274 protein-coding genes, 6 tRNA genes, 1 other RNA gene, 4 pseudogenes and 1 riboswitch are annotated in these 330,740 nt (G+C 72.7%); of the genes and pseudogenes, 136 read left to right on the plus strand and 149 right to left on the minus strand.

Annotated elements, in window-relative coordinates; all coding sequences use genetic code 11:
• The first annotated feature begins 96 nt into the window (after positions 1-96).
• Positions 97-828: a transposase gene (locus tag ACFQ9Z_RS24375; RefSeq protein ID WP_383023071.1), complete on the plus strand. Its 732-nt coding sequence runs from the start codon at positions 97-99 to the stop codon at positions 826-828.
• A 65-nt stretch (positions 829-893) separates the two neighbouring features.
• On the opposite strand, the gene ACFQ9Z_RS24380 is transcribed toward ACFQ9Z_RS24375, so the two are convergent.
• The 4 genes from ACFQ9Z_RS24380 to ACFQ9Z_RS24395 form a co-directional block, all read right to left on the minus strand.
• Positions 894-2,039 (minus strand): hypothetical protein, encoded by a 1,146-nt coding sequence (locus ACFQ9Z_RS24380; RefSeq protein ID WP_383022458.1) that lies wholly within the window; start codon positions 2,037-2,039, stop codon positions 894-896.
• Between the two features lie 607 nt (positions 2,040-2,646).
• Positions 2,647-2,931: a hypothetical protein gene (locus tag ACFQ9Z_RS24385; RefSeq protein ID WP_383022461.1), complete on the minus strand. Its 285-nt coding sequence runs from the start codon at positions 2,929-2,931 to the stop codon at positions 2,647-2,649.
• Between the two features lie 187 nt (positions 2,932-3,118).
• Entirely contained in the window at positions 3,119-3,523 is a 405-nt protein-coding gene (locus ACFQ9Z_RS24390; protein ID WP_383022463.1) for a DUF6416 domain-containing protein, read from the minus strand.
• Between the two features lie 143 nt (positions 3,524-3,666).
• The gene (locus ACFQ9Z_RS24395) at positions 3,667-3,951 is read right to left on the minus strand and encodes an antibiotic biosynthesis monooxygenase (RefSeq protein WP_383022465.1); all 285 of its coding nucleotides are present in this window, start codon (positions 3,949-3,951) and stop codon (positions 3,667-3,669) included.
• Positions 3,952-4,329: 378 nt separating this feature from the next.
• Between ACFQ9Z_RS24395 and ACFQ9Z_RS24400 the strand changes: the two genes are divergently transcribed.
• Together ACFQ9Z_RS24400 and ACFQ9Z_RS24405 are read left to right on the plus strand one after the other, a co-directional pair.
• Positions 4,330-4,779 (plus strand): DUF2690 domain-containing protein, encoded by a 450-nt coding sequence (locus ACFQ9Z_RS24400; protein WP_383022467.1) that lies wholly within the window; start codon positions 4,330-4,332, stop codon positions 4,777-4,779.
• A 107-nt stretch (positions 4,780-4,886) separates the two neighbouring features.
• Complete coding sequence (locus ACFQ9Z_RS24405; protein WP_383022470.1) at positions 4,887-5,504, plus strand: TOPRIM nucleotidyl transferase/hydrolase domain-containing protein; 618 nt, start codon at positions 4,887-4,889, stop codon at positions 5,502-5,504.
• A gap of 231 nt (positions 5,505-5,735) precedes the next feature.
• On the opposite strand, the gene ACFQ9Z_RS24410 is transcribed toward ACFQ9Z_RS24405, so the two are convergent.
• Together ACFQ9Z_RS24410 and ACFQ9Z_RS24415 are read right to left on the minus strand one after the other, a co-directional pair.
• Positions 5,736-6,140 carry a hypothetical protein gene (locus tag ACFQ9Z_RS24410; protein ID WP_383022472.1) on the minus strand — a complete coding sequence of 135 codons (405 nt, stop codon included), beginning with the start codon at positions 6,138-6,140 and terminating at the stop codon, positions 5,736-5,738.
• Positions 6,141-6,232: 92 nt separating this feature from the next.
• Positions 6,233-8,245 (minus strand): hypothetical protein, encoded by a 2,013-nt coding sequence (locus ACFQ9Z_RS24415; protein ID WP_383022474.1) that lies wholly within the window; start codon positions 8,243-8,245, stop codon positions 6,233-6,235.
• A gap of 206 nt (positions 8,246-8,451) precedes the next feature.
• On the opposite strand from ACFQ9Z_RS24415, the gene ACFQ9Z_RS24420 reads away from it, so the two are divergent.
• Positions 8,452-9,411 (plus strand): D-2-hydroxyacid dehydrogenase family protein, encoded by a 960-nt coding sequence (locus tag ACFQ9Z_RS24420; RefSeq protein ID WP_383022476.1) that lies wholly within the window; start codon positions 8,452-8,454, stop codon positions 9,409-9,411.
• 88 nt (positions 9,412-9,499) lie between these two features.
• On the opposite strand, the gene ACFQ9Z_RS24425 is transcribed toward ACFQ9Z_RS24420, so the two are convergent.
• Positions 9,500-10,180 carry a DUF2087 domain-containing protein gene (locus tag ACFQ9Z_RS24425; protein ID WP_383022478.1) on the minus strand — a complete coding sequence of 227 codons (681 nt, stop codon included), beginning with the start codon at positions 10,178-10,180 and terminating at the stop codon, positions 9,500-9,502.
• Positions 10,181-10,520: 340 nt separating this feature from the next.
• Between ACFQ9Z_RS24425 and ACFQ9Z_RS24430 the strand changes: the two genes are divergently transcribed.
• Positions 10,521-10,811, plus strand: coding sequence for a chaplin (locus ACFQ9Z_RS24430; RefSeq protein WP_383022482.1), 291 nt, complete (start codon positions 10,521-10,523; stop codon positions 10,809-10,811).
• A gap of 78 nt (positions 10,812-10,889) precedes the next feature.
• On the opposite strand, the gene ACFQ9Z_RS24435 is transcribed toward ACFQ9Z_RS24430, so the two are convergent.
• The 6 genes and pseudogenes from ACFQ9Z_RS24435 to ACFQ9Z_RS24460 form a co-directional block, all read right to left on the minus strand.
• The gene (locus tag ACFQ9Z_RS24435) at positions 10,890-11,756 is read right to left on the minus strand and encodes a tyrosinase family protein (protein WP_383022484.1); all 867 of its coding nucleotides are present in this window, start codon (positions 11,754-11,756) and stop codon (positions 10,890-10,892) included.
• The gene (locus ACFQ9Z_RS24440) at positions 11,740-12,228 is read right to left on the minus strand and encodes a tyrosinase family oxidase copper chaperone (RefSeq protein ID WP_383022487.1); all 489 of its coding nucleotides are present in this window, start codon (positions 12,226-12,228) and stop codon (positions 11,740-11,742) included. Before ACFQ9Z_RS24440 ends, ACFQ9Z_RS24435 begins: the two co-directional genes overlap by 17 nt.
• Before the next feature lie 180 nt (positions 12,229-12,408).
• Positions 12,409-12,901: pseudogene (locus ACFQ9Z_RS24445) on the minus strand (DUF5949 family protein).
• A gap of 159 nt (positions 12,902-13,060) precedes the next feature.
• Positions 13,061-13,351, minus strand: coding sequence for a hypothetical protein (locus ACFQ9Z_RS24450; RefSeq protein WP_383022490.1), 291 nt, complete (start codon positions 13,349-13,351; stop codon positions 13,061-13,063).
• 178 nt (positions 13,352-13,529) lie between these two features.
• Positions 13,530-14,504: a hypothetical protein gene (locus ACFQ9Z_RS24455; protein ID WP_383022493.1), complete on the minus strand. Its 975-nt coding sequence runs from the start codon at positions 14,502-14,504 to the stop codon at positions 13,530-13,532.
• Between the two features lie 171 nt (positions 14,505-14,675).
• Complete coding sequence (locus ACFQ9Z_RS24460; RefSeq protein WP_383022495.1) at positions 14,676-14,915, minus strand: chaplin; 240 nt, start codon at positions 14,913-14,915, stop codon at positions 14,676-14,678.
• 404 nt (positions 14,916-15,319) lie between these two features.
• Here ACFQ9Z_RS24460 and ACFQ9Z_RS24465 point away from each other — a divergent pair, with 404 nt between their 5' ends.
• The 8 genes from ACFQ9Z_RS24465 to ACFQ9Z_RS24500 all read left to right on the plus strand — a co-directional run bounded on the left by ACFQ9Z_RS24465 (position 15,320) and on the right by ACFQ9Z_RS24500 (position 25,071).
• Positions 15,320-16,513 (plus strand): glycosyltransferase family 4 protein, encoded by a 1,194-nt coding sequence (locus ACFQ9Z_RS24465; protein ID WP_383022498.1) that lies wholly within the window; start codon positions 15,320-15,322, stop codon positions 16,511-16,513.
• On the plus strand, positions 16,510-17,931 hold the full coding sequence (locus ACFQ9Z_RS24470; RefSeq protein ID WP_383022504.1) for an exopolysaccharide biosynthesis polyprenyl glycosylphosphotransferase: 1,422 nt from the start codon (positions 16,510-16,512) through the stop codon (positions 17,929-17,931). Before ACFQ9Z_RS24465 ends, ACFQ9Z_RS24470 begins: the two co-directional genes overlap by 4 nt.
• Positions 17,932-17,934: 3 nt before the next feature.
• The gene (locus ACFQ9Z_RS24475) at positions 17,935-19,263 is read left to right on the plus strand and encodes an O-antigen ligase family protein (protein ID WP_383022506.1); all 1,329 of its coding nucleotides are present in this window, start codon (positions 17,935-17,937) and stop codon (positions 19,261-19,263) included.
• 479 nt (positions 19,264-19,742) lie between these two features.
• A complete protein-coding gene (gene murJ / locus ACFQ9Z_RS24480) occupies positions 19,743-21,383 on the plus strand; it encodes a murein biosynthesis integral membrane protein MurJ (protein WP_383022508.1) in 1,641 nt (546 codons plus the stop codon).
• Complete coding sequence (locus ACFQ9Z_RS24485; protein WP_383022511.1) at positions 21,367-22,128, plus strand: polysaccharide deacetylase family protein; 762 nt, start codon at positions 21,367-21,369, stop codon at positions 22,126-22,128. Before murJ ends, ACFQ9Z_RS24485 begins: the two co-directional genes overlap by 17 nt.
• Complete coding sequence (locus ACFQ9Z_RS24490; protein ID WP_383022513.1) at positions 22,125-23,282, plus strand: glycosyltransferase; 1,158 nt, start codon at positions 22,125-22,127, stop codon at positions 23,280-23,282. The genes ACFQ9Z_RS24485 and ACFQ9Z_RS24490 overlap by 4 nt, the downstream gene beginning before the upstream one ends.
• The gene (locus ACFQ9Z_RS24495; RefSeq protein WP_383022515.1) at positions 23,279-23,950 is read left to right on the plus strand and encodes a lipopolysaccharide biosynthesis protein; all 672 of its coding nucleotides are present in this window, start codon (positions 23,279-23,281) and stop codon (positions 23,948-23,950) included. Before ACFQ9Z_RS24490 ends, ACFQ9Z_RS24495 begins: the two co-directional genes overlap by 4 nt.
• Positions 23,947-25,071, plus strand: coding sequence for a GNAT family N-acetyltransferase (locus tag ACFQ9Z_RS24500; protein WP_383022517.1), 1,125 nt, complete (start codon positions 23,947-23,949; stop codon positions 25,069-25,071). Before ACFQ9Z_RS24495 ends, ACFQ9Z_RS24500 begins: the two co-directional genes overlap by 4 nt.
• Before the next feature lie 73 nt (positions 25,072-25,144).
• On the opposite strand, the gene ACFQ9Z_RS24505 is transcribed toward ACFQ9Z_RS24500, so the two are convergent.
• From ACFQ9Z_RS24505 to ACFQ9Z_RS24530, 6 genes and pseudogenes are all read right to left on the minus strand, one after another.
• On the minus strand, positions 25,145-26,407 hold the full coding sequence (locus tag ACFQ9Z_RS24505; RefSeq protein WP_383022519.1) for a glycosyl hydrolase: 1,263 nt from the start codon (positions 26,405-26,407) through the stop codon (positions 25,145-25,147).
• Between the two features lie 180 nt (positions 26,408-26,587).
• The gene (locus tag ACFQ9Z_RS24510) at positions 26,588-27,904 is read right to left on the minus strand and encodes a chaplin family protein (RefSeq protein WP_383022522.1); all 1,317 of its coding nucleotides are present in this window, start codon (positions 27,902-27,904) and stop codon (positions 26,588-26,590) included.
• Between the two features lie 109 nt (positions 27,905-28,013).
• Positions 28,014-28,241 carry a chaplin gene (locus ACFQ9Z_RS24515; protein WP_383022524.1) on the minus strand — a complete coding sequence of 76 codons (228 nt, stop codon included), beginning with the start codon at positions 28,239-28,241 and terminating at the stop codon, positions 28,014-28,016.
• Between the two features lie 353 nt (positions 28,242-28,594).
• Positions 28,595-28,780: pseudogene (locus tag ACFQ9Z_RS24520) on the minus strand (long-chain fatty acid--CoA ligase); the annotation flags it as partial.
• Positions 28,781-28,848: 68 nt separating this feature from the next.
• Positions 28,849-29,721, minus strand: coding sequence for an ABC transporter permease (locus ACFQ9Z_RS24525; protein ID WP_383022527.1), 873 nt, complete (start codon positions 29,719-29,721; stop codon positions 28,849-28,851).
• Complete coding sequence (locus ACFQ9Z_RS24530) at positions 29,718-32,369, minus strand: CocE/NonD family hydrolase (protein ID WP_383022530.1); 2,652 nt, start codon at positions 32,367-32,369, stop codon at positions 29,718-29,720. The genes ACFQ9Z_RS24525 and ACFQ9Z_RS24530 overlap by 4 nt, the downstream gene beginning before the upstream one ends.
• 115 nt (positions 32,370-32,484) lie before the next feature.
• On the opposite strand from ACFQ9Z_RS24530, the gene ACFQ9Z_RS24535 reads away from it, so the two are divergent.
• Entirely contained in the window at positions 32,485-32,910 is a 426-nt protein-coding gene (locus ACFQ9Z_RS24535) for a GNAT family N-acetyltransferase (protein ID WP_383022532.1), read from the plus strand.
• Positions 32,911-32,914: 4 nt separating this feature from the next.
• On the opposite strand, the gene ACFQ9Z_RS24540 is transcribed toward ACFQ9Z_RS24535, so the two are convergent.
• The 6 genes from ACFQ9Z_RS24540 to iolC form a co-directional block, all read right to left on the minus strand.
• Positions 32,915-34,321, minus strand: a complete 1,407-nt coding sequence (locus ACFQ9Z_RS24540) for an APC family permease (protein WP_383022534.1) — start codon at positions 34,319-34,321, stop codon at positions 32,915-32,917.
• Positions 34,322-34,704: 383 nt separating this feature from the next.
• Positions 34,705-36,207, minus strand: coding sequence for a CoA-acylating methylmalonate-semialdehyde dehydrogenase (gene mmsA, locus ACFQ9Z_RS24545; RefSeq protein ID WP_383022537.1), 1,503 nt, complete (start codon positions 36,205-36,207; stop codon positions 34,705-34,707).
• Between the two features lie 15 nt (positions 36,208-36,222).
• The gene (gene iolD / locus ACFQ9Z_RS24550; protein ID WP_383022539.1) at positions 36,223-38,100 is read right to left on the minus strand and encodes a 3D-(3,5/4)-trihydroxycyclohexane-1,2-dione acylhydrolase (decyclizing); all 1,878 of its coding nucleotides are present in this window, start codon (positions 38,098-38,100) and stop codon (positions 36,223-36,225) included.
• Positions 38,097-38,921 carry a 5-deoxy-glucuronate isomerase gene (gene iolB / locus ACFQ9Z_RS24555; RefSeq protein WP_383022542.1) on the minus strand — a complete coding sequence of 275 codons (825 nt, stop codon included), beginning with the start codon at positions 38,919-38,921 and terminating at the stop codon, positions 38,097-38,099. Before iolB ends, iolD begins: the two co-directional genes overlap by 4 nt.
• 8 nt (positions 38,922-38,929) lie before the next feature.
• The gene (locus ACFQ9Z_RS24560) at positions 38,930-39,862 is read right to left on the minus strand and encodes a deoxyribose-phosphate aldolase (RefSeq protein WP_383022544.1); all 933 of its coding nucleotides are present in this window, start codon (positions 39,860-39,862) and stop codon (positions 38,930-38,932) included.
• Positions 39,863-39,873: 11 nt separating this feature from the next.
• Entirely contained in the window at positions 39,874-40,839 is a 966-nt protein-coding gene (gene iolC, locus ACFQ9Z_RS24565) for a 5-dehydro-2-deoxygluconokinase (protein ID WP_383022547.1), read from the minus strand.
• 143 nt (positions 40,840-40,982) lie between these two features.
• Here iolC and ACFQ9Z_RS24570 point away from each other — a divergent pair, with 143 nt between their 5' ends.
• From ACFQ9Z_RS24570 to ACFQ9Z_RS24580, 3 genes are all read left to right on the plus strand, one after another.
• Positions 40,983-41,915 (plus strand): sugar phosphate isomerase/epimerase family protein, encoded by a 933-nt coding sequence (locus ACFQ9Z_RS24570; RefSeq protein ID WP_383022549.1) that lies wholly within the window; start codon positions 40,983-40,985, stop codon positions 41,913-41,915.
• A 231-nt stretch (positions 41,916-42,146) separates the two neighbouring features.
• Positions 42,147-42,347, plus strand: a complete 201-nt coding sequence (locus tag ACFQ9Z_RS24575; RefSeq protein ID WP_383022552.1) for a helix-turn-helix transcriptional regulator — start codon at positions 42,147-42,149, stop codon at positions 42,345-42,347.
• Positions 42,348-42,397: 50 nt separating this feature from the next.
• The gene (locus ACFQ9Z_RS24580; RefSeq protein ID WP_383022555.1) at positions 42,398-42,961 is read left to right on the plus strand and encodes a GNAT family N-acetyltransferase; all 564 of its coding nucleotides are present in this window, start codon (positions 42,398-42,400) and stop codon (positions 42,959-42,961) included.
• Here the strand turns inward: ACFQ9Z_RS24580 and ACFQ9Z_RS24585 are convergent.
• Together ACFQ9Z_RS24585 and ACFQ9Z_RS24590 are read right to left on the minus strand one after the other, a co-directional pair.
• Entirely contained in the window at positions 42,942-43,985 is a 1,044-nt protein-coding gene (locus ACFQ9Z_RS24585) for a zinc-dependent alcohol dehydrogenase family protein (protein WP_383022558.1), read from the minus strand. The genes ACFQ9Z_RS24580 and ACFQ9Z_RS24585 overlap by 20 nt on opposite strands.
• A 49-nt stretch (positions 43,986-44,034) precedes the next feature.
• The gene (locus tag ACFQ9Z_RS24590; protein WP_383022560.1) at positions 44,035-46,266 is read right to left on the minus strand and encodes an MMPL family transporter; all 2,232 of its coding nucleotides are present in this window, start codon (positions 46,264-46,266) and stop codon (positions 44,035-44,037) included.
• A gap of 160 nt (positions 46,267-46,426) precedes the next feature.
• On the opposite strand from ACFQ9Z_RS24590, the gene ACFQ9Z_RS24595 reads away from it, so the two are divergent.
• The 4 genes from ACFQ9Z_RS24595 (at position 46,427) to ACFQ9Z_RS24610 (ending at position 50,752) form a co-directional block, all read left to right on the plus strand.
• Positions 46,427-47,065, plus strand: coding sequence for a TetR/AcrR family transcriptional regulator (locus tag ACFQ9Z_RS24595; protein ID WP_383022563.1), 639 nt, complete (start codon positions 46,427-46,429; stop codon positions 47,063-47,065).
• An 87-nt stretch (positions 47,066-47,152) separates the two neighbouring features.
• Positions 47,153-48,100 (plus strand): PrsW family glutamic-type intramembrane protease, encoded by a 948-nt coding sequence (locus tag ACFQ9Z_RS24600; RefSeq protein WP_383022566.1) that lies wholly within the window; start codon positions 47,153-47,155, stop codon positions 48,098-48,100.
• 74 nt (positions 48,101-48,174) lie between these two features.
• Positions 48,175-48,414, plus strand: a complete 240-nt coding sequence (locus tag ACFQ9Z_RS24605; RefSeq protein WP_143639737.1) for a heavy-metal-associated domain-containing protein — start codon at positions 48,175-48,177, stop codon at positions 48,412-48,414.
• Positions 48,415-48,499: 85 nt separating this feature from the next.
• Positions 48,500-50,752, plus strand: a complete 2,253-nt coding sequence (locus ACFQ9Z_RS24610; RefSeq protein WP_383022570.1) for a heavy metal translocating P-type ATPase — start codon at positions 48,500-48,502, stop codon at positions 50,750-50,752.
• 627 nt (positions 50,753-51,379) lie between these two features.
• Here the strand turns inward: ACFQ9Z_RS24610 and ACFQ9Z_RS24615 are convergent.
• The 3 genes from ACFQ9Z_RS24615 to ACFQ9Z_RS24625 all read right to left on the minus strand — a co-directional run bounded on the left by ACFQ9Z_RS24615 (position 51,380) and on the right by ACFQ9Z_RS24625 (position 55,874).
• Positions 51,380-52,669, minus strand: a complete 1,290-nt coding sequence (locus tag ACFQ9Z_RS24615) for a citrate synthase (protein WP_383022573.1) — start codon at positions 52,667-52,669, stop codon at positions 51,380-51,382.
• A gap of 228 nt (positions 52,670-52,897) precedes the next feature.
• Positions 52,898-55,162, minus strand: coding sequence for an ATP-dependent RecD-like DNA helicase (locus ACFQ9Z_RS24620; protein ID WP_383022576.1), 2,265 nt, complete (start codon positions 55,160-55,162; stop codon positions 52,898-52,900).
• Positions 55,163-55,298: 136 nt separating this feature from the next.
• Positions 55,299-55,874, minus strand: a complete 576-nt coding sequence (locus ACFQ9Z_RS24625) for a TetR/AcrR family transcriptional regulator (RefSeq protein WP_383022578.1) — start codon at positions 55,872-55,874, stop codon at positions 55,299-55,301.
• 115 nt (positions 55,875-55,989) lie between these two features.
• On the opposite strand from ACFQ9Z_RS24625, the gene ACFQ9Z_RS24630 reads away from it, so the two are divergent.
• The 6 genes from ACFQ9Z_RS24630 to rbsD all read left to right on the plus strand — a co-directional run bounded on the left by ACFQ9Z_RS24630 (position 55,990) and on the right by rbsD (position 62,596).
• On the plus strand, positions 55,990-56,553 hold the full coding sequence (locus tag ACFQ9Z_RS24630) for a hypothetical protein (RefSeq protein WP_383022580.1): 564 nt from the start codon (positions 55,990-55,992) through the stop codon (positions 56,551-56,553).
• A gap of 180 nt (positions 56,554-56,733) precedes the next feature.
• Positions 56,734-57,762 (plus strand): LacI family DNA-binding transcriptional regulator, encoded by a 1,029-nt coding sequence (locus tag ACFQ9Z_RS24635; protein ID WP_383022584.1) that lies wholly within the window; start codon positions 56,734-56,736, stop codon positions 57,760-57,762.
• Positions 57,759-59,279: a sugar ABC transporter ATP-binding protein gene (locus tag ACFQ9Z_RS24640; RefSeq protein ID WP_383022586.1), complete on the plus strand. Its 1,521-nt coding sequence runs from the start codon at positions 57,759-57,761 to the stop codon at positions 59,277-59,279. Before ACFQ9Z_RS24635 ends, ACFQ9Z_RS24640 begins: the two co-directional genes overlap by 4 nt.
• Positions 59,269-61,218, plus strand: a complete 1,950-nt coding sequence (locus ACFQ9Z_RS24645) for a substrate-binding domain-containing protein (protein WP_383022588.1) — start codon at positions 59,269-59,271, stop codon at positions 61,216-61,218. The genes ACFQ9Z_RS24640 and ACFQ9Z_RS24645 overlap by 11 nt, the downstream gene beginning before the upstream one ends.
• 68 nt (positions 61,219-61,286) lie before the next feature.
• Complete coding sequence (locus ACFQ9Z_RS24650; RefSeq protein WP_383022590.1) at positions 61,287-62,210, plus strand: ribokinase; 924 nt, start codon at positions 61,287-61,289, stop codon at positions 62,208-62,210.
• Positions 62,207-62,596, plus strand: a complete 390-nt coding sequence (rbsD, locus tag ACFQ9Z_RS24655; RefSeq protein ID WP_383022593.1) for a D-ribose pyranase — start codon at positions 62,207-62,209, stop codon at positions 62,594-62,596. Before ACFQ9Z_RS24650 ends, rbsD begins: the two co-directional genes overlap by 4 nt.
• Positions 62,597-62,794: 198 nt before the next feature.
• On the opposite strand, the gene ACFQ9Z_RS24660 is transcribed toward rbsD, so the two are convergent.
• The 3 genes from ACFQ9Z_RS24660 to ACFQ9Z_RS24670 are packed head-to-tail and all read right to left on the minus strand — an operon-like array spanning position 62,795 to position 65,942.
• Positions 62,795-63,595 (minus strand): sugar phosphate isomerase/epimerase family protein, encoded by an 801-nt coding sequence (locus ACFQ9Z_RS24660; RefSeq protein ID WP_383023074.1) that lies wholly within the window; start codon positions 63,593-63,595, stop codon positions 62,795-62,797.
• Positions 63,596-63,642: 47 nt separating this feature from the next.
• Positions 63,643-64,794 carry a dihydrodipicolinate synthase family protein gene (locus ACFQ9Z_RS24665; RefSeq protein ID WP_383022595.1) on the minus strand — a complete coding sequence of 384 codons (1,152 nt, stop codon included), beginning with the start codon at positions 64,792-64,794 and terminating at the stop codon, positions 63,643-63,645.
• Positions 64,791-65,942 carry a Gfo/Idh/MocA family protein gene (locus tag ACFQ9Z_RS24670; RefSeq protein ID WP_383022597.1) on the minus strand — a complete coding sequence of 384 codons (1,152 nt, stop codon included), beginning with the start codon at positions 65,940-65,942 and terminating at the stop codon, positions 64,791-64,793. Before ACFQ9Z_RS24670 ends, ACFQ9Z_RS24665 begins: the two co-directional genes overlap by 4 nt.
• 279 nt (positions 65,943-66,221) lie before the next feature.
• Here ACFQ9Z_RS24670 and ACFQ9Z_RS24675 point away from each other — a divergent pair, with 279 nt between their 5' ends.
• From ACFQ9Z_RS24675 to ACFQ9Z_RS24690, 4 genes and pseudogenes are all read left to right on the plus strand, one after another.
• Positions 66,222-67,274 carry a LacI family DNA-binding transcriptional regulator gene (locus ACFQ9Z_RS24675; RefSeq protein WP_383022600.1) on the plus strand — a complete coding sequence of 351 codons (1,053 nt, stop codon included), beginning with the start codon at positions 66,222-66,224 and terminating at the stop codon, positions 67,272-67,274.
• Positions 67,275-67,570: 296 nt separating this feature from the next.
• Positions 67,571-68,059, plus strand: a pseudogene (locus ACFQ9Z_RS24680) (GNAT family N-acetyltransferase); the annotation flags it as partial.
• Positions 68,060-68,075: 16 nt separating this feature from the next.
• Positions 68,076-68,876 (plus strand): sugar phosphate isomerase/epimerase family protein, encoded by an 801-nt coding sequence (locus ACFQ9Z_RS24685; RefSeq protein WP_383022602.1) that lies wholly within the window; start codon positions 68,076-68,078, stop codon positions 68,874-68,876.
• Between the two features lie 228 nt (positions 68,877-69,104).
• Positions 69,105-70,352: an MFS transporter gene (locus ACFQ9Z_RS24690; protein ID WP_383022604.1), complete on the plus strand. Its 1,248-nt coding sequence runs from the start codon at positions 69,105-69,107 to the stop codon at positions 70,350-70,352.
• 200 nt (positions 70,353-70,552) lie between these two features.
• On the opposite strand, the gene ACFQ9Z_RS24695 is transcribed toward ACFQ9Z_RS24690, so the two are convergent.
• The 5 genes from ACFQ9Z_RS24695 to ACFQ9Z_RS24715 form a co-directional block, all read right to left on the minus strand.
• A complete protein-coding gene (locus tag ACFQ9Z_RS24695) occupies positions 70,553-72,388 on the minus strand; it encodes a glycoside hydrolase family 3 protein (RefSeq protein WP_383022607.1) in 1,836 nt (611 codons plus the stop codon).
• 336 nt (positions 72,389-72,724) lie between these two features.
• The gene (locus tag ACFQ9Z_RS24700) at positions 72,725-74,146 is read right to left on the minus strand and encodes a S28 family serine protease (RefSeq protein ID WP_383022610.1); all 1,422 of its coding nucleotides are present in this window, start codon (positions 74,144-74,146) and stop codon (positions 72,725-72,727) included.
• A 162-nt stretch (positions 74,147-74,308) separates the two neighbouring features.
• Positions 74,309-74,701: a hypothetical protein gene (locus ACFQ9Z_RS24705; protein WP_383022613.1), complete on the minus strand. Its 393-nt coding sequence runs from the start codon at positions 74,699-74,701 to the stop codon at positions 74,309-74,311.
• Positions 74,702-74,826: 125 nt separating this feature from the next.
• Positions 74,827-78,546: an ABC transporter ATP-binding protein gene (locus tag ACFQ9Z_RS24710; RefSeq protein ID WP_383022616.1), complete on the minus strand. Its 3,720-nt coding sequence runs from the start codon at positions 78,544-78,546 to the stop codon at positions 74,827-74,829.
• A gap of 122 nt (positions 78,547-78,668) precedes the next feature.
• Positions 78,669-79,592, minus strand: a complete 924-nt coding sequence (locus tag ACFQ9Z_RS24715; RefSeq protein ID WP_383022618.1) for a serine hydrolase — start codon at positions 79,590-79,592, stop codon at positions 78,669-78,671.
• Positions 79,593-79,664: 72 nt separating this feature from the next.
• Between ACFQ9Z_RS24715 and ACFQ9Z_RS24720 the strand changes: the two genes are divergently transcribed.
• Both ACFQ9Z_RS24720 and ACFQ9Z_RS24725 read left to right on the plus strand, forming a co-directional pair.
• Positions 79,665-80,033 carry a hypothetical protein gene (locus ACFQ9Z_RS24720; protein WP_383022620.1) on the plus strand — a complete coding sequence of 123 codons (369 nt, stop codon included), beginning with the start codon at positions 79,665-79,667 and terminating at the stop codon, positions 80,031-80,033.
• Positions 80,034-80,233: 200 nt separating this feature from the next.
• A complete protein-coding gene (locus tag ACFQ9Z_RS24725) occupies positions 80,234-81,037 on the plus strand; it encodes an endonuclease I family protein (RefSeq protein WP_383022623.1) in 804 nt (267 codons plus the stop codon).
• Between the two features lie 95 nt (positions 81,038-81,132).
• On the opposite strand, the gene ACFQ9Z_RS24730 is transcribed toward ACFQ9Z_RS24725, so the two are convergent.
• The 3 genes from ACFQ9Z_RS24730 to ACFQ9Z_RS24740 are packed head-to-tail and all read right to left on the minus strand — an operon-like array spanning position 81,133 to position 85,312.
• Positions 81,133-82,818, minus strand: a complete 1,686-nt coding sequence (locus tag ACFQ9Z_RS24730) for a thiamine pyrophosphate-binding protein (protein WP_383022625.1) — start codon at positions 82,816-82,818, stop codon at positions 81,133-81,135.
• 5 nt (positions 82,819-82,823) lie between these two features.
• Complete coding sequence (gene speB, locus ACFQ9Z_RS24735) at positions 82,824-83,795, minus strand: agmatinase (protein WP_383022628.1); 972 nt, start codon at positions 83,793-83,795, stop codon at positions 82,824-82,826.
• A gap of 56 nt (positions 83,796-83,851) precedes the next feature.
• A complete protein-coding gene (locus ACFQ9Z_RS24740) occupies positions 83,852-85,312 on the minus strand; it encodes a sodium:solute symporter (protein WP_383022630.1) in 1,461 nt (486 codons plus the stop codon).
• Positions 85,313-85,503: 191 nt separating this feature from the next.
• Between ACFQ9Z_RS24740 and ACFQ9Z_RS24745 the strand changes: the two genes are divergently transcribed.
• Both ACFQ9Z_RS24745 and ACFQ9Z_RS24750 read left to right on the plus strand, forming a co-directional pair.
• Positions 85,504-87,354 carry a helix-turn-helix domain-containing protein gene (locus ACFQ9Z_RS24745; RefSeq protein ID WP_383022632.1) on the plus strand — a complete coding sequence of 617 codons (1,851 nt, stop codon included), beginning with the start codon at positions 85,504-85,506 and terminating at the stop codon, positions 87,352-87,354.
• Positions 87,355-87,458: 104 nt separating this feature from the next.
• The gene (locus ACFQ9Z_RS24750) at positions 87,459-88,247 is read left to right on the plus strand and encodes a phosphatase (RefSeq protein WP_383022634.1); all 789 of its coding nucleotides are present in this window, start codon (positions 87,459-87,461) and stop codon (positions 88,245-88,247) included.
• A gap of 76 nt (positions 88,248-88,323) precedes the next feature.
• Here ACFQ9Z_RS24750 and ACFQ9Z_RS24755 read toward each other — a convergent pair whose 3' ends face one another.
• The 4 genes from ACFQ9Z_RS24755 to ACFQ9Z_RS24770 all read right to left on the minus strand — a co-directional run bounded on the left by ACFQ9Z_RS24755 (position 88,324) and on the right by ACFQ9Z_RS24770 (position 91,935).
• A complete protein-coding gene (locus tag ACFQ9Z_RS24755; protein WP_383022636.1) occupies positions 88,324-88,734 on the minus strand; it encodes a hypothetical protein in 411 nt (136 codons plus the stop codon).
• A 402-nt stretch (positions 88,735-89,136) separates the two neighbouring features.
• Entirely contained in the window at positions 89,137-90,003 is an 867-nt protein-coding gene (gene tesB, locus ACFQ9Z_RS24760; protein ID WP_383022638.1) for an acyl-CoA thioesterase II, read from the minus strand.
• A 34-nt stretch (positions 90,004-90,037) separates the two neighbouring features.
• Positions 90,038-91,195, minus strand: a complete 1,158-nt coding sequence (locus tag ACFQ9Z_RS24765) for an acyl-CoA dehydrogenase family protein (RefSeq protein WP_351665097.1) — start codon at positions 91,193-91,195, stop codon at positions 90,038-90,040.
• 134 nt (positions 91,196-91,329) lie between these two features.
• Entirely contained in the window at positions 91,330-91,935 is a 606-nt protein-coding gene (locus ACFQ9Z_RS24770; protein WP_383022640.1) for a TetR/AcrR family transcriptional regulator, read from the minus strand.
• Between the two features lie 95 nt (positions 91,936-92,030).
• Here ACFQ9Z_RS24770 and ACFQ9Z_RS24775 point away from each other — a divergent pair, with 95 nt between their 5' ends.
• The 10 genes and pseudogenes from ACFQ9Z_RS24775 (at position 92,031) to ACFQ9Z_RS24820 (ending at position 104,315) form a co-directional block, all read left to right on the plus strand.
• Positions 92,031-93,647 carry a carboxyl transferase domain-containing protein gene (locus tag ACFQ9Z_RS24775; protein WP_383022643.1) on the plus strand — a complete coding sequence of 539 codons (1,617 nt, stop codon included), beginning with the start codon at positions 92,031-92,033 and terminating at the stop codon, positions 93,645-93,647.
• Between the two features lie 11 nt (positions 93,648-93,658).
• On the plus strand, positions 93,659-95,584 hold the full coding sequence (locus ACFQ9Z_RS24780) for an acetyl-CoA carboxylase biotin carboxylase subunit (RefSeq protein ID WP_383022646.1): 1,926 nt from the start codon (positions 93,659-93,661) through the stop codon (positions 95,582-95,584).
• Between the two features lie 21 nt (positions 95,585-95,605).
• Positions 95,606-96,526 (plus strand): hydroxymethylglutaryl-CoA lyase, encoded by a 921-nt coding sequence (locus tag ACFQ9Z_RS24785; protein ID WP_383023077.1) that lies wholly within the window; start codon positions 95,606-95,608, stop codon positions 96,524-96,526.
• Between the two features lie 5 nt (positions 96,527-96,531).
• Complete coding sequence (locus tag ACFQ9Z_RS24790; protein WP_383022648.1) at positions 96,532-97,692, plus strand: acyl-CoA dehydrogenase family protein; 1,161 nt, start codon at positions 96,532-96,534, stop codon at positions 97,690-97,692.
• A 183-nt stretch (positions 97,693-97,875) separates the two neighbouring features.
• A complete protein-coding gene (locus ACFQ9Z_RS24795; RefSeq protein ID WP_383022651.1) occupies positions 97,876-98,922 on the plus strand; it encodes an ABC transporter substrate-binding protein in 1,047 nt (348 codons plus the stop codon).
• A gap of 38 nt (positions 98,923-98,960) precedes the next feature.
• Positions 98,961-99,142 (plus strand): annotated as a pseudogene (locus ACFQ9Z_RS24800) (siderophore-interacting protein); the annotation flags it as partial.
• Between the two features lie 158 nt (positions 99,143-99,300).
• The gene (gene desA / locus ACFQ9Z_RS24805) at positions 99,301-100,743 is read left to right on the plus strand and encodes a lysine decarboxylase DesA (RefSeq protein ID WP_383022654.1); all 1,443 of its coding nucleotides are present in this window, start codon (positions 99,301-99,303) and stop codon (positions 100,741-100,743) included.
• Entirely contained in the window at positions 100,727-102,013 is a 1,287-nt protein-coding gene (locus ACFQ9Z_RS24810; RefSeq protein WP_383022656.1) for a lysine N(6)-hydroxylase/L-ornithine N(5)-oxygenase family protein, read from the plus strand. The genes desA and ACFQ9Z_RS24810 overlap by 17 nt, the downstream gene beginning before the upstream one ends.
• Positions 102,010-102,549 carry a GNAT family N-acetyltransferase gene (locus tag ACFQ9Z_RS24815; protein ID WP_383022658.1) on the plus strand — a complete coding sequence of 180 codons (540 nt, stop codon included), beginning with the start codon at positions 102,010-102,012 and terminating at the stop codon, positions 102,547-102,549. Before ACFQ9Z_RS24810 ends, ACFQ9Z_RS24815 begins: the two co-directional genes overlap by 4 nt.
• On the plus strand, positions 102,546-104,315 hold the full coding sequence (locus tag ACFQ9Z_RS24820; RefSeq protein ID WP_383022660.1) for an IucA/IucC family protein: 1,770 nt from the start codon (positions 102,546-102,548) through the stop codon (positions 104,313-104,315). Before ACFQ9Z_RS24815 ends, ACFQ9Z_RS24820 begins: the two co-directional genes overlap by 4 nt.
• A 62-nt stretch (positions 104,316-104,377) precedes the next feature.
• On the opposite strand, the gene ACFQ9Z_RS24825 is transcribed toward ACFQ9Z_RS24820, so the two are convergent.
• Both ACFQ9Z_RS24825 and ACFQ9Z_RS24830 read right to left on the minus strand, forming a co-directional pair.
• The gene (locus ACFQ9Z_RS24825) at positions 104,378-105,979 is read right to left on the minus strand and encodes a beta-N-acetylhexosaminidase (protein WP_383022662.1); all 1,602 of its coding nucleotides are present in this window, start codon (positions 105,977-105,979) and stop codon (positions 104,378-104,380) included.
• A gap of 120 nt (positions 105,980-106,099) precedes the next feature.
• Complete coding sequence (locus ACFQ9Z_RS24830; protein ID WP_383022665.1) at positions 106,100-107,665, minus strand: purple acid phosphatase family protein; 1,566 nt, start codon at positions 107,663-107,665, stop codon at positions 106,100-106,102.
• A 165-nt stretch (positions 107,666-107,830) separates the two neighbouring features.
• Between ACFQ9Z_RS24830 and ACFQ9Z_RS24835 the strand changes: the two genes are divergently transcribed.
• Together ACFQ9Z_RS24835 and glmS are read left to right on the plus strand one after the other, a co-directional pair.
• Complete coding sequence (locus tag ACFQ9Z_RS24835; RefSeq protein WP_199210656.1) at positions 107,831-108,088, plus strand: hypothetical protein; 258 nt, start codon at positions 107,831-107,833, stop codon at positions 108,086-108,088.
• A 26-nt stretch (positions 108,089-108,114) separates the two neighbouring features.
• Complete coding sequence (gene glmS / locus ACFQ9Z_RS24840) at positions 108,115-109,932, plus strand: glutamine--fructose-6-phosphate transaminase (isomerizing) (protein ID WP_143639268.1); 1,818 nt, start codon at positions 108,115-108,117, stop codon at positions 109,930-109,932.
• Positions 109,933-110,162: 230 nt separating this feature from the next.
• On the opposite strand, the gene ACFQ9Z_RS24845 is transcribed toward glmS, so the two are convergent.
• Complete coding sequence (locus ACFQ9Z_RS24845) at positions 110,163-110,690, minus strand: universal stress protein (RefSeq protein ID WP_383022669.1); 528 nt, start codon at positions 110,688-110,690, stop codon at positions 110,163-110,165.
• 318 nt (positions 110,691-111,008) lie between these two features.
• On the opposite strand from ACFQ9Z_RS24845, the gene ACFQ9Z_RS24850 reads away from it, so the two are divergent.
• The 4 genes from ACFQ9Z_RS24850 (at position 111,009) to ACFQ9Z_RS24865 (ending at position 113,788) form a co-directional block, all read left to right on the plus strand.
• Positions 111,009-111,266, plus strand: coding sequence for a hypothetical protein (locus tag ACFQ9Z_RS24850; RefSeq protein ID WP_383023079.1), 258 nt, complete (start codon positions 111,009-111,011; stop codon positions 111,264-111,266).
• 378 nt (positions 111,267-111,644) lie between these two features.
• Positions 111,645-112,856 carry a helix-turn-helix domain-containing protein gene (locus ACFQ9Z_RS24855; protein WP_383022671.1) on the plus strand — a complete coding sequence of 404 codons (1,212 nt, stop codon included), beginning with the start codon at positions 111,645-111,647 and terminating at the stop codon, positions 112,854-112,856.
• Positions 112,857-112,984: 128 nt separating this feature from the next.
• Positions 112,985-113,587 (plus strand): oligoribonuclease, encoded by a 603-nt coding sequence (orn, locus tag ACFQ9Z_RS24860; protein WP_383022673.1) that lies wholly within the window; start codon positions 112,985-112,987, stop codon positions 113,585-113,587.
• A 128-nt stretch (positions 113,588-113,715) separates the two neighbouring features.
• Positions 113,716-113,788, plus strand: a tRNA-His gene (locus tag ACFQ9Z_RS24865).
• Positions 113,789-113,927: 139 nt separating this feature from the next.
• Here the strand turns inward: ACFQ9Z_RS24865 and ACFQ9Z_RS24870 are convergent.
• The 5 genes from ACFQ9Z_RS24870 to ACFQ9Z_RS24890 all read right to left on the minus strand — a co-directional run bounded on the left by ACFQ9Z_RS24870 (position 113,928) and on the right by ACFQ9Z_RS24890 (position 120,644).
• Positions 113,928-114,983, minus strand: a complete 1,056-nt coding sequence (locus ACFQ9Z_RS24870; protein ID WP_383022677.1) for a LacI family DNA-binding transcriptional regulator — start codon at positions 114,981-114,983, stop codon at positions 113,928-113,930.
• Between the two features lie 206 nt (positions 114,984-115,189).
• A complete protein-coding gene (locus tag ACFQ9Z_RS24875; RefSeq protein ID WP_383022680.1) occupies positions 115,190-116,647 on the minus strand; it encodes a GH1 family beta-glucosidase in 1,458 nt (485 codons plus the stop codon).
• A 63-nt stretch (positions 116,648-116,710) separates the two neighbouring features.
• Positions 116,711-117,631, minus strand: coding sequence for a carbohydrate ABC transporter permease (locus ACFQ9Z_RS24880; protein WP_383022682.1), 921 nt, complete (start codon positions 117,629-117,631; stop codon positions 116,711-116,713).
• A 14-nt stretch (positions 117,632-117,645) separates the two neighbouring features.
• The gene (locus ACFQ9Z_RS24885) at positions 117,646-118,638 is read right to left on the minus strand and encodes a carbohydrate ABC transporter permease (RefSeq protein ID WP_383022684.1); all 993 of its coding nucleotides are present in this window, start codon (positions 118,636-118,638) and stop codon (positions 117,646-117,648) included.
• A 680-nt stretch (positions 118,639-119,318) separates the two neighbouring features.
• Positions 119,319-120,644, minus strand: a complete 1,326-nt coding sequence (locus tag ACFQ9Z_RS24890) for an ABC transporter substrate-binding protein (RefSeq protein ID WP_383022687.1) — start codon at positions 120,642-120,644, stop codon at positions 119,319-119,321.
• Between the two features lie 496 nt (positions 120,645-121,140).
• On the opposite strand from ACFQ9Z_RS24890, the gene ACFQ9Z_RS24895 reads away from it, so the two are divergent.
• On the plus strand, positions 121,141-122,178 hold the full coding sequence (locus ACFQ9Z_RS24895; RefSeq protein WP_383022691.1) for a LacI family DNA-binding transcriptional regulator: 1,038 nt from the start codon (positions 121,141-121,143) through the stop codon (positions 122,176-122,178).
• A gap of 450 nt (positions 122,179-122,628) precedes the next feature.
• Complete coding sequence (locus ACFQ9Z_RS24900) at positions 122,629-124,062, plus strand: GH1 family beta-glucosidase (RefSeq protein WP_383022693.1); 1,434 nt, start codon at positions 122,629-122,631, stop codon at positions 124,060-124,062.
• 137 nt (positions 124,063-124,199) lie between these two features.
• Here the strand turns inward: ACFQ9Z_RS24900 and ACFQ9Z_RS24905 are convergent, their stop codons facing one another.
• From ACFQ9Z_RS24905 to ACFQ9Z_RS24915, 3 genes are all read right to left on the minus strand, one after another.
• A complete protein-coding gene (locus ACFQ9Z_RS24905) occupies positions 124,200-125,654 on the minus strand; it encodes a cellulose binding domain-containing protein (protein ID WP_383022696.1) in 1,455 nt (484 codons plus the stop codon).
• A 175-nt stretch (positions 125,655-125,829) separates the two neighbouring features.
• Positions 125,830-127,206, minus strand: coding sequence for a sensor histidine kinase (locus ACFQ9Z_RS24910; protein WP_383022698.1), 1,377 nt, complete (start codon positions 127,204-127,206; stop codon positions 125,830-125,832).
• Entirely contained in the window at positions 127,203-127,910 is a 708-nt protein-coding gene (locus ACFQ9Z_RS24915; protein ID WP_383022700.1) for a response regulator transcription factor, read from the minus strand. Before ACFQ9Z_RS24915 ends, ACFQ9Z_RS24910 begins: the two co-directional genes overlap by 4 nt.
• 98 nt (positions 127,911-128,008) lie before the next feature.
• On the opposite strand from ACFQ9Z_RS24915, the gene ACFQ9Z_RS24920 reads away from it, so the two are divergent.
• The gene (locus tag ACFQ9Z_RS24920) at positions 128,009-128,536 is read left to right on the plus strand and encodes a hypothetical protein (protein WP_383022702.1); all 528 of its coding nucleotides are present in this window, start codon (positions 128,009-128,011) and stop codon (positions 128,534-128,536) included.
• 18 nt (positions 128,537-128,554) lie between these two features.
• On the opposite strand, the gene ACFQ9Z_RS24925 is transcribed toward ACFQ9Z_RS24920, so the two are convergent.
• Both ACFQ9Z_RS24925 and ACFQ9Z_RS24930 read right to left on the minus strand, forming a co-directional pair.
• Complete coding sequence (locus ACFQ9Z_RS24925) at positions 128,555-129,424, minus strand: spermidine synthase (protein WP_383022705.1); 870 nt, start codon at positions 129,422-129,424, stop codon at positions 128,555-128,557.
• 34 nt (positions 129,425-129,458) lie between these two features.
• The gene (locus ACFQ9Z_RS24930) at positions 129,459-129,869 is read right to left on the minus strand and encodes a hypothetical protein (RefSeq protein ID WP_383022707.1); all 411 of its coding nucleotides are present in this window, start codon (positions 129,867-129,869) and stop codon (positions 129,459-129,461) included.
• A gap of 266 nt (positions 129,870-130,135) precedes the next feature.
• Here ACFQ9Z_RS24930 and ACFQ9Z_RS24935 point away from each other — a divergent pair, with 266 nt between their 5' ends.
• Positions 130,136-131,578, plus strand: a complete 1,443-nt coding sequence (locus ACFQ9Z_RS24935) for a hypothetical protein (protein ID WP_383022709.1) — start codon at positions 130,136-130,138, stop codon at positions 131,576-131,578.
• 135 nt (positions 131,579-131,713) lie between these two features.
• Here the strand turns inward: ACFQ9Z_RS24935 and ACFQ9Z_RS24940 are convergent, their stop codons facing one another.
• Positions 131,714-132,310, minus strand: a complete 597-nt coding sequence (locus ACFQ9Z_RS24940; protein ID WP_383022711.1) for a histidine phosphatase family protein — start codon at positions 132,308-132,310, stop codon at positions 131,714-131,716.
• A gap of 212 nt (positions 132,311-132,522) precedes the next feature.
• On the opposite strand from ACFQ9Z_RS24940, the gene ACFQ9Z_RS24945 reads away from it, so the two are divergent.
• From ACFQ9Z_RS24945 to ACFQ9Z_RS24975, 7 genes are all read left to right on the plus strand, one after another.
• Positions 132,523-133,467, plus strand: coding sequence for a phosphatase PAP2 family protein (locus ACFQ9Z_RS24945; protein ID WP_383022714.1), 945 nt, complete (start codon positions 132,523-132,525; stop codon positions 133,465-133,467).
• A complete protein-coding gene (locus tag ACFQ9Z_RS24950) occupies positions 133,364-134,560 on the plus strand; it encodes a hypothetical protein (RefSeq protein ID WP_383022716.1) in 1,197 nt (398 codons plus the stop codon). The genes ACFQ9Z_RS24945 and ACFQ9Z_RS24950 overlap by 104 nt, the downstream gene beginning before the upstream one ends.
• Positions 134,551-136,149, plus strand: a complete 1,599-nt coding sequence (locus tag ACFQ9Z_RS24955; protein ID WP_383022718.1) for a hypothetical protein — start codon at positions 134,551-134,553, stop codon at positions 136,147-136,149. The genes ACFQ9Z_RS24950 and ACFQ9Z_RS24955 overlap by 10 nt, the downstream gene beginning before the upstream one ends.
• Complete coding sequence (locus ACFQ9Z_RS24960; RefSeq protein ID WP_383022720.1) at positions 136,146-137,483, plus strand: AAA family ATPase; 1,338 nt, start codon at positions 136,146-136,148, stop codon at positions 137,481-137,483. Before ACFQ9Z_RS24955 ends, ACFQ9Z_RS24960 begins: the two co-directional genes overlap by 4 nt.
• 274 nt (positions 137,484-137,757) lie before the next feature.
• Positions 137,758-138,129 (plus strand): hypothetical protein, encoded by a 372-nt coding sequence (locus ACFQ9Z_RS24965; protein ID WP_383022722.1) that lies wholly within the window; start codon positions 137,758-137,760, stop codon positions 138,127-138,129.
• A gap of 114 nt (positions 138,130-138,243) precedes the next feature.
• Positions 138,244-138,816 (plus strand): bifunctional DNA primase/polymerase, encoded by a 573-nt coding sequence (locus ACFQ9Z_RS24970; RefSeq protein ID WP_383022725.1) that lies wholly within the window; start codon positions 138,244-138,246, stop codon positions 138,814-138,816.
• Positions 138,807-138,880 (plus strand) — tRNA-Lys (locus ACFQ9Z_RS24975). Before ACFQ9Z_RS24970 ends, ACFQ9Z_RS24975 begins: the two co-directional genes overlap by 10 nt.
• A gap of 138 nt (positions 138,881-139,018) precedes the next feature.
• Here the strand turns inward: ACFQ9Z_RS24975 and ACFQ9Z_RS24980 are convergent.
• The gene (locus ACFQ9Z_RS24980; RefSeq protein ID WP_383023081.1) at positions 139,019-140,248 is read right to left on the minus strand and encodes a M6 family metalloprotease domain-containing protein; all 1,230 of its coding nucleotides are present in this window, start codon (positions 140,246-140,248) and stop codon (positions 139,019-139,021) included.
• Positions 140,249-140,612: 364 nt separating this feature from the next.
• Between ACFQ9Z_RS24980 and ACFQ9Z_RS24985 the strand changes: the two genes are divergently transcribed.
• Positions 140,613-142,418 (plus strand): putative bifunctional diguanylate cyclase/phosphodiesterase, encoded by a 1,806-nt coding sequence (locus ACFQ9Z_RS24985; protein ID WP_383022728.1) that lies wholly within the window; start codon positions 140,613-140,615, stop codon positions 142,416-142,418.
• Here the strand turns inward: ACFQ9Z_RS24985 and ACFQ9Z_RS24990 are convergent.
• Complete coding sequence (locus ACFQ9Z_RS24990; protein WP_383022730.1) at positions 142,397-143,485, minus strand: LLM class flavin-dependent oxidoreductase; 1,089 nt, start codon at positions 143,483-143,485, stop codon at positions 142,397-142,399. The genes ACFQ9Z_RS24985 and ACFQ9Z_RS24990 overlap by 22 nt on opposite strands.
• Before the next feature lie 141 nt (positions 143,486-143,626).
• Positions 143,627-144,358 carry a decarboxylase gene (locus ACFQ9Z_RS24995; RefSeq protein ID WP_383022732.1) on the minus strand — a complete coding sequence of 244 codons (732 nt, stop codon included), beginning with the start codon at positions 144,356-144,358 and terminating at the stop codon, positions 143,627-143,629.
• A 384-nt stretch (positions 144,359-144,742) separates the two neighbouring features.
• Here ACFQ9Z_RS24995 and ACFQ9Z_RS25000 point away from each other — a divergent pair, with 384 nt between their 5' ends.
• The 7 genes from ACFQ9Z_RS25000 (at position 144,743) to ACFQ9Z_RS25030 (ending at position 150,053) form a co-directional block, all read left to right on the plus strand.
• Complete coding sequence (locus ACFQ9Z_RS25000; RefSeq protein ID WP_383022735.1) at positions 144,743-145,696, plus strand: D-2-hydroxyacid dehydrogenase; 954 nt, start codon at positions 144,743-144,745, stop codon at positions 145,694-145,696.
• 157 nt (positions 145,697-145,853) lie between these two features.
• Positions 145,854-146,780, plus strand: coding sequence for an ectoine/hydroxyectoine ABC transporter substrate-binding protein EhuB (ehuB, locus tag ACFQ9Z_RS25005; RefSeq protein WP_383022738.1), 927 nt, complete (start codon positions 145,854-145,856; stop codon positions 146,778-146,780).
• Positions 146,777-147,496 carry an ectoine/hydroxyectoine ABC transporter permease subunit EhuC gene (ehuC, locus tag ACFQ9Z_RS25010; protein ID WP_383022741.1) on the plus strand — a complete coding sequence of 240 codons (720 nt, stop codon included), beginning with the start codon at positions 146,777-146,779 and terminating at the stop codon, positions 147,494-147,496. The genes ehuB and ehuC overlap by 4 nt, the downstream gene beginning before the upstream one ends.
• Positions 147,493-148,143 carry an ectoine/hydroxyectoine ABC transporter permease subunit EhuD gene (gene ehuD, locus ACFQ9Z_RS25015; protein ID WP_383022743.1) on the plus strand — a complete coding sequence of 217 codons (651 nt, stop codon included), beginning with the start codon at positions 147,493-147,495 and terminating at the stop codon, positions 148,141-148,143. Before ehuC ends, ehuD begins: the two co-directional genes overlap by 4 nt.
• A 10-nt stretch (positions 148,144-148,153) precedes the next feature.
• Positions 148,154-148,930, plus strand: coding sequence for an ectoine/hydroxyectoine ABC transporter ATP-binding protein EhuA (gene ehuA / locus ACFQ9Z_RS25020; protein WP_383022745.1), 777 nt, complete (start codon positions 148,154-148,156; stop codon positions 148,928-148,930).
• Between the two features lie 204 nt (positions 148,931-149,134).
• Positions 149,135-149,893: an IclR family transcriptional regulator gene (locus ACFQ9Z_RS25025; protein WP_383022748.1), complete on the plus strand. Its 759-nt coding sequence runs from the start codon at positions 149,135-149,137 to the stop codon at positions 149,891-149,893.
• Positions 149,894-149,979: 86 nt separating this feature from the next.
• Positions 149,980-150,053 (plus strand) — tRNA-Lys (locus tag ACFQ9Z_RS25030).
• A 53-nt stretch (positions 150,054-150,106) separates the two neighbouring features.
• Here ACFQ9Z_RS25030 and ACFQ9Z_RS25035 read toward each other — a convergent pair.
• The 4 genes from ACFQ9Z_RS25035 to ACFQ9Z_RS25050 all read right to left on the minus strand — a co-directional run bounded on the left by ACFQ9Z_RS25035 (position 150,107) and on the right by ACFQ9Z_RS25050 (position 153,756).
• Complete coding sequence (locus ACFQ9Z_RS25035) at positions 150,107-150,574, minus strand: DUF3592 domain-containing protein (RefSeq protein ID WP_383022750.1); 468 nt, start codon at positions 150,572-150,574, stop codon at positions 150,107-150,109.
• 115 nt (positions 150,575-150,689) lie between these two features.
• Entirely contained in the window at positions 150,690-151,295 is a 606-nt protein-coding gene (locus tag ACFQ9Z_RS25040) for a lytic polysaccharide monooxygenase (protein ID WP_383022753.1), read from the minus strand.
• Positions 151,296-151,430: 135 nt separating this feature from the next.
• Entirely contained in the window at positions 151,431-152,573 is a 1,143-nt protein-coding gene (locus ACFQ9Z_RS25045) for an SPFH domain-containing protein (protein WP_383022756.1), read from the minus strand.
• Between the two features lie 100 nt (positions 152,574-152,673).
• On the minus strand, positions 152,674-153,756 hold the full coding sequence (locus tag ACFQ9Z_RS25050; RefSeq protein ID WP_383022758.1) for a peptidoglycan-binding protein: 1,083 nt from the start codon (positions 153,754-153,756) through the stop codon (positions 152,674-152,676).
• Between the two features lie 198 nt (positions 153,757-153,954).
• Between ACFQ9Z_RS25050 and ACFQ9Z_RS25055 the strand changes: the two genes are divergently transcribed.
• From ACFQ9Z_RS25055 to ACFQ9Z_RS25065, 3 genes are all read left to right on the plus strand, one after another.
• Positions 153,955-154,028: transfer RNA gene (locus tag ACFQ9Z_RS25055), tRNA-Lys, on the plus strand.
• A 554-nt stretch (positions 154,029-154,582) separates the two neighbouring features.
• Positions 154,583-156,580: a glycosyltransferase family 2 protein gene (locus tag ACFQ9Z_RS25060; RefSeq protein ID WP_383022761.1), complete on the plus strand. Its 1,998-nt coding sequence runs from the start codon at positions 154,583-154,585 to the stop codon at positions 156,578-156,580.
• Positions 156,577-158,514: a galactose oxidase-like domain-containing protein gene (locus ACFQ9Z_RS25065; protein ID WP_383022764.1), complete on the plus strand. Its 1,938-nt coding sequence runs from the start codon at positions 156,577-156,579 to the stop codon at positions 158,512-158,514. The genes ACFQ9Z_RS25060 and ACFQ9Z_RS25065 overlap by 4 nt, the downstream gene beginning before the upstream one ends.
• A 58-nt stretch (positions 158,515-158,572) precedes the next feature.
• On the opposite strand, the gene ACFQ9Z_RS25070 is transcribed toward ACFQ9Z_RS25065, so the two are convergent.
• From ACFQ9Z_RS25070 to ACFQ9Z_RS25095, 6 genes are all read right to left on the minus strand, one after another.
• On the minus strand, positions 158,573-159,604 hold the full coding sequence (locus ACFQ9Z_RS25070; protein WP_383022766.1) for a glycoside hydrolase family 6 protein: 1,032 nt from the start codon (positions 159,602-159,604) through the stop codon (positions 158,573-158,575).
• A 529-nt stretch (positions 159,605-160,133) separates the two neighbouring features.
• On the minus strand, positions 160,134-160,802 hold the full coding sequence (locus tag ACFQ9Z_RS25075; protein WP_383022768.1) for a class F sortase: 669 nt from the start codon (positions 160,800-160,802) through the stop codon (positions 160,134-160,136).
• Between the two features lie 15 nt (positions 160,803-160,817).
• A complete protein-coding gene (locus tag ACFQ9Z_RS25080; protein ID WP_383022771.1) occupies positions 160,818-161,456 on the minus strand; it encodes a hypothetical protein in 639 nt (212 codons plus the stop codon).
• Positions 161,457-161,629: 173 nt separating this feature from the next.
• A complete protein-coding gene (locus tag ACFQ9Z_RS25085; protein ID WP_383022772.1) occupies positions 161,630-162,409 on the minus strand; it encodes an HAD-IIA family hydrolase in 780 nt (259 codons plus the stop codon).
• Positions 162,410-162,552: 143 nt separating this feature from the next.
• On the minus strand, positions 162,553-163,449 hold the full coding sequence (locus ACFQ9Z_RS25090; RefSeq protein WP_383022777.1) for a hypothetical protein: 897 nt from the start codon (positions 163,447-163,449) through the stop codon (positions 162,553-162,555).
• A gap of 415 nt (positions 163,450-163,864) precedes the next feature.
• Positions 163,865-165,067: an ROK family protein gene (locus tag ACFQ9Z_RS25095; RefSeq protein WP_383022779.1), complete on the minus strand. Its 1,203-nt coding sequence runs from the start codon at positions 165,065-165,067 to the stop codon at positions 163,865-163,867.
• 55 nt (positions 165,068-165,122) lie between these two features.
• On the opposite strand from ACFQ9Z_RS25095, the gene ACFQ9Z_RS25100 reads away from it, so the two are divergent.
• The 3 genes from ACFQ9Z_RS25100 (at position 165,123) to ACFQ9Z_RS25110 (ending at position 167,673) form a co-directional block, all read left to right on the plus strand.
• Complete coding sequence (locus tag ACFQ9Z_RS25100) at positions 165,123-166,196, plus strand: Gfo/Idh/MocA family oxidoreductase (RefSeq protein WP_383022781.1); 1,074 nt, start codon at positions 165,123-165,125, stop codon at positions 166,194-166,196.
• The gene (locus tag ACFQ9Z_RS25105) at positions 166,196-166,696 is read left to right on the plus strand and encodes a heme-degrading domain-containing protein (RefSeq protein WP_383022784.1); all 501 of its coding nucleotides are present in this window, start codon (positions 166,196-166,198) and stop codon (positions 166,694-166,696) included. Before ACFQ9Z_RS25100 ends, ACFQ9Z_RS25105 begins: the two co-directional genes overlap by 1 nt.
• Before the next feature lie 92 nt (positions 166,697-166,788).
• Positions 166,789-167,673 carry an LLM class F420-dependent oxidoreductase gene (locus ACFQ9Z_RS25110; RefSeq protein WP_383022787.1) on the plus strand — a complete coding sequence of 295 codons (885 nt, stop codon included), beginning with the start codon at positions 166,789-166,791 and terminating at the stop codon, positions 167,671-167,673.
• 369 nt (positions 167,674-168,042) lie between these two features.
• On the opposite strand, the gene ACFQ9Z_RS25115 is transcribed toward ACFQ9Z_RS25110, so the two are convergent.
• Entirely contained in the window at positions 168,043-168,900 is an 858-nt protein-coding gene (locus tag ACFQ9Z_RS25115) for a fumarylacetoacetate hydrolase family protein (protein WP_383022790.1), read from the minus strand.
• A 336-nt stretch (positions 168,901-169,236) separates the two neighbouring features.
• On the opposite strand from ACFQ9Z_RS25115, the gene ACFQ9Z_RS25120 reads away from it, so the two are divergent.
• From ACFQ9Z_RS25120 to ACFQ9Z_RS25135, 4 genes are all read left to right on the plus strand, one after another.
• On the plus strand, positions 169,237-169,851 hold the full coding sequence (locus ACFQ9Z_RS25120) for a DUF1326 domain-containing protein (protein WP_383022792.1): 615 nt from the start codon (positions 169,237-169,239) through the stop codon (positions 169,849-169,851).
• Positions 169,848-170,609, plus strand: coding sequence for a DUF2182 domain-containing protein (locus tag ACFQ9Z_RS25125; RefSeq protein WP_383022794.1), 762 nt, complete (start codon positions 169,848-169,850; stop codon positions 170,607-170,609). Before ACFQ9Z_RS25120 ends, ACFQ9Z_RS25125 begins: the two co-directional genes overlap by 4 nt.
• A gap of 71 nt (positions 170,610-170,680) precedes the next feature.
• A complete protein-coding gene (locus ACFQ9Z_RS25130) occupies positions 170,681-171,712 on the plus strand; it encodes an SEC-C domain-containing protein (protein WP_383022797.1) in 1,032 nt (343 codons plus the stop codon).
• Positions 171,713-171,916: 204 nt separating this feature from the next.
• Positions 171,917-175,042 (plus strand): DUF3427 domain-containing protein, encoded by a 3,126-nt coding sequence (locus ACFQ9Z_RS25135; RefSeq protein ID WP_383022799.1) that lies wholly within the window; start codon positions 171,917-171,919, stop codon positions 175,040-175,042.
• 51 nt (positions 175,043-175,093) lie between these two features.
• Here the strand turns inward: ACFQ9Z_RS25135 and ACFQ9Z_RS25140 are convergent, their stop codons facing one another.
• Complete coding sequence (locus tag ACFQ9Z_RS25140; protein WP_383022802.1) at positions 175,094-176,515, minus strand: protein kinase; 1,422 nt, start codon at positions 176,513-176,515, stop codon at positions 175,094-175,096.
• Between the two features lie 363 nt (positions 176,516-176,878).
• Between ACFQ9Z_RS25140 and ACFQ9Z_RS25145 the strand changes: the two genes are divergently transcribed.
• The gene (locus ACFQ9Z_RS25145) at positions 176,879-177,421 is read left to right on the plus strand and encodes an MOSC domain-containing protein (protein WP_383022805.1); all 543 of its coding nucleotides are present in this window, start codon (positions 176,879-176,881) and stop codon (positions 177,419-177,421) included.
• Between the two features lie 348 nt (positions 177,422-177,769).
• On the opposite strand, the gene ACFQ9Z_RS25150 is transcribed toward ACFQ9Z_RS25145, so the two are convergent.
• Positions 177,770-178,273 carry a DUF2267 domain-containing protein gene (locus ACFQ9Z_RS25150; RefSeq protein ID WP_383022808.1) on the minus strand — a complete coding sequence of 168 codons (504 nt, stop codon included), beginning with the start codon at positions 178,271-178,273 and terminating at the stop codon, positions 177,770-177,772.
• Positions 178,274-178,492: 219 nt separating this feature from the next.
• On the minus strand, positions 178,493-178,912 hold the full coding sequence (locus tag ACFQ9Z_RS25155) for a hypothetical protein (protein WP_383022810.1): 420 nt from the start codon (positions 178,910-178,912) through the stop codon (positions 178,493-178,495).
• 907 nt (positions 178,913-179,819) lie between these two features.
• On the opposite strand from ACFQ9Z_RS25155, the gene ACFQ9Z_RS25160 reads away from it, so the two are divergent.
• Positions 179,820-180,008 (plus strand): hypothetical protein, encoded by a 189-nt coding sequence (locus tag ACFQ9Z_RS25160; protein WP_383022812.1) that lies wholly within the window; start codon positions 179,820-179,822, stop codon positions 180,006-180,008.
• Positions 180,009-180,055: 47 nt separating this feature from the next.
• Here the strand turns inward: ACFQ9Z_RS25160 and ACFQ9Z_RS25165 are convergent, their stop codons facing one another.
• Positions 180,056-180,289 (minus strand): hypothetical protein, encoded by a 234-nt coding sequence (locus ACFQ9Z_RS25165; protein WP_383022814.1) that lies wholly within the window; start codon positions 180,287-180,289, stop codon positions 180,056-180,058.
• Between the two features lie 94 nt (positions 180,290-180,383).
• Between ACFQ9Z_RS25165 and ACFQ9Z_RS25170 the strand changes: the two genes are divergently transcribed.
• A complete protein-coding gene (locus tag ACFQ9Z_RS25170; RefSeq protein WP_383022816.1) occupies positions 180,384-180,959 on the plus strand; it encodes a hypothetical protein in 576 nt (191 codons plus the stop codon).
• A gap of 5 nt (positions 180,960-180,964) precedes the next feature.
• Here the strand turns inward: ACFQ9Z_RS25170 and ACFQ9Z_RS25175 are convergent, their stop codons facing one another.
• Positions 180,965-181,198 (minus strand): GntR family transcriptional regulator, encoded by a 234-nt coding sequence (locus ACFQ9Z_RS25175; protein ID WP_383022819.1) that lies wholly within the window; start codon positions 181,196-181,198, stop codon positions 180,965-180,967.
• Positions 181,199-181,880: 682 nt separating this feature from the next.
• On the opposite strand from ACFQ9Z_RS25175, the gene ACFQ9Z_RS25180 reads away from it, so the two are divergent.
• Both ACFQ9Z_RS25180 and ACFQ9Z_RS25185 read left to right on the plus strand, forming a co-directional pair.
• On the plus strand, positions 181,881-182,078 hold the full coding sequence (locus ACFQ9Z_RS25180; RefSeq protein WP_383022822.1) for a hypothetical protein: 198 nt from the start codon (positions 181,881-181,883) through the stop codon (positions 182,076-182,078).
• 515 nt (positions 182,079-182,593) lie between these two features.
• Positions 182,594-182,845: a hypothetical protein gene (locus ACFQ9Z_RS25185; protein ID WP_383022825.1), complete on the plus strand. Its 252-nt coding sequence runs from the start codon at positions 182,594-182,596 to the stop codon at positions 182,843-182,845.
• A 316-nt stretch (positions 182,846-183,161) separates the two neighbouring features.
• Here ACFQ9Z_RS25185 and ACFQ9Z_RS25190 read toward each other — a convergent pair whose 3' ends face one another.
• Positions 183,162-183,596, minus strand: coding sequence for an Hsp20/alpha crystallin family protein (locus tag ACFQ9Z_RS25190; RefSeq protein WP_383022827.1), 435 nt, complete (start codon positions 183,594-183,596; stop codon positions 183,162-183,164).
• 193 nt (positions 183,597-183,789) lie between these two features.
• Here ACFQ9Z_RS25190 and ACFQ9Z_RS25195 point away from each other — a divergent pair, with 193 nt between their 5' ends.
• Positions 183,790-184,092: a hypothetical protein gene (locus tag ACFQ9Z_RS25195; protein ID WP_383022829.1), complete on the plus strand. Its 303-nt coding sequence runs from the start codon at positions 183,790-183,792 to the stop codon at positions 184,090-184,092.
• A 160-nt stretch (positions 184,093-184,252) separates the two neighbouring features.
• Here ACFQ9Z_RS25195 and ACFQ9Z_RS25200 read toward each other — a convergent pair whose 3' ends face one another.
• Complete coding sequence (locus ACFQ9Z_RS25200; RefSeq protein ID WP_383022832.1) at positions 184,253-185,296, minus strand: GlxA family transcriptional regulator; 1,044 nt, start codon at positions 185,294-185,296, stop codon at positions 184,253-184,255.
• A gap of 152 nt (positions 185,297-185,448) precedes the next feature.
• On the opposite strand from ACFQ9Z_RS25200, the gene ACFQ9Z_RS25205 reads away from it, so the two are divergent.
• A complete protein-coding gene (locus ACFQ9Z_RS25205; RefSeq protein WP_383022833.1) occupies positions 185,449-185,898 on the plus strand; it encodes a hypothetical protein in 450 nt (149 codons plus the stop codon).
• Between the two features lie 70 nt (positions 185,899-185,968).
• On the opposite strand, the gene ACFQ9Z_RS25210 is transcribed toward ACFQ9Z_RS25205, so the two are convergent.
• On the minus strand, positions 185,969-187,303 hold the full coding sequence (locus tag ACFQ9Z_RS25210; RefSeq protein ID WP_383022836.1) for an SGNH/GDSL hydrolase family protein: 1,335 nt from the start codon (positions 187,301-187,303) through the stop codon (positions 185,969-185,971).
• A 208-nt stretch (positions 187,304-187,511) separates the two neighbouring features.
• Here ACFQ9Z_RS25210 and ACFQ9Z_RS25215 point away from each other — a divergent pair, with 208 nt between their 5' ends.
• The 3 genes from ACFQ9Z_RS25215 to rdgB all read left to right on the plus strand — a co-directional run bounded on the left by ACFQ9Z_RS25215 (position 187,512) and on the right by rdgB (position 191,247).
• The gene (locus tag ACFQ9Z_RS25215) at positions 187,512-188,840 is read left to right on the plus strand and encodes a DUF445 domain-containing protein (protein ID WP_383022838.1); all 1,329 of its coding nucleotides are present in this window, start codon (positions 187,512-187,514) and stop codon (positions 188,838-188,840) included.
• A 111-nt stretch (positions 188,841-188,951) separates the two neighbouring features.
• Positions 188,952-190,490: an MFS transporter gene (locus tag ACFQ9Z_RS25220; RefSeq protein WP_383022841.1), complete on the plus strand. Its 1,539-nt coding sequence runs from the start codon at positions 188,952-188,954 to the stop codon at positions 190,488-190,490.
• A 154-nt stretch (positions 190,491-190,644) separates the two neighbouring features.
• Entirely contained in the window at positions 190,645-191,247 is a 603-nt protein-coding gene (rdgB, locus tag ACFQ9Z_RS25225) for an RdgB/HAM1 family non-canonical purine NTP pyrophosphatase (RefSeq protein WP_383022843.1), read from the plus strand.
• A gap of 40 nt (positions 191,248-191,287) precedes the next feature.
• On the opposite strand, the gene ACFQ9Z_RS25230 is transcribed toward rdgB, so the two are convergent.
• Positions 191,288-191,374: transfer RNA gene (locus tag ACFQ9Z_RS25230), tRNA-Leu, on the minus strand.
• Positions 191,375-191,465: 91 nt separating this feature from the next.
• Positions 191,466-191,933 carry a thioredoxin-dependent thiol peroxidase gene (gene bcp, locus ACFQ9Z_RS25235; protein ID WP_383022846.1) on the minus strand — a complete coding sequence of 156 codons (468 nt, stop codon included), beginning with the start codon at positions 191,931-191,933 and terminating at the stop codon, positions 191,466-191,468.
• A gap of 92 nt (positions 191,934-192,025) precedes the next feature.
• Here bcp and ACFQ9Z_RS25240 point away from each other — a divergent pair, with 92 nt between their 5' ends.
• From ACFQ9Z_RS25240 to sugE, 3 genes are all read left to right on the plus strand, one after another.
• The gene (locus ACFQ9Z_RS25240; RefSeq protein WP_383022848.1) at positions 192,026-192,355 is read left to right on the plus strand and encodes a DUF3618 domain-containing protein; all 330 of its coding nucleotides are present in this window, start codon (positions 192,026-192,028) and stop codon (positions 192,353-192,355) included.
• A 112-nt stretch (positions 192,356-192,467) separates the two neighbouring features.
• Positions 192,468-192,770 (plus strand): co-chaperone GroES, encoded by a 303-nt coding sequence (locus tag ACFQ9Z_RS25245; RefSeq protein WP_143638545.1) that lies wholly within the window; start codon positions 192,468-192,470, stop codon positions 192,768-192,770.
• A gap of 106 nt (positions 192,771-192,876) precedes the next feature.
• Positions 192,877-192,947: riboswitch (guanidine-III (ykkC-III) riboswitch) on the plus strand.
• Positions 192,948-192,980: 33 nt separating this feature from the next.
• Positions 192,981-193,301 (plus strand): quaternary ammonium compound efflux SMR transporter SugE, encoded by a 321-nt coding sequence (sugE, locus tag ACFQ9Z_RS25250; protein WP_143638477.1) that lies wholly within the window; start codon positions 192,981-192,983, stop codon positions 193,299-193,301.
• 9 nt (positions 193,302-193,310) lie between these two features.
• Here the strand turns inward: sugE and ACFQ9Z_RS25255 are convergent, their stop codons facing one another.
• Positions 193,311-196,181: a transglycosylase domain-containing protein gene (locus ACFQ9Z_RS25255; protein WP_383023083.1), complete on the minus strand. Its 2,871-nt coding sequence runs from the start codon at positions 196,179-196,181 to the stop codon at positions 193,311-193,313.
• Positions 196,182-197,579: 1,398 nt separating this feature from the next.
• Between ACFQ9Z_RS25255 and ACFQ9Z_RS25260 the strand changes: the two genes are divergently transcribed.
• From ACFQ9Z_RS25260 to ACFQ9Z_RS25275, 4 genes are all read left to right on the plus strand, one after another.
• The gene (locus tag ACFQ9Z_RS25260) at positions 197,580-198,380 is read left to right on the plus strand and encodes an ABC transporter permease (RefSeq protein ID WP_383022850.1); all 801 of its coding nucleotides are present in this window, start codon (positions 197,580-197,582) and stop codon (positions 198,378-198,380) included.
• 85 nt (positions 198,381-198,465) lie between these two features.
• On the plus strand, positions 198,466-199,233 hold the full coding sequence (locus tag ACFQ9Z_RS25265; protein WP_383023085.1) for an ABC transporter permease: 768 nt from the start codon (positions 198,466-198,468) through the stop codon (positions 199,231-199,233).
• Positions 199,191-200,198, plus strand: a complete 1,008-nt coding sequence (locus ACFQ9Z_RS25270; protein WP_383022853.1) for an ATP-binding cassette domain-containing protein — start codon at positions 199,191-199,193, stop codon at positions 200,196-200,198. The genes ACFQ9Z_RS25265 and ACFQ9Z_RS25270 overlap by 43 nt, the downstream gene beginning before the upstream one ends.
• A 9-nt stretch (positions 200,199-200,207) precedes the next feature.
• A complete protein-coding gene (locus tag ACFQ9Z_RS25275) occupies positions 200,208-200,945 on the plus strand; it encodes a DUF1707 domain-containing protein (protein WP_383022855.1) in 738 nt (245 codons plus the stop codon).
• Between the two features lie 244 nt (positions 200,946-201,189).
• Here the strand turns inward: ACFQ9Z_RS25275 and ACFQ9Z_RS25280 are convergent, their stop codons facing one another.
• The 3 genes from ACFQ9Z_RS25280 to ACFQ9Z_RS25290 all read right to left on the minus strand — a co-directional run bounded on the left by ACFQ9Z_RS25280 (position 201,190) and on the right by ACFQ9Z_RS25290 (position 202,763).
• A complete protein-coding gene (locus ACFQ9Z_RS25280; protein ID WP_383022857.1) occupies positions 201,190-201,588 on the minus strand; it encodes a hypothetical protein in 399 nt (132 codons plus the stop codon).
• Positions 201,589-201,714: 126 nt separating this feature from the next.
• Positions 201,715-202,452: a ribonuclease PH gene (gene rph, locus ACFQ9Z_RS25285; protein ID WP_383022859.1), complete on the minus strand. Its 738-nt coding sequence runs from the start codon at positions 202,450-202,452 to the stop codon at positions 201,715-201,717.
• Positions 202,453-202,529: 77 nt separating this feature from the next.
• Positions 202,530-202,763, minus strand: a complete 234-nt coding sequence (locus ACFQ9Z_RS25290; RefSeq protein ID WP_143638465.1) for a glucose PTS transporter subunit EIIB — start codon at positions 202,761-202,763, stop codon at positions 202,530-202,532.
• Between the two features lie 222 nt (positions 202,764-202,985).
• Between ACFQ9Z_RS25290 and ACFQ9Z_RS25295 the strand changes: the two genes are divergently transcribed.
• Entirely contained in the window at positions 202,986-204,284 is a 1,299-nt protein-coding gene (locus ACFQ9Z_RS25295) for a PTS transporter subunit EIIC (protein WP_383022862.1), read from the plus strand.
• 170 nt (positions 204,285-204,454) lie between these two features.
• Positions 204,455-205,720: a PTS transporter subunit EIIC gene (locus tag ACFQ9Z_RS25300; RefSeq protein WP_383022865.1), complete on the plus strand. Its 1,266-nt coding sequence runs from the start codon at positions 204,455-204,457 to the stop codon at positions 205,718-205,720.
• Positions 205,721-205,790: 70 nt separating this feature from the next.
• Here the strand turns inward: ACFQ9Z_RS25300 and ACFQ9Z_RS25305 are convergent, their stop codons facing one another.
• Entirely contained in the window at positions 205,791-206,543 is a 753-nt protein-coding gene (locus tag ACFQ9Z_RS25305) for an MBL fold metallo-hydrolase (RefSeq protein ID WP_383022867.1), read from the minus strand.
• A gap of 241 nt (positions 206,544-206,784) precedes the next feature.
• Between ACFQ9Z_RS25305 and ACFQ9Z_RS25310 the strand changes: the two genes are divergently transcribed.
• Positions 206,785-207,243 carry a type II toxin-antitoxin system PemK/MazF family toxin gene (locus tag ACFQ9Z_RS25310; RefSeq protein ID WP_383022870.1) on the plus strand — a complete coding sequence of 153 codons (459 nt, stop codon included), beginning with the start codon at positions 206,785-206,787 and terminating at the stop codon, positions 207,241-207,243.
• 11 nt (positions 207,244-207,254) lie between these two features.
• Here ACFQ9Z_RS25310 and ACFQ9Z_RS25315 read toward each other — a convergent pair whose 3' ends face one another.
• From ACFQ9Z_RS25315 to clpS, 8 genes are all read right to left on the minus strand, one after another.
• Positions 207,255-207,725, minus strand: a complete 471-nt coding sequence (locus tag ACFQ9Z_RS25315; RefSeq protein ID WP_383022872.1) for a hypothetical protein — start codon at positions 207,723-207,725, stop codon at positions 207,255-207,257.
• 114 nt (positions 207,726-207,839) lie between these two features.
• Positions 207,840-208,790, minus strand: a complete 951-nt coding sequence (locus ACFQ9Z_RS25320) for a PLP-dependent cysteine synthase family protein (protein WP_143638453.1) — start codon at positions 208,788-208,790, stop codon at positions 207,840-207,842.
• A gap of 6 nt (positions 208,791-208,796) precedes the next feature.
• On the minus strand, positions 208,797-209,075 hold the full coding sequence (locus tag ACFQ9Z_RS25325; protein WP_143638451.1) for a MoaD/ThiS family protein: 279 nt from the start codon (positions 209,073-209,075) through the stop codon (positions 208,797-208,799).
• Between the two features lie 115 nt (positions 209,076-209,190).
• Positions 209,191-209,286 (minus strand): putative leader peptide, encoded by a 96-nt coding sequence (locus ACFQ9Z_RS25330; RefSeq protein WP_348652465.1) that lies wholly within the window; start codon positions 209,284-209,286, stop codon positions 209,191-209,193.
• A 112-nt stretch (positions 209,287-209,398) separates the two neighbouring features.
• The gene (locus ACFQ9Z_RS25335; protein WP_360662228.1) at positions 209,399-209,821 is read right to left on the minus strand and encodes a M67 family metallopeptidase; all 423 of its coding nucleotides are present in this window, start codon (positions 209,819-209,821) and stop codon (positions 209,399-209,401) included.
• Positions 209,822-209,968: 147 nt separating this feature from the next.
• Positions 209,969-211,387, minus strand: coding sequence for an amino acid permease (locus tag ACFQ9Z_RS25340; protein WP_383022878.1), 1,419 nt, complete (start codon positions 211,385-211,387; stop codon positions 209,969-209,971).
• 340 nt (positions 211,388-211,727) lie between these two features.
• On the minus strand, positions 211,728-212,333 hold the full coding sequence (locus ACFQ9Z_RS25345) for a DUF2017 domain-containing protein (RefSeq protein WP_383022880.1): 606 nt from the start codon (positions 212,331-212,333) through the stop codon (positions 211,728-211,730).
• An 11-nt stretch (positions 212,334-212,344) separates the two neighbouring features.
• Positions 212,345-212,662 carry an ATP-dependent Clp protease adapter ClpS gene (clpS, locus tag ACFQ9Z_RS25350; RefSeq protein WP_143638443.1) on the minus strand — a complete coding sequence of 106 codons (318 nt, stop codon included), beginning with the start codon at positions 212,660-212,662 and terminating at the stop codon, positions 212,345-212,347.
• Positions 212,663-212,717: 55 nt separating this feature from the next.
• Here clpS and ACFQ9Z_RS25355 point away from each other — a divergent pair, with 55 nt between their 5' ends.
• Both ACFQ9Z_RS25355 and ACFQ9Z_RS25360 read left to right on the plus strand, forming a co-directional pair.
• Positions 212,718-214,064 carry a nicotinate phosphoribosyltransferase gene (locus ACFQ9Z_RS25355; RefSeq protein ID WP_383022882.1) on the plus strand — a complete coding sequence of 449 codons (1,347 nt, stop codon included), beginning with the start codon at positions 212,718-212,720 and terminating at the stop codon, positions 214,062-214,064.
• Between the two features lie 104 nt (positions 214,065-214,168).
• Positions 214,169-214,762 carry an isochorismatase family protein gene (locus tag ACFQ9Z_RS25360; RefSeq protein WP_383022885.1) on the plus strand — a complete coding sequence of 198 codons (594 nt, stop codon included), beginning with the start codon at positions 214,169-214,171 and terminating at the stop codon, positions 214,760-214,762.
• Positions 214,763-214,802: 40 nt separating this feature from the next.
• Here the strand turns inward: ACFQ9Z_RS25360 and ACFQ9Z_RS25365 are convergent, their stop codons facing one another.
• Both ACFQ9Z_RS25365 and ACFQ9Z_RS25370 read right to left on the minus strand, forming a co-directional pair.
• Positions 214,803-215,141 carry a hypothetical protein gene (locus ACFQ9Z_RS25365; RefSeq protein WP_383022887.1) on the minus strand — a complete coding sequence of 113 codons (339 nt, stop codon included), beginning with the start codon at positions 215,139-215,141 and terminating at the stop codon, positions 214,803-214,805.
• Positions 215,142-215,262: 121 nt separating this feature from the next.
• On the minus strand, positions 215,263-217,617 hold the full coding sequence (locus tag ACFQ9Z_RS25370) for an immune inhibitor A domain-containing protein (RefSeq protein ID WP_383022889.1): 2,355 nt from the start codon (positions 217,615-217,617) through the stop codon (positions 215,263-215,265).
• A 369-nt stretch (positions 217,618-217,986) separates the two neighbouring features.
• Between ACFQ9Z_RS25370 and ACFQ9Z_RS25375 the strand changes: the two genes are divergently transcribed.
• Complete coding sequence (locus ACFQ9Z_RS25375; protein ID WP_383022891.1) at positions 217,987-218,223, plus strand: hypothetical protein; 237 nt, start codon at positions 217,987-217,989, stop codon at positions 218,221-218,223.
• 16 nt (positions 218,224-218,239) lie between these two features.
• On the opposite strand, the gene ACFQ9Z_RS25380 is transcribed toward ACFQ9Z_RS25375, so the two are convergent.
• Both ACFQ9Z_RS25380 and ACFQ9Z_RS25385 read right to left on the minus strand, forming a co-directional pair.
• Positions 218,240-219,043 (minus strand): RDD family protein, encoded by an 804-nt coding sequence (locus tag ACFQ9Z_RS25380; protein WP_383022893.1) that lies wholly within the window; start codon positions 219,041-219,043, stop codon positions 218,240-218,242.
• 69 nt (positions 219,044-219,112) lie between these two features.
• On the minus strand, positions 219,113-220,636 hold the full coding sequence (locus tag ACFQ9Z_RS25385; RefSeq protein ID WP_383022895.1) for an RDD family protein: 1,524 nt from the start codon (positions 220,634-220,636) through the stop codon (positions 219,113-219,115).
• A 233-nt stretch (positions 220,637-220,869) separates the two neighbouring features.
• On the opposite strand from ACFQ9Z_RS25385, the gene ACFQ9Z_RS25390 reads away from it, so the two are divergent.
• Positions 220,870-221,283 (plus strand): SsgA family sporulation/cell division regulator, encoded by a 414-nt coding sequence (locus ACFQ9Z_RS25390; RefSeq protein WP_383022897.1) that lies wholly within the window; start codon positions 220,870-220,872, stop codon positions 221,281-221,283.
• Between the two features lie 11 nt (positions 221,284-221,294).
• Here the strand turns inward: ACFQ9Z_RS25390 and ACFQ9Z_RS25395 are convergent, their stop codons facing one another.
• The gene (locus ACFQ9Z_RS25395) at positions 221,295-222,701 is read right to left on the minus strand and encodes an FAD-binding oxidoreductase (RefSeq protein ID WP_383022899.1); all 1,407 of its coding nucleotides are present in this window, start codon (positions 222,699-222,701) and stop codon (positions 221,295-221,297) included.
• Positions 222,702-222,793: 92 nt separating this feature from the next.
• Here ACFQ9Z_RS25395 and ACFQ9Z_RS25400 point away from each other — a divergent pair, with 92 nt between their 5' ends.
• Positions 222,794-224,290, plus strand: a complete 1,497-nt coding sequence (locus ACFQ9Z_RS25400) for a tetratricopeptide repeat protein (protein WP_383022901.1) — start codon at positions 222,794-222,796, stop codon at positions 224,288-224,290.
• A gap of 9 nt (positions 224,291-224,299) precedes the next feature.
• Here the strand turns inward: ACFQ9Z_RS25400 and hppD are convergent, their stop codons facing one another.
• A complete protein-coding gene (hppD, locus tag ACFQ9Z_RS25405; protein ID WP_383022903.1) occupies positions 224,300-225,445 on the minus strand; it encodes a 4-hydroxyphenylpyruvate dioxygenase in 1,146 nt (381 codons plus the stop codon).
• A gap of 123 nt (positions 225,446-225,568) precedes the next feature.
• Here hppD and ACFQ9Z_RS25410 point away from each other — a divergent pair, with 123 nt between their 5' ends.
• The gene (locus tag ACFQ9Z_RS25410; RefSeq protein ID WP_383022906.1) at positions 225,569-226,036 is read left to right on the plus strand and encodes an Lrp/AsnC family transcriptional regulator; all 468 of its coding nucleotides are present in this window, start codon (positions 225,569-225,571) and stop codon (positions 226,034-226,036) included.
• Between the two features lie 224 nt (positions 226,037-226,260).
• On the opposite strand, the gene ACFQ9Z_RS25415 is transcribed toward ACFQ9Z_RS25410, so the two are convergent.
• The 4 genes from ACFQ9Z_RS25415 to ACFQ9Z_RS25430 all read right to left on the minus strand — a co-directional run bounded on the left by ACFQ9Z_RS25415 (position 226,261) and on the right by ACFQ9Z_RS25430 (position 231,487).
• On the minus strand, positions 226,261-227,052 hold the full coding sequence (locus ACFQ9Z_RS25415; RefSeq protein ID WP_383022908.1) for a S16 family serine protease: 792 nt from the start codon (positions 227,050-227,052) through the stop codon (positions 226,261-226,263).
• 42 nt (positions 227,053-227,094) lie between these two features.
• Positions 227,095-227,736 (minus strand): IclR family transcriptional regulator, encoded by a 642-nt coding sequence (locus ACFQ9Z_RS25420; protein WP_383022911.1) that lies wholly within the window; start codon positions 227,734-227,736, stop codon positions 227,095-227,097.
• Positions 227,737-228,020: 284 nt separating this feature from the next.
• Positions 228,021-229,811 carry a DEAD/DEAH box helicase gene (locus ACFQ9Z_RS25425; RefSeq protein WP_143638413.1) on the minus strand — a complete coding sequence of 597 codons (1,791 nt, stop codon included), beginning with the start codon at positions 229,809-229,811 and terminating at the stop codon, positions 228,021-228,023.
• Between the two features lie 233 nt (positions 229,812-230,044).
• Positions 230,045-231,487: an MFS transporter gene (locus ACFQ9Z_RS25430; RefSeq protein ID WP_383022914.1), complete on the minus strand. Its 1,443-nt coding sequence runs from the start codon at positions 231,485-231,487 to the stop codon at positions 230,045-230,047.
• A 205-nt stretch (positions 231,488-231,692) separates the two neighbouring features.
• Here ACFQ9Z_RS25430 and ACFQ9Z_RS25435 point away from each other — a divergent pair.
• Positions 231,693-231,767: transfer RNA gene (locus tag ACFQ9Z_RS25435), tRNA-Cys, on the plus strand.
• Between the two features lie 31 nt (positions 231,768-231,798).
• Here the strand turns inward: ACFQ9Z_RS25435 and ACFQ9Z_RS25440 are convergent.
• From ACFQ9Z_RS25440 to ACFQ9Z_RS25470, 7 genes are all read right to left on the minus strand, one after another.
• A complete protein-coding gene (locus ACFQ9Z_RS25440) occupies positions 231,799-232,959 on the minus strand; it encodes an SUKH-4 family immunity protein (RefSeq protein WP_383022916.1) in 1,161 nt (386 codons plus the stop codon).
• 201 nt (positions 232,960-233,160) lie between these two features.
• Positions 233,161-235,473 (minus strand): xanthine dehydrogenase family protein molybdopterin-binding subunit, encoded by a 2,313-nt coding sequence (locus ACFQ9Z_RS25445; RefSeq protein ID WP_383022918.1) that lies wholly within the window; start codon positions 235,471-235,473, stop codon positions 233,161-233,163.
• Complete coding sequence (locus ACFQ9Z_RS25450; protein ID WP_383022921.1) at positions 235,470-237,263, minus strand: 2Fe-2S iron-sulfur cluster-binding protein; 1,794 nt, start codon at positions 237,261-237,263, stop codon at positions 235,470-235,472. Before ACFQ9Z_RS25450 ends, ACFQ9Z_RS25445 begins: the two co-directional genes overlap by 4 nt.
• Positions 237,260-238,153: an FAD binding domain-containing protein gene (locus ACFQ9Z_RS25455; protein WP_383022923.1), complete on the minus strand. Its 894-nt coding sequence runs from the start codon at positions 238,151-238,153 to the stop codon at positions 237,260-237,262. Before ACFQ9Z_RS25455 ends, ACFQ9Z_RS25450 begins: the two co-directional genes overlap by 4 nt.
• Positions 238,154-238,430: 277 nt before the next feature.
• On the minus strand, positions 238,431-240,047 hold the full coding sequence (locus tag ACFQ9Z_RS25460) for a beta-N-acetylhexosaminidase (protein ID WP_383022925.1): 1,617 nt from the start codon (positions 240,045-240,047) through the stop codon (positions 238,431-238,433).
• A gap of 227 nt (positions 240,048-240,274) precedes the next feature.
• Positions 240,275-240,553 (minus strand): DUF3039 domain-containing protein, encoded by a 279-nt coding sequence (locus tag ACFQ9Z_RS25465; protein ID WP_143638399.1) that lies wholly within the window; start codon positions 240,551-240,553, stop codon positions 240,275-240,277.
• Between the two features lie 28 nt (positions 240,554-240,581).
• Positions 240,582-241,154 carry a YqgE/AlgH family protein gene (locus ACFQ9Z_RS25470; protein WP_383023087.1) on the minus strand — a complete coding sequence of 191 codons (573 nt, stop codon included), beginning with the start codon at positions 241,152-241,154 and terminating at the stop codon, positions 240,582-240,584.
• Between the two features lie 264 nt (positions 241,155-241,418).
• Here ACFQ9Z_RS25470 and murA point away from each other — a divergent pair, with 264 nt between their 5' ends.
• Positions 241,419-242,759: a UDP-N-acetylglucosamine 1-carboxyvinyltransferase gene (gene murA / locus ACFQ9Z_RS25475; protein WP_383022929.1), complete on the plus strand. Its 1,341-nt coding sequence runs from the start codon at positions 241,419-241,421 to the stop codon at positions 242,757-242,759.
• Positions 242,760-242,947: 188 nt separating this feature from the next.
• On the opposite strand, the gene ACFQ9Z_RS25480 is transcribed toward murA, so the two are convergent.
• The 12 genes from ACFQ9Z_RS25480 to ACFQ9Z_RS25535 all read right to left on the minus strand — a co-directional run bounded on the left by ACFQ9Z_RS25480 (position 242,948) and on the right by ACFQ9Z_RS25535 (position 258,742).
• Positions 242,948-243,229, minus strand: coding sequence for an HU family DNA-binding protein (locus ACFQ9Z_RS25480; RefSeq protein WP_067001509.1), 282 nt, complete (start codon positions 243,227-243,229; stop codon positions 242,948-242,950).
• 270 nt (positions 243,230-243,499) lie between these two features.
• A complete protein-coding gene (locus ACFQ9Z_RS25485) occupies positions 243,500-244,915 on the minus strand; it encodes an NAD-dependent malic enzyme (protein WP_383022932.1) in 1,416 nt (471 codons plus the stop codon).
• 350 nt (positions 244,916-245,265) lie between these two features.
• Entirely contained in the window at positions 245,266-247,593 is a 2,328-nt protein-coding gene (locus ACFQ9Z_RS25490) for a HelD family protein (RefSeq protein WP_383022934.1), read from the minus strand.
• 91 nt (positions 247,594-247,684) lie between these two features.
• Positions 247,685-248,455, minus strand: coding sequence for an anti-sigma factor family protein (locus ACFQ9Z_RS25495; protein ID WP_383022936.1), 771 nt, complete (start codon positions 248,453-248,455; stop codon positions 247,685-247,687).
• 62 nt (positions 248,456-248,517) lie between these two features.
• On the minus strand, positions 248,518-249,102 hold the full coding sequence (locus tag ACFQ9Z_RS25500) for a sigma-70 family RNA polymerase sigma factor (RefSeq protein ID WP_383022938.1): 585 nt from the start codon (positions 249,100-249,102) through the stop codon (positions 248,518-248,520).
• 278 nt (positions 249,103-249,380) lie between these two features.
• Positions 249,381-250,028 carry a CGNR zinc finger domain-containing protein gene (locus ACFQ9Z_RS25505; protein WP_383022940.1) on the minus strand — a complete coding sequence of 216 codons (648 nt, stop codon included), beginning with the start codon at positions 250,026-250,028 and terminating at the stop codon, positions 249,381-249,383.
• A gap of 133 nt (positions 250,029-250,161) precedes the next feature.
• Positions 250,162-251,313: a uroporphyrinogen-III synthase gene (locus tag ACFQ9Z_RS25510; protein WP_383022942.1), complete on the minus strand. Its 1,152-nt coding sequence runs from the start codon at positions 251,311-251,313 to the stop codon at positions 250,162-250,164.
• An 85-nt stretch (positions 251,314-251,398) separates the two neighbouring features.
• Positions 251,399-252,769, minus strand: coding sequence for a nitrate/nitrite transporter (locus tag ACFQ9Z_RS25515; protein WP_383022944.1), 1,371 nt, complete (start codon positions 252,767-252,769; stop codon positions 251,399-251,401).
• A gap of 195 nt (positions 252,770-252,964) precedes the next feature.
• Positions 252,965-254,182, minus strand: coding sequence for an acyltransferase (locus ACFQ9Z_RS25520; protein ID WP_383022946.1), 1,218 nt, complete (start codon positions 254,180-254,182; stop codon positions 252,965-252,967).
• Between the two features lie 149 nt (positions 254,183-254,331).
• On the minus strand, positions 254,332-256,509 hold the full coding sequence (locus ACFQ9Z_RS25525; protein WP_383022948.1) for a glycosyltransferase: 2,178 nt from the start codon (positions 256,507-256,509) through the stop codon (positions 254,332-254,334).
• A gap of 16 nt (positions 256,510-256,525) precedes the next feature.
• A complete protein-coding gene (locus ACFQ9Z_RS25530) occupies positions 256,526-257,545 on the minus strand; it encodes a hypothetical protein (RefSeq protein ID WP_383022950.1) in 1,020 nt (339 codons plus the stop codon).
• 228 nt (positions 257,546-257,773) lie between these two features.
• The gene (locus tag ACFQ9Z_RS25535) at positions 257,774-258,742 is read right to left on the minus strand and encodes a LysR family transcriptional regulator (protein ID WP_383022953.1); all 969 of its coding nucleotides are present in this window, start codon (positions 258,740-258,742) and stop codon (positions 257,774-257,776) included.
• A 97-nt stretch (positions 258,743-258,839) separates the two neighbouring features.
• Here ACFQ9Z_RS25535 and ACFQ9Z_RS25540 point away from each other — a divergent pair, with 97 nt between their 5' ends.
• The 3 genes from ACFQ9Z_RS25540 (at position 258,840) to ACFQ9Z_RS25550 (ending at position 262,301) form a co-directional block, all read left to right on the plus strand.
• Complete coding sequence (locus ACFQ9Z_RS25540) at positions 258,840-260,096, plus strand: MFS transporter (RefSeq protein ID WP_383022955.1); 1,257 nt, start codon at positions 258,840-258,842, stop codon at positions 260,094-260,096.
• 84 nt (positions 260,097-260,180) lie between these two features.
• Positions 260,181-260,849: a trimeric intracellular cation channel family protein gene (locus ACFQ9Z_RS25545; RefSeq protein ID WP_383022957.1), complete on the plus strand. Its 669-nt coding sequence runs from the start codon at positions 260,181-260,183 to the stop codon at positions 260,847-260,849.
• A 177-nt stretch (positions 260,850-261,026) separates the two neighbouring features.
• Positions 261,027-262,301, plus strand: a complete 1,275-nt coding sequence (locus ACFQ9Z_RS25550) for an amidohydrolase (protein ID WP_383022959.1) — start codon at positions 261,027-261,029, stop codon at positions 262,299-262,301.
• Between the two features lie 73 nt (positions 262,302-262,374).
• Here ACFQ9Z_RS25550 and ssrA read toward each other — a convergent pair.
• From ssrA to ftsE, 5 genes are all read right to left on the minus strand, one after another.
• Positions 262,375-262,761: a transfer-messenger RNA gene (ssrA, locus tag ACFQ9Z_RS25555) on the minus strand.
• 159 nt (positions 262,762-262,920) lie between these two features.
• Complete coding sequence (gene smpB, locus ACFQ9Z_RS25560) at positions 262,921-263,400, minus strand: SsrA-binding protein SmpB (RefSeq protein WP_143638372.1); 480 nt, start codon at positions 263,398-263,400, stop codon at positions 262,921-262,923.
• Between the two features lie 57 nt (positions 263,401-263,457).
• Entirely contained in the window at positions 263,458-264,636 is a 1,179-nt protein-coding gene (locus ACFQ9Z_RS25565) for a S41 family peptidase (protein ID WP_383022962.1), read from the minus strand.
• A 68-nt stretch (positions 264,637-264,704) separates the two neighbouring features.
• Positions 264,705-265,622 (minus strand): permease-like cell division protein FtsX, encoded by a 918-nt coding sequence (ftsX, locus tag ACFQ9Z_RS25570; RefSeq protein ID WP_383022965.1) that lies wholly within the window; start codon positions 265,620-265,622, stop codon positions 264,705-264,707.
• Between the two features lie 43 nt (positions 265,623-265,665).
• Positions 265,666-266,355 carry a cell division ATP-binding protein FtsE gene (gene ftsE / locus ACFQ9Z_RS25575; protein WP_031159396.1) on the minus strand — a complete coding sequence of 230 codons (690 nt, stop codon included), beginning with the start codon at positions 266,353-266,355 and terminating at the stop codon, positions 265,666-265,668.
• A 233-nt stretch (positions 266,356-266,588) separates the two neighbouring features.
• Here ftsE and ACFQ9Z_RS25580 point away from each other — a divergent pair, with 233 nt between their 5' ends.
• Positions 266,589-266,780, plus strand: coding sequence for a hypothetical protein (locus ACFQ9Z_RS25580; protein ID WP_143638368.1), 192 nt, complete (start codon positions 266,589-266,591; stop codon positions 266,778-266,780).
• A gap of 94 nt (positions 266,781-266,874) precedes the next feature.
• Here ACFQ9Z_RS25580 and ACFQ9Z_RS25585 read toward each other — a convergent pair whose 3' ends face one another.
• The 4 genes from ACFQ9Z_RS25585 to ACFQ9Z_RS25600 form a co-directional block, all read right to left on the minus strand.
• On the minus strand, positions 266,875-267,693 hold the full coding sequence (locus ACFQ9Z_RS25585; protein WP_383022968.1) for a hypothetical protein: 819 nt from the start codon (positions 267,691-267,693) through the stop codon (positions 266,875-266,877).
• A 291-nt stretch (positions 267,694-267,984) separates the two neighbouring features.
• A complete protein-coding gene (gene prfB, locus ACFQ9Z_RS25590; protein ID WP_383022970.1) occupies positions 267,985-269,091 on the minus strand; it encodes a peptide chain release factor 2 in 1,107 nt (368 codons plus the stop codon).
• A 105-nt stretch (positions 269,092-269,196) separates the two neighbouring features.
• On the minus strand, positions 269,197-270,420 hold the full coding sequence (locus ACFQ9Z_RS25595) for a serine/threonine-protein kinase (protein WP_383022972.1): 1,224 nt from the start codon (positions 270,418-270,420) through the stop codon (positions 269,197-269,199).
• A gap of 111 nt (positions 270,421-270,531) precedes the next feature.
• Positions 270,532-272,220: a serine/threonine-protein kinase gene (locus ACFQ9Z_RS25600; RefSeq protein ID WP_383022974.1), complete on the minus strand. Its 1,689-nt coding sequence runs from the start codon at positions 272,218-272,220 to the stop codon at positions 270,532-270,534.
• A gap of 394 nt (positions 272,221-272,614) precedes the next feature.
• Between ACFQ9Z_RS25600 and ACFQ9Z_RS25605 the strand changes: the two genes are divergently transcribed.
• The 7 genes from ACFQ9Z_RS25605 to ACFQ9Z_RS25635 all read left to right on the plus strand — a co-directional run bounded on the left by ACFQ9Z_RS25605 (position 272,615) and on the right by ACFQ9Z_RS25635 (position 286,994).
• Positions 272,615-276,199, plus strand: a complete 3,585-nt coding sequence (locus tag ACFQ9Z_RS25605; RefSeq protein WP_383022977.1) for an FHA domain-containing protein — start codon at positions 272,615-272,617, stop codon at positions 276,197-276,199.
• Positions 276,200-276,361: 162 nt separating this feature from the next.
• Positions 276,362-277,741, plus strand: a complete 1,380-nt coding sequence (locus tag ACFQ9Z_RS25610; RefSeq protein WP_383022981.1) for an ABC transporter substrate-binding protein — start codon at positions 276,362-276,364, stop codon at positions 277,739-277,741.
• A gap of 7 nt (positions 277,742-277,748) precedes the next feature.
• Positions 277,749-279,092, plus strand: coding sequence for a carbohydrate ABC transporter permease (locus ACFQ9Z_RS25615; RefSeq protein ID WP_383022984.1), 1,344 nt, complete (start codon positions 277,749-277,751; stop codon positions 279,090-279,092).
• Positions 279,089-280,000, plus strand: a complete 912-nt coding sequence (locus ACFQ9Z_RS25620) for a carbohydrate ABC transporter permease (RefSeq protein ID WP_383022986.1) — start codon at positions 279,089-279,091, stop codon at positions 279,998-280,000. Before ACFQ9Z_RS25615 ends, ACFQ9Z_RS25620 begins: the two co-directional genes overlap by 4 nt.
• A 165-nt stretch (positions 280,001-280,165) precedes the next feature.
• A complete protein-coding gene (locus ACFQ9Z_RS25625) occupies positions 280,166-282,424 on the plus strand; it encodes a CDP-glycerol glycerophosphotransferase family protein (protein ID WP_383022989.1) in 2,259 nt (752 codons plus the stop codon).
• Between the two features lie 124 nt (positions 282,425-282,548).
• The gene (locus tag ACFQ9Z_RS25630; RefSeq protein WP_383022991.1) at positions 282,549-284,750 is read left to right on the plus strand and encodes a CDP-glycerol glycerophosphotransferase family protein; all 2,202 of its coding nucleotides are present in this window, start codon (positions 282,549-282,551) and stop codon (positions 284,748-284,750) included.
• A 3-nt stretch (positions 284,751-284,753) separates the two neighbouring features.
• Positions 284,754-286,994 carry a CDP-glycerol glycerophosphotransferase family protein gene (locus ACFQ9Z_RS25635; RefSeq protein WP_383022994.1) on the plus strand — a complete coding sequence of 747 codons (2,241 nt, stop codon included), beginning with the start codon at positions 284,754-284,756 and terminating at the stop codon, positions 286,992-286,994.
• Positions 286,995-287,003: 9 nt separating this feature from the next.
• Here the strand turns inward: ACFQ9Z_RS25635 and ACFQ9Z_RS25640 are convergent, their stop codons facing one another.
• Entirely contained in the window at positions 287,004-287,417 is a 414-nt protein-coding gene (locus ACFQ9Z_RS25640; RefSeq protein WP_383022996.1) for an organic hydroperoxide resistance protein, read from the minus strand.
• Positions 287,418-287,543: 126 nt separating this feature from the next.
• Here ACFQ9Z_RS25640 and ACFQ9Z_RS25645 point away from each other — a divergent pair, with 126 nt between their 5' ends.
• Positions 287,544-288,050, plus strand: coding sequence for a MarR family winged helix-turn-helix transcriptional regulator (locus ACFQ9Z_RS25645; RefSeq protein ID WP_383022998.1), 507 nt, complete (start codon positions 287,544-287,546; stop codon positions 288,048-288,050).
• On the opposite strand, the gene ACFQ9Z_RS25650 is transcribed toward ACFQ9Z_RS25645, so the two are convergent.
• Positions 287,998-289,458: a hypothetical protein gene (locus tag ACFQ9Z_RS25650; protein ID WP_383023089.1), complete on the minus strand. Its 1,461-nt coding sequence runs from the start codon at positions 289,456-289,458 to the stop codon at positions 287,998-288,000. The genes ACFQ9Z_RS25645 and ACFQ9Z_RS25650 overlap by 53 nt on opposite strands.
• A 223-nt stretch (positions 289,459-289,681) precedes the next feature.
• Here ACFQ9Z_RS25650 and ACFQ9Z_RS25655 point away from each other — a divergent pair, with 223 nt between their 5' ends.
• The 3 genes from ACFQ9Z_RS25655 to galE are packed head-to-tail and all read left to right on the plus strand — an operon-like array spanning position 289,682 to position 293,654.
• A complete protein-coding gene (locus tag ACFQ9Z_RS25655; RefSeq protein WP_383023002.1) occupies positions 289,682-290,953 on the plus strand; it encodes a glycosyltransferase 87 family protein in 1,272 nt (423 codons plus the stop codon).
• Positions 290,954-290,995: 42 nt separating this feature from the next.
• Complete coding sequence (locus ACFQ9Z_RS25660; RefSeq protein WP_383023004.1) at positions 290,996-292,657, plus strand: glycosyltransferase; 1,662 nt, start codon at positions 290,996-290,998, stop codon at positions 292,655-292,657.
• A gap of 16 nt (positions 292,658-292,673) precedes the next feature.
• On the plus strand, positions 292,674-293,654 hold the full coding sequence (galE, locus tag ACFQ9Z_RS25665) for a UDP-glucose 4-epimerase GalE (protein WP_383023007.1): 981 nt from the start codon (positions 292,674-292,676) through the stop codon (positions 293,652-293,654).
• Positions 293,655-293,719: 65 nt separating this feature from the next.
• Here galE and ACFQ9Z_RS25670 read toward each other — a convergent pair whose 3' ends face one another.
• Entirely contained in the window at positions 293,720-294,346 is a 627-nt protein-coding gene (locus ACFQ9Z_RS25670) for a TetR/AcrR family transcriptional regulator (protein WP_383023010.1), read from the minus strand.
• A 201-nt stretch (positions 294,347-294,547) separates the two neighbouring features.
• Here ACFQ9Z_RS25670 and ACFQ9Z_RS25675 point away from each other — a divergent pair, with 201 nt between their 5' ends.
• The 4 genes from ACFQ9Z_RS25675 to ACFQ9Z_RS25690 all read left to right on the plus strand — a co-directional run bounded on the left by ACFQ9Z_RS25675 (position 294,548) and on the right by ACFQ9Z_RS25690 (position 300,319).
• Positions 294,548-295,456 carry an ABC transporter permease gene (locus ACFQ9Z_RS25675; protein ID WP_383023012.1) on the plus strand — a complete coding sequence of 303 codons (909 nt, stop codon included), beginning with the start codon at positions 294,548-294,550 and terminating at the stop codon, positions 295,454-295,456.
• Entirely contained in the window at positions 295,449-296,309 is an 861-nt protein-coding gene (locus ACFQ9Z_RS25680) for an ABC transporter ATP-binding protein (RefSeq protein WP_383023014.1), read from the plus strand. The genes ACFQ9Z_RS25675 and ACFQ9Z_RS25680 overlap by 8 nt, the downstream gene beginning before the upstream one ends.
• Before the next feature lie 153 nt (positions 296,310-296,462).
• On the plus strand, positions 296,463-298,658 hold the full coding sequence (locus ACFQ9Z_RS25685) for a CDP-glycerol glycerophosphotransferase family protein (RefSeq protein WP_383023017.1): 2,196 nt from the start codon (positions 296,463-296,465) through the stop codon (positions 298,656-298,658).
• On the plus strand, positions 298,655-300,319 hold the full coding sequence (locus tag ACFQ9Z_RS25690) for a glycosyltransferase family 2 protein (RefSeq protein WP_383023019.1): 1,665 nt from the start codon (positions 298,655-298,657) through the stop codon (positions 300,317-300,319). Before ACFQ9Z_RS25685 ends, ACFQ9Z_RS25690 begins: the two co-directional genes overlap by 4 nt.
• A 469-nt stretch (positions 300,320-300,788) precedes the next feature.
• Here ACFQ9Z_RS25690 and ACFQ9Z_RS25695 read toward each other — a convergent pair whose 3' ends face one another.
• Complete coding sequence (locus ACFQ9Z_RS25695) at positions 300,789-302,282, minus strand: hypothetical protein (RefSeq protein ID WP_383023091.1); 1,494 nt, start codon at positions 302,280-302,282, stop codon at positions 300,789-300,791.
• Positions 302,283-302,457: 175 nt separating this feature from the next.
• A complete protein-coding gene (locus ACFQ9Z_RS25700; RefSeq protein ID WP_383023022.1) occupies positions 302,458-307,407 on the minus strand; it encodes an NAD-glutamate dehydrogenase in 4,950 nt (1,649 codons plus the stop codon).
• A 641-nt stretch (positions 307,408-308,048) separates the two neighbouring features.
• On the opposite strand from ACFQ9Z_RS25700, the gene ACFQ9Z_RS25705 reads away from it, so the two are divergent.
• The gene (locus ACFQ9Z_RS25705) at positions 308,049-308,615 is read left to right on the plus strand and encodes a DJ-1/PfpI family protein (protein WP_143638321.1); all 567 of its coding nucleotides are present in this window, start codon (positions 308,049-308,051) and stop codon (positions 308,613-308,615) included.
• A 53-nt stretch (positions 308,616-308,668) separates the two neighbouring features.
• Here the strand turns inward: ACFQ9Z_RS25705 and ACFQ9Z_RS25710 are convergent, their stop codons facing one another.
• Both ACFQ9Z_RS25710 and ACFQ9Z_RS25715 read right to left on the minus strand, forming a co-directional pair.
• Complete coding sequence (locus ACFQ9Z_RS25710) at positions 308,669-309,334, minus strand: HAD family hydrolase (protein ID WP_383023025.1); 666 nt, start codon at positions 309,332-309,334, stop codon at positions 308,669-308,671.
• Between the two features lie 117 nt (positions 309,335-309,451).
• Entirely contained in the window at positions 309,452-309,964 is a 513-nt protein-coding gene (locus ACFQ9Z_RS25715; protein WP_383023027.1) for a DUF6912 family protein, read from the minus strand.
• 290 nt (positions 309,965-310,254) lie between these two features.
• Here ACFQ9Z_RS25715 and ACFQ9Z_RS25720 point away from each other — a divergent pair, with 290 nt between their 5' ends.
• Positions 310,255-310,740 carry an Rv3235 family protein gene (locus ACFQ9Z_RS25720; protein WP_383023029.1) on the plus strand — a complete coding sequence of 162 codons (486 nt, stop codon included), beginning with the start codon at positions 310,255-310,257 and terminating at the stop codon, positions 310,738-310,740.
• A 149-nt stretch (positions 310,741-310,889) separates the two neighbouring features.
• Here the strand turns inward: ACFQ9Z_RS25720 and secA are convergent, their stop codons facing one another.
• Positions 310,890-313,700 carry a preprotein translocase subunit SecA gene (gene secA / locus ACFQ9Z_RS25725; protein ID WP_383023032.1) on the minus strand — a complete coding sequence of 937 codons (2,811 nt, stop codon included), beginning with the start codon at positions 313,698-313,700 and terminating at the stop codon, positions 310,890-310,892.
• 253 nt (positions 313,701-313,953) lie between these two features.
• On the opposite strand from secA, the gene ACFQ9Z_RS25730 reads away from it, so the two are divergent.
• Positions 313,954-314,556, plus strand: coding sequence for a GNAT family N-acetyltransferase (locus ACFQ9Z_RS25730; RefSeq protein ID WP_383023036.1), 603 nt, complete (start codon positions 313,954-313,956; stop codon positions 314,554-314,556).
• A 63-nt stretch (positions 314,557-314,619) separates the two neighbouring features.
• The gene (locus ACFQ9Z_RS25735) at positions 314,620-315,819 is read left to right on the plus strand and encodes a winged helix-turn-helix domain-containing protein (RefSeq protein ID WP_383023038.1); all 1,200 of its coding nucleotides are present in this window, start codon (positions 314,620-314,622) and stop codon (positions 315,817-315,819) included.
• A gap of 6 nt (positions 315,820-315,825) precedes the next feature.
• Here the strand turns inward: ACFQ9Z_RS25735 and ACFQ9Z_RS25740 are convergent, their stop codons facing one another.
• The 7 genes from ACFQ9Z_RS25740 to mtnA form a co-directional block, all read right to left on the minus strand.
• Positions 315,826-316,572 carry a response regulator transcription factor gene (locus ACFQ9Z_RS25740; RefSeq protein WP_143638304.1) on the minus strand — a complete coding sequence of 249 codons (747 nt, stop codon included), beginning with the start codon at positions 316,570-316,572 and terminating at the stop codon, positions 315,826-315,828.
• Positions 316,573-316,776: 204 nt separating this feature from the next.
• The gene (gene hpf / locus ACFQ9Z_RS25745; protein ID WP_383023042.1) at positions 316,777-317,469 is read right to left on the minus strand and encodes a ribosome hibernation-promoting factor, HPF/YfiA family; all 693 of its coding nucleotides are present in this window, start codon (positions 317,467-317,469) and stop codon (positions 316,777-316,779) included.
• Between the two features lie 314 nt (positions 317,470-317,783).
• Entirely contained in the window at positions 317,784-318,653 is an 870-nt protein-coding gene (locus tag ACFQ9Z_RS25750) for a ComF family protein (protein WP_383023045.1), read from the minus strand.
• A 70-nt stretch (positions 318,654-318,723) separates the two neighbouring features.
• Positions 318,724-320,565 (minus strand): LpqB family beta-propeller domain-containing protein, encoded by a 1,842-nt coding sequence (locus tag ACFQ9Z_RS25755; protein ID WP_383023048.1) that lies wholly within the window; start codon positions 320,563-320,565, stop codon positions 318,724-318,726.
• A complete protein-coding gene (gene mtrB / locus ACFQ9Z_RS25760) occupies positions 320,555-322,648 on the minus strand; it encodes an MtrAB system histidine kinase MtrB (RefSeq protein WP_383023050.1) in 2,094 nt (697 codons plus the stop codon). Before mtrB ends, ACFQ9Z_RS25755 begins: the two co-directional genes overlap by 11 nt.
• A 1-nt stretch (position 322,649) precedes the next feature.
• Positions 322,650-323,339: a two-component system response regulator MtrA gene (gene mtrA / locus ACFQ9Z_RS25765; RefSeq protein WP_187279108.1), complete on the minus strand. Its 690-nt coding sequence runs from the start codon at positions 323,337-323,339 to the stop codon at positions 322,650-322,652.
• 305 nt (positions 323,340-323,644) lie between these two features.
• Positions 323,645-324,787, minus strand: coding sequence for an S-methyl-5-thioribose-1-phosphate isomerase (mtnA, locus tag ACFQ9Z_RS25770; protein ID WP_383023058.1), 1,143 nt, complete (start codon positions 324,785-324,787; stop codon positions 323,645-323,647).
• 140 nt (positions 324,788-324,927) lie between these two features.
• Here mtnA and ACFQ9Z_RS25775 point away from each other — a divergent pair, with 140 nt between their 5' ends.
• The 5 genes from ACFQ9Z_RS25775 to ACFQ9Z_RS25795 are packed head-to-tail and all read left to right on the plus strand — an operon-like array spanning position 324,928 to position 330,604.
• Positions 324,928-326,322, plus strand: a complete 1,395-nt coding sequence (locus tag ACFQ9Z_RS25775; protein ID WP_383023060.1) for a glycerophosphoryl diester phosphodiesterase membrane domain-containing protein — start codon at positions 324,928-324,930, stop codon at positions 326,320-326,322.
• A gap of 4 nt (positions 326,323-326,326) precedes the next feature.
• Positions 326,327-327,112 carry a DUF4129 domain-containing protein gene (locus ACFQ9Z_RS25780; protein ID WP_383023062.1) on the plus strand — a complete coding sequence of 262 codons (786 nt, stop codon included), beginning with the start codon at positions 326,327-326,329 and terminating at the stop codon, positions 327,110-327,112.
• A complete protein-coding gene (locus ACFQ9Z_RS25785) occupies positions 327,109-328,305 on the plus strand; it encodes a DUF4350 domain-containing protein (protein ID WP_383023065.1) in 1,197 nt (398 codons plus the stop codon). Before ACFQ9Z_RS25780 ends, ACFQ9Z_RS25785 begins: the two co-directional genes overlap by 4 nt.
• Entirely contained in the window at positions 328,305-329,294 is a 990-nt protein-coding gene (locus tag ACFQ9Z_RS25790) for an AAA family ATPase (RefSeq protein ID WP_383023067.1), read from the plus strand. Before ACFQ9Z_RS25785 ends, ACFQ9Z_RS25790 begins: the two co-directional genes overlap by 1 nt.
• Complete coding sequence (locus ACFQ9Z_RS25795) at positions 329,294-330,604, plus strand: DUF58 domain-containing protein (RefSeq protein ID WP_383023069.1); 1,311 nt, start codon at positions 329,294-329,296, stop codon at positions 330,602-330,604. Before ACFQ9Z_RS25790 ends, ACFQ9Z_RS25795 begins: the two co-directional genes overlap by 1 nt.
• Positions 330,605-330,740: the final 136 nt, after the last annotated feature.

A 330,740-nucleotide genomic window follows, 5' to 3' on the forward strand; every position in this document is an offset into this window, starting at 1 on the left:
GAGCGTCCGGGACCCCGCTGCCTGTCTCCGGACTCTGCTGGCCGATGCGAAGATCACGGGATGCCTCGTGTGATCACCGCATCGGAAGCCTCGTGAATACTCCCGTTCACGGGGCTGACTCCGCGGGAATTCCGCACGTTGCTCGTGACGCTGCGACGAGAGGGCGCCGATGGAGTACGTCCGGGACGCCCCTGGGGACTGTCGCTTGAGGACCGGGTTCTACTGGTGGCTGCCTACTGGCGGACGAACCTGACGTTGCGACAGCTTGCGCCGCCCTTCGGTGTGTCCAAGTCGGCAGCTGACCGCATGCTGCAGCACATTGGCCCGCTGCTCGCGCTCAAGTCCCGCAGCCGGTTCCGCCGGGGCACCGTGCTGATAGTGGACGGCACGCTGGTGCCCACCCGGGACCGCTCCACCGCCGCACAGTCGAAGAACTATCGCTACTCGACCAACCACCAGGTCGTCGTCGACGCTGGCACCCGCCTGGTCGTCGCCGTGGGCCGCCCGCTGCCGGGCAACCGCAATGACTGCAAGGCCTGGACCGAGTCGGGTGCCGCTGCCGCGGTGGGCAAGACGACGACCATCGCCGACGGCGGCTATCGGGGCACCGGACTTGTCATCCCGCACCGGCGCCCGGCCGGCGGCGAGCTGTGCGACTGGAAGAAGGAGCACAACCACTCGCACAGGCAGGTCCGCGCCCGCGTCGAGCACGTCTTCGCGCGGATGAAGACCTGGAAGATCCTTCGCGACTGCCGCCTCAAGGGCGACGGCGTCCATACCGCCATGCTCGGCATCGCCCGTCTCCACAACCTGCTCCACGCCGCGTAAACCCGCCCTAATCAGCCCGGCGCCCCGCCGTTCGCCGGGCAACAAGATCAGTTACGGGACAGCCTTTACCCCTTGCAGCCAGGGATCGGAGTGGGGGCGCAATTGTCGGGATGGTTCTTGCGCACCTCGGAGTCGCGCAGCGTCACGACGCCCAGGTTGTAGATGCCGCCGCCGTCCTGGTAGGCGGTGTTGTGCTCGACGGTGGAGCGGCGGAGTGTGAGGTTGCCGGTGGGAGAGTTGTAGATGCCCCCGCCGAAGCGCCCGGCGATGTTCCCACTCACCGTCGTCTCCTCCAGCGTTGTCTTGCTTTGGTTGTAGATGCCGCCGCCGTCGTTGCTGCCCGAGGTGTTGTCGAGGACTTTGGAACGGGACAGCGTCGCCGAAGTGTTGGTGGTTTCGATGAGAATGCCGCCGGAGTCCAACGTGCTCGCGGAGTTCTTGCTCACCGTGGAGTCGATGAGCGTCAAGGTGCTCTTGTTGAACGTGTCGATACCGCCGGCCTCGACGGCACTGTTGTTGCTCACCGTGGAGCTGATCAGTTTCAGGTTCGTCTGGCCGTTCTCGATGCCTCCCCCGAGGCTTCCCACAGTGCCGCCCGCGAAGTTGTCGCTCACCGTTGAGTGATCCAGTGTGACGGTGCCCTTGTCACTGTTGATGCCGCCCCCGAAGCTGAAAGAGCCGTTGGCGATGTTGTTGCGCACTGTCGACCGGGTCAATGTCAGGGTGCCGTTTTGGTTGTCGATGCCGCCACCGCCCTGGCTCACGGTGTTGTTGCGCACGATTGAGTCGTCGAGCGTCACCCGGCCGCCGTTGTTCAGGACACCGCCACCGTTGTCGGCGTGGCCGTGGATGATTGTCAGGTTTTTCAGCTCCACCCGGGCCGAGTTGACCGTCACGCTGGTGCCCGTCTCATGGCCGTCCAGAACCGCGTCGTCCACGCCGACCAGCTTCAGATCGGTGTTGATGACGAAGTTGCCGAAGCAGACGCCTTTGATCCGCAGCGTCGATCCCGGCTGGGCAGTGCTGAGGGCGAGCACCAAGGCGTTGGGATCGCGGTTACAGTCAACCACGGTGTCGTGATCGGCGGCCGCGGCCGCTCCTGCCTCGGCCAGGCAGATCGCCCCCGCTGCCGCTACAACCGCCGCGGCTCTCCCCCACCGAGGGCGCGTCCCCTTGACCACTCCCATGTGCATCCCGTTCTCCTGTGTCATGCGGGGCTCGACGAATTCCGTTGAATTCCGTGCCCGCTCCGCTTCCGTCAGGGGTGCACCGAGGCGCAGCCCACAGAAGGAGGCTGCGCCCAGCCGGGCGACACACGTACGGGACAGGCCACGGTATCCGTCCAATGGCCGCGCTCGGTGACCGGCGCGGCCCACGCACGCCACCCGAAGGGACGAGTGGCCCTACCGGCGACTTGCGTTGGTCATCCTTCGAGAGCCCCTCGAACCAATCGACGCTTTAGACCGTTGGGTGTAGCCGGATGGCCCCGCACCACAAGCGCCTGGGACCGAGCGGGGAATGACGGGGAACGAACTCTTGAAGCGGGTGTCGCAGGTTCGAGTCCTGCCGGGGGGCGCTCAGCCTCAGCCCTCCCGCTGGGAGGGCTTTTCGCAGTTCCGGGCAGGTGCCAGTCGATGGGGCGAAGCCCGGACGCCGCCTCGGTGATCAAGCGCGGACTGCGAGGCTGTCCGGCTGTCGCCGGGCTTTCCCGGGTGGCCGTGTCGCACACGCGTCGAGGTTCTCGACCGGGGAAGATCAGCCGGCGCCCGGCACGTCCGCCTCCGGCAGTGACCGACTGGGTCCTGGGCCTCCGCCGACCTATGTGGTCGTGCGCTCTCGCGGGATCAGCTGGACGTACACACCGCCCAGGGTCAGAGACCATGTCTGGCCCCGCTCCAGGACCGCGCGCCCCTCGTCGAGCGCTTGGGCCGCCACGCGGTTCGCCTCGTCCCTCAGCTTCCCCCACGCCACGTGATCGGCGCCGAAGGCCCGCCGTGCCTGTTCCACGGAGTGGTGCAGGGCCCTCACGGCCGCCGCGACATCATCCACCATCTGGCCGGCGCTTCCCACGTCGTCCAGCGTCCACGACATCCACAGCCTCATGCGCCTACGGTCGCACGGCCGGCAGGAGCCTCCCGTATCCGAGGCCTCTGCTTCGGAGTGGCGTCGGATCCGGGCAGCGGGTGCGGCGACGCGGCTGCATACTGTCATGGCCGAGCTCAACGGCCAGGCGGACCCGGCGCGGATCAGTGCGCTGATGAAGCGTTGTCGAGCGCCGGAAGCGGTGACGTCACTCGCTGAGCTGAACGGCCGAGAAGACCGCTGCCACCGAGGGGCGGACGGCGTACGTGGCACCCGCGCTGCCCCTGGGGGCCTGCCACCAGTAGAACGGGAGCCGCCGCTCGCTGTCGCCGTGTCCCTTGCTCATCCCGGACAGCACACCTGCCACGCGTTGCGCCGGATCACTCTCGTTCGGGCCGCCCAGGGCCTCGTCCACCAGTTCCGTGCAGTGGATCCGCCGGCCGGGGTTGCGCAGCATGTACTGGAACACCCGCCGGGCCTGCGGCGCCAGTGCGGCCAAGAACACCGCGGCCCGCTCCAGGTCCTCCGGACCCCATTCCGGGGCCCCGTAGTGGCCCTCCTCACCGGAGTGCTGGTCCCACCGCGCGTCAACCTCAGACAGATACTGCGTCATGCCCGCCCCCAACAGTCGGTCCCTGGCGTGTGTCGTTCGCACCGTACAGATCCGACCGGGCGCTGTGCGTCGAAACCCTGACGAAGGCCCGACGGCGCCCCGTCGGCGCCCCGTTCTGGTTCTGCCGACGAGCTTGCCGCTCGCTAGCCGGCGGCCACGACCTGGCCGGAGGTCACCTGGGGTGAGTTGGGAAGCAGCGACGCCAGGTGGTCCCGTACGAAGTCCGCCGCTCGCTCGACCGACTCCTCGGCCCCGGCCCGGTCCTCGTAGACGCTGGTGGAGAGCATCACTCCGTTCCCGGCGTCGACCCAGTAGTAGGCAACGAAGCCGGGAACCTGGCGGAGGATCGGAACGAATCCCTCGGCCACCCGGCGTCCTGCTTCGGCGGGATCCGTCACCCCTTCGTACCGCCGGACCACTGCGTACATAGCCGATCTCCTCCTGGATCCGTGGGCTGCCCTGCCCGGAACGACATACCCCTCGACGCGTCTTCTTCGCTCACGGCACTGCCCGAAGACACCCGGACAGGCGCACGGGCCGGGTCGCCGAGTGTCCGGTCGCAGTGCCGTCCGGTGCTGCGCGTGGTCGCTTTTCGGCCAGCTCGGCCCGAATTCACCGGTGCTGGGGGAATCCCGTTGACTTGAACGGCGATGTTGATCAAACTCGCCCGGTCGGTGTGAGGATCGTCAGCCGACGGCGCGCACGGCACTGACCAGCCGGGCGCGCTTCGCCGCGGGTCCGGCGTCGCGGCACAGGGCCGTACGGGAAGTCCGGACACCGCTTGTTCCTGAGGGGGAAGTTCAGGCATGCGCAAGACCACAGCAAGGCTGGCGCTCGTCGGTGTGGCGGCGGCGACGCTGTCGATGGTTCCGCTCGCCGGTACGTCGTACGCCGCCGGGTGTTCCGGTGCCGGGTGCGACAACAAGGGCCCGGCCACCTACAAGTGCGACGACAGCAGTTCCACCAAGCGCAAGGTGGACAGCAACGGCCGGGTGGCGGAACTGCGCTGGTCGGCCGACTGCCTGGCCGGCTGGGTGCGGATCAAGAACAACGCGGACCCGTCGGTCTACGACTCCACCGCGACCATCGAGAAGTGGAGCCTCGACGGCAAGCTGCTGAAGTCCCTGTCCGTGCGGACGCCGGGCTACGGCAAGACCGACTGGTCGAACATGCTCGGCGGACCGGAGTACAAGTACCGCGTGTGCGTCCGCTTCGACAGCGACCTGTACCCGCTGGAGTGCAGCAGCAAGTTCTAGTGCGTTGCCCGCGGCCCGTATCCGTTCGCCGTTCACGGCCTGGATACGGGCCGTCAGTCCTGTCAATCGCGTGGCGGGCCGGTAGTGCGACGACGGAGACTCGGGGCGTGGCTGACATGGGGGCGTTCCGGGACGCGGTCGGTGTGTGGGCGGCCGGAGGGGACGGGGAGCCCGCTCGGGAACTGGCCGAGCGGTTGTCCGTGCGGGTGGCCGTGCTGCTAGAGGGGCCCAGCGACGTCGCGGCGGTCAGTGCTCTCGCCGGGCGCCGGGAGCGGGATCTGGCGGCCGAAGGGGTCTGCGTGGTGTCGATGGGCGGCGCCATGAGCGTCGGGCACTTCGCCCGGGTCCTCGGGCCGCCGGGGCTGGGGCTGCGCCTCACGGGGCTGTGCGACGAGGCGGAGCGTGGTTTCTACGTCCGCGGGCTCGAGCGTGCCGGTGCGGCGTGGCAGGGGTTCTTCGTCTGCTCGGCGGATCTGGAGGACGAGCTGATCCGCGCGCTCGGCGTGGCGCGGGTCGCGGAAGTCGTCCGTGCCGAGGGCGACGAACGGGCGCTGGAGACCTTCCTCCGTCAGCCCGCGCAGCGGGACCGTACCGCTCAGCAGCAGTTGCGGCGCTTCTTCGGCACCAAGAAGGGGCGGAAGATCCACTACGGGCGGGTGCTCGTGGAAGCACTTGAGGAGCAGCGGGTGCCCGCGCCGCTCGACGGTCTGCTCGCCGCCCTCTGAGCGACCGGGCGCACGGCCCCGACCGCCGACGGTCCGGCCAGCCGCCTTCGGACCAGCGCCCGCGGTGCTCTGGCTCCGGCACGCCGCCTTCGGACCAACGCCCGCGGTGCTACGACCCCGGGCCAGGGTGCTCCGGCTCCGGGCCACCGCGTTCGGACTCAGGCCCCCGTACTCAGGCCCCCGTACCCAGGCCCCAGCCCCGTACCCAGGCCCCAGCCCCGGCCCCCCTGCTCAGACTCCGGCCCGTCGGTCGTCCCGGATGGCTGCGGTGATCACGGCGGAGACGACGGTGGTCCCGAGGAGGCTGCCCATCATCACCAGGCCCACGCCGACGACGAAGAGGCCGCTGGAGTCGTCCGACCAGTCGTAGTACGCGGCGATGGTCAGGCCGGCCGAGGTGCCGAGCACCGCGGCCGCGACGTAGTGCCGGTACGCCGCCCAGCAGACCGGCACCAGGAGGGTCAGCACGAGCCCGATGACCTGCCACGCCTGGTACGGGCCGGTCTCGGAGCCGTCGGGGTGGACGTCCCGGTGCTGGTCCCAGCCCAGCCAGGCGGCCCACAACGCCATCGACACGCCGGCCAGCACGAGTATCGACAGCAACTGGAGGGCGGGCTTGCGCGGTTCTCTGCTCATGGGCCAAGCGTTCCGGCCGGCCCGACCGGCGAACAGGGCGCATGTACTCAGCTCCCCCCGAGTACGTCAGCGCCCCGACCGCCGCGCTCGGGTCAGGCCGCCAGTTCCGGGGCCGGCTCCTCCGCGCGCTCCGCCGCCGCCTTCGCGGCCAGGGCGTTCACGGCCGCGTTGAAGCGCTCCGTGGAGGTCGGGTGGTCCGGGCCCAGGACGTACTCCTTGAGGGTGCGGCGGTCCAGCACCATGGGGTCGGTGTGCGGGGCGCGGACCGAGTCCAGGATCTCCGTCAGGCGGGCGCACTCGCTGTCGAGGAGGTAGGCGCCGCCGGCCGTGGTGTAGGCGGCCCGGAACTCGTGGTCGGGCAGGTCGTGGGCGTTCGTCAGGACGTACGGCTTGAGGCTGGCCACGAAGTCGGCGACCACCGAGGAGACGTCGCTGATGAGGATGTCCGCCTGGTTGAAGCACTCGTAGAGGGTGGGGAGCTGCTTGAGGATCACGTTGTGGCGGACCGGGCCCCGGGCCTCCCAGTAGATCCGGTGCCACTCGGCGCGCAGCTCCTGCCACTCGGCCCCGCCCTCGCGGTCCGGCACCCGGGACTCGCGCACCTGCTCGGCGTCGTCGCCGCCGAGCCGGCCGGCCAGCTCGTCGAGGCGGGCCTGGATCTCCTTCAGCCGGGGCCTGGCGGCGGCGGCCGCGGCCTCCGCCTCGGCGGCGCCGCGCCGCTCGTTGTCGGCGCGCAGCAGTTCGCGGATCGCCTTGTCGGCCTCGGCCGCCTCGGCCGAGCGCTTGCCGGTGAGCGGGTGCGGCTTGTAGATGACCCGGACGTTCTCGGCGAGCAGCTTCTCGATCATGCGCACGCCCATCGGGATGAGCGAGGTGTGGCAGTCGTCGTCGCTCCAGCCCTCCCAAGTGGGCGCGTAGAGGACGACGGGCAGCGGGCCGGGGGTGTGCTCGGCGTGCAGCCGGATCGGGGAGAGCTGGGGGCGGCCCACCTCCACGATGGCGCTGTCGCTGATGGCGTGCCGCACCCGCTGGTAGCGGTCGCGGCCGGCCCGGCCGGCCACCCAGATCTCGTCGTACACCTTGCTGACCCGGTTGCTGCTGGCGAGCTTGTCGCTGTCGCCGTGGCCGATGAAGACGTGTTTGGCCTCTGCGACGCGCAGCATGTGCACGTTCTTGCCCGCGTTGCCCGGGTAGAGCACGACGCGCACGCCGGACAGCTCGAGTTCTGCCAGGTCGTCGGCCTTGGGCACGCAGACCACCGGGATCCAGGTGCGGCTGAGGTAACGGAACGAGGCGCGCTCCCGGAGGATGATCACCGGGCGCAGGTCGAGCTGCTCGAGCGTCTCGATCCACATGTTGACCTGATACATGAAGTCACGGGAGACGGAGGCGAAGCTGAAGTAGAGCGCCACCTCGGGTCGGTACCCGTCCAGTTGACGGTTGACCTCGGCGAAAACCTCCTCCGTGGCGGGCATGCGGCGGACCCTGCGGTACTGGTCCAGCAGCGCGACGACACCCGCCGCGGTCACCGCGACGGTGACGGCGAAGCCCACGTACGCCGGCTGCCGGGAACCTGCCGCCAGCGCGGCGACGAGACCGGCGTGGGCCGGCAGGTCGAGGTGGAGGAGCTTGCGCAGGAAGCGCCGGTTGAGGAGGGCGGGCGGCTGCTCGGGTATGGGCAGCCCGCTCATGTCCAGGTTGCGCACGACCAGCGGCAGCACGCGGCGCCGGCGGATGGCGTGATGCACCGCCGTGTACAGCATCATCATCGCGAAGTGGACGCTGAAGACGGCGAGCGCGGTCACCAGCACCGCCTCCGGCGCGTCCATCCGGCTGGCCAGCGCGAGCAGCATCACCGTGCGCACGGCGAACCGCAGCGGTCTGGTGAGCTGCAGCGTCGCGAGCCTGCGCACGAAGCCCGGGGCCCTGGAGTGCAGCACCTCGTCCACGACGTACGTCACCGCCGACGCCACGGCGAAGCCCCGCCAGTCGGGCAGCAGTGCGAAGACGGGCAGCGCGGCGAAGGCGGCGCCGAGCAGGAGCACGAGAAACAGCTCGGTCACCCCGCGCACGCGCAGGGCACCGCACAACCGACGGATCGTCATGGGCAAGGTTCCCTCTTCCGGACAGGCGTGCACGTCGGGGCAAACGCCGTTGTTCGCCTGTTCGACACAAGAGGAAGGTGAGAAGTTGTACACCTGACGGAAAGAAGGAGTTCAGATTCCGTTTCCCTGGGTATAGGCACTTATTTGCGTCCGCGTCAGGTCCAGCGACCGGCGGGTACAGTCGCCGCGGGGAAGGGAGAGGACACGTGCGACTTCGCTGCGCGGTGCTGGACGACTACCAGGGGGCGGCCACCGCCTGCGCCGACTGGTCGGTGCTCGGGGACCGGGTGGAGGTCGTCGCGCTGCGCGAGCACATCGAGGGCGAGGACGCCGTCGCCGCGGCCCTCGCCGGCTACGACATCGTCGTCACCCTGCGCGAGCGCGTCCCCTTCCCGGGATCGCTGATCGCCCGGCTGCCCCGGCTGAAGCTGCTCGTCGCCTCCGGGATGCGCAACAGCGTCATCGACTACGCCGCCGCCGAGGCGCACGGGGTCACCGTGTGCGGTACGGCGAGTTCACCGACGCCTCCCGTGGAGCTGACCTGGGCGCTGCTGCTGGGCCTGGCGCGCGGGATCGTCGAGGAGAGCGGCGCGCTGCGCTCGGGCGGGCCCTGGCAGTCCACCGTCGGCGCCGACCTGCACGGCCGCCGGCTCGGGCTGCTCGGACTGGGGAAGATCGGCAGCCGGGTGGCGGCGGTCGGGCTCGCCTTCGGCATGCGGGTGAGCGCCTGGAGCCAGAACCTGACGGCGGAGCGCGCCGAGGAGGCCGGCGTGGAACTGGCCGCCGGCAAGGAGGAGCTCCTGGCGGCCAGTGACTTCGTCTCCGTCCACCTGGCGCTCGGCGAGCGCACCCGGGGTCTGCTCGGCGCCGCCGAACTCGCCCTCATGAAGCCGACCGCCTACCTCGTCAACACGTCCCGCGCGGCGATCGTCGACCAGGACGCCCTGCTGGCCGCGCTGCACGAGGGCCGGATCGCCGGTGCCGGGGTGGACGTCTTCGACGTCGAGCCGCTGCCCCCGTCCCACCCGGTGCGCACCGCGCCCCGCCTCCTCGCCACGCCCCACCTCGGCTACGTGTCGCGGGCCAACTACGCGACGTACTACGGCCAGGCGGTGGAGGACATACAGGCGTACCTGGCGGGCTCGCCGGTACGCCGGCTGCCCTGAGACCTCCGGACGAGGACGCTGTCCTGAGACCTCCGGACAAGGCGCCTGTTCTGAGGCCTCCGGGTACGGCGGCGGGCGCCCGGCCGCCTCAGCCGGCTTCCGGGCGGCGGTAGATCCCTTCGCTCCGGTGGAGGTGGTGGAGGTCCACCAGGTAGCGCCGGAGCGTCACATGGTCGGTGGCGTCGGAGTTCTCGCACCAGGCCCGCAGGCGCTCGTTCACGACCCGTTCCGGGTAGGCGACGCCCGGTTCGAAGGTCTGCTCGGCGATGTGCCGCAGCACCAGCTTCTTCCGGGCCCACTGGGCGGGCAGCCGTACCAGCCGCCCGTTCCGTACGAAGGTGCCTAGGACGGCGTCCGGTCCGTTCCCGGCCCGTGGCGCGGGGCGCTCCCGCCGGGCCAGTTCGCGGAAGAGGCCGTAGGAGACGGCGAGTGCTCCCGCCGGACCGTCCGTCACCGCCCCCCGCTCGCGCAGCCGGAGCAGCGCGAGCGCCGTGTCCTTCGCGGACAGTCCGGCCGCCTCGGCGACCCGTTCGGGTGTCTCCGCGCCCAGGGCCACGGCAGCGAGGGCGCGCAGCCGGCGCTCCTCCGCCAGCAGCCCGACGATCTGCCGGGCCCGCTCGCCCGGGCCCTCGCAGTCACCGTTCCCCGGGGCGGCTGCCGCGCCGGCTCCCTCGCCCGGGTCGGCTGCTGTGCCGGTCTCGTTTCCCGGGTCGGCTTCGGTGACTGAGTCGGCGGCTGTGTCGGTGTCGGTGCCTGAGTCGGTGGTCATGGCCCGGAGGTTAGGCGGGCGGCCCGGCGTGGCGCCTCCCGATTGCGGCCCCGACGGCCAGGCGGACAGCCCGGCTCGGCACCTCCCGAGCACGGCCCCGACGGCCAGGCGGACAGCCCGGCTCGGCACCTCCCGAGCACGGCCCCGACGGCCAGGCGGACAGCCCGGTGGGGCGCCTCCCGGCTGCCGCCCCGGCGCCTCGCCGGGCGCCTCCGTCCGCGCGCCCCGTTGATCGGGTGATCCCCCGTGGACCGGCGTGACCCGCCACCGGCCGGGCCGTTGAACGGGAAGTGCGGCGGCTGGTCCTGCCGCCGTCCCCCCGAGCAATAAGGAGAACCTGATGTCTCGCATCGCGAAGGCGGCCGCCGTCGCTCTCGGCACGGGCGCCGTGGTGATCGGCGGCGCCGGCCTCGCCCTGGCCGACGCGGGCGCCGAGGGCGGAGCCCTCGGCTCGGCCGGAGTGCTGTCCGGAAACGCGGTCCAGGTTCCGGTGCACGTCCCGGTGAACGTGTGCGGGAACACGGCCGACGTCGTCGGCCTGCTGAACCCCGCGTTCGGCGACGTCTGCGGCGACGTCGGCGGCCACAAGGGGCACCCGGGCGAATCCGGCTCCGGCGGCTACGGCAACTGATCAGGCCGCACGTACGGCGAAGGGCCCCGGCACCTCGAGCGCCGGGGCCCTTCGCCGTGTCCGCGCCGCTCTCACGCCTCACGCGTACCGGTAGACCCCGCTCACGTCCTCGAGCTGGTCCGGCGTCACGTCCCAGGGCGGCAGCTTCTGGAACCGGGCGACGATCCGCCCGTGCTGCCGGTCCCCCGAGGGCGGCGGACTCGCGGGCAGGTAGCGGTGGTTGCGGTGAGCGAGCTGCCACCGGTGCCACTGCAGGTCGAGGAAGGCGTGGTGCAGCCAGAACACCGGGTCGTTGACGGAGGCGCCGCCGAGCATCACGCCGCCGACCCAGCGGTGCACCCGGTTGTGGTTGCGCCAGGAGGCGCTGCCGCTGCCGGCCCCCCAGCCCTCCAGCTTGTTGCGGAACCCGGTGGTGGCCGTCGAGTCCCATGGCCTGGCGTCGTAGACGGGGTCGTCGAGGGCCACCTGCAACTGGCTCCTGGTGGGCAGGGCGATGGGGTTGGCGGCACGGCCCAGGTCCCGGGTGAGGAACTTGCCGTCCGTGACCCCCACCCTGATGGTCCAGTGTCCCGCCGAGTACGCGAACGGGCCGGTCATCACCTGCCGGTCGGAGCGCCGTCCGTCGCCGCCGAGCAGGTCCGCCGTCCAGGGCACGGAGGTCTTCGTGCGGTTGCGGGTCCAGTCCCAGTACGGCACCGTCACCGAGGAGTCCACCCGGTGCAGCGCCCGCTCCAGGTCCAGCAGGAACCTGCGGTGCCAGGGCAGGAAGGACGGGGCCATGTGGGCGGTGCGCAGCCCGGTCTCGCCGTCGGCGGCGTAGTGGTCGATGTGCATGCGCACGAACTCGTCGTACTCGCCGCGCCGTTTCAGCTCCAGCAGGGCGTTGACGAACCGGCGGCGCTCGGTGCGGGTGAGCGTGCTGACGTCCTTACGCACGTACGCCATGCGGCCCTCCCATGTGGTGTCCGGCCATCCCGCCGCCGACCGGACCCGGGGCTAGGTCGCGCAGGTGCTGTCCGGGACCGATCTCGTCGACCGCCGCGCGGGTCGCCTCCAGCGCGGTCGGGTACGAGCCGTAGTGGTCGACCATGCTGAGCCAGGTGCCGTCGGCCCGGCGCATCAGGTGCAGCGGGTGGCCGTCGATGGTGACCTCCCAGTCGCCGTCGGTCGCGCGCCGTCCGGCGATCGGCACCAGGGCGCCCTGGATGCGGCGGCCCCGGTAGGTCTCGTCGAAGGAGCCGCGCCCGCCGCCTTGCCCGGCCGGCAGGGGGCGCGACGCGGCGACGACCGGGGCGAGCGCCAGGGCCGCGCCGGTGGCCAGCAGCGCCCGGGCCGCCTCTCTGCGGGACGTTCTGCGGCCGCCCGCCGCCACCTGCTGATTCGCCCCCACCGCGACGCCTCCGGCACCGACGACCATCTCTCACTCCTCGATCGGGATCCGATGTCCGTATCGGTAACCGGCGGGACCGGTGCCGAGTCACCGGTGAGGGCCATCCGGCGGTACGCGGGGGGCGGGACGCGGCCGGCTGCCCCGGCGCGCCGGTCGGTGACCGGTCGGTTCGTCGGCGCGGCGGTGGGCCGGGCGGGCCGGCCGGTGTCAGCCGCGCAGGCGGCGGGCCGGCAGGCTGACGTGGGCTGCGGCCGTGGTCTCCTCGGCGCCGGCGAACGCGGCCGGCGCGGCCGGTCCCACCACCTTGCCGGGTTCGCCCGCGGGCCAGGCACGGGCGGTGAGGACCAGGTAGGCGTGGCCGCGTGCGGCGACGGCGGCGAGCCACTCCGGCGGGGCGTCGGCCTGCGCGACCGGTGCGGCATGCTGACGACGGCCTGACCCGCCTCGACCCGCAGGGTGACGGGCAGGCTGGGCCGGTCGGCGCCGTCCACCAGGCCGCCGCCGACCGGAAGGCCGTTGCCCGTCAGCAGACGCTCGACCGCGGCGGCCGTCACCTCCGGGCCGCCCTCGGGGTCCCCGAGCGAGTAGCCCAGCAGATAGGCATGTCGGTGCCGTCCGGGGCCTCGCCGCTCCGGGCCAGGACGACGAGCGTGCCGAGGTCGGCGAGGTGGACGGGGCTCGCGCTCGACGTCGAGGTCACCGCGCGACCCTGCCGACGGGGTGCGGCGCGGCCCTGCGGTCTCTCACCCCATCGGCCCAGCGCCGGAGACCGCTTCACACGATCGGGGGAAGTGGCCTCGAACACAAGGCCGGTCCCGCGGGGTGCGGGTACCGTCCCGGTTCCGGCGCGCCGCCGGTGTCAGCCTCGCAGGGGCATGCCGCCGAGCAGCGGGTTCTGCTGGTTCACGGCGGTGGTGGCGTCCTTGACCGTGTGCAGGACGGAGTCCTTGTTCTCGGTGCTGAGCGCGTCCGACTGGTGCTGGAGCGGCATCACGTCGTGCACGGTGAGGGGGTGGTGGGTGAGCGTGTCCACCGCGCCGTTGAGGCTGGTGGGCCTGAGGTCGGCCGAGTTCTGGGCGAACGCGGGCGCGGCGGCGCCGACGATGGCCATGGAACCGGCAATGACAGCGGCGGCCTTCAGGGACTTCATCGTGTTCCTTCCTTCGGCAACTCACGTCACCCGGGGCGATCTGACACCGTGTCCAACGAGTGGCCTCCACGCCGGAAACCCCGTACCGAAAAGGCATATGAGATGCCGCCGGGCAGCGCGAAGCCCCGGCCGCCGTGCGCCGGCGGGCACGACGGCCGGGACTCAGGCGTGGGAGCCGTCACCCGGCCGGGAGCGCCGGGGCCGCCGGGAGGCTGGGCAGGGCCGGGCTCGGGGCGGGGGTGGGGGTAAGTGTCCCGGCGCCCGGGAGGACCGGCTTGAGCAGGCCCAACAGGCCGTTCACCACACCGGTGGCGGCGGGCAGTACGTCGTCGAGGCTGGAGACGACGGCCTTGACCAGGGCGTCGATCGCGCCGGTCAGCTTGGCGAGCGCGTCGCTCGCGGCGTCCCGGGCGACGGGCCCCGCCAGGCGTGCGGAGCCGTCGGCGGCCGGCGGGGTCGGTGCGGGGGCGGGCAGGCCGAGGGTCTGGCTCATGGCGCCGGCGGCGGACCCGGCAGGCGCGGCGGGAACCGCGGCACCGGCCGCCGTGGAAGGCGTGGCAGCGGGGGGCCTCAGCGGCGCGGAAGGCGTGGCGGCGGAAGGCCTCGCCGGCGCGGAAGACATGGCAGCGGAAGGCCTCACCGGCGCGGAAGGCCTCGCCGGCGCGGAAGGCGTCGCCGCCGGGGGCCTGGCGGCCATGGAGGGCGACGCGGCGGTGGACAGCGACGCGTCGGCGGAGGGCGTCACGGCATTGGTGGGTGTGGCCGCCGGCGCCGTGGGCGTCATCGCCGTGAGCGGCTTGGCGGGCGCGGCGGCGGCGGTCGGCGCGGCGGCGGCCGCCGGAGCCCCGGTGGCCGCCCCGGTGACGGCGCGCTTGGCCGCCACGCCGAGCCGGTGGGCCTCACCCGGCGTCAGCCGGCCTTCCCTGAGCGATCGTTCGAGCAGTTCCGCTACCGGCGCGGGGACGGAGCCGGTGTCGCTGAGCGCTCTGATGCGGGCGAGCAGCGCGTCGGCGCCGGGCACGGCCGGGTGCCGGGCCGTCCGGGTGCGCTCCCCGGCCAGGTCGGTGGCGACGGCGGCCGAGCCGGCGATGCCGACCAGGAGGGCGGCGCAGAGGGCGGCGGACGTGAGACGGCTCGGGGGCAGCGCACGCATGCGGGTTCCTTTCGGCGGGACTGGGGTCTCAGCCCACCGTTGGACCGCCGGTGGCGCACCGCAACCGCTCACCGGCCCGAGTGGAGCATCCGGGGGAGGCGGTACGCGAACCGGCCGCCCGTCCGTGCGCGAGACACGGGCGGACGGCCGGCGAAGGGGCGGGTCCCGGCGTCAGTCGCTTTCGCAGCCGCTGCCGAACGCGGGGTTCAGCAGGCCGATGACGTCGACGGTGTCGCCGCAGACGTTGACCGGCACGTGGATCGGGGCCTCGATGACGTTGCCCGACAGCACGCCCGGGGAGTTGGCGGCGAGGCCGTCCGCACCCGAGTCGGCGGCGGCCACGCCGACGCCGCCGGCGACGGCCGCGACGGCGGCGGAGGTCAGAACCAGACCCTTCGCGATACGCGACATGGAGAAGTGCTCCTTGGGGATCGACACACATCCGGGCGGAATGCCCAGCGCTGTGTCAACGCGTGGCAGCGGCCGGGGTTCCGCCGCCAAAGGGGTGATGTGCACCTGAGTGGCCCTTCACGAATCAGACACACTTGCCCGGTTTCTTCGGATTAATCCCCACGCCTCATAGAGTTGCTGCCCTCTCCACCACGAGGGAGAGAGCGGACGGCGTACCCCATTCGCCGCCGGCAGATGTGTTCGACGACGGCCAGGCCCGGCCCGGTCGGCGGTGACCAGCCGGGCCACCGGCTCGTTGCTCTGTATGTGACGTGGACCGGCGCACTCCTCGTGGCCGCGGACGCGCCGGCACGACACGCGTACCCACCCGCAGCCCCGAGCGTCCCTGAGCGAGGAACCCGCGCATGCACCAGCCAGCACCCGATCCTCGGCCGCGGGTCCTGCATGTCGCGCAACCCGTCGACGGCGGGGTCGCCCGTGTCGTGCTCGATCTCGCGCGGGCCCAGCTCGCCGCGGGCACGCGGGTCACGGCCGGCTGTCCCGGCGGTGAACTGGGCGCGGAGCTGCGCGGGATGGGCGCCGGCTTCCGGCCGTGGCGGGCCGCGCGGTCCCCGGGTCCCGGACTGGCCGGTGAGGTGAAGCGGTTGGCACGCCTGATCGAAGAGGTGCGGCCCGAACTGGTGCACGCGCACAGCGCCAAGGCCGGGCTCGCCGCCCGGCTGGCGGTACGCGGCCGCATCCCGACCGTGTTCCAGCCGCACGCATGGTCGTTCGAGGCCGTCGGCGGGGTGACCGCGGGCCTCGCACTGCGCTGGGAACGCTGGGGCGCCCGGTGGGCCGACCGGATCGTGTGCGTCAGCGAGGCGGAGCGGGCCACCGGGGAACGCGCCGGGGTGCACGCCTCGTACGCCGTCATCCCCAACGGTATCGACACCGGCCGCTTCTCCCCCGCACCCACGCCTGCCGCAGCGGGTCCCGCCGCCACCGCCACCGCCCGGGCCGCGCTCCTGCCGGGCCTCGGTCCGTCCGCACCGCTCGTCGTCTGCGTCGGGCGGCTGTGCCGGCAGAAGGGGCAGGACGTGCTGCTGCGCGCCTGGGAGCGGATCCGGTGCGCGGTGCCGGACGCCCGGCTGGCGCTGGTCGGCGACGGACCCGACCGGGACGCGCTGCGCGCGCGTGCGCACCCCTCGGTCCGTCTCGTGGGCGCGGTCGCCGACACGGTGCCCTGGTACCGGGCCGCCGACCTGGTGGTCCTGCCCTCGCGCTGGGAGGGCATGGCCCTCGCCCCGCTGGAGGCCCTGGCCTGCGGGCGGCCCGTAGTACTCACCGACGTCGACGGCGCCCGGGAGAGCCTGCCGCCGGCCCTCGCGGACCGCTGTCTGGTACCGGCGGCGGACCCCGCGGCGCTGGCCGGAGCCGTCACCGCGCTGCTCATCGACGCCCCCCTGCGCGCCGCGCTAGCGGACCAGGGGCGCCGTCACGTCCTGTCCACTCACGACGTGCGGCACACCGCCGAGCGGGTCGCGGACCTCTACCGCGAACTGCTCGGACCCCGGCCACCCGTGTCCTTCGAGCGCAGGGAGTCCATCCACTCGTGACCGCGGAAAGTACCGTCCCATCCCCCGGCGGCCAGCCCTGGGACCAAGGACTCTCGCCCCTCTCGGTCCTGCCCGCGCGCGCCACCGGCGGGTCCCGGTTCCCGGTGCGCCGGTCGCCGGCGCGGCCCGCCTCGCCGCTGCCGCTGCTCACCGCCGACCTGCTCGCCGCACTGGTGGGCGCTCTCGCCCTGGAAGGCGCCGTCCACCGCCCGTTACTGGTCGCCGTACTGGTGGCCGGAGCCATACTGCTGCGGCCGCGCGCGGTGCGGCCGGTGCTCGGCGTGCTCGACGAACTGCCCTCCGTCTGCGGCCGGATCGCGGTGACCTGGCTCGCGCTGGCCGCACTGCGCGCCGCGTACGAGCCGGGCCAGGCGCTGTCCGCCCGCACTCTGCTGCTCGGCTGGACGCTGCACGCGGCGGCGGCCTGCGCGGGGCGCGGCGCGGTGCACTGGCGGCGCCGCGCCGTCCTGGCCGGCCGTCCGCGCCCGGCGCTGGTCGTCGGTCCCGCCGCGACCTCTCAGCGGGTGGCCGCAGCGCTGCTGCGGCATCCGCGCTGCGGGGTGCGGCCGGTGGGCGTGGTCGCCGAACACTCCGAGGACCCGGGCGGACTGCCCGTGCTCACCACGGAGGAGGAGGTGGGGCGCGCGCTCATCCAGAACGGCGTACGGGACGTCCTCAGCGTCGCCCCGGCCGTGCGCAGCGGACAGGAGCCGCTGACGCGGACACTCCTCGAGGCGGGCTGCACGGTGTGGGAACTGGACGCGGAACGCCCGGCGCACGGGTCGAGCGACCAGCTCGCCGGGTTCGCCGTGCGCCGGCTGGACCTCGGTCCGGGGCGGCGCGGCAGCCTCGGCAAGCGGCTGCTGGACGTGCTGGTGTCGGGGGCGCTGCTGCTGCCGGTCTCGCCGGTGCTGCTGCTGTGCGCGGTGGTGCTCCGGCTCACCGACGGCCCCGGCGTGCTGTTCCGGCAGGAGCGCATCGGCAAGGACGGGCGCCCCTTCACGCTGCTGAAGTTCCGCACCCACCGCCCGGTCGACCAGCACGAGGCGGCCACCCGGTGGAGCGTGGCGGGCGAACGCGACATGAGCCCGTTCTGCCGCTTCCTCCGGGTGAGTTCGCTGGACGAGCTGCCGCAGCTCTGGAACGTCTTCCGGGGCGACATGAGCCTGGTCGGGCCGCGCCCCGAACGGCCCTACTTCGTCTCCCTGTTCAGCCAGGCCCACCCCGGCTACGCGGACCGTCACCGCATGCGGACCGGCATCACCGGCCTCGCCCAGATCAACGGTCTGCGCGGCGACACCTCCATCGAGGACCGGGCCCGTTTCGACAACGCCTACATCGACAACTGGTCGCTGTGGCAGGACGTCTGCATCATGCTGCGCACCGCGGTCGCGCTCGTGCGGTCGGCGGGGAGCTGACCGATGAGCCTCGCCTTGCCGATGCGCCGCCCGTTCCGGCCCTCCCCGGCGCTCTCCGTGGTGGCCGTGGTCGCGCTGCTCGCGCTGCCGGGCCGGAGCGGCGGCGCGGGCGGCGCCGGCCCGGCCGACGCCATGTCCGCCGTGGTCGTCGCCCACTGCGCCGTACGGCTCCTGCGGGAGCGCCGGCGTCCGCTGTCCCGTACCGCGGCCGTCGTGCTCGGGCTGCCGGTCGCCGGTCTCGCGGTCGCCGCGATGGGCGCGGTGTCACCGGGCGCCGGGGTCGCCGGTCTCGGCCGCTACCTGCAGATCTTCGTCCTCGTGCCCGCCGCCGTCCTCCTGCTGGTCCGCGACCGCCGCGACTTCCGGCTGCTGGCCTGGTCGCTCGTGGCGCTCGCGCTGTGGCAGGGGCTCCTCGGGGTGCACCAGTACGTCACCGGCACGGGGGCGTCGTACGAGGGCGAGGACGTCCGCGCCGTGGGGACCTTCGGGGCGTCGGACGTGATGGGCATGGCGACGGTGGTGTCCTTCGGGCTGGTCTGCGCGGTCGGCCTGGCGCTGGGCCGCGCCCCGGTGCGCGAGCGGTGGGCCGCGGCGGCCTGCGCCGTGGCCCTGCTGCCACCGCTCGCCCTGTCCTTCAGCCGGGGCGCCTGGATCGCCACCGTGGTGACCGTCGCCGTCCAGCTGGCACTGGCCGGACCGCGCCGGGCGCTGCGGGTGGGGGCGGCGGCGGTGGCCGCGGGCGTGGTCCTGGTGGGCGGGTTCGGGCTGGGCACGGCGATGCTGCAGGAGCGGTTCGACAGCATCACCCAGGTCGCCGACGCGCCCGACCAGTCCGTCACCGACCGGTACACCATGTGGGCGGCGGCCACCGACATGTGGCGGGAGCATCCGCTGACCGGCGTCGGTCTCAAGGGCTTCCCCGAGTACCGGGACGGCCACGCCTCGCTGGCGCTGTCCTCGGGCAGCGACACGGCGGGCGCGGGCGCCGCCTTCCACCGGCAGGCGCTGCTGTCCCCGCACAACATGTACCTGCTTGTGCTCGGCGAGCAGGGTCTGCTCGGCCTGCTGGGCCTGGCGGGCGGCTGGCTGGCCCTGCTGGTGTGCGCGCTGCGGAACCTGTGGCGGACGCGGCGTTCGCGCGGGGGCCGGGAGTGCGCCCTGATCGCCTGCGGGCTGCTGGTCTGGCAGTTGGTCGACTTCGCCTACGCCGACATCGGCGGCCCCTCGACGGTACTGACGGCGGTGTGCCTCGGGCTGGCGGCCTGGTGGGCGCTGTCCGGTGCCGCGACGGCCGACCGCGCCCCGGCGCCGGGAGAGGCGGCCGCGCGATGACGGCGACGCCCTCCCGCGGACCACGGGACCCCCGGCCACCGGCCGGGCCGACGGCGGACCCGGAAGCCGGCGGGCCGGCTGTGCCGGTGACGAGCCCGGAAGCCGGCGGGCCGGCCGGGCCGGTGACGGGCTCCGCCGAGGCGGGGCAGTCGGGCGGAGGATCCGTGCCCGCCGCACGGACGGCCGCGCCGGGCGTCGCGCCCAGCGGGGACGTCTCGCCAGGAGCCGCGACCGACACCCCTCTGACTTCCGACGCCCCTCCGACTTGGGACGCCCCTCCAAGTTGCGACGCCCCGCTGACCTCCGGCAGCGCCGTGGACTCCGACGCCGTTCCGGAGCGTGGCGGCGGCCCGGAGTCCAGCGCCACCCCTCGATTCAGCATCGCCCGGCATCCCAAGACCGCCCCGGAGTCCGGCAGTGACCCGGCAACCGGCACCGCACCGGGATCCGGGACCGCCCGGGGCGCTGGCGCCGCCCCAGTGCCCAGCACCTTCCCGACGACCGGCGCCACCCCTGGCACCGCCACCGTCACCCCCGGCACCAGCGCCGCCACCCTCACCACCCCCCGCTTCCTGGCCCGCGCCGCGCTCGTCACCGCGTCGCTCTCGGTCGCCGGGGCGCTTCTCGGGCTGGTGCGGGATCAGACGCTGGCCCAGCTGTTCGGGGCCGGGCGGGACACCGACGCCTTCCTGGTCGCCTGGACCGTGCCGGAGTTCGCGGCCACGCTGCTCATCGAGGAAGGGCTGGCGTTCGCGCTGATCCCGGCGTTCAGCGCGGCCCTGGCCCGGCGGGCCCAGGGCGCCCCCGGCGACCCCGTGCGCGCCCTGGTGGCCGGCAGCCTGCCCCGGCTGTCGCTGGCGTTCGCGGCGGTGGGCGCGCTCTGCGCCGCCGCCGCTCCGCAACTGGTCGGCGTGCTCGCCCCCGGGCTGCCCGATCCCGCCCTCGCCGTCGACTGCACCCGGCTCACCGCGACCTGTGTGCTCAGCTTCGGGCTCGCCGGGTACTGCAGCGCGGCGCTGCGGGCCCACGGCCGCTACCTGGCCCCGGCGGCGATCTACGTCGTGTACAACATCGGCATCATCGCGGCGATGTTCGCGCTCGGCGGCCACTGGGGAGTGCGCTCGGCGGCGTTCGGGGTCGCGGCCGGCGGATGCCTGATGGTGCTGGTCCAGCTCCCCGACCTGGTGCGCCGGCTGCGCGATCGCCGGGCGCCCCGGGCCGTGTCCGGGGACGGCGCCGGCGGCCGGCCGGTGGACGTCGCGCTCATGGCCACCGTGCTGCTGTTCGGTCTGTGCCGGCAGTCGCAGGTGCTCATCGAGCGGTTCTTCGCCTCGCAGCTGCCCGCCGGGGCCATCTCGCACCTGAACTACGCGCAGAAGGTCGCGCAGATCCCGATGATGCTGTCGATGATGCTGTGCACGGTCACCTTCCCGGTGGTGGCCAGGGCCATCGCGGACGGCGACACCGAGCGGGCCAGGACCAGGGTGGAGCGCGATCTGGCGGTGGCCGCCTGCCTGGTGCTGCTCGGCGCCGCGGCGGTCGTCGCCTGCGCCCCCCAGACCGTCCATCTCCTCTTCCAGCGCGGCGCGTTCACCGCGGCCGACACCGCGGCGACGGCGGACGTCATGCGGGTGTACGCGCTCGGCCTGCTCGGCCAGACCCTGACGGGCGTGCTGGTCCGCTCCTACTTCTCCGCGGGCCGCCCGACCTGGTACCCGCTCGCCGCCATGGCCGCCGGCATCGTCGTGACCTCCGGGACCGGCGCCGGCACCATCGGCCGCTGGGGCGTCACCGGCATCGCCGCCGCCAACGCCGCCGGCATCACCGTCACCTCCGTGCTGCTGCTGGCCGGCATGGCCTCGCACAGCGTGCCCGTGCGGGTCGGGGGCGTGCTGCGCGAGCTGAGCCGGCCACTGGCGGCCGCCGCGGTGGCCGCCCTGGCGGGGGCGTTCGCCGCGGGCCTGCCCGCCGTGCCGCTCGCCGGCCTGCTGGCCGGCGGGACCACCGTGACCGTCGTGTTCGTCCTGCTCGGCCACGCCCTGGGCGCCCAGGGATGCACCACCGCCGTCCGATTCGTCCGCACCCTCGCCGGAAGGCTCGCCCATGCCGTCCTCCGTTGAGTCACCCCGGCGCGCCGGCGCCGCCGGCCCCGTCCGCGTCCCGTGGATCGCCATGTACCACTCGGTCGGCGACCGCTCCGACGACCCGTACCGGATCACCGTCACGCCCGACCGGCTGGAGCGGCAACTGCGCTGGCTGCGCGACCGCGGACTGCGGGGGGTGTCGGTGCGCGAACTGCTCGCCGCCCGCGCCCGCGGCGAGGGGCAGGGCCTGGTCGGGCTGACCTTCGACGACGGCTACGCCGACTTCCTCACCGGCGCGGCCGAGGTGCTGGCCCGCTGGGAGTGCACGGCCACCCTGTTCGCGCTGCCCGGCCGGCTCGGCGGCGACAACGCGTGGGACCCGCTGGGCCCGCGCAAGCCGCTGCTGACCGCCGAGGGGATCCGGCGCGCGGCCCGGTCGGGGGTGGAGATCGGCTCGCACGGTCTGACCCACGTCGACCTGACCGGGGCCGACGACGTCACGCTCAAGGCGGAGACCGTCGAGAGCCGGGCCCTGCTGGAGGGGCTGACCGGCGCCCCGGTCACCGGCTTCTGCTATCCGTACGGCGCGGTCGACGCCCGTGCCGCCGACGCGGTCCGGGAGGCCGGGTACGGCTACGCCTGCGCCATCGACCCCGGCGCGCTGACCGGCCCGTACGCCCTGCCCCGGGTGTACGTCGGGCAGCACGACACCGGTGTGCGCCTGCTGCTGAAGTACCGGCTGCACCGGCTGCGCCGCCGGCCGGTGGAGGAGCCGCGGTGAGGGCGCTGCACATCATCACCGGACTCGGGGTGGGCGGCGCGGAGCAGCAACTGCGGCTGCTGCTGCGGCACCTGCCCGCGCGGTGCGACGTGGTGACGCTGACCAACCCGGGGGCGGTGGCCGACGGGCTGGCCGCCGACGGGGTGCGGGTGACCCACCTCGGCATGAACGGCAACCGGGACGTGGCGGCGCTGCCCCGCCTGGCCCACGTCATCCGGCACGGCCGCTACGACCTCGTGCACACCCATCTCTACCGGGCCTGTCTGTACGGCCGGATCGCCGCCCGGCTGGCCGGGGTGCGCGCGGTCGTCGCCACCGAACACTCCCTCGGCGACTCGCAGATGGAGGGGCGCCCCCTCACCGCGGGTGTGCGCGCGCTGTACCTGGCCGGCGAGCGGCTGGGCCGGACCACCGTCGCGGTCTCCCCCACGGTCGCCGAACGGCTCACCCGCTGGGGGGTGCCCCGGCCGCGCATCGCGGTGGTGCCCAACGGCATCGACCTGGACGGCTTCCGCTTCGACCCGGAGCGGCGGCGGCTCACGCGCGCCCGGCTCGGGCTGCCGGACGACGCGTTCGTCATCGGCGGCATCGGCCGGCTCACCCCCGGCAAGCGCTTCGACGTCCTGATCGGGGCCCTCGCCCGGCTCCCCGGCGACTGCCGGCTGCTGCTGGTCGGCGGCGGCCCGCAGGAGGCCGCCCTGCGCCGGGCCGCCGAGGAGTCCGGCGTGGCCGGCCGGGTGCTGTTCACCGGCGAACGGCCCTACGTCCCGGACGGCTCGCCCGGACCCGATCTGCCCGCGCTGACCTCGGCGATGGACGTGCTGGCCGCGCCGTCCCCGGAGGAGGCCTTCGGGCTGGCCGTCGTCGAGGCGCTGGCGGCCGGGCTGCCGGTGCGCTACGCCTCCTGCCCGGCCCTCGAGGACCTGCCGCCCGAAGCCGCCCCGGACGCGCTGCGCGTCACGGGCGGCGCCGACGCCTACGCCCGCGCGCTCGCCGGGGTGCGGGCCGCCGGGCCCGGGCCCCGCGCCGCCCCCGAGGCGCCCCGCCACTACTGCATCACCCGCAGCGCCGCCCGGCTTATGGACGTCTACACGGCGGCGCTCGCCGGCACGCCCACCAGGTCCCCATCGCCCGAGAGAGTCAGCTCGCCATGACCGAGAATCCCACCCGGCACTCCCGTCCGGCCCGCTTCAAGCGCCTGCGCGCGCTTCCGCCCTGGTCGCTGGCGGCGGCCGGCGTCCTCGCCGGCGGGCTGCTCGGCGGCGCCTACGGCGTGCTGAAGCCGCCCACGTACACGGCTACCAGCTACGTGATCGCCGTGCCCACCCAGAGCTCCGACTCCGCCGCCGCGGTCGGCTTCGCCCAGGCCTACGGCCGGGTCGCCACCGATCTCGCGGTGCTCGGCGACGCGCAGGTGTGGGCCGGGGTGCCGGTGAACACCCTGCGCGGCAGCGTGCGCACGGCCACCTCGCCGGACGCCCCGATGGTCGCCGTCTCCGCCACCTCCGGGCGCCCGGCCAGGGCCGCCGACATGGCCAACGCGGTCGCCCGCTCCCTCGCCCAGCACGCCAACGCCACCAAGGCCGACACCCATGTCGAGCTGGTGCAGTTCTCCCGGGCCCCGCGGCCGACCGCGCCCACCTCGGCCTCCCCGGTGGTCACCGGCCTGGTGGGGGCGAGCGCGGGCGGACTGCTCGGCGCCCTGGTGCTGCTGGTGCGGCCACGGCGCCGGCCCGAGGAGGAGGCCGGGTCCGATGCCGGGCGCCGTCCGGCGGCGGTGCCCGGCCCGGCCGTCGCCTCCGACGCGCACGGCCAGCTGTGACGGCCACCTGCCCGGCGGTCCGGGCCTGCACGACCGACCTCGTCACCGACGAGGACGCCTTCGCCGCGCTGGCCCCGGCCTGGGGACGGCTGTACGAGCGGTGCGCCACCGCGACCCCGTTCCAGCACCACGCCTGGCTGCACTCGTGGTGGCGGTCGTACGGCGGTCCCGGCCGGCTCCGGGTGCTGCTGGTGCGCTCCGGCGACGAACTGGTCGCCGCGGCGCCGCTGATGCTGGTGCGCCGCCCGGTGCCCGCGCTCGTCCCGCTCGGCGGGGCGATCTCCGACTACGGGGACGTGCTGCTGGACGACGCCGACGACGGGCGCGCGGCCGAGGCCCTCGCCGACGCCCTGTGGGACGCGGCGCGCACGGCGCTGATCGACTTCCGCGAGGTGCGGCCCGGTGCCGCCGTGGAGCGGATCCACGACCGCTGGCGCGGGCCGCGCCGCACGGTCCGCGACTCGCTGTGCCTCGAACTGCCCGCCGTCCCGCTGGCCGAGCTGGCCGCCCGGCTGCCCACCAAGCGGGCCCAGCGGGTCCGCGCGCAACTACGCAGGCACGCGTCGCTGGGCGTGGTGCGGCACGTGGCCCGTCCCGACGAGGCGCCCGAGGCCCTGCGCCGGCTGCTGGAGCTGCACCGGCTCCAGTGGCAGGAGCGGAAGGTGACGGCCGAGCACATGCAACCCCGGTTCCGTGAGCATCTGGTGCGCGCGGTGACCGAGATGGTCCGCTCCGGGAACGCGCTCGTCACCGAGTTCCGGATCGGCGAGGACGTCGTCGCCGTCGACCTGACGCTGGTGTCCCGGAGCCTGACCGGCGGCTACCTGTACGGCGCGCATCCCCGGCTGCGGGAGAGCAAGGCGGACGTGGCCGTGATGCTGCTGGACGCGTGCAGCGAGCAGGCCGCGCGTGCCGGCGGCGACGGAAGCGGCACGCTGAGCCTGCTGCGCGGCGACGAGCCGTACAAGCAGCACTGGCGGCCCGAACCGGTCCCCAACCGGCGGCTGCTGATGGCCCGGCGGCGGACCGCGCCGCTGCTGTCCGCCACGCTGTCCGGCGCGGCCGCCCGGCAGTGGGGCGGCCGGGTGCTGCGCCGGTGGCGCCGGCAGCCGTCGGGCTGACGCCGGGGGCTTGCCGGCCGCGGGCCCACCGGCCGTGGTGTCATCGTCGGCCGGGGCGTCACCGGTCGGGGCGTCACTGGTCGGGCCCGAAGCAGAACTTCCGGCCGAGCCAGTAGTGCAGCCAGTCCGCGGGGCCCGGGGCCGGGCAGTCGTCGACCGGCTTCGGTGGGGGCACGCTGGACCCCGTGGGCTCCGGCACCGGCGTGGTCGGTGCCGGGGCGGCCGGCTGGTCGCCGTGGCCGTAGAGGAAGGACCGGTAGACCTGGGAGGAGCGGGGATTGGACGCGCACTGCCACACGCCGTGCGGGCAGTAGTCGGTGAGGGTGTTGTACGCCGGCTTGTGCTCCTCGATCCAGGCGAGCATGCCCCGCATGTAGGCGGGGTTGTCGCCGTTGAGGAAGAGCCCCCACTCCGGGAAGGAGATGGGCTTGCGGTGGGCCTTGGCGAACTCGGCGTGCTGCCGCAGCCCGTAGGGCTCCTTCACCTGCTCCTCGAACGACAGCCGGGCGGGCTGGTCGTAGGCGTCCATGCCGATGATGTCCACGGTGTCGTCCCCGGGGTAGCACTCGGTCCAGGGGACGGCGTCCCGGCCGCGGCTCGGGGTGAAGTCGAACCGGAACCTCTGGCCCGGCACCGACCGCATGGTCGTGACGATCCTCTTCCAGTACGCCTTCCAGGCCGCCGGGTCCGGTCCGCAGCGGTGGGTGTACGTGACGCCGTTCATCTCCCAGCCGAGCACCAGCACGGTGTCGGGCACCTTCTGCGCCACCAGCCGCTCGGCCAGCGTGCGGAAGTGGCGGTCGAACGCCCCGGCCGCCGCCTGCCTCAGCAGCTCGCGGACCTGGCCGTCGGGGACGTTCTCCTCGTTGTGCGCCTGCATCGGCACGTTGAGCACGAGGGTGCGGTCCGCCTGCTCGCGCCGCCACCGCGCCCACGCGTCCAGGAAGCCTGGCGGGCCTTCGATGTCCGCCCATTCACCGCCGGGCAGATACGTGTGCGCGACCTTCGGTTCGGTGCCGCCCAGCCAGCTGCGCAGCCCCGTGATCCGGGCCACGCCGAGCGGCCCCGAGTCGAGGAAGGCGCCGAAGGGAGTGATCCCGGCGGGTCCCTTCGTGGCGCCGGGCGAGGCGGAGACCCCGGGCTTCGCGGCCGCGGCGGACGAAGGCGTGGAGGCCGTGGGCACGGAGACCGTGGACGGGGTCGCCGTGGGCACGGGGGGTGTGGGTGCGGGTGTCGCCGGGATGGGAACCGGCCCTGCCGCGAGGACCGCCGCGATGGTGGTCCCGGCCGCGATCAGGGTCAGCCGGTACCGGGCCCTTCGCCCCTGTGGAGCCATGCCGGGATCCTCCCTCTCCCGCACGACCGCCTGCTCGCCCGGCGGTTCCTGTTACTGACACCCAGTCATACGAACCAGGGTTCCGCCAACGCGGTTAGGGCTTCCAGGTGACCCCGCCCCTCGTACGGCCGAACCGGCGGGGTGCCGGGCACTGGGCGCCGGCACCCCGCACCGGGCACGTCAGTGACGGGAGGCGCGACGGCCCCGTCGGTACAGGGTGGTCCCGGCCACGATCAGCACGGCGCTCGCCGCCGAGGCCGCCATCATGGCTTCGGCGTTGCCGCCGGTGTGCGGGAGGTGGGGTCTGCCCCCGTGATGGTGGTGGTGGTGCTCCTCGTCTCCGTAGGACGGGGGCGTGTCGTCGTCATCGCCGTAGGGGGGCGGTGTCGAGTGGTCGTCGTCTCCGTAGGAGGGCTCCTTGCTGGGCTCGTCGTCGCCGTAGGACGGCTTCGGAGTGGGCTCGTCGTCCCCGTACGAGGGCTTCGGAGTGGGCTCGTCGTCCCCGTACGAGGGCTTCGGAGAGGGCTCGTCGTCCCCGTACGAGGGCTCCTTGCTGGGCTCCTCGTGCCCGTACGAGGGCTCCTTGCTCGGCTCGTCCTCCCCGTACGAAGGCTCCTTGCCGGGCTCCTCGTGCCCGTACGAGGGCTCCTTGCTCGGCTCGTCCTCCCCGTACGAGGGCTTCGGAGAGGGCTCGTCGTCACCGTAGGAAGGCTTCTTGCCGGACTCGTCGTCACCGTAGGAAGGCTTCTTGCCCGGCTCGTCGTCCCCGTACGAGGGCTTCGGAGAGGGCTCGTCGTCGCCGTACGACGGCTTCTTGCCGGGCTCCTCGTCCCCGTACGACGGCTTCTTGCCGGGCTCCTCGTCCCCGTACGACGGCTTCTTGCCGGACTCGTCGTCGCCGTACGACGGCTTCTTGCCGGACTCGTCGTCGCCGTAGGAGGGCTTCTTGCCCGGCTCGTCCTCGCCGTACGACGGCTTCTTGCCAGGCTCGTCCTCGCCGTACGACGGCTTCTGGGTGGGCTCGTCGTCCCCGTACGAGGGCGCCGCGGTGGGCTCCTCCTTCCCGTGAGCGGACTCGGACGCGTGCTCCTCCTCCTTCGGGGAGCTCGGGGCCTTGTCCTCCTCGCCTTGCGCGGACTGAGGGGAATCGTTTCCCTTGATGTGCGACGGCGCCTGGGACGCGTCGTCGCTGTGGGAGTCGTCCCGCGGGTCGGTGCCGGACGCGCCCGCGTCCTTGCCGTCCGTGCCGGACTCGTGGCCGCCGGCGCAGCTGCCGCCGGAAGCCGGGTTCAGCGCGGCCGTTCCGTTCGCGGAGTCGCCGCAGACGTCGGCCGGGGCGTCGACCGGGGCCTGGACGGTGTTGCCGGACACCACCCCGGACGAGTGCCGGGCGGCGCCGTGCGCGCCCGAGTCGGCGAGAGCCAGGCCGCCGTACAAGGACAGCATGCCTGTCGCGGCGGCGGCCACGAGAATGCCCTTGCTGAGGGTCTGTCGCAATGTCGTGTCTTCCTGCTCGTAGAAATGGGAAGGCCGGCCCCGGAACGAGAAAGAAGGTCCGGGGCCGGCCACGACACAGCCGGTCGGCTGATGCGTCGGGTTACTGCTCTCAGTCGTTTTCGCACCGGGCGCCGAGCGCCGGGTTCAGCGCCCCGATGACGTCCACGGAGTCACCGCAGGCGTTGACCGGCACGTGCACCGGAACCTCGATGGCGTTGCCCGCGATGACGCCGGGAGAGTTGGCGGCGACGCCCTCCGCGCCGGAGTCCGCGAAGGCCGGGGCCGCCCCGCCCACAGCCAGGATGGCGCCGACGAGGACAGCAGCGCTCTTCTTCATGGAAGTTTCCCTTCTCTGCGGTCATGCCCTTCTGACGGCCTAGCCGAGCGAGCGGCTTCGGCCGAGCGAGCACGGCTTGAATGGCTCGCACCATGACCGGCAGCTGTAAAACGAGGAATAGACAGCGGAAGAAACTACGGAACGCATACCACCCGGCAATTCACTCGAACGCCCCCATGGAATTGACACCTTGGCCGACGCCGGAGCATTTTCGGTGCCGCCCAGGACGTGCGGGACGGGGGCCCGCCGCTTAGTGTGCTCAGGCGCCGTACAGCTCCTCGATCCGGGCCGCGTAGGCGGCGGTCACCGCGTGCCGCTTCACCCTCAGCGACGGGGTGAGCAGCCCGTTGTCAGCGGCTGCGCAGCCGGTCCTCCAGAACGGCCGGGGAGACCTTCTTGCCGCCAGAGGTGACCATGATGTCGTTCTTGCGGCCGGTGATGGTGAGGCAGCCGTCCTCGACGAGGCTGCCGAGGTCGCCGGTGGCGAACCACTCGTCGGCCAGGACGGCGTCCGTGGCGGCCGGGTCGTTCCAGTACGCCGCCAGGTCAACTTACTCGTAAGTAAGGAAACGTCAATGGCAGGCGCCGCCGCCGGTCACGGCTGGGTTCAGGAGACGATGTCCTTGCGGGCGAACCCCCGGAAGGCCAGGGCGAACAGCACCACGGCGTACGTCACGGAGATCGCGGCGCCCTGGACCATGCCGGACCACTCGGGGTCCTGCTGCACGACGTCGGCCCAGGCGAACTGCCAGTGCGCGGGCAGGAAGTCGCGCCAGTGGCCGAGGGCGGTCACCGCGTCCAGGACGTTGCCGACGATCGTCAGGCCGACCGCGCCCCCGACCGCGCCGAGCGGGGCGTCCGTCCTGGTGGAGAGCCAGAACGCGAGTCCCGCCGTGACCAGCTGGGACACGAAGACGTACGCCACGACCACCACCAGCCGCTGCGCGGCCGTGCCCGGGTCCAGCGCGCCGCCGGTGGGTATCTGCAGCGGACCCCAGCCGTAGGCGGCGGTGCCGACCGCGAGGGCGACGACCGGCAGCAGCACCATCGCGGCGAGGCTCAGCCCGAGCCCCACGGCGAGCTTGGACAGCAGCAGCCGGGTTCTCGGCACGGGCGCGGCGAGCAGGTAGCGCAGGGAGGACCAGCTCGCCTCGGAGGCGACCGTGTCCCCGCAGAACAGGGCGACCGGGATCACCAGCAGGAAGCCCGCCGAGACGAACAGGTTGACGGCGGCGAAGTTGGCGCCGGACGCGGTGGCCGTGTCCATCAGCGTGACCCGGCCGTCGCGGCCCGAGGGCTCGCCCCCGATCGCGAAGGCGACGAGCAGCACGAACGGCAGGACCGCGAGGACGCCGCCCATGACGAGCGTGCGGCGCCGCTTGAGCTGGCGGACCAGCTCCACGCGCAGCGGCAGCGTACGGACCGCGCGGTAGCCGGGGGCGGCCTCTACGGGCTCGACGGGCTCGCTGAGCGTGCTCACGGGGCACCTCCGATCAGGGTGAGGAAGGCGTCTTCCAGGCGTCGGTGGGGGCCGACCGAGGCGACGGGCACCTCCAGGCGCACCAGTTCCACGACCAGTTCCCCGGCGGCGCCGCCGGGCTCGAGGCGGATGAGCAGCCCGTCCTCGGTGCGGACGGCGGAGGCGACGCCGGGCAGGGCCGCGACCTTCTCCACGACCGGTTCCTCCACGGGCGTGCCGGTGCCGACCAGCAGCGTGTCGCCGGAGCCGACTATCTCCCGCACCGGACCCGCCTGCACCAGCCGGCCGCGGTCCATCACCACCAGGTGGGTGCAGGACTGCTCGACCTCGGCGAGGAGGTGGCTGGAGACGATCACGGTGCGGCCGGCGGCCGCGTAGCGGATCATCACCTCGCGCATCTCGCGGATCTGCGGCGGGTCGAGGCCGTTGGTGGGCTCGTCCAGGATGAGCAGGTCGGGCAGGCCGAGCATGGCCTGGGCGATGGCCAGGCGCTGGCGCATGCCCTGGGAGTAGGTGCGCACGGCGCGGGCGAGCGCGTCGCCGAGGCCGGCGATCTCCAGGGCCTCGTCGAGGTGGGCGTCCCCGGGCGGCCGGCCGGTGGCCCGCCAGTAGAGCTCCAGGTTCTCCCGGCCGGACAGATGGGGCAGGAAGCCCGCGCCCTCGACGAAGGCGCCGACTCTGGACAGCACCGGCGCGCCCGGGCGGACGGCGTGGCCGAAGACGCGGATCTCCCCGCCGTCCGGCCCGATGAGGCCCATCAGCATGCGCAGGGTGGTGGTCTTGCCCGCGCCGTTGGGCCCGAGCAGACCGAGGACCTGGCCCTTCTCCACCCGGAAGGACAGCTCACGCACCGCGTACCGGTCGGCGGACCCGGCGTACCGCTTGCTCAGGTCCGTTATCTGCAGCGGGACGTCGGCGAGGGCCGGGTCGGGGGCGGGGGCGGCGGTGGGACGGCGGCCGGTGACCAGCAGGGCGAGCGCGCCCAGGGCGCCGGCCAGCGGCAGCCACCACACCCAGGAGGGCAGCGGGGCCGCCGCGGTGGTGACGGCGGGCGCGGTCGGCACGCTCAGGTCCGACTCGAGCGAGACGGTGTACGTGGCCGGGGCGGCCGGTGAGGCGTAGCCGAGGTCGGTGGAGGCGAGGACCAGACGGAGCCGGTGGCCCTTGCGCACCTCGTGGTCGATGGCCGGGAGGGTGACCGTGACGTCCTTGCCCGCCTTGGCGCCGGTGACCCGCAGCGGCGTGACGAGCTGGGAGGGCAGCACCTGCCGGGCGCCGTCGGGGCCGACGTCGTACACCTTGCCGAACAGGACGGCGTCGCCGGTGGTGGAGGTGACGTGCACGGTGGCGGTCGGCGAGCCGGTGATCCGCAGGTCGCGGGTGAGCGGGGCCGAGTCGAACCGGGCGTACTGGCCGGGGAAGTCCAGGGCGACCCCGACGCCGAGCGCGGAGAGCTGGGAGAGGCCACCGGAGCCGCCGAGGCCGGGCAGCGCGGAGACGCCGGGCGGGCTGGCGCCGGCCGGGTTGGCCACGTGCTGCTTACGGCCGCTCAGGGGGACGGCCCGCGGGTGGTCGCGCAGGCCCGGGTAGGCGTCGGCGCTCGCGCCGCGCAGCTGGGCGGCGCCGTCGGTGGAGTCGACGCCACCGGTGCGGGTGACGCGGAAGGCGGGGCCGGTGGCCGCGGAACCGTCGCCCTTGAGGTAGTGGTCGAACCAGGCGGTGACCCGCCCCTGGACCCGGCTGTCCTCCATGTCGCCGCCGTCGTGCCCGCCCGCGATCCAGTCGACGGCCACCGGGGCGCCGCCGGCGCGGAGTGCGTTCGCGGCGGCGTCGGACTGGGCCAGGGTGAACAGCGAGTCGGTCTGGCCCTGCACCAGCAGGGTGGGCACCTTGATGCGGCCGGCGACCGCGACCGGGGAGCGCTTCTCGAGTAGTTCGCGGGCGGCGGCGTCCGGGGTGCCGGACTCGGCGACCCGGTCGTACATCCGGCACAGGGCGGGCTCGAACCTGGCGCAGCCGCCGCCGGTGTTGAAGAAGACGCCGGCCCACAGCTTCTTGAAGACGCCGTTCGGGAACAGGGCGTCGGCGAGGTTCCAGTAGGTGACGGCCGGGGCGATGGCGTCGACGCGGCGGTCGTGTCCGGCGGCGAGCAGGGAGACGGCGCCGCCGTAGGAGCCGCCGGTCACGCCCACGCGGGGGTCGCCCTTGGCGTCGAGGCGGACCTGGGGCTGCTCGGCCAGCCAGTCGATGAGCCTGGAGACGTCGGCGACCTCGTGCTCCGGGTCGTTCAGGCCGATCTTGCCGGTGGAGCGGCCGAAGCCGCGGGCCGACCAGGTCAGCACCGCGTAGCCGGCGCGGGTGAGGTCCTCGGCCTCCTGGCGCACGTCGTCCTTGCTGCCGCCGAAGCCGTGGGCGAGCAGGACGGCGGGGCGGCGGCCGGAGGAGGCGCCGGTGAAGTACGAGGTGTCCAGGCGGGTGCCGTCGGCCATGGTCATCACCCGGTCGGTCCGGCGCACCCCGGACGGGCCGTCGGACGCCACGGCCGACCACGTCCCGGCGCCGGCGAGCACCACGACGGCGGCCGCGGCGGCGAGCAGCCGGCGCGGCCCCTTCAGCAGTCCCCGCCGCACGGGCACTCGAAGATCCATGCATCAACGGTACGGGCCGCCACCGACGGCGCATGCGGCCCAGGGGCTGAACTCTCGCCCTCCTCACGGCGTACGGAACGGTTCCTCCAGTACTCCAGGCGTGGTAGCAAGGCGCATGCGCCCTCCCGACATCCGCCGCGCCACGAGCGTCGCCCAGCTCGTGGCGGCCGGGCACCTGTTCGACCAGCCGGTCCGCGCCGAGTGGGCCGAACGGTTCCTGACCACCGCCGGACACCATCTGTTCCTCGCGCACGCGGAGGAAGGGGGCGGCCCGGTCGGGTTCGTCAGCGGCGTGGAGACCGTGCACCCAGACAAGGGAACCGAGATGTTCCTGTACGAGCTGGCTGTCGCCGAGCCGTACCGCCGCCGGGGGATCGGGCGGGCGCTGGTGCTGCGGCTGGCCGCGCTGGCGCGGGAGCGGGGCTGCCACGGGATGTGGGTCGGCGTGGACCGCGGGAACGACGTCGCCCTCGCCGCCTATCGCAGTGCGGGCGGCGAGGACGACGGGTCGTGCTCGGTGGTGACGTGGGACTTCGGCTGAGCCCTCAGACCTGCTCGTCCTCCGGGATCGACACCAGCCAGCGGGTGTCGCGGCGCGGGCGGAGGTAGAAGACCCAGTAGAGGGTGGCGACCGCGGTGATGCCGCCGGTCCACAGCAGGTAGCTCGCCTCCTGCTGGGTGAGGATGTAGGCGAGGACCACGATGAGCAGGATGGGCATCGCGGGCCACAGCGGCATCCGCCAGGCGGGCGTGTGCTTGTGCGAGCCGCGGCGGCTCAGCAGGGCGGCGACCGCGACGAGGATGTACATGCCGGTCACGGAGACGCCGGTGACGCCGTACAGGGTGTCCAGGTTGACGAAGCAGAGGACCGCGCCGGGGACGCCGACCGCGAGCGTGGCGACCCAGGGGGAGCCGAAGCGGCCGAGCCGGGAGAAGACGTTGTTGACCGGCTCGGGCCAGGCCTTGTCGCGGGCGGAGGCGAACAGGACGCGGGAGTTCTGGATGACCATGACGATGCCCGCGTTGATGATCGCGAGGGCCACGCAGAGGCTCACGAAGGCGCCGACCGCGGAGTTGGACCAGGCGGTGACCATCGCGCTCAGGTCGCCGCTGGTGAGCTCCTTGACGTCGGAGGCGCCCATGGTGATGGCGGCGACCGGGACGATGATGACCACCGAGGAGATGGCGAGGGTAGCCAGCACCGTGCGGGCGACGTTGCGGCGCGGGTGCTCGAGTTCCTCGGAGAGGTAGACGGCGGTCGAGAAGCCCTGGGTGGCGAACAGGGCGATGGCGAGCCCGGAGATGACGAGCATGGCCGTCACCGGGTCGGTGTGGCCGCTCGGGCCGGCCACCTCCATGGAGACCAGGCTGCCGACGCCGCGCTGGCTGTGCGAGAAGCCCAGCAGGGCGACCACACCGGCCGCGATGACCTCCAGGACCAGGAAGATGCCGGTGATCCAGGCGTTGGCCCGCAGGTCGAGCAGGCCGGCGAGGGTGGCCAGCAGCATCACGCCGGCGCCGGTCATGGCCGGGTCGAGGTGCACGATCGGGGTCAGGTAGTCGGCCGTGCCCATCGCGATCACCGGCGGGACGATCACCACCACCAGCAGGGACAGCACGAAGACCAGCCAGCCCGCGAGCCGCCCGGCCATCGTCGACACCATGGCGTACTCGCCGCCCGCGCTGGGGATGAGGGTGCCCAGCTCGGAGTAGCAGAACGCCACGGCGATACAGAGGAGGGAGCCGATGGCGATCGTCAGGGCGGTCGCGGTGCCGAGGGAGCCGAACAGGTCCGGGACGACCACGAAGAGCGTGGACGCGGGCGTGACGCACGAGAGCGTCAGCAGGGTGCCGCCGACGACGCCGATGGAACGCTTGAGCTTCTGGGGGCCGTCAGGGACGCCCGAAGCGTCTGTGACGGCGGTGTCGACAGGGCGGAGCGTGTCGGTCATGCGGCGGGGTTCCGATCGACTCGTGCGACTGAGGGTGGGGGTCGGGAGCGCTATCGCCTCCGGCGGCTCGTCGTACGTTCGTCTCGTCCGCTCCCGGCGCTGCTTAGAGAACCCCGACGAAAACCGCCACGTCAATGGGGGTCTACCTTCGGATTCCGCACCTGGAAAGCGACGCAGTTCACATCACTTTCGTAGGCAATGATCACGTGCCAGTTCATTCAGCAAGCCGAGTCGACGGATGACCTTGCTTTCGAAGGTGAGGTGAACGACTTTCGTTGCTTGCCCGTTTCATCCCCGAAAACGGGAACCGCAGGTGACGTGACAAAAAAAATGTCGGGCCGTCCGGTATCCGGACGGCCCGACGGGGCGTTGTCGGTGGGTTCTCAGTGGTTGCGCGGGAAGCCCAGGTCGACGCCGGCCGGGGCGTCCGCCGGGTCCGGCCAGCGGGTGGTGACGACCTTGCCGCGGGTGTAGAAGTGCGTGCCGTCGTTGCCGTAGATGTGGTGGTCGCCGAAGAGCGAGTCCTTCCAGCCGCCGAACGAGTGGTAGCCGACGGGGACCGGGATCGGTACGTTCACGCCGACCATGCCGGCCTCGACCTCGAGCTGGAAGCGGCGGGCCGCGCCGCCGTCCCGGGTGAAGATGGCGGTGCCGTTGCCGAACGGCGAGGCGTTGATGAGGGCCACGCCCTCCTCGTATGTCTCGGCGCGCAGCACGCACAGGACCGGGCCGAAGATCTCGTCCTGGTAGGCACTGGCCGTGGTCGGGACCCTGTCGAGCAGCGAGATGCCGATCCAGTGGCCGTCCTCGTAGCCCGCCACGGTGTGGCCGGTGCCGTCCAGGACCACCTCGCAGCCCTCGTCGGCGGCGCCCTTCACGTAGGAGGCGACCTTGTCGCGGTGGGCGGCGGTGATCAGCGGGCCCATCTCGGACGCCGGGTCGTCGCCGGGACCGATCTTGATCTTCTCGGCCCGCTCGCGGATCTTCTCCACCAGCTCGTCGCCGATCGCGCCGACCGCCACCACCGCGGAGATCGCCATGCAGCGCTCGCCGGCCGAGCCGTAGGCCGCCGAGACCGCCGCGTCGGCGGCCGCGTCCAGGTCGGCGTCCGGCAGCACCAGCATGTGGTTCTTCGCGCCGCCGAGGGCCTGTACCCGCTTGCCGTTGGCGGAGGCGGTGGTGTGGATGTAGCGGGCGATCGGGGTCGAGCCGACGAAGGAGACGGCCTTGACGTCCGGGTGCTCCAGCAGCCGGTCCACGGCCACCTTGTCACCGTGCACGACGTTGAAGACGCCGTCCGGCAGTCCGGCCTCGGCGAGCAGCTCGGCGAGCCGGACCGCGGCCGACGGGTCCTTCTCGCTCGGCTTCAGCACGAACGTGTTGCCACAGGCGATGGCGATCGGGAACATCCACATCGGCACCATCGCCGGGAAGTTGAACGGAGTGATCCCCGCGACCACGCCCAGCGGCTGCCGGATCGAGGACACGTCCACCCGGCTCGCCACCTGCGTGGACAGTTCGCCCTTGAGCTGGACGCTGATGCCGCAGGCCAGGTCGACGATCTCCAGGCCGCGTGCCACCTCGCCGAGGGCGTCCGAGTGCACCTTGCCGTGCTCGGCGGTGATCAGCTCGGCGATCTCGTCCCGGTGCGCGTCGAGCAGCGCGCGGAACTTGAAGAGGATGCCGGTCCGCTGGGCCAGCGAGGACTGGCCCCAGGTCGTGTAGGCGTCCTTGGCGGCGGCGACCGCCGCGTCCACCTCCTCGACCGACGCGAACGCGACCTTCGTGGTGACCGCGCCGGTCGCCGGGTCCGTGACCGGCCCGTACGCGCCCGACGCGCCTTCGGCGGTCTTGCCGCCGATCCAGTGGTTGACGATCTTCGTCATGCCCTAAGACTCCTTCTACAGGTGGCGGCGTCGGGTCGAGACGTGCCGTTCGTACAGCTCACGTGCCTTGACCGCGCTCGATCGGGTCGCGGTCTCGGCCACAGGAACATCCCACCAGGCCTGCGCCTCGGGCGCGCCCGACACAGTGTCGGACGTTTCGGTCTCCACGTAGACACATGTGGGAGTGTCCGCCGCGCGGGCCTCGGCGAGCGCCGACCGCAGGTCCCGGACCGTCCGCGCGCGCAGCACCCGCATGCCGAGACTGGCCGCGTTGGCGGCGAGGTCCACGGGCAGCGGGGCGCCGGTGAAGGCGCCGTCGGCCGCGCGGTGGCGGTAGGCGGTGCCGAACCGCTCGGCGCCCACCGACTCCGACAGACCGCCGATCGAGGCGTACCCGTGGTTCTGCACCAGCAGCACCTTGATCGCGACGCCCTCCTGGACCGCGGTGACGATCTCCGTCGGCATCATCAGGTATGTGCCGTCGCCGACCAGTGCCCACACGTTCCGCCCGGGCGCGGCGAGCTTGACGCCGATCGCGGCCGGGATCTCGTAGCCCATGCAGGAGTAGCCGTACTCCAGGTGGTACTGGTCCCGGGACCGGGTCCGCCACAGCTTGTGCAGGTCGCCGGGGAGCGAGCCGGCCGCGGCCACGATGATGTCGGACTCGTCGGCCAGGGCGTCGAGGGCGCCGATGACCTGCGGCTGGGTCGGGCGTACGTCGGGCTCGTCGGCCTCGAGGCAGGCGTCCACGCGCTGCTCCCAGCGCTCCTTGTCCTCGGTGTACTCCGCGACGTAGGAGGCGGCGGCCCGGTGGCCGTGCGTCCCCAGCGCCTCGGTCAGCTCGCCGAGCCCGCTGCGGGCGTCCGCGACCAGCGGGAGCCCGGCGAGCTTGTGGCTGTCGAAGGACGCGATGTTGAGGTTCAGGAAGCGGACGTCCGGGTTCTCGAAGAGGGTGCCGGAGGCGGTGGTGAAGTCGGTGTACCGGGTGCCGACGCCGATGACGAGGTCCGCGGTGCGGGCCAGTTCGTCGGCGGCGGCGGTGCCGGTGTGGCCGACGCCGCCGACGTCCTGCGGGTGGTCGTGGCGCAGGGAGCCCTTGCCCGCCTGGGTGGAGGCGACCGGTATCCCGGTGGCCGCCGCGAACTCCGCGAGGGCCTCCTCGGCGCGGCTGTGGTGGACGCCGCCGCCCGCGATGACGAGCGGCCTGCGCGCCCGGCGGACGGCCCGCACCGCCTCGGCCAGCTCGGCCGGGTCCGTGCCGGGGCGCCGCACCGCCCACACGCGCTCGGCGAAGAACGCCTCGGGCCAGTCGTACGCCTCGGCCTGGACGTCCTGCGGCAGGGCGAGGGTGACCGCGCCGGTCTCCACCGGATCGGTGAGGACCCGCATGGCCTGCAGCGCGCCGGGGATCAGCTGCTCGGGCCGGGTGATCCGGTCGAAGTACCGCGACACCGGGCGCAGGGTGTCGTTGACCGAGACGTCACCGGCGTACGGCACCTCCAGCTGCTGCAGGACCGGGTCGGCGGGGCGGGCGGCGAAGACGTCGCCGGGGAGCAGCAGGACCGGGAGGTGGTTGACGGTGGCGAGGGCGGCGCCGGTGACCAGGTTGGTCGCGCCGGGGCCGATGGAGGTGGTGACCGCGTGGGTGGACAGGCGGTTGCACTGCCGGGCGTAGCCGACCGCCGCGTGCACCATGGCCTGCTCGTTGCGGCCCTGGTGGAACGGCATGGCGCCGGCGTGCTCGACCAGGGCCTGGCCGAGCCCGGCGACGTTGCCGTGCCCGAAGATGCCCCAGGTGGCGCCGATCAGCCGCCTCCGCTCGCCGTCCCGTTCGGTGTGCTGGGCGGCGAGGAAGCGGACCAGTGCCTGGGCGACGGTCAGCCGGACGGTCATCGGTAGCCCCCTGTGCTCTTCGCGTGGTCGGGGTGGAAGCGGATCCGCCACTCCCGGGTCTCGCCGGGGCCGGCCATGACGTTGAGGTAGTACATGTCGTGGCCGGGCTGGGCGATCGACGGGCCGTGCCACCCGTCGGGCACGAGGACGGCGTCACCGGAGCGGACCTCGGCGAGGAGGTCGCAGCCGCCCTCGCGCGAGGGGAACACGCGCTGGTAGCCGAATCCGCCCGGGCCGTCGATCTCGAAGTAGTAGATCTCCTCCAGCAGGGACTCCTCCCCCGGCCGGTGCTCGTCGTGCTTGTGCGAGGGGTAGGAGGACCAGTTGCCGCCGGGGGTGACGACCTCCACGGCGATCAGCCGGTCGCAGTCGAAGGCGTCAGCCGCGGCGAAGTTGCGCACCTGGCGGGCGCAGGCGCCGCTGCCGCGGTGTTCGACGGGGACCTCCGGCGCGGGGCCGTAGCGGGCGGGGAGTCGTCGCTCGCACTTCGCTCCTGCCAGGGCGAAGCGGCCTCCCGCGCCGGAGGCGATCTGGACCCGGGCGTCGCGGGGCGCGTACACGAAGTCGGAGACCCCGCTGAACACGCTGTCCCGTCCCAGGAGTTGGAATTCGTTTTCCTCGATTCGCACGGTACATCCGCCTTGCAACGGAAGCACGATCCACTCACTGCCCCCGGTGGTGAACGTATGGCTGCCGCCGGGTGTCAGCTCCACGACACGCAGGCCGCTGTACTCCCACCCGGCGCGCTCGGGGCCGATGTCGACGGCGTACCCGCCATTCGACGCGGCCCCCCGGGGCAGGTGCAGGTCGGTGCTGGTCATGCGGCCCCTCACAGCAGTCCGGTGGCGGTGTCCACGGCGGCGGCCACGTCGCCGTCCGCCGGATACAGCAGCGAACGGCCCACCACCAGGCCGCGCACGGTGGGCAGCCGGAGCGCCCCGCGCCACTTCTCGTAGGCGGCGTCCTGGTCCCCGGGGGAGTCCCCCACGTCGCCGCCGAGGAGTACGGCCGGCAGCGTCGAGGTCTCCATGACCCGGGCCATGTCGTCGGGGTTCTCGGTGACCGGGACCTTCAGCCAGGTGTAGGCCGAGGTGCCGCCGAGGCCGGAGGCGATGGCGACGGACCGGGTGACGGCGTCGGCCGACAGGTCGTTGACCAGCCGTCCCTCTGCGGTGCGGCGGCTGATGAACGGCTCCACGAAGACCGGCAGCCGGCGGGCGGCCATGTCGTCGATGACGCGCGCGGCGGACTCCAGGGTGGTCAGGGAGCCCGGGTCGGTGTAGTCGATGCGCAGCAGCATCTTCCCGGCGTCGAAGCCGAGCCGCTGGATGTCCTCGGGGCGGTGGCCGGTGAAGCGGTCGTCGAGTTCGAAGCTGGCGCCCTGCAGCCCGCCGCGGTTCATGGAGCCGAGGACGACCTTGCGGTCGAGGGCGCCGAGCAGCAGCAGGTCGTCCAGTACGTCGGCGGTCGCGAGGACGCCGTCGACACCGGGCCGGGACAGCGCGAGGCACAGGCGCCGCAGCAGGTCGGCGCGGTTGGCCATGGCGAGGGCGCGGTCGCCGGCGCCGAGCGCGCCGCGGGCCGGGTGGTCGGCGGCGACGATCAGCAGGCGGCCGCTCGTGCCCAGCAGCGGGCGGCGGATCCGCCGGTCGGCGGCCTCGGCGACGGCCTCGGGGTGGTGGGTGCGGACGCGGACCAGTTCGGCGACGTCGACGGGCGGCAGCCGGGTTGCCGCCCCTCCCCCGGTGTGCGTGCCGGCCACGCGGCCCGCCCTCACAGCACCGCTCCGGCCTCGAGCGCGGCGGCCACCTCGGCGGGGGTCGGCATGGCGGAGGAGCACTCCAGGCGGGAGGCGACGATGGCGCCGGCCGCGTTGGCGTGCCGCAGGACCGTCTCCAGGTCCCAGCCCGCCAGCAGGCCGTGGCAGAGGGAGCCGCCGAAGGCGTCCCCGGCGCCGAGTCCGTTGAGGACGGTGACCGGCAGCGGCGGGACCTCGGCGTACCCGCCGCTGCGGTCGACGGCGAGGACGCCCTTGGGCCCCTGTTTGACCACGGCGGTCTCGGCCCCGGCGGCCAGCAGCGCGTCGGCCGCCGCGCGGGGGTCGCGGACTCCGGTGGCGATCTCCACCTCGTCCAGGTTGCCGACGGCGACCGTGGTGTGCCGCAGCGCCTCGGCGTAGAAGGGCCGGGCCTCGTCGGGGCCGGCCCAGGCCGTGCTGTTCCAGAGGGCGGGGCGCCAGTCGAGGTCGAAGACCGTCGTGCCGCAGCGGGCCCGGTGGGCGAGGGCCGTGAGGGTCGCCGTACGGCTCGGCTCGGCGCTCAGGCCGGTGCCGGTGACCCAGAAGACCCGGGCGCCGGCGATGGCGTCCAGGTCGAGGCCGGCGGCGTCGATCTCCAGGTCGGGCGCCTTGGGCCGGCGGTAGAAGTAGAGGGGGAAGTCGTCCGGCGGGAAGACCTCGCAGAAGGTGACCGGGGTGGGCAGGCCGGGGACCGGGGTGACCCAGCGGTCGTCGACGCCGAAGCCGCGCAGGGCCTCGTGCAGATAGGTGCCGAACGGGTCGTCGCCGGTGCGGGTGATCACCGCGGTGCGGCGGCCGAGCCGGGCCGCTGCGACCGCGACGTTGGCCGCCGAGCCGCCGAGGAACTTGCCGAAGGACGCCACCTGGGCGAGCGGGACGCCGGTCTGCAGCGGGTAGAGGTCCACTCCGATCCGCCCCATGGTGATCAGGTCGTACGCCATCGGCTTCCCTTCCGTGCCGGCCGGTTCACCCTGCGTGGCCCTTCCGGCTTTCTAGTCCTGTCCGGCGAACCCTGTCAATATTTTGTCCGGACATTCGGACGACAGCTTGACACCGCTTTCCGGGCGCCCGCAGGCTGGCGGCCATGACGTCCTTGTCACCCTCCTCCGCTTCCTCACCTTCCTCACCTTCCCGCATCCGGATCGGTTCGGCGCCCGACTCCTGGGGTGTCTGGTTCCCGGACGACCCGCGGCAGGTGCCCTGGCGGCGGTTCCTCGACGAGGTCGCCGCCTCCGGCTACGAGTGGATCGAGCTGGGCCCCTACGGCTATCTGCCGACCGACCCCGCCGTGCTCGCCGAGGAGACCGCCCGCCGTGGGCTGCGGGTGTCGGCCGGCACCGTCTTCACCGGCCTGCACCACGGCCCCGCCGTCTGGGAGAAGACCTGGGAACACGTCTCCGGCATCGCCGCCCTGACCCGGGACATGGGCGCCCGCCACCTGGTCGTCATCCCGTCCTTCTGGCGGGACGACCGGACGGGCGAGGTGCTGGAGCCGGACACGCTGACCGCCGGGCAGTGGCGCGACCTGACCTCGCTGACCGAACGGCTGGGGCGCGAGGTGCGGGAGCGGTACGGCCTCACGGCCGTCGTCCACCCGCACGCCGACACGCACATCGACACCGAGGAGAACGTCACCCGGTTCCTCGACGGCACCGACCCCGCCCTGGTGTCGCTGTGCCTGGACACCGGGCACTACGCATACTGCGGCGGCGACAGCGTCAAGCTGATCGAGACCTACGGCGAGCGGATCGGCTACCTCCACCTGAAGCAGGTGGACCCGGAGATCCTCGCCGGCGTGCGGGCCGAGGGCACGCCGTTCGGGCCCGCGGTCGCCCGGGGGGTGATGTGCGAACCGCCGTCCGGGGTGCCCGCGCTGGGGCCGGTGTTGGAGGCCGCCGGACGGCTCGGCACGGACCTGTTCGCGATCGTCGAGCAGGACATGTACCCGTGCGACCCGGACAAGCCGCTGCCGATCGCCCGGCGCACCCGGGCGTTCCTGAGGTCCTGCGGCGCCTGAACCCCGGCGGTCTCGCGGGCCTCTTTGCTGCGGCCGTGTCACAAACTCCCCCTTCCTGTCACAGATGTCGCGCCTACGCGGGTTCTCGGTCACACCCGGCCGACAGCCGCTTGCCCGTCGCACCCCGGCGTCGTTCACCGGGCACAGGCTTGTTGATCACCAGCGCAGCGCCCGGCTCCCCCGAAGGCCGTCCCCCGGCCGCGCCGCGGCGCGCGCGGGGAGGTACGACGCATGACCGACCGAAGGCTCTGGTCCTACAAGGAGATCGCGGCGCACATCAGGGTGCAGCCGGACACCGTACGGTCCTACCGCAAGCACGGCCTGCTGCCGCCGCCGGACCAGGTGGAGAGCGGCAAGCCCTACTGGTACGCCGACACCGTCCGCGCCTGGGTGGCCGCCCGGCCGGGCAACCGGGGCCGTAGAACGGACTGAGCACGGAAAATCAACTGTGCCCCGCCAGCCGGCTGGGGCACAGTCGCCCCATGAGTTTCTCCGTCAAACCCGTTCTGACCGGCCGCAGGACCGTTCTGCGGCCGTTCACCGAGGCCGACGCCGGTGTCATGGGGGAGATCGTCGCCGACCCCGAGGTCGTCCGCTTCACCTTCGATCCGTCCACCGAGCTGACCCCGGAACGGCTGCGCACCTGGTACGGCTCCCGGGCCACCGCCCCCGACCGGCTCGACCTGGCCGTCACCGATCCGAAGTCCGGGGAGGTCCTGGGCGAGGTCGTGCTGTTCGAGTACGACGCGGCCGCCCGGAGCTGCGTCTTCCGCACGCTCATCGGCCCCAGGGGCCGCGGCCGCGGGATCGGCACCGAGGCGACCCGGCTGATCGTCGCCCACGGCTTCGAGGCACTCGGCCTGCACCGCATCGAGCTGGCGGCCTGGGCCCACAACCACCGGGCCCTGCGCGTCTACGAGAAGGCGGGCTTCGTGGTCGAGGGGGTACGGCGGGAGGTGCAGCGGCGCGAGGGCGAGTGGGCCGACGAGGTGATCATGGCGGTCCTGGACCGTGAGTGGGCCGCGCTCAACGCCACGGCTCGATGACGGTCACGCCCGCCCCCGGCGCCGTCCCCATGGCGGCGAGGGCGGCCGGAGCCTCGTCCAGCGGGATCGTCCGCGTCACCAGCAGGTCGGGGCGCAGCGCCCCGGAGCCGACCAGCTCCAGCATGCCGGGATAGGCGTGGGCGGCCATGCCGTGGCTGCCCAGGATCTCGAGTTCCAGGGCGATGGCGCGGGCCAGCGGGACGGGAGTGGTGCCGTCGGCCGAGGGCAGCAGGCCCACCTGGACGTGCCGGCCGCGACGGCGCAGGGAGCCGACGGAGGCGGCGCAGGTGACGGGCGAGCCGAGGGCGTCCAGGGAGAGATGGGCACCGCCCCCGGTCAGCTCCCGCACGGCCGCCGCCGTGTCCGGCACGGCGGCGGCGTCCACCGTCCCGGCCGCGCCGAACGTCCGGGCCAGCTCCAGCGCCCCGGGCGAGACGTCCACCGCGATCACCCGGGCCCCTGCCGCGGCCGCGATCATCACCGCCGACAGCCCGACCCCGCCGCAGCCGTGCACCGCCACCCACTCCCCCGCCGCCACCCGGCCCTGCCGCACCACCGCGCGGAAGGCGGTGGCGAAGCGGCAGCCGAGGGCGGCGGCGGTGCCGTAGGCCATCGAGTCGGGGACGGCGACCAGATTCACATCGGCGTGGTCGAGGGCCACGTACTGGGCGAAGGAGCCCCAGTGGTGGAAGCCGGGCTGGGTCTGGCGCTCGCACACCTGCTGGTCGCCGGCCGCGCAGGACGGGCAGCTCCCGCAGGCGCAGACGAAGGGCACGGTGACCCGGTCGCCGGGGCGCCAGCCCGTCACCCGGGGGCCCACCGCCTCGACGACTCCGGCGAGTTCGTGCCCGGGGACGTGCGGCAGGGTGATGTCCGGGTCGTGGCCCATCCAGCCGTGCCAGTCGCTGCGGCACAGGCCCGTCGCCTCGACCCGTACCACGGCCCCGTGCCCGGCCGGCTCCGGGTCCGGCACCTCCCGCACCTCGGCCGGCTCCCCGAACTTCTCGAACACCACCGCTCTCATGCGGCCCACCTTCGCACGCCAGGCCCCCTCCCCACACCCCGCCGTCCGCTCAGACTCCGGCCGTCTCCTTCTCCGGCGCGGGCGCGGGCGCCTCGCCCTCGCTGAGCCCGAACCGCCGGTGGAAGCGGCGCAGCGGGGCGGGGGCCCACCAGGTGGCGCGGCCGGTGAGCCGCATGATCGCCGGAACCAGGAGGCTGCGGACGACCATCGCGTCCATCAGGACCGCGAGCGCGATGCCGAGGCCCAGCATCTTGGTGTTGGTCACCCGGGAGGTGCCGATGGCGACCATCACCACCGCGAGGATGACCGCCGCCGCGGTGATGAGCCCGCCGGTGCGCTGCAGCCCGTGACGGACCGCCTCGTCGTGGTCGCCGGTGCGGTCGTACTCCTCCTTGATGCGGGAGAGCAGGAACACGCCGTAGTCCATGGAGAGTCCGAAGGCCACGCAGAACATCAGGACGGGCAGGGTGGTCTCGATGGAGCCGGGGCTGGTGAAGCCGAGCGCGCCGGACAGATGGCCGTCCTGGAAGACCCAGACCACAGCGCCGAACATCGCCGTCAGGCTGAGGGCGTTGAGCACCACGGCCTGAAGGGGTATCAGCACGCTGCCGGTGAGCAGGAAGACCAGCAGCAGGGTGACGACCGCGATGAACGCGCCCGCCCAGGGCAGGCGTTCGCCTATCGCGTGCTTGGAGTCGACCAGAACGGCGGCCGTGCCGGTCACCTTGGTGGCGAAGGGGGCCTTGAGCGAGCGCAGGTCGCCGACGAGGTGCTGGGCCCCGGTGTCGACGGCCTCTCCCCTCGGCTGCACGGTGAAGTAGGCGGTGTCGCCCTTGACCAGCGGGCCGTCGATACGGACGACTTCGGGCAGGGCGGCGACCCGCTGCTTGTAGGCGGCGTACTGGGCCTTGGTGGCCCGGCCCTCGGCGAGGACATCGAGGCCGCCGCCGGGAGTGCCCGGGAAGCCGTCGCGGAGGTGCTGCTGCACCACGTGCGACTCGGCGCCCGAGGGCAGTTGGCGGTCGTCGGCGGTGCCGAACCGCACCCCCAGGAAGGGCAGTCCGAGGACGACGAGGAGGGCGCTGGTGCCGATCGCGAAGAGCGGGGCGCGGCGCATCACCAGCGTGGCGGTGCGCGCCCAGCCGGTGTCGCCCGCGGCCTCGGCGCCGGAGCCCGCGCTTGTCCGGCCGCGGCGGAACAGGCGCCGCAGGTCGAGGGAGTTGACCCGGTGGCCGAGCAGGACCAGGGCCGCCGGCAGCAGGATCAGGGCGGCAGCGGCGGCCAGCAGGACCACGGCGATGCCGGCGTAGGCGAAGGACCGCAGGAAGTACTGCGGGAAGAGCATCATGGCGGCCAGGGACACCGCGACGGTCAGGGCGGAGAAGAGCACCGTGCGGCCGGCGGTGCGCAGTGTCGTGCCGACCGCGGTCAGGGGACCGGCGCCGCCGGAGAGCTCCTCCCGGTAGCGGCGGACGATGAACAGGGCGTAGTCGATGGCGAGGCCGAGGCCGAGGGCCGTGGTGAGGTTGAGCGCGAAGACCGACACGTCGGTGAAGGCGGTCAGGCCGCGCAGCACCGCGTTGGTGCCGAGGATCGCCACGATGCCGATGCCCAGCGGCAGCAGGGCCGCGACGGCGCTGCCGAAGACCATCACCAGCAGGACCAGCGTGATCGGCAGGGCGATCATCTCGGCCCGGGTCAGGTCCTCCTTGATGATGGTCTGCATCTCGTGCCGGACGGCGACGATGCCGCCGACCTTCACCCGCACCGGGCCGTGCGGGCCCCGGTAGTGGGGCGCGATGCGGTCGAGGGTGCGGCCCATCGCGTTCTCGTCGCCGGTGATGCGGGCGGCGATCAGCGCCTCGTGCCCGTCCTCGGCGCGCAGACCGGGGGCCGCCGCGGGGCCGGCCTGCCAGTAGGAGCCGACGCCGGTCACGCCCCGCTCACCTGCCAGCCGCTCGGCCAGGCCGCGGGCCGCCGCGGCGACCGCCGGGTCGTCGACGGAGGCAGGGCCGGCGTCGACCAGGAGCAGCAGGTTGGGCTGGGAGTCGGGGAACTCGCGCTCCAGCGCCTTCGTCGCGTACGTCGACTCGGCGGCCGGGTCCTCCCAGCCGCCGCTGCCCAGATGGTCCGCGACCCCGCTGCCGGCCAGCACGGCGAGCGCGGTCAGCACCAGGGCCACCAGCAGCGACAGGCGCGGGCGGGCGGTGACGAAACCGGTCCAGCCGCCGGCCCGGGAAGGTTCGTCACCGGTGCGCGGCGGCTTGTTGACTTCGGTCATCGTGCGGTGTCCCCTTCACCGTGACCCATGTCCGTGCAGGCAGGCGGCATGGGTCGGTCATTGCCATAAACTGGCAAACACGAGAGATCGCTCGCGTTCCACAAGAATGCGAGCGACCGCTCGCGTTTGTCAATCGCCTCCGAAGGGCTGGGGATAACGCGTGTCCGAAACCGCGGAGAACGAGCAGCCGCGCCGCCGCCAGGCGCGCGGCGAGCGCCGCATCGCCCAGCTCCTCCAGGCCGCCGCCCAGGTCTTCTGCACCACCGGCTACACCGCCGCCAGCACCAACGCCATCGCCCGCGAGGCGGGCGTCTCTCCGGGCACGCTCTACCAGTTCTTCCCGAACAAGGAAGCGATCGCGATCGAGCTGGGCGACCGGCTGATGCACGAGATGCGCGAGACCTACGGCGAGGCGCTGGCCCCCGTCGATCCCGCCACCCCGCTGGAGGAGGCCATCGGCTCGGCCGTCGACCGGTTCATGGCCTTCAACACCGAGCACCCGGTGTTCTTCGCGCTGATGCACGGCCCCGACCTGCCCGGCGGCATCACGGAGGCGCACGACCAGTTGCACGCGACCCTGATCGGCCGCGTCGAGGGCCTGCTCGCCTCGCTGCTGCCGGCGGCCCCGCCGACCGACCTCACGCGCACGGCGCACGTCTGCCTCGGCATCTACAAGGCCGGCCTGGAACTGGTCCTGGCCCACGAGGGAGCCGAGCGCGCGGCCTACGTCCAGGAGATCAAGAACGTGCTCGTCCGCTATCTCGCCCCTCTGGTGGGCGATCGGCTCGGCCGCGCCTGACCCCACAGGGTCACCCGGACTGCGACAGCGTCCGCACCTGCTTAGGGTGCGGAGAGACCGCCCCGCAGCAGTCCGAGGGGGACCCACGTGACCCACTCCCCGCCGCCCGGCAGGCCCCGGGCCCGCATCCCCGGCCCCGGGCAGCCGCCACCCCCGTTCCCCCGCATCGGCGCGGGCCTTTGGCGGCGCTGCCTGAGCGGCGGCCTCGCCCTGTGGGCGCTGACCGCGGCGGCGGCGTACACGACGCGCACCACCGTGCCGCTGCCCGCGCTCGTCCTGCTCGGCGGCTTCCTGTTGCCCGTCGCCTTCGTGCTGTGGGCCTACGAGCGGCACGGCCGGGACCTGGGCGTCAGCGCGGTCCTGGGCTGCTTCCTGGCCGGCGGCGCACTCGGGGTGCCCGGCGCCCTGCTGACGGAGTCGCACCTGCTCCACCCCTCCCTGGGGCGGTCCACCGGCGCCGCCCTGGCCGAGGAGGCGGCGAAGCTCGGTGCGCTGGTGTTCGCGCTGCGCCGGCAGCCGGGCGTCCGCGGGGCGCGGGCCGGGCTGGTGCTCGGCGCGGCCGTCGGCCTCGGTCTCGCGGCGGTGGAGAGCTGCGCCTACGCCTTCGACGCCGTTCTCCTCTGCGACGCCGCCGATCTGCGCGTGGTGCTGGAGACGGAGTTCCCGCGCGCACTGCTCGCCCCGGCCGGGCACGGCCTGTGGACGGCGATCGCGGGCGCCGCGCTGCTCTCCCACCGCCGCCCGAACGGGCGCTTCCGCCTCGCCGCGCCGGTGGTGGGCACCTGGCTCGGCGTCTGCGTGCTGCACGCTGCGTGGGACGCCACGCGCGGCGTGGCCGGACGTCTGGTGGCACGGGTGTACGGCCCGGAGGCCGTGCCGGGGCCGTTCGGACAGCCGTACCCGCCGCGCACCGGTGCCGGACAGGAGCACCTTTTCGCGTTGCTCTCGACGGGAGGGCTGGTACTCGTGGCGGTGCTGGGTGTCGCATGGGTCCGGTCACTGACGCCCGGAGACGCTTGGAGGAATACCCCCTAGGGGTATAGTGTGGGAAGCGTGGGAGCCCCCCGCGGGCCCCACTGGCCCCACCTGCTTCGACGAGGAGTAACGACATGACCGCCCAGACCGACACTTCGGGCTCCGTCACCACCGTCTACAAGGTGACCGGCATGAGCTGCGGACACTGCGAGGGATCCGTCTCCGGCGAGATCTCCCGGATCCCGGGCGTCAGCTCGGTGAAGGCCGTCGCGTCCACCGGCGAGGTGACCGTCGTCTCCGCGGCCCCGCTCGACGACGAGGCCGTCCGCGCCGCCGTGGACGAGGCGGGCTTCGAACTCGCCGGCCAGGCCTGAGAAAGACCCTCCCTTCCCCGACCGGGCCGTTCCGACCAGCTGATACTGGATCCGTACGGCCCGGTCCGATGTCTGGAGCCCGGACATGACCAGCACCACCGCCAAACCGGCGAGCGCGATAGGCGACAGCTCCGAGGTCGAGCTGCTCATCGGCGGGATGACCTGCGCGTCCTGCGCCGCCCGGGTGGAGAAGAAGCTCAACCGCATGGACGGCGTGAGCGCCACCGTCAACTTCGCGACCGAGAAGGCGAAGGTCAGCTACCCCGAGGGCGTCCAGGTCGCCGACCTGATCGCCACCGTGGTGAAGACCGGCTACACCGCCGAGGAACCGCCGCCGCCGGAGCCCGAACCCGGGCCCGAGGAGGCGTCCGCGCCCTCCGGACAGGACCCGGAACTCGCCGCGCTGCGGCACCGGCTGCTCGTCTCCGCGCTGCTCGCCGCCCCGGTGGTCCTGCTCGCCATGATCCCGGCCCTGCAGTTCGACAACTGGCAGTGGCTCTCGCTCACCCTCGCGGCGCCGGTCGTGGTGTGGGGCGGAGCGCCCTTCCACCGGGCCGCCTGGACCAACCTCCGGCACGGCGCGGCGACGATGGACACGCTCGTCTCGGTCGGCACCCTGGCCGCCTTCGGCTGGTCGCTGTGGGCCCTCTTCTTCGGCGACGCGGGCATGCCCGGCATGCACGACGAGTTCCGGTTCACCGTCTCGCGGATGGACGGCGCCTCCACCGTCTACCTCGAGGTCGCCTCCGGAGTCGTGGCGCTGATCCTGCTCGGCCGCTACCTGGAGGCCCGCTCCAAGCGGCGCGCCGGGGCCGCGCTGAAGGCGCTGCTCGAGCTGGGCGCCAAGGACGTGGCGGTGCTGCGCGAGGGTCGCGAGGTGCGGGTCCCGGTGGCCTCACTGGCCGTCGGCGACCGGTTCGTCGTACGGCCCGGCGAGAAGATCGCCACCGACGGCACGGTCGTCGAGGGCGTCTCCGCGGTGGACGCCTCCATGCTGACCGGGGAGTCGGTGCCGGTCGACGTCGGAGCCGGGGACCGGGTCACCGGCGCCACCGTCAACGCGGGCGGCCGGCTGGTCGTAGAGGCCACCCGGGTCGGCGCCGACACCCAACTCGCCCGGATGGCGAGGCTGGTGGAGGACGCGCAGAACGGCAAGGCCGAGGTGCAGCGGCTCGCCGACCGGATCTCCGCCGTGTTCGTGCCCGTGGTCATCCTGATCGCGCTCGGCACCTTCGGCGTGTGGCTGGGCGTCACCGGGGACACCGTCGCCGCGTTCACCGCCGCCGTCGCCGTGCTGATCATCGCCTGCCCCTGCGCGCTGGGGCTGGCCACCCCGACCGCGCTGATGGTCGGCACCGGCCGGGGCGCCCAGCTCGGCATCCTGATCAAGGGCCCCGAGGTGCTGGAGTCCACGCGCCGCGTCGACACGGTCGTCCTGGACAAGACCGGCACGGTCACCACCGGCCGGATGACCCTCCAGGAGGTGTACGCCGCCGAAGGCGAGGACGAGAAGGAGCTGCTGCGGCTCGCCGGCGCCCTGGAGCACGCCTCCGAGCACCCCGTCGCCCGGGCGATCGCCGCGGGCGCCGAGGAACGCGCCGGGGCCCTGCCCGCCGTCGAGGCCTTCGAGAACGTCCCCGGCCGGGGTGTGCGCGGACGCGTGGCGGGCCGTGAGGTGGCGGTGGGGCGGCTGTACGACGAGCTGCCCGGGGAGCTGGCGCGCGCCCGGGAGGCGGCCGAGCGGGACGGGCGTACGGCCGTCACCGTCGGCTGGGACGGCCGGGCCCGCGGAGTGCTCGCCGTCGCCGACGCGGTCAAGGAGACCAGTGCCGAGGCGGTGCGCGAGCTGCGCGCGCTCGGGCTCACGCCGGTGCTGCTCACCGGGGACAACCGGGCGGTCGCCGAGTCGGTCGCGCGGGCGGTCGGCATCGACGAGGTGATCGCCGAGGTCCTCCCCGAGGACAAGGTGGACGTCGTACGGCGGCTGCAGGGCGAGGGCCGGACCGTGGCGATGGTCGGAGACGGCGTCAACGACGCGGCCGCGCTCGCCACCGCCGACCTGGGGCTGGCGATGGGCACCGGCACGGACGCGGCGATCGAGGCCGGCGACCTGACCCTGGTGCGCGGCGACCTCCGGGTGGCGGCGGACGCGATCCGGCTCTCCCGGCGCACCCTGGCGACCATCAAGGGCAATCTGGTCTGGGCGTTCGGCTACAACGTGGCCGCACTGCCCCTGGCCGCCGCGGGGCTGCTCAACCCGATGATCGCGGGCGCCGCGATGGCCTTCTCCTCGGTCTTCGTGGTGACCAACAGCCTGCGGCTGCGCGGGTTCCACTGAGACCGCCCGAGGTTACCGGCGGTTAGCCGCAGTTGAAGTGGGAGTCCCCCTGGAGTCGGACGCGCGCCTCACATAAGCTCTTCACAAGGCTCGCGCATCATCCTTACGCTTGAGTCCCGATCACCGTATCGGGGCTCTTGCGCACCTAAAGGACAAATGCAAGAGACGCAGATCACAGTGACGCGAACGTAACCATCGAAGGGGTTCGAAGGTCTAAGTTGGCGATGTCAGGCCAGCGTCTTGGGGGGCGCTGACTGGCATCTGAGGATGTCTTGGGGGACTTCCTCAGAGATGCGTTGCCGGGGCACGTACACCGGGAAGCTTTGAGCGGCCCTCCCAGCGTGCGTTGTCCCGGCAGACCGCACCGTGTCACTGGAGCACGGCGGGCGTTGCCCGTGGTGTTCAGACAGCGATTTCAGGCGCTGTCCTCTCCGAGCGCCCGGCCGGATCCCGTGGGGGGAATCCGCACCGGGACATGGGAAGGCGCCCTGGTCGTCGGCCCGTGGGGGGACCGGCGTCAGGGCGCCTTCCGTTTTCGCTCAGTACCGCCGGTTCAGGGCCCGCCCGTGACGGCAGGCCCTGTGCGGCGGGTGGGGCGCCGAAGCGGCGCCCCCGGCCGGCAGGTGCTCAGCGCTCCTCGACCGGGACGAAGTCGCGCTCGACGACGCCCGTGTAGATCTGGCGCGGACGGCCGATGCGGGAGCCCGGCTCCTTGATCATCTCGTGCCACTGGGCGATCCAGCCCGGCAGCCGGCCGAGGGCGAACAGGACCGTGAACATCTCGGTCGGGAAGCCCATGGCCCGGTAGATCAGACCGGTGTAGAAGTCGACGTTCGGGTAGAGGCTGCGCGAGACGAAGTAGTCGTCGGAGAGCGCGTGCTCCTCCAGCTTCAGCGCGATGTCCAGCAGCTCGTCGGACTTGCCGAGGGCGGAGAGCACATCGTGCGCGGCGGCCTTGATGATCTTGGCGCGCGGGTCGAAGTTCTTGTAGACCCGGTGGCCGAAGCCCATCAGGCGGACGCCGTCCTCCTTGTTCTTCACCTTGCGGATGAAGGAGTCGACGTCGCCGCCGGCGTCGCGGATGCCCTCGAGCATCTCCAGCACGGACTGGTTGGCGCCGCCGTGCAGCGGACCCCACAGGGCGTTGATGCCGGCCGAGATGGACGCGAACATGTTGGCCTGCGACGAGCCCACCAGGCGGACCGTCGAGGTGGAACAGTTCTGCTCGTGGTCCGCGTGCAGGATCAGCAGCTTGTCCAGGGCGGAGACCACGATCGGGTCCAGCTCGTACTCGTCCGCCGGGACCGAGAACGTCATGCGCAGGAAGTTCTCGACGTAGCCGAGGTCGTTGCGCGGGTAGACGAACGGGTGGCCGATCGACTTCTTGTACGCGTACGCCGCGATCGTCGGGAGCTTCGCGAGCAGGCGGATCGTCGAGAGGTTGCGCTGCTTCTCGTCGAAGGGGTTGTGGCTGTCCTGGTAGAACGTGGACAGCGCCGAGACGACCGAGGACAGCATGGCCATCGGGTGGGCGTCGCGCGGGAAGCCCTTGTAGAAGTTCTTGACGTCCTCGTGCAGCAGGGTGTGCCGCGTGATGTCGCCCTTGAACGTCGTCAGCTCGTCGACGGTCGGCAGCTCACCGTTGATCAGCAGGTAGGCCACCTCCAGGAAGGTGGAGCGTTCGGCCAGCTGCTCGATGGGGTAGCCGCGGTAGCGGAGGATGCCCGCCTCACCGTCGAGGTAGGTGATGGCGGATTTATAGGCGGCCGTGTTGCCGTAGCCGCTGTCCAGAGTCACCAGACCGGTCTGGGCGCGGAGCTTCCCGATGTCGAAGCCCTTGTCACCGACGGTGCTGTCGACCACCGGGTAGGTGTACTCGCCGTCGCCGTACCGCAGTACTACAGAGTTGTCGCTCACGTCTTCCCTCACCGACGTAGTGCCTCATCTTCGAGGTGCCCTGACTGTCTCTACCATCCCCCATTTGGCTCAGGAGAGTGCACTCGGGGTCGACCATTGGGCCCATCGGCGGCACTCAGTGCCGCCAACCTGCCATCCTGCCCGCTTCGACCGGCAACCGGAAGTGCTCTGTGACCTTCACGACTCATTTGATCGATCATTTTTTGTGATGCCGGTCCGAGCCGCTGGTCAGAGCGTTCCGGCCCCCCGGAGCCGGAAGTCGAGGGCCGTGCAGCGCCGGCCCGCCGACACCGTGCGCACCGCCTGTCCGATCGCTTTGCGTGAACCGACGAGTACGACCAGCCGTTTCGCCCGCGTCACCGCCGTGTACAGCAGGTTCCGCTGGAGCATCATCCAGGCGCCGGTGGTGACGGGAATCACCACGGCGGGATACTCGCTGCCCTGCGAGCGGTGGATCGTCACCGCGTAGGCGTGGGCCAGTTCGTCCAGTTCGTCGAAGTCATACGGGACCTCCTCGTCCTCGTCCGTCAGCACCGTCAGACGCTGGTCGACCGGGTCGAGCGAGGTGACAACGCCCACGGTGCCGTTGAAGACACCGTTCTCCCCCTTCTCGTAATTGTTGCGGATCTGGGTGACCTTGTCGCCGACACGGAAGACCCGGCCGCCGAGCCGCTTCTCCGGCAGCTCGGGGCGGCCCGGGGTGATGGCCTGCTGGAGCAGCCCGTTGAGGGCGCCGGCGCCGGCCGGGCCCCGGTGCATGGGGGCGAGCACCTGCACGTCCCGGCGCGGGTCCAGGCCGAACCGGGCCGGGATCCGGCGGGCGGCCACGTCCACGGTGAGCCGGCCGGCCTCCTCGGTGTCGTCCTCGACGAAGAGGAAGAAGTCCTTCAGCCCGTCGGTGAGCGGGTGCTGCCCGGCGTTGATGCGGTGCGCGTTGGTCACGACGCCGGACTGCTGGGCCTGCCGGAAGACCCGGGTGAGCCGCACCGCCGGAACGGGGCCGCCCTCGGCGAGCAGGTCGCGCAGCACCTCCCCGGCGCCGACGCTGGGCAACTGGTCCACGTCGCCGACGAAGAGCAGGTGCGCCCCCGGCGGCACGGCCTTGACCAGCTTGTTGGCGAGCAGCAGGTCCAGCATCGAGGCCTCGTCCACGACCACCAGGTCGGCGTCCAGCGGGCGGTCCCGGTCGTAGGCGGCGTCGCCGCCGGGCTTGAGCTCCAGCAGCCGGTGGACCGTGCGGGCCTCCGCGCCGGTCAGCTCGGCCAGCCGCTTGGCGGCCCGGCCGGTGGGCGCGGCGAGCAGCACCTTGGCGTGCTTGGCGCGGGCCAGTTCCACGATCGAGCGCACCGTGAAGGACTTGCCGCAGCCGGGGCCGCCGGTGAGCACGGCCACCTTCTCGGTCAGCGCGAGCCGTACGGCGGCCTCCTGCTCGGGGGCGAGGTCGGCGCCGGTACGGGCCCTGAGCCAGCCGAGCGCCTTGTCCCACGCCACGTCACGGAAGGCGGGCATCCGGTCCTGCGGGGTGCGCAGCAGCCGCAGCAGCTGCGCGGAGAGGGAGAGTTCGGCCCGGTGGAAAGGCACCAGGTAGACGGCGGTCACGGGCTCCGCGTCGCCGTCGGGGCCGGGCACCTTCTCCCGTACGACCCCCGGTTCCCCGCCCTCCTCGGGCGGCTCGGCCAGTTCGGCGAGGCACTCGATGACCAGGCCGGTGTCGACCTGGAGCAGCTTCACCGCGTCCGCGATCAGCCGCTCCTCCGGCAGGAAGCAGTGGCCCTGGTCGGCGGACTGGGACAGCGCGTACTGCAGGCCCGCCTTCACGCGCTCGGGGCTGTCGTGCGGGATGCCGACGGACCGGGCGATCCGGTCGGCGGTGAGGAAGCCGATGCCCCAGACCTCGGAGGCCAGCCGGTAGGGCTGGTCCTTCACCACCGAGATGGACGCGTCGCCGTACTTCTTGTAGATCCGCACGGCGACGGAGGTCGACACCTCGACGGTCTGGAGGAAGAGCATGACCTCCTTGATCGCCTTCTGCTCCTCCCAGGCGTCGGCGATCCTCCTGGTCCGTTTGGGGCCGAGGCCGGGGACCTCGACCAGCCGCTTCGGCTCCTCCTCGATGATCCGCAGGGTGTCCACGCCGAAGTGCTGGGTGATGCGGTCGGCGAAGACCGGGCCGATGCCCTTCACCAGCCCGGAGCCCAGGTAGCGCCGGATGCCCTGGACGGTGGCGGGCAGCACGGTCGTGAAGTTCTCGCAGACGAACTGCTTGCCGTACTGCGGGTGCGAGCCCCAGCGGCCCTCCATCCGCAGCGACTCCCCGACCTGGGCGCCGAGCAACGCGCCGACCACCGTGAGGAGGTCGGCGCCGCCCCGGCCGGTGTCGACGCGGGCGACGGTGTAGCCGCTCTCCTCGTTGGCGTAGGTGATCCGCTCCAGCACGCCTTCGAGCGTGGCGAGCCGGCGCTCCCCGGGGGCCGCGGATGGCTGGTTGGGCATGATCCGACGGTACCGGTGGGGTGTGACAGGGTGCTCCCCCTCCGGCGACGCCGAAGCGGGGCGGAGCGGGCCGGAGGCGTGGCGGCCGGGCCCGCCCGGGCGCCGCGAGTCCGGGGCAGGGTGCGGAGGAGGGCCCCTAGGCCTGGAGGATCCCCTCGACGCCCCGCAGGAAGGTCCCGGTGACCAGTTGCGGGTCGAAGAGGCAGCCGGCCGCCATCGCGCCGTCCCGCAGCATGACGAGGTGCCGGCCGGCCTCGTCCGCGGGCTCGCGACCGGCCCGCGCCAGCAGGTCCGTGACGGTTTCCAGGAACCACTGCCGGTGCGCAAGCACGGCCTGGTGGACGGGGTGCGCCGGGTCGGGGTACTCGGCCACCGCGTTGAGGAAGGCGCAGCCGCGGAACCCTGGGGACCGGATGCCCTCGGCGATGGACCGGGCCACGGCCCTGACCTGACCGGCCGCCGACTCGTCGCTCTCCTGCGCGGCGGCGACCTGCTCCCGGATCCCCTGGTCGGCCAGGTCGAGATAGGCGAGGACGAGCTCCTCCTTGCCCGAGAAGTGCCGGTAGAGCGTCGCCCGGGTCACCTGCGCCTCCGCGATGATCCGGTCGACACCGACGGAGTGGATCCCCTCGGCGTAGAAGACCCTCGTCGCCGTGCCGAGCAGGCGTTTGCGTGCCTCGGACGTGCTGCCCCTGGTTGTTCCCCGGCTCATGGGGCCGAGGCTACCGCAACGGGAAGGGAGAACGTTCGGTCTTGACAGCGACCGCGGCATCCACTTCGATGACAGGTAGACCGAACGTTCTCCCCCGCTTCAGGGAAGGCACCCCGTGGACACCATCGTCGCCACCACCGCCCGCACCAGCGTCCCCGCGACCCTGCGGAAGCTGTACCTCTCGCGCTTCGCGTTCGCCGCCGCGTGGGCCGCCCTGCTGTTCACGACCGCCGGCGCCCTGACCCCGTGGAGCGCGGTGCTCCTGGTGGCCTATCCCCTGTTCGACGTCGCGTGCGCCGTGATCGACGTCCGGTCCGCCAGGGCGAACGACGGTCCGGTGCGCCACCTGTACGCGAACATCGCGCTCAGCACCCTCACCGGCGCCGCCCTCGCCGCGGCCGCCACGTCGGGGATTCCGGCGGTGCTGCGCGTCTGGGGCGCCTGGGCCGTCACCGCGGGCCTGGTCCAGCTCCTCGTCGGCGCCACCCGGCGCCGGCTGGGAGGACAGTGGGCGATGATCGCCAGCGGCGCCCTCTCCGTCCTCGCCGGCGCGTCGTTCTACGCGCAGGCGGGCGCGCCCGACGCCTCCCTGGGGTCCCTGGCCGGCTACGCCCTCCTCGGCGGGATCTTCTTCCTGGTGTCCGCCCTCCGCCTGGGGCGCGCCGCAGAGAACGCGTGACCCCGGACCCCCGGGCACCGCGTCCACCGGGTGACCCGGCCGCACCCGGGACACCCGGTGGTCACGATTCAGTTTCAGCCGCCCGGCACCCCCTTGCCCTCGCTCGTGTAATCGATTCCAATCCTTCATGCACGTCGATGTAATCGATTCCATGAGTTCCACAAGGAGGTGGAGCCGGCGATGGCGAGCATCAAGGACGTCGCCGCCGCGGCGGGCGTCTCGGTCGCCACGGTGTCGCGCGTCCTGAACGAGCACCCGTCGGTCAGCGCGGACGCACGCACGCGCGTGCTGGCCGCCGTCGAGGCGCTGGGCTACCGCCCCAACGCCGTCGCCCGTTCCCTGCGCACCGACCAGACCCGCACCCTCGGCCTGGTCATCAGCGACGTACTGAACCCCTACTTCACCGAGCTGGCCCGTTCCGTCGAGGAGGAGGCCCGCGCGCTCGGCTACAGCGTGATCATCGGCAACGCCGACGAGCGGCCCGACCTCCAGGACCACCACGTGCGGACCCTGCTGGACCGCCGCATTGACGGCCTGCTGGTCTCCCCCACCGACGGCGGCTCCCCGCTGATGCTGGACGCCGCGCGCGCGGGCACGCCGATGGTCTTCGTCGACCGGTGGATCCCGGGCGTCGAGGTGCCCGTGGTGCGGGCCGACGGGCGGCGCGCCGTGCGGGACCTCGTCGCGCACCTGCACCGGCTCGGGCACCGGCGGCTGGCGATCATCTCCGGACCGGCGGCCACCACCACCGGCAGCGAGCGCGTCGAGGCCTTCCGGGCCGCCCTGGCCGAGTACGGGCTCGACCTGCCCGACGCGTACACCGGACAGGGCGACTTCCAGGCCGAGAGCGGACGCCGGGTCACCGAGGGCTTCCTCGACCTGCCCGAGCCGCCCGAGGCGGTCTTCGCCGCGGACAACCTGATGGCGCTCGGCGCCCTGGACGCGATCCGCGCGCGCGGGCTGCGCGTCCCGGACGACATCGCGCTCGCCGCGTTCGACGACATCCGCTGGTTCGTGCACACCGATCCGCCGGTCACCGCGATCACCCAGCCCACGGGCGAGCTGGGCCGGGCCGCCGTACGGGCCCTGGTGGACCGCATCGAGGGGCGGCCCGGCGAGTCCGTCACCCTCCCCGCCCGTCTCGTCGTGCGCCGCTCGTGCGGCGCGGCACCCGACGGGAACCACGTAACGAACAGGAGCAAGTCGTGAGCGACCAGGACGAGTTGCTGCGCATCGAGGGCGTCAGGAAGACCTTCCCAGGCGTGGTCGCGCTGGACGGCGTCGACTTCGACCTGCGCCGCGGCGAGGTGCACGTGCTGCTCGGCGAGAACGGCGCGGGCAAGAGCACCCTGATCAAGATGCTCTCCGGCGCCCACACGCCCGACGCCGGGCGGATCCTGGCCGGCGGCCAGGAGGTGCGCATCAACGGCGCGCAGGACGCCGAACGCCTCGGGATCGCCACCATCTACCAGGAGTTCAACCTCGTACCCGACCTCACGGTCGCCGAGAACATCTTCCTCGGCCGGCAGCCGCGCCGGTTCGGGATGATCGACCGGAAGCGGATGGAGGCTGACGCCGAGGTCCTGCTGAAGCGGGTCGGCGTGCACGTGTCCCCCCGGGCACAGGTGCGTGAACTCGGCATCGCGCGCCTGCAGATGGTCGAGATCGCCAAGGCGCTCAGCCTGGACGCGCGCGTCCTGATCATGGACGAGCCGACCGCGGTGCTCACCTCCGAGGAGGTCGACAAGCTCTTCGCGATCGTGCGCCGGCTGCGCGAGGACGGCGTCGGGATCGTCTTCATCACCCACCACCTGGAGGAGATCGCCGCCCTGGGCGACCGGGTCACCGTCATCCGGGACGGCAGGAGCGTCGGGCAGGTCCCGGCCGCCACCCCGGAGGCGGAGCTGGTCCGGCTCATGGTGGGCCGTTCCATCGAGCAGCAGTACCCGCGCGAGCGGGCCGGCCGGGGAGCCGCGCTGCTCAGCGTCGAGGGCCTGACCCGCGACGGCGTCTTCCACGACGTCGGCTTCGAGGTGCACGCCGGCGAGGTGGTCGGCATCGCCGGGCTGGTCGGCGCCGGCCGGACCGAGGTCGTACGGGCGGTGTTCGGCGCCGACCCGTACGACAAGGGGTCCGTGAAGGTCGCCGGCGCCTCCCTGAGGCGTCATGACGTCAACGCGGCCATGGCGGCCGGCATCGGTCTGGTCCCGGAGGACCGCAAGGGCCAGGGGCTGGTGCTCGACCAGTCGGTCGAGGAGAACCTCGGCCTGGTCACCATGCGCGCCGCCACGCACGCCGGGCTCGTCGACCTCAGGGGCCAGCGCGAGGCGGCCGCGAGGATCGCCGGACAGCTCGGGGTGCGCATGGCCGGGCTCGGCCAGCACGTGCGCACGCTGTCCGGCGGCAACCAGCAGAAGGTCGTCATCGGCAAGTGGCTGCTCGCGGACACCAAGGTGCTGATCCTCGACGAGCCGACCCGCGGCATCGACGTCGGCGCCAAGGTCGAGATCTACCAGCTCGTCAACGAGCTGACCGCGGCCGGCGCCGCCGTACTCATGATCTCCAGCGATCTGCCCGAGGTGCTCGGCATGAGCGACCGGGTGCTGGTGATGGCCCAGGGCCGGATCGCGGGCGAACTCTCCGCCGACGAGGCCACCCAGGACTCGGTGATGGCACTCGCCGTCAGCAACCCAACGACCGACAAGGAGGCCGCTCGTGGCCACTGACACGCTCAAGAGCACGACGGGCGCCGGTGGCGCCACGGCGGTACGCCGGCTGCTATTGGAGAACGGCGCGCTGACCGCGCTGATCGTCCTCGTCATCGCCATGTCGGCGCTGTCCGGCGACTTCCTGACCGCCGACAACCTGCTCAACGTCGGCGTCCAGGCGGCCGTGACGGCCGTCCTCGCCTTCGGCGTCACCTTCGTCATCGTCTCGGCGGGCATCGACCTGTCGGTCGGCTCGGTGGCGGCCCTGTCGGCCACCGTGCTCGCCTGGACCGCCACCTCGCACGGCGTGCCGGTGGTGGTGGCGGTGCTGCTGGCCGTCGTGACCGGCATCGCGGCCGGACTCGTCAACGGCTTCCTCATCGCCTACGGCAAGCTCCCGCCGTTCATCGCGACGCTCGCCATGCTCTCGGTGGCCCGCGGTCTGTCGCTGGTGATCTCCGGCGGCTCCCCGATCCCCTTCCCGGGCTCCGTCTCGCACCTCGGGGACACGCTCGGCGGCTGGCTGCCGGTGCCGGTCCTCGTGATGATCGTGATGGGCCTGATCGCGGCCCTGGTGCTCGGCCGGACCTACATCGGCCGCTCGATGTACGCGATCGGCGGCAACGAGGAGGCCGCGCGTCTGTCCGGCCTGCGGGTGAAGAAGCAGAAGCTCGCCATCTACGCGCTGTCCGGCGTGTTCGCCGCCGTCGCCGGTGTCGTGCTCGCCGCCCGGCTGTCCTCCGCGCAGCCCCAGGCCGCCGACGGCTACGAGCTGGACGCGATCGCGGCGGTCGTGATCGGCGGCGCCTCGCTCGCCGGCGGCACCGGCAAGGCCTCCGGCACGCTGATCGGCGCGCTGATCCTGGCCGTGCTGCGCAACGGCCTGAACCTGCTGAACGTGTCCGCCTTCTGGCAGCAGGTCGTCATCGGCGTGGTCATCGCGCTGGCCGTCCTCTTCGACACGCTGCGCCGCAAGGCCGGGGCGGCCCCGGCGGCGGCCGGCGCCTCGCCGGGCGGCAAGGGCAGGCAGGCGGGCACGTACGCGCTCGCGGCGGTCGTGACCGTGGCGATCGTCGGTGCGACCTCGTTCCTGCACAACGGCTCCGCCTCGTCGACGAACCCGCGGATGGGCCTGTCCCTGTCCACCCTCAACAACCCCTTCTTCGTGCAGATCCGGGCGGGCGCCCAGGCCGAGGCGAAGAAGCTGGGCGTGGACCTGACGGTCACGGACGCCCAGAACGACGCCTCCCAGCAGGCCAACCAGCTCCAGAACTTCACCAGCTCGAACGCCGGCGCGATCATCGTCAACCCGGTGGACTCGGACGCGGCGAGCAACTCGGTGAAGGCCGCCGACAAGGCCGGGATCCCGGTCGTCGCCGTCGACCGCGGGGTGAACAACGCGAAGACGAGCACCCTGGTGGCCTCCGACAACGTGGCCGGCGGCGAACTGGCCGCGAAGACGGTCGCCGAGAAGCTCGGCGGCAAGGGCAGGATCGTCATCCTGCAGGGCCAGGCGGGCACCTCCGCCGCCCGGGAGCGGGCGGCGGGCTTCGCCAAGGGCCTGAAGGCCTACCCGGGCATCCAGGTCCTGGCCCAGCAGCCGGCCGACTTCGACCGCACCAAGGGGCTCGACGTGATGTCGAACCTGCTGCAGGCCCACCCCGACGTCCAGGGCGTCATCGCCGCCAACGACGAGATGGCCCTCGGCGCGATCAAGGCGCTGGGCGGCAAGGCCGGCCGGTCGGTCCAGGTGGTCGGCTTCGACGGCACCCCGGACGGGCTGAAGGCGGTCGAGGGCGGCACGCTGTACGCGTCCGTGGCGCAGCAGCCCAGCCAGCTCGGCAGGATCGCGGTCGACAACGCACTCAAGGCGGTCCAGGGCAAGAAGGTCGGGTCCGCGATCAAGGTGCCGGTGAAGGTGGTCACGAGGGACAACGTGGCCGGATTCACCGGCTGACATCGGCGAGCGGGCGGGCGGTCCTCGGGGACCGCCCGCCCCGGTCATCTCTCAGGGGAGTCAATTCCATGTACGACTACGACCTCCTGGTCGTGGGTTCGGCCAACGCCGACCTGGTGATCGGGGTCGAGCGGCGGCCGGCCGCCGGCGAGACGGTGCTGGGCGGCGACCTGGCCGTCCACCCGGGCGGCAAGGGCGGCAACCAGGCCGTCGCGGCGGCCCGGCTCGGCGCGCGTACGGCGCTGCTGGCCCGGGTCGGCGACGACGCCCACGGCCGGCTGCTGCTGGACGCGCAGCGGGCGGCCGGGGTGGACACCGCGGGCGTGCTGGTGGGCGGGGCGCCGACCGGCGTCGCGCTGATCACCGTCGACCCCTCCGGGGACAACAGCATCGTGGTCTCGCCCGGCGCCAATGCCCGGCTCACCCCGGCGGACGTACGGGGGGCCGCCGGTCTGCTGCGTGCCTCGCGGGTGGTGTCGGCGCAGCTGGAGATTCCCCTGGAGACGGTCGAGGAGGTGGTGCGGAACCTGCCGGACGGCAGCCGGTTCGTGCTCAACCCGTCCCCGCCGCGCGCGCTGCCCGCGCGGGTGCTGGCGGCCTGCGACCCGCTGATCGTCAACGAGCACGAGGCCCGGGTGCTCCTCGGCGACGACGGCGCGGGCGGGGAACCGGAGGACTGGGCGCCGCTGCTGCTGGCCCGGGGCCCGCGCTCGGTGGTGGTCACGCTCGGCGCGGCCGGGGCGCTGGTGTGCGACTCCTCCGGGGTGACCCGGGTCCCGTCGGTGCGGGTGGACGCGGTGGACACCACCGGCGCGGGCGACGCGTTCACGGCGGCCCTGGCCTGGAAGCTGGGCGTGGGCGCCGCGCTGCCGGAGGCGGCGGCCCACGCGGCTCTGGTGGGCGCGGCCGCGGTGACGCGGCGCGGCGCGCAGGAGTCGTACCCGACGGCGGCGGAGGCCGAGGCGCTCGGCGAGCGGGGCGGTGACCGGTGAAGAAGGCGGGCATTCTGAATCGTCATCTGGCCGGTGCGCTGGCCGCGCTGGGGCACGGCGACGGGGTGCTGGTGTGCGACGCGGGCATGCCGATACCGGACGGGCCGCGCGTGGTGGACCTGGCCTTCCGCGCGGGTGTGCCCTCGTTCGCCGAGGTCCTGGAGGGGCTGCTGGCCGAGCTGGTGGTGGAGGGGGCCACGGCCGCCGAGGAGGTGCGCGACGCAAATCCGGCGGCGAGCGCGCTGCTGGACGGTCACTTCCCGGAGCTGGCGCTGGTGCCGCACGAGCGGCTGAAGGAGCTGTCGGCGGGGGCGCGGCTGGTGGTGCGCACCGGGGAGGCACGGCCGTACGCGAACGTGCTGCTGCGGTGCGGGGTGTTCTTCTGACCTCCGGGCGGCGTCCGGACGTTTCGAGGGGGTGCGCCCGGTCCGTCGACCGGGCGCACCCCCTCGGCTTTCCCCTCCGTGCCGGAACCCCCTGATCCCCCCCAGGGTCCCCTCCCCAGGAGTTCCGGACGACGGGTTCGACACGGGAGGCGGGCAGAGGGTTGTACGGCCTGGGTTGTACGGCCTGCGGAACCAGTTTCACCGGATCACGTGGGAGACGAACCGCTCCGCCGTCTCCGCCAGCACCTCGCGGCCGTCCCGGGCCCACAGCCTCTCGTTGAACAGCTCGACCTCGATGGGCCCGGTGTACCCGGCCGCCTCCACGTAGCCCTTCCACTCCCGCATGTCGACCGAGCCGTCGCCGATCTGCCCGCGGCCGTTCAGGACGCCCTCGGGAAGCGGGGTGACCCAGTCGGCGAGCTGGAAGGTGTGGATGCGGCCGGCCGCGCCCGCGCGGGCGATCTGCCCGGGCGCCAGGTCGTCCCACCACAGGTGGTAGGTGTCCACGGTCACGCCCACCTGGTGGGCGGGGAAGCGCTCGGCGAGGTCCAGGGCCTGGGCGAGGGTGGAGACCACGCAGCGGTCGGACGCGAACATGGGGTGCAGCGGTTCGATGGCGAGCCGCACCCCGTGCTCCTCGGCGTACGGCCCGAGTTCCGCGAGGGCGTCGGCGATGCGTTCGCGGGCCGCCCGCAGGTCCTTCGAGCCGGACGGCAGGCCGCCGGAGACGAGGACCAGGGTGTCCGTGCCGAGGGTCGCGGCCTCGTCGATCGCGCGGCGGTTGTCGGCCAGCGCCGCCGCCCGCTCCGCCGGGCCGGCCGCGGTGAGGAAGCCGCCCCGGCACAGGGTCGTGACCGCCAGACCCGCGTCCCGGACCAGCTTGGCGGTCGCCGCCACGCCGTACGACTGGACGGGCTCGCGCCACAGTCCCACACCGGGGACGCCCAACCGGACGCAGGCATCGACCAGTTCGGGCAGGCCGAGCTGTCTGACGGTCATCTGGTTGACGGAGAAGCGGGCGAGGTCGGCGCCTGCGAGTTCGGTGGTCACTGGTTCACCCCGTACAGCGAGAGCAGGTTCCTCATGCGCTCCTCGGCCCGCTTCGGGTCGGGGAACAGGCCCAGGCCGTCGGCGAGTTCGTAGGCGCGGGCGAGGTGCGGCAGGGAGCGGGCCGACTGCAGGCCGCCGACCATCGTGAAGTGGTCCTGGTGGCCGGCCAGCCAGGCCAGGAGGACGACCCCGGTCTTGTAGAAGCGGGTCGGCGCCTGGAAGAGGTGCCGGGACAGGGGCACGGTCGGGTCGAGCAGGGCGCGGAACCCCGCCGTGTCGCCGGTGTCCAGGACCCGGACGGCCTCGGCGGCCAGTGGGCCCAGCGGGTCGAAGATGCCGAGCAGGGCGTGGCTGAAGCCCTGGTCGTCGCCCGCGATCAGCTCGGGGTAGTCGAAGTCGTCGCCGGTGTAGCAGCGCACGCCCCGCGGGAGCCGGCGGCGCAGGTCGACCTCGCGCCGGGCGTCCAGCAGGGAGACCTTGACGCCGTCGACCTTGTCGGGGTGGGCGGCGACGACGTCCAGGAAGGTCTCGGTGGCCGCGTCGAGGCCGGAGGAGCCCCAGTAGCCCTCCAGCGCCGGGTCGAACATCGGGCCGAGCCAGTGCAGGACGACCGGCTCGGCGGCCTGGCGCAGCAGGTGGCCGTAGGTCTCCAGGTAGTCCTCGGGGCCGCGCGCCGCGGCGGCGAGCGCCCTGGACGCCATCAGGATGGCCTGCGCGCCCGCCTCCTCGACGACCTCGAGCTGCTCCTCGTAGGCCGCGCGGATGCCGGCGAGGCCGCCGCCGGTGATCTGGTCGGTGCCGACGCCGCAGGCGATACGGCCGCCCACCGCCCGGGCCTCGGCCGCCGAGCGGCGGATCAGCTCGGCGGCGCCCGCCCAGTCCAGGCCCATGCCGCGCTGGGCGGTGTCCATCGCCTCGGCGACGCCGAGCCCGTGGGACCACAGGTGGCGGCGGAAGGCGAGGGTGGCGTCCCAGTCGACCGCGGCGGGCGAGTCGGGGGTGGTGTCGGCGAACGGGTCGGCCACGACGTGCGCCGCCGAGAAGACGGTGCGGGAGGCGAGGGGGGTGCCGGGGGTGACGGCGAGCGGTTCGGTCCTGGGCTCGTACGTGCGCAGGCTCCCGTCGGCGTCGGGGAGTGCGAGGGTCACAGCGCGATCTCCGGGACCTCGATGCGGCGGCCCTCGGCCGAGGACCTCAGCCCCAGCTCGGCGAGCTGGACGCCACGGGCGCCGGCCAGCAGGTCCCAGTGGTACGGGGTGCCGGCGTGCACGTGCTTGAGGAACAGCTCCCACTGGGCCTTGAAGCCGTTGTCGAACTCCTGGTTGTCCGGGACCTCCTGCCACTGGTCGCGGAAGGCCTCGGTGGCGGGGACGTCCGGGTTCCAGACCGGCTTGGGGGTGGCCGAGCGGTGCTGGACGCGGCACCTGCGCAGGCCCGCGACGGCGGAGCCCTCGGTGCCGTCCACCTGGAACTCGACCAGTTCGTCGCGGTTGACGCGCACCGCCCAGGAGGAGTTGATCTGGGCGACCGCGCCGCCCTCGAGCTCGAAGACGCCGTACGCGGCGTCGTCCGCCGTCGCGTCGTAGGGCTTGCCGTTCTCGTCCCAGCGCTGCGGGACGTGGGTGGTGGCCAGGGCCTGGACGGAGGTCACCCGGCCGAACAGCTCGTGCAGGACGTACTCCCAGTGCGGGAACATGTCGACGACGATGCCGCCGCCGTCCTCGGCGCGGTAGTTCCAGGAGGGGCGCTGGGCCTCCTGCCAGTCGCCCTCGAAGACCCAGTAGCCGAACTCGCCCCGGACGGACAGGATCCGGCCGAAGAAGCCGCCGTCGACGAGCCGCTTCAGCTTGAGCAGGCCCGGCAGGAAGATCTTGTCCTGGACGACACCGTGCCTGACGCCCTTCTCACGGGCCAGCCGGGCCAGTTCGAGGGCGCCGTCGAGTCCGGTGGCCGTGGGCTTCTCGGTGTAGACGTGCTTGCCCGCCGCGATCGCCTTCCTGATGGCGTCCTCGCGGGCGGAGGTGACCTGGGAGTCGAAGTAGACGTCGACGTCCGGGTCGGCGAGCACCGCGTCCAGGTCGGTGGAGACGTGCTCCAGGCCGTGCCGGTCGGCGATCCGCCTGAGGGCGTGCTCGCGGCGGCCGAGCAGGATCGGCTCGGGCCACAGCACGGTGCCGTCGCCCAGGTCGAGGCCGCCCTGCTCGCGCAGGGCGAGGATCGACCGGACGAGGTGCTGGCGGTAGCCCATGCGTCCGGTCACGCCGTTCATGGCGATCCGCACCGTCTTGCGTGTCACGTCAGTCCCCTTCGTAACGCCGGGAGGCCTTGCCCGGCGGTGCCGGCGTCGGCATCGCCAACGGGTGCAGCAAGCGCTTTCTGGCCGATGAGAAGCTAGCCTCTGCACCCAGGCCGGGACAAGACCGTGTCCTCTTCGAGTTGTTCGAGGGGGCGAACAAACGGCCCGGGTGGCCGTATGGTCTGCTCGGCGCGCGCGGAACCGTGACCGCACGCCGCCTGCCCACGAGGACGTACGAGCACCAATGCGCGACCCCATGCGCGACCGGAGGACGACGAGATGACGGTGACCCTGGCGGACGTGGCGGCCCGCGCTCAGGTCTCCCCCGCGACGGTTTCGCGCGTGCTGAACGGCAACTACCCGGTGGCCGCCTCCACCCGGGAGCGGGTGCTGCGGGCGGTCGACGAGCTGGACTACGTCCTCAACGGCCCGGCCAGCGCGCTCGCCGCGGCCACCTCCGACCTCGTGGGCATCCTCGTCAACGACATCGCCGACCCGTTCTTCGGGATCATGGCCAGCGCGATACAGGCCGAGATCGGGGGGCCGGGCGGCCGGGCAGGCGGTGAGCGGCTGGCGGTGGTGTGCAACACCGGCGGCTCGCCGGATCGGGAGCTGACGTACCTCACCCTGCTGCAGCGGCAGCGGGCCGCGGCGGTGGTGCTGACCGGCGGGGCCGTGGAGAACGCGCCGCACGCCGCGGCGGTCTCGGCCAAGCTGCGCAAGCTGGCCGAGGCCGGGACCCGGGTGGTGCTGTGCGGGCGGCCGCCCGCACCGGACACCGAGGCCGTCGCGCTGACCTTCGACAACCGCGGTGGCGCCCGCGCCCTCACCGACCACCTCATCGGCCTCGGCCACCGCCGGCTCGGCTACATCGCGGGCCCCGAGGAGCGCACCACCACCCGGCACCGGCTGGAGGGCCACCGCGCGGCGCTCTCGGCGGCCGGCGTCGAGGAGGACCCGCGCTGGACGGTGCACGGCCGCTACGACCGCCGGTCCGGTCATGAGGCCACGCTGGAACTGCTGCGCCGGGACCCGTCCCTGACGGCGATCGTCGCCGCGAACGACTCCGTCGCGCTGGGCGCGTGCGCCGCGCTGCGCGAGTCCGGGCTGCGCGTCCCCGAGGACGTCTCGGTGGCCGGCTTCGACGACCTGCCGTTCAGCATCGACGCGGTGCCGTCGCTGACGACGGTGCGGCTGCCGCTGTCCGAGGCGGGCGCGCGGGCGGGGCGCATCGCGATGGGCCGCGAGGAGGCTCCGCCTGGGGGGGTCGCGTCGGTGCGGGGGGAGTTGATGGTGCGGGGGTCCTCCGGGGTTCCGCGGGGCGCCCAGTAGCTCGGAGGGCGGGGGGCTCGGGCGGGTGCGGGTTCGTGGGGCTGGGCGCGCAGTTCCCCGCGCCCCTGCTGCTGCTCGGCGGCGTTAGGGGTGTGGGGTCCCTGAGGGGCTCGGGCGGGTGCGGGTTCGTGGGGCTGGGCGCGCAGTTCCCCGCGCCCCTGCTGCTGCTCGGCGGTGTCGGGGGTGGGGGTGCCTGAAGGGAGCTGGCGCCCCGCGGCGTTGCTGTGCTCGGCGGTGTCCGGGGGATCGTTAGGCTCGGGGTTGTGAGTTCGGGTGTCTTTGACGAGACCGGGAGCGTGCTGAGAGGGCCGCTGCCCGGGGAGCTGGGCTGGATCGTGCAGCGCAACGGCGCCCTGTACGCGGCCGAGTACGGGTGGAACGTCGAGTACGAGGGACTGGTGGCGCGGATCGTCGCCGACTTCGCCGGGGACCACGACCCGCGGCTGGAGCGGGTGTGGATCGCCGAGCTGGACGGCCGGCCGGTGGGGTGCGTGATGTGCGTGCGGGACAAGGACCCGGGCACCGCACGGCTGCGGCTGCTGCTCGTCGAGCCCTCCGCGCGCGGGCACGGGATCGGTGACCGGCTGGTGCGCGCCGTCGTCGGCTTCGCCCGCGAGGCCGGCTACCGGGACCTGGTGCTGTGGACGAACGACGTGCTCAGCGGCGCCCGGCGCATCTACCAGCGGCACGGCTTCGTGCTCGTCGCCGAGAAGCCGCACCGTTCCTTCGGCCAGGATCTGGTCGGCCAGGACTGGCGGTTGGATCTGCGCGGAGCGGGCACCTGACGAGTAGGGTCCGAGCATGAAGTTGGCGTTCTCCACTCTCGGTGTCCCCGGGCTTCCCGTGCCCGACGTCCTGGCACTCGCGAACGCGCACGGTTACCACGGTGTGGAACTGCGCGCCCATCCCGAGGAGCCCGTGCACCCCGGTCTGTCCCCCGCCGAGCGGGCCGAGACGGCCGCGCAGTTCAAGGCGGCCGGGATCGAACTGCTCGCCCTGGCCGGATACACGCGCGTCGCCGCGCCCGGCGACGACGCTCCCGTCCTCGACGAGATCCGGCGGCTCCTGCAACTCGCCCACGATCTGGGCGCCCCGTTCGTGCGGGTCTTCCCCGGCGCCGACCCGGACCGGCCCCGCGAGGAGTCCGACTCCCTCGCCGCCCGGCGGCTCGGCGCCGCCGCCGAGGACGCCGCCGCGCTCGGCGTCCGGATCCTGCTGGAGACCCACGACTCGCACCGCACCGGCGCCGACGTGATCCGTGTGCTGGGTCCGGTCGGGCACCGGCAGGTGGGCGCGCTGTGGGACGTGATGCACACCTGGCTGGGCGGTGAGCAGCCCGCCGACAGCTACGCGGCGCTCGCCCCGCACCTCGGCTACGTCCAGGTCAAGGACATCGCCTCGGCCGAGGAGAGCACCCCGCTGCCGCTCGGCGCCGGCGTGCTGCCGCTCACCGAGTGCGTGGACGTCCTGTGCCGCAACGGCTGGGACGGCTGGCTGTGCTGGGAGTACGAGAAGCGCTGGCACGAGTCCGCCGCCCCGCTCCCCGACCTCCTCGACGCGGGCCGCGACCACCTCGTACGCCTCCTGGGCGAGGCGGCCTGACCGACCCCCGCACCCGGGCCCGCACGGGACGCCCCGCCACTCACCCCGCACCCGGGCCCGCGCGGGACGCCCGCCACTCGCCCCGGACCCGGGCGCCCGCGCCGGGTCCGGGGGCGGGGCCCTGACTCGGCCGCGCCCACCACCCCGGGCTAATTCGGTGGCCGGGGCGGTCGCGGGCGGCTAGCCTCCCCCGGTGATTTCGCAGGCCGCGCACTCCCTCCCGCGCTCATGAGTCTCAGCCGTTCCCTCATCGACGTGACGCCGCTGCGCACCTCGCCCGTCTTCCGGCGGTTGCTGATCGGCCGGACCGTGTCCCTGCTCGGCGGGTTCATGACCTGGGTGACGGTCATGTACCAGGTGTGGGACATGACCCGCAGCACGGCGTGGACCGGTGCGGTCGGGCTGGCGCAGGCGCTGCCGCTGGTGGTGTTCGGGCTGTTCGCGGGCGCCTGGGTGGACCGGGCGGACCGGCGCCGGGTCTATCTGGCGGCCACCGTGGGCCAGGCATCCTGCTCGCTGCTGCTGGCCGTGCAGGGGTTCACCGGGCACGTCCCGGTGGTGGCGCTGCTCGCGCTGGTCGCCGTGCAGTCGGCCTTCGGCGCGCTCGGCGCCCCGGCGGCCGGGGTGTTCGTGCCCCGGCTGCTGCCCCCGGAGCAGGTGGGCGCCGGGCTCGCCCTGAACGTCGTCACCGGTCAGTCGATGATGCTGCTCGGCCCCGCCCTGGCCGGTGTGCTGCTGGGCCGGTTCGGCATCGGCACCTGCTACCTGCTGGACGCCCTCAGCTTCGGGCTCGCCTTCTACGGCGCCTTCGGGCTGCCCCCGCTGCCGCCGGAGGGCGAGCCGTCGCGGGCGGGGCTGCACGGGGTGCTGGACGGGCTGCGCTTCCTGGCCCGGCACCGGGTGGTGCGGGGCGCGCTGATCACGGACCTGGCCGCCACCGTGCTGTCCTTCCCGGTCAGCCTGTTCCCGCTGGTCAACGCCGAGCGGTTCGGCGACGACCCGCGCACCCTGGGCCTGTTCCTGTCGGCCCTGGCGGTGGGCGGGGTCTCGGCGACGGCCCTGTCCGGCTCGCTGACCCGGCTCGGGCGGCCCGGCGCGGTGATGCTGTGCGCCTCCGGCACCTGGGGCGCGGCCCTGGTCGCGTTCGGGCTGTCGACCAGCCCCTGGGCCGGGCTCGCCCTGCTCGTGCTCGCGGGGGCGGCGGACGCCACCGCGGTCGTCTCCCGCTCCACGATCGTGCAGACCCGCACGCCGGACGCGCTGCTCGGCCGGGTCACGGCGGCCGAGCAGATCGTCGGCCAGGCGGGACCCAGCCTCGGCAACGTGCGCGGCGGACTGCTCGCGGGCATCACCTCGGGGGCGGCCGCTCTGGTCAGCGGCGGCCTGATGTGCGTCCTCGCGGTGGCGGCGGTCGCGGCGGCGACGCCGGAACTGCGGGCGGGCACACGGGACCTCACCGTGCCGGACGCGCCGTGAGCGGCACGGCACGGCACCGTCCCGGGGCCGGACCCGGTCTCCTCCGGGCGTCCGCCGTCCGGTGCGGCCCCCAAACAGGGGCCGCACCGGACGAGGACCGGGCCTGAGGCGGGCCACGGCCGGTGCGCGGGCGGCGTGGGCCCGTCCGTCGCGGGCGTCCGCCCCCGGCGCGGGGCGTACGGCCGGTACGCCCCGTGGGCCTAGTACGTCAGTCCGTGTCCCAGCGGGTACAGCACCTGTGCCGGGTCGTCCGCCCGCTGCACCGGCACCGGGAGCCTGCCGTGCGGCTTCACCCGGCCGGCGATCACCCGTGCGGCGGCGCGCAGTTCCACGTCGGTCCAGGAGTAGGTCGCCAGGAACCCCTTGACGGCGGGGAGCTGGGCGACGTCGTAGGGGTTGCGGACGGCGACGGCCACCACCGGTTTGCCGGTGGCGAGCAGCTGCTCCACCAGGGTCCGCTGGCTGCTGCCCGCCGTCACGTTGTACGTGGCCACGACCACCGCGTCGGCGTCCCGCGCGGCCGTCACCGCCTTGGTGACGGTGGCGGCGGAGGGCGCGGTGCCGGTGGACAGGGCGGTGGCGGTGAAGCCCAGCTCGGTGAGGGCGGCCGCGAGCACCGTGGTGGGCGGGCCGGTGGTGCCGGACGGGGAGGCCGGGTCGGCGCCGACGACGAGGACCCTGGAGCCGCTGCGGCGGTCGAGCGGCAGGACGTGGTCCTCGTTGACGAGCAGGGTCGTGGTGCGCTCCGCGATCCGGTCGGCGGCGGCCAGATGGGCCTTCGTGCCCACCGTCCGGTCGACGCCGGCCGCGGTGACGTAGGGCGTCCGGTCGAGGAGGCCGAGCCCGGCCTTCAGCCGCAGGATGCGCAGGATCGATTCGTCCAGGCGGGTCTCGGTCAGCTCGCCGTCCTGGACGGCCTTGAGGACCGCGTGCCAGGCCACGTCCAGCGACGGCGGGTTGAGCAACTGGTCGACGCCGGCCTTCAGGGCGAGCACCGGCACCCGGTCGTCGCCGTACTTGGTGCGCACGCCCTCCATGCCGAGCGAGTCGGTGACCACGACCCCGTCGTAGCCGAGTTCGCCGCGCAGGATGCCGGTGAGGATCGGGGAGGAGAGGGTGGCCGGGTCGCCGGAGTCGTCGAGGGCCGGGAACTGCAGGTGGGCGGTCATGATCGAGTCGATGCCCGCCGCGATCGCCGCCCGGAAGGGCACCGCGTCCAGCCGCTCCCACAGCTCCCGGCTGTGCGTGATGACCGGGAAGCCGGTGTGGCTGTCGACGGCGGTGTCGCCGTGCCCGGGGAAGTGCTTGGCGGTGGCCGCGACCCCGGAGGCCTGATAGCCCTTCACCTCGGCGGCCACCAGGCGGGCCACCGCCTCCGGGTCGGCGCCGAAGGACCGTACGCCGATGACCGGGTTGGCCGGGTTGACGTTCACGTCGGCGTCGGGGCTGTAGTCCTGGTTGATGCCCATCGCGCGCAGTTCGGCGCCGGAGACGCGGCCGAGGGTGTGGGCGTCGGCGGTGCGGCCGCCCGCGCCGACCGCCATCGCGCCCGGGAACAGCGTGGCCGGCTCGCCCACCCGGCACACGATGCCGTGCTCCTGGTCGGTGGCGATCAGCACCGGCAGGCCGCGGGGCTGTTCGAGGGAGGCCCTCTGGATCCCGTTGGACAGATCGGCGATCTGGTGCGGGTCCCGGGTGTTGTGCGCCCAGGTGAAGTAGATGATGCCGCCGACCCGGTACTTCGCGATCAGCTCGGCGGCCGTGCGGACGCCGATCTCCGCGAGGTTGGCGTCGATGTCGGCCTGGTCGGGGGCGGTGGCGGAGTGGCCGTAGACCCGCATCACGAAGAGCTGGCCGACCTTCTCCTCCAGCGACATGCGGGAGATGAGGGCGCGCAGCCTGGCGTCGCCGGAGGCCGCGGCGTGGGCGGTGGCCGGTACGGTCAGCGCGGCCGTGATGCCCGCGGTGGCGGCGAGAACGGCCCGTCTGGACGGCCGCGGGGTGTTTCCCGTGCTTCCCGTGCTGCTGTCGTGCACGCGTGCTCCTTCCGGAGGAGAACCGCTGAAGGAAACTTCCAAGGAGCCACCAATATCCGGGAAGTTTCTTTCCGTCAAGGGAACGCACAGGAAGCCGGGATGGGACCGCCGCCGGCGCTGAGGAGGGGGGCGCGCCGACGGCGGCGGCCGCCGGGCGCGGTGCGGCGGTGAGGGTGCGCCGGCCTCGCGTCCGGGCCGGCACCGCACCAGCGGCGCCGGCGGCGGCCTCGGGTTGGACGGCGCAGGGCCGTGACGGGTTCCGCCCCACGCGGCGTCCCGGGGACGTCACGTGGGGCGGCGGGATGGGGCGGCGGGTGCGGATCGTGGGGCGTCGGTTCAGGGGCGCAGCGCGGGCTCGCGCTCCACGTCCCGCACGTCCAGCCGCGCGTCGTGGCGGGCCAGCGGCCGGGCCGCGGACGGGTCGGCCTCGACCGCCGCCGACGCGACGCCCGCCCACTCCAGGATGCGGGCCGTGGCGAGCGCCTTCTGGTCGGGCACCAGGCCCGCCACGTTGGCCCCGTGGTTCATGCCGGGGGCGGTGAAGACGTACGTGTCACGGGAGCCCGCGCCGAGCCGGAAGCGCTCCGAGCCCCACGGGTCGTTCTCGCCGTAGACGAAGAGCATGTGCCGGGCCTGCCGCCTGACCCAGGTGTCCACGTCCCGCATCGCGTCCGGCTGGAAGCGCATCGGGATGGAGCGGGGCACGAAGTTGCGGGGCGGCTGGTAGCCGTAGCGGATCAGCTTCTTGTCGATGTACGGGAAGTGGATGGTGGGGGCGCCGAGCTGGGTGCCCGCCTGGTAGTAGTACGGCGTGTACGTCTCCAGGCCCTGGTCGGTGTAGGCGGAGAAGCCGGAGATGGTGTCGACCGAGTCCCAGACGGCGTCGTCGGTCGCGGTCGCCGCGTCGGCGGGGACCGTGTCGCAGTCCTTCAGCAGGCTGTACTGCCAGAAGCCCCAGACGTAGTCGAGGACCACCGCCTCGTAGGCCCTGTCCAGGCCGCCGATGGTGTCGAAGGTGTAGCCGTTGTCGGCGGCGTACTGCGCGTACCGCTTCTCCAGCGGCTCGCGGCGCACCAGCGCCTCCCGCTGGACGGCGTTCAGCCGGTCCCGGCACTCCTTGGTGCCGACGCCCGCGAAGAACCGGTCGTAGGCCGAGTCCTCCTTGTCGACGACGTCGTTGGGGGCGACGTACGCGATCACGCCGTCCATGTCGCGCGGGTAGAAGCGCTCGAAGTAGGTGGCCGTCATGCCGCCCTTGGAGCCGCCGGTGGCCAGCCAGTTGGCGGAGTAGATCGGCTTCAGGGCCTGGTAGACCCGGTGCTGGTCGCTGGCCGCCTGCCAGATGTCCAGCTTGGACCAGTCGGCCGGGGCCGGCCGGGAGGGTGTGAAGAAGCGGTACTCCAGGGAGACCTGGTTGCCGTCCACGATCTGGGTGGGTTCCCGGCGGGAGGGGGTCGTGGAGACGTTGTAGCCGCCGGTGTAGAAGACCGTCGGGCGGCTGGTGTCCTTGTGCAGCACGGTGATCCGCTGCTGGAAGGTGCCCTTGGACGGGTGCCGGTGGTCGACCGGCTGCGTGAAGTTCAGGACGAAGTACCGGTAGCCGGGGTACGGCTTCTCCTGGACCAGGCTCATGCCGGGTATCGCCAGGAGCCGGTCCTTGATGTCGGGCTCGGACTGGGCGGCGGTGGCCGCGCCCGCTGTGCTCAGCGTGCCTATGAACACCGTGAGCGCCAGCAGCCATCTGAGCGCCTTGCGCATGCGCACTCTCCCCTGTGAGACAGATGTGCGCCGGAAGCTAGCGGAGCAACTGCCGTGACACCAGAGGGGGTTGTGCGGTTTACGCGGATCCGCGGCTTACGCGGCCGTGCGACCCGGAAACTCGCGCGGCCCGGGGTCGGGCGGGCCGCGGGCCGGGGCGGTTCAGCACAGGATCCAGCCGGAGCTGACCGAGTCGCGCCCCACCGAGCCCCGCACCCACACGCAGCGCTGCCCGGCGTGCACGGTCACCGGGCCGGCGTGGTGCCGGAACCGGCCCGCGTCCACGACCGGCCGGTTGCCCCGGGCCTGGACGCTGACGGACATCGCGCGCCGGGCGCCGGGGTGCCGGGCGACGGTGACGGCGCAGACGTAGCCGTTGCGCTTGTAGACGTGCACGACGCCGGTGCCGAAGGGCAAAGTGCGTATCTCGTGTCCGGCGCAGGAACCGGCCGGGGCCGCCTGGGCGGCGCCGGGCACCGCGAGGGCCAGCGCGCCGGAGGCGGCCAGCGCGGCCGCACCGAGCGCCAGACGCCGGCGTATCGCACCACAGTCCATCGTCGTCCCTCCCCGTACCGCGGTCGTACGTCCCCGGTATACGTGACCGACGACCGTACTGATGTACGGACGCGCCGCACGTGCCGGATGGTTGCACGGCCGCCGGGCCGGCCGTGCGCCGGGGCTCAGCGGATGGCGCCGACCGGCTCCTCCGGCTCGGACCGGCCGACGAACGTCCGCCACAGCTCCGCGTACCGGCCGTCGCGGGCCAGCAGCTCGTCGTGGGTGCCGTCCTCCACCACCCGGCCGTGGTCCATCACCACCACCCGGTCGGCGCGCGCCGCCGTGGTCAGCCGGTGTGCGACCACCAGTGTGGTGCGGCGGCCCGCCAGCCGGTCGGTGGCCTGGTTGACCTGGGCCTCGGTGGCCAGGTCGAGAGCGGCCGTGGCCTCGTCGAGGAGCAGCACGTCCGGGTCGACCAGTTCGGCCCGGGCGAGCGCGATGAGCTGGCGTTGGCCGGCCGAGAGGTTGCGGCCGCGCTCGGCGACCTCGTGCAGGTAGCCGCCGTCGAGCGTGGCGATCATCTCGTGCGCGCCGACCGCCCGCGCCGCCGCCTCCACCTCGGCGTCGGTGGCCTCGGGACGGCCGTAGGCGATGGCGTCCCGGACGGTGCCCGGGAAGAGGTACGCCTCCTGCGGGACCACCCCGAGGCGGTGCCGGTACGAGGTCAGGTCCAGGGTGCGCAGGTCCGTGCCGTCGGCCGTGACCCGGCCGGAGGTGGGGTCGTAGAACCGGGCCACCAGCTTCACCAGGGTCGACTTGCCGGCCCCCGTCTCGCCGACGAAGGCGACCGTCTGCCCGGCCGGGATCGTCAGGTCGACGCCGGTCAGCGCCTCCTCGTCGGCACCGTAGGCGAAGTGCACGTCCTCGAAGGCGATGTCGCCGCGCAGGGAGCCGACCTCGCGGGGCTCGTCGGCGGCGCCGGTGGAGGCCGGCTCGCGCAGCAGTTCCTGGATGCGGCCGAGGGAGACGGTGGCCTGCTGGTAGCCGTCGAAGACCTGGGAGAGCTGCTGGACGGGGGCGAAGAACAGGTCGATGTAGAGCAGGTACGCCACCAGCGCGCCCGTGGTCAGGGTGGCCGCCTCCACCCGGCCGGCGCCGGTGACCAGCACGGCGGCCGCGGCGACCGAGGACAGGAGCTGGACGAAGGGGAAGTAGACCGAGATCAGCCACTGGCCGCGGATGCGCGCGGCGCGGTAGCTCTCGCTGCGCCCGGCGAACCGGCGGGCGCCGTCCGGCTCGCGGCGGAACGCCTGAACGATCCTGAGCCCGGCCACCGACTCCTGCAGGTCCGCGTTGACCAGCGAGACCCGTTCACGGGCGAGTTCGTACGCCTTCACGCTGGCCCGGCGGAAGAAGAAGGTGGCGACGACGAGCGGGGGCAGGGTGGCGAAGACGACCAGGGCGAGCTGCACGTCGATCACCAGCAGGGCGGCCATGATGCCGAAGAAGGTGACGACCGAGACGAACGCCGTGACCAGGCCGGTCTGCAGGAAGGTGGAGAGGGCGTCGACGTCCGTCGTCATCCGGGTCATGATCCGGCCGGTCAGCTCGCGCTCGTAGTAGTCGAGGCCGAGCCGCTGGAGCTGGGCGAAGATCTTCAGCCGCAGGGCGTACAGCACGCGCTCGCCGGTGCGGCCGGTCATCCGGGTCTCGCCGACCTGCGCGGCCCACTGCACCAGCACGGTGAGCAGGCCCAGCAGCGACGCCGCCCACACCGCGCCCAGGGCCATGCGGCTCACGCCCTGGTCGATGCCGTGCCGGATCAGCACCGGCAGCAGCAGGCCGGCGCCGGCGTCCACGGCGACCAGCAGCAGGCTGACCAGCAGCGGCAGGCCGAAGCCGTGCAGCAGGCGGCGCAGGCCGTACGACTCCTCGGCGCGTACCGCGCGGGCCTCGTCGACGTCGGGGGTGTCGGTGGCCGGGGGCAGCGCCTCGACCTGGGCGAGGAGCTCGGGGGTGGCGGGGGTGCCCGCCATGGCCGCGTCCCTGGGCCGGCGCTCACCCGTCCACAGCCGGGGGGTGATGCCGCGCTCGGCGTCGAACTCGGCGTCCAGCTCCTCGCGCAGGCTGGTGTCCTCCTGCGGCTCGGCGGGGCCGGTGTGGCCCGGGGAGACGCCGCCCAGCTCGTCGGGGTCGGTGAGCAGCCGGCGGTACAGGGCGCAGCGCTCCTGCAGTTCCTCGTGGGTGCCGAGGTCGGCGAGCCGGCCGCCGTCCAGGACGGCGATGCGGTCGGCGAGGTTCAGGGTGGAGCGGCGGTGCGCGATGAGCAGGGTCGTACGGCCCTCCATCACGTGCTTCAGCGCCTCGTGGATCTCGTGCTCGACGCGGGCGTCCACGGCGGAGGTGGCGTCGTCCAGGACCAGCAGGCGCGGGTCGGTCAGCAGGGCGCGGGCGAGTGCGACGCGCTGGCGCTGGCCGCCGGAGAGGGTCAGTCCGTGCTCGCCGACCTTGGTGTCGTAGCCCTCGGGCAGTTCGGAGATGAACCGGTCGGCCTGGGCGGCGCGGGCGGCGGCCTCGATCTCCTCCTGGGTCGCGTCCGGGCGGCCGTAGGCGATGTTCGCGCCGACGGTGTCGGAGAACAGGAACGAGTCCTCGGGCACCAGGCCGATCGCGGCCCTGAGCGAGTCGAGGGTCAGCTCGCGCACGTCGTGCCCGCCGATCAGGACGGCGCCCCGGGTGACGTCGTAGAAGCGCGGCAGCAGCAGCGAGACGGTGGACTTGCCCGAGCCGGAGGAGCCGACCACGGCCAGGGTCTCGCCGGGCCGGATCTCGAAGCTGAGGCCGTCGAGGACGGGACGCCCCTGGTCGTAGCCGAACGACACGTCGTCGAACTCGACGGTCGCGGGCGCGTCGGCCGGGAGGGTCTTGGCGCCCTCCTGAAGGGTCGGCTCGGTGTCGATCAGCTCCAGCACGCGCTCGGTGCCGGCCCGGGCCTGCTGCCCGACGGTGAGGACCACGGCGAGCATGCGGACCGGGCCGACGAGCTGGGCGAGGTAGGTGGAGAAGGCGACGAAGGTGCCGAGGGTGATGTGCCCGCGCACGGCCAGCCAGCCGCCGAGGGCGAGCATGACGACCTGGCCGAGGGCGGGCACCGCCTGCAGGGCCGGGGTGAACCTGCTGTTCAGCCGGACGGTGCGCAGCCGCCCCGCGAAGAGCTTGCGGCCGACCTCGCGCAGCTTCCCGGTCTCCTGCTCCTCCTGCCCGAACCCCTTGACCACCCGCACGCCGCTCACCGCACCGTCCACCACGCCGGCCACGGCGGCGGCCTGCGCCTGGGCGTACCAGGTGGCGGGGTGGAGCTTGCTGCGGCTGCGCTTGGCGATCGCGTACAGGGCCGGGGCCACGGCCAGGGCGACCAGGGTCAGCGGCAGCGACAGCCACGCCATGATCACCAGGGACATCACGAAGAGCAGCACGTTCCCGATGGTCATCGGGAGCATGAAGAGCAGGCCCTGGATGAGTTGGAGGTCGCTGGTGGCCCGGCCGACCACCTGGCCGGTGGACAGCTCGTCCTGGCGGCGGCCGTCGAGGCGGGTGATCGTGCCGTACATCTCGGTCCGCAGGTCGTGCTGGACGTCGAGGGCGAGCCGTCCGCCGTAGTAGCGGCGGACGAAGGTGAAGACGTAGACCAGGACGGCCGCGCCGAGCAGGGCGCCGGCCCACACCGCCATGGAGCGGGTGTGGGCGCCGATCACGTCGTCGATGATCACCTTGGTGAACAGCGGGACGACGGCCATGACGGCCATGCCGCCGAGGGAGGAGCCGAGGGCGAGGACGACGTCCTTCGGATACCGCCAGGCGTAGCCCGCCAGCCGCCGTGCCCATCCCCGCTGCGCTGCCACGCCGGTGCCTTCCTGTCGTCCTGCTCTACCGGAAGGCACCAACGCCGGGGCGTGCGGATTTCATCCCCCTGCAACAAAACGGGGCCGGGCGCCGGGCCGTCACCGCCGGTGACGGAGCCGTCTCAGCCCTGCGGCGGCACCGCGACGTGCGCCTCGCTCGGGGTGCTGGTCGGGGTGTAGCGGGCGACGCCGGACGTCGTCGGCACCAGGTCCTTGTGGATCGCCTTGGCGACGTTCTGGATGGTGGTGACGCCGTAGCTCATGGTGCTGTTGCCGTGCGTCAGCACGGACATCATGTAGTCGTGGCCGCCGCCGTCGAAGGTGCCGAGGCTGTGCACCCGCCAGCCGTGCGTGGAGCGCTGCAGCCAGCCGTTCTTGACGTGCACCGTGACCGTGGACGGCGCTCCGGCCGGCGTGCCCCAGCGCTGCGAGGAGACGACCTGGTTCATGAGCTTGAGGATGTATGCGCGGGAGTTGTCGCTCAGCACGCTGTTCCTGGCCGTGACGAGCTTGAGCAGCTTCTGCTCGTCGGTGACGTTCTCCTGGGTCAGGCCCCAGTAACCGTTCGCGCCCGGGACCGTGCTCGTCATCCCGGCGGCGGACAGGAAGCCCTTGATCTTCGTCATGCCGAGCTGCTTCCAGAGCGTGCTGGTCGCGTTGTTGTCCGACTTGGTGATCATGGCCTTGGCGAGCGAGGCCTCACGGTCGGTCAGGTACCGGTTGTGCTTCTTGGCGTCCCACAGCAGCGTGGCGAGGACGGTGACCTTGACGGTGCTGGCCGAGTCGTAGGCGGTGGTGGCGCGCAGGGTGCAGGTGGTCTTGGTGGACCGGTCGTACAGACCGATCGCGACGGTGCCCTTGCGGCCCGCGAGGGCCGCGGTGATGTCCTGCTTCAGCTTGGCGGCCAGGCCCGCCTTGGCGGACGTGCAGCTGACGGTGGGCGTCGTCGCCGCGGCGGCCGGCCCGGCGGCGACGGCCGGCACGAGCACCACGGCGCCGAGGGCGGCCGCGAGCGCTCCGGCGCGTATGGATGTGCGGGGAGTCATGCATGCGTTGACTCACCGGGGCGGGTGACGGTTGTACGTGTGGTCGGTCACGGGTGCGGCAATACTCCCCTCATGCCGCAGACGGAAGGTCAACTCACGCAGTCCGGGCGCCTGTTCGCGGCACTGGCCGTGCTGCGCCAACTCGCCCGGCCGGAGCGGGAGCTGCTCACCCCGGACGCCGCGCCGAACCCGAAGGACAGCCCGGAGATACGCATCGGGCGCGTCAGGGTCGACCTGTACGAGGCGCTCACGAAGATCCGCGGGCGGGGCGGCGAGCACTGGAAGGCCGCATCGGAGATATTCCAGTCGATCCCGGGCTTCCTCACAGCTGGGCCGGTCCCCTCGGACAACATCAACGACGGCGAACTCGCGCGGCACCGGGCGGGTTACGAGGCCCAGCTGGCCGAGTACAAGGAGAAGTGGCCCCAGCTCTTCACCTAGGACCGCTCGGCCCGTCGCGCCGGCCGACCGCTCACCCCGGCCGGCGTGCCGCAGGCCGTCGCAGCGCCGAATGACCGTTGGGACAAACGGACTTGACGGGTTCCGGCACACAACGGTCACCTCCGCTTCACCACCATTTATGCATGCCCATGTCACGCTCCGGTCGTCCGCTCAATCAACCCGCGTAGATCGGCCCCCACATGACCGTGACGCACATACACCGTTGGAAGACTCCGGCACTGGCCGTCTCGGCCCTGCTCGTCGGGCTCACCCTGCCCACGGCGATCGCCGCCCCGGCGAGCGCGACGACGACCTCGTACGACAGCACGTACTACAAGAACGCCGTCGGCAAGACGGGCGCGAGCCTCAAGTCCTCGCTGCACACCATCATCAGCAGCCAGAGCAAGATCTCGTACTCGGCGGTCTGGAACGCGCTGAAGGTCACCGACCAGGACCCGAACAACAGCAACAACGTGATCCTGCTCTACAGCGGCGTCTCACGGGCCAAGTCCCTCAACGGCGGCAGCACCGGTGACTGGAACCGCGAGCACGTGTGGGCCAAGTCGCACGGCGACTTCGGCGAGGTGACCGGCCCCGGCACCGACCTGCACCACCTGCGCCCCGCGGACGTCCAGGTCAACAGCGTCCGCGGCAACAAGGACTTCGACAACGGCGGCAGTGCGGTCAGCGGCGGGGGCGGCAGCCTCACCGACTCCGACTCCTTCGAGCCACGCGACGCGGACAAGGGCGACGTGGCCCGCATGATCCTCTACATGGCGGTCCGCTACGACGGGGGCGACGGCTTCGCCGACCTGGAGCCCAACGAGAAGGTCGACAACGGCAGCAACCCGTACATCGGCAAGCTGTCCGTCCTCAAGCAGTGGAACGACGAGGACCCGCCGAGCGCCTTCGAGGAGAAGCGCAACCAGGTCATCTACGACACCTACCAGCACAACCGCAACCCGTTCATCGACCACCCGGAGTGGGTCGACGCGATCTGGTAGACGCGCGAAGGCGGTGGACCTCCCCCCGCGCGAAGGCGGTGGACCTCCCCCCGCGCGGGGGAGGTCCACCGCCGTCCGGCGTCCGGCGCGGCCGGTCAGCCCAGATGGGTCGGCGCGAACATCCGCAGCACCGCCGGCAGGACCACCACCGACGGGCCGGGGGACGCCAGCGCCTTCGCCAGGTCCTCCTCCAGGGTCTCGGGGCTCGTGCGCACGCCCGGCACCCCGAAGGACTCGGCCAGGGCCACGTAGTCCGGGCGGGTCAGTTCCGTCGCCGTGGCCTGGCCGAAGGCGTCGGTCATGTACTCGCGCAGGATGCCGTAGCCGCCGTCGTCGACGATCAGCCAGGTGACCGGCAGGTCGTACTGGCGGGCCGTGGCCAGTTCGGCGATCGAGTAGAGGGCGCCGCCGTCGCCGGAGACCGCGAGGACCGGACGGGAGGGGTCGGCCGCCGCCGCGCCGAGTGCCGCCGGGAAGCCGTAGCCGAGGCCGCCGGCGCCCTGGGCGGAGTGCATGGTGTTCGTGCCCCGGGGGTCGAACGCCGACCAGGCCCAGTAGGCCAGGATCGTCATGTCCCAGAAGGACGGGGAGCCGGTCGGCAGGGCGCGGCGGACGGCGGCCAGCACATTCTGCTCCAGGGTGAGTTCCTGGGCGGCGATGCGGTCCGCGACCTTGGCCAGCAGATCCCGTACCCGCTGCGGCGCCGACTCGTCCGTACGGTCCTCCACCGTCTCCAGCAGGGCCTGGAGGGCGAGGCGGGCGTCCGCGTGGATGCCGAGGGCCGGGTGGTTGGACTCCAGTTTGCCGAGGTCGGCCTCGATCTGGATCACCCGGCCACGGGGCCTGAACGTGTGGTAGTTCGAGGAGAGTTCGCCGAGGCCGGAGCCGACCACGAGGAGGACGTCGGCGTCCTCCAGGAAGTCGGTGGTGTGGCGGTCCTCCAGCCAGGACTGCAGGGAGAGGGGGTGCTCCCAGGGGAAGGCGCCCTTGCCGCCGAAGGTCGTCACCACCGGGGCGTCCAGCTTCTCCGCCAGCGCCTTCAGCTTCCCGGCCGCATCGGCCCGTACGACTCCGCCGCCCGCGATGATCGCCGGGCGGGCCGCGCGGGACAGCAGGTCGGCGGCGACCGCCGTGAGTTCGGGGCGCGGGACCAGGTCGTCGGGGGCGGCGTCCATCGCCGTCACCACCGGCAGCGGGGTTCGGGAGAGCAGCACGTCCTGGGGGATCTCCACCCACACCGGGCCGTGCGGAGCGGTCAGCGCCGACTTCCACGCCTCGGCGATCGCCGACGGGATCTGCGACTGGGTGCGGACGGTGTGGACGGACTTGACCACGCCCCGGAACGAGGCCGACTGGTCGGGGAGTTCGTGCAGGTAGCCGTGGCGCCCGCCGCCCAGCCCGGCGGTCGGGACCTGGCTGCTGATCGCCAGCACCGGGGCGGAGGCGGCGGCCGCCTCCTGGAGCGCGGCCAGCGAGGTCAGCGCGCCCGGGCCGGTGGAGAGCAGCAGCGGGGCCGCCTCACCGGTGACCCGGCCGTACGCGTCCGCCGCGAAGCCCGCGTTGTTCTCCACCCGCAGGCCGACGTAGCGCAGCGACGAGCGGCGCAGGGCGTCGAACATGCCGAGGGCGTGCTGGCCGGGCAGGCCGAAGACGGTGGTCGCGCCCAGCCCGGCCAGGGTCTCCACGACCAGGTCTCCGCCCGTGCGCCCGGGGGGAGGGTTCAGCGCGGTCGAGATCTCTGCCTCGGTCGGGCGGAGCACCAGGTCGTGGTCGTGAGTCACTTCGCTTACGCGTCCTTCCGGGCCGCCGCGATCTGGCGGCTCATGATGGTGGTCAGTTCGTAGGCCGTGTGAGAGGCCGCCACCGAGGTGATCTCCGCGTGGTCGTACGCGGGGGCCACCTCCACGAGGTCCGCCGACACCAGGTTGCAGGAGGCGAGCCCGCGCAGGATCTCCAGCAGCTCGCGGGAGGTCATGCCGCCCGCCTCCGGGGTGCCGGTGCCGGGCGCGTGGGCCGGGTCGAGGCAGTCGATGTCGATGGAGATGTACAGCGGGCGGTCGCCGATGCGCTGGCGGAGCTGGTCGGCCACCTCGTCGGCGCCCCGGCGGTAGACGTCCGCCGAGGTGACGATGCCGAAGCCCATCTTCTCGTCGTCGGTGAGGTCCTGCTTGCCGTACAGCGGGCCGCGGGTGCCGACGTGGGAGAGCGCCTCGGTGTCGAGGATGCCCTCCTCCACCGCGCGGCGGAACGGGGTGCCGTGGGTGTACTCGGCGCCGAAGTAGGTGTCCCAGGTGTCCAGGTGGGCGTCGAAGTGGAGCAGGGCCACCGGGCCGTGCTTCTTCGCCACCGAGCGCAGCAGCGGCAGCGCGATGGTGTGGTCGCCGCCGAGGGTCATCAGGCGGGCGCCGGTGCCCAGCAGGTCGTCGGCGGCCGCCTCGATGGTCTCCACGGCCTCGTTGATGTTGAACGGGTTCACGGCGATGTCGCCGCCGTCCGCGACCTGCGCGAGGGCGAAGGGGGAGGCGTCCTGCGCCGGGTTGTACGGGCGCAGCAGCCGGGACGCCTCGCGGATGGCGTTGCCGCCGAAGCGGGCGCCCGGCCGGTACGAGACGCCGGAGTCGAACGGCACGCCCACCACGGCGATGTCGGCGGCGCCGACCTCGTCAAGGCGGGGCAACCGGGCGAAGGTCGCGGGGCCGGCGTACCGCGGGACGCGGGAGGAGTCGACAGGGCCGCGGGGCGTCTCGTTGCTGCTCATGGTCAATTGCCTTCTTTCCAGCGCTTCATCACGCTTGTACTGCTTTCCTTACGACTCTACTGGTGAGCCGCTACCGGTTCGGACGCGAGTTCGGGGGTGCGTCCCGCGAGGCGTTCCCGCCAGGCGGCGAGGACGGCCTCGTCGGTGGGCCGGGTCGCCAGGGAGACGGCGACGTAGGCGACGAGGGAGGCGAGCAGGCCGTAGTAGACCGGCTCGTTGGCGAGGATGCCGTAGCCGGCCATCAGGCCGATCACGGCGAGGCCGCCGACGGCCACGGAGGCCAGCGCGCCCTGCGCGGTGCCGCGCTTCCACAGCAGGCCGCCGAGGATGGGCACGAGCAGGCCGCCGACGAGGAGGTTGTAGGCGACCGTCAGTGCCTCGACGACGTTGTTCAGGGCGATCGCGGTGCCGATCACCGCGAGGCCCATGACCAGGATGAAGACCCGGTTGCCCCGGACCTCGTCGTGCTCCTCGCCGGGGCGCCTGCCCACGCCCCGCAGCCGCGACCAGATGTCGTTGTTGGCGACGGTGGCGCAGGCGATCAGGGCGCCGGAGGAGGTCGACATCACGGCGGCGAGGGCGGCGGCCAGCACCAGGCCGCGCACGCCGACGGGCAGTTCGTCCTTGACGATGGTGGCGAACGCGTCGTCCGGGCTGCCCAGCTTGGGGTACAGCACCTTGGCGGCGGTGCCGATCACGGCGCCGGCGAGGGCGTAGGCCAGGCAGTAGGTGCCGGCGACCGTGCCGCCCCACTTGGCGGTCCGGTCACCGCGGGCGGTGAACACGCGCTGCCAGATGTCCTGGCCGATCAGCATGCCGAAGGTGTAGATCAGCACGTAGGTGAAGATCGTCTCGCCGCCGATGCCCAGCGGGTCGAAGTACGAGGTGGGCAGCTTGGCCTTCATCTCGGAGAAGCCGCCCGCCTTGACCACCGCGATGGGCAGGAGCAGCAGGAGCACTCCGATCGTCTTGACGACGAACTGCACCATGTCGGTGAGGGTGATCGACCACATGCCGCCCAGCGTCGAGTACGCGACGACGATCGAGCCGCCGAGGATGATCGCGACGGTGCGGTTCATGTCGAAGAGGACGTCGAAGATGGTGGCGTACGCGATGGTCGACGTCACCGCCAGCATGAGGGTGTACGCCCACATGACCAGGCCGGAGATCACGCCCGCCCGGCCGCCGTATCTGAGGTCCAGCATCTCGGAGACCGTGTAGACCTTCAGCCGGGCGATGCGCGCCGAGAAGAAGACGGACAGGGCCAGCAGGCCGAGGCCGATGGTGAAGACCATCCACGCGCCGGAGAGGCCGTACTGGTAGCCGAGCCCGACGCCGCCGATGGTGGACGCGCCGCCGAGAACGATCGCGGCCATGGTGCCGGAGTACATGGCGGGCCCGAGGCGCCGGCCGGCCACCAGGAACTCGCTCTTGGACTTGGCGCGGCGCATGCCCCACCAGCCCATGGCCAGCATGCCGGCGAGGTAGACGACGATCACTGTGTAGTCGACGGCCATGTGGGGCCCTCCTTCGCGCACATCCGGTGGCGTGTCGTGCGGTTGCAACGGGGACGTGACGGCAGCGGTTCGCGGGGACATCCGCCCGTACCCGCGGCTGCCGGACTGACTTGACACTAGGTGGCCGGAAAGCGACTGCGAAGTGTACGTTTCATCCATATGCACGGGGCTGAATGGAGGGAACGCACACCATGCCGGAACCGGTCGCCCCGGCGGTCCCGCCGACCCCGCCGGTCGCGCTCTCGGCCCTGCTGGCCCGGGAGGACCTCGCCCTGCGCCAGATCGCGGGCCCGGCCGGCCCGTCCCTGGTGATCCACGGCGCGCACACCTCGGAGATGGCCGACCCGTACCCGTACCTGCTGGGCGGCGAGCTGCTGCTGACGGCCGGGGTGCACATCCCGCAGGGGGCGGAGGCGGGCAGGTTCGACGACTACGTCTCCCGGGTCGTGGCGGCGGGCGGCGCGGCCCTCGGCTTCGGGGTGGCCCCCGTGCACGACACCGTGCCGCCCGCCCTGGTCGCGGCCTGCGACGCGCAGGGACTCCCGCTGCTGGAGGTGCCGCCGCGGACGACCTTCTCGGGGGTGGCCCGCGCGGTCTGGCAGCTCATGGCCCAGGCCCGGCTGGCCGAACTGCGCCGCGTGACCGACGCCCAGCAGAGCCTCGCCGCGGCGGCCTCCCGCCCGGACCCGGTGCCCTCGGTGCTGCGCCAGCTCGCCCAGCGCCTGGGCGGCCACGCGATCCTCTTCGGCCCGGACGGCACCGGCATCGCGCAGGCCGGCCGCACGGTGCCCGACGAGGTTCGCGAGGCCCTGTCGCAGCTGAGGCAGGTCGTCCGCCCGACCGGCCCACGCTCCCCGGAACCGGACCGGGGCACGGCGGGCGCGCCCGGCGCCGGGGGGCTGGGGGCCGGGGGCGTCAGGGCGGGTGGCGCCGGGGGATCCGGCGGCGGTGGAGCGGACGGTTTCGGCGGTCCGCGGACGGGTGGCCCCCGCCCCGGCGACCCGGGCTCGGCCACGGTCAGCGGCCCACAAGCAGGCGGCGGAAGCCGGAGGGGCCGCGGGAACCCGGAGGCGGGCGGCTCCGGAGCCGGCGGCCCGGGAGCGGGCGGCACCCGGGGCCCGCAAGCGGTCAGCGGCGGAAGCCCGAAGGCGCCCGGCGTGGGCGGTCCCACGCCGGGTGAGCCCGGCCTCGCCGCGCCCGCCGCCCCCGTGCCCGTGTCCGTTCCCCGGCCGGCCCCCTCCTCGGCCACCGACACCCTCGGTGACACCCACCTCGCCGCCTACGCCCTCGGGGCCGGCGAGGGGTTCGTGCTCGGGGTCGCCTCCGGGCAGCGCGGGCCCGGGGACCACACCATCGCCTCCGTCGCCGCCGTGCTGCTCTCGCTGCTGACCGGCGAGCACCAGAGCGGCTCGGGCGCGGCCCGGTCCGCCGCGCTCGTGCGGCTGCTGCTCGGTTCGTCCCCCGAGGAGGTCGCGCCGCTGCTCGGGGACGGCCGCTGGATCGTCGTGCACGCCCGGCCGGAGGCCCAGTCGCCGGACGCCGTGGCCGCCTCCGCGCTGGGCGCCGCCCTCGGCTCGCCGCTGGTGGACGTGGGCCGGGACGTGGTGAGGGTGCTGGCGCCCGCCGAGCGGGAGCCCGTGCCCCAGCCGGGCTGGACCCTCGGGGTCAGCGCGGCCGCCGGCCCCGGCGAGTGGCCAGCCGCCGACAGCCAGGCGGCCCGCGCGCTCGCCCGCGCCCGCGCCACCCGCGTCCCGCTGGTCCGGCACGGGGCCAGGCCGGGCCTGGCGGAACTGGTGCCCCGGGCGGACGCCCAGGCGCACGCCCGTGCGCTGCTCGGGCCGCTCGGCGCCCAGCCCGCGCTCGCCGAGACGCTGCGCACCTGGCTCTCGCTGCACGGCAGTTGGGACCGCACGGCGGTGGCGCTCGACGTGCACCGCAACACGGTGCGGCAGCGGATCGCCCGCTGCGCCGCGCTGTTGGGCGCCGACCTGGACGACGCGGATGTGCGCATGGAGCTGTGGTTCGCGCTGCGGCAGGGCTGAGCGAGGCCGCTGGGGCCGGGGGTTGCGGAGGAACCCAGTGATCCAGGTCCCAGCGTGCGGGACGGCGAGGACGCGTCCGGCCGGCTGCCCTCACAATGGGAGGCATGCCGATACCCGGGACACCCAGCCGCGCCCAGCTCGTCGACCATCTGGTGAGGACCCGTATCGCGGGGGACGTCGCCACGCCCCGCGAGAACAACCTCTCCCACTACCGCAGGCTGGCCAACGGCGAGCGCAACTTCTGGCTGGGGCTGGAACTGGGCGACCGCTGGGCGGACGAGCAGGACGTGCTCGCGGTGATGGCCGAGCGGGTGGGCGTCAACGACGACCCCGAGTACCGGTACGGGCAGGACACCATCGACCCCGAGCTGACCGTCGACGCGCTGGACCGGCTGGCCGCCCGGCTGCGCAAGGCGGCCGAGGGACGCCAGCGGGTGCTGTTCGCCACCGGTCACCCGGGCGGTCTGCTCGACGTGCACCGGGCCACGGCCGCGGCGCTGCGCGCCGCCGGCTGCGAGATCGTGGTCATCCCGGACGGGCTGCATACGGACGAGGGTTACGTCATGCAGTTCGCGGACGTGGCCGTCCTGGAGCACGGCGCGACACTGTGGCACACGCACTCCGGCGAGCCGATGCGGGCCATCCTGACCGGACTTGAGCGCGAAGGGCGTCCGCTGCCTGACCTGGTGGTCGCCGACCACGGCTGGGCCGGGTACGCCGGCCAGCACGGCGTCGACTCCGTCGGGTACGCCGACTGCAACGACCCGGCGCTCTTCCTCGCCGAGTCCGAGGGAACCGTGCAGGTGACGGTGCCGCTCGACGACCACGTGGTCAGCCCGCGCCACTACGACCCCATGACGGCGTATCTGCTGGCGGGGGCGGGCCTCGACTAGCCCCCCGCCGGCCGGCACGGCGGATGTGCGGCTCCGTGGCCGGAGCCGCACATCGTCATCTCAGGTGGTGGTCGGTTCAGCGACCCCCGTAGCCACCGCCGCCGTGGTCGCCACCGCCGCCGTGGTCGCCACCGCCGTAGCCGCCGTGGTCACCGCCACCGTGGTCGCCGCCGTAGCCGCCATAGTCACCGCCATAGCCGCCGTGGTCGCCGCCGTAGCCGCCGTGGTCGCCGCCATAGCCGCCGTGGTCGCCGCCATAGCCGCCGTAGTCGCCGCCATAGCCGTAGTCGTCGTCATCGCCGTTCCACCACCGGTCGTGGTGGTTGGAGTGGTCGTTGCCTCCCCAGTCCCGGCTGTGGCTGTAGGAGCCGTGGTCACTGTGGTCGGAGGCCGAGGCGGTGCCCGCCGCACCCATCGCCGCACCGCCTGCCAGCAGCAGGCCGGTGGCGGACAGGGCGACAAGGCGCCTCGTGCGCTGTGCTCGCATGGAAATACCTTCCATCCCTGGGTGGATGGCCGCCGCCGCGGATCAAGAGGGAAGAGCGGGGCGGTCGGGAGAGTCCGTCGCAGCGTGTGGACCACGACGTGCGTCACCTTGCCGGCGCCTGCGGCCCACCCGTACGCCATCGCGCACCCGGGTGCCGCGGCTGAGGTCCGGTTGTCCCGCGATCTCGCCGACCAGGCATGCCGTGCACTGCGGCTTCACTCCAGAGCCTAGTCCCCCATGTGTCACACGTCACTTTGAGCAGGCAACTATTTGCCGCCGTTCCGAAAAAGGTCCCGGGGGGCCGTCCGCCCCCGGCGGCGGGCGCGGGGAACGGCGGCACCGCCCGCGCCCACCGCCCCGAACTGCGGCCCCGGACAACGCCGGAGCCGCTTCCGGTCCGGGTCAGCGGGGGACGCGGACGACGCCCTCCTGGATGACCGAGATGGCCAGCCGGCCGTCCTGGGTGTAGATGCGGGCCTGGCCGAGGCCCCGGCCGCCGTGCGCGGACGGCGACTCCTGGTCGTAGAGCAGCCACTCGTCGGCGCGGAAGGGCCGGTGGAACCACATCGCATGGTCCAGGGACGCCCCGACGACGTCCCCGACCGCCCAGCCGCCGCGGCCGTGCGCGAGCAGCACGGAGTCGAGGAGGGTCATGTCGGAGACATAGGTGGCGAGCACGACGTGCAGCAGGGGGTCGTCGTCGAGCTTGCCGTTGGTGCGGAACCACACCTGGGAGTGCGGTTCGCGCGGCTCGCCGAACCTGCCGTACGGCGGCTCGTCCACGTAGCGCAGGTCGATCGCCTCGCGGGCCTCGAGGAAGCGCTCCACGACCTCGGGCGCGAGATGGGCGTAGCCGCGCATCCGCTCCTGGGAGGTGGGCAGCGTGGCCGGGTCGGGCGCGGCCGGCATGGTGGTCTGGTGGTCGAGCCCCTCCTCGTACGTCTGGAAGGACGCCGAGAGGTGGAAGATCGGCTTGCCGTGCTGCACGGCGACCACCCGTCGGGTGGTGAAGGACCGGCCGTCGCGGATGCGGTCGACGCTGTAGACGATCGGCGCGCCGGGGTCGCCCGGCCGCAGGAAGTACGCGTGCAGGGAGTGGGCCTGCCGGTCGGCGGGGACCGTGCGCCCCGCGGCGACCAGCGCCTGCGCCGCGACCTGCCCGCCGAAGACGCGGGGTACGACCGCGGAGCGGGACCGGCCGCGGAAGATGTCCTCCTCGATCTGCTCGAGGTCGAGCAGATCGAGGAGGTCCTGAAGTGCCTGGCTCATGGGGTGGTTGTACCCGCCGGTGATTGCGCGGACCTTACAGGCCCATGTCCTTGGCGATGATCGTCTTCATGATCTCGCTGGTGCCGCCGTAGATGCGGTTGACGCGGTTGTCCGCGTACAGGCGGGCGATCGGGTACTCGTTCATGTAGCCGTAGCCGCCGTGGAGCTGGAGGCAGCGGTCGATGACGCGGTGCGCGACCTCGGTGCAGAAGAGCTTGGCGGAGGCGGCCTCGGCGGGGGTCAGCTCGCCGGCGTCCAGGGCCTCGGTCGCGCGGTCGGCGACGGCCTCGGCGGCGTCCACCTCGGCCTGGCAGGCGGCCAGCTCGAACTTGGTGTTCTGGAAGTGGGCGACCGGCTTGCCGAAGACGGTGCGCTCCTGGACGTACTGCTTGGCGAACCGGACGGCGGCCTTGGCTTGGGCGTAGGCGCCGAAGGCGATGCCCCAGCGCTCGGAGGCCAGGTTGTGGCCGAGGTAGTAGAAGCCCTTGTTCTCCTCGCCGAGGAGGTCCTCGACGGGTACCTTGACGTCGACGAAGGCCAGTTCGGCGGTGTCGGACGTGCGCAGGCCCAGCTTGTCCAGCTTGCGGCCGATGGAGTAGCCCTCGGACTTGGTGTCCACGGCGAACAGGGAGATGCCGTGGCGGCGGTCCTCGGCGGTCGGCGCGGAGGTCCGGGCGCAGACGATCACCTTGTCGGCGTGCACACCGCCGGTGATGAAGGTCTTGGCGCCGTTGAGGACGTAGTGCGTGCCGTCCTCGGAGAGCTTGGCGGTGGTCTTCATGCCCGCGAGGTCGGAGCCGGTGCCGGGCTCGGTCATCGCGATGGCCCACATCTCCTCGCCGGTGACGAACTTCGGCAGGAAACGCTTCTTCTGCTCGTCCGTGGCCAGCATCTTGATGTACGGCAGCGCGAGCAGCACGTGCACGCCGGAGCCGCCGAACTGCACGCCGGCGCGGGCGGTCTCCTCGTAGAGGACGGCCTCGAACTTGTGGCTGTCCATACCCGCGCCGCCGAACTCCTCGGGCACGTTGATCCCGAAGATGCCCAGCTCGCCGAGCTTGTAGTAGAAGTCGCGCGGCGCCTGGCCGGCGGCGAACCACTCGTCGTAGACGGGGACGACCTCGGCCTCGATGAAGGCGCGAAGGGTCTCCCGGAACGCCTCGTGATCCTCGTTGAACACCGTACGGCGCACGACCGCCACCTCCACGTACCTCGGCATGACATTCGGGCATGTCTAAGCGCTTGCTCAGAGCCAAGATACTGGCGGGTACGTTCAGCCGTCCAGGGTGACCTTGACCACCCGCCGGCCGGCGGCGCCCCCGAGCCTCAGCCCTCGGCCGCCCCGGCCGCCCCGAAGGCCCCCCGGGCCATCCGGTGCAGCAGGGCCGCCGTGGCGGCGCGGCCCGGCAGGGTGCCGGCGCGGCCGAGGTGCGGGGTGGAGTTGAGCAGGCCGAAGACCGAGTGGACCGCGGAGCGGGCGCTGGGCTCGGTCAGTCCGGGGTAGACCTCGCGCACCACCTCGACCCACAGCTCCACGTACTGCCGCTGCAGCTGCCGCACCAGCTTGCGGTCGCTGTCGCGCAGCCGGTCCAGCTCGCGGTCGTGCAGGGTGATCAGGGGGCGGTCGTCGAGGGCGAAGTCGATGTGGCCCTCGATGAGCGAGTCGAGGACCCGTGCGGCCCCGGTCCCCCCGCCGGCCTCGGCCAGGCGCCGCTTGGCGCCGGTCAGCAGCCGGCCGCTGATGCCGACCAGCAGCTCCGCGAGCATCGCGTCCTTGCCCGGGAAGTGGCGGTACAGGCCGGGGCCGCTGATGCCGACCGCGGCGCCTATCTCGTCAACCCCGACACCGTGGAAGCCGCGCTCGGCGAAGAGCCGGGCAGCCTCCTTGAGGATCTGCTCGCGGCGGGTGGGGGCGTCGGTTCTGGTGGCCATGCCGCTAATTCTAGACAGCGAGGTTAGCGGTCGTTAACCTGAGTGAAATGGTTAACGCTCATTAACAGTCACCACTGGGTGAGGGGACCGCAAGGATGCAAGAGGCACCGGAGCTTCACAGCGCGGCCGATCCCGCGTCGGAGGCCTGGCGGGCCAATGAACAGGCTCATCTCGCACTCGCCGGGGAACTGCGCGGCAAACTGGCCGCCGCCGCGCTCGGCGGGGGCGAGAAGGCGCGGGCCCGGCACACCGCGCGCGGCAAACTGCTGCCGCGGGACCGGGTGGACACACTGCTCGACCCGGGCTCGCCCTTCCTGGAGCTGGCTCCCCTCGCGGCCGACGGGATGTACGACGGGCAGGCGCCGGCCGCCGGCGTGATCGCCGGGATCGGCCGGGTCAGCGGGCGCGAGTGCGTGATCGTCGCGAACGACGCCACCGTCAAGGGCGGCACGTACTACCCGATGACGGTGAAGAAGCACCTGCGCGCGCAGGAGGTCGCCCTCGACAACCGGCTGCCCTGCGTCTACCTCGTCGACTCCGGCGGGGCGTTCCTGCCGATGCAGGACGAGGTGTTCCCGGACCGCGAGCACTTCGGGCGCATCTTCTACAACCAGGCGCGCATGTCCGGCGCCGGCATCCCGCAGATCGCGGCCGTCCTCGGCTCCTGCACGGCCGGCGGGGCGTACGTGCCGGCGATGAGCGACGAGGCGGTGATCGTCCGCAACCAGGGCACGATCTTCCTGGGCGGCCCGCCGCTGGTGAAGGCGGCCACCGGCGAGGTCGTGACCGCCGAGGAGCTGGGCGGCGGCGAGGTGCACTCCCGGATCTCCGGGGTCACCGACCACCTCGCCGAGGACGACGCGCACGCCCTGCGGATCGTGCGGAACATCGTCGCCACGCTGCCCGCGCGGCAGTCCCTCCCCTGGGAGGTCACCCCGGCCGTGGAGCCCAAGGTCGACCCGGCCGGGCTGTACGGCGCCGTCCCGGTGGACTCCCGCACCCCCTACGACGTGCGCGAGATCATCGCGCGCGTGGTCGACGGCTCACGGTTCGCCGAGTTCAAGGCCGAGTTCGGGCAGACCCTGGTCACCGGCTTCGCCCGGATCCACGGCCACCCGGTCGGGATCGTCGCCAACAACGGCATCCTGTTCTCGGAGTCCGCCCAGAAGGGCGCCCACTTCATCGAGCTGTGCGACCAGCGCGGCATCCCGCTGCTGTTCCTGCAGAACATCTCCGGCTTCATGGTCGGCCGGGACTACGAGGCGGGCGGCATCGCCAAGCACGGCGCCAAGATGGTCACGGCGGTGGCCTGCACCCGCGTGCCGAAGCTGACCGTCGTGGTCGGCGGTTCGTACGGCGCCGGCAACTACTCGATGTGCGGCCGGGCCTACTCCCCCCGCTTCCTGTGGATGTGGCCCAACGCCAAGATCTCCGTCATGGGCGGCGAGCAGGCCGCCTCCGTGCTCGCCACGGTCAAGCGGGACCAGATGCAGGCGCGCGGCGAGCAGTGGCCCGCCGACGACGAGGAGGCCTTCAAGGCCCCGATCCGCGCCCAGTACGAGAGCCAGGGCAACGCCTACTACGCCACCGCCCGTCTGTGGGACGACGGCGTGATCGACCCGATGGAGACCCGTCAGGTGCTGGGACTCGCCCTGACGGCCTGCGCCAACGCGCCGCTGGGAGACCCCCAGTTCGGCGTCTTCCGGATGTGAGGAGGGGAACCGTGTTCGACACAGTGCTGGTGGCCAACCGGGGCGAGATCGCCGTACGCGTCATCCGTACGCTGCGCTCGCTGGGCGTCCGCTCGGTGGCGGTCTTCTCCGACGCCGACGCCGACGCGCGGCACGTCCGGGAGGCCGACACCGCGGTACGGATCGGTCCGGCGCCCGCGGCCGAGAGCTACCTGTCGGTGGAGCGGCTGCTGGAGGCCGCCGCCCGCACCGGCGCCCAGGCCGTCCACCCCGGCTACGGCTTCCTCGCCGAGAACGCCGGTTTCGCGCGTGCCTGCGAGGAGGCGGGACTTGTCTTCATCGGCCCGCCCGCGGACGCGATCGCCCTCATGGGCGACAAGATCCGCGCCAAGGAGACGGTGGAGGCGGCCGGGGTGCCGGTCGTGCCGGGCTCCAGCGGCAGCGGCCTCACGGACGCCGAACTGGCGGACGCCGCGCGCGGGATCGGGGCGCCCGTGCTGCTCAAGCCCTCGGCGGGCGGCGGCGGCAAGGGCATGCGGCTGGTGCGGGACGTGTCCGTGCTGGAGGAGGAGATCGCGGCCGCCCGCCGCGAGGCCCGCGCCTCCTTCGGCGACGACACCCTGCTGGTGGAGCGGTGGGTCGACCGCCCCCGGCACATCGAGATCCAGGTGCTGGCCGACGGGCACGGCAACGTCGTCCACCTCGGCGAGCGCGAGTGCTCGCTGCAGCGGCGGCACCAGAAGATCATCGAGGAGGCGCCGAGCGTGCTCCTGGACGAGGCCACCCGGGCCGCGATGGGCGAGGCGGCCGCACAGGCGGCCCGCAGCTGCGGCTACCGGGGCGCGGGCACGGTGGAGTTCATCGTGCCGGGCGGCGACCCCTCGTCGTACTACTTCATGGAGATGAACACCCGCCTGCAGGTGGAGCACCCGGTCACGGAGCTCATCACCGGGCTGGACCTGGTGGAGTGGCAGCTCCGGGTGGCGGCCGGGGAACGGCTGGGCTTCGCGCAGCAGGACGTCCGGCTGACCGGGCACGCGGTGGAGGCCCGGATCTGCGCCGAGGACCCGGCGCGCGGCTTCCTGCCCTCCGGCGGCACGGTGCGCCTGCTGCACGAGCCCCAGGGCGACGGCGTGCGCACCGACTCGGGGCTCAGCGAGGGCACCGCGGTGGGCAGCCTCTACGACCCGATGCTGTCCAAGGTGATCGCCTACGGCCCCGACCGGGAGACGGCGCTGCGCAGGCTGCGCTCCGCACTCGCCGAGACCGTCACGCTGGGCGTGCAGACCAACGCGGGCTTCCTGCGGCGGCTGCTGGCACACCCGGCGGTGGTGGCCGGCGAGCTGGACACCGGTCTTGTGGAGCGGGTGGTCGACGAGCTGGTCCCCGGGGACGTGCCGGAGGAGGTGTACGAGGCGGCGGCGGCGGTGCGGCTGGACGCGCTGCGGCCGGCCGGCGAGGGCTGGGTGGACCCCTTCTCGGTGCCGAGCGGCTGGCGCCTGGGCGGCACGCCCAGGCGGCCCGTCGTCCACCTGCGTGCGCAGGAACCGGTCGCGTACACCCCGCGCGGCGCCCACAGCGTCGCCGGCGACCGGGTGTCCGTCACCCTCGACGGCGTCCGGCACACCTTCCGCCGGGCCGGTGACTGGCTCGGCCGCGAGGGCGACGCCTGGCAGGTGCGCGACCACGACCCGGTGGAGGCCTCCCTGAGCCGGTCGGCGCACGCGGGCGCCGACTCGCTCACCGCGCCCATGCCGGGCACGGTGACCGTGGTGAAGGTCGCCGTCGGCGACGAGGTCACGGCCGGGCAGAGCCTGCTGGTGGTCGAGGCGATGAAGATGGAGCACGTCGTCTCCGCCCCGCACGCCGGCACGGTCGCCGAACTGGACGTGACCCCCGGCTCCACGGTCGCCATGGACCAGGTGCTGGCCGTCATCGCACCCAAGGAGGAGGCGTAAGTGAGCGCCGATCGGCTGCCCATGATGGTACCGGCCCAGGACCTGCCCTCGCGGGTGCGGATCCACGAGGTCGGCGCGCGCGACGGGCTGCAGAACGAGAAGACCTCCGTGCCGACGGCGGTGAAGGCGGAGTTCATCCGCCGCCTGGCCGGCGCCGGCCTGACGACCGTCGAGGCGACCAGCTTCGTGCACCCCAAGTGGGTGCCCCAGCTCGCCGACGCCGAGCAGCTGTTCCCGCTCGTCTCGGACCTCGGCGTCGAGCTGCCGGTGCTGGTGCCGAACCAGCGCGGTCTGGAGCGGGCCCTGTCGCTCGGCGCCCGCCGGATCGCGGTGTTCGCCAGCGCCACGGAGTCCTTCGCCAAGGCCAACCTCAACCGCACCGTGGACGAGTCGCTGGCCGTGTTCGAACCGGTGGTGCGGCAGGCGAAGGACGCCGGCGCACACGTGCGCGGCTACGTGTCGATGTGCTTCGGCGACCCCTGGGAGGGCGCCGTCCCGCTCCACCAGGTGGTCCGCGTCTGCCGGGCGCTGCGCGACATGGGCTGCGACGAGCTGAGCCTCGGCGACACCATCGGCGTGGCCACCCCGGGCCATGTCCTCGAACTGCTCGCGCTGCTGAACGAGGAGGGCGTGCCGACGAACGTGCTCGGCGTCCACTTCCACGACACCTACGGCCAGGCGCTCGCGAACACCTACGCGGCGCTGGAGCACGGGGTGACGACGGTCGACGCGTCCGCCGGGGGCCTCGGCGGCTGCCCGTACGCGAAGTCCGCCACCGGCAATCTCGCCACCGAAGACCTCGTCTGGATGCTGCACGGCCTCGGCATCGAGACCGGGGTCGACCTCGACCGTCTGACCGCCACCAGCGTGTGGATGGCCGAACAGCTGGGCCGACCGAGCCCGTCCCGAACCGTCCGCGCCCTCTCCCACAAGGATCAGTGATCAGCATGGACCACCGCCTCAGCCCCGAGCTGGAGGAACTCCGGCGCACGGTGGAGGAGTTCGCGCACGACGTGGTGGCGCCGAAGATCGGCGACTTCTACGAGCGGCACGAGTTCCCGTACGAGATCGTCCGCGAGATGGGCCGCATGGGCCTGTTCGGGCTGCCGTTCCCGGAGGAGTACGGCGGCATGGGCGGCGACTACCTGGCACTCGGCATCGCCCTGGAGGAGCTGGCCCGGGTCGACTCCTCGGTGGCCATCACGCTCGAGGCGGGTGTCTCGCTCGGCGCGATGCCGGTCCACCTCTTCGGCACCGAGGAGCAGAAGCGCGAGTGGCTCCCCCGGCTCTGCTCCGGCGAGATGCTGGGCGCCTTCGGCCTCACCGAGCCGGACGGCGGCAGCGACGCCGGCGCCACCCGCACCACGGCCCGCCTGGACCCGGACACGAACGAGTGGGTGATCAACGGCACGAAGTGCTTCATCACCAACTCGGGCACCGACATCACCGGCCTGGTGACGGTCACGGCCGTCACCGGCCGCAAGCCGGACGGCCGGCCGGTGATCTCGGCCATCGTCGTGCCGTCCGGCACGCCCGGATTCACGGTCGCCGCGCCCTACTCCAAGGTCGGCTGGAACGCCTCCGACACCCGTGAACTGTCCTTCCAGGACGTCCGGGTGCCCGCCGCCAACCTGCTCGGCGAGGAGGGCCGGGGCTACGCGCAGTTCCTGCGCATCCTCGACGAGGGCCGCATCGCCATCGCGGCGCTCGCCACCGGCCTGGCCCAGGGCTGTGTGGACGAGTCGGTGAAGTACGCCAAGGAGCGCCACGCCTTCGGCCGGCCGATCGGCGCCAACCAGGCCATCCAGTTCAAGATCGCGGACATGGAGATGAAGGCCCACACCGCCCGTCTGGCCTGGCGCGACGCCGCCTACCGGCTGGTGGCCGGCGAACCCTTCAAGAAGGAGGCGGCCATGGCCAAGCTGTACTCCTCAACCGTCGCCGTGGACAACGCCCGCGACGCCACCCAGGTGCACGGCGGCTACGGCTTCATGAACGAGTACCCGGTGGCCCGGATGTGGCGCGACTCCAAGATCCTGGAGATCGGCGAGGGCACCAGCGAGGTGCAGCGGATGCTGGTGGCCCGCGAGTTGGGCCTGATCGGCTGACGGTCCCAGCGCTCACGGGGACGCGGGGCGGCGGGCGGACCCGTCCGTTCGCCGCCCCGCGTTCGCGCTGCTGACGGGGTGTCGGCGGCGGCCCCCGCCCCCTGGACATTCACTGAGGTTAGGCTAACCTACCTTCGAACTGTCCGGCGGGCGGCCACGCCCCGGTCGAAAGCAGCCATACCCATGCCCCATGCCCGTTCCACCCACTTCACCCGCCGCGGCCTGCTCGCCGCGGGCGGTGTCCTCGGACTCGGCGCCGCGCTCGCGGCCTGCGGTGACGACCAGGGCGAAGAGGCGGGGTCCGAGGGGCAGGCCAAGGGCGGCAGGTCCGGCGCCTGGAGCTTCACGGACGACCGCGGCACCACGGTGAGACTGGACGAGGTCCCCGCGAACATCGTCGCGTTCACCGGCGCCGCCGCCGCGCTGTACGACTACGGCATCCGGGTCAAGGGCGTCTTCGGCCCGACGAAGACCACCGCGGGCAAGGCCGACGTCCAGGCCGGCGACATGGACATCAGCAAGGTGACGGTCCTCGGCAACACCTGGGGCCAGTTCAACATCGAGAAGTACGCGGCCCTCGCGCCCGACGCGCTCATCAGCACCATGTTCGACGACGCCGGCACCCTCTGGTACGTCCCCGAGGAGTCGAAGAAGAAGATCGCCCAGCTCGCGCCCAGCGTCGGCGTCTCGGTCTACGACCGTCAGCTCACCCAGCCGCTCGAACGCATGTGGAAGCTGGCCGAGTCGCTCGGCGCGGACATGAAGGCCGCGAAGGCGACGGACGCCAGGAAGCGGTTCGAGGAGGCCTCGGCCCGGCTGCGCGCCGCCGCCAAGGCCAAGCCCGGCATCAAGGTGATGGCCGGCTCCGCAAGCGACCAGCTCTTCTACGTCTCCGGCACCAACCTCTCCATCGACCTGGAGTACTTCAAGGCCCTCGGCGTCAACTTCGTCGAGCCCCCGGAGAGCGCCAAGAAGCGGGGCGGCGGCTGGTACGAGTCGCTGAGCTGGGAGAACGTCGACAAGTACCAGGCCGACATCATCATGATGGACGACCGCACCTCCGCCATCCAGCCGGCCGACATCACCAAGGCCACCTGGAGGAAACTGCCCGCGGTCAAGGCGGGCCAGGTCATCGCCCGCTCCCCCGAGCCGATCCTGTCCTACGACAAGTGCGTGCCGCTGCTCACCGGCCTGGCCGAGGCGCTGGAGAAGGCCGAGAAGGTCGGCTAGCTCCCCCCTCTTCCTGAACGGCAACCTCAGGAGCACCCATGACGACGGCCGTAGCCGCCCCGTTCCGTTTCTTCTCCCTCCAGGTCGTACGGACGAGGCGGCTCGGGCCGTCCCTGGCCCGGGTCACCTTCGCCGATGACGATCTGCGCGCTGGTGGCAGGGCCGGCGTGAACTGCCGGACGACGTCCGGGCCGTGATGCGCGGCGTCACCTTGTCGGCTACTGGCGGCAGGGCATGACGGAGGAACAGCTGCGCGCGGCTGAGTAACTCCCCCTGAAAGTGGCCCCGGCCACGGAAGAGGCGTATCTCGAACCAGCAAACTTAGGTTAGGCTAACCTAAGCTTCTCGCCACGGACAGTCCCCTCGGAGGGCCCCCACATGCGCTCGCACCTGCTCAATGGCCTCACAGCGGAGCACTACCGCCGCTCCGTGACCGAAGGAGTCGAGCGGGTGGCGGCCAAACTCGCCACCACTGAGCGGCCGTTCACCGGTGTAACCGTCGACGGCCTCGCCCCCCGGATCGACGGAATCGACCTCGACCGGCCGCTCGGCGACACCGCCGCGGTGCTGGACGAGCTGGAGGAGGTCTACCTCCGCGACGCGGTGTACTTCCACCACCCCCGCTACCTCGCCCACCTCAACTGCCCGGTGGTCATCCCGGCGGTGCTCGGCGAAGCGGTGCTCTCCGCCGTCAACTCCTCCCTCGACACCTGGGACCAGTCGGCCGGCGGCACCCTCATCGAGCGCAGGCTCGTCGACTGGACGGCCGCCCGTATCGGCCTCGGCCCGGGCGCCGACGGCGTGTTCACCTCCGGCGGCACCCAGTCCAACCTCCAGGCGCTGCTGCTGGCCCGGGAGGAGGCCAAGAGCGACAGCCTCGGCGAACTGCGGATCTTCGCCTCCGAGGCCAGTCACTTCAGCGTCCGCAAGTCCGCGAAACTGCTCGGCCTGGGCCCGGACTCCGTCGTCACCGTCCCCGTCGGCCACGACAAGCGGATGCAGACCGTGGCGCTCGCCCACGAGCTGGAGCGCTGCGCCCAGGACGGCCTGGTGCCCATGGCGGTCGTCGCGACCGCCGGAACCACCGACTTCGGCTCCATCGACCCGCTGCCCGAGATCGCCGGGCTGTGCGCCCAGTACGGCGTGTGGATGCACGTGGACGCCGCCTACGGCTGCGGACTGCTCGCCTCGCTGAAGTACCGGGACCGCATCGACGGCATCGAGCGCGCCGACTCGGTGACCGTCGACTACCACAAGTCCTTCTTCCAGCCGGTGAGTTCCTCCGCCGTGCTGGTCCGGGACGCGGCCACGCTGCGGCACGCCACCTACCACGCGGAGTACCTCAACCCCCGCCGCATGGCGCAGGAGCACATCCCCAACCAGGTCGACAAGTCCCTGCAGACCACCCGCCGTTTCGACGCCCTCAAGCTGTGGCTGACGCTGCGCACCATGGGCGCGGACGGCATCGGGCAGCTCTTCGACGAGGTCTGCGAACTGGCCCGGGAGGGCTGGCGGCTGCTGGCCGGCGACCCCCGCTACGACGTGGTCGTCGAACCCACCCTGTCCACCCTCGTCTTCCGCTACGTCCCGGCGGCGGTCACCGACCCGGACGAGATCGACCGCGCCAACCTGCACGCCCGCAAGGCCCTGTTCGCCTCCGGCGACGCGGTGGTCGCGGGCACCGAGGTCGGCGGCCGCCACTACCTGAAGTTCACCCTGCTCAACCCCGAGACGACGGCGGCCGACATCGCGGCCGTCCTGGACCTGATCGCCGGCCACGCCGAGCAGTACCTGGGAGAGTCCCTTGACCGCGCGTCCTGAAGCCCCTGCGGCGCCCTACGACTTCGTGGGGATCGGGCTCGGCCCCTTCAACCTGGGCCTCGCCTGCCTGACCGAGCCGATCGCCGAACTGAACGGCGTCTTCCTGGACTCCAAGCCCGACTTCGAGTGGCACGCCGGCATGTTCCTGGACGGCGCCCACCTGCAGACCCCGTTCATGTCGGACCTGGTCACCCTGGCCGACCCCACCTCGCCGTACTCCTTCCTCAACTACCTGAAGGAGAAGGGCAGGCTGTACCCGTTCTACATCCGGGAGAACTTCTACCCGCTGCGCGTCGAGTACGACGACTACTGCCGCTGGGCGGCCGGCAAGCTCGGCAGCGTCCGCTTCGGCACCACGGTCACCGAGGTGCGTCACGAGCACGGGCTGTACGCCGTCCGCACCGCGGCCGGCGAGACGTTCCGCGCCCGGCACCTGGTCCTCGGCACGGGCACGGTCCCGTTCGTCCCCGAGGCGTGCCGGGACCTCGGCGACGACGTCGTCCACACCTCCCAGTACACGCACCGCAAGGCCGACCTGCAGGCCCGCCGGTCCGTCACGATCGTCGGCAGCGGCCAGAGCGCGGCCGAGATCTACCACGAGCTGCTGGCCGAGATCGACGTGCACGGCTACGAGCTCAACTGGGTCACCCGCTCCCCCAGGTTCTTCCCGCTGGAGTACACCAAGCTGACCCTGGAGATGACGTCCCCGGACTACATCGACTACTTCCGCGCGCTGCCCGAGGAGACCCGCTACCGGCTGGAGAAGCAGCAGAAGGGCCTGTTCAAGGGCATCAACTCGGACCTGATCGACTCGATCTTCGACCTGCTCTACCAGAAGGACGTGGAGAGCGGCGACCGCCCGGTGCCCACGAGGCTGCTCACCAACTCCACGCTGACCGCGGCCCGCCACGAGGACGGCGCGTACACGCTCGGCTTCCACCAGGACGAGCAGGACAAGGACTTCGAGATCCGCTCCGAGGGTCTGGTGCTGGCCACCGGCTACCACTACCGGCCGCCGGACTTCCTGGAACCGGTGCGCGACCGCCTGCGCTACGACGGCCACGGCCGCTTCGACGTCGCCCGCAACTACGCCATCGACGTCACCGGCCGCGGTGTCTTCCTGCAGAACGCCGGCCTCCACACGCACAGCATCACCAGCCCCGACCTGGGCATGGGCGCGTACCGGAACGCGTACATCATCCGTGAACTGCTCGGCGCTGAGTACTACCCGGTCGAGAAGACCATCGCCTTCCAGGAGTTCGCCGTATGACCAGCGACACCCTCACCTTCTCCCTCCGGCCGCTCGACCCGCTGGAGGACGCCGGCCTGCTGCACGGCTGGGTCACGCATCCCAAGGCGGCGTTCTGGATGATGCAGGACGCGAGGCTCCAGGACGTCGAGCGGGCCTACATGGAGATCGCGGCCGACGAGCACCACCACGCCCTCCTCGGACTGCGCGACGGGGAGCCCGTCTTCCTGATGGAGAAGTACGACCCGGCCCACCGCGAGCTGGTCGGGCTGTACGAGCCGCGGCCGGGCGACGTCGGCATGCACTTCCTCGTCGCCCCCACCGGCAACCCCGTGCACGGCTTCACCCGGGCCGTCATCACCGCCGTGATGAAGCACCTCTTCGAGGACCCGGCGACCATGCGGGTCGTGGTCGAGCCCGATGTGGACAACAAGGCGGTGCACGCCCTGAACGAGGCGGTCGGGTTCGTGCCCGAGCGCGTGATCCGCAAGCCGGAGAAGAAGGCGTTGCTCAGCTTCTGCAGGCGGGAGCGGTTCCTGAAGGCGGTGTCCGCGTGAGCCTCGCCGACACCGTCGCCCACCTGACCCCCGAGCGCTGGGAGCGGGCCAACCGGCTGCTGGTGCGCAAGGCCCTCGCGGAGTTCGCCCACGAGCGGCTGCTCACCCCGGAGGAGGACGGCGACCGCTACGTCGTCCGCAGCGACGACGGGCTCACCCGGTACCGGTTCGCCGCCGTCCGCCGCGCCCTCGACCACTGGCAGGTCGACGCCGAGTCGATCACCCGGCACCGCGACGGCGCCGAACTGCCGCTCGACGCGATGGACTTCTGCATCGAGCTGAGGGACTCCCTGGGGCTGAGCGAGGTGATCCTGCCGGTCTACCTGGAGGAGATCTCCTCCACCCTCTCGGGCACCTGCTACAAGCTGGCCAAACCCCGCGTCACCTCCGCGGAGCTGGCGCGCGGCTCCTTCCAGGACATCGAGACCGGGATGACCGAGGGGCACCCCTGCTTCGTCGCCAACAACGGGCGGCTCGGCTTCGGCGTCCACGAGTACCTGGCGTACGCCCCGGAGACCGCGAGCCCCGTCCGGCTGGTGTGGCTGGCCGCGCACCGCTCGCGGGCCGCGTTCACGGCGGGCGCCGGGATCGAGTACGAGTCCTTCCTGCGGGCGGAACTGGGCGAGGAGACCCTGGAGCGGTTCCGCGCCACCCTCACCGGCCGGGGGCTCGACCCCGCCGAGTACCTGATGGTCCCGGTGCACCCCTGGCAGTGGTGGAACAAGCTCAGCGTCACCTTCGCCGCCGAGGTGGCCCGCCGGAACCTGGTGTGCCTGGGCGAGGGCGACGACGAGTACCTGGCCCAGCAGTCCGTACGGACCTTCTTCAACACCTCCGACCCGCGACGGCACTACGTGAAGACGGCCCTGTCGGTCCTCAACATGGGCTTCATGCGAGGGCTGTCGGCCGCCTACATGGAGGCGACCCCGGCGATCAACGACTGGCTGGCGAAGCTCATAGAGAACGATCCCGTGCTGAAGTCCACGGGTCTGTCGATCATCCGGGAGCGGGCGGCCGTCGGCTACCGGCACCTGGAGTACGAGCGGGCCACCGACCGTTACTCGCCCTACCGGAAGATGCTGGCCGCGCTCTGGCGGGAGAGCCCGGTGCCGTCCCTGCGCGAGGGCGAGTCACTGGCCACCATGGCCTCGCTGCTGCACGTCGACGACGCGGGCGCCTCCTTCGCGGGCGCGCTGGTCGAACGCTCCGGCCTCCCGCCCGCCGAGTGGCTGCGGCACTACCTGCGGGCCTACTTCACCCCGCTGCTGCACAGCTTCTACGCCTACGACCTGGCGTACATGCCGCACGGCGAGAACGTCATCCTGGTCCTGCGGGACGGCGTGGTGGAACGCGCGATCTTCAAGGACATCGCCGAGGAGATCGTCGTCATGGACCCCGACGCGGTGCTGCCGCCCGAGGTGCGGCGGATCCGTGTCGAGGTGCCCGAGGACCACAAGCTGCTGTCGGTCTTCACGGACGTCTTCGACTGCTTCTTCCGGTTCCTCGCGGCGGACCTCGCCGCCGAGGGGATCCTGGCGGAGGACGACTTCTGGCGCACGGTGGCCGAGGTCACGCGCGAGTACCAGCGGGCGACGCCCGAACTGGCCGACCGGTTCGAGCGGTACGACGTGTTCGCCCCCCGGTTCGCGCTGTCCTGCCTCAACCGGCTCCAGCTCCGCGACAACCGGCAGATGGTGGACCTCGCCGACCCGTCCGGCGCGCTCCAGCTCGTGGGGCACCTGGACAACCCGGTCGCCGGGTTCTGACGCCCCGAAGGACGGACGGGCGGCCCGCGGTACGGTCCCGCGGGGCGCCCGTCGTGCTGTGCTCAGCCCGCCGGCCAGGGGACCTGCGGCGACTTGTAGTAGCTCATCCCGAGGGCGTCCCAGCGCGGGGCCTGGGCCGCGAGCCGGACCTTGTAGGCGTCCCAGTCGTGGGTGGCCGCCGGGGACCAGCCCAGCTCCGCCGCTCCGGGCAGGCGCGGGAAGGCCATGTACTCGATGTCGGAGGACTTGGTGAGGGTCTCCGACCACAGCGGCGCCTCGACGCCCCGGACGGCCGAAGCCGGCGCGCCGGGCAGATAGCTGCCGGGGTTCCAGTCGTAGGAGCGCCGCACCTCCACCAGGCCCGCCCACTTGGTGCCCAGCCTCGTGCTCGCGGTGTACTTCATGTCGAGGTAGACCCGGTCGGCCGGGGAGAGGATCAGCCCGGTGCCGTTCTGGGCGGCCTTGGCCACCTGGGCCTTCTCCGCCGCGCTGGTGCCTTCCACGCCCCAGTACTGGGCGAGGGCGCCCTTGGCGGGGGTGGCGCCGGTGAGCTGGTGCCAGCCGATGACCGTCTTGCCGTACTTGGCGACGACCGGCTGCACCCGGTCGACGAACTTCACGTAGTCGGCGTGGCTGGTGGAGTGCGCCTCGTCGCCGCCGATGTGCAGGTAGCGGCCGGGGGTGAGCGCGGCCAGTTCGCGGATCACGTCGTCCACGAAGTCGTACGTCACCTGCTTGGGCACGCACAGCGAGCTGAAGCCGACCTGGGTGCCTGTGTAGAGCGGGGGCGCGGTGCCGTCGCAGTTGAGCTCCGCGTAGGAGGCGAGGGCCGCGTTGGTGTGGCCCGGCATGTCGATCTCGGGCACCACCTCCAGATAGCGGGAGGCGGCGTAGCGGACGATCTCCTGGTAGTCGGCCTTGGTGAAGTAGCCGCCCTTGCCGCCGCCGACCTGGGTGGAGCCACCGTAGGTGGTCAGGCGGGGCCAGGAGTCGACGGCGATGCGCCAGCCCTGGTCGTCGCTGAGGTGCAGGTGCAGAGTGTTGATCTTGTACAGGGCCAGTTGGTCGATGTAGCGCTTGACCTGACCCACGGTGAAGAAGTGCCGGGCGACGTCCAGCATGGCGCCGCGGTACGCGTAGCGCGGGCGGTCCTCGACGGTGCCGCCGGCGATCCGCCACGGGCCGGGCTGGACGCTGCGGCGCTCCACGGACGCCGGGAGGAGCTGACGCAGCGTCTGGACTCCGTGGAAGAGGCCGGCGGGGGCGCCGGCGGTGATGGTGACGCCGGCGGGTCCGCTGGTCAGCCGGTACCCCTCGGCGCCGAACCCGTCGTCGGCGAGGTGGAGTCGGATGCCGCCGGTGCCCTGCTCGGTGACCGGCACGCGGTAACCGGTGGACGGGCGCAGGATGCCGGCGAGGTACTCGCCGATCCGGCGGACCTCGGCCGAGCCGTCCACCCGGACGCCGGTGGCCCAGGTGACGCGGTACGGGCGCCCGCCGGGCTGTGCCTGGGCGGGCGCCGGGACCACCCGGGCCAGTGGGGTCGGCGCCGCGGCCGGCGGCGCCGGGGCCGCGCCGGCGGTGGTCGCGCCGGCCGCCGCGACGAGCAGCAGCGATCCGAGGACGCGGATCAGCCGGGGAGTCGTGCTGTGGTGCCGTCTCACATGCGCTCCCTTCACGAGTGGTAAAGACCACTCTCCCGCAGATCCGCGGAATCAATCCCCGCCGCGCGCAAATCATCCCCACGGGACGGCGGTCGGGCCGTCGGCGGCCCGCCGGCCGCCCTACTTCGCCGTGCGGGCCACCGTGAAGTGGTCGATGCGCGCGCCGGTCTCGGCGATGCCCGACACCGTCAGCGTGGCCCGGCGGCCCTTCGCCGCGGGCGTGACGTCCACGCGCAGGAAGGAGTAGTCGAGGTAGCGCACCCGGGACCAGGTGACCGTCTCGTTCCGCTTGCCGTCCCTGGTGTTGACGAAGGAGGCGACCGAGTCCACCTCGTGCTCGTGGCCCTCGTAGGAGTCGGGGGCGGAGAAGGCGTACAGACTGCGGCCCGCCGCGCCGGCCGTGACGTACACCACACCGTCCGTCTCGGGATAGGCGGTGCCGCCGATCGGCAGCTTCCTGGTGACCTCGCCGGCCTTGATGACGTCGGTGCGTTCGTACTGGTGGTTGTGGCCGTTGATGACCAGGTCCACGGTGTACTTCTCGAACAGCGGCACCCACTCCTGGCGGACACCGCCCTCCGAGGCGTGCGCCGTGGAGGTGCAGTAGGCGCAGTGGTGGAAGAAGACGACGATGAAGTCCACGTCCTTGGCGGCGCGGTACTTCTTGAGCTGGGCCTCCAGCCAGGTGGTCTGCGTTCCGCCCGAGATGCCCAGGTTCGCCGGGATCTCGAAGGAGATGTCGTTGGCGTCGAGCGAGACGACCGCGGTGTTGCCGTAGACGAAGGAGTAGACACCGGGCAGGTTCCTGCGGTCCGGGCCGTTGTCCGGGAGCGTCCAGCGCGCCTCCTCGCCGCCGTAGCCGTTGGGCGAGTACCAGGCCTCCATGTCGTGGTTGCCGTAGGCGGGCATCCAGGGGACCTGCTTGGCGACCGACTCGGTCTGGTGCAGGAACTGGTCCCAGGTGCGCGAGTCGAAGCCGGTGTCGGCGGTCTTGCCCTGGCCGGCCGGGTCGCCGTAGGCGATGTCGCCGGCGTGCAGGTGGAAGGCCGGGTTCTGGCCCAGGATCAGGGCGTTGTTGGCCAGGCCGTGGTAGCCGACGCCCTCGTCGCCGAAGGCGGTGAAGGTGAAGGGGGCCTTGTGGGCGGGGGCCGTGGTGAAGGTGCCCAGGGTGCCCAGCAGATGGGGCTCGGCCGGGTCGAAACCCTGGTGGCCGACGCCGTAGTAGTAGGTCCGGCCGGGGCGCAGGTGGGTGAGCTTGGCGTGCAGGTAGTACTGGGTGTGGTCGCCGCTCGCGCCGACGCCGGCCGGGGTGTACAGGGTGCGGACCTCGGCGTCGATCCGCCGGGAGAGGTCCCACGGGTGGGCGCCGACCCGGATGAAGGGCTTCTTCACCGCGACCGGGACCTGCCAGGAGACGCTGACCTCGGTGCGCGGGTCGTTGCCCCAGGCGAGGTGGCGGCCGAAGGGAGCGACCAGCGAGCCGTCGGCCTGCCCGGCCGCGGGCGCGGTGCGCTGGGTGGGAACGGTGGCCCGGGCGGTGGCGCCCGTCACGAACGCGCCGCCGGTGACGGCGCCCAGGGTGACGGCGCCGCCCCTGATCAGGTTGCGCCGGGAGAACCTGGAGCGCAGGTACTCGTGCTGTTCGGCCATGCTCATGCGCGCGGCCAGCTTCTCGGGTACTCCCATACGAGGAATGTCCATGACGTCTGAAACTCGTCCCCTTCGGCAACGAGGCGCAGGACGCGGGGTGGACAGCCCGCAAACAGAGCCCCATAAGACTTCCAACAGCCCTCTGCCCGGAATCGGGCACGATTCTTGCGAAACTCGCGCTCTTACCCCAGGATCTACCGGGTGCACGAGGAACTTGTCGATCACCTGACGCGCTCCACGCCCCTCAGCAGGGGCGAGGCGCTGCGGGTGGTGCAGGACGTGCTGGCCTACTTCGACGAGACGACGCAGGACTACGTCCGTCGCCGCCACCGCGAGCTTCAGGCCCAGGGCCTGACGAACACGGCGATCTTCGACCGGATCGAGGCGGACCTGAAATACCGGGCGGTGGCGCCGCCGGAGCTGACGCTCAGGCAGCTGCGCCGCATGGTCTACGGCTGAGACGCCAGACTGAGAGATACCTATACATGTGCGGAATTGTCGGATACATCGGCAAGCGTGACGTGGCTCCGCTGCTCCTGGAGGGTCTGCAGCGCCTGGAGTACCGCGGCTACGACTCGGCGGGCATCGTCGTCACGTCCCCCAAGACGGCCGGCCTGAAGATGGTCAAGGCCAAGGGTCGGGTGCGCGACCTGGAGGCCAAGGTCCCGGCGCGCTTCAAGGGCACCACCGGCATAGCGCACACCCGCTGGGCCACCCACGGCGCCCCGTCCGACGTGAACGCCCACCCGCACATGTCGGCCGACAGCAAGGTCGCCGTCGTGCACAACGGCATCATCGACAACGCCGCCGACCTGCGCCGCAAGCTTGAGGCGGACGGCGTCGAGTTCCTCTCCGAGACCGACACCGAGGTCCTCACCCACCTCATCGCCCGTTCCACGGCCGAGAAGCTGGAGGACAAGGTCCGCGAGACCCTGCGGCTGGTCGAGGGCACGTACGGCATCGCCGTGATGCACGCCGACTTCAACGACCGCATCGTGGTGGCCCGCAACGGCTCCCCGGTGGTCCTCGGCATCGGCGAGAAGGAGATGTTCGTCGCGTCGGACATCGCCGCCCTGGTCGCCCACACCCGGCAGATCGTCACGCTGGACGACGGCGAGATGGCCACCCTCAAGGCCGACGACTTCCGCACCTACACCACGGAGGGCACCCGCACCAGCGCCGAGCCCACCACCGTGGAGTGGGAGGCGGCGTCGTACGACATGGGCGGCCACGACACCTACATGCACAAGGAGATCCACGAGCAGGCCGACGCCGTGGACCGGGTGCTGCGCGGCCGCATCGACGAGCGGTTCTCCACCGTGCACCTGGGCGGCCTCAACCTGGACGCCCGTGAGGCGCGCCGGATCCGCCGGGTGAAGATCCTGGGCTGCGGCACCTCGTACCACGCGGGCATGATCGGCGCCCAGATGATCGAGGAGCTGGCCCGCATCCCCGCCGACGCCGAGCCGGCCTCCGAGTTCCGCTACCGCAACGCGGTCGTGGACCCCGACACGCTGTACGTCGCCGTCTCGCAGTCCGGTGAGACGTACGACGTGCTCGCCGCCGTGCAGGAGCTGAAGCGCAAGGGCGCCCGGGTGCTCGGCGTGGTCAACGTGGTGGGCTCCGCGATCGCCCGCGAGGCCGACGGCGGCATCTACGTGCACGCCGGCCCCGAGGTCTGCGTCGTCTCCACGAAGTGCTTCACCAACACCACGGTCGCCTTCGCCCTGCTCGCCCTGCACCTCGGCCGCACCCGCGACCTCTCGGTCCGCGACGGCAAGCGGATCATCGAGGGCCTGCGCCGGCTGCCGGAGCAGATCACCGAGATCCTCAAGCAGGAGGAGGACATCAGGCAGCTCGCGGAGAGCTACGCCGACGCCCGCTCCATGCTCTTCATCGGCCGCGTCCGGGGCTACCCGGTGGCCCGCGAGGCCTCCCTGAAGCTCAAGGAGGTCTCCTACATCCACGCCGAGGCCTACCCCGCCTCCGAGCTGAAGCACGGCCCGCTCGCCCTCATCGAGCCGGCCCTGCCGACGGTCGCCATCGTCCCCGACGACGACCTGCTGGAGAAGAACCGCGCGGCTCTGGAGGAGATCAAGGCCCGCAGCGGCAAGATCCTCGCGGTGGCGCACCGGGAGCAGGAGAAGGCCGACCGGACGATCGTCGTCCCGAAGAACGAGGACGAGCTGGACCCGATCCTGCTGGGCATCCCGCTCCAGCTCCTCGCCTACCACACGGCGAAGGCCCTGGGCCGGGACATCGACAAGCCGAGGAACCTCGCCAAGTCGGTGACGGTGGAGTAGCCGCTCCCCGCCCGACGGCACAGAAATCGGACCCCCGCGTTGCCACCTCGTACGCGGGGGTCCGTTCTCGTGCCGCTGTGCGCTCGGCCGGCGGCCGTCACCCGCCGGCCCGCGGCACGCCTCGGTGTGATGACCGATGTATGCCCTTCACAAGAGCACAAATACCTGTACGCGCGAGTAGTTTCGCGCTGCACGCGGGAAGTTGACGGAGCGTCGGCGACGGACGGGCGTCAGGGGATGACGATGACCGGCCGCTTCGCCCGCCTGGCGAGCCGCCCGGCCACCGAGCCGAAGATCCGGCCCACGATGCCGTGGGTGGTGCCGACCACGATGGCGTCGGCCTCGTACTCGCGCCCCACCTCTTCGAGTTCGTGGCAGATGTCGCCGCCGCGCTCGACCAGGATCCAGGGCACCTCGGCCAGGTAGTCCGCGCAGGCCAGTTCGAGACCGAGCACCTCGGTGCGGTGGTCCGGGACGTCCACGAACACGGGCGGCTCGCAGCCGGCCCACACCGTGGTGGGCAGCCGGTTGGCCACGTGGACGATGATCAGACCCGAGCCGGAGCGGTGGGCCATGCCGATCGCGTAGGCGAGGGCGCGCTCACTGGAGGTCGAGCCGTCGAAGCCGACGACCACACCGTGCAGGAAGGCGGGGTCGCAGGGCGGGCGTGGCTCTGGCACCGCCAGGGGGTCGGCCGCCGTGGGATCGGCGACGGGCCGCTTGCGGTCCGCGGGTTCGAAGAATTCGTGACCGGCCATGACTGTCTCGGCGTAGTGATCCTTGTGTGGATGGGAGTGTCATCGAGCGGCGGAGCTGTGTCCGGGATTCGTCTTCCCAACCCCATACCCCCAAGGGTACGGCGGCACGCCTCCTCCACGCATTTCCCGCGCACGCTCCGTAAGCGAGGCCCCCGAATGTCCGTGGGGGTTCCCCGGAGCATGCACGAGCCGCGCCCGTAACGCAATGGTTGCTGCCTCGTACAGGCGGTTTGCACAGCATGAACGGAGCAGCGGCCGGTGACCGACGGATTCGAACGGGCGTTGATCTCCGAGAGCCACCGCCCCAGGGAGTACGAGTTGCCCGGACCGAGATCCACCACCGACCCGCGTCCCACGCCGGACACCACGACCGACGTGATCCGCTGGGCGGCCTTCAGTTGCGTCCTCGTTCCCGTGGTCCTCCTCTGGTACGGCGCCTCGCTCGCCGGCGCGGCCGGCACCGCCTTCGGGCTGGCCGCCGTCACGGCCGCCTGCCGGGTGCTGCTGCGGCGGTCCGAACGTTGCGCCGCGCAAAGAGGCGGGCGTCACAGCAGGGGAGAGACACCGGTCGACTGACCGGTTTCCGTACCCTGGAGCGCTTCTTTTCGGCCAACTTCCGGATACCGCCCAAGAGGGGGTCCGACCACCCCCCAACCCCCGTTCCACCTGCACGGAAAGGGTCCGGGCCGGCCTTCGCACCCTACGCGGTTTGGCCACTGCGACAAGGCGCACTTCCCTGCACGCCCCACGAGTGCAACGCTTCGTGATCGAATGCTTCACGCCAAGTTGTCATGTCGACAATGTGCGGCGTGTCGAACTGGCCACCGTCAGACCGCGGTAGCCAGTAGATTCGATCTTGACTGTCTTACGGCGGGGGACTCGTGCAGGACCGAGGGGAAACGTGCAGGAGCGACACAACCGAGGAGCCGCGACCACCGAGGGGGGCTTAGCAGGATGAGCCACGACTCCACTGCCGCGCCGGAAGCCGCGGGCCGGAAACTGTCCGGGCGCCGCCGCAAGGAGATCGTCGCGGTGCTGCTGTTCAGCGGCGGCCCCATCTTCGAGAGTTCCATACCGCTTTCGGTGTTCGGGATCGACCGCCAGGACGCCGGAGTGCCGCGCTACCGACTGCTGGTGAGCGCCGGCGAGGAGGGCCCGCTGCGGACCACGGGGGGCCTGGAACTCACCGCACCACATGGGCTCGAGGCGATCTCGCGGGCCGGGACGGTCGTCGTGCCGGCCTGGCGTTCGATCACCTCGCCGCCGCCGGAGGAGGCGCTCGACGCACTGCGCCGGGCGCACGAGGAGGGCGCCCGCATCGTCGGGCTGTGCACGGGCGCGTTCGTCCTCGCGGCGGCCGGCCTGCTGGACGGCCGGCCGGCGACCACCCACTGGATGTACGCGCCGACGCTGGCCAAGCGCTATCCGTCGGTGCACGTGGATCCGAGAGAGCTGTTCGTCGACGACGGCGACGTCCTGACGTCGGCGGGCACGGCGGCCGGAATCGATCTCTGTCTGCACATCGTGCGGACGGACCACGGCAACGAGGCGGCCGGCGCGCTCGCCCGGCGCCTGGTGGTCCCGCCGCGCCGCTCGGGCGGCCAGGAGCGCTACCTCGACAGGTCTTTACCGGAGGAGATCGGCGCCGACCCGCTCGCCGAGGTCGTCGCCTGGGCGCTGGAACACCTCCACGAGCAGTTCGACGTGGAGACCCTGGCGGCACGCGCCTACATGAGCCGCCGCACGTTCGACCGCCGGTTCCGCTCGCTCACCGGCAGCGCACCGCTGCAGTGGCTGATCACCCAGCGGGTGCTGCAGGCGCAGCGGCTGCTTGAGACGTCGGACTACTCCGTGGACGAGGTGGCGGGCCGCTGCGGCTTCCGCTCCCCGGTCGCGCTGCGCGGGCACTTCCGCCGCCAGCTCGGCTCGTCCCCGGCCGCCTACCGCGCGGCCTACCGGGCCCGCCGGCCGCAGGCCGAGCGGCAGGGCGAGGCGGACCTGCCGGTGCAGCCCGGACCGGGCGCGCCCGGCCTGTCCGGCCCCGGGCCGGTCGGCCACCCGTCGCCGGTGCTGCACCCGGACCGCGAGAGCGGGGTGCCGATGCAGAGCCGCCGGCAGGCCGCGGGCGCGGTGAGCCTGCTGCCGGGGCCGCGCAGCGGGAGCTGAGCGCAGGACGCGAAGGGGGGCGGAGCCGCGGCTCCGCCCCCCTTCCGCCGTCGTTCTTCTGTGTGCACACCGACAAGGTCGCCGCACGCCCGGTCCGGCCCGGGGCGCCGCGCCGTAAGGTGAGACTCATGAACGATCGCATGGTGTGGATCGACTGCGAGATGACCGGCCTCTCGCTGTCCGACGACGCGCTCATCGAGGTGGCCGCCCTCGTCACCGACTCCGAGCTGAACGTGCTCGGCGAGGGGGTGGACATCGTCATCCGCCCGCCGGACTCGGCCCTGGAGACGATGCCGGAGGTGGTGCGCGAGATGCACACCGCGTCCGGGCTGCTGGAGGAGCTGGCCGGCGGCACCACGCTGGCCGACGCCGAGGCGCAGGTCCTCGCCTACGTCCGCGAGCACGTCAAGGAGCCCGGCAGGGCCCCGCTGTGCGGCAACTCCGTCGGCACCGACCGCGGTTTCCTGCTGCGCGACATGCCCACCCTGGAGGACTACCTCCACTACCGCATCGTCGACGTCTCCTCGGTCAAGGAGCTGGCCCGCCGCTGGTACCCCCGGGCCTACTACAACAGCCCGGAGAAGAACGGCAACCACCGCGCCCTCGCCGACATCCGCGAGTCGATCGCCGAGCTGCGCTACTACCGCGAGGCGATCTTCGTCCCGCAGCCCGGCCCGGACTCGGACACCGCGAAGGCGATCGCCGCCAAGCACGTGCTGCCGGCGGGCTAGGAACGCGGGACCGGCGCCGTGGGGTCCGGCCGGGACGCGCGCGGAAACCCGTGCGCGAGCACCCCTTCGGACCCTGTAGACTTCTTCTCGGCCGGTCGGGGAAAGAACTCCCCGGATCACTGGTCATGGTGGGTGTAGCTCAGCTGGTAGAGCACCTGGTTGTGGTCCAGGATGCCGCGGGTTCGAGTCCCGTCACTCACCCTGGGTAATCAGCCGGTGACCCGATCGAGAGATCGGGTCACCGGCTGATTCGTTTCTGCCGTCCGTGCCGCGTCCACGCCCCGTCCGCCCTCGGGGTGGCGGACGACCGGCGTCGTCCGCCACCCGGAGGGCCGGCGCCTCAGGACGAGCCCCGTTCCACCAGTTCCGTGGGCAGGACCGCATGCTGTCGGCGCGGGTCCCGGGAGGGTGTCGGGCGGCGGCCGGCGATCTCGGCGAGGAGCAGGTCGATCATGGCGCGGCCCATCTCCTCGATCGGCTGCCGGACGCTGGTCAGCGGCGGGTCCATGTGCCGGGCGACGGCCGAGTCGTCGTAGCCGACCAGGGCCACGTCGCCGGGGACGCTGCGGCCCGCCTCGCGCAGCACCTGCCGGGCGCCCGCCGCCATGACGTCGGAGCCGGCGAAGACCGCGTCCAGGTCGGGATGGCGCTCCAGCAGCGTCGTCATGGCGCGCCGGCCGCCCTCGTCGGTGAAGTCGCCGGGCTCGATCAGGCTCTCGTCCACGGGCAGGCCCGCGTCGCTCAGGGCGTCGCGGTAGCCGTCGACACGGCGCTGGGCTCCGTAGACGTCGAGGCGGCCGGTGATGTGGGCGATCCGGCGGCGGCCCCGGGAGAACAGGTGCTCCACCGCGGACCGGGCGCCGCCGTAGTTGTCCGAGTCCACCGAGGTCAGCGTCTCGGCGGCCGAGCGGGGGCCGCTGATCACCGCGGGGATCTCGAGCTGGGAGAGCATGTCCGGCAGCGGGTCGTCGGCGTGCACGGAGACCAGCAGGACCCCGTCGACGCGATGGGCGGCCAGGTACTGCGCGAGCCGCTGCCGCTCCCGGTCGCTGCCCGCGAAGATCAGCAGCAACTGCATCTCGCTGTCGGAGAGTTCGGCGCCGACACCGCGCAGCATGTCGGAGAAGTACGGTTCCGAGAAGAAGCGGGTCTCCGGCTCCGGCACCACCAGCGCGATGGCGTCGGTGCGGTTGGCCGCGAGGGCCCGCGCGGCGGTGTTGGGCACGTAGCCGAGTTCCGCCACGGCCGCCTCCACGGCGGCGCGGGTCGCCTCGCTCACCCGGGGCGAGCCGTTGATCACGCGGGAGACCGTGCCCCGGCCGACACCGGCACGCGCGGCGACCTCTTCCAGCGTCGGCCGCCGACTGCTCCGGCTCCGCTCTCCGTTGACTGGCATGGTCTCCGCCTCCCGCTCACAACCGACCGGCCGGGGGATTGTCCGCTACCGTCCGGCCAGGAATGTAACCGAGATCCCACAGCACCCGCTCTCAATCATCCCGCGCCTGCGCCGCCCGCGGAGCCCGGCCCCGGGCGGGCCGGCCGCGACGGCGCCGGGGCGCCGCCGCCGTCGCGGCGGCGCCCCGGCCCGGCCGTGGGCGGACGTCACACCCGCGGGTCGGCGTCCGGCAGCGCGTTGCGGCGGATGACGTCGGCGTACCAGTGGGCGCTGGCCTTGGGGATGCGGCGCTGGGTGCCGTAGTCGACGTAGACCGCGCCGAACCGCTTGGAGTAGCCGTAGGACCACTCGAAGTTGTCCAGCAGCGACCACAGGAAGTAGCCCCGCACGTCGACGCCGTCGGCGATGGCCCGCCGGACCGCGTCCAGGTGACCGCGGAGGTAGGCGATCCGCTGCGGGTCGTTCACCTTCCCCTCGGGCGAGACGTAGTCGTCGAAGGCCGCACCGTTCTCGGTGACCATCAGCGGCAGCCCGGGGTGCGCCGCCGCCGTGCCGGTCAGCAGGGTGTGCAGCCCGTTCGCGTCGATGGCCCAGTTCATCGCCGTCAGCTCGTCGTTGGCGAGGTGGAAGGCGACGTCCTCCGCGCCCGTCCACGGCGAGTGGTCGCTGGCGCCGTGGCCGTCGTTCTTGGTGGCGCCGGCGCCGTCGGCGGGCAGTGAGACGACGGTCGGCGAGTAGTAGTTGACGCCGAGCACGTCGATCGGGCGGGAGATCTCGGCGAGGTCGTCGGCGTGCACCAGCTCGTCCCAGTCGACGATGCGGGCGGTGTCCGCGAGCAGGTCCTCGGGGTAGGCGCCGTCGAGGATCGGGCCGGTGAAGATCCGGTTGCCGACCGCGTCGATGCGGCGGGCCGCCTCCGCGTCGCCGGGGGCGTCCGTGAGCGGGCGCACCTGGTGCAGGTTGAGGGTGATGGACAGCTGCGCGGAGCCGGGCAGGACCGAGCGCAGCGCCCCGACCGCCCGGCCGTGCGCCAGGTTGAGGTGGTGGGCGGCGCGCAGCGTGGCGGCCGGGTCGGTGCGGCCGGGCGCGTGCACGCCGGAGCCGTAGCCGAGGAAGGCCGAGCACCACGGTTCGTTGAGCGTGGTCCACACTCCGACGCGGTCCCCGAGGGCCCGGCCCACCGCCTCGGCGTACTCGGCGAAGCGGTGCGCGGTGTCCCGCTGCGGCCAGCCGCCCGCGTCCTCCAGCTCCTGGGGCAGGTCCCAGTGGTAGAGGGTGGCGACGGGGGTGATGCCGGCCTCGAGCAGTTCGTCGGTGAGGCGGCGGTAGAAGTCCAGGCCGCGTTCGACGGCGGGACCCCGTCCGGTGGGCTGCACCCGGGACCAGGAGACGGAGAACCGGTACGCCTTGAGGCCGAGGTCCTTCATCAGCGCCACGTCGTCGCGGTACCGGTGGTAGTGGTCGGCGGCGATGTCGCCGGTGTCGCCGTTGCGCACCTTGCCGGGCGTGTGGCTGAAGGTGTCCCAGATGGAGGGCGTGCGTCCGTCCTCGGCGGCCGCGCCCTCGACCTGGTAGGCGGCGGTGGCCGTGCCCCAGACGAAACCGGGCGGGAAGGAGAGGTCCGCGGCCGGCCGGGTCGTCGGCTCGGGTCGTACAGCGGTCATGGTGAGAGCGCTCCCAAAGTGGCGTGTGGAAAGGTCGGTCTGCTGCCCGGGACGGCTGTGCCGTCAGCCCTTGACGGCGCCCGACATGATGCCCCCGACGATCTGCTTGCCGAAGATCACGAAGACCAGCAGCAGCGGCAGCGTGCTGATCAGCGCACCGGCCATGACGATGCTCTGGTCGGGGGTGTAGGAGGCGCTGAGCTGGCCGAGCGCCACCTGGATGGTGGGGTTCTGCTGGTTCAGGGCGAGGAAGGGCCAGAAGAAGTCGTTCCACGCCTGCACGAAGGTGAGCATCCCGAGCACCATCATGGCGGGCCGGGCCACGGGCAGGACCACGCTCCACACGATGCGGAAGTTGGTCGCGCCGTCCACCTTGGCCGCCTCGACCAGCTCGTAGGGCAGGGCCTCCAGCAGGTACTGGCGCATGAAGAAGACGCCGAAGGCGCCGACCAGGGTCGGGAAGATCACCGACTCCAGCTTCCCGCCCCAGCCGATGTCCGACATCATCATGAACAGCGGGACGACGCTGAGCTGCGGCGGGATGGTCAGGGTGGCGATGACGGCGGTCATCAGGAAGCCGCGGCCGCGGAAGCGCATCTTGGCGAAGGCGTACCCGGCCAGCGTGCAGAAGAACAGGGTCGCCACGGTGATGCAGCCGGCCACGACGACGCTGTTGACGATGGCCTTGCCCAGGTGGGCCTGGTCCCAGGCGGCCTGGAGGTTGCTCCACAGCCTGCCGCCGGGCAGCAGCGGCGGCGGGCTGTCCAGCACCCGCTGCTGGTCGTGCGAGGCGGCCACCAGGGTCCAGTACAGCGGGAAGATCGAGCCCAGGCCGACGATGACGAGGGCCACGTAGGTGAAGGGGCCGCCCTTGAGCTGCTGGCCGGCGCCGATCCTGAGGCGGGTGCGGCCGCCGCTGCCGGTGGCGGGCGGGCGGGCCGGGGTGAGGTCGGCCGCGGTCTTGATGGGACTGGTCGTGGTCATCGAAGTCGCTCCCGTCAGGCCGCGCTCTTGCGCACGAACCGGCCGACGATCCAGTTGATCAGGGCGATCAGCAGCAGCAGGACGAGCATCGCCCAGGCCACGGCGGCGGCCGGACCCAGGTGACCCAGCTTCCAGCCGTAGTTGAAGAGGTAGATGCTGAGGGTTTCGTACTGGTGCTCGCTGCCGCCGATGGACCCGAGCGTGCCGCCCTGGAGCAGCAGCGGCTCGCCGAACAGCTGCATGGAGCCGATGGTCGAGATGACGATGGTGAACAGGATCGTCGGCCGCAGCGAGGGGATCGTCACCTTGCGGAACTGCTGCCACCGCGAGGCGCCGTCGATCGAGGCGGCCTCGTACAGGTCGGTCGGCACGGCCTGCATGGCGGCCAGGTAGATCAGGGCGTTGTAGCCGGTCCAGCGCCAGATCACGATGACCGAGATGGCGATCTTGGACGTCCACTCGCCGTTGCCCCAGTCGATGTTGTCGACGCCGGCGAAGTGCAGCACCCAGTTGAGGATGCCGCCGTCCGCCCGGAAGACCAGGGCGAAGACCAGCGCCGCGGTCGCCACCGAGGTGGCGTACGGGGTGAGGATGAGGGTCCGCCAGAACGTGCTGGCGCGCAGCTTGTAGTTGAGCAGGTGAGCCAGACCCAGCGCCACGAGGAGCTGGGGCACGGTCGATATGACGCCGATGACGAAGGTGTTGAGGACCGCGGTCCAGAACTCCGAGTCCTGGAGGATCTTGGCGAAGTTGTCCCAGCCGACCCACTCGGACTGGCCGAGACTGGTCATCTCGACCCGGTGCAGGGCGATCCAGCCGGTGTAGAGGAGCGGATAGAGCCCGAAGGCTCCGAAGATGAGGAAGAAGGGCGCGATGTAGGCGTACGGCGACGCCAGGTCGTCGAAGCGCCACAGGCGGCTGCGCCACGAGCGGGGGCCGTTCGGCACGGCGCCGGAACCGCCGGGCGGCGGGCTGTACGCGCCCCGGGTGGGGGTTGCTGTTGCCACGGAGGAGTCCTTGTCTGCAGGGTTACGGCCGGATACGGGGCGGGCGGGGCGTCCACCGGACCGCGCGCCGGCCCCCGTCCGCGCGCCGCGGCGGCCGGTACGGTACCGAGCCGGCCGGCCCGGCAGCCAGGGCCCGGCGTCCCGGATCCCGGCCGGCGGCCCCGGTTCGCGGGGGCCGGTTCGCCGACGGCGGTTCACCTAGGCCTGTTCACCGAGGCCGGTTCACCTAGGCCTGTTCACCGAGGCCGGTTCGCCGGGGGCCTGTTCACCGGAGCCGGGTCACAGGAGCCGGGTCACCGGGTCGGGTCCGCAGAAGCGGGCCCACCGGGTCCGGGCCGCCGGCGCCGGTCTCCCGGAGCCGGGCCGCCGGAGCCCGTCCGCCGGTTGCGGCTTCCGGGTGCGGCTTCCGGGCCGGTGCCGCGCTACGGGCGGTGGCCCGGCCGGTGCCTCGCCGCTGCGGTGGCCCGGCCGGTGCGGTGGCTGGACCGGTGCGGTGGCTGGACCGGCGAGCGGATCCGCCGCCGTCGGCGCCGGACGCCGGGCGGCGCCGAACCGGTGGCGCCGCGACGGCGCCCGGCGGCCGGCGGGCCCTCGCGGTCACGACACCGGTTCGGCGCCGCCCGGCCGGACGCGCGGGCGCGGGGCGGGCGGTCCGAGGGACCGGCCCGCCCCGGCGCGCGTCAGCCGATCGCCTTGTCGATCGACTCGGTCGCGGCCTTCCATGCGTCGGCGGGCTTGGTGCCCCGCTGCTCCATGTTGTTGATCTGGTTCGAGATCGTGTCCTTGATCACGGCGTCCTTCGGGCCGAGCACCGCCTCGGGGATGGACTTGGCCTCCTCGGCGTAGATCTGGCCGATCGGGGCGTCGTTGAAGTACGGGAGCTTCGCGCTCTTCACGTCGGCCAGCCCGTAGGCGCCCTGGTTGGACGGGAAGACGCCGATCGCCTTGAACACGGCGGCCTGCTGCTCGGGCGCGGTCAGCCACTTGACCAGCTCGGTGGCCTCCTTGACGTGCTTGCCGCCCTGCGGGATCGCGAGGAAGGAGCCACCCCAGTTGGCGGCCGTGGAACCGGGCGCGCGGGAGATGTCCCACTTGCCCTTGTAGGCGTCACCGGAGTTGGTGGAGATCTGGCCGGCCATCCAGGCGGGGCACGCCACCGTGGCCACGCTGCCCTTGCGCAGCGCCGCCGTCCAGGCGTCGGTGAACTGCGGCAGACCGTGGGTCAGCTTCTTGGACGCGGCCTCCGCGGCCAGGTTCCAGCCCTGCTGCACGGACGCGCTGTCCTTGTAGACCGGCTTGCCGTCGGTGTCGTAGTACTGCTTGTCCGAGGAGCTGACGACCGCGTTGAACATGGCGCTCGCGGAGTCCATGAAGTAGGTGCCGGCGGGCGCCTTCTTCTTGTACTGCTCGCCGAGCTTCAGGTAGTCCTCCCAGCCGCCCGCGATCGCCTTGGCGACGGCCTCGCGGTCGGTGGGCAGGCCCGCCTTCTCGAACAGGTCGCGGCGGTAGCACAGCGACATCGGGCCGATGTCGGTACCGGCGCCTATGACCTTGCCGTCCTTCGTGGTGGCCTGCTTCTCCTTCCAGGACACCCAGTTCTTCACGTCGATCGACTTGCTCAGGTCGGCGAACTTGTCCGCCTGGGTGTCGACGACCTCCTTGATACGGCCGACCTCGATACCGGTGACGTCTCCCAGACCGCTGCCCGTGTTCAGCTGCTGAAGGAGCTTGGGGTAGTAGTCCTGCTCGTTGGCGGTGACCTCTTCCTTCACCGTGATGTTCGGGTGGAGCTTGTGGTACTTGGCGAACAGGTCGGCCTCCTTGTAGCCGAACTGCCCGAAGTCGGCCACGGTGAGCGTGATCGAGCCGTCGGACCCGGAGGCGTCCGAGTCGTCGTCGCTGCTGCAACCCGTCAGCAGCAGGGCCGACGCCGTCAGGACCGTGGTGGCGAGGGCCGCCGCTCTGCGACGGCGACCGCCTCCGCCGTCGGTACCGGTGATGCGCATTCCACTACTCCTTGTTCCGGTGGGAAACGGGACCCCAGGAAGCAGACCGCCAAGGGTCGGCGGTCCGGACCTGCCCTCTCGAGTTCGAGCAGCGGCCGGCTCACAGCACGCGGCGTGCGGTGCAAAGACGCTGGTCAACGGTGTGTCGTGCGTGGTAGAGGGAAAGGCCATCAGTGCTTTGACCCACGCGGGCCGACCCCCCGGACCACTCCGTGGGACCGCTCCCACGCGGCATGCCGGAAGACTCCTTGCTGTGGGGGTCGGGTGTCAAGACTTGAAAACAGCGTTGTTGCCTGAGCGTGTCCCATACGTCACGTGAACGTGTCACGAAATCCCCTGTCGCAGTCTGGACATCGGCCCGTGGTGCGATGGATTCACGCTGGTCACAGTGGTGATCTTCGCTCAGGCCCGGCGGACGGCCCGGACAGGGCGGACGGCCGCGGAAGGCACTGGGACACAATGAGGCGACCCCATGCCGCACACCGGAAGGTGAACGATGAGCCACGCCCAGCCGCCCGAAGCACTCGGCGTCCGGCGCCCGACGCTGAACGCCGTGGCCGCTCGGGCCGGTGTCGGCCGTGGCACGGTCTCCCGGGTGCTCAACGGCTCCCCGAAGGTCAGCGACCGGTCGAGGGCGGCGGTGGAGAAGGCGATCGCCGAACTCGGCTACGTCCCCAACCGCGCCGCGCGCTCCCTGGCCACGCGCCGTACGGACGCCGTGGCGCTGGTCGTTCCGGAGGCCGAGAGCCGCTTGTTCGCCGAGCCGTACTTCTCGGGCATCATCCGGGGCGCCTCCGCCCGGCTCACCCGCGCCGGCATGCAGTTGCTGCTGGTGCTCGCGCGCGACGAGAGGAAGCACCGGCGCCTGGCCTCGTACCTGACCGCCCAACGGGTGGACGGCGTGCTGATGGTGGCGGTCCACCGCGACGACACCCTGCCGGACCTGCTGGACGAGCTGTCCGTGCCCACCGTGCTGGCCGGGCGGCGCGGCGATCCGGAACCGCTCGGCCACGTCCGCGCGGACAACGACGGCGGCGCCCGGAGCGCGGTCCGGCACCTGCTGGACAGGGGACGGCGCACCGTCGCCACCATCACCGGGCCACTGGACATGGACGCCGCCCGGACCCGGCTCGACGGCTACCGGGAGGCACTGCGGACCGCCGGGGTCACGGTGGACGAGGAGCTGATCGAGCAGGGCGACTTCACGGAGGAGGGCGGGCGCGCGGCGATGCGCGAGCTGCTGCGGCGGCGCCCCGGACTGGACGCGGTGTTCGCGGCCTCCGACGTGATGGCCTCCGGGGCGGTGCTGGAACTGCGCGCCGCGGGCCGGCGGGTGCCGGACGACGTGGCCGTCGTCGGCTTCGACGACTCGATCGTGGCCCGGCACGTCGACCCGCCGCTGACCAGCGTCCGCCAGCCGATGGAGGAGATGGGACGCGCGATGGCGGAGCTGCTGCTGGACGAGGTCGCCGGCCGGGCCGGCCGGCGCGCGGTGGTCCTGCCGACCCGGTTGGTCGTACGGGAGTCCGCCTGAGCGACGACGGCGACGGCCTCGGCGTCGGTGACGACCTCGGCCACGGCCACGGCCGCGGCGATGGCGCTGGCGATGGCGACAGCGACGGCCTCGGCGACGTCGGCGGCGCGCGGTCCAGCCGGTGACCGGAACCGGCCCGGGGCCGCCAACCGGAACCCGCTCCGGGTCGCGAACCGGAACCGGTGACGGGCCGGGAACCGGAACCGCGCGGGGGCTTCGCTACGAGCCGGCCGCGAGCCGCGTTCCGGGCCGTCCCAGACTCCGCACCGGGACGGCCCAGAGCTGTGCGCGCGCCCGCTCGGGCTGCGTACCGAGCCGCGTACGGGCCGCCGTTCGGCGGCGCCCGCAGCCGCCCCCAAGCTGTGAGAACGCGTATCGGGAGGCGAAAAGGGTTTCGTGTGGGAGCGCTCCCATGCACAATGGGTCGCAGCCGATCCGGGGAGTCCTTCCATGACAGAGCCCTTGCCGACCGCGACCTTCCCGCCTGCCTTCCTCTGGGGCGCCGCCACCTCCGCGTACCAGATCGAGGGCGCGGTACGGGAGGACGGCCGAACCCCTTCCATCTGGGACACCTTCAGCCACACCCCCGGCAGGACGGCCGGCGGTGAGACCGGTGACATCGCCGTCGACCACTACCACCGCTACCGCGACGACGTGGCGCTGATGGCGGAACTGGGCCTGACCGCCTACCGCTTCTCCGTCTCCTGGTCCCGGGTGCAGCCGACCGGCCGGGGCCCGGCGGTCCAGGTGGGCCTGGACTTCTACCGCCGCCTGGTGGACGAGCTGCTGGCGCACGGCATCAAGCCGGCGATCACCCTCTACCACTGGGACCTGCCCCAGGAGCTGGAGGACGCGGGTGGCTGGCCGGAGCGGGACACCGCCCACCGGTTCGCCGAGTACGCGCGGCTGGTCGGCGAGGCGCTCGGCGACCGGGTCGACCAGTGGATCACCCTCAACGAGCCGTGGTGCAGCGCCTTCCTGGGCTACGGCTCGGGCGTGCACGCCCCCGGGCGCACCGATCCGGCCGCCGCCCTGCGCGCGGCCCACCACCTCAATCTGGCGCACGGCCTGGGCGCGGCGGCCCTGCGCTCGGTGCTGCCGGCCGGCAACCAGCTCGCGCTCAGCCTCAACTCCCAGGTGATACGCCCGTTCTCGCAGAGCCCGGACGATCTGGCGGCGGCCCGGCGGATCGACAACCTGGCCAACGGCGTCTTCCACGGCCCGGTCCTGCACGGCGCCTACCCGGAGACCCTGTTCGCCGAGACCGCCCCGGTGACCGACTGGTCGTTCGTGCTCGACGGCGACCTCCGCACGATCAGGACGCCGCTGGACGCGCTGGGCCTCAACTACTACACCCCGGTTCTGGTCTCGGCGGCGGACGGCAGGGCCGCGGGCCCCCGGGCGGACGGTCACGGCGCCAGTGAGCACTCCCCCTGGCCGGCCGCCGGCGACGTGCTCTTCCACCAGACGCCGGGCGAGCGGACCGAGATGGGCTGGACGATCGACCCGACCGGGCTGCACGAGCTGATCATGCGCTACTCGCGCGAGGCGCCGGGGCTGCCGCTGTACATCACGGAGAACGGCGCGGCCTACGACGACAAGCCCGACGCCGACGGCCGGGTGCACGACCCCGAGCGCATCGCCTATCTGCACGGCCACCTGGCGGCGGTCCGCCGGGCCATCGCCGACGGCGCCGACGTGCGCGGCTACTACCTGTGGTCCCTGCTGGACAACTTCGAGTGGGCGTACGGCTACGACAAGCGGTTCGGCGCGGTGTACGTGGACTACTCGACGCTGGAGCGCACCCCGAAGTCGAGCGCCCGCTGGTACGGCGAGGTGGCCCGGGCGGGTGCGCTGCCGGCGGCGGTGGAGCCGGCGGCCTGACGGCGCCGTCCGGTGCCCTTGCCGACCGGCCGGTGACCTGACGCGCCGTCCGGTCATGGGGGGGTCGGGCGCGGCACCTGGATAGGGGGTGCCGCGCCCGCGTCGTGCCGCGTGCCCGTGAGCCTCGGTGGCGCCGGTCAGCCGAGGGCGCCGAACGCCTTGGCGAAGGCGAACCGGTCCTGGGTGATGGAGCTGCAGGTGGCGTCGGCGGTGGGCTTGGCGCCGCCGTCGCACTGCTTGTCGCGGGTCGCGGACCACATGGAGAGCCAGCCGAGGCCCTTGGACTTGGCGAAGTTCACGAGCTGGGTGGCGTCGTCCACCTTGAAGACCTCGGAGGAGACGTCGTTGACCCCGATCATCGGGGTGACCGCGACCGTCTTCCAGGCGGCGGAGTCGGACAGCCCCAGCACGCCCTTGATCTGGGCCTGGGTGGCGGTGGCGGCCTGCTCGGCGTAGGTGCCCATGTCGCCGCTGTAGGAGGCGCCGTAGTCCATCGCCATGATGTTGACGGCGTTGATCCGCACGCCGTTGGACTTGGCGTCGGACAGGAGGTTCACGCCGTCCTGGGTCAGTCCTTCGGGCATCACCGGCAGGGTGAAGGAGACGTCGAGGCCCGGGTGCTGGGCCTGGAGCTTGGCGATGGCCTGGGCCCGGCGGGTGTTGGCCGCGGTGTTGGGCAGCGCGCCGCCCTCGACGTCGAAGTCGACCTTGGTCAGCTTGAAGGCGTCCACGGCCTTGCCGTAGGCCGCCGCCAGCGCGTCCGCCGAGGAGCAGGTGGTGGCCAGCTCCGAGCCGGAGGCCCCGCCGAAGGAGACCCGGACGTCGCCGCCCTTGGCGCGCAGCGCGCCTATCTGCGCGGCCACCGCGTCGCCGGTGAGGTCGGTGACGCCGCCCCACTTGGGGGTGCAGCCGCCGCCGTCGGTGACGAAGGCGAGGTTGAAGTTCTTCACACCCGTCGCGTCGGCCGCGGCGAGGAGGTCGAAGGCCGGGTAGAGGGAGGTGTCCACGTAGGGGGCGAAGCCGGCCGAGGTGGTGGTGCCGGTGCCGGGGCTCTGCGAGGGGGTCGGGGCCGTGCTCTGGGTGGGGGTGGCGCTCTGGCTCGGCGTCGCGCTGGGGGCCGGGGTCTGGGTCTGGGTCGGGCGGCCGCTCGGCTCGGGGGTGGCGCCGTCGTCCGCGGAGCACTGCGCGTCGTCGACGCGGCAGCCGGTCGGGTCGCCCGTGCCGTTGACCACGAAGCCGATGGTGACCGACTTGCCCACGGCCAGGCCGTCGGTGTCCCACTTCGCGGGCTTGACGGTGACGTGCTGCCCGCTGACGCTGGACTCCGCGTTCCACAGGGAGCCGAGCTTCGCCCCGGCGGGCAGGTCGAACTCCAGCTTCCAGGTCTTCTCGGTCTGGCCGCTGTTGTTGGTGACGACGTACTGCGCGGTGTACCCCGTCGACCAGTCGCTCGTCCTCGTGTACGCGGCGGCGACCCCGGCCGCGTTCGCCGTACCGGTCAGCAGGAGGGCGCCGCCACCGACCACGGCCGCGGCCACCACGGATCCGATCGCCTTGTTCCTGCCACTGATCCTGCGCCGGTGCGTGCTCATGCGCGTGCCTGCCTTCGCTGTTCACGGGGGGTGGGGTGCGGCAGCACGCTAGCGAGCCGGAAACGGGCAAACGGGCCTATGGGGACCGCCGTGGCGGTCCTTAGGGTGCGCTTAAGGAAGGGATCGGGGACGGTTAAAGGTCGAGACCGATCCGTGGTCCGGTGCGGACGGAGCGTCAGCGGGCGGCCGCCGCACGCCGGCGTCCGCGCACGCTCCCCCGGTGTCCCCGGCCGGCCGGTTTCCGCCCGTGGAGCTGGAACCAGATCCGCACCTCGGTCCCGCCCAGCACGGAGGAGCCGATGCGCACATCACCACCGGTGGCCTCGGCGAGGCGGCGCACGATGTCCAGGCCGAGCCCGGTCGAGCCCGCGCTGCCGGAGCCGCGGCCGCGGGCCATCGCCGCCGCGGGGTCGGGTATGCCGGGGCCCGCGTCGGAGATCAGCACGATCACCGCGTCCTCGGCGTTGTGCACGTCGACCGCGAAGGCAGTGCCCTCGGCCGTGTGCCGGAAGACGTTGCCGAGCAGCGCGTCGAGCGCGGCGGCCAGATCGGCCCGGGCGACGGGTATGCGCACCGGACGCTCCACCCCGGCCACCCGCCATTTGCGGCCCTCGTCCTCGGCCAGAGCGGACCAGAACTCCATCCGTTCGCGCACCACTTCGGCCGCGTCGCAGCCCGCGCCCGGACCGGCGGCCGCGGTCTGCGGCTTGGCCTCCCGGGCGGTGCGGATGATGGTGTCGACCTCGCCCTCCAGCTGGGCGACGGCCGCGCGGGTCTGCTCGGCGGCGGGCCCGGCGCCCAGGGAGGCCGCGTTCAGCCGCAGCACGGTCAGCGGGGTGCGCAGCCGGTGCGACAGGTCCGCGGCCAGCTCCCGCTCGTTGGCCAGGAGCTGTACGACCTGGTCGGCCATGGAGTTGAACGCGACCGCGGCGAGCCGCAGTTCGGTCGGACCATCCTCCGGCACCCGCGCGCCCAGCTTGCCCTCGCCCAGCTCGTGCGCGCCCTCGACCAGTCGCCGGGCGGGCCGCACCATGCGCACCCCGAGCCGGTCGGCGACCGCGACCGAGCCGACGATCAGCGCGAGGCCGACCGCCGCGAGCACCGCCCAGGCCGTGCCGACGCCGTTGCTCACCTCGGACTCGGGCACGTACACCTCGACGACCGCGATCGAGCCGGAGCCGAGCGCCACCGGCTGCAGCAGCGTGGAGCCGCCGGGGACGGAGGTGGTGGAGGCGCGGCCCAGTCTCCGCACGGCCTCGATGTCCTTGCCCGAGGCGCGCCGCCGGCCGAGGTCGAGCGCTTCCCGGCCGCCGTCGGCGGGCAGGTGCACGGCCATCCCGGAGTCGGCCCCGGCGGAGGCCACCACCCGTTCCAGCTTGTCGCGGTCGGTGGTGATGGACAGCGCGGGGGCGACGGCGGCGGCCTCCCGCTCGGCGTTGGAGAACGCCCGGTCGCGGGCCATCTCCTTGACGACCAGCCCGAGCGGTACCGCGAAGGCGACCACGACCATGGTGGTGACGGCGAGGCACACCTTGACCAGAGCCCATCTCATCGCGGCGGCTCCGTTCCCTGGGGCGGTTCCAGCTTCACGCCGACGCCCCGGAGGGTGTGCAGATAGCGCGGCCGGGCCGCGGTCTCCCCCAGTTTGCGGCGCAGCCAGGACAGATGGACGTCTATGGTCTGGTCGTCGCCGTAGGACTGCTGCCAGACCTCGGCGAGGAGTTCTCTGCGGGCCACGACGACACCGGGGCGGCCGGCGAGGAAGGCGAGCAGGTCGAACTCTCGGCGGGTCAGGTCGAGCCGGACGCCGTCCAGTTCGGCCTGGCGGCGCAGCGGGTCGACGGTGAGCCCGCCGACCCGCAGGACGCTGGAGGGCGGCGCCTCCCCGCCCGTCGACCGGGCCCGGCGCAGCACGGCCGCCATGCGGGCCGACAGGTGCTCGACCGAGAACGGCTTGGTCAGGTAGTCGTCCGCGCCCGCGTTGAGCAGCCGGACGATCTCCGCCTCGTCGTCCCGGGCGGTGGCGATGATGACGGGGACGTCGGTGATGCCGCGCAGCATCTTCAGGGCCTCGGAGCCGTCCAGGTCGGGCAGTCCGAGGTCCAGGATCACCACGTCGAAACGGAGATGGGCGACCTCGCGCAGCGCCTCCAGCGCCGTACCGACGCTGCGCACGGTGTGCGAGGCGTCGGTCAGGTGCCGGATGAGCGCCGAGCGCACGAACTGGTCGTCCTCGACCACGAGCACACTTGCCATGCGCCGCACCGTACGCCATGCGGCCGGCACCGGTGCGGGCCTGTGGACAACCCGGGGCGAGTGCGCATCCCGGTGCCCCTGGGGCAGTATGGGCCGCGATGCGCAGAGGACTTGTACACGTACTGGCCTGGCTGCTCGCCACGGGCGCGGCGGTCACCCTGTCGTGGTGGGGTGTGCACACGGTCATGGCCGGCACGGCGTACGACCCGCCGCGCGCCCTGCCGGTCACGGTGGCCGGCACCGCCACGCAGCGGTCGAAGCCGGTGGGTTCGCCGACCGCCCGGACGCCCCGGACGCAGAGCCCGTCGGCCGGAACGCCGGCCGCCCGCACGCCCTCCCCTGCCCCGTCCCGCTCCGCCGTTCCCTCCCCGGTCGCCTCCCCCACCGCCGGACCCACCGCCTCCGGCCGGGTCAGGGCCTACGACACCGACGGCGGCCGGGCGGTCTTCGACCTGGGCACCGCCGACGCGACGCTCGTCTCGGCGACCCCGGGCACCGGCTGGTCGATGCAGGTGTGGAAGACGGAGAGCTGGATCCGGGTGGAGTTCAGCCGGGATGCGGACCGGGTGTCGGTGTTCTGCACCTGGCACGACGGCCCGCCGCACGTCGAAGTGGGCACGTACTGACGGGCCTTGCGCTGGCGGTCAGCGGAACACCGAGGGCGGCGGGGCCGGGGAGGCCACCGCGACCGCGTCCGTGACGGGGGCGGCGCCGCCGGTGAAGTCGGTGAGCTGCCTGCCGTGTTCGACCCTGCCCGGGTGCGGGTCGGAGGCGGCGCGTCGGGTGAGTTCGGCGACCGGCAGCGGCAGGTCGGAGGCGGCCAGTATGGCGTTGCCGAAGCGCTTGCCGCGCAGCACGGCCGCGTCCGCGATCAGCGCGAGCTCGGGGAAGCGGGCGGCGGCGGTGGCTATCTGGCCGCGCAGGTGGGCGAGCGGCGGGCCGTCGGCGAGGTTGGCGGCGTAGACGCCGGAGGGCTTGAGGGCGCGGCGGACCTCGTCGAGGAACTCGGTGGAGGTGAGGTGGGCGGGGGTCCGGGCGCCGCTGAAGACGTCGGCGACGACCAGGTCGGCCCAGCCGTCCGGGACCTTGGCCAGACCCGCGCGGGCGTCCGCCGACCGCACCCGTATCCGCGCGTTCGGATCAAGCGGCAGTTCCCGCCGGACCAGTTGGACGAGGGCCGCGTCCCGCTCGACGACCTGCTGGGTGGAGCGCGGGCGGGTGGCGGCGACGTAGCGGGCGAGCGTGAGGGCGCCGCCGCCCAGGTGCACGGCCTGCACCGGCCGGCCGGGCGGCGCGGCGAGGTCGATGACGTGACCGAGCCGGCGCTGGTACTCGAAGGAGAGGTACGCGGGGTCGTCCAGGTCCACGTGCGACTGCGGCGCCCCGTCGATCAGCAGCGTCCAGGCGCGGGGCCGGTCGGGGTCGGGTATGAGCTGCGCGAGCCCGCCGTCGACGGTCTCCGTGACCGCCTGCGCGGCGGCCGTCCTGCGCCGGTTGTTCCTGGACCTGCCCATCGGCCCATTTTCGCAGGCGCCCCGGGCGGGTGCGTCACCGGCAGTTGTCGGCCGCCTCGATCAGCCGGGCCGCCTCCCCGAGGGCCCGGCGCAGCACCGCGGGATCGGTCGCGAGGTCGGCCTCACCGGGCGGCAGCAGCCAGTCCGAGCCCGCCACCGGGGGCTCGGGGTTGAGTCTGAGTCCGCGCCCGTCGGTCTCCGTGCAGGTGCTGCCCGGCACGTCCCAGCAGGCGGCGGTGCCCGCCGGGACCAGGAAGCCGAGGGTGTCGCAGCCGTCGTCGTGCAGGACGGGACCTACCGTCTCCGGCGCGCCGCGCCGCAGGATGTCGACGGCCTCGAGCCCCTGCCGGGCCGGCACCGTCACCAGGTCGCACGTCGCGTCACCCTCCGTCGAAGACGGTGGCGCGCCCGGTGTACAGGGATCGTTGCTCTGGCTGGTCGCCATGCCGGCCTCCACCACGCTGCACGTTTGCGGTTCGAGAAGTCCAACGCGCGAGAGCGTCAACGGCTACGGCGTAAGTGCGCCGCAAAGGATGGCAGTTCATGGCAGATCTCGCATGAGATATCCGTTTTGTAGCCAAACACTGCGTCGCGGGTCCGACACAGCGGGTACGTTCTTGCTCGCCGGAACCAGGGTGTCACACGGACAACTCAGCCCGAATCCACCTCGGATCCGGCATGGTTCGACGGTTCGCACGAGAGGACCCGGCCATGGCGTCGTCAACGGAGACCTCGTCACAGCCCGAACGGCCCGCACGGCCGAACCTCGCCTTCCGGCGGCTTCGCGGCCGGCGCTCACCGGCCGAGTTCGCGGCGCTGGTGCGCCGGGCCGCGCGCGAGATCGGCGAGCGGGTGAGCTGTGACGCGCGCTACGTCGGCAGGGTGGAGGCAGGTGAGATCCGCTGCCCGAACTACGCGTACGAACGGGTGTTCCTGCACATGTTCCCCGGCCGCACGCTCACCGACCTCGGCTTCGCGCCGCGCTCGTCCGTCCGCGGGCGGGCGGCGCGCACGGTCCCGCAGGCACCCGCGGTGTTCGGTACCACTGAGACGCGGGCGTCCCATGAGCCGTATGACACGCAGGACCGGTACGACCCGCACGAGAACGACCACCTGAACCACGAGGAGAGCGACGTGCTGCGTCGCGCATTCATGACCGGCGGCGGCGCCACGATGGCCGCCGCCACGCTGGGCCCGCTGGGGCTCACCATCGACGCCACGGCGGCGGTCCGTCCGCCACGCCGCGTCGGCACCCCCGAGGCGGCGGCCCTGGAGGAGGCCGTCCGCAGCATCCGGCTGCTCGACGACCGGCACGGCGCGGACGGCCTGTACCGGCGCGCCGCCGCCCCGCTGCGCGCCGCGTACGCGCTTCTGGACGCCGGCGCGACCCGGCAGACGACCGCCGAGCGACTGCATTCGGGCGCCGGTGAACTGGCCATCTCGGTGGGCTGGCTGGCACACGACTCCGGGCGCTTCGACGACGCCCGCTCGCACTACGCCGAGGCGCTGGCCACGGCCCGGATGACCGGTGACCCGGCCCTGGAGGCGCACGCGTTCTGCAACACCGCGTTCCTCGCCCGCGACGCCGGCCGCCCCCGGGAGGCGGTACGGGCCGCGCAGGCCGCCCGGCGCGCCGCCGCCCCGCTGGGCTCGCCCCGGCTGATGTCCCTGCTCGCGCTGCGCGAGGCGGGCGGCTGGGCGGGCCTCGCCGACCGCACGGGCTGCGAACAGGCGCTGGCCCGGGCGCAGGCCCTCTTCGAGCGGGGCCGCTCGGACGCCGACCCCGAGTGGATGAGCTTCTACGGGGAGGCCGAGCTGGAGGGCCTGGAGGCGCAGTGCTGGTCGACGCTGGGCGACTGGCGGCGCGCGTCCCGGCACGCCCGCCGGGCGGCGCACCTCCAGGATCCCCACTTCACCCGCAACATCGCCCTCTACACCGCCGAGCTGGCCGACGACCTGGCCCGTGAGGGCCGCCCCGACGAGGCGGCGGCGGCGGGTCTGCGCGTCCTGGACCTGCTCACCCAGGTCCAGTCCTCCCGCATCCAGACCATGCTGGCGGGCACGGCCCGCGTCCTGCTCCCCCACCGCCGCACGTCGGGCGTCTCGGACTTCCTCGACCGCCACGCCGCCGCCCCACGACCGGCCCGGGTCTGACCTCCGAGCCGCGCCCGCCCGTGCCGCCAGGGGCGGCCCGGGTGGGCCGACGGCACCCCAACAGGCGCGGGCAGGTCCCCGCCCGGCACCGACACCGAGCACCCGGAGCAGCGCCGGGCACCGGAGCGGCACCGCTCACCCGGCCAGGTGCCCCGAGTCGTTCCAGCTCTCGACGGCCGGCTCCCCGTAGGCCCACCCCAGCACCGAAAGCGAGGTCGGATTCAGCCGTATCCGCGCCCCGAACGACAGCGGCATCCCCAGCCACCGCGCCCCGATCGCCCGCAGGATGTGCCCGTGCGCGAACACCAGCACGTCCCGGTCCGCCGAGCGCGCCCAGTCCACCACCTCGTCCGCGCGCGCGGTGACCTCCGCCAGGCCCTCCCCCTCGGGCACCCCGTCCCGCCAGATCAGCCAGCCGGGCCGGACGGCCTGGATCTCGGCGGGGGTCATGCCCTCGTAGGCGCCGTAGTCCCATTCCATGAGCGTGTCCCAGACGTCCGCACGCTCACCGAACCCGGCCAGTTCGCACGTCTCACGCGCGCGCACCAGCGGACTGGTCCGCACCTCGGCGGCCGGCAGCCCGTCCAGCGGAGCGCGGTGCAGCCGCTCGCCGAGCAGCTTGGCCCCGCGCCGCCCCTCCTCCAGGAGCGGGATGTCGGTCCTGCCGGTGTGCTTGCCGGACAGCGACCATTCGGTCTGTCCGTGCCGGGCCAGCAGGATGCGCGGTGCCATGGGGAGCCTTTCGGGGACAAGGTGAACAGATCTCGGGCATCTCGAACGGAAGACGCGGTAGTCCCATCATCGCTCAGCCCGGACAGGGGCAACCCGGCGGGAGATCCCGGCGTCTTTGAGGTCTGAAGCGCCCGCATGGCCTGGATGCGGACACCGTAAAGTGGCACGGTCGCCGCCGGGGCGCGCCGCAGCAGAAGGGGGAGGGCGATCGGATGCCGCAGACCGAGACACCGGGCACCGAGGTGACCCAGCGGACCCGGCTGCGGTGGTGGACCGAGCTGCCCCTGATCCTGCTGGTCTACGGCTGCTACTCGGCCGGCCGCCTGCTCGCCCGCGGTGACGTCTCCTCCGCCGTGGACCACGGCCTGGCGATCCTGCGCCTGGAGCAGGCCCTCCACCTGAACGCCGAGCACCCGCTGAACCGGCTGTTCACGCGCGAACCGTGGCTCGGCATACCGGCGGACTTCTGGTACGCCTCGCTGCACTACCTCGTCACGCCGGCCATCCTGGTCTGGCTGTTCCGGGCCCGCGCCGAGCACTACCGGGCGGCCCGGACCTGGCTGATGGCGTCCACGTTCATCGGCCTGATCGGCTTCACCCTGCTGCCCACCTGCCCGCCCCGCCTGCTCTCCGCGGGCCACGGCTTCGTCGACACGATGGCGCACTACAGCTCGTACGGCTGGTGGGGCGGCGAGGCCAGCGCGCCGCGCGGCATGGGCGGCATGACCAACCAGTACGCGGCGATGCCCAGTCTGCACGTCGGCTGGGCCCTGTGGTGCGGGGTCGTACTGTGGCGGTTCGGCGGCACGCGCCTCACCAAGGTCCTCGCCGTCGTCTATCCGCTGCTGACCACCCTCGTGGTCATGGGCACCGCCAACCACTACTTCCTCGACGCGGTCGCGGGCGTCGCCGTGATGGGCGTGGGCCTGCTGCTGGCGCCGCGGCTGATGGGGGGCACGGACCTGCTCCGGGCTCGCCTCGGCTCCCGGGCGCCGAGGCTCGCGACGCCCGCCGGTTCCCCGGTTGTCAGTGGCGGATGCCAGACTTCCGCGGGTGAGCGAATTCCACGGCAGCGCGAGTCGCAGCCCGCTTCCGCGGCCGAACCGGACGCCTCCCCCAGCGACGCGGGAGAAGGGGCTCCGGCAGCGGCTCGCTGAGCTGCGCGGTCCCGACGTACCGGCCAAGGCCCTGGACGCGCGCGCCCTCGCGGCGCTCGCCGCGAACCCCGGGTGCCGCAGACGGGCGATCCTGGACGGCGCCGGGGTGGACAAGGCGGTGCTGGCGGACCGGCTGGGCGCGCCGTCCGCGTTCGGGCAGTCGCAGTTCGCGCTGACCCGGGGCAACGCGTTCGAGGCGAAGGTGAAGGCCGACGGCGGCGCGGAGCTGCTGCGGCTGGTGCACTCGCGGCTCGACCCGGGCGCCGAGCCGCCCGCCGGGGCCGCGGTGCCGGACCTGTCCGCGCACGGCCCCGAGGGGCGTACGGCCCGTACGGCGCTCGCGCTGCGCGAGGCCGTGGACGCGGCCGGCTGGACGCTGCTGGACCACCCGATGCTGGCCCTTGACGTGGCGGGCTCGATCGCGTTCCTGGAGCCGGACGCGGTGGTGGTGCACCCGGACGGGAGCTGGACGGTCGTGGAGATCAAGTCCTTCCCGATGCTGGACGGCTCGGCCGACCCGGCGAAGGTGGGCGCCGCCGCCCGGCAGGCGGCGGTGTACGTGCTGGCCCTCGAGGACGTGGCCGCCCGCCTGGACCCGGCCCCGCGCGTACGGCACCGGGTGCTGCTGGTCTGCCCCAGGGACTTCTCCAACCTGCCCACCGCCTCCGCCGTCGACGTGCGCAAGCAGCGTGCGGTCACCGCCCGCCAGCTCGCCCGGCTCACCCGCGTGGAGGAGATCGCCGGCGCCCTGCCGGAGGGCACCTGTTTCGCCCCGGACCGGCCCGCCGAGGAGCTCACGGCGGCCGTCGAGGCGGTCCCGGCCGCGTACGCGCCCGAGTGCCTGTCCGCCTGCGAGCTGGCCTTCCACTGCCGTGACCGCTCCCGCGCGGACGGCGCCGTGACCCGCCTCGGCCGTCCGCTGCGCGCCGAGCTCGGCGGTCTGACCACCGTCGAGGACGTGCTCGCGGCGGCCCGCGGCGAGAGCGGCGACCCGGACGACCCGGCGGTCGCGGCCCTGCGCCGGGCGGCCGCCCTGCGCGCGGAGGCGCTCGCCCTGGCGGCCGGCCGGGAGGTGGCGGCCGCGTGTCACTGATCGCCACCCTGGCCCGCCTGGAGGCCGTCAGCACCGGCCGGGCCCAGCCGGCGGCGACCGTCCGCCACCGCCACCTGTCCGACCGCCCCCTGGTGTTCGTGCCGCTCACCACCGCCGGTGAGGCCGGCGCTCCGCTGGGCGCGCTGGTCGGCACCGACCGGGACGCGCCGCGGCTGCTGGTCGTGGCGCAGCCCCGGGACCGCGACCTGCGCTTCGCGTTCCTCGCCGAACTGGCCGACGTGGTCCTGCCCTACCTCGACTCCTACGCACGGGAGGTCGAGGCGGCCGAGCGCACGGAGACGGACCCGGAGACCGGCAAGCGGGTCAAGGTCGAGGTCGAGCTGTGCGCCGACGCGCCGCAGATCGTCGTGCCGAGCCGGGCGGGCCTGGACCTCGTGCGCCTGCTGGGCCGCTCGATGCGCTTCCGCCGCACCGCCGAGCAGGACCCGGAGGCGCCCCACCCGGCGCCGCCCCGGGTCCCGCTGCTCGGCCGCTGGCTGACCCACTACGGGGAGCGGTCCCGGGTACCCGGCTCCTCCCTGCTGCTGGCGCTCACCGACGTGCTGTCCCGGCACTGGGCGACCGGCCAGTCCAGCCTGGAGGACCAGCACCTGGGCGCCCTGCTCGCCTGGATCGCCCCTCCCCCGTCCGGCACCGGCGCGGAGGCCGCGCAGCGGGCCGAGCTGGCCCGGGACGCCGACGGCCAGCTCCTGTGCCCGCCGGCCGGTCCGGCCACCGACCCGGCGTTCGACAACAAGCTGCTGGCCCCGGCCATCGAACGCTACGACCGGGCCCGCGCCGCGCTCGCCGCGGCCGAGGACGCCGTGCAGGCGGACGACCGGCTGGCCGCGCTGTCCGAGGCCGAGCAGCGTGTGCGCGATCTGGTGGAGAGCCGCGTCCGGCCCACCTGGGACTCGGTGTGGCAGGGCCTCGACCTGCTGCGGGCGCTGCCGGAGGGGGCGCACGTCGAGGAGCGGTGGACGCGGGATCGCTGGTCGTTCACCGGCCACCGCGACCGGGTGCTGGCCGGCGAGCCCCCGCAGCCGCGCCGGGACGACGCGGTGACGGCGGCGAACAAGCTGGCCACGCGCGAGCGCGAGCAGGCCCGGCTGGAGGCCCAGGAGGCGTTGGACGATCCGCTGGTGATGGCCGGGCGGCGGCTGGCCGGGGAGGCGTTCGCGGGCGAGGTCACCGACGCCGTGATGGCGTACAGCGAGGGCAAGCGGCCCAGCCCGCGCCCGCTGGTGACGGTCCGCACCGACGACCGGCCGCACCTGGCGGAACGCGCGAAGGTGTACCGCTCGCTGGGCGGCAAGCCGCAGGCGGCCGAGTTCGTCGGCTACGAGGGCGCCCCGGAGGACGGTGTGCTGGTACTGCGGATAGTGGACAAGATGGGCCGGGGCAAGGAGCCCGAACCGGGTTCTGTGCCGGAGAAGGGCGACCGGGTCTGCTTCACGCTGTTCGAGCACGAGCAGCGCGGCGGCGCGAAGCTGCCCGACCCGGAGGAGACCCCGTGGACGCACGGCGGCCCGCCGGGCGAGGCGGCGCCCGAGGCGCCCGACACCGTGACCGAGGAGGACGTGCTGTGACGACCGTCGAACTCGACCCCGGAGCCGCGGCGGCGCGCGCCACGGACGCGATCCTCCACGACACCCTGCACGGCACCGAGCGGGGCGTGGTCGTCGACTCCCCGCCTGGCGCGGGCAAGTCCACCCTGGTCGTCCGCGCGGCCCTGGAACTCGCCGCCGCCGGGCGCCCGCTGATGGTGGTCGCGCAGACCAACGCGCAGGTGGACGACCTGGTGCTGCGGCTCGCCGAGAAGAACCCCGACCTGCCCGTGGGCCGGTTGCACAGCAGCGACGCCGACCCGTACGACAAGGCGCTGGACGACCGGCCGCAGGTCCGCACGTCGGCGAAGGCGGCCGATCTGAACGGCCTCCCGGTCGTCGTCTCCACGGCCGCCAAGTGGGCGCACGTCAAGGTGGACGAGCCGTGGCGGCACGCCATCGTGGACGAGGCGTACCAGATGCGTTCGGACTCGCTGCTGGCCGTGGCCGGCCTGTTCGAGCGGGCGCTGTTCGTGGGCGACCCGGGACAGCTCGACCCGTTCGCGATCGTGGGCAGCGAGCAGTGGGCGGGCCTGTCGTACGACCCGTCGGCCTCGGCGGTCACCACCCTTCTGGCCCACAACCCGGAGCTTCCGCAGCACCGCCTGCCGGTGTCCTGGCGACTGCCGGCGTCGGCGGCCCCGCTGGTCTCGGACGCCTTCTACCCGTACACCCCGTTCCGCAGCGGCACCGGCCACGGCGACCGCCGGCTGACGTTCGCGGTCCCCTCCGACGGCTCCGGCCCGGACCGGGTGATCGACGAGGCGGCCGCGTCCGGCTGGGGCCTGCTCGAACTGCCCGCCCGGAACACGCCGCGCACGGACCCGGAGGCGGTACGGGCGGTGGCGGCGGTGGTACGGCGCCTGCTGGACCGCGGCGGCGCCGCCGTCTCCGAGCGCTCACCCGACGCGACCCCGCTGACCGCCGGCCGCGTCGCCGTGGGCACGGCCCACCGCGACCAGGCGGCGGCGGTCCGCTCGGCCCTGGCCGACCTCGGCGTAGGGGACGTCACGGTCGACACGGCCAACCGCCTCCAGGGCCGCGAGTACGACGTCACGGTCGTCCTCCACCCGTTGTCCGGCCGCCCCGACGCCACCGCCTTCCACCTGGAGACCGGCCGCCTGTGCGTGCTGGCCTCCCGCCACCGTCACGCCTGCGTCGTGGTGTGCCGCGCCGGCGTCGGCGACCTCCTGGACGACTACCCGTCCACGGAACCGGTCCAGCTCGGCACCCTGGTGAAGTTCCCGGACGGCTGGGAGGCGAACCACGCGGTCCTGGCCCACCTGGCCGAACACCGGGTGACCTGGCGACCATGACCACACCCCGCCCGGCCACACCCCCCGCCGGACGGAGTCCGGCACGCCGCCGCAGGCGGCCGACGAACACAGCCCGGACGGCTGGGAGGCGAACCACGCGGTCCTGGCCCACCTGGCCGAACACCGGGTGACCTGGCGACCATGACCACAGCCCCGGCGTGGCGGCCGGTGCCGGGATCGTTCCCCGAGGGCCTCTTGCGGGCGCGCGGGACAATGGACGGTGGGCCGCGTGAAGGCGGTCCCCACCGAGCCGACCGTACGGAGGAGACAAGACATGGCGGAGCCCACGCCGCGCAGGAACGAACCGCGGCTACGCCCCGCGCCCCTGCTCTTCGAGCCCGCGGAGGCGGCCACCGATCCCGAGCACTTCTTCGACCTGGAATCGATCGAGGATCCGCGGGCTCTCCTGGCGCGGGCGACGGAGCTGGCCCAGGCGTTCCGCGCGGCGGCCGACCGGGCCGTGGAGTTCCAGGCCGTCGCGGCGGCCCAGCTCGCCGACCCCCGCCGCTTCGACCGGCTCACCCCGGCGGACATCGGCGAGCGCGCCGAGTGGACCGAGGACTATGCCAAGAAGATGGTCGAGTTCGGCCGGGACCTGATGCGCGGCGCCGACGCGGAGGGCCGGTCCCCCGTCGATCCGGTCTGATCCGACCCGCTTGGCATATGCCAGGCGGGCAAGATACTCCTCCCCTCCCTCTCCTGTCCCGGAATCCCGCAACCGAGGAGAACCGGGCACTCACAGCGGGTGCATCTTGTCGGCATGAGCAGCACGCCGAACGTCACCTGTGCCACGGCCGACGGAGCCTCCTGGCTCGCCTCGGCGGGAACGCACCCGCGCAGCACCCTCGCCCTCTGGCGGGAGCGGCCGGACGCCCCGCTCGTACTGCCCTGCGGCACCGTGTTCGACGTGGTGAGCGCCCCCGCGGTCTTCGGGCGCCGGATGCTGGACCGGCTGTGGGACGAGGGCCCGGGCTCGGGACCGGTGGCGGTGTTCCGGGGCCGCACCCTGCTGTTCACCGCCCCGGGTACGGCCCAGCGGCTGCCCTCGCTGCTGACATGGGAGGAGTGGGGGTCCAATCGCGCCGCCGCGGTTCCGCCGCTGCTCTGCCACGGCACCGGCGACGCGGTGACCGTCCCGGCCCTGACCGGCGACGGCTCCGCCTCCGGCGGCTCCTGCTGGCTGGTGGCCCCGGAAACCCGTCACCCCTGGCTGCCGGGCCCCGAGGTGGTCCTGTGGGCGGCCGTGCGGGCGGCCCGCGCGGCGGTGCGGATATCGATTTTTCCTCCCGCCGACCATGATGCTAATGTCTACGACGTCAGCAGGCGCCGCTAGCTCAGTTGGTTAGAGCAGCTGACTCTTAATCAGCGGGTCCGGGGTTCGAGTCCCTGGCGGCGCACGATGACGATGGCGAGGTGAGTTCGCGGAAACGCGAACCACCTCGCCATCTCTGTTTCTGCGCGGCTTCGCCATGGGGTGCGGAGGCGGTGCCGCCCACACCTCCGTGGAACCGGCCGCGGCACCGCTCCCCGGGACCTCAGCCGACCAGCCCCGGTGTGATCTTCACCGTCCAGGCGCCGGACGCGGTGCGCTCCTCCACCTCGACCTTCACCCCGTCGCCCGGCACGGTGAAGCTCTCGCCGAGCGCGACGGGAGCGTCGGCGAGGGGCGGGTAGACCGAGTTCTCCCAGCAGGCCGCGGTGCCCGGGTGGGCGTCCACCACCTCGATAGGCCCGCCGCCGGACGCCTCGCCGCTGCGCACGCGGTACACCAGGACCCCCTGCCGGCAGGCCGCCCGGTCGTTACCGGCCGGGCCGCGCGCCTCGAACGCGAGGACGCTGTCCGGACCGGTGCGGACCACCGCCAGCTTGGTGCCGTGGCCGAGACCGAACGCCGGGGCGCCCGCCGCGCCCGGCACACCGGGGACGGAGCCGGCCGTCCCCGACCCGGCGGTCAGCGGCTCCAGGGTCAGCCGGGTCGGCCCGGTACCCCGCACGCACGCCACCTGGCGCGGATCCAGCCAGCCCAGCTTCCACTTGTGCCAGGCGAACAGGTCCGGGGCCAGTCCGAACTGGCTGCCCATCAGGTCCCAGTCCCCGACGTAGGTGTCCCAGTCGCCCTTGCCGTCGGCGGGACGGTGGTAGAGGTCGGGCAGGTCGAAGACGTGCCCGGTCTCGTGGGCCAGCACCAGGCGGTCCGGCGGGTGCTTCTCGAACACGGTGACGACCCGGCGGATGTCGGTGCCGTCCGCCCGCAACGGGGTCTGCAGGTTGACCACCTTCGTCGCGTCCGAGTCCACGCCGGGCGCGTCCGGGTCGGCGACGAGGTAGACCACGTCGTAGCGGGAGAAGTCCACTTCGCCGTCGGCCGCGGCGATGGCGTCGTGCAGGTAGGCGGTGCGGTCGGCGGCGCTCCAGTCACGCCTTATGGCGTACGCGGTCGACGGCCGCGGCATGCGCAGCCAGTGCTTCAGCGGGTGCGGGCGCAGGGTGAACCTGCCGTAGGAGGCCTGCTCGTAGAAGCGGCTGGTGGCGGGGAAGTGGTCGGCAGCCAGTTCCCCGGGGGTGGTTTCCGGGCGTGAGTCCGGGAACGACAGGAAGATCATGACGGCGTCGAGGGCGCCGGTCGGCCGGGGATAGCCGTCGTTCCAGGTGTCCAGGCCCTCCGAGTGGTGGGCCTCGGTCCGGTGCAGTGCGCACGCGGCCGGGGAGAAGGGCTCGGCGACCGACGGGCCGGTCAGGATCGAGGTGGCGGCGAGCGCCGACATCGTGGTGGCCACGGCGGCGGTGCTGCGCAGCTTGGGCACGAAAGGACCTCCGGACACGGTTCACGGGACACCGCATCCAGAGTGTGGGAGTTTCTACCGATTCGTCCTGTTTGCCTGAACCAGAAGGGTGAGTGCGCCCGTTTGCGCGGCGCGCGCACCGGCGGTCGACACCCCGAAACACTCACGGAACGTCACAAGTGGTCGAGGGCCAGAAAGAGCCGTCCAGGTGCGGGCAGAAACGATCTGTCAGAACCTGTGGTCTGTCCGGGACACTGGCAAGTGGCTGGAAGGCCCGAGGGCCAGCCTCTATGATCGGCACACTTTCCGGCACGGACAGAGATCGAGTGCACTGCGGGAGCGAGCGGTGAGCGGAACGTCCGAAGGGCCGACGCCCGCGGCAGACCTCGACCGGTCAGCCGTCACAGACAGTGATCACATCATCTACCACCGTGTCTTCGCGGCGGCCCCGCTGTCCATGGCCGTCGTCGACCCCGAAGGGCTGGTCGTCAGCGCCAACGCCGCCTTCGGCCAACTGCTCGGCGCCGACCCGGAGGCGCTGGCCGGCCGGCCCGCCGCCGAGCTGGTCGACCTGGCCTCGGACCCCCGCACCTGGCACGCCTACCGCGAGGTCCTGTGCGGCCGGCAGGCGAAGCTGCGCTGCACCCGCCGGATAAAGCACCCCGAGGGGCACTCGGTGTGGGTGCAGATCACCGTCACTCCGCTGGCGGACGGCGGGCCGGGGGTACTGGTCTCCGCCACCGACATCAGCGTCCGCCGGGAACTCCAGTCCCGTCTGCGGCACTTGGAGATGCACGACCCGGTGACCCGGCTGCCCAACCGGACCCTGTTCTTCGAGCGCCTGACGGCCGCGCTGGAGACGGAGGCCTACGAGCGCGGCGGCACCGGCCGCATCGGCCTGTGCTATCTGGACATCGACGGCTTCAAGGCCGTCAACGACACTCTCGGCCACCGGGTCGGCGACCGGCTGCTTGCGGCGGTCGCCGAACGCCTGACCCGGGTCGCCGACGAGGCCGGCCACGCCCGCGCCGGCGCCCCGCTGGTGGCCCGGCTCGGCGGCGACGAATTCGCCCTGCTGGTCGAGGACTCCACCGGCACCGAACAGGTCGCCGACCTCGCCGAGTCCGCGTTGAAGACCCTTGAGGAGCCCTTCGACCTGGCCGGGCAGCGGCTGTCGCTGACCGCGTCCATCGGTGTCGTCGAGCGGCACGCGGCCGGCACCACGGCGACCGGTCTGATGCAGGCGGCCGACACCACGCTGTACTGGGCGAAGGCGGACGGCAAGGGCCGCTGGACCTTGTTCGACCCAGAGCGCAACGCGCACCGCATGACCCGGCAGGCCCTCTCCTCCACCTTGCGTCCCGCCATCGAGCGCGGTGAATTCGCCCTGGAGTACCAGCCGTTGGTGGGCATGGAGGACGGACGGCTCAGGGGCGTCGAGGCTTTGGTCCGATGGCACCACCCGCAGTTCGGCACGCTGACGCCGAATCGGTTCATCGCACTGGCCGAGGAGGACGGTTCGATCGTGCAGCTCGGCCGCTGGGCGCTGGTGACCGCCTGCCGGCAGGCCCGCCGCTGGCAGCTCGACCACCCCGACGAGCCGCCGATCTTCGTCAGCGTGAACGTGGCCGTGCGCCAGGTGTGGGACTCCGACCTGGTGGCGGACGTGGCGCAGACCCTCGCCGAGACCGGGCTCGCCCCGCACCTGCTCCAGCTCGAACTGACCGAGTCGGCCGTGATGGGCTCGGCCGGCCGGCCGCTGCAGGCCCTGCAGGCGCTCAGCGACATGGGCGTGCGCATCGCCATCGACGACTTCGGCACCGGCTACTCGAACCTGGCGTACCTGAGCCGGCTGCCGGTGAAGGTGCTGAAGCTGGACGGCTCCTTCGTGCGCGGCTTCCAGTACGAGGAGGCGGCGAAGGGGGCGCCGCCCAACCCGGCCGACGAGGTGATCGTGGAGGCGATGATCCAGCTCGCCCACCGGCTCGGCCTGACCGTCACCGCCGAGTGCGTGGAGACCTCGGCGCAGGCCTCCCGGCTGCGCCGGATCGGCTGCGACACCGGGCAGGGCTGGCTGTACTCCCGTCCGGTGCCGCCGGACCGCATCTCCGAGCTGCTGGGGACGCAGGACTACGCGGTGGGCAAGCCGTAGGCGTCGGCGATCAGTTCGTAGGAGCGCAGCCGCAGGTCGCCGCGGTGGGCGAGCGTGGTGAGCATCAGCTCGTCGGCGCCGGTGCGCTTGTGCAGGTCGTCGAGTCCGGAGCGGACCTCGTCGGCCGTGCCGTGCACGATGTTGCCGCCCCAGGAGGCCACGAAGTCCTCCTCCATCGGGCTGAACTCGTACTTCTCGGCCTCGTCGGGGTCGGGGAAGAGGCCGGGCCGGCCGGTGCGCAGCCGGATCATGTTCAGCGCCGTCGCCCGCACCTGCCGGCGGGCCTCCCGCTCGTCGTCGGCGGCGAGCGCGGAGACTCCGATGAGGGCGTAGGGGCGGTCGAGGACCGCGGAGGGCCGGAAGGCCTGCCGGTACAGGTCGAGCGCCGGGATGGTGTTCTGCGCGGAGAAGTGGTGCGCGAAGGCGAAGGGCAGTCCGAGCATCCCGGCGAGGCGCGCGCTGAAGCCGGAGGAGCCGAGCAGCCAGACCGGCGGACGGTGCGCGGACTGCACGCCGCCCGGGCTGCTGCCCTGGACGGGGCCGGGGATCGCGTGGATGCGCCGGTAGGGGTGCCCGTCGGGGAAGTCGTCGTCCAGGAAGCGGATGAGTTCGGCTAGCTGCTGCGGGAAGTCGTCGGCGCCCTCGTTCAGGCCGTCGGTGCGGCGCAGGGCGGCGGCGGTGGCGCCGTCCGTGCCTGGGGCGCGGCCGAGGCCCAGGTCGACCCGCCCGGGGGCCAGCGCCTCCAGCGTGCCGAACTGCTCGGCGATCACCAGGGGCGCGTGGTTGGGCAGCATGACGCCGCCCGAGCCGAGCCGGATGCGGTCGGTGTGGGCGGCGAGGTGGGCGAGGATCACCGCGGGCGAGGAGGAGGCGACACCGGGCATGGAGTGGTGCTCCGCCACCCAGTACCGGTGGAAGCCCCGGGACTCCGCGAACCGGGACAGCTCCACGCTGGTGCGCAGCGCCTCGGTGGCGGTGCTGCCCGCGCCCACGGTGACCAGGTCCAGTACGGAGAGTGGGACGGGGGCGGTCCCGTGTGTCGTGCCCCGGATCTCGTCTGCCGACACGGTGTCTGCCTCCTGTTTCTGGCCGTGAGATGTCCAGCGTCGACCAACAGGAGACTGTCCCCGTTTATTCCCGGCGCCCGTCCGGGGCGCTCGTCCTCCTTCCCGCTCCCGCTCCCGCTCCCGCTCCCGCTCCAGGAAGCGTCAGACCTGGACGATCGGCTCGCGGGTGAACAGCGTGCCCAGCTCGGGGGCGTTCACCCGCCGGTCGGCGAGCCGCAGCCCCTCCCACACGGTCACCTGGTTGGCGGTGAGCACCGGCTTGGACAGGGCTTTCTCCAGCAGCCCGAGGTGGGCGGCCGTGTGCAGCGCGGTGTCCGGCAGGAGCACGGCCTGCGCGTCGGCGGCGTCAGCCGCCCGGGCCAGCGTCAGCACCTCCTCCTCGCCCCAGGTGCCGACCTCGTCCGCCGTGACGATCCCGGACGACCGCGTCGCGACCACCTCCAGCCCCCCGGTCCGCAGGAAGTCCGCGAACAGCGCGGCCACCTCCTCCGGGTAGGTCGTGCCCACGGCCACCCGCCGCGCGCCGATCTCGCGCGCCGCGTGCACGAAGGCGAAGGACGTCGAGGAGGCGGGCATCCCGGCCACCATGGCAAGCGACCGCACCTGCTCCTGGGCGCCGTCCCAGCCGTGCACGAAGCTGCCGCTGGTGGACGCCCAAACGACCGTCTCGGCGCCGGTCAGCCGCAGCCGCTCCATGCCGGCGGCGAGCCGCTCGGGCGACCCCATCTCACGCAGCGCGTCGACGCGGAGGGCGTCCTCCCCGATGTCGGTGTGCACCAGGTCCACCCGGATGTCGCTGCCCAGGAGCTGTTCGATGCGCGGGTAGTCGTCCTCGCCGGGGCGGCCCGGGTGGAGGAATCCGAGTGCTGTCATGTCAGCCCTTCTCCGTGTTCCTGCGTCTCTTCCGGCAGTGCGGGCCGGTCCCACGCGCCGCCTTCGTCGAGCGGCGCCGGACGGGCTCCACCGCCCGGGTACCCAGTCGGCGCGGCGCAGCCCACATCGTGACCTGGTTGGCCGAGAGCACGGGGGTGCGCTTCGGCGGTGCGCGGCAGGCCCCGGGCCGGGGATCAGACCCGTGGGCGGGGCGGCGGCCCGCTGCGGGCGGGAGCGGCCGAGAAGGAGGACGTCCACGGCAGGGCACCGGCTCACGCCTGGGGCCGAGGGCAACGGTCGTTGGGCGCGCCCGAGTTGACGGGGGTGGATTCCGGTGCGAGCGTGGTCGGTCCGCGCATGCCGGATTGCCCGGAGCCGCCCCGTATGACGTCGACTCTGCCCACCCTCCTCGTGCTGGACGCCGACCCGCCGCCCCGGCTCGGCCGGCTGACCGGCCGCGCCCGGATCGAGCACACGGACGCGGCCGGACTCGCCGGCCGGCTGCCGGGCGCGGACGTGCTGCTGGTGTGGGACTTCACCTCGCACGCCGTGCGCGAGGCCTGGCCCGGCGAAGGGCCGCGCCCGCGCTGGGTGCACACGGCGAGCGCGGGCGTGGACCACCTGATGTGCCCGGAGCTGGCCGCGTCCGGCACCGTGGTGACCAACGCGCGCGGGGTCTTCGACCAGCCGATCGCCGAGTACGTGGCCGCCCTGGTGCTGGCGGTCGCCAAGGACCTGCCGCGCACCCTGGAGCTCCAGCGGGAGCGGACCTGGCTCCACCGGGACACCCGCCGGGTGGCGGGCACGCGCGCGTGCGTGGTGGGTTCCGGGCCGATCGGCCGGGCGATCGCGCGCACCCTGCGGGCCCTGGACGTGACCACGGCCCTGGTCGGCCGGGTGCCGCGCACCGGCGTCCACGGGCCGGGCGACCTCGACCGGCTGATCGCCCGCGCCGACTGGGTGATCGCCGCGGCGCCGCTGACCGAGCAGACCCGCGGCATGTTCGACGCGCACCGGTTCGGCGTGATGCAGCCCTCGGCGGTCTTCGTGAACGTCGGCCGCGGGCGGCTCGTCGACGAGGACGCCCTGGCGGAGGCGCTGCGCAGGCGCTGGATCGCGGGCGCCGCGCTGGACGTGTTCGCGTCCGAGCCGCTGCCCGCGGACAGCCCGCTGTGGGGCCTTCCGGGGCTGCTCGTCTCCCCGCACATGAGCGGCGACACGGTGGGCTGGCGGGACGACCTCGGCGCCCAGTTCGTGGAGTTCTACGAACGCTGGGCGGCGGGCCGGCCCCTGCCGAACGTGGTCGACAAGAAGCGCGGATACGTGCCGGGCCACTGAGCCGGCCGGGGGCCGGGGCGCCCGTGGGGTGCTCCGGTGGCGGCGGGCCGGCGGCCGCGCCGTGCGGTGCGGGCGCCGGTCCGGTGGGACGGCGCCTGATCGTTCGTCCGTGAACAACGGGCGCATAGGACGGATGCGTCTGGGTAGCTGCGCCGCCATGGCTCCACCACCAGGGAACGACGCGCACGTATTCCAGCCGGAACACAGACACAGCAGGCGCTCGCTGCTCGCGGGCGTCGCCGCCATCGGGGCGGTGGGCGCGCTGGGCGCCACGGGCTGCACACGAGTGGCCTCGGCGTCGGACGAGAACGGCGGCGACCTGCTCGACCGGCTGCGGGCGCAGGGCGTCGTCCGGCTCGGGATCGCCGGTGAGATCCCCTTCGGGTACATCGACAGGGACGGCCACCTCACCGGTGAGGCGCCCGAGCTGGCGAAGGTGATCTTCAAGCGGCTCGGCGTGGACCGGGTGCAGCCGGTGCCGACGGAGTTCGGCTCGCTGATCCCCGGTCTGAACTCCCAGCAGTTCGACGTCGTCGCCGCCGGGATGTACGTCAACGCCGAGCGCTGCCGGCAGGTGATCTTCGCCGACCCCGACTACCAGATGCTGGATTCGTTCATCGTCCGCAAGGGGAACCCGAAGGGGTTGCGCTCCTACCAGGACGTGGTGGAGAAGAAGGCCAAGTTCGCCACCGGCACGGGCTACGCGGAGATCGCGTACGCGGTGGAGGCCGGTTACAAGGAGAGCGACATCCTGATCGTCCCCGACCAGGTGGCCGGGCTGAACGCCGTGGAGGCCGGGCGGGTCGACGTCTTCGCCGGTACGGCGCTCACCACCCGCGAGGTGGTGAAGAAGTCGAGCAAGGCGGAGGCGACCGAGCCGTTCGCCCCGCTGATCAAGGGCGAACGGCATGTCGACGGTGGCGCGTTCGCGTTCCGGCCGACCGAGACGAAGCTGCGGGACGCCTTCAACGTCGAGCTGCGCAAGCTGAAGCGGAGCGGGGAGCTGTTCCGCATCCTGCGGCCGTTCGGCTTCACCAAGGCCGAGATGACGGACCTCACCGCGAAGGAGCTGTGCGGCGGATGACCTCAGGGCTCTGGGATCTGGTACTGAAAGGCATATGGACCACCGTCCAGCTGCTGGTGCTCAGTGCGCTGCTGGCCACGGCGGTGTCCTTCGTGGTCGGCGTCGCGCGCACCCACCGGCTGTGGATCGTGCGCTTCGTCGCCGGCTTCTACACCGAGGTGTTCCGCGGTACGTCGGCCCTCGTGATGATCTTCTGGGTGTTCTTCGTGCTGCCCGTGGCCTTCGGCTGGCAGCTCGTGCCGCTGTGGGCGGGCACGCTGGCGCTCGGGCTGACGTACGGCGCGTACGGCACGGAGATCGTGCGCGGCGCGCTGAACGCCGTCGATCCGGCGCAGAAGGAGGGCGGCATCGCGCTCAGCTTCACGCCCTGGCAGCGGCTGCGGCTGATCACCCTGCCACAGGCGGTGCCGGAGATGATCCCGTCGTTCTGCAACCTGCTGATCGAACTGCTCAAGGGCACCGCGCTGGTGTCCGTCATGGGCATGGGCGATCTGACGTTCAGCGCCAACCTGGTGCGGCTCGCGCTGCAGCAGAGCGCGGAGATCTACACGTACGTGCTGCTGATCTACTTCGCGATCGCCTTCGTGCTCACCCGGCTGATGCGCGGACTGGAGAAGCGGCTGAAGGCCGGGGCCGGCAAGGACCCTGGGACTGAGAAGTCGGCGCGTGAGCTCAAGCGGGCGCAGACGACCGGTGTCGGCGGGGGTGTCGCATGACGTGGGACTGGAACGCCGTCGGCGACTTCATGCCGGACTTCTGGCACGGCCTGCTGGTCACCCTGCAGGCCCTGGCCCTCGGCTCGCTGCTGTCCTTCACCCTGGGCCTGGTGTGGGCGCTGCTGATGCGCACGCCCTCCCGGTGGGTGCGCTGGCCGGTCGGGGTGGTCACGGAGTTCGTCCGCAACACCCCGCTGCTGGTCCAGCTCTTCTTCCTGTTCTACGTGCTGCCCGAGTGGGGCCTGACCTTCTCGGCGCTGGCCACCGGCGTCTTCGCGATCGGCCTGCACTACTCGACGTACACGATGCAGGTCTACCGGGCCGGCATCGAGGCGGTGCCCGTCGGCCAGTGGGAGGCCGCGACGGCGCTGAACCTGCCGCGGCGGCGCACCTGGACCGCGGTGATCCTGCCGCAGGCGATCCGCCGGGTGGTCCCCGCCCTCGGAAACTACGTGATCTCCATGCTGAAGGACACCCCGATGCTGATGGTGATCACGGTGCTGGAGATGCTCGGCCGGGCCCGGCTCTTCTCCCAGCAGCACTTCCAGTTCACCGAGCCGCTCACCGTGATCGGCGTGGCCTTCATCCTCATCTCCTACCTGGCCTCCCTTCTTCTGCGAGCCCTGGAGCGACGTCTTGTCCGCTGACACTCCCGTGATGAAAGAACCCGACGCGAGCGCCGGCCCCCTCACGGCCGGCGGTGAGCTGATCCGGCTGGAGGAGGTCACCAAGCGCTTCGGGGCGAACACCGTGCTGGACCGGCTCGACTTCTCGGTCGACCCGGGCAAGCACGTGACCCTGATCGGCCCCTCCGGGTCGGGCAAGACCACGATCCTGCGGCTGCTGATGACCCTCACCAAGCCGGACGAGGGCACGATCACCGTGGACGGGGAGCGGCTGTTCCCCGCCTCGGAGAAGCAGATACGGGAGGTGCGCAAGAAGATCGGGATGGTGTTCCAGCAGTTCAACCTGTTCCCGAACATGAGCGTGCTGCGCAACCTCACCGAGGCGCCCGTGCAGGTGCTCGGCATGTCCAAGGACGAGGCCGAGGCCCGGGCCCGGGAGCTGCTGGACCTGGTGGGGCTCGCGGACAAGTGCGACGTGCGGCCGACCATGCTCTCCGGCGGGCAGCAGCAGCGGGTGGCGATCGCCCGGGCGCTGGCGATGCGGCCGCGGGTGCTGCTGCTGGACGAGGTGACCTCCGCGCTCGACCCCGAACTGGTCGCGGGCGTGCTCGACCTGCTCAGGGACATCGCCCGCAGCACCGACATCACGATGCTCTGTGTGACCCACGAGATGAACTTCGCCCGGGACATCTCCGACCAGGTGCTCATGTTCGATTCCGGACGGGTGATCGAGGCGGGCCCGCCGGAGCAGATCTTCGGTGATCCGGAGCAGGAGCGCACCCGGGAATTCCTCAGCGCGGTCCTGTGACCACCCGCCGTGAAAGCGGCAACGGCCGAGGTCCCGGCACTGGGTGATGACACAGGCATATGCCAGAGGGCCTGAGGCCCAGCTGGGAGGGGCGTGTGGACGCACAATCTCGCCAACACCCTCTCCCGGCCGGGCCTTTGCCCGTTATCGTGGTATCGATCCGACCGACCGGAATCACGGCCACAGCCGAGCCAGGGGGAAACCGTGGCGCTGATGAACGAGCCGACCGCTCCGTACCACTCCGCTCAGGACGCGCTGCGCGTGCTGGAGACCGTGGCCCGTCACCCCGCCGGCGTCACCGAGGCCGAGCTGTCCCACCACACCGCCCTGGACCCCGAGCGGCTGACCGCCCTGCTGCGGATGCTGCGCCGTGAGGGTTACGTCGAGCAGGTGACCGACGGGGCGTACGTCACCGGCGAGACCCTACGCCGGCTCACCTCGGCGCACGAGCGCGAGGGGGCCCTGCGCGACAAGCTCCAGCGCACCCTGGACCGGCTGCGGGACTCCGTGGGCGCGGCCGTCTACATCAGCCGTTACGTGGACGGCGAGGTCACGGTCACCCAGTACGCCGCCGGGCCGGGCACCCCCGCGGTCAACGAGTGGGTGGACTTCCGTGTCTCCGCCCACGCCACCGCCGTCGGCAAGAGCCTGCTGACCCAGCTCGACCACAACGCCCGCCGCGACCACCTGTCCCGGCACCGGATGGCCCGCCTCACCTCGCGCACCATCACCAGCGACAAGCTGCTGCTCTCCCGCCTGGAGTCGCAGCCGCCGACGGTGCCCGTCCTGGACCTCCAGGAGTACGCGATCGGCACGGTCTGCGCCGCCGTCCCGATCACCGCGGGTTCGACGGTCGGATGCCTGGCGCTCTCGCTCCCGGTGGAGCACGCGCACCGCCTGAAGCGGGCCGCGGACACCCTCAACCGGAACGCGGCGCCCGTCCTGCTGTCCCTGGCGATCTAGCCGTTCCGGGGTGGTCACGAGCACCACGCTGGACCGGGTAGTATTTTCTTCGTCGCCGGCCGCGAGAAGCGGAAGGCGGGAGTCATGCGCCGCTAGCTCAGTTGGTTAGAGCAGCTGACTCTTAATCAGCGGGTCCGGGGTTCGAGTCCCTGGCGGCGCACAGATGAAGGGCCCCCCGCCTCGGCGGGGGGCCCTTCGGCGTGTCCGCACGGGTCACGGCGCCAGGCGGCCCGCCTCCGTGAAGATCATGTGGGCCACGACGATGAATACCACGCAGAAGGCGGCGCACACCCCGAGGAAGGCCAGCCCGCAGCCGGTGCCGGCGGCGAGCCGGCCACGGGAGGGCGGCAGCGCGGTGGCCCGCTCCGGATGCGCCGGGAGGTACCGCACGGTGACGAAGTCGCCCTCGAGGACGGTGGCGGGGCCGCCCGCCTCCTCGAAGCGCTGCGTGCGGCCGTCACGGGTGGTGAACTCGTAGACGTGATGCACGGCCGTGCGCACCGAGGAGTCCCCGCCGCCCCCGCCGGCCGTCGTGTACATCCGCAGGCAGCGCGCCTCGGCGGTCACTCCGTGCTTCCACGTCGCGCCGATCCGCCGGGCACGGCGCAGCAGCAGGTACGCGGCGAACCCGAAGCCCGCGATCATGAGACTGGGCACGGCGTAGAAGAGCAGTTCCGTCATGAGGTCCCCCGAGGTCGGTGCGCCGCCGGTCGAACGGCGTGGCGGAAACCTACCCGGCGGTAGGGCGGGCCGGCCTCAAGGGAACCTCAGTTTCGGCGCTGTACCGGAACGGTGCTCAGAAGGTGACGTCCGAGCAGGCGTAGAACGCGTTGCCCGTGTCGGCGATGGTCCACACCGCGAGGATGACGTGGTGACCGCTCAGGCCGGACGGCAGGGTGCCGCTGTGGCTGAGGGTGGCCGGCGGGCGCTGGCCGTTGTACGGCACCGTCAGGAACGGGGTGAGGTTGAGGTCCGAGCGGGCCAGGGCGTGGTTCTGGTTCCAGCCCGGCTTGGTGACGTAGTACTTGAAGTCCGTCGTGGCGTGCATGGCGGTGAACTGCCAGCGGAACGTGTACGACTGACCGCCGGTCACCTTGGTGGTGGGCCAAGCGGCGCCGGACGGCGTCTTCGGCGAGCTGAGCTGGGCGAACTGGCCCAGGCCGCCGTTGCAGAGCTGGCCGTCGGCGGGTCCGGCGGCGGGGAAGCCCTTGGGGCCCTCGACGCTCTGCGGCTCCCACTGGATGGAGCCGCAGTTCGTCACGGTGCCGTTCTGGCAGAGCTTCTGCCTGCTGATGGGGAGGTCGGTGTAGCCGTGCCCGCTGGCGCCGCCGGTGGAGAGCGCGAAGGCTCCGGCGGTCGCCGCACCCAGCACGACTGCGGTCAACTTGGTCTTGGTGCGCATGCTGCCGCTCCTGGAGAACGTGGGGGAGGTTCACTGAGCTGAGCCGTGCAGTAGGTCTAGACCAACTCCCAGATTATTGCCGTCAGTTGGCCGTGTCCATACCAAAAGAAGTGTTCACAACAATCCCGGGACCCCTCACACGCGCTCCCCGCGTCCCGAGCAGAACGCCACCGTCAGGTCCCGCACCAGCACCTTGCGCTCGTAGTCGTCGAGTTCGACCAGGCCGCGCATGGTCAGCCGGGTCACCGTGTCCTCCACGGAGTCCACGACCGAGTTGAGCATCCCGGCCCGCTCCCGGGCGTCCAGCGCGGCGATCCGGCGCCGGTCCATCGCGGCGGCGACCTCGGGCGCGTACTCCACCCGGACCGGCTGCACCGAGTAGACCTCCAGGCCGATCGGCGCCGTGTCCGCCGCCACCAGCCGCGTCAGCGCCTCCCCGGCCGCCGCCACACCGCCGCGCGACCCGGCGGGCATCTCCACCGGCACCCCGGCCAGCGCCGCCTCCACGCACTCGCGCAGATAGGTCTCGTGGTCGTCGACGCCGAGCGCGGCCCGCGCGGTGTCCCGCACCCGCCACACCACCAGCACCACCACCCGCAGCGCCACCCCGTTGGCGTCCGCCGCCGGCAGCACCTCGCTGCGCCAGTGCCGCAGCCGCACGTCCACTCTTCGACGGCACAGCAGCGGGTTCACCCAGAGCAGGCCGGTGCGCCGCACCGTTCCCCGGTAGCGGCCGAACAGCCCGAGCAGCCGGGCCTGTCCGGTGCGGCCCCGGGCCAGTCCGCCGAAGCCGAGCACGCCGAGCGCCCCGGACACGGCGAACGCCGCCCACTGCGCCGGACCGGGCCCGGCGCCGGAGTACGGCGGCAGGCGCAGCGCGCCCGTGGTGAGCGGCGGCAGGACGCCCGCCCACCACGCGGTGGCCAGCCCGCCCGCCAGGCCGACCGCGCCGGCCAGCACCCCGGCCAGACCGGGCAGCACCCGCGCCGGACGCTCCACCAGCCCCGGGTCGGGCCGCGGCGCCGTCCGGCTGCGGGCCGGCGCCGGACGCCTGAGCCGCGGCTGCTCGCCCGTGCCGAGACGGCGGGCCACCACCGTGGGCCGCACCGGCACCGAGACCGCCTCGGGTTCGTCGCGGAACAGCAGGTGGACCGGGATCTCGGTGGTCGCCTCGTTCTGGATCAGCCGGGCCGTACGGGTGGCCGTGCCACCCGCCGCGTGCCCCGCGCCCTCCGGCTGCTCCTCGGATTCCGACGTGTGCGACGTGGTCGTACTCAAGCGTGCCTCCAGCCTCCGCGCCAGATGCGTCATGGGAAAGGGTGGGTCGGGAACGGCCTGCGACGGCAGGGGCGGACGGCCGGGACGGCGGGCACGGCGCCTACGAGAACAGGCGGCACCAGGTCTCCGGGCCCGGGTAGCCGTCCGCCGCTCCGCCGCGCCAGCCCTGGGCGCGCTGGAAGGCCTCCACGGCCCGCCGGTCGGCGTCGCCCCAGCGCGGGCCGGGCCCGGTGGGGTAGAAGCGGCCGAACCCCTTCCGCACCAGCCGCTCCCCCAGTTCGGTCACGTGCGGGTTGGTCTCGCCCGGGCGGAACCGGGCCCGGCCGGGGTAGCCGGGCACGCCGTGCGAGGCGGGCCGGGACGGGCCCGCCCGGCCGGCGAGGGGCCCCGGCGCCTTGGCGTCGTCCGCCGCCTGCGCGCCCTTGGTATCCGCGACGACGCCCTTGTATCGGTAGGGGACGTACTTGGAGGTGTTGCTCCAGTAGGGGTACGGGGTGGCCTGGGTGCGGGCGTTCGGGGGTGTCTGCTCGTAGACCGTGTAGTAGGTGTGCGTGTAGTCCGTCCAGCCGCCGAAGATCACGACGTGGGAGCCGCGCTCGGGGTCGTCCGGGTTGTGGAAGAGCAGGATGTCGCCGGGCAGCAGCTCCTCCTTGGTGATCTTCACCCCGAACTGGTCGAGGCTGCCGGTCCACTCGTTGGACCCCAGCCCCCAGGCCATGGACACGTAGCCCGAGCAGTCCTGCCGGTAACCGTCGCTCCAGTAGTCGTCCATGCTGTACGGCACCTTCGCGGCCACCCAGACCTTCGCCCGGTCGATGATCTGGGTCCGGGTGGCGGGCGGCGGGGTGGCCGGAGCCGAGGGGGCCGGGGTGGGCAGGGGGCCGGCCGGGCCGTGCAGGGGGGATCTGACGCCCTGCGGGGTGGCGGGCACGCCGTCCCCGGGGGAGCCGTCGCCGGGAGCACCGGGGCGGGGCGGGGACTGGGGCGCGGCGAGGGCGGCGGCCGGGGTGAGCGCCCCGAGGGCGGCGGACGCGGCCGCGGCGACGATCACGACCCCGCGGGCCGCCAGGTGGCCGGCGAAGCGCCCGGACAGCGGGCGGGGGCCGGCGCGCCGCGCGTGGACGCAGGACGGGCAGTCGCAGTCGCGCCCGGGGTCGACCTCTTCGAACGCCGGAGCCGTCATGCGATCTGCCTCACATTCGGTGTGGATATGTCCGCCACTGTGCACGTTGATCAGTTTCACAACTGTCGCCCCCGCACACCCGCTGACGGTCCGAACGATGTACATCCCGTACGACCGGATCCCCCGGGCGCAGCACACGGTCGGGAGCACCTGGTCGGGAGCACCCCCCGAGGTCGGGTAGAGTTCTCACGTCAGCAGGCGCCGCTAGCTCAGTTGGTTAGAGCAGCTGACTCTTAATCAGCGGGTCCGGGGTTCGAGTCCCTGGCGGCGCACCGACCGGAAGGCCCCTCGCAGCAGCGGGGGGCCTTTCGCATGGCCGGATCCCGCGGTTCCGGACGAGGCCCCCGGCACCCGCGCCGGCCCCCGATGAACCGGACGCCCCCGTCACCCGTATGACCCGGGGAGCGGGAGCGAGGAGGCGATCACGGGCCGCTTCGGCGACGCGCCCGCCGGGCCTCTCCCACCGCGCACCCGCGCCCCCCGGACACCACCCGCGCCACAATCAACGGGTTTGACCGGTAAACTCCGCGTTTCCTGTCTTGCGATCACGCTGGACGCCGTAGAACCCTGGTTGCCACGGAGCCGCGTCCTCGCGGCACTTGGGGGAAGCAACCGGTTGCCGGCCGGCGGGGAGGGGGCCCCGCTCAGCGGGCGGATGCCGAGGGGGGCATCATGCAACCGGAAGGTCGACGTCCCGTGTCTATATGGTGTGCATGACATGGTGATCACGACCCATCACTGTGTCCGCCTGTGACGGCCGAGGGGACCCCGACCGGGCGGTTGGACCGACGAAACACGCGGTGACTCGCGTGTAGGGGGATGACTCATGACGTCGACGCCGACGGGCGCCGGGCAGAGCCACGAACAGCACGACGACCCGTCACAGACCACTCAGCTGCGCGCCGTGTCCCATCGGACCGGCCAGTTCCGCCGAATAAAGAAGAGCCTGCCCAAATACGACTACGAGCACTACAGCCGCCTCTCGGGTCCCCTCACCCAGCCCGACCCGGCGAAGCCCTACCGGGTGCAGTACCGGTCGCTGCTCTCACAGGAACCGCACCGCGTGCGGGCCGCGCTCATGCTCGGCGCGGCCCCGGTGCTCTCGCTGGTCCTGCTGTTCTGGCTGCTCCAGCCCGAGCACTGGACCGAACGCGACTACCCGGCCTACGACTTCCTGCCGGCGCTGGACGTCGTGATGCTGGTCGCGATCGGCCTGATCGAGTTCTTCCGCTGCATGAACGTGCTGTCGAACGCGCACGCCACCCTGGTCGCCCGTGACCCGGTCCCGGTGGTGCCGGAGACCGGCACCCGCGTCGCCTTCCTCACCTCCTTCGTGCCCGGCAAGGAGCCGCTGGAGATGGTGACCAAGACCCTGGAGGCGGCCGTCAGGCTCCGTCACCGGGGCCTGATGCACGTCTGGCTCCTGGACGAGGGCGACGACCCGGCCGTCAAGGAGGTCTGCGCCCGGCTCGGCGTCCACCACTTCTCCCGCAAGGGCGTCGCCCGGTGGAACCAGCCCAAGGGCCCGCACCGCGCCAAGACCAAGCACGGCAACTACAACGCCTGGCTCGAGGCGCACGGCGGCGACTACGACTTCTTCGCCTCCGTCGACACCGACCACGTGCCGCTGCCCAACTACCTGGAGCGGATGCTCGGCTACTTCCGCGACCCGGACGTCGGCTTCGTCATCGGCCCGCAGGTCTACGGGAACTACGACACGTTCGTCACCAAGGCCGCCGAGTCGCAGCAGTTCCTCTTCCACGCGCTCATCCAGCGGGCCGGCAACCGGTACGGCGCCCCGATGTTCGTGGGCACCTCGAACGCCGTGCGCATCAAGGCGATCAAGCAGATCGGCGGCCTGTACGACTCGATCACCGAGGACATGGCCACCGGGTTCGAGATGCACCGCGCGGAGAACCCGGCCACGGGCCGCAAGTGGAAGTCCGTGTACACCCCGGACGTGCTCGCGGTCGGTGAGGGCCCCAACGCCTGGACGGACTTCTTCACCCAGCAGATGCGCTGGTCGCGGGGGACCTACGAGACGATCCTCAAGCAGTACTGGAAGGGCTTCTTCACCCTGCCGCCCGGCAAGCTCTTCAACTACACGATGATGATCATCTTCTACCCGATGTCCGCCCTCAACTGGATCCTCGCGGCGCTGAGCTGCGCGCTGTTCCTGGGCCTCGGCGCCTCGGGCGTGAACATCGACCCGACCGTGTGGCTGATGCTCTACGGCAACGCCTCCGCGCTCCAGATCGGCCTGTACATCTGGAACCGCCGGCACAACGTCTCCCCGCACGAGCCTGAGGGCTCCGGCGGTGTGGCCGGCATGGTGATGTCGGCGCTCTCCGCGCCGCTGTACGCGAAGGCGCTGATCGACTCCGTCCTGCGCCGCAAGAGCAAGTTCGTGGTGACGCCCAAGGGCGACTCGGCGAGCCCGGACACCTGGTTCGGCACCTTCCGGTACCACTGGTACTTCATCGCGATCTTCGGCGGCTCGATCGCCGCCGGTCTCGCCCTCGGGCACTCCCACCCGGCGATGATCACCTGGGCCTCGTTCGCCCTGCTCATCACCGCGACACCCGTCTTCGTCTGGCGTCACGAGCTGCGGCAGCAGAAGAACCGACCCCGGCACGCCGTCGGCGCGCCCGCGCCGGTCCCGGCGGCGGAGCCGCGGGACGCGGTGCCCCCGGCGTACGCGGCCCGGCCGCCACAGGTCCCGCCGCAGGTCCCGCAGCAGCGGACCGGCCACGCCGGCCCGGCCGCGGGCAACGAACAGACCATGCAGATCGCCCTTGGCGGACTTGGGGGACGTAAGGAATGAAGGACCAGGCCGGCCGCCGCCGCGCTCGTCGACTCGCGATAGGCACGGCGGTGGTAGTCGCGCTGGCCGGGATGAACGGGCCGTGGCTCTACCGCTTCGGGACCGAGCAGTACCACCAGTACAAGATCGACAAAGCCGAGTACAAGGCCTCCAACGGCCACTGGGACATCGTCCGGTTCCCCGAGGAGTACCGGCAGGACACCATCCACGCGGCGCTGCTGCACACCGGCAAGGTGCTGCTGGTCGCCGGGTCGGGCAACAACCAGGACAACTTCGACAAGAAGCAGTTCGACACCCGGATCTGGGACCCGGTCAAGGGCACGATCAAGAAGATCCCCACGCCCACCGACCTGTTCTGCACCGGGCACACCCAGCTCGCCAACGGCAACCTGCTGATCGCGGGCGGCACCAAGCGGTACGAGAAGCTCAAGGGCGACGTCACCAAGGCCGGCGGCCTGATGATCGTCCACAACGAGAACCCGGACAAGCCGATCACGCTGCCCGCGGGCACCCGGTTCACCGGCAGGTCCAACGGAAAGACGTTCGTCTCCAAGGACCCCGTGCTCGTGCCTCGCGCGAAGAAGGTCTTCGACCCGGCCACCGGCGCCTTCCTGCGCAACGACCCGGGCCTGGGGCGCATCTACGTCGAGGCGCAGCGCAGCGGCACCGAGTACGAGACGGGCACCCAGGACAACTACCGGATCCAGGGCCTGGCCGGCGCCGACGCGCGCAACACGTACGGCATCGCGCAGAAGCTCGCCCTCGACAAGAAGGACTTCCAGGGCATCCGCGACGCCTACGAGTTCGACCCGGTCGCCGAGCGGTACATCAAGGTCGACCCGATGAACGAGGCCCGCTGGTACCCGACGCTCACCACCCTGTCGGACGGCAAGGTCCTCAGCGTCTCCGGGCTGGACGACATCGGTCAGCTCGTGCCGGGCAAGAACGAGGTCTTCGACCCGAAGACCAGGAAGTGGACCTACACCAGGAAGCTGCGGCAGTTCCCGACGTACCCGGCGCTGTTCCTGATGCAGAACGGCAAGGTCTTCTACTCGGGCTCCAACGCGGGCTACGGGCCGGACGACGTGGGCCGCGAGCCCGGCGTCTGGGACGTGGACACCAACAAGTTCACCAAGCTGCCGGGGCTCAGTGACGCCGACAGGATGGAGACGTCCGGGACGGTGCTGCTGCCTCCGGCCCAGGACGAGAGGTTCATGGTGATCGGCGGCGGCGGGGTCGGCGAGTCGAAGCTGTCCAGCAGGAAGACCCGGCTGATCGACCTCAAGGCGAAGAACCCGAGGTTCGTGGACGGGCCGGAGCTGGAGAAGGGCACCCGGTACCCGCAGTCCTCGATCCTGCCCGACGACACCGTGCTGGTGTCCGGCGGCTCCGAGGACTACCGGGGGCGCGGCGACTCCGACATCCTGCAGGCCCGGCTGTACCACCCGGACAGCAACAGCTTCACCGAGGTCGCCGATCCGCTGGTGGGCCGCGACTACCACTCCGGGTCGATCCTGCTGCCGGACGGGCGGGTGATGTTCTTCGGGTCCGACCCGCTGTACGCGGACGCGGCCAACACCAAGCCGGGCAAGTTCGAGCAGCGGATCGAGATCTACACCCCGCCGTACCTGTACCGGGGTTCGCGGCCGTCGCTCAGTGGGGGGCCGCGGACCATCGCGCGGGGGGCGTCGGGCACCTTCACCTCTGCGCAGGCATCCGGCGTCAAGAAGGTCCGGCTGATCCGGCCGAGCGCCTCGACCCATGTGACGGACGTGGACCAGCGCTCCATCGCGCTGGACTTCACCACGTCAGGCGACAAGATCACCGTGACGGTGCCGAAGAACCGGAACCTGGTGCAGTCCGGCTGGTACATGCTGTTCGTGGACGACGGCCAGGGGACGCCCAGCAAGGCCCAGTGGGTCAAGGTCCCGTGAGCCACGCTCCGTGAGCCCGGAGGGGGCGCCCCGCGTCCGGCGGGGCGCCCCCTCCGTCTCACCGCTTGCCGGCCGTGGCCAGCCCGAGGGCGTAACCGGCCCACCACCGGCCCGCGTCCGGACCGCCCTTGCAGGTGCCGTCCGACTCACCCGGGCGCTTGATCCACAGGTAGGCGTCGACCAGCGGGTCGTCCGTGCGGGTCGTCGGGGGCCGGCCCAGCGCCCGGCCGGGCGGGTTGCACCACCGCTGGGCCGGATCGCCGCCCGTGTAGGGGCCGTTGCCGTTGCGGCTGGTGTCGACGACGAAGTGCTTGCCGCCCACCTTGGCCGAGAGCTGCTTGCCGTAGGCGATGGAGTCCTCGGTGGAGTAGAAGTTGGAGACGTTGACGGCGAACCCGTCGGCCTGGTCGACGCCGGCCCGCCGCAGGGGCTCGAAGATCTGGTCCGGACGGCCCCAGCCGGCATTGCCCGCGTCCAGGTACACCTTGGTGTTCTTCAGCGACTTGAGCTTGGCGACGGCGCCCTTGAGCAGGTCGAAGCGCTCCTCCTGCGACTCGGCCGGGGTGCAGCCGTCGACGAGGTGCAGTACGGCGTCGGGCTCCAGGACGACGGTGGCGGCACGGTCGCCGATGCCCCGGGCGACGCCGTCGATCCAGGCCCGGTAGCCGTCTCCGTCGGCGGCGCCGCCCTGGGAGTACTGGCCGCAGTCGCGGTGCGGGATGTTGTAGAGCACCAGCAGGGGCGTGCGGTCCGCCCTCTCGGCGGCCTCGGTGAAGCCGCGGGCCTCCTGCTCGGGGTTCTCCGGGCCGATCCACTCCCCGGTCGGCTGCTCGGCGATCCGGCGGATGCGCTCGGCCTCGGTCCTCTTGCCGGCCTTCTCGTAGGCGGCGACCTGGCGGGCCGCGTTGCCGTCCGGGTTCACCCAGAACGGGTCGGTGGACTTCGGCTGCTGACCGATGTCCGCCTTCGCGTCGTCCGCTCCGTCCCCGCCGGACGAGCAGCCCGCGAGCAGCAGTGCCGCCCCCAGCACCGCCGCGGACGCCCGGACCCGTCCCCGTGCCGAGCCGCGGGCCCCCCTGCTGTGGTGCATGCGATTCCCCCTGGGCGCATCGTTCCGAGTGCCAATCGTGGCACACCGGCCGGCCCGCCCACGAGGTCGCCCGGGGGCACGCGGGAGGGCGTTCGAGGGTGCGCTGGGAAGGTGCCCGGCGGTTGCCCGGAGCCCCCGGACGGCGCCCCGACGACTCGGCCGACGGGCGCTCGCCGCGGACGCGCGGGAACACTCGGCGGGGCGCTCGCCGAGGCGGCTCCGGGTGGTCGACGGCCGCTCGCCGCGGACGTGCGGGGTGGTCGGCGGGCGCTCGCCGGGGGCTCGGGGTGGTCGGCGGCCGCTGGGCGACTCGGGGCGGTCGACGGGCGCTCGCCGCGGACGCGCGGGGTGGTCGGCGGCCGCTGGGCGACTCGGGGTGGCCGACGGGCGCTCGCCGCGGACGCGCGGGAACACTCGGCGGGGCGCTCGCCAAGGCGGCTCGGGATGGTCGACGGCCGCTCACCGAGGCAGCTCGGGATGGTCGACGGCCGCTCACCAAGGCAGCTCGGCATGGTCGCTCACCGAGGCCTCACGAGCCCGTGCCGGTGAGGTAGGCGGAGACGACCACGTTGGCCGTGTAGCTGCGGCTGGCCCGGTCGAAGGTGCCGCCGCAGGTGATCAGCCGGAGTTCGGCGCGGCCCGGCACCCGGGGCCCGTAGGCCGCCTGGGCGTCGAAGTGGTCTCGGGGCAGGACGCGTACGTCGTCGATGGTGAAGCGGGCGACCCGGCCGTCCGCGCGGACCACCCGGACCGTCTCGCCGGACCTGAGCGTGCTGATCTTGTAGAAGACGGCGGGCCGGGTCGCGGTGTCGACGTGCCCGACCAGCAGCGCGGTCCCCGCCGCGCCGGGCTTGGTCCCGGAGCCGTACCAGCCGACGACTCCCGGCTGGTCGAAGGGGGGCGGCTCGATGGCGCCCCGCGCGTCCAGGCCCCGGGCAACCACCGGCGCGGTGACGGCCAGTTGGGGGATGTCCAGGCGCTGCGGGACCGAGGCCGCGAGCGGCTCGGCCGCCGGCGGCAGCCGGACCGCCCCGGCGCGGCCCAGTCCGGCCACGTCACCGGCGGCGGGCCCCGCCGGGCTGTGCGGCACACCGGTGACGCCCCGCCCCCACAGCCACAGCCCGAACAGCAGCAGCGTCCAGGCCAGGGCGGTGACCAGGCGGCCGGTGGCGGAGGTGCGCCCGTACTCGTCGGACATGGCCGCTGCCCGCGCTCAGTCCGTACCGTGGCTCCGGCGGGCCCTGCGCAGCCCGACGGCGGCCGCGGCGACCCCGGCGAGGGCCAGGCCGGTCACCGCGTGGCCGGCGCCCGGGCCGGACGCGTCGGTGGCCACCGTGGCGAAGTGCGCGGTGCCGCCGCCGCCCGCCTGCACCGGCGCGACGGGGGAGGCCTGGGCGGTGAGCACGCCGGACGGGCCTGCGGACTGCCCGGTGCCGCCGGTGCCGTCCGCCTGCCGCGGAGCGGTCCCGGAGCCCTGGCGCGCGACGGTGATCCTGCTGTCGAGCGACACGTCGGCGCAGGTGACCCGCACGTCGTAGACACCCGGCGCGACCGAGGCGCGGACGCGGGTGTCGCCGCTCAGCACGCCCATGTCGGACGTCAGCCGGGCGTCGGCGACGAAGGCCTTCGAGGCGGCGACGGCCCGTGTCGCGCCGCAGCCGCGCACCCGCAGGGACACATCGGTGCCGGGAGCCGGAGCGACCGGGGTCACGGAGACCTCCTGGCCGCCGTCGGCCGTCAGGGAGTTCTCGTGGCCTCCGACGGCGGCGCAGGCGGCCGTGGTGAAGGCGGTGACGGCGAGCAGTCCGGCGCAGAGAGTCCCGGTACCGAGAGTGAGGCGTTGTGAGCCCATCGTGAACCTCCAGACACTGGGAGGCTCCCCCGTACCGTGCGCCTACGCATCCTCGGAGGGCGCGCGATTGCTCCGAACAGGTGAGTCCGGGTTGGGGATCCCCAGCTCAGGGCGGCTCGGACCGCTTCCGGGCGGGCCCGGCCAGGGCTGCCCGGCCGGGCCCCGGCCGAGGCTCAGACGAGGTCGACCACGTCGGCGATGGAGTCGACGACCTGCGAGGGGCGGAAGGGGTAGCGGTCGACGTCCTTGGGCTGCGTGACGCCGGTCAGCACCAGGAAGGTGCGCATCCCGGCCTCCAGGCCCGCCAGGACGTCGGTGTCCATCCGGTCGCCGATCATCGCGGACGTCTCCGAGTGCGCGCCGATCGCGTTGAGCCCGGCGCGCATCATCAGCGGGTTGGGCTTGCCGACGAAGTACGGCTTCTTGCCGGTCGCGGCGGTGATCAGGGCGGCGACCGAACCGGTGGCGGGCAGGTCGCCCTCGGTGGAGGGGCCGACGTTGTCGGGGTTGGTGGCGATGAACCGGGCACCGTCGTTGATCAGCCGCACGGCCTTGGTCAGCGCCTCGAAGGAGTAGGTGCGGGTCTCGCCGAGGATCACGAAGTCGGGATCGTGGTCGGTGAGGATGTAGCCGATGTCGTGCAGCGCGGTGGTCAGACCGGCCTCGCCGATGACGTAGGCGCTGCCGCCGGGCCGCTGGTCGCTCAGGAACTGGGCGGTGGCCAGGGCGGAGGTCCAGATGTTCTCCACCGGCACGTCCAGGCCCATCCGCCGGAGCCGGGCGTGCAGGTCGCGCGCGGTGTAGATGGAGTTGTTGGTGAGCACCAGGAAGGGCCGCCCCGAGTCGCGGAGCTTCTTCAGGAAGGCGTCGGCACCGGGGATCGGTACCCCTTCGTGGATCAGTACGCCGTCCATGTCGGTGAGCCACGACTCGATGGGCTTGCGGTCTGCCATGTGCTTGCGTCTCCTGACGTGCGTGCGGTCAAGAACAGGGGCGCCGGAACCGCGGCGTACCGACGCCACCAGCCTAATCAGGTGGCCGGGATCTTGACCCTGGCAGGTCGCAGGTCAGTGGAGCGGGCGCGGTGGAAACGGCTTCAGCGGCGTCTGCGGGCCAGCAGGAACGCCCCGCCGACGACGACCAGGAGCGAGACGCCGACGGCGAGCACCCCGCGCGCGACCCCGGGCCCGGTACGGGCGAGCTCCCGGTCCCGCTCCCCGGCCTGCTGCGCCGCCTCGGTGAAGGGCAGCGCGCTGGTACCCGGATCGGCACCGCTGACCCCCGGCTGGGGCTCCTTTCCCGTACTCGGCGCACCCGTCGAGCCGACCGGGGCCGCCGCCGCGCCGGGACCGGCACTGCCGTCCGGACTCGCCGTACCGCCTGGACTCGCGCTGCCGTCCGGACCGGCGCTCCCGGCGCCGCCCCCCGGCGTCCGGTTCCCGTCCCCTTCCTGCTCCTGCTCCTCGCCCCGCTGCCGCCCGTTCTCCCCGCCGCTGATCGTGAAGCGGTAGTCGTTGGACTCCCCGACCCAGTCGCCGTCCTCGCCCCGCCGCTGGACGACGGCGGCCTTCGCGCTGACCTGGTCGGGCACGGCGTCGGCAGCCAGGGAGAGCCTGAGCTTCACGGTGACGGTCTTGCCGGGCGGCACGGTGAAACCGCCGAACCCTTTCGCGTCCAGCACGCCGACCAGTTCCTGGGCGTCGGTGCTCTCGAAGCCGACGGGCAGGGCGCGGGCGCCGTCGTAGAACTCCAGTTTCGGCTGTGTGGGCTTCAGGACGCGCTTGTCGTCGACGAGCACGACGACCGGGTGGAGGGCGGTGCAGGTCCGGCTGGTGGAGTTGGTGAGATCGAGGTACCAGGTGCCGGGTCCACCGCCCGCCTCGTAGGCGCCGGGACCGCCGTGGATGCGGGTGGCCAGCGGAAAGGCCCGGTCGCCGGATGCCGCACACGCCGCGTCCGCCCGGGCGGCGGCCGACGGGACGCACAAGAACACGGCGCCTGCGGCAAGACCCAGGGACAGGGGCAAGTAAGCACACAGTCGCATGAACACATGACCATGCCGGACACCCGCAACAAACCCACCCCGCCACGCCGCCCCCACACCCGACACCCCTCGATCGGCGCAGGCCCCGAGGCTACGGCCGTCCGAGGCCCCGTAACCGCGGACGCCTGAGCCCGCGCAGCCGCCGGCACCAAGCCCCCGTAGCTGCGAGCGCGCGAACCCCCGTGACCGCGGACGCCGAGCCCCCGTAGCCGCGGGCATGCGTGCCGCTGGGAGCGGCACGGGTGGGCGCGGCGGCACCCCGCCGGCGCGGGCAAGCGAAACACCCCCCGGCCCGCACCCCCACCGTGCACCCCACGAACCCCGGGCGAGCGGGCCCCCGGCCGACTACGCCATCGCCGGCCGACTACGCCACCGCCCGCCCGAACACCGGCGCCAGCAACAACTGCGCAGCCCCCTCGGCGACAACCCGCTCCCCACCGACCACCCCCACCGGCACGGCTCCCGCCCCCACCCCCTCCCGCCGCGCCCGCGCGGCAAGCACCTCCGCGACCCCCTCCACGAACACCTCCGGCGCGCCCGCCACGGTCCGCCCCCCGAGCAGCACGAGATCGATGTCGAGCAGCCCGACCAGATTCCCCGCCCCCACCCCCAGCACCCGGGCCGCCTCGCGCAGCTCGCCCCGTGCGACGGCCCCCAGGCACAGCACCTCCACGCACCCCCGGTCCCCGCACTCGCACGCGGGCCCGTCGAGCTGAACGACCTGGTGCCCGAACTCCCCCGCCCCGGTCCGCGCCCCCCGGTGCACGTCCCCGCCGATCACCAGCCCCGCCCCCAGCCCCGTACCGAGATGCAGGTAGGCGAACGACCCGCCCTCACCGGCCCCGGGGCCGCCGTCCCCCGCCCCGCCGCACACACCCACGGACAGGCCGAGCGCCGCCGCGTTCGTGTCCTTGTCCACCACCACCGGCACGCCCAACCGCTCCACCAGCGCGTCCCTCAGCGGAAACCCGTCCCACTCAGGGAACCCGGTGACCCGGTGCAGCACCCCCCGCACATGATCGAGCGGCCCGGGCATAGCCACCCCGACCCCCAGCAACGACCCGGCCCCGGCCAGTCCCCCGGCGAGCTCACCGGCGAGGCCGCCCACGGCGTCGCCGACCCCCAGCGCCTCCCCCACCAGCCCGGCCACCTCCCCCGCGACCACCTCCAGCACGGCCCCCGCACCGTCCCCGAGGTCCAGCGCGGCGCTCCGCTCGCCCACCACGGCCCCGTCGAGATCCACCAGCACGGCCCGCAGCTCGTCCCGGTCCAGGTGCACCCCCACCGCGTGCCCCGCCTCCGGCACCAGCCGCAGCACGGTACGGGGCTTGCCCCCGGTGGACGCCCGGCGTCCGGCCTCCGCCGCGAACCCCGCCTCCCGCAGCCTTGCGGTGATCTTGCTGACGGCCTGCGGGGTCAGCCCGGTCCGCTCGGCCAGTTCCAGCCTGCTGATCCCCGCCCTCCCGGCGCCGCGCAGCAGATCCAGCACGAGCGCGGTGTTGTGGGACCGGACCGCGAACAGATTCGCTCCGACCGGCCCGTTCTTCGTCCTGCTCACGCCGCCCATACCCCCATTGTCCCCGCCGCTTGCACTTTGGCAACAGCGTTGCGAAAGTAGAGCCATGACTGCTACCCCCCTCCGCGTCGGCCTGATCGGCTACGGCCTCGCAGGCTCCGTCTTCCACGCCCCGCTGATCGCGGCCACCGAGGGCCTCGCCCTGGACACGGTGGTCACCTCGAACCCCGAGCGGCAGGAGCAGGCCCGCGCCGAGTTCCCGGACGTCCGTGTCGCCGGCACGCCCGAGGAACTGTTCGGCCGGGCCGGCGAGCTGGACCTGATCGTCATCGCCTCCCCGAACAAGACGCACGTCCCGCTCGCCACCGCCGCCCTTGAGGCGGGCCTGCCGGTGGTCGTGGACAAGCCGGTCGCAGGCACCGCGGCCGAGGCACGGGAGCTGGCCGCCCTCGCCGAGCAGCGGGGCCTGCTGCTGTCGGTCTTCCAGAACCGCCGCTGGGACAACGACTTCCTCACCCTGCGGGCCCTGCTGGAGAAGGGCGAGCTGGGCGACGTCTGGCGCTTCGAGTCCCGCTTCGAGCGCTGGCGCCCGCGCCCGAAGGGCGGCTGGCGCGAGTCCGGCGACCCGGCGGAGATCGGCGGTCTGCTCTACGACCTCGGCAGCCATGTCGTCGACCAGGCCCTGGTGCTCTTCGGCCCGGTCACCGAGGTGTACGCCGAGACGGACATCCGCCGCCCGGGCGCGGAGACCGACGACGACACCTTCATCGCGCTGACCCACGCCGGCGGTGTCCGCTCGCACCTCCACGTCTCCGCGACGACCGCCCAACTCGGCCCGCGCTTCCGGGTGCTGGGCTCGCAGGCCGGCTTCGTCAAGTACGGCCTCGACCCGCAGGAGGCGGCCCTGCGCGCGGGCGAGCGGCCCGGCACGCACGCCGGCTGGGGCGCCGAGCCCGAGTCCCTGTGGGGCCGGCTGGGCGCCGGCGAGTCGCCGGTGACCGGCGGCGGCCGCCCCGTGCGGACGCTCCCCGGCGACTACCCCGCCTACTACGCGGCCGTGGCGGCGGCCCTGACCGGCGCCGGCCCCAACCCGGTGCCCGCCCTCGAGGCGGCCTCGGCCCTCGACGTACTGGAGGCGGCCCGCCGGTCCGCCCGCGACAAGGTGACGGTGACCCTCTGATGCCCCGTCCCGAGACCACCCCGAAGTCCGCCGCCGAGACCGTCCCGAGCGTGGAGGAACTGGAGGCGCTGGAGCGCCGCCTGGTCTTCCGCCGGTTCACGTACGACGACGCCTGGGCGCTCGGTTCGCTCCTGGTCGAACTGGCCCGGGAGCGGCAGGCCCCGGTCGCCGTCGACATCCACCGCGCGGGACAGCAGCTCTTCCACGCCGCCCTGCCCGGTTCCACCCCGGACAACGACGCCTGGATCACCCGCAAGCGCCGGGTCGTGGAGCGTTACGGCGCCTCGTCGTACCTGGTCGGCGCCCGCTTCCGGGCCAAGGGCACGACCTTCGAGGCGTCCTCCCGGCTGGACCCGGACACCTACGCGGCGCACGGCGGCGCCTTCCCGATCCACGTCGAGGACGTGGGCGTCGTCGGCACGGTGACGGTCTCCGGCCTGCCCCAGCTCGAGGACCACCGGCTGGTCGCGGAGGCGCTGGAGCGGTTCCTCGGCCGATAGCCCGCCGGCGGGATTACCGCGCGGCTCCCTCCGGTTGGGACCGGCATGCACGATGATCACGGCACGCCACCCACCCGGAGGGAAGTGACCCGATGAGCGAGTCGATGAACGGCGCGAGCACGGCCAAGGAGGCCGTCGGCCGGTACGGCGTCTGGAGCGTGGGGCTGCGCTCGGAGGACCCGGCCCTGCGCGGTGAGATCGCCGAGGCCGCCGCGGAGCTGGAGCAACTCGGCTACGGGACCGCCTGGCTGGGCGGCAGCAGCGCGCCCAGGCACGCCCTGCCGCTCCTCGGGGCGACGTCCCGGCTGACCGTCGGCACCAGCATCCAGAGCATCTGGCAGTATGAGGCCGAGGAGAGCGCCGCCGCCTTCGCCGAGGTGGAGTCGGTGCATCCCGGCCGCTTCCTGCTCGGCCTCGGCGTGAGCCACGCCAAGCTCGCGGAGCAGTACCGGCGCCCGTACTCGGCGCTGGTCGCCTACCTCGACGCACTGGACGAGGCCGGCGTCCCGGCCGGACGCCGGGTGCTGGCGGCCCTCGGCCCGAAGACCCTGGAGCTGTCCCGCGACCGGGCCGCGGGCGCGATCCCCTACCTGGTCACCCCCGAGCACACCGCACGGGCCCGCGAGATCCTGGGCCAGGAGCCGCTGCTGGCCCCGGAGTTCGCGGTCGTACTGGAGACGGACCCGGCCGCGGCCCGCACCCTGGCCCGCGAGCACCTGGCGATGTACCTGGCCCTGCCCAACTACACCAACAACTTCCAGCGCCTGGGCTTCACCGAGGACGACCTGTCCGCGGGCGGCAGCGACCGCCTGATCGACGCCCTCTACGCCTGGGGCCCCGAGGACCGCATCCGCTCCCGCGTCACCGCCTTCCACGAGGCGGGCGCCGACCACGTGGCCCTCCAGGTCGTCGACAACGGCCCCCGCGACCACCTCCCCCGCGAGGCCTGGCGCCGCCTGGCAGACCTCCTCCACTGACAACGGCGCCAGGCGCCCCCAAGGGACACGGGCAACGGCGCGACCAGCCACAACCAATCCACAGCCGACGACTCCCCGGCAGACACCCGAACGCCCGCCAACTCCCCCCGCCCCAATCCCCCGAGGGGCGCGGGGAACGGCGCTCCAACGCCGGCCACCCCAAACCCCCCAAGGGACGCGGGGAACTGCGCGACCAGCCACACCCCACCCGCAGCCGACGACGAACCCCACCCCCCAACAGACACCCGAACGCCACCAACTCCGGCCACCCCAAACCCCCAAGGGGCGCGGGGAACTGCGCGACCAGCCACAGCCAACCCGCAGCCGAGAACAAGCCGAGCCCCAGCCCCCCGCCCCCCAGCGGAGCGCCTACGCGTTCTTGAGCTCCTGCCGCTGCCGCCCCAGCCCCTCGACCTCCAGCTCGACCACGTCCCCGGCCCGCAGATACGGCTTCGGCTCCGGCTGGCCCATGGCGACGCCGGCCGGGGTGCCGGTGTTGATGACGTCCCCGGGGTACAGCGTCATGAACTGGCTGACGTAGCGCACGACTTCCCCCACGGGGAAGATCTGCTCGGCCGTGTTCCCGTCCTGCTTCAGCTCACCGTTGACCCACAGCCTCAGCGGCAGCGCCTGCGGGTCCGGGACCTCGTCCGCCGTCACCAGCCAGGGGCCGAGCGGGTTGAACGTCTCGCAGTTCTTCCCCTTGTCCCAGGTCCCGCCCCGCTCGATCTGGAACTCCCGCTCGGAGACGTCGTGCGCCACCGCGTACCCGGCGACGTGCGCGAGCCCGTCCTCGGCCGACTCCAGGTAGCGGGCCGTACGTCCGACGACGACGGCCAGCTCCACCTCCCAGTCGGTCTTGGCGGACCCGCGCGGCACCAGCACGGTGTCGTTCGGCCCGACGACCGTGTCCGGGGCCTTGAAGAAGACCACGGGCTCACCGGGCGGCTCGGCGCCGGTCTCCCGGGCATGGTCGTGGTAGTTGAGCCCGATGCACACGATCTTGCCGATCCTGCCGAGCGGGGGCCCGATCCGCAGCCCCGCCGCGTCCAGCGCGGGCAGCTCACCGGCCTCGGCCGCGGCCCGGACCCGGCCGAGCGCGCCGTCGTCGGCGAGCAGGGTGCCGTCGATGTCGTCCACGATCCCCGACAGGTCCCGCAGGGTCCCCCCGGCGTCGAGCAGCGCCGGGCGCTCCGCTCCCGCCGTACCGACTCGCAGCAGCTTCATCGTCACAATCTCCCTCGATCGCGGGCGCCCGGCGGATGGGTGCAGCCATCGCAGGACTGGTCGATCCTCCAAGTCCCCTGTCCAGTCCGCAAGACCCTGTTCAGGTACTGGACCGTGTGCCGGCAGCCGGAGGCGGCCACGGCACCGGCCTCGGCCCCGGCGGCGGACCTGCGTGTCCGTGGCCGCCGGGAATAGCCTGGAAGGGCGACACCCGACCGGACGGACCCGTTCCGACGCAATCCGACGCGTTCCGACGCGATCAGACGCGATGCACGCATGCCGTGGGGCCCGGGGGAGCGCAGAACCGCGGGGAACGTGACGAGGGAGGCGAAAGCCATGCCCTGGAATCTGAACGGCACGTATCTGGAGAGCTGCAACTGCGACACGGTGTGCCCCTGCACCACCTCGGGCCTCACCGCACCGGCCGACCACGAGCGCTGCCAGGTGACCTTCGCCTTCCACGTGGACGGCGGGAACGTGGACGGGGTGGACGTCGCCGACCGCAACGTCGCCGTCTTCATCGACGCGCCCCGGGTCATGGCCGACGGCGGCTGGCAGGTGGCGCTGTACCTCGACGCCTCGGCGGACGACGGCCAGGCGGATGCGCTGGGCAAGGTCTTCTCCGGCCAGGCCGGCGGGCCGATGGCGGCGCTCAGCCCGCTCATCGGCGAAGTCCTCGGGGTGGAGCGCGTCCCCATCGACTACCACGACGACGGCCGGCGTCACTCCGTGCGGGTGGGCGACGCCATCGACATCGAGATCGAGGACCAGGTGGCACCTCAGTTCGGCGAGGACGGTCCGGTCATGGGCCTCACCGGCATGTTCCACCCGGTGAACAGCACGCTGACCATCGCCCGCTCCCGCCGCGCGACGGGCAGCGGCGTCCACGGCCGGTCCTGGGACTTCTCCGGAGGCAACGGCCACTCGGCGCCCTTCACGTGGTCCGCGTGACCGGTCGGCCGGTCGCCGTCGGCAGCAGGGCGGCGACCCCCTCCGCGCTGCTGCTGGTCGCGGCGGCCGCCGCCTGGATCTGGCTGGTGACGCGCTGGGGCGGCACGCCGGCGATGCCCGGCACCATGGGCCTGGGCCTGCCCGCCTTCCTGGCCGTGTGGACGCTGATGATGGCGGCCATGATGCTGCCCGCGACGGCGCCCGTCGCCGGGCTGTACGCCCGCACGATCCCCGTTCACCGGGTCCCGCGCATGGTCGTCTTCACCGTCGTCTACCTGCTCGTCTGGGCCGCGGCCGGGCTGCCGGCCTACGGTCTTGCCGCCGCCCTCGGCCGGGTGACGAGCCTGCCCGTCGTGGCGGGGACCGCGGCGGCCGCGGCCGTCTTCGCGGTCAACGGCGTCTACCAGCTCACCCCCCTCAAGGACCGCTGCCTGGCGAGGTGCCGCTCGCCGGTCGGGACGATGCTGCGCTACGCCTCGTATCCGCAGCCCTGGCGCGACGTTCGTGCCGGACTGCACCACGGGGCCTTCTGCCTGGGGTGCTGCTGGTCGCTGATGGTGGTGCTGGCGGCCTTCGGCGTGATGAACCTGTGGGCCATGGTGGTCCTGGCCGCCGTGATCTCCGTCGAGAAACTGGCTCCGGCAGGCCACCTGGTGGCCCGCGCCGTGGGCATCGCCTCGCTCGCGCTGGCCGTCGCCGTCTTCTGGGTTCCGGCGCTGGCCCCGGCCCTCACCGGCGGCGGCATGACCGGAATGTGAGGACGCGGGCCGCGCCCGCCGGCACCCCACGTACTCCACCCGTGTCACCGGTCGGCAGTACGGTGTCACCCATGCGCCCCGACACGCCTGCCGAGAACGTCGACCACACCGCCGAAGCGGCACGCCTGGAGCGGACCGCCGGCATGTACCCCGAGGACGCCGAGGCCCTGCTCCTGCGCGCCGCGGCCCACCTGGAACTGTCCGGCGACCGCCCCGCCGCGACCACGCTCTACGACCGCCTGCTCTCCTCAGCGGACGGACTGGACGACCCCCACCTCGTCCGCGCCCTGAAGGCCTCGAACCTCTGGGAGTACGACCACGAGGCGGAGGCCAGGGCGATCATCGACGGCATCCGCGCGTCGGCTCCCCGAGACCCGGCCCCCTGGGTGATCGTCGCCGAGTCCCTGGAGTCGCACGACGAGCTGGAGGCGGCGGAACAGACCTTCACGCAGGCGGCCGGCCTCCTCCTGCCGGACGGCACCGAACCCCCCTACGCCACGCACCCCCTCCTCTACGGCCGCCACCGTGTCCGCCGCATGCTGGGCCTGCCCCACGACCACTGGGACACCCTCGCGGACACCCTGCACACCTCCCCCGTCTCCCTGGACGAGCTCCACGACCCGAAGCGGGTCTGGTCCCTGGGCTCGGACAACCCGGCGGAGCTGGCCGCGGAGATCTCCCGCCTCAACGCCGAGCTGGGCGCCTACCGGGAGGCGCTCTCCCGTCCCTTCCCGGTGGCGGTCCTGCACTGGCCGGCGGCCGAACTGGCGGAACTGCTGGCGGCCTACGCCGACCTGGCCACCGAGTACCCCTCCCACGACGCCCACCTGGCGACCATAGAGGCCTCCCTCCGCGAACTGGCGTCCTCGGGCACCCCCAACCTGGGCATCGTCACCGGCACGGTCCCGTCCTACGAGGCCTTCGCCGCCTCGGAGGGCACGAGCCCGTCCGACCCGACCCTCCTCCCCCAGTACGCGACGACCCTCGCGGCCCGCGGCCGAGCCATCGCCTGGCCCCCACAGCGCACGGCCTCCTGCTGGTGCGGGTCGGGACGGACTTACGGCGAGTGCCACGGAGTTCCGGAGCCGGCGGCCGCTTTCTGACGCCCACCGTTACGACGTCCCGTTCGGAGCTGATCGAAGGGTTCTCTCCCTTGCGTGGCCCCCGGGCTGGCGGAGGGGGAAGGTGCACGGGGCACGCGTTAACCCGTAGGGCCCTCCCCTTCCCACTCTGTCAGTGCCTCCTGTTAGAACAGATGCCCACTGAAAGTGGTCGAGGGGGTCAGGGTGGCGGAGCCGGGGAGACAGATGCAGCCGGTGGCCGGCGTGTACGAGCAGCTGATTACCGAGGATGTGCGCAAGGCACTCGGACAGCTCGAGGCCGTGGGGTGGAAGGCGGTTGACGCGGAAGTCAGCGCCGAGTCGGCACCCCGTGTGCTTGCCCGTCACATCGGTGAGGTGGTGGCTCGCAGGCTCAATCAGCTTCCACCCGCCGAGCAGGTTCGGTTCGCCAACCAGATCCTGACGTCCCTGAGCGCAGGCACCTCCGCGCAGAGCGGTCCGGAGGCGATCAGCGCGGTCACAGAAGGCCCACGGCAATTGCTCGCCCTGGCCAGGCAGGAGGCACCCGGAGCGTACGCGATCCGGCCGCTCACCCCGCTCTCCGAGACATCGCTGCTCACGAACTCTCCGGAAGACCTCAGTCTCGGCTCCGAGCTGCGGGCCGAGCTGGCCACGGCCGACCGCATCGACCTGCTCTGCGCGTTCGTGAAGTGGTACGGCATCCGGGTTCTCGAGGACGCTCTGCGCGCCGCCAGGGAGCGAGGCGTGCCGATCCGGGTCATCACAACCACCTACATGGGTGCCACCGACCGCCACGCGCTCGACCGCCTGGTCCGCGACTTCGGTGCCACCGTCAAGGTGAACTACGAGATCCGTTCCACCCGCCTGCACGCCAAGGCGTGGCTGTTCCGCCGCGAAACGGGCTTCGACACGGCGTACGTCGGCAGCTCCAACCTCTCCAGGGCCGCGCTGCTCGACGGCCTGGAGTGGAACGTCCGCCTCTCCTCGATCGCGACACCCGCGGTGCTGGACAAGTTCGAGGCGACCTTCGACGCGTACTGGAACGACACGGCCTTCGAGACGTACGACCCCGACCTGCACGGTGAGCGTCTGGACGGGGCACTGGCCCAGGCCGGCGGCAGCACTTCGTCCTCCGACCTGAAGATCAACCTCTCCGGCCTAGAGGTACGGCCCTTCCCGCATCAGCGGGACATGCTGGAGCGGCTCACCGTCGAACGGGAGATTCAGGGGCGGCACCGGAACCTGCTGGTCGCGGCGACCGGCACCGGCAAGACCGTGATGGCGGCTCTGGACTACCGGGGACTTTGCCGGGCGTCGAAGGGCGGACGGCCGAGGCTGCTGTTCGTGGCACACCGCAAGGAGATTCTCCGGCAGTCGCTGCGCACCTACCGAGAGGTCCTGGACGACGCCTCGTTCGGCGAACTGCTGCACGCCGGCACGGAACCCCACGCCTGGGAGCACGTGTTCGCCAGCGTCCAGTCGCTCAACGTCTCAAGGCTTGAGCAACTGGCACCCGAGCACTTCGACGTCATCGTCATCGACGAGTTCCACCACGCAACCGCCGCCACGTACCGCCGGGTCATCGACCACTTCACTCCGCGCGAGCTGCTGGGCCTCACCGCGACGCCCGAGCGGATGGACGGGCGAAACGTCCAGGACGAGTTCTTCGACGGCCGGATCGCCGCCGAAATGCGGTTGTGGGAGGCCCTGGAGAACGACCTGCTCTGCCCCTTCCACTACTTCGGCATCCCGGACGGTACGGATCTGACGAACCTCGGCTGGCAGAAGGGTGCGTACGCCGACCAGGAACTCGGCAACCTCTACACGGGCAACCATGCCCGTGCCCGGATCGTGGTGAAGCAGGTCCGGGACAAGGTCTCCAACCCCGGTGCCATGAGAGCACTGGGTTTCTGTGTCACCAAGGCGCACGCCCACTTCATGGCGGACTTCCTCCGCCAGGCCGGGTTCGAGGCCGTGGCGCTCGACAGCGACTCCCCGGCCGCGGTGCGCGACCGAGCCCTCTCCGAGCTGCGCGAGGGGAAGCTTCAGGTGATCTTCTCGGTCGACCTGTTCAACGAGGGGCTGGACATCCCCGACGTGGACACTCTGCTCCTCCTCCGCCCCACCAACAGCGCCACCGTCTTCCTCCAGCAGTTGGGGCGAGGCCTGCGGCGCACCGAGACGAAGCCCGTACTGACCGTCCTCGACTTCATCGGGCAACACCGCGCCGAGTTCCGCTTCGAGGAGCAGTTCCGGGCCCTGACGAACCTTTCGCGGAACCGGCTCGTCGAGCACATAAAGCACGACTTCCCGCAGCTCCCGTCCGGCTGCCAGATCATCCTCGAGGGCAAGTCCAAGGATCTCGTGCTGGACAACATCCGGACGCAGCTGGGCGCCACCGTGAGGACGCTGGCGAGCGAGGTCAAGGCGTACAACACCTCCCGCCTCGCGGACTACCTTCGCGAGAGCCGCCGGGAGATCAAGGAGCTCTACAAGAGCGACAACTCCTGGACGACCGTCCTTCGGCGGGCCGGCATGATCGAGCAGCCCCCCGCCCCGGGTGAGGAAGCGCTACTCAAGCGGGTCCACGCGTTCCTCCACGTCGACGACCCGGAACGCGCCGCCGCCTACCTCCGGCTCCTCGAAGAGGGCGCTCCGTCGTACGACGAACTGCTTCCGGAGGACCAGTCGTACGCACGCATGCTCTTCTTCAACCTCTGGGACAACGCGGGCGGGTTCACCAGCTACCAGGAGGGTCTCGAGTCCCTGCGTGCGCAGCGGGTGCTCCGTGACGAACTGCGGCAGGTGCTGTCACACGTCATGGAGCAGGCGGACCACCTCCCGATCCGGCTGTCCGGCAGCTTCAGCCACGTTCCGCTGAGGGTCCACAGCGCGTACAACCGTTCCGAGATCCTCGCCGCCCTCGGAGTGGCCCGCTTCGGCGGGCAGATGCCGCGAACCTTCGCACAGGGTGTGCAGTGGGTAGAGGAGCTGCGGACGGACGCGCTGCTGATCACGCTGGAGAAGAACGAGAAGGACTTCTCACCCACGGTCCGCTACAAGGACTACGCGCTGAGCCCGACGCTCTTCCACTGGGAGTCCCAGAACTCGACGGCTGAGGACTCCCCAACCGGCCTGCGGTACCGGCAGCACAAGCAGCGCGGAAGCCACGTCCTGCTGTTCATGCGCCGCTACAAGAGCACGGACATAGGCAAGTCCCAGCCCTGGATGCTCCTCGGCCCGGCCACCTTCGAGGATCACACAGGCAGCAAGCCGATGGCGATCACCTGGCGCCTGGAGCACCGACTTCCGGCGGACGTCTGGAGCTATTCGGCGATCGCCACCGGATAGCACCGTTTCGGGCAACGCTGACAGGCCACGAGGCCCTGCGGCGGCCCGGCCTCACTCCTCCTCCGGTGACGTCGACTCCGAAGGCTGCTTGGTCTGCCCAGGGGCGCTCGGGCTGGCGTGGGACGGGTGGGTTGTGTTGCCGGGGTGGTGGGCGGAGGGGCTTTGGGGGGCGGGGGCGGTGCTGCTGGTGTCGGGGGATGTGTCGGGCGTCGCGGCCGTCCGGGAGGGCGAGGGCAGGGTCCTGGAGGCGGGCTGGGCGTGGGAGGCGGCCGGGGTGGGCGGGCCGGACGTCCCGGGGGTGGGCCGGGCGGGTGTTGAGCCGACCGGCCGGGAGGCGGGCCGGGGAGCGGCCGGCGGGGCCGTGCTGGGCTTGCCGCCCGGTATCGCCGTGCCGGCCTTGCCGTCCTTGCCGGACGCCGGGTGGTCGGGGGCCGTTGCGGTGGAGGTCGCGTCGGCTCGGTCGTTGCCGGTACCGCCTGCGCCCGGGGACACGGAGAAGGCCGTGCCCAGGGTCACCGAGAGGGCGGCCAGGGCCGTGCCCACCGCCAGGCGGCGGCTGTGCCGGCGGCCGTCGGCAGCCCTGGCGGGTTGCCGTCCGGTGGCCGCGGCCGCGGGTGCGTCCGCGCGGCCGGGGCGTGCCGCTGCCGCCGTCCTCAGTTCTTCCGTGCGGGCCGGGCGGGTCGCCGCCCCGCCCGTCGCGTGGGCCGCGGAGGGTGCCGTGAGCGGCAGCGGGCGCGGGGCGCTGTGCGCGCTCAGGGCCGCGAGGGTCTGCGCGCACTGTTCGGCGTCGGGGCGTGCCCCGGGGTCCTTGGCGGTCATGGTGCGCAGCAGGGCCGCAAGTTCAGGGGAGAGCCAGGCGGGGAGTTCGGGAGCGCGCAGGAGGCGGGCGACCGCGGCCTCCAGGGGGGTGCCCGGGTACTCCAGCTCTCCTTTCAGGCACTCCAGCAGGACCAGGCCGAGCGCGTAGACGTCGGCGGCCGGTCCGACGCATCCGCCCTCTACCTGCTCGGGAGCCAGGTAGGCGGCGGTGCCGGTCAGCACGTCGGGTGCCGTCTGGCGGGTGGCGTCCGCGAGGAGCGCGATGCCGAAGTCGGCCAGGTGGGGTTCGCCGGCCGAGTCCAGCAGGACGTTGGACGGCTTGACGTCGCGGTGCACGATGTCGGCCCGGTGGACGTGGGCGAGCGCCCGGGCGAGGCCTGCGCCCAGCGCCGCCACGCGTCCCTCGGGCAGGGGGCCGCTCTCCAGGACGCTGTGCAGCGTGGGGCCTTCGACCAGTTGCATGACCAGGTACGTACGGCCGTCCTGGCGGCCGGAGTCGTAGACCGTGACCAGTCCGGGGTGCTGGAGGCGGGCCAGGAGGACGGCCTCGGCGGTGAGACGTTCCTCGGTCTGCGGGCCCGGGCCCGGCCGGAACACCTTGACGGCCACGGGTCGTCCGAGGCGCGTGTCGACGGCCTCGTAGACGTCGGCCATGCCGCCCGACCCGATTCTCTCGCCCAACCGGTAGCGTCCGGTCAGGACGTGAGTGGACCCCGGTTCCGCTGTGACCGGCGCGGGGGTCGGCTGGACTGCCGTTCGGCTGGCCTTCATCTAAGTCTCCGTTGCTGTCACCTCATGCCGGACTCGGCCATAGGCCGTACTTCGAGGCGGGTACCCGAGCACGTGTCAGGTATCCGGACGAAGTCGCGGGTTCGGGGGGCGGCGTGGCGGTGGCCGGGGTCCGCCGGGCGGCCGGGGCGTGAAGTGCGCCCAGCGGCCGGGCGGTCGAACGGCCCTGGACCGCCGCTAGGCTCTGGGTGGATCCTGTGACGAAGAGCCGATACGGGGGGTTCCGCGATGAGCGCGACCGTCACCGCCGTCAGCAGCAACGGCGAGTACTCCTTCACCAAGCCCAACCGGGAGCGGATCACCCTGCTCGCCGGCCTCGGGGTCGAAGGGGACGTGCACGCCGGGGTGACGGTGAAGCACCGGTCGCGCGTCGCCCAGGACCCGACGCGGCCGAATCTCAGGCAGGTGCACCTCATCCACGAGGAGCTGTTCGAGGAGGTCGGGGCGAGCGGGTTCCGGGTGGCGGCCGGGGAACTGGGCGAGAACATCACCACCCGGGGGATCGACCTGCTGGGACTGCCCACCGGGGCGCTGCTGCGGATCGGTGACGAGGCCGTCGTGGAGGTGACCGGACTGCGCAATCCGTGCCTCCAGATCGACGGCTTCCAGCGGGGGCTGCTGAAGCAGGTCGTCGGGCGCGACGCGGACGGGCGCGTCCGGTACCGCGCCGGGGTCATGGGTGTGGTGAAGGTGGGCGGCGTCGTGCGCGCCGGGGACGCCATCTCCGTGGAGCTGCCCGACGGGCCGCACCGGGCGCTCGAGCGGGTCTGACCGCCCGGCGGCGCGGGCGGCTCTGCTGCCGTCCGCCGGGCTAGGGCGTCGGGCCGACGTGGTTCGCGTCCGGCCGACTCAGTTCGCGTCCGGTCGACTCTGTCGGCGTGCAGCCGCTTGGTCGGCGTCCGGCCGTCCGCACGTCTGACCGCCCAGTCCGGCTGCCCGGCCGTCGCGTCGGTCCGGCTGCTCGGCCGTCGCGTCGGTGCCGGGCGCCGCCGTCGGCGGTCGTCGGATGGACGACAGCGGTGGTGGTGCGGCGCCCGGAGGCGGGAGGGAGGCCGGGAAGCAGGCGGAGGGATCCCAGGGTCTTTTCGTCCGGATCCGGCGTGGTCCGGACGAGAGGCCCTAAGCCGTGGCGGCGAGGTCCGCGCGGCCGAACAGCAGGGCGTAGCCCGGGGGGAGCTGGCTCAGGACCCGGGTCGTCAGGGGCTCGCCCACGGTGTCCGCCAGGACGCCGAGGACCGAGGTGACGTCCCAGCGGGCCGTGGCCGGGGTGGCGTCCTCGTCGAGGTGGTCCGCCACGGCCTCGACGAACTCGCGTGCGGACAACGGGGTGTTCGCGGGGATCTGGGAGGCGACCAGGGCGCCCGCCTGCCTGGGCAGGGCCTGGGCGAGGGCGACCCGCTCCTCACCGGTCACATGACCGCCCAGGGCGGTGAGGACGGTACGGGTGACTCGCTCGGCCTCGGCCTTCGTCGGGTAACGACCGGCCTCGCGCACCGCCTCGGTGAGTTCCTCCCAGCGCGCGTCGTCGGCGCCGGACTCCGGGGCGAGCGGACGCAATGACGGAACCGCGGCGGGAGCGGGGGCGGGGATGGTCGTTCTCGGCTGCGGGGTCGTCACGGTCATCGTGCTGGATCCTCCTCGGGAACACTTCGGGACACCGAAAGCCCGGTACCCCCTGACGCGGCGTGCATGGGCTGCAATTCGGCCAAAGTGCGGCAAGTGGTGGCATGCGGTCCGTGCTGCCCGCGCTGCCGGTGCGGTCGGTGGGGTCCGTGCCGCCGGTGCGCTGCGGGCAGCTCATGCGCGCCCTGACGCCTGTTCCGCGCACCGATCTGGCTGCGGCTACGCGGCGGGGTCGTCCCCGTACCAGACCCGGGGGTACTCGACCCGGTCCGACCTCTGCGGCTGGTTCTCCTCGACGTCCAGATCCACGACCCGGCCGTCCCCATAGGTCCGGATCTCGTGGCCGGTGACCGGGTCGTGCCGGTCCACGTAGGACTCGGCGGCCTGGAGGGCGTGCAGGTTCTCGTGCCCGACCCCGGCAGCCTTCCGGATCTCAGCGGCCTGGTCCTCGGTCATCGTGCCGTCGCCCGGGATCGACTCGCCCCGGACCACCGCCCAGTCCAGCGGGGTCCGGCCTTCCCGGTAGAAGAACCGCCCGGCCACCTGCCCGCCGTACATCTCCGCCCGCAGCTCTTCCACGCTCGGGCCGCCTGTCGACCTCGGCCCCTGCACGGCCTCGCTGAAATCACGATTGCTCACCTTCGTTCTCCTCCTGCTCAATGATTCGGCGCGCCTCTTCGCTGTCGAATGGCACGCCGTGCTGCGCCTCGAATCCGTCGCGGACCGCGCGCATGTTGTCGAAGGAACTCGGCCAACGAGCCCTTAGCCTCTTCCAACTCTTCTTGGTCGGAAACCTCGGGGGTCATGCGCTAGGCGGACTGGGTAAGGTCACTGATCGACTTGGCGGCGAAAGCGTAATCTCGGTGCGTGCGGGCGGTACGCAGGAGCATTCGGGCCACTGCGATGTCTTCGTGCAGGCCGAGGGCGATTCCAGCTTGACCTTCCTTCAGCTCAGCGATCCTCGTCCTCAACGCCTTCATCGCGGGTTCGATCCTCGACCCGTCGAAGTAAATGCCATTCGCCTCGGCGACTCGCCAAGCACGAGAGGTGACCGCCGGCTGACGTCGAGGCCGCTAACCCGGCACCCGGCCGTCCAGCACTCCGGCCAGCACTGCCGGGCATATATCGTCCCGGCCTCCCGTGGGGTCTCCGGCGGCCTCTCGTGCCCGCCCGGGGCGTCTCCGCACCCGCCCGCACGAGGCTCCCGGAGACGCCCGCCACGGCGCATCCCCTTCAACACGGTGCATTTCGGGTAGAGTTGCCAGTAGCAGGGGGCCAGCGGCCCCACAGGGTTACATCGCGAGCTTGAGTCCGACGTCTCAGGTCAGCGGCCGCACGGCGGCTGCGCGTCGCAATATGTGCCAGCACAAAAGGGAGAACGGCTACCCGGCGGCTCTGGCCAGGCCATCCCCAATGAGCCCCAGACGTCGGTGGGCCTCAGCTAGACCACACGTGTGTCACGTGGCGGTCGGGCTGAGGTCTGACACCCGGTCCGAGCGCCATGGGAAAGGCAATCGGACCGTTGAATCTCCCTCTCGGTGTAAAGGTGCTGATCGTCGTGATCTGCGCGCTCCTCTCCGCCCTCCTTGGCATCCTGGCGGGCTATCTGAGCCACAAGCCAGGAGCACGCCACCGTGACGCTGTTCTCTTCGGGGGCGGGGCGTTCATCGGCGTCATGACACTGTCCCTCGCAGTGCTGGGCGCGCTCGGTGTGCTGTCAGGGGGAGCCGCCTGAACGCGCGGAGGCCCCGGAGAGCCATGCTGCTCTCCGGGGCCTCGCCGTCAGGCGGCGGGGGTTAGCCGGAACAGCCGAGGCACCCCGGGTCCGAACAGGACGCCGTGCGGGTTGTCCACGGTCTCGATCCAGAACGGGCCGAGGTTGGCCGCCAAGAAGGTTCGAAGTTCGGCCATCAGGTCATCGTCCCAACTGCCGTCCGCAGGCGGCTCGTAGTCACCCAGTCGTACGACCCGCTGCCACCTGTCGCCGACGTACGCCTCAATGTGTAAGAGCTGCATGGCCAACAAACTCCCACACTCGGCGTCACGCCGGAGGCTCCTTCAGACAGCCGGAGCCCCTGCATACAGCCTCGTTCATGCCTACGCTCACGATGTGACGATCACACCTGTTGCTCTCGCCCTGATCAGTACCGGTGCCGGGATCGCGGGAACCGTCATCGGAGCGGTGGCCACCATCGCATCCGCCCGCCTCACCGAGCGGGCGACCCGTGACCGCGAGAGCGCCTTCAAGGTCTGGGAGCGTCGAGCCGACGCCATCGAGGAAGCGCACCGGAAGATGCTTGCCCACGGCAAGACGCGCGACACTGCCTGGTCCCAACGGCAGGTGCCGACCGGCTTCAGCCCGGAAAGTCTCGACCCGGGTCACCAGGACGACCAGTTCCGGCTGGTCGTCACCAAGCTGACGCTCTACACGACGCCGGACCTTGTGCAGGCGTACAGCAAGTCGAATAACGCGTTCTGGAACTCGCTGCGCCACCTCATGCGGTTGGAGTTTGCACTTTCAGATACCGGCCCGGAGAGCGACAGGCCGAGGAGGCAGCGCAACATCAACGCAGCAGTGGCCGCCGTCACCAAAACCGTTGAGGAGTCCAAGGCCGCCGACGAGCGCCTTGAAGTGGCGCTCCGTGAAGCGGCCACGCTTGCCGCTCCACGGTCCCGCCGACGTTAGCCGGCCTACTTCGAGTCGCTGACGAACGTGCCGAGGCCCAGCTCGGTGCGCACCTCGCCGGTCCCCCGCAGGTGCGCCAGCGCCTTCTGTGCCGTCGACGCGGCGATGCCGAACTCGGCGCTCAGCTCGACGATCCCCGGCACCCGACTGCCGGGCGGATAGGTCCCGTCGGCGATCCGTTTGCTGATGATCTCGGCCACCTGCCGCCACACCGGGCGGGATCGATCAAGGTCACTCACGTCGCGAACGTATGACCACGCAGTCACCCGCGCTACCGCGGTTTTATGCGATAACGCGAGATCGCGATACCCTGATACCGCGATACCTACTGGTCAGAGCGATGAGGGGGCCCTGATGGCCGGGTTAAGCATTCGGGTGTACAGGATCGACGGCGTCACCGGGGAAACCGAGGAGGTCAGCGCACGGGAGTGGTCGGTGGACACCATCCCGAACCTGCCGCTCATCGACACACGGTGGCCCCTGTGCGAGTGCCACCGCTGCCGGGATAACAACTTCCGCAACCCGAGCCGGCCAACGCGCCTCTGACGCGACGCGCCACCGGTCCCGGACCAATTCGGCCTATCCGGGACCGACTTACTCCCCAACGACCTACGTATCTGCGCTAAAATGGAGATGTCAGGGACCGGGATGGTCCCTGCAGGGGGACGTTCAGCGTGATGCTGGCCGTCTGCCCGCGCACTCGTAGGTTTGCGGGACCATGACACGGTCCGGCGCACGCCAAGCCGCAGCGAGAAGACGTGGGACTGTTCCACCTTGCTCCAACGGGCTGACGCTTGTCGGCCTGCCCGAGAACATTTGCGCGTTCGTGCGTCAGCGCGGGTGTCTCGGTCCGAACCGAAGGGTTCGGATCGAGGCTGCCTGCGCACCCGATCCGACCCATGACAGGGAAGGTAAGGATCGGTGGACGGCGCGGCCATCATCATCATTCTCGCCATCGCTGGCGTGGCCTCTGTGCTGCTCTTCGCCACGAAGGGGTTGTTGGACCAACTCCCGGACGTGATCAAGTCCGCCGGGAACGTGCGCGACGAATGGCACCGCTTCAAGCGGCCCGAACTGCCGCCTCCAGCGGACGATGAGGAGCCGCCCATGGCCGCATAGGGTGCCGGTTCCGCCACCACCTCGCCACCCCCGCTGTGGATTGCGCAGCGGGGGTGGTGTCGTTCCTGCAGCTCAACACCCAATGCGCCTACACCGGGGCCTTATTGGCGATTGGTGCGCTATGCTCGTGGACGTGCCCTGAGTGGAGCTGCGAACTCTCTTCGGGCACCGAAGCAAGATCGCTTTTGCCGTTCTTGGCGTGTGTCCGCACTAGCCCTGCGAGACCAGTCAGTGGGCGGGCCGCTGAGCGGATGGTTCTAGTCGAGAATCAGCTGCTCATCCGATGTCGGTCAGCCGTAGCGGTATGGGGTCTGGGCTTACCTGTTGCGTTATGATCTTTAGTTTACCGATCTACGGTGGGGCCTAGGTCCTGCCGACTGAGATCCCGGCGATACGTCGGACGCAGGGCTTCTCAGTTCGAGCCACGTATTTGTGGCCGAGCTGAGGACTGCCCTGCGCATGAGCCCCCGCTCGGTCACCCGAATCGGAAGGTACCGAGAACGTTGGACGGGGCAATGATGATCGCGATCATGGCCGTAGCTGGTGTGGCCTCCATGTTCCTCTTCTCCATGAAGGGGCTACTGGACCAGCTCCCGGACGTCATCGACTCCGCTGGGAAAGTGCGCGACGCCGTCGATCGGTTCAGGAACAAGGGCGGTAGGACGCCAGAGGTCGACGAGCAGCCGCTTCCGCTTCCGGAGGCGGAGAACGTCGAGGAACCGGATTGCCTGGAGGACGCCGAGCGGCAGCCTCCCGCCGCCGCGTAGCCCATCCCGGCCTCCCGTGGGGTCTCGGAGCGCACGGGACCCCGTCCCCGGGACGGTGCCCGGCGGGCACACGAGAGGCCACGGGAGATACCGCCCGTGGCCTCGTGCTCTACGACCCGGTGACGTTATGCGGCGATGGCCAGCCGGAACCGGATCGGAGCCAGAGCGGTGCGCCCGGAAACAGGTGTGCTGCGGCTGGTGTGGGACGTCCGCCCCGGGCGCGGCGGGCCGGTGGGCGGACGGGCACGGGTGAACGGCTGCGCCCCGGGCCCCCGTTCGGGGCCACGGGGCGCTTGGGATGCGGCCGGGGTTCCGGTCAGCCGGTGATCTGCTTGCGGTCGCTGTCGCCGCCACTGATCTGGATGCGGCGCGGCTTGGCCTGCTCGGCCACCGGGATGCGCAGGGTCAGGACGCCGGCCTCGTACGAGGCGTCGATGCGCTCGGTGTCGAGGGTTTCGCCGAGGAACAGCTGACGGGTGAAGGTGCCGGCCGGGCGCTCGGCGACGATCATCTCGGCGTCCTGCGGTGCGGGGCTGCGGCGCTCGGCGCGGACGTTGAGGACGTTGCGCTCGACGTCCAGCTCGATCGTCTCGGGGTCGATCCCGGGAAGGTCGAAGTGGACCAGGAAGTCGTCACCGGAGCGGTAGGCGTCCATGGGCATGGCCGACGGGCGGCCGGCAGTGGCGGGGGCGCCGAAGACCTGCTGCGCGAGTCGGTCGAATTCACGGAACGGGTCCGTACGCATGAGCATCACGGCTCACTCCTCTCATCAGGTACCGGGGTGCGATGCCCTACGTCTTCTTATATAGCCCGGAGCCGTAAAGTTGACAAGCCTCGACTCAGCTTGTCGGAGCCGAGCGGGCGCGCGCTAGCCTCGGACCAGGTAGTGAACGCAGACGAATCACATCAAGACGTGACGACGTACGACTACATGGAGGCAGCTCATGGCCAGAGTTCCCAGCGCGGTGGTCGCGGCGACCGGGCTCGTCGGCGGATACGGCGTCGCCCGCTGGACCGGGAAGCGGCAGCTCGGCGGGGCCGTCCTGGCCGCCGCCGGGGCTACCGCCGCGCAGCAGTGGCGCAGGCAGGCGGGCGGGAAGGCCGCCGGCGCGCTGACCGCCGGGTACGTCGCCGCGTTCGCCGGGTCGCACCCGCTGGCCAAGAAGGTCGGCGCCTGGCCGTCCGTCCTCGGCGTCGCGGGCGTCGTCGCCCTGGCCTCCTGGGCCGTCGCCGACCGACGCGGCTGAGCCGACGACCCGGGTGAGCGGGACCGACCGGGTCGGCCGGGACCGGCCGATGCCGGGCCGGGACCGACCGGGCGGGCCGGACCACGGCCCGGAGAGAACCGGGCGGCACTGACGGAGTCAGGTGGCACTTGAGGGAGCCGGGCGGCGGAATCCTGGCCCGTCACGGCGTCACCGGCCACGCGGCCTCCGGCACCGCCCCCGGCGCCTCCCCCGCCCCCGCCCCCGCGCCCGAGCCGGATCCCGTCGGCCGGAACGAGCGCCGGTACGCCTGCGGGCTGGTCCCCACCACCCGGCGGAAGCGTTCCCGGAAGGCGGTCGGGGAGCCGAAGCCGGCCTGCACGGCGATCCGCTCCACCGGGTACGGGGTCGTCTCCAGCAGATACTGCGCCCGCCGCACCCGCGCCCGGTGCAGCCACTGCAGCGGTGTCGTACCGGTCTGCTCGCGGAAGCGGCGGTTGAGGGTGCGGCTGCTCATGCGGGCCCGCGCGGCGATCTCGTCCAGGGTGAGATCGCGGTCGCAGTTGTCCTCCAGCCAGCTCAGCAGCGGCTCCAGGGTCGCGCCGGCCGGCGCCGGGGGCAGGTCGTGCACGATGAACTGGGCCTGCCCGCCCTCACGCTCCAGCGGCATCACGGACATCCGGGCCGCGTACGCGGCGACCGCCGAACCGTGGTCCCGGCGGATCATGTGCAGACACATGTCCAGGGCCGCGGCGGCGCCCGCCGAGGTCAGGAACTGGCCGTTGTCGACGTAGAGGACGTTCGGGTCGACGGTGATCCCCGGGTACCGCTCCGCCAGCTCCCGCGCCGCCCGCCAGTGGGTCGTGGCACGCAGCCCGTCCAGCAGCCCGGTGGCCGCGAGGACGAACGCGCCCACGCAGATCGACGCGACGCGCGTGCCGTTCGCCGCCGCCGCGCGCACCGCCTCCGTCACGCCCGGCGGGAGCGGCAGCGCCGGGTCGGCGACGCCCGGCAGGACGATCGTGTCCGCGTCCGCCAGCGCCTCCAGGCCGTACGGCGCGCGCACCGCGAAGACGCCTCCGCCCGCGCTCACCTCCCCCGCCCCCGACCCGGCCCCGGGCGAGCAGACCCGAACCCGGTAGGCGGCGCGGCCGTCGGGCAGGCGGGCCCAGCCGAAGGTGTCGATAGGGACGGAGAGGTCGAACGGGATCACCTGGTCCAGCGCCAGGACGGCCACGGTGTGCATGGCGGGAAAGTAGCCGTACGCCGGGTTGCCGCCAACTCGCGGAGCCGGGTCCCGTCGCCCTTGTACCCGTCGGGAGCGTACGGCGAGAATCCGTTGGGTACTGGCAATCCGGCCACTGCCGGGTGATCGCCGGGGCCGCCTAGCCTCCTGCCGTGACCAAGTTCCTCCTCGCCGTCCACGTCATCGCCGCGATCGTCGCCGTCGGTCCCGTCACCGTCGCCGCGAGCATGTTCCCGCCCGCCGCCCGCCGCGCCCTGACCGCACCGGAGGACGACCGGGCCGCCGAGACTCTGCGGCTGCTGCACCGGATCTGCCGGGTGTACGCCGTCGTCGGCGTCGTCGTCCCGGTCTTCGGGTTCGCCACCGCGAGCGGTATGCACGTGCTCGGCAGCGCCTGGCTGATCGTGTCCATCGCCCTCACGGCGCTGGCCGCCCTGGTGCTGGGCGCGCTGGTGCTGCCCGCCCAGAGCACGCTGGTGGAGAGCGGCGGCAGCCGCGGGAACACCGCACGGCTCGCCATGTTCACCGGCGTGTTCAACCTGCTGTGGGCGGCCGTGACGGTGCTGATGATCGTGCGGCCGGGTTCCACGACCGGCGCGTGAGGCCGGGCCCCGGCGCCACACGGCCGCGGCATCCGGCCCCCACACGCTCCGCCGCGGCCGAGCCCGCCCGCTACAGCTCCGCCTGGCCCGCGCCCTTCAGCGCGTTGAGGTCGAAGGCGTCGCCCATCTTGGCGAAGCCCAGGTCACTGGGGTGCAGATGGTCGCCGGAGTCGTACTCGGGGCGCAGTCGGCGCGCGTCGTACGGGTCCCGCAGGGCCTGGTCGAAGTCGACCACCGAGTCGTACACCCGGCCCGACCGGATCTCCGCGTTGACCTCTTGGCGCACCTCCTCGCGCACCGGCGTCCAGCCCCGGTGGCCGCGGAACGGCATGAGGGTCGCGCCGACCACCCGCAGTCCGCGGGCGTGCGCCTGGCGGACCAGGGTGCGCAGGCCGCCGGTGATCCGGTCGGGGTCGGCGAGGGCCGGATTGCGGATGATGTCGTTGATGCCGAGGTCGATGACGACGACCTTCACACCGGTCCGGGACAGGGCGTCCCGGCCGAACCGGCCGAGCCCGCTCTGGTTCTCCGCCGGACGGCCGAGACCGTCCGCCAGCACCTGGTTGCCGCTGATGCCCTCGTTGACGACGCCGTAGCGCGGCAGGGCCGCACCGCCCGCCACCGCCGTGTGCAGCCGGCCCGCGAGGACGTCCGTCCAGCGCCGGTTGGCGCCGACCGTGGACGTTATGCCGTCGGTGATCGAGTCGCCGAAGACGACCACCGTGCCCGTCGCCTCGTTGCTCAGCACGTCAAGGCCCGTCAGATAGCGCCAGTAAGGCGTCTGTTCGGTGTACGCGGTGCCCGTCGCGTCCTCCGTGCGGTCGCCCTGGGCGACGTACGACATCTGCTGCGCGTGCGGGTGGTAGGTGACCGGGCCCGACGGGCTCGGCGAGTACGTGGTGACCAGTACGTCCGAGCCGTGCGGGATCACCACCTGCACGGCGTCGCTGGACACCTGGCCGCCGGCCGGGATCACCACGCTCGTCACGCCGTTGAACGTCAGCCGGCGCATCGTCGCCGCGTCGGCCTCGGCGGTGTCGTGACCCGCCGCCACGGCCAGGGAGGCGTGCGTGATGGGCAGCGGGGACTGGCCGTAGAGGTTGGACAGCGTGATGCGGGCACTCGTCCCCGCGGTGCTCGCGTGCACGACGTTGCGCACCGAACGGCCGGCCAGCCCGGCGGTCTCGGTGCCCGGCTCGCCGCCCACGGGCGCCGTCGACCAGGCACCCACCCAGGTGCCGGTCGACGCGGGAGCGACGGAGGAGCCGTGACGCGGGCGACCGCCCGCGAAAGTGCTGGTGGAGGTGGTGTCGCCCGTGGCCACCGTGACGTAGATGGCTGCGCACACGGCCACGGCCAACGCGACCAGCGCACTCAATACGGCATAACCATGACGCTTGGTCATGCTTGCGTTGTTCTCCTCGGGAGATGGGAGCCCAAGGCTCCGATCTGGATGGACCCATGATGCGTCATGGGCCCGGGAGACCTGACAGGACCCCTGCCCGAACCCCCCTACAGACAGACGCCGGGAACTCCTGTTTCGTTCCGGTAGTCGGTCAGGAAGGGACAATTGTGCGCGGGATCACCGCACAGGCGGACTACGGGTGGAGCTGATGGAACGCACCGAGACACGAACAGCGGACCGGACGACGGCACAGCAGACCGCGTCGCACCGGACCATGACCGCCTTCACCCCCGCCGACGAGGAGCGGCGGCGCGGCGTACGGCAGATGAAACTCACCGCGACCGGACTGCTGCTGTTCGTCGCCCTCGTCTACGTGCTCGCCAGACTCGCCACGCACCAGGGCGCCGGACCCTGGGCGGGATACGTCGGCGCCGCCGCCGAGGCGGGCATGGTCGGCGCGCTCGCCGACTGGTTCGCCGTCACCGCCCTCTTCCGGCACCCCCTCGGGCTGCCCATCCCGCACACCGCGATCATCCCCACCAAGAAGGACCAGCTCGGCGTCTCCCTCGGCGAGTTCGTCGGCGAGAACTTCCTCTCCCAGGACGTCGTACGCCAGCGCCTGCGCGCCGTCGGCATCGGCAGCCGGCTCGGCGCCTGGCTCGCCGAACCCGAACACGCCGACCGGGTCACCGCCGAGCTCGCCACCGCGCTGCGCGGCGCCCTGACCGTCATGCGCGACCGGGACGTGCAGGCCGTCGTCACCGAAGCCGTCACCCGGCGGGCCGACGTCCAGGAGATCGCGCCCGGCCTCGGCAAGATGCTCGAACGGATCGTCGCCGACGGCGGCCACAAACGCGTCGTCGACCTCGTCGTCGCCCGCGCCCACGACTGGCTCGTACTGCACCGCGCCGACGTGATGACCGCCGTCGAGGGCGGAGCGCCCGGCTGGACCCCGCGCTTCGTCGACAAGAAGGTCGGCGAACGCGTCTACAAGGAACTGCTGCGCTTCGTCACCGAGATGCGCGACATGCCCTCCCACCCGGCCCGCGGCGCCCTCGACCGCTTCCTCACCGACTTCGCCTGCGACCTGCAGTCCGACACCGACACCCGCGCGCGCGTCGAACGCCTCAAGGCCGACATCCTCGGCCGCGGCGAGGTCCAGGACCTGATCGCCTCCGCCTGGACGGCCGTACGATCCATGATCGTCGCGGCCGCCGAGGACGAGCGCAGCGAGCTGCGGCTGCGGGTGCGCGCCGCCCTGCTCTCCCTCGGCACCCGGATGGCGAGCGAACCGAAGGTGCAGCAGAAGGTCGACGGCTGGGTGGAGGGCGCAGCCGTGCACGTCGTCACCACCTACCGCAAGGAGATCACCTCCCTGATCACCGACACCGTCGCCGGCTGGGACGCCGAGCACACCACCCGCAAGATCGAGGCCCACATCGGACGCGACCTGCAGTTCATCCGCATCAACGGCACCGTGGTCGGCTCACTGGCTGGCCTGCTCATCTACACCCTCACCCGCGCCGTGGGCGCCTGAGACCGGCCCCCGCGCCCGCTGGCGCCGATGGTCCTCCCCCGGGCCCGCGCCGGGCCTACTCCGGCGCCGCCCGGGAACCCGTATCCCGTCCTTCGACGTGGAGGGGAGCCCATGGACACAGCCGCAGCACCGGCACCGCAGAGCGGCCGGACCATCACCACGAACATCCCGGCCCGGCTCGACCGCCTGCCCTGGTCCCGGTGGCACTGGTCGATCGTCATCGGCCTGGGCACCGTATGGATCCTCGACGGCCTCGAGGTCACCGTCGTCGGCAACATCGCCAGCCGGCTGTCCGAACCGGGCAGCGGGCTGAGCATCAGCTCCGGGCAGATCACCGGCACCGCCGCCGCGCTCTACGTGGCCGGCGCCTGCGTCGGCGCACTCTTCTGGGGCCGGCTCACCGACCGCTTCGGCCGCAAGAAGCTCTTCATGATCACCCTCGGGGTGTACCTCGCGGCCACCGCCCTGACCGCGGTGTCCACCGAGGCCTGGTGGTTCTTCCTCTTCCGGTTCCTCACCGGCTTCGGCATTGGCGGCGAGTACGCGGCCATCAACAGCGCCATCGACGAACTCATCCCCGCGAAGCACCGCGGCCGCGTCGACCTCATCATCAACGGCAGCTTCTGGCTCGGCGCCGTCGGCGGCTCCCTGCTCTCCATCCTCGCCCTCAACACCGACCTGCTCCCCGCCGACATCGGCTGGCGCCTCACCTTCGCCCTCGGCGCCGTCCTCGCGCTGGTCATCCTCCTCGTCCGCCGGCACGTCCCCGAGAGCCCGCGCTGGCTGCTCATCCACGGCCGCGACGGGGAGGCGGAGGACATCGTCACCGGCATCGAACGCCAGGTGCAGGACGAGAAGGGCGAACCCCTCGCCGAGCCCGAGGGCGAACTCGAGATCCACCAGCGCAAGAACGTCACCTTCATCGAAATCGCCCGCACCGTCCTCGGCCGGTACCGCAAGCGCGCCGTCCTCGGCTTCTCCCTCTTCATCGGCCAGGCCTTCCTCTACAACGCCATCACCTTCGGCTTCGGCGCCATCCTGACCAAGTTCTTCGACGTGCCGGCCGACCACACCGGCTACTACTTCGCCGTCATCGCCATCGGCAACTTCTGCGGCCCGCTGCTGCTCGGCCACCTCTTCGACAGCGTCGGCCGCCGGGTGATGATCTCCTCGACGTACCTGCTGTCCGGCCTGCTGCTGTTCGGCACCGCCTGGCTCTTCGACCGCGGCTCCCTCAGCGCCGGCACCCTCACCGCCTGCTGGTGCGCCGTGCTCTTCTTCGCCTCCGCCGGCGCCTCCAGCGCCTACCTGACCGTCTCCGAGATCTTCCCGATGGAGACCCGGGCGATGTCCATCGCCTTCTTCTACGCCATCGGCACCGCCGCCGGCGGCATCAGCGGCCCGCTGCTCTTCGCGGACCTCACCAGCACCGGCAAGGTCGGCGACACCGTCCTGGCCTTCCAGATCGGCGCGGGCCTGATGTGCGCCGCCGGCCTCGTCGCCGCGTTCCTCGCGGTGAACGCCGAACGCCGGTCCCTCGAGGACATCGCCCGCCCGCTGACCGCCGCCGCGAGCAAGGCCAAGGCGGCGGCCCGCCCGGCCCGCGGCTCCCAGGGCCCCTCGGCCCCACCGGCGGCCGGCACGCCCTGACGGCGGCCGGCAGGCCCGGACAGCTGCCCGCAGGCCCAGACGGCGGCCCGGCGCTCACGCCGGGTCAGCGCCCGCGAAAGTACGAGGCCCCCGAGGTCCGGCACCCGTACAGCCGGTCCCCGGGGGCTTCGTCCGTCAAGGGATACTGGCCCCCATGACCCGCCTGATCCTCGCCACCCGAAACACCGGAAAGATCACCGAACTGAGGGCGATCCTCGCCGAAGCAGGCCTCCCCCACGAGCTGATCGGCGCCGACGCCTACCCCGACATCCCCGACGTCCGGGAGACCGGCGTCACCTTCGCCGAGAACGCCCTGCTCAAGGCCCACGCCCTCGCCCAGGCAACCGGCATCCCCGCCGTCGCCGACGACTCCGGCCTCTGCGTCGACGTGCTGAACGGCGCCCCCGGCATCTTCTCCGCCCGCTGGGCGGGCGCCCACGGCGACGACAAGGCCAACCTGGACCTGCTGCTGGCCCAGATCTCCGACATCGCGGAGGAGCACCGCGGCGCCCACTTCGCCTGCGCGGCGGCGCTGGCCCTCCCGGACGGCACGGAACGCGTGGTCGAGGGCCAGCTCAGGGGCACCCTGCGGCACACCCCGGCGGGCACGAACGGCTTCGGCTACGACCCGATCCTGCAGCCGGACGGCGAAAGCCGCACCTGCGCGGAACTGAGCCCCGACGAGAAGAACGCCATCAGCCACCGCGGCAAGGCGTTCCGGGCACTGGTGCCGGTGGTGCGGGAGCTGCTGGGCTGAGACGCCAAACACCCCCCACCTTGGCTTCGCAGGTGGGGGGTGGTGCGGCCGGTGGGATTCGAACCCACACGGGTGTTGACCCACTGGGACCTAAACCCAGCATGACTGCCAGTTCCATCACGGCCGCCTGAAGCGCGGCCTACTCTACTGTGCCGCCCCGCGCACCGTCCGCCCCACGGCGGCAACTGCCCACCGCAGCACGGCGCGGGGTCCGGGCCTCAGATGCCGAGATCCTTGATGATCTTGGCGACGTGGCCGGTGGCGCGGACGTTGTAGAGGGCTCGTTCGACCTTGCCCTCCTCGTCGACGACGACCGTGGAGCGGATGACGCCCATGTAGGTCTTGCCGTAGTTCTTCTTCTCGCCGTAGGCGCCGTAGGCCTCGGTGGTCTTCTTGTCCGGGTCGGCGAGCAGCGTGATCTTCAGCGACTCCTTCTCGCGGAACCTGGCCAGCTTCTCCGGCTGGTCCGGGGAGATGCCGATGACGTCGTAGCCGGCGTCGGCCAGGAGGGAGAGGTTGTCGGTGAAGTCGCAGGCCTGCTTGGTGCAGCCGGGGGTCAGCGCCGCGGGGTAGAAGTAGACGATGACCTTGCGGCCCTTGTGGTCCGACAGGGACACCTGGTTGCCGTCGGCGTCGGGGAGGGTGAAGGCGGGGGCCACCTCGCCGGGCTGGAGTCGCTCGCTCATCGGTCCAGCGTAACGGGGGGCGTTGCGATGCGGCCTTACTGGGAACTGACAGACTGTCCAGGACAGCATCAGCAGACTTCGGAGGCCGTACGGTGGCGGACACGTCGGACACCAGAACCCCGGCAGAGATCGAGGCGGACATCAGGCGCCGCCGCGAAGTGCTGGCCGAGACGCTCGACGAGATCGGGGTGCGGGTGCATCCGAAGACGATCGTCGGGGATGCCAAGGCCAAGGTGGCCGCCAACATCGACCACACGGTCGGACGTGCGTACGTGCAGGTCAACCGGGTGGTGAGTGATGTCAGGGCGCAGTTCGTGGACGAGCGGGGCGCACCCCGTCTGGAGCGGGTGGTGCCGGTGGCGCTGGTCGCGGTGGGGCTGGTCGGCCTGCTCGCGCTGGGTGTCCGGCGGCGCGGCCGCTGAGCGGCTCGGCGACCCGGGCTCGTACGGGCGTGCCGAAGGCAGGTAGGTTCGGAGCGTGAGCGCCAACAGAAACGTGCAGAGCACCCCCCATCACGACAAGCTGCCCATTCGGATGCTGCATGACCGGGTGCTGGTCAAGCAGGAGACGGGTGAGGGTGAGCGGCGGTCGGGCGGCGGCATCCTGATTCCCGCGACGGCGGCGGTCGGGCGTCGGCTGGCCTGGGCCGAGGTGGTCGCGGTGGGTCAGAACGTGCGGACCGTGGAGCCGGGTGACCGGGTGCTGTTCGACCCGGAGGACCGGGCCGAGGTCGAGGTGCGGGGCGTGGCGTACGTGCTGATGCGGGAGCGGGATCTGCACGCCGTGGCCGCGGACCGGTTCGAGGGCTCGGAGGATTCCACGGGCCTGTACCTCTGAGGTTCAGTACCTCTGAGGTTCAGTACCTCTGGGGTTCAGGGCAGCCGGATCCGGCTGGTCGTGGGTGTGGGAGAGGGCTGGTGACCATGGTCACCAGCCCTCTCGTCGTGGCTTTGCTATGTTCGAAGGAGCCCGACGAGACGCGCCGTACCGGGATACAGGCAAAGACGACGCACCAGTGATGGGTTCGTCTGCCGGAGGTGTGTCGTCGTGGCGTGGGTTCTGTTGATTGTCGCCGGTCTGCTCGAGGTGGCCTGGTCGGTGGGGATGAAGTACACCGACGGATTCACCAGGCTCGTGCCGAGTGTGCTGACGGGTGCCGGGATCGTGGCCAGCATGGTGCTGCTGTCGTACGCAGCCAAGTCGCTGCCGATCGGTACGGCCTACGGCGTGTGGGTCGGGATCGGGGCGGCCGGGGCGGCGGTGCTCGGCATGGTGGTGCTGGGTGAGCCGGTCACCGCCGCCCGTGTCTTCTTCGTGTGCCTGCTGCTGGTCGCCGTGGTGGGGCTGAAGGCGACCAGCGGTCACTGACAGGCGGTCCTAGGGCTGGCCCCCGGTGGCCCCGGTGTCGGTGCCGCCGCCCGTGTCGAGGCCGCCGGTGTTGCCGCCGGGTGTGCCGCCACCGCCGGTGTCCGTTCCCCCGCCCGTGGTCGGGCTTCCGTTCGTGCCCCCGCCCGTGGTGGTTCCGCCGCCGTCGGTGGTGTTTCCGCCGGTGGTGGTGCCGCCGTCGGTGGCGGGGGTTCCGGTGCCGCCGCCGGTGGTGCCGGGGGTGCCGGTGGTTCCGCCGTCGGTGCTGGGGGTGGAGGTGCCGTCGGTGGGCGTGCCGGTGATGCCGCCGTCGTCCTGGCCGCCGGTGCCGGGGTCGGCGGAGGGGTCGACGGGGGCCTCGGTCCGGTCGGCGCCCGGCTGGAGCTGGAGGTCGAAGTCGCTGACCGGCTTCCCCTTCAGCGCGTCGCGGGTGTACTGGGCCCAGATGGCGGTGGGCGGGCCGCCGCCGTTCATGCGGGGCTGGCCCAGGGCGTAGTACAGCGACTTGTGGGCCGCGGTGACCGGGTCCTGGCCCATGACGGAGACCACGGTGGCGAGGTCCGGGGTGTAGCCGGCGAACCAGGCGGCGGTGTCCTCCTCGGCGGTGCCGGTCTTGCCCGCCGCGGGGCGGCCGGCGGCCTGGGCGGCGACGGCGGTGCCGTTGTCGACGACGCTCTGCAGGATCGAGGTGGTGGTGTCGGCGGCCTCGCGGGTGACGGCCTGCCTGGTCTGCCGCTGGGGCAGCTCGATGTCCTGGACGCCGTCCTTGGTGACCTTCTCGACCAGGGTGTAGGTGGCGTGCTTGCCGTGGTTGGCGAGCGTGGCGTAGGCCTCCGCCATGTCGAGGACGCTGGCGGTGGCGGTGCCGAGGGCGATGGACGGGTACGGCTGCAGGTCCTTGGTGCCTTCGGGGATGCCGAGGTCGACGGCGGTCTGCTTGACCTTGGCGGGGCCCACGTCGACGGCCATCTGGGCGTAGACGGCGTTGACCGAGAGGTCGGTGGCCTTGCGGACGGGGATGTCGCCGTACGACTTCTCGTCCTCGTTGGCGGGGTTGTAGCCGCCGCCGGTCCAGCCCTGCACGGGGCGCCTGCTGGTGCCGTCGTAGATGGTGTTCGGGGTGATGGGCCGGCCGTCCTGGGTGGTGGAGCTGTTCTGGACGGCCGAGGTGAACACGAAGGGCTTGAAGGTGGAGCCGACCTGGAAGTCACCCCGGGTGGCGCCGTTGGTGTACTGCTTCACGTAGTCGATGCCGCCGTACATGGCGACGATCTTGCCGGTCTTGGGGTCGACGGAGGCGCCGCCGGCGCGGACGTAGTTGTCGGCCTTGCGGTTCTTCTTGTCGAGCTTGGAGATGAGCTGGTCGTCGACGGCCTTGACGAAGGCGTTCTGCCGGTTCTTCTGGATGGTGGTGGTGATGCGGTAGCCACCGGCCTCGAGCTGGTCGGAGGTGACGATGTCGTTGCTGATCAGGTACTGCCTGACGGCGTCGACGAGGTAGCCGCGCTGGCCGGACAGGCCGTTGGGGCGGGTCTGCTCCCTGGGGGTGGGGAACTTCAGGCCCGCGCGTTCGCCCTTGCCGAGCCAGCCCTCCTTGACCATGCCGTCCAGGACGTAGTTCCAGCGGGCGACGGCGGCGGACTTGTTCTCGGGGTGCGCGACGACGTCGTACTCGCTGGGGGCGTTGACGAGGGCGGCGAGGTAGGCGGCGCGGGCCGGGTCGAGGTCCGCCGCGTCCTTGCCGTAGTAGGCCTGGGCCGCGGCCTGGATGCCGTAGGCGCTGCGGCCGAAGTAGCTGGTGTTGAGGTAGCCCTCGAGGATCTCGTCCTTGGACTTCTCGCGGTCCAGCTTCATCGAGATGAAGAATTCCTTGGCCTTGCGGGTGACGGTCTGTTCCTGGCCGAGGTAGTAGTTCTTCACGTACTGCTGGGTGATCGTGGAGCCGGACTGCTTGCCCTTGCCCAGGGCCGTGTTCCAGCCGGCGCGGAGCATGGCCTTGGGGTCGACGGCGGACTCGGAGTAGAAGTCCCGGTCCTCGGCGGCGAGTACGGCGTGCTGGGCGGCCTTGGAGACCTGGGCGAGGCTGACGTTCTCGCGGTTGACCTTGCTGTCGCGGGTGTCGCGGGCGAGCTGGGAGCCGTCGGCGTAGAGGTAGACGTTGCTCTGCTTGGTGGCGAGGGCGTTGGCGGACGGGATCTGCACGAGCGAGTAGCCGAGGAAGAACAGGCCGATGATCAGCATGACGCCGATCACGAACGTGCTGAGCAGCATGCGCCAGGTGGGGAAGAGGCGGCGCCATCCGGTCCGCTTGGGGCGCTTGGGCTTCTTGCCCTTGCCGCCTCCGCCTGCGTCTCCGGAGCCGCCGCCGGTGCCGCCGCTGTCCGCGTGGGCGGTGGTGGCGGGTTCGGTGGCGGTGGTGTCGGTGACGGTGCTCCTGGCGGCGGCCGCCGCGGCGGTGGCGCCGGCGGCCGCGGCCGCGGCCGGTCCGGCCTTCGCCGCGCCGCCACTGGCCATCGCGGCCCGGGCGCCCCTGGCCGCGCCGCTTGCAGCGGCAGCCTGACCTCCCCCGGCGGCGCCGCCGGCCATGGCGGCGCGGGGGCCCTTGCCGGGGCCACCGGGGGTGCCGGGCCGGGCCGCGTCGCGCGCACCGGCCTGCGCGGTGCCGCCGGCCGCGCCGGCGCCGGGGTTCTTCCTGGCGCCGGCGGCCTGGGCGCCCGCCGCGGTGGTGCCGGTGCCCGGCTTCACCGGCTCCGGCGTGGTGGGGGCCTTGACCTTGCGGAGGACCTGGGTCGTCTCGGGCGCCTGGGCGTCCGCGGGGCCCTGCGGGCCGCCGGACGGCTTGCCGCCGTCGGCCTCGCGGGCGGCGTCGACGCGTCGGAGCACCTGGGTGCTCTCGGCCGCTTCGGACTCCTGGGCCCCGGACTGCTTCGGGCCCTTGGACCCGGCGGACGGCGACTGCGCGGCCTGGCCGGGCACACCGGGACTCCGCGTGGCGGCGGACCGCCCGGCAGCGGTGTCCTGGGTGCCGTCGGACTTCGCGGAGCCCTGCGACGGGCCCGCCTGGCCGGGCACACCGGGACGCCGGGGCACGGCGGAACGCCCGGCCCCCTGCCCCGCGGAGCCCTCACCCGCGCCGGACCGGCCCGGCGCCTGCGGCTTCCCCGACTGCTGCGGCACACCGGAGCCCCGGGACCCGCCGGAACGCCCGGCGGCCCCCCGGTCCCCGACGCCGCCGCCGGACGCCTCGGGCCTCCCCGACTGCTGGGGCACACCGGGGCGCTGCGCGCCCTCGGCACTCTCGGCTCCGGGCTTCCGGGACCCCTCACCCTTGCCCGGCGCCTGCGGAGGCACACCGGGACGCCGGGCGCCCTCGGACGTCCCGGATCCCTGCGGCCCCACCGGCCGCTGCGGCAGGCCGGAACCCCGGGACCCGGCGGAACGCTCCGCTCCCGGCCCCCCGGAACCCTCGCCCTTGCCGGACTGCTCGGGCACGCCGGGGCGCTGCGGGCCCCCGGTCGCCGGCTGCCGGGGACCCTCGGCCTCGCCGGGCGCCCGCGGAGGCACGCCGGGGCGCCGGGAGCCGGTCGCGGGGCCCTCGGCGGGCTCGGGTTTCCTGGGCTCGCGTGACTGACCGGCCGGCTGGGAGGGCAGGCCGCCCTGGGGCTTGCCGGGTGTCCCGGCGCCGTCGCTCCCCTCGCCCGTGCGGCCGTTCCGGCCCAGTTGGGCGGCCAGGGCCGCGCGGCGGGCCCGGGCGGCCTGGTCCATGCCGGCGCCCGGCGAGGGCTGACCGCCGGCGGCGGGGCCGGCCTGGTTCCCCTGGCCGCCGGGAGCCGAGCCGTCCCGGCCCCGGTCCTGGCCGGAACCGGCTCCGGTCCGCTCCGGCTCCGCCCTGCCCGGGCGGTCTGCGTCCCGTCCCTGTTCCTGCTTGCTGCCCCGGTCCCGGTCTTCGCCGTCCCCGGGCCGGGTGTTCCCGGTGGCACCGCCGCCGGCCTCACCGGGTCGGGCGGGCCCTGCAGCCGGCCTCGGTCCCGGCGCCCCGCCCTTGTTCGGCTGCTGCGGCTGCGGCTCGTCGCTCATGTCGTGCACGGACTCCTGTTTCGCGTCGTACGTCTGCCGTACGCCTCGTACGCCTCTGCGGCCCCCAGTTTGAAGACTCTCGCACCTGGCGATCCGTTCCCGGATTCCGGCACGCTTCCGGCACGAAAATGCGTGGCCGGCCGCCGGGCCTCCGGACTAGGCTCCTGCGCTTCGGTGTCGAGCGGTCCGGGGAGGTTGACTGGCGTGGGCGCGGGACGGTTGTACGCGGCCGTCGCGTCGGGGGGATTCAGACGGTACGCGACGTATAGGGCGGCCACCGCGGCAGGGGTGTTCACGAACACGGTCTTCGGACTGATCCTCGTCTACACCTATCTGGCGCTGTGGGACGCGAAGCCGCACCTCGGGGGCTATGACCAGGCGCAGGCCGTCACGTTCGTCTGGCTGGGGCAGGCCCTGTACGCGACGCTGGCGATCCAGGGGGGCGGCTTCGAGACCGAGTTCATGGAACGCATCCGTACGGGTGAGGTCGCGATCGACCTGTACCGGCCGGCGGACCTGCAGATGTGGTGGCTGTCGAACGACCTGGGCCGGGCGCTGTTCCAGCTCCTCGGGCGCGGGGTGGTCCCGTTCGCCTTCGGGGCGCTGGTCTTCCCGACGGCGCTCCCGCACGAGGCGGGCACCTGGCTGGCGTTCCTGGTCTCCGTGGCGCTCGCGATGGTCGTCAGCTTCGGGATCCGCTACCTGGTGGCGCTGACCGGCTTCTGGCTGATGGACGGCACGGGGGCGCTGCAGGCGCTGATGGTCACCGGCATCTTCTGCTCGGGGATGACGCTGCCGCTCAACGCCTTCCCCGGGACGCTCGGCGAGGTCGTGCGGGCGCTGCCGTGGGCCGCGCAGGTCCAGGTGCCGGCGGACGTGCTGATGGGTACGGCCGATCCGCTGCCCTCCTTCGTCTTCCAGGCGGTGTGGGCGGTGGTGCTGCTGGCGGCGGGGCGGCTGGTGCAGAGGGCGGCGGCCCGGCGGGTGGTGGTCCAGGGTGGTTGAGTACGACACGGTGCGCGGGCGCGACACGGCGGGTGGGGCCAACCCGCTGGCCGAGGGACTGCGCGCCTACCGGCTGATCGCCGGGATGTGGGTCCGTTCGACGCTGACCTACCGGTTGTCCTTCGCGCTGACCGCGTTCGGCGGACTGGTGGTGACCGGCCTCGACTTCGTGACGATCGTGCTGATGTTCTCGCGGGTGGACGTCCTCGGCGGTTACTCGCTGCCCGAAGTGGCGTTCCTGTACGGGCTGTCGGCGACGTCCTTCGGCATCGCGGACCTGGCGATGGGTTCGGCGGCCCGGCTGGGCACCCGGGTGCGCGACGGCACGCTGGACACCCTGCTGGTGCGGCCCGCGCCGGTGCTGGCGCAGGTCGCCGCCGACCGGTTCGCGCTGCGGCGGGTCGGCCGGATCAGCCAGGGGGCGCTGGTGCTGGGTTACGCGCTGGTGGCGTCGGACGTCGCCTGGACGCCGGTCAAGGCGCTGATGGTGCCGGGGATGGTGGTCTGCGGCGGGGTGATCTTCTGCGCGGTGTTCGTGGTGGGCGCGGCCTTCCAGTTCGTGGCGCAGGACGCGTCCGAGGTGCAGAGCGCGTTCACGTACGGCGGCCAGACGCTGCTGCAGTACCCGCCGACGGTGTTCGGCAAGGACCTGGTGCGCGGGGTGACCTTCATCTTCCCGCTGGCCTTCGTCAACTGGGTGCCGGCCGCCTACGTGCTGGGCAAGCCGTATCCGCTGGACGGGCTGGCGGAGTGGGCGGCGTTCGCGCCGCCGCTGGTGGCGGTGGTGTGCTGCGCCGCGGCCGGGCTGGCGTGGCGGGCGGGCCTTCGGTCCTATCGGAGTACAGGGAGTTAGCGGTGGACGCGTTCATCGAGGTGGACCGGGTCGAGAAGGTCTTCGACGTGCGGCGCAAGACCGGGTTCATGAGGCGGGAGCGGCGGCAGGTGCGGGCGGTGGACTCCATCTCGTTCACCGTGGCGCGCGGCGAGATGGTCGGTTACATCGGTCCGAACGGGGCCGGGAAGTCGACGACGATCAAGATGCTGACCGGGATCCTCACACCGAGCGGCGGCCGGCTGCGGGTGGCGGGGATCGATCCGTCGCGCGAGCGGACCCGGCTGGCGCACCGGATCGGTGTGGTGTTCGGACAGCGGACGACGCTGTGGTGGGACCTGCCGCTGATCGACTCCTACCGGCTGGCGCACCGCATGTACCGGATCCCGGACGCCCGTTACCGGGAGAACCTGGACCGGTGTGTCGAACTGCTGGAGCTGGGCGATCTGCTGGACGTGCCGGTGCGGCAGTTGTCGCTCGGGCAGCGGATGCGCGGGGACATCGCCGCGGCCCTTCTGCACGATCCGGAGGTGCTGTACCTGGACGAGCCGACGATCGGCCTGGACGTGGTGTCGAAGGCCAAGGTGCGGGGCTTCCTGAAGGAGCTGAACGCCGGAAGCGGGACGACGGTGCTGCTGACGACGCACGATCTGCAGGACATCGAGCAGTTGTGCTCGCGGGTGATGGTGATCGACCACGGGCGGCTGATGTACGACGGCGCCCTGGCCGGGCTGCACGAGGCCGGGGAGGGCGAGCGGACGCTGGTGGTGGACCTGGAGCGGGAGTTGCCGCCGATCGAGGCGCCGTCGTGCCGGGTGGTGCGGGTGGCTGGGCCGCGGCAGTGGCTGGCGTTCCCGGCGGGGCAGTCGGCGGCGCCGCTGGTGGCGCACATCGCGGCCGAGTACCCGCTGGTGGACCTGTCGGTGCGGGAGCCGGACATCGAGGCGGTCATCGCGAAGATGTACGCCGAGAAGGCGGTCTCGTAGGCTTCTGCCATGACCGACGACGCAGTCCCGGACCTCCGGGCGTCCGACGCCGACCGTGAACGGGTCGCCGAGGTCCTGCGCGACGCCCTCGCCGAAGGGCGCCTGGACATGGGGGAGTTCGAGGAGCGGCTGGAGGCGACGTACAAGGCGCGCACGTACGGCGAGCTGACGCCGATCACCCGTGATCTGCCGGCCGGCGTCGCCGCGGCGCCCGCCGCGGTCTCCTTCACCAAGGCGCCCGCCGAGCAGGACGGCTGGGCGGGCCGGATCGTCGGGGGCGAGGGTTCCTCGGCGGGCGGGTTCGCGGTGCTGTCGGGGTTCGAGCGCAAGGGCCGCTGGACGATGCCGAAGCGGTTCAACTGTTTCGCCTTCATGGGCGGCGGCGAGATCGATCTGCGGGAGGCGTACTTCGCGGACCGCGAGGTGGAGATCAACTGCGTGGCGGTCATGGGCGGGGTGCAGGTGATCGTGCCGCCGGGGGTCGAGGTCGTGGTGCGGGGCATCGGCGTGATGGGCGGCTTCGAGCACCCGCGGGACGACGGTCCGCCGGAGCCGGGCGCGCCGCGGGTGGTCGTCAGCGGCTTCGCCTTCTGGGGCGGGGTGGGCGTCGAGCGCAAGGTGACGCGGGCAGAGCGGCAGCGGCTGAAGGAGCAGCGCCGGCAGGAGCGGCTGGAGCGCAAGGAGGCCCGGCACGAGCTGCACCGGGCCCGGCGCGAGGACCGGCGGCCGGTACTAGGGCCTGTCTGACGATTCGCGTCGGGTCAGCCCGCGGCGTCCGGTGCCGTGCGTCGCAAGGCGGAGGGTCGCCCTCGCACCGGATGTACCTGGGCGTACCCGACGACGCGGCGAGGTGCGGTGCCAGGCGTCGCGGGCCCGGCGGGAATCGTCGGACAGGCCCTGGCCGCGGCGCCCAGGTGCCTTCCGCCCCGGGCGGGGGGTAGGGCGTGCAGGGCCGGGGTGAGGCGCGCCCCCGAACCCGGGCTCTCCCCACCTAGGAGGTGCACACCTTGGTCAGCTCGCCGGCGGCGTCCGTGACGGGGCTGACGTCGGGTGTGCGGTCGCCGTCGGCGATGGCGGTGCGGACGTTGCCGACGGCTTCGGAGAGGTCGTCGACGGCCTTGTTGACGTCGGCGTCGTCCGTCTTGTCGCCGATCCTGCGGAGGTTCTTCTCGATGGAGTCGAGGGAGGCGTCGGCCTGAGTGGGGTCGTCGCCGGCGTTCTCCACGGCCTGCTGGAGGTCGGTGACGCTGTCGGCGATGGAGTCGGCGGTCTGTACGCAGTCCAGGGCCTTGTTCACGGCGTCGCAGCCGGTGGTGAGGCCGGCGGTGAGCGCGGCGGTCGCTACGGCGGCGACGGCGGTGAGCCGGCCTCGGCGTCGGCTGGCGGCCATGGTGGTGTGTCCCTCCCCTGGTGCGGCTGGCCGGGCGCACGGTGCTGAGCCGTGCGCCCGTACCCATACGGACGTCGGGGAGGGTGCGGGGGTTGCCCTCGCGGGACGGGCTCTTTGGCGGTCCCTTTACTTTGCGAGGGTGGCGGCCAGCGCCGCCCGCTGGGCCGCGGCGAGTTCGTCGCAGCCGTTGACGGCGAGGTCGAGCAGGGCGTCGAGTTCCTGGCGGGCGAAGGGCTGGGCCTCGGCGGTGCCCTGGACCTCGACGAAGCGGCCGTCGCCGGTGCAGACGACGTTCATGTCGGTCTCGGCGCGCACGTCCTCCTCGTAGCAGAGGTCGAGGAGGGGCACGCCGCCGACGATGCCGACGGAGACGGCGCTGACGGTGCCGGTGAGCGGCTGCCGGCCGGCCTTGATCAGTTTGCGGCCCTGGGCCCAGGCGACGGCGTCGGCCAGGGCGACGTAGGCGCCGGTGATGGCGGCGGTGCGGGTGCCGCCGTCGGCCTGGAGGACGTCGCAGTCGAGGACGATGGTGTTCTCGCCGAGGGCCTTGTAGTCGATGACGGCGCGCAGGGAGCGGCCGATGAGCCGGGAGATCTCGTGGGTGCGGCCGCCGATCCTGCCCTTGACGGACTCGCGGTCGCCGCGGGTGTTGGTGGCGCGGGGCAGCATGGCGTACTCAGCGGTGACCCAGCCCTCGCCGCTGCCCTTGCGCCAGCGCGGGACTCCTTCGGTGACGGAAGCGGTGCAGAAGACCTTGGTGTCGCCGAAGGAGACGAGGACGGAGCCCTCGGCGTGCTTGCTCCAGCCGCGTTCGATGGTGACCGGGCGGAGCTGTTCGGGGGTGCGGCCGTCGATTCGAGACATGCGCACGAGCCTATCCGCACGCGCGGAAGGGGCCCCTCCCGCGTCGGGAAGTGCCCCTTCCAGGTGAACCGGGAGGCTCACATCATGTCTTCGATCTCCGCGGCGATCGGGTCGGCGTCGGTGCCGATGACGACCTGGATGGCGGTGCCCATCTTCACGACTCCGTGGGCGCCGGCGGCCTTCAGGGCGGTGTCGTCGACGAGCGAGGGGTCGGCGACCTCGGTGCGGAGCCGGGTGATGCAGCCCTCGATCTCCTCGATGTTGTCGATGCCGCCGAGGCCGGCGACGATCTTCTCAGCCTTGCTGGCCATGTTGCTTCTCCCTGATCCGAACCGCTTTGTCGCAGTAACCCACAGTTGGCCCATCTTCGCGAGCGGTCGTGCGGTACGTGCCCAATGATGGCGATCACCACAGCGGAACCGTCCGCCGACTGGTCTACACCACCGGAGGGACGGTAGCCAAACCGGCTTGTGCGCCGAAGGGTTCGGCCGCCGGGCCGGAGTGCGAGGCCGAGCGGTTCAGGGAGGACCCCGATGAGCGGCGACAGCGCCGAGAGCACCGCCCGTCCCGCGCGCGTACGGCTGCAGCGGGTGTACCAGGGCCTGCAGAAGATGGGCCGCAGCCTGCAGCTGCCGATCGCGGTGCTGCCGGCCGCGGGCATCCTGATCGGGCTGGCCCAGCCGGGCGTGGTCGGTGCGGGGGGCCTCGGCTGGACCACGGTCTCCAAGGTGATGCTGGGCGCGGGCGGCGCGCTGCTCGACGGCTCGCTGGGGCTGCCGCTGCTGTTCTGCGTGGGCGTGGCGATCGGCATGGCCAAGAAGGCGGACGGCTCGACGGCGCTCGCGGCGGTGGCGGGGTTCCTCGTCTACTACGGGGTGCTGCACGAGTTCCCGCAGGACTGCCCGGCCGGCTCCAAGGCGGTCGAGCACGTCGGCTGCCAGGTGGCGGACGGGACGGTGACGGCCTTCACCTTCCAGAACCCGGGCGTCTTCGGCGGCATCGTGATGGGTCTGCTGGCCGCCTTCTTCTGGGCCCGCTTCCACCGCACCCGGCTGGTGGACTGGCTGGGCTTCTTCAACGGCCGCCGGCTCGTGCCGATCATCACGTCGTTCGTCGCCATCCTCTTCGCGGGTCTGTGCCTGTGGGTCTGGCCGCCGGTCGGCGGCGGCCTGGAGAGCTTCGGCCAGTGGCTGCGCGACGCGGGGTCCTGGGGCGCGGGGCTGTTCGGCGTGGCCAACCGGGCGCTGCTGGTGATCGGGCTGCACCAGTTCCTGAACGTGCCGCTGTGGTTCCAGTTCGGCAGCTACACCACGCCGGACGGCACGGTGGTGCACGGCGACATCAACATGTTCCTGTCCGGCGACCCGGACGCGGGGCAATTCACCTCGGGGTTCTTCCCCATCATGATGTTCGCGCTGCCGGCGGCGGCGCTGGCGATCACGCACTGCGCCCGGCCGGAGCGGCGCAAGGAGGTCGGCGGACTGATGCTGTCGGTGGCGCTGACGTCGTTCGTGACGGGCATCACCGAGCCGCTCGAGTACTCCTTCCTCTTCGTCGCGCCCGCGCTGTACGCGGTGCACGCGGCGCTGACGGGGGTCTCGATGGCGGTGACATGGGCGCTCGGCGTGCACGACGGCTTCGCCTTCTCGGCCGGTCTGATCGACTACGTCATCAACTGGCACCTGGCGACGAAGCCGTGGCTGGTCATCCCGATCGGCCTGTGCTTCGCGGCGGTGTACTACGCGGTCTTCCGCTTCGCGATCACCAGGTTCGACCTGCGCACACCGGGGCGGGAGCGGGCGGAGGAGGTGGAGGACGTCACCAAGGCGTAGACGCCCTGGAGGGGCACTGCGAGTAGCGCGGCGGTGACGGGAATCGCGGGTTCCTCACACCGCCTTCATCGTGCTACAACAGGTCTACACCACTGGGTGGTGTAGACCAGAGACGCCGCCGTCCTCCCTCCCCCACGCACGGGCGGCGCCATGCCCACATGGAGGAAGTTGTGACCACGGCCAGCGCCGCTCCCGCGGCCGAGAAGAAGAAGGGCGCCGGCACGATGGCTGTGCTGCAGCGCATCGGCCGCAGCCTCATGCTGCCGGTGGCGGTGCTGCCGGCCGCCGCCCTCCTGGTGCGCCTCGGCAACACCGACATGCTGGGACGGCCGTCGTTCCCGACGTTCCTCACCAAGATAGCGGGCTTCATGGCCGCCGGCGGGAACGCGATCCTCGACAACATGGCGCTGCTGTTCGCCGTGGGCATCGCCATCGGCTTCGCCAAGAAGTCGGACGGCTCGACCGCGCTCGCGGCGGTCGTGGGCTACCTGGTCTTCAAGAACGTGCTGGGCACGTTCACCGACAAGAACCTGCCGAAGGTGGCGACCGCCGTCGACGGCAAGGTCGTCATGGTGGACGCGCCGGTGGACGCCAAGGTGCTCGGCGGTGTGGTCATGGGCATCGTCGTGGCCCTGATCTACCAGCGCTTCTACCGCACCAAGCTGCCCGACTGGGCGGGCTTCTTCGGCGGCCGGCGCCTGGTCCCGATCCTGTCGGCGTTCGCCGGCCTGATCCTCGGCATCGTGTTCGGCTACATCTGGCCGGTCCTCGGCACGGGTCTGCACAACTTCGGTGAGTGGCTGGTGGGGTCGGGCGCGGTCGGCGCCGGCATCTTCGGTGTGGCCAACCGCGCGCTGATCCCGATCGGCATGCACCACCTGCTCAACTCGTTCCCCTGGTTCCAGGCGGGCGACTACCACGGCAAGAGCGGCGACATCGCCCGCTTCCTGGCCGGCGACCCGTCCGCCGGGCAGTTCATGACCGGCTTCTTCCCGATCATGATGTTCGGCCTCCCGGCGGCCTGCCTGGCGATCGTGCACTGCGCCCGTCCCGAGCGCCGCAAGGTGGTCGGCGGCATGATGTTCTCGATCGCGTTGACCTCGTTCGTGACCGGTGTGACCGAGCCCATCGAGTTCACCTTCATGTTCATCGCGCCGGTCCTGTACGGCATCCACGCGGTCCTCACCGGCGTATCGCTGGCGCTGACCTGGGCGCTGGGCATGAAGGACGGGTTCGGGTTCTCGGCGGGCGTGGTCGACTTCGGGCTGAACCTGGGCATCGCGACCAACCCCTGGGGCCTGGTGCTGGTCGGCCTGTGCTTCGCGGCCGTCTACTACGCGGTCTTCCGCTTCGCGATCATCAGGTTCAACCTGCCGACGCCGGGCCGCGAGTCCGACGAGGAGCTGGCGGAGCTGCAGAAGGCCGAGGCCAAGTAGCCTCCCCCGCACGGCGAAGGCCCCCGGAGCCGATCGGCTCCGGGGGCCTTCGCCGTCGTCTGCCGGCGCGTCAGATCTCGTACGTCGCCGCGGGCGCCGCCAGGTCCACCCGGCCGGTGAAGACCTCGCGGGCGTGGGTCAGGTTGAGCTGGGGGTCGGTCCACGGCGGGATGTGGGTGAGGACCAGGTGGCGGGCGTTCGCGCGGGCCGCCGTCTCGCCTGCCTCCCGGCCGTTGAGGTGCAGGTCCGGGATGTCTTCCTTGCCGTGCGTGAACGCGGCCTCGCACAGGAACAGGTCGGCGTCCCGGGCCAGCTCGTCCAGCGTCCCGGTGACGCCGGTGTCGCCGGAGTACGTCAGGACCTTCCCGCCGTGCTCGATCCGGATGCCGTACGCCTCCACGGGGTGCCGCACCCGCTCGGTGTGCACGGTGAACGGGCCGATCTCGAACGTCGAGGGCTTCACCGTGTGGAAGTCGAAGACCTCGCTCATGGAGGAGGCCGAGGGGGTGTCGGCGTAGGCCGTGGTCAGGCGGTGTTCGGTGCCCTCGGGGCCGTAGACCGGCATCGGGGCGCAGCGGCCGCCGTCGAAGCGGTAGTAGCGCGCGACGAAGTAGGCGCACATGTCGATGCAGTGGTCGACGTGCAGGTGGCTCAGGAAGATCGCGTCGAGGTCGTAGAGACCGCAGTGGCGCTGCAGCTCGCCGAGGGCGCCGTTGCCCATGTCGAGGAGCAGCCGGAAGCCGTCGGCCTCGACGAGGTAGCTCGAACAGGCCGATTCCGCGGACGGGAACGACCCCGAGCAGCCGAGGACGGTGAGCTTCATGAAGCAGAAACCTCCGTTGGCGGAAGGCGGCGGACGGGGAGCCGGCGAAAGGGGCCGGAGGCAGGGCAGACGGGGGTCGTACGGTCCGTCGAGCGTAAGGCGCGAAAGCGCGGGTCGCTCCTCCGCCAGGGGCCGTTGTGGGCGAACTCACCTGTGCTGTCACCGGTTCGGCTGGACCCAGGGGCGCATAAGAACGGAAGAGGGCGCGCAATGCCGGACGCGCGCCGGTAACGTCGTCCTCATGGACACGTCCTGGTGGCTGGCGCTCGCGGCGGTGGTGCTGCTCGCGTTGGTCGCCACGCTCGTCGACGGCTGGGGGCGGGGCCGGCGGCCCGGCGGGCGCAGGCTGCGGCCGCCCGGACGCCCCGGGGTCCGGGACCGGTCCCGGACGCGCCCGCTCCCCGGCGACATCTGGTGGGCGAACGTGCCCTACGAGGACCGTGCGGAGTCCAAGGACCGCCCCTGCCTGGTGCTGGCGGTGCGCGGCAACCGGGCCACCGTCGCGAAGATCACCAGCAAGTACCACGACGAGCGCGCCGGGGTGATCCCGCTGCCGCCCGGCGCGGTCGGCGACGCGCACGGGCGGCCCAGCTTCCTGGAGACCGACGAGCTGCGGGAGGTGCCGGTGGGGGACTTCCGGCGCCGGGTGGGCGTGGTCGACCCGGTGCTGTGGGACCAGGTGCGCCACCTCGCGGGCTGAGCCCCGGACGGCTACCGGCGGACCGTCACCGTGACCTTCCACTCCTGGACGCCCTCGCAGGAGACCTGGCCGGCGGCGGTGGGCTCGGGGCACATCGGCCGGGAGGACGTCAGTTCCGCGGTGCCGGCGGCCGCGGCGCGGTAGGCGGCGGTGGCGTCGCCCGGCTGGATGACGAAGCCGGAGTTGATCGCCTCCAGGGCGGTGCCGCTCGCCGCCACCGGCTTCCAGGGGCGGTCCTTGCTGCCGTCGAGGGTGAGCCGCAGCTCGCCGCCCTTGGTCAGGCAGAGGGTGCGGCCGTCGTCGGCGGCGGTCAGCTCGGCGTGGGATACGCATCCGCCGGCGGGCGGTGTGCCGGTCGCCGACGGTGACACTCTGCCGCTGCCGCCCCCGGTGTCGTCACCGCCGTCCCCGCCGCTCTGCGAGCCGCAGCCCGCGAGGAGCAGGGCGGCTGCCGCGAGGGCGAGGGTCGTCGTTCGACGCATGGGGTCCGCCTTTCGTCCGTGGCCGGCCGTCCGGCCGCTGGTACGGATGTGACGTACCACCGGCGCGGACGGATCCCGCGTGCGGAGGGCGGAATTCCCCTCGGGTGGGGAGACCTATGCCCAGAGCTGGCCGTGCAGCGTCTCGATGGCCTCTTCGGTGGTGGCGGCGGTGTAGACGCCGGTGGAGAGGTACTTCCAGCCGCCGTCGGCCACGACGAAGACGATGTCGGCGCTCTCGCCCGCCTTGACGGCCTTCCTGCCGACGCCGATCGCCGCGTGCAGGGCGGCCCCGGTGGAGACGCCCGCGAAGATGCCCTCCTGCTGGAGGAGTTCGCGGGTGCGGGTGACCGCGTCGGCCGAGCCGACCGAGAAGCGGGTGGTGAGGACGGAGGCGTCGTACAGCTCGGGGACGAAGCCCTCGTCGAGGTTGCGCAGGCCGTACACCAGGTCGTCGTAGCGCGGCTCGGCGGCGACGATCTTCACGTCCGGCTTGTGCTCGCGCAGGTAGCGGCCGACGCCCATGAGGGTGCCGGTGGTGCCGAGGCCGGCGACGAAGTGGGTGACGGAGGGCAGGTCGGCGAGGATCTCCGGGCCGGTCGTGGCGTAGTGGGCGCCCGCGTTGTCCGGGTTGCCGTACTGGTAGAGCATCACCCAGTCGGGGTGCTCGGCGGAGAGTTCCTTGGCGACGCGCACGGCGGTGTTGGAGCCGCCGGCGGCCGGGGAGGAGATGATCTCGGCGCCCCACATGCCGAGCAGGTCCCGGCGCTCCTGCGAGGTGTTCTCCGGCATCACGCACACCATGCGGTAGCCCTTGAGCTTGGCGGCCATGGCGAGGGAGATGCCCGTGTTGCCCGAGGTGGGCTCCAGGATGGTGCAGCCCGGGGTCAGCCGACCGTCCTTCTCCGCCTGCTCGATCATGTGCAGGGCCGGGCGGTCCTTGACCGAGCCGGTGGGGTTGCGGTCCTCCAGCTTGGCCCAGATGCGGACGTCGTCGGACGGCGACAGCCGCGGCAGGCGCACCAGAGGGGTGTTGCCCACCGCGGCCAGCGGGGAGTCGTAACGCATCGGGGATCAGGCCATGCCACCGGCGACGGCCGGCAGGATGGTCACACTGTCGCCGTCGGCCAGCTTGGTGGAGATGCCGTCGAGGAAGCGGACGTCCTCGTCGTTCAGGTAGACGTTGACGAAGCGGCGGAGCTGCTCGCCGTCCACGATGCGGGCCTGGATGCCCGGGTGCCGGGACTCGAGGTCGGCGAAGAGCTCGGCGAGGGTGTCCCCGGTGCCCTCCACCGCCTTCTGGCCGTCGGTGTACGTGCGGAGGATGGTCGGGATGCGGACCTCGATGGCCATGGCGTCAGGGCTCCTGTCGGAATGAGTCAGGTCGGTGGGCGCGACAGCGCGGGCGTCTCGCGTACGCGGAGAGGGGCGCCGCCGGCTCACGGCCGTACGGCGGCAGGGGCGTGCGTCAACAGATGGCGCTTGCGAGCCTGCACAGGTCGACGTGCAGCCGCGCCACGAGCAGCGTGCCCGGCGTCTTGTCGCTCACGTCTCGGTCAACCATGAGGTCATCGTATCGATTCCCGCCCCCGCACCCGGAGTGCCGTCCCACACTTCGGATGGCCGTCGGCCACTGGCTGAGACCGCCGAGATCAGCGGGCTCGCCGGCGCGCAGGTCAGTACGCCTGCACGACCTTGACCTCCTCCTCCGTGACCTCGCCGTCGAGGATGCGGAAGGAGCGGAACTGGAAGTCGCCGAGGCCGTCGGCGTCGGCGGTGGAGACCAGGACGTAGTGGGCGCCGGGCTCGTTGGCGTAGCCGATGTCGGTGCGGGAGGGGTAGGCCTCGGTCGCGGTGTGGGAGTGGTAGATGATCACCGGCTCCTCGTCGCGGTCGTCCATCTCCCGGTAGAGCTTGAGCAGGTCCTGCGAGTCGAACTCGTAGAAGGTGGGCGAGCGGGCCGCGTTCAGCATCGGGATGAAGCGCTCGGGGCGGCCGGCGCCCACCGGGCCCGCGACGACGCCGCACGCCTCGTCCGGGTGGTCCTCGCGCGCGTGGGCGACGATCTGGTCGTGGAGGGCCTGGGTGATGGTCAGCATGGGGGCCAGGATAGGCGGACGGGCCGCCCCGTACCGAGGTCCGGTACGGGGCGGCCCACATGGTGGACGCCCTGAGCGGTGGCGGCCGGGACTGCCACGAGTACTCCCGGCTGCCGGACGTCCTGGGGGAAGGTTTCTCCTCGGCGGTCAGCCGACCTTCTCGTACGCCCGCTCGTCGCGGTCCGCGATCTGCGGGGCGCGCGACTTCAGGACCATCCAGCCGATGCCGAGCGCGACCGCCCAGGCCGCCATCACGTAGAGGCAGACCCGGGAGTCGGCGTCGTACGCGATCAGGCCGGTGACGAAGAGCAGGAACGCGATGGCGATGTAGGAGCACACCGCGCCGCCCGGCGCCGGGAAGGAGGAGGCGGGCAGCCGGCCCGCGTCGACCGCGCGGCGGTAGAGGACGTGGCTGACCAGGATCATCAGCCAGGTCCAGATGCCGGCCGCGGTGGCGACGGAGGTGACGTAGCCGAAGGCCTTCTCCGGGACGACGTAGTTCAGGACCACGCCGATGCCCATGAACAGCACCGAGACGGTGATGCCGAGCGCCGGGGTCTTGCTGGCCGACAGCTTCGCGAAGGCCCGCGGGGCCTCGCCGTTGTCGGCCAGGGTGCGCAGCATGCGGCCGGTGGAGTACATGCCCGAGTTGCAGGAGGACAGGGCCGCGGTGAGCACCACGAAGTTGACGATGCCCGCGCCGGCCGGGATGCCGATGACCGCGAACGCCTTCACGAAGGGACTGACGCCCTCGGCGAACTCGGTCCACTTGACCACGCAGAGGATGACGGTCAGGGCGCCGACGTAGAACAGGGCGATGCGCCAGGGCAGGGTGTTGATCGCCTTCGGCAGGGTCTTCTCGGGGTTCTCGGACTCGCCCGCGGTGACGCCGACCAGCTCGACGGCGAGGTAGGCGAACATCACGCCCTGCAGGGTCATCAGCGAGGAGCCGACGCCCTTGGGGAAGAAGCCGTCGAACTGCCAGAGGTTCGCCACGTGCGCGGTGTCGCCGGCGGCGCTGAAGCCGAAGGTGAGCACGCCGAGGCCGATCACGATCATGCCGATCAGGGCGGTGACCTTGACCATGGAGAACCAGAACTCGATCTCGCCGAACAGCTTGACCGAGATCAGGTTGGCCACGAACAGGACGACGAGGAAGACCAGGGCCGTGACCCACTGCGGGACGGCCGGGAACCAGTAGTTGACGTAGATGGCGGCGGCCGTCAGCTCGGCCATGCCGGTGACCACCCACATCAGCCAGTACGTCCAGCCGGTGAAGAAGCCGAAGAACGGGCCGAGGAACTCACGGGAGTACTCGGCGAAGGAGCCGGAGACGGGACGGTAGAGCAGCAGCTCGCCCAGGGCCCGCATGATGAAGAAGATGATCGCGCCCGCGAGCGCGTACATGAGGATGAGGCTGGGGCCGGCCTTGGCGATGTTCGCCCCGGCGCCCAGGAACAGCCCAACGCCGATGGCGCCGCCGATGGCGATCATCTGGACCTGACGGCTGCCGAGCCCGCGCTCGTACCCCTCTTCGGGGGCTTCTGTGACCCTCTCGGAGGCCATGTTTGGTGCGCCTTTCTCCATGCCGACCCGGGCCTTTCGTCGGCCTCGGATCGGGTTTCGATCCCCCCGGATGATGGAGCTGGGCGGGGTTTCGGGAGCCCGCCCGTGCCTGGCCGGCGGTTGCCGGCTCGGTGGCGCACCCGGCCGGACATGGGTGGTGTCGGCCGGGCGGTCGTGAAGATTTATCACGGCCGCAATATCGAGCACAGGGGCGGGTTGTGACGCACCACACAGGGAGAAGCGGACAAAGAGCGCTCGAACGCGTTAAAACCGGCCACCGAGGTGACGCGATCGTTATCCGGATTTGAGTGTCCTTTGAGCGAACACGAAATCAGGACGATCAGGGCATCAAGGTCGTCACGAGGGTTTCCTGGAGTCCGCCGAGCCACAGGTAGGCCATCACCATCGGCTTGCGCGGGTCGTCGTCCGGCAGCCCGTAGAGCAGCTCGGTGTCGTCCTCGTCGGTGATCTCCAGCCGGGCGCCGATCGCCAGGCGGAGGTCGTTGAGGGCGCCGAGCCACCAGCGCGACTCGTCCGGGGTGAGCTTGAGGACCGCCCCGCCGGAGTCCGACGCGTTCAGCGCGTCGAGGGTGCGGATGACCGCGAGGGCGTTCTCCCGCTTGCCGGCACGCAGGTCGTTCTCGGTGTAGCGGCGGAACTCGGCGGAGTGCGCCTGCCGCTCCTCCGCCTCGGCCGGGGAGGCGGGCGCCCGCTCCGGGTCGCCGTAGGCGTCGGGGAAGAGCCGCCTGAGGACCGGGTCGGCGGGCGGCTCGCTCGGCCCCTCGGCGAACAGCTCGGCCAGCGGGTCGCCGCCGGCGCCCTCGGCGGGGCCGGGGCCGATGAGCTCGAGGAGCTGCACGGCCAGCGACCGGATGATGGAGATCTCGACGTCGTCGAGCGCGACGGCCGCGCCGCCACCGGGAATCGGTTCGAAGGTTCCGGGCATGGAGGGGATCGCTACTTCCGGTCCTGCTGGAGGGTGGCCCACAGTCCGTAGCCGTGCATCGCCTGCACGTCGCGTTCCATCTCCTCGCGAGTGCCGCTGGAGACGACCGCCCGGCCCTTGTGGTGGACGTCGAGCATGAGCTTGGTGGCCTTGTCCTTCGGGTAGCCGAAGTAGGTCTGGAACACGTAGGTCACATAGCTCATGAGGTTGACCGGGTCGTTGTGCACGATCGTGATCCAGGGGACGTCGGGCTCGGGTACGGCGAAGACCTCCTCCGCCGACTCGGTGCGTTCGATCTCTACGGGCGCGGGTGACGTCACACAGCCCATGCTGCCACGCGGGCCAGTATTCGTCACACTGACGAAATGGGGGTACGATCCTGCCATGAACACAGCGGACCTTGGGCTGCCGGTGGACGTTCCCTCGACGGCGCTCTTCACGGACCAGTACGAGCTGACGATGCTGCAGGCCGCCCTGAAGGCCGGTACGGCCGAGCGGCGCAGCGTCTTCGAGGTCTTCACCCGGAGGCTGCCCCCGGGGCGCCGCTACGGCGTGGTGGCGGGCACCGGACGAGTACTGGACGCGGTCGAGAACTTCCGCTTCGACGAGACCCTCCTCGGCTTCCTGCGGCAGCACGGGATCGTCGACGAGGAGACCCTGAAGTGGCTCGCCGGCTACCGCTTCAGCGGTGACGTGTGGGGTTACCCCGAGGGCGAGGTGTACTTCCCGGGCTCGCCGATCCTGCGGGTCGAGGGCTCCTTCGCCGAGTGCGTGCTGCTGGAGACGGTGATCCTCTCGATCCTCAACCACGACTCGGCGATCGCGGCCGCCGCGTCCCGGATGGCCTCGGCAGCCGGCGACCGGCCGCTGATCGAGATGGGCGCCCGCCGCACCCACGAGCTGGCCGCCGTGGCCGCCTCCCGGGCCGCCTACGTCGGCGGCTTCGCGACCACCTCCGACCTCGCGGCCGGTTTCCGGTACGGCATCCCGACCGTCGGCACCTCGGCGCACGCCTTCACCCTGCTGCACGACCGGGAGCGGGACGCCTTCCAGGCGCAGGTCGACTCCCTCGGCCGGGGCACCACGCTCCTGGTGGACACCTACGACGTCGCCGCGGCCGTCCGCACGGCGGTGGAGGTGGCCGGTCCGGAGCTGGGCGCGGTGCGCATCGACTCCGGGGACCTGCTGCTGGTCGCGCACCGGGTGCGGCAGCAGCTCGACGAGCTGGGCGCGACCGGCACGAAGATCGTCGTCACCTCCGACCTGGACGAGTACGCCATCGCCTCGCTCGCGGCGGCGCCGGTGGACGCGTACGGCGTCGGCACCCAGCTCGTGACCGGCTCCGGGCACCCGACCTGCTCGATGGTCTACAAGCTGGTCGCGCGGGCCGAGTCCGCCGATCCGGCGGCGCCGTTGGTGCCGGTGGCGAAGAAGTCCACCGGGGGCAAGACCTCCGTCGGCGGCCGCAAGTGGGCGGCGCGCCGGCTGGACCGGGACGGGATCGCCGAGGCCGAGGTCGTCGGCACCGGGCCGGTCCCCGCCGAGCTGGCCGGACGGCAGCTCCTGGTGCGGCTGATCGAGGACGGCGAGGTCGTCGCGCGCGAGCCGCTGGACGTGCCGCGCGAGCGGCACATCGCGGCGCGCGGCGCGCTGCCGCTGTCCGCCACGCAGCTCTCCCGGGGCGAGCCCGTGCTCCCGACGGAGTACGTGCAGGGCGGGTCGGGTAGCTAGAAGCAGGACAGACCGTTCGCTTCCCCGCCCGTCGGCCCCCTCCCGCGGGGACCGTGAAGTCTCTAGGCTCAGTTACTCAACCGGACAGTCGAAGGACACCCACCATGCGCCGCGCCTTGATCGTCGTAGACGTGCAGAACGACTTCTGCGAGGGGGGCAGCCTGGCGGTGGCCGGCGGCGCCGACGTGGCCGCCGCCGTCACCGAGCTGATCGGACAGGCGGCGGGCACCGGGTACCGCCATGTGGTGGCCACCCGCGACCACCACATCGCGCCCGGCGGTCACTTCGCCGACGACCCCGACTTCGTCCACTCCTGGCCCGCGCACTGCGTCGCAGGCACCGAGGGGGTCGGCTTCCACCCGAACTTCGCGCCGGCCGTCGCCTCCGGGGCGGTGGACGCGGTCTTCGACAAGGGCGCGTACGCGGCTGCCTACAGCGGCTTCGAGGGCGCCGACGAGAACGGCGTCCCGCTGGCCGAGTGGCTGCGCGCCCGACACATCGACGAGGTGGACGTGGTCGGCATAGCCACCGACCACTGCGTCCGGGCCACCGCGCTGGACGCGGCCCGCGAGGGCTTCCGCACCCAGGTCCTGCTGGACCTGACCGCGGGTGTCGCCCCGCAGACCACGGAGCGGGCCCTGGAGGAGCTGCGTGCGGCCGGGGTGGAACTCACCGGCAAGCCGGTGGTCGGCGGCTAGGCCCGCGGGTTCGGATCACGCCGGGCTCGCGGAGGCGGGCTCAGCCGCGCCGGGCGACGGCGGGGGCGCGCAGCAGGGCGCGGATCGGGTGCCACAGCTCGGTCACCGGGACACCGCCTTCCGGCGCCGTGCGCCATATGAGGCCGTCGGGGTGGTGCAGCACCGCCGTGATCTCGTCCGGGGTCGGCGGGGCGGTGTTGCCGCGCAGGTAGATCGCGCGCAGGCCCAGGTTGCGCAGCCTGGTCAGGGCTCGTGCGCGGTTCTGGGCGTGCACCAGGACGCGCACCCCGGCGGGGCCGCCGGCCGGGCTGGGGCTGGGCAGGTTGAGTGCCACCACCACCGTGCCGTTCGGCAGTTTGCTGAAGCCTCCTGCGGCCATGCGGTCACATCCCCGTTTCGGTCGGTGTCAATAAGCGAGCCACAGGACGCACCTAAACACGATCGGCGGCGACCCGCCAGGGGGTCACCGCCGATACGCTTTTGACCTGCGGATATATCCGCTACTTCACCGCCGGGCCGACCACGAGGTCGATCGTCGACCCGCCGTGGGCCTGCTTGACGATCTTGATCTTGGTGTTGGTGTCAGTGATCTTGACGCCACCGGTCGGGTTCGACGGGTCGTAGTAGGTGCTGGTGTGGTCGTTGAAGACCGACACGCCCTTCTGCGACTTGATCTTGAGCGCCTTGTCGGCCTTGTGCAGCGTGATGCCGTCCGTGGCGTCCAGGCTGAACGTCGAGTCGTAGGCCTGGATCCGATTGCGCAGCAGCGTGCCGTCGGACCACTTCAGCGCCTTGTAGTGCGCGTCCACGGGCAGGATCAGACCGGTGCCCGGGTGGCTGTTGACGTTGGTGTTGTTGTCCGCCTGGGAGGTGTCCCACTTCCAGATCAGCAGGCCGTTCTGGTACGGGTAGTGCTCCACCCAGTCCGGGCGCGACGAGAAGCCGAAGTTGTACGGGCCGACCTTGAGGGTCTTGTCGTACGACACGTACTGGCGGTTCTCGGCGATGTAGTACTGGTTGTAGTCCCTGGTGAAGGACGCGCCGACGCGGGAGAAGCCGTTGGCGGCCCAAGCGGCGTCCGCGGACTCGGCGTTGTCGGAGAACACCGGCGTGCCGTCGGCGGTCACCGTGATCTCGTCGGCCGTGAAGCCCTTCAGGGCCACGCCGCCGTCGGTCTGGTAGCGGAAGCGGAGCTGGATCTTCTGGCCGGCGTAGGCGTCCAGCGGGTACGACAGCTTCTTGTAGCTGTCGACCGTGCCGGTCAGGGCCGGCTTGTCGGAGGCGTCACGCGGGATGGGCTGGCCGTCCACCGTGCCGTCGATGGCGGTCCAGTTGGCGCCGCCGTCGGTCGACACCTCGGTGTAGAGGAAGTCGTACTCGGACTCGATGTCGTACCAGCCGTCGAGCGAGAGGGTGGCGGACTTCTTGCCCGTGAGGTCCACGGAACGGGTCAGCGTGTTCTTGAGGTCGTCGCCGCTGCCGCTCCACCACTGGGTGGCGCCCTCGGCCGGGGTGACGATCTCGGTCTTCACGGCCTTCTTCGGCAGCGAGACGACCAGCGCCTGGCGGTACTTGGTGTTGTACTCGGCGACGCCCAGCTTGTGCCAGGACTTCACGCCCGCCTTGGCGGTGTCGTAGTTCAGCCAGCCGAGCTGCAGCTTGTCCCAGGCGTTCATGTCGCCCGGCATGTCGCCGATGGACTCCTTGCCGGTGCCCAGCCAGGAACCGGAGGACATCAGCGTCCAGAAGCCGGTGGAGTTGTCGCCGCCGGCGGTGTCGTACTCGTCCGGCAGACCGAGGTCGTGGCCGTACTCGTGGGCGAAGACACCGAGGCCGCCGTTCTCCGGCTGGATGGTGTAGTCGCCGACCCAGACACCGGTGTCGCCGACCTGCGTGCCGCCGAGCTTGTTGTCGCTCGGACCGGTGGCGCCGGCGTCGGTGCCGAAGGCGTACCAGCGGTGCGCCCAGATGGCGTCCGTGCCCTGGGCGCCGCCGCCCGCGGACTCGTCCTCACCGGCGTGCACGAGCTGGAAGTGGTCGACGTAGCCGTCGGGCTCGTTGAAGTTGCCGTCGCCGTCGTAGTCGTAGCGGTCCCACTGGTCGTACTTGGCCAGGTCCGCCTTGATGTCGGCGTCGGACTTGCCGGCCTTCTTCTGGTCGGCGACCCAGGCGTTGAGGCCGTCGCGGACGACGTTCCACACGCTGGAGCAGTTGGTCTGGCCGCAGGCGTTGTTGCCGTAACGGGCCTCGTTGTACGGGACCTTGACCCAGTCCGAGACCTCGCCGTCCACGGAGTAACGGCCCGAGGACTGCTTCTCGTAGTACTTCTTCAGCGACTCCGTCTTGGCGCCGGTGCCGAAGTAGAGGTCCTGGAAGTGCTTCTGGTTGTAGTCCTGCTGCCAGGCCGTCGAGTTGTCCTTCTTGCGGTCCGGCTTGGCGATCGTGTTGTGCAGCGGGCCGGCGGTGCCGCCGTACCGGGGGTCCGTCTGGTTGCCGAACTCGACCAGGATGGTGAAGATCTTGTCGGTCTTCTCCCGGCTCAGCTCGACGTACTTGCGGTCGCCCTTCTTGCTCTTGAGCTGGACGACCTTCGAGCCGTTGCGGTCCTTGGCCGTCGCCTTGCCCGCTATGAGCTGGTTCAGGGCCTCCTGACGCTGGGCGCGCTGCGTCTTGCTCAGCGGGCCGTCGAGGTCGTGGGCCTTCTGGTTCACCGGGGCCGGGTCGTGCCGGTTCGCGGCTGCCGACGAGGGCTGGGTGCTCGCCTCCGCGACCGCGAAGGTCGCGTAGGCGGCGGAGGCCGTCGCGAGCGCCACGCCGATGGCGGCGGCTCTGAACGTCCAGGGTCTGCTGGTCACTTGAGTTCCTCCCCCGCGCCGCGCGCACGGACAGGGGGTTCCCGGTTCATGGAGAGTTCCGTGCGCGCACGTTCAACGCGTGTATCAAGTGACGTAATTTGACTAGAGGTTTAGAAGAAAAAACAGACCTTGACTTGAGCAGGACAAGTGCACTATGCGGAGAAGAGGTTCGCTTTACGAACGCCGCGGGGTGTCGGCCGACGGGCGCGTGGGACCGTCCACTTGCCGGACGCATGACTCCGTGCGCCCCCTGTGCACCGGTACCGTGGGTTAGGTCATGCTTACCGGGCGCGCGGCTCGGGCATGCACCGCGAAGAGAGTCGAACGGCACCCCGAATCCCCCGAGATGTTTCCGAGGACACGATTGCCATGCCTCGTCCGACCGCCGCACAGCTCGCCTACGGTTCGTGCACCGTGATCCTGTCGACACTCGCCATGCTGCTGCTGTCCCAGGCGAGTTCTGCCCTCGCGATCTCCGTCATCGCCCTGGCCGCACTGGCCCTGGGGCTGCTCGTCGCGATGACGGTCCCCCTGCCAGGGGCGCGCGCCGCCGAGCGGCCGGCCGAGCCCGCGCGGGAGAGCGAGCGGGTTCCGACCAGGCTCTGAGCGGCTCGCACGCCCCTCAGCGGGTGCTGACCTCCACCGTCTTGGCGGCCTTGTCGTGCAGGCCCTGCTTGTAGGGCTTGTCGAAGTAGCTCCAGCCGCCGCAGATCACCGTCCAGACGCAGGCGCAGCAGAAGGCGAACGGCAGCCACAGCACCAGGGCGCGGACCAGCGAGGTCTGCGTCGAGGGCGTGGCGCCGTCGTTCAGGTTGGCCACCCGCATCCCGAGCCACTTCTTGCCCAGGGTCTGCCCCGACCTGGCGATCATGATCGTGTCGTAGGCGACGTAGAGGACCGCGGCGACCAACGACTGCCAGAGGGACCGGCCGACCTCCGTCCGGTTCCCGTTCACGTCGTACTGGTGCACGCCGAGGGGCCAGGTGACCAGCCAGACGACGATGCCCACGAGGATCATGTCGATGATGCGGGCGAGGGTGCGCCTGCCGCTGTCGGCGAGCGGGGGCATGCCGGCGAGCGGGTCGGCGGGGCCGCCGTACGGGCCGCCGCCGTAGGGACCTCCTCCCCCGTAGGGGCCGCCTGCGCCGTAGGGGCCACCTGCGCCGGGGGGTCCGCCTGCGTACGGGCCGCCGCCACCGTAGGGCTCACCGCCGCCGTAGGGGGGCGGCTGCTGTCCGCCCCAGTGCGGCGAGGGCTGCCCGCCCTCGCCCGGGGGCGGTTGACCGCCGGGCGGCGGGGGCTGCCGGTCGCCGTGCGGGGTGTCGTACGGCGAGCCCGTCCTCCCCGGGTCCGAGGGGGGCCGATTCTGGAACGGGTCGTCCTCGGGAGGCTCGGCTCCGGAGCCGGAGGGCGGTTCACTGCTCATGGCCCGAGTGGACCGCGAACGCACCGGCTCCGCATCCGGCGGACGGCCGTACGGAGTAGGGGGCCGCCGTCAGTCCGCGACGAAGGTGTGGGCCGCCTTGTCGTGCCAGCACTGGCGCCAGGGCCGGTCGAACAGGCACCACAGCACACCGACCAGCCCGATCCCGAGCAGACCGGGAACGCTGTAGACCAGCCAGCGGCGCAGGGCCGCGCCGACCGCCGGCGGCTCGTGCGCCTCGATGTCCCGGACCTCGATCCCGCACAGCTTCTTGCCGAGCGTGCGGCCCCACCTGGCGGTGGGCAGCACCTCGTACAGCACGCCGAAGACGAGCAGGACGCCGACGACGAAGCCGAGCGCGGTGCCGGTCGTGCCGTCGATCAGCCAGACGGTGACGGTACGGCCGGACAGCCTGGCCTCGTCGATCTTGGCCTGGATGTGGTCGGCCGCCCGGGCGCCCAGCGGCACGGCCGCGGCCGCGGTGACGGCGCCGAGGACCAGGTTGTCGACCAGACGGGCGGCGAACCGCTTGCCGAGTCCGGCCGGGCGGGCCGCGGCCTGCCGGCGGGCCGCCGCCTGGAACGGGTCGTCGACCGGCGGCTTCCACGGCGCCACGGGCTGCTCGTCCGCTCCCCCGGCCAGCCGGTGCACCTGCTGGGGCCAGGAGGCCTGGCCGCCGCCCGGCCCCGCGGTCAGCGGGGTGCCGGACCCGGCGGGCCGCCCGGGCGCCGCCTGGTGGGGAACGGCCTGCTGGGGCGCGGCCTGCTGATGTCCGGTCCGCCGCGGCGCGGCCTGCGGGGAGGCCGCCTGCTGGGGCACGGCGGCGGCCGGGGCCGTCGAGTTCCGGGGTTCCTGCGGGGACTGCGCGCCCGCCGCACGCGCGGCGGCCGCCTTCCCGGCGCCGAAGCCGGGACCCCCGGCCGGGCCCTGCGCACCCGTGCCGGCGGAACCGCCCGGCCCCGCCTGGGGCGCCACGGCCGGCCCCTGGGGGCCGAAGGCACCGGAGTCCGGGGCGCCGGGGCCCGTGGCGGCCGGTCCGAAACCGGGGGTGCCGGCGGGGGCGCCGCCCGCGTCCGGGCCGGCGGACGCGCCGGACCACCCGCCCCGGGCCGGGTTCTGCTCCTGGCCCGGCACCTGACGGAACGTCATGGTGCCGGAGTCCTGTACGGCGGCGGGACCGGGGACCGGACGGCGGAAGATGAAGGTGCCGCTGGGGTCGGGCTCGTCGTCGGCCGGCGGGATCGACGCCGTGCCGTCGGTACGGGCGGCGTGCCCGGCCGGCTGGGACGGGAGGTCGGCGGGGACCCTCGGGTCGGCGCCCCAGGCGGACGCCTGCGATCCGCCGGACCGCTCCCCGGCGGGCCCCGGCTGCGGGTCCTCGTCGAAGAAGTGCGGGCCCGTCTCCTCCACGGCCGGGACCGCCGGGCTGAACCCGGGCGGCGGAGCGAGCGGTTCGCCGTCCCGCGGCGCCGGCCGGCTGGTGCCCGGCACCCAGGAGGCGCCGTTCCAGTACCGGACGTAACCGGGGATGGACGGGTCCGGGTAGTAGCCCTCGCGGGGCCTGTCGTCACCTGGGGCCGGGGTTGGGGCGCTCATGTCCGTCGTCCCGTATCTGCTCGGGGGTGGTAAGGGGCTCCACATCTATCAGACCGGGGCATCCCGCACCGCCAGTCCCGCCGTACCCACCCCTTTCCGGGCAACGGCGTGCACGGATCCGCGCACCGGATCGGGGAAACTTCACCGGACCCGCGTAATGGCCGCGCCCCTGCCCCCTCTCCCCCGACGCGGGCCCACGTCCGAGCGGCCCCGGAAGAGAGGAAACACAGGCCATGCAGCAGACCGTGGTGGAACGGGAGCTGGAGATCCGGCTCGTCCTGTCGCCCGAGCGCAGCGTCCCGGTGCCGGCCCGGCTGGGTTACCGGTCCCGCGACCCGTACGCCGTGCACCTCACCTTCCACACCGACTCCGAGCACCCCGTCGAGTGGACGTTCGCCCGGGAGCTCCTGGTGGAGGGGGTGTTCCGGCCGTGCGGGCACGGGGACGTGCGGGTGTGGCCGACGAAGGCCGAGGGCCGCGGCGTCGTCCTGATCGCGCTGAGTTCGCCGGACGGCGACGCCCTGCTGGAGCTGCCGGCCACGCCGGTGTGCGCGTGGCTGGAGCGGACGCTGCGGGCGGTGCCGCCGGGCGCCGAGGACGGACAGCTCGGCATCGACGACGAACTCGACGAGCTGCTCGCCCGGTGAGGCCCGGCGGCTCAGAAGAGCTTGCCCGGGTTGAGGATGCCGAGCGGGTCGAAGACCCCCTTCACCGCGCGCTGCATCTCCACCCCGACCGGCCCGATCTCCCGTGCCAGCCACTCCTTCTTGAGCACCCCCACACCGTGCTCGCCGGTGATGGTGCCGCCGAGTTCCAGGCCGAGGGCCATGATCTCGTCGAAGGACTCGCGGGCCCGCCGGGACTCCTCGGGGTCCTGGGCGTCGAAGCAGACGGTGGGGTGGGTGTTGCCGTCGCCGGCGTGCGCGCAGACGCCGATGGTCAGGCCGTACTCGGCGGCGATCCGCTCGACGCCCTCGAGCATCGCGCCGAGCTTCGAGCGGGGCACGCACACGTCGTCGATCATCGTCGTGCCCTTGACCGCCTCCAGCGCGGTCAGCGAGAGCCGCCGGGCCTGCAGCAGGAGTTCGGACTCGGCGGCGTCGTCGGCGGGGACCACCTGGGTGGCGCCGGCGGCCTCGCACAGCGCGCCCAGGGCGGCGAGGTCGGCGGCGGGGTCCGGGGTGTCGAACGCGGCCAGCAACAGGGCCTCGGTGGTCTCCGGCAGGCCCATGTGGGCCAGGTCGTTGACCGCCTTGACGGTCGTACGGTCCATCAGTTCGAGGAGGGACGGCACGTGCCCGCCCTCCATGATCCGGCAGACGGCGTCGCAGGCGGCGGCCGAGGAGGCGAACTCGGCTGCCAGCACGAGCTGCTGGGGCGGCTTCGGCTTCAGCGCCAGCACGGCCCGCACGACGATGCCGAGGGAGCCCTCGGAGCCGACGAAGAGCCGGGTCAGGTCGTAGCCGGCCACGCCCTTGGCGGTGCGCCGGCCGGTGGACATCAGCCGGCCGTCGGCCAGGACGACGTCCAGGCCGAGCACATACTCGGCCGTCACCCCGTACTTCACGCAGCACAGGCCGCCGGACGCCGTGCCGATGTTGCCGCCGATGGTGCACATCTCCCAGCTCGAGGGATCCGGCGGGTAGTACAGGCCGTACTTCTCCACCTCGCGGGAGAGCGCCGCGTTGACGACGCCCGGTTCGACGACGGCGATCCGGTCGACCGGGCTGACCTCCAGGATCCGGTCCATCCGCGTCAGGGACAGCACGATGGAGCCGTCGGTGGCGTTGGCGCCGCCGGACAGGCCCGTGCGGGCGCCCTGCGGGACGACCGGGACGCGCAGTTCGGTCGCGGTCCGCATGACGTGCTGCACCTCTTCCACGGTGCGCGGCAGCACGACCACGGCGGGGGCGCCGGAGGGGCAGAAGCTCGCCATGTCGTTGGCGTAGGAGGCCGTGACGTCGGGATCGGTCAGCACGGCCTCGGGCGGCAGGCCGGCCAGGAGCAGGTCGGTGAGGTTGCTCGTCACTTCGTCGCGGGGCGCTTCGATACGGCTCACGATCACAGCGTGACACCCGGGGCCATCGGTGTGAACCCCGTCCGTGCCGCCCTTGGGCCACCCGGATGTGCCCGGCGTACTGCCGCACAGTGAACCGTATGGAGATCCGACAGTACGGCAGCTCCGGCCCCGATCCGTCCCCGGTGGCCGGGCCGCCTCCGCCGCGCCGTTCCCGGCGTCTGCTGCGGCGCCTGCTGGTCACCGTGCTGGCGGGCTCGGCCGCCGCGGGCGGGGCGCTGATGCTGCTGCCGCACGAGCCAGCGGCCCCGCGGCGGGCGGCGCCGCCCGCCGCGGGGCCGCTGGCGCACGCGCCCGCGCTGACGGCGGCCGCGGTCACCTCCGGCGTCCCGGCCGCGCTGCCGGACCTGGCGGCGCTCATCGGCCGGCAGCAGAGCGCGGTGCGGACGCGGCCGCGGGACGCGCGGGCCTGGGCGGTGCTGGGGGCGGCCTACGTGCAGCGGGGTCGGCGGGCCGCAGACGCGGCGGACTACCCGCGGGCCGAGCGGGCGTTGCGGACCGCGCTGGACGTCGCCGGCACCCGGCCGGCCGAACGGGCGGCTGCGCTGGGCGGGCTGGCCGCGCTGGCGAACGCGCGGCGGGACTTCCCGGCGGCGAAGGGGTACGGCGAGCAGGCGCTGAAGCTGACCCCGAAGAGCTGGCCGGCGTACCCGCCGCTGATCGAGGCCTACACCGGGCTCGGTGACTACGAGGCGGCCCGGGGCGCGCTGGACAAGCTGCTGCGGCTGCGCACCGCGGCGGCGGACCGGCCGGCGGTGATGGCACGGGCCTCGGCCGTCTACCGGGACCGTGGCTGGCGCGAGGACTCCGTGGCCCAGCTGACGGACGCGGCGGCGGCCGCCCGGACCCCCGCCGAACAGGCCGCGTACCTGGCCGGGGTGGGGCAGCTCGCCTGGGAGCGGGGCGACCGGGAGGACGCGCTGCGGCACTTCGAGGCGGCCCTGCGGCTGGACCCCGACCAGCGGGCGGCGCTGTCCGGGAAGGCCCGGACGCTGGCCGCGCTGGGCCGCGCCGACGAGGCGGTCGCCGTGTACCGGGCCGTCCTCGCCAAGCGGCCGGACGCGCGGGACGCGCTGGAGCTGGGCGAGCTGCAGGAGTCGCTGAAGCGGAACGACGACGCCGAGCGTAGTTACGACGTGCTGCGCGAGCGGGTCCGGCGGTCGGCGGCGGGCGGGGTCGACGAGGAGCTGCTGACCGGGCAGTTCGAGGCGGACCACGCCGACGCGGAGGACGCGGTGGAGCGGCTGCGCGCGGAGTGGCGGCGCCAGCCCGGGATCGAGGTGGCCGACGCCCTCGGCTGGGCGCTGTACCGGGCGGGAGAGGAGACCGAGGCGCTGACCTACGTCTCGATCGCCACGGACAAGGCGAAGGGCGGCGGTGTGATCAGCGCCCTGTACGCGTTCCACCGGGGGATGGTCGAACGGGAGCTGGGCAAGGACGGGCCGGCCCGGCGGCACCTGGGGGAGGCGCTGCGGATCAACCCGTACTTCTCGCCGCTCGGGGCCCCGCGGGCGCGCGAGGCGCTGCGGGAGCTCGGGGAGGTTTCCGACGAGCCCCCGCCGGACGACGTGTCCTGAGGGACGCCGCTACAGGTTGCCGCGCTTGGCCTGCTCGCGCTCGATCGCCTCGAACAGGGCCTTGAAGTTGCCCTTGCCGAAGCCCATCGAGCCGTGCCGCTCGATCAGTTCGAAGAACACGGTCGGCTTGTCCTGGACCGGCTTGGTGAAGATCTGCAGCAGGTAGCCGTCCTCGTCGCGGTCGGCGAGGATCTTCAGCTCGCGCAGGGTGTCGACCGGGACCCGGGTGTCGCCGACCCACTCGCCGAGGGTGTCGTAGTAGGAGTCCGGGGTGTCGAGGAACTGGACGCCGGCCGCGCGCATCGTCCGCACCGTCTGCACGATGTCGTTGGTGTTCAGCGCGATGTGCTGGACACCGGCGCCGCCGTAGAACTCCAGGTACTCGTCGATCTGGGACTTCTTCTTGGCGATCGCGGGCTCGTTGATCGGGAACTTCACCTTGAGGGTGCCGTCCGCAACGACCTTCGACATCAGCGCGCTGTACTCGGTGGCGATGTCGTCGCCCACGAACTCCTTCATGTTCGTGAAGCCCATGACCTTGTTGTAGAACTCGACCCACTCGTTCATCCGGCCGAGTTCGACGTTGCCGACGCAGTGGTCGACGGCCTGGAAGGTGCGCTGGGCGGGCTGCTGGACGATCGGCTCGGCGGCCACGTAGCCGGGCAGGTAGGGGCCGTCGTAGCCGGTGCGCTCGACCAGCGTGTGGCGGGTCTCGCCGTAGGTGGCGATGGCGGCCAGGACGACGGTGCCGTGCTCGTCCTTCACCTCGTACGGCTCGGCGACGGAGCGGGCGCCGTGCTCGACGGCGTAGGCGTGGGCGGCGCGCGCGTCCGGCACCTCGATGGCCAGGTCGACGACGCCGTCGCCGTGTTCGGCCACGTGCTGGGCGATGAAGTGGCCCCAGGGGGTGCTCGGCTTGATCACCGAGGTGAGGACGAACCGTGCCGATCCGTTCTCCAGCACGTAACTCGCGGTCTCCCGGCTGCCGTTCTCCGGTCCGGAGTAGGCCACCAGCTTCATGCCGAAGGCGCTGGAGTAGTAGTGCGCGGCCTGCTTGGCGTTGCCCACGGCGAAGACGACCGCGTCCATTCCCTTGACCGGGAAGGGGTCGGCCTGCCGTGCGGTGTCGGGAGTGTGGTCTGTGGTCTGCGTCATAGCGGAAGGGTGGACCCGGCCTGCAAGGTGCGCAATAGTTCGCGTAATCACTGGGCAACGTGTTCAGCGCAATGGCGGAACCAGCGGGCTTTCTGTACAGGATGACCATCCCCGGGAGGTGCTGTGGCGATCGATCGCCTGGACGGCCGGATCATCGTGCTGCTGGCGCGGGAACCGCGGATCGGGGTGCTGGAGATGTCCCGGCGGCTCGGGGTCGCCCGGGGCACGGTCCAGGCGCGTCTGGACCGGCTCCAGTCGAACGGGGTGATCCGCGGCTTCGGCCCCCAGGTGGACCCGGCGGCCCTCGGCTACCCGGTCACCGCGTTCGCCACGCTGCAGATCCGGCAGGGCCAGGGGCCCGACGTGCGGGCCCACTTGACGACCGTGCCGGAGGTGCTGGAGCTGCTGACCACCACCGGCAGCGGGGACATGCTGTGCCGGCTCGTGGCCCGGTCGAACGCCGACCTGCAGCGGGTGATCGACCGGGTCGTCGGTTTCGACGGCATCGTCCGGGCCTCCACGGCGATCGTCATGGAGAACCCCGTGCCGCTGCGGATCATCCCGCTGGTGGAGCAGGCCGCCGCCGAGTGAGCCGGCGCCGCTGCCGGGGACCCGGCGCCGGCCCGGCCGGGGCCCGTCGCGGAAGCGGCGCTGGGCCTGTCCGACGATTCGCGTCGGATCAGCCCGCGGCGTCCGGTGCCGTGCATCGCAAGGCGGAGGGTCGCCCTCGTACCGGATGCACCTGGGCGGCCCCGACAACGCGGCGAGGTGCGGCGCCAGGCGTCGCGGGCCCGGCGGGAATCGTCAGACAGGCCCTAGCAGCTCGGGACCCCGCCCTCGCCCTTCTCCAGGGCCACCAGGGAGTTCACCGCGCCCTTGAGCGTGGTCACCGGGATCAGCCGCAGGCCCTTGGGCAGCTCCGACTTGGCGTCGGCGCACTCGGCCTTCGGCACCAGGAAGACGGTGGCCCCGTCCCGCCGGGCGGCCTGGGTCTTCAGGGCCACCCCGCCCACCGCGCCGACCTTGCCGGCGGCGTCGATCGTGCCCGTCCCGGCGATGGTGCGGCCGCCCGTGAGGTCGCCGCCGTGGCCGTCGCCGTGCAGCGTGTCGACGATCCCCAGCGTGAACAGCAGCCCCGCGCTGGGCCCGCCGACGTCGGCGAGCTTCAGCCGGACCTTGACCTTGTCGGGGCTCAGGCCCAGGTAGTCGAGCGCCGCCTGGGTCGCCGCGTCCTGGGACTGCCGCATCTGCTTCTGGTTGTACTTCTCGATCTCCTTGACGCTGTCGCCGCTCGGGTAGACCGCGTCCCGGGGCATCACGGCCCGGTCGGTGCGGAACCAGTTGCCGAGCACGTCCGCGAGCGACACCCGGGTGTCCGGGCCGGTCGCCTCGATGGTCGTCATCCGCAGCTGCCCGCCGGTCTCACGGACCGGCGCGCCCGAGACGGTGATCACCTGGGTGCTCCGGTTCTTGCCGAGCACGTCCGCCGTCATCCCGGGCTGCGCCACCGAGAACGGCAGCGGCGCGAACACCGCCGTGGCGAGCAGGGCCACGACGGGCAGGGCGCAGACGGCGACGGCCTGGGGGCGCGTGAGACGTGAGAGCACGCGTTCAATCTACGTGACCCCTCGGAGGCGGCCCACCACAGCTCAGCGCAGCGCCTCCGCGACCTCCCGGGCCGCGTCCATCACCCGCGGTCCCACCCGCTCCGGCACGGCGTCCGCCAGCATCACCACGCCCACGCTGCCCTCGACCCCCGTGACCCCGACGAGCGGCGCCGCCGCCCCGCAGGCGCCCGCCTCCAGCTCCCCGTGCGTCAGGGTGTAACCGGGGTCGGTCTGCGGCGACTGCCGGGCGGAGAGGATCGCCCGGCCCGCGGCCCCCCGGTCCAGCGGGTGGCGGAAACCGGCCCGGTAGGCCACGTGGTAGTCCGTCCAGGTCGGCTCGACCACCGCGACGGCCAGCGCCTCGGTCCCGTCCACCAGCGTCAGGTGGGCCGTCGCGCCGATGTCCTCGGCGAGCGACCGCAGCGCGGGCAGCGCCGCCTCCCGTACCAGCGGATGCACTTGCCGGCCGAGCCTCAGCACCCCGAGTCCGACCCTGGCGCGCCCGCCGAGATCACGCCGTACCAGCGCGTGCTGCTCCAGCGTGGCGAGCAACCGGTACACCACGGTCCGGTTGACGCCCAGTTTGTTGGAAAGCTCGGTGACGGTCAGCCCGTGGTCGGTGTCGGCCAGCAGCTTGAGGACACGCAGTCCCCGGTCGAGCGTCTGGGAGGTCTCCGCGGTCACGACGCCCACTCCTTCGGCGGTGAGGTCGGCGGACCCCGGAGCGACGGATGCGACACCGAGTCCCGACGGCGACGCGCTTCAGAGGCCGCCGATCGGCAGGACGGTCCGGCGGCTCCGGGCCATGTCGCTTCACGGCTGCGCTCCGCGGCGGCGCTGCCACGGGGCGTGTGCGTAGCGGGACAGTAGCGAAGCCGGTTCGCTCAGCGGAAGCCTCCGTCCAGAATCCGGTCAGGGCCGGATCCGGACTGCCTGCATTCGTCCGTATACGCACATGCCCCAGGCTTTTACCGCATGCGTGTCGCCCACTCCTGCACCTTGGCGATCCGCTGCCGTAGCTGCCCCGCCGTCGCCTCCGCGCTGGGCGGTCCCCCGCACACCCGGCGCAGCTCGGTGTGGATGACGCCGTGCGGCTTGCCGCTCTGGTGGACGTAGGCGCTCACCAGGGTGTTGAGCCGCTTGCGCAGCTCCATCATCTCCTTGTGGCTGACCACCGGCCGGCGTTCGGCGGGCAGTTCCAGCAGGTCGGCCTCGGTGTCCGGCTTCTTGCGGCTGTGCGCGATCTGCCGTGCCTGCCGCTTCTGCAGCAGCAGTTGCACCTGGTCGGGTTCGAGGAGGCCCGGGATGCCGAGGTAGTCCTGCTCCTCCTCGCTGCCCGGGTGGGCCTGCATGCCGAACTCGGCGCCGTCGTAGAGGACCCGGTCGAAGACGGCCTCGGACTCCAGCGCCTCGAAGGAGAACTGCTCCTGCTCGCCGGTGTCCTCGTCCTGCTGCTTGTTCGCCTCCTCCATCTCCTTCTCGGATTCGGCGTACGGGTCCTCCTCGCCCTCCTTCTTCGGCTTGTCGAGGGCGTGGTCGCGTTCCTTCTCCATCTCGTTGGCGAAGGTCAGCAGGTCGGGCACGGTCGGCAGGAACACGGACGCGGTCTCGCCGCGCCGCCGGGACCGCACGAAGCGCCCGACGGCCTGCGCGAAGAACAGGGGTGTCGAGATGGTGGTGGCGTACACGCCCACCGCAAGCCGGGGCACGTCGACGCCCTCGGACACCATGCGCACCGCGACCATCCACCGGTCGTCGCCGCCGCTGAAGTCGTCGATCCGTTTCGAGGCGCCGGCGTCGTCGGACAGCACGAGGGTCGCCTTCGTCCCGGTGATCTCCCGGATGAGCTTGGCGTAGGCGCGGGCGGACTCCTGGTCGGAGGCGATGACCAGGGCGCCGGCGTCCGGGATGCCCTTCCTGACCTCGGTCAGCCGCTGGTCGGCGGCGCGCAGCACGCTGGGCATCCACTCGCCGCGCGGGTCGAGGGCGGTGCGCCAGGCCTGGCTGACGGCGTCCTTGGTCATCGGCTCGCCGAGCCGGGCGGCGATCTCGTCACCGGCCTTGGTGCGCCAGCGCATGTTGCCGCTGTAGGAGAGGAAGATGACGGGCCGGACGACGTGGTCGGCGAGGGCGTTGCCGTAGCCGTAGGTGTAGTCGGCGGCGGAGCGTCGGATGCCGTCCTGTCCCTCCTCGTACGTGACGAAGGGGATCGGGTTGGTGTCGGACCTGAACGGCGTACCGGTCAGCGCGAGCCGCCGGGTCGCGGGCTCGAACGCCTCCAGACACGCTTCGCCCCAGGACTTGGAGTCACCGGCGTGGTGGATCTCGTCGAGGATCACGAGGGTCTTGCGCTGCTCCACCCGGTTGCGGTGCAGCATCGGGCGGACGCCGACGCCCGCGTAGGTGACGGCGACGCCGTCGTAGTCCTTGCCGAGCGGGCCCGCGCTGTACTCGGGGTCGAGCTTGATGCCTATCCGGGCCGCGGCCTCGGCCCACTGCTTCTTCAGGTGCTCGGTCGGCGCGACCACGGTCACCTGCTGCACGACGTGGTGGTGCAGCAGCCAGGAGGCCAGGGTCAGCGCGAAGGTCGTCTTGCCGGCGCCGGGCGTGGCGACGGCGAGGAAGTCGCGCGGCTGCTCCTGGATGTACTTCTGCATCGCCCCCTGCTGCCAGGCACGCAGCTTGCCGGCGGTGCCCCAGGGAGCCCGGCCGGGGAAGGCCGGCGAGAGGTGGTGGGAGTGCGTGGAGGAAGCGGTCATGGATGCGGGCCCGGTGGGCCCTCCGTTGGGGGTGGCGGCGGGTGACGGGCGGGCGGTGGTAGTCACGGTCTCCGTGGATCAAGGGGTAGGACGGCTCGGCTACGTCTGACAACCGGGCCACCCTACCGGCGCCCCGGCGGCGCCGACGCGCGAACGGAGCCGCGTCGCCCTCGGGTGGGACTCACGTCACAGTGGGCGGGCGAAGCCCGGTACGGACGCCGCGGCCCCCTGCCTCATTCGGGGACCCGCAGCCGCCGCGTCACCCACGCCCCCGCCAGCGCCACCACCGCCATCGGCAGGAAGACGGCGGCGAAGGCGGCCGGGTGCGAGCCGCCGGCCGCGGTGGTGGACGTGGTGGCCGCCGCGCTGCCGCCGCCCAGGGCCGCGAAGGCCGCGCCGGTCGCCGCGAGCAGGACGACGTTGGAGAGGGCGTCGGAGATCTGGAGCGCGGCCGAGTTGGCGCCGGCCTGGCTGGGCGCGGAGAGCTTGAGCAGCAGCACGCTGGTCGAGGAGATCACCAGGCCCATGCCGAAGCAGCCGAAGCCCCAGGCGACGGCGACGATCCAGACCGGCACGGAGTGCAGCAGCACGCTCGGCGCGGTGACGATCGCGGCGGCGACCAGCACCATGCCCGCCGTCATCAGCCGCTCCCGGTACGGCTCCACGCGCGGCCGGGACTGCACCCACGAGCCCAGCGCCCAGGTGAGCCCGCCGGCCGCCAGCGAGAACCCGGCCAGCGTCGGCGACAGCCCCCGCTGGGTGACCAGCATCAGCGGCACGAAGGACTCGGCGGCGATGAAGGACCCGGCGGACACCCCGCGCAGCAGCACGACCGAGGGCAGGCCGCGGGCGGCGCGGTAGGTGCCGCGCGGAAGCAGCCCGAGTACGGCGGGTACGAGCAGGGCCGCACCGGCGAGCCCGGGGACCAGCGAGAACCACCGCAGGTCCTGGGCGGCGTACTGCAGGAGCCCCGCGCCGAGGGAGATGGCGAGGGCCAGCCGGATGCGGCGGCGGTCGAAGGCGGCGCCGTCGGCGCCGTCCACCGGACCCGCGGCCCTGCGGTGTATCTGCGGCAGCGCGAGCGCCAGCGGGAGGACGACCAGGACGGGGATGCCCAGGAAGACCCACCGCCAGCCGAGGTGCTCGGTCACGGCGCCCGAGGCGAGCGGGCCGACGATGGACGGCACCACCCACCCGGCGGCGAAGGCCGCCATGATCGCGGGCCGCAGCCGCTCGGGGTAGGCGCGCCCGACGACGACGTACAGCGCCACGATGACCAGCCCGCCGCCGAGGCCCTGCACGGCGCGCCCGAGGATGAACACCCACATGGCCCCGGCGGTCCCGGCGACGACGAGCCCGGCGGCGAACGCGGCGATCCCCGTGGTCAGCGCGCCCAGCGGCCCGCTCCGGTCGGACCACTGACCGGCGAAGACCATCCCGAACAGGCTGGTGGTGAAGTAGCCGGAGAACGCGAACGCGTACAGCGCCAGCCCGTCCAGCTCGCGCGCCGCCACGGGCATCGCGGTCCCGACGGCGGTCGCCTCGAAGGCGATGAGCAGCACGACGGAGACGATTCCGACGCTGAGCGCCCGGTACTCCCGGCCCAGCACGCCACCGCCGTCCTTCCCGGCGGCATCACTCACGACCACGGTGTCACGGGACTCGAGGGCACTCATGGTCGTCAGAGTAAGGCTCATGGCCGCGTTTGACCCCTGTCGGTGGTCCCGTCTCCGGTCCGACCTTGGTCGTAGACCCCGCTCCCCGCTTCGTGAACGGCGTATGGCAGTCCCGTTGCGGGGCCGCGGTTCTCCTTGAGCGGGCCGCCGGCCCCGCCGTACGGTCGGTCCACCGAGTTCGGCCCGCCGTGAAGGCGACCGACAGGACCGTGTGCCCGAGTGGTTCAGGGAGTCGCCTGCAAAGCGACTTACGCGGGTTCGATTCCCGCCACGGTCTCCAGTGAACGCCCGCCGGCCAGGTCCGCCGGCGGCTAGAGCACGCCGCCCGCCTCGTCGCGGAACAGTTCGGTCCAGTGGTGCCGGCCGGTGTCCGGCAGGGTGGCCGCGGGGTCCACCGCGGTCAGGGTGTGGATCATGGCCGTGGCCAGGTGGTCGTAGGCCCGCGTGGTCAGCTCGTTCGACAGGTGCTCGTCGATGGTGCGCTCGTGGTGCAGCAGCCACAGCGTGAAGGCCAGGGTGGAGACGTCGGTGTTCAGGGGGTGGAGCGTGGCCTCGGGCTCGCTGAAGGCGAGCACCGCGCCCGTTCGGCCGTCGACGACCAGGCTGTTGTCCTCGATCAGGTGGCCCAGGCGGATCAGGTGGCCGGCGTGGGCGGGGAGCACGTCCAGGGGGTAGTCGTCGCAGCGCTCGGCGGTGAAGTACTCGGTGAGCGTCGGCAGCGGGACGTCGGTGTCCGCGTGGAAGACGACCGCCTCCTCGGGCAGGCCCGTCTCGCGCAGGAAGCGGCGGGTCGGCTCGTGGGTGAGCGTGCCGGGGAAGTCGACCTCCTCGAAGCGGGCCACCCGGCCGTGGCCGAACTCCTGCTCCAGCAGGCGGGCCGGGACGTCCAGGGTGAGGCCGGACGTGGTGCCCGGCCCCGCGACGAGGGCCAGCGGGCGGATCAGGGCCGCCGCCTTCCAGTAGGGCGGGATCCGGCCGTCCGTGCCCTCGGCGAACAGGGCGAGCAGACGGCGCGAGGCCTCGGTCACCGTCCTCGGGCCGTACTTGCCCGCCAGGGACGCGAAACGGCCGCGCAGGCCCGCCAGTTCCTCGGTGACGGCGGCGAAGCGCAGCAGGGTGGCCAGCGAGGGCGCGAAGGGCCGCGGGACGTGGGGTCCGGCGAGGTGGGCCGTCGTCAGCTCGCCGGTGCCGCCGTCGAGCAGGATCGACTCGCGCCGGGCGCCGGCCGGGTTCAGCAGTTCGCCGATCACCAGGCGGTCGCGCAGTTCCTCCGCCAGGCGGAAGGGGCCGTCGGCGGCGTCGGCGAGGGTGCGCAGGCCGTGCGCGCGCAGCGGGGCGAAGGTCAGCAGGGCGGTGTCCGCGGGCAGTCCGGGTCCCGTGAGCAGGCCGCGGGTCGGCGCGTGGGTGACGTGACGGCTCAGTTCCGCCTCGGTCAGTGTGATCGCCGGGACCCCGGCGTCGGTCGTGCTCATCGCTCCCCCGCGATCGTCCCCGTGCGTGCCTGTGTGCGTGCGTCGTCGTGCGCGGCGCCCGGGCAGGTGCCCCGTGCCCCCGACTGCCCAGCACACTACGCGGCACCACTGACAACGGCTCTCACCAGGAAGGACGCCGAACGGACCGGATTCGTTGCCCGCCGGGCCCGGGCACGGCCGCCGCCGTGCCCGGGGGTGTGGTCACTGGGACGTGACCACGGCCGCCTGCGGGCGGATGGGAAGGCGGTTGACCGGGCGGCCGGTCGCCGCGCGCACGGCGGAGGCGATGGCCGCCGGGGACGTCACCACCGGGACCGCGCTGACAGGCTTCGCGCCGAAGGGCGCGACCACGTCCCGTTCCTCGACCAGCTTCACGATCCGGATGTCCGGCGCGTCCAGGGCGGTCGGCAGGGCGTACCCGGTCAGGTCGGGGTGGCGGATCAGGCCGCGCGGGGTGCGCAGGTTCTCGGTGAGCGCGATGCCCACGCCCTGGGTGACACCCGCCTCGATGCGGGCGGCGAGCTGGGCGGGGTTGAGGACGCGGCCGACGTCCTGGGCGACCGCGAGCTCCACCACCCGGACCGAGCCGATCTCGATGTCGACGTCCACCACCGCGCGGATCGCGCAGAAGGCGAGGCCGACGAAGGCGTCACCCTGGCCGGCGGCGTCCAGCGGCTCGGTGGGGTGCGGGCGGCACTGGGCGGTGGCCCACAGTTCCTTGCCGTCCATCGCCTCGGTGACCGTGGTCGACAGCACCCCGTCGTAGGAGGTGATCTTGCCGTCGGTGATCTGCAGCAGCTCGGTCGACATGCCGAACTTGTGGGCCAGCGGCTGCAGGAGCTGGGTGCGGACCATCTTCGCCGCCCGCTCCACCGCCCCGCCCGACACCCAGGTGTGGCGGCCGCGGCAGCCCGCGCCGGCCGGGGGCTGGTCGGTGTCCACAGGCGCCACGTGCACCTCGTCGACGCCGAGCGTCTCCTGGACGATCTGGCGGGCGAGGGTGGTGAAGCCCTGGCCCGTCTCCACCGCGGCGCAGAGCACGGTCGCCACGCCGTCGTGCACCTTCACCGTCGCCGTGGAGACCTCGTCGGCGCCCTCGGCGCCGAGCATGTGCACCATGCCCAGGCCGTAGCCGACGCCCCGGCGCACCGCGCCCGGCTCGCCCGCGCCCTCGGGGCCGCCGGGCAGCAGCCACTCCTCCTCGGGGGTGTCCTTGGGCAGCTCGGGCAGCGGGAAGTCGCGGACCGCCTGCAGGAGTTCGGCCACCGGGGCCGGGCAGGTGACGGTCTGGCCGATCGGCAGGACGTCGCCGGTCGCGAGCGCGTTGCGCAGCCGCAGTTCGGCCGGGTCGAGGCCGAGCCTCTTCGCCAGCTTGTCCATCTGCGCCTCGTAGGCGGCGCACACCTGCATCGCGCCCTCGCCGCGCACATGGCCGGAGGGCGGGTTGTTGGTGCGCACCGCCCAGCCCTCGATGAAGGCGTTCGGGACGACGTACGGGCCGCACGCGAAGGAGACGGCGGCGGCGAGGGCCTCGGCGGAGGTGTCCGCGTAGGCGCCCGCGTCGAGCAGGATCTGCGCCTCGACCTTGACCAGCCGGCCCTCGGCGTCCGCGTGGTGGCGGTAGCGCAGCAGGGTGGGGTGGCGGTGGGCGTGGCCGAGGAAGGACTCCTCGCGGGTGGCGGTGAGCTTCACCGGGCAGCCGGTCTTCAGGGCGAGCAGGCCGAGCGGGAGCTGGAAGCCCTGGTCCTCGCGGTCGGCGGTGGCGCCGGGCACCCCGGTGACGACGATCTTCACCCGGTCCGGGGACAGTCCGTAGCAGGCAGCGGCCGTGTTGCGGTCGGTGTGCGGGTCGGTGGAGGCCAGGTACAGCTCCACCCCGCCGTCGGGCCGCGGCACCGCGAGGCCGGCCTCGGCGCCGATGGGGGCCGGGTCCTGACGGCCGATCCGGTACTGGCCCTCGACGACGATCTCGCCGGCCGCCTCCGGGTCGCCGTGGTGCAGCGGGATGTGCCGGATCAGGTTGCCGTCGGGGTGCAGCGGCTCGGCCTCGAAGGCGTGCTCGGGGTCGGTGACCGGGTCGAGCACCTCGTACTCGACGATGACGGCCGCGGCGGCCATCCGCGCGGTGTCGGGGTGGTCGGCGGCGACGGCGGCGATGGGTTCGCCGTGGTGCCGTACGACCTCGGAGGCGAACACCGGGCGGTCCGGCGTGCCCCTGCCGTGCCGGGGGGTGCCGGGGATGTCCTCGTGGGTGACGACGGCGCGGACGCCGGGCATCTCGCGCGCGTGGGTGGTGTCGATGGAGACGATGCGCGCGTGCGCGTGCGGGGAGCGCAGCACGGCGGCCCACAGCAGCCCCTCGGCCCACAGGTCGGCCGCGTAGGGGAAGGTGCCCTCGGTCTTGGCGCGGGCGTCGGCGTGCGGCAGCGAGGCGCCGAGGCCGTGCGGCAGCGGCTCGGCGTCGGCGGCGGGGGGCGCCGCGGTGGTGGTCGCGGTGGCGGCTTCGTTGCTCACGCCTGGCCTCCGTCCTGGCCGTACTGCTGGTCGTGCGGTCCTGGTGTGCCGAAGGTACCGGGGCGGTCGAAGAGCCCCGGTGACTCGAAGGCCGCCGGGTTGACGCCGCCGGCGCCCGGACCCGCCTGGTGCGGGATGCGCGCCGCGTCGGCGCCCGCGCCCTCGTCGCCCGCGGAGTGCGTCTCGCGCTCGGCGACGACCTCCTTGACGGCGTCCAGGACGCCCCGGTAGCCGGAGCAGCGGCACAGGTTGCCGCACAGGGCCTGGCGGGTCTCCAGCTCGGTCGGCGCCGGGTTGCCCTCAAGGAGGTCGTGCAGGGTCATCGCCATGCCGGGCACGCAGAAGCCGCACTGCACGGCTCCGCACCGGGCGAGCGCCCGCTGCACGTCGGAGGGCTGCCCGTCGGCGGCCAGGCCCTCCACGGTGCGCACCTCGCTGCCGGCCGCGGTGACGGCCGGGACCAGGCAGGAGGCCACCAGACGGCCGTCGACCTGCACGTTGCAGGCGCCGCACTCGCCCTGCGAGCAGCCGTCCTTGGCCCCGGCGAGGCCGAGCCGCTCGCGCAGGACGTACAGCAGGGACTCGCCGATCCAGGCGTCGGTGACGGGCCGGTCGGCGCCGTTGACCCGCAGGACGTAGGAGGCGAGGGGGTGGTCGTCGTGCGGCGGGAGGGCGGCGGGGTCGTCGCCGGGCGCGTCGTCCTGGTCCGGGACCGGGGCCTCGGCGGCCGCCGCGTCCGCGGGCGTCTCGTCCTCCGGCGCGGTCGCGGCGGTTCCGGCGCCGGCGTCCTCGTGCCCGCCGGACTCCTCCGCCCGGTCGGGCAGGTCCGCTGGGGCGTCCGGCACGCCGGCCGGGTCCGCGGCGGCCGGCGGCGCGGCCGTGTCCGCCGCTTCCGGGGCCTCGGGGGCCGCCCGGCGACCGGCGGGCCCGTCGTGCCCTTCCGGGCCCCCGGCGGGGCCCTCAGGGGCCCGCGCCGCCGGTGCCGGGTCGTAGGGCGGCGCGAACTCCGGCGCCCGGGAGGCGTCGTCGGGCCGGGGCGCGTAGTCCGTCTCCGGGGCCGCGTCAGCCGAGTGGGGCGCGAACTCCGGTGCCGGGGAGTCGGCGGGGCGGGGCGGGAACCCGGTCCCCGGGGAGGTGTCCGCGGTGTGGGGCGCGAACCCCGGCTGCGCGGAGGCGTCGGCGGGGCGGGGCGCGTAGTCCGTCCCGGGGGCCGCGTCGGCGGTGTGGGGCGCGGCGCCGGTATCCGGCTCGCCCCACGGCTGTCCGGCGGCCTCCGTGGCCCAGGGCGCGGGCGCGCCGCCGGGGAGGGTGGCCGGCGGGGTGCCGCCCCACTGTTCGACCAGCGAGGACGTGGTGAACTCGCCCGACTCCTCCGGGAGATCGCCGCCGGCGACCGGGATGGACCACTGTCCGGTGACGTCGTGACCGGGGGCGGGCGGCGGCGCCGCGGGCTCCTCGAAGGTCCACTGCTGGGTCGCGGCGGGCCGGTAGGTGAACCGGTCGTCAGGCCCCGGCTCCTGCGGCACCGCGTTCGGGTCGGGCCACCGGCCGCCGCCGTCGGGCGCGGGCCACGCGTCCGCGGAGCCGTCCGGGGGCGCCGCCGTTATCCGCGGCGGGACGTAGCCGTGGCCGGGCGCGGCCAGGGGGCTGTCGCCGGACAGCAGGGCGTCGATGCCGCCCTCGGGGAGCTTGACGAAGGCGGTGGCGCCGTCGTCGTAGTCGCCCTGGGGCAGCGGGTCCCAGCGGCCGCCGCTCTGCGGGGCGCCCTCTCCGTGCTGGTCGTCGGTCACGACAGCGCCCTCCCCAGTGCTCGTCGGGCCAGCGCGGCGACGGTGCGCCGCAGGTGCAGTACGGCGGGCGGCAGCGGGACAACGGTGCCGTCCGGCTCGGGGACCGAATCCGGGATGCAGGCCGCGGCGACGTACTCGCCGAAGGCGTTCAGCGCCTCCGGTACGAGCGCGCGGTCGTTGTCCCAGTCGATGAGCTGGGCGACCCACTGCTCGGCGTCCAGGGGGCGCAGCGGCATCGGCGCTATGGCGCCGACTGCGCAGCGCACCCCGCGCCGGGCCGGGTCGAGGACCACCGCCACCGAGGCCGCCGCCCGGCCGGGACCGGTGCGGCCGGTCGCCTTCAGGAAGACCTGCGGGGCGTGCAGCAGCGGCACGCGCACGTAGCCGATGAGTTCGCCGCCGCGCAGCATCTCCACGCCGGCCAGCAGGTGCGAGACCGGGATCTCCCGGCGGGCCCGGTCCGGGCCCGCGATGATCAGCGTCGCCTCCAGGGCGGCCAGCACCGGCAGCGCGTCGCCGGTGGGGGCGGCCGAGGCGATGTTGCCGCCCAGGGTGCCCGCGTTGCGGATGTGCGGCGGGCCGGCGGCGCGCGCGGCGGCGGCGAGCGCCGGGATCAGGGCCGCGAAGTCGGGGCGGCCCATGCGCGCGTGCGTGAGTCCCGCGCCGAGCAGCGCGTGTCCGTCCTGGTACTGCCAGCCGCGGATCTCGCTGATCCGTCCGAGGCCCACCAGGGCGGCGGGCCTGAGCTGGCCGGAGTTGACGGCGGCCATGAGGTCGGTGCCGCCCGCCACGGGGACGGCGGCCGGCATGGCGGTCAGCGCCGCCACGGCCTCGTCAAGTGTCGTGGGCAGCGTGACGGCCTGCCCCGCCTGCGGTGCGTGCGTGGTCAAACCGGCTGCCCCTTCCCGCTGCCCCACCTGGTCCCACCTGTGTGGCCGTACGGTACGTGCTCACAGGGCGGACGTGGCAACTCTGGCACATCTTCGCGGGTGCCGGACGCGGGGGTCCGCTAGGAGGCATTCGCCCACCTCACCGGGGACATGTTCCGTTTTCGAACGGCATCACCCGTGCGCGCCGATTGCCACTCTTCGGTGACTCCGCCGCGTTTTCCGTCATTCGTTCTACGCACACCGGTTCCGCCGGGCACGGGCGGGCGGAACGCGCCGGCTAGCGGTTCGGGGGCGGCCCCTCGATCGGGCGGCCGGGGACGCCGGGGCGCCGCTGCCACGGCCGGGGCCCGGTGGGCGGCCGGTAGCCGACGCCGAGGGCGTCAAGTCGCCGGTAGTGGGCGGCCATACGGCGTTCGAAGGCCGCGAAGTCCCGGTCCGCCGGGGCGGGCAGCCGGCTCCAGGCGACCTCGGCGAGGGCGGCGAGCCTGGGGAAGGCCTGGTAGTCCACGCGCGCGGTGTCCTCCATCACCTCGGTCCACAGGTTGGCCTGTGTGCCCAGCACGTGCCGGGCCTGCTCGCCGGTGAGTTCGGCCGGCACCGGCTCGAACCGGTAGACGTCCTCCAGGGTGCGCACGAAGCCGATCGGCACGGGTTCGTCGTCCCCGGGAGCCTGCCGGTGGTCCAGGTAGACGTACTGCTCGGGGCACATGACGACGTCGTGCCCGGCCCGCGCTGCGGCGACCCCGCCGCCGTAGCCGCGCCAGGAGGACACCGCCGCCCCGGGCGCGAGTCCGCCCTCCAGGATCTCGTCCCAGCCGATGAGGCGGCGCCCGCGCTCGGCGAGCCAGGCGCCGAAGTGGCCGATGAACCAGGCCTGCAGCTCGTCCTCGCCGGCGAGCCCGAGGTCCGCGATCCGCGCCTTCGCGGCCGGCGACAGGCGCCACTGGTCCTTGCGGCACTCGTCGCCGCCGACGTGCACGAACTCGGAGGGGAACAGTTCCAGTACTTCCTCGAACACCCCTTCGTAGAACCTGAGGGTGGCGTCGCCGGGCGACAGCACGTTGGCGGAGATGCCCCAGTCGTCCCAGACGGTGAGGGCGGAGGTGTCCACGACGTCGGCGTTGCCGAGTTCCGGGTACGCGGCGATGGCGGCCTGCGAGTGGCCCGGCACGTCGATCTCCGGGACCACGGTGATGTGCCGTTCGGCGGCGTAGGCGACGATCTCCCGGATGTCGTCCTGGGTGTAGTGACCGCCGTGCGGCTTCTCCTCCCACAGCGGTGAGGCGCGGTGGCCGAATCTCGTCCGCGCCCGCCAGGAGGCGACCTCGGTCAGCCGCGGATACCGCTCGATCTCGATGCGCCAGCCCTGATCGTCCGTCAGGTGGAAGTGGAAGACGTTGAGTTTGTGCGCGGCCATCAGGTCCAGGTACCGCAGCACGCCCTCCTTGGGCATGAAGTGCCGGGCGACGTCCAGCATGAGGCCGCGCCAGCCGAACCGCGGGGCGTCCTCGACGGTGAGCCGGGGCAGTTCCCACTCCCGGCCGGGGCGCAGCGGCGCGCGGCGGAACGCGTCGGGTCCGAGCAGTTGCCGGAAGGTCTGCGCGCCCCAGAAGACGCCCGCGGCACTGCCGCCCTGAATGCGGGCCGGGCGGCCGTCGGTGACGAGGCGGTAGCCCTCGGGGGGCAGGTCCGCCTCGATGCTCAGCACGAGGCGGTCGTCCCGGCCGTCCGCCTCCGGCAGCGGCAGGCCGGTCGCCGCGCCGACGGTGGCCCGCAGCCACCGGGCGACGCCCTCCGTGCCGGGCCGCGCCTCCAGCGCCGTGCCGGCGCCGATGCTCGTGCGCCCGGCGGTGTCCGGTGAACAGTGCGCCGGAGCCGGTATCAGGTCCGCCATGTCAGTCACATCGGTCCTCGACGAAGGGATGCGTTCCCGCCCGGGCACCGCGTCGCGGCACGACGTGTACTTCGCGGTGGTGCGGCACCGAGGAGGCTATGGCCGCGCGAACGCGCCGACAAGAGGTCTGGACCAGTTGGCGGCCGAAAAGCACAAAGACCCCCGGGTCCGCGCCGGTGGCGCGTCCCGGGGGCCCGGAAGCCTTCAGGCGGTCGGCGGGCGGGCGCCTACTTGTCGCCGCCCTTGTCGTCGCCGCCGCTGCCCATGGACTCGTAGATCTCCTTGCACATGGGGCACACGGGGTACTTCTTCGGGTCGCGGCCCGGTACCCACACCTTGCCGCACAGCGCCACGACGGGGGTGCCGTCGAGGGCGCTCGCCATGATCTTGTCCTTCTGGACGTAGTGGGCGAAGCGCTCGTGGTCGCCGTCGCCGTGGGACACCTGTGGCGTCGGCTCTACGAGGGTCCCCGTACCAGTCCCGCGCTCGGGCTCGAGAGTGCTCATATCGCAAGGGTACTGAAGGCCGGGGGGATCAGTTGAGCGAAGGGTCGTCGGGATACGTGGCGACCATCGCCAGCTCGTTGCGCTGGCGGCGCAGCACCTCGCGCCAGAGGGTCTCCGGCGCCGGGCAGGACACGTCACCCGGCTCGGACTCCACGACGTACCAGGCGCCCTCCACCAGTTCGTCCTCGAGCTGACCGGGTCCCCAGCCGGCGTAACCGGCGAAGATCCGCAGGGAGCCGACGGCCGGGGCGAGCAGCTCCGGCGGGGCCTCCAGGTCGACCAGTCCGATCGCGCCGTGCACCCGCCGCCAGCCGAGCGGGGCGCTGTCCCCGTTCGCGCCGCCCGGGATGACCGCGACGCCGAGCGCCGAGTCCAGTGAGACCGGGCCGCCCTGGAAGACCACTTGGGGCTCGCCCGCCAGATCGGCCCAGCCCTCCAGGATGTCGCCGACGTCCACCGGGGTGGGGCGGTTGAGGACGACACCGAGGGAGCCCTCCTCGTCGTGGTCGAGAAGGAGCACGACCGCACGGTCGAAGTTCGGGTCCGCCAGGGCGGGGGTTGCCACGAGCAGCCGCCCTGTGAGCGAGGACACCTCGGTCATGCCAGACATGATCCCGCATCTTGCCCCGCCGTGGGGAGCCAATCGGAGTGCGCGGGTGAACGCGACTCAGAAGCGGTCGGGGCGCGCCCGCGCCGGTGACCCCGTGTGCCCGGCGGTGAACCGTTCGTGTTGTGACACAGCTATGACGCCGCTGCGCGGTACTTGGGCTTACAGGACGGGGGTAGGAGGCGATTACCCTGTCTCTCCGGCCCCCGCGCAAAGTGATCGGCCGGCCCCTGCCCGACTCATCGGAACGCGAGTTACATGACCGTCAACGACGATGTCCTGCTTGTCCACGGCGGAACCCCGCTGGAGGGCGAGATCCGTGTCCGCGGTGCGAAGAACCTCGTACCGAAGGCCATGGTCGCCGCCCTCCTGGGCAGTGCGCCGAGTCGACTGCGCAACGTACCGGACATCCGTGACGTGCGCGTCGTGCGCGGCCTGCTGCAGCTGCACGGGGTCACCGTCCGCCCGGGTGAGGAGCCCGGTGAGCTGGTGCTCGACCCGACGCACGTGGAGAGCGCGAACGTCGCCGACATCGATGCCCACGCGGGTTCCAGCCGTATCCCGATCCTCTTCTGCGGCCCGCTGCTGCACCGTCTGGGCCACGCGTTCATCCCGGGCCTCGGCGGCTGCGACATCGGCGGCCGGCCCATCGACTTCCACTTCGACGTGCTGCGGCAGTTCGGCGCGACCATCGAGAAGCGGGCCGACGGGCAGTACCTGGAGGCGCCGCAGCGGCTGCGCGGCACGAAGATCCGGCTGCCGTACCCGTCCGTCGGCGCGACGGAGCAGGTGCTGCTGACGGCGGTGCTGGCCGAGGGCGTCACGGAGCTGTCCAACGCGGCCGTCGAGCCGGAGATCGAGGACCTCATCTGCGTGCTGCAGAAGATGGGCGCGATCATCGCGATGGACACCGACCGCACGATCCGCATCACCGGTGTGGACAAGCTCGGCGGCTACACCCACCACGCCCTGTCGGACCGCCTGGAGGCGGCCTCCTGGGCGTCGGCGGCGCTGGCGACCAACGGCAACATCTACGTCCGCGGCGCCCAGCAGCGCTCGATGATGACGTTCCTGAACACCTACCGCAAGGTCGGCGGCGCCTTCGAGATCGACGACGAGGGCATCCGCTTCTGGCACCCCGGCGGGCAGCTCAAGTCCATCGCGCTGGAGACGGACGTGCACCCGGGCTTCCAGACCGACTGGCAGCAGCCGCTGGTGGTCGCCCTGACCCAGGCGACGGGCCTGTCCATCATCCACGAGACGGTGTACGAGTCCCGGCTCGGCTTCACCTCGGCGCTGAACCAGATGGGCGCCCACATCCAGCTCTACCGCGAGTGCCTGGGCGGCTCCGACTGCCGCTTCGGCCAGCGCAACTTCCTGCACTCGGCGGTCGTCTCCGGGCCGACGAAGCTGCAGGGCGCCGACCTGGTCATCCCCGACCTGCGGGGCGGCTTCTCGTACCTCATCGCGGCCCTGGCCGCCGAGGGCACCTCCCGTGTCCACGGCATCGAACTGATCAACCGCGGCTACGAGAACTTCATGGAGAAGCTCGTGGAGCTGGGCGCGAAGGTCGAGCTGCCGGGCAAGGCGCTCGGCTAGCCGGAACACGCCGAAAGGGCGGCCCCCCTCGGGATGAGGGGGGCCGCCCTTTTCGACGCCTTCGGCCGAGGCGCCCCCCAGGGGCGCGGGGAACTGCGCGACCAGCCGCAGCGAACCCGCGGTCACCCGCGGCGCTGCGTCAGAACGGCGCTGAAGTCACCCGGCGCCACCGAGCGGAGCGCTTGCGCTTACTTGCCCTTGGCCGCTTCCTTGAGCTTGGAGCCCGCGGAGACCTTCACGCTGTAGCCGGCCGGGATGTTGATGGGCTCGCCGGTCTGCGGGTTGCGCGCGGTGCGAGCGGCACGGTGGGTGCGCTCGAAGGTCAGGAAGCCGGGGATGGTGACCTTCTCGTCGCCCTTGGAGACGATGTCGCCGACGACCTCGGCGAACGCGGCCAGAACGGCGTCGGCGTCCTTGCGGGTCACCTCGGCGCGGTCGGCCAGCGCGGCCACCAGCTCACTGCGGTTCATGTTGTTACTCCCGTGTTCTTCTTGCCGTTGAGGCGTGAGGTGAGATCGATGCCGATGCGCTCGCGCCCAAAGACGCATCCTGCCCCTACCTGCGGCGGTAATGCCAATCCGGCACCCGTAGGAGTCGTGAGAACACCCTAGGGAGTCACACGAAAAGCGCCTGCTCGGCCGTCACCCTAGAGGGCGTCCGCCAGTGGGAGGTTCCACGACGCGCCGGTGCGGGGGCTGCCGTGTCGATCCTCACAGCCCCTGCACCATACGGTACGGCGGCTACGACGCCGTGCCCACCGCCCTGGCGGCCTCGCGCACCGCGCCCGCCACCGCGCCCGCGACCTTGTCGTTGAAGACGCTCGGGACGATGTAGTTCGGGTTCAGCTCGTCCTCGGTCACCACGTCGGCGAGCGCCTTCGCGGCGGCGAGCATCATCTCGGTGTTGACGGTACGGGACTGGGCGTCCAGCAGGCCGCGGAAGACACCCGGGAAGACCAGCACGTTGTTGATCTGGTTCGGGAAGTCGGAGCGGCCGGTGGCCACCACGGCGGCCGTCTGGCGGGCGATCGCCGGGTCGACCTCGGGGTCGGGGTTCGCGAGCGCGAAGACGATGGCGCCGTCGGCCATGGCGGCCACGTCGTCGCCGTCCAGGACGTTCGGGGCCGAGACGCCGATGAAGACGTCGGCGCCGCGCACGGCCTCCTTCAGGGTGCCGGTGAGGTTCTCCGGGTTGGTGTTGTCCGCGATCCAGCGCAGCGGGGAGTCGGCCGGGGCGTCCACCAGGTCCTCGCGGCCGGAGTGGACGACACCGCGGATGTCGGCCACCACGGCGTTCTTCACGCCGGCGGCGATCAGCAGCTTGAGGATGGCGGTGCCGGCCGCGCCGGCCCCGGACATCACGACCCGGATGTTCTCGATCGCCTTCCCGGTGCAGCGCAGCGCGTTGGTCAGGGCGGCGAGGACGACGATCGCGGTGCCGTGCTGGTCGTCGTGGAAGACCGGGATGTCGAGGGCCTCGCGCAGCCGGGCCTCGATCTCGAAGCAGCGGGGGGCGGAGATGTCCTCGAGGTTGATGCCGGCGAACCCGGGGGCGATCGCCTTGACGATCTCGACGATGGCGTCGGTGTCCTGGGTGTCCAGGCAGATCGGCCAGGCGTCGATGCCGGCGAAGCGCTTGAAGAGGGCCGCCTTGCCCTCCATGACGGGCAGCGCGGCCTTCGGGCCGATGTTGCCCAGGCCCAGCACGGCGGAACCGTCCGTCACGACAGCAACGGAGTTGCGCTTGATGGTGAGGCGGCGGGCGTCCTCGGGGTTCTCGGCGATCGCCATGCAGACCCGGGCCACGCCGGGCGTGTAGACCATCGACAGGTCGTCACGGTTGCGGATGGGGTGCTTGGACGCCATCTCGATCTTGCCGCCGAGGTGCATCAGGAACGTACGGTCGGAGACCTTGCCGAGGGTGACGCCCTCGATGCCCCGGAGCTTGCCCACGATCTCGTCGGCGTGGGCCGTCGAGGTGGCGGCGATGGTGACGTCGATGCGGAGTTTCTCGTGGCCGGACGCGGTGACGTCGAGGCCGGTGACCGAGCCTCCGGAGGACTCCACGGCGGTGGTGAGCTGCGAGACGGCGGTTCCGCTCGCGGGCACCTCCAGCCGGATGGTCATCGAGTAGGAGACGCTGGGCGCCGTTGCCATGGCCGACTTCCTCTGCTTTCACCGTGTCGCGAGTTGTGCCGTCCGATCGTCGCACCTACCCCTGAGTACGTGGTAGTCGCCCCGGATTGCGGACGTTGTGTTCATGACGGCACGTCTTTTCGGAAAACAACTTCCACAATACGAGAGGTGATCGACCAAAGAAAGAGGCCCACGTCACATCGGACGTGGGCCTCTCACGTTGATGACACCGACCCGCCATGCTCGCCTCGCGGCAAGTGGTCCCTCTGAGGGACGAAGGTTGGGCCCGGGGGCTTGGATCGGGCCGGTGCCACGTCAAGGCTAACAAACAGATGCCGGAGGCCATTCCCGGCGCGGGGACTTCGTCGAAATCAGTCCCTGAGCAGGTCCGGGACGCCCGCCGCGTCCGGCTCGTCGCGCTCGCCGGAGACCACCGTGAGCTGCTGGGTGGCCCGGGTCAGCGCGACGTACAGCACGCGCAGGCCGGCCGGCGACTCGTCGGCGATCTCCGCCGGTGAGACGACCACCGTGGCGTCGTACTCCAGGCCCTTGGCCTCCAGGCTGCCGAGCGCCACCACCCGGTCGCCGAGCCCGGCCAGCCAGCGGCGGGCCTCCTCGCGCCGGTTCATGGCGACGACCACCCCGACCGTGCCGTCCACCAGGCCGAGCAGTCGCTCGGCCTCCGTGCGGACGGTCCTCTCCAGGGCGTCGCGCGCGCCCGCGCCGGATCCGTCGCCCACCGTCACGAAGCGCGGCTCGACCCCGGTGGACCGCACCGCGGAGGGCGCCTCGGAGCCGGGCATGGCGAGGGCCAGCACCTTGGCGGCCAGCTCCGCGATCTCGGCGGGGTTGCGGTAGTTGACGGTGAGCTGGAAGCGGCGCCGGGGACGGGTGCCGAGCGCCTCGTCGCGGGCCTGCCCGGCCTCGTCCGGGTCGGACCAGGAGGACTGCGCGGGGTCGCCGACGACCGTCCAGGTGGCGTGCCGGCCCCGGCGGCCCACCATGCGCCACTGCATCGGCGTGAGGTCCTGGGCCTCGTCCACGATGACGTGGGCGTACTCGGTGCGCTCCTGGGCCAGGCGCTCGGCCCGCTCCCGCTGGGTCTCCTCGCGCACCGGCATCAGCTCGTCCAGACCGGTCAGGTGGTCCAGCGGGTCGAGGTCGCGCTTCTTGCGCGGCCGGGCCGGGGCGCCGAGGATCGCCTGCAGCTCGTCCAGCATGGCGATGTCGTGCACCGAGCAGCCCTCACGGCGCAGGGAGCGGGCGACCTTGCGGACCTCGCCGGGGTTGAGGATCCGGCGCGCCCAGCGGCCGAGCCGCCGCTCGTCCGCCATGGCGTCGAGGACGCCCCTCGGGGTCAGCTCCGGCCACCAGGCGTCGAGGAAGGCGATGAAAGGGTCCTCGCCGGCCACGTCCTCGTCGAAGGAGGACCGCAGCTCGGCGGCCAGCTCGGGGTCGGTGTGCCGGCCGGCCGCGCCGGACCTGGCCCACAGCGCGTCCAGGAGCAGCTTGCGGGCGCGCGGGCGCAGCAGGTTGACCGGCGCGGTGCCGCCGAGGGCGGTGCGGCGGATGTCCGCCAGTTCGCCGGCCTCCAGTTCGAGGCGGCGCCCGAAGGCCACGACCCGCAGCCGCTCCGGCGAATCCTTCAGCTCCAGCGCGCCGCGGGCGGCCTTCCGCAGCACCTTCAGCATGCGGTACGAGCCCTTGGCGCGGGCCACGGACGGGGAGTCGTACAGCGTGGCCTCGGCGCCGTCGACGAGCGAGCCGATGGCGCGGATCGCGACCTGGCCCTCCTCGCCGAGCGAGGGCAGCACGCCCTCGGTGTAGGCCACCAGCAGCGGGGTCGGCGAGACGATCAGGATGCCGCCCGCGTAGCGTCTGCGGTCCTGGTAGAGCAGGTAGGCGGCGCGGTGCAGGGCGACCGCGGTCTTGCCGGTGCCGGGGCCGCCCTCGACGTAGGTGACGGAGGCGGCGGGGGCGCGGATGACCAGGTCCTGCTCGGCCTGGATGGAGGAGACGATGTCCCGCATCGTGTGACTGCGGGCCTGGCCCAGGGCGGCCATCAGGGCGCCGTCGCCGATGACGGGCAGTTGCCGCCCGTCGAGGAACGCCCGCAGCTCGGGGCGCATCAGGTCGTCCTCGACCCCGAGGACCCGGCGGCCCTTGGAGCGGATGACCCGGCGGCGCACGACCCGGCCGGGGTCCCGGGGGGTGGACCGGTAGAAGGGGGCGGCGGCCGGGGCCCGCCAGTCGATGACCAGCGGGGCGTAGTCCGCGTCGAGCACGCCGATCCGCCCGATGTGCAGGGTCTCGGCGATGTCGGCGGTGCCGTCGGGCCGGACCGCGCCCTCGGCCGGTTCGACCGCGGTGTAGGCGCCGTCGGGGCCCTTCTTGCCGTCCTTGCCGGACAGCAGGTCGATCCGCCCGAAGAGGAAGTCCTCGAACTCGTTGTTGAGCCGGTTCAGGTGGATGCCGGCCCGGAACACCTGGGCGTCCCGTTCGGCCAGTGCGCCCGGCGTGCCGACCTGGCCGCGCTTGGCCGCGTCGTTCATCAGGAACTCGGCCTCGTGGATCTTCTCCTCGAGACGCCGGTACACCCGGTCGAGATGTTCCTGCTCGACGCTGATCTCCCGGTCACGAACGGAATCCTGAGCGTCGTGTACCGAGCCGACCGCGGACTGCTGAACCTGAGCGGCCACCGGGCCCCCTTCTGACGTGCTGGGCAGCCGTCAACCGTACGCGAAGGGGACCCGGCAAGGCTACGTGACTACGCGTCCCGCCCGGGCGGGACTACGCATCCACCTGCACGAGCTTCTTGCCGTCGAAGGTGGTCACCTCGAAGTAATCGATCTCGTCGGGCTTCAGCGCGGTGCCGCCGCCGATGTACAGCGGCTTGCGGGACTCCGGGGTCTTGGCGTCCGGGATGCCGTAGCCCCACTTGGGCACGGACCAGGACCCCAGGGTCTGGCGGTCGCCGTTGCTGCTGACGGCGACCAGCGAGCACTTCAGCGGCCCCTTGACGCCCTTGAGCTCGAGGACGGCCGAGGTGCCCCAGTCCTTCTCGCCCATGGCGACGGTCGCGCTGGCGCCCGTGGTGCTGTCGCTGCCGCTGTGCTTGTCCGGAAGCTGGTCGAACGTCGTCTGCGCGGTGGCGGCCAGGGGCTTGGCCGTCTGCCCCGGGTCGCCGCCGTTGCCCGCCATGACGGCCACCGGGCCGCCGATGATCAGCGCGGCGGCGGCCGCGACCAGGTAGAAGCCCTTGCGCCGCTTACGCGCACGCCGTTCGGAGACCTCGTCGACCAGCTTCTCCACCAGTCGCGGGCTAGGCCTGGCGGACAGCGACTCGCCGATCGCCGGGGTGCTGCCGGAACCCGGCAGGTCCGCCAGCGCGGCCAGCATCGGCTCCATGCCGGCCAGCTCGTCCAGCTGCTGGGCGCACCACTCGCAGGTGGCGAGGTGCGCCTCGAAAGCGGTCGCCTCGGCGTCGTCGAGGAGCCCGAGGGCGTAGGCGCCCACGGTCTCGTGCTCGCTCGGCACCGAAGATCCCTGACTGGGGCTCATGGGTCCAGAAATACCCGGACCACCCGGGCCGAATCCTTGCATTCCCCCGTATCCGCTGCTCATCACGCCGTCACCCCCCGCTCCTCCAGTGCCAGCTTCATCGACCGCAGGGCGTAGAACACCCGGGAGCGCACCGTGCCGCTCGGGATTCCCAGCGTCTGGGCCGCCTCATTGACCGTACGCCCCTTGAAGTACGTCTCGACGAGGACCTCCCGGTGCGCCGGGGTCAGGTCGTCGAGCGCGTCCGACAGCGTCATCAGCCACAGCGCCTTGTCGATCTCGTCCTCCGCGGGGATGACCTCCAGCGGCGACGGATCGACCTCCTGCGGCCGGGCCTGCCGGCTGCGGTGGCCGTCGATGACGATGCGGCGCGCGACCGTCACCAGCCAGGGGCGTACCGAACCGGTCGCCCGATTGAGCTGACCGGCGTTCTTCCAGGCACGGATGAGCGTCTCCTGCACGACGTCCTCGGCGCGCTGCCGGTCTCCGGCGACCAGCCTGAGGACATAGGCGAGCAGGGGTCCGGCGTGTTCGCGGTACAGCGCACGCATCAGCTCCTCGTCGGGTTCCGAGGGCTGTGAGGACATGCGATGTCGGGCCCTCGATGCACGTTCATTGGCCACGGCCGCATCCTTGCGCACGCCCACCTCCGGTGTCCGGGGGTTCCCCCAGTCGGTCGCTCGCCCACCGGTACGGACAGCGGCGGCCCGCTGTTCAAAGTGAGGTGACAGTTTTCCTGGAGGCGGCCGCCGGATGGGGACATGCGCACACATTCCCACCGCGTGGTGTTTACATTTCCGGCACATCACCGCGGCGGCCTCGCTGCCCGGGTGCGCGGATCCCCAAACCGGATGTTGCGCAAATCACTTGGCGCGCGGCAAGGGCGTTCGCCGCCGCTTCCCGGCAGAAGGGACGTACCGGGCGGTCAGGTTCGCGCGAGGGCCGCCCGCCGCCGGTGCCGGGCGACCCGCTCCCGGTTGCCGCACACCTCGCTCGAGCACCAGCGCCGCCGGTGCCCGCGGGAGGTGTCCAGGTACACCAGGGGGCAGTTGTCGCCCTCGCACTCGCGGACCGCGGCCCGCGCCACGGGGTCGGTGAGCAGTTCCACGGCGTCCCGCGCGACGAGCGCCAGCAGTCCCGCGCACTCGGGCGCCCGGGCCAGCTCCCGCACCAGCGCGCCGTCCGGGCCGCGCACCGCGCGCGGGGCCGGCGGCGCGGCGCGGGCGGCCTCGTTGAGCCGGCCGAGCGCGCGGTCGTACGGCCGCCGGTCCGCCGGGCCACTGCCACCGCCGCTGCCACTGCCACTGCCACTGCCACCGCCGCTGCCGCTGCCGCTGCCGCGCAGCAACTGCTGCACGTCCGCGCGCAGTTCCCGGAACCGCGCCGGCCAGGAGGCGTCGGCGTGCCCCAGCGGGGTGCCGGGCGGCACCAGCCCGGCGGCGGCGATCCAGGCGCGCAACGGCTCGACCGCGCCCAGCCGTTCGGCCGGATGCGCGGTCGCGAGGAGGTCCAGGCAGATCCGACCGGCGTCGAACCGCGGCTCGTTCGGGGCCGGGGCCGTACTCAGCGTCATGTGCCTGCCACCGCCTAGGACAGGGGGACCGTTGTGTCGCTCCCTTTCACAGTGCCCGCGCCGCCCGGCGCGGGGAAGCCTTCGGACGGTCTTCGCGGCGGCTTCCCGGCGGATCCGCGCGGCGGCCCGCGGCTCAGGCGTCCGCGTACTTCGAGTCCGCGGCCGGGTCCAAGGCCAGCCGGTAGCCCCGCTTGACCACCGTCTGGATCAGCTTGGGCGTGCCGAGGGCCGTGCGCAGCCGGGCCATCGCGGTCTCCACCGCGTGTTCGTCGCGCCCCGCGCCCGGCAGCGCCCGCAGCAGCTCGGCGCGGGCCACCACCCAGCCCGGCCGCCGCGCCAGCGCCCGCAGCAGCGCCATGCCGGCCGGCGGCACCGGCCTCAGCTCCCCGTCCACCAGCACCGCGTGGCCGCGGATCGCCACCTGGTGCCCGGCGACCGGCAGCGTCCGTGCCCGCGCGGGCAGTTCCTGGCACAGGAGCTGTACGAGCGGCCCGAGCCGGAACCGCTCCGGCTGCACCGTGTCCACGCCCCGGGCCTGCAAGGGCAGCGCGGTCACCGGGCCCACGCAGGCGGGCAGCACGTCATGGCCGAGCGCGGCCAGCACCTCACCGAGCAGCCCGCGCTCCTCGGCCCGCGACAGCAGCGACGCGGCGGCGGGCGCGCTGGTGAAGGTGAGCGCGTCCACCGCGCGGGCCACGACGGCGTCCAGCAGGCGGTCGACGGGCCCGAGGTCCTCCGGCGGCATCCACCGGTACACCGGCACCGGGACGACCTCCGCTCCCCCGGCCCGCAGCGCCTCCACGAAACCCGGCAGCGGCTCGCCGTGCAGCTGTACGGCGATCCGGCGCCCGTCGACGCCCTCCTCCAGCAGCCGGTCGAGCACCTCGGCCATGGACTCGCTGGACGGCGACCACGACTCGGTCAGCCCGGCCGCCCGTACGGCCCCCTTGACCTTGGGCCCGCGGGCCAGCAGCTCGACACCGCGGAAGCGTTCGAGCAGCGCCTCCCCGAGCCCCCATCCGTCGGCGGCCTCGATCCAGCCCCGGAAGCCGATCGCGGTGGTGGCCACCACGACGTCCGGCACCTGGCCGAGCAGCTCCTTGGTGGAGTCGAGCAGTTCGCCGTCGTCGGCGAGCGGCACGATGCGCAGGGCGGGCGCGTGCAGCACGGCGGCGCCGCGCCGCTGGAGCAGCGCGCCCAGTTCCTCGGCACGGCGCGCGGCGGTGACGCCCACGGTGAACCCGGCGAGGGGTCCCGGTTCGGGGTGCTGCTGTTCGTCGTCCATGGCTCTCCTAGCTGACCCGCATGCCGAAGGAGCCTGTCAACGGCGCGTGACAGGCTCGGTTCGGCTCGATGTCCGCGGTGTTACGTCACACCTCGGCGTAGCTGAGCTGCGGCTTCGTCTCGGCGGTGAGGGTGGATACGGCCCGGGTGGCCGGACGGCGAAGGTATACGGCGCGGGTCACCGCGAAGCAGACGCCGTAGAAGACGAGGAAGGCGACGAAGGCGCCGGTGCCGGAGCCGTAGGACAGGAAGGACTGCCGGAAGGCCAGGTTGATGCCGACGCCGCCGAGCGCGCCGACGGCCCCGATGAGCCCCATCGAGGCCCCGGACAGCCGCCGTCCACGGGCCGCGGCCGCCTCGCCCGTGAGCCCTCCGGCGAGGGCCTTGGCCTGGAAGATCCCGGGGATCATCTTGTACGTCGACCCGTTGCCGAGCCCGCTGAGCACGAACAGCACCACGAAGACCGGCACGAACAGCGCCAGCGACTTCGCCATGCTCGCCACGACCAGGACGGCGGTGGCGGCGGCCATGCCGACGTAGTTCCACAGGGTGATCCGCGCCCCGCCGTACCGGTCGGCGAGGCGCCCGCCGACGGGCCGGACCAGGGAGCCGAGCAGCGGGCCGATGAAGGTGAGGTACGCGGCCTGCAGCGGGGTGCGCCCGAACTGGTTGGTCAGCACCTGCCCGAAGGCGAAGCTGTAGCCGATGAACGAGCCGAAGGTGCCGACGTAGAGGAAGGACATGATCCAGGTGTGGCGGTCCTTCGCGGCGTCCAGGGCGGCGCCGGTGTCGTTCTTCACCGAGGCGAGGTTGTCCATGAACAGCGCGGCGAGGACGGCGGCGGCGACGATCAGCGGGATGTAGATGCCGAGCAGCACCCGCGGCCCGCCGCCCGCCCCGATGATGGCGAGGGCGATGAGCTGGATGACCGGCACGCCGATGTTGCCGCCCCCGGCGTTCAGGCCGAGCGCCCACCCCTTGCGGCGCAGCGGGAAGAAGGCGTTGATGTTGGTCATGGAGGAGGCGAAGTTGCCGCCGCCGATGCCGGCCAGCAGTCCGACCAGCAGGAAGGTGGAGAAGGACGTCCCCGGTTCCATCACCGCGAAGGCGGCGGCCGAGGGGACGAGCAGCAGGCTCGCCGAGATGATCGTCCAGTTCCGCCCGCCGAAGACCGCGACGGCGAAGGTGTACGGCACCCGCGCCACCGCGCCGACCAGGGTGACGGCGGAGGTGAGCAGGAACTTGTCGGCGGGGGTGAGTCCGTACTCGGGCCCCATGAAGAGCACGAGCACGGACCACAGGGTCCAGACCGAGAACCCGATGTGCTCCGCGAGCACCGAGAACCACAGGTTCCGCCGGGCGACCCGTTCGCCGGTCGCCTGCCAGAACCCCTCGTCCTCGGGGTCCCAGCGTTCGATCCAGCGACCGCTGCGACGGATTGGGGCCGGACCTGTCATGACGCCTCCACGGTGCTCCGGGACTCGGTGGTTCGCGGTGATGAGTCCCGAAGGTAGGGAGGACGCGTTTCCTGGCTGTGGCCGTGGGTGACCGGCAGGGAACTTCGCTCTCACTCGCCCGGCGCGGGGGCCGTGAGGGCGCCTGCGCCGGGCCGTGCGGGCGCCGGTGCGGCCCGGCCGCCGGTCACAGGCCGGTCAGGTCCGGTGCGCCGCGTCGCGCGGCCGCCGGCGCCTGGGCGCCGAGCCGTCCGGCCACAGGCGCGGTCTGCGCTTGGCGGCGAGGTCCTCCACCCAGCCGAACCAGACGATGCAGCTCGCGATGAACATCCAGGTGATCGCCAGGACCGGCCAGGGGCTCTCCAGCAGCCACGAGAAGTGCAGGTACATCATGTCGAACTGCCACAACTGGTCCCACAGGGTGGCGGCGACGAGGATGCACAGGTTGTGCCAGAGGTAGATCGTCACCGCTCTGGAGTTGAGCAGGGTGATCAACCGGTCGAAGGGGCGCAGCCAGCGCGGCCACTCCGTCCAGGACGGGCTGACGTGCAGGAGCAGCAGCACGGTGGCGAAGGACCAGAGGGACTGCGCGAACGGGATGTCGTCCAGGTCGTGTCCCTGTCTGAAGCCGTGCGTCAGGGCGTACCACAGGCCCAGGAGCGCGATGGCCGGGGCCACGGAGGGGACCATGTAGCGCGGAACGCGCTTCAGGACGCCTTCCTGGTGCGCCATTCCCAGGATCCAGCAGGCGCCGAAGGTGCTGAAGTCGGTGAGGGCCGAGGGGATGCGCTCACCGGGCAGGTCGAGGTAGCCGAACTCGAAGGCCGCGGAGAGCGCGATCGGCGACAGGATGGTCGCCCAGGGCAGCGCCCGCAACGCTTTCAGCAGGAACGGGGACAGCAGGACGTACCAGAGGTAGGCGCGGATGTACCAGAGCGGCCCGGCCAGTTCGGATCCCCAGTCCTCCCCGAGGATGCCGTGGATGCCGCGCAGGCCCTCGGCGTAGGGCGGGTCGCTCACCGGCAGGATCCAGAAGCCGAGGTGCAGCCACCACCAGCCGGGGTGGCCGTCGTCGCCCGGGCTCCAGCCCTGCAGCACCATGCCGGTCACGCCGATGGCGCCGAGCAGCCACAGCGGCGGCAGGAGACGGCGCAGGCGGCTGCGGACGACCTGCACCGCCGGGCGCTTGAGCGAGCGGGCCATGAGGTTGCCCGCCAGGGCGAACATCACGCCCATGGACGGGAACACGACCGGCAGCCAGGCCCAGCCCATCAAGTGGTAGAAGACGACCCGGAAGAGCGCGACCCCGCGCAGCAGGTCGAAGTACCGGTCGCGCACCGGGGCGCGCCGCTGCTGCCCGGGCTCGGCGGGCGGGGCCGGCTCGTCCGTGGCCGACGGGAGGGTGGGTACGGTCACGTGCTGGGCTTCCTGGGTCGTCGTCGGGAGCGGTGCCGGCGGTGCGGGCGGAGGGGCCGCGGCCCACGGGTGCCGTGTGGCGAGAGGCTCGTGGGCGGGCCCCGGCGGCTGGGCGCCCGGCCGCGGTCCGAGGTCGAAGGGGGGCGTCGTCATCGGGCCGGCCTCCCGCCCGTCACCGGCGGGCCGGGAGCGGACACGGTCGGCGGGGCCGACACGCCGCCCTTGCGCCGCAGCTTCTGCCAGCGCAGGCGGCCGCCGGTGAGCGCCGTGATCCAGGACTGGAGCAGCACGACGTACATGAGCTGGCGGTAGAGGATCTGCTGCAGGGGCAGCGAGACCAGTGGCGTCAGGGGTTCGCGGTCGAGGACGAAGGCGTACGCCGCGCAGGCCGCCTGGACGGCGAGGACGCCGAACCAGGCCCCGATCGTCTTCTCGGTGGGCCCGAAGACGAGGCCGTAGACGAGGAAGACGTCGATCAGCGGGGCCAGCAGCGGGGCCACGACCATGAACAGGGACACCAGGGGCAGGCCGACCCGGCCGAACCGCCCGGAAGGACCCCGTTCGACGACGGCGCGGCGGTGCTTCCAGATCGCCTGCATGGTGCCGTACGACCAGCGGTAGCGCTGGGACCACAGCTGCTGGACGGACTCCGGGGCCTCGGTCCAGGCCCGGGCCTTCTCGGCGTACACCACGTGCCAGCCGTCGCGGTGCATCGCCATGGTGATGTCGGTGTCCTCGGCGAGGGTGTCGTCGCTCATGCCGCCGACCCGTTCCAGCGCCGAGCGGCGGAAGGCGCCGACCGCGCCCGGGATCGTCGGCATGCAGCGCAGGACGTCGTACATGCGGCGGTCGAGGTTGAAGCCCATCACGTACTCGATGTGCTGCCAGGCGCCGATGAGCGTGTCCTTGTTGCCGACCTTGGCGTTGCCGGCGACCGCGCCGACCCGCGGGTCGGCGAAGGGCTGCACCAGTTCACGCACGGTGGCCGGCTCGAAGACGGTGTCGCCGTCCATCATCACGATCAGCTCGTGACGGGCGTTGGCCATACCGCGGTTGAGAGCGGCGGGCTTGCCCGCGTTGAGCTGCCGGATCACCCGTACGTTGGGCAGTCCCAGCCCTTCGACGATGCGGGCCGTGCCGTCCGTGGACCCGTCGTCGACGACGAGGACCTCGATGGGGTGCTCGCTGCGCATCAGCGAACGGACCGTGTTCTCGATGCACTTGGCCTCGTTGTAGGCCGGGACCAGCACGGACACGGGTTCGGTGACGGGGTGCGGGCCCCAGCGGAACCCGCGCCGGCGGGTGCGGCGGGCGTGCAGCGCGGACAGCAGCAGCATGCCGCCGAAACGGGCGAGCACGAGGGAGCCGATGACCGCGAGGCACACCACCAGGGCGCCGGTGGCCCGCTCCGACGCCTGCACCAGGAATATCCAGGCCTTGCCCTTCCACAGGTCCAGGCCGGTGACCGGGGTGTCGGCGTACGGCGCGTCCAGCGCCTCGGTGAGGTTCTGGAACCGGTAGCCCCTCGACTGGAGTTGGGGCAGGAACCGGTCCAGCGCCTGGATCGTCTGGTGCCGCTCGCCGCCGGAGTCGTGCATCAGGACGATCGCGCCCTTGCCGCCCTTGGGCGTGGCCTTGCGGATGATCTCCTCGACCCCGGGCCGGCGCCAGTCCTCGCTGTCGGTGTCGTTGACGACGGTGAGGTAGCCGCGGCTGCCTATGTACTTGGTCACCGGCCAGGACCTGTCGTCCATGGCGTCGGCGAACGAGGAGTACGGCGGCCGGAACAGGGAGCTGCGGATGCCGGCCGCTCCGGCCAGCGCGAGCTGGCTCTGGGACAGCTCCCAGTCGATGCGCCGCTCGGAGTGGTACGACAGGTCCGGGTGGTCGAAGGTGTGCAGGCCCACCTCGTGGCCCTCGTCCACCATGCGTTTGACCAGCTCCGGGTAGCGGGAGGTCATGGAGCCGGTGACGAAGAAGACCGCGTGCGCGTGGTGCTTCTTGAGGATGTCGAGCACCTTCGGCGTCCAGGTCGGATCCGGGCCGTCGTCGAAGGTGAGGACGATGCGGTGGTCGGGCACCCGCAGGCTGCCGGTGCGTCCGCCCCGGGTGTCGATGACCGGGCCGCCGTCGAGGACCTTCTCGGGCACCTTGTCGTTGGCCGCCTCGGGCCGCACGCGGAAGTCCGCGAGGATCTCGTTGTGCACGTAGCCCCGCAGCATGAGCATCGCGAGCGTGGCGATCAGGACCAGGACGGACAGCAGATAGCGCAGGGGGAGCCATCTGCGCCTGGGCAGGGAGGAACGGGGACGGGAGTGTGACGGCATGGGGCGGCTTCGCTGATCAGAGGTGCGGACGCAGGGTGGGGAAGACGGGGCGGTGGGCCTCGCGCCCCTTGCCACCGGCTGTGGAGTGCGAGGGACCGGGAGAGGCGCCGGTACCCGGGGTGGAGGGGCCTGGGGTCGAGCCGGCCGGGGACACCGGAGAGGCGGACGGCTGCCCGGCGGCGGGACCCGCGGACGTGCCGGCGGACGTGCCCGGGCCGGAACCCGGTGTGGAACCGGTGCCCGGTACGGTGCCGGCGGGCGCCGCCGGGGACTCGGCGGAGGTGGCGGGGGCGCTGCTCCCCGGCGTCGGGTCCGTCGAGGCGCTGGGCAGCGGCGGGGCGTCCACCTGGCTGGCCGGCGCGTTCTCGTCCTGGCCGGGCACCGGGACCCACGGCGCGTCCGAGCTCCCCGAGAACAGGGTCGCCACGATGATCACCGCGTACACCGCGCAGGCGAGGCCGACGAGCATGCCGAGGCGGCGGAAGGTGCGGCTGCGGCGGCCGGACTCGTCGACGAAGACGGGGCCGTCGGCGCTCTCGCGGCCGGCGCCGCGCGCGGCGCCCGGGGCCGGGTTCAGCCGGATGTCGCCGAGCTGGACGGCGTCCATCTGGACCGTGACCTCGTGCGGGTCGTGCGTGGGGTCGGCGGCGGTGGGCTGCGCGGGGATGCCTGGGAGGGGCTCCTCCCAGGGGGTGTGCCGGGGCTCGGCCGTACCGGGTCCGGCGAGGTCGGCGACCCGCACCCGGCGCAGCACCGTGGTCTGCTCGGGGTCGTGGGAGTAGGTCCCGCCGGGCTCCGCGGCGTGGCGGAGGTGCGGGGCGGCGCGGTCGTCGGCCCGCGGGAGCAGGGCCGTCCCGTCGGCCTCGGTCGGGGCGGCTCGTCCGCCCCGGCGTATCCCGGCGGCCGGGGAGGCTCCGGGACCGGGGGCCGCACCGGGGTACGGGAACGCCGCGCCGGTCGTGTGACCGGCCTGGGCGTGGCCGCCGCCGGGGAGGGCTCCGGTCTCCGGGTGGACCTGGGTGTGACCACCCGTCATCGGGCGACCCCAGGACGCGGATGCGGTTTCGGGCCACTCCGGTTGGGCGTCTTCTCGCCACTCTTTCACGTGCGCACATCCCCCCACGGGACAGTTCCGGGTGCGCATCGACACCGAGCACCCGCCGTTCGAACCAGGCCCCCACCCAGCCCGAGCGCCCCCTTTACCACACCGTGCTCGGGCCATGAATGTAGCGCATGCGGAGGATCCGTGTTCGCCACGTGCCGCTTAATGGACGCTCATCACATCATCATCTGCGGCTGGAATCCATCGGTCGGCGGGGTGCCCCAGCCATCCCTCGGCCCGCGCGATGTCACTCGCGGCCCTGCGGAGGGCCGCCAGACCGGGGTGAGTCAGCCCTTTGCGCCAGACAAGGGACACGGGCGAGAGCGGGACCGGGTCGACGAGCGGCCGCAGCACAGAACGGGGCATGTCCGGGAAGCCCACCACGGCCAGGATCGCGTTCCGGGTCTTGGCCATGATCCGCTCGAACTCCTCGTCGCCGACCGGCAGTGGCAGGGGCGGCGCGAGCCGGATGCCGCGCCCCTCGAAGAGGCGGAGCGCGAGGTCGGTCCACTCCCGGGTGCGCGGGTTGCCCGCCCCGGCGTACACCGTCTCCCCGGCCAGCGCCGCCAGCGGCACCTCCGGCAGGGCGGCCAGCCTGTGGTCGTCGGGCAGCACGACGGCCATCGGCTCGTAGCGCACCGGCTGTTGCGCGAGCCCCGACCGCAGGGCCGGATCGAGGCCGGCGAAGCGCCCGAAGGAGACGTCCAGCCGGCCGGCCAGCAACTCGGCCGCCGCTCCGGTGAGACCGCTCTCGTAGCGGGCCATCAGCTCGCAGTCGGGGGCGAGTTCTCGGGCCCGGTGCAGCACCCGGCGTCCGGTGACCAGGCCGGCGGAGTTGAGGTCGACCAGCAGCGGCCTCGCCTGGCCGAAGGCGGCGAGCAGATCGTCCTGGGCGGCCAGCACCCGCCGGGCGTGCGGCAGCAGCCGCTCGCCGTCCGCGGTCAGCGTCACCTGACGGGTGGTCCGTACGAACAACTCCGCGCCCAGCTCGCGCTCCAGCCGCCGCACGTCCCGGCTCAGCGCCTGCTGCGCCACGTACAGACGGGCGGCGGCCCGGGTGAAGTGCAGCTCCTCGGCGACGGCGACGAAGGCGCGCAGCAGGCGCGGTTCTATGGCGGCGGGCGCGGGCATGGCGGCGAATCTACATCGCCGATTCACAACGCGGACGCGTGAGTCGGCCCCGAGAAGGTGTTGGACCGGGTGATCCGCTCCGGGTCACCGTGGCACCATGCCGAGACAGACCGCCGAAGAGAGCCGGATACCGCACGGGCAGCGCGAGGAGAGGGAAACGGGGCGGCTCCGCGGATACCGCGGGCTCTTCTCCCGCCCCGGCACGCTCGCCTTCACCGCGGGCAACCTCGTCGCGCGGCTGCCGATGGGCATGTTCAGCGTGAGCGCGGTCGTGATGATCGCCGGGGCCCGGGGCTCGTACGCGCTCGCCGGCGCCGTCACCGCCGTCGGCCTCGCGGCGACCGGGGTGGCCGGGCCGTGGGTCGCGCGGCTCGTCGACCGGCACGGGCAGGCCCGGATCGCCGTGCCGGCCACCCTCACCGCCGTGCTGGGCAGCCTCGCCCTGCTGCTGTGCGTGCGCTACGACGCCCCGGACTGGACGCTGTTCGCCGCCTACGCGGCCACCGCCGCCACCCCCAACATCGGCGGCCTGTCCCGCGCCCGCTGGGCCCACCTGCTGCGCGAGGACCCCGCCGCCCTGCACACCGCCAACTCCTTCGAGCAGGCCGCCGACGAGCTGTGCTTCATGCTGGGCCCGGTGCTGGCCTCCTTCCTGACCGGCACGTTCTTCCCGGAGGCGGGCACGCTCACCGGAGCCGTCCTGCTGCTGGCCGGCATGCTGCTGTTCACCGCGCAGCGGGCGACCGAGCCACCGCCGCTGGCCCGTTCGAAGGCCCGGTCGCCGTTGCGCAGCCCGGGGATCCCGGCGCTGCTCGCCTGCTTCGTGGCGACCGGCATGGTGTTCGGCTCGATGGAGGTCGTCACCATCGCGTACGCCGACGCCCAGGGGCACCGGGCGGCGGCCGGTCTGGTGCTCGCGCTGCAGGCGGCGGGCTCGTGCGCGGCCGGTCTGCTGTACGGGGCCCTGAAGCCGGCCGGTCTCGGCCTGCTTCGCTGCCTGCTCGCGATGGCCGTCCTGATGACCCTGCCGTGGCTGGCCGCCGCCACCACCGGGTCCCTCGTGGCCCTGGCGGGCGCGCTGCTGGTGGCGGGCATGGCGACGGCGCCGACGATGGTGACCGCGATGACCCTGGTGCAGTCCCGCACCCCGGCCGGCCGGCTCAACGAGGGCATGAGTCTCGTCGTCACCGGCCTGCTCACCGGCATCGCCTGCGGCTCGGCCACCGGCGGCTGGGCGGCCGAGCACGGCCCGCCGGCGACGGGCTTCGCGGTGCCCGCGGCCGCGGCCGCCCTGGCCCTGGTCATCGGCGTGGCGCAGCGGCGCACGCAGGCGGCCGGACGGGCGCCGGCGTAGCAGGCGGACGCTCACCGGGCGAGCGGGCGCTCCGGCTGGTTCGATGGTCGGGTCGGCGGTGCGTGGCGGAGGAGGTGCTGATGCGTGGCCGGCTGGCTGTCACCGGAGAACGTGACCGGAGTGACCCGGGTGCTGGACCTGAGCGGGGTGTTCGCCAACGGCACGCTCGGCGGGGTGCTGGCGCGCAGCCGCCGGCTGGACCTCTTCGGCTTCCTGGTCATCGGCATCGTCTCCGGCCTGGGCGGCGGAATCCTCCGCGACACCCTGCTGCAGCACGGGACGCCCGTCGCCCTGACGGACTACAGCTACCTCACCGTCGCCACCGCAGGGACCCTGCTGGCCTTCATGGCCGACCTGAGCCGTCACACCTCCGGCTGGGCCTTCAACATGCTCGACGCCGTGGCGCTGAGCGTCTGGGCGATCGCCGGGGCGCAGAAGACCCTCTCCGTCGGTCTCGGCTGGCTGCCGGCCGTGCTGCTGGGCACGATCACGGCGGTGGGCGGCGGCGCCATCCGGGACCTGCTGCTGGCCCGCACCCCCGCCATCTTCGGCGGCAACCCGCTGTACGCGACCGTCGCCGTGCTGGTGAGCGGGGTGATGGTCCTGTGCAGCCGGCTCGGCGTACCCACCGTCGGCATCCTGGCCGGGATCGTGCTGGGCGTCTCGCTGCGGCTGGCCGCGCTGACCCGGGGCTGGCAGCTGCCGGGCAGCCGCGACTGGCGGCCGCAGGCCTCGCGCGGCCGCGGCTCGTGACCCGGACGCGCCGGAGACCGGGCGGCGGGGGCGAGAGCCGGGCTGAAGGGGACGGGCCGAGGGGGAACGGGCCGAAGGGGACGGCCCAGGGTGGATGGGCCGAAGGGGAACGGGCGGGGGGAAGGGCGGGAGGCGTCACCCATCGAGGCCATCGAGGAAGAGGAGCACCACACCGCCATGAGCCTCAAGGACCGCGTGGACGAGGTCGTAGCCGGGCTCGGCGGCATCCGGCCCGAGCTGGAGGGCTTCTACGAGGACCTGCACGCCCACCCGGAGCTGGGCCACCAGGAGCACCGGACGGCGACCCGGGTGGCGGAACGCCTGGGGAGCTGCGGTTTCCAGGTGCACGACGGGGTCGGCGGCACCGGCGTGGTCGGCGTACTGGCCAACGGGGACGGGCCGACGGTGCTGCTGCGCGCCGACATGGACGCGCTGGCCGTGCGCGAGGAGACCGGTCTTCCGTACGCCAGCAAGGCCGTCGGCAAAGACGCCTCCGGCCGGGAGGTGCCGGTGGCGCACGCCTGCGGCCACGACATGCACGTCACCTGTCTGCTGGGCGCGGCCCGGCTGCTGGCGGGCGCCCGGGACGCGTGGCGGGGAACGCTGGTGGCCCTGTTCCAGCCGGCCGAGGAGCCCGGCGACGGCGCCGACCGAATGCTCGCCGACGGCCTCGCCGACCTCGTGCCACGGCCGGACGTCGCGTTCGCCCAGCATGTGCTGCCCTATCCGGCGGGACGGGTCGGCACCCGCGCCGGGTCGTTCCTGTCGGCGGCGGACAACATCCGCGTCACCGTCCACGGCAGGGGCGCCCACGGCTCGGCGCCGCAGGCCGCGATCGACCCGGTGGTGATGGCGTCGATGATCGTCGTGCGGCTCCAGACGATCGTCTCGCGCGAGCTGGCCGCCACCCGGCCGGCGGTGCTCACGGTGGGCTCCGTGCAGGCGGGCACGAGCGGCAACGTCATCCCCGAGTCGGCGGAGCTGCTGCTGAACGTGCGCACCTACGACGAGGAGACCCGCCGGGCCGTCCTGGCCGCGGTGCGCCGGATCGTGACGGCCGAGTGCGCCGCCTCCGGAGCGGACCGCGAGCCCGAGGTGGAGGAGGGCACCCGCTTCCCGCCGACCGTCAACGACGCGGCGGCGACCCGCGAGGTGGCCGCGGCTTTCGCCGAGGTCTTCGGGGAGCACGCGGGCACGGCCGAACTGCAGAGCGCCAGCGAGGACTTCAGCCGCATCCCGGACGCGTTCGGCGTCCCGTACACCTACTGGGCCCTCGGCTGCGTCGACCCGGACGCCTACGAGGCGGCCCGGCGGAGCGGCACGGTGGCGCGGGACATCCCGGTCAACCACAGCTCCCGGTTCGCGCCGCTCCTCCAGCCCACCTTGGACACGGGCGTACGGGCCCTGGTCACGGCCACGCTGAGCCGGCTGGCGGCACGGGACGGCGGGTGAGTTCCCGGACCGTGCGAGCGGAACGACGAAGGCCCCGCCGCTCGGGAGCGACAGGGCCTTGCCTACATGGGATGAGTGGAGATGGCGGGAATCGAACCCGCGTCCAACGGTGCGGAACCAGGGCTTCTCCGTGTGCAGTCCGCTTCGCTTTTCTCGGCCCCGGCGATCACGCGAACAAGTCGCCGACGGGCCCAGTCACTGTTTGGTTTCCCTCTTCACCCCGTGACCGGGATCAAGGTTTAGTCCCCTAGCTGATGCCAGGATCCGGGACGGGAACAAGCCCGGGCTGACACTCCCGTGAGAGCTTCGCTAGCTGCTTATCAGGCAGCGAGAGCGAAGTGGGAGGAATCGCGCTTGGTATTGGCGATTATTTTTTTCGGCCTGTGGTTTACGAGATCATGGCCGCTTCCTCGACACGCTTCCCCTGCTTCGACATCCGCTGTCGAAACCGATCATCCCCATGTTGATTTTTCAATCCCCTCCGGAGAGGGGGGCTCGCACCCTCCATGGGGTGCTGTGCCATCGTACGTGACCAACGCGGGTCGGTGCCAGCCTATTCCCGCCGGTCCCGCCGGTCGCGCCGGTCGCGCCGGTCGCGCCGGTCGCGCCGGTCCGGCGGCTAGGCCCGCTGCTTGCGCCGGACGGCCGACATCGCACGGTCCGCCTCGCGCCGGTCCTGCTTCTCGCGCAGGGTCTGGCGCTTGTCGTACTCCTTCTTGCCCTTCGCCAGCGCGATCTCGACCTTGGCGCGGCCGTCCTTGAAGTACAGGGCGAGGGGCACGATGGTGTGGCCCGTCTCCTGGGACTTCGCCTCCAGCTTGTCGATCTCGTCGCGGTGCAGCAGCAGCTTCCGCTTGCGCCGGGCGCTGTGGTTGGTCCAGGTGCCCTGGCTGTACTCGGGTACGTGCACGTTGTGCAGCCACGCTTCGTGACCGTCCAGTTGCACGAACCCGTCGACCAGCGAGGCCCGCCCCTGGCGCAGCGACTTCACCTCGGTGCCCATCAGCACGAGACCGGCCTCGTACGTGTCGAGGATGAGGTAGTCGTGCCGCGCCTTCTTGTTCTGCGCGATCAGCTTGCGCCCTTTTTCCTTAGCCATAGTGCCGACCATTTTCGCACCATGGAGGGGGTGCGGGGGAAGCGCATTACGCAGGGGCTACGAGGGATCCCCGAGGCCGCCCAGGACCGTCTCGGCCCGCCGCAGCGCCTGCGGCCCCGCCTCCAGGTCGGGGGTGATGCCCCGGCCGTCCACCGCGCGGCCGGCGGGGGTGCGGTAGTGGCCCACGGTCAGCTCGGCCACCGAGCCGTCGGGCAGCTCGGTGGGCATCTGGACGGAGCCCTTGCCGAAGGTGCGGGTGCCGATCACCACCGCGCGGCCCCGGTCCTGCAGGGCGCCCGTAAGCATCTCGGCCGCGCTCATCGTGCCGCCGTCGACCAGGGTGACCAGGGGCCGGGTGGTGTCGCCGCCGGTGTCGGCGTGCAGAGCGCGCTGGGCGCCGTCGACGTCGTAGGTGGCGACCAGTCCGCCGTCGAGGAAGGCGGAGGCGGTCTCCACGGATTCGGTGACGAGGCCGCCGGAGTTCCCCCGCAGGTCGAGGACGACGCCGGCGCCGGCCGGGGCCCGGCGCACCGCGGCGCGCACGGTGTCGCCGGAGCCCTTGGTGAAGGCGGCGACCTTGATGACGGTGACCCTGCCGGGCAGCTCGCGTACGGTCACCGGGTCCGTGGACAGCCTGGCCCGGCGCAGGGTCTCGGTCCACGCGCGCGCGCCGCGCTGGAGGCCGAGCTTCACGGTCGTACCGGCGGCCGCGTCCTCGGCGTCGCCGCGCAGCAACGAGACCACGTCGGTGACCGGCCGCCCGGCCACGTCCGTGCCGTCGACACTGCGCAGCCGGTCGCCCTTGCGGATCCCGGCGCCGGCCGCGGGCGATCCGGGCTGCACCCGGGTCACCTCGATCCGGCCGTCCGGCTCGGCCCGCGCGAACAGCCCGGTGCCCGTGTACTGGCCGTCCAGGGCCTCCTGGAACTCCTGGTACTCGTTCTCGGAGTAGACGGCCCCCCAGCGGTCCCCGCTGCGGCTGACGGCCCGCTCGGCGGCCTCCATGGGCGACTTGCCGTCGGCCATCGCCTTGGCCGCGGCCCGCCGTACGGCCTCGTGACGGGTGGCCGAAGGCGCGGGCGCCGACGCGGACTTGGGGCCGGACCGGGCGCCGTGGCCGGGGTCCGGGAAGGAGCCGGTGGCGGCGCCGGCGACGAGGGCGCAGGCGAAGACCAATGCCAGGGCGGCCCCACGGCCGGTGCGGCGGGGCTGACAGAGCGGGTCACGGCCTGACATGGCGGCGAGTCTAGGACAACTGCCAAGGGCCGTACGGACGGAAGCCCGTACGGCCCTCTTGGGATGCGTCACACCTTCAGGTACTTGCGCAACGCGAAGAACGCCGCCAGAGCGGGCATCAGCACACTGGTGGCGAGGATCAGCGGCAGCTTGGTCAACACCGCGTCCCAGCCGACGAAGTTGATCAGCGTGAGCTTGTTGGACAGGGCCATGCCGTGGTCGATGGTGAAGTACCGCCCGACGATCAGGAAGACGCAGGCGAGGCCGCCGCCGATGAGCCCGGCGACCGCGGCCTCCATGATGAACGGCGCCTGGATGTAGAAGCCCGAGGCGCCGACGAGGCGCATGATCCCGGTCTCACGCCGACGGCTGAACGCCGACACGCGCACGGTGTTGACGATCAGCAGCAGCGCGACGAGCAGCATCAGCGCCATCACGCCGAGCGCGGCCCGGTTCATCAGGTTCAGCAACTGGAAGAGGTTGTCCAGGATGCCCTTCTGGTCCTGCACCGACTGCACTCCGTCACGCCCGTTGAACGCGGTGGCGATGACCTGGTACTTCTGCGGGTCCTTGAGCTTGATGCGGTACGACTCCTGCATCTGGTCCGGCGTCAGCGAGCCGGCCAGCGGGGAGTTGCCGAACTGCTCCTTGTAGTGCTTGTACGCCTCGTCCTGCGACTCGTAGGTCACCTTCTCGACGATGGCCATCTTGCCGAGGTCGGTGCGGATCTGCTTCTTCTGGTCCTCGGTGACCGCGCCCTTGGCGCAGTTGACGTCCGACTGCGCGTCGCTCTTGTTGCACAGGAAGATCGAGACGTTGACCTTGTCGTACCAGTAGCCCTTCATGGTGCTCACCTGGTCGCTCATCAGCAGGGAGCCGCCGAAGAGGGCCAGGGACAGGGCGACGGAGACGATGACGGCGAAGGTCATCGTCAGGTTGCGGCGGAGACCGACACCGATCTCCGACAGGACGAACTGGGCGCGCATGGCGTCGGATCTAGCCTTTCCGTGGACGTGTCTGGGGCGGCGGTCAGTGCTGGTAGCCGTAGACGCCGCGGGCCTGGTCGCGGACGAGGCGGCCCTTCTCCAGCTCGATGACGCGCTTGCGCATCTGGTCCACGATGTTCTGGTCGTGCGTCGCCATGATGACCGTGGTGCCCGTCCGGTTGATGCGGTCGAGCAGCTTCATGATGCCGACGGAGGTCTGCGGGTCGAGGTTGCCGGTCGGCTCGTCCGCGATCAGCAGCTTGGGCCGGTTGACGAAGGCCCGCGCGATGGCCACGCGCTGCTGCTCACCACCGGACAGTTCACCCGGCATCCGGTCCTCCTTGCCGCCGAGCCCGACCAGGTCGAGCACCTGCGGCACGGACTTGCGGATCTCGCCGCGCGACTTGCCGATGACCTCCTGCGCGAAGGCCACGTTCTCGGCGACGGTCTTGTTGGGCAGCAGGCGGAAGTCCTGGAACACCGTCCCCAACTGGCGGCGCATCTGCGGCACCTTCCAGTTGGAGAGGCGCGCGAGGTCCTTGCCCAGGACGTGCACCTGGCCGTGGCTGCACCGCTCCTCACGCAGGACGAGCCGCAGGAAGGTCGACTTGCCGGAGCCTGAGGATCCCACGAGGAAGACGAACTCGCCCTTCTCGACCTCCAGGGAGACATCCCTGAGAGCTGGGCGGGTCTGCTTGGGGTAGACCTTGGAGACGTTGTCGAATCGGATCACGGATGCACCACGGGTCGCCGGGGGTAGATGAGCGTGACCTTACGCGAACCGGGAGTCCCGGCGCAGGGCCCGGTCGCGGTTGGTTGCGGCTTGTGCGTTTTTGTACAGGACCGGATTCGGGCTTCTGAGAGCGCCCGCGCTTCTCGTGGGGGAACCTGGCACAGTGGAGGGGGGAACGTTCTGGTTCCCGAGTGCGTTGTACGTGTGATGGCCGGCGCAAGGAGGGCGAGCGCATGACGTACGACCGGTTGGTGTGCGCGAACTGCGCGTCGCCCGTGAGTGAGGGCCGGTGCCCCGTGTGCCGTGCCAACCGCGAGCGGCTGCAGCAGGAGGGCTTCTTCGCGGGCCTGAACCCCATGGCGCTGATCGCGCTGCTCGCGGTGCTGATCGCCGCGGTCGCGCTGCTCGCCCACCAGGCAGCGTAGGAAGACCGGACAAGACGGCCGAAGGGCCCGGAGCGCGAAGCTCCGGGCCCTTCGTCTCGCGCGCTGTGCGCGGAACGTCGCCGTACGGCTACGTTCAGGCGGCGGCGCCGCCCCGGCCGTTCACGAGCCGCGGCAGGAAGCGGAAGCCGATGCCGCCGGCGATCATCGTCGCGGCGCCGACCAGCAGGAACGCGGTCTGTCCGGCACCGGTCTCGGCGAGCTGCTTGTCGCCGCCCTGGGCCGTGGTGTCCGAGCCCGTGTCCGTGAGGGCGGAGGAGCCCTCCTCCTGGGCGGCGTTGTCGTTGCCGCCGCCCTGGGGCGCGCTGCCGCCGGTGGAACCGTCACCGCCGGTGCTGCTGGAGCCACCGCCGTTGCCGCCGGTGGAGTTGCCGCCACCGTTGCCGTTGCCACCCGAGTTGCCGTGGCCGCCGCCTGTGCCGTTGCCACCCGAGTTGCCATTGCCACCGGTGCTGTCGTCACCGCCGGTTGTGGTGGTCCCACCGTCCGTCGTGGTGCCACCGTCCGTGGTGCCGCCGTCCGACGTCGTGCCACCGATGGTGACAGTGCCACCGATGGTGGTGCCGCCGTCGGTGGTGCCACCGTCCGTGGTGGTGCCGCCATCGGTGGTGCCGCCGTCCGACGTCGTGCCACCGATGGTGACGGTGCCACCGTCACCACCTTCGGACACACCGACACTGGCACCACCGTCGGTGGTCGTGCCACCGTCTGCGGTACCACCGTCTGCCGTGCCCCCGTCGCTCTCACCCTCAGTGCTCACACCCAGCGTGAGCGGCCCCGCCTGGACTCCGAGGTCCAGGGCGGAGGCGGCGCCCGCGGCGGTCAGTGAGGCGCCGGCCGCGATCACGGCGCCGGCGGCTATCCGCGCGACCCGGATCCGCGTCTTCTTCGTCATGTGGTTGCTACCCCCAGTAGCTGTCGTCAATGAGGCGGCGCGTGGGGCGTGCCGTGATCGACGGAGGCAGCCGTGACGAGATCTGCGTCAATTCCCCCGGTTCACATGCGCCCCAGAGATACGCATGCCGCGTTTCACCCTCGCGATTTTTCAAGGCGCCGTCAAGGCCGTTTGCGGGCGCAATGTCCGACCGGGCGGCGTTTGCCGCGACTTGGAACCTGTGAGTGTGATGTAAAACCCAGACAAATGACAACTGCCGCCCTAGGGACGGCAGTTGTCATGTCGACAAGACTACTTCTCCCCCTGCTTGCGCCAGCGAATGCCGGCCTCCAGGAACCCGTCGATCTCGCCGTTGAAGACGGCCTCGGGGTTGCCGACCTCGTGCTCGGTGCGCAGGTCCTTGACCATCTGGTACGGGTGCAGCACGTAGGAACGCATCTGGTTGCCCCAGGAGTTGCCGCCGTCGCCCTTGAGGGCGTCCATCTTGGCCTGCTCCTCCTGCCGGCGCCGCTCCAGCAGCTTCGCCTGGAGGACGTTCATCGCGGTGGCCTTGTTCTGGATCTGCGAGCGCTCGTTCTGGCAGGAGACCACGATGCCGGTGGGGAGGTGGGTGATGCGGACCGCGGAGTCGGTCGTGTTCACGCCCTGGCCGCCGGGCCCGGAGGAGCGGTAGACGTCGATCCGCAGCTCGGACTCGTCGATCTCGACGTGGTCGGACTGCTCCACGACGGGGAGCACCTCGACACCGGCGAAGGAGGTCTGGCGGCGGCCCTGGTTGTCGTAGGGCGAGATGCGCACCAGGCGGTGGGTGCCCTGCTCGACGGAGAGGGTGCCGTAGGCGTACGGCGCCTGCACTGCGAAGGTGGTGGACTTGATGCCCGCCTCCTCCGCGTACGACGTCTCGTAGATCTCGGTCTTGTAGCCGCGCTGCTCGGCCCAGCGCAGGTACATGCGCTGGAGCTTCTCGGCGAAGTCGGCGGCGTCGACGCCGCCGGCCTCGGCGCGGATGTTGACGAGCGCCTCACGGGCGTCGTACTCGCCGCTGAGCAGCGTCCGGACCTCCATCTCGTCCAGCGCCTTGCGGACGGCGGTCAGCTCGGACTCGGCCTCGGCGCGGGTGTCCGGGTCGTCCTCCTCCTCGGCCATCTCGAAGAGGACGGCGAGATCGTCGATCCTGCCGCGCAGCCCCTCCGCCTTCCTGACCTCGGCCTGGAGGTGGGAGAGCTTGCTGGTGATCTTCTGCGCCTCGTCCGGGTTGTCCCACAGGGACGGCGCGGCCGCCTGCTCCTCGAGCACGGCGATGTCTGCCCTCATCCTGTCGAGGTCCAGGACGGCCTCGATCGACTCCATGGTCGAGGAGAGGGACTTCAGCTCTTCGGATACATCGACGACTGCCACGCATCCAGCGTAACGGCTCCGCCGAGCGGCCAGGGCAGGGCGGCTCGGCGGAGCACGCGGACACGGGCGCCGCCCGTGCCCCGCCGGTGCCCCGCCGCCCGGCGGTCAGGGCGTCGACGTGCTGTGGGTGCCCGCGGGCGGCTCGTCTCCCGACGTCGCCGCCCACGCCCCCACGCCGACGGCCGCGGCGAGCACCACCCCCGCCACGCCCAGGGTGATCCGGCGCCGCCGCACCGCCGCCCGGTGCCGGGCCGAGCCAGGGCGCGGCGCGCCCGTCGCGCGCGGGACCCGGGCCGTGCCGTGCGCCCCGCCGGCCAGCTCGTCCGGGGCCGGCACCCGCATCGAGGTGTGGGTGTCCCGGTTGGAGTCGGGTCTGGCGCCGGGCACCAGGGACACCGCGCCGCGCCGCCGCACCGGCTCGCCGCCGGCCGGGTCCCGCACGACCGGGTCCTCGGCATCCTCGGCGGACTCGGCGTCCGGCTCGTCCACGTCCAGCGGGGGCATCCCGGCCAGCAGGGGGAGCTGCTCCCGCAGGCGTGCCGCGAGCTCCGAGGCGCGCAGCCGGGAGGCGGGCGCCTTGGCCAGGCACTGCACGAGGAGCTGCCACAGCTCCTCGGGGATGCCGGGCAGCGGTACGACGGTCTCGGTGACGTGCCGGCGCAGCACCGCGCCGGGGTGGCCGCCCCCGAACGGCGTGAAACCGGCGAGGAGTTCGTAGAGGACCGTGGCGAGCGCGTAGATGTCCACGGCGGCCCGCGGGGGCAGGCCCTCGACGATCTCCGGGGCCAGGTAGTCCGGGGTGCCGATGATCTTCGTGGCGCGGGTCCGCTTCGGGGAGTCGATCAGCTTGGCCACCCCGAAGTCGGTGAGCAGCGCCGGGTGGGACCCGCCGGGGCCGAGCGGGCCCTGCATGTCCAGCAGGATGTTCTCGGGCTTGACGTCCCGGTGCACGATCCCGGCCGCGTGGGCCGCGGCGAGCCCGTCGGCGACGTCCGCGACGATCGCCACGGCCGACTCGGGCGCGAGCCGCCGCTCGCGCTCCAGACGGGTGCGCAGGTCGGTGCCGCGCACCAGGTCCATCACCAGGGCCAGGTCGTTGCCGTCGACCACCAGGTCGCGCACGGAGACGATGTGCGGGTGCTCGAGGCCGAGCAGCGCGGTGCGCTCCTGCACGAAGCGCCCGACGAGCTCCTGGTCGGACGCGAGGTCCTCGCGCAGCAGCTTGATCGCGACGGGCCCCTCCGGTCCCTCACCCAGCCACACCGTGCCGGCGCTGCCCCGCCCCAGGATCTGGTTGGCGGTGTACCGGCTGCCGATCTTCCGTGCCAAGACTGCTCCTACCGACGCGTGTTGTCCTCAAAACTACGCGCCGGAGGAGCCAACCTTCACCGCCGGGGCGGAAATCACCCGCCGGATGTCGACAAATTCCCAAACTCGCGTTCAGTTGCCGCTTCCGGAGGAGCCGTCGAGCTGCTTGACCCAGTCGCCCACCTGACCGGCCCAGTCGCTGAGCTGCTGCCAGTAGCCCCGGCCCTGGCCGACCCAGCTGTGCAGCGGGGTCAGCTCCCAGACCAGCCAGCTCGCGACGACCAGGATGACGATGGTGAACAGGCAGCCCTTCAGGCAGCCGAGCCCGGGGATCTTCATCGGGTTGGCGCTGCGCTGCCGCGGCGCCCGGGGCTCGCGCGCGGGCCGCTGCGGCTCCGGGGCGGGGGGCGCGTACCGCTGCGGCTGGCGCTGCGGCTGCCGCTGCGGGGCGTACTGCTGGGGCTGCTGGTCCGGGTAGCCGTACGCGGCGTGCGGCTGCTGCCGGCCGCGCGGCTGCGGCTGCTGCGGGCGCCCCTGCGGGGCCTGGCGCGGCTGCTGCTGCGGCCGGGCCACCTGCCGCTGGGGGCGGCGGCGCAGCGGGTCCTCGTCCGGGTCGAGGTACTGGACCTGCGTCTGCTCGTTGCGGTCCCGGGCGGCCCGCAGCTGGTTCTGCCAGGGGTGCGGCTGGTCGGGCTGCCCGCCCTGCGGGCCGGTGCTCGGCAGCACCGCCGTCGGGTCGGCGGCGCCGGTGTTCGGCAGCACGGCGGTGGGGTCGGCGGCGCCGGCCGGGCCGCCGGTGTGCGGCAGCACGCTGGTCGCGGCGTTGGGGTCGTACGCCCCCTGGGGCGCGTTGGTGGGCAGCACCTGGGTGGGGTCGGCGGCGCCGGGCGCCCCCGGGACGGCGGCCGGGGCCGGGTCGGGGGCGAGCAGGGCGCCCACGCCCTCGGCGGCGGCGATCTGCGCGGAGTTCGCGTGCACGCCGACGCCCTCGGCCACGACCCGAAGCCCGCGCGCGAGGTTCTCCGCACTGGGCCGCTCGTCGGGGTTCTTGCGCAGGCAGCGCTCTATGACCGTCCACAGCGGGTCCGGGACGGTGGAGGGGCGGCGCGGTTCGGCGCTCAGGTGCTGGTGCAGCACCTCGAGGGCGGTGCCCCCGGAGAACGGCGGACGGCCGGTGACCAGTTCGTACAGCAGGATGCCGGCGCCGTAGATGTCGACGGCGGAGGTCTGCGGGCGGCCCTCGGCGGACTCCGGCGCGACGTACGCGGGCGTGCCGACGAACTCGTGGGTGCGGGTCAGGCCCGGGGAGTCGGCGAGGCGGGCGATGCCGAAGTCGGTCAGCATCGGGTGCATCCGGCCGTTGTACTGCTGGAGCAGCACGTTGGCGGGCTTCAGGTCGCGGTGGACCACGCCGTCGGCGTGGCTGGCGGCGAGGGCGTCGGCGATCTGCGCGGTCATCAGCGCCGCGGCGACCGGCGTGAAGGGGCCGTTCTCGCGCAGGTAGCGGTGCAGGTCCGGACCGTCGACGAGGTCCATGACGAGGGCCAGCAGATCGCCCTCGACGACCAGGTCGCGGACCCGCACGATGTTCGGGTGGGTGAGCCTGAGCAGGACGGAGCGCTCGCGCAGGAAGCGCATCACGATGTCCGGGTCGCTCGCCAGCTCCTCCTTGAGGACCTTGATCGCGACCGTCTCGCCGGGCTGGCCGGGCACGGCGGCCTCGGCACCCGCGGTCTCGCGCTGGCGGGCACGCCAGACGGTGCCCGTGGCGCCGCGTCCGAGCGGCTCCTCGAGCAGGTACTTGCTGCCGACTGGCCGCACGTCACGCGCTCCCTGCTGCTTGCTTGCCGGTGTTCCGTATTCCGACCCACTGTAGTGCCGGTCCACTGGGCACTACGTAAGCGTTCCCGACGATGTTCGCCGGTCCGCCCGGACCTCGCCCGTCGGGCTTCGGGCCGGTGGGTTCCGGTTTCGGGGGAAGACGCTCGCCCCGGTCTCCTGGTTGCCGGGCGCCGCACGTGACCGATCTCAACTGATCGTCGGCGCACCACTGGTCAGGCACTTTTAGGGGCAGAGCTGACCATTCAAGATCACTTGGCACCGGGTCGTGGGCACGTTGTCAGTGACAGGTGCGAGGATGCGTGCAGTACTGGCCGACGTGCTCGTGCGGGGGGTGGGGTAGTCCGCGCCCGGGCAGAAGGGACCGCTGACGGCGATGCAGATCCGGCTGACCGTCGTAGATCCGCTGGGCCCGTCCCCGCAGCGGGGCCGCGCCGTGACCCGGGACGTGCTGGTGACGGCGCCGGCGGGCACGGATCTGGCCGCCGTGGCGTCGGGGCTGGCCGCCGCGGTCGCCGGAGAGGGCGGCACCGGCCGGGACACCGGAGGCGCCCCGGTCGTGCTGTACGCGGGCGCCGAGCGGCTTGACGCGCGCCGCCGCGTCCTGGGCGAGCCCCCGCTGGTCGACGGCGCCGTGCTGTCCCTGGGCGCCCCCGCGGCCGCGGAGCCGCACCCCGAACTGGACGAGGCCCCGACCCAGCTCCACGTGGTCGCCGGGCCCGACGCGGGCGGGGTCCACCTGCTGCACGGCGGCCGGATCACCGTGGGCCGTTCCGCCGACGCCGACGTCCCGCTGGACGACCCGGACGTCTCCCGGCTGCACTGCGCGGTCACCGTCGACGCCGACGGCCGGGTCTCGGTCACCGATCTGGGTTCCACCAACGGCACCACCCTGGACGGCACGCGCGTGGGCGAGCGCCCGGTGCGGTTCCCCGCGGGCGCGCTGCTGCGGCTCGGCGAGTCCGCCCTGCGGGTTACGCCGTCCGGGGGTCCCGGGGCGCGCACGGCGACGGTGCCGGACGGCGAGGGCCGCCTGCGGGTGCTCCCGGAGGATCCGCGGGCGCACGCGCAAGCCCCGCGGGGGCACGCGCGCGTGGAGCCGCCGTCCGCGAGCGGCGTGGACCCGTCCGGGCCCACCCGCCACGGCTACGGCTCGGCCGGCCACGGCCCCGGTCACGACCGCACCCGGGTGGAACCCCTGGTTCCCGAGCAGGCGGGAGCACCGGGCGCCGAGAGCCTGGGCGCGACCCACGGCGCGGGCAGCGGGGACACGCACGCCGGACCGTACGGCGTCGGCCTGCCCGGCGGCACCGAGTTCGCCGAGGACGCCGGGGACACCGGCCGCGGCACCCGCAAGGGCACGCCCCTGCGCGGCACCGACGTGCCGCCGGGAGTGCGGCGGCGCGGCGGGCTCGGCGCCTGGGCGCGGCGGCTGGCGGGCGGCCGCGGCGAGCAGCCGGCCGCCCGGCCCGAGGAGTACGGCACGGCTGCCGGCGAGGCCGCCGCCGCGCGCACCGGTGCGCCCCAGCGGCCCGAGACCTGGCCGGACCCGGCCGCGGTGCTGCTCACCGCCCTGGGCCCGGGGCCCCGGCTGTGGGAGCGGGGCCCGGGGCACCCGGAGGCGCTGACCGTGCGGCTCGGCACGGCCGACCGCGGCGCGCCGGACGGTTCGGGCCTGCTGCCCGCCGTGCCGGTGACCGCCGCGCTGCGCGAGGCCGGCGCGCTTGGCCTCGCGGGGCCGCGCCCGCGGCTGTCCGGGCTGGCCCGCGCGGCACTGGCCCAGCTCGCCGCGCTGCACTCCCCCGATCTGCTGGAGATCGTGCTGATCAGCGCGGACCGCGCGCGTCCACTGGCGGAGCGCACCGCGGAGTGGTCCTGGCTCGGCTGGCTTCCGCACGTCCGCCCCGGCCACGGCCAGGACTGCCGCCTGCTGCTGGCCTACGACCGCGAGCAGGCGGCGGCCCGTACGGAGGAGCTGCTGCGCCGGGTGGAGGACTACGCGGCGACGGGCCGGGGCACGGCCCAGCCGACCACGCCCCGGACGGCGGCCCAGGCCCAGGCTCCGGCCGAGCACGGCGCCCCCGGCACCGGCGTGACCGCGCGGCCCGGCGCCCCCTCCGTACCGGGTCCGCGGCAGCACGACGTTCACCCGGCCCCGGCCCCGCCCGCCGCCGCGACCGGGACCGCCTTCGGCACGGCGCCCGCCTTCACCGCACCGCCGGGCAGCCACGCCGACCCGGCCCCGCAGGCCGCCTCCGGCCCCGCCGACCCCTGGTCCGGGACGGCGGCGCGCCGCCCCTCGTGGGCCAGGGAGGACGCCGGCCCGGCCGGGACCGGCGGCTTCCCGGGTCCGTACACGGTCGTCGTCGTGGACGGGGACCCGGGAGGCGCGGCCCTGACGGAGTCGCTGGCGCGGCTGGCCGTGGCCGGGCCGAGGGCCGGGATCCACGTGGTGTGCCTCGCCGAGACCGAGCCCGCCTCCGCCGCCTCGCCCGTGACCCGGACCTACGAGGCCGCCTGCGAGGCCACGCCCGCCTTCCGGCACTGCGGGGCCGCCGCCCTGCTCGGCGGTGACGTCGCGGGCGCGCTCCACCTGATGCGGGTCGCGCCGACCGGCCCGGTCGGACCGGGCACCCTCGCCACCGTCGACGCCGTCTCGCCCGCCTGGGCCGAGCGGTTCGCGCGGGCGCTGGCGCCGCTGCGGCCGGACGGCCCGCTCGCCGAGCCCCACGCGCGCGTGGCCGTGCCCCTGCCGGCCTCCGCGCGCCTGCTGGACGAACTGGGGCTGGCCCGGGCCACCCCGGCCTCGCTGATGGCCCGCTGGGCGGACGCGGCCGACGACACCGCGTCCCCGGCGGGCCGGGCCCGGGCGGTGCTGGGCGCCGGGCCGCACGGCCCGCTCACCGCCGACCTGGTGGCCGACGGCCCGCACCTGCTGATCGAGGGCCCGGCCGGCAGCGGCCGTACCGAGCTGCTGCGGACGGTGGCCGCCTCGCTCGCCGCGGCCGAGCGGCCCGACCGGCTGGGCATGGTGCTGATCGACGGCCGGGACGGCGTCGGCACCGGCGCGGGGCGCGGCGAAGGCCTGCGCGTCTGCACGGACATACCCCATGTGACGACCCATCTCATCGCCAACGACCCCGTGCGCATGCGGGAGTTCGCGCAGTCGCTGACCGCGGAGCTGAAGCGGCGCGCGGAGCTGCTGGGTCTGTCGGACTTCGCCCAGTGGCACACCGGGCGCGAGGTGTCCGGCCGGATCGTCGCGCAGCGCACGCCGAACGGCCGGGGCCCCGGTTCCGGTGCCGTCGCCGGCGCGGCGGACCCGTCGGGGGACATGGAGGCGCCGCCCAGCTCCACGCTGCGGCTGCGGCCCGGCGCCGTCGCACGGCAGCGCGCCGAGACGGCGCCGCCGCTGCCCCGGCTCGTGGTGGTCGTCGACGACCTCGACGCGCTGGTCTCCCCGGCGCTCGGAGCGCCCGGCCGCCCCGCCGCCGGATCGGTGCTGCGGGCTCTGGAGGCGGTGGCCCGGGAGGGCGAGCGGCTCGGGGTGCACCTGGTGGCGACGGCCGGCACGGGCGGCCGTACGGCGGAGACGGAACCGGCCAGGCGGGCCACCCTGCGCATCGTGCTGGACGCGCCGGCCGCCGGGCGAACCGGCACCGCGCCGGCCGGCCCGGGCCAGGAGCCCGGCGGGGAGCCGGCGCCGGGGCGGGGCCGGCTGACGTACCCGGACGGCACGACCGTGGGCTTCCAGGGCGGCCGGGTCACCGGCCGGATCCCGCGCACCGCGACGCAGCGGCCCACGGTGGTGCCGCTGGAGTGGCAGCGCATGGGCGACCCGCCGGCCCGCCGGCCGGTGCGGGAGCTGGGCAACGGCCCCACCGATCTGGCCCTGCTGGCGAGCGCGGTTCAGCGGGCGGCCCGGGAGGTGGCGGCGGCACAGGTGCCCTCGCTGCTCTGACGCGCGCGGAACCCCGGGACGCATACCCCGTTGATCACGAGCCGGTCACGATGGGCCGCTGGACGGCGCAGGCGCTCTTGCCGCCCTCGCACGGCCCGGCGTAGACCGGACCGGACGGGACAGAGTTCTGACGTTCAACGGAGAACGACGAACGGGGAAGTGATGCGCAGCAACAGCGACACCATCCGGACACGCAGGGCCGTCACCACACTCGCCGCGCTGCTCGCGGGCGCCCTCGCGCTGACCGCCTGCTCCGGCGGCGACAGCGACAAGAAGGGCGACGGCGACCCGAGCGGCGGGGCCACCGGCTCCACCCTCAGACTGCCGAAGCTGAACGGCGCGAAGCTGGAGGTCGCAGCCGTCTGGACCGGCACCGAACAGGCGAACTTCAAGAAGGTCCTTGCGGAGTTCGAGAAGCGCACCGGCGCGAAGGTGACGTTCGTGCCCGCACAGGACCCGATCATCAACTTCCTGGGCTCCAAGATCGCGGGTGGTCAGCCGCCGGACGTGGCGCTGCTGCCGCAGCCGGGCGCCATCAAGCAGGCCGTGCAGAAGGGCTGGGCGAAGCCGCTCGGCGCCGACGCGCTCAAGGAGCTGCAGAAGAACTACTCGCAGGGCTGGCAGGACATCGGCAAGGTCGACGGCAAGAGTTACGGCGTCTACTACAAGGCCGCCAACAAGTCCTTGATCTGGTACAACGCCAAGGCCTTCGAGAACGCGGGCGCCAAGGAGCCGAAGACCTGGCAGGACCTGCTGACCACCGCGCAGGCGGTGTACGACTCCGGTGTCACCCCGTTCTCGGTCGGCGGCGCCGACGGCTGGACGCTGACGGACTGGTTCGAGAACGTCTACCTGTCCCAGGCGGGCCCGGAGAAGTACGACCAGCTCGCCCAGCACAAGATCAAGTGGACCGATCCCTCGGTGAAGCAGGCGCTCGCCACGCTCGCCCAGATCTGGGGCAAGAAGGACTACGTGGCGGGCGGCGCGGACGGCGCGCTGCAGACCGAGTTCCCGGCCTCCGTCACCCAGACCTTCACCGGCGGCGACCAGCCGAAGGCCGCCATGGTCTACGAGGGCGACTTCGCACAGGTCAACATCGGCGACACCAAGGCCAAGGTGGGCACGGACGCGAAGGTGTTCCCGTTCCCCGCCGTGGGATCCAGCGCGCCGGTGGTCTCCGGCGGTGACGCGGCCGTCGTGCTGAAGGACTCCAAGGCGGCCCAGGCCCTGGCCACCTTCCTGGCCTCCCCGGACGCGGCGACCATCCAGGCCAAGCTCGGCGGCTACCTCTCGCCGAACAAGAACGTGCCGGATTCGGCGTATCCGAACGAGGTGCAGCGCACCATCGCCAAGGCGCTGATCGCCTCCGGCGACGACTTCCGCTTCGACATGTCCGACCAGGCCCCGCAGGCGTTCGGCGGCACGCCCGGCAAGGGCGAGTGGAAGGACCTGCAGGACTTCCTGAAGAACCCGAAGGACGTCGCGGGCGCCCAGGCGCGACTGGAGAAGGACGCGGCGGCCGCGTACGGGAACGGGAGCTGATCCGGCGATGGCGTCGGCAGCGGCGGCCGGGGCCCCACCGGGCCCCGCCGCGCCCAAGAGCCGCAAGAGCGTGACCGGCACCCGCCGGACGGTGGCAGCCCTGTTCCTGCTGCCCGCCCTGGTGCTGCTCGGCGCGCTCGTGGTCTACCCGATCGGGTACTCGGTCGTCCGCAGCTTCTACAACGCCTCCGGCGACGGCTTCGCCGGGTTCGACAACTACAAGGCGCTGTTCACGGACGACGGCATCCGCACCGCGCTGAAGAACAACGTCATCTGGGTGGTGTTCGCGCCCACGGTCTCCACCGCGCTCGGCCTGATCTTCGCGGTGCTGACCGAACGGGTGCGCTGGGGGACGGCGTTCAAGCTGGTCGTCTTCATGCCGATGGCGATCTCGATGCTGGCGGCCGGGATCATCTTCCGGCTGGTGTACGACCAGGACCCGGACAAGGGCGTCGCCAACGCGGTCTGGGTCGGGGTCCACGACACCTTCGCCCAGTCGTCGGCGTTCCCGAAGGCGCACCCGGGCCGCCAGTCGCCCCTGAAGGCGGACGGGGGCGGCTTCATCACCTCGGCTCCCGTGCACGCCGGGCAGCCGGTCACGCTGCCGCTCGTCGGGGTGGCCCCGGAACAGATGCCGGACGGCGCGAAGAAGGCCGTGGCCGCCAGGGCGGAGCCGGGGAAGATCACCGGTACCACCTGGCAGGACTTCACCCGCGGCAAGGGCGTCGGCCGGCTGGGCGCGCCCGACCCGTCCGAACTGGGCTACGCCGGGATGCGGATCGAGGCGGTGAAGGACGGCAAGGTGGTGGCCTCCGCCCAGGCAGCGGGCGACGGCACCTTCACGCTGCCCGCTTCGGCCGACGGGGCCCTGCTCCGGCTGCCGGCGGGCAACTTCAAGGAGCCGTACAACGGCGTCGACTGGCTGGGCCCGGCGCTGGTCACCCCGGCCGTCATCGGGTCGTACGTGTGGATGTGGGCGGGCTTCGCGATGGTGCTGATCGCCGCCGGGCTCGCGGGCGTGCCCCGGGAGCTGCTGGAGGCGGCGCGCGTGGACGGCGCCAACGAGTGGCAGGTGTTCCGCAAGGTCACCGTGCCCCTGCTCGCGCCGGTCCTCGCGGTGGTCGTGGTCACCCTGATGATCAACGTGCTGAAGGTCTTCGACCTCGTCTACATCATCGCCCCCGGCTCCTCCCAGGACGACGCCAACGTGCTGGCCCTGGAGCTGTACCGCAAGGGCTTCGCCGAGGGCCAGCCGGGCATCGCGAGCGCGATCGCGGTCTTCCTGCTGCTGCTGGTGATCCCGCTGATGCTGTTCAACGTCCGCCGGCTGCGGCGGGAGGTGCGGCGATGACGGCTACCGCCAAAAGGATCGGGAAGGTGACATCCACCGACACGGCCGCGCCGGCCCGGGAGTCCTGGGCCGCGCGGATCACCGGGCGGCTCGGCGGCGGACTGGTCCGCGTGTTCCTGCTCCTCGTGGGTCTGTTCTGGCTGGTGCCGACCATCGGCCTGCTGATCTCCTCGCTGCGCGCGCCGGAGGACATGAGCGCGAGCGGCTGGTGGCAGGTGTTCGCCAAGCCGTCCGAGCTGACCTTCGACAGCTACCGGAAGCTGCTGGAGAACGGGGACATCACCCACTCCCTGGTGAACACCGTGCTGATCACGGTCCCGGCGACGGTCCTGGTCGTGGTGCTCGGGTCGCTGGCGGGCTACGCCTTCGCGTGGATGGAGTTCCCGGGCCGCGACTGGTGGTTCCTCGGCGTGGTCAGCCTGCTGGTGGTGCCGGTGCAGGTGGCGCTGATCCCGATCGCGGAACTCTTCGGGGACATCGGCCTGTTCGGGACCATCCTCGGGGTGATCCTGTTCCACGTCGGCTTCGGCCTGCCGTTCGCGGTGTTCCTGCTGCGCAACTTCTTCGCGGAGATCCCGAGGGAGCTCCTCGAGGCGGCCCGGCTGGACGGCGCCGGCGAACTGCGCTTGTTCGCCCGGGTGGTGATGCCGCTCGGCGGCCCCGCGATCGCGAGCCTCGGCATCTTCCAGTTCCTGTGGGTGTGGAACGACATGCTGGTCGCGCTGGTGTTCACCAAGTCCGGCTCGCAGCCGATCACGGTCGCCCTGCAGACGCAGGTACGGCAGTTCGGCAACAACATCGACGTGCTGGCGCCCGGCGCGTTCATCTCGATGGTGATCCCGCTGGCCGTGTTCTTCGCGTTCCAGCGGCAGTTCGTCTCCGGGGTGATGGCGGGCGCGGTCAAGTAGGAGCGGAGGAGGGGCGTTTTGAGGGGCGGGCCCGCCGGGGCCCGCCCCTCGGCGCGTGCGCGGCACGTCCGCGGTGTCCCCCGAACGCGGTACGGACCGTGACCAATTGACTCCATCGGCCGTTCCCGGGCAAGACGCCCGTACCGACCGACCCATGGATGCCCCGTGCCCAGGTTCACTGTGATTGTCCCCGCATACAAGGTCCAGGCGTACCTGCCGGAGTGTCTGGACTCGGTGCTCGCCCAGTCGTTCCCCGACCTGGAGCTGATCGTCGTGGACGACCGCTCCCCGGACGCCTGCGGCGCGATCGCCGACGAGTACGCGGCCCGCGACCCCCGTGTGACGGCCGTGCACCTGGCGGAGAACCAGGGCCTCGGCCGCGCCCGCAACGCGGGCATGGCCCGCGCCACGGGCGACTACCTGCTCTTCCTGGACAGCGACGACACGCTCACCCCGGGCGCGCTGCGCGCGATCGCCGAGCGGATCGAGGAGACCGGCGAGCCCGACCTCCTGGTCTTCGACTACGCGCGCACCTTCTGGAACGGCGAGGCGGTCCGCAACCAGATGGCCGCCCAGCTGACCCAGCGCGGACCGGCCCCGTTCCGCCTCGAGGACCGCCCGGGGCTGCTGCGGGTGCTGATGGTCGCCTGGAACAAGGCGTACCGGCGGGAGTTCGTCGCGGAGCGGGGCTTCGCCTTCCCGCCCGGCTACTACGAGGACACCCCCTGGACCTTCCCGGCCCTGATGGCGGCGGAGTCGATCGCCACCCTGGACCGGGTGTGCGTGCACTACCGGCAGCGCCGGCAGGGCAACATCCTGGGCACCACCAGCCGCAAGCACTTCGACGTCTTCGAGCAGTACGAGCGGGTGTTCGCGTACGTCGACCGGCACCCCGGTCTCGACCGGTGGCGGCCGGAGTTGTTCGGCCGGATGATCGACCACTACGTCACGGTCCTCACCCGCCCGGACCGGCTGCCGCGCGGCAGCCACGCCGAGTTCCTGCGCCGGGCCCGGGCCCACCACCGCCGGTACCGCGTCCCCGGCGGCCGGGCGCCGGCCCGCTCCCGGCTGCGGCACACCCTGGTCCGCTTCGGCATGCACCGCACCTTCCGCGCCCTGCGCCCGGCCGCCGCGCTCCGGCGGCGTTCGCTGCGGTGTGCCGGCAGGCTGGCCCGGACGCTCAGGGCCGGCGCGCTCCGGCTGCACTACGGGATCCAGCTCCGCCTGCCGCTGCGCGCCGACCGCGCGGTGTTCGCCGCCGCCCCGGGGTCCGGCGCCGGCCCGGCCGCGCTGGAGGAGGCGTTCCGCGCGCACGCCCCGCACGTCCGCACCGCCTGGATCGCCGGCCCGGAACACCGGCACCCGGTTGCTCCGGGCCCGGGCCGGCTGCGTCCGGGCACGGCCGCCGGCTGGACCGCGCTGGCCCGGGCCAAGTACCTGGTGCACGACGGCCACTTCGGCCCCGGGCTGCGCAAGCGCCCGGGCCAGGTCTTCGTCCAGACCGAGCAGGGCACTCCGCTCGGGCACATGGGCCTGGACCTCCAGGAGCGCCCGGCCGCCGCCCGCGGCACCGACTTCGGGGCACTGCTGCGGTCCGTCGACCAGTGGGACTACGTGCTGTCCGGCAACCGGCACACCACCTTGACCTGGGAGCGGGTATACCCGGGCCGCTACACCACGCTGGAGTACGGCTCCCCGCGCAACGACGTCCTCCAGCGGGCCACCGAGGCGGACGTGACCCGGCTGCGCGAGGCGCTGGGCGTCCCGGAGGGTGCGGTCGCCGTCCTGTACGCGCCCGCGCACCGCGACCACCGCCGCACCCAGTGCCCGCCGCTCGACCTGGAGCGGATCCAGCGCCGGCTCGGGCCGCGTTTCGTGGTCCTCGACCGCTCCCCCGGCCCGCGCGCCGGCGGCTCCTCCGGCGCGGACGGCCGGATCATCGACGTCTCCGGGCAGCCGGACGTGGCGTCCCTGTTCCTGGCCGCGGACGCGCTGCTCACCGACTACTCGCCCCTGATGTTCGACTACGCGTGCCTGGACCGGCCGATCGTGGTGCACACCGGGGACTGGGACGTCTACGAGGCGACCCGGGGCGTCTACTTCGACCTGCGCGCCTTCCCGCCGGGCGCGGTGGCCGCCGACGAGGAGGAACTGGTCGAGGTCTTCGCCACCGGGCGGTGGCGCGACTCCGGCTCGGGCCGGCTGCGGGCGGCCTTCCGGGAGCGGTTCTGCCCGTACGACGACGGCCGCGCCGCCGAGCGGGTCGTCCGGCGGGTCGTGCTGGGCGAGACGGAGGGACTGCCTGCGTTCGTGCCACTCGCCGAGCGCAGGCCGGCGCCGTCCGCGTCGGCCGCCCTCGCGCGTTCCCCGCTCGTCACCGTGCCGCAACCTTCCGGCTCACACACCGTCACCGAGAGCCGCTGAGCAGCGTTGTCCTTCCGGGAGTGCCCATTCCCCCCAGTACGACGCGGCCCACTCGGGTCCGGCCGCCACCCTGGCGTCCCGCCGGACGGCCCGGCCGCGTCGGCAAGACAACGGAAAGAGCAGAATGCCCCGATTCAGCATCATCGTCCCGTCCCACGGGGTCGCCGGCCGGCTGTCCCAGGCGCTGGACTCGGTCCTCGGCCAGTCCTTCGGCGACCTCGAGCTGATCCCGGTCTGCGACGCGCCCGGCTCCCCGGCCGCCGCGGTGGCCGCCGCGCACGCCGGGCGGGACTCCCGGGTGTCGCCGGTCCACTCACCGCCGTCCGCCGGTCTGAGCGGGGCCCGCAACGCCGGGATGCGGGCGGCGGGCGGCGCGTACGTGCTGTTCCTGGACGGCGACGATCTGCTGCTGCCGGGCGCGCTGGCGGCCCTGGACGCCCGGCTGGCCGAGACCGCCGGCGTCGACGTGCTGTACGCCGAGCACGAGCGGACCCCCTGGTGGGAGGGCGAACCGGCCAACCCGGCCGCGCCGTTGCTGGCGAAGGCGCCGAAGGGGGCCTTCGCCCCGGACCGGTTCCCGGAGCTGACCGGCCTGCGGCTGCCGGCCTGGGGCACCGCCTACCGCCGGGCCTTCCTCACCGAACACGAACTCGCCTTCCCCGAGGGTCACTTCACCGACCTCGGCTGGTGCGGGCTGACCGGCATCGCCGCCGGGCGGATCGCGGTGCTGCGCCGGGCCGTCGTACGGCACCGGGCACGCCGCCAGGGCAGCCGGCTCAACCTGCCCGGCCCGCACCAGCACACGCTGCTGGACCAGGTCGAGCTGGTGCTGACCCGGGCGGCCGGGGCGGGGCTGTCCGCCGAGCGGGCGCGGCCCGTGTTCGACCAGCTCTTCGCGCAGGTGCTGAAGACCGCCTCCCGCCCGGAGCGGCTGCCCGGCGGGCACCGCGCCTTCTTCCGCCGCGCGGGCCGGCTCTACCGGGCGCACCGGCCGGCCGGCCACCGGCCGCCCGGCGGCAGCCTCGGGGTGCAGCACCGGCTGCTGGCGACGGGCGCGTACTCCGCGTTCCGGGCGCTGCGGGGCGCCAACCGGGTGGCGGCCCGGTCCGCCGAGCGGCTGCCGCGCCCGCGCATGCTGCGCACCCGGCTGCGCTACGCCCGCGACCTGCGCCGGCCACTGGATCCGCGGCTCGCGGTCTTCTGCGCGTACTGGGGCCGGGGTTACGCCTGCAACCCGGCCGCGATCCACGCCAAGGCCCGGGAACTCGCCCCGCACATCCGCTCGGTGTTTCTGGTCGAGGCGGACCAGGTCCACACGGTGCCGGAGGGCGTCGAGCACGCGGTGATCGGCTCCCGCCGCTACTGGGAGGTGCTGGCCCGCGCCACGTACCTGGTCAACAACGCCAACTTCGCCGAGGGCGTGGTCAAGCGGCCGGGCAGTGTGCACCTGCAGACGCAGCACGGCACCCCGCTGAAGACGATGGGGGTGGACCAGTCGACGTACCCGGTGGTGGCGGCGCGGTCCGGCAGCTTCACGAAGCTGCTGGGCCGGGTGGACCGCTGGGACTTCAACCTGTCCTCCAACAGCCACTCCACGCAGATGTGGGAGCGCGCCTTCCCCGGCTCCTACGAGCACCTGGAGTACGGCTACCCGCGCAACGACGTCTTCTGCACGGCGACCGCCGCCGACGTCGCCCGCGTACGGCGGGAGCTGGGCGTGCCGGAGGGGGCGACGGCCGTGCTGTACGCGCCGACCCACCGCGACCACCACACCGGCTTCGAACCCGGCCTCGACCTGGAGGCGTTCTGCGAGGCGGCCGGCGAGGACGTCGTCGTGCTGCTGCGCGCCCACTACTTCTACGACCGCGGCCGCCCGGCGGGCTCCGGACGGGTCATCGACGTCACCGCGCACCGCTCCTCGGAGGACGTGTGCCTGGCCGCGGACGCGCTGGTCACCGACTATTCCTCCATCATGTTCGACTACGCCAACCTGGACCGGCCGATCGTGGTGTACGCCGACGACTGGGAGGTCTACCGGGAGACGCGGGGCGTCTACTTCGACCTGCCGGCCGAGCCGCCGGGGCCGGTCGCCCGGACCCCCGGCGAGCTGGCCCGGCTTTTTCGCGACGGCTCCTGGGCGGGGCCGGAGTCCAGGGCGCTGCGGGCCGCGTTCCGGGAGCGGTTCTGCCAGTTCGACGACGGGCTGGCCGCCGAACGCGTCGTACGCCGGGTGCTGCTGGGCGAGCCGCCGGAGGCGATCCCGCCGGTGATCCCGCTCGCCGAGCGCGTCCCCGCCCCCGCCGCCGCGACCCTCGTGAGGAGCTGACCCGTGCCCCGCTTCAGTCTCATCGTCCCCTGCTTCAAGGTGCAGGGCTTCCTGCGCGAGTGCCTGGACTCGGTGCTGCGGCAGTCCTTCGGCGACTTCGAGCTGATCGCCGTGGACGACCGCTCGCCGGACGGCTGCGGTGCGATCCTGGACGAGTACGCGGCCCGCGACCCGCGGGTGAAGGTGCTGCACCTGCCGGAGAACGCCGGTCTCGGCCGGGCACGCAACGCCGGGCTGCCGCACGCCACCGGCGACTACCTGTTCTTCCTGGACAGCGACGACACGCTCACCCCGGGCGCGCTGGGCGCCATGGCCGACCGGCTGGCGGAGGCCGCCGACCCGGACGTGCTGGTCTTCGACTACGCGCGCACCTACTGGTGGGGCGGCACCCGGCGCAACGCGCTGGCGCACGTGCTCGCCGAGGCCGGCGCGGAGACCTTCACGGCGGCCGCCCGGCCGGAGATCCTGGACCTGCTGATGGTGGTGTGGAACAAGGTCTACCGGCGCGGCTTCGTCGAGGAGAACGGCTTCGAGTTCCCGCCCGGGTACTACGAGGACACCCCCTGGACCTTCCCGGTCATGCTCAGCGCCCGGCGGATCGCCGCGCTGGACCGGATCTGCCTGAACTACCGGCAGCGCCGGCAGGGCAACATCCTGTCCACCACCAGCCGCAAGCACTTCGACATCCACGGGCAGTACGAGCGGGTCTTCGCCTTCGTGGACGGGCGCCCGGAGCTGGCGGGCTGGCGGCCCTACCTGCACCGCAAGATGGGCGAGCACTGTCTGGACATCCTCGCCAAGCCGGACCGGCTGCCGCCCGGAGACCGGGCGGAGTTCTTCCGGCGCACGGCGGAGATGTTCCGCAGGTACCGGCCCGAGGGCGCCCTGGTGGACGGCGAGGTCGCCGTGCTGGAGGGCGGTTACGCGCGGTACCTGCTGCGCCGGCGGGCAGAGCGGGCCGCACGGGAGGCCGTGCGGCGGTCGGCTCCGGCCCGGCGGGCCCTGGGCGCCCGGGCCCGGCGCGGCTGGACCCGGCTGCACGCGCACCGGCCACTGGACGAGCACCTCGTGGTGTACTCGGCCTCCTCGCACCAGGGCGTGCTGGGCGATCCCGCCGCCGTCTACCGCAAGGCGCTGGAGATCGCCCCGCAGTTGCGCGGGGTGTGGGTGGTGCGCGACGAGGAGGCCGCCGGGCGGCTGCCGGCCGGTGTCGAGCACGTGCTCGTGGACTCACGGCGCTGTCTGGAGATCACCGCGCGCGCCAAGTTCTTCGTCAACGACGTCAACTGGCCCGGCACGCTGGTCAAACGGCCCGGCAGCGTGCACGTCCACACCCACCAGGGCACCCCGCTGAAGTTCATGGGCGCCGATCTGCTGGACAAGCCCGGCGCCCGGCTGGGCTTCGACGTGCCGCAGATGCTGCGCCGGGCCGACCGCTGGGACTACAGCCTGGTCGCCAACCGTCATTCGGAGCTGGTCTGGGAGCGTGCCTACCCCTGCCACTTCACCTCGGTGCGCACCGGCAGCCCGCGCAACGACGTACTGGTCGGCGCGGCCGAAGGGGCGGGCGCCGGCTTCCGGCTGCGGCACGGCATCCCGGCGGACCACACGGTGGTGCTGTACGCGCCGACCCGCCGGGACTACCGGCGCGGCGGACACGTGGACCGGATCGACCTGGCCAGGTTCGCGGCCGACCTGGGCGAGGGCAGCACGCTGGTGGTCCGGCTGCACCCGACGCTGGCGGCCGGTCCGGCGCGCGGCATGGGCCTGACCGAGCTGGCCCGGCGAGGGGTCGTGGTCGACGCGACGGACGAGCCGCACGTCGAGGAGGTGATGCTCGCCTCGGACGCGCTGGTCACGGACTACTCGGCGCTGATGTTCGACTACGCCAACCTGGACCGGCCGATCGTGGTGCACGCCGACGACTGGGCCGCGTTCACCGCGAGCCGGGGCGCGTACCTCGACATCACCGCGGAGCCGCCGGGCCGCGTGTCCCGCTCCTACCGGGAGCTGACCTGGCTGTTCAGGTCCGGATCGTGGCGGGACGAGGAGTCCGGGCGGCTGCGGGCGGACTTCCGGGCCCGGTTCTGCGAGTTCGACGACGGTCGGGCCGCCGAACGGGTGGTGCGGACACTGCTGCTCGGCGAGACCCTGCCGCCCGGGCCGGGGTCCGTGCGGATCCCCGGCCAGGCGGCCGGCGCCGGGCTGCCGGCCGCGGAGGCGAGGCCGGCGGGGCGCCGGTGACGGGTCCGGCTACTCGATGACGAGGTCGACCTCGATGTTGCCGCGGGTGGCGTTGGAGTAGGGGCAGACCTGGTGGGCGGTCTCGACCAGCTTGCGGCCGGTCGCCTCGTCCACGGACTCGGGCAGCTCCACGCGCAGCGTCACCTTCAGGCCGAAGCCCTCGCCCTGCTTGCCGATGCCGACCTCGGCGGTCACCGCGGCGTCGGTGACGTCGACCTTCGCCTGCCGGCCGACGAGGCCGAGGGCGCTGCCGAAGCAGGCGGCGTAACCGGCGGCGAAGAGCTGCTCCGGGTTGGTGCCCTGGCCGTCGCCGCCGAGCTCCACCGGCGGGGCCAGCTTGACGTCGATCTTGCCGTCGGAGGAGACGGCGCGGCCGTCACGGCCGTGGGTGGCGGTGGCGACAGCGGTGTAGAGCGCGTCCATGAAGACCATCCCTCTGGGAGTCGGTTGCGTTCCGGCGGCTCCGGTCGGGGCCGCCTCACGGCCATAAGTAGAGCACACAATTAAGTTGTGCACAACTGAATGGCTCACTGGCGCTACGCTGTATCCATGAGCGCCTCGCCGACCCCGCAGACACCGCCGGCCGCCGCCGTCCCGGACACCGAGTGGCTGCGGCTTGACCGCCAGATCTGCTTCTCCCTGCACGCGGCCTCCCGCGCCTTCAACGGCGTGTACCGCGTGGTCCTCAAGGACCTGGGGCTCACCTACCCCCAGTACCTGGTCATGCTGGTGCTCTGGGAGCACGGCGATCTGCCGGTGAAGAAGCTCGGCGAGCACCTGCGGCTGGACTCCGGGACGCTGTCCCCGCTGCTCAAGCGGCTGGAGGCGGCCGGTCTGGTCACGCGGGAGCGCAGCGCGCACGACGAGCGCTCGGTGCGGGTGGGGCTGACCGGGCAGGGCGCGGCGCTGCGCGAGCGGGCCCTGGAGGTGCCGCGCCGCATCGCGGCGGCCACGGGCTTCGAGCTGGCCGAGATCGGAGAGCTGCGCGAGCGCCTGGACCGGCTCACCGGCGCGCTGGACGCGGCGGCGCCGGCGGAGGCCCGGCGGAACCGCTGAGTCCCGCGGGGGCCCGGCGGACGTAGAGCCGTACCGCCACCCCGCCCACGACCGACTCCCCGGCCGGCGTGAACTCCCCCGCCAGTACGGCCGACTTCGTCCGCTCGACGGGGCTGCCCGGCCGCCACCGCCCGGCCAGCACGTCCCGGTCGGCGACCACCCAGACCCGGTCCAGCCGGGCCATCCGCCGGCGCAGGTCCGGCGGCCCGGCCTCCCGCCCGTACAGGGTTCCGGACACGGCCGCGGACTCCGCCAGCGCCACGTCCCGCGCCCCGCGGAACGCCGCCGGGTAGGTGAGGGCCGTGTTCCGCGTCTGCTCCGGCAGGAACAGCACCGCGTCCCCCGGGCGCAGCTTCCGGTCGGCGGCCCGCGCGACGGCGGCGAGGTCGTCGGGGCGGCGGGCCGGGTCGCGGTCGGCGCGCAGGAGGGGGAGCTGGTGGATGAGGACCAGCAGGACGGCGGCCGCCCCGGCCAAGGCCGCGGACCGAGCGCCCGCGCGGGGCAGCACCAGCCGGTCCGCCCCGGCGGCGACCAGCAGCGGCGCCCCCGACAGGGCGTAGAGCACATACCGGTCGACGTACAGCGGCGACAGCTGAGACACCAGCATCAGCGTGGCCGGCGGCACCACGGCCAGCGGTGCGGCGACATGCGCGCACGCCGGCACCCCGCGCCGTCCGGCCGGCCCCAGCACAGCCACCAGGGCCAGGCCCAGACACACCCAGAACACCGCGTCCGCCGGCCCGAGGAACATACGCAGCAGCCCCTGTGCCGTCGCCCGCGTCGGCGGTCGCAGCCATGCCACCTGCGCCGACTGGGACTCGGACACGAGCGCCATCGGCAGCAGCGCGAACCCGGCCATGGCCGCCGCGCGTCCCCAGCCCCGCCACACCCGCGGCCCCACCCGGGCCAGCGCCAGCGACACCGCGTGGGCGGGCAGCAGCAGCACGGCGAACTCGTGCAGCCAGCAGGTGAGGGCGACGACCGTGCCGTACGCCCACCACGAACCCCCGCGCACGGCCCGCGCGAACAGCAGCGTCGCCGCCGTGGCGCCGGCCGCGACCAGGGCGTACGAGCGGCCTTCCTGGGCGTAGTGGCCGGCCATGGGCGAGACGGCGTACAGCAGTCCGGCCCAGAGCCCGACGCGCGGCCGCGCCAGCCGGGTGCCGAGCGCGGCCACCAGGCCGGCGGTCGCGGCCGCCGCGCACACGGAGGGCAGCCTGAGGACGACCTCGCCGGGGTGGACGGACAGGACGGCGTGCATGAGGAGGTAGTACAGGCCGTGCACCGCGTCGACCTCGTGCAGCAGCCGCCAGATCTGCGGCACGGTGCGGCGGGCCACCTGGAAGGTGACGGCCTCGTCGCGCCACATCCCGCCCCGGTCGAGCCCCCAGATGCCGAGCGCGAGCATCACCAGCGCGGGCACGCACACCGCGACCGCCCGCCGGGCCCGGTCCGGACCGCCCGGCGGGGCGGCGGACCCGGTGGCCGAGGCCTGGGTGCCGTGCGGCCGCGGCTGCGGAGGAGACCCGAGGCTGACCACCGCACCATCTTTTGCGATTAGCCAATCTTTGCTGGGTAATGACGGCGTATCAGCATGAATACACCATCCGCGCGGATTAGGCTCCCGCGTGATGAACCGCCTCCGTGTCACCCCCGGCCCGGTCCTCGCCCTCACCGCCGTCTGGCTCGTCACCCGCGCCCTGATGTCGTGGCTGCTCACGCACGACAGTTCGCCCCTGCTGGGCGGGGGCGCGGTGCCGCGTGAGGTGTGGCGCCTGTACTTCCACTGGTACGGCGTGCTGGCGCACGGCGCCTTCCCGACCCACGACAGCACCTGGCAGTACCCGCCGGGCGCGGGCGTGGTGCTGCTGGCGCCGGGCCTGCTGCCGTGGCTGACGTACTTCCAGTGGTTTGTGACGCTGGTGCTGGCCGCGGACGCGCTGATCGCGGTGGCCCTGGTACGGGCGGCCAGGCGGCCCGGCGGGAGCCTGCTCGGCGCGGCCGTGTGGATCTGCGGTCTGCCGCTGCTGCTGCACCTCCCGCTCGCCCGCTACGACGTGCAGGTGACCGCGCTCGCCGTGGCGGCCCTGCTGTCGTCGGGGCGCTCCCAGCGCGCGGGCGGTGTCCTCGCGGCACTGGGCGCGCTGGTGAAGGTGTGGCCCGCGCTGGTGCTGCTGGGCACGCCCCGGGGTGACGCGACCCGCAGGGCGTGGGGCTGGGCGGCGGCCGGCGGAGGGCTGGGACTCGCCCTGCTCGCCGCCTCGTTCAGCCATCCGCTGGCGTTCCTGCGGGAGCAGGGCGGCCGGGGCGTGCAGATCGAGTCGCTCGGCGGCACCGCGCTCAACCTGGCGCGCCGGGCCGGCTGGCCCGGCCGGGCCCGCTACCAGTACGGGGCCATCGAGCTGGTCGGACCGCATGTGCACACCGTGGCCACGCTCAGCCTCGGGCTCACCGCGGCCGCGCTGGGGCTGCTGGTGCTGTGGCGGCTGCGGGCACGGCACTGGAGCCCGGCCACGCCGTACGACGCCGCGCTCGCCGCGGTGCTGCTGTTCACCGTCACCAGCCGGGTCATCAGCCCGCAGTACCTGATCTGGCTGCTGGGCCTGGCCGCCGTGTGCCTGGCCTCCCGGCACACCAGCCAGCGCCCGGTGGCCGTACTGCTCCTCGCGGCGAGCGCGCTCAGCTCGGTGGCCTATCCGATGCTCTACCGCGAGGTGGTGGCCGGCACCTGGACCGGCTGCCTGCTGATGCTGGCCCGCAACACGCTGCTGGCGGCGGCCGCGGTGCTGTCCTTCGTCCGGCTGTGGCGCGCTCCCCGGCCGCCTGCCGGGGAGCCCGCGCCCGCGACGCGGCCCCGCCCGGATGCCGGCCGCCTCCCGGATCGGGCACTAACCGGCCCGTAACGGGGTAATACAGACTTCCCGAGTTCCCGGCCCGTGGACGCCATGAGTACAGACCCGCAAGCCCCCGACGAGCAGCCGGCACCCCAGGTCGGTGTCGTCGTGATCGGCTACAACGACGCCGGCCACGTCGCCGGCGCCGTGCGCTCCGCGCTCGCCCAGGGGCCGGCCGTCGGCGAGGTGGTCGCCGTCGACGACTGCTCGACCGACGGCAGCGGCGAGCTGCTGGACCAGCTGGCCGCCGGGGAGCCCCGGCTGCGGGTGGTGCGCCGGGACGTGAACAGCGGCGGCTGCGGCAGTCCGCGCAACACCGGGATCGACGCGGTGACGATGCCGTACGTGATGTTCCTCGACAGCGACGACGTGCTGCCGCCCGGCGCGGTGGACGCGCTGCTGCGGGGCGCCGCCGGAGCGGGCGCCGAGGTAGCGGGCGGACTGTGCGTGCGCCGCGAGCTGCCCTCGGGTCGCGAACAGCCGTGGCAGGCGCCGCTCTACTCGGCGCCCGCCGTACTCGCGCGCCCCTCCCAGCGCCCCCGGCTCGTCCACGACACCCTGTGCGTCAACAAGCTCTACCGGACCGGGTTCCTGCGCGAGCACGGCATCCGCTTCCCCGAGGGCCGCTTCCTCTACGAGGACTTCGTCTTCACCGCGCGCGTGCTGGCCGCCGCGCCGCGCGTGGCGCTGGTGCCGGAGCGCGTGTACGTGTGGCACGTGCGCCGGTCGGCCGAGCGGTTGTCGCTCTCCCTGGACCGGGAGGACATCGCCAACTGGCGGGCGCGCACTCGGGCGTGCGCGCTGGCGTACGACATCCTGCTGGGCGCCGGGCAGAAGGCGCTGGCGCGGGCCGCGCGCGCCAAGTTCCTCGACCACGAGCTGCGTATGTACCTCCGCGAACTGGGCCTGCGCGACGCGCACTACCGGCGCGCGTGGTGGGCGCACACCCGCGAGTACCTCGCGCGCTACGACGCCGCGGACTGGGAGCTGAACCCGGCGGCCCCGGGACGGCTGCTGGGCCGGGTCGTCCTGGCGTCGCCCGAGCCGCGCGACCTGTCCCGCCTGCGGGAACTCGCCGCCCGTCCGGCGCGGCTGCTCCCGCCCTACGCCCGCGCTCCCGACGGCACGCCCGTCTGGGCGCCCGACCTGACCCAGGTCACCCTCGCGCCGCTGCTCGCCCGGCCCACCGCCCTCCTCCCGCTCGCCGTGGACGCGGAACTGCGGCCGCGCGCGCGTGGCACCCGGCTGCGTCTGCGCCTGCACGAGCTGTACGGACGGACGGCCGGGGCCGGTCCGCGGCAGGTGGACGTGGAGTGGCGGTCCCGGCGGGACGGGCGCCCGGCCCGGCGCGCCACCGCGGCCTTCGCGCCCGCGGGTCCGGAGCGCTGGACGGCCGAGGTGCCCGTCGACCCGGGCGGGCTGGGCGCGGGCATCTGGGACCTGCGCCTGACCCTGCGGTTCGCTGACGGCGCGGCCCGTGAGGCCACCGCGCACGCCCTCGCGGGCGACGGCCTGCTGCGCCGCCGTGCCGTCCCCGACGCCCGGCACGGCCTGGTGCTGGTCCAGCCGTACGCGACCCACTCCGGAGCCCTGGCCCTGCGTGTGGCGACCGGAGTACAAGGAGTCGTGGCGGTGGCCCGCGGCCGACTGCGCCGCCTGTTCCACCGACCGCACGGGACCACGAGCCGCCGGCCGTCACCGGCCGGCCACTGACGAGGGGACGGCCGAGATGACCTGGCTGATCACCGGCGGCGCCGGTTACATCGGGGCGCACGTCGTCCGCGCGATGGCCGAGGCGGGTGAGCGGACGGTGGTCTACGACGATCTGTCCACCGGTGTCGCCGAGCGGGTGCCGGCCGAGGTGCCCCTGGTGCGGGGCTCGACCCTGGACGCCGGTACGGTCTCCCGTACGCTCGCCGGGCACGGCGTCACCGGCGTCGTCCACCTCGCGGCGAAGAAGCAGGTGGGCGAGTCGGTGGAGCACCCGCTGCGGTACTACCGGGAGAACGTGGAGGGCCTGCGCGTCCTGCTGGAGGCGGCGGTGGCGGCCGGGGTGGCGGCCTTCGTCTTCTCGTCGTCCGCCGCGGTGTACGGCATGCCGGACGTGGACCTGGTCACGGAGGAGACCCCCTGCCTCCCGCTCTCCCCCTACGGCGAGACCAAGCTCGCCGGTGAGTGGCTGGTCCGCGCCACGAGCCGGGCCACGGGGCTCGCGACGGCGTCCCTGCGCTACTTCAACGTGGCGGGCGCGGCCGTCCCCGCGCTGGCCGACACGAGCGTCTCCAACCTCGTCCCCATGGTCTTCGAGAAGCTCACCGAGGGCGCGTCCCCGTGGATCTTCGGCGACGACTACCCGACCCCCGACGGCACCTGCGTCCGCGACTACATCCACGTGGTCGACCTGGCCGAGGCGCATGTGACGGTCGCCCGCGCCCTGCGCTCCGACCCGGGCCGCACGCTGACCCTCAACATCGGGCGCGGGGAGGGCGTGTCGGTCCGCGAGATGATCGACCGCGTCAACGCGGTCACCGGCTACGACCGCCCCCCGTCCGTCACGGCCCGCCGCCCGGGCGACCCGGCCCGGGTGGTGGGCTCCGCCGACCGCATCGCCACCGAGCTGGGCTGGCGGGCCAAGTACGACGTCCAGGACATGATCGTCTCGGCCTGGGAGGGCTGGACGCACCTGCATCCGCAGGCGGCGCGCTCCTAGGCCCGGCCCGCCCCGCCGCCGTCCGGGCCGCGCAGGCCCGGACGGGCACCTGGCGGACCGCCGGCTCACAGCGCCGTGAGCGCCGCCGCGGTGGCGCGGGCCAGGTCGTCCAGGTAGTCCTTCGGCAGCTTGGGAGACCTGATCACCACCGAGCGCCAGTAGAGCGGGCCGGAGATCAGGTCGAGCGCGAGGTCGGTGTCCAGGCCGGACCGCACCTCTCCGCGCCGCTCGGCCGCGGCCACGATCCGGCTGGCCACCGAGTCCTGGCCGTCCCGCACCGCCTTCTGCAGCGCCTCGGCGATCTCGGGGCTGCGGGCCGCCTCCGCCTGCAGGTCGGGGATGATCTGCGAGGCGACGGGGTGGCGCAGGGCGCGGGACGTGACGCCGTAGAGCAGGCGGAGGTCGCCCTCCAGCGAGCCGGTGTCCGGGACCGGGAGCCCCAGCACGGCCATCGCCGAGACCACGTCGAGGACCAGGTGCAGCTTGGAGCGCCACCGGCGGTACACCGCCGTCTTGCCCACGCCCGCCCGCCGCGCGATCCCCTCGATGGACATCCTGGCGTACCCGACGGCCGCCAGTTCCTCGAAGACGGCCGCCCGGATGGCCTCGGTCACGTCCTCCCGGAGCACCGCGGCTCCCGCGGGGGCCCGGCGGCGCGGACGCTTCGGGGTCTCGTGGGCGTTCGTCGTCATACGGACCAGCATAGGGCGTGACGACGAAACGGTTGCGTTCCGACGTGCGATGGTTCTACTCTCACGTTGCGACGATACGGTCCCGTCCCGACGTAAGAGAACGTGAAGAGAAGCGTAAGGAAACGCCGGACGACGGACGGGGACCGCACAGGCCCGGCGACCGCCGGACGCACCCCCCTCCCCCGAGCGAAAGCAGCGGATGTGAGTCAGGTCCTCCACACACCGCCCCCGACCCGTATCCCGGCCGAGGACGACCTCGCGGCGCTGGCCGCACGGCACGGCCTGTCGGTCAGCGGCGCCCGCCCCTCCCTGCCGGCGTACGTCCGCCAGCTCTGGGCGCGCCGGCACTTCATCACCGCCTTCGCCACCGCCAAGCTCACCGCCCAGTACAGCGAGGCGAAGCTCGGCCAGGTCTGGCAGGTCATGACCCCGCTGCTGAACGCGGCGGTCTACTACTTCATCTTCGGCGTGCTGCTCGGCACCAAGCACAACGTCCCCGACTACGTGCCGTTCCTGGTCACGGGCGTGTTCATCTGGACGTTCACGCAGAGCTCGATCATGTCGGGCACCCGGGCCATCGCCGGCAACCTCGGCCTGGTGCGCGCGCTGCACTTCCCGCGCGCCGCGCTGCCGATCTCCTTCGCGCTGCAGCAGCTCCAGCAGCTCCTGTTCTCGATGGCCGCGCTGGTCGTCATCCTGCTCTGCTTCGGCGTCCCGGTCTCCGCGTCCTGGGTGCTGGCGGTCCCCGCCCTGGTGCTGCAGTTCACGTTCAACGCCGGGGTGTCGATGGCGGTGGCGCGCATGGGCGCGAAGACCCCGGACATCGCCCAGCTGATGCCCTTCGTGCTGCGGACCTGGATGTACGTGTCCGGCGTGATGTGGAGCATCGACAAGATCGACGCGAGCGACCACCTGCCGCACGTCGTCAAGGTGCTGCTGGAGCTGAACCCGGCCGCCGTCTACATCGACCTGATGCGGTTCGCGCTGATCGACAGCTTCCACACCCTGCCCCCGCACGTGTGGGCGGTCGCGACGGGCTGGGCCCTGCTCGCCGGGGTCGGCGGCTTCATCTACTTCTGGAAGGCTGAGGAGACGTACGGCCGTGGCTGAGCAGACCGGGACCACCACCGAGAACATCCCCACCGTCGTCGCCGACCGGGTCGACATCGTCTACCGGGTCAACGGCACCGGCGCCGGGCGCGGCACCGCCACCGCCGCCCTCAACCGCATCCTGCGGCGCAAGCAGGCCGAGAAGGCGGCGGGCGTGCGCAAGGTGCACGCGGTCAAGCAGGTGTCGTTCGTCGCCTACAAGGGCGAGGCCATCGGCCTCATCGGCACCAACGGCTCGGGCAAGTCGACGCTGCTGAAGGCCGTCGCCGGCCTGCTGCCCGTGGAGAACGGGCACATCTACACCGACGGCCAGCCCTCGCTCCTCGGCGTCAACGCGGCGCTGATGAACGACCTCACCGGCGAACGCAACGTCCACCTCGGCGGACTGGCCATGGGCATGTCCCGGGAGGAGGTCAAGGAGCGCTACGAGGAGATCGTCGACTTCTCCGGGATCAACGAGAAGGGCGACTTCATCACCCTTCCGATGCGGACGTACTCCTCCGGCATGGCGGCCCGGCTGCGCTTCTCCATCGCCGCCGCCAAGGACCACGACGTGCTGCTGATCGACGAGGCCCTGGCGACCGGCGACCGCTCCTTCCAGAAGCGCTCCGAGGCCCGCATCCGCGAGCTGCGCAAGCACGCCGGCACGGTCTTCCTGGTCAGCCACAACAACAAGTCGATCCGGGACACCTGCGAGCGGGTGCTGTGGCTGGAGCAAGGCGAGCTGCGCATGGACGGGCCCACCGAGGACGTCCTCAAGGAGTACGAGGCCTTCACCGGCGACAAGAGCGACAAGCCGGCCCGGAAGCCGGCGAGGAAGGCGGCGCCCAAGGCGGCAGCGGCCACCGTGTAGCGACGGAAACCCCTGCGTCCCAGGCTCGTTTCACCGGTGGGGCCCGCATCCCGCGGCCCCCTCACCCCGGGCGCGGTTATCCTTTTCATACGGATAGTGACAGTATGTTATGAAAGGTGCCCCGAGAGACGACGAGCCCAAGGAGCCTCCGCGATGCCCCACCTCAGCGTCATCGTCCACGGGCCGAACACCCAGGGGCACCTGACCGAGCTGCTGGCCGCACTGGAGACCCGCCCGCTGCCGGACATCGAGGTGATCGTCGCCGCGGTCGGCGACTGGGCACGGGAGACGGCCGAGGAGCACGCCCCGGAGACGATCGTGGTGCCGCTGCCCGCGGGCACCGGCGAGGCGGCGGCCCGGGCGGCGGGCGCCGCCCGGGCGTCCGGCCGCTGGCTGCACTTCGTGCACGCCAAGGACGGGCTGCCGGCCGGCGCGTCCCGGATGGTCGCCGAGCGCGCCGCCGAGCTGGACGACACGGTCGACGTGCTCCTCTTCGACCACGTCACCACCACCTGGAAGACCTCGGCGGCCCCCTCCTCCGGCGGCCGCCACCTCGCCGCCGCCGGCCGCGCCGATCTGCCGCTGGACGAGGCGGCCGACCTGCTGCGCCTCGCCCCGCTGCTCGGCACCCGCGCCCTGCGCGCCGAGTTCTGGCGGGCGCACGAGGAGGCGCTCACCACCGACGACGAGCCGTACGCCGCCTACGCGGCCCTGCTGCACGCCGGCCGCGTCGCCTGCCTGAACCAGGTCGCCTACGACGACCGCCGGCTGCGGCCCGAGAGCCTGCCGCCGCTCGCCCCCGAGGACCGGTACGCGCTGATCGACCGCTACGAGTCGCTGCTCCCGCTCACCAGGGAGCGCAGTGCGGTCCGCGCGGTGCTGTACGACCTGATGGTCCGCGACCTGCTGCGCACCTTCGCCCGGGAGGACCTGCCCGACCCGGTGGCCCGGGAGTTCTTCCGCCGGGCCTCACTGGCCGCGGTCCGCTGGCGCCCCGAGAACCACCACCGGCCGGCCGGCCTCGAAGGCGTCCGGCACACGCTGCTCGAGGACGGCGCGTACACCCGCTACCGCGCCTTCCAGGCCGCCAACCGCACCCGGCGCACGGCCCGCAAGGCGGTACGGGAGCGCAAGCGCCAACTGGGCACGCGCCTGCGCGACCAGCAGTACCGCAGGGCGCTGAGCCGCCCGGTCGACCCCGAACTGGCCGTCTTCGCCGCCTACTGGGAACGCGGGGTCGCCTGCAACCCGGCCGCGATCGCCGCCCGGCTCGCCGAACTCGCCCCCGACATCCGCCGGGTGTGGGTGGTGAGCAAGGAGAACGCGGCCCTGCTGCCGCCCGGCACCGACCACGTGATCCCCGGCACCCGCCGCTACTGGGAGACGCTGGCCACCGCCAAGTTCCTGACGAACAACGTCAACTTCCCCAACGCGGTGGTCAAGCGACCCGAGGCGATCCACCTCCAGACCCACCACGGCACCCCGCTCAAGCGCATGGGCCTGGACCAGCGGGACCACCCGGCCGCCGCCAAGGGCCTGGACTTCGCCGCCCTGCTGGCCCGCGTCGACAAGTGGGACTACAGCGTCAGCGCCAACAGCCACTCCACCCGGATGTGGGAGCGCGCGTACCCGGCCCGCTACACGTCCCTGGACCACGGCTATCCGCGCAACGACGTCTTCTACTCGAGCGGGGCCGAGGAGGTCCGCGCCGCCCGCGCGCGGCTGGGCATCGCCCCCGGCACGAAGGCCGTCCTCTACGCCCCCACCCACCGCGACTACGAGGCCGGCTTCACCCCCCGGCTCGACCTCGCCGCTCTGGCCGACCGGCTCGGCGGCGACACGGTCCTGCTGGTGCGCGCCCACTACTTCTACGGCGGCGCCGCCTCCCCGCTCACCGGACTGCGCCGCTCCGGCCGGATCATCGACGTCTCCTCCTACGACCCGGTCGAGGAGCTGTGCCTGGCCGCCGACGCACTGGTCACGGACTACTCGTCGATCATGTTCGACTACGCCAACCTGGACCGGCCGATCGTGATCCACGCCGACGACTGGGAGACGTACCGCACCACCCGGGGCGTCTACTTCGACCTGATGGCCGAACACCCGGGCCAGGTCGCGCGCACCCAGGAGGAGCTGACCGAGATCTTCACCTCCGGCGCCTGGCGCGACGAGGGCGCGGCGAAGGCGCGGGCGGCGTTCCGGCGCCGGTTCTGCGAGTACGACGACGGCCGCGCCGCCGAACGGGTCGTACGGCGGGTCTTCCTCGGCGAACCCGAGGAGGCGCTGCCCCCGGTGCTCCCGCTGGAGCGACGCACGCCCGCCCCGACCCCCGAGGAGGCCACCGCATGACGCTCCCCGACGTCACGGTCACCGTCATCGTCTTCAACGACGCCGCCCGCCTCCCCCGGGCGGTCGCCTCGCTGCGCGCCCAGACCCACGCCGACATCGAGATCGTCATCAGCGACGACCACTCCACCGACGACACGCCCGCCGTGGCGCGGGAGCTGGCAGCGCGGGACCACCGCATCCGCTACCTGCGCCTGCCGGAGAACAGCGGCGGCTGCAGCGCGCCGCGCAACCGGGCCATCGAGGTCGCCCGGGCGCCGTACCTGATGTTCCTGGACAGCGACGACGAACTCCCGCCCCGCGCCGTGGAGTCGCTGCTCGCCGCGCACCGCGAGCGCGAGGTGGACTTCGTCATGGGCGCGGTGCGGCGGGTGCGCGTGGACAACGGGCGCCGCTCCGTATGGATGCCGCACCTGGTCTCCGAACGCCGCACGCTGGACGGCATCGAGGACGACCCGCGGCTGCTGTTCGAGCACCTGTCGACGAGCAAGATGTACTCGCGGGCGTTCCTTGACCGCCACGGGCTGCGTTTCCCGGAGGGCATCCACTACGAGGACCAGTTGTTCTCGGCGCAGGCCTACTGCCTGGCGAAGGCTTTCACGATCATCCCGGACCCGGTCTACGTCTGGTACATCGAGCCGTTCGCCGCACAGTCGGCGGCGTCCATCTCCAACCAGCGGCACAAGATCTCCAACGTCCGCGACCGGGTGCACGTCCAGCGCCTGATCGACGACTTCCTGGTCGAGAGCGGGCACGGGGTGCTCCGGGAGGACAAGGACTACAAGTTCCTCAAGCACGACTTCCGGATGTACGCGGGCGACCTGCCGTACCGCGACGACGCGTGGCTCGAGGAGTTCGCGCAGATCATGAACCCCTACCTGGACACCCTGGCGGACGGCGCGTTCGTCCGCCTGCCCCGCCCGGAACGGGTGGTGCTCCAGCTCCTGCGCGACGGACGCCTGTCCGACGTCCGGCCGGCGGCGCGCGGCCTCGGCCACAACGTGGCCCCGCGGCACGTCACCGCCGACGCCTCCGGCGCCGTCTTCTGGGGCGACGCGCCGCCCTCGACCGACCTGGCCCGCCGGGAACTGGACGTCCGTGACCTGGAGCTGGACACCCGGCCGTTCACCAGCGCCCAGTTCCGCCACGAGATCACCGAGCTGGCCCCGGGCCCGGGCGCCTCCCTGGACCTCACCATCCGCACGTTCGACCCCGGGCTGCGCCTCCCGGTCGGGCCGCAGCGCGCGAGCCTGCTGCTGAGCCCGGGCCGGCGCCGGCTGACGGTCCCGTTCCGGCTGGATCCGGTGCGGCCGGGCGTCTTCGAGGGCCGGGTCCGGCTGGACCTGGCGGCGGCGCCGCTGCCCGTCCAGGGCTTCGACGGCGTACGCCACCCGCTGCTCCGCCTGTCCCAGCAGGGCCTGGCCAACTCGGGCCTGCTCCTGGCCCCGCTGGACTTCCCCCCGGTGCGGGCCCGCGTGAGCCGGCGCTCCGGCCTCACCAGCCACGAAATCACCGTCGAACCCGAGGGCCGCAACCCCGGCCGCCTCCAGATCCGCTGGCGCCCCCTCACTCTGACAGCCCACGTGATCCGACCCATGACCCGAAAACTCGCCCACCCCAAACTCCGCAACGCAGCCCGCCTGGCCTCCAGCATCCTGAAGTAGACACCCCCGACACCACCCACGCAGCCTCGGGCACGCGTGCCGCCGGGGCGGCACGGCGGGCACACCGGCACCCCGCCAGCGGGGGCAAGCGAAACACCGGCACCCGCGCCGACGCAGCTGCGGGCACGCGTGCCGCCAGGGGCGGCACGGGTGGGCGCAGCGGCACCCCGCCAGCGGCCAGGGGCAGCGCCCGCCCGGCCCGCGCGGCGCCGGGCGACGCGGCGCACCCGCACCCACGCAGCTCCGGGCACGCGTGCCGCCAAGGGCGACACGGGCGGGCACACCGGCACCCGCGCCCACGCAGCTGCGGGCATGCGTGCCGCCAGGGGCGGCACGGGTGGGCGCAGCGGCACCCCGCCAGCGCGGGCAAGTGAAACACCCCCGGCCGGCCTACGCACCGGGCACCCTCACAACACCGGTCACCGGCACCCCAGAACACCGGTCACCGCACCCCCCGCTCCAACACCCCTCACCGCACCGCGTACAGCACCTGCCCCCCAGGCCCCGCAGCCACCCTCCGCAACCACGGCTCCGCATCCCCCCGCCCCCCGACCACCCACCGCACCCCGTACTCCCGCAGCACTCCCCGCCGCCCCGAGGCCCCAGCCCCGGCCTCAGAGCCGGCCCCCGCCGAGAAGTACCGCCGCACCGCATCCGCCCGCTCCCCCGCGGACGGCAGGAACACGTCCGGGTACCCAGGGGCCACCGTGTACGCCCCGTACGCCGGGATCTGCCGCGAGGCCGTCGTCCGGGCCATGACCACGTCCCCGTATCCCACCCACGGCGTGATCCAGTGGTACCCGGCCCACGGCGCCCGGTACTTCGCCGCGACCACGCCCGGCAGCGCGTCCCGCCCCGTCACGTATCCCAGCGTCCCCACCTGCGTCCACGCACCCACCAGCAGCGCGGCGCCCAGCGCACAGGCCCACCCGGCCCGCACCGCCCGCCTCCCCGCCGACACGGCCTCCAGCGCGGCCGCGAGCTGGGCCGGGATCAGCGCGGCGGGCAGCGCACGGCCCCACGAGTAGTGCCCGCTCAGCCCGCCCGCCGCGAACACCAGCGCGCCGAGCACGAAGAACAGCACCAGGGGATCCCGGCGGTCCCGCCGCCACCGCGCCGCGAGAGCCGCCACCCCGAGCAGGACGAGCCCGAACCGCGCGGCGAGGTGCCCGTACAGCGACCGGTGGATCGCCTCGAGACCGGCGCCCGCGGAGAACAGGGCGAAGAAGTCGTAGTACGGCCACACCCACAGCAGCACCAGCCCGCAGGCGGCGGCCGCACCCAGCCGCGTCGCCCGGGACCGGTCCGGCCGCGCGGCGATCACCGTGGCCAGCGCGCCGAGGCTCGCCACGACCCCGGTGAACTGGTGGCACAGCAGGATCAGCGCCCACAGCGCGCCCAGCCCGAGCCACCCGCCCCAGCCGGCCCCGGTGCGCAGCGCCCGGGTGAGCCACGCCCAGAAGTGGAACGACAGCCCGAGCGCGAGCACGCTGGGGTACGACACCGTCAGCGCCAGCGAGTTCAGACCCAGGAAGCCGCTCCAGTTGAACAGCAGCGGCCCCCACAGGAGGACCAGGCTCAGGAACGCCAGGGCGGGCGCCGCGCGATGGCCGCTGAGGGTGCGGACGTAGCGCCACACACCGGTGGCCAGCAGCCCCAGCCCGACGACCGCGCCGACCCGCAGCACGTCGAACACCGGCAGTCCGGTCACCCGGGCCAGACAGCCCAGCAGCAGCATCCAGGGCGAGTAGTACGGACTCGGCGTGTCGGCGTCGACCAGCGGGTTGCCCGGGTGCAGCGGGCTGTGCCGCAGCCGTTGCACGGTCGCCGCGTGCATGCCGAGATCGCCCGCCCAGGGAAGACGGACGATCACCAGGAGCAGCAGGACCAGCACGAGCGCCGCGGCGGCCAGGGGCAGCGCCCGCCCGGCCCGCGCGGCGCCGGGCGACGCGGCACGCAACATGCGCGACCGCTGCCGGGCGGTCCTCGGTGAGGTCGCTGTCACAGCGCGACCCTACCGGAAACGCCCCGATCGATCCGAAACGGGGCATTCGCCCCGGATTGGAGAAGCGAAGCGCCCCGGGCCTGGACCGGCCCGGGGCGTCCTCACAGCCGTACGGCTTCGGCCGCCGGCGCGGTCACGAGTGCGAGCGCAGCAGCGTCCGCATCGTCCGCATCGCCACCGACAGGTTGGCGAGGTCGAACTCGTCGGAGCCGCGGATCTCCACCAGGGTGGTGCGAGCGCGGGAGAGCAGGGCGGCGTTCTTCTGCTCCCACAGCTCGAAGCGCTGCTCCGGCGTGGCGGTGCCGTCGCCGACGGCCAGGACGTCCGCCGTCAGCGCGGCGTGCGCCGCGTACAGGTCCTCGCGGATCGCCGCACGGGCCATCGACTGCCAGCGGTCGTTGCGCGGCAGTTCGATGATGCGGTCCATGAGCTGGGTGATGCCCAGCCGGTCGGCGAGGTCGTAGTAGACGTCGGCGACGTCCAGCGGCTCCTTGCCCGTGCGGTCGGCCACCGAGACGATGTCGAGCGCCGGGAAGGCGGAGGAGAATCCGGCCACGCGGGTGGCCAGCTCGTCCGGGACCCCGGCGGCGGACAGCTCGTCGAACACGTGCTGGTACCAGTCCTGGTCCGCGCCGCGCAGCAGCTTCGGCAGCTGCTGCCAGACCTGCTCGACCCGCTCGGCGAAGAACTCCACCGTCTCGGCGAGCTGCAGCGGCTGCGGCCGGTTGTTCAGCAGCCAGCGCGTGCCGCGCTCGACCAGGCGGCGCGAGTGCAGCCGGATGCGGGTCTGGACGGCTGCCTCGACCTTGTTGTCCAGCTCCTCGACCGCGTCCCACACCGGCGCCGAGCAGAAGATCGCGCGGGCCGCGGTCTGGGCGCGGACGATCTCCTCGAGCGAGGCCCCGGTCTCCTCGCGCAGCCGGTGCAGGTACGTCGTACCGCCCGTGTTGACCGTGTCGTTGACCAGCACGGTCGTGGTGATCTCGCGGTGCAGCGGGTGGCTGTCGATGCCGTCCGGGAACCGCTCGCGCAGCGCCGTCGGGAAGTAGGCGTGCAGCAGGGTGCGCAGGTACGGGTCGTCGGGCAGCGAGGTGTGCAGCAGTTCCTCGGCGACCGTGATCTTCGTGTACGCCAGCAGCACGGCCGTCTCCGGGCCGGTCAGGCCCTGGCCCTGGGTGAGGCGCTCGCGGATCTGGCGGTCGGTGGGCAGGAACTCCAGCGCCCGGTCGAGGTGCCCCTCGCGGACCAGGTGGCGGATGAACCGCTGCTGCGCGTGCAGCATGTCCTTGGACTGGGCGAGGGCGTTGGCGATCGCCGTGTTCTGCGCGTAGTTGTTGCGCAGCACCAGCGTGCCGACCTCGTCGGTCATCTCGGCGAGCAGCTTGTTGCGCTGCTTGACGGTCATGTCGCCGTCGGCGACCAGTCCGTTCAACAGGATCTTGATGTTCACCTCGTGGTCGGAGGTGTCCACGCCGGCGCTGTTGTCGATCGCGTCGGTGTTGATCCGCCCGCCCTGCAGGGCGAACTCGATGCGGCCGAGCTGGGTCAGGCCCAGGTTGCCGCCCTCGCCCACGACCTTGACGCGCAGGTCGCTGCCGTCGACGCGAATGGCGTCGTTGGCCTTGTCGCCGACGTCGGCGTTCGACTCGGCCGACGACTTCACGTACGTGCCGATGCCGCCGTTCCACAGCAGGTCGACCGGGCTGTGCAGGATCGCCTTCATCAGGTCGGCCGGGGTCATCTTGGAGACCTTCTCCTCGATGCCCAGGGCCTGGCGGATGTGCGCGTTGAGCGTGATCGCCTTGGCGGTGCGCGGGAAGATCCCGCCGCCCGCGGACAGCAGCTGGGTGTCGTAGTCGGCCCAGCTCGAGCGGGGCAGCTCGAACAGGCGGCGGCGCTCGGCGTAGGAGGTGGCCGCGTCCGGGTTCGGGTCGATGAAGATGTGCCGGTGGTCGAAGGCCGCGACCAGGCGGATGTGCTCGGACAGCAGCATGCCGTTGCCGAACACGTCACCGGACATGTCGCCGATACCGACGACCGTGAAGTCCTCGCTCTGGGTGTCCACGCCCAGCTCGCGGAAGTGCCGCTTCACGGACTCCCAGGCGCCGCGCGCGGTGATGCCCATGCCCTTGTGGTCGTAACCGGCCGAGCCGCCGGAGGCGAAGGCGTCGCCGAGCCAGAAGCTGTACTTGCCGGCGACCTCGTTGGCGATGTCCGAGAAGGTGGCCGTGCCCTTGTCGGCCGCGACCACCAGGTAGGTGTCGTCGCCGTCGTGCCGTACGACGTCCTGCGGCGGGACGACCTCGCCGGCCACCATGTTGTCGGTGATGTCGAGCAGCGCCGAGATGAACGTCTTGTAGCTGGCGATGCCCTCGGCCAGCCACGCGTCCCGGTCCACGCTCGGGTCCGGGAGCTGCTTGGCGACGAAGCCGCCCTTGGCTCCGACCGGCACGATGACGGTGTTCTTCACCATCTGCGCCTTGACCAGGCCGAGGATCTCGGTGCGGAAGTCCTCACGGCGGTCGGACCAGCGCAGGCCGCCGCGGGCGACCTTGCCGAAGCGCAGGTGCACGCCCTCGACCCGCGGCGAGTACACCCAGATCTCGTACGCCGGGCGCGGCGCCGGCAGGTCCGGGATGGCCTGCGGGTCGAACTTCATGGAGACGTAGTCGTGCGGCTCGCCGCCGTGCGCCGCCTGGAAGAAGTTAGTGCGCAGGGTGGCCTTGATGACGGTCAGGAAGGACCGCAGGATGCGGTCCTCGTCGAGGCTCGCCACCTGGTCCAGGGCCGCGTCCAGCTCCTCCAGCAGCGCGTCGGTGATCTCCGATCCGGCCTTCTGCCGGTCCGGGGACATCCGCGCCTCGAACAGGGAGACGAGCAGCCGGGTGGTGTGGACGTTGTCGCGGAGGGTGTCCTCCATGTAGTCCTGGCTGAAGGTGGAGCCGGCCTGCCGCAGGTACTTCGCGTACGCGCGCAGCACCATGGCCTGCCGCCAGGTCAGCCCGGCGCTCAGCACGAGGGCGTTGAACCCGTCGTTCTCCGCCTTGCCCGTCCAGGTGGCGGCGAAGGCCTCCTGGATGCGCTCGCGGGCGTCGTCGCCGAAGTGGTCGGTGCCGGCCGGCGACTTGGGCATGCGCAGGCCGAAGTCGTAGATCCAGGCGGTGGTGCGGTCGGCGCAGCGCAGCTCGTACGGCCGCTCGTCCACGACCTCGACGCCGAGCCGCTGGAGCACCGGCAGCACCGCGGACAGGGAGACCGAGCCGCCCTTGCGGTAGATCTTGAAGCGGCGCTCGTCGGGGGCGGCGCCGACCGGCTCGTACAGGCTGAGGGAGAAGTTGTGGCCCTTCTCCTCGCTGAGCCGCTCCAGGTGGACCAGGTCGGCGACCGCGGCGCGCGGGCTGTGGTCGGCCTTGTAGCCCTCGGTGAAGGCGTTGGTGTAGCGGCGCAGCAGCTCGGCGGCGCGCTCCTCGCCCAGCTCGGCGGTGAGCGCCTCGGCGAACGCGTCCGCCCAGGAGCGGGCGGCCTCGACCAGCCGGGCCTCGATGCGCTCCTTGTCCGCGTCCGAGAGCTGGGGCAGCTCGGTGCCCGCGGGGACGCGGACGACGAAGTGCAGCCGGGACAGGATCGACTCGGTGTTCCAGGCGGTGAAGTCGACGCTGATGCCGCCGAGCTCCTCCTTCAGGATGTCGATGATCCGCAGCCGGACGCCGGTGGTGTAGCGGTCGCGCGGGAGGTAGACGAGGGCCGAGTAGTAGCGGCCGTACTCGTCCTGCCGCAGGTACAGCCGCAGGCGGCGGCGCTCCTGCAGGTACAGGACGCTCGTCGCGATGGACTGCAGTTCCGCCACCGGGGTCTGGAACAGCTCGTCGCGCGGGTAGGTCTCCAGGATCTGGAGCAGGTCGCGGCCGTCGTGGCTCTCCGGCGAGAAGCCGGCGCGCTGCAGGACCTCGGCGACCTTGCGCCGGATGACCGGGACCCGGCGGACCGACTCGGTGTAGGCGGCGGAGGAGAACAGGCCGAGGAAGCGGCGCTCGCCGACCACGTTGCCGTCCGCGTCGAACTTCTTGACGCCGATGTAGTCCAGGTACGACGGCCGGTGCACGGTCGCACGGCTGTTGGCCTTGGTCAGCACCAGCAGCTTGTGCTCGCGGGCCTTGGCGCGGGCGTCCGCGGGCAGCCGCTCGAAGGAGGGGCTGACCGGGTGCTGGTCGTCCTCGGAGTGGTGCGGGTCGGCGCGCAGTATGCCGAGACCGGTGCCGGGCACGGCGGCCAGGCAGTCGTCGCCGCGCAGCTCGTACTCGCGGAAGCCGAGGAAGGTGAAGTGGTCGGCGGAGAGCCAGCGCAGCAGCTCGCGGGCCTCCTCGGCCTCGGCGCCCGGCAGGTCACCGGGCAGCGGCTCGCTCTCCAGGCCGTCGGCGATCCGGCCGGCCGCGTCGCGCATCTTCTCCCAGTCCTCGACGGCCTCGCGGACGTCGGACAGGACGCGCAGCAGGTCGGCGGTGATCTGCTTCAGGTCGGCGCGGTCGGTCTCCCGGTCGATCTCGACGTGGATCCAGGACTCGATGTGCGCGTCGTGCGGGAGGTCGTCGGTGGGCGAGGTCGGCAGGACCTCGATCAGCTTGCCGGTGAGGTCGCGGCGGACGACGAACTGCGGGTGGATGACGACGTGGATGCCGCGGCCCTGACGGGTCAGCTCGTTGGTGACCGAGTCGACGAGGAAGGGCATGTCGTCGGTGACGACCTCCACGACGGTGTGGCTGCAGGTCCAGCCGTTCTCCTCCACCGTCGGCGTGTGCACCCGGACGTTGGCGGTGCCCTGCGGCCGGTTCTCGGCGAGCCGGTAGTGCGAGACCGCGGCGCCGAAGACGTCGACCGGGTCGCGGTCGGTGAGGTCTTCCGGGGCGGTGTGCAGGTAGTAGCGCTGGAGGAACGCGTGCACGGCTTCGCTGTCGGGCATGCCGACGGTGCCCTCGCCCGTCGCCGTCGTCCCGGTCGGTAGGTGCCCCCCGACCGGACTGTTCTCAGCTACCCGGGCCGCCCGTTCGAGCAGCTCGGCCTTGGCTTCGTCCAGCTTGGTCTGCATTGTCCTCTGGCTCCTGTCGCGCGCCGTTGCGTGACGTAGAAGGAAATACGGTCTCTTTCCCTCCGGCTCGACGCCACGGCCCGGGGTGTCCGGTCCGATCCGACGCTATGCCGCGAGGTGAGAAGAGCGGGGGGTATTCGGCCATTTTCGACACGCCCACCGGATGTGACGCCGCTCTCGGCGCCGCCGGTTCGTAGGCCGCCGTCGGCGCCCCGGGGGCTTCGGCGCCCCCGCCCCGTCCGCGAAGACCAGCGACCGCCGCCCGGCCACGGAGGTGCTCCGTGCAACCCGGGCGCGGGGCAGGGGCAGCGTCGCCCCCGCGAGTTATCGCGCTGATCACGCCACAAGGCTATCGCTCCTTCCCCGGGGGTCGTCATGAGCCGTATGTGTACAAAACCGAGGGGTGAAGTTTGACGTTCTGCACAGGGGTGGGCCGAGGACGGGTGACGTATCCGGCGGCGGGGCCTGACACGGGCACGGGTCCGGCGGATGCCTGCCGGGGGTACCGGCTCGCGTCACGGTGCGGTGGGCCGCACCCTGAAAACGACGGGCCCTCTTGGCAAGCGCGCCGTCTGCGGGCACGTTGCCCAGGACAGCGCCCGTCCCCGTGCAGTGGGGGCCGTGCCCCGGGAGGAGCCGACATGTCCGCGAAGATCCTCGTCGTCACCGGCGACGCAGCGGAGTCCCTGGAAGTCCTCTACCCGTACCAGCGCCTGCGCGAGGAGGGCTACGACGTCCACATCGCGGCCCCCACCCGCAAGACGCTCCGGTTCGTCGTCCACGACTTCGAGCCCGGCTTCGACACCTACACCGAGAAACCCGGCTACACCTGGCCCGCCGACCTCGCCTTCGCCGAGGTCGACCCCGGTCAGTACGCGGCCCTGGTCATCCCCGGCGGCCGTGCCCCGGAGTACCTGCGCAACGACCCGGAACTGCGCAAGATCCTCAAGGCGTTCTTCGACGCGGACAAGCCGGTCGCGCAGATCTGCCACGGGCCCCTGCTCACCGCCGCCGTCGACAGCCTCAGCGGCCGCAGGGTCACCGCCTATCCCGCCCTGGAACTCGACATGCAGGCCGCCGGGGCGCACTTCGAGGACACCGAGACGGTGGTCGACGGCACCCTGGTCTCGGCCCGCGCCTGGCCGGACCACCCGACCTGGATGCGGGAGTTCCTCGCCGTGCTGAGGACCAAGGCCCCGGTGACGTGACGGCCCGCCCCGCGGCAGCGCGGGGCGCCCCCCCGGCTCCGCCCGGGCCGCGCTCAGGCCGCTATTCGATGCGCCTCGGCGACCGCCTCGGCCAGCGTGTCCACCACCGGGACCCCGGCTTCCTCCAGGCTGGCCCTGCTGTGCGATCCGCCGGTGTAGAGCACGGCCCGCGCTCCCACGTGCCGCGCGGCCACCGCGTCGTCCGCCGCGTCGCCGATCACCACGGTTCGCGTGGGCCGCACCCCGGTCAGCGCCCGCAGGTGCCGCTCCATGTGCTCGGCCTTGCTGCCGCCGGACGGTCCCGTGCGCCCGTCGACCCGCAGGAAGTGCGCCTCGATGCCCAGGCCCCGCACCAGCGGCACCAGTTCCTCGTGGCCGTACATGCTCAGCAGCGACTGGCTGTTCCCGCCGGACCGCCAGCCGGCCAGCAGCTCGGCCGCCCCCTCGGTCAGGCCGCAGCGCACCCGGTGCTCCGTGTAGTACCGGTGGAAGACGCCGTCCATCAGCTCCCACTCGGCGTCCGTGGGCAGCCGCCCGAGCAGCCGCTCGTAGAACTTCGGCACCGGCACGCAGTACAGCGCCCGGTACTGCTCCAGCGTGATCGGCGCCAGCCCCAGCTCGGCGAAGGCCGCGTTCGTCGCCCCGATGATCGCGTCATTGTCGTGGAAGAGGGTTCCGTTCCAGTCCCAGACGATGTGCGCGCTTGCATGCATCCCCATGTGCAAGACCGTACCCGCCCCCACTGACAATGGGGACGGGCCGGGCACGGACGGCGGGGCCGAGGCCCGGGCGAGCCGGGCGTCGCACGGCGGAGGCCGGCTTTCGCAAACAGGCCCCTAGGCGCGGTCCACCAGCCCGGGGATCTCCTGGGTCGCGTACCAGAGCAGCTCGTGGTCCTCGGCGCCGTCCACGACGAACTGCGCGTCGTCGTCCCCGCTGTCGGCCGCCTCGAGCGCCGCCGCGGCCGCCGTCACGTCCTCCTCCGCGTCACCCGCGTCGACGTGCACCGCGGCCGCCTTGGCCAGCGGCACGGGACCGGTCACCGTCACCTCGCCCAGTGCGGCCGGATCCAGCCCCCGGTCGGGGTCCGCCGCGGCGGCGCCGTCGGCCACGTCGACGGCGACCACGACCCGGCGCCGTTCGGCGTCCGGATCGGCCGCCAGCAGCCGCAGCGAGGCAAGCGCGGCCCGGCTGAGCGCCGCGTACTCCAGCTCCTCGATGTCGTCGGAGACGTACCACTCTCGCAGCGCGGGCGTGACGCCGTACGCCACGAAGTGGTCGCTCCCCAGCTCACCCGTCTTGTGCGCCTCGGCGAGCCCGGGGAGGGTCAGGGGGACGTAGACGCGCATGGCTGGCCGCTCTTTCCTGGTCACCGACGGGCCTTCAGGATACGTGCGTCCGTCCCCTTTCGAGTTCCCGTCCACACCCCCGACGGCGTCCACCCGGCACCCCGCGCCTCACCCGGTCCCACCGCCTGTCCCCGGGGATTTCGGGAGTCCTCACCACTCGGATAGGTGAACTTACGCGGCCCCCGCCACGCACCCCGCCTTCCTTGCGGCGTCGGCCTCTGCCCCCGTACAAGGTCCACACCAGCGAGTTACCGCCCGGTACGCTCCGGGCCCGCAGAACGGGGACACCCATGAACAAGGTCATGAGCCGAGGCACCGCCCAGCCCCGCCCGCGCCACCGCCCTCCGACCCGCCACGACTCCCGCCGCCCGGGCGGCGCGCCGCCCCGCAACCCGGTCCGGGGCCGGGCCGCCACGGCGCCGGTGACGGCCGTGGCGCAGCCCCGCCCCACCGACCTCTTCGCCGACCGCCTGCTGGCCGTCCTCAGCGGCCAGCGGCCCGTGCACTGGATGCTCCGGCACACCGCGGGACGCGCCTACGACGAGCTCGCCCGCCTGGCCGAACGGGGACCTCTGCGCACCCGCGGCACCCGTCCCGTCGTCCGCGACATCGGCTACTACGTCCCGCGCACCGGCGCCCTGGAGGTCTTCGCCCGCATCGCCGCAGGCAACCACCTCCGCGCCATGGCCTTCCGCCTGGAGCAGGGCCCGGACCACCGCTGGCGCTGCACAGCGGTGGAACTCGGCCCCCGGCCCCGCACCGCCCCGAGGGACTGACCCGCCGCTCAGCCACGCCTGCCACGCCTGCCTACGCGCGGGCGGTGGGGCCCCACCTCCCGACGAACCCCGGACACCCAAGACCAAGGGGCCAGGCTCCCGAAGGAACCTGGCCCCTAAGCCACCGGCTGAAGCCCCGCGGGGAGCCCCTACTTCTTGCGACGCCGCCCGCCCTTGGCCTGCCGACGCCGCTCCGCCCGCGTCAGCCCGTCGGACTCGGAACGAACGGGCTCGTCGTCCTCGAGGTCCCGCTCCAGGATGCCGCCCTCACCGTCCACGGTCGGCGCGGAGAAGTGCAGTTCCCGCCGCTGCGGAACGTCCAGGCCCTTGGCCCTGATCTCCGGACGCGCGCCCGCCTGCGCCGGCACATGGTCCTGGACACCGTCCGCGACCGGCTCGGCCGCCTCGACCGGCACCTCCTCGACCTGCTGCTCGACCTGGACCTCCAGGTTGAACAGGTAGCCGACGGACTCCTCCTTGATGCCCTCCATCATCGCGGTGAACATGTCGAAGCCCTCGCGCTGGTACTCGACCAGCGGGTCCTTCTGGGCCATCGCGCGCAGGCCGATGCCCTCCTGGAGGTAGTCCATCTCGTAGAGGTGCTCACGCCACTTGCGGTCCAGGACCGACAGCACGACCCGCCGCTCCAGCTCACGCATGATCTCGGAGCCGAGCTGCGCCTCGCGGGAGGCGTACTGCTCGTGGATGTCGTCCTTGATGGACTCGGAGATGAACTCGGCGGTCAGACCGGCCCGGTCACCGGCCGCGTCCTCCAGCTCCTCGACGGTGATCTTCACCGGGTAGAGCTGCTTGAAGGCGCCCCACAGGCGGTCCAGGTCCCAGTCCTCGGGGAAGCCCTCGGCGGTCTCCGCGGCTACGTAGGCGTCGATCGTGTCGTCCATGAAGTGCTGGACCTGCTCCTGCAGGTCCTCGCCCTCCAGGACGCGGCGGCGCTCGCCGTAGATGACCTCGCGCTGCCGGTTGAGCACCTCGTCGTACTTCAGGACGTTCTTGCGGGTCTCGAAGTTCTGCTGCTCGACCTGCGACTGCGCGGACGCGATCGCGCGGGTGACCATCTTGTTCTCGATCGGCACGTCGTCCGGCACGTTCGCCATCGACATCACGCGCTCGACCATCTGCGCCTTGAACAGCCGCATCAGGTCGTCACCCAGGGAGAGGTAGAAGCGGGACTCGCCGGGGTCGCCCTGCCGGCCGGAACGGCCGCGCAGCTGGTTGTCGATGCGGCGCGACTCGTGCCGCTCGGTGCCCAGCACGTAGAGGCCGCCGAGCTCCTCGACCTCTTCCTTCTCCGCCTTGACCGCCTGCCCGGCCTTCTCCAGGGCGGCGGGCAGGGCGTGCGCCCACTCCTCGATGTGCTCCTCGGGGTCGAGGCCGCGCTGCCGCAGCTCCGCCTCGGCGAGGTCCTCCGGGTTGCCGCCGAGCTTGATGTCCGTACCACGGCCGGCCATGTTGGTGGCCACGGTCACGGCGCCCCTGCGGCCCGCCTGCGCCACGATCGACGCCTCACGCTCGTGGTGCTTGGCGTTCAGCACCTCGTGCTGGATGCCGCGCTTGCTGAGCTGCTGGGACAGGTACTCCGACTTCTCGACCGACGTCGTGCCGACGAGGATCGGCTGGCCCTTCTCGTGCTTCTCGGCGATGTCGTCGACGACCGCCTCGAACTTGGCCACCTCGGTGCGGTAGATCAGGTCCGACTGGTCCTGGCGGATCATCGGCTTGTTGGTCGGGATCGGGACGACGCCGAGCTTGTAGATCTGGTGGAACTCGGCGGCCTCGGTCATCGCCGTACCGGTCATGCCGGAGAGCTTGTTGTAGAGGCGGAAGAAGTTCTGCAGGGTGATCGTGGCGAGCGTCTGGTTCTCGTCCTTGATGTCCACCCCTTCCTTCGCCTCGATCGCCTGGTGCATGCCCTCGTTGTAGCGGCGGCCGGCGAGGATACGGCCGGTGTGCTCGTCGACGATCATGACCTCGCCGTCGATGACGACGTAGTCCTTGTCCTTCTTGAAGAGTTCCTTGGCCTTGATGGCGTTGTTCAGGTAGCCCACGAGCGGGGTGTTCACCGACTCGTAGAGGTTGTCGATGCCCAGCCAGTCCTCGACCTTGCTGACACCGGACTCGTGGATGGCGACCGTGCGCTTCTTCTCGTCGACGTCGTAGTCGCCGGTCTCCTCCAGGCCCTTGAGCGGGTTCCCGGCCTCGCCGCGCTTGAGGCGCAGGACGAGCTTGGCGAAGTCGCCGTACCACTTGGTGGCCTGGTCGGCCGGGCCGGAGATGATCAGCGGCGTACGGGCCTCGTCGACGAGGATGGAGTCGACCTCGTCGACGATGGCGAAGTTGTGGCCGCGCTGGACGAGTTCGTCCTTGGACCACGCCATGTTGTCGCGCAGGTAGTCGAAGCCGAACTCGTTGTTCGTGCCGTAGGTGATGTCGCACGCGTACTGCTCGCGGCGCTGGGCCGGCGTCATGTTGGCGAGGATGCAGCCGACACTGAGACCGAGGAACTTGTGGACGCGGCCCATCATCTCGGAGTCGCGATCGGCCAGGTAGTCGTTGACCGTGATGAGGTGGACGCCGTCACCGGACAGCGCGTTCAGGTACGCGGGCAGCGTGCCGACGAGGGTCTTGCCCTCACCGGTCTTCATCTCCGCCACGTAACCGAGGTGGAGCGCGGCGCCGCCCATCAGCTGCACGTCGTAGTGCCGCTGGCCGAGGACGCGCTTGGCCGCCTCGCGGACGGTGGCGAACGCCTCCGGGAGGAGGTCGTCCAGGCTCTCACCATCGGCGTACCGCTGCTTGTACTCCTCGGTGAGGCCACGCAGCTCGGCGTCGGAGAGGTCGACGAAGTCCTCTTCGATGGAGTTGACCTGGTCCGCGATGCGGTGCAGCTTGCGCAGGATCTTGCCTTCGCCTGCACGCATGATCTTCGAGAGGACGGACACGGGGGCTGGTCTCCTTGCCGGTCGGGCCTGGGACGGTCGGTTTTCCTTCTGACGTACTGAGCAACGGCCATGGTATGCGAGGACCCGGCCGCGCCGGGAGGCCTGGCGACGCCACGGCTGCTTCACCGTGGACAACGGACGGCCACTGCGGATAGTGCCGCATGGCGGCAGGGATTTGCGCGAAATGCGACCGTCCGCTCACACAGGGTCAAAAACCCTGGCGTGGCGCGGGCGCTCCGCACAGAATCTGCTGATGGAACCCGTCACGCTCACCACCGACCGTCTCCTGCTGCGCACGGTCGGTCCCGACGACACCGAGGCGGTGTACCGGGCCGCACAGGATCCGGTCATGCAGCGCTGGATCTCCCAGTTCCCCTCCCCCTATCTGCGCGAGCACGCCGAGGCCTTCACCGGGCAGATGGTGCCCGACGGATGGGCCGGCGACTCCACGTACACCTTCGGCCTCTTCCTCCGCGGAGAGGCGCCGGGCGGAGAGGGACCGGGCGGAGCGGAACTGGCGGGCATGCTCGGCATCACGATGCGCGCGCTGGGCGTCGGCGAGGTCGGTTTCTGGGCCGTCGAGGAGCACCGCGGCCGCGGCTACGTCGGCGAGGCCACGCTGGCCGCCGCCCACTGGGCCTTCACCGCCCTGTCCGTCGACCGCCTGGAGTGGCGCGCGGAGGTCGGCAACGTCGCCTCGCGCGCGGTCGCCGAGCGCGCCGGGTTCACCGTCGAGGGCACCCTGCGCTCGGGCGTCAACAACAAGGGGGTGCGCCGCGACTGCTGGGTGGGCTCCCTGCTCCCCTCGGACCTCGGCCTGCCGTCGACGGCGCCCTACCTGCCCGCGCGCAGCTGACCGCTCCCCGGTGAGACCGCGGTCAGTGCCCCGTTGTCAGTGCCGGCCTCTATCGTCCGACCCATGACGACCCTTCCGCGTCCCACCACCACGCTCACCGCGGACGACGCCCGCCGTATCGCCCTGCGGGCCCAGGGCTTCCTCGGCGCGCCCGACCGGCGGGCCGGCGTCCGCGGGGTGCTCCGCCACCTCGGCGCGGTCCAGCTCGACACCATCTCGGTGCTCGCCCGTTCGCACGAGCTGATCCCCTACGCGCGGCTGGGCGCGGTCGGCCGCAGAACCGTCGAGGCCGCCTACTGGAAGACACCGGCGCAGGGCACGTCCGCGGCGCCCCACGCCTTCGAGTACTGGTCGCACGCCGCGTGCATCCTCCCCGTCGAGGAGTGGCCCCACTTCGCGTTCCGCCGGCGCGCCTACCGCGACCGCCCGCACTGGAACCACCAGCTTCCCGACGGGGTCTACGACCAGGTCATCAAGCAGCTCCGCACGGAAGGCCCGCTCACCGCCACCGAGCTGGGCGGCGCCAAGAGGACCAGCGACTGGTGGGACTGGTCCGGCACCAAGGTCGCCGTCGAGCGCGCCCTGATGTACGGCGAGGTGGTGTGCGTCGAGCGCCGCGGCTGGAAGCGGGTGTACGACCTGGCCGAGCGGGCGATCCCGGACGCGCTGCTGCACGACGAACTGGACGACACCGAGTGCGTGCGCCGTCTGGTCCGGCTGGCGGGGGAGGCCCTGGGCGTGGGCACGCGCGCGGACATCGCGGACTACCACCGTCTCAAGGGCGAGCAGGTCGAGGCGGTGATCGCCGACTCGGGTCTGGTGCCGGTGGAGGTGGCGGGCTGGTCCAAGCCGGCCTGGGCGGATCCGGCCGCGCTCGCCGCGCCGCCGCGCGGCCGGCACCGCACCACCCTGCTCTCCCCGTTCGACTCACTGGTCTGGGAGCGGGCGCGCACGGAGCGGATCTTCGGCTTCACCCACCGCCTCGAGGCCTACGTGCCCAAGCAGAAGCGGGTGCACGGCTACTTCGCGATGCCGGTACTGGCGGGCGGCCGGCTGGTCGGCCGCGTCGACCCGGCCCGCGAGGGGCGCACGCTGGTGGCCCGGCAGGTCACCCTGAACGGCGCGAAGGCGGTCCCGGCGGTGGCCCAGGCGCTGGTCGAGGCGGCGACCTGGGTGGACTGCACGGACGTCCGGGTGGAGCGCGTGGACGCGCCCGAGCTGCGCGAGCCTCTGGCCAGGGAACTCGCGGTTCTGCTCGGCTGAGTCCGGCTAGCGGATCTCGAGGATCTTCTCCCGCATCGCGTAGACCACCGCTTCCATCCGGGAGTGCAGCTGCAGCTTCTCCAGGATGTTGCGCACGTGGTTCTTCACCGTGTTCTCGGAGATGAACAGCTCCTTGGCGATGTCCCGGTTGTTCATCCCGGTGGCGACGAGCTTGAGGACCTCGAGTTCACGATCGGTCAGCCGCGGCGCCGGCACCAGCCGGCGCTCGTCGGTGCGCTGGATCATCGACTTGAACTCGGTGAGGAGCTTCGAGGCCATCGACGGGCTGATCTGCGACTGCCCGTCGGCCACCGCGCGGATGGCGGTGGCGACCTCGTCCGTCGAGATCTCCTTGAGGAGGTATCCGGTGGCGCCGGCCTTGATCGCCTCGTAGAGGTCGGCCTCCTCGTCGCTGATCGTCAGCATGATGATCTTCGCGCTGGGGGCGACCTCCTTGATGGAGGTGCAGGCCTCGATCCCGCCGCGCTTGGGCATCCGCACGTCCATCAGCACGATGTCGGGCAGCAGGTCAGCGGCCTTGTCGACGGCCTCGGCGCCGTCGCCCGCCTCGCCGACGACCTGGATGTCCTCCTCGGCCGCGAGCACGATCTCCAGGCCGCGGCGGAAGAGGGCGTGATCGTCCACCACCAGGACTCTGATCGGCTCCTTGCGTGGCGCGTCCGTGTCCTGGTCCGTTCCGATGACAGCGTCGCGGGCGTCCGCGCCTCGCATCGGTCCGAAGGTGTCCGCCATCGTTCCTCCCCCTGAAGGCTGTGGCCTGTGGTCCTGTGCCATCGCCAACCCAAGGCAGCGGCCCACCGGTTGGGCCGGTGCGGCCATGATTCCATGCCCGGACGCCACGGAGGTGACGAGCGGGGCGCCAAGTGGGCGCACACGGGTGCCCCTGGGGGCGCACACGCGCTTCCAGGGGCACCGGCTCAGCGTGGGCCGGGTGGATCAGCCACCCAGCGTGCCGCCCGCCGCGGGCGGTTGCGCCTCAGTCACCATCGGGTCGGTGCTCAGGTGGATGACGCCGTAGTCATAGGCGTGTCGCCGGTAGACGACGCTCGGCTCCTTCGTCTCGGAGTCGACGAACAAATAGAAGTCGTGGCCGACCAGTTCCATCTCGTAGAGAGCCTGGTCGAGGCTCATCGCGGAAGCGACGTGGGTCTTCTCGCGGACGACGAGGGGGCCTTCGCCCTTCACCTCGAGCGAGCCGATCTTCTTGGTCGGCACTCCCTCCGTGTCTTCCTCATGAACGGGCATTCCGTTGCCGTTGAGCGTCGCGGCGCCGGGGACGTGGTCGGCGACCTCGGCCGCCGGGATCCGGCGTGCGCCACGGCGCGAGAACCGCTTGTCATGCTGCTTGCGCAGCCGCGCGTCCAGTTTCTCCGCCGCCAGATCGAGTGCCGCATACGGGTCCCTGGCCGCTGCCTCCGCCCGGATCACCGGGCCACGGGAGCGGAGGGTGATCTCCACTCGGTCGCAACGGTCGGCCTGACGAGGGTTGGGCTCCTTGGACACCTCGACGTCGAGGCTGATCACCTTGCCATCGAGCTTCTGGATCTTCTCCAGCTTCAGCTTCTCGGCCACGTGCTTGCGGAACCGCTCGGGCACCTCGGTCTTGCGGCCCTTGACGACGATGTCCACGCAGAACTCCGTTCCCGGATCGCTCCGCTCCGTCGGCGGAGCATCTCCCTTTTGCACCAGGTCCCGGTGAGCACCGGAACCTCGGACTCGGTGACTTCCACCTCCTCCTCCCCCAAGGGCGAGATCTCCACCCCACCGGCGCGGGTGATTGTGGAAAACCCGCTGCACGGCATTCCGATTGAAGAGGTGTGGCCTGCGCCTTTCCTCACAACCGAACATATCTCGCCCGGGCGGATGTCGTCACCCTCTACTTCGGCGTACCTCCGTTCAGGTGAATTAACCCCGTTACTACCTGCAACGATGCAGCTTCTCGGTCAGTTCCTGGTCTTTTCGAAAGAATCCGGGGGAGCGGCGATCACGGCCGCGCGGAGCGTCTCTCCAGCGGCGTTCCGTGCCGTATTTTCCGGTGCACCATGCACCCACTGCCCCTTCTCCGGTCGTGCCCCGATCCGTCGTTCCTCCCTACCTTCCCGGGTTGCGGCAACGTACACAGCGGTTGCGCCATCACGGTGGCTCACGGCCACCTCCCGCAGGGCCCGCGCCGCCTCCGCGAGGCTGGCACCGGTCGTGATCAGGTCGTCGACGAGCACCACCCTGCCCCCGGCCAGCAGTCGCGCCCCGCCCGCCGTCACCTCCAGCGCGCCCGCGAGGTTCACGAGGCGCCGGCGCGCGTCGAGTCCCGCCTGGTCCGCCACCGCCCGCCGCTGCCGCAGTACGGCGGCGACCCGGGCCGGTGTCCCGGTCCGCCGCAGCTCACCGGCCGCCGCGAGCGCCATCCGCCGTACCGGATCGTGCCCGCGCGCCCGCACCGCCCAGCGGGCGGAGGGCACCGGCACCAGCAGCACCGTCGCCTGCCCGCGCCGTACCGCCGGCCCGTCCGCGGGGCCGCCCGGTCCGAGACCCGCGCGCACGCTCCCGGCCAGGGCCGCGCCCAGGACCCCGGCCAGCGCGAGCGCGCCCCGCTCCTTGTGGGCGAGGAGCAGCTCCCGTACCGCTCCCCCGTAGGCGGCCGCCGCGTGCACCGCCGGCAGTCCTGGCGGCTCCGGCAGCGGCCGCACCCGGCCTGGCACGGTTCGCCGCAGAGCCGTTCGGCAGCGCCCGCACAGCGCTGTACGAGGTGCCCCGCAGCCCGCGCAGTCGGCCGGCAGCACCAGGTCGGTCAGGTCCCGCCACCACCCCCGCATGCGCACCACTGTGCCGGGGTCCGAGATGGTCCGCCACCCCTGTGGACGACGCGCTGTGGACAACCCGGGCTCAGCCCGGGTAGACCGGCGCCGTCCCGTCCTTGTCCACCTTCTGCCACTGCGCCCCGGCCGGCAGCCGTACGACGCCGTCGTCCTCCGAGTAGGCCACCAGCGGCACCCGCTCGTCCTCGGACGCGGCGATCGCCTTCACACCGGACAGGGCGGCCGGCGCCGGACCGTCCAGGGTCGAGCCGTCGACCTGCACGTACCGCATCTGGTGGACACCGCCCTGTTCGAGGCCGACGGCGACCAGCCGGCTGTCCCCGGCCCAGGACATGGCGGTGACCTGCTCCAGATCGGGCGCGGCGGACCGCAGCTCGACGACCGCGGGACGTTCCCCGGAGTCCTCGTCGCGCGCGATCCGGCCGATGAGCAGCGACTGCTTGCCGTCCTTCTCCACAACAAGCGCGACCCGCACGCCGTCGGCGGCCACCCGCACGTCCCGGATGCGGCCGGGCAGCTCGGGGACGGTGACCCGGACGGGTTTGCCGACGCCCTGCTCCATGACGAGCAGCTTCGGGTCCCGCGGATCGCGGTCGGCCACCCAAAGGTCGCCGCCGGCGTCCCAGCTCGGCGTCGTGAGCCGGTCCTCCGGGTTCACGCCCAGACTGCTGACCACCGGGTTCCCGAGCGAGCCGTCCGGCTCCAGCGAGGCCACGTACAGGTTCCTGCCGTCCGCGTCGACCCCGGCGACGGTGTGCTCGTCCCGGGAGACGGCCACCGACCGCAGTTGCCGCTCGCCGCGGCCCAGCGGGCCCGGCACCGGGACGGCGCTGGTGCCGGTGCCGGTGGCCCCGGTCGGCAGCCGCACCAGGCGGTGCTTGCCGTCGAGGAAGTACAGATTGTCGGGGCGCTGGGCCGAGGCGTGCCAGGCGGCCGTCTCGGCCCCCTCCTCGTTCAGGTCGCACAGCCGGCGCCCGCCCGGTCCCTGGAGCTCGACCGACTCCAGCGTCGGCGTCAGGTTCCGCAGCGTGAAGAGCAGCTGGGTCGCCATCTCCGTGCACCGGTCGGACCCGACCCGGGCCGCCTTGGCGTTGAGCGGCACCGTCAGGTTGTTCCGGTCGTCCGGCGCGAGCCCCGACACGCCCTTCCGCAGGGCCGTACCGGTCGGGAAGCTGGACCTGACCACCGGCCCGAGCCAGCTCGTGGGACCGGTCAGCAGGGACCGGACCACCTGGGTCACCGGGTCCACCTTGCTGCGGATGAACACCGGGTCGGCGACCGCGACCGGCTCCCCCGTCGTCCGGACCGTCGTGTGCGAGGCGAAGTAGTACTTGCTGACCGACGTGTAGTTGCGCTGGAAGTCCGTCTTGCCCATGACGACGCCCTGGGGCAAGGAGTCGATGCGCCACTGTCCGCTCTTGGCGTCCTTGGCGAGGTGCACCCGGTTGCGGTAGGCCCCGTCGGCGGGCGCATAGGCCTGCTGTGCGTCCACGGTGGCGACCCGGGTGCCCGCGAGGACGTAGGTGAGCGTGTCGGCCGCCTCCCGGCCGGCCGGCTGGTGGTCGGGGACGACGCTCGGCCCGTTCGCGAGGACCGTGGCCGACCGCTCCGGCCGCCAGGTGCGCGCGGCGTCGGCGGTCAGATACTTGCGCGCGGTGTCGTACTCGGGATCGTCGCTGGTCAGCGCCTCGAGGAAGCCCTGCATGATCTCGCTGGGCTCGGCGTCCTCGGCGGGCGGCATGGCGAACACGCGCACGCCGGTGTCCTGCCGCGGTGTGGACTCGACATCCCTCAGATCCCCGCTGTCGGGCATCGACGCGCATCCGGACAGCAGAACGGCCCCGCAGACTGCGTAGGCCACCGCGCGCCCCGGCCGGTACCGGGCGCCCCCCTCGCGGTCATCGCCCACGAAATGCCTCCCCTGGCTCGGTCGTGTCCTCGGATCCGGTCCGATCGGCACGGCCCGCGTCTGTGTCGGTCGCCTGCCGCGCGCCCTGCTGCCCTTCCTCGGGGCGCCGGGCGCCGCCGGCCTGGCGGGGCACCACGCGCGCGCCGTTGCCCGGCAGCGCGCTCGGGTCGACGGCGGGCGTCACCGCGGTCAGCCGCGAGGCGCTCGCGGGCAGCGGCGGCCGCCGGTCGCCGCCCGGCTGCACCGGAACGGTCGCCCGCTTCTCGTCGCCGCCGCGGGACAGGCCGGCGTCGTCGAGCCCCCGGTTGCGCCGCGAGTCCTTGGGCTCCAGCGGTATCGGCGAGCCGCGCAGGGGCTCGTCCGCGGTGCGCGGCAGGGTCAGCCGGAACTGGGAACCGCCGCCCGGCTCGCCCCAGGCCTGCAGCCAGCCCCCGTGCAGCCGGGCGTCCTCGAGGGCGATCGACAGGCCGAGGCCGGTACCGCCGGTGGTACGCGCGCGTGCCGGGTCGGCCCGCCAGAAGCGGCTGAAGACCCGGGTCGCCTCGCCGGGCTTGAGGCCCACGCCGTAGTCGCGCACAGCGACGGCGACCGCGCCGCCGGCGGCGGCGAGCCTGACGACGACGTCCTTGCCCTCGCCGTGCTCGACGGCGTTGACGACGAGGTTGCGCAGCACGCGCTCCACGCGCCGGGCGTCGGCCTCGGCGACGACGGGCTGCTGGTCGCCGGCCACGCGGATGCGGGTGCCCTTGCGCTCGGCGAGCGGCTCGGCGCCGCCGACCACCCGCCGCACCACCTCCCGCAGGTCTATCGGCTCGGCCTCGAGCGACGCCGCGCCCGCGTCGAAGCGGCTGATCTCCAGCAGGTCGGCGAGCAGCGACTCGAACCGGTCGAGCTGGTCGGCGAGCAGCTCGGCCGACCGGGCGGTCACCGGGTCGAACTCCTGGCGCGCCTCGTGGATGACGTCGGCGGCCATCCGCACGGTCGTCAGCGGTGTGCGCAGCTCGTGCGAGACGTCGGAGACGAACCGCCGCTGCATCCGCGACAGGTCCTCCATCTGCTGGATCTTCACCTGCAGGTTCTGCGCCATCTTGTTGAAGGCCTCGCCCAGGCGGGCGATGTCGTCCTCGCCGGTGACCTTCATCCGCTCCTGCAGCCGCCCGGCGGACAGCCGCTCCGCGATCCCCGCGGCCATCCGCACCGGCGTGACCACCTGCCGCACCACCAGCCAGGCGATGGCCCCGAGGAGTACGACGACGAAGAGTCCCGCGGTCGCGAGCGTGCCCTTGACCAGGCTCAGGGACTTCTCCTCCTGCGTGAGCGGGAAGAGGTAGTACAGCTCGTACGGGTTGCCGTTGGGGTCGTTGACCTGCTTGCCGATGACCAGCGCCGGCTGGGACTCCTTGGCGTTGGAGTAGACGATCCGGGTGTAGCTCTGGGCGGCCGTCGTGCTGCTGTTGACGCGGTCGCGCAGGTCGACGGGCACGCTGGAGGACGGGTTCACGTACCCGGAGCCGCGCGGGCTGCGCCCGCCCCCGCTGTCGTCGCCGACGGGCAGCGTCACGACGTCGAAGGCGCCGGCGCCGCCGCTGGACAGCGACTCGACGAGGTCGCTCATCCACTGGATGACGTTCTGCGACTGGCGTCCGTCGGCGGTGTCGGTGTCGTCGCCGGACACCGGGGCCGTGCCCGTGCCGCCGGCGGCCTCGTCCGCCTTCTGCTTGGCCACCGCGAAACCGCCGGTGGCCTGGCTCTGCGAGGCCTTGACCTTCGCGTCCAGCAGGCCGTTGCGCACCTGCCCGATGACGACGAAGCCCAGCAGCAGCACGACGCCAAGGGACATCAGCAGGGTCGTTGCGACGACCCGGAGCTGGATGTTGCGCCGCCACAGCCGCATGACCGGCAGCAGCGGGCGTCGCACCCAGCGCATGAACAGACGCAGCACCGGGCTGCCCTGGACCCCGCCCTGCAGCAGCCCGCCCTCGAAGAGGCGTCCCCAGCGCGAACCCGCCGTCTTCCGGCCGACAGGCCGCTCGGGACGGCCCCCGGACCGGCCGGGGGCCGAAGCGGCACTGTCCCCGGACATGTCAGCTCGGTCCGGCCTTGTAGCCGACACCACGGACGGTCACCACGATCTCCGGCCGCTCCGGGTCCTTCTCGACCTTGGAACGCAGTCGCTGGACGTGCACGTTGACGAGCCGCGTGTCCGCGGCGTGCCGGTAGCCCCACACCTGCTCGAGCAGCACCTCGCGGGTGAACACCTGCCAGGGCTTGCGGGCGAGCGCGACCAGCAGGTCGAACTCCAGCGGGGTCAGCGCGATCGACTGCCCGTCCCGCTTCACCGAGTGCCCGGCCACGTCGATCACCAGGTCGCCGATGGTGAGCTGCTCGGGCGCCGGCTCCTCCGACCTCCGCAGCCGCGCCCGGATACGGGCCACCAGCTCCTTCGGCTTGAACGGCTTCACGATGTAGTCGTCGGCGCCCGACTCCAGACCCACGACCACGTCGACGGTGTCGCTCTTGGCCGTGAGCATGACGATCGGCACCCCGGACTCCGCCCGGATCAGGCGGCAGACCTCGATGCCGTCCCGGCCGGGCAGCATCAGGTCGAGCAGCACCAGGTCGGGCTTCGACTCACGGAAAGCGGCCAGCGCCTTGTCGCCGTCGGCTACGAAAGACGGCTCAAAACCTTCACCACGCAGCACGATGCCGAGCATCTCGGCCAGTGCGGTGTCGTCGTCGACGACAAGGACTCGTCCCTTCATAAACGACATCATCCCATTCTCGTAACGACGACAGAGGCGCAGGTGAGGCAGCTCACTGGCCCGTGACGATAGTCGCACCGCACCGTCACTGTCTGCCCCGGGGTCGCCCGACCCGTCGATCATGCCGCAACCGGACCGCCCGTCGCCTCCTCGGACCGGCGGCTCCTGAGCGGCCCCGGCGGGATCCAGTAGCGCCGCACCACGCGCCTGGGGCCGGCCCAGCCTGCGCGGCCCTCCGCCCACGCCCGGACCCCGGGGCGAAGAGGCCGCTGCCTGGCCGCGGACGGAAGGGGCCGCGATCGTCGTCGCCTCCCGCCTCAGCCCGGCGTCACCTGGCGCGACCGGGAGCAGAGCTCCGCGAGCGCCTCGGCCGTCACGGGCGAGACCACGCCCTCCTCGGTGACGATGGCCGTCACCAGCTCGGGCGGCGTCACGTCGAACGCCGGGTTGTACGCCTGCGTCCCGAGGGGCGCCACCGCAAGGCCGCCGCCGGCTCCCGCCACCGGCACCTGGGGGGCCAGGACGTCGGTCACCTCGTACCCGGGGCGCTGCTCGACCTCGATGGACGCCCCGTCCGGAGTCCCGGGGTCCACCGTCGTCACCGGCGCCACCACGATGAAGGGCACATGGTGGTACCGGGCGAGCACCGCGAGCGGATAGCTCCCCACCTTGTTCGCCACCGAGCCGTCGGCCGCGATCCGGTCCGCCCCGACCAGCACCGCGTCCACCTCACCCGCCGCGAACAGCGACCCGGCCGCGCTGTCGGTGAGCAGGGTGTACGCCATGCCGCGCCGCGCCGCCTCGTACGCCGTCAGCCGGGCGCCCTGCAGCAGCGGACGCGTCTCGTCCACCCACAGCTTGCGCAGCCGCCCGGCCCGGTGCGCGGCCAGGGCCACCGCGAACGCCGTGCCCTCCCCGCCCGACACCAGTGACCCGCTGTTGCAGTGGGTCAGGACGCGGTGCCCGCCGGCCGGCAGCAGCTCGTCCAGCAGCGCCAGCCCGTGGACCGCCATGCGCGCGCTGGCCTCGGCGTCCTCCTTGTGCATGGCGCGCGCGGCGGCCAGCGCCGCCGTCGCCGCCGCCGTCGGGTCACCGGTGGTGGCGAGCGCCGCGCGATGGGCGGACGCCGCCCTGTGCACGCCGATGGAGAGGTTCACCGCGGTGGGCCGGGCGCTCTCCAGCGCCGCCGCGGCCTCATCGACGTCGAACCCCCGCGCGGCGGCGAGCGCGACGCCGTACGCCCCGGCGATCCCCAGCAGCGGCGCCCCGCGCACGGCGAGCGAGCGGATCGCCTCCACCAGCGCCGGTGCGTCCGTGCACACCAGCTCGACCTCCTCGGCCGGCAGCCTCGTCTGGTCGAGGAGGACCAGCACAGGACCTTCAGGCGGTTCCTCCCATCGGATCGCAGGTATCTCGGCCGGCCGCTTGTCCTCGCCGGATTGCGCGTACTGATCAGCCATGCGGTCAGTCTGCCCCGGAACCGGCGGACAATTGAAGGAGTCCGGCGCCTACCGCGGCCGGTCGTCCGGCGACCACCCCGTGGCACGATGTCTGCCAACCTGCCGCCGCGCCCGCGGACGGGCACCGTGAAGGAGCTTCGATGACTGACACTCCGGGCTGGGCCTCGCCCGGATCCGCCCCGTCGCCCGACGGGCGGGAACCCGGCGCGTCCGGTCCCGCCGGACCCGCCGACCGCCCCGGCCCCGCCGAGCCCGCCGCACAGCCGGGCCCGGACCCGCAGGCACCGGGCGCGAAGTGGTCCGACCGGCAGCCGCCACCCGGCCAGTGGTCCGCTCCCACCGGCGCACCGGGCCCCGGACAGGCCCCGCCGCCCCCGCCGCCGCCCGGAGCGGGCTGGGGCGGCGGGCCCGGCGGCCCCGGAGGCGGCCCGTACGGCGGCCCTCCCGGCGGTTACGGAGGCTACGGCGGCTACGCAGCTCCCGGTGGTTACGGAGGCTACGGCGGTGCCTGGGGAGGCGGCTGGGGCGGGCCCCCGCCCGCGGCCAAGCCCGGCGTCATCCCGCTGCGCCCGCTCGGCGTCGGCGAGATACTCGACGGCGCCGTCTCCACCATGCGCACCTACTGGCGCACGGTCCTCGGCATCTCGCTGACGGTCGCGGTGGTCACCCAGCTCGGCCTGATCCTGCTGCAGGGCTTCCTGCTGAACGACGGCGAGACCGCCGACGTCCTCGGCGACCCGGCCTCCTCCGGGAGCGAGGTGCTCCGGGCCCTCGGCGCGCTGATGGCCGGCACATCCGTCGTGGTCGTGATCTCCGTCATCGGCTCCATCGTCGCGACCGCTCTGCTGACGACGGTCACCAGTCGCGCCGTCCTCGGCAGGCCGGTCAGCACCGGCGAGGCCTGGCGGGACGCCCGCCCACAGGTGCCCAAGTTGTTCGGCCTGCTCCTGCTGCTCGGCGTCATCTCCGCGGGCGTGATGTTCGGCGGCGCGCTGCCCGGCATCCTCGTCCTCGTCCTCGGCGGGAACGAGGGAGCCGGCGTCGCCCTGCTCGTCCTCGGCATGCTGGCCGCCCTCGTCGTCGCGATCTGGCTCACCGTCCGCTTCTCCCTCGCCTCCCCAGCGCTCATGTTGGAGCGGCAGAGCATCGTGAAGTCGATGAGCCGCTCCGCGAAACTGGTCCGCGGTTCCTGGTGGCGCGTCGTGGGCATCCAGCTGCTCGCCGGGATCATCGCCAACATCGTCTCGTCGCTCGTCGTGATCCCCTTCACCCTCATCGCCGCCGCGGTCAGCGGCGACGGCATGACGAGCTTCTTCACCACCGGCAGCCAGAACGCCGGCTGGACCTTCCTCATCATCAGCGGCATCGGCTCGGTGATCGGCTCCACGGTCACCCTCCCGATCAACGCGGGCGTCACCGTGCTGCTGTACATCGACCAGCGCATCCGCCGCGAGGCCCTCGACATCGAGCTGACCCGCGCCGCAGGCGTCCAGGAACACGGCGCCGGCGCGCCCGGCCCCGTACCGGGGAGCTGATGCGGTGAGCCTGACGGGGGGAGTTCTCACGGCGGCCCCGGCCCTGCCGGGCGCCGCCGGTTCGGCCGTAGGCGGCCTGCTGGGCGCCGTCGCACGCACCAGCGCCCTGGCGGCGGGCGGCTCGGGCGACGAGCCGCCGGTCACCATCCCGCGCGACCCGGCGCGGGAAGCCGCGCGCCGCGAGCTGTCGAAGCGGATGTACCACGAGAACGACCCCGGGCTGATCCAGCGAGCCCTGAACGCGTTCTGGGACTGGCTCGGCCACCTGCTGGACACCGCCGCGGCCGCGACACCGGGCGGTGCGCTCGGCCTCCTCGTCGTCGTCCTGTTCGCCGTGGCCGTCCTGGCCGCCCTGTGGTGGCGCCTGGGCACTCCGCGCCGCCCGGCCGTCTCCGCCGCCACCCTGTTCGACGACCGCCCCCGCAGCGCCGCCGAGCACCGGGCGGCGGGCGAGGCCCACGCCGCCCAGGGCCACTGGAACCAGGCCGTCCAGGAGCGCATGCGGGCCATCGTCCGCTCCCTGGAGGAGCGGGCCCTGCTCGACATGCGCCCCGGCCGCACCGCGGACGAGGCCGCCGCCGAGGCCGGCCGAACCCTCCCCGCGTTCACCGATCGGCTGCGTTTCGCCGCCCGGCAGTTCGACGACGTCACGTACGGCGGCCGCCGCGCCGACGAGCAGGCGTACCAGCGCATCGCCGAACTCGACCACGACCTGGAACGCAGCCGGCCGGACCTCGCGAACAGCACCGCGAGCACCGTCCACAGCACCGGCCAGGGGGCCGCCGAATGACCACCGGGGCCACGCTGCCGGCCACCTCGACGTCTCCCACCGCCCGCCAGGTGTGGACGCGCTCGCGAGGCATCGCACTCGCCGTGGTGCTCCTCCTGGTGACGGCCGTGGCGATCGCCGCCGTCCGCTCCCAGACCCGGCACGGCGCCCTCGACCCGCGCTCCTCCGACCCCTACGGAAGCCGGGCCGTCGCGGAACTCCTCGCCGACCGGGGCGTCTCCACCCGGGTCGTCACCTCGCTCGGTGCGGCACGCGCCGCGACCGGACCGGACACCACCCTGCTGGTCGCCGTCCCCGATCTGCTGACCCACCGGCAGCAGACCCGGCTGCACTCCGCCACCGCGGCCTCCGGCGGCCGCACCGTCCTCGTCGCACCCGGAAGCTGGTCCGTCGAACGACTCTCCCCCGGGGTCACCGCGGACCCCGCCACCAGCGCCCGCTCGGCACTCGCCCCGGACTGCGCCCTGCCCGAGGCCCGGCGCGCGGGCAGCGCCGACACCGCCGGCATCCGCTACACCTCCACCCACCTCGACGCCGACTCCTGCTACCCCAGCGAACGCCTCGCCACCCTGCTCCGCGTCCCGGCGGCCTCCGGTAAGGGCGACACCATCGTCCTCGGCTCGCCCGGCATCCTCTACAACAAGCGGCTCGACGAGCAGGGCAACGCCTCGCTCGCCCTCCAGCTCCTTGGCTCCCGTCACCATCTGGTCTGGTACCTCCCCTCGCTCGCCGACGGCTCGGCCACCGGCGCCGACAACCAGAAGAACTTCCTCGACCTGCTTCCGTCCGGCTGGCTCTGGGGCGCCCTGCAGCTCTTCATCGCCGCGGCGCTGGCCGCCTTCTGGCGGGCACGCCGGTTCGGCCGGCTCGTGCCCGAAGAACTTCCCGTCGCGATCCGCGCCTCGGAGACCGCCGAAGGCCGCGCCCGCCTCTACCGCAGGGCCGACGCCCGAGATCGCGCGTCCGCGGCTCTCCGCTCCGCCGCCCGCACGCGCCTCGCCCCGCTCGTCGGCGTCCCCGTCACCCAGGCGCACGCGCCCGAAGCCCTGCTCCCCGCCCTGTCCGCCCACCTCCACGGTGACGGGCAGGAGCTGCACTCCCTCCTCTTCGGGCCGCCGCCAGGCGACGACGCGGCCCTCATCTCACTCACCGACCGACTCGACGCCCTCGAAAGAGAGGTACGCCGTCCATGATGGACCCGACCACTGACAACGCCGGGAACACCGGGAACCCGGGGGACGCCCGGGCCTCCCTGGAAGCCCTGCGCGCCGAGATCGCCAAAGCCGTGGTCGGCCAGGACCCCGCCGTGACCGGTCTCGTCGTCGCCCTCCTGTGCCGCGGACACGTGCTCCTGGAAGGAGTCCCCGGAGTCGCCAAGACGTTGCTCGTCCGCGCACTGGCGTCGGCACTCGAACTGGAGACCAAGCGGGTCCAGTTCACGCCCGACCTGATGCCGAGCGACGTCACCGGCTCCCTCGTCTACGACACGCGGAGCGCCGAGTTCTCCTTCCAGCCCGGCCCGGTCTTCACCAACCTGCTGCTCGCCGACGAGATCAACCGCACCCCGCCCAAGACCCAGTCCTCCCTGCTGGAGGCCATGGAGGAGCGCCAGGTGACGGTCGACGGCACACCACGCCCGCTCCCCGAGCCCTTCCTGGTCGCCGCCACCCAGAACCCGGTCGAGTACGAGGGCACCTATCCCCTCCCCGAGGCCCAGCTGGACCGCTTCCTCCTCAAGCTGACCATTCCGCTGCCCTCCCGCCAGGACGAGATCGACGTCCTGACCCGCCATGCCTCCGGCTTCAACCCCCGCGACCTGCGCGCCGCCGGCGTACGCCCGGTCGCCGGGCCCGCCGACCTGGAGGCGGCACGCGCCGCTGTCGCCAAGACCAGCATCTCCCCCGAGATCACGGCCTACGTGGTGGACATCTGCCGCGCCACCCGCGAGTCGCCTTCCCTCACCCTCGGCGTGTCCCCGCGCGGCGCGACCGCCCTACTGGCCACCTCACGCGCCTGGGCCTGGCTGACCGGCCGCGACTACGTCATCCCCGACGACGTCAAGGCGCTCGCCCTGCCCACCCTGCGGCACCGGATCCAGCTGCGGCCCGAGGCCGAGATGGAGGGCGTGACCGCCGACTCCGTCATCAACGCCATCCTGGCCCACGTCCCGGTCCCCCGCTGATGGCACTCACCGGACGCGCCGCCCTCCTGGCGGCCCTCGGTTCCATCCCCGTCGGCATCCTGGAGCCGGGCTGGACGGGAATCCTCGCCGTCAACGGGTCCCTCGCCCTGGCCTGCGCCTGCGACTTCGCCCTGGCGGCTCCCGTGCGGCGCCTCGGCCTGTCCCGCTCCGGCGACACCTCCACCCGACTCGGCGAGACCGCCGACGTCACGCTCACCATCGCCAACCCGACCAGCCGCCCCCTGCGCGCGCACCTGCGGGACGCCTGGCCTCCCAGCAGCTGGCAGCCCGGCACCGAGGTAGCGGGCTCACGGCACCGCCTCGACGTCCCGGCCGGCGAACGCCGACGCGTGACGACCCGGCTGCGCCCCACCCGGCGCGGCGACCGCCGGGCCGACCGCGTCACCATCCGCTCCTACGGCCCCCTCGGCCTGTTCTCCCGCCAGGGCACGCACATGGTGCCCTGGACGGTACGGGTGCTTCCCCCGTTCACCAGCAGGAAGCACCTGCCGTCCAGACTCGCCCGGCTGCGTGAGCTCGACGGCCGCACGAGCGTGCTGACCCGCGGCGAGGGCACCGAGTTCGACAGCCTGCGGGAGTACGTCCCCGGTGACGACACCCGCTCGATCGACTGGCGCGCGACCGCCCGGCAGTCCACCGTCGCGGTGCGCACCTGGCGACCCGAGCGGGACCGTCACATCCTCCTGGTCCTCGACACCGGCCGGACCTCCGCCGGGCGCGTGGGCGACGCTCCGCGGCTGGACGCCGCCATGGACGCCGCGCTGCTGCTGGCGGCGCTCGCCTCCCGGGCCGGCGACCGTGTCCAGCTCCTCGCCTACGACCGCCGGGTACGCGCCCGGGTCCAGGGCCGCGCCGCCGGCGATGTCCTGCCCGCCCTGGTCAACGCGTTGGCCACGCTGGAACCGGAACTCGTCGAGACGGACGCGCGCGGGCTGACGGCGACCGCTCTGCGCACGGCACCCCGCCGCTCCCTGATCGTGCTGCTCACGACGCTCGACGCCGCACCCGTGGAGCAGGGCCTGCTGCCCGTGCTCCCCCAGCTGACCCAGCGCCACACGGTCCTGGTCGCCTCGGTCGCCGATCCGCACATCGCGAGCATGGCGCAGGCACGAGGGAACACGGAGGCCGTCTACGAGGCCGCTGCCGGGGCCCAGGCGCAAGCCGAACGGCAGCGTACTGCTGAGCAGTTGCGTCGGCACGGGGTGACAGTCGTGGACGCGACACCCGACGATCTGGCCCCGGCTCTGGCGGACGCCTACCTGGCCCTGAAAGCCGCCGGCCGGCTCTGACCAGAAGGAAAGCCGGCCCCCGAGGGGGCCGGACAAGGGCCTGAACGCAGAAAACCCCCGCATCTTTCGATGCGGGGGTTTTCCCAATATTTGTTCGGCGGCGTCCTACTCTCCCACAGGGTCCCCCCTGCAGTAC

The organism is Streptomyces sp. NPDC056580 (assembly GCF_042793175.1).
Classification (GTDB): domain Bacteria; phylum Actinomycetota; class Actinomycetes; order Streptomycetales; family Streptomycetaceae; genus Streptomyces.

Bases quoted from the DNA above. Each gene is read 5' to 3' on its own strand.
- ACFQ9Z_RS24890 (WP_383022687.1), bottom strand. From the start codon at position 120,644: ATGCGCATCACCGGTACCGACGGCGGAGGCGGTCGCCGTCGCAGAGCG.
- ACFQ9Z_RS25430 (WP_383022914.1), bottom strand. From the start codon at position 231,487: ATGAGTGCCCTCGAGTCCCGTGACACCGTGGTCGTGAGTGATGCCGCC.
- ACFQ9Z_RS25460 (WP_383022925.1), bottom strand. From the start codon at position 240,047: ATGGCGGACCTGATACCGGCTCCGGCGCACTGTTCACCGGACACCGCC.
- ACFQ9Z_RS25135 (WP_383022799.1), top strand. From the start codon at position 171,917: ATGCAGCCGGTGGCCGGCGTGTACGAGCAGCTGATTACCGAGGATGTG.
- ACFQ9Z_RS25750 (WP_383023045.1), bottom strand. From the start codon at position 318,653: ATGCGGGGGTGGTGGCGGGACCTGACCGACCTGGTGCTGCCGGCCGAC.
- speB (WP_383022628.1), bottom strand. From the start codon at position 83,795: ATGAGCAGCAACGAGACGCCCCGCGGCCCTGTCGACTCCTCCCGCGTC.
- ACFQ9Z_RS24875 (WP_383022680.1), bottom strand. From the start codon at position 116,647: ATGACCGCTGTACGACCCGAGCCGACGACCCGGCCGGCCGCGGACCTC.
- ACFQ9Z_RS25085 (WP_383022772.1), bottom strand. From the start codon at position 162,409: ATGGCAGACCGCAAGCCCATCGAGTCGTGGCTCACCGACATGGACGGC.
- ACFQ9Z_RS24720 (WP_383022620.1), top strand. From the start codon at position 79,665: ATGCCGCAGACGGAAGGTCAACTCACGCAGTCCGGGCGCCTGTTCGCG.
- ACFQ9Z_RS25365 (WP_383022887.1), bottom strand. From the start codon at position 215,141: ATGGCCGCAGGAGGCTTCAGCAAACTGCCGAACGGCACGGTGGTGGTG.
- ACFQ9Z_RS25530 (WP_383022950.1), bottom strand. From the start codon at position 257,545: ATGACGGGTGGTCACACCCAGGTCCACCCGGAGACCGGAGCCCTCCCC.
- ACFQ9Z_RS24635 (WP_383022584.1), top strand. From the start codon at position 56,734: ATGGCGAGCATCAAGGACGTCGCCGCCGCGGCGGGCGTCTCGGTCGCC.
- ACFQ9Z_RS24440 (WP_383022487.1), bottom strand. From the start codon at position 12,228: ATGGTCGTCGGTGCCGGAGGCGTCGCGGTGGGGGCGAATCAGCAGGTG.
- murA (WP_383022929.1), top strand. From the start codon at position 241,419: ATGACCGTCAACGACGATGTCCTGCTTGTCCACGGCGGAACCCCGCTG.
- ACFQ9Z_RS24775 (WP_383022643.1), top strand. From the start codon at position 92,031: ATGCAAGAGGCACCGGAGCTTCACAGCGCGGCCGATCCCGCGTCGGAG.
- ACFQ9Z_RS25035 (WP_383022750.1), bottom strand. From the start codon at position 150,574: ATGACGGAACTGCTCTTCTACGCCGTGCCCAGTCTCATGATCGCGGGC.
- ACFQ9Z_RS25565 (WP_383022962.1), bottom strand. From the start codon at position 264,636: ATGTCAGGCCGTGACCCGCTCTGTCAGCCCCGCCGCACCGGCCGTGGG.
- iolC (WP_383022547.1), bottom strand. From the start codon at position 40,839: ATGGCGTACGACCTGATCACCATGGGGCGGATCGGAGTGGACCTCTAC.
- ACFQ9Z_RS25165 (WP_383022814.1), bottom strand. From the start codon at position 180,289: ATGCAGCTCTTACACATTGAGGCGTACGTCGGCGACAGGTGGCAGCGG.
- ACFQ9Z_RS25050 (WP_383022758.1), bottom strand. From the start codon at position 153,756: ATGACGGCTCCGGCGTTCGAAGAGGTCGACCCCGGGCGCGACTGCGAC.
- ACFQ9Z_RS24910 (WP_383022698.1), bottom strand. From the start codon at position 127,206: ATGAGATGGGCTCTGGTCAAGGTGTGCCTCGCCGTCACCACCATGGTC.
- ACFQ9Z_RS25580 (WP_143638368.1), top strand. From the start codon at position 266,589: ATGACGTACGACCGGTTGGTGTGCGCGAACTGCGCGTCGCCCGTGAGT.
- ACFQ9Z_RS24740 (WP_383022630.1), bottom strand. From the start codon at position 85,312: ATGGCCGTCGACTACACAGTGATCGTCGTCTACCTCGCCGGCATGCTG.
- ACFQ9Z_RS24455 (WP_383022493.1), bottom strand. From the start codon at position 14,504: ATGCGTGCGCTGCCCCCGAGCCGTCTCACGTCCGCCGCCCTCTGCGCC.
- ACFQ9Z_RS25110 (WP_383022787.1), top strand. From the start codon at position 166,789: ATGAGCGAGTCGATGAACGGCGCGAGCACGGCCAAGGAGGCCGTCGGC.
- ACFQ9Z_RS25795 (WP_383023069.1), top strand. From the start codon at position 329,294: ATGGCACTCACCGGACGCGCCGCCCTCCTGGCGGCCCTCGGTTCCATC.
- ACFQ9Z_RS24770 (WP_383022640.1), bottom strand. From the start codon at position 91,935: ATGGCCACCAGAACCGACGCCCCCACCCGCCGCGAGCAGATCCTCAAG.
- ACFQ9Z_RS25290 (WP_143638465.1), bottom strand. From the start codon at position 202,763: ATGGCCAGCAAGGCTGAGAAGATCGTCGCCGGCCTCGGCGGCATCGAC.
- ACFQ9Z_RS25390 (WP_383022897.1), top strand. From the start codon at position 220,870: ATGCAGCAGACCGTGGTGGAACGGGAGCTGGAGATCCGGCTCGTCCTG.
- ACFQ9Z_RS25105 (WP_383022784.1), top strand. From the start codon at position 166,196: ATGCCCCGTCCCGAGACCACCCCGAAGTCCGCCGCCGAGACCGTCCCG.
- ACFQ9Z_RS24385 (WP_383022461.1), bottom strand. From the start codon at position 2,931: ATGAGGCTGTGGATGTCGTGGACGCTGGACGACGTGGGAAGCGCCGGC.
- ehuA (WP_383022745.1), top strand. From the start codon at position 148,154: ATGAAAGAACCCGACGCGAGCGCCGGCCCCCTCACGGCCGGCGGTGAG.
- glmS (WP_143639268.1), top strand. From the start codon at position 108,115: ATGTGCGGAATTGTCGGATACATCGGCAAGCGTGACGTGGCTCCGCTG.
- mmsA (WP_383022537.1), bottom strand. From the start codon at position 36,207: ATGACGAAGATCGTCAACCACTGGATCGGCGGCAAGACCGCCGAAGGC.
- ACFQ9Z_RS25200 (WP_383022832.1), bottom strand. From the start codon at position 185,296: ATGCACACCGTGGCCGTCCTGGCGCTGGACCAGGTGATCCCGTTCGAC.
- ACFQ9Z_RS25115 (WP_383022790.1), bottom strand. From the start codon at position 168,900: ATGAAGCTGCTGCGAGTCGGTACGGCGGGAGCGGAGCGCCCGGCGCTG.
- ACFQ9Z_RS25510 (WP_383022942.1), bottom strand. From the start codon at position 251,313: ATGGACGACGAACAGCAGCACCCCGAACCGGGACCCCTCGCCGGGTTC.
- ehuD (WP_383022743.1), top strand. From the start codon at position 147,493: ATGACGTGGGACTGGAACGCCGTCGGCGACTTCATGCCGGACTTCTGG.
- ACFQ9Z_RS24495 (WP_383022515.1), top strand. From the start codon at position 23,279: ATGACCGAGAATCCCACCCGGCACTCCCGTCCGGCCCGCTTCAAGCGC.
- ACFQ9Z_RS24790 (WP_383022648.1), top strand. From the start codon at position 96,532: ATGGACCACCGCCTCAGCCCCGAGCTGGAGGAACTCCGGCGCACGGTG.
- ACFQ9Z_RS24530 (WP_383022530.1), bottom strand. From the start codon at position 32,369: ATGGATCTTCGAGTGCCCGTGCGGCGGGGACTGCTGAAGGGGCCGCGC.
- ACFQ9Z_RS24785 (WP_383023077.1), top strand. From the start codon at position 95,606: ATGATGGTACCGGCCCAGGACCTGCCCTCGCGGGTGCGGATCCACGAG.
- ACFQ9Z_RS25215 (WP_383022838.1), top strand. From the start codon at position 187,512: ATGGAACGCACCGAGACACGAACAGCGGACCGGACGACGGCACAGCAG.
- ACFQ9Z_RS24690 (WP_383022604.1), top strand. From the start codon at position 69,105: ATGAGTCTCAGCCGTTCCCTCATCGACGTGACGCCGCTGCGCACCTCG.
- ACFQ9Z_RS25345 (WP_383022880.1), bottom strand. From the start codon at position 212,333: ATGCCCGGAACCTTCGAACCGATTCCCGGTGGCGGCGCGGCCGTCGCG.
- ACFQ9Z_RS24625 (WP_383022578.1), bottom strand. From the start codon at position 55,874: ATGAGCCGGGGAACAACCAGGGGCAGCACGTCCGAGGCACGCAAACGC.
- ACFQ9Z_RS25610 (WP_383022981.1), top strand. From the start codon at position 276,362: ATGCGCAGCAACAGCGACACCATCCGGACACGCAGGGCCGTCACCACA.
- ACFQ9Z_RS24900 (WP_383022693.1), top strand. From the start codon at position 122,629: ATGACAGAGCCCTTGCCGACCGCGACCTTCCCGCCTGCCTTCCTCTGG.
- ACFQ9Z_RS24685 (WP_383022602.1), top strand. From the start codon at position 68,076: ATGAAGTTGGCGTTCTCCACTCTCGGTGTCCCCGGGCTTCCCGTGCCC.
- ACFQ9Z_RS25740 (WP_143638304.1), bottom strand. From the start codon at position 316,572: ATGGCGGACACCTTCGGACCGATGCGAGGCGCGGACGCCCGCGACGCT.
- tesB (WP_383022638.1), bottom strand. From the start codon at position 90,003: ATGAGCCAGGCACTTCAGGACCTCCTCGATCTGCTCGACCTCGAGCAG.
- ACFQ9Z_RS25150 (WP_383022808.1), bottom strand. From the start codon at position 178,273: ATGACCGTGACGACCCCGCAGCCGAGAACGACCATCCCCGCCCCCGCT.
- ACFQ9Z_RS24980 (WP_383023081.1), bottom strand. From the start codon at position 140,248: ATGTCGGCGCTCGCCGCCACCTCGATCCTGACCGGCCCGTCGGTCGCC.
- ACFQ9Z_RS24705 (WP_383022613.1), bottom strand. From the start codon at position 74,701: ATGGACTGTGGTGCGATACGCCGGCGTCTGGCGCTCGGTGCGGCCGCG.
- ACFQ9Z_RS25690 (WP_383023019.1), top strand. From the start codon at position 298,655: ATGACGCTCCCCGACGTCACGGTCACCGTCATCGTCTTCAACGACGCC.
- ACFQ9Z_RS25655 (WP_383023002.1), top strand. From the start codon at position 289,682: ATGAACCGCCTCCGTGTCACCCCCGGCCCGGTCCTCGCCCTCACCGCC.
- galE (WP_383023007.1), top strand. From the start codon at position 292,674: ATGACCTGGCTGATCACCGGCGGCGCCGGTTACATCGGGGCGCACGTC.
- ACFQ9Z_RS25495 (WP_383022936.1), bottom strand. From the start codon at position 248,455: ATGAGCCCCAGTCAGGGATCTTCGGTGCCGAGCGAGCACGAGACCGTG.
- ACFQ9Z_RS24915 (WP_383022700.1), bottom strand. From the start codon at position 127,910: ATGGCAAGTGTGCTCGTGGTCGAGGACGACCAGTTCGTGCGCTCGGCG.
- ACFQ9Z_RS25720 (WP_383023029.1), top strand. From the start codon at position 310,255: ATGAACAAGGTCATGAGCCGAGGCACCGCCCAGCCCCGCCCGCGCCAC.
- ACFQ9Z_RS24620 (WP_383022576.1), bottom strand. From the start codon at position 55,162: ATGCCCAACCAGCCATCCGCGGCCCCCGGGGAGCGCCGGCTCGCCACG.
- iolD (WP_383022539.1), bottom strand. From the start codon at position 38,100: ATGACCGTCCGGCTGACCGTCGCCCAGGCACTGGTCCGCTTCCTCGCC.
- ACFQ9Z_RS24995 (WP_383022732.1), bottom strand. From the start codon at position 144,358: ATGACAGCACTCGGATTCCTCCACCCGGGCCGCCCCGGCGAGGACGAC.
- ACFQ9Z_RS25140 (WP_383022802.1), bottom strand. From the start codon at position 176,515: ATGGCCGACGTCTACGAGGCCGTCGACACGCGCCTCGGACGACCCGTG.
- bcp (WP_383022846.1), bottom strand. From the start codon at position 191,933: ATGAGCGAGCGACTCCAGCCCGGCGAGGTGGCCCCCGCCTTCACCCTC.
- ACFQ9Z_RS25315 (WP_383022872.1), bottom strand. From the start codon at position 207,725: ATGCGTCGAACGACGACCCTCGCCCTCGCGGCAGCCGCCCTGCTCCTC.
- ACFQ9Z_RS24855 (WP_383022671.1), top strand. From the start codon at position 111,645: ATGAGCCACGACTCCACTGCCGCGCCGGAAGCCGCGGGCCGGAAACTG.
- ACFQ9Z_RS24430 (WP_383022482.1), top strand. From the start codon at position 10,521: ATGTCTCGCATCGCGAAGGCGGCCGCCGTCGCTCTCGGCACGGGCGCC.
- orn (WP_383022673.1), top strand. From the start codon at position 112,985: ATGAACGATCGCATGGTGTGGATCGACTGCGAGATGACCGGCCTCTCG.
- ACFQ9Z_RS24675 (WP_383022600.1), top strand. From the start codon at position 66,222: ATGACGGTGACCCTGGCGGACGTGGCGGCCCGCGCTCAGGTCTCCCCC.
- ACFQ9Z_RS25065 (WP_383022764.1), top strand. From the start codon at position 156,577: ATGAAGGACCAGGCCGGCCGCCGCCGCGCTCGTCGACTCGCGATAGGC.
- ACFQ9Z_RS24715 (WP_383022618.1), bottom strand. From the start codon at position 79,592: ATGACTCCCCGCACATCCATACGCGCCGGAGCGCTCGCGGCCGCCCTC.
- ACFQ9Z_RS25585 (WP_383022968.1), bottom strand. From the start codon at position 267,693: ATGACGAAGAAGACGCGGATCCGGGTCGCGCGGATAGCCGCCGGCGCC.
- ACFQ9Z_RS24965 (WP_383022722.1), top strand. From the start codon at position 137,758: ATGGCGGAGCCCACGCCGCGCAGGAACGAACCGCGGCTACGCCCCGCG.
- ACFQ9Z_RS25355 (WP_383022882.1), top strand. From the start codon at position 212,718: ATGAACACAGCGGACCTTGGGCTGCCGGTGGACGTTCCCTCGACGGCG.
- ACFQ9Z_RS25785 (WP_383023065.1), top strand. From the start codon at position 327,109: ATGACCACCGGGGCCACGCTGCCGGCCACCTCGACGTCTCCCACCGCC.
- ACFQ9Z_RS25095 (WP_383022779.1), bottom strand. From the start codon at position 165,067: ATGGGCGGCGTGAGCAGGACGAAGAACGGGCCGGTCGGAGCGAATCTG.
- ACFQ9Z_RS25710 (WP_383023025.1), bottom strand. From the start codon at position 309,334: ATGGGGATGCATGCAAGCGCGCACATCGTCTGGGACTGGAACGGAACC.
- ACFQ9Z_RS25735 (WP_383023038.1), top strand. From the start codon at position 314,620: ATGACGACCCTTCCGCGTCCCACCACCACGCTCACCGCGGACGACGCC.
- mtrB (WP_383023050.1), bottom strand. From the start codon at position 322,648: ATGTCCGGGGACAGTGCCGCTTCGGCCCCCGGCCGGTCCGGGGGCCGT.
- ACFQ9Z_RS25540 (WP_383022955.1), top strand. From the start codon at position 258,840: ATGCCGAGACAGACCGCCGAAGAGAGCCGGATACCGCACGGGCAGCGC.
- ACFQ9Z_RS24940 (WP_383022711.1), bottom strand. From the start codon at position 132,310: ATGGCACCGCGCATCCTGCTGGCCCGGCACGGACAGACCGAATGGTCG.
- ACFQ9Z_RS24605 (WP_143639737.1), top strand. From the start codon at position 48,175: ATGACCGCCCAGACCGACACTTCGGGCTCCGTCACCACCGTCTACAAG.
- ACFQ9Z_RS25075 (WP_383022768.1), bottom strand. From the start codon at position 160,802: ATGTCCGACGAGTACGGGCGCACCTCCGCCACCGGCCGCCTGGTCACC.
- ACFQ9Z_RS25470 (WP_383023087.1), bottom strand. From the start codon at position 241,154: ATGACCGAGGTGTCCTCGCTCACAGGGCGGCTGCTCGTGGCAACCCCC.
- ACFQ9Z_RS25325 (WP_143638451.1), bottom strand. From the start codon at position 209,075: ATGGCCATCGAGGTCCGCATCCCGACCATCCTCCGCACGTACACCGAC.
- smpB (WP_143638372.1), bottom strand. From the start codon at position 263,400: ATGGCTAAGGAAAAAGGGCGCAAGCTGATCGCGCAGAACAAGAAGGCG.
- ACFQ9Z_RS25730 (WP_383023036.1), top strand. From the start codon at position 313,954: ATGGAACCCGTCACGCTCACCACCGACCGTCTCCTGCTGCGCACGGTC.
- ACFQ9Z_RS24745 (WP_383022632.1), top strand. From the start codon at position 85,504: ATGCCGGAACCGGTCGCCCCGGCGGTCCCGCCGACCCCGCCGGTCGCG.
- ACFQ9Z_RS25000 (WP_383022735.1), top strand. From the start codon at position 144,743: ATGACGTCGACTCTGCCCACCCTCCTCGTGCTGGACGCCGACCCGCCG.
- ACFQ9Z_RS24660 (WP_383023074.1), bottom strand. From the start codon at position 63,595: ATGACCGTCAGACAGCTCGGCCTGCCCGAACTGGTCGATGCCTGCGTC.
- ACFQ9Z_RS24920 (WP_383022702.1), top strand. From the start codon at position 128,009: ATGCGCAGAGGACTTGTACACGTACTGGCCTGGCTGCTCGCCACGGGC.
- ACFQ9Z_RS24460 (WP_383022495.1), bottom strand. From the start codon at position 14,915: ATGTCGCGTATCGCGAAGGGTCTGGTTCTGACCTCCGCCGCCGTCGCG.
- ACFQ9Z_RS24435 (WP_383022484.1), bottom strand. From the start codon at position 11,756: ATGGCGTACGTGCGTAAGGACGTCAGCACGCTCACCCGCACCGAGCGC.
- ACFQ9Z_RS25550 (WP_383022959.1), top strand. From the start codon at position 261,027: ATGAGCCTCAAGGACCGCGTGGACGAGGTCGTAGCCGGGCTCGGCGGC.
- ACFQ9Z_RS25100 (WP_383022781.1), top strand. From the start codon at position 165,123: ATGACTGCTACCCCCCTCCGCGTCGGCCTGATCGGCTACGGCCTCGCA.
- ACFQ9Z_RS25630 (WP_383022991.1), top strand. From the start codon at position 282,549: ATGCCCCGATTCAGCATCATCGTCCCGTCCCACGGGGTCGCCGGCCGG.
- ACFQ9Z_RS24395 (WP_383022465.1), bottom strand. From the start codon at position 3,951: ATGTACGCAGTGGTCCGGCGGTACGAAGGGGTGACGGATCCCGCCGAA.
- ACFQ9Z_RS24905 (WP_383022696.1), bottom strand. From the start codon at position 125,654: ATGAGCACGCACCGGCGCAGGATCAGTGGCAGGAACAAGGCGATCGGA.
- ACFQ9Z_RS24795 (WP_383022651.1), top strand. From the start codon at position 97,876: ATGCCCCATGCCCGTTCCACCCACTTCACCCGCCGCGGCCTGCTCGCC.
- ACFQ9Z_RS25070 (WP_383022766.1), bottom strand. From the start codon at position 159,604: ATGCACCACAGCAGGGGGGCCCGCGGCTCGGCACGGGGACGGGTCCGG.
- ACFQ9Z_RS24580 (WP_383022555.1), top strand. From the start codon at position 42,398: ATGAGTTTCTCCGTCAAACCCGTTCTGACCGGCCGCAGGACCGTTCTG.
- ACFQ9Z_RS25060 (WP_383022761.1), top strand. From the start codon at position 154,583: ATGACGTCGACGCCGACGGGCGCCGGGCAGAGCCACGAACAGCACGAC.
- ACFQ9Z_RS25295 (WP_383022862.1), top strand. From the start codon at position 202,986: ATGAGCGGCGACAGCGCCGAGAGCACCGCCCGTCCCGCGCGCGTACGG.
- ACFQ9Z_RS25185 (WP_383022825.1), top strand. From the start codon at position 182,594: ATGATGATCGCGATCATGGCCGTAGCTGGTGTGGCCTCCATGTTCCTC.
- ACFQ9Z_RS25120 (WP_383022792.1), top strand. From the start codon at position 169,237: ATGCCCTGGAATCTGAACGGCACGTATCTGGAGAGCTGCAACTGCGAC.
- ACFQ9Z_RS25145 (WP_383022805.1), top strand. From the start codon at position 176,879: ATGAGCGCGACCGTCACCGCCGTCAGCAGCAACGGCGAGTACTCCTTC.
- ACFQ9Z_RS25190 (WP_383022827.1), bottom strand. From the start codon at position 183,596: ATGCTCATGCGTACGGACCCGTTCCGTGAATTCGACCGACTCGCGCAG.
- ACFQ9Z_RS25790 (WP_383023067.1), top strand. From the start codon at position 328,305: ATGGACCCGACCACTGACAACGCCGGGAACACCGGGAACCCGGGGGAC.
- ACFQ9Z_RS25715 (WP_383023027.1), bottom strand. From the start codon at position 309,964: ATGCGCGTCTACGTCCCCCTGACCCTCCCCGGGCTCGCCGAGGCGCAC.
- ACFQ9Z_RS25440 (WP_383022916.1), bottom strand. From the start codon at position 232,959: ATGAGCACGACCGACGCCGGGGTCCCGGCGATCACACTGACCGAGGCG.
- ACFQ9Z_RS24465 (WP_383022498.1), top strand. From the start codon at position 15,320: ATGCACCAGCCAGCACCCGATCCTCGGCCGCGGGTCCTGCATGTCGCG.
- ACFQ9Z_RS25340 (WP_383022878.1), bottom strand. From the start codon at position 211,387: ATGGCCTCCGAGAGGGTCACAGAAGCCCCCGAAGAGGGGTACGAGCGC.
- ACFQ9Z_RS25375 (WP_383022891.1), top strand. From the start codon at position 217,987: ATGCCTCGTCCGACCGCCGCACAGCTCGCCTACGGTTCGTGCACCGTG.
- ACFQ9Z_RS24945 (WP_383022714.1), top strand. From the start codon at position 132,523: ATGCCGCAGACCGAGACACCGGGCACCGAGGTGACCCAGCGGACCCGG.
- ACFQ9Z_RS25130 (WP_383022797.1), top strand. From the start codon at position 170,681: ATGCGCCCCGACACGCCTGCCGAGAACGTCGACCACACCGCCGAAGCG.
- desA (WP_383022654.1), top strand. From the start codon at position 99,301: ATGCGCTCGCACCTGCTCAATGGCCTCACAGCGGAGCACTACCGCCGC.
- ACFQ9Z_RS25265 (WP_383023085.1), top strand. From the start codon at position 198,466: ATGTGGGTCCGTTCGACGCTGACCTACCGGTTGTCCTTCGCGCTGACC.
- ACFQ9Z_RS24700 (WP_383022610.1), bottom strand. From the start codon at position 74,146: ATGCGCAAGGCGCTCAGATGGCTGCTGGCGCTCACGGTGTTCATAGGC.
- ACFQ9Z_RS25380 (WP_383022893.1), bottom strand. From the start codon at position 219,043: ATGAGCAGTGAACCGCCCTCCGGCTCCGGAGCCGAGCCTCCCGAGGAC.
- ACFQ9Z_RS25310 (WP_383022870.1), top strand. From the start codon at position 206,785: ATGGACACGTCCTGGTGGCTGGCGCTCGCGGCGGTGGTGCTGCTCGCG.
- ACFQ9Z_RS25670 (WP_383023010.1), bottom strand. From the start codon at position 294,346: ATGACGACGAACGCCCACGAGACCCCGAAGCGTCCGCGCCGCCGGGCC.
- ACFQ9Z_RS25210 (WP_383022836.1), bottom strand. From the start codon at position 187,303: ATGACCAAGCGTCATGGTTATGCCGTATTGAGTGCGCTGGTCGCGTTG.
- ACFQ9Z_RS24970 (WP_383022725.1), top strand. From the start codon at position 138,244: ATGAGCAGCACGCCGAACGTCACCTGTGCCACGGCCGACGGAGCCTCC.
- ACFQ9Z_RS25685 (WP_383023017.1), top strand. From the start codon at position 296,463: ATGCCCCACCTCAGCGTCATCGTCCACGGGCCGAACACCCAGGGGCAC.
- ACFQ9Z_RS24650 (WP_383022590.1), top strand. From the start codon at position 61,287: ATGTACGACTACGACCTCCTGGTCGTGGGTTCGGCCAACGCCGACCTG.
- ACFQ9Z_RS25245 (WP_143638545.1), top strand. From the start codon at position 192,468: ATGCTGCATGACCGGGTGCTGGTCAAGCAGGAGACGGGTGAGGGTGAG.
- clpS (WP_143638443.1), bottom strand. From the start codon at position 212,662: ATGGGCTGTGTGACGTCACCCGCGCCCGTAGAGATCGAACGCACCGAG.
- ACFQ9Z_RS25485 (WP_383022932.1), bottom strand. From the start codon at position 244,915: ATGGCAACGGCGCCCAGCGTCTCCTACTCGATGACCATCCGGCTGGAG.
- ACFQ9Z_RS24610 (WP_383022570.1), top strand. From the start codon at position 48,500: ATGACCAGCACCACCGCCAAACCGGCGAGCGCGATAGGCGACAGCTCC.
- ACFQ9Z_RS24585 (WP_383022558.1), bottom strand. From the start codon at position 43,985: ATGAGAGCGGTGGTGTTCGAGAAGTTCGGGGAGCCGGCCGAGGTGCGG.
- ACFQ9Z_RS24570 (WP_383022549.1), top strand. From the start codon at position 40,983: ATGACGTCCTTGTCACCCTCCTCCGCTTCCTCACCTTCCTCACCTTCC.
- ACFQ9Z_RS24485 (WP_383022511.1), top strand. From the start codon at position 21,367: ATGCCGTCCTCCGTTGAGTCACCCCGGCGCGCCGGCGCCGCCGGCCCC.
- ftsX (WP_383022965.1), bottom strand. From the start codon at position 265,622: ATGCGCGCCCAGTTCGTCCTGTCGGAGATCGGTGTCGGTCTCCGCCGC.
- ehuB (WP_383022738.1), top strand. From the start codon at position 145,854: ATGGCTCCACCACCAGGGAACGACGCGCACGTATTCCAGCCGGAACAC.
- ACFQ9Z_RS25040 (WP_383022753.1), bottom strand. From the start codon at position 151,295: ATGCGCACCAAGACCAAGTTGACCGCAGTCGTGCTGGGTGCGGCGACC.
- ACFQ9Z_RS24815 (WP_383022658.1), top strand. From the start codon at position 102,010: ATGACCAGCGACACCCTCACCTTCTCCCTCCGGCCGCTCGACCCGCTG.
- rph (WP_383022859.1), bottom strand. From the start codon at position 202,452: ATGTCTCGAATCGACGGCCGCACCCCCGAACAGCTCCGCCCGGTCACC.
- ACFQ9Z_RS25640 (WP_383022996.1), bottom strand. From the start codon at position 287,417: ATGGACGCGCTCTACACCGCTGTCGCCACCGCCACCCACGGCCGTGAC.
- ACFQ9Z_RS24755 (WP_383022636.1), bottom strand. From the start codon at position 88,734: ATGCGAGCACAGCGCACGAGGCGCCTTGTCGCCCTGTCCGCCACCGGC.
- ACFQ9Z_RS25620 (WP_383022986.1), top strand. From the start codon at position 279,089: ATGACGGCTACCGCCAAAAGGATCGGGAAGGTGACATCCACCGACACG.
- ACFQ9Z_RS25385 (WP_383022895.1), bottom strand. From the start codon at position 220,636: ATGAGCGCCCCAACCCCGGCCCCAGGTGACGACAGGCCCCGCGAGGGC.
- ACFQ9Z_RS24880 (WP_383022682.1), bottom strand. From the start codon at position 117,631: ATGACCACGACCAGTCCCATCAAGACCGCGGCCGACCTCACCCCGGCC.
- ACFQ9Z_RS24535 (WP_383022532.1), top strand. From the start codon at position 32,485: ATGCGCCCTCCCGACATCCGCCGCGCCACGAGCGTCGCCCAGCTCGTG.
- ACFQ9Z_RS25425 (WP_143638413.1), bottom strand. From the start codon at position 229,811: ATGACCGCTTCCTCCACGCACTCCCACCACCTCTCGCCGGCCTTCCCC.
- ACFQ9Z_RS25660 (WP_383023004.1), top strand. From the start codon at position 290,996: ATGAGTACAGACCCGCAAGCCCCCGACGAGCAGCCGGCACCCCAGGTC.
- ACFQ9Z_RS25505 (WP_383022940.1), bottom strand. From the start codon at position 250,028: ATGACGCTGAGTACGGCCCCGGCCCCGAACGAGCCGCGGTTCGACGCC.
- ACFQ9Z_RS25535 (WP_383022953.1), bottom strand. From the start codon at position 258,742: ATGCCCGCGCCCGCCGCCATAGAACCGCGCCTGCTGCGCGCCTTCGTC.
- ACFQ9Z_RS25480 (WP_067001509.1), bottom strand. From the start codon at position 243,229: ATGAACCGCAGTGAGCTGGTGGCCGCGCTGGCCGACCGCGCCGAGGTG.
- ACFQ9Z_RS24725 (WP_383022623.1), top strand. From the start codon at position 80,234: ATGACCGTGACGCACATACACCGTTGGAAGACTCCGGCACTGGCCGTC.
- ACFQ9Z_RS24830 (WP_383022665.1), bottom strand. From the start codon at position 107,665: ATGGGAGTACCCGAGAAGCTGGCCGCGCGCATGAGCATGGCCGAACAG.
- ACFQ9Z_RS25515 (WP_383022944.1), bottom strand. From the start codon at position 252,769: ATGACAGGTCCGGCCCCAATCCGTCGCAGCGGTCGCTGGATCGAACGC.
- ACFQ9Z_RS25700 (WP_383023022.1), bottom strand. From the start codon at position 307,407: ATGCAGACCAAGCTGGACGAAGCCAAGGCCGAGCTGCTCGAACGGGCG.
- ACFQ9Z_RS25330 (WP_348652465.1), bottom strand. From the start codon at position 209,286: ATGGTTGACCGAGACGTGAGCGACAAGACGCCGGGCACGCTGCTCGTG.
- ACFQ9Z_RS24410 (WP_383022472.1), bottom strand. From the start codon at position 6,140: ATGAGCAGAGAACCGCGCAAGCCCGCCCTCCAGTTGCTGTCGATACTC.
- ACFQ9Z_RS24575 (WP_383022552.1), top strand. From the start codon at position 42,147: ATGACCGACCGAAGGCTCTGGTCCTACAAGGAGATCGCGGCGCACATC.
- ACFQ9Z_RS24450 (WP_383022490.1), bottom strand. From the start codon at position 13,351: ATGAAGTCCCTGAAGGCCGCCGCTGTCATTGCCGGTTCCATGGCCATC.
- ACFQ9Z_RS24870 (WP_383022677.1), bottom strand. From the start codon at position 114,983: ATGCCAGTCAACGGAGAGCGGAGCCGGAGCAGTCGGCGGCCGACGCTG.
- ACFQ9Z_RS24425 (WP_383022478.1), bottom strand. From the start codon at position 10,180: ATGACCACCGACTCAGGCACCGACACCGACACAGCCGCCGACTCAGTC.
- hppD (WP_383022903.1), bottom strand. From the start codon at position 225,445: ATGACGCAGACCACAGACCACACTCCCGACACCGCACGGCAGGCCGAC.
- ACFQ9Z_RS25305 (WP_383022867.1), bottom strand. From the start codon at position 206,543: ATGAAGCTCACCGTCCTCGGCTGCTCGGGGTCGTTCCCGTCCGCGGAA.
- ACFQ9Z_RS25615 (WP_383022984.1), top strand. From the start codon at position 277,749: ATGGCGTCGGCAGCGGCGGCCGGGGCCCCACCGGGCCCCGCCGCGCCC.
- ACFQ9Z_RS25695 (WP_383023091.1), bottom strand. From the start codon at position 302,282: ATGTTGCGTGCCGCGTCGCCCGGCGCCGCGCGGGCCGGGCGGGCGCTG.
- ACFQ9Z_RS25280 (WP_383022857.1), bottom strand. From the start codon at position 201,588: ATGGCCGCCAGCCGACGCCGAGGCCGGCTCACCGCCGTCGCCGCCGTA.
- ACFQ9Z_RS24540 (WP_383022534.1), bottom strand. From the start codon at position 34,321: ATGACCGACACGCTCCGCCCTGTCGACACCGCCGTCACAGACGCTTCG.
- ACFQ9Z_RS25400 (WP_383022901.1), top strand. From the start codon at position 222,794: ATGGAGATCCGACAGTACGGCAGCTCCGGCCCCGATCCGTCCCCGGTG.
- ACFQ9Z_RS25080 (WP_383022771.1), bottom strand. From the start codon at position 161,456: ATGGGCTCACAACGCCTCACTCTCGGTACCGGGACTCTCTGCGCCGGA.
- ACFQ9Z_RS25220 (WP_383022841.1), top strand. From the start codon at position 188,952: ATGGACACAGCCGCAGCACCGGCACCGCAGAGCGGCCGGACCATCACC.
- ACFQ9Z_RS24925 (WP_383022705.1), bottom strand. From the start codon at position 129,424: ATGGGCAGGTCCAGGAACAACCGGCGCAGGACGGCCGCCGCGCAGGCG.
- ACFQ9Z_RS25360 (WP_383022885.1), top strand. From the start codon at position 214,169: ATGCGCCGCGCCTTGATCGTCGTAGACGTGCAGAACGACTTCTGCGAG.
- ACFQ9Z_RS24895 (WP_383022691.1), top strand. From the start codon at position 121,141: ATGAGCCACGCCCAGCCGCCCGAAGCACTCGGCGTCCGGCGCCCGACG.
- ACFQ9Z_RS24930 (WP_383022707.1), bottom strand. From the start codon at position 129,869: ATGGCGACCAGCCAGAGCAACGATCCCTGTACACCGGGCGCGCCACCG.
- ACFQ9Z_RS24475 (WP_383022506.1), top strand. From the start codon at position 17,935: ATGAGCCTCGCCTTGCCGATGCGCCGCCCGTTCCGGCCCTCCCCGGCG.
- ACFQ9Z_RS25320 (WP_143638453.1), bottom strand. From the start codon at position 208,790: ATGCGTTACGACTCCCCGCTGGCCGCGGTGGGCAACACCCCTCTGGTG.
- ACFQ9Z_RS24515 (WP_383022524.1), bottom strand. From the start codon at position 28,241: ATGAAGAAGAGCGCTGCTGTCCTCGTCGGCGCCATCCTGGCTGTGGGC.
- ACFQ9Z_RS25335 (WP_360662228.1), bottom strand. From the start codon at position 209,821: ATGCTGACCATCACCCAGGCCCTCCACGACCAGATCGTCGCCCACGCG.
- iolB (WP_383022542.1), bottom strand. From the start codon at position 38,921: ATGACCAGCACCGACCTGCACCTGCCCCGGGGGGCCGCGTCGAATGGC.
- ACFQ9Z_RS25275 (WP_383022855.1), top strand. From the start codon at position 200,208: ATGACCGACGACGCAGTCCCGGACCTCCGGGCGTCCGACGCCGACCGT.
- ACFQ9Z_RS24590 (WP_383022560.1), bottom strand. From the start codon at position 46,266: ATGACCGAAGTCAACAAGCCGCCGCGCACCGGTGACGAACCTTCCCGG.
- ACFQ9Z_RS25605 (WP_383022977.1), top strand. From the start codon at position 272,615: ATGCAGATCCGGCTGACCGTCGTAGATCCGCTGGGCCCGTCCCCGCAG.
- mtnA (WP_383023058.1), bottom strand. From the start codon at position 324,787: ATGGCTGATCAGTACGCGCAATCCGGCGAGGACAAGCGGCCGGCCGAG.
- ACFQ9Z_RS25645 (WP_383022998.1), top strand. From the start codon at position 287,544: ATGAGCGCCTCGCCGACCCCGCAGACACCGCCGGCCGCCGCCGTCCCG.
- ACFQ9Z_RS25650 (WP_383023089.1), bottom strand. From the start codon at position 289,458: ATGCTCGCGCTCGGCATCTGGGGGCTCGACCGGGGCGGGATGTGGCGC.
- ACFQ9Z_RS25195 (WP_383022829.1), top strand. From the start codon at position 183,790: ATGGCCAGAGTTCCCAGCGCGGTGGTCGCGGCGACCGGGCTCGTCGGC.
- ACFQ9Z_RS24935 (WP_383022709.1), top strand. From the start codon at position 130,136: ATGGCGTCGTCAACGGAGACCTCGTCACAGCCCGAACGGCCCGCACGG.
- ACFQ9Z_RS25775 (WP_383023060.1), top strand. From the start codon at position 324,928: ATGACTGACACTCCGGGCTGGGCCTCGCCCGGATCCGCCCCGTCGCCC.
- ACFQ9Z_RS24390 (WP_383022463.1), bottom strand. From the start codon at position 3,523: ATGACGCAGTATCTGTCTGAGGTTGACGCGCGGTGGGACCAGCACTCC.
- ACFQ9Z_RS24415 (WP_383022474.1), bottom strand. From the start codon at position 8,245: ATGACGATCCGTCGGTTGTGCGGTGCCCTGCGCGTGCGCGGGGTGACC.
- ACFQ9Z_RS25465 (WP_143638399.1), bottom strand. From the start codon at position 240,553: ATGAGCACTCTCGAGCCCGAGCGCGGGACTGGTACGGGGACCCTCGTA.
- ACFQ9Z_RS24750 (WP_383022634.1), top strand. From the start codon at position 87,459: ATGCCGATACCCGGGACACCCAGCCGCGCCCAGCTCGTCGACCATCTG.
- ACFQ9Z_RS24400 (WP_383022467.1), top strand. From the start codon at position 4,330: ATGCGCAAGACCACAGCAAGGCTGGCGCTCGTCGGTGTGGCGGCGGCG.
- ACFQ9Z_RS25525 (WP_383022948.1), bottom strand. From the start codon at position 256,509: ATGCCGTCACACTCCCGTCCCCGTTCCTCCCTGCCCAGGCGCAGATGG.
- ACFQ9Z_RS24380 (WP_383022458.1), bottom strand. From the start codon at position 2,039: ATGACACAGGAGAACGGGATGCACATGGGAGTGGTCAAGGGGACGCGC.
- ACFQ9Z_RS24505 (WP_383022519.1), bottom strand. From the start codon at position 26,407: ATGGCTCCACAGGGGCGAAGGGCCCGGTACCGGCTGACCCTGATCGCG.
- rdgB (WP_383022843.1), top strand. From the start codon at position 190,645: ATGACCCGCCTGATCCTCGCCACCCGAAACACCGGAAAGATCACCGAA.
- mtrA (WP_187279108.1), bottom strand. From the start codon at position 323,339: ATGATGTCGTTTATGAAGGGACGAGTCCTTGTCGTCGACGACGACACC.
- ehuC (WP_383022741.1), top strand. From the start codon at position 146,777: ATGACCTCAGGGCTCTGGGATCTGGTACTGAAAGGCATATGGACCACC.
- ACFQ9Z_RS24845 (WP_383022669.1), bottom strand. From the start codon at position 110,690: ATGGCCGGTCACGAATTCTTCGAACCCGCGGACCGCAAGCGGCCCGTC.
- ACFQ9Z_RS25705 (WP_143638321.1), top strand. From the start codon at position 308,049: ATGTCCGCGAAGATCCTCGTCGTCACCGGCGACGCAGCGGAGTCCCTG.